Source organism: Mesorhizobium sp. L2C066B000 (assembly GCF_000502335.1).
Classification (GTDB): Bacteria; Pseudomonadota; Alphaproteobacteria; order Rhizobiales; family Rhizobiaceae; genus Mesorhizobium.
On record NZ_AYWZ01000008.1, the window covers coordinates 1 to 323,661 of the forward strand.

General features: G+C 63.2%; 328 protein-coding genes, 3 tRNA genes, 10 pseudogenes and 1 riboswitch. Of the genes and pseudogenes, 152 read left to right on the forward strand and 189 right to left on the reverse strand.

Features of this window, described 5'->3' with window-relative positions; genetic code table 11:
• The 9 genes and pseudogenes from X733_RS148730 to X733_RS148715 form a co-directional block, all read right to left on the reverse strand.
• The coding region (locus X733_RS148730) for a portal protein (RefSeq protein WP_023819032.1) at positions 1-1,721 on the reverse strand (1,721 nt) is incomplete at its 3' end.
• A gap of 212 nt (positions 1,722-1,933) precedes the next feature.
• A complete protein-coding gene (locus tag X733_RS148725; protein WP_023819033.1) occupies positions 1,934-3,121 on the reverse strand; it encodes an acyltransferase in 1,188 nt (395 codons plus the stop codon).
• 307 nt (positions 3,122-3,428) lie between these two features.
• Positions 3,429-3,623 (reverse strand): hypothetical protein, encoded by a 195-nt coding sequence (locus X733_RS1000000169620; RefSeq protein WP_155924219.1) that lies wholly within the window; start codon positions 3,621-3,623, stop codon positions 3,429-3,431.
• Positions 3,565-4,092, reverse strand: a complete 528-nt coding sequence (locus tag X733_RS12380) for a hypothetical protein (RefSeq protein WP_023819034.1) — start codon at positions 4,090-4,092, stop codon at positions 3,565-3,567. Before X733_RS12380 ends, X733_RS1000000169620 begins: the two co-directional genes overlap by 59 nt.
• A gap of 990 nt (positions 4,093-5,082) precedes the next feature.
• The gene (locus X733_RS148720; protein ID WP_031193445.1) at positions 5,083-5,757 is read right to left on the reverse strand and encodes a hypothetical protein; all 675 of its coding nucleotides are present in this window, start codon (positions 5,755-5,757) and stop codon (positions 5,083-5,085) included.
• A gap of 138 nt (positions 5,758-5,895) precedes the next feature.
• Positions 5,896-6,645 (reverse strand): annotated as a pseudogene (locus X733_RS0135000) (terminase family protein); the annotation flags it as partial.
• A 254-nt stretch (positions 6,646-6,899) separates the two neighbouring features.
• Positions 6,900-7,559, reverse strand: a pseudogene (locus tag X733_RS0135005) (terminase family protein); the annotation flags it as partial.
• A complete protein-coding gene (locus tag X733_RS1000000168210; protein WP_023819036.1) occupies positions 7,498-7,884 on the reverse strand; it encodes a hypothetical protein in 387 nt (128 codons plus the stop codon). The pseudogene X733_RS0135005 and the gene X733_RS1000000168210, both read right to left, overlap by 62 nt.
• Positions 7,877-8,302 carry a hypothetical protein gene (locus tag X733_RS148715; RefSeq protein ID WP_023740014.1) on the reverse strand — a complete coding sequence of 142 codons (426 nt, stop codon included), beginning with the start codon at positions 8,300-8,302 and terminating at the stop codon, positions 7,877-7,879. Before X733_RS148715 ends, X733_RS1000000168210 begins: the two co-directional genes overlap by 8 nt.
• Before the next feature lie 464 nt (positions 8,303-8,766).
• Between X733_RS148715 and X733_RS148710 the strand changes: the two genes are divergently transcribed.
• Entirely contained in the window at positions 8,767-9,462 is a 696-nt protein-coding gene (locus X733_RS148710) for an IS1595 family transposase (protein ID WP_023740015.1), read from the forward strand.
• Between the two features lie 44 nt (positions 9,463-9,506).
• Here X733_RS148710 and X733_RS148705 read toward each other — a convergent pair whose 3' ends face one another.
• The 3 genes from X733_RS148705 to X733_RS1000000169625 are packed head-to-tail and all read right to left on the reverse strand — an operon-like array spanning position 9,507 to position 10,549.
• Complete coding sequence (locus X733_RS148705; RefSeq protein ID WP_023749530.1) at positions 9,507-9,875, reverse strand: hypothetical protein; 369 nt, start codon at positions 9,873-9,875, stop codon at positions 9,507-9,509.
• A 13-nt stretch (positions 9,876-9,888) separates the two neighbouring features.
• Positions 9,889-10,347, reverse strand: a complete 459-nt coding sequence (locus X733_RS148700) for a type II toxin-antitoxin system antitoxin SocA domain-containing protein (RefSeq protein WP_023819037.1) — start codon at positions 10,345-10,347, stop codon at positions 9,889-9,891.
• A gap of 37 nt (positions 10,348-10,384) precedes the next feature.
• Positions 10,385-10,549 (reverse strand): hypothetical protein, encoded by a 165-nt coding sequence (locus X733_RS1000000169625; protein WP_023740018.1) that lies wholly within the window; start codon positions 10,547-10,549, stop codon positions 10,385-10,387.
• On the opposite strand from X733_RS1000000169625, the gene X733_RS148695 reads away from it, so the two are divergent.
• The 7 genes from X733_RS148695 (at position 10,549) to X733_RS148675 (ending at position 13,868) form a co-directional block, all read left to right on the forward strand.
• A complete protein-coding gene (locus tag X733_RS148695) occupies positions 10,549-11,076 on the forward strand; it encodes a hypothetical protein (protein ID WP_023819038.1) in 528 nt (175 codons plus the stop codon). The genes X733_RS1000000169625 and X733_RS148695 overlap by 1 nt on opposite strands.
• A gap of 197 nt (positions 11,077-11,273) precedes the next feature.
• On the forward strand, positions 11,274-12,125 hold the full coding sequence (locus tag X733_RS0135010) for a class I SAM-dependent methyltransferase (protein WP_023749532.1): 852 nt from the start codon (positions 11,274-11,276) through the stop codon (positions 12,123-12,125).
• Between the two features lie 205 nt (positions 12,126-12,330).
• Entirely contained in the window at positions 12,331-12,720 is a 390-nt protein-coding gene (locus X733_RS148690) for a MucR family transcriptional regulator (protein ID WP_023819039.1), read from the forward strand.
• A gap of 7 nt (positions 12,721-12,727) precedes the next feature.
• Positions 12,728-12,847 carry a hypothetical protein gene (locus X733_RS1000000168215; protein ID WP_023819040.1) on the forward strand — a complete coding sequence of 40 codons (120 nt, stop codon included), beginning with the start codon at positions 12,728-12,730 and terminating at the stop codon, positions 12,845-12,847.
• A 42-nt stretch (positions 12,848-12,889) separates the two neighbouring features.
• Positions 12,890-13,084, forward strand: a complete 195-nt coding sequence (locus tag X733_RS148685; protein ID WP_023689866.1) for a hypothetical protein — start codon at positions 12,890-12,892, stop codon at positions 13,082-13,084.
• A 114-nt stretch (positions 13,085-13,198) separates the two neighbouring features.
• Positions 13,199-13,468 (forward strand): hypothetical protein, encoded by a 270-nt coding sequence (locus X733_RS148680; RefSeq protein ID WP_023671445.1) that lies wholly within the window; start codon positions 13,199-13,201, stop codon positions 13,466-13,468.
• Between the two features lie 94 nt (positions 13,469-13,562).
• The gene (locus X733_RS148675; protein WP_023671444.1) at positions 13,563-13,868 is read left to right on the forward strand and encodes a hypothetical protein; all 306 of its coding nucleotides are present in this window, start codon (positions 13,563-13,565) and stop codon (positions 13,866-13,868) included.
• Between the two features lie 22 nt (positions 13,869-13,890).
• On the opposite strand, the gene X733_RS148670 is transcribed toward X733_RS148675, so the two are convergent.
• Both X733_RS148670 and X733_RS148665 read right to left on the reverse strand, forming a co-directional pair.
• Entirely contained in the window at positions 13,891-14,304 is a 414-nt protein-coding gene (locus X733_RS148670) for a DoxX family protein (RefSeq protein WP_023700688.1), read from the reverse strand.
• Positions 14,305-14,449: 145 nt separating this feature from the next.
• Positions 14,450-14,953 carry an Lrp/AsnC family transcriptional regulator gene (locus X733_RS148665; protein WP_023671442.1) on the reverse strand — a complete coding sequence of 168 codons (504 nt, stop codon included), beginning with the start codon at positions 14,951-14,953 and terminating at the stop codon, positions 14,450-14,452.
• 84 nt (positions 14,954-15,037) lie between these two features.
• Here X733_RS148665 and X733_RS148660 point away from each other — a divergent pair, with 84 nt between their 5' ends.
• From X733_RS148660 to X733_RS148650, 4 genes are all read left to right on the forward strand, one after another.
• Positions 15,038-15,595, forward strand: a complete 558-nt coding sequence (locus tag X733_RS148660; protein WP_023697757.1) for an alpha/beta hydrolase — start codon at positions 15,038-15,040, stop codon at positions 15,593-15,595.
• Between the two features lie 83 nt (positions 15,596-15,678).
• Positions 15,679-16,044: a VOC family protein gene (locus X733_RS148655; protein WP_023819041.1), complete on the forward strand. Its 366-nt coding sequence runs from the start codon at positions 15,679-15,681 to the stop codon at positions 16,042-16,044.
• 402 nt (positions 16,045-16,446) lie between these two features.
• Entirely contained in the window at positions 16,447-16,623 is a 177-nt protein-coding gene (locus tag X733_RS1000000169630; protein WP_023671438.1) for a hypothetical protein, read from the forward strand.
• A 113-nt stretch (positions 16,624-16,736) separates the two neighbouring features.
• Complete coding sequence (locus X733_RS148650) at positions 16,737-17,030, forward strand: DUF982 domain-containing protein (protein WP_023685943.1); 294 nt, start codon at positions 16,737-16,739, stop codon at positions 17,028-17,030.
• A gap of 49 nt (positions 17,031-17,079) precedes the next feature.
• On the opposite strand, the gene X733_RS148645 is transcribed toward X733_RS148650, so the two are convergent.
• Positions 17,080-17,799, reverse strand: coding sequence for a Crp/Fnr family transcriptional regulator (locus X733_RS148645; RefSeq protein ID WP_023819042.1), 720 nt, complete (start codon positions 17,797-17,799; stop codon positions 17,080-17,082).
• A 283-nt stretch (positions 17,800-18,082) separates the two neighbouring features.
• On the opposite strand from X733_RS148645, the gene X733_RS148640 reads away from it, so the two are divergent.
• On the forward strand, positions 18,083-18,313 hold the full coding sequence (locus tag X733_RS148640; RefSeq protein WP_023671435.1) for a hypothetical protein: 231 nt from the start codon (positions 18,083-18,085) through the stop codon (positions 18,311-18,313).
• Between the two features lie 106 nt (positions 18,314-18,419).
• Positions 18,420-18,842 (forward strand): annotated as a pseudogene (locus X733_RS1000000170240) (hypothetical protein); the annotation flags it as partial.
• Between the two features lie 115 nt (positions 18,843-18,957).
• Here X733_RS1000000170240 and X733_RS148630 read toward each other — a convergent pair.
• The 3 genes from X733_RS148630 to X733_RS148620 form a co-directional block, all read right to left on the reverse strand.
• Positions 18,958-21,072, reverse strand: coding sequence for an EAL domain-containing protein (locus X733_RS148630; RefSeq protein WP_023819043.1), 2,115 nt, complete (start codon positions 21,070-21,072; stop codon positions 18,958-18,960).
• A 145-nt stretch (positions 21,073-21,217) separates the two neighbouring features.
• Entirely contained in the window at positions 21,218-21,775 is a 558-nt protein-coding gene (locus X733_RS148625; RefSeq protein ID WP_023689856.1) for an RNA polymerase sigma factor, read from the reverse strand.
• Between the two features lie 151 nt (positions 21,776-21,926).
• Positions 21,927-22,316, reverse strand: coding sequence for a DUF427 domain-containing protein (locus X733_RS148620; RefSeq protein WP_023689855.1), 390 nt, complete (start codon positions 22,314-22,316; stop codon positions 21,927-21,929).
• An 818-nt stretch (positions 22,317-23,134) separates the two neighbouring features.
• On the opposite strand from X733_RS148620, the gene X733_RS148615 reads away from it, so the two are divergent.
• Genes X733_RS148615 through X733_RS148600 form a run of 4 tightly spaced genes read left to right on the forward strand, consistent with a single transcriptional unit; the run spans position 23,135 to position 27,735 of the window.
• Entirely contained in the window at positions 23,135-23,626 is a 492-nt protein-coding gene (locus X733_RS148615) for a spore coat U domain-containing protein (protein ID WP_023819044.1), read from the forward strand.
• 26 nt (positions 23,627-23,652) lie between these two features.
• Positions 23,653-24,375: a molecular chaperone gene (locus X733_RS148610; protein ID WP_023819045.1), complete on the forward strand. Its 723-nt coding sequence runs from the start codon at positions 23,653-23,655 to the stop codon at positions 24,373-24,375.
• Entirely contained in the window at positions 24,347-26,764 is a 2,418-nt protein-coding gene (locus tag X733_RS148605) for a fimbria/pilus outer membrane usher protein (protein ID WP_023819046.1), read from the forward strand. Before X733_RS148610 ends, X733_RS148605 begins: the two co-directional genes overlap by 29 nt.
• Positions 26,761-27,735, forward strand: a complete 975-nt coding sequence (locus tag X733_RS148600) for a spore coat protein U domain-containing protein (protein ID WP_031193461.1) — start codon at positions 26,761-26,763, stop codon at positions 27,733-27,735. Before X733_RS148605 ends, X733_RS148600 begins: the two co-directional genes overlap by 4 nt.
• On the opposite strand, the gene X733_RS148595 is transcribed toward X733_RS148600, so the two are convergent.
• The 7 genes from X733_RS148595 to X733_RS148565 all read right to left on the reverse strand — a co-directional run bounded on the left by X733_RS148595 (position 27,729) and on the right by X733_RS148565 (position 34,402).
• Positions 27,729-28,715, reverse strand: coding sequence for a branched-chain amino acid ABC transporter permease (locus X733_RS148595; protein ID WP_023747796.1), 987 nt, complete (start codon positions 28,713-28,715; stop codon positions 27,729-27,731). The two genes, X733_RS148600 and X733_RS148595, sit on opposite strands and share 7 nt — an antisense overlap.
• 1 nt (position 28,716) lies before the next feature.
• Positions 28,717-29,604, reverse strand: coding sequence for a branched-chain amino acid ABC transporter permease (locus tag X733_RS148590; RefSeq protein WP_023819048.1), 888 nt, complete (start codon positions 29,602-29,604; stop codon positions 28,717-28,719).
• 175 nt (positions 29,605-29,779) lie between these two features.
• Positions 29,780-30,484, reverse strand: coding sequence for an ABC transporter ATP-binding protein (locus X733_RS148585; protein ID WP_023671422.1), 705 nt, complete (start codon positions 30,482-30,484; stop codon positions 29,780-29,782).
• Complete coding sequence (locus X733_RS148580; protein ID WP_023819049.1) at positions 30,481-31,122, reverse strand: ATP-binding cassette domain-containing protein; 642 nt, start codon at positions 31,120-31,122, stop codon at positions 30,481-30,483. Before X733_RS148580 ends, X733_RS148585 begins: the two co-directional genes overlap by 4 nt.
• Positions 31,119-32,327, reverse strand: coding sequence for an ABC transporter substrate-binding protein (locus X733_RS148575; RefSeq protein WP_023685930.1), 1,209 nt, complete (start codon positions 32,325-32,327; stop codon positions 31,119-31,121). Before X733_RS148575 ends, X733_RS148580 begins: the two co-directional genes overlap by 4 nt.
• A 208-nt stretch (positions 32,328-32,535) precedes the next feature.
• Positions 32,536-33,594 (reverse strand): nucleotidyltransferase domain-containing protein, encoded by a 1,059-nt coding sequence (locus X733_RS148570; RefSeq protein ID WP_023685929.1) that lies wholly within the window; start codon positions 33,592-33,594, stop codon positions 32,536-32,538.
• Positions 33,595-33,805: 211 nt separating this feature from the next.
• Positions 33,806-34,402, reverse strand: a complete 597-nt coding sequence (locus X733_RS148565; protein ID WP_023743926.1) for a YdeI/OmpD-associated family protein — start codon at positions 34,400-34,402, stop codon at positions 33,806-33,808.
• A gap of 171 nt (positions 34,403-34,573) precedes the next feature.
• Here X733_RS148565 and X733_RS148560 point away from each other — a divergent pair, with 171 nt between their 5' ends.
• Positions 34,574-35,188 carry a hypothetical protein gene (locus X733_RS148560; RefSeq protein ID WP_023819050.1) on the forward strand — a complete coding sequence of 205 codons (615 nt, stop codon included), beginning with the start codon at positions 34,574-34,576 and terminating at the stop codon, positions 35,186-35,188.
• Between the two features lie 190 nt (positions 35,189-35,378).
• On the opposite strand, the gene X733_RS148555 is transcribed toward X733_RS148560, so the two are convergent.
• On the reverse strand, positions 35,379-36,290 hold the full coding sequence (locus tag X733_RS148555; protein WP_023671416.1) for a S1C family serine protease: 912 nt from the start codon (positions 36,288-36,290) through the stop codon (positions 35,379-35,381).
• Positions 36,291-36,719: 429 nt separating this feature from the next.
• On the opposite strand from X733_RS148555, the gene yghU reads away from it, so the two are divergent.
• Positions 36,720-37,589, forward strand: coding sequence for a glutathione-dependent disulfide-bond oxidoreductase (yghU, locus tag X733_RS148550; RefSeq protein ID WP_023819051.1), 870 nt, complete (start codon positions 36,720-36,722; stop codon positions 37,587-37,589).
• Between the two features lie 121 nt (positions 37,590-37,710).
• Here yghU and X733_RS148545 read toward each other — a convergent pair whose 3' ends face one another.
• A complete protein-coding gene (locus X733_RS148545; RefSeq protein WP_031193467.1) occupies positions 37,711-38,910 on the reverse strand; it encodes a PLP-dependent aminotransferase family protein in 1,200 nt (399 codons plus the stop codon).
• Positions 38,911-39,179: 269 nt separating this feature from the next.
• On the opposite strand from X733_RS148545, the gene X733_RS148540 reads away from it, so the two are divergent.
• Positions 39,180-39,920 (forward strand): sulfotransferase family protein, encoded by a 741-nt coding sequence (locus tag X733_RS148540; protein ID WP_023819053.1) that lies wholly within the window; start codon positions 39,180-39,182, stop codon positions 39,918-39,920.
• A gap of 22 nt (positions 39,921-39,942) precedes the next feature.
• On the opposite strand, the gene X733_RS12185 is transcribed toward X733_RS148540, so the two are convergent.
• From X733_RS12185 to X733_RS1000000168220, 4 genes are all read right to left on the reverse strand, one after another.
• On the reverse strand, positions 39,943-40,131 hold the full coding sequence (locus X733_RS12185) for a hypothetical protein (RefSeq protein ID WP_023671412.1): 189 nt from the start codon (positions 40,129-40,131) through the stop codon (positions 39,943-39,945).
• A gap of 284 nt (positions 40,132-40,415) precedes the next feature.
• Complete coding sequence (locus X733_RS148535) at positions 40,416-41,120, reverse strand: Crp/Fnr family transcriptional regulator (protein ID WP_023819054.1); 705 nt, start codon at positions 41,118-41,120, stop codon at positions 40,416-40,418.
• Positions 41,121-41,293: 173 nt separating this feature from the next.
• Positions 41,294-41,467, reverse strand: a complete 174-nt coding sequence (locus X733_RS1000000170245; protein ID WP_023689840.1) for a hypothetical protein — start codon at positions 41,465-41,467, stop codon at positions 41,294-41,296.
• A gap of 154 nt (positions 41,468-41,621) precedes the next feature.
• Positions 41,622-41,753 carry a DUF1127 domain-containing protein gene (locus X733_RS1000000168220; RefSeq protein ID WP_023819055.1) on the reverse strand — a complete coding sequence of 44 codons (132 nt, stop codon included), beginning with the start codon at positions 41,751-41,753 and terminating at the stop codon, positions 41,622-41,624.
• A gap of 761 nt (positions 41,754-42,514) precedes the next feature.
• Here X733_RS1000000168220 and X733_RS148530 point away from each other — a divergent pair.
• Positions 42,515-43,405, forward strand: coding sequence for a hypothetical protein (locus X733_RS148530; protein ID WP_023819056.1), 891 nt, complete (start codon positions 42,515-42,517; stop codon positions 43,403-43,405).
• Positions 43,406-43,509: 104 nt separating this feature from the next.
• Here X733_RS148530 and X733_RS1000000171475 read toward each other — a convergent pair whose 3' ends face one another.
• Together X733_RS1000000171475 and X733_RS148525 are read right to left on the reverse strand one after the other, a co-directional pair.
• Positions 43,510-44,091: a very short patch repair endonuclease gene (locus tag X733_RS1000000171475; protein WP_023819057.1), complete on the reverse strand. Its 582-nt coding sequence runs from the start codon at positions 44,089-44,091 to the stop codon at positions 43,510-43,512.
• Complete coding sequence (locus X733_RS148525; protein ID WP_050588673.1) at positions 44,091-45,227, reverse strand: DNA cytosine methyltransferase; 1,137 nt, start codon at positions 45,225-45,227, stop codon at positions 44,091-44,093. The genes X733_RS1000000171475 and X733_RS148525 overlap by 1 nt, the downstream gene beginning before the upstream one ends.
• Before the next feature lie 45 nt (positions 45,228-45,272).
• Here X733_RS148525 and X733_RS148520 point away from each other — a divergent pair, with 45 nt between their 5' ends.
• Both X733_RS148520 and X733_RS148515 read left to right on the forward strand, forming a co-directional pair.
• Positions 45,273-46,622, forward strand: a complete 1,350-nt coding sequence (locus tag X733_RS148520; protein ID WP_155924221.1) for an ATP-binding protein — start codon at positions 45,273-45,275, stop codon at positions 46,620-46,622.
• The gene (locus X733_RS148515; RefSeq protein ID WP_023819060.1) at positions 46,619-47,587 is read left to right on the forward strand and encodes an O-methyltransferase; all 969 of its coding nucleotides are present in this window, start codon (positions 46,619-46,621) and stop codon (positions 47,585-47,587) included. Before X733_RS148520 ends, X733_RS148515 begins: the two co-directional genes overlap by 4 nt.
• A 200-nt stretch (positions 47,588-47,787) precedes the next feature.
• Here X733_RS148515 and X733_RS148510 read toward each other — a convergent pair whose 3' ends face one another.
• From X733_RS148510 to X733_RS148440, 15 genes are all read right to left on the reverse strand, one after another.
• Positions 47,788-48,771 (reverse strand): substrate-binding domain-containing protein, encoded by a 984-nt coding sequence (locus X733_RS148510; RefSeq protein ID WP_023689831.1) that lies wholly within the window; start codon positions 48,769-48,771, stop codon positions 47,788-47,790.
• 120 nt (positions 48,772-48,891) lie between these two features.
• Positions 48,892-49,905: an ABC transporter permease gene (locus X733_RS148505; protein WP_023689830.1), complete on the reverse strand. Its 1,014-nt coding sequence runs from the start codon at positions 49,903-49,905 to the stop codon at positions 48,892-48,894.
• A gap of 38 nt (positions 49,906-49,943) precedes the next feature.
• Entirely contained in the window at positions 49,944-51,461 is a 1,518-nt protein-coding gene (locus X733_RS148500; RefSeq protein WP_023819061.1) for a sugar ABC transporter ATP-binding protein, read from the reverse strand.
• Complete coding sequence (locus tag X733_RS148495; protein ID WP_023715155.1) at positions 51,458-52,471, reverse strand: LacI family DNA-binding transcriptional regulator; 1,014 nt, start codon at positions 52,469-52,471, stop codon at positions 51,458-51,460. The genes X733_RS148500 and X733_RS148495 overlap by 4 nt, the downstream gene beginning before the upstream one ends.
• A 263-nt stretch (positions 52,472-52,734) precedes the next feature.
• Positions 52,735-53,199, reverse strand: a complete 465-nt coding sequence (locus tag X733_RS148490; protein ID WP_023819062.1) for a GFA family protein — start codon at positions 53,197-53,199, stop codon at positions 52,735-52,737.
• A gap of 32 nt (positions 53,200-53,231) precedes the next feature.
• A complete protein-coding gene (locus X733_RS148485; RefSeq protein WP_023819063.1) occupies positions 53,232-53,768 on the reverse strand; it encodes an isochorismatase family protein in 537 nt (178 codons plus the stop codon).
• A 79-nt stretch (positions 53,769-53,847) separates the two neighbouring features.
• Positions 53,848-55,857, reverse strand: coding sequence for an amidase (locus X733_RS148480; RefSeq protein ID WP_023819064.1), 2,010 nt, complete (start codon positions 55,855-55,857; stop codon positions 53,848-53,850).
• Positions 55,858-55,955: 98 nt separating this feature from the next.
• Entirely contained in the window at positions 55,956-57,986 is a 2,031-nt protein-coding gene (locus X733_RS148475; RefSeq protein ID WP_155924222.1) for an SEL1-like repeat protein, read from the reverse strand.
• 80 nt (positions 57,987-58,066) lie between these two features.
• Positions 58,067-59,677 carry a WD40 repeat domain-containing protein gene (locus X733_RS148470; RefSeq protein WP_023819066.1) on the reverse strand — a complete coding sequence of 537 codons (1,611 nt, stop codon included), beginning with the start codon at positions 59,675-59,677 and terminating at the stop codon, positions 58,067-58,069.
• A 105-nt stretch (positions 59,678-59,782) separates the two neighbouring features.
• The gene (locus X733_RS148465) at positions 59,783-60,553 is read right to left on the reverse strand and encodes an exodeoxyribonuclease III (RefSeq protein WP_023727066.1); all 771 of its coding nucleotides are present in this window, start codon (positions 60,551-60,553) and stop codon (positions 59,783-59,785) included.
• Between the two features lie 7 nt (positions 60,554-60,560).
• A complete protein-coding gene (locus tag X733_RS148460) occupies positions 60,561-61,205 on the reverse strand; it encodes an alpha/beta family hydrolase (RefSeq protein ID WP_023819067.1) in 645 nt (214 codons plus the stop codon).
• A gap of 283 nt (positions 61,206-61,488) precedes the next feature.
• Positions 61,489-62,610 carry a tetratricopeptide repeat protein gene (locus X733_RS148455; RefSeq protein WP_023819069.1) on the reverse strand — a complete coding sequence of 374 codons (1,122 nt, stop codon included), beginning with the start codon at positions 62,608-62,610 and terminating at the stop codon, positions 61,489-61,491.
• Positions 62,607-63,512: a Ku protein gene (locus X733_RS148450; protein ID WP_023693782.1), complete on the reverse strand. Its 906-nt coding sequence runs from the start codon at positions 63,510-63,512 to the stop codon at positions 62,607-62,609. Before X733_RS148450 ends, X733_RS148455 begins: the two co-directional genes overlap by 4 nt.
• Positions 63,513-63,961: 449 nt before the next feature.
• Positions 63,962-66,454 carry a DNA ligase D gene (ligD, locus tag X733_RS148445; RefSeq protein ID WP_023819070.1) on the reverse strand — a complete coding sequence of 831 codons (2,493 nt, stop codon included), beginning with the start codon at positions 66,452-66,454 and terminating at the stop codon, positions 63,962-63,964.
• 117 nt (positions 66,455-66,571) lie between these two features.
• Positions 66,572-66,796 carry a hypothetical protein gene (locus X733_RS148440; RefSeq protein ID WP_023673483.1) on the reverse strand — a complete coding sequence of 75 codons (225 nt, stop codon included), beginning with the start codon at positions 66,794-66,796 and terminating at the stop codon, positions 66,572-66,574.
• Positions 66,797-67,192: 396 nt separating this feature from the next.
• Between X733_RS148440 and X733_RS148435 the strand changes: the two genes are divergently transcribed.
• From X733_RS148435 to X733_RS148415, 5 genes are all read left to right on the forward strand, one after another.
• Positions 67,193-68,200: an aldo/keto reductase gene (locus X733_RS148435; RefSeq protein ID WP_023819071.1), complete on the forward strand. Its 1,008-nt coding sequence runs from the start codon at positions 67,193-67,195 to the stop codon at positions 68,198-68,200.
• Positions 68,201-68,536: 336 nt separating this feature from the next.
• Complete coding sequence (locus tag X733_RS148430) at positions 68,537-69,484, forward strand: substrate-binding domain-containing protein (RefSeq protein WP_023673481.1); 948 nt, start codon at positions 68,537-68,539, stop codon at positions 69,482-69,484.
• A gap of 231 nt (positions 69,485-69,715) precedes the next feature.
• The gene (locus X733_RS148425) at positions 69,716-71,287 is read left to right on the forward strand and encodes a sugar ABC transporter ATP-binding protein (RefSeq protein ID WP_023727060.1); all 1,572 of its coding nucleotides are present in this window, start codon (positions 69,716-69,718) and stop codon (positions 71,285-71,287) included.
• Entirely contained in the window at positions 71,284-72,300 is a 1,017-nt protein-coding gene (locus tag X733_RS148420; RefSeq protein WP_023819073.1) for an ABC transporter permease, read from the forward strand. The genes X733_RS148425 and X733_RS148420 overlap by 4 nt, the downstream gene beginning before the upstream one ends.
• Positions 72,301-72,311: 11 nt before the next feature.
• A complete protein-coding gene (locus X733_RS148415; protein ID WP_023703086.1) occupies positions 72,312-72,809 on the forward strand; it encodes an N-acetyltransferase in 498 nt (165 codons plus the stop codon).
• Positions 72,810-72,875: 66 nt separating this feature from the next.
• Here X733_RS148415 and X733_RS148410 read toward each other — a convergent pair whose 3' ends face one another.
• Complete coding sequence (locus tag X733_RS148410) at positions 72,876-73,109, reverse strand: hypothetical protein (RefSeq protein ID WP_031193476.1); 234 nt, start codon at positions 73,107-73,109, stop codon at positions 72,876-72,878.
• Between the two features lie 145 nt (positions 73,110-73,254).
• Positions 73,255-73,884 carry a glutathione S-transferase family protein gene (locus X733_RS148405; RefSeq protein WP_023703088.1) on the reverse strand — a complete coding sequence of 210 codons (630 nt, stop codon included), beginning with the start codon at positions 73,882-73,884 and terminating at the stop codon, positions 73,255-73,257.
• 210 nt (positions 73,885-74,094) lie between these two features.
• Between X733_RS148405 and X733_RS148400 the strand changes: the two genes are divergently transcribed.
• The 7 genes from X733_RS148400 (at position 74,095) to X733_RS148370 (ending at position 81,589) form a co-directional block, all read left to right on the forward strand.
• Positions 74,095-75,081, forward strand: coding sequence for a sugar kinase (locus tag X733_RS148400; RefSeq protein ID WP_023699147.1), 987 nt, complete (start codon positions 74,095-74,097; stop codon positions 75,079-75,081).
• On the forward strand, positions 75,078-76,355 hold the full coding sequence (locus X733_RS148395; RefSeq protein ID WP_023673474.1) for a D-tagatose-bisphosphate aldolase, class II, non-catalytic subunit: 1,278 nt from the start codon (positions 75,078-75,080) through the stop codon (positions 76,353-76,355). Before X733_RS148400 ends, X733_RS148395 begins: the two co-directional genes overlap by 4 nt.
• A 64-nt stretch (positions 76,356-76,419) precedes the next feature.
• The gene (locus X733_RS148390; RefSeq protein WP_348625863.1) at positions 76,420-76,998 is read left to right on the forward strand and encodes a DUF922 domain-containing protein; all 579 of its coding nucleotides are present in this window, start codon (positions 76,420-76,422) and stop codon (positions 76,996-76,998) included.
• Positions 76,999-77,193: 195 nt separating this feature from the next.
• Positions 77,194-78,279 (forward strand): sn-glycerol-3-phosphate ABC transporter ATP-binding protein UgpC, encoded by a 1,086-nt coding sequence (ugpC, locus tag X733_RS148385; RefSeq protein WP_023673472.1) that lies wholly within the window; start codon positions 77,194-77,196, stop codon positions 78,277-78,279.
• Between the two features lie 39 nt (positions 78,280-78,318).
• A complete protein-coding gene (locus X733_RS148380; protein WP_023693796.1) occupies positions 78,319-79,644 on the forward strand; it encodes an ABC transporter substrate-binding protein in 1,326 nt (441 codons plus the stop codon).
• Positions 79,645-79,746: 102 nt separating this feature from the next.
• Complete coding sequence (locus X733_RS148375) at positions 79,747-80,685, forward strand: sugar ABC transporter permease (protein ID WP_023673470.1); 939 nt, start codon at positions 79,747-79,749, stop codon at positions 80,683-80,685.
• Between the two features lies 1 nt (position 80,686).
• Complete coding sequence (locus tag X733_RS148370) at positions 80,687-81,589, forward strand: carbohydrate ABC transporter permease (protein WP_023673469.1); 903 nt, start codon at positions 80,687-80,689, stop codon at positions 81,587-81,589.
• 31 nt (positions 81,590-81,620) lie between these two features.
• On the opposite strand, the gene X733_RS148365 is transcribed toward X733_RS148370, so the two are convergent.
• Positions 81,621-82,325 (reverse strand): SDR family oxidoreductase, encoded by a 705-nt coding sequence (locus X733_RS148365; RefSeq protein WP_023819075.1) that lies wholly within the window; start codon positions 82,323-82,325, stop codon positions 81,621-81,623.
• A gap of 117 nt (positions 82,326-82,442) precedes the next feature.
• On the opposite strand from X733_RS148365, the gene gcvA reads away from it, so the two are divergent.
• Positions 82,443-83,348 carry a transcriptional regulator GcvA gene (gene gcvA, locus X733_RS148360; protein WP_023819076.1) on the forward strand — a complete coding sequence of 302 codons (906 nt, stop codon included), beginning with the start codon at positions 82,443-82,445 and terminating at the stop codon, positions 83,346-83,348.
• 51 nt (positions 83,349-83,399) lie between these two features.
• Here gcvA and X733_RS148355 read toward each other — a convergent pair whose 3' ends face one another.
• Positions 83,400-84,500 carry an NAD(P)/FAD-dependent oxidoreductase gene (locus tag X733_RS148355; RefSeq protein ID WP_023819077.1) on the reverse strand — a complete coding sequence of 367 codons (1,101 nt, stop codon included), beginning with the start codon at positions 84,498-84,500 and terminating at the stop codon, positions 83,400-83,402.
• A gap of 170 nt (positions 84,501-84,670) precedes the next feature.
• Between X733_RS148355 and X733_RS148350 the strand changes: the two genes are divergently transcribed.
• Positions 84,671-84,919, forward strand: a complete 249-nt coding sequence (locus X733_RS148350; RefSeq protein ID WP_245274447.1) for an FAD-dependent oxidoreductase — start codon at positions 84,671-84,673, stop codon at positions 84,917-84,919.
• Positions 84,920-84,956: 37 nt separating this feature from the next.
• On the opposite strand, the gene X733_RS148345 is transcribed toward X733_RS148350, so the two are convergent.
• Positions 84,957-85,373 (reverse strand): helix-turn-helix domain-containing protein, encoded by a 417-nt coding sequence (locus X733_RS148345; RefSeq protein WP_023819079.1) that lies wholly within the window; start codon positions 85,371-85,373, stop codon positions 84,957-84,959.
• Positions 85,374-85,509: 136 nt separating this feature from the next.
• Here X733_RS148345 and X733_RS148340 point away from each other — a divergent pair, with 136 nt between their 5' ends.
• Positions 85,510-86,097: a dihydrofolate reductase family protein gene (locus X733_RS148340; RefSeq protein WP_023740061.1), complete on the forward strand. Its 588-nt coding sequence runs from the start codon at positions 85,510-85,512 to the stop codon at positions 86,095-86,097.
• Between the two features lie 95 nt (positions 86,098-86,192).
• Here the strand turns inward: X733_RS148340 and X733_RS148335 are convergent, their stop codons facing one another.
• Positions 86,193-86,612, reverse strand: coding sequence for a VOC family protein (locus X733_RS148335; protein ID WP_023819080.1), 420 nt, complete (start codon positions 86,610-86,612; stop codon positions 86,193-86,195).
• A gap of 255 nt (positions 86,613-86,867) precedes the next feature.
• Here X733_RS148335 and X733_RS148330 point away from each other — a divergent pair, with 255 nt between their 5' ends.
• Entirely contained in the window at positions 86,868-88,076 is a 1,209-nt protein-coding gene (locus tag X733_RS148330; RefSeq protein ID WP_023740063.1) for an MFS transporter, read from the forward strand.
• Between the two features lie 30 nt (positions 88,077-88,106).
• Here X733_RS148330 and X733_RS1000000171320 read toward each other — a convergent pair whose 3' ends face one another.
• Both X733_RS1000000171320 and X733_RS1000000171480 read right to left on the reverse strand, forming a co-directional pair.
• Complete coding sequence (locus X733_RS1000000171320) at positions 88,107-89,648, reverse strand: cation:proton antiporter (protein ID WP_348625868.1); 1,542 nt, start codon at positions 89,646-89,648, stop codon at positions 88,107-88,109.
• The gene (locus X733_RS1000000171480; RefSeq protein ID WP_348625864.1) at positions 89,533-90,402 is read right to left on the reverse strand and encodes a cation:proton antiporter; all 870 of its coding nucleotides are present in this window, start codon (positions 90,400-90,402) and stop codon (positions 89,533-89,535) included. The genes X733_RS1000000171320 and X733_RS1000000171480 overlap by 116 nt, the downstream gene beginning before the upstream one ends.
• Positions 90,403-90,633: 231 nt before the next feature.
• Between X733_RS1000000171480 and X733_RS148325 the strand changes: the two genes are divergently transcribed.
• On the forward strand, positions 90,634-91,365 hold the full coding sequence (locus X733_RS148325) for a DUF2270 domain-containing protein (protein ID WP_023733980.1): 732 nt from the start codon (positions 90,634-90,636) through the stop codon (positions 91,363-91,365).
• 37 nt (positions 91,366-91,402) lie between these two features.
• Here X733_RS148325 and X733_RS148320 read toward each other — a convergent pair whose 3' ends face one another.
• A complete protein-coding gene (locus tag X733_RS148320) occupies positions 91,403-91,747 on the reverse strand; it encodes a PQ-loop domain-containing transporter (RefSeq protein ID WP_023819081.1) in 345 nt (114 codons plus the stop codon).
• Positions 91,748-92,032: 285 nt separating this feature from the next.
• On the opposite strand from X733_RS148320, the gene X733_RS148315 reads away from it, so the two are divergent.
• Positions 92,033-92,338: a hypothetical protein gene (locus X733_RS148315; protein ID WP_023689804.1), complete on the forward strand. Its 306-nt coding sequence runs from the start codon at positions 92,033-92,035 to the stop codon at positions 92,336-92,338.
• 52 nt (positions 92,339-92,390) lie between these two features.
• Here the strand turns inward: X733_RS148315 and X733_RS148310 are convergent, their stop codons facing one another.
• Positions 92,391-93,023, reverse strand: coding sequence for a glutaminyl-peptide cyclotransferase (locus X733_RS148310; protein WP_023819083.1), 633 nt, complete (start codon positions 93,021-93,023; stop codon positions 92,391-92,393).
• 29 nt (positions 93,024-93,052) lie between these two features.
• A complete protein-coding gene (locus tag X733_RS148305; RefSeq protein ID WP_023819084.1) occupies positions 93,053-94,273 on the reverse strand; it encodes a hypothetical protein in 1,221 nt (406 codons plus the stop codon).
• Between the two features lie 389 nt (positions 94,274-94,662).
• On the opposite strand from X733_RS148305, the gene X733_RS148300 reads away from it, so the two are divergent.
• From X733_RS148300 to X733_RS148290, 3 genes are all read left to right on the forward strand, one after another.
• Positions 94,663-95,415, forward strand: coding sequence for a thioredoxin family protein (locus X733_RS148300; RefSeq protein ID WP_023819085.1), 753 nt, complete (start codon positions 94,663-94,665; stop codon positions 95,413-95,415).
• Between the two features lie 86 nt (positions 95,416-95,501).
• On the forward strand, positions 95,502-95,774 hold the full coding sequence (locus tag X733_RS148295; protein WP_023685488.1) for a hypothetical protein: 273 nt from the start codon (positions 95,502-95,504) through the stop codon (positions 95,772-95,774).
• A gap of 48 nt (positions 95,775-95,822) precedes the next feature.
• Positions 95,823-96,827, forward strand: a complete 1,005-nt coding sequence (locus X733_RS148290; RefSeq protein WP_023819086.1) for an NAD(P)-dependent alcohol dehydrogenase — start codon at positions 95,823-95,825, stop codon at positions 96,825-96,827.
• An 18-nt stretch (positions 96,828-96,845) separates the two neighbouring features.
• Here the strand turns inward: X733_RS148290 and X733_RS1000000167215 are convergent, their stop codons facing one another.
• From X733_RS1000000167215 to X733_RS148280, 3 genes are all read right to left on the reverse strand, one after another.
• Positions 96,846-98,708 carry an ATP-binding cassette domain-containing protein gene (locus X733_RS1000000167215; RefSeq protein ID WP_081740683.1) on the reverse strand — a complete coding sequence of 621 codons (1,863 nt, stop codon included), beginning with the start codon at positions 98,706-98,708 and terminating at the stop codon, positions 96,846-96,848.
• Between the two features lie 69 nt (positions 98,709-98,777).
• Positions 98,778-99,923 (reverse strand): sugar ABC transporter substrate-binding protein, encoded by a 1,146-nt coding sequence (locus tag X733_RS148285; RefSeq protein ID WP_032911236.1) that lies wholly within the window; start codon positions 99,921-99,923, stop codon positions 98,778-98,780.
• A gap of 158 nt (positions 99,924-100,081) precedes the next feature.
• Positions 100,082-100,738: an SGNH/GDSL hydrolase family protein gene (locus X733_RS148280; RefSeq protein ID WP_023819089.1), complete on the reverse strand. Its 657-nt coding sequence runs from the start codon at positions 100,736-100,738 to the stop codon at positions 100,082-100,084.
• Positions 100,739-100,904: 166 nt separating this feature from the next.
• On the opposite strand from X733_RS148280, the gene X733_RS148275 reads away from it, so the two are divergent.
• From X733_RS148275 to X733_RS148265, 3 genes are all read left to right on the forward strand, one after another.
• Positions 100,905-102,140 carry an ROK family protein gene (locus tag X733_RS148275; RefSeq protein WP_023727045.1) on the forward strand — a complete coding sequence of 412 codons (1,236 nt, stop codon included), beginning with the start codon at positions 100,905-100,907 and terminating at the stop codon, positions 102,138-102,140.
• Positions 102,141-102,384: 244 nt separating this feature from the next.
• Positions 102,385-104,934 carry a caspase family protein gene (locus tag X733_RS148270; protein ID WP_023819090.1) on the forward strand — a complete coding sequence of 850 codons (2,550 nt, stop codon included), beginning with the start codon at positions 102,385-102,387 and terminating at the stop codon, positions 104,932-104,934.
• A gap of 14 nt (positions 104,935-104,948) precedes the next feature.
• Complete coding sequence (locus tag X733_RS148265) at positions 104,949-105,236, forward strand: hypothetical protein (RefSeq protein WP_023819091.1); 288 nt, start codon at positions 104,949-104,951, stop codon at positions 105,234-105,236.
• 49 nt (positions 105,237-105,285) lie between these two features.
• Here X733_RS148265 and X733_RS148260 read toward each other — a convergent pair whose 3' ends face one another.
• The gene (locus X733_RS148260; RefSeq protein ID WP_031193485.1) at positions 105,286-105,906 is read right to left on the reverse strand and encodes a TetR/AcrR family transcriptional regulator; all 621 of its coding nucleotides are present in this window, start codon (positions 105,904-105,906) and stop codon (positions 105,286-105,288) included.
• 617 nt (positions 105,907-106,523) lie between these two features.
• Between X733_RS148260 and X733_RS148255 the strand changes: the two genes are divergently transcribed.
• From X733_RS148255 to X733_RS01000000166325, 3 genes and pseudogenes are all read left to right on the forward strand, one after another.
• Positions 106,524-107,003: a (2Fe-2S)-binding protein gene (locus X733_RS148255; protein WP_023819094.1), complete on the forward strand. Its 480-nt coding sequence runs from the start codon at positions 106,524-106,526 to the stop codon at positions 107,001-107,003.
• The gene (locus tag X733_RS148250; protein WP_023819095.1) at positions 107,000-107,983 is read left to right on the forward strand and encodes a xanthine dehydrogenase family protein subunit M; all 984 of its coding nucleotides are present in this window, start codon (positions 107,000-107,002) and stop codon (positions 107,981-107,983) included. Before X733_RS148255 ends, X733_RS148250 begins: the two co-directional genes overlap by 4 nt.
• Positions 107,980-110,281 (forward strand): annotated as a pseudogene (locus tag X733_RS01000000166325) (xanthine dehydrogenase family protein molybdopterin-binding subunit). Before X733_RS148250 ends, X733_RS01000000166325 begins: the two are co-directional and overlap by 4 nt.
• Positions 110,282-110,464: 183 nt before the next feature.
• Here X733_RS01000000166325 and X733_RS148245 read toward each other — a convergent pair.
• Complete coding sequence (locus X733_RS148245; RefSeq protein ID WP_023727036.1) at positions 110,465-111,475, reverse strand: NAD(P)-dependent alcohol dehydrogenase; 1,011 nt, start codon at positions 111,473-111,475, stop codon at positions 110,465-110,467.
• A gap of 106 nt (positions 111,476-111,581) precedes the next feature.
• On the opposite strand from X733_RS148245, the gene X733_RS148240 reads away from it, so the two are divergent.
• Both X733_RS148240 and X733_RS148235 read left to right on the forward strand, forming a co-directional pair.
• Positions 111,582-112,529: a LysR family transcriptional regulator gene (locus X733_RS148240; RefSeq protein ID WP_023819096.1), complete on the forward strand. Its 948-nt coding sequence runs from the start codon at positions 111,582-111,584 to the stop codon at positions 112,527-112,529.
• 95 nt (positions 112,530-112,624) lie between these two features.
• Complete coding sequence (locus X733_RS148235) at positions 112,625-113,125, forward strand: hypothetical protein (RefSeq protein WP_245274448.1); 501 nt, start codon at positions 112,625-112,627, stop codon at positions 113,123-113,125.
• Positions 113,126-113,265: 140 nt separating this feature from the next.
• Here the strand turns inward: X733_RS148235 and X733_RS148230 are convergent, their stop codons facing one another.
• From X733_RS148230 to X733_RS148220, 3 genes are read right to left on the reverse strand one after another with little or no spacing between them, the layout of a single operon-like run.
• Positions 113,266-114,156, reverse strand: coding sequence for a ribokinase (locus tag X733_RS148230; RefSeq protein ID WP_023715134.1), 891 nt, complete (start codon positions 114,154-114,156; stop codon positions 113,266-113,268).
• On the reverse strand, positions 114,153-115,028 hold the full coding sequence (locus X733_RS148225) for a MurR/RpiR family transcriptional regulator (protein ID WP_023727034.1): 876 nt from the start codon (positions 115,026-115,028) through the stop codon (positions 114,153-114,155). Before X733_RS148225 ends, X733_RS148230 begins: the two co-directional genes overlap by 4 nt.
• Positions 115,029-115,041: 13 nt before the next feature.
• On the reverse strand, positions 115,042-116,025 hold the full coding sequence (locus X733_RS148220) for a sugar phosphate isomerase/epimerase family protein (protein WP_023819098.1): 984 nt from the start codon (positions 116,023-116,025) through the stop codon (positions 115,042-115,044).
• A gap of 238 nt (positions 116,026-116,263) precedes the next feature.
• Here X733_RS148220 and X733_RS148215 point away from each other — a divergent pair, with 238 nt between their 5' ends.
• Genes X733_RS148215 through X733_RS148190 form a run of 6 tightly spaced genes read left to right on the forward strand, consistent with a single transcriptional unit; the run spans position 116,264 to position 122,135 of the window.
• A complete protein-coding gene (locus X733_RS148215) occupies positions 116,264-116,866 on the forward strand; it encodes a CDP-alcohol phosphatidyltransferase family protein (RefSeq protein ID WP_023819099.1) in 603 nt (200 codons plus the stop codon).
• A gap of 38 nt (positions 116,867-116,904) precedes the next feature.
• Entirely contained in the window at positions 116,905-118,689 is a 1,785-nt protein-coding gene (locus X733_RS148210; RefSeq protein WP_023819100.1) for a bifunctional alpha/beta hydrolase/class I SAM-dependent methyltransferase, read from the forward strand.
• Positions 118,690-118,693: 4 nt separating this feature from the next.
• Entirely contained in the window at positions 118,694-120,049 is a 1,356-nt protein-coding gene (locus tag X733_RS148205) for a phosphatase PAP2/dual specificity phosphatase family protein (RefSeq protein WP_023819101.1), read from the forward strand.
• A gap of 10 nt (positions 120,050-120,059) precedes the next feature.
• Entirely contained in the window at positions 120,060-120,494 is a 435-nt protein-coding gene (locus tag X733_RS148200; RefSeq protein WP_023693832.1) for a hypothetical protein, read from the forward strand.
• Between the two features lie 3 nt (positions 120,495-120,497).
• A complete protein-coding gene (locus tag X733_RS148195; protein WP_023672504.1) occupies positions 120,498-121,166 on the forward strand; it encodes a lysophospholipid acyltransferase family protein in 669 nt (222 codons plus the stop codon).
• Positions 121,167-121,205: 39 nt separating this feature from the next.
• Positions 121,206-122,135 (forward strand): phosphatidate cytidylyltransferase, encoded by a 930-nt coding sequence (locus X733_RS148190; RefSeq protein ID WP_031193489.1) that lies wholly within the window; start codon positions 121,206-121,208, stop codon positions 122,133-122,135.
• A gap of 10 nt (positions 122,136-122,145) precedes the next feature.
• On the opposite strand, the gene X733_RS148185 is transcribed toward X733_RS148190, so the two are convergent.
• The 6 genes from X733_RS148185 to X733_RS148160 form a co-directional block, all read right to left on the reverse strand.
• On the reverse strand, positions 122,146-123,753 hold the full coding sequence (locus tag X733_RS148185) for an FGGY-family carbohydrate kinase (RefSeq protein ID WP_023819102.1): 1,608 nt from the start codon (positions 123,751-123,753) through the stop codon (positions 122,146-122,148).
• A gap of 147 nt (positions 123,754-123,900) precedes the next feature.
• A complete protein-coding gene (locus X733_RS148180) occupies positions 123,901-124,629 on the reverse strand; it encodes an SDR family oxidoreductase (RefSeq protein ID WP_023685460.1) in 729 nt (242 codons plus the stop codon).
• A gap of 28 nt (positions 124,630-124,657) precedes the next feature.
• Positions 124,658-125,917, reverse strand: coding sequence for an ABC transporter permease (locus X733_RS148175; RefSeq protein WP_023819103.1), 1,260 nt, complete (start codon positions 125,915-125,917; stop codon positions 124,658-124,660).
• Complete coding sequence (locus tag X733_RS148170) at positions 125,914-126,738, reverse strand: ATP-binding cassette domain-containing protein (protein ID WP_023715131.1); 825 nt, start codon at positions 126,736-126,738, stop codon at positions 125,914-125,916. Before X733_RS148170 ends, X733_RS148175 begins: the two co-directional genes overlap by 4 nt.
• A 152-nt stretch (positions 126,739-126,890) precedes the next feature.
• Positions 126,891-127,955, reverse strand: coding sequence for a sugar ABC transporter substrate-binding protein (locus X733_RS148165; RefSeq protein WP_023672498.1), 1,065 nt, complete (start codon positions 127,953-127,955; stop codon positions 126,891-126,893).
• 228 nt (positions 127,956-128,183) lie between these two features.
• Positions 128,184-129,068, reverse strand: coding sequence for an AraC family transcriptional regulator (locus X733_RS148160; RefSeq protein ID WP_023672497.1), 885 nt, complete (start codon positions 129,066-129,068; stop codon positions 128,184-128,186).
• 309 nt (positions 129,069-129,377) lie between these two features.
• Here X733_RS148160 and X733_RS148155 point away from each other — a divergent pair, with 309 nt between their 5' ends.
• The 4 genes from X733_RS148155 (at position 129,378) to X733_RS148140 (ending at position 133,253) form a co-directional block, all read left to right on the forward strand.
• Positions 129,378-130,439, forward strand: coding sequence for a maleylacetate reductase (locus tag X733_RS148155; RefSeq protein ID WP_023743878.1), 1,062 nt, complete (start codon positions 129,378-129,380; stop codon positions 130,437-130,439).
• Positions 130,440-130,739: 300 nt separating this feature from the next.
• Entirely contained in the window at positions 130,740-131,621 is an 882-nt protein-coding gene (locus X733_RS148150) for a zinc ABC transporter substrate-binding protein (protein ID WP_023712495.1), read from the forward strand.
• 26 nt (positions 131,622-131,647) lie between these two features.
• Positions 131,648-132,442 (forward strand): ABC transporter ATP-binding protein, encoded by a 795-nt coding sequence (locus X733_RS148145; RefSeq protein WP_023685455.1) that lies wholly within the window; start codon positions 131,648-131,650, stop codon positions 132,440-132,442.
• Positions 132,426-133,253, forward strand: a complete 828-nt coding sequence (locus X733_RS148140; protein ID WP_023685454.1) for a metal ABC transporter permease — start codon at positions 132,426-132,428, stop codon at positions 133,251-133,253. Before X733_RS148145 ends, X733_RS148140 begins: the two co-directional genes overlap by 17 nt.
• Before the next feature lie 763 nt (positions 133,254-134,016).
• Here the strand turns inward: X733_RS148140 and X733_RS148135 are convergent.
• Positions 134,017-134,370, reverse strand: coding sequence for a cupin domain-containing protein (locus tag X733_RS148135; protein ID WP_023688994.1), 354 nt, complete (start codon positions 134,368-134,370; stop codon positions 134,017-134,019).
• A 398-nt stretch (positions 134,371-134,768) separates the two neighbouring features.
• On the opposite strand from X733_RS148135, the pseudogene X733_RS1000000171485 reads away from it, so the two are divergent.
• From X733_RS1000000171485 to X733_RS1000000171495, 3 genes and pseudogenes are all read left to right on the forward strand, one after another.
• Positions 134,769-135,449: pseudogene (locus tag X733_RS1000000171485) on the forward strand (acyltransferase); the annotation flags it as partial.
• A 19-nt stretch (positions 135,450-135,468) separates the two neighbouring features.
• On the forward strand, positions 135,469-136,170 hold the full coding sequence (locus X733_RS1000000171490; RefSeq protein ID WP_348625865.1) for an acyltransferase: 702 nt from the start codon (positions 135,469-135,471) through the stop codon (positions 136,168-136,170).
• A complete protein-coding gene (locus tag X733_RS1000000171495) occupies positions 136,128-136,790 on the forward strand; it encodes an SGNH hydrolase domain-containing protein (protein WP_348625869.1) in 663 nt (220 codons plus the stop codon). Before X733_RS1000000171490 ends, X733_RS1000000171495 begins: the two co-directional genes overlap by 43 nt.
• A 49-nt stretch (positions 136,791-136,839) precedes the next feature.
• On the opposite strand, the gene X733_RS148130 is transcribed toward X733_RS1000000171495, so the two are convergent.
• Positions 136,840-137,832 carry an HNH endonuclease gene (locus tag X733_RS148130; protein ID WP_023751865.1) on the reverse strand — a complete coding sequence of 331 codons (993 nt, stop codon included), beginning with the start codon at positions 137,830-137,832 and terminating at the stop codon, positions 136,840-136,842.
• Positions 137,833-138,076: 244 nt separating this feature from the next.
• On the opposite strand from X733_RS148130, the pseudogene X733_RS01000000166335 reads away from it, so the two are divergent.
• Positions 138,077-139,425: pseudogene (locus X733_RS01000000166335) on the forward strand (DUF763 domain-containing protein).
• Between the two features lie 147 nt (positions 139,426-139,572).
• Positions 139,573-140,340, forward strand: coding sequence for a hypothetical protein (locus X733_RS1000000167220; RefSeq protein ID WP_155924223.1), 768 nt, complete (start codon positions 139,573-139,575; stop codon positions 140,338-140,340).
• 57 nt (positions 140,341-140,397) lie between these two features.
• Here the strand turns inward: X733_RS1000000167220 and X733_RS148125 are convergent, their stop codons facing one another.
• The 5 genes from X733_RS148125 to X733_RS148105 all read right to left on the reverse strand — a co-directional run bounded on the left by X733_RS148125 (position 140,398) and on the right by X733_RS148105 (position 143,933).
• Positions 140,398-141,282: an NmrA family NAD(P)-binding protein gene (locus X733_RS148125; RefSeq protein ID WP_023819108.1), complete on the reverse strand. Its 885-nt coding sequence runs from the start codon at positions 141,280-141,282 to the stop codon at positions 140,398-140,400.
• Positions 141,283-141,457: 175 nt separating this feature from the next.
• Positions 141,458-141,739 carry a hypothetical protein gene (locus X733_RS1000000171500; protein ID WP_155924224.1) on the reverse strand — a complete coding sequence of 94 codons (282 nt, stop codon included), beginning with the start codon at positions 141,737-141,739 and terminating at the stop codon, positions 141,458-141,460.
• Between the two features lie 116 nt (positions 141,740-141,855).
• A complete protein-coding gene (locus X733_RS148115; RefSeq protein ID WP_023819110.1) occupies positions 141,856-142,455 on the reverse strand; it encodes a DUF6456 domain-containing protein in 600 nt (199 codons plus the stop codon).
• Positions 142,456-142,781: 326 nt separating this feature from the next.
• The gene (locus tag X733_RS148110) at positions 142,782-143,474 is read right to left on the reverse strand and encodes a GcrA cell cycle regulator (protein ID WP_023819111.1); all 693 of its coding nucleotides are present in this window, start codon (positions 143,472-143,474) and stop codon (positions 142,782-142,784) included.
• An 84-nt stretch (positions 143,475-143,558) separates the two neighbouring features.
• Positions 143,559-143,933: a hypothetical protein gene (locus X733_RS148105; protein ID WP_023819112.1), complete on the reverse strand. Its 375-nt coding sequence runs from the start codon at positions 143,931-143,933 to the stop codon at positions 143,559-143,561.
• 80 nt (positions 143,934-144,013) lie between these two features.
• Between X733_RS148105 and X733_RS148100 the strand changes: the two genes are divergently transcribed.
• Positions 144,014-144,676, forward strand: coding sequence for a S24 family peptidase (locus X733_RS148100; RefSeq protein WP_023672482.1), 663 nt, complete (start codon positions 144,014-144,016; stop codon positions 144,674-144,676).
• Positions 144,677-144,848: 172 nt separating this feature from the next.
• On the opposite strand, the gene X733_RS148095 is transcribed toward X733_RS148100, so the two are convergent.
• The 4 genes and pseudogenes from X733_RS148095 to X733_RS148075 form a co-directional block, all read right to left on the reverse strand.
• Positions 144,849-145,856, reverse strand: coding sequence for an ABC transporter substrate-binding protein (locus X733_RS148095; RefSeq protein WP_023819113.1), 1,008 nt, complete (start codon positions 145,854-145,856; stop codon positions 144,849-144,851).
• Positions 145,853-146,658 (reverse strand): annotated as a pseudogene (locus X733_RS1000000168245) (ABC transporter ATP-binding protein). The gene X733_RS148095 and the pseudogene X733_RS1000000168245 overlap by 4 nt, the downstream one beginning before the upstream one ends.
• Positions 146,655-147,497 carry an ABC transporter permease gene (locus X733_RS148080; protein WP_023689011.1) on the reverse strand — a complete coding sequence of 281 codons (843 nt, stop codon included), beginning with the start codon at positions 147,495-147,497 and terminating at the stop codon, positions 146,655-146,657. Before X733_RS148080 ends, X733_RS1000000168245 begins: the two are co-directional and overlap by 4 nt.
• A gap of 255 nt (positions 147,498-147,752) precedes the next feature.
• Positions 147,753-148,361 carry a YkoF family thiamine/hydroxymethylpyrimidine-binding protein gene (locus X733_RS148075; protein ID WP_023819116.1) on the reverse strand — a complete coding sequence of 203 codons (609 nt, stop codon included), beginning with the start codon at positions 148,359-148,361 and terminating at the stop codon, positions 147,753-147,755.
• Positions 148,352-148,464, reverse strand: a riboswitch (TPP riboswitch). Its footprint overlaps the gene before it by 10 nt.
• 198 nt (positions 148,465-148,662) lie before the next feature.
• On the opposite strand from X733_RS148075, the pseudogene X733_RS1000000168250 reads away from it, so the two are divergent.
• Positions 148,663-148,959, forward strand: a pseudogene (locus X733_RS1000000168250) (GSU2403 family nucleotidyltransferase fold protein); the annotation flags it as partial.
• A gap of 371 nt (positions 148,960-149,330) precedes the next feature.
• On the forward strand, positions 149,331-149,582 hold the full coding sequence (locus tag X733_RS148065; RefSeq protein WP_023684826.1) for a hypothetical protein: 252 nt from the start codon (positions 149,331-149,333) through the stop codon (positions 149,580-149,582).
• 158 nt (positions 149,583-149,740) lie between these two features.
• On the opposite strand, the gene X733_RS148060 is transcribed toward X733_RS148065, so the two are convergent.
• The 4 genes from X733_RS148060 to X733_RS148045 form a co-directional block, all read right to left on the reverse strand.
• Positions 149,741-149,977 (reverse strand): DUF2934 domain-containing protein, encoded by a 237-nt coding sequence (locus X733_RS148060; protein WP_023819119.1) that lies wholly within the window; start codon positions 149,975-149,977, stop codon positions 149,741-149,743.
• Positions 149,978-150,069: 92 nt separating this feature from the next.
• Positions 150,070-150,285, reverse strand: a complete 216-nt coding sequence (locus X733_RS148055) for a hypothetical protein (protein ID WP_023670360.1) — start codon at positions 150,283-150,285, stop codon at positions 150,070-150,072.
• Positions 150,286-150,383: 98 nt separating this feature from the next.
• Positions 150,384-150,713 carry a DUF1236 domain-containing protein gene (locus X733_RS148050; protein ID WP_023670359.1) on the reverse strand — a complete coding sequence of 110 codons (330 nt, stop codon included), beginning with the start codon at positions 150,711-150,713 and terminating at the stop codon, positions 150,384-150,386.
• Between the two features lie 341 nt (positions 150,714-151,054).
• The gene (locus X733_RS148045; protein WP_023819120.1) at positions 151,055-151,357 is read right to left on the reverse strand and encodes a hypothetical protein; all 303 of its coding nucleotides are present in this window, start codon (positions 151,355-151,357) and stop codon (positions 151,055-151,057) included.
• A gap of 160 nt (positions 151,358-151,517) precedes the next feature.
• Between X733_RS148045 and X733_RS1000000168255 the strand changes: the two genes are divergently transcribed.
• On the forward strand, positions 151,518-151,847 hold the full coding sequence (locus X733_RS1000000168255) for a hypothetical protein (RefSeq protein ID WP_023805607.1): 330 nt from the start codon (positions 151,518-151,520) through the stop codon (positions 151,845-151,847).
• Positions 151,848-152,234: 387 nt separating this feature from the next.
• Here the strand turns inward: X733_RS1000000168255 and X733_RS148040 are convergent, their stop codons facing one another.
• The 3 genes from X733_RS148040 to X733_RS148030 form a co-directional block, all read right to left on the reverse strand.
• Positions 152,235-152,456: a hypothetical protein gene (locus tag X733_RS148040; protein WP_023693867.1), complete on the reverse strand. Its 222-nt coding sequence runs from the start codon at positions 152,454-152,456 to the stop codon at positions 152,235-152,237.
• Between the two features lie 266 nt (positions 152,457-152,722).
• Complete coding sequence (locus tag X733_RS148035) at positions 152,723-153,130, reverse strand: hypothetical protein (RefSeq protein ID WP_023819122.1); 408 nt, start codon at positions 153,128-153,130, stop codon at positions 152,723-152,725.
• Positions 153,131-153,284: 154 nt separating this feature from the next.
• A complete protein-coding gene (locus tag X733_RS148030; protein WP_023670353.1) occupies positions 153,285-153,521 on the reverse strand; it encodes a hypothetical protein in 237 nt (78 codons plus the stop codon).
• A 233-nt stretch (positions 153,522-153,754) separates the two neighbouring features.
• Here X733_RS148030 and dinB point away from each other — a divergent pair, with 233 nt between their 5' ends.
• The 4 genes from dinB (at position 153,755) to X733_RS1000000169650 (ending at position 155,703) form a co-directional block, all read left to right on the forward strand.
• Positions 153,755-154,996, forward strand: coding sequence for a DNA polymerase IV (dinB, locus tag X733_RS148025; protein ID WP_023747861.1), 1,242 nt, complete (start codon positions 153,755-153,757; stop codon positions 154,994-154,996).
• Positions 154,997-155,281: 285 nt separating this feature from the next.
• Positions 155,282-155,380, forward strand: a complete 99-nt coding sequence (locus tag X733_RS1000000168260) for a hypothetical protein (RefSeq protein WP_023670351.1) — start codon at positions 155,282-155,284, stop codon at positions 155,378-155,380.
• A gap of 58 nt (positions 155,381-155,438) precedes the next feature.
• Positions 155,439-155,537, forward strand: a complete 99-nt coding sequence (locus X733_RS1000000168265) for a hypothetical protein (protein ID WP_023684816.1) — start codon at positions 155,439-155,441, stop codon at positions 155,535-155,537.
• A gap of 73 nt (positions 155,538-155,610) precedes the next feature.
• Positions 155,611-155,703, forward strand: coding sequence for a hypothetical protein (locus X733_RS1000000169650; protein ID WP_023689018.1), 93 nt, complete (start codon positions 155,611-155,613; stop codon positions 155,701-155,703).
• Between the two features lie 90 nt (positions 155,704-155,793).
• Here the strand turns inward: X733_RS1000000169650 and X733_RS148020 are convergent, their stop codons facing one another.
• The 8 genes from X733_RS148020 to minC form a co-directional block, all read right to left on the reverse strand.
• Positions 155,794-156,969, reverse strand: coding sequence for a hypothetical protein (locus X733_RS148020; RefSeq protein WP_023819123.1), 1,176 nt, complete (start codon positions 156,967-156,969; stop codon positions 155,794-155,796).
• Positions 156,970-157,113: 144 nt separating this feature from the next.
• Positions 157,114-157,995, reverse strand: coding sequence for a DMT family transporter (locus X733_RS148015; RefSeq protein ID WP_023819124.1), 882 nt, complete (start codon positions 157,993-157,995; stop codon positions 157,114-157,116).
• A gap of 162 nt (positions 157,996-158,157) precedes the next feature.
• Positions 158,158-158,739, reverse strand: a complete 582-nt coding sequence (locus X733_RS148010) for a dihydrofolate reductase family protein (protein WP_031193504.1) — start codon at positions 158,737-158,739, stop codon at positions 158,158-158,160.
• A 165-nt stretch (positions 158,740-158,904) separates the two neighbouring features.
• On the reverse strand, positions 158,905-159,441 hold the full coding sequence (locus tag X733_RS148005; RefSeq protein WP_023747863.1) for an SRPBCC family protein: 537 nt from the start codon (positions 159,439-159,441) through the stop codon (positions 158,905-158,907).
• Positions 159,438-159,884: a metalloregulator ArsR/SmtB family transcription factor gene (locus X733_RS148000; RefSeq protein WP_023742369.1), complete on the reverse strand. Its 447-nt coding sequence runs from the start codon at positions 159,882-159,884 to the stop codon at positions 159,438-159,440. Before X733_RS148000 ends, X733_RS148005 begins: the two co-directional genes overlap by 4 nt.
• Positions 159,885-160,299: 415 nt before the next feature.
• Positions 160,300-160,572, reverse strand: coding sequence for a cell division topological specificity factor MinE (gene minE, locus X733_RS147990; RefSeq protein WP_023684809.1), 273 nt, complete (start codon positions 160,570-160,572; stop codon positions 160,300-160,302).
• Positions 160,569-161,384, reverse strand: coding sequence for a septum site-determining protein MinD (gene minD, locus X733_RS147985; protein WP_023670342.1), 816 nt, complete (start codon positions 161,382-161,384; stop codon positions 160,569-160,571). Before minD ends, minE begins: the two co-directional genes overlap by 4 nt.
• 49 nt (positions 161,385-161,433) lie before the next feature.
• Positions 161,434-162,264 (reverse strand): septum site-determining protein MinC, encoded by an 831-nt coding sequence (gene minC, locus X733_RS147980; protein ID WP_023819127.1) that lies wholly within the window; start codon positions 162,262-162,264, stop codon positions 161,434-161,436.
• A 273-nt stretch (positions 162,265-162,537) separates the two neighbouring features.
• Between minC and X733_RS147975 the strand changes: the two genes are divergently transcribed.
• The gene (locus X733_RS147975; RefSeq protein ID WP_155924225.1) at positions 162,538-167,109 is read left to right on the forward strand and encodes a hypothetical protein; all 4,572 of its coding nucleotides are present in this window, start codon (positions 162,538-162,540) and stop codon (positions 167,107-167,109) included.
• Positions 167,110-167,327: 218 nt separating this feature from the next.
• Here X733_RS147975 and X733_RS147970 read toward each other — a convergent pair whose 3' ends face one another.
• From X733_RS147970 to X733_RS147955, 4 genes are all read right to left on the reverse strand, one after another.
• A complete protein-coding gene (locus X733_RS147970) occupies positions 167,328-167,645 on the reverse strand; it encodes a DUF2934 domain-containing protein (RefSeq protein ID WP_023819129.1) in 318 nt (105 codons plus the stop codon).
• 87 nt (positions 167,646-167,732) lie between these two features.
• Entirely contained in the window at positions 167,733-168,317 is a 585-nt protein-coding gene (locus X733_RS147965; RefSeq protein ID WP_023819130.1) for a BA14K family protein, read from the reverse strand.
• 189 nt (positions 168,318-168,506) lie between these two features.
• Positions 168,507-172,316 (reverse strand): methionine synthase, encoded by a 3,810-nt coding sequence (gene metH / locus X733_RS147960; RefSeq protein ID WP_023819131.1) that lies wholly within the window; start codon positions 172,314-172,316, stop codon positions 168,507-168,509.
• 151 nt (positions 172,317-172,467) lie between these two features.
• On the reverse strand, positions 172,468-173,589 hold the full coding sequence (locus X733_RS147955; protein ID WP_023819132.1) for a KamA family radical SAM protein: 1,122 nt from the start codon (positions 173,587-173,589) through the stop codon (positions 172,468-172,470).
• 201 nt (positions 173,590-173,790) lie between these two features.
• Between X733_RS147955 and X733_RS147950 the strand changes: the two genes are divergently transcribed.
• From X733_RS147950 to X733_RS147940, 3 genes are all read left to right on the forward strand, one after another.
• On the forward strand, positions 173,791-175,437 hold the full coding sequence (locus X733_RS147950; RefSeq protein ID WP_023819133.1) for an acyl-CoA synthetase: 1,647 nt from the start codon (positions 173,791-173,793) through the stop codon (positions 175,435-175,437).
• Positions 175,438-175,673: 236 nt separating this feature from the next.
• Positions 175,674-176,567: a hypothetical protein gene (locus tag X733_RS147945; protein ID WP_023693888.1), complete on the forward strand. Its 894-nt coding sequence runs from the start codon at positions 175,674-175,676 to the stop codon at positions 176,565-176,567.
• 262 nt (positions 176,568-176,829) lie between these two features.
• Complete coding sequence (locus X733_RS147940; protein WP_023827696.1) at positions 176,830-179,451, forward strand: EAL domain-containing protein; 2,622 nt, start codon at positions 176,830-176,832, stop codon at positions 179,449-179,451.
• Positions 179,452-179,496: 45 nt separating this feature from the next.
• On the opposite strand, the gene X733_RS147935 is transcribed toward X733_RS147940, so the two are convergent.
• Positions 179,497-181,119, reverse strand: a complete 1,623-nt coding sequence (locus X733_RS147935) for an ABC-F family ATP-binding cassette domain-containing protein (RefSeq protein ID WP_023819134.1) — start codon at positions 181,117-181,119, stop codon at positions 179,497-179,499.
• Positions 181,120-181,483: 364 nt separating this feature from the next.
• Between X733_RS147935 and X733_RS147930 the strand changes: the two genes are divergently transcribed.
• From X733_RS147930 to X733_RS147920, 3 genes are read left to right on the forward strand one after another with little or no spacing between them, the layout of a single operon-like run.
• Positions 181,484-181,816: a hypothetical protein gene (locus tag X733_RS147930; protein ID WP_023730323.1), complete on the forward strand. Its 333-nt coding sequence runs from the start codon at positions 181,484-181,486 to the stop codon at positions 181,814-181,816.
• 39 nt (positions 181,817-181,855) lie between these two features.
• Positions 181,856-182,761 carry a hypothetical protein gene (locus X733_RS1000000170250; protein ID WP_196813739.1) on the forward strand — a complete coding sequence of 302 codons (906 nt, stop codon included), beginning with the start codon at positions 181,856-181,858 and terminating at the stop codon, positions 182,759-182,761.
• Positions 182,758-183,699: a sugar ABC transporter substrate-binding protein gene (locus X733_RS147920; RefSeq protein ID WP_196813740.1), complete on the forward strand. Its 942-nt coding sequence runs from the start codon at positions 182,758-182,760 to the stop codon at positions 183,697-183,699. The genes X733_RS1000000170250 and X733_RS147920 overlap by 4 nt, the downstream gene beginning before the upstream one ends.
• A gap of 33 nt (positions 183,700-183,732) precedes the next feature.
• Here the strand turns inward: X733_RS147920 and X733_RS147915 are convergent, their stop codons facing one another.
• Positions 183,733-184,476, reverse strand: a complete 744-nt coding sequence (locus X733_RS147915; protein WP_023819136.1) for a 2OG-Fe(II) oxygenase — start codon at positions 184,474-184,476, stop codon at positions 183,733-183,735.
• 65 nt (positions 184,477-184,541) lie between these two features.
• Between X733_RS147915 and X733_RS0135055 the strand changes: the two genes are divergently transcribed.
• Positions 184,542-185,000 (forward strand): hypothetical protein, encoded by a 459-nt coding sequence (locus X733_RS0135055; RefSeq protein WP_050586866.1) that lies wholly within the window; start codon positions 184,542-184,544, stop codon positions 184,998-185,000.
• Positions 185,001-185,046: 46 nt separating this feature from the next.
• Here X733_RS0135055 and X733_RS147910 read toward each other — a convergent pair whose 3' ends face one another.
• Both X733_RS147910 and X733_RS147905 read right to left on the reverse strand, forming a co-directional pair.
• The gene (locus tag X733_RS147910; protein WP_023819137.1) at positions 185,047-185,586 is read right to left on the reverse strand and encodes a hypothetical protein; all 540 of its coding nucleotides are present in this window, start codon (positions 185,584-185,586) and stop codon (positions 185,047-185,049) included.
• A gap of 44 nt (positions 185,587-185,630) precedes the next feature.
• The gene (locus tag X733_RS147905; protein WP_023670326.1) at positions 185,631-186,053 is read right to left on the reverse strand and encodes an OsmC family protein; all 423 of its coding nucleotides are present in this window, start codon (positions 186,051-186,053) and stop codon (positions 185,631-185,633) included.
• A 196-nt stretch (positions 186,054-186,249) separates the two neighbouring features.
• Here X733_RS147905 and X733_RS147900 point away from each other — a divergent pair, with 196 nt between their 5' ends.
• The 7 genes from X733_RS147900 (at position 186,250) to X733_RS147870 (ending at position 191,927) form a co-directional block, all read left to right on the forward strand.
• Complete coding sequence (locus X733_RS147900) at positions 186,250-186,981, forward strand: 3-keto-5-aminohexanoate cleavage protein (RefSeq protein WP_023819138.1); 732 nt, start codon at positions 186,250-186,252, stop codon at positions 186,979-186,981.
• Positions 186,982-187,083: 102 nt separating this feature from the next.
• Complete coding sequence (locus tag X733_RS147895; protein WP_023670324.1) at positions 187,084-187,593, forward strand: Lrp/AsnC family transcriptional regulator; 510 nt, start codon at positions 187,084-187,086, stop codon at positions 187,591-187,593.
• Positions 187,590-188,753, forward strand: a complete 1,164-nt coding sequence (locus tag X733_RS147890; RefSeq protein WP_023733917.1) for a saccharopine dehydrogenase family protein — start codon at positions 187,590-187,592, stop codon at positions 188,751-188,753. Before X733_RS147895 ends, X733_RS147890 begins: the two co-directional genes overlap by 4 nt.
• A gap of 108 nt (positions 188,754-188,861) precedes the next feature.
• Positions 188,862-189,650, forward strand: coding sequence for an ABC transporter substrate-binding protein (locus X733_RS147885; protein ID WP_023819139.1), 789 nt, complete (start codon positions 188,862-188,864; stop codon positions 189,648-189,650).
• Positions 189,651-189,779: 129 nt separating this feature from the next.
• Positions 189,780-190,457 carry an amino acid ABC transporter permease gene (locus tag X733_RS147880; protein ID WP_023819140.1) on the forward strand — a complete coding sequence of 226 codons (678 nt, stop codon included), beginning with the start codon at positions 189,780-189,782 and terminating at the stop codon, positions 190,455-190,457.
• Entirely contained in the window at positions 190,454-191,128 is a 675-nt protein-coding gene (locus X733_RS147875; protein WP_023819141.1) for an amino acid ABC transporter permease, read from the forward strand. Before X733_RS147880 ends, X733_RS147875 begins: the two co-directional genes overlap by 4 nt.
• Before the next feature lie 70 nt (positions 191,129-191,198).
• A complete protein-coding gene (locus X733_RS147870; protein WP_023670319.1) occupies positions 191,199-191,927 on the forward strand; it encodes an amino acid ABC transporter ATP-binding protein in 729 nt (242 codons plus the stop codon).
• Between the two features lie 208 nt (positions 191,928-192,135).
• Here X733_RS147870 and X733_RS147865 read toward each other — a convergent pair whose 3' ends face one another.
• From X733_RS147865 to X733_RS147825, 9 genes are all read right to left on the reverse strand, one after another.
• The gene (locus X733_RS147865) at positions 192,136-193,203 is read right to left on the reverse strand and encodes a cyclic nucleotide-gated potassium channel (RefSeq protein ID WP_023684786.1); all 1,068 of its coding nucleotides are present in this window, start codon (positions 193,201-193,203) and stop codon (positions 192,136-192,138) included.
• A 144-nt stretch (positions 193,204-193,347) separates the two neighbouring features.
• Entirely contained in the window at positions 193,348-194,418 is a 1,071-nt protein-coding gene (locus X733_RS147860) for an adenylate/guanylate cyclase domain-containing protein (protein ID WP_023693905.1), read from the reverse strand.
• Between the two features lie 3 nt (positions 194,419-194,421).
• A complete protein-coding gene (locus X733_RS147855) occupies positions 194,422-194,916 on the reverse strand; it encodes a Rab family GTPase (protein ID WP_023670316.1) in 495 nt (164 codons plus the stop codon).
• 11 nt (positions 194,917-194,927) lie between these two features.
• On the reverse strand, positions 194,928-197,681 hold the full coding sequence (locus tag X733_RS147850) for an OmpA family protein (protein ID WP_023819142.1): 2,754 nt from the start codon (positions 197,679-197,681) through the stop codon (positions 194,928-194,930).
• Positions 197,682-197,688: 7 nt separating this feature from the next.
• Positions 197,689-198,354 carry a hypothetical protein gene (locus tag X733_RS147845; protein WP_023670314.1) on the reverse strand — a complete coding sequence of 222 codons (666 nt, stop codon included), beginning with the start codon at positions 198,352-198,354 and terminating at the stop codon, positions 197,689-197,691.
• Between the two features lie 196 nt (positions 198,355-198,550).
• Entirely contained in the window at positions 198,551-198,952 is a 402-nt protein-coding gene (locus tag X733_RS147840; RefSeq protein ID WP_023689042.1) for a GFA family protein, read from the reverse strand.
• Positions 198,953-198,973: 21 nt separating this feature from the next.
• On the reverse strand, positions 198,974-200,032 hold the full coding sequence (locus X733_RS147835; protein WP_023819143.1) for a Gfo/Idh/MocA family oxidoreductase: 1,059 nt from the start codon (positions 200,030-200,032) through the stop codon (positions 198,974-198,976).
• Positions 200,033-200,135: 103 nt separating this feature from the next.
• Positions 200,136-200,921, reverse strand: coding sequence for a ThuA domain-containing protein (locus X733_RS147830; protein ID WP_023819144.1), 786 nt, complete (start codon positions 200,919-200,921; stop codon positions 200,136-200,138).
• Positions 200,922-201,108: 187 nt separating this feature from the next.
• On the reverse strand, positions 201,109-202,623 hold the full coding sequence (locus tag X733_RS147825) for a DUF2778 domain-containing protein (RefSeq protein ID WP_032911240.1): 1,515 nt from the start codon (positions 202,621-202,623) through the stop codon (positions 201,109-201,111).
• 530 nt (positions 202,624-203,153) lie between these two features.
• Between X733_RS147825 and X733_RS147820 the strand changes: the two genes are divergently transcribed.
• The 3 genes from X733_RS147820 to X733_RS1000000168270 all read left to right on the forward strand — a co-directional run bounded on the left by X733_RS147820 (position 203,154) and on the right by X733_RS1000000168270 (position 204,655).
• Positions 203,154-203,705, forward strand: coding sequence for a cytochrome c (locus tag X733_RS147820; protein ID WP_245263134.1), 552 nt, complete (start codon positions 203,154-203,156; stop codon positions 203,703-203,705).
• A gap of 129 nt (positions 203,706-203,834) precedes the next feature.
• The gene (locus X733_RS0135060) at positions 203,835-204,245 is read left to right on the forward strand and encodes a hypothetical protein (RefSeq protein WP_245274449.1); all 411 of its coding nucleotides are present in this window, start codon (positions 203,835-203,837) and stop codon (positions 204,243-204,245) included.
• 248 nt (positions 204,246-204,493) lie between these two features.
• Complete coding sequence (locus X733_RS1000000168270) at positions 204,494-204,655, forward strand: FCD domain-containing protein (protein ID WP_023684777.1); 162 nt, start codon at positions 204,494-204,496, stop codon at positions 204,653-204,655.
• A gap of 322 nt (positions 204,656-204,977) precedes the next feature.
• Here the strand turns inward: X733_RS1000000168270 and X733_RS147815 are convergent, their stop codons facing one another.
• Positions 204,978-205,910: a dimethylarginine dimethylaminohydrolase family protein gene (locus X733_RS147815; RefSeq protein WP_023711883.1), complete on the reverse strand. Its 933-nt coding sequence runs from the start codon at positions 205,908-205,910 to the stop codon at positions 204,978-204,980.
• Positions 205,911-205,929: 19 nt separating this feature from the next.
• A complete protein-coding gene (locus X733_RS147810) occupies positions 205,930-207,531 on the reverse strand; it encodes a peptidase M20 (protein WP_031193513.1) in 1,602 nt (533 codons plus the stop codon).
• A gap of 83 nt (positions 207,532-207,614) precedes the next feature.
• Here X733_RS147810 and X733_RS147805 point away from each other — a divergent pair, with 83 nt between their 5' ends.
• The 6 genes from X733_RS147805 to X733_RS147780 all read left to right on the forward strand — a co-directional run bounded on the left by X733_RS147805 (position 207,615) and on the right by X733_RS147780 (position 213,283).
• On the forward strand, positions 207,615-208,511 hold the full coding sequence (locus X733_RS147805) for a LysR substrate-binding domain-containing protein (RefSeq protein WP_023684774.1): 897 nt from the start codon (positions 207,615-207,617) through the stop codon (positions 208,509-208,511).
• A gap of 103 nt (positions 208,512-208,614) precedes the next feature.
• Positions 208,615-209,706, forward strand: a complete 1,092-nt coding sequence (locus X733_RS147800; RefSeq protein ID WP_023689051.1) for an ABC transporter ATP-binding protein — start codon at positions 208,615-208,617, stop codon at positions 209,704-209,706.
• 82 nt (positions 209,707-209,788) lie between these two features.
• The gene (locus X733_RS147795; RefSeq protein WP_023819146.1) at positions 209,789-210,904 is read left to right on the forward strand and encodes an ABC transporter substrate-binding protein; all 1,116 of its coding nucleotides are present in this window, start codon (positions 209,789-209,791) and stop codon (positions 210,902-210,904) included.
• Positions 210,905-210,925: 21 nt separating this feature from the next.
• Complete coding sequence (locus X733_RS147790; RefSeq protein WP_023701874.1) at positions 210,926-211,759, forward strand: ABC transporter permease; 834 nt, start codon at positions 210,926-210,928, stop codon at positions 211,757-211,759.
• A complete protein-coding gene (locus X733_RS147785) occupies positions 211,759-212,565 on the forward strand; it encodes an ABC transporter permease (RefSeq protein ID WP_023689053.1) in 807 nt (268 codons plus the stop codon). The genes X733_RS147790 and X733_RS147785 overlap by 1 nt, the downstream gene beginning before the upstream one ends.
• An 85-nt stretch (positions 212,566-212,650) precedes the next feature.
• Entirely contained in the window at positions 212,651-213,283 is a 633-nt protein-coding gene (locus X733_RS147780) for a LysE family translocator (RefSeq protein ID WP_023705218.1), read from the forward strand.
• A gap of 45 nt (positions 213,284-213,328) precedes the next feature.
• Here the strand turns inward: X733_RS147780 and X733_RS147775 are convergent, their stop codons facing one another.
• Both X733_RS147775 and X733_RS147770 read right to left on the reverse strand, forming a co-directional pair.
• Complete coding sequence (locus X733_RS147775) at positions 213,329-214,186, reverse strand: alpha/beta hydrolase (RefSeq protein ID WP_245260822.1); 858 nt, start codon at positions 214,184-214,186, stop codon at positions 213,329-213,331.
• 32 nt (positions 214,187-214,218) lie between these two features.
• On the reverse strand, positions 214,219-214,554 hold the full coding sequence (locus X733_RS147770; protein WP_031193516.1) for a hypothetical protein: 336 nt from the start codon (positions 214,552-214,554) through the stop codon (positions 214,219-214,221).
• A 130-nt stretch (positions 214,555-214,684) separates the two neighbouring features.
• On the opposite strand from X733_RS147770, the gene X733_RS147765 reads away from it, so the two are divergent.
• A tRNA-Cys gene (locus tag X733_RS147765) sits at positions 214,685-214,758 on the forward strand.
• A 20-nt stretch (positions 214,759-214,778) separates the two neighbouring features.
• Here the strand turns inward: X733_RS147765 and X733_RS147760 are convergent.
• Positions 214,779-214,855: transfer RNA gene (locus tag X733_RS147760), tRNA-Arg, on the reverse strand.
• Between the two features lie 60 nt (positions 214,856-214,915).
• Positions 214,916-215,221: an ETC complex I subunit gene (locus X733_RS147755; protein ID WP_023670294.1), complete on the reverse strand. Its 306-nt coding sequence runs from the start codon at positions 215,219-215,221 to the stop codon at positions 214,916-214,918.
• Positions 215,222-215,394: 173 nt separating this feature from the next.
• On the opposite strand from X733_RS147755, the gene X733_RS147750 reads away from it, so the two are divergent.
• From X733_RS147750 to X733_RS147740, 3 genes are all read left to right on the forward strand, one after another.
• Positions 215,395-216,579 carry an NAD(P)/FAD-dependent oxidoreductase gene (locus tag X733_RS147750; RefSeq protein ID WP_023733906.1) on the forward strand — a complete coding sequence of 395 codons (1,185 nt, stop codon included), beginning with the start codon at positions 215,395-215,397 and terminating at the stop codon, positions 216,577-216,579.
• A 51-nt stretch (positions 216,580-216,630) separates the two neighbouring features.
• Positions 216,631-216,707, forward strand: a tRNA-Pro gene (locus X733_RS147745).
• Between the two features lie 177 nt (positions 216,708-216,884).
• On the forward strand, positions 216,885-217,196 hold the full coding sequence (locus tag X733_RS147740; RefSeq protein WP_023684765.1) for a hypothetical protein: 312 nt from the start codon (positions 216,885-216,887) through the stop codon (positions 217,194-217,196).
• Between the two features lie 142 nt (positions 217,197-217,338).
• Here X733_RS147740 and X733_RS147735 read toward each other — a convergent pair whose 3' ends face one another.
• The 5 genes and pseudogenes from X733_RS147735 to X733_RS01000000166345 all read right to left on the reverse strand — a co-directional run bounded on the left by X733_RS147735 (position 217,339) and on the right by X733_RS01000000166345 (position 220,725).
• Positions 217,339-217,722 (reverse strand): type II toxin-antitoxin system VapC family toxin, encoded by a 384-nt coding sequence (locus tag X733_RS147735; protein WP_023819147.1) that lies wholly within the window; start codon positions 217,720-217,722, stop codon positions 217,339-217,341.
• Complete coding sequence (locus X733_RS147730; RefSeq protein ID WP_023705316.1) at positions 217,719-217,976, reverse strand: type II toxin-antitoxin system prevent-host-death family antitoxin; 258 nt, start codon at positions 217,974-217,976, stop codon at positions 217,719-217,721. The genes X733_RS147735 and X733_RS147730 overlap by 4 nt, the downstream gene beginning before the upstream one ends.
• Before the next feature lie 320 nt (positions 217,977-218,296).
• Entirely contained in the window at positions 218,297-219,001 is a 705-nt protein-coding gene (gene hdaA / locus X733_RS147725) for a DnaA regulatory inactivator HdaA (protein WP_023819148.1), read from the reverse strand.
• Between the two features lie 2 nt (positions 219,002-219,003).
• Complete coding sequence (locus X733_RS147720; RefSeq protein ID WP_023705318.1) at positions 219,004-220,197, reverse strand: AI-2E family transporter; 1,194 nt, start codon at positions 220,195-220,197, stop codon at positions 219,004-219,006.
• Positions 220,169-220,725: pseudogene (locus X733_RS01000000166345) on the reverse strand (CDP-alcohol phosphatidyltransferase family protein). Before X733_RS01000000166345 ends, X733_RS147720 begins: the two are co-directional and overlap by 29 nt.
• A gap of 187 nt (positions 220,726-220,912) precedes the next feature.
• Between X733_RS01000000166345 and purM the strand changes: the two are divergent.
• The 3 genes from purM to X733_RS147705 are packed head-to-tail and all read left to right on the forward strand — an operon-like array spanning position 220,913 to position 223,228.
• Positions 220,913-221,992 (forward strand): phosphoribosylformylglycinamidine cyclo-ligase, encoded by a 1,080-nt coding sequence (purM, locus tag X733_RS147715; protein ID WP_023693923.1) that lies wholly within the window; start codon positions 220,913-220,915, stop codon positions 221,990-221,992.
• Entirely contained in the window at positions 221,989-222,696 is a 708-nt protein-coding gene (purN, locus tag X733_RS147710) for a phosphoribosylglycinamide formyltransferase (protein WP_023689060.1), read from the forward strand. The genes purM and purN overlap by 4 nt, the downstream gene beginning before the upstream one ends.
• A gap of 7 nt (positions 222,697-222,703) precedes the next feature.
• The gene (locus X733_RS147705) at positions 222,704-223,228 is read left to right on the forward strand and encodes a histidine phosphatase family protein (RefSeq protein WP_023693925.1); all 525 of its coding nucleotides are present in this window, start codon (positions 222,704-222,706) and stop codon (positions 223,226-223,228) included.
• Positions 223,229-223,420: 192 nt separating this feature from the next.
• Here X733_RS147705 and X733_RS147700 read toward each other — a convergent pair whose 3' ends face one another.
• The 6 genes from X733_RS147700 to X733_RS147675 all read right to left on the reverse strand — a co-directional run bounded on the left by X733_RS147700 (position 223,421) and on the right by X733_RS147675 (position 229,243).
• Positions 223,421-223,654, reverse strand: coding sequence for a DUF680 domain-containing protein (locus tag X733_RS147700; RefSeq protein WP_023684758.1), 234 nt, complete (start codon positions 223,652-223,654; stop codon positions 223,421-223,423).
• A 235-nt stretch (positions 223,655-223,889) separates the two neighbouring features.
• Complete coding sequence (gene dapB / locus X733_RS147695; protein WP_023819149.1) at positions 223,890-224,663, reverse strand: 4-hydroxy-tetrahydrodipicolinate reductase; 774 nt, start codon at positions 224,661-224,663, stop codon at positions 223,890-223,892.
• A gap of 63 nt (positions 224,664-224,726) precedes the next feature.
• Positions 224,727-225,530 carry an agmatinase gene (speB, locus tag X733_RS147690; RefSeq protein WP_023819150.1) on the reverse strand — a complete coding sequence of 268 codons (804 nt, stop codon included), beginning with the start codon at positions 225,528-225,530 and terminating at the stop codon, positions 224,727-224,729.
• 96 nt (positions 225,531-225,626) lie between these two features.
• Positions 225,627-226,799, reverse strand: coding sequence for an amidohydrolase (locus tag X733_RS147685; RefSeq protein WP_023819151.1), 1,173 nt, complete (start codon positions 226,797-226,799; stop codon positions 225,627-225,629).
• Between the two features lie 12 nt (positions 226,800-226,811).
• Positions 226,812-228,038, reverse strand: a complete 1,227-nt coding sequence (locus tag X733_RS147680; protein ID WP_031193519.1) for a Zn-dependent hydrolase — start codon at positions 228,036-228,038, stop codon at positions 226,812-226,814.
• A 2-nt stretch (positions 228,039-228,040) separates the two neighbouring features.
• Positions 228,041-229,243 carry a diaminopropionate ammonia-lyase gene (locus tag X733_RS147675; RefSeq protein WP_023819152.1) on the reverse strand — a complete coding sequence of 401 codons (1,203 nt, stop codon included), beginning with the start codon at positions 229,241-229,243 and terminating at the stop codon, positions 228,041-228,043.
• 103 nt (positions 229,244-229,346) lie between these two features.
• Between X733_RS147675 and X733_RS147670 the strand changes: the two genes are divergently transcribed.
• Positions 229,347-229,823 carry an Lrp/AsnC family transcriptional regulator gene (locus tag X733_RS147670; protein WP_023738646.1) on the forward strand — a complete coding sequence of 159 codons (477 nt, stop codon included), beginning with the start codon at positions 229,347-229,349 and terminating at the stop codon, positions 229,821-229,823.
• A 58-nt stretch (positions 229,824-229,881) separates the two neighbouring features.
• Here X733_RS147670 and X733_RS147665 read toward each other — a convergent pair whose 3' ends face one another.
• The 6 genes from X733_RS147665 to X733_RS1000000168280 all read right to left on the reverse strand — a co-directional run bounded on the left by X733_RS147665 (position 229,882) and on the right by X733_RS1000000168280 (position 236,819).
• Positions 229,882-231,990: a molybdopterin oxidoreductase family protein gene (locus tag X733_RS147665; protein ID WP_023819153.1), complete on the reverse strand. Its 2,109-nt coding sequence runs from the start codon at positions 231,988-231,990 to the stop codon at positions 229,882-229,884.
• A gap of 158 nt (positions 231,991-232,148) precedes the next feature.
• Complete coding sequence (locus tag X733_RS147660; RefSeq protein WP_023819154.1) at positions 232,149-234,026, reverse strand: ABC-F family ATP-binding cassette domain-containing protein; 1,878 nt, start codon at positions 234,024-234,026, stop codon at positions 232,149-232,151.
• Between the two features lie 137 nt (positions 234,027-234,163).
• Positions 234,164-234,610, reverse strand: a complete 447-nt coding sequence (locus X733_RS147655) for a MucR family transcriptional regulator (protein WP_023670270.1) — start codon at positions 234,608-234,610, stop codon at positions 234,164-234,166.
• 167 nt (positions 234,611-234,777) lie between these two features.
• Complete coding sequence (locus X733_RS147650; protein ID WP_023684750.1) at positions 234,778-235,011, reverse strand: hypothetical protein; 234 nt, start codon at positions 235,009-235,011, stop codon at positions 234,778-234,780.
• Positions 235,004-235,972: a DMT family transporter gene (locus tag X733_RS147645; protein WP_245274450.1), complete on the reverse strand. Its 969-nt coding sequence runs from the start codon at positions 235,970-235,972 to the stop codon at positions 235,004-235,006. The genes X733_RS147650 and X733_RS147645 overlap by 8 nt, the downstream gene beginning before the upstream one ends.
• 28 nt (positions 235,973-236,000) lie before the next feature.
• Complete coding sequence (locus tag X733_RS1000000168280) at positions 236,001-236,819, reverse strand: hypothetical protein (protein WP_031193522.1); 819 nt, start codon at positions 236,817-236,819, stop codon at positions 236,001-236,003.
• Between the two features lie 111 nt (positions 236,820-236,930).
• On the opposite strand from X733_RS1000000168280, the gene X733_RS147640 reads away from it, so the two are divergent.
• A complete protein-coding gene (locus X733_RS147640) occupies positions 236,931-237,899 on the forward strand; it encodes a LysR substrate-binding domain-containing protein (protein WP_023805649.1) in 969 nt (322 codons plus the stop codon).
• Positions 237,900-238,139: 240 nt separating this feature from the next.
• On the opposite strand, the gene X733_RS1000000170255 is transcribed toward X733_RS147640, so the two are convergent.
• The gene (locus X733_RS1000000170255) at positions 238,140-238,292 is read right to left on the reverse strand and encodes a hypothetical protein (protein WP_023819156.1); all 153 of its coding nucleotides are present in this window, start codon (positions 238,290-238,292) and stop codon (positions 238,140-238,142) included.
• A gap of 136 nt (positions 238,293-238,428) precedes the next feature.
• Here X733_RS1000000170255 and X733_RS1000000170260 point away from each other — a divergent pair, with 136 nt between their 5' ends.
• The 3 genes from X733_RS1000000170260 (at position 238,429) to X733_RS147630 (ending at position 241,197) form a co-directional block, all read left to right on the forward strand.
• The gene (locus X733_RS1000000170260) at positions 238,429-238,596 is read left to right on the forward strand and encodes a hypothetical protein (RefSeq protein WP_023670264.1); all 168 of its coding nucleotides are present in this window, start codon (positions 238,429-238,431) and stop codon (positions 238,594-238,596) included.
• Positions 238,597-238,681: 85 nt separating this feature from the next.
• Positions 238,682-240,736: an ATP-dependent helicase gene (locus X733_RS147635; RefSeq protein ID WP_023819157.1), complete on the forward strand. Its 2,055-nt coding sequence runs from the start codon at positions 238,682-238,684 to the stop codon at positions 240,734-240,736.
• Between the two features lie 158 nt (positions 240,737-240,894).
• On the forward strand, positions 240,895-241,197 hold the full coding sequence (locus X733_RS147630; RefSeq protein ID WP_023684743.1) for a DUF982 domain-containing protein: 303 nt from the start codon (positions 240,895-240,897) through the stop codon (positions 241,195-241,197).
• 26 nt (positions 241,198-241,223) lie between these two features.
• Here X733_RS147630 and X733_RS1000000168290 read toward each other — a convergent pair whose 3' ends face one another.
• A complete protein-coding gene (locus X733_RS1000000168290) occupies positions 241,224-241,571 on the reverse strand; it encodes a hypothetical protein (protein WP_245274451.1) in 348 nt (115 codons plus the stop codon).
• Positions 241,572-242,169: 598 nt separating this feature from the next.
• On the opposite strand from X733_RS1000000168290, the gene X733_RS1000000167235 reads away from it, so the two are divergent.
• From X733_RS1000000167235 to X733_RS0135085, 5 genes are all read left to right on the forward strand, one after another.
• On the forward strand, positions 242,170-243,378 hold the full coding sequence (locus X733_RS1000000167235) for a class I SAM-dependent methyltransferase (protein WP_155924227.1): 1,209 nt from the start codon (positions 242,170-242,172) through the stop codon (positions 243,376-243,378).
• A gap of 8 nt (positions 243,379-243,386) precedes the next feature.
• Complete coding sequence (locus X733_RS147625) at positions 243,387-244,733, forward strand: class I SAM-dependent methyltransferase (RefSeq protein WP_081740686.1); 1,347 nt, start codon at positions 243,387-243,389, stop codon at positions 244,731-244,733.
• A 37-nt stretch (positions 244,734-244,770) separates the two neighbouring features.
• The gene (locus X733_RS0135080) at positions 244,771-245,766 is read left to right on the forward strand and encodes a glycosyltransferase family A protein (RefSeq protein ID WP_023738638.1); all 996 of its coding nucleotides are present in this window, start codon (positions 244,771-244,773) and stop codon (positions 245,764-245,766) included.
• A gap of 169 nt (positions 245,767-245,935) precedes the next feature.
• Positions 245,936-246,610, forward strand: a complete 675-nt coding sequence (locus X733_RS147620) for a class I SAM-dependent methyltransferase (protein WP_023738637.1) — start codon at positions 245,936-245,938, stop codon at positions 246,608-246,610.
• Positions 246,594-247,559, forward strand: coding sequence for a methyltransferase domain-containing protein (locus X733_RS0135085; protein WP_023738636.1), 966 nt, complete (start codon positions 246,594-246,596; stop codon positions 247,557-247,559). The genes X733_RS147620 and X733_RS0135085 overlap by 17 nt, the downstream gene beginning before the upstream one ends.
• A gap of 27 nt (positions 247,560-247,586) precedes the next feature.
• Here X733_RS0135085 and X733_RS147615 read toward each other — a convergent pair whose 3' ends face one another.
• From X733_RS147615 to X733_RS147605, 3 genes are all read right to left on the reverse strand, one after another.
• Complete coding sequence (locus tag X733_RS147615; RefSeq protein WP_023754713.1) at positions 247,587-248,372, reverse strand: GGDEF domain-containing protein; 786 nt, start codon at positions 248,370-248,372, stop codon at positions 247,587-247,589.
• A gap of 394 nt (positions 248,373-248,766) precedes the next feature.
• Positions 248,767-249,426, reverse strand: coding sequence for a hypothetical protein (locus X733_RS147610; protein WP_023814918.1), 660 nt, complete (start codon positions 249,424-249,426; stop codon positions 248,767-248,769).
• 447 nt (positions 249,427-249,873) lie between these two features.
• Entirely contained in the window at positions 249,874-250,386 is a 513-nt protein-coding gene (locus tag X733_RS147605) for a DinB family protein (protein ID WP_023819161.1), read from the reverse strand.
• Positions 250,387-250,662: 276 nt separating this feature from the next.
• On the opposite strand from X733_RS147605, the gene bluB reads away from it, so the two are divergent.
• Positions 250,663-251,298: a 5,6-dimethylbenzimidazole synthase gene (gene bluB, locus X733_RS147600; protein WP_023684733.1), complete on the forward strand. Its 636-nt coding sequence runs from the start codon at positions 250,663-250,665 to the stop codon at positions 251,296-251,298.
• A 12-nt stretch (positions 251,299-251,310) separates the two neighbouring features.
• Here the strand turns inward: bluB and X733_RS147595 are convergent, their stop codons facing one another.
• On the reverse strand, positions 251,311-251,526 hold the full coding sequence (locus X733_RS147595; protein WP_023819162.1) for a hypothetical protein: 216 nt from the start codon (positions 251,524-251,526) through the stop codon (positions 251,311-251,313).
• Positions 251,527-251,746: 220 nt separating this feature from the next.
• Between X733_RS147595 and ndk the strand changes: the two genes are divergently transcribed.
• Positions 251,747-252,169 carry a nucleoside-diphosphate kinase gene (ndk, locus tag X733_RS147590; RefSeq protein WP_023701900.1) on the forward strand — a complete coding sequence of 141 codons (423 nt, stop codon included), beginning with the start codon at positions 251,747-251,749 and terminating at the stop codon, positions 252,167-252,169.
• Between the two features lie 67 nt (positions 252,170-252,236).
• On the opposite strand, the gene X733_RS147585 is transcribed toward ndk, so the two are convergent.
• Positions 252,237-252,692, reverse strand: coding sequence for a MarR family winged helix-turn-helix transcriptional regulator (locus tag X733_RS147585; protein WP_023819163.1), 456 nt, complete (start codon positions 252,690-252,692; stop codon positions 252,237-252,239).
• Between the two features lie 64 nt (positions 252,693-252,756).
• Here X733_RS147585 and X733_RS147580 point away from each other — a divergent pair, with 64 nt between their 5' ends.
• The gene (locus X733_RS147580) at positions 252,757-253,233 is read left to right on the forward strand and encodes a cupin domain-containing protein (RefSeq protein ID WP_023711914.1); all 477 of its coding nucleotides are present in this window, start codon (positions 252,757-252,759) and stop codon (positions 253,231-253,233) included.
• A gap of 3 nt (positions 253,234-253,236) precedes the next feature.
• Here the strand turns inward: X733_RS147580 and X733_RS147575 are convergent, their stop codons facing one another.
• The 6 genes from X733_RS147575 to X733_RS147550 form a co-directional block, all read right to left on the reverse strand.
• The gene (locus X733_RS147575) at positions 253,237-254,004 is read right to left on the reverse strand and encodes a YbaY family lipoprotein (protein WP_023814922.1); all 768 of its coding nucleotides are present in this window, start codon (positions 254,002-254,004) and stop codon (positions 253,237-253,239) included.
• Positions 254,005-254,073: 69 nt separating this feature from the next.
• Positions 254,074-254,547, reverse strand: coding sequence for a molybdenum cofactor biosynthesis protein MoaE (locus X733_RS147570; protein ID WP_023673447.1), 474 nt, complete (start codon positions 254,545-254,547; stop codon positions 254,074-254,076).
• Positions 254,548-254,551: 4 nt separating this feature from the next.
• On the reverse strand, positions 254,552-254,809 hold the full coding sequence (gene moaD / locus X733_RS147565; protein ID WP_023673448.1) for a molybdopterin converting factor subunit 1: 258 nt from the start codon (positions 254,807-254,809) through the stop codon (positions 254,552-254,554).
• 1 nt (position 254,810) lies between these two features.
• Positions 254,811-255,407: a CDP-diacylglycerol--glycerol-3-phosphate 3-phosphatidyltransferase gene (gene pgsA / locus X733_RS147560; RefSeq protein WP_023673449.1), complete on the reverse strand. Its 597-nt coding sequence runs from the start codon at positions 255,405-255,407 to the stop codon at positions 254,811-254,813.
• A gap of 170 nt (positions 255,408-255,577) precedes the next feature.
• Complete coding sequence (gene uvrC / locus X733_RS147555; protein WP_023819164.1) at positions 255,578-257,653, reverse strand: excinuclease ABC subunit UvrC; 2,076 nt, start codon at positions 257,651-257,653, stop codon at positions 255,578-255,580.
• On the reverse strand, positions 257,650-258,414 hold the full coding sequence (locus tag X733_RS147550) for an SDR family oxidoreductase (protein ID WP_023819165.1): 765 nt from the start codon (positions 258,412-258,414) through the stop codon (positions 257,650-257,652). Before X733_RS147550 ends, uvrC begins: the two co-directional genes overlap by 4 nt.
• Positions 258,415-258,825: 411 nt before the next feature.
• Here X733_RS147550 and X733_RS147545 point away from each other — a divergent pair, with 411 nt between their 5' ends.
• Positions 258,826-259,476, forward strand: coding sequence for an outer membrane protein (locus X733_RS147545; RefSeq protein ID WP_023673452.1), 651 nt, complete (start codon positions 258,826-258,828; stop codon positions 259,474-259,476).
• A gap of 63 nt (positions 259,477-259,539) precedes the next feature.
• Here X733_RS147545 and X733_RS147540 read toward each other — a convergent pair whose 3' ends face one another.
• The 3 genes from X733_RS147540 to X733_RS147530 all read right to left on the reverse strand — a co-directional run bounded on the left by X733_RS147540 (position 259,540) and on the right by X733_RS147530 (position 261,977).
• Positions 259,540-260,136 carry a glutathione S-transferase family protein gene (locus tag X733_RS147540; RefSeq protein WP_023689091.1) on the reverse strand — a complete coding sequence of 199 codons (597 nt, stop codon included), beginning with the start codon at positions 260,134-260,136 and terminating at the stop codon, positions 259,540-259,542.
• 341 nt (positions 260,137-260,477) lie between these two features.
• On the reverse strand, positions 260,478-260,867 hold the full coding sequence (locus tag X733_RS1000000169655; RefSeq protein ID WP_023742331.1) for a hypothetical protein: 390 nt from the start codon (positions 260,865-260,867) through the stop codon (positions 260,478-260,480).
• Positions 260,868-261,449: 582 nt separating this feature from the next.
• Positions 261,450-261,977 carry a DinB family protein gene (locus tag X733_RS147530; RefSeq protein WP_023819166.1) on the reverse strand — a complete coding sequence of 176 codons (528 nt, stop codon included), beginning with the start codon at positions 261,975-261,977 and terminating at the stop codon, positions 261,450-261,452.
• A gap of 95 nt (positions 261,978-262,072) precedes the next feature.
• On the opposite strand from X733_RS147530, the gene X733_RS147525 reads away from it, so the two are divergent.
• Positions 262,073-262,663 (forward strand): TetR/AcrR family transcriptional regulator, encoded by a 591-nt coding sequence (locus tag X733_RS147525; RefSeq protein WP_023673456.1) that lies wholly within the window; start codon positions 262,073-262,075, stop codon positions 262,661-262,663.
• Between the two features lie 96 nt (positions 262,664-262,759).
• On the opposite strand, the gene X733_RS147520 is transcribed toward X733_RS147525, so the two are convergent.
• The 6 genes from X733_RS147520 to X733_RS147505 all read right to left on the reverse strand — a co-directional run bounded on the left by X733_RS147520 (position 262,760) and on the right by X733_RS147505 (position 265,969).
• Entirely contained in the window at positions 262,760-263,206 is a 447-nt protein-coding gene (locus X733_RS147520) for a hypothetical protein (protein ID WP_023711921.1), read from the reverse strand.
• Between the two features lie 155 nt (positions 263,207-263,361).
• Positions 263,362-263,760 carry a glyoxalase gene (locus X733_RS147515; protein WP_023731121.1) on the reverse strand — a complete coding sequence of 133 codons (399 nt, stop codon included), beginning with the start codon at positions 263,758-263,760 and terminating at the stop codon, positions 263,362-263,364.
• 70 nt (positions 263,761-263,830) lie between these two features.
• Positions 263,831-264,178 (reverse strand): MarR family transcriptional regulator, encoded by a 348-nt coding sequence (locus tag X733_RS1000000168300; protein WP_196813743.1) that lies wholly within the window; start codon positions 264,176-264,178, stop codon positions 263,831-263,833.
• A complete protein-coding gene (locus tag X733_RS1000000170265; protein WP_023819167.1) occupies positions 264,130-264,306 on the reverse strand; it encodes a hypothetical protein in 177 nt (58 codons plus the stop codon). Before X733_RS1000000170265 ends, X733_RS1000000168300 begins: the two co-directional genes overlap by 49 nt.
• Positions 264,307-264,498: 192 nt before the next feature.
• Positions 264,499-265,347 (reverse strand): 23S rRNA (adenine(2030)-N(6))-methyltransferase RlmJ, encoded by an 849-nt coding sequence (locus X733_RS147510; RefSeq protein WP_023684716.1) that lies wholly within the window; start codon positions 265,345-265,347, stop codon positions 264,499-264,501.
• Positions 265,348-265,354: 7 nt separating this feature from the next.
• Positions 265,355-265,969 carry a hypothetical protein gene (locus X733_RS147505; RefSeq protein ID WP_023711922.1) on the reverse strand — a complete coding sequence of 205 codons (615 nt, stop codon included), beginning with the start codon at positions 265,967-265,969 and terminating at the stop codon, positions 265,355-265,357.
• Between the two features lie 182 nt (positions 265,970-266,151).
• Between X733_RS147505 and X733_RS147500 the strand changes: the two genes are divergently transcribed.
• Complete coding sequence (locus tag X733_RS147500; protein ID WP_031193544.1) at positions 266,152-267,309, forward strand: hypothetical protein; 1,158 nt, start codon at positions 266,152-266,154, stop codon at positions 267,307-267,309.
• 58 nt (positions 267,310-267,367) lie between these two features.
• Here X733_RS147500 and X733_RS147495 read toward each other — a convergent pair whose 3' ends face one another.
• From X733_RS147495 to X733_RS147465, 8 genes are all read right to left on the reverse strand, one after another.
• Positions 267,368-267,661: an addiction module antidote protein gene (locus X733_RS147495; RefSeq protein ID WP_023672747.1), complete on the reverse strand. Its 294-nt coding sequence runs from the start codon at positions 267,659-267,661 to the stop codon at positions 267,368-267,370.
• A 1-nt stretch (position 267,662) separates the two neighbouring features.
• The gene (locus X733_RS147490; protein ID WP_023672746.1) at positions 267,663-267,950 is read right to left on the reverse strand and encodes a type II toxin-antitoxin system RelE/ParE family toxin; all 288 of its coding nucleotides are present in this window, start codon (positions 267,948-267,950) and stop codon (positions 267,663-267,665) included.
• Between the two features lie 52 nt (positions 267,951-268,002).
• Positions 268,003-269,007 carry a Rieske (2Fe-2S) protein gene (locus tag X733_RS147485; protein WP_023672745.1) on the reverse strand — a complete coding sequence of 335 codons (1,005 nt, stop codon included), beginning with the start codon at positions 269,005-269,007 and terminating at the stop codon, positions 268,003-268,005.
• Between the two features lie 3 nt (positions 269,008-269,010).
• Positions 269,011-270,213: a GNAT family N-acetyltransferase gene (locus X733_RS147480; protein WP_023819169.1), complete on the reverse strand. Its 1,203-nt coding sequence runs from the start codon at positions 270,211-270,213 to the stop codon at positions 269,011-269,013.
• A complete protein-coding gene (locus X733_RS147475) occupies positions 270,210-271,466 on the reverse strand; it encodes a F390 synthetase-related protein (RefSeq protein ID WP_023819170.1) in 1,257 nt (418 codons plus the stop codon). Before X733_RS147475 ends, X733_RS147480 begins: the two co-directional genes overlap by 4 nt.
• Positions 271,463-272,287, reverse strand: a complete 825-nt coding sequence (locus X733_RS11110) for an MBL fold metallo-hydrolase (protein ID WP_023819171.1) — start codon at positions 272,285-272,287, stop codon at positions 271,463-271,465. Before X733_RS11110 ends, X733_RS147475 begins: the two co-directional genes overlap by 4 nt.
• Positions 272,284-273,288 carry an NAD(P)-dependent oxidoreductase gene (locus X733_RS147470; RefSeq protein ID WP_031193550.1) on the reverse strand — a complete coding sequence of 335 codons (1,005 nt, stop codon included), beginning with the start codon at positions 273,286-273,288 and terminating at the stop codon, positions 272,284-272,286. The genes X733_RS11110 and X733_RS147470 overlap by 4 nt, the downstream gene beginning before the upstream one ends.
• Positions 273,285-274,274 carry a 3-oxoacyl-[acyl-carrier-protein] synthase III C-terminal domain-containing protein gene (locus X733_RS147465; RefSeq protein ID WP_023695589.1) on the reverse strand — a complete coding sequence of 330 codons (990 nt, stop codon included), beginning with the start codon at positions 274,272-274,274 and terminating at the stop codon, positions 273,285-273,287. Before X733_RS147465 ends, X733_RS147470 begins: the two co-directional genes overlap by 4 nt.
• Positions 274,275-274,427: 153 nt before the next feature.
• Between X733_RS147465 and X733_RS147460 the strand changes: the two genes are divergently transcribed.
• A complete protein-coding gene (locus X733_RS147460; RefSeq protein WP_023819173.1) occupies positions 274,428-275,024 on the forward strand; it encodes a T6SS immunity protein Tdi1 domain-containing protein in 597 nt (198 codons plus the stop codon).
• 6 nt (positions 275,025-275,030) lie between these two features.
• On the opposite strand, the gene X733_RS147455 is transcribed toward X733_RS147460, so the two are convergent.
• From X733_RS147455 to X733_RS1000000169660, 3 genes are read right to left on the reverse strand one after another with little or no spacing between them, the layout of a single operon-like run.
• On the reverse strand, positions 275,031-275,480 hold the full coding sequence (locus X733_RS147455) for a DNA polymerase III subunit chi (protein ID WP_023819174.1): 450 nt from the start codon (positions 275,478-275,480) through the stop codon (positions 275,031-275,033).
• Positions 275,481-275,488: 8 nt separating this feature from the next.
• Complete coding sequence (locus tag X733_RS147450) at positions 275,489-276,979, reverse strand: leucyl aminopeptidase (protein ID WP_023819175.1); 1,491 nt, start codon at positions 276,977-276,979, stop codon at positions 275,489-275,491.
• A 49-nt stretch (positions 276,980-277,028) separates the two neighbouring features.
• Positions 277,029-277,322, reverse strand: coding sequence for a hypothetical protein (locus tag X733_RS1000000169660; protein WP_155924229.1), 294 nt, complete (start codon positions 277,320-277,322; stop codon positions 277,029-277,031).
• A 32-nt stretch (positions 277,323-277,354) separates the two neighbouring features.
• Between X733_RS1000000169660 and lptF the strand changes: the two genes are divergently transcribed.
• The 8 genes from lptF (at position 277,355) to X733_RS01000000166360 (ending at position 285,928) form a co-directional block, all read left to right on the forward strand.
• The gene (lptF, locus tag X733_RS147445; RefSeq protein WP_023672737.1) at positions 277,355-278,554 is read left to right on the forward strand and encodes an LPS export ABC transporter permease LptF; all 1,200 of its coding nucleotides are present in this window, start codon (positions 277,355-277,357) and stop codon (positions 278,552-278,554) included.
• A 2-nt stretch (positions 278,555-278,556) separates the two neighbouring features.
• A complete protein-coding gene (lptG, locus tag X733_RS147440; RefSeq protein WP_023695591.1) occupies positions 278,557-279,639 on the forward strand; it encodes an LPS export ABC transporter permease LptG in 1,083 nt (360 codons plus the stop codon).
• Positions 279,639-282,071, forward strand: a complete 2,433-nt coding sequence (locus X733_RS147435; RefSeq protein WP_023819176.1) for an LPS-assembly protein LptD — start codon at positions 279,639-279,641, stop codon at positions 282,069-282,071. The genes lptG and X733_RS147435 overlap by 1 nt, the downstream gene beginning before the upstream one ends.
• Positions 282,072-282,162: 91 nt before the next feature.
• On the forward strand, positions 282,163-283,092 hold the full coding sequence (locus X733_RS147430) for a peptidylprolyl isomerase (RefSeq protein WP_023819177.1): 930 nt from the start codon (positions 282,163-282,165) through the stop codon (positions 283,090-283,092).
• Positions 283,093-283,104: 12 nt separating this feature from the next.
• Complete coding sequence (gene pdxA / locus X733_RS147425; RefSeq protein ID WP_031193551.1) at positions 283,105-284,133, forward strand: 4-hydroxythreonine-4-phosphate dehydrogenase PdxA; 1,029 nt, start codon at positions 283,105-283,107, stop codon at positions 284,131-284,133.
• 53 nt (positions 284,134-284,186) lie between these two features.
• A complete protein-coding gene (rsmA, locus tag X733_RS147420) occupies positions 284,187-285,023 on the forward strand; it encodes a 16S rRNA (adenine(1518)-N(6)/adenine(1519)-N(6))-dimethyltransferase RsmA (RefSeq protein ID WP_023742317.1) in 837 nt (278 codons plus the stop codon).
• 115 nt (positions 285,024-285,138) lie between these two features.
• Positions 285,139-285,342: a hypothetical protein gene (locus X733_RS147415; RefSeq protein WP_023693963.1), complete on the forward strand. Its 204-nt coding sequence runs from the start codon at positions 285,139-285,141 to the stop codon at positions 285,340-285,342.
• 16 nt (positions 285,343-285,358) lie between these two features.
• Positions 285,359-285,928, forward strand: a complete 570-nt coding sequence (locus tag X733_RS01000000166360) for a Fic family protein (RefSeq protein WP_348625866.1) — start codon at positions 285,359-285,361, stop codon at positions 285,926-285,928.
• 85 nt (positions 285,929-286,013) lie between these two features.
• Here the strand turns inward: X733_RS01000000166360 and gmk are convergent, their stop codons facing one another.
• The 7 genes and pseudogenes from gmk to fabD all read right to left on the reverse strand — a co-directional run bounded on the left by gmk (position 286,014) and on the right by fabD (position 292,880).
• The gene (gene gmk, locus X733_RS147410) at positions 286,014-286,688 is read right to left on the reverse strand and encodes a guanylate kinase (protein ID WP_031193552.1); all 675 of its coding nucleotides are present in this window, start codon (positions 286,686-286,688) and stop codon (positions 286,014-286,016) included.
• 6 nt (positions 286,689-286,694) lie between these two features.
• A complete protein-coding gene (locus tag X733_RS147405) occupies positions 286,695-287,585 on the reverse strand; it encodes a YicC/YloC family endoribonuclease (protein ID WP_023695597.1) in 891 nt (296 codons plus the stop codon).
• 262 nt (positions 287,586-287,847) lie between these two features.
• A pseudogene (mltG, locus tag X733_RS01000000166365) lies at positions 287,848-289,177 on the reverse strand (endolytic transglycosylase MltG).
• Positions 289,178-289,379: 202 nt separating this feature from the next.
• Complete coding sequence (fabF, locus tag X733_RS147400) at positions 289,380-290,642, reverse strand: beta-ketoacyl-ACP synthase II (RefSeq protein ID WP_023685687.1); 1,263 nt, start codon at positions 290,640-290,642, stop codon at positions 289,380-289,382.
• A gap of 34 nt (positions 290,643-290,676) precedes the next feature.
• Positions 290,677-290,913 carry an acyl carrier protein gene (locus X733_RS147395; RefSeq protein WP_006203723.1) on the reverse strand — a complete coding sequence of 79 codons (237 nt, stop codon included), beginning with the start codon at positions 290,911-290,913 and terminating at the stop codon, positions 290,677-290,679.
• 221 nt (positions 290,914-291,134) lie between these two features.
• On the reverse strand, positions 291,135-291,872 hold the full coding sequence (fabG, locus tag X733_RS147390; protein ID WP_023752523.1) for a 3-oxoacyl-[acyl-carrier-protein] reductase: 738 nt from the start codon (positions 291,870-291,872) through the stop codon (positions 291,135-291,137).
• 60 nt (positions 291,873-291,932) lie between these two features.
• Positions 291,933-292,880 (reverse strand): ACP S-malonyltransferase, encoded by a 948-nt coding sequence (gene fabD / locus X733_RS147385; RefSeq protein WP_023752522.1) that lies wholly within the window; start codon positions 292,878-292,880, stop codon positions 291,933-291,935.
• A 277-nt stretch (positions 292,881-293,157) separates the two neighbouring features.
• Here fabD and X733_RS147380 point away from each other — a divergent pair, with 277 nt between their 5' ends.
• The 13 genes from X733_RS147380 to X733_RS147320 all read left to right on the forward strand — a co-directional run bounded on the left by X733_RS147380 (position 293,158) and on the right by X733_RS147320 (position 307,195).
• Positions 293,158-295,086: an LTA synthase family protein gene (locus X733_RS147380; RefSeq protein ID WP_023752521.1), complete on the forward strand. Its 1,929-nt coding sequence runs from the start codon at positions 293,158-293,160 to the stop codon at positions 295,084-295,086.
• Between the two features lie 310 nt (positions 295,087-295,396).
• Positions 295,397-295,897, forward strand: coding sequence for a 30S ribosomal protein S6 (gene rpsF, locus X733_RS147375; RefSeq protein WP_023672722.1), 501 nt, complete (start codon positions 295,397-295,399; stop codon positions 295,895-295,897).
• Positions 295,897-296,145 (forward strand): 30S ribosomal protein S18, encoded by a 249-nt coding sequence (rpsR, locus tag X733_RS147370; protein WP_006203718.1) that lies wholly within the window; start codon positions 295,897-295,899, stop codon positions 296,143-296,145. The genes rpsF and rpsR overlap by 1 nt, the downstream gene beginning before the upstream one ends.
• A 266-nt stretch (positions 296,146-296,411) precedes the next feature.
• Positions 296,412-296,999, forward strand: coding sequence for a 50S ribosomal protein L9 (gene rplI / locus X733_RS147365; RefSeq protein ID WP_023819179.1), 588 nt, complete (start codon positions 296,412-296,414; stop codon positions 296,997-296,999).
• Between the two features lie 185 nt (positions 297,000-297,184).
• Positions 297,185-298,534 (forward strand): cyclopropane-fatty-acyl-phospholipid synthase family protein, encoded by a 1,350-nt coding sequence (locus X733_RS147360; RefSeq protein ID WP_023672720.1) that lies wholly within the window; start codon positions 297,185-297,187, stop codon positions 298,532-298,534.
• Between the two features lie 155 nt (positions 298,535-298,689).
• On the forward strand, positions 298,690-299,667 hold the full coding sequence (locus tag X733_RS147355; RefSeq protein WP_023819180.1) for a small ribosomal subunit Rsm22 family protein: 978 nt from the start codon (positions 298,690-298,692) through the stop codon (positions 299,665-299,667).
• 221 nt (positions 299,668-299,888) lie between these two features.
• Positions 299,889-301,382 carry a replicative DNA helicase gene (locus X733_RS147350; RefSeq protein WP_023672717.1) on the forward strand — a complete coding sequence of 498 codons (1,494 nt, stop codon included), beginning with the start codon at positions 299,889-299,891 and terminating at the stop codon, positions 301,380-301,382.
• Positions 301,383-301,612: 230 nt separating this feature from the next.
• Positions 301,613-303,016: a DNA repair protein RadA gene (radA, locus tag X733_RS147345; RefSeq protein WP_023672716.1), complete on the forward strand. Its 1,404-nt coding sequence runs from the start codon at positions 301,613-301,615 to the stop codon at positions 303,014-303,016.
• Between the two features lie 48 nt (positions 303,017-303,064).
• A complete protein-coding gene (locus tag X733_RS147340; protein WP_023711951.1) occupies positions 303,065-303,730 on the forward strand; it encodes a CvpA family protein in 666 nt (221 codons plus the stop codon).
• A 131-nt stretch (positions 303,731-303,861) separates the two neighbouring features.
• Positions 303,862-305,343 carry an amidophosphoribosyltransferase gene (gene purF, locus X733_RS147335; RefSeq protein WP_023672714.1) on the forward strand — a complete coding sequence of 494 codons (1,482 nt, stop codon included), beginning with the start codon at positions 303,862-303,864 and terminating at the stop codon, positions 305,341-305,343.
• Positions 305,344-305,373: 30 nt separating this feature from the next.
• Positions 305,374-306,129, forward strand: a complete 756-nt coding sequence (locus X733_RS147330) for an SDR family NAD(P)-dependent oxidoreductase (protein ID WP_023705364.1) — start codon at positions 305,374-305,376, stop codon at positions 306,127-306,129.
• 77 nt (positions 306,130-306,206) lie between these two features.
• Positions 306,207-306,836 carry a hypothetical protein gene (locus X733_RS147325; RefSeq protein WP_023819181.1) on the forward strand — a complete coding sequence of 210 codons (630 nt, stop codon included), beginning with the start codon at positions 306,207-306,209 and terminating at the stop codon, positions 306,834-306,836.
• A 137-nt stretch (positions 306,837-306,973) separates the two neighbouring features.
• Entirely contained in the window at positions 306,974-307,195 is a 222-nt protein-coding gene (locus X733_RS147320) for a hypothetical protein (RefSeq protein ID WP_023689120.1), read from the forward strand.
• Positions 307,196-307,347: 152 nt separating this feature from the next.
• Here X733_RS147320 and X733_RS147315 read toward each other — a convergent pair whose 3' ends face one another.
• On the reverse strand, positions 307,348-307,854 hold the full coding sequence (locus X733_RS147315; RefSeq protein ID WP_023702954.1) for an OsmC family protein: 507 nt from the start codon (positions 307,852-307,854) through the stop codon (positions 307,348-307,350).
• A gap of 289 nt (positions 307,855-308,143) precedes the next feature.
• Between X733_RS147315 and X733_RS147310 the strand changes: the two genes are divergently transcribed.
• The 3 genes from X733_RS147310 (at position 308,144) to X733_RS147300 (ending at position 311,646) form a co-directional block, all read left to right on the forward strand.
• The gene (locus X733_RS147310) at positions 308,144-309,649 is read left to right on the forward strand and encodes an alpha/beta hydrolase (protein ID WP_023819182.1); all 1,506 of its coding nucleotides are present in this window, start codon (positions 308,144-308,146) and stop codon (positions 309,647-309,649) included.
• A 149-nt stretch (positions 309,650-309,798) separates the two neighbouring features.
• Complete coding sequence (locus X733_RS147305; protein WP_023689123.1) at positions 309,799-310,686, forward strand: DMT family transporter; 888 nt, start codon at positions 309,799-309,801, stop codon at positions 310,684-310,686.
• 51 nt (positions 310,687-310,737) lie between these two features.
• Positions 310,738-311,646: a DMT family transporter gene (locus X733_RS147300; protein WP_023819183.1), complete on the forward strand. Its 909-nt coding sequence runs from the start codon at positions 310,738-310,740 to the stop codon at positions 311,644-311,646.
• 134 nt (positions 311,647-311,780) lie between these two features.
• On the opposite strand, the gene X733_RS147295 is transcribed toward X733_RS147300, so the two are convergent.
• Positions 311,781-312,644 (reverse strand): LysR substrate-binding domain-containing protein, encoded by an 864-nt coding sequence (locus tag X733_RS147295; RefSeq protein WP_023693978.1) that lies wholly within the window; start codon positions 312,642-312,644, stop codon positions 311,781-311,783.
• Positions 312,645-312,757: 113 nt separating this feature from the next.
• On the opposite strand from X733_RS147295, the gene X733_RS147290 reads away from it, so the two are divergent.
• On the forward strand, positions 312,758-313,168 hold the full coding sequence (locus X733_RS147290; protein WP_023819184.1) for a 4-oxalocrotonate tautomerase family protein: 411 nt from the start codon (positions 312,758-312,760) through the stop codon (positions 313,166-313,168).
• On the opposite strand, the gene X733_RS1000000168305 is transcribed toward X733_RS147290, so the two are convergent.
• On the reverse strand, positions 313,108-313,677 hold the full coding sequence (locus tag X733_RS1000000168305; protein WP_081740687.1) for an RES domain-containing protein: 570 nt from the start codon (positions 313,675-313,677) through the stop codon (positions 313,108-313,110). The two genes, X733_RS147290 and X733_RS1000000168305, sit on opposite strands and share 61 nt — an antisense overlap.
• On the reverse strand, positions 313,674-314,162 hold the full coding sequence (locus X733_RS147285; protein ID WP_023819185.1) for an antitoxin Xre/MbcA/ParS toxin-binding domain-containing protein: 489 nt from the start codon (positions 314,160-314,162) through the stop codon (positions 313,674-313,676). The genes X733_RS1000000168305 and X733_RS147285 overlap by 4 nt, the downstream gene beginning before the upstream one ends.
• 199 nt (positions 314,163-314,361) lie before the next feature.
• Between X733_RS147285 and X733_RS147280 the strand changes: the two genes are divergently transcribed.
• The gene (locus tag X733_RS147280) at positions 314,362-316,584 is read left to right on the forward strand and encodes an AMP-binding protein (protein WP_023819186.1); all 2,223 of its coding nucleotides are present in this window, start codon (positions 314,362-314,364) and stop codon (positions 316,582-316,584) included.
• A gap of 161 nt (positions 316,585-316,745) precedes the next feature.
• On the opposite strand, the gene pssA is transcribed toward X733_RS147280, so the two are convergent.
• Together pssA and X733_RS147270 are read right to left on the reverse strand one after the other, a co-directional pair.
• Positions 316,746-317,561 carry a CDP-diacylglycerol--serine O-phosphatidyltransferase gene (gene pssA / locus X733_RS147275; protein ID WP_023672701.1) on the reverse strand — a complete coding sequence of 272 codons (816 nt, stop codon included), beginning with the start codon at positions 317,559-317,561 and terminating at the stop codon, positions 316,746-316,748.
• 3 nt (positions 317,562-317,564) lie between these two features.
• The gene (locus X733_RS147270) at positions 317,565-318,623 is read right to left on the reverse strand and encodes a phosphatidylserine decarboxylase (protein ID WP_348625867.1); all 1,059 of its coding nucleotides are present in this window, start codon (positions 318,621-318,623) and stop codon (positions 317,565-317,567) included.
• Between X733_RS147270 and X733_RS147265 the strand changes: the two genes are divergently transcribed.
• Positions 318,529-319,209 (forward strand): lysozyme inhibitor LprI family protein, encoded by a 681-nt coding sequence (locus X733_RS147265; RefSeq protein WP_196813742.1) that lies wholly within the window; start codon positions 318,529-318,531, stop codon positions 319,207-319,209. The genes X733_RS147270 and X733_RS147265 overlap by 95 nt on opposite strands.
• A 97-nt stretch (positions 319,210-319,306) precedes the next feature.
• Positions 319,307-320,179: an SMP-30/gluconolactonase/LRE family protein gene (locus X733_RS147260; protein WP_032911245.1), complete on the forward strand. Its 873-nt coding sequence runs from the start codon at positions 319,307-319,309 to the stop codon at positions 320,177-320,179.
• Here X733_RS147260 and X733_RS147255 read toward each other — a convergent pair.
• The 4 genes from X733_RS147255 to X733_RS1000000168310 all read right to left on the reverse strand — a co-directional run.
• Entirely contained in the window at positions 320,158-320,493 is a 336-nt protein-coding gene (locus X733_RS147255; protein ID WP_023819189.1) for a hypothetical protein, read from the reverse strand. The two genes, X733_RS147260 and X733_RS147255, sit on opposite strands and share 22 nt — an antisense overlap.
• Before the next feature lie 282 nt (positions 320,494-320,775).
• Complete coding sequence (locus X733_RS147250) at positions 320,776-322,656, reverse strand: ABC transporter ATP-binding protein/permease (protein WP_023819190.1); 1,881 nt, start codon at positions 322,654-322,656, stop codon at positions 320,776-320,778.
• Positions 322,657-322,680: 24 nt separating this feature from the next.
• A complete protein-coding gene (locus X733_RS147245; protein WP_023819191.1) occupies positions 322,681-323,016 on the reverse strand; it encodes a metalloregulator ArsR/SmtB family transcription factor in 336 nt (111 codons plus the stop codon).
• A 230-nt stretch (positions 323,017-323,246) separates the two neighbouring features.
• A partial coding sequence (locus X733_RS1000000168310; RefSeq protein WP_155924230.1) for a LysM peptidoglycan-binding domain-containing protein occupies positions 323,247-323,661 on the reverse strand: 415 nt, incomplete at its 5' end.

Genomic DNA, 323,661 nt, shown 5'->3' on the forward strand with positions numbered 1-323,661 from the left:
GTCGCTTGCCCGCCGGCGCCCGCCTGCAGCATCAATGCATCGAGTAACCCGCTGTCGCGCGCCTGCACCGCTGCCGGCACCGCGTCCTTGGCGACCTTGCCGGCGGAGGCGATCGCCGCCATGCCGGCCTGTGCCTGTTGGGCCTGTGCTCTTGCTCCACGCAGACCCTCCACCTCCTCCTTGCGCCGAAAGATGCGCTGCGGGCTGCGGCCGGCGCTCTGCACGATCTTCAGCGCCTCGTCGCCGTCGATATTGTCCATGATGCCGGGATCGAACTGCGCCATCTGCATGGCCGTCGTCACCACCTGGATGGTGTCGCGCGCTTCGGCCGAGCGCCTGAGCACATCGAGCGGGCCGGTGAAGGTCGGCCGCACCGACTTGCCGGCGAGGCTTTCCGGCGGCGCGAAGCGGCTGTCCTCGTCATAGAGGCCCTTGTCTTCCAAAATGCCGAGCTCGCGGTCGAGATTGCTGGCAAACCCGGCCTGGATGATCGAGCCCGAGGGGCCGAGCAGCGCGCCCTTTTCCTCCTGGCGGATTAGCGCCTCCGTCGCCGTCATCTGCGGGTTCTGCACCAGCGTCTGGAACAAATTGACGAACATCATGTCGCGGATTTCCTCCGCCCGGCTCGCCGCATAGTTGAAGGCATAGGTCGGGTTCTGTCCGGTCGCGATCGGCTGGATCAGCGGCCTTCCATTGTCGTCGATGAGGCCGGGATAATTCTCACCGGGGTTGAGCACCGGGACATAATCGAGCCTGGCCTTGGACGCGGTTGCCGGATCGGTGATCTGCTGCAGGGCGCGCAGGCCCGAGCGGCGCACCGCGTTTTCCTCGCGCACCGTCGTCAGCGCCTCGATGGTCGGCGAGATACCATAGGGATCGCCCTCGTAGCGGCGCCAGTTGAATGTCGACACCGGGAAGGAGCGGAAACCGCTTTCCCTGACGATCTCCTCCTCGTCCTCGATGACGTGATAGGAGGCGAATGCCGTGTCGAGATACTGATAGTCGCCGGAAAGCCGGTACATCTTGCGCTCGTCGCGCGGCTGGATGCACTGGATCAGCGAGATTTTCGTCTCGCATTTGGCGGGATCGTCGACCAGCATCTTGATCCGCGCCGGCATTTTTTCGTAGCCGAGCAGCTGCGCCGCCTGTCTTGCCGTGCGCTCGTAGCGGCGGTGGAAAATGTCGACCTGGCCCCAGCGGTTGCGGGCGAGATAGCCCTCGACCACGGGGATCGAGGCATAGCGGATCAGCGTGCCGCCAAAGCCTTCCTCGGCATAGAGATAGGCCGGGCCATAACGCACGACATTGCGCAGGCAGGCTTGCGTGGCCGGCACGAAATTGGAGTTGGCGGAATAGCGCAGCGCAAACAGGAAGTCGCGCAAGCCTTCCGCCCATTCCTTCTCCTCGTCGGTCTCCTCGTCGTTCATTTCTGCGGTGGTCAGCCCGTGCCATTTTTCCGACTGCGGGATGATCAGGCTTTCGAGCCCGGCGGCGAGGCGATTGGCGGCCGAGTTGATGGTGTTGGCATAGACGCGGGCACCGCGCCGCTCCTGCCGCTCGGCCTGCGAATCCGGTCCGCCGCTCCTGCGGCCGCTCCAGACATCGGGCGCATCGGGATCGCAAAATTCCGCCACCTGCTCCCACACCGCCTCGTACTGAGAGCGCTCGGTCTCGAGCTCGGATTGGCGGGACAGGATATCGCGGGCACGGGAATCGGTCATGAGGGGCTCGCTGGGTAGGATGTGAATGGACGGCGAAGCGGCGCTTCTCCCCACTTGAGGGGGAGATGGCCGGCAGGCCAGAGGGGGTCGCCGCGCGTAGAGCGCTAGCCTCATCTGTCGGTGGCGGGAGGTCGCGTCCGGTCGCACCGACCCCCTCTGTCGCCTTCGGCGACATTTCCCCCTCGAGGGGGGAGATCGGCAGCGTCAGCCGACTACGCGCTGCGCTTGATGCCCTCGAGCACCGGCGCAGTTTTCCGGCCAAAGCGCTGGACGACGAAGCGGCCCGCCTTCTGGCCGGGGACCTCGATCAAAGTATAGGTGATCCAGGACAGCAACGTCACCGTCGGCAGCACAACGGCAACGACGATGGCGAAGCGCAGCGGCGCCGACAATTGGTGGCCGAACTCACTGATGACGAACGCCGCGACGGGCTGCAGCACCAGCAGATGGATCAGGTAGATGCTGAAGGAAAGCTCGCCCATCAGGTGGAAGAACCGGTTGCTGAGCGTCACGGCGATCGCTCGCGCCAGCGTTCCCGCCCTTCCAGGCAGCATGCGGTAGAGAACCAGCGCAAAGAAGCCCGCCACCAGCGCTTCACGCACCAGAACCTTGCCCAGCCCCTGGTCGCCGCCAAAGGGCAGCGCCGCCAGCAGCAGCGCCAGTGCCAAGTACAGGATAGATCGCGGCTGGCTCTGATGCACGACTCCGGCCAGCAGCATCCCGCACAGGAATATCTGTATCTTGAGCGGCAGAAAGGACGGCATCGGAAAATGGATCGACAACAGCCGCATCGCAAACACGATGACGCAGCCGGCCGCCGCGACCACAAGGGCGCTCCTCATCCAGTCCAGCCTGCGCACCAGCAGCATGACGGCCGGGAACACGGCATAGAACTGCATCTCCAGCCCCAGGCTCCAGTCAGGCAGCGGCGTGCGATAGGCGAGGTTCGGCACCAGCCCAAACAGGAACGTGAGATGAGCGACGATGTTTTTCAGGCTGCCGTCGAGGTAGCGTTCCGGCGCCTGGTGCGATCTGGAGAGGAAATCGTCGATGATGATCCTGCAATCGTAGAGATAGGGGCCAAGCGCCAGCGCCAGGCAAAGCATGACATAGAACAGCGGCGCGATCCTGAAATAGCGGCGCGTCCAGAATTTCAGCCAGGTTTCCGGTCTTTGCCAAGGCTCCTTTTCCTGGCGCAGCTGATAGTGGAACACCATCAGGAAGCCGGACAGCATGATGAACAGGTCGACGCCGAGATCCGGCTCGCCGACGATCGGAATTTGCCAGCCGGTCAAAAGCATGCAGTGCCCGACCAGCACCCAGATCGCCGCAAGCGCGCGAAGCCCGTCCAGGCATTCGATGCGCGACGACTTGATGATGCTGGTTTCGTAGCTAGCCATGTTGCACTGCAGCATGGCGCCTGAGGGGCGATTGTCAAGCCGCTGAGAGATGACGAATTGCTACACCCTCCCCCTTGTGGGGAGGGTCGGCGAGTTCGCTTTGCAAAGCAAAGCGAGGGAGACGGGGTGGGGGTGCAGCGCAGACCCCACCCCGTAGGCTGAACCGCACGTACCGTGCGGCTCAGCCTACGACCCTCCCCACAAGAGGGTAAGATGCGTCACCTCCGCTTCACCAGCCTGGCATGCCGTCGCCAGTACCACCACGCCAGCACGCGCTTGCTGAAACTGCGCTTCATCGCGGTCATGGTCATACCCCCAGCAGAACGCGGCGCTGGCCGGTGAGGTCGCCGGGCGCGAGGTCGGTTTTCACCGTCGCCGCCGTGCCCTGGCGCTGTTCGAGTTCAGCCCGCAAGGCTGCCTCGCGCGCCTGCACGTCCTTGTCTTCAATGGTCGGGGTCGGTGGCAGCGGCTTCAGCGCCGGCGGCTTTTGAAAGAGACACATGGTTCCAGCCTTCTCTTGTCCAGTCGTAAAGGAAAAAGTCTTCGCCGTTGCGGCCATATCCAGGCAACCGGCAGCGTTGGGTGGCGCCGAGCCGGCCGAGCCAGCGCAGAGCCAGTTCGTTGGCGGCGAGCGCCCGCGCCTCGACCCGCCAGGCGCCCCGCGCCGCAACCTTCGGCCCAAGCACCGCATGGAAGTGGCCGGTGATGCCAGGCACGCAGCGCTTCATGCGGCGCGTGCCCCAGCTCCAGGCGATCCACAGCCCGCCGCGCTGTTCGGCGGCGCCAAAGCCGGCCTCCGGATTGCCGTCGAGCTCGGCGACATAGGCAAAGCCCTGCAGCGCACTCAGCGCCAGCAGCGCCGGCGACCAATGGTCGAGCTGGCAGTCGATCTCGGCACGGTCCTCGGGACGCAGATTTGCGGCGATGTAGGAGAGATCGCGCAGCGTGGCGGCGATGATGCGGAGGGTCATGGATATCCCATCCCGCGCGAGGCAGCGTTGCGAAGACCCTCGGAATCCTGCCATCAAAGGCGTCTGAAGATGACGTCGATGCTTTCGCAGCGCTTGCCACAACCATAACAGGGCTATAACATTCGAAATACAATCATAGGAGGTATCGTTGCGATCGCTCATTCTCGCCGCGATGGCGGTGTTTGCGTTGCGATTTGGCGCGGCTCAGTCGGACGACGTGGATAAGACGGACACTCTGTGGCAAAGCTGCCCAAAGGGCGTGCTCTTCAAGGAACTCGAGTCGGGGATTGTCGTGACCGTCATCCGACAAGGTTCCGGTAAAGCCGCTTTACGGCGGATAAGAAGCTTTTGCAGCCGGCCACGGCGGCGGAGCTGGTGACGAAAGAGGGCGACCACGGATTTATCAGTGGTCCGATGCCTTCCTATATGTTTGCGGTAGGTCCGGATACAGTCAAGAACTTCAATTGGAGGCCCGCTGAAACTTACCCAAATGCATTCTATACCGTTCGGGACGATGAAGGCGTCGAACCACTACTAAATTTTGTTGATGTTGGCTGCGCGCCGTAGCTGAACGGATGATGATTGTTTTCACAATAAAGGACACCGCCCAATAAAGAGGTGGCCCTTTCTGAGCGGCACCGATATCGATCTATTTACGGCCAAGCTGAATAGTAGTCGTCTGGTAGATTGATACCAAATTTTCCCGGAAGGAACCGCAGCAAATCGGGAGGCGTACCATGCAAATGAAGACCACGCTTCATTTTTAATTTCAGTAACCACTTAAGACCAGATTCGTCTGCATAATCTGGATTACCATATCATCAACCGATGACGGCTCGCCTGATGCACGCTGCATTAGGTATTCGTCAACTATCCTCGATGCTTCAGGAAAACGTGGGTCGCCGATGGGTACTTGATCGATGTCGGATCGATTATGCTTAGACCTGGAGGTCGGACCATTAACGTCTGAGAATTGATCCTTGCTGTTTACTACGCTTTCAATGCGGTAGCCCCAATCCGTGTCTTTGCCGTGCTATCCCGCCACGCGGCTTCGGCCTGCAACTTGCCCTGCGGGTCGAGGCCCATCTTGTCGAGAACATCGAGGCCGCGCCGGCGAGCGGCGTTAAAAGCCACAGTGTCGTTGGGATTGCTTTGAGCGATGGCGTCAAGCTCGGCGCGCTGGACCCCGGACCATTGGTTCTGTTCATAATCCTTGCGCCGCTGGAGCTGCCGCTGCGCCATGCGCACCGCGCCTGCCATGCGCATCGCCTCCTTCTGCTTGGCAAAGTTGGCGCGTTGGCTTTCGGGCATGCTCGGCAAGACCTCGCCGAACATCTTGTCGAACAGACCGGGCTTCACCGCTCGGCCGTCATACGGGTCCAGCTGGCCGTACATGGCCTCGTGCATGCCCGCGCCGTCGGCCGGCGCCTTCGCCGCCAGCTCGTCTTCGGCCAACGCGATCCGGCCGTTGAATTGGCGGCGTGCGATCTCGGCGTCGAAGGCCTCCTGTCGCTCTGTCATCTTCCGGTAGTGCTCGGCCAGTGCGGAAAGCTCGTCGCCAAAACCCTGCATGGCGCCGCCGATGGGCGACCCTTGCGGATACTGCACTGCGTTCCCCGTATCGAGCCGTCGCCGACCAACGGAGAGTGGGATGATGTGTACCATTGTTGGCTGCTCCCCGGCTTTGAACAAAGGCGCGCAGCGCTGGCGACCACAGCAGGGCCGGGCCACACGCGTTCGCCCGCCCGCCTCGCGGGCTTTGTCGGATCGAAGACTCTTGGAAAGATCGAGGGCGCTTGCCCCTCACCGAAACGCCCCCAGCGGATCGCTCTGCCCCGCCGGCCTTCGCGCCGCCCTGAACTCCGCGGGATCGACGACCGCTTCCCGCAGCATCATCACGCCATAGCGCGTCGCGGCCATCAAATCGTCGCGCAGTTTCACCACTTTGCCGTCCTTGCGATGGTAAAGCCGAAATTCCTCGAACCAGGGCAGCAAGGTCGAAAACACCTTGAAGCGGCCGGACTGCATGCGGTCGAGCATTTCCATCAGCCCGGCCTCGACCGAGACCGAGCCGTCGGCAAAGCGGGCGTGGCCGGTGAGCATGTTCAAGCCGTGGGCGGCATATTGCCTGGCGAGCGCCGTGCCCGCCCCTTCCAGCGTCTCGCGGCGGCCGTCGCGCGGCCAGGCCCAGGGCAGCCATTCGCCCCATGGCTTCAGCGCCAGCACCTGCATCGCCGGCGTCTGCTGCGAGGCCCTGGCTGCTTTGGTGACGTAAACGATATCAGCCTCCGTATCCCAGGCGAGTTCGACGGCGGCCGACGGATGGTCCCAGCCGAAATCGAGGGCGCCGATCCGCGGCCAGTAGCGCGGCAGCCGGAACGGCTCGCAGGCAATCAGCTCCTCGGCAATCGGAAAGATGCGGCCGGAGCCCAGCACCGGAATGCCGCGCGCCCGCGCCTCGCGCTCATGCTCGGGATAGGCGGCAACGATCGCGGCTCGCTCGTCCGGCGAATAATGTTCGGCGTCATCGATGGTCATGAAGGTGACGTGACGGGTCATGGGGCCTGCCGGATTGATTCGGGATGCCGTGATATGGCTTTGTTCGCGCACGATATTTTTGGGCCGGACGCGGCGGGTCTTCCCTTCTCCCCTTGTGGGAGAAGGTGTCGCCGAAGGCGACGGATGAGGGGTGTTCCAGGGAACGCCGACGCGTCACTCCGCTGGAACACCCCTCATCCGTCTCGGCGCTATCGCGCCGATCCACCTTCTCCCACAAGGGGGGGAGGAAGAGCGCGCACCTCACCCGACAAAAACCTTAGCACCACGTCGCTCATGCCAAGCAGCGGCGTAAACGTCACCATGGTGATGCCGCCCGTCGCGTTGGTGCGGGTCAGGCCTTCGGAATAGATATCGAGCGGCGGCTCCTCGTCGAACCAGACGCCGTGCAGGGTTTCGCCCTGCCACTTTTCGCGGCCCTTCTCATAGCTCTTGAACGACAGCACCGATTCATCGGCCTGCACGTCGCCGCCGCCGCCCCAGCGCACCACGATGCTGTCGAGCGCGCCCGGCGCGCCGCGGCCCATCGTGGTCTGGCGGATGGCATCGGCGGGGATCATGCCGGTGCCCCATGCCGCCTGCTGCTGCGGCGGGCCGACCAGCACGCGCTGCGGGTTGTCTCGCGTGCCCTCGCCGGTCACGCCGGCAGCCCATAGCCTGACGGCGGCGTCGAAGGTCTTGCCCTGCCACCACGCGGGATAGCGGCCGGTGAGATGCATGGCCCATTCGGCGCCGCCGGCCCTGGTCTTGCCCAGCTGGTTGCCGGCCATGAACAGACGTTCCCGGTTCTGCGCGCCGGCGGCGTGAAACTGCGCCTGCCTGGGATAAGGCCGGTAGGCGGCAAGCTGGTTAGTCCTGCGCCTGCGGTCCAGCTCCTGCAGCAGCGCCAGATAGTGGCGGCGCGTCTTCAGGCTGGTCGCCAAACGGCCCGAGGACGGCTTCGAGGCCACGGATGCGGCGGCGGATCTCGTCATCGCTCAGGGCTTCCAGATTGTCAGATGAAACATGCAAATCCTTGGCCAGATCCTTGGGCAGCACCGATTGCACGATCTTCAGATACTGGTCGGGCTTGTCGGCCCGGACCGCGGCAATCACGCCGGCGCCATGGGCGCGGAAATCGGCGCGAACCGCGTCGAGGAAATCATCGCCAAGCGTCTTCTTCGTCCGCTTCGGCTTGGCAGCGGCGGCAGTCGCCTTGCGGCCAGGACGAGAACGCGGCGCCGTCCGGTCAGCCATGATCCGAGATCCCGGCGGGCTCGGCGGTCGCTGCCTGCTTCGCCTGCTTTGCCGGCCTTGCCCGCTTGATCTTGCCGGACTTGATCTTGCCGGACTTGCGCCGTGCCGATTTTGGCCCTGACCGTTTTGGGGCGGCCTTGCGGGCTGCATCAGCGGCCGGCGCGTGGCGCTTTCCGGCAGACGCGGCTTTCAGGCTTGAACTGGCGATCGCCCTTGCGTCGTGCGCGCCGCGCGGAAAACCGAAGCCGCCGATGGCATCGACGGGACCGCCGCGAACCATGCCGATCAGCACGCCCGGCACGACCGGCTCGATGCGGCCGATGCGCGCCTGCGGGGCAGCGCCCTCGAACACGCCAATGGCGCTGACGACCTCGCGGCCGTCATCGTCGGTGATGATGGTGGCATAGCGGTTGGACATGGGGGCCTCGCGGATAAGGCAGAATGAACCGAGGATAGCGTTCCTTCACGCCCCCCTCTGTCCTGCCGGACATCTCCCCTCAAGGGGGGAGATTGGCAGCTCCAGGGTCGCGACCAATTTGCAGCGCTGACGATTGGCGAAAGCAAGGCGGCAGTCCGATCTCCCCCCGTGTGGGGGTTGAGGAGTGGTCCGCGCAGCGGACGGAAAGCCAATTGCTTGGCTTTCCGAACGACGAACGTCCGGCAGGCCAGAGGGGGGCTGTCCCGCCGACATCCGATATCCGCACGTTGTGGGCATCAGGAAAACAAAACCCGCCTCGTGGGCGGGTCGGTGGCGCAAATCAGCACCATGGACAAATCATAGCAAAGCTGCCCTCACCCGTCAATACCAATAAGAAATAATTCCTAACTATATACTCGACGTACCAGACGGATTTGCGATAACGAATCCAAGGAGTTATCGCAATGTTCGATCTGACCAACGCCATTTACCACGACGCCGACAAGCCCGCGAGCATTTGGAGGCTATCCATTGGAGCCATGAAGGAAGACGTGAAGTCTTCCGGGCCGCTTGGCGGCGAAGGCAAGACCGTCGAGGCCGACGAGACCTACATCGGCAAGCGTGAGACGCCTCGCGTTTCAGAGCAGCGCAAGGGCCGCCCCTTCACCAAGAAGGGCAAAGGCGGCGGCGCGCATAAGCGCATTGTGGTTGGTCTGGTCGAGCGCGGCGGCAAAGCCCGTATGTTCCATTTGAACGACGCCACGGCCTCTACCGTGCGCGATGTGCTGGTCCGCAACGTGTCTCGCGACACGACGCTCTATACCGACTCGTCGCGCCTCTACACGCGCACTGGCGATGAATATGCATCGCACAAGACGACCAATCACGCCGCTGGCGAATACGTACGCTACGAAGGCGCAGAGACGATCCACTCCAATACGATTGAAGGCGTGTTCTCAGTGTTCAAGCGCGGCATGGTTGGCGTCTACCAGCATTGCGGCGAAGCTCACTTGCACCGCTACCTTGCTGAGTTCGATTTCCGCTACAATCGTCGCACGGCTCTTAAGGTGACTGACACCGAACGCCACGACCAGTTGCTTGCAATGATCGAAGGCAAGCGCCTTACCTATCGGCGGATTGGTGAAGCCGGTCACGCCTAAGCAGAAGGCGCGCCGGTTGATGGCAATTCGAAGTAGTAAGGGCTCTAGCTCGGGGCTTTGAACAGGCCCCGAGCGATCCAGCCCACCAAGCCCACGACAGCCACCGCTGTAGATCCAATAAGAGTGATGACGACCTTATCGTCCAGCTTGAAGGGGCAACTCGGAATTCCCTGTGCGATCAGGATAATCCCTGAGAATGCCGAGAAGACAATTAGGAAGCGGAATGCTTTGTCGGCGTACCCCTGCCTGAGATTTCGGTCGGCCCGCTGGTCAGTCACGCCTTCTTTTAGGCTGTCGATTTGCGTGCGCAGCTTCTCATTTTCCAGCCGCGCCTTCTCGAGCTCGTAAATCGCCTGAGACTCGTCCGTCTCTGCGGGCAACGACTCCACCTCGGCCCTTACCAGAGCCTTCATATCGGCGTCTGGCTTAGCGCTTTTCGGCGAGTCCACTGAAATAGTCCGCAATCACATTGTCTGGAATTACAACGCCGCGACGGCCGGGCTCAAAGACCCTCTCCCAAGGTGTGCCTCGCCGGTGGGTCAGGGATGAGAGCGTTGACGCCGGATAATCCGCATATGCCGCGTAAACTTGCTCCAAAACATCTCGCTCGTTCGGCTCCAAATTCTCGCGTGGGGCGTCAATTGGCTGCGTAACCGGATCAGGCCCCCACGGCGCTAGAGCGCGATACAGAGTGGGGATGACGGGACCAAACTCCCACGCCTGCACCTCGTCGCGGATAAGTGGATGGCGATGAAGAGCCATGTTCCAGCCGTGGGCAAAATAGACCAGCTTTTGAAGCTGCATATTTGAAAGCGCGCGACCGCCATCGCGTCTAGCGCGCTTAATGAACCAATTGGCTATAGCCCGCGAATCAACATATGGCATGGTGCCTCAATATGAGGAGTGCAAGCTAAAAGTCCAATTATTCAGGCTTTTCGGCCTTATTTTCGGACTTTTGCGTCTTCTGGTCTGTCTTATGCTTTTCTTCATGGTGCGATCTGGGCGGCGTCTTCAGCATCCGCTGTACCGTCTCGTTGAAGCGTGTATCGTTGGTTTTGTCGCTATCACGGTTGGCTGATTCTTTCATTGGACCCTATCCAGCGAGAAGATTTTGAACGCGCCATCGGCAAGTTAGCCGTCAATTGGGCTGCTGCCGAACACGGGTTCGACCACTGCATTTCTATCCTATTTTATGAGAAAGGCGCTAGCTCGCTAGTTACTACATTGCCCCTGAATGCGCGGGCAAAAATCCGATTCTTCCAAAAGGCGATCAAAGCAATACCAGAGCTTGCTGGGGCCGTTCCACGGGCTGAGGAGCTTGCGAACGCTGCCTTCAGAATCCTGGATGATAGAAACTGGTGCATCCACGGGACGGCATCCATGATTGGCGGCACGCTCTTCGAGCAACCCTTCAATCTGTCGCGCTTCGAACGACCAGCCATGGAATCCATAGAACACAAGGAGGTCACCATGGGTTTCATCCATGTGACCAGCGAATCATGCGCCAAACTAACGCTGGCTTTGGCTGTGTTCATGTTCAGGAAGTTCGGTCTGTTCACTGAGAACGAGGTCGAGGATGCGCTTCGCGGTGTCCGCGAAGATATCACCTTCTAGCTCCGCGTCCCTGCCTCTATTTGCGCTTTCAGATCAGTGCCGGCCTGTCGGCTCGAATCATAGGACATATTCCCATACTTTCTCAAGTATATAATTAGGAACTAATTCCTACTTCGGTCAAAGCCGCGTCTTGGCGCGGCCGCGCATTGCGCAAGGGCAGCATCGATGGGATGCTGGGTCTCGTCGGAGAGCGCACAATGAGCGATGTGACCAGTCACTATGGCAGCGGCGGCATCGTCGAGCGCATCCTGGCGGCTGTGCCGGATGCCAAGGCCGGCGGCCTCGCGGCCAAACAACTCTATCCGTTCGACCAGCTTCATGGCCGCGAGCTGATCGCCACGCAGGACCATGCCGCGCGTCTTACCCCCTCCGCCACCGATCGGGTTCTGGACATCGGCAGCGGCATTGGCGGCCCGGCCCGGTTTCTGGCCGAGACCTATGGATGCAGCGTCGACGGCGTCGACCTGACGCAGGCGTTCGTCGAGGCATCCCGCCGATTGACCGAGCTCTGCGGCCTAGGCGACAAAGTGCGTTTCCATGAGGCCGATGCGACAAGGCTGCCTTTTGCAGACGACACATTCGACGCGGCAATCTGCTTCTATGTCGGCATGAATATCGCTGACAAGGCGGCGGTCATTGGGCAAGCGTGGCGCGTGCTGAAGCCGAAAGCCAGGCTTGTCTGGACCGAGGCGGTGCTAGCGGACGGCGAGCCTTACTATCCCTTGCCTTGGGCGGTGTCGTCGGCGGCCAGCCATCTTGTCGACGGCGAGACCCTGAAGGCTCTGTTTGCTTCAGCCGGATTCCGGGTCGACGATGTCATCGACGAAACCGGCGATCACGTCGAGCTGGCGTTGAAACGGGCAAATTCCGGCCTCGTGCCCTCGCCCGCCCAGCAGCAGGCCAATGAGATCGTGCTCGGCGCCGAGTTCGTGCGTCGGCGAAAAAACTACATAAGCAGCCTGAGCGAGGGAAAACTCGCGTCACTGGCCGTTATTGTTTCCAAGCCGCATGAAAACCCGCCTCGGCGGCGGGTTGCTGGCGCAAATTAGCACCATGAACAAATCGTAGCATAGCTGCCCTCACCGGTCAAGATATTTCAGGAAAGAATTCCTACATCGACATCGACCGGAGACTCGGTGATGTTAGCGCTACCACATCCGGCGTCAAGTCATATGCATATGTTCTAAAGTGCCATGCCGTCGGCGGATGTTGTCTGATAATTTGCCCTTTGGCATCAAGGGGGCAAAAGAAGCCATGTCTGAGGACAAAATCCGAAATATAAATCTGACCGCCGACATCGTCGCGGCATTCGTGCGCAACAATTCAGTGCCGCCGGATAGCCTGCCGGCGTTGATCGAGAGCGTCAATGCAGCGCTCGCGGCCGTGGACAATCCCGTTGCTCCGCCGCAACCTGCGCCTGAGCCCGCGGTCAACCGCAAGCGCTCGGTGACGCCCAATTTCATTTACTGCCTGGAGGATGGCAAGAAGTTCAGGTCGCTGCGGCGTCATCTCGGCTCCGCCCATGGCATGACGCCGGAAGCCTATCGCGCCAAATGGGACCTGCCCGGTGACTATCCGATGACGGCGCCCAGCTACGCCGTCAAGCGCTCGGAGCTGGCAAAGGAGTTCGGGNCTGCCCGGTGACTATCCGATGACGGCGCCCAGCTACGCCGTCAAGCGCTCGGAGCTGGCAAAGGAGTTCGGGCTCGGCATCAGGACACCCGAGGCCCCGGCCGCCAAGGCGCCGGCCAAGAGCAAGACCAAGGCGTAAAGGCACGCCCCCTCCGTGCCGTACGCCTGCTGGAGGACGATCGTGGTGGCCGGAGAGCCCAATGACGTTCGCGTGGAACGTGTGGACCGCCGCCAATGGGCGGTGCTGGTTGCCGAGAATGGCACGGTGACCCAGCATCTGTTCATGGCCCAGGAAGCGGCCGAGGAGTTTGCCGACGGCGAGCGGACAAGGCTCGGCCTTCCCGCCAGGCCGCCGGCGGCGGATCCGCTGGCCTGAACAGTCCTTCAACGGGCTGCAGGATACAAGACGCAGCCTTCGACAGGCCGTCTAGCGACTGGTCATTAGCTGGCTCTTATGGAATCATTCCACTCCAACTCGGGGGAGAGCGGGATGGACAAACCAGCCATGGCATCCGTGTTCAGGATGCGGCAAGCGCCAGCCACTGTTTCGGGCGTTCGCAGCGTCGGCCAAGGCCAGGCCGATCCGGTCATCGGCAGAAGGCCGCTCGGCGAGGCGATCCGCTTCGTCATCGACGCCCATCCCCATTACGACATCAGCTGCGTTTCGATCGCCTATGGCGACGGCTCGGCCCCGCGCCTCGGCAGCCGGGAGGTCAAGGCGCTGTGGGCCGAATATGGCCGCCGCTGGATGGAAGAGTAGCGCAGGCCATCGGCCGACGCCTATCGCTTGCATCCCCGTCCGGATCGTAACAGCGGCTCATGCGTTGAGCGTGAGCCAAATGGGAGCAACAGCCATGAACGTCGCCAATCTGCAACTCGAAGGCCTGCTGATGGCCGTCGCCTCGATCAATCAGGTGCTGGTGCGCAAGGGCCTGCTCACGGTGGAGGATATCGACATTGCGCTGCGCAAGGCCGAGGCCATCGAAACCGGCGAGGAGCGGTCCGACGGCATGTCGGAGTCCAACCGCGACGCCGTCAACTTTCCGATCCGACTGCTGGAACTGGCCAATCAATGCCAGCCGGAGGCGGACATGCCGTCCTTCTCGAAACTGGCCCGCATGGTCGGTCAGATGAAGGAACCCTACAACGACCAGATGTGAGGCGGTCTGCCGACGCGGGGCCTCACCCTCGGCCAATCTTCGAGGCCAGCACGCTGCCCGGTCCATGCACGGCGGCGAACAGCAGGCCGGCGGCGAACGGGAAATGGGACATGAAGGCGCCGAACTCGGCCTGGTTGCCGGTCCAGTGCGACGGACCGTGGAAGGCAAAGCCGAGGAAGACCACGTAGACGGCGGCGACCAGGGCGGCCGGCGTGAAGAACGCTCCGGTCAGCAAGGCGATCACCAGCAGCGTTTCGAGGATCGCGGCGCACCAGGCCAGAAACAGCGGGAACGGGAAGCCGGCGGCGGCGATGTAGCCGGCGGTCATGTTCATATCCATGAACTTGAAGGCTGCTCCCATCGCGAACATGGCGGCCAAGGTCAGGCGGGCGATGAGAATGGCCGCGGTCTGCCACGGCGATTGAACGGCTTCCATGATGTGCTCCAAAGGTTTGCAACGGGTTTCGCCCCAAGGACGGGCGCCACGCCGCCGATCCTACACCAGCCCGCGAAATTCTTTCGCGGCAAAGCCGGACCTCGCAAAAGGAGGCGCTTGCAATCCTCTTGCCGCGCGTGGCCGCTCAGAGCTTCGCCATCAGCTCCCGCCCCAACCGTTTCGGCGGCTCGGCGCGCAGCACCACATTGGTCGTCACCGCGCCGTAGCGGCCGATGGCATCGACGATGCTTTCGAGGTCGGGCGGCGACGGCACGACCACCTTGACCAGAAAACAATCCTCGCCGGTCACCCGCAGCACCTCGACCACTTCCGGCATGGCCGCGAATTTCTTCAGGCAGGTCTGGATGTGCTCATGCGTGGTGCGCAGGCGGATCATGGCCATGGTGCCGAGACCGAGGGCGGTGGGATCGATCGCGGCCCGGTAGCCGGCGATGATGCCGCGCTCCTCCAGCCGCTTCACCCGCTCCGACGTCGCGGGCTGGGACAGGCCGACGCGGCGGCCGAGTTCGGAAATGCCGATGCGGCCATCCTCCTGCATGATCTCGATGATTGCCATGTCGGTGGGGTCGAGCCGTGGCCGGTAATCGCCGTTTGCCATGAACACCTTCAATCCATCGGAATTCTTCATCGCTTTCCGATGATCTCTCATTCCGCGAACAAGGAGAAGCCCTAGGATTGGGACATCATCTGCGGCGAAGAAACAGGATTTTCCATGACCGACTTCATCATTCTGCCGGGCAGCGGCGGATCGGGCGAGGCCCACTGGCAGACACGCTGGCAACAGGCCGACCCGGCGATGCGCCGCTTCAGCCCGGCAAGCTGGGAGCTGCCGGATTTCGACGACTGGGTGGCGGCGCTGGACGTCGCGGTGTCACAGGCACAGACCCCGCCGGTGCTCGTCGCCCACAGTCTCAGCTGCCTGCTGGTCGCGCATTGGCAGGCGGTGTCGAGCCGTCGGATCGGCGGGGCGTTTCTGGTTGCGGTTCCCGACCCGGCCTCGCCGGTCTATCCCGCTTACGGAATTCCCTTCGCCGATACGCCGCGCGGGCCGCTTCGCTTCCCCTCGCTGATCGTGGCCAGCACCGACGATCCCTATGATCCGAACGGCTATGCCGGTGAGAAAGCCACACAATGGGGCAGCGAACTGCACATCGCCGGGCCGCTTGGTCACATCAACAGCAATAGCGGGCTGGGCGACTGGCCGGCGGGAATGGAGCTGCTGACGGCCTTCGTGAGAGACAGACAGGCCGACCACGCAATCGCACCGTAGGCGCCCGAAGCGTGCGCGCGGGCTTGCCCCGACTTGTCCCGCCAGCTATCTCTCGGGAGGGGCGTTTGTGAGGGAGCCTGCGAATGGTGTCCGTCCGATATCTGGTCCGCGATGTCGATCTGTCCATCGCGTTTTATACGAGCCATCTGGGCTTCGCGCTGAAGCAGCAATTCGGTCCGGCGATGGCCATCCTGACGCGCGGCGACCTCTCGCTCTGGCTCGCCGGTCCCTTGGCGTCGGCAGCCAGGCCGATGCCGGACGGCCGGACACCCGAGCCGGGCGGATGGAACCGCTTCGTGCTCGAGGTCGAGCAATTGCCGTCAATCGTGACTAAGATGGTCGAGGCCGGCGTGCGGTTCCGCAACCAGATCGTCGAAGGTCCGGGCGGGCGACAGATTCTTTGTGAAGACCCGTCCGGCAACGTGATCGAGCTGTTCGAGCCCAGCTAGACTTCGGCCGTCGCCTCGGATTCGGCGCCGGGCTTTGCCTGGCCTTCCCACTGCCGCTCCGCCTCTGCTTTACGCTTCGGACAATCCTCGTAGTCATGCTCTCGCGAACCGCAATAGGAGCAGCATTTTGCCGGCGTGTCGGTTCGAAGCATTGTGGCCATGCACAAGAATGCACGAAAATTCATCCGGTTGCAGCAGCGTCCGCGACGTCGCTGCTGGGATGCGTGACCGCCAGCCTGGCACCGCCCTCAATAGCCGCCGCCGAGGATCGGCAGAATCTCGGCGGCAGACATTGCGCGCGGCGCGTATTCGTCCGGCCTATATCAAAGTTAAATGCGGATGCTGGGCGTGAGGTGGTAGGTGATCGCGATGGGGGGACTCTCAACGCGCTCGAGGTGTCCCATGGACGTTCGAAATCTGATTGCCAAATTGTCAGCCGCGGTATTGCACCGCCGCGCCGCGTCTTCGCCGATACTGTTCAGGCCGATCCGCAACTCGCTCGCCGACATCCCGTTGAAGCCGGCGCCGCGGCCGCCTTATCGTCCGCATCGGCCGATCTGGCCGGCAAGCAACATGTAGCTCGCCGGGCTGCAACCAGTTTGTGATTTCCTCGTTTATGGCGATCCCGTTTTCAAGGAGGCAAGTGATGAGATCGATCCGGGCGAGGCGCGAATGGTTTGGATGGTGAGCGCATGAGCCGTTTTCTGCCCCTGACGATCAGATTCGTGGACGGCAGCGCGATGACGGTGTCGTCGATCGCCGACGCCAGGAGGGCGCTAGGCGGAACATGGAAGAACAAGCAGACGGCGGCCTACAAGGCGGCCGACAGGCTGGTGGATGACGCGTTGAACGGCATTTGCCGCCCGGACATCGCCTTTGCCGCTTTCCAGAATGCCGCCGCCCAACAGGGCTTGCTGAAGCCGGCGAAGCCAAGTGCCGCCCTTGCCATGCTCGACGAATTGGCGTCGCTGGATGGGCATCGTTGAAAGACCGGCTGACGGATTGCCTGCGATGTCATGGCGAACGCCGGATAGCCTATCTCGGCTCGCGGTTCATGCTGAGATAAGTCGGGTCGAACTCGGCGATTTCCACCAGCTGCTGCCAGTCCAGAATGGTCACCATGTAATTTGCCCAGCCGATCACACCGATCTTGCGCAGCGCGCCGATGACCCGGTTCATGTGGACGACCGAAAGCCCAAGCACATCGGCCAGTTCCGCCTGCGACAGGGGAAGCCAGAAACTCATGCCGTTGGTCTGCTTGACGACCTGGAGCCGCACGAACAGCTCGCACACAAGATGCGCCAGATGCGAAGTCTTGGACCGCCGGCCCATGGCCACGATCCATTCCCGATGGATGGCGCCATCGACGAGCGTGTCCAGCCAAAGCAAGCGGCTGAGATGAGGCGCCTGTTCGGTGATCGTCCTTAGCCGACTGTGGTCGGCGGCGATCACCCGGCATGGCGACAAAGCTATAATGCCATGGTCCATTGTCTTGAGCAGGAAGGCGTGCAAATCGACAAAATCGCCTGGCACCTGCAACGAGGTGAACTGGCGGCCGCCATCCTCCAGCACCTTGTAGCGCGCCGCCAGACCCTCGATGATGAGCGTGCTGTAGCCTGGCCTCGATCCCTCTGAAACGATGTCCTGACCGGTGGCAAAATCCATCTCGATGGTCATGGCGGCGGCCAGCAGCCCCTTTTCCTGCTCGGACAAAGCGTCATGCTGGCCAAGGTTGAGATAAAGCGGTTCTAGCATGGAGGATCCAGTTCGAGATTTCGTGGACATTCGTGGCCTAGCCAAACGCCGGAGATCGGGTGCGGTTGCAATCGGCCGGCACGGCGACGGCTCCTGGCAGGAAATCTGCTCAGGGCACAGTCGCATGGAACCATGGGTGCGGGTTGGGATTTAATCCATGTCGCTCAAAAATGGCCCCGATTTTGAGACAACGACATGCATAAAAACACAGACCTGAAGCGCGTCGCCTGCGTCCTTCAACCGCGATGCGCCTTAGCGTTCTCACGCAGGGATCCTTGCACACATGGAACGGTTCTACTTCGACTTGTACAACGCCGAGACCCAGATTGATGAAGAGGGGCAGCTTTTTCCCAGCCGGGAGCGTGCGGGAGCCGAAGCGCTGCGCATATTGCACGATGTGGCGCGCGACGAGATACCGGAGGGCGACCACCGGCGGATCACCGTCAAGATGCTGAACGAGAACAGGGAGCAGATATTCGAAGCGTCGCTGACCATGGCGTCGCTGTGGAGTTGAACTCGTCGACCCTGTCGAGGACTGTATGGAACCTCTTGCCCTCCCCTCTGTTTCCTAAGGAGGGGCCAGCGGCAGAAGCTGCACGGCTGATTGACTGGAGGCATCTATGTCCTTGCAAAAGCTTCATCCCGAGCAGGTCGACGACACACGCAGGCTTGCCTATTCGACCTTTGCCCCGGCGCTGATCGGTTCGCTCACCAAGCGTCTGGCGCGGTGTCAGGGCGTCAAGGAACTGGGCGCCCTGGAAAAGTCGCTCATCCGCCTGATCGAAGACTCCGATGTCGATGGGCCGCAAGCCGAGGCGATGAAAGAGTTCGCCATCGAGCTGGTGGTGTCGACGATATCGGAAGCCCGCGCTCACCCCGACACCAAGAGCGATGTCGAAGCCGTTGGCGAGCGCCGCGCCGAAGGCCGCTCCGAGAACCCGCAGACGCTCGAGGAGCAGTTGCAATCAGGCCTCGAAGACAGTTTTCCGGCCAGCGATCCGCCCGCCGTCGTCTCGACCGCCATTTCCGGCGCCTCGAAGGACCTTGTCGGCACCGACGAGGTGTTGCGCCGCAAGAAGGAGGCGGCGCAACGAAAGCAGGAAAAGGCCGACGCCGGTTAGCCGGACAAGTCGCGCCAGCTCGGGCGGTGAGAAGCCGTCAGCCGAAGCGCTTTTCCGGTGACTGTCCGCTGGATGGTGACTGTTCGCCGGCCCGCGCGACGATCGCCTCGAGCGGCTCCGGCCGGTGAAGCAGAAAACCCTGGCCATAGGCCACGCCCATGCCGCGCAAAATGTCGAGCGCTTCCTGCTGTTCGATCTTTTCGGCCACCACCGCGCAGCCGAGACTTTTGGCGATGCCCGCTATGGCCGAGACGATCTCGCGATCGAAACGGCTTTCCGCGATATTCTCGATGAACGAGCCGTCGATCTTGATCTGATCGACCGGAAAGCGCCGCAAATATTCGAACGAGCTCATGCCGGCGCCGAAATCGTCGAGGCTGACGCGGCATTGCCGCTCGCGCGCCTTGCGCACGAACTGCTCGGCGGCGTCGAAATTGGTGACGGCCGCGGTCTCGGTGATCTCGAAACCGATGCCGGAATGCGGCGCCCCGGTCTCGGCGATGACGGCGTCGACGAAATCCCATAGCAGCGGGTCGCTCAGCGTCTGCGCCGACAGGTTGAAGCCGAGCATGATGGCGCCTGACCGCATCGCCTCGCCATGCTGCGAAAGCGCTGTCCTGATGATCCAGCGGTCCAACCGCGAGGCAATGCCGAAGCGCTCGGCGACCGGAATGAATTCGCTGGGCGGGATCAGCTTGCCATTGCGCCCGGCAAGCCGCGCTAGCACCTCGACATGGCGGCTCTCCTTCCAAGGCTGGCCCAGAAGATGGATCTCCTGGCCGAACAGTTTCAGCCGCCCGTCATCCATGGCGTCGACCGTGTCGGCGGCGACACGCGCCGCGTTGAGGCCGCCGGAGCCCGACGCCGCATCGGCCGAAAACACCGCGAAGCGATTGCGCCCGGCCGCCTTGGCGGCATAGCAGGCGTCGTCGGCGCAGGCCAACGCATCGGCAACTGTGGTGGTGGTGTCCTCGACGAAGGCGATGCCGATGCTGGCCGCGAGTTTTCGCGAGGTCGCCGGCAGTCCGAGGTCGGCGTCACGGACCGCCGCAAGAATCGCGCCGGCCAGCGCCTCGGCCTTGGCCGATTGGCAATTGGGCACCAGCAGCGCGAACTCGTCGCCGCCGAGGCGCGCGGCACGCGCCGATGCCGGCAGGCAGCCCAGAATACCGGCGGCGACACCCCTCAGCGCCAGGTCGCCGGCGGCGTGGCCGGCAAAGTCGTTGAGCGCCTTGAAGTAGTCGAGATCGACATAGAACACCGCCAGCGGCAAAGCCCGCTCGGTGGCGATATGCACGGCCAGCAGCCGGTCGAAGGCGGCACGGTTCAAGAGGCCCGTCAGCGCATCGTGGTGAGCGGCGTAGGCGAGTTCCCGCTCGCGCTTCTTGTCCTCGGTGATGTCGCGCACGGTGCCGAGAATCTGGCCCGCCGTCTCGGGCGCCGCGATGAAGCGCACCAGCGATTCGACATGGCGGATTTCGCCGTCGCGCCTGACGATGCGGTATTGCGCGGCGACGACGCCGTCGGTCGAAAGCGGCGCCAGATGGGCGCGCTCTGCGGCATCCTTGTCGTCGGGGTGCAGATAGGAATGCCAAAGGTCGGCGGCCACCTCGTCGGTGTCGGCGACCAGGCCGAATATCTCCCTGGTGCGGGCGTCCCAATAGCTCTTGTTGGCGTCGATATCGTGATGCCAGATGCCGGTGCCGCTGGCCGCCAGCGCCAGGCGAAAGCGCACATTGACCCGCTCCAGTTCGGCTTCCGCCTCTTTCTGCCGGCTGATGTCGGTCTGCACGCCCATCAGCCTGACCGGCCTGCCCGTCTCGTCACGCTCGACAATGCCGCCGCGGTCCAGCACCCAGATCCAGTGGCCGTCCTTGTGCTTGAGGCGTAGCTCGGTCTCGATCGAGGCGGTCAGGCCGGAAATGTGCCGCTCTCCGCTGGCCAGCGCCCGCTGGCGGTCGTCGGGATGCGTCAGCTTCAGCCAGAGGTCGTCGCTGTTGGCAAGCTCGCCATCCTCATAACCCAGCATGTGCGACCAGGTCGGCGAATAGAAACAGTCGCCGCTCAAAATATCCCAGTCCCATACGCCGAGATGAGCGCGTTCGAGCGCAAGCGCCCAGAATTCGCCGTTGCGTATTTTCTCTTCAGCCATGCCCTGGTTTCGCTCACTCCGTCGCCGCCACTATGCACGCAAGCAGAGAAGAAAGCGTTACCGGGTGCGCCGCGCCCACAGTGCGGACAAGGCCTGCAATCGTGCCGGACCATGCCGTAAGGCGTCATCATGCGATTGGGGCTCGTCATGCCATTGGCGCCCTGATTGGAACCGCCCTGGCCGGGCCTGGCTCGACGATCCTTATCGCGCGGCGGCGCGCATTGTCCTCGAGCAGGCCGCGCAGTTCCTCGCGGCCGCGCGCGATGCGCGACATCAGCGTGCCGGCCGGCACGCCGAGCATCTCGGCGGCCTCGGCATAGGAGAAGCCTTCGATGGCGACCATGGTCAGCGGGGCACGGCGGTCGGGGCTGATCGCCTGCAGCGCGTCGATGATCTCGCGGGCCGCGACATTCTCCAGCTGGTCGGCGGGAGAGGCCTGCACCTCGCCGGCCTCCAGCGGCAGCATCGAGGCCTCGCCTCGCCGGTTCACCTTGCGCATCTGGTCGATGAACAGATGATGCATGATCGTGAACAGCCATTTTCGCGGGCTCTCTCCCGTCTGCCAGTTGTCCAGCCGCAGCAGCGCCCGCTCCAGGCAGTCCTGGACGAGATCGTCGGCGGAATCGCGGTCGCGCAGCAGCGAGCGCGCATAGCGGCGCAGGCGCGGGATTTCGTCGAGAATTGCTCTCTGCTTTTCGTCCATGACCTTTTGTCTTCGTTTCGGCATGCCGTTGCCGCAAAACCGCTGCGCCCCCGGGTGAGGACAGCTTTGGCTGATCTGAAAAATTCCTCTGTTCATGCCTGTCGTCGGCTCCAAAAACGCTGGGCACTTTTGGGCGACAGGCATGACGCGCTCAGCGCGGCGCGGCGTCGATGGTGACCCGGTGTGGGTAGAAGGCGCCGTGGTCGCGAATTTCAGTCATCTCGTCGAAAGGCTGCTCATAGGCCCACATCGCGTCGTTGCCGGTTTCACCCGCCGGCAGCACGTTCCAGTAGCTGGCGTCGCCCTTGTAGGGGCACAGCGTCGACCGCTCCGTCTTCTTGAGCTTGCGGAAGTCGATGTCCTCGAACGGGATGTAGAAGGAGAAGGGATGGGGCGGCTCGGTCACCATTTTGGCTTTTGCCGAGGAAGCGATGATGGTGCCGTTTGCAAACACGACGACACGCCCGTTGAAGGGCTCGACGGTGATCACCTTGCCCGGATTGCGCCTGAAGCCGGGTGACGGGTTCGCATGCTGATCCATGACTGCTCTCCTCGTCCGCTGGTGGTTCGATGCCGGTCGACGGCGTCAGCTCTCACTGGTCACTGATGGGCCGGCGACAGCGGTCACACGCGACAGCTTCTGGCGCTTTTCGAGCTGTGGCTTTTCATAGGTCTTCTTCATCGTTCTTCCTTTTCTGACGTCTGGCAGCCGGTCCGCGCGGCTGCCGGTCGTGGATCATGGCTCCAAGGGACAACAGGCGCATCTCCCGTCCGGCCGATGCGCCGCCGAAGGAAATCCGGGCCAGCGTGGCAAGAACGATTCGCATGTGTTTCGCCGCGATCCGACGGCGGTGGATTTATCTCAGCCGGGACGGCCATGCTTGGGCCGGGCGGAACACGGTTTTGGCGAATGCGGCCCTGTCAGCACGACCGCAAGGCTTGGACAGGCGCGAACAGCTACCGGCGCGGCTATGGCGATGGCTGCTTGGCGCCGGTGCACGCCGCGAAATATCGATAATAAAGGACGACAGGTGAGACTCTACAAATCAAGATGATTTGCCAGATATTTTCGCCTTTTCGGCACGAGAAGCAAAATAAATTTTCGACAGATGAACTTTCACTTCGAGAAAATGTCCATTTCATCTCTGTTAACCAAATATTAACCAAAATTATCCGATACATACCGAAGTTATTCGCTGTCGTAATCCGAATCTAAGTTGTAATAATCATTGCACAGTTCGCTTCTGACATTACTGTATCGTTGATGTCTTGCGAAGCATGCAACGGAGGAGCTGTAGGAGTGAAATCCGGGTCAAGACTGTGTTGCGAGGAACGGTCTGCCCGACGGAGGAAACACGCATGAGATTGCTGAAATATGCGCTGCTGGCGGGAGCGTCGCTGCTTCCCATCCTGCCCGCGATCGCCGCGACCGCGACGGGCAGCATGAATGTCCGCATCACGATTACCGACGAATGCAAGGTGCAGACGGCGAGCGATCTCGATTTCGGCCCGCACGGTGTCATTGATGCGAATGTCGACCAGACCAGCACCATCAACGTGCAATGCACGACCGGCAAGTCATACAATGTTGGTCTGAGCGCCGGAGCGGGCGCGGGCGCAACGGTTGCTGTTCGCAAGATGACCGGGCCGGCGTCGGCGACGATCGACTACACCATCTACAGGGAAAGCACCCGGACGCAGCTTTGGGGCACCACGATCCCCACCGACACGGTCGGCGGAACCGGCAACGGCGCCATTCAGCCGCTGACGGTCTACGGGCGTGTTCCACCGCAGACGACACCGGCGGCGGGCCTCTACACCGACACGGTTGCGATCACCATAACGTACTGACAATCGATACCAACACGAGGACGATCATGCGATCCATGCTTTCATGCATCGGAGCCACGGCTGTTCTGTTGCTGTGCGCCGGTCTCTCACAAGCCGCTTCGCTCAGGGTGGCGCCGACAGGTCTCGAGCTGATCTCGCCCGACGCCTCGGCGGTTCTCAACCTCAGCAACGATGACCCCAAGCGGCCGATCAATGTGCAGATACGCGTCTTCGCCTGGAGCCAGGCTGGCGGGATCGAGACGCTGACGCCGACTACGGACGTCGTCGCCAGCCCGCCATCGACCAAACTCGGACCCAATGCCCAATACGTGGTTCGCGTCGTGCGCGTCAGCAAGGCGCCGGTGCGGGCCGAGGAAAGCTACCGCGTCATCGTCGACGAGTTACCCGACCCGTCGCGCAAGAAGGCCGGTACGGTCGCGCTCGCGCTGCGCTACTCCGTGCCGGTGTTTTTCCGCGACGCCGATGCGGCCGCGCCGGCAGTCGCCTGGAGTGTTTCGCGCAAGGGCGGCAGTCTTGTGCTGACAGCCAGCAATACCGGTGAAAGTCGTCTCCGCTTGTCCAACCTATCCCTGACCCAGAACGGCAAAAAGCTCGGCAACCGAAACGGGCTCGTCGGTTATGTCCTGGGCGGCGCGACCATGCAGTGGCCGATCGGCAGCGGCAAATCACTGTCAGCGGGCTCCGTGCTTTTGAAGGCACAGAGCGATCTTGGACCCTTCGATGCCAACGTTGCCGTCAAGGGCAAGTAGCGTCGCTGTCATCGTCGCGGTTGCGACTTTCACACCTTGCTTGGCGGTGCGTTCGCAGGAATTTCCGGCCGTGACGAACCTCGAACAGCCGGCTTCCGTTTTGCCAGCGGGCCGCAGCCTCTATCTCGAGGTGTTCATCAACGACGTTTCGACCAAGCTGGTCGGCAATTTTATCGAGATGCCGGATGGTGGGCTGGCGGCGGCGCCCCAAGAGCTGAAGGAGGTCGGCCTGAAACCGCCGGAGGACATAGCCGACGCCGGCGGCCTGGTCAGGCTCGACCAGTTGGCCGACGTTTCGTTTCGGATCGATGAGGTAGCCCAGCGCCTCTACGTCACCGCCGCCAATGACAGCCGCGAGGCGCGCATGGTGGATCTCGGCTTGCGCTTGCAGGACCGGCCGGCGCCGCAATCGGGCTTGGGCGCGGTTCTCAACTATTCGCTGTTTGCCAGCTCCAACACATTGTTCGACAAGGACGTCGAGCTGTTCCAAGGCGTTTCCGGCGGCTTCGATGCGCGCGTGTTCAGCCCCTATGGAACGCTCAGCCAATCCTTCATCGCCGGCTATTCCGACGGCAGGCTGGGCGGCTTCACGCGGCTCAACACGACATGGAGCTATTCCGACCCCGACCGGCTGATGACCTACCGCGCCGGCGACTTCATCTCCGGTGGATTGTCGTGGACGCGTCCGATCTATCTCGGCGGCATCCAGGCGCAACGCAACTTCCACCTGCGATCGGACCTGGTGACGCTACCTCTGCCCTCCTTCGGCGGCACGGCGGCGGTGCCGTCGACGCTCGAGGTCTATACGCAGAACGTGCGCACCTATTCCGGCGACATCCAGCCCGGGCCGTTCCAGGTCACCAATCTGCCGGTGTTCACGGGCGCCGGACAGGCGCAGGTGGTGCTGCGCGACAGCCTCGGCCGCGAGACCACGGCCACCTTGCCGTTCTATGCCTCCAGCATGCTGCTGCGCCAGGGACTGCTCGACTTTTCCGTCGAGGCAGGGATGGCGCGGCGCAATTTCGGCATCTCCTCCGACGATTATGACGGCCGCGTCATGGGGGTCGCCAGCGCGCGTTACGGCGTGACCGACCGGCTGACATTGGAAGCCCATGCCGAGGGCGGCGCCGATCTGATCAATGGCGGCATAGGTGCTGCCTTCCCGCTCGGGGCATATGGCGCAGCTTCGCTGGCGGTCGCCGGCAGCCATCATGACCGGCGCACCGGCTCGCTGGTCGATGCCAGTGTCGAATTCGGCTATGACGGCTGGGCGATCAACGCCCACATGCAGCGGGCCTTTGGCGGCTATGAAGACATCGCCTCGGTGACGGCGGAGCCGGTTCTCGACCCCGACGACTTCACCCGTTTCAGCGCCGGCGTGCCGCGCGCGGTCGACCAGGTGACACTCAGCGTGCCGATGCCGATCGATTTCTCCAGCCTCAACCTGTCCTATACGCATTTGAAGAGCGCCGAGGGCGAAAGCAGCCAGATCGTCGGCCTGTCCTACAGCCAGGCGATCTTCAAGCGCAGCACGCTCTATGCCACCGCCTTCGCCGATCTCGACGACGACAGCAGCTATGGCGTGTTCGCCGGGATTTCGATCCCGTTCAACGACGAGATCTCGGCGTCGACAGGCGTCGAGCAAGGCCCTGACGGCCTCAATGTCACTGCCGACCTCGCCAAATCGGAGCGGGCCGAGGACGGCAGCATCGGCTGGCGGCTGCGCACCTCGGAGGGCGAGGTCCCCAATCGTTCGGCAGCGGTCAGCTACCGCGCGCCGTTTGCGCGTTTCGAGGCCGGCGCCCAGCAATTCGACAAGGACTTTCGCGTGACCGGCCAGATGGACGGCGCCATTGCGGTCGCAGACGGCGGGGTGTTCGCCACCAACCGCATCGACGATGCCTTTGCCGTCGTCGATGTCGGCACGCCTGATGTCGAGGTCTTGCATCAGAACCGGCCTGTAGGCAGGACCGACAGCAAAGGCCGCATCCTGGTCACCGGGCTCAACTCCTATGAGCTGAACACGGTCTCCATCGACCCGAAGAATCTACCAGTCGACGCGGATGTCCCGGCTACCAAGGAGACCGTCTTCCCAGCCGACCGCAACGGCGTCGTGCTGAAGTTCGGCGTGTCCGAGGCGGCGCAGGCCGCGCTGGTGACGCTGGTCGACTCGAGCGGAACGCCGCTCGAAGCCGGACTGTCGGGACGCGTCGATGGCGGCACTGAAGACTTTGTCGTCGGCTATGACGGGCAGGCCTACATCAAGGGCCTCGGCAAGCAGAATTCCGTGCAGGTCGAGCGCGCGGACGGCGATTCATGCCGGGCAGAGTTTCCCTTCGAGGCGGCGCGCGGCCGGCAGGTGGTGATCCGTGACGTGGTGTGCCAATGAGAGCTGGAGGAAAAAAGCTGCGCGCCGTAATCATCGCACTTCTGCTGGTGCTGCTACCGTCGCTCGCCCGCGCGCAAAGCTGCAGTTACACCGTCACCAGTTTGAATTTCGGCCTCATCGACACGCTGTCGGGCACCGCGGCGACATCGACAGCCACCTTCACCGCGACTTGCAGCGGCAGTTTGCCATTGCTGCTGCCCGTCCTGGTCTGTCCGCATATTGCCGCCGGCACCGGCGGTGCAACCTCGGCGGCGGCCCGGCAGATGGCGAGCGGCGTCAACAGCCTCAACTATCAACTCTATTCGGACCCCGCAATGAGCGTTGTCTGGGGCAGCTATAACTGGGCCTATGCCTCGCGCCCGCCACCGCTGCTGCTGAGCCCCAATCTCTTCGGCAACTCAATCGACACCCTGACGCTCTATGGCCGGGTTCCCGGCGGCCAGGCGACCGTTCCGCCGGGCACTTATCTGTCGACATTTTCGGGCGGGCAACTCGAGTTCCGCTCCCGGACAACCCTGTTGAGCAGCAGCTGCAACACCGGCGCGGGCAACTTGGGCACCAGTCCGACCTTCACCATCAACGCCACGGTCGCGGCAAACTGCCTGGTCGCCACCCAGAACATCGATTTCGGCTCCAAGGGCGTGCTCGACGCCAATGCCGATGCCACCGGCCAGGTCTCGGTCACCTGCACGCCGTCGACCGCCTATACGGTTTCCCTGAATGGCGGCACGACAGGCGGCACGCCGACCAATCGCAAAATGTCGAAGGGCGGCGAGCGGGTCACCTACGGCCTCTACAAGGACGCCGCGCGCTCGCAGCCCTGGGGTGACGCCGGAACGCCGGGAAGCACGGTGGCCGGCACCGGAACCGGCTTGGCGCAACCGCTCATCGTCTACGGCCGCGTGCCGCCGCAGACGACGCCCTCGGCCGGCGTCTACACCGACACGGTGGTGGTGACCATCACCTATTGATCGCGGCCCGCCTCGCCGTTGGCCGGCGCCAGCCAGCGCGCGTAAATCTCGCCGACGATGCCGCGGCGAAAGACCAGCACGCAGATCATGAAGATCAGGCCGGTGGCGATGGTCACCGGGAAGCCTGAGGTGGCGAGGGTGTTTTCCAGGCCGACGACGAGGCCGGCGCCGACGACAGGACCGACCATGGTGCCGATGCCGCCGAGCAGCGTCATCAGGATCACCTCGCCTGACATCTGCCAGGTGACGTCGGTCAGCGTCGCGAACTGGAAGACGATCGCCTTGGTGGCGCCGGCAAGCCCGGCAAGGGCTGCCGACATGACGAAGGCGGCGAGCTTGTAGCGGCCGACCGAATAGCCCAGCGAGATGGCGCGGTTCTCGTTCTCGCGGATCGAACGCAGGATCATGCCGAACGGCGAGTTGACGATGCGCCAGACGGCGAAGACGCCGATGAGGAAGACGGCAAGCACGACGAAATACATGTTGAGCGTGACGTTGAGATCGACGATGCCGAACAGATGCCCGCGCGGCACGCCCTGTATGCCGTCCTCGCCTTCGGTGAACGGCGCCTGGACGCAGAAGAAATAAAACATCTGCGCCAGCGCCAGCGTGATCATCGAGAAATAGATGCCTTGCCGGCGGATGGCGAGGAAGCCCATGACCAGGCCGAGCACGGCCGCTCCGGCGGTGCCGAGCAGGATGCCGGCCTCGGGCGGCCAGCCCCATGCCTTGACGGCGTAGGCGCAGAAATAGGCGGCGGCGCCGTAGAAGGTGGCGTGGCCGAACGACAACAGCCCGGTGTAGCCGAGCAGCAGGTTGAAGGCGCAGGCAAACAGCGCGAAGCACAGCATCTTCATCAGGAAGATCGGATAGACGAAGAAGGGCGCGGCTATCAGCGCCAGTATGGCCAATGCCAGCAATACCCGCTCCAGCCGCACGGAGGCGGCGGTGCGCTGTTGGTGAAGGGTTGCCTCGCTCATCTCAGGCGTCCCTTCCGAACAGGCCGGCGGGGCGCAGGAGCAGCACGATCGCCATGATGACGAAGACGACGAGGTTCGACGCCTCGGGATAGAACACCTTGGTCAGGCCCTCGGCGAGGCCGAGCATGTAGCCGGTGACGATGGCCCCGAGAATCGAACCCATGCCGCCGACCACGACGACGGCAAAGACGACGATGATGATATCGGAGCCCATCAGCGGACTGACCTGGTAGACGGGCGCGGCGAGAATACCGGCAAGGCCGGCGAGCGCCGCGCCGAGCCCATAAGTGAGCGTCAGCAGCAGCGGCACGTTGACGCCGAAGGCCTGCACCAGCTCGGGACTTTCGGTCGCGGCGCGCAGATAGGAGCCGAGCCTGGTCTTTTCGATCAGGAGCCAGGTGCCGATGCAGACGATGAGCGAGGCCACCACCACCCAGCCGCGATAGTTGGGCAGGAACATGAAGCCGAGATTGGTGCCGCCGGCAAGCTGCGCCGGAACGGCATATGGGTTGCCCGACACGCCGTAGTAGAAACGGAACACGCCTTCGATGACCAGCGCCAGTCCGAAGGTGAACAGCAGCCCGTAGAGCGGATCCAGGCGGTAGAGCCGCGACAGCGCCACGCGCTCGACCGCCATGCCGAAGACGCCGACGATGAGCGGCACCAGGAGCAGCGCCGGCCAGTAGCCGATGCCGAGATGGACGAGCAGCAGGTAACCGATGAAGGCGCCGAGCATATAGAGTGCGCCATGGGCGAAATTGATGATCCGCAGCAGGCCGAAGATGACGGCCAGGCCGAGGCTCAGCATGGCGTAGAAGGAGCCGTTGATCAGCCCGACCAGCATCTGGCCGAGCAAGGCCTGGACGGGGATGCCGAAGATCATGGTCATGGCGTCACCGATGGTGTTGCAAGGGGGATGCGTCTGTGCGGCACGTACCCCCACCCGGACCTTCGGTCCGACCTCCCCACAAGGGGGAGGTAGGGCGGTGGCCCTCCACCCTCCCCCTTATGGGGAGGGTCGCTGCGCAGCAGCGGGGTGGGGGTACTGCCGTGGGCTGTCGTCATCATACCCCCAACACCTCGTGCAGCTGTTGCGTGTGAGCGGCAAGCTCGCTTACGGCAAAACCCTCCACCACCTTGCCGTGCTCCATCAGGTAGAAGCGGTCGGCGATGCGGGCGGCGAAGCGGAAATTCTGCTCGACGAGCAGGATGGTCATGCCGCGCTTTTTCAAGGTCGCCAGCAGTTCGCCGATGCGCTGGACGATGACCGGCGCCAGGCCCTCGGTCGGCTCGTCGAGCAGCAGCATCTGCACGCCCGTCCGCAGGATGCGGGCGATGGCCAGCATCTGCTGTTCGCCGCCGGAGAGTTTGGTGCCGGGGCTGTTGCGGCGCTCCTTGAGGTTGGGAAAGAGATCGAAGATCTCGTCGACGCTCATGCCGCCCTTGGCCACCACCGGCGGCAGGATCAGGTTCTCGTCGACGGTGAGCGTGGCGAAGATGCCGCGTTCCTCCGGCACGAAGCCGATGCCGCGATGGGCAACACGATGCAGCGGCAGGCGCATCAGGTCGCTGCCATCGAAGGCGACGCTGCCGCTGCGCTTGCGGACCAGCCCCATGATGGCGCGCAGCGTTGTGGTCTTGCCGACGCCGTTGCGGCCGAGCAGCGTCACGGTCTCACCGCGAAAAACGTCGAGGTTGACGCCATGCAGCGCATGGCCCTCGCCATACCAGGCATGGAGATCGCGCACGGCAAGCAGCGGCTCACTCATGCTCGGTCCCCCTGCTCGGTCCCCATGTAGGCGACCCTGACGCGCTCATCGTTGCTCACCGTCGCGTAGTCGCCGGCGGCGAGCACCTGGCCGCGCTGCATGACGGTGATCCAGTCGCAGAGGTCGGCGACGACGGTGAGATTGTGCTCGACCATCAGCACGGCGCGGTCCGTTGCCAGCGAGCGGATGATGCCGGAAATGACGCCGACATCCTCGTGCCCCATGCCGGCCATCGGCTCGTCGAGCAGCAGCACTTTCGGGTCGAGCGCCAGCGTGGTGGCGATCTCGAGCACGCGCTTTCGGCCATAGGAGAGATCGCCGGCCGGACGATGCGCGACATCGTCGAGACCGACGACGGCAAGCAGTTCGCGCGCCCGTGGAGTCAGTTGGTCAAGCGCGGCCAGCGAGCGCCAGAACTGGAAGCCGAGCCCGCTCGGCCGCTGCAAGGCGACNGTCGTCTTGCCGGCGCCGTTCGGCCCGATCAGTGCATGGATCTGGCCGTGATGGACGTCGAGGTCGACATTGTTGACGGCGACGAAACCGGCAAAATCGCGCCGCAGGCCGCGGGCGGAGAGCACCACCCGCGGCTTGATTTCGGCACCGTCCGGCTGGACGGCCACGGCTTGCGCCAGCGTCACTTGGTGACGAGCGGGCAGCCGCTGTCTTCAGCCTTGATGAAGGCCTTGTCGCCCGGAATGGTCGCAAGGTAGGTGTAGTAGTCCCAGTCCTTCTTCGACTCCTCGGGCTTTTTGACCTGATAGAGATACATGTCGTGCACCATCGAGCCGTCGGCCTGTACCTTGCCGTTGGCGTTGATGATGTCGTCGACGGGCATTTCATGGAGTTGCTTGGCGACCGCCTCGGTCTCGTCGGTGCCGGCCTTGTCGATGGCCTTGAGATATTGCAGCACCGCCGAATAGGTGCCGGCCTGGATCATGTTGGGCATGCGGTTGGTGCGCTTGAAGAAGCGCCCGGCGAAGTCGCGGCTCTTGTCGTCGCGGTCCCAGTAAAACCCTTCGGTGAGCACCACGCCCTGCGCCGCCTGCAGTCCGAGGCCGTGCACCTCGGCAAGCGTGAACAGAAGTGCTGCCAGCCGCTGGCCGCCGGCGACGATGCCGAACTCGGCCGCCTGCTTGATGGTATTGGAGGTGTCGAGGCCGGCATTGGCAAGGCCGATAACCTTGGCGCCGGAGGACTGCGCCTGCAGCAGGAAGGAGGAATAATCCGTCGATCCCAAGGGGTAACGCACCTCGCCCAGCACTTTGCCGCCGCTTGCCTCAACAACCTTTGAGGTCTGCTCCTTCAGCGAATAGCCGAAGGCATAGTCGACGGTGATGAAATACCAGCTGTCGCCGCCCTGCTGCACAAGCGCGCCGCCGGTGCCGACCGCCTGCGAGTGGGTATCGTAAGCCCAGTGGAAACCGTAGGGCGAGCATTGCTTGCCGGTCAGGTCGGCCGATGCCGCTCCGGTAACGATGTCGATCTTCTTCTTTTCCTTGGACAACCCCTGGACGGCGAGCGCCACCGAGGATGTCGTCAGTTCCATGATCGCGTCGACCTGCTCGGTGTCGTACCACTGGCGCGCAATGTTGGAGGCAATGTCGGGCTTGTTCTGGTGATCGGCGTTGACGATCTCGATTGGCGCGCCCTGCACCTTGCCGCCAAAATCCTCGACCGCCATCCTGGCGGCCTCGACCGACCATTTGCCGCCGAAATCGGCATAGACGCCCGACTGGTCGTTGAGGATGCCGATCTTGACCTTGCCGTCGGAAATTTCGCCGGCCGCCGCCGGCATCGCAGTCGCCGCAAGCAGCACGGCTGAGACGAGATAGGATGCTTTCACAGGTGGTTCCTCCCTTGTGGCCGACGCTGGAAAACGCGGCGGCCTTGCAATGGTTCAACAACTCCGTCCGGTTCTCGCTGAAATCCGGGCCAGCGCCCGCCACTTCTCCTCTTGGCAACCCCTCCGCCCTGGGTGCGCCGGGAACCGTAGCATCACATTTCGCGAGGCGAGAATGCTATTTTCGTAGCATGGCGTGCTAGCGCGGCCGCTACCAGTCGGGCTCAATTGGAGAGTCTTCGGAAAAGCCGCTCGGGCCAGGCAGAGAGAGCGTTGCGGCCGCAGCGTCCAGCAGTGCCCCCGGAAGCCCTTTGAGATGCTCGCTGTCCAGCGGAAGCGCAAGATAGCCCGTGGCAATGCGTGCAGCCGCTTCCGCCTGTTCACGATCTCTCATTGCCTTGACCGCAGACCGATCAGGCCGCGTGGCCAGCCAAGCCTTGTGCAGAGCGAACATTCGAGGGTCGACCGTCGGCATGCTTACGGGATAGCCACGCTCATCGATCGCCACAGCCTCCACCTTCGGGGCGTTGATGAGCCATTGCAGCCCCTTCATGGGTGCGCTGTCGAGGTCGTCGGCAAGCTGTGTAATCGAGGTAGTGGCGTTGTCCTTGAGGACATGTCTTGCCCGCGGACGGATCAGGTCGACCAGATAGCCATCACGGTTCGCTGCCCTGAAGGCCCGGGGCTGGAGCGGCTTGAAGGACCTGTCCACTTTACGCAACACGCCTATCAGGCCGGACTGGCTTACCCTCTCGCCGGTCACGAAGCTGATGCGGCGTCGGGAATCGAAGAGCAGGTCGATGTCGCCGGTTGCCGTGAGACCGCTGGTGATCTGGACGCCCGCCAGAGCCTCGTAAGCGAACAGCGCATTCGTGCCGACGACCAGCAACTGCTTGCCCAGCGGGTCTGTTTCGGCGCACCGCCGCAATATCCGTGCGGCGATGGCCGGTACCCTGCCCAACCCCATTGCCACATTGACTTTCGCCAGGCCGTTCAGGCGATCGGCCAGACCTGCCAGCAGATCCTTGTTCTGCACCCTGCCCTCGGAAAACGCAGCGAACGCCTTCTCCGTCTGGCTGCTTTTCGGCCCGAGTGAATTCTCGACCTGCCGGACCTTCCGCAGCAGGTATTCAGCACCGCTGCGCTCAACCCAGCGCATGCTGCCTGCAAAGCGCCTTTGGCGCTGGTCATCAGCACGCTGCCAGGCCTCGTAGACCTGTTGCGTATCTATGAGTTGGCGCCGCTGCTCGCCGGTCAACTCTCTCAGCATCGTTTTCCACTCTTAAGCCAGGATCAAGTTAACATAGTGGAAAACTCTTAATTAACAATAAGTTGCTATGTTTTTTCCACTATCGCATCTATCACCCACACGCCGAGTGGAAAATACCGTAAAAACAATAGGTTATGTCCGAGAAAGGGAGGCCAGAACCTCACACGCGGGTTTTTAGCTGCGCGCGCCATGGCAGCCGCTTGCCGTCGCCTCACCGCTTCTGCGGATAGATCGGCTCGCCGCGCTTCAGCATCTCGACAAAAGCCTCGATCTTCTTCCTGCGCCCCGCCTCCGTCTTCATGTTGTGCGTTCGAAACGCCAGCGCGAACCGGTTCTGGGCGGAAAGCTTTGCCAGCATCTCCTTCGCCTTCGGCTCGGCGTCGATGGCGGCCTGCAGATCGTCAGGGATCTTCATGTCCTTGCCTGAGGCATAGGCGCGGTCCCAGCGGCCGTCGGCCTTGGCCGCCTCGACCTGTTTCAGCCCGTGTTCGGTCATGCGGCCCTCCTCGACCAGGCGGGCGACATTGTCGATGTTGATCTTGCTCCAGATGCTCTTCTTGCCGCGCGGCGTGTAGCGCTGCAGAAAGCTCTTGTCGTCGAGCGGCTTGCGTATGGCGTCGATCCAGCCGAAGCACAGCGCCACGTCGATGGCCTGCTTCGGCGTGATCGAGGCGAGGCCCGAGCCGACCTTGTGGACCTTGATCCAGACCTCGCTCTCGCCGGCATGATTTTCGCGCAGCCAGGCGTAAAAACTGTCGGGATCGGGGAATTCATGAACCTTGTCGGGATCGACCTTGAACGGCGCCATCATCACCTCGTTGTTGCCGGGCCGGCTGTATCGGCTGTCGATGCCAGTTTCCATCATCGGCGTCGATACCCCCTAGCCTATTGCGAGCCGGCTTGCGCCCAAGCCGGCGCTCATGGCAGTTTCCCGGCTGGTCGAGCCGGGCAAGGCAGACTGCAATTCGGGGGAAATGCCATGCGATCGATGTTACTCGGCCTCATCCTTCTGCTGCCGGCCTCGGCGCTCGCCGAACCCATCGAAACCCAGAAGATCATCACCGCGCTGACCGGCGACTTCAATGGGGACGGCGCCGCCGATCTGGCGATGATCGTCGAGACCGAGCCCGAAGATAGCACCATGGACATGCATTTCTTCCTGAGGGACAAAAAGTACAATTTTCTGAAACCCGCCGGCGTCGTGCATGAGCAGGTCTACGGCGAATGGAACGACTACGACCAGCCGCATTATGAGGGCTCCGGCATCGAACCGGAGTTGACCTTGCTGCCCAACGGCTCGATCAAGATCTATCTGCCGGGGCTGATCGGCCCCGGCGAGCGGACCGACATGACGCTGACCATCGCCTGGCGCAACGAGGCCTTCGTCGTCGCCGGCGTTGCCTATGACCATTACAAATACCAGTCTGTTGTCGTCTACAGCAGCTGCGACTACGACGTGCTGACCGGCAAGGGCAAAAGTATGCAGACGCAGGGTGATGACAGCAAGGTGAACAGTATCGTGTCTGTCGAAGGCCAGGTCGTGCCCTTCGCGGAGTGGGACACGGGGACGCCTTTTAGGGTATGCGGGGATTGAGGGGGCAGCCAATCTCCCCCCTCGTGGGGGAGATGGCCGGCAGGGGGGCCGCTGTCCCGCCAACGCACCGGCCAGTGTCAGCCACGTTTATCCCGCGATTCTTGTCAGAAAATAGATCGAGAGGTCGCGATCCTTCGCGCCCCCCCCTCTGCCCTGCCGGGCATCCCCCCCACTTGGGGGGAGATTGGCTTCACTGCAGATGCGGTTTCTTCAAAAAGCTGTTTCGGTCGGCGGATTTCACTCGCAGCCAAGTCTCACGACCGTCACGCACGACCCTGAGAGGAATCTCCGAACCCGCCGGATTCTGCCATAGCTTGCGGTAGAAATCGGCGAGACCGTCGACCTCGCCATCGCGCACGTCGGAGATGATGTCGCCCTGGCGCAGGCCGGCCTTGGCGGCGGGGCCGCCTTCGGCGACGCTCATCACCACGACCGCACCGTTGCTCTCGGCCGAGAAGGCGCCGAGCCATGGGCGCGGCGGCTTCGCCACCTGGCCGCGCGTCAGGAGATCGTCGAGGATCGGGGTCAGAAGGTTGATCGGCACGACCATGTTGATGTCGGCGACCTCGCCGTTGCGGCTCATCTGCAAAAGCAGCGAACCGATGCCGAGCAGGCTGCCATCCTGGCCGATGAGCGCCGCGCCGCCCCAGGACGGGTGCGCCGGGGCAATGAAGATCGCCTCGTCAAGCAGATATTCCCAATAGCCGGCGAATTCCTGCTTGGTGACGATGTGAGCCTTGACCGAGCGGCCGGTACCGTCGGCAAACACCACGGGGTCGCCGATCTTGGCCTTCGAGGCGTCGCCCAGCGCCACCGCCGGCAGGCCGAGCGGCGCCAGCGCCTGCACCAGTCCGAAGCCTGTCTCCTGGTCATAGGCCAGCGCATGTGCCGGCACGACGCGGCCGTCCTGGTCGGTCAGCCAGACCTCCTCGGCCTCGGTGATGAGATAGCCTATGGTGAGCACCAGCCCGTCGCCGCGGATGACGACGCCGCTGCCTTCCCGGCGCGTGCCCAGGGCATTGGCCGTGAAGGCATCGTCGGGAACCATGGCGCGCACGCCAACGACGGAGCGCAAGAGCGGGGAAACGGGATCGATCGGCATGCTTTCATCCTGGCAGATATGCGTGGGCAGTATCCTCTATAGGTATGCCGCGCTGCACAGGGCGCAAGGGCTTAGGCAACAAGGCAATCATTTCAGAGGCTGGCGCTGCTCCTCATCCGCCTGCCGGCACCTTCTCCCCCGTATAGCGACGGGGAGAAGGGAGATGGCCGCAACATCGGCGCTCTTGGCAACGCTGGCAATTGGCGAAATCAATAGGCGACAGCGTCCTTCTCGCCGTCACTATACGGGGAGAAGTGCCCGGCCGGGCGATGAGGGGCGGCGCCGACATCGATAATAGTTCAACACAAGTTGAACCTTTCTGAATTGCACCTATGTGTTCCCGTATCTAGGTTCCGCCGACTTTTCCGCCATCAGTCTCGCGCCCTCGCGCAAGTCGTTTCGCCCCGCCAAACCCAAGGAATTCCCCGCATGACCGAATACATCCCGCCGAAAGTCTGGAGTTGGAAGAAAGCCAATGGCGGTACGTTCGCCAGCATCAACCGGCCTATTGCCGGTCCGACGCATGACAAGGTGCTGCCGGTCGGCAAGCATCCGCTGCAGCTCTATTCGCTGGCGACGCCGAATGGGGTCAAAGTGACTGTCATGCTGGAGGAGCTTCTGGCGCTCGGCCACAAGGGCGCCGAATACGACGCCTGGCTGATCCGCATCAACGATGGCGACCAGTTCGGCTCGGGCTTTGTCGAGGTCAATCCCAACTCCAAGATCCCGGCGCTGCTCGACCGCAGCGGCAAGACGCCTGTCCGCGTCTTCGAGTCCGGCTCGATCCTGCTTTATCTCGCGGAAAAGTTCGGCGAATTCCTGCCGACCGAACAGCCGGCGCGCGCGGAAACCTTGTCCTGGCTGTTCTGGCAGATGGGCTCGGCGCCCTATCTCGGCGGCGGCTTCGGCCATTTCTACGCTTATGCGCCGGAAAAGTTCGAATACGCCATCGACCGCTTCGCCATGGAGACCAAGCGCCAGCTCGACGTGCTCGACCGGCGGCTGGCCGAGACCGAATATCTCGGCGGCGCCTTCTATTCGATCGCCGACATGGCGGTATGGCCCTGGTATGGCGGCCTTGCGCTCGGCCGCATGTACAATGATTCCGCCGAATTCCTGTCGGTGCAGGACTACGAGCACGTACAACGCTGGGCCAGGGCGATCGACGCCCGCCCGACCGTGCAACGCGGCCGCATGGTCAACCGCGCCTTCGGCGACCCGGCCATGCAACTGCACGAGCGCCACGACGCCAGCGATTTCGAGACGAAGACGCAGGATAAATTGGTGGTGGCGGAGTGACTTTTTTACCCTCCCCCTTTGTGGGGAGGGTCGATCCGCAAAGCGGATCGGGGTGGGGGTCGGCGCCAAGCACCCCCACCCGACCTTCGGTCGACCTCCCCACAAGGGGGAGGTAGGGCGCCTAGCTCTTCATCAATTTCGCCAGCCTCGGCACGCCTTCACCCACGGCGCGTTCATCTGCCAGCGTAAAGCTCATCCGCATCGTGTTGCGGCCCGAACCGTCGGCGTAGAATGCGTTGCCCGGCACGAAGGCGACGCGGGCTTCCTTGACCGAGCGGGCGAGCAGTGCCGTGGCGTCCGCACCTTCAGCCAGCGTCAGCCAAACGAACATGCCGCCTTCCGGCCGGCTCCAGCTGACGCCATCCGGCATTTCCGCCTCAAGCGCTGCAAGCAATCCGTCGCGGCGCTGGCGATAGGCGCCGATCACCTTTTCCACCTGGCCGTCATACACGGCCTCGGAGACGCGGTGCATCACCAGCTGGTTGATCGACGGGCTGTGCAGGTCCGACGCCTGCTTCATCAGCACCAGCCGCTCGACGACGCGGCGCGGCGCGCAGACCCAGCCGACGCGCATGCCCGGCGACAGGATTTTGGAGAACGAGCCGCAATAGAGCGTGCGGGCGTTTTCGATGCCGCCTGAGCGTTCGCAGTCGAGCGCCAGGATCGGCGGCTGGCCCTCGCCGTCATAGCGCAACGCGCGATACGCGGCGTCCTCGATGACGGCAATGTCGAGCTCGCCGGCGAGGTCAAGCACCGCCTCGCGTTGCTGGCGGTTCAGCGTCTCGCCGGTCGGGTTGGCGAAATCGGGCACCAGATAGGCGAATTTCACCTTGCCGCCTGCAGCGGCAGCCGCCGCCTGGTAGGCGGCGGGCGTCATGTTGCCGCCATCCGGCGTCAGCCGGTCGTAGCGCGGCTCATAGGCGTTGAAGGCCTGGAGCGCGCCGAGATAGGTCGGCCATGTCACGAGCGCTGTGTCGCCGGGCGACAGGAACAGCTTGCCCAGATAATCCAGCGCCTGCTGCGAGCCGGAGGTGATGAAGATGTTGTGCTCGTCGCAGGCGATGCCAAGCTTGCCCATCTGGCCGGCCAGCCATTTTCTGAGCGGCAGATAGCCTTCGGAGACCTGATACTGAAGTGCTGCGCTCGCCTCCGCGCCGCCCAGCACCGAGGCATAGGCATCGGCGATGGCTTGCGCCGGAAACAAGGCCGGATCGGGGATGCCGCCGGCAAAGGAGATGATATCGGGCTGGTCGAGCAGTTTGAGCAGCTCGCGGATTTCCGACGCCTTCATGCGCGAGGCGCGCGACGCCAACAGGTCCATCAAACTCACGAGCCAACCTCCCGGGATACGGCATCTGGTCCAGCATGACCGTCCCGGCCATGCGAATTTAGGTCAATCTGGCTGACCTATTATCAGGCTCCCCCACCCGCGGGAATAGCCAGACCGTCATTCCGCGTGGCCCAGACGAAAAAGCAAAGACATTTCTGCCCTGGACAGGGAAAATTGTTGCGCGCCGAGGGGCGCGGATGCAACCTCATTCCGAGGGGACCGGCATAAAAAGAAAAGCGGTCTCAACAAGGGGGGTTAAAATGACGCTTGAGCTCATCGGGGTCGGATTCGGCCGCACCGGCACATGGTCGACCTTTGCCGCGCTGAACAGGCTGGGCCTTCCCAGCTACCACATGCAGGAAGTCATCCTCAACAAGGCCAACAAGGGCCATCTCGACTTCTGGCGCAAGGTGGCCAACAGCCCGCCCGGCAGCCAGCACGACTGGACCAGAGTCTTTGCCAACTACAAGGCGACGGTCGACAATCCGGGATGCTGCGTGTGGCGCGAATTGATGGCCGCCTATCCCGACGCCAAGGTGCTGCTCACCCTGCATCCGCGCGGCGCCGAGGCCTGGTACGACAGCACCATCGACACCATCCACTTCACCGAGACATTGTGGCAGTTCAAGGTGCTGGAATGGCTGACGCCGTTCGGCCGCAAATTCGGCGACATGTCGCACAGGCTGATCTGGGGCCGCACGCTTGCCGGCGTGATGGACGACCGCGCCAAGGCGGTGGCGCGCTACAACGCCTATACCGAGGAGGTGATAGCGGCCGTGCCGCCGGAGAAGCTTCTGGTGTTCAAGGTCAGCGATGGCTGGGCGCCGCTCTGCGGCTTCCTCGGCGTGGCGCTGCCCAACGAGCCTTTCCCCAACCTCAACGACCGCGAAAGCGTGAAGAAGATCATCCGCGACATCATCAAGGGCAGCTACATCATGCTGGGGCTGTCGGTGGCGGCGGTGCTTGCGGCGGTCGCGGCGCTGTGGTGGTGGCTGGGGTAGCCGCCGGACCGTCAGAATATTGCTACTTGCGCGTGATCCAGCCGAGCAGATCCGGCTCGACGTCTTCGTGGTCGGTCAGGTCGCGAACCAGGGAGGCGGCGAGCGCGCGCCACCGCTTTTCCGGGACATTGTCTTCCATCACTGATTTGATGAAGGCGGCGCGCAGGATGGCGCAATCGAAGGCGGATACATCGAAAAGCAGTTCTGCCATTTCGGTTTTCCCCGTTCACATCGGGCGCGCGAGCCTGTCGAAGCCTCAGGCGCCAGCGCCCCATACAATGGTCGACGACAGCGGATTCATACTCTTGCCGGACCAAGGTTCAACACAATTCGATTGTACGCTTTTAACCAAGCGATTGCGGTTCGTTGCCCGCTTTTGCGCCGATGCTAGATTTGCCGGGCGGCCTCTCCCCAGATGGCCGCAAATGGCCGGCGCGGCTCTGGCAACATGCTTTCACCGGCATTCGCGTCGGCCATTTCCAGCCCGTGCCAGGCTCAGCCCAGCAGGCGTTCGTATTCGGCCTCGGCCTGGCCGTAGAAACCGTCGGCGACGGCGATCAGGCCATCCCGGTCGCGGATGACGATCTCGCCGCGCCTCGACCGGATCAGGCCGCGCCCTTCCAGGATCTGCAGTCCGATGGTGACGCCCGGGCGCCTGACGCCGAGCATGACGGACAGGAACTCATGCGTGATCTGGATCTGATGGCCGACCACCCTGTCGTCACACATCAGGAGCCATCGGGCCAGCCGATCCTCGAGCTTGGCGCGGGCATTGCTCAGCGCCGTGGATTTGGTCTGGCCGTGCAGATAATGGGCATAGCGCAGCAGGAAGGCGCGAAGCGTCGGGCTTTTCTGCAACGCTGCCTTGAACGGCTCGGAATCGATGCACACCGCCTCGCCCGGCATCTGCATGTAGCAGTCATGGGGCGCCCAGTCGGCGCCCATCACCAAGGCGGAGCCCGACATGCCTTCGTGGCCGATGATGCCGACCTCGGTGTCCAGGCCCGGCCGGTTCCTCGCCACCACCGAGGCCAGGCCGCTTTCCAGGAAGCAGACCGAGGCGACCGGCTCGCCCGCCATTTCGAGCGGGGCTTTGAGATCGAGCACACGAAGGTGCAAATGCGGCGCAAGCAGTGCGAAGTCGGCCGGGTTCATGCGGCGCAAGAGGCCGCTTTTCTCCTTGCTGACCGACTGGTCCATCGCTCTCTCCCGTCAAGGGCAAGAGCACATGTCATCTCCCAGCCGTCGGCGCCCTGCCCAAATGCAAACGGTCATTGGACGATAGCTGACTCGGATTCAGCCATTGTACTTCGTACAAAACCGACAAATCAGGGGCGACGCCCCATCAATCAATCCAGCAGCTTTTTCCTGGATCAGCGCTTCGGGCGGTCAGCCGCAACCATGCGCGCTTCGCGCACGATGGACGAGCGATCGTTGCCGATCAGCGATGCGATCTCTTGTATCTGCTGCTCGGAGGCCCCGGTTTCCCGCGCCAAGGCCGCGAGCGCCTCGGCGCTCAGACCGGACTGTCTCGGTTGCTCCGCCATGGCTCCAATGCCTCCTGTCGGGGCAGGAGTGCGATGGTCGCTCCCAAGCGTCGGCGCCCGTTGATGTGGCCGACGATGCTGCACTGTACGCTTCCGAACAATCGATGGCGAGCGATATATTAGCGACGCTGGATGCGGCGCTAGAACGGCAGCCTTATCTCATCGACTCCGTCCAGCCAATGTCCTTCTGGATCTCCGTCGGCAGCGCGTTCAGTGCGCGCACGGTCTTCCTGTGCTTGCTGGCGCGCGCCAGGGCAGCACGAATTCTGCTGAGACTTTCAAACATCGGTTACCTCCATGCAGCAGCAGAGCGCTGCCTTAGGCCCGCTCTTGCGCCGCCTCTGTAACCGATCGATTGCGCGGCAACGGTGAAGCGCTTCACAAACCGATGCCGCCCAGAAACATTTGTATACAAATTAGTTGCGTTCCCGCGGTGGCGTGATCCGACCTATGGCAGGGCGATCGCATATGGCGCTCCCTCGGGTTCGGCGACCCACCTTCCCTTCGTCGGCGCAAGGCGATCACATATGAGTTCTTACGAAGAGGACCCCCACCCTAACCCTCCCCACAAGGGGGAGGGAACGCTGCCGCAAGCCACCCTTTCTGGCGTGGAACCCAGGCGATTTGCGGCGATCAGCGCCTACCAAGTCTCCCTCCCCCTTGTGGGGAGGGATTAAGGGTGGGGGTATTCGTAGAGCGCAAACCTGTCATATTCGATTGCCCCGCTCCGCGGACGGAGAGGAAATGCCAATCACCGAGGTCGCGGCCTTGATGGGCCTGGGTTTCCTCTCCCCATGGACATGGGGGAGGTGGCCGCGGCGGACGGAGTGGGGCTGGCGCCGCCTTATGCGATTGCCCTGCCCTCCTCCGCGCCATCGCCGGCATCCTCGTCCGCCGCCTCGGCTATGGACGAATCCCATCATGCGCAATAAGGATGGGGTCTGCCGTGGCGCTTTCGCGCCGGGGCAGGCGACGTTCGATCAATGACGCTGCGCCGGGCGCCTTTGACGCCGCTCCGCAGAAGTGTCGATACCGGGGGATCTGGTCATGACCGACAACAAGCCGACCGTAGACGTAACCAAGGACTGGCAAGCAACGCAGGGCCAGAAGTCCGGGGCCACGCGGCTGCGCCTGTTCGCCGCGCTGTCGTGGGTCATCGCCATTGGCGGCGAGATCGCCGGGATCGTACTGCTCTACAAGCACAAGTTCGATCAGGGCAACCTGCCGCTGCTGATCGGCATTCTGGTCGGGATCGCGATCTTCGCCATCGCCGGCAGCCTGCTCTGGAAGGCGGCCAACAGGAAGGACCCGGCCCGCGAATCCGACACGTTCCGGTTCTTCGTCCAGAACCAGCTCGGCGCGATCATCACGCTCATTGCCTTCCTGCCGCTGGTTATCTTGATCCTCAACGACAAGAACATGGACCCGAAGAGCAAGAAGGTGGCCGGCGGCATCGGCGCCGTGCTTGCCGTGCTGGCGACGCTGATCGGGGTCAGCTATCAGCCGCCATCGGTCGAGCAGTACACGCAGGACATGAACTCGTGCGCGGAACAGATCAAGGCGGGGCAGCCGACCACGGCCTGCTCGCCCGAGGTCGCCGCCCAGGCGCAGGCGATCGCCACCGACTCCACCACGGTGGCCGCGGCGACGAAGGACGCGGCACACCCCAATGGCCAGGATATCGTCTACTGGATCGCGCCGGAAAACGGCGCCGCCAAGTCCGACACCGAGCATGTCTTCCACCTCTGCGCGGCCGTCAGCCCGCTGAAGGACAAGACCGTCAACAGCGGCTCGGTGACCGAAGCCTACGCCCAGAACGCCATCCGCATCACCAAGCAGATCGAGATGGAACAGAAGCAGTGCGGGTTCGCGACTGCGGCGGCAGCGCCCGTGGCACCCGCGCCAGCTCCGGCTCCGGCTCCGGCTCCGGCGCAATAAATCCGACGGCGTGCAGGCGCGCCAGGCCGGGCGCCAGCCGGGAGACCGAATGCCTACATAGCGGAGCTAAACGTGAGGTAAGGGCCGGCTGTGTTCACGCGGCGTCAGCGCGTATGTCCAGCAACGACGTTTGTCGCGCCCTTACCAGGCGCCGACCGATCCGGCGCAGCCAAACCTCTTATCGGCGTCATTGCCGAGCAATGCTGCTCTGGCAATGCCTCGGTCTTCAGCCGCGCCGTCCGCAACATTTTCGGCATCTCGCCGCTGATCGGTTCGGCTTGCCCTAGGAAATCACCTACAGTCGTGACCAGACGCAGCGCATCGCGTGTCTCGCATTCCCATACGATCAAAACCTGCCAACCCAATCTTTCCAATGCTTGGGTATTCGCGGCGTCTCGCGTCACGTTACTCGCAAACTTTTCGGACCAAAATTCAACTCGAGTTTTCGGCAGACCTGCTTTCGGGCAACCGAGATGTCGGTGCCAAAAGCAACCGTGTACAAAGATGACTTTTCTTAGTCTCGGGAATACCACGTCGGGCGATCCAGGCAGAGATTTGCGGTGCAGTCGAAACCTATAGCCTAGCGCATGCGCACATTTCCGCACCCGCTGCTCTGGAAGGGTATTCTTGCTTCCCACCTTTGCCATCAAAGATGAGCGCCGATCTGGAGTAAGGCGATCTACCATTATTCTGCCGCAATACTCGATGCACGACCTGCACCACTGAAAACGACGGCACGCTTGAGAAGTACTTCGGCCATGATTGGCGACACACTGTTTCCGATCATCCGACAGCTATGCCAAACGGTGGGGTGAAAGATGAAGCGATCCGGAAAACCTTGGAGGCGAGCCGCCTCGCGAGGCGTAATCACCCTGTCCTCGTCCGGATGCACCGGGCGGACGGCCTGATAGGACCCTTTATCGCTGCCCGTCCCCGCTCTGAGCGTCGGACAAAGCCCGTGCCATTCGAGCCTTGGATATCGCCCAATAGCATCAACTTCGCCGGGCCGAAGCTTGGCAAATCGACCTAGAGTTGATTCGGAGTGCTGAGTTTTCATGTGACCGGTGAAATAGCCCGAAGGATCTCGCATGCGGAGCGCATATGTCGACAACGTAGGTACCGCTTTGTAGTTCCAGCGACTAAAGCCAGCCTCGCCGGGGGTGGCGGGAGCAGATCCTTGCAAATCGCTGATTGCGTCCTCAACAGTTACCCGCTCTGCGACCGGGTTTATCAATGCCTCCAGCTTCGGAACGGAGACCTTACGCGTGTTGAAGCCAAAGACGATCACGCGTTTCCGACGCGTGGGTGCCCCGAAATCGGAAGCATCTACGATCACAGGTCCTAAAATTTTCCAGTGCGAAGGGAGGCCCTTTAGGCCTGTATGAAGCTCACCCACATTCTTTTCAAACATCAACCCTCTGACATTTTCAAAGACGAAAAAGGCAGGGTCGACAGAAGCTACAACGCGAAAAAACTGAGATACCAATTTCCGGCGTGGGTCGGACGGATCGTTCGCGCCTATCTCACTGAATGCTTGGCAGGGCGCGCCTCCGATAATCGCATCCACCCCCTCTGGAATAAGTCTATTCAGCTTAGAATCTGTGAGATTGGAGATATCTCCCAAGTGCATTTTGCCTTCCGGAAAATTTATTCCAAAAGAGCTGGAAAGTGTTTGGTCTATATCCACAGCCAGGACTGTCTTCATGCCGGCAGCATGGGCTCCTAGACTGAACCCACCACAGCCACTGAACAGATCGAGCGTCCTTAGCAACCCGCAATCTCCAATTATATTACGACCGGCCTTGATCCTCGACAAAGCCATCGTCTGCCTCTATCTGTATGTTCCGGGGTGTTGGGGAGCAAAAAATTGAGCGTTGAACAGACTGCGACAGAACGGCAGCCAAGTGCCGAGCCGACAAGAGAATTCTTCGTTGGAATGCTAACGCGTGACATTTCGCTCGAGCAGGCTGTTCTTGATCTTGTAGACAACTGCGTCGACGGCGCGAAGCGTTTGGCAGCAGCTGGCGGGGAATTTGGGAATCACTCGGTCGAACTTGTAATCACCGGAACGGTTTTTAGCATAACCGACAATTGCGGCGGCTTCAGCAGGGAAGACGCAATAAACTACGCGTTCCGCTTCGGCCGTCCACAGGGAACACCTCGAACCCCCAGTTCCATAGGCCAGTTCGGCGTAGGAATGAAACGTGCTTTGTTCAAATTCGGCGAGCATTTTGTGGTGCGATCTGCCACGACAGCCGATGAATGGGCCGTCGCGCTCGACGTGCCTATTTGGCTGGAGCGAGGCGATTGGCATTTTCCTTGGGTCGCTTTTGGTGAACGCGAGACCATTTCTACGACCAAGCCTGGAACGCAAATTATTGTTGATCGACTTCGTCCAGACGTTGCCGCGCGGTTCGCGACCACCAACTTCTCTAATTTGGTTGTAGACCTCATCAAATCGAAACACCGACAGTTCATCAGTCAGGGCCTGAGCATCTCGGTGAATGGTCGTCACATTGACGCTTCCGACCTGTATTTAAGCTTCAACGAGCAGCTGAAACCGGGACGTGACGACTTTGTGATCGAGGAGCCCGGCAAACTAGCGGTCTTTATCAAAATAACTGTCGGCGTCGGTGCCTCTATACCGCGCGAAGCGGGTTGGTACGTCATATGCAACGGCCGCGTGGTGCTATCGGCAGATCGTCGAGACATCACTGGGTGGGGCCTCTTGGAGAACGAATCCGATCGACTAATGGTGCCGAATTTTCACAACCAATATGCAAGATTCCGCGGGATCGTTTGGTTCGACTCCGAAGACTCATCTCGCGTTCCGTGGAACACGACCAAGACCGACGTAGACGTCGACAGCTCAGTCTGGCAACGCGCTTTTTCCAGAATGATCGAAATGATGAGGCCTGTAATTACATTCCTGAACGATCTAGATCAGGACATCGATGCGAATACGCGAGAAAGCAGCCCTCTTTATCAATACGTAACTCAAGCGCCAACGGTCAAAGCTGAACGTGTAACAGGAAAGTCCGATTTTGTTGCACCAAGCCGCTCTTCAGTACAATTCAAACCAAAGACGGTGAAAATTCAATACTCTCGCCGAATCGAGGATGTTGATTATTTAAAAGACGCTCTTGATTTGGGGAGCGCGCGCGCCGTTGGTGAGAAAACATTCGATATGATTTTAGAATCGCAGAGGTCGGAATGACCGCCAGCTTCAGGAGGATTGACTATTCGCTTCGCCCTTCCAAGCACGCAGAGCGTCGCATGTTAGGCGAAATATTTCGGCGCCTTCGTCCTTTTCAGCCTGTTGAAGATTATGTCTATGTCGGTTTCGGGTCAGTTTGGTTTACGGACTTTGCCCTGTTTCATCGCACCCTGGGGGTTCGGAACATGCTCTCTATAGAGAGACAGGCGGATGCCAAGCCCAGGATCGATGCCAACAAACCCTTCGCGTCGGTTGCGATAGACTATCGCAGTTCCGATGTTGCGCTGCCCGACCTAGACTGGACGAAACGACATTTCATATGGCTCGACTACGATGATCCCCTCACGCTTGGGATGCTGATGGACGCGAGATCGGTCGCCGCGCGTGCTCGCTCAGGCACGGTGACTGCGATTTCTGTTCAGTGTCAAAAAGCTGCAGAAGTGACTGAGTCCGACGACGATCAGGGTGGACCATCCGCATTCGCGCGCTTTGAAGGACGTTTTGGCCGAGAACGGCTCGGAGCCGATGTCGGCGAGACAGACTTGTTTGGATGGAAGTTCGGCAAAATCGCCCGGCGGCTTTTATCTCAAGAGATCGAAAGCGCTTTGGTGGCTCGGAACGCCGGTTCGGAACGAGAACAAGTTCTAACGTTCAAACCGATATGCTCATTCGAATATGAGGACGGAGTTAAGATGACGACGCTGGTGGGGGTTTTCGTGAGTAATGCGGAAGCCTTCCAACTCGAGGCATGTCACTTCCAAGCACTCGACTTTATTTCTGAACCGGGCAAGCCGGTTCGAATTCCTTTCCCAAAAATCACTCCCCGAGAGGCTCGAATGATTGAGCAAACACTCCCATGGGCAACGGGGACAACCGTAGCGGTGGGGGCCATTCCTCCTTCGGATGCTCGAGATTTCGCGGGGTTCTATCGTTATTGGCCCAGCTACGCCGTTCTCGAGGGATAGCTAAGAGCGACCTACCGCCCTCCGGCGAGATCATTGTAAAGTCTACCGAGTTTGGCCTCGGTACGACAGCGCGATAGTGGTGCTCGAGTTTTTCGGCTCCTGCATGTTGCTGTTGGGGTGATCAAAGAACTTGCGGCCTAAAAAACAAGGCCCCTCTCGGGGCCTTGCGCATCATCTCAGTGCCGGGCTCTGATTGCCCCTCACTTCCCCATCAGCTGCTTGGCATTCTCGGCCGTGATCGCGGTGGTCTCCACCGTCACCGTCTTGTCCACCTCGGTCGCGCAGTCGAGCAGGATCTTCTTCGACATCTCGATCGCTTCCTTGGCGCCCGTCGGGTAGGTGAACGTTGCGACCCAGTCGCCCTTGGCCACCGCCTCGATGCCGCCGGCCGGGCCCGGCAGGCCGTCTGTGCCGATGATCTTGACGTCCTTGCCCGCACCCTTGGCGGCGAGCAGCGCGCCGGCGGCCATCATGTCGTTGCTGGCGTAGAGCACCTTGATGTCGGGGTGCGCCTGCAGCATGGCGGCGAAGGCGACCTGCGCTTTGTCCGGCACCCAGTCGGCGGCCTGCTCGGCGACGATCTGGACCTTCGGGTTGCCTTTCACGCCTTCCTTGAAGCCGTTGAGGCGCTCGACGGCCGGCGTCGAGCTCGGCAGGCCTTGGAGCACCGCCGCCTCGCCGCCATCGGGCAGCAGCGTCTTGGCGGTGTATTTTCCGGCTTCCTCGGCGATCTTGAAATTGTCGCCGCCGATGAAGGCGGTGTAGTCCTTGCCGGGGTCGCCGACCGTCTTGCGGTCAAGCTCGATGACCGGGATGCCGGCATCCATGGCGCGCTTCACCGCCGGCGTCAGGGGTGCTGCCTCGAAGGGCGAGATCAGCAGGATGTCGACCTTCTGGGTGATGAAATTGTCGACCTGCGAGGTCTGCGTGTTGACGTTGCCGGCGCCGTCGGCGATCTGCAGCGTGAAGCCGGGCACTTCCTTGGCGGCCGCCTCCAGCTCGTCATTGACGTGCTGGCGGTAGGGCTCGGCATTGTTGGCCTGCGAGAAGCCGATGACGAACTGGCCGTCCTTGGCGCAGGCTTTCACCAGCGGCTCGGCGGCGTAAGCGGAGCCTGCAATGCACAGGCCGGCGCCGGCCAGCAGCACGGCCTTGAGGGTCGATCCTCTTAGTGTCGTTTTCATAACTCACTCTCCTCCTCGTCCGGCCAGGGGGCCAGACCTTGGTTTGACGTTCAGGTGTTGCCGTCTCCTCCTTGTTTGTTTGTGCATATCGTCATCGCAAAACCTTTTGCGCGACATGCACTAACGACCCAACCCCTCGCGGCGGCGAACGAGGGATTGAAGCACTGCCGCCAAAACGATGATCGCGGCGGTCGCGAGCAGCTGCATGGCGGGGGTGATGTTGTTGAGCTGCAGGATGTTGGCGAGCGCGCCCAGCATGATGGTGCCGGCAACGGTGCCGACCATCGAGCCGGCGCCGCCAAACAGGCTGGTGCCGCCGATCACCACGGCGGCGATGGCGGTGAGCTCATAGCCCATGCCGTCATTGGCGCTGCCGAAATTGAACTGGCCGGCATGCACGATGCCGGCAAGGGCGGCGGCAAAGCCGGTGATGGCATAGACCGAGATTTTCACCATCGACACCGGCACGCCGGATATGCGCGCGGCGCGCTCATTGCCGCCGACGGCAAAGACATAGCGGCCGAAGCGCGTGGTGTTGAGCACGATGGTGGCGATCGCGGCAAAGACGACGAACACAAGCGTCGCCACCGGCACGGTGTTGTTGAACAGCCGCTCGCCCAGCACGGCGAACACCGGCGGCGCCAGGCCCGGCCCTTCGCCATAGGAAATGTTGATGTACTGATTGCCGGAGACGACCAGCGCCAGCCCGCGCGCGGCCTGCAGACCGGCCAGCGTGACGATGAACGGTTCCAGCCTGAAACGCGTCGAGATGGTGCCCTGGATGGCGCCGAAGACGATGCCCAAAGCGAGCACGGCGAGGATGGTGGGGATCAGGCCGAAGCCGCCGGAGATCATCATCGATGCGGTGACGACGCTGGACAGGCCAAGCACCGCGCCGACCGACAGGTCGATGCCGGCGGTGATGATGACGAAGGTCATGCCGATGGCGATGATGCCGGTCTCCGACACGGCGCGCACGATGTTGGCGATGTTGTCGGGGTTGAGGAACAGGATCTCGCCATGGCGGCGCGGCGAGAAGATGATGCCGCCGATCGCCACCAGTACCAGGCCGATCAGGCTCTGGAAGCGCACGATGAGCGCCAGCGGGTCGCGATGCTTTTGAGGCGCCGCCATCACCGGGCTCGCTGCCACTGGATTGTTGTCCTGAGACATCAGGCCTCCCTGCCGTTAGCTGCGGCCAGCACCGTGTGCTCGTCGACGCCGCCCAAGAATTCCGCCACATTGCGCCCTTGGCGCAGCACCACGATGCGGTCGCACAGACCGATCAGCTCCGGCATCTCGCTGGACGCCACCAGAATGCCCAGCCCCTGCGCGGCGAGTGCCCTGAGCCGCTGGTAAATCTCGCCCTTGGCGCCGACATCGACGCCGCGTGTCGGCTCGTCGAGAAGCAACAGGCGCGGATTGCCGAGGATTTCCTTCGCCAGCACCACCTTCTGCTGGTTGCCCCCCGACAGCGCGCCGACCGCGATTTCGGGGTTCTTCGGCCGGATGTCGAACTGGCTGAAGGACTCTTTCACCGCTTCGGCCTGACGGCGCGGCGACACCAGCCAGTTCGGCGAGATTCTGGATATGACCGACATCACCAGATTGAGGCCGACCGCCATGCGCAGCATCAGGCCCGAGCCCCTGCGGTCGTCGGTCACGAAGGCGATGCCGGCGTGGCGGGCAGCGCTGATCGAATCCAGTTTTACCGGCTTGCCCGAAATGGCGACCTCGCCCTCCCAGCGGCCGGACAGGCCGGTGCCGTAGAGCGCGGACAAGAGTTCGGTGCGCCCGGCCCCCATAATGCCGGCCAGGCCGACGATCTCGCCTTCATGGACATCGAGCGACACGCCTTGCGGCGCCTGCCAGCCGGCGCTGTCGCGGGCGAGCTTGAAGCTGGCGTTCCTCAGACTGAGCAGCGGCTTGCCCGCCGCTTTGGCGCGTTGGGGATAGAGCTCGTCGAGCGGACGCCCGACCAGCAGCCGCACCAGCTCCGCCTGCGGCGCGTGCGGCTCGGTGATGCCAGCAACGCGGCCGTCGCGCATCACCGTCACCCGGTCGGCAATGCCGGGCACTTCCTCCAGCCGGTGCGAGATGTAGACGATGCCGACGCCGGTGGCGGCAAGCTTGCGCATGATGTCGAACAGCCGCTCGACTTCGCCGACGGTAAGTGCTGCCGTCGGCTCGTCCATGATCAGCACGCGCGAGGCATAGGACAGCGCCTTGACGATCGCCACCACCTGGCGCTGGCCGATCGACAGATCGGCGACCATGGCAGCCGGATCGATGGCGATCTCGATCGCCTCCAGCCGCTTCTTGGCCTCACGGCGCATTGCCGGCACGTCGAGGAAGCCGCCGGGACGCATCAGTTCGCGGCCGAGGAAAAGATTGGCGGCGACATCGAGCGACGGCACCAGGTCGAGCTCCTGGAAGATGGTGGCGATGCCGGCACCTTGCGCCTCGCGCGGGTTGTTGAAGCGCACGGGTTTGCCGTCGATCTCGATCGTGCCTTCGTCCGGCGTGTAGACGCCCGACAGAAGGTTCATCAGCGTCGACTTGCCGGCGCCGTTTTCGCCGAGCAGCGCGTGGATTTCGCCCGCCTTGAGGTCGAAGTCGACGCCGCGCAGCGCCTGCACGCCGCCGAAGCGTTTGACGGCGCCGGTCATTATCAGCAGCGGCGCGCTCATGTTAGCCTCGTGTGGGTCGGCCTTCCGCAGGAGGCGCGCGCCCGCAGCGTCGCCTGCAGCCGCACCGAACGCGGCGCTGAAGCGGTCGCGGCTATACGGGCACTGAGCAGCGCTGCCGCCTGGCGGCCGATCTCGGTGCAGGGCTGCGCCACCAGCGTCAGGCGCGGCTCGAAACAATCGGCCCATTCGAAATCGTCGAAGCCGGCCAGCGACAGATCGCCCGGAATGGTGAGGCCTTTTTCGCGGATGGCGCGGACGGCTCCGATCGTCGTCATGTTGTTGCCGGTGACCAATGCGGTTGGTGGCGACGGCAGCGACAGGATGGCGTGGGTGGATGCGGTCGCCGCCGCCGTGTCGACATTCTCGGCCGAGAGATAGCGCGTCACGCACTCAAGTCCATTGGCGGCGAGCGAAGCCTGGAACGCCTCGATGCGCTCGCGCGTCGTCGTCAGGCCGGGCTGTCCGGCGATATAGCCGATGCGCTTGTGGCCGAAGGAGGCGACATGGTCGATCAGCGCGCGCATCGACGTTTCGTTCTCGACGCCGATCTGGTCGAAGCGCTCGTCGGCGAAACGGTCGATCAGAACGCATGGCATCTTCTTGTCGGCGAGGTAATCGATGGCGCGCTGCGGCGAGCCCGACGGGGCCAGGATGACGCCGTCGACGCGGCGCTGATGGAAAGCGCGCACCACCTGCAGCTCGCGGTCGGGATCTTCCTGGGTGTCCGACAGGAAGACCATCAGCCCAAGCCGTGCGCATTCGGCCTCGACCGCGCAGATGATGTCGGTGAAATAAGGGTTGGAGATCGCCGAGATCGCCAGGCCGACGCTGTTGGTGGTCGAGGCCTTCAGCGAGCGCGCCAGCTCGTTGGGCTGGTAGCCCATGGCGGCAATGGCGTCGTTGATCAGCCTCGCCTTTTCCAGCGAAACGAAGCGCGTGTTGTTGACGACATGCGAGACGGTCGACACCGACACGCCGGCGCGCCGCGCCACTTCAGCCATTGTCGGCAATAAAACTAAGCGCCTGCAAGCGCTCCTCCCTATGCGTTTCCCATCCGCTCTGTTGGCGGATTTCAGGGCGAGCTTAGGGTGATCGAAACGTTTGCGCAATCGATTCGATGAAATTTTTAGCGGGGCTTATCTCCCCCCTTGAGGGGAGATGTCCCCAAAGGCTACAGAGGGGGTCGCCGCGCGTGAAGCGCCAACCTCCATCTGCAGCAAGGACGTCGAGCCCAGTCGCACCGACCCCCTCTGGCCTGCCGGCCATCTCCCCCTCAAGGGGGGAGATTCGCGGTTTCCGCAAACTCCGCCACCAGCCCCTCATACGCCTCGAAGGCCGGCAGCGCCTCGTAACTATGCACCGCAGGCGTCGTTGCCCAGGGGAGTTTCTCGCTGGTCCATGTCTCGATGAACGGCGTGAACCAGCCGGGCTCGTCGAGCATGGTGGGGCGCAGATTGACGAACCAGTCGAGCTCTTCGGGCTGGGTGAACATCCAGCTCATGCAATGCGGGCAGAAGTAATGACGCGAGGCGCCGTGCAGCCCGCCGATCACCGGCTCGCCTTGCATGATTTCGAAGCCGTCCGAGGGAATGGCGGCGCTCAGTGAATAGGCGCTGGCCGACATGCGCTGGCAGCCGGTGCAATGGCAAGCCATGGTCAAAAGCGGTTTTGCGGAAATCTTGAGCCGCACACGTCCGCAGCGGCACCCGCCTTCGGCCGGCAATTTCAGGGTTGGCACGGTAGTCTCCCAGTATTCGAAGCGCCGGCGCTTCAGTCGCCGGTCAGCGCCTTCGTCGTCACCAGCGTGGCGCCGGCATCGGTGAAGTCCGCATTGTACCGGGCGATGATCTCGGTCGCGGTTTCGCCTTCAGTGTCCAGCGTGGAATGGGCATCGGAAACGACGGTAACGCCGAGGCCCTCGGCCAGGGCGCCCTTGACGGTGCCGGCGATGCAGAAATCGGTTTGCGCTCCGGCAAGCACGACTTCGCCGGCCCCTTGCCCGGCCACCCAGGCGCCAAGCTCGGCATTCGAGAAGGCGTTGCGGACGGTCTTGGAGAATGTCGGCTCGTCCTTGGCCTGGCCGAGTTCCGGCCATACCGGCCAACCCGGCTCGCCGGGCGCCAGCGGATCGCCGGCCGGCCCGTCATGCCTGATGAAAGCAACCTTGCGCCCCTCGCGCCGCGCCCAGTCGATCAGCGAGCGGGTACGCTCGGCGATACCAGGCGCATCGTGGATCGGCGGCTCGACGCGGCCGTCGAACATGTTGGTCTGGAGGTCGATGACGATGAGGGGAGCGAGGTTTGGCATGGCGCGAAGATAACGCGGGCGATGGGAGGGTCAAGACGGCGAAGCTGCTGATCTCCCCCTTGGGGAGATTACATGTACCTCACCCGATTCCACCCGCGACCACGTAAGCACCAGCCGTGCGTCCATCCTCCAGCCGGATGACGGCCGTAACGATCGAGCCGTAAGCGCCTCGCCACACACTGTGCATTCTTTCGTGCTCGCCGGCCGGCACCAGGATGCGACCGTGAAAGCTTGTGCCGCTGCGCCGCATGACAACGGCTTCGCCATTGACGTGAACCTTGAGATCAGCGGTCTCCGCATCGAGTTCAACCGTCACGGCGATCTCGGCCTGGTCTCCTCGCCGCATCGTCTCGACAACAAGCGTAAGCCTCGGCGCCGGCGCATCGCTGGCCCGCAATCCACCAGGCCGCCCCGCAAACACATCGTCCGGCAATTCCGGCGTGCGCGGCGGGGCCGTGCGGCGTTGGGTGGCGCGCTCGTAGTCGCCGGCGAGGCGCAGCAATTCCACATCACCATAAGCCTTGCCCGCAAAGGTCAACCCGACCGGCATGCCAATATCGGCCATCGTTCCCATCGGCACGGTGACGGTCGGGATGCCAAGATGACGCCACACCAGATTGCCGTTGGCAACCCAGGTGCCGTTGCGCCAGGCGATTGCTGCAGAGGTCTCGTTGACGTCGGCATCGGCCGGCCCGACATCGGCGACCGCCGGCAGCACGACGGCGTCGAGCCTGTGCTCGTCCAGCCAGTCCTCGAAGTCGATGCGCCGCGTCGCCTCCAATCCCTTCAGACCTTCCGCCAGCGTTGGGATATCCAGCAATGGCATCACGCCCTGCTTGACGCTCGTGACGTAGTCGGCCAGATCGAAACCGTCGTCGCCATAGCGGTCCGGCAGCGCGCCCGGCGGCTGCGGGAAGATTTTTGGCCCGTCGACCGTGGCCAGGTCGGGGATGGCCGGGTCGGCATTGGCGCGCAGGAAATCGTCCCAGCCCCAGATGCAGAGATCCCAGATTTCGCGCTCGGCGAATGCTTCCGGCACCAGCCCGCGTTCGACCATGGTTTTTGTGCCCGGACGGTCGCGCTCATAGTTCGAGACGACGGGGAAATCGACCTCGACCACCTCCGCGCCGAGCTTTTCCAGATCACGCGCCGCCTGCCGCCAGAGGTCGAGCACCGAGGCGCGGGTCTCGATGGGTTTGGGCGCGCCGCCATCGCGGCCGATATACATTTTCGGCACGCCGAGGCGTTTGCCTTGTAATGAGCCTTGCAGTTGGAGCGCAGTGTAGCTTGGCGGCCTGAGAGCAGCGCTCTTCGCGATCGACACCCAGGGCTGCACACGCCAGAAATCGCCGCGCGTCTCGGCATCGTCGGCGACGATCACGTCGAGCAGTTCCAGCATGTCGGCAATGCCGCGCGTGTGCGGCACCACCACATCCATGGTCGGCACCAGCGGCCAGTTGCCCCTGACCGAAATGACGCCGCGCGACGGCGTGTAGGCGACAAGTGCATTGTTGGACGCCGGCGCGCGGCCGGAAGACCATGTCTCCTCGCCCAGCCCGAAGGCGGCGAAGCTGGCGGCGGTGGCCGTGCCTGAGCCGTTGGACGAGCCGGAAGCGAAGGCGGCGGTCAGGTAATCTGCATTGTAGGGGCTTTCGGCCCGGCCATAGACGCCGCGCTGCATGCCGCCATTGGCCATTGGCGGCATGTTGGTCAGCCCGATCAGCACAGCACCACCGGCCCTCAGCCTGGCAATGGTGAAAGCGTCCTCATTGGCGACGAGATGCTCGAAGGCGGGCGAGCCAGCGGCCACCGTCAGGCCCTTGACCTTATAACTGTCCTTGGTGGTGTAGGGGATGCCGTCGAGCGGCCCGAGGGTGGCGCCATTGCGCCGCCGCAGGTCGGACGCCGCCGCCTCCTCGAACATTGCCGGGTTAAGCACCGGCACGGCATTGAGCGCAATGCCATGGCGGTCGTAATGCGCGATGCGCCTGAGATAGGCGCCCACCAGCTCGACGCTGGTGACGGTACCGTCTTCCAGCGCGCGGCGCAGGTCGGCGATCGAGGCTTCGACGAGCTGGAGGTTGGGCATGGGATTCTCGAGATGCAGCGGCAATGAGTCTTCGCATCGTGCGATGCGAGTGTCACGCCGCAAACGAAAGGCGCGACGGCGACGCTTATGCACTCGGCTCACAGCATCTTGCTGTCGAGCTGGCCGTTTTCCTTCATCAGGTCGAGATAGGTCTTGGCTCCGGAACTGCCGTGGCCTGCCGCCTTGAAGAACCATTTGGCGGCTTCCTTGTAGTTTGGTTTCCCATCGACGCCGCGGTAGTAGAGCGAGCCCAGACTGAACTCGGCATCGACGCTGCCGGCCTTTGCGGCTTCCAGCCACCAGGACTCGGCAGCCTTGTCGTCTCTGGCAATGCCCACGCCGTTGGCCGAGGCATACGCTAAGGCTAGCTGGGCATCGACATTTCCCTGCCGCGCCGCCTTGAGCCACCAGCCCGCCGCATCCGCACTGCTTTGCGCAACGCCAACACCCTCGGAATAGGCTGTGCCGAGCGCTTTCTGCGCGAATGCATTGCTCTGGTCGGCGGCTTTGCGCCAGAGCCTTGCCGCCTGAACGGGGTCCTTCGTTACTCCTAGACCATCCCAATACAGTCCACCGAGAGCGAACTGCGCAAGGTCATTGTCCTTGTCGGCAGCCTTGCTCAGCCACTCGAATGCCTGCCTTTCATCCTTCCCGACGCCCTGCCCGTCCCGATACACGACCCCGACATTATACTGCGCTACCACATGGCCTTGGACAGCAGCCTTCATCCACCATCGGAAGGCCAGATCATTGTCTTGCGCAACGCCGCGGCCCTGGCTGTAGAGGATACCAAGCATATATTGAGCGTCGGCGTTTCGCCCGTCGGACGCCTTTTGCGCCCAAGTCGCGGCCAACGCATCGTCCCGTCCCACGCCTTCGCCGAGCGAATACGCCCGGGCCAGATTGGCACCGGCTTCGGCATTCCCCGCTTCCGCGGCCTTGCGCCACCAATAGACCGCCTGCCCGGCGCTCTTCTCGACGCCTTGGCCCATCGAATAATATCCGCCCAGATTCGACTGGGCGAACACAAAGCCCTGATTGGCGGCTTTGCTCATCCACGCAAACGCCTGGCCGTCGTCCCTAGGGGTACCTTTTCCCTGGCCATAAGCGGCCGCCACCGCGTATTGCGCTTCTGTCAGACCGGTGGTTGCGGCCTTCATCCACCACCCGAACGCAAGGCGGTCATCCTGCTCAACGCCGTGGCCCCGCGAGTACAAAGTGCCCAGCAAAGCCTGGGCATTCGGCTCACCCAGATCGGCTGCCTTTCTCACCCACACTATGGCGGCCTGATCATCCTTCTTGACGCCTTGGTGAAGATAGTAGGCGCGTCCGAGACAGAAAGCGGCCTCCAGGCTTCCTTGGTCAGCCGCCTTGCGCCACCATGAGGCAGCCTGCTCGAAGCTTTGCGCAACACCCCGACCCTGCGCATACAGGACGCCGAGGGCGTACTGAGCGTTCGCATTGCCCTTGTCGGCTGACTGCCTGGAAAACTTCAACGCCAGTTGATCGTTTCTTTCGACCCCTTGGCCATTTAAATAGACTTGGCCGAGAGAATATTCAGCCTCCCCGCTCCCCTGATCGGCCGCCTTGCGCCACCAATAGAGCGCCTGCTCATAACTTTGCGCGACCCCTTGGCCCTGCCAGTACAACACGCCGAGCTGGTACTGCCCATTCATGTTGTCTTTATCGGCGGCCTTTCGTGAGAAACTCTCGGCAAGCCGACTGTCCTTTTCAACGCCCCTGCCCATAAGGTAGGCCTGACCCAGTGCTGCTATGGCTTCCGCATTGCCGCCATCGGCGGATTTCTTCCACCAATACACCGCCTGGCTGTCGTTCTGAGCCACGCCCTCCCCGCGCCAGTACAGCGCACCAAGCTGGCCTTTTGCGTCAACATTGCCAGCGTCCGCCATGATCTTCATTTGACGGAATACCTCGGCATAATCCTTTGCCTGGAGAGCCGCTGCACCCTTTTGTGCCGCTGACCACTGCACATAGTAATTTCGGCCAGGACCGAGCAGCACAAAAGCCGCCAGCAACACCAGAACGACGGTAAGGACCCCTCGGCGACGCGACGTGGGCGGGCTGTAGACAGGTGTATCCACTTTGGGCGCCCAGTCGTTGTTGCTCACCGTCCCCAATCCATTTGCAGCCACCAGTAATCCATAGCGCAAGCCAGGCTGTTCTGAAATATCCAAAGCATTTGATGTCGCTACTGCGGTGCGCCGGCGAACAGGATTTCGCCATCGCCGCCAGCCGCCGGCCAATCCCTGATGGTGCGATCGTCGCCGCCGGTGACCAGTGTGCCGTCGGTGGCGAAGGCAACGGCGTAGATCGGGCCGGTGCGGCTGTCGAACATGGCGATCTGGTCTCCAGTGCCGAGATCCCACAGCCGCGCCGTGCCGTCGAGCGAGCCGGAGGCCAGGCGCTTGCCGTCGGCCGACAGCGCCAGCGTATAGACGGTGCCTTCGTGGCCCTCGAAGCGGCGCAATTCCCTAAACGTGTCGAGGTCCCAGAGCTTGATCGTGTAGTCGCCGCTGCCGGTGACGACATGATGGCCGTCGGCGGTGAAGACGGCGCCGTAGGTGCCCTGCTCGTGGCCGTGCCAGCTTCGCAATTGCTTGCCGCTTTCGACGTCCCAGAATTTCAGCGTGCCGTCGATGGAGCCGCTCAGCGCGCGCGTGCCGTCGGGCGAGATTGCGACCGTGCTGATCGGCCAGTCATGTCCGGTCATCACATGCAGCACCGACTTGTTGACGAGATCCCAGACGATGACTTTGCCGGTGTCGTGGCCACTGACGGCGCGCTTGCCGTCCGGGCTGATCGCCAGCTTGCGCACGCCGCCATTCGCGCCCGACGAGAAGACATGCAGCACCGCGCCGTCGGCAAGCTTTCGCAGCACGATCTCGCCATCGTCGCCGGCGGTCAGCGCGGTGGCGCCGTCGGGCATGAACAGCGCCGTGCGCGCCATGTCCTTGTGTTCACCAAGGTTGCGGATCAGCCGCTTGCCGGCGATGTCCCAGAGCTTGATCATATGGTCGGTGCTGGCGCTCATGATGTCGCGGCCATCGGCCGAGACGGCGAGCCAGACGACGGCGTCGCGATGGCCGTCGGGCTCGGTCGGCAGCGCCGGCGGAGGCGGCGGCAACGGCGCGACGGTTTGCGGTGGCGGTGTCGCCGGAGCCGGCGGTGGAGCAGTCTCCGGTGGCGGTGTCGCCGGAGCGACTGCGACTTGTGGCGGCCGAGGGGGAGCAGCCGGAGGCGTAGGCTGCGCCGGTTCCGGCGGTTTGGCAGCCTGCTCAGGCGGGGTTGGCTCGGGAGGCGTGGCGAGCGGCGGGGAACTCGGTGGAACCGCCGGCGTCGCCAAGTCCGGTGGGACGCCGGCGATATCCTGGCCCTTCGGCTCGGCTTTGGGCTCCTTCGGGGCGACGACCTCAGCGCCCGGGCCGGCGTCACGCGCCCAAGGGAAGTGGTCGGCCAGCAGCGCCAGAACGGCGAGCACCGGCAACATGAGGAAGGCGCGCCGCCAGCCCGGGCGACCCTTAGATTCGATCTCGGCGTCGCGGCCAAAAAGCGGCGTTCCAGCAGGCTGGCTTCGCCGACCCGGCAGCAGTCCGGCCCAGAACAACAGGGCGCCAAGCAGGCAAAGCCCGCCGACGGTCAGGAACACCACCGGTCGCAGCGTGGCTGGGCCGTGCAGCATGTGGTCGATCCCGCTCCAGCTGAAATCTCTGTCGCCGAGCAGCAGATACGCCCGCACCAGACAAGCCAAAGCGGCCGCCAGCAGCGGAAGCGCAAACAGCCTTTCGGCCAACCTGTCCATCGGACTCCCCTCCGGTGCCGCACCTTGCTCATCATGCGGCCGCCGCAGCGAAACAAATAGCGCAAAACTGCGCCCACGAAAGTGGGCGCGATCACGCAGCCAAATTCACTTCAATTCGACCCATACCGGCGCGTGGTCGCTGGCGCCGTCCTCACCTCTGACATCGCGGTCGATGCCGGCAGCAGTGAGGCGGCGCGCCAGTTTCTTCGACAGCAAGATGTGGTCGAGCCGCAGCCCGGCATCGCGCGGCCAGCGGTTGCGGCGGTAGTCCCAGAATGTGTAGAGCGTTTCCTTCGGATGCTTCTTGCGCAGCGCATCGGTCCAGCCCTGCTCGAGCAGACGCTGGAACGACGCCCGGCTTTCCGGCTGCACCAGCGCGTTGTCGTCATAGGAGCGGGTGGCGTAGATGTCGCGCGGCTCGGGCACGATGTTGTAGTCGCCGACCAGCGCCACCGGCAGGCCGGTGTCGAACAGTTCTGCGGCATGCGCCTCCAGCCGCGCGTGCCAGGCCAGCTTGTACTGGAATTTCGGCCCCGGCTGCGGGTTACCGTTGGGCGCGTAGAGACAGGCGATGACGACGCCCGACACCGCCGCCTCGATGTAGCGGCTCTGCTTGTCGGCGGTATCGCCGGGCAGTTCGTCACGGGTCAGCACCGGCTCGGCTCCTCGCGCCAGTATGGCTACGCCGTTCCAGGTCGGCTCGCCCTTCCACACCGCGCCATAGCCGGCGTCGGCCAGTGCCGTGCGCGGAAACTGCAGGTCGCGCGCCTTCAGCTCCTGCAGGCAGACGACATCGGGCTTGGCTGCCGCCAGCCACGCCAGCAGGTTTTGCAGCCGGCTGTTGACGTTGTTGATATTGAAGGTGGCGATTTTCATTTGGCGATCAGGAAACGATCCGCCCTGTCCACGCCTTCACCGTCCCGGCCAGCGTCTTCAAATGATCGGCGGTCGAAAACCCCGACACGCTCTTGCGCGGCTTCAGGTCGTGGTCACCATCCTCCAGCCAGATCACTTCGATGGCGTCGGAAAGGCCGTAGGTCGCGACCTCTTCCCTGGTGCCGAATTCGTCGCGCGTGCCCTGGAAGATCAGTGTCGGTGTCTTGAGGTCGGCGAGGTGTTTTGTCCTGAGCTGCTCTGGCTTGGCCGGCGGATGAAAGGGATAGCCGAGGCAGATGAGGCCCGAAATCTCGCCCTTGGCGAACATCTCGTCGGCGACCATCGAGGCGACGCGCCCGCCCATCGACTTGCCGCCGATGATGAGCGGCCCGGTGACGCCCCTCGCCCTCAGATCGGCGATGGCCTTTATGTATTCCGGGTTGACCGTCTCGGCGCGCGGCGGCGGCTTGCGCTGGCCATAGCGTCGCGCCGCCATATAGTGGAATTCGAAGCGCGCAACCTGGAAGCCGGCTGTGGCGAGCGCCTTGGCGGTGTCGGTCATCGAGGGGGAATCCATCGACGCGCCGGCGCCGTGGGCCAGCAGGATGGTGAGGGGGGCTGTGTCAAAGCCGTCGAAGAGGAAGGTGGTCATGGGGTGCGCTGCCGGTAAAGGCCGAGTTCCTTCGCTCCCCCCTCTGTCCTGCCGGACATCTCCCCCTCAAGGGGGGAGATTGGCAGTTTCAGCGCCTCAGGGACCTCGCGACGATAGTGATTGGCGAAAGCGATGGCGACACCCAATCTCCCCCCTTGAGGGGGAGATGGCCGGCAGGCCAGAGGGGGGTGCTCGCGCGCCAACATCTCACCCCGCCGTCCNTCTCCCCCCTTGAGGGGGAGATGGCCGGCAGGCCAGAGGGGGGTGCTCGCGCGCCAACATCTCACCCCGCCGTCCGCGCCAGCTGCAGATCGACGAACTGTATCCCCTTTTGCGCAGTGCGCGCCCATTCGCTATCCGCATCAAGTTCGAGATAGCGCACCCAGTGGCGGCGGGCTTCGGTCAGATTGCCGGCGTCGAACTCCAGCCGGGCAAGGTTGAACACCGGATCGGCGTAGCTCTTGTCGAGCGCGATGGCCTTGACCAGATGCCGGCGCGCCGAGGCGATCTTGCCTTCGTCGCTCATCAGCCCGGCGAGGTTGAACCAGGCCTCGACGAACGCCGGATCGAGCTTGATCGCTCTTGCATAGTCATGCGCCGCGTCGGCCACGCGACCGGCGCCGCGCAGGCAGTTGGCGCGGTTGAAGGCGGCGATGGCGTCGCTCGGATCGATGGCAAGGCAGCGCTGGTAAAGAGCCGCCGCCTGCTCGTGATCGCCCTGCTCTTCCGCGCTTTCCGCCTCGGCGAACAAATCTTCCAGCGTATCGTCGCCGGCTGCACTGCCGAGATCGAACAGCAGCTGGCCGTCGAGTTCGCTCTGGCCGCCTTCGAGATAGATCGCATCGGGCCGGCCATGCTGCGAGCCGACATTGAGCGATTTGGCGGTGAGCGAAGCGACCGGACCGGAGCGATGCACGGAGCGCGCGATCGCGCCCCAGGATGCACCGCCGGCGACCAGCCCGGCATATTTGCGGGCAAGGATCAGATCGCGGAACGAGTAGGGTTCACAATCGTGCTCGAAGGCGTCAAACAGGCTGAGCAGGTCGAGGTCGGCACCGGACAGTCTGGACTGGTCGACGAGAGACTGCCTGGACAGCGAAGACGCCTCCGGCGCCTTCATCAGACCAAGCAGGCGCAGGAAGCCATTTTCGCTAAGGAGCGTTCGGCCGGCGGCACGCTCGGCGGCAACACGGCGTTCAATCTCGGCATCGCCGCCCTTCGCCGTGCCGGCCTTGGCGATCAGCGTTCGGCCGAACACAACATGGCTGGTGCGCCTGGTGACGCCGCGCCGCAACTGGCCGTGCTGACGCTCCACCTCACGGGCCGCGAGCCGCAGCGGAAATGCCGCCAGCGCGCCGATGGCGCCGAAGACGGCGCCCGGGATTATACCGGTCGGCGCCGTCACCCCTTGCTCTTGCCGACGGCCTTGAGCAGATTGGCCTTCAACGGGTTTTCCTTGGCCGCACCCGCCTTACCCTTGGCGGCAGGTTTTTCAGCGTCGTTGGCCTTGCTCTTCGACTTGGCCGGCGGCTTGGCTGATTGCGACAGGCTCGCCTTCAACGCGTCCATGAGGTTGATGACATTGCCACGCTCGGGCGCCGCCGCAATGATCGGCTTATGGCCCTTCAGTTTCTCGCGGATCATCGTCATCAGCGCGATCTCGTAGCGGTCCTCATAATTCTTCGGATCGAAGGTGGTTTCCTTCTGCTTGATCAGCGCTTCGGCCAATTGCAGCATTTCGGGATCCGGCTTGCCAGCCGGGATGTTGCCGAAATATTCAGCCGTGCCGCGCACTTCGTTCGGGTTCCTCAACGTACACACGAACATGCCGTTCTCGCGCGCGCCGATCGTCACCACGCGCTCGCGGCTGGACAGGACAAGGCGGGCAATGGCCAGCTTGCCGGATTTGCGCATGGCCTCGCGCAGCACGGCGAAGGTTTCTTCCGCCATGGCGCCATCCGGCGCCATGTAGTACGGCGCATCCTGATAAATGACGTCGACCTCGTCTTCGTCGACGAAGGCCTCGATGTTCATCGTGTGATTGGATTCGATGCGCACTGCTTCGAGGTCGGCCTCATCGATGATGATGTACTGCTTGTCCTCGTATTCGTAACCCTTGACCAAGTCCGCGCGCTCGACGAGGCCGAGTTCAGGGTCGACCGGCTTCATGTTGATGCGGTTGTGGGTCTTCTTGTGCAATTGGTTGAACGATATGCGCTCGCTGGTCGTCGTTGCCGGATAGAGCCGGACCGGACAGCTGACGAGGCTGAGCTTGAGGTAACCTTTCCAACTTGCCCTGGGCGCCATGATACTCTCCTACGCGGCCACGCACTGACATTTCAGACTGAGCATGATCTTAACCGAAAACCGGTTCCCACGTTTCGGGATCATGCTTACTGCAGCGCTTCGTCCAAAGGACGAATGGTGCTGCGGAAATCCTACACCGGCCCCAAACATACCGGCAAATTCCTGACGAAACCTTCCAGGTGAGCTGGAGGGCACCGACGGAGGATAATTCAAATTGTCCGCATGGTCGATGGACTTGGGGAAGTAAGTCATGCCGGAGGGACAGCACCCCCCTCTGTCCTGCCGGACATCTCCCCCGCAAGTGGGGAGATTGGCAGCTTCAACCTTATCGCTCCTCTTGCAAGGTTTGCGATTGGCGAAAGCAGAGGCGACATCCGATCTCCCCCCTTGCGGGGGAGATGTCCGGCAGGACAGAGGGGGGGTGTGCCGGATCGCCAACACCTCCCGATCTACTTCCCCGAAAACAACGGCAAATCTCTTGCGAAATCCTCCATGTCCGCCCACGGATCGCCCGACGTCGCCAACAGCCCCGGCAAGGACGAATAGTTCAGATCCTGCGGCGCATCGATCGTCTCAAGGTCTGCCCAACTCACCGGCGTCGACGCCGGCAGGTTGGTGCGGGCGCGCAGCGAATAAGGCGCCGCGGAGGTGTGGCCGCGCGCGTTGCGGTGATAGTCGATGAAGATGCGGCGCTTGCGGTTTTCCTTGCCCATTGTGGTGGTGAAAGTGTCGGGCGCGGTGGCCGCTAGGTGCGTGGAGATGGCGCTGGTCGCCTGGTGCAGCTTCTTCCAGTTCTGCTTTTGCGTCACCGGCACGGTTATGTGGATGCCGCTGCCGCCGGATGTCTTGGCGAACGGCACCAGGCCGAGCCGTTCCAATTCGCCCTTGATGTGGACGGCGGCCTCGACCACCTCGCGCCAGGCGATGCCCTCACCCGGATCGAGATCGAAAACGATCTGGTCGGGCTTGTCGAGGCTCAAGCGATGCGTGCCCCAGGTGTGGAACTCGACGACGCCGAACTGCGCCAGCGCCAGATAGCCTTTTGCTCCCTCGACCGACAGATAGGATTTGGTTTCACCTTCGGAGTTGGTGGCGTCAAAAGTGACCACCGACGGCGGCATGCCGGTGAAGGCGTGGCGCTGGAAGAAACAGTCCTTCGGCAGGCCCGTCGGGCAGCGCACCAGCGACACCGGGCGGCCCATAATGTGCGGCAGCATGAAATCGCCGACCAGCGCGTAATAGACGGCGATGTCGAGTTTGGTCGGCCCGGTCTTGCCGAACAGCCGCCGCTCCGGATTGGTCACCCAGATGGTTGCGAGATCAGCTTCGGCGATCAGCCGCTTGCGCTTCGGCGACACCGGCGTCGACAGGCCGACATCGCGCAAGCCCCGAAACACACCGTGGCGCAGCGAATTGTCCGCCGTTCGGTTGGCGTAGTGGATGCGGGCCGACAGCATCGGCCGCACCCATTTCATCTCGCGCATGATCTCGCGCGGCACACCCTCGGGTGCTGTCGCGCCGTCGCGCAGCGGCTGCAGCCGGGCCAGCAAGTCGCCCGCCGTAGCGGCATCGAAGCCGGTGCCAACCTTGCCGCGATAGTGCAGTTCGCCATCCGCGAATTCAGCCATGCCGAGTGCCGCCAGTCCTTCGGCCGCGTCGGAAACGGTGTAGCCGGCGATGATGAAATCGCCGGTCTCCAGCGCCTTGACCTTGGTCCAGCTCTTCGTGCGGCCGCTCTGGTACATGGCGTTGGCGCGCTTGGAGACGACGCCTTCCAGCCCAAGGATCGAGGCCTGATCGTACAGCCCCTGTCCGTCGCCTTCGACATGGTCGCTCAGCTGGATGGCGGAGTTGGCGCCCTGTCCGGCTAGCAGTTCGGCGAGCAGGGCCTTGCGCTTTGCGAGCGGCGCCTTGCGGAGGTCCCAGCCGTCGAGATGCAGCAGGTCGAAGGCATAGAAATGGAGCTTGCTGCCCGCACCCGCCGACAGCGCATCCTGCAGCAGCGCGAAACGCGAGATGCCCTTCTCGTCCAGCACCATGATCTCGCCGTCGATGATCGCCTGGCTGAGCGGTAGCCGGGAAAAGGCTTGCGGCAGGTCGCCGTAACGCTTCGTCCAGTCGATGCCGCCGCGGGTGATCAACCTGACCTCGCCATCTCCGACATGCGCCATGGTACGATAGCCGTCGAATTTTATTTCGTGCAACCAGAGTTCACCTGTGTCTTCCACTGGCCCACCCGGTGGCTTCGGCACCTGCGTGGCGAGCTGCGGCTCGATGCGCGACGGCGGATCGCCCCTGACCGCACCGGGCAACGCACCGGGTTTCAGCGCGCCGGGTTTGGGGGGCAGGCGGGCCGGCTTTTTCGGCGGCGCCACCAGCTCCTCGATGCGCTTGCCGGACTTCACGCTTTCCGGCCGCGCTTCCAGGATGTCGAGGCCGGTATCGGCGGCGAGATCGCGCTCCTTGAACAGCAGCCAGTTTTTCTTCTCGCTGTCTTCGCCGGGCTTGGGCTTCAGACGGGTCAGCATCCAGCCGCCATTCAACTTGTCGCCGGCCAGCCGGAACTTGAAGGCGCCGGTGCGCAGGCTCTTGTCGACATCGTCCATCGGCGCCCACGTGCCGGTGTCCCAAACGATCATCGGCCCGCCGCCATATTCGCCTTCAGGAATGACGCCCTCGAAGTCGATATATTCGAGCGGATGGTCCTCGGTCTCAACTGCGAGCCGCTTGTCGGCCGGGTTGAGCGAGGGCCCGCGCGGCACCGCCCAGCTTTTCAGCACGCCGCCGACCTGCAGGCGCAAATCGTAATGGTCGGCGGTGGCGTGATGCTTGTGGACGACGAAGCGGTTGCCGTCGCCTGAAATGAGCCCGCCCGCCGGTTCCGGCGTCTTCGTAAATTCGCGCTTGGCGCGATAGGCCTTGAGTGTTGGCGGGGTTGGCATGGGTCAGGCGGGAGCGGCGGCGGCGGACGAACCTTTCCGGCGCCGCGTTCCTGCACAGTGCTGTCCCGCCAACATTTCAAATTTCCCAGCGCGGTGCGAAGAATGTGGAGATCACGCTCAATCGTCTGAGGCGGGCGTCAGGTCTAGCTCGGCCGGGGACAGCCCTTGCTGGAGCTGGCTCAGCCGGAACTCGTCGACCCAGTAGGCCTCGCCGTCGACCAGCACGCGGGCCGAGTAGACGCCGCCGGAAAAGCTTTGCGCGGTGACGTAGACCTTGTGGCGGTCGAGCGCCTTGCGCACCGCGGCGCGCTTGGAATTCTGGCTGGTGACGGAACTGGCCATGGCTCACTCATACACAAGACCGCAAGACATGGCGGCGGCATAAGGATGCTGGAGATCGGCCGCTCTGTCAATTTTGACCGCCTGCTTCTGGCAGCGCTACGATCCGACGGCAGCAAAAAACCGCTGCGCCTCGGCAGCGGACTTTGCAATGGCGACGACAATATTCGGTTAGTGGTCCGAAGGAATTATGAGCGCGGTGACGCGAGAGCTGCTGACGCCGGTTCAGCGTCGGCTTCTCGTAGATCTTCTTCATTGGTATCCCATGGCCCCCAATGGCCGCCGGCAAAGGCGCTTGCGGCTGGGTTTTGTCAAGGGAAGCGCTGTTCTTCCGCCGAACAGCTATGGAAACTGGAGGAGCGGCCGCTATAGTTTTCCTCAGCCCCAAGGAGAACGGCAATGACCCTCAGCACCCGCAAACTCGGCAGCCAGGGGCTGCAGGTCTCGGTGATCGGCCTCGGCTGCATGGGCATGAGCCAGTCCTACGGCCCTGCCGACGAGGCGGAATCGATCGCCACCCTGCACCGAGCCATCGAACTCGGCTGTACCTTCCTCGACACGGCGGAAGTCTACGGCGCCTATGCCAATGAAGAACTGCTCGGGCGGGCGCTGAAGGGCCGGCGCGATGAGGTGACCCTTGCCACCAAATTCGGCTTCCGCATCGAAAACGGCAGACAGGTCGGCACGGAGCGTGACAGCCGGCCCGACCATATCCGCGAGGCGCTGGAGGGCTCGCTGAAGCGGCTCGGCACCGACCATATCGACCTTTACTACCAGCATCGCGTCGATCCGGCGGTGCCGATGGAAGACGTCGCCGGCACGGTCGGCCGGCTGGTTGCCGATGGCAAGGTGCGCTTCTTCGGCCTGTCGGAAGCGGGCGCGGCGAATATCGGCCGTGCGCATGCCGTGCACCCTGTCTCGGCGCTGCAGAGCGAGTATTCGCTTTGGGAGCGCAATCTGGAGCCGGAGATCATCCCGCTGCTCAAAAAGCTCGGCATCGGCCTGGTGCCGTTCGCGCCGCTCGGCCGCGGTTTCCTCGCCGGCGACGTCAAGCGCGCCGAGGATTATCCGGAAGGCGATTTCCGCCGCGGCGACCCCCGCTACCAGGGCGCCAACTACGACGCTAATGTCGCGGCTGCGGCTGCGGTGCAGGAGGTGGCCGCGGCCAAAGGGGCAAAGCCCGCACAGATCGCGCTGGCCTGGGTGCTCGGCAAGGGCGACGGTTTCGGCATTGACATCGTGCCGATCCCGGGGACAAAGCGGCGCAAGTATCTGGAGGAAAATGTCGCTACCGCAGCGATCACGCTCGAAGCCGCCGAGATGGCTGCGCTCGACGCGGCACTCGCGCCGGGCAAGGTCTCAGGGCCGCGCTACAATGAGCGGGTGATGACGACCATCGACAGGTAGAGGCGTCTAAGCTGCCAATCTCCCCCCTCGTGGGGGAGATGTCCGGCAGGACAGAGGGGGGCGNGCGGGACAGCGCCCCCCTCTGTCCTGCCGGACATCTCCCCCACAAGGGGGGAGATTAGCAGTTTCAGCCCCTCGCCTCACCTTGCGTAATCGATTTTCCTTGGCTAGCATCCTCGGGTCGGCGCCGTGCGGAGGAGAACGTTGCGGCGGACCGGCTGGAGCGCCTCGCGTCCCCTCGGGGCGTTCACAGGACACTCCATTTTTGAATTGACGCAAGGACCGTCCCGAGCCGCTCCCGGTTTCGGGCTCCTGCGTTCATGTGGAGGATATCTGATGAACAGACGCGAATTCCTGTTGTCGACCGTGGCGACCGGTGCCATGGCGCTGGCCGCGCCCATGGCCTTTGCCGCCGACAAATTGACCATATTGGGCTCGGTGCCCAATCTCGGCTTTCCGTTCTTTGTGCACATGCTGAACGAGATCAAGGCGGAGGCGCAGGCGCAAGGCGTCAATCTGACCGAGAGCGACGGCCAGAACTCGGCGCCGAAGCAGACCGCCGACATCGAGGCCGCACTTGTGCAGAAGGTCAACGCCATCGTGATTTCGCCGCTTGACGTCAACGCGCTGGCGCCGGCGATCGAGGAAGCGGTCAAGGCCGGCGTTCCGGTGGTGACGATCGACCGCCGCGTCGACGGCGTCGAGGGCATTCTCGCCCATGTCGGCGCCGACAACGTCAAGGGTGGCGAAGCCGAGGCGCAGGCCATGGTGGCGGCGTTCCCGAACGGCGCCAAGCTGTTCCATTTGCAGGGCCAGCCGGGTGCCGGGCCCGCGATCGACCGCAACAAAGGCGTCCACAATGTGCTCGATCCGCTCAAGGACAAGTACCAGATCATCTTCGAGCAGACCGCTAATTTCGCCCGCGCCGAAGCGTTGTCGGTGACCGAGGCCGGGCTTGCCGCCAACGGCAAGCCGGACGCCATCATCTGCGCCAATGACGACATGGCGCTCGGCGCGCTCGAAGCCTGTGCCGCGCGCAACTTCACCGACGTCAAGATCTACGGCTTCGACGCGCTGCCGGAAGCGCTGGTCGCCGTGCGCGACGGCAAGCTCGCCGGCACGGTCGAGCAGTTCCCCGGCGAACAGTCGCGCAAGGCGGTGCAGATCGCGGTCGCCTTCGCCAGGGACAAGACCGAGCCGAAGGAGAAGCTGGTGCTGTTGACGCCGATCGTCATCGGCAAGGACAATCTCGACAAGGCGGAGAGGTTGAACGAGACGAAGTGAAAGTAGGGCCCATGACGGGTGGAGGTCGCGCTCTGTCGCGCCCCCCTCTGTCCTGCCGGACATCGCCCTCACTTGGGGGGAGATTGGCCGTCACGTCTGCTTTCGCCAATCGCCAACGTTATAGAAATAGTGCTGCCGGCAAAACTGCTGATCTCCCCCCGTGTGGGGGAGATGTCCGGCAGGACAGAGGGGGGCGCTGTCCCGCTGCCTATCGCAATCCGGGAGCAATGCTTGTCCGCCGTTGAACCCACCGCATCATCGCCCCCGCTCCTTTCCGTCGAAGGCGTGACCAAGCATTTTTCCGGCGTCACCGCGCTCATCGACGTTTCGCTCGAGGTGCGGCCCAGTGAGATCCTTGGCCTGCTCGGCGAGAACGGCGCCGGCAAGTCGACGCTGTTGAAAATCCTGTCCGGCGTGATGCCGCCGTCAAGCGGCCGCATCGTCTTCGACGGCGCCGACTACGCGCCGTCCAGTCCGCAGGATGCGAAGCGGCATGGCATCGTCACCATCTATCAGGAACTGAGCCTGATCCCGACGCTGACGGTTGCGGAAAACATTTTCATCGGCCGCGCGCCGCTCGGGCCGCTCGGGCTGGTCAGCTGGCGCAGGATGGAGGACGCCTCGCGCGCGATCATCGCCCGCGTCGGTCTCGACATCGATCCGGCGACGCCGGTGTCCTCGCTGTCGGTAGCCGAACAGCAGCTGGTCGAAATCGCCCGCGCTCTGTCGCTGGAAAGCCGCCTGATCATCATGGACGAGCCGACCTCGGCGCTGACCGAGACCGAGGTGCAGAAACTGATGTCGATCATGGACAGGCTGCGCAAGGACGGTGTCGCCATCATGTTCGTCACCCACCGGCTGGAGGAAGCGTCCGCCATTTGCGACCGCATGACCGTGCTGCGGGATGGCAGGCTGGCCGGTCATCTCGACCGTGACGGCCAGCCGATCCAGGTCCCGAAGATCATCGAGAAGATGGTCGGCCGCGCCGCCTCCGAGCTCTACGCGCGGCCGACGCAGCGCGATGTCGCCGGCGAGGTCAGGCTCTCGGTGCGCGGGCTGCGGACCGTACGCGACCCGTTGGCGCCGCATGCCATCGTACTCGAAGGTGTCAACCTCGATCTGAAGGCCGGCGAAATCCTCGGCGTTGCCGGTCTCGTCGGTTCCGGCCGCACCGAGCTTGCCCGCGCCATTTTCGGCGCCGACCGCATCGCGGCCGGCACGATTGCGCTCGACGGCAAGCCGATCGCCCCGGCCTCCCCCGCCGACGCCATCAAACTCGGCATCGGGTTGGTGCCGGAAGACCGCAAGCACCAGGCGATTTTTGCAGCACTTGGCATTCTCAACAATTTCTCCATCGCCTCGCTCGGCCGCTACAGCAATGGGGCCGGCTTCATGGCCGAACGGCGCGAGCGCGAGGCGCTGGCCGGCTATCGCAAGGCACTGTCGATCCGCATGGCCTCGCCCGAGCAGGCGATCGAGGGCCTGTCCGGCGGCAATCAGCAAAAGGTGATCCTGGCCCGCTGGCTGGCGCGCGACCCGAAAGTACTTATCGTCGACGAGCCGACGCGCGGCGTCGATGTCGGCGCCAAGGCCGAAGTGCACCAGATCCTGGTGCAGCTTGCCGCACGCGGCATCGCCATCATGATGATCTCGTCGGAGCTGCCGGAGGTGCTGGCAGTGTCGGATCGCATCGTTACGATGCGGCGCGGCCGTATCACTGGCGAAATGCCGGGCATCGAAGCGACCGAGGAAAAACTGATGGAACTGATGGCGCTCGACCGCAAGCAGGACGCAACGCAATGACCAGCACCACCGAACAGACCCGGCGCAGCGGCATCAACATCGCGCGGCTTCTGATGAGTTTTGGGCCGCTGATGTTCCTGGCGGTGTTGATCGTCATCTTCACCGTGCTGAAGCCGAGCTTCATCGATCCAATCAACCTGTTCAACATTTTGAGGCAGATCTCGATCACCGGGCTGATCGCGCTTGGCATGACTTTCGTCATCCTCACTGCCGGCATCGACCTGTCGGTCGGCTCACTGCTCGCCTTCTGCGGCATGGTGGCCGCGGTGGTGGCCAAGGGCGGCACCGCCAACACGCTGTCGCTGTCGACCACGGGCACGCAAGGCTATGGCTGGTTCGCCGCCTTGCTTGCCGCCGTCATCGTCGGGGCGCTGGCCGGCGGCGTCCAGGGCTTTGCCATCACCCGGCTGAAAGTACCGCCCTTCGTCGTCACGCTGGGTGGGCTCACCGTGTTTCGCGGCCTGACGCTGACCATCTCCAATGGCGGACCGATCTCCGGTTTCGACGCCTCGATGCGCTGGTTCGGCACCGGGCTCATCGGACCGGTGCCGGTGCCGGCGATCATCTTCGCGGCGGCCGCCATCCTGTGCCACATCGTGCTGCGCTATACGCGCTATGGCCGCGCCGTCTATGCCGTCGGCGGCAATGCCGAGGCCGCACGCCTGTCGGGCCTGCGCGTCGACCGCATTCTGATCTCGGTCTATGTCATCGTCGGCATCTTCGCCGGGCTGGCCGCCTTCGTTTTGTCAGCACGGCTCAACTCCTCCGAAGCCGTGGCCGGCATCGGCTACGAGCTTACGGTGATTTCGGCCGTGGTCATCGGCGGCACCTCGCTATTCGGCGGCATCGGCTCAGTCGGCGGCACGGTGGTGGGCGCAGCACTGATCGGCGTGCTGCAGAACGGGCTGCAGTTCAACAATGTCTCGTCCTACACACAAAGCATCGTCATCGGCCTGATCCTGATCCTCGCCGTGGCCTTCGATCGTTGGCTGAAGTCGCGGGTGAGGCGGTGAGGATTTAGGCCATGGTTCAGATCAGGGCGATGACCGAGAAAGATATAGCGGCGGTGTCGCGGCTGTTGGGGGAATCCTGGCGGCGCACCTATTCGGCGATTATGGGGCCAGAGACCACTGCGCGGCTCTCGGACGACAAGCATGCGCCCGAGCGGCTGGCCGAGGAACTTGCGGACGACAACAAGATGTCGTTCGTGGCCGAACGGCCGGACGGTTCGATCGCCGGCTACGCGATGGCGGCGATGGACGATCGTGGCGATGTCCTGCTCGACCGGCTGCACATCGACAAGACAGAGTTCGGCAGCGGGCTCGCCACCGACCTGCTGCACGCGGTGCTTGTCGCGCATGCCGGCATCCCCAGCATTGCGCTGGAAGTGATCGAGGGCAACGACCGGGCGATCGCCTTCTATCGCAAGCACGGTTTCGAAGTGGTCGAGCGCCGCACGGCCGCGCACGGCGTTGGCGGCCACGCCTCGCTGATCATGCGCCGGCTGCTGTCGAGGGCGTAAGGGGAGGGAATAGGCCGTAGGGAATAGGGAATAAGGTGGCGCAGACCGATACCCTACGCCTACAGCCTACTGCGCCGCCGCTTGCCGGCCGTCCTCGTCGTCCGGCATATCGAGAATTTCGATCAGCCGCGCCACCTTCGTTCCCGGCAAGGGGCGGCCCTCGTTGACCAGCGCCTCGTCGGCACCGAGCCAGGCGAACGCCTCGCGCAGTTCTTGAAGGGTGGCGCCGGTCAGCGCGATGTCGGCTATGACCGCCTCGTCTACCGGCCCCAACACCGAAATGATGTCGTCGCGTGTCATGGTCACCTCCATGCTAAGTGCCGGCAGGTCGTCGAGTTGACGCCGGGATCCGGCCATCCAGTCAACGGATTGCGAGCGAAAGCCGCCGACAAAGCAGAATCTGGGTCTTCTTTTCGACTAAGCAAGGTGAACGCGCCTTTTGCCTTCAAGCAGCCGAATGCCGATCGATGCTGTAGAGATGCACGGGATAGCCGGGACCGATGGCGTCGCGTACCCGGCCCGTCCAGGCACGAACCGCCGGATAAGCCGCCAGCGCAAAGCCGCAATCTTCGGCACGGTGGCCGTAGGCATAGACAGCAATGTCGGCGATGGTGAGCATGTCGCCGACAAGGAACGGCGTGTCGTTCAGGCTGCGCTCCAGCGCTGCCAGCGTGCGGGCGCCGGCTTCGCGCTTGGCCGGAAGCGTCGCCTGGTTGCGCTCCAGCCTTCCGGCCAGCGTCCAGAAGCGCAGGGAGCCGATGACCGGCTCGACATGGTACTGTTCGAAGAACAGCCATTGCATAACTTTCGCGCTGACATAGCGATCCGCCGGCAGCAAGGGCGTGCCTTCGGCGAGATAAATGAGGATCGCATTCGATTCGGCGATAGCACGGCCATCCTCGAGTTCGAGCACAGGAACGGCGCCGGCCGGGTTGAGCTTCAGGAAGGCGTCGGTGTGGCTCTCGCCCTCGAAAATCGACACCAGGCGGCTTTCATAGGGAATGTTGAGCAGGCCGAGCACGACCCTCGCCTTCCAACCGTTTTGCGACGGCAAATAATCATGAAGCGTGAGCATGGCTGTCCTTTCGCTGCGGTCGACGCCTGATTTGCACGGTGCCACGATACCAGCCACCCGAATCCTGCAATGTGTACGCGCGGAAACAGATAAACTATACGCATGTAGAGTTTTATTGACTTCGCTGTATGTGCGATTTACCCGATAAACACTTGCGTCGGATAACTGCGCGGGCAAGCAATCAGTTTGCGTGTGAGAGGAATCGCAAGCATGAGCCTTTCGCGCCGAAGCGAGATCGCCGCCGAGGCCGTGGGGCCAACGATTGTCGCCGGCGAAATCCTGGTCGAGATCATGGCGACGGAACGGGGTTTCGGCTTCCTCGAGCCGCAATCGCTTGTCGGGCCATTCCCCAGCGGTGCGCCGGCGATCTTCATCGATCAGGTCGCCCGGCTGGGAGGCGGCGCCGGCATTATCGGCTGCGTCGGCCGCGACGATTTCGGCACGCTCAACCTGGACAGGCTGGAGCGCGACGGCGTCGACGTCTCAGCCGTCGATATCAGCGACCGCTTCCCGACGGGATGCGCCTTCGTGCGCTACCGGCCCGATGGTATCAGGGACTTCGTCTACAACATCGCCGAATCCGCCGCCGGGCAGATACACCTGACCACTGCTGCGCGCCTGCTGGCGGACAGGGCCGGCCATCTGCATATCATGGGATCGACGCTGTCGGTGGCAGGGCTGAAGGAGATCGTCAGCTACGCAGTGCAGGCGGTTCGTGCCCGCGGCGGCTCGACCTCATTCGACCCGAATGTGCGCAAGGAGCTGATCGACGGCTCCGACGGCGCACTGTTTTCCGCACTCATCGACGATGCCGACCTGCTGCTGCCGTCCGGCGACGAATTGCTCGCTACGGCGGGCGTCGATGACGAGCACCGGGCGGTGGCGGCGCTGTTTGCCAGGGGCGTCGGCGAGATCGTGCTGAAGCGCGGTGCTGACGGCTCTTCCTGGTTCGGCGCCGACGGCGCCAGGATCGACTGCGCCGGTTTTCAGGTCGAGGAAGTCGACCCCACGGGCGCCGGCGATTGTTTCGGCGCCACCTACCTGACCTGCCGCCGCCAGGGGATGGAGCCCGGCAAGGCGCTGCTTTATGCCAATGCGGCCGGCGCCCGCAACGTCACCCGGCGCGGCCCGATGGAGGGCGTCACCAGCTTCGACGGACTCGATCAATTCATCAAGGGAACAGCGAGACGGACATGAGCGCCAACCCGCTTGCAGGCCTCGCCAGCGCGCGCAAAAACGGCTCGCCCTACGGCATCACCTCGATCTGCTCCGCGCATCCGCTGGTGATCCAGACGGCGATCAGGCGCGCCGTTGCCGACAGGGAGAAAAACCTGCTGATTGAGGCAACCTGCAATCAGGTCAACCAGTTCGGCGGCTATACCGGAATGACCCCGGCGCTGTTCGTCGCCTTCGTGCTGGAGATCGCCTGCCGCGAGGGGCTGGAAGCCTCGCGTATCATCTTCGGCGGCGACCATCTGGGACCGAACCCGTGGCGCGCAGAGCCGGCGGCGCAGGCGATGGACAAGGCCGAGGCCATGGTCGGCGCCTATATCGCGGCCGGCTTCACCAAGATCCATCTCGACGCATCGATGGGCTGCGCCGGCGAGCCGGCGGCGCTTGACGACGAGACCATCGCCACCCGGGCGGCGCGGCTGGCAAAGGCGGCCGAAACGGGCGCGCACGCCGCAGGCAGCACCTTGCCGGTCTACATCATCGGCACCGAAGTTCCCGCCCCCGGCGGCGTCGACCATGCGATCAGCGAGTTGAAGCCGACCGAGGCGGCGGCGGCGCGGCGCACGATCGAGGTTCACCGGGAGATCTTTGCCCGCGAAGGCCTGACCGAGGCGTTCGGCCGCGTCATGGCCGTGGTGGTGCAGCCGGGCATGGAATTCGGCAGCCAAAATGTCGTCGCCTACGCGCCCGAAAAATCCAAGGGCCTGACCGGCTTGCTCGATGAGCAGCCGTCGCTCGTCTACGAGGCGCATTCGACCGACTACCAGACCCGTGCGGCTTTGACCGCGCTGGTCGCAAACGGCTTTCCTATCCTCAAGGTCGGCCCCGGCCTGACCTTCGTCTTGCGCGAGGCGCTTTACGGGCTCGACCTGATCGCCTCCGAAATGGCCAGGGACTATGGCGACCGGTCGCTCGCCCGGACCATGGAAAGCGCGATGCTGGCAGCCCCCGGCCATTGGCACAGCCACTATCATGGCAATGAAGCAGAGCTCTATGTGCAGCGGCATTACAGCTACAGCGACCGCATCCGCTATTATTGGAGCAACCCCACCGCTGTCGCGGCCGTCGAGCGCCTGCGCAAGGCGCTGGACGACGTTGCCATTCCCGAAACGCTGATGCGGCAATTCCTGCCGGCGCTGCCGGCCGAACTCGGGCCGGCGGGCAATCCCGAGGCTATCCTTCTCGAAGCTGTCGATCAGGTGCTGGCCGACTATGACGCGGCCTGCCGTGGGACCTGAGTGCATTGCGCCGGGTTGATCTTTGCCTCAGCCCAGTGTCTCTGACGTTTCCATGAAACCAGCCATGTTCTTTCTCCTGTTCGCGGCCTCCCTGCTGGCGTCGCCGGCACGTGCCGACTGGAAGCCGGTCGAAAAGGTCGAGACCTACGCCATCGCAGGGAAGACCGCCCCGGAACTCTATGCCGCGATCGGCGAAGCCGGCCCCTTGCTCGGCAAGGGTCGGGTCATTGCGCACACCAATTTCAAGCTGACCTGGACCAGAGACTACAGGCCGAAAGGCGACGCCTGCGTGCTCAAATCGGCGCGCCCGAAACTGATCATCACCTACACCTTGCCGAAGCCGGCCGAACCGTTGCCGGCTTCCGTCCAGAAGAACTGGACGGTGTTCATTGCCGGGCTCGCCGCCCACGAGAGAGTGCATGGCGCAGCCATCGCCGAGATGGTGCGCAAGATCGAGGCGGTGAGCGTCGGCCTGACCGTTACTGATGACCCCGGCTGCAGCAAGATCAGAACCGAGCTGACGAGGCAACTCGCCCAGATCTCGCTGGCACAGCGGCAGGCGAGCCGCGACTTCGACCGAGTCGAATTCGGCCCCGGCGGAAACCTGCAGAAGCTGGTGCTGGCTTTTGTGAATGGGAGGTAGTTTGCCGGTGTGCCGGTCATAGCGCCGAGTGTTCCGAACGACAAGAGTACCGGCCGCATGGCCGCTTTACAGGCAGGCTTGGTAGCGCTACCGTCTGATTGTCGCGCGACCTGTTGGGGGAATGGGAGACGGTCGCGAGGCGGGAGAGGAGCGGTTTCCTTCGGGGCGTCGCAAGAAGCATTCGGGAGGAGATCGATGGCGTCTGTCGCGATCGGCGACGTTTACAAATCGTTCGGGACCGTCGAGGTCCTGCATGGCGTCAGTGTGGATATCGATGACGGCGAATTCGTCACGCTGGTCGGCCCGTCGGGTTGCGGAAAATCGACCCTTCTCAGGATGATCGCCGGCCTGGAAAAGATTTCTCGGGGCGAGATCGCCATCGGGGATCGGGTCGTCAACAACGTTGCGCCGAAAGAGCGCGACGTTGCCATGGTGTTCCAGAACTACGCGCTCTACCCGCACATGACGGTCGCCGAGAACATGGCGTTCTCGCTCATGCTCAAAGGTGTTTCGAAGGCCGATTGCGCTACCAGCATTCAGCGCGCCGCCGAAATCCTCGGGCTGGTGCCATTGCTGACGCGATATCCGCGCCAGCTTTCCGGCGGCCAGCGCCAGCGCGTCGCCATGGGCCGGGCGATCGTGCGCGATCCACAGGTTTTCCTGTTCGACGAACCGCTCTCCAATCTCGACGCCAAGCTCAGGGTGCAGATGCGCGCCGAGATCAAGGAACTGCACCAGCGGCTCAAGACGACCACAGTCTATGTCACCCACGACCAGATCGAGGCCATGACCATGGCCGACAAGATCGTGGTCATGCATGACGGCATCGTCGAACAGATCGGACCGCCGCTGGAGCTCTACGACAGGCCAAACAATCTCTTCGTCGCCAGTTTCATCGGCTCGCCCGCCATGAACCTGATCAAGGGCGAGATCGTCACCGACGGGTCTCCGTCCTTTCGCGGCGCCGGGGGAATTTCCGTGCCGCTGGCCGGCGCGCCGGCCGTTGGCAACGGTCATCCGGTGGTGCTGGGAATACGGCCCGAGCATTTGCGGCTATCGTCAGACCAAGGCATTCCAGTCACCGTCGCGGTGGTCGAGCCGACCGGGTCGGAAGTGCAGATCATCGGCCGCACCGCCGGCGGCGACGAGATCGTCGCCAATTTCCGCGAACGCCATGCCTTAACACCGGGCGAATCCATACGGCTCTCTGCCGCGCCTGGCCTGATTCATCTCTTTGACGGCAAGACCGGAACACGATTTGAAACGCGTAACGGATGGTAAGGACCGCATAGCAAGGAAGATAAACCGGAGGAGACGACCATGAAATTCACGAGACGCGATGTAATCCGCACGACCGCAGGTGCCGCGGCGGGAGCTCTGGGAAGCCGGTTCGTCGGCTCGCCGGCTTTTGCCCAGGAGGGCTTGAAATACAAGCCCGAGGAAGGCGCAAAGCTGCGGCTGCTGCGCTGGTCGCCCTTCGTCAAGGGCGATGAGGATCAATGGCTGGCCAACACCAAGCGCTTCACCGAGGCGACAGGTGTCGAGGTTCGTGTCGACAAGGAAAGCTGGGAGGACATTCGCCCCAAGGCAGCGGTCGCCGCCAATGTCGGTTCCGGCCCGGACCTCATGTTCGTCTGGTTCGACGACCCGCATCAATATCCCGACAAGCTGCACGACGTGACCGAGCTCGGCGAGTATCTGGGCTCGAAATATGGCGGCTGGCACGACGGACCAAAGCAATATGCGACGCGGGACGGCAAGTTCGTCGGCCTGCCGCTGGCCACGATCGGCAATGCCATCGTCTATCGCGAAAGCTGGGTGAAGGAGGCCGGCTTCTCCGAATTTCCGAAGGACACGGCAGGCTTCCTCGAGCTTTGCAAGGCGTTGCAGGCGAAGGGACATCCGGCCGGCTTCACGCACGGCCACGGCGTCGGCGACGGCAACAATTACGCGCACTGGCTGCTGTGGAGCCATGGCGGCCAGATGGTCGACGAGAGCGGCAAGGTGGCGATCAACAGCCCCGAGACGCTAAAGGCGATCGGATACGCGCAGGAACTCTACAAGACCTTCATTCCCGGGACCGAAAGCTGGCTCGACGTCAATAACAACCGCGCCTTCCTGGCCGGCGAACTCGGCGTCATCGCCAACGGCATTTCCGCCTACAATACGGCCAAGATCAACAAGGACAACGATCCGAAGCTGGCTGAGATCGCCAAGGACATCCGCACCACCAACCTGCCGATCGGTCCCGTCGGGAAATCGGTCGAACTGTTCCAGGTGACCACCGCAGTCATCTTCAACTACACGCCCTACCCCAATGCGGCCAAGGCCTATCTGCAGTTCATGTTCGAGGATCCGCAGATGACCGACTGGATCACCTCCTCGGCGGGCTATTGCTGCCAGACGCTGAAGGCCTTCGACAACAATCCAGTGTGGACGGCCGACCCGAACAATGCCGCCTATGCCAAGGCCTCGGCGACGCTGCGCCCCAACGGCTATGCCGGGCCGCTCGGCTATGCCTCGGCGGCGACCATGGCCGACTATGTCCTGGTCGACATGTTTGCCAAGGCGGTGACCGGCCAGGCGACGCCGCAGGAGGCGATGGAGGAGGCGGAGAAGCGCGCCAACCGCTACTACCGCGTTTGATCACGGCACCGCCGGGCAGCGTCTAGTGCGCTGCCCGGCCCGTCGCACAATCCCATGGCGGCCGTTGACGCCGTGACCTGATTCCCCGATGAGGAGCCCTCCATGGCCGTGCCGTCCGTTGCCGCCCAGCCGCGTCCGTCGATGCTTTCGCGGATCTCCGAAAGCCGCAACGCGCTGGGCTTCGGCTTCATGCTGCCGGCGGCGGCGCTGCTGCTGGTCTTCCTGACCTATCCGCTCGGGCTGGGCGTCTGGCTCGGTTTCACCGATGCCCGGATCGGCCGCCCCGGCATCTTCATCGGCGTCGAGAATTATCAGTACCTTTGGAATGACAACGTCTTCTGGCTCTCCGTCTTCAACACGCTGCTCTACACGGTCAGCGCCTCGATCCTGAAGTTCGTGCTCGGCCTGTGGCTGGCGCTCATCCTCAATGAAAACCTGCCGTTCAAATCGTTCTTCCGCGCGATAGTCCTGCTGCCCTGGGTGGTGCCCACTGTACTGTCAGCCATCGCCTTCTGGTGGATCTACGATTCGCAGTTCTCCATCCTGTCCTGGGCGCTGCAGCAAATGGGCCTGATCGACCACCGCATCAATTTCCTCGGCGATCCGGAGAATGCGCGCGCTTCGGTTATCGCCGCCAACGTCTGGCGCGGCATTCCTTTCGTCGCCATCACGCTGCTCGCCGGCCTGCAGACCATTCCGCAGTCGCTCTACGAGGCGGCCACGCTCGACGGCGCCAGTCGCTGGCAGTTGTTTCGTTATGTGACTCTGCCGCTGCTGACGCCGATCATCGCCATCACCATGACCTTCTCGGTGCTGTTCACTTTCACCGATTTCCAGCTGATCTACGTGCTGACCCGGGGCGGACCGGTGAATGCCACGCATCTGATGGCGACATTGTCTTTCCAGCGCGGCATTTCCGGCGGCCAGCTTGGCGAGGGCGCGGCCATCGCGGTGGCCATGATCCCGTTCCTGCTGGCGGCGATCCTGTTCAGCTATTTCGGCCTGCAACGCCGCAAATGGCAACAAGGCGGCGGAGACTGACATGGTCAAGACGGCCGCGACAAGGAAGGCGAAACGTGGGGATATCGACGAAGGCGGCATGGGCTACCTGCAGAGCCTGCCGCGCCGCGTGGTGACGGTCTATCTGCCGCTGCTGGTGTTCGTCTTCGTGCTTTTGTTTCCATTTTACTGGATGACGATCACGGCGGTTAAGCCCAATCTCGAGATGACCGACTATGCGCAGTTCAATCCGTTCTGGGTGGTGCATCCGACATTGGAGCATATCCGCTATCTCCTGTTCGAAACCTCCTATCCGGGCTGGCTGCTCAACACGATCATCATCTCGACCGCCGCCACGTTCCTGTCGCTGCTGGCGTCGGTGTTCGCCGCCTATGCGATCGAGCGGTTGCGCTTTTCCGGGGCGCGGCAGGTCGGCCTCGGCATCTTCCTCGCCTATCTGGTGCCGCCCTCGATCCTGTTCATTCCGCTGTCGGTGATGGTGTTCAACCTCGGGCTCTACGACACGCCCTTCGCACTCATCCTTACCTATCCGACCTTCCTGGTGCCGTTCTGCACGTGGCTGTTGATGGGTTACTTCCGCTCCATCCCGTTCGAACTGGAAGAATGCGCGCTGATAGACGGAGCGAGCCGGTGGCAGATCCTCACCAAGATCGTGCTGCCGCTGTCGGTGCCCGGCCTGATCTCCGCCGGCATATTCGCCTTCACCCTGTCATGGAACGAGTTCATCTACGCGCTGACATTCATCCAGTCCTCGGAAAACAAGACCGTGCCGGTGGGTGTGCTGACCGAGCTGGTGCGCTCCGACGTCTACGAATGGGGGGCGCTGATGGCGGGAGCGCTGATCGGCTCGCTGCCGGTGGTGGTGCTCTATTCGTTCTTCGTCGAGCACTATGTCTCGTCGATGACCGGCGCGGTGAAGGAGTGACGCGCCGGCTCACGCAAGGCGACCGGCGCGGTCAGATCGCGCCGATGATGCCGCCGTCGACGCGGATGTTCTGGCCGGTGATGTAGCCCGCACCTTCGGAAGCGAGGAACGCGATGGTCGCGGCGATCTCCTCCGACGTGCCGTAGCGCTGCATCGGCACGCTGTCGCGGCGCTCCTCGGTGGCCGGCAGGCTGTCGATCCAGCCGGGCAGCACATTGTTCATGCGCACATTGTCGGCAGCGTAGGTGTTGGCGAAGATCTTGGTGTAGGCGGCAAGGCCGGCGCGGAACACGGCGGATGTCGGGAACATCGGGCTCGGCTCGACGACCCAGGCGGTCGAGATGTTGATGATGGCGCCGGCCTTCTGCTTGACCATCTGCGGCGCCACGATGCGCACCGGCCGGATGACGTTCATCAGATAGACGTCGAGACCGGTGTGCCACTGCTCGTCGGTGATTTCGAGGATCGGCGCGCGTGGCCCGTGGCCGCCGCTGTTGACCAGCACGTCGATGCGGCCGAAGCGCTCGAGCGTCAGATCGGCGAGCCGCTGCAGATCGTCATTCGACTGGTTGGAGCCGGTGACGCCGAGGCCGCCAAGCTCCTTGGCCAGAGCCTCGCCCTTACCGGAGGACGACAGGATCGCGACCTTGAACCCGTCCGCCGCCAGCCGCTTGGCCGCCGCCGCGCCCATACCGCTGCCACCCGCGACGACGACTGCCACTTTTTCTACACTCATTTTTCTCTCCTTGGGGTTTTGCGGCGTGTGTCTCGCGACTTCAAAGGATGATATAGCCGGTCTTGCCATCTGGTTCGAACCAGAAAGCCTGAAATCAAGCTGTAGAAATACTCCTGCATGCCCGAAGCCTTCCTGAGCCTGCCACCATTGAATGCGCTGCGTGCCTTCGAAGCCGCCGCGCGTCATCTCAACTTCCGCATCGCCGCCGAAGAGCTGAACGTGACGCAAGGGGCGGTAGCGCAGCATATACGCGGGCTGGAGGCCGATCTCGGCGCAAAGCTGTTCGACCGGCTGCCGCGCGGCCTGGCGCTCACCGATGAGGGCCGCGCCTATATGCCGAACATCCGCCGCGCCTTTGAGCTGATCTCCGAGGCCACCTTGCTGCTGCGGCCCGAACCGGCGCGGCTGACGATCAGCGTCACGCCGAGCTTTGCCACCAAATGGCTGATCCCCAAACTGCCGGCGTTCGTCGCGCACAATCCGCTTGTCGATTTGCGAATCCTGGCCAGCGAAAACCTGTCGAGTTTTCAGGCCGACGGCGTCGACATCGCGGTCAGGCAAGGCCGCCCGCCCTTCGGCTCCGGCCTGATGGTGGATCTTTTGTTTCCACAGCAGATCATCGCCATCTGCAGCCCTGCCCTGCTGCCGACCGGCGCGAACGAGATCGCGGCGGCCGATATCCAGCATCACGTCCTGCTGCACGACGCGCACAATCTATGGCCGGAATTCATGGAAAAGGCGCTCGGCCTGAGGATGGCCACCGAGGCCAAACGCATGCGCTTCAACCAGACAGGCCTCGCGATCGACGCCGCCATTGCCGGCCAAGGCATCGCACTGGCCAGCCGTTTCCTCGTCGCTGCCGACATTGCCGCCGGCCGGCTGGTGCAGCCGATCAACGCGGAGATGCGGGGGACGCACGATTTCTATGTCGTGATGCCGCGCAAGCAACGGCACCCAGAACCGACGCAAGCCGTGCGGCAATGGCTGCTGGATGAGGGCGATGCGCGCGGCTGTGATGGATAGCCGATCTCCCCGCAAGGCGGGAGATCCGCAGCTTGGCCGACGCCGCCCCTTTCAGCCTCGCCGAGCAATGTCGGCCGCCACTGCCTTCGCCTCGCGTCCAATTTCCCTGAGCAGACCGGTGACCGGATTGTAGAAGCCGACGAGGTAGAGGCCGAGTTGCGAGGCGCGGGCGTTGACGCCACTGCGCTCCGGCTGCAATTCCACGGGCAGAAACTTTTCGTAGCCCGGGCGATAGCCGGTGGCGAGGATGACGGCGTCGAAATTTTCCTGCCTGCCGTCGGTGAACGCAGCGCCGCGCTCGGTGAAGCCCGCTATGTCGGGTGCGATCTTGATGGCGCCTTTGGTGATGGCGTCGACCGTGCCGACGTCGATGACCGGGATGCGGCCGACTTCGTCGATCTGCTGCAGGATGCCCTGCTTCGGCCTGACGATGCCGTATTTCTCGAGCTTGCCCAGCGCGAAATCGAGGATGATCGGGAACATCCAGTCGTTCAGCGCCTGCGGCATCGGCCGGCTGGCGATGCCGACCATCTGGATCGGCACGCCGAACAGCTGGCGCGGAACGATGTGGACGCCCTTGCGCACCGAAATGGTCGGACGCGCGCCACTTTCCGCCAAGTCGAGCGCGATCTCGGCGCCGGTGTTGCCCATGCCGACGATCAGCACCGAGCGGCCGGCAAAGGGCGCCGCTTGCGTATAGTCGGCGCTGTGCAGCACCTCGCCCTTGAAAGCCTCGATAGCAGGGAGCCGGGGGACGATCGGCTCGGCATTGTTACCGCTGGCGATGACGACATGGCGCGCCTTGATGTTGTCCGATCCTGTCTCGACCAGAAAACCGCCGTCCCCGAGGCGAATGGCTTTCACCGTCACGCCGAAGCGCGGGCGCAGATCGAATTTTTCGGCGTAGTCGTCGAGATAGCGGACCACCATTTCGCGCGGCACGTAGCGCGGATAATTTTTGGGAAAGGGCAGGAACGGCAGCGACGAGAACGACTTGACCGTATGCAGATGCAGCCGCCGATAGTGCCGCCGCCAGGCGGGCGCGATCTCCTGCGATTTTTCGAGCAGGATGAAATCCACTCCTGCCCGCTTCAGGCAGGCACCGACCGCAAGGCCGGCAGGCCCGGCGCCGATAACGACAGTGGTGTCCAAGCGATTCTCCTCCCGCTAGCTCCTTAGGCTACGCGTAGAAGCGCAGGCGGGACAAGGCGCGCCTCACCTTCTGCCCTTGTTGGAGAAGGTGGATCGGCGCGCTAGCGCCGAGACGCCTTCGCATCGCGGCGCGCACGCTGCGCATCCTGTCCGGTCTCGGCTCACCCAGGGTGACGAATGTCTATCCCGGCAATCGCCCCATGCTGTCGGACGGGCTGCCTGTCGACGGCCGCACCGCGGTCGAAGAGCTCTACGTGCATGGCGGCATGGGCCCAATCGGCATGCATGCCGCCCCCGCCACCGCGCGCTGGCTGGAAGAGGCCGTGTTCGGGCGATGGCAATCCGAAGCAGACATGGCTCTGGCCACAGCGATTTGCAGGATGGGAAGGGTGAGGCTGCGCGACGTCGTGTCGATGTAGCCCGCCATCGGCCCGAAGGGAGGGCTGGCGTTGCTCCTTAGCCGATATGCTCGGCGCGCAGCTTCTTCTTTATCTGCTCCAGGCCTGCCTCGCCGCCCGTCGCCAGTTCATCGGCGATCCTTGCCAGCTTGTCATCGGCGTTGCGGTTTTTGCTGCCCCAGGCGCCGAGCGTCGCCAGCACCGGCAACAGGTCGATGCCCGCCTCCGTCAGCTTGTAGATCGCCTTGAGCTTGTGCGTGGGGTCGTCGCTTCTGGTGACAATGCCCTCATCCTGCAAGGTCTGCAGCCGCTCGGCCAGCGTGCGCGACGAGATGCCTTCGCCTGATAGCAGAAACTCCCGGAAGTGCCTTTTTCCCGCGAAAATCATGTCGCGGATGATCAGCAGCGTCCAGCGGTCACCGAGCAATTCGAGCGACAGGCTGATGGGGCAGCCGGATCTTTCCCTGGTCGACATTTGAATGCTTCCATTTTTAAATCACTTTACTATTGACATCATTTTTCTCTCGTGTCAATGGTTCCGAAAGTAAAGCAATCACTAACGCCGCCTGACCTGGCGCTGGTGACACCAGAGCTCAATCAGGAGAACGACGATGAGAAAGCTGATCCTGCAGATGCAGATATCGGTCGACGGTTTTGTCGGCGCGGCCGGCGATGAGCACTGGCAGCTCTGGGAATGGGGCGCCAACTGCCCGTGGGACGACGACTTGAAGCAGGATTTCAACACGGTGTTCGCTGGCATCGATACCATTCTGCTCAGCCGCAAGATGGCCGAAGAAGGCTATCTAACCCATTGGGGGAATGCCGCAAAAAGCTATCCGCGCGATCCCTTCTACGCTTTTGCGCAGCGCATCGTCGAGGCGCGCAAGGTGGTGCTGAGCGACAAGCTCGCGGCATCGCGGTGGGAGCGCACGACGGTTGCCAGCGGCGACCTGCCGCGCGAGGTCAAGGCGCTGAAAGCTGAAGGTGAAGGCGACATGGCGGTATTCGGCGGCGCCGGCTTTGCCTCGGCGCTGATTGCAGCGGGGTTGGTCGATGAGTTCCAGCTGTTCATCAATCCGGCCGCGCTGGGCGACGGCGAGCGGATTTTCGACCGTGGCGGCTTCCGGAAATTGCGCCTCCTCGGCTCTAAAGCCTATGCCTGCGGAATGGTGGTGAACCGCTACGCGCCGGCAATGTGAAGCAGTTCAGCGATTGAATCCGTGGACCGCTTCAACTCTTTGTTTTTGCGAGAACTCCGGACGGATCACCGCAACCCGCTCCTCGTGAACCTGCGCTAGAAATTGATCTCGACCGAAGCGGCACTTCGCTTTGCCGGCCCGTGAAACACCGCCTCGATGTTGTTGCCGTCGGGGTCGAGCAGGAAGGCGGCGTAGTAGCCGGGGTGGTAGGGCCGCTCACCCGGCGCGCCATTGTCGGCCCCGCCGGCATCGAGGCCGGCCCTGTAGAAGGCATCGACCATGGCGTTATCCCTGGCCTGGAAGGCCAGATGATGGCGCCCGGTCAGTTGTCCCCTCGCCGCTCGGCTGTCGAGGCTTGAGATGAACAGTTCGTCGGCCCAGAAATAGTCCTCGGCCTCGCCGCCGATCGGAATGCCGAGCGCCTTGAAGACTGCTACATAGAAGCGCCGGCTCGCCTCGAGGTCCCTGACCACCAGCTGGACGTGGTCGATGAGGCGGCCGCGATGCAGTTCCATGAGCGATCTCTCCCGTCGCGAGACCACAAAGCTAGCGCCGCGGAGCGGCTCGTCAATTCGGCAGTCTATTTGTCGGCGCGCTTGGCAGCCTTACACCCCTGCTTTTGTCATATCCGGATGGACTTCCACGCAGACCGGATAAAAAATGCAACCGGATTGTCGGATTCGAAATCCCGCCAACGTCCTTCGGACGCAAGCGGCGCAACGGAGCTGGAGCGAGTGGCGCCGCATCGAAACCGATCTCGGGAGAAGAGCATGAACAGTTCCTACCGTTGGGTGATCGTCGCGTGCGGCGCGCTGATGACCTGTGTGGCGCTCGGCGCGATGTTTTCGCTGGCGATCTTTCTCGAGCCGATGGCGCTCGACACCAACTGGTCGCGAACCGGCATTTCCAGCGCCATGACGCTGAATTTCTTGGTGATGGGCGCAGGCGGTTTCGCCTGGGGCGCCATCTATGACCGTGTCGGCGCCCGCCCGGTGGTTTTTGCCGGCGCGGTGCTGCTCGGCCTGTCGCTGGTGGTGGCGAGCCGAGCCCAATCGCTGCTAGTCTTCCAGCTGAGCTATGGCGTCATCGTCGGGCTGGCGGCCAGCGCCTTCTTCGCGCCGATGATCGCGCTGACCACCGCCTGGTTCGAGACCCATCGCAGCCTGGCCGTGTCGCTGGTCTCGGCCGGCATGGGCGTGGCGCCGATGACCATTTCACCCTTCGCGCGCTGGCTGATCACCGCCTACGACTGGCGTACCGCCATGTTCGATATCGGCATCATGGCCTGGGTGCTGTTGCTGCCGGCCGTCTTCCTGGTGCGCCAGCCGTCGACGGCGGTCGCGGCAGCGGATGGCAGCGCGCCCGCGCCTGCCGCGGCCCCCGGCATGTCAGTCGGCCAGGCGCTGCGCTCGCCGCAATTCCTGGTGCTGGGTATGACCTTCTTCGCCTGTTGCGCGGCGCATTCGGGGCCGATCTTCCACATGGTGAGCTATGCCATGTCGTGCGGCGTGGCGCCGATGGCAGCCGTGTCGATCTACAGCGTCGAGGGCCTTGCCGGGCTTGGCGGGCGCGTGCTCTACGGCGTGCTCGGCGACAGGCTGGGCGCCAAGCCGGTGCTGATCGTGGGCCTCGCCATCCAGGCGGTGGTGATCGCCGCCTATCTCGCCGTCGGCAATCTCGAGCAGTTCTATCTCCTGGCGATCATCTTCGGCGCCACCTATGGCGGCGTCATGCCGCTCTATGCGGTTCTGGCGCGCGACTATTTCGGGCCACGCATCATCGGCACGATACTTGGCGCCGCGACCCTGTTGTCCAGCCTCGGCATGTCGTTCGGCCCGCTCGCCGGCGGCATGATCTTCGACGCCTATGCCAGCTATTCCTGGCTGTTCATCGGCTCGGCGCTGATCGGCCTCGGTGCTGCCGGCATCGCCATCGCCTTCCCGCCGCAGCCCGGCCGAGAGAGGCTGCAGGCGGCATGAGCGAAATTTCCCCTCGAGGGGAAATACTCATCACCCTGTCCCCGTTCCCGAGCGCAGCTCTTCCCTGCCCTCGTCGTCGCGGCTGAGCCTGGCGTCCGAGATCAGCACCACCGGGCATTGGCAGCGCTGCAGCACGCCGGTGGTCGTCTCGCCGAAGAAGAGTTCCTCGCCAGGGCGCCGCGCCACGCCCATGACGATCAGCGCCGCCCCCCTGCCGGCCTGGCGGGCAATGGCATCGGCGGCGGCGGCCCGGCTGCGGATGGCCGTCTCGATCTCGACGCCATAGCGGTCGGCTAGTGCGACGGTATCCTTCAGCACCGCCTCCCTGCGGCGATGCGAGACAGTGTCGCGCGGTTCGTCGCGGCCGACGCGCGCGACATAAAGTATCTTGACCCGCGCACCCGTGACCGATGCAATCGCCAGCGCCATTTCGGCACCCCGGCGGGCGATCGCGGTGCCGTTGACCGGAACCAGAATCTTCCCGCCTTCAGGTCCTAGCCTTGGCATCTGGCGGCCGGCGCCGGTCGCCTTCAGCACCAGGCATAGCGGGCCCTCGAAGGCGCCGGCGATCTCGTTGATGCGGCGGGCAAACCCACCTTTCGACGTGACCGCGCGGCCGAGCCCGATCAGCAGCAGCCCATAGCCTTTGCGCGCCTCCTTGGCAACCGTTTCGGCCGAAAGCTCGGCCTCGTGGCGCCGCGTGACAGGCGCCGCGCGGGCCAGCTCCTCGTCCGAACTCCTGGCGGCCTCGCGGCTGTCCTCGGCACCCTTTTCGATCGGCTCGAGCTTCGCATCCGTGCCGGGCTCGGCCTCCTCCCCCTCGCCTCGGGCATGCAGCACCGTCGTCGGCCTGCCGGCGCCCACGACTCCTGCGAGGTAAGCGGCAAAGCGGCCGACAACGCCCTCATCGGTCACCACCAGCAGTCGTTCCAGATTGGCGATGAAGCCGCGTTGGTCGATCTCCTCGCGCTCCAGACGCTTCTTCTCGTTCTCGCCCATCGGCAAGCGGCCGAGTGCCCAACGCAAGGTCGGCGGCATGGCGAGCGTGGTGATCACGGCCATGGTCACGATCATGGTGAAAAGATTGTGCGACAGAACGCCGATCGACAGGCCAATAGAGGCGACGATGACTTCGGTCGAGCCGCGCGCGTTCATGCCGCAACCGACGGCGATGCCTTCCTTGCGGCTCATGCCGGCAAGCTCGGCGCCGATGAAGGCGCCGGCGAATTTGCCGAAGCTGGCGATCAGCACCAAAGCGGCCGTGAGTAGCGCAAGCTCGTGGTCGACAAGCACGGTGAGATCCGCCGAAAGGCCGGCGACGCCGAAGAAAACCGGCATGAACAGCGCCATGATGACGCCGCGCAATTGCCCTTCGATATGACGCGACAGGATCGGCGATTCCCCAACCAGTATGCCGGCGACGAAGGCGCCGAGCACGGTGTGGACGCCGATCAGATCAGTGATCAGCGCCATTGCGCCCATGATGGCGAGAATGACGGTGACGACGGCGTATTCGCTGCGGAACGTATCGTTGGTCCAGCGGATGGCGTCGAAAACGATGCGGCGGCCAATCGTGAAGGAAAACCCCATGAAGGCGGCGACGCCGACAATGGTGAAGGCAAGGCTGCCGAGCTCGATGCGCCCCTTGGTGGCGATGCCCGATGGTGATGGCGATGATCACCCAGCCGATCGTGTCCTCGATGATGGCCGACGAGACGATGATCTGACCGAGATCGCGGCGCATGAAGTTCATCTCGCGCACCACCATGGCGACGATCTTGACCGAGGAGATCGACAGCGCCGTGCCGAGGAAGAGACCGGCGACAATGCGCTCGGTTCCGTCGGCCAGCAGCGAGGCCGGCATCAACTGCGCGGCGGTGAAGCCGAGCGCGAAAGGCACGGCGACGCCCGCGGCGGAGATGGAAAAGCACGCGCGGCCGACCCTGCGCACCAGCCGCAGATCCGTCTCCATCCCGGTGAGCAACAGAAGCATCAACACGCCGAGCTGGGCGATGGCGCTGATCATGCTCTTTTGGGTGGCGTCGCCTGAAAAGATCACGCGTTCTGCTTCCGGCAATAGCCAGCCGAGCAGCGATGGCCCGAGCAGGATGCCGCCGATGAGCTGACCCATCACCGCCGGCTGGCCGAGACGCTCCAGCAACTCGCCGATGCCGCGGCCGACGAGAAGCAGAAGGAGGATTTCGAGAACGAAAATGCCCTCGCTGGACATGCCGGTCTTTTCGGCTGCCAACGATGCGGCCGGCATGAATGCGAAAGCTGCCGCGGCAAGCGCGACCGACCGGCGCCGGTTGACCACGAAGGACATGCACCCCCTCATTGTGCCCGGTATAACGGTTGCGGGCGAGATCGGTTGCACGCCACGCTCCCTTGGCGCGCCGCAGGTTCCTCCTTACCTGAAGCGCATAACGGGCCTATCTGACTGCGGATAAACCGCCGGGCCGGCGACGGAACATTTTCAACCGATTGCGCGTTGCGCAGATGGGGATGACCGGCGTCGTTTCGGCCGCCCATGGCGTTGGGAGGCGCATGGCAAGGGATGTCCCAGGTCAAGACCGTGAAAACCGACGAAGCGGCGGCCGCGCCGCGGGCCTCCGATGCGTTCGCGCTGAAGCTCACCTCATCGGAATTCGTGGCCACCATGTCGCATTTCCACCGCGCCGAAATCGCCCGCATGGCCGGCTGGCGCGACCGGCTGGACCGCACCAGCAACTGGGCAATCACTGTCGTCGCTGCGATGCTCTCTGTCTCACTGTCGACGCCAAGCGCCCATCACGGCGTGCTGCTGTTCGCCATGCTCTTGACCACGCTGCTTCTGTGGATTGAGGCGCGGCGCTACCGCTTCTTCGACGTCTACCGGGCCCGGGTGCGCCAATTCGAGCGCTATTATTTCGCGCAAATCTTTTCGCCGCAGCCCGACTATGCCTCCAACTGGCTGGCCATCGTCGGTGAAGGCCTGCGTTCGCCGCGCTTCCTGATCTCGCAGCGCGCGGCGCTGGTGCGCCGGCTGCGCCGCAACTACATTTTCATGTACACGATCCTGATGCTGGCGTGGGTGCTGAAGATCACGACGCCCAGTCTGCAGCGCGAAGGGTCGCCGATAGGCTTGGGCGCGTCATTTCTCGACGCCGCGCGCGTGGCGCAGCTCGGCCCGGTTCCAGGCATCTATGTCGTGTGCATGGTCGGGCTGTTCTATGTCGGCCTACTCGCAGCCGCTTTCCTCATCTCAAGCGCCGAGGGCGAGCTTTCGCATGGCACCGTGCATGTCTGAGAGCGGCCTCGAAAAGCGCAATCTGCCGCGGTGATCTTCAACAGACATTGTCGACCATCAGAGCGGTCGCTTCCGACCGGCTTGCGGCTTCCTCAACCGGAAGCCGTGCGCGATGGCGCTTGTAGGCGGTGAGCGCGATGACCAGCGCGCAGCATACGGCGTTCAGCCAGTTGATCGCCGCCAGCGCGGGATCGTTCAGATTGATGTGGGCGTAGAGTCCCGTCGTGGCGTTGGCGCCTGTCCACAACAGCCAGGTCGCGTAGGAAATCGCCGACGCCCCGTGCCTGTCCCGAGCCACCCGCACGATCTGCGGCAGGTAGGACACCACGCGCAAGCCATTGAAAATAGTGAAAAGATAAAAAGACAGATCAGCAAGTGTCATCCGAAACCCCTGTCATGGCCGGACGTCCCATAGCGTTCCTTGCAGTGGCGGCATGTGAGCCCGTTCACATGCCGGCTTCGATTTTCCTGTTGCGGCCCGGCATCCGGATTCTTTCGCCATGGGGGCGTTCGCCGTGAGCCCGCCCGACGAGGTCGACATGAACCAGATCCTGTTTCGGGGCGACGGCGCAGGAGTGCTAAACAGATCTCGTGCTTGGGCAAAGTTCGGGTTGACCGCTGCCAAGAGCGCGGCGACTATCCCTGCAACGTGCAGGAGGACATGAGAATGGACGAACCCGATCGCTGGCGGCACATGGCGAGCGCCCCCAAGGACGGCAGCCGCATCCTGGTCACGGTCAGGCCATCGGAACAGGGGCCGGCCGAGGTCGACCTCGCTTACTGGTCGCGCGCCGACCAGTTCGGCACGGAGGGCTGGCGCTCTTCCGATTCGTCGCCAGGACGGGTGATCGAATACCCCGAACCGGAGTTGAAATGCTGGATGCCGCTGCCGACGGCCAATCTGAGCCGGGCTTCAATGCCAAGTCCGTGGCAAGGCGAAGACGTCCCGCTGCTCGACGGCTCCGGGATATGATCTCGGCGGGATCACCGTAGGAAATACGCTGCCGGCCCAATACTTGACGGCCTTACTTCGGCCGACGCACCGATCGCACCATGCCGCCGGGGCCGCTGCCGCAAAAGAAGCGGTCGCCGCCGTCGGATTCGAGCCCGGAAACGCCCACCCCCGCCGGCATGTCGAGCCGTTCCAGCACCTTTCCGGTCTGTGGGTCGACGCGCCGGACATCGCTCTGGTCGCCTTCCCAGGTGCCGTGCCAGAGCTCGCCATCGACCCAGGTCACTCCGGTGACGAAGCGGTTGGAGTCGATGGTGCGCAGGATTTTCCCGGTCTCGGGATCGATCTGGTGGATCTTGCGCCCCCGGTTCTGCCCCACCCAGAGCGTGCCCTCGGCCCAGGTCATGCCGGAATCGCGGCCGCCGCCGGGCGCCGGGATGGTGGAGAGCACCTTGCCGGTATTGGGATCGATCTTCTGGATGCGGTCCCCGGCGAGCTGAAACAGATGCCGGCCGTCATAGGCGGTGCCGGCATGGGCGGCGACATCGATCGAGCGCAGCGTCTCACCGCTTGCCGGATCGAAGGCGGTCAGCCGCTCGCCCGTCGCAAACCAGACATTCTGTCCGTCGAAGCTCACGCCGTGCACGGTGTCGACATCAGGAAAGGGCCCGTATTCGCGCAGGATTTCCGCTGCTGAATGTTTCATGTCCTGGTCCTCGATCATGGTCACCTTTCCTAGCCGTTCGGCAGCGGCGACGGGAGTAACAAGGTGGTCGTGAAACCAGCGACCGGTGGCGTCATCCAGCGCCGCGCCCGGCCGTGGCCGAAGGACTGCACTTTGCCGGTCTCGGCCAACTGCTCGAGCGCCCGCTGTACGCTGCGCTGTCCGGCGCCCAGCGCCAGCGCCAACGCCGAGCTGGCCCAGGATTCACCATCGGCCAGGAAGGCCAGCACCGCGGCGTGCCGCTCCTCGATCGGCCGCGCCAGCACCGCCACGGAGCCTGCTTCGCGCGGCTTCAGCGCAAAGCCCTGGCTGGTCGCGCCGATGCCCGCCAGCGGCCGCAATTCGGCGCGCAGCCGACCGATCTCGACCCGCAGCCTGGCGCGATGCGATTCATCGGCATGCCGGCCGCCAAAGGCGCGGGCAATCAGCGTCGCCCTCGGCACATCCGCCGGCCAGGCTTCGGCAAGCGCGCGCGCCAGCGCAAACAGCACCGGCCGCGTTGCCAGCGAGATCGTTGCTTCCTGCTTGTGCACGATATAGCGGATCGTATCGACGACCAGCGCGCGCGACGCCTGCAGCGCCTCGACCTCTTCGAGCAACAGCGGATGCTCCTCGCCGCCTGCGATCAGCCGCGCCGCCGGCGTCTCCAGCGCCAGGAAGGCGCTGTCGACCTCCGCCATGAGACCCGGAATGCCGGCCCGGCGGGCGGCATGGCGCGCCGACTCAAGGGCTGCGCGCGCGGCCTTCGTCTTCAGGCGCCGCATGGCGATGCCGGCAACCGCGAGTTCATGCGCGGCGCGTGAGGCCGGCGGAAGCGGCGACGGATCGAGCCCAGCCAGCACGTCTTCAGCCTCGTCGAGGCGGCCGATCAGCAGCAGGCGGCGCACTTTGAGATGCCCGGCATGCGCCGCGTTCAGCCGGTCGCCATGCTTTTCCAATGTCGACCGCGCCGCGTCGAGCGCCTTGGACGGCCAGCCGAGATCACGCGAAACAAGTGCGATCTCGGCTTCGGCGACAACGCACCTGGCGCGCGCCACCGCCTCCTTTGGACCGAAGGCACGGCCGGCCCTACGCAACAGTACTTTGGCGCGATCGAAATCGCCGAGCTGCGCCATGGCAATGCCGCGCAACGCCAGCGCCGGGGCATCCTCGCGCAAGGCGACGCGGTCGAGTGCCGCCAGCGGATTGCCCGCCGCCAGCGCCAGCCCTGCCGCGGTGATCAGCGAGTCCATGCAAATCCCGTCACATTTGTAACTCCCACCGCCCCCCTTATCGGCCCTAACTTAAGTCACCACCGCCAAGCAGCAAGCCGCGGACGGAGACCTAGCCATCTGGACTGGTTGAAGACGCCCAGGCCTGCGTTGACGGCAATATTCGCATTCGCTAGCCTGAGCATCTCAGACAGTCGTGTTAAGCTTCTCAATAAGGAAAAACCGACCATGCCTGCTTCCGAGGACTTCGAGCCCACCGTGCGGCCTCGCCACCCCTGCTGCGGTGGCCCGCCTGCAAATGCCGTCACATTTGTAACTCCGCCCTCGCCGCCTCGCGGCCCTAGCCTGCCTCACGATCAACAGGCAACGACAAGCCACAACGGCTCAACAACTGGCAAAGGAAACAAGCAATGACCAAGCACGTGGCAATGAAGACCCCACCGGTCGTTTCAAGGCAAGAATGGGAAGCCGAGCGCGAAAAGATGCTGGTGAAGGAAAAGGCAACGATGCGCGCCAGGGACGCGCTGTCGGCCGAGCGCCGGCGCATGCCATGGATGGAAGTAGACAAGGCCTATGTGTTTGAAGGTCCCAACGGCAAAGCGAGCCTGCTCGATTTGTTCGAGGGCCGGCGCCAGTTGATCGTCTACCGCGCCTTCTACGAACCCGGCGTCCACGGCTGGCCCGAACATGCCTGCCGCGGCTGTTCGCTCGGCGCCGACCAGGTCGGCCATCTCGCCCATCTCAACGCCCGCAACACCACGCTTGCCTATGCCTCGCGCGCGCCGCAGGCCGACATTGCCAGCTTGAAGCAGCGGATGGGTTGGGAGATGCCCTGGTACACAATCACCGACAGTTTCGACAAGGATTTCGGCGTCGACGAATGGCACGGCCACAACGTGTTCATCCAGGACGGCAAGAAAGTGTATCGTACCTACTTCATCAACAACCGCGGCGACGAGCAGATGGGCACGGTCTGGAGCTACCTCGACGCAACGCCGCTCGGCCGCCAGGAAGTGTGGGAGGATTCGCCCGAAGGCTATCCGCAGACCGAGCTCTACAGCTGGTGGAACTGGCACGACAATTACGACGCCGCACCCGACAAGACGTGGGAGGAAGTCTCGGCGGCCGGCGAAGCCGCGTTCCGCAACAAGGACGGCAAGTAAGGACCTGGAGCGGCGCCCATCCAGCTTGGTTTCCTGTCCCTCACGGGACAGGAAACCCGGGCATTGATCATCAAGGGATTACGACCATGAGCGATATCGGCACAGGCACCGGCAGTGAGGTCCCTCAACGCTCCGATGCAGTTTCTCTCCGCACCGCCGACTGGCTGTGCCTCGCCGCGGCCCCTGTTTTCGCCGTGATGGCGCTGCTTACCTGCATTCACGCTGGCGACGGCGTCATGTCGTGCCTGGGGGCCGATGCCTCCCCGCTCACCGGCATGCCGCTGATGTATCTCTTGATGAGCGCCGTCCATCTGGCGCCCTGGCTGCGCGTGATTTCCGGCCGGCCGGTCCGGCGATAAGCTGGACCGCCGCCGCCATTCTACCGCTCTTTACGTCGGAGAGAGACTATGAAGCTGGTCAGGCTGAGAGCGCCGGGCGGGTTGGACAAGCTCGACCTGGTCGAGGAGGATCAGCCCCGGCCTGGGCCGGGAGAAATGCTGGTCAGGATTCGCGCCGTTGCGCTGAACATGCGCGACGATTTCGCCGTACAAGGCAAGGTGCCGCTCGCCGACGGCCGCGTGCCGCTGTCGGATGGCGCCGGCGAGGTGATCGCGATCGGTGACGGCGTCGACACGTTCAAGCCGGGCGACAGCGTCGTCAGTGTTTTCTACCCCTGGTGGCTGGCCGGCGACATGAGATCCGATACAAGCCGCGACATTCCCGGAGACAGTTTCGACGGCTTCGCCAGCGAGTATGTGTGCATGCCGGCGCAGGCCTTCACCAAGGCGCCGGCGGGCTATACGCATCTCGAGGCGGCAACGCTGACCTGCACGGGCGTCACCGCCTGGCGCGGCCTGGTGACATGCGGCAAGGTAAAGCCCGGCGACACAGTGCTGATCCTTGGCACCGGCAGCGTGTCATTGTTTGCGCTGCAATTTGCCAAGGCCGCCGGCGCAAGGGTCATCGCCACGTCGTCCGATGAAGAGAAGCTGGAGAAGCTCAGACGACTCGGGGCCGACAGCGTCATCAACTACAAGGCGGTGCCGGAGTGGGGCGGCAGGGCCAGGGAACTGACGGACGGACGCGGCGTCGATCATGTGATCGAGGTCGGCGGACCGGCGACGCTGGCGCAGTCGATAACGGCCTGCCGGACAGGCGGGCATATCGCACTCATCGGCGTCCTGACCGGCTTTGCAGCAGAAGTTTCGATCCCGGCGCTGTTTTCGAACCAGATCCGCATCACCGGAATTTCCATCGGCAGCAAAGCCGACCAGCAGGACATGATCCGTGCCATAGAGGTCAACTGCCTGAAGCCCGTCATCGACAGCAGCTTTCCACTGCAGGACATCGCCGCCGCCTTCAGGCATTACGAAGCGCAAAAGCATTTCGGCAAGATCTGCCTCGAGCTTTAGACCCTGCGATCGGCATTCCTACCCAGCGGCCGGCGCGAGCGTCCCGCTTGCCATCAGGCCCCACAGCTGATCGGCCGTCAGCTGTCTGGCCGAGCCGTCGTAGGCCACCCGGCCGAGGCTGAGCACCACGATCCTGTCGGCCAGCGCCCGCACTGTGGACAGGTCGTGCGTGACCAGGATGACGCCGGTGCCGCTGGCGGCGATCGAACGGATCAGCTTGACGACCTGCGCGGTCTGCTTGACGCCGAGCGCGGCGGTGGGCTCGTCGAGGCAGATCAGCTTGACGTGATCGGCAAGCGCGCGGGCAATGGCGATGGACTGCCGCTGGCCGCCCGACAGCGAGCGCACCAGAACGCTTTCGTCGCGAAGCGTGACGCCCAGCGCGGCAAGCCGGGCACGACACTGCTCGGCGGCCTTTCGGTCGTCGCGAACCGGGAAGACACCGAGCCAACGCCGCGCTTCCTCACGCCCGAGGATCATGTTGTGGGCGACGCTGAGGTTCGGGCAGAGCGCCAAATCCTGATAGACGGTCTCCAGGCCGGCGCGGCGTGCATCCTGCGGGCTCCTGAAGGAAATCGGCTGGCCCTCGAGGGTCATCGCGCCGGCATCGGGCTGGATGGCGCCCGAAATAATCTTCACCAGCGTCGACTTGCCGGCGCCATTGTCGCCGAGCAGACAGACGATCTCGCCTTTGCCGACCGTGAAGCTCGCCTCTTCCAAGGCCGTCAGCGCGCCGTAGGACTTGCGGGCGCCGGCAATCGAGAATGCCGGACCTTGCGGGGCTTCTCCATTGCCCTCCGTCACGGCAGGGCCGGCCGAGGCGACGGCACCATCGTCCGCCACCGTGAAGTTGGTCGCGGCCGCCCGGGCGCGCCGGCCGCGAAAACCGATCGCAGCCTGGTCGGCCACCAACGCCAGCAGCAGCATGCTTCCCACCGAAATGGATTGCCACCATGATTGCAGGCCGACGAAGATCAGTCCTGCATTGAGGATGCCGATGGTGGCAACGCCGATGGCGATGCCGAGCGGCCGGCCGGAGCCGCCGGAAAACGCAACGCCGCCGAGGATCGCGGCGGTGAGCACGTCGAGCTCGAAGCGAACGCCGATGGTCGGCGTGATGCTGCCGAGACGACCGGCGATCAGAACCGAGACCAGGCCGATCAGCAAGCCATTGGCGGCGTAGAGGCCAACCACCGTGCGCCCCACCGGAATGCCGCAGAGTTCGGCTGCGCGCGGGTCGCCGCCTATGGCGTAGAGCCTCAAGCCGGTGACCGTGCTGGTCAAAACAAAGGCTCCGATCACAAAGACCAGCGCGGCGATGATCACGGTGTACTGGATGCCGAAGATCTTGCCCCGCCCCAATTCGAGCAGAGCCTCGGGAAAACCATAGACCGCGGTGCTGGAGACGACGAAGGCAAGGCCGCCATAGAGCGCCAGCATCGCCAGCGTGACGATCAACGGCGAGATGCTCAGCCTGCGCACCAGCAGACCGTTGAGCAGACCGAGCAAGAGGCCGAGACCCAGGCCGACGCAGATCGCCAGCAGCGCGCTCTGCGTCGCCACCGCAACCTTGGCGGTGATGATGCCGATCAAGGCGACCATGCTGCCGATGGAGAGGTCGACATAGCCGGCGATCAGCAGCGCGGAGGTGCCGAGCACGGCGATCAGGATCGAGGTCGAGTTGACGCCGATGACGACGAAATTGTCGAGGCTGAAGAACGATTTGTTCAACAGCGAGAAGGCGACGATCAAGCCCAGCGCGACCAGCGCCAGCCCGATGCGGCCAGACGCTTCGCCCGGTGCCTTGACGCCCGGCAGCAAGGATGAAAACCGGCCCGTTTGCAGCGGTGTCGTCCCCGTTCGAAGGCTGTCTGTGCTCATGCTTGCCTCTGCTGAAGCGGGCGGTTTCAGGTCAGGCTGAACCCGCCCGTATCGCGGGAAAAACGGGCGCTACTTTGCCTCGGACGACCAGGGGAAATTCACATACTGGTCGCGCGTATCGTAGCAGATGTTGCCGTACATCCTGAGATAGATGTCGCGGCGCTTCGGGTCCTTGTAGACCGCGGCCGGGTCGGCGACGTCGGCCTCGTACTGGGCCATGTAGTCGCTGGTCAGCGCCACGGGCAGGATATCCATCGCCTGCGGGATGCTCTTGCCCTCCAGCCAGTCGGCCGCGTGCTGGCCCATGGCATAAGCGAAGACCGGCGACGCCAGGCTGATGCTTGCCTTGTAGGGACCGCCGCCTTTCTTGATCGCGGCGACCGCTTCCGGCTCGCCGTCGATGCCGCCGAGGAACTGGTCCGGCCGCGCCTTGCCCGCCGCTTCCAGGGCAGCCAGCGCGCCGACCACGACGGTGTCGGCGCCGAGCACGACATCGACGTCGGGATGGGCCTGGAGAATGGTGCTCATCGTGGCAAAGCCGCCTTCCTTGTTGACGGGATTGGGCGAGATGTCGGCGACGATGGTGACACCGGGCATTGCCTTGAAGATGTCGCGCATGGCGGCAAAGCGCGGCGCCAGGAATTCCATGCTGTCATGCGACAGGATGACGACATTGGCCTTGCCGCCGAGCTTGTCCTTTATGTAGGCTGCGGCCGCTTCGGCCAGCACCTTGCCGGTCTCGTATTGCGGCGCATTGAGCAGCGAGGTGGCTGGCGGCGGCACGATGGTGCCGACATAGGCGCCCGACCAGATAAGCTCCTGCAGGCTGCGGCTCATCGAGGCCGGGTCCACAGGCGCCGCCACCAGACCGCCGATCTTGGAGGCGAGAAACAATTGCACCTGCTCGACCCCCTTGGCGGCGTCATTGTTGGCAAGCGCGCGGCGATATTCCAGCCCGCGATCCTTGGCGGCGGCGGCCAGGCCGCGGTCGACGCCCTGCATGAATTCACGCTCGTTATCCTGCGCGAAGGCCAGCACCTTGTTCAGGCCGGGCGGTGGGCTGCAGGCCGGCGCCTTCGGGTCGAACGGCGCAAATACCGCCGGCTTTGTGAGCCCGGCCGGACCGTCCTGCGCGCTTGCCAGAATGGTACCGCCCGCGAGCACACCGGCAACGCCGAGCAGCGTCGCCAGCATCATGTTCCTGTCAGATCGCATTTCACTTCCTCCCTGTCGTTGATTGTTGCCGCGCATCGCATGCCTCGCGGTCGCTACTCTTCCCAGTCTCACCAGATACCCACCTTCCCGCTCGCAAGTCAAAACTTTTTCCAGTGGAATTATTTAATCAGAGATGGTCGGGTGGCTCGCCCACGCGATCACGCCTTGCCGATCAGCGACTGGACGGCTTTGGCCAATTCCGTGCCGAGCACGCGATGCGCGTCGCTGTCGAGGTGAATGCCGTCTACCGCGCTCGATTCGACGACGTCGCCGGCGTTGAAGAACGCGGCGCCGGCGCGCCGGGCCGCATCGCGGAACAGGCCGGCAAAGTGCATCGACTTTGCGGCGCCGCCCAGGAACATCTGGCCGAACCAGTCGACCTCCAGCATCGGCGGCGGCGCAACAATCAGGACCGCGGGCGCCACGCCCGCGGGGCCAGCTTCGCTGCGCAGGACAATTCTGGCCAAAATCTCAACGGAATCAGCGACGTCGTTCGGCGTTACCGAGAACCTATGCTTGAGATCGTTGGTGCCGAGCATCAGGATGACGAGGTCGAGCGGCATATGCGTTTCCAGGCACACCGGGAGCGATTTGAGCCCGTTCTTGTGGAGACCTTCGATCGGATCGTCGTGCACGGTGGTGCGCCCGCCCTGCCCTTCTTCGATCACATCCCATCCGTTGCCGAGCTGGCGGCGCATGATGCCCGGCCAGCGGCGGTCGGGCGTGAAGCGGTGCCGTCCGACGCGGGCCAGGGTGGGAATGGCGCCATAGGTATTGGAATCGCCAAAGCACATGATGGTCCGGGTCTGCGTCACGGCATTGCTCCTCCAGGCTTGCATACTTTGAACGACAGCAGGCCGGCTGGCGTCAACTACATTTTTCCATCGGGTGGATTTAAGTGTTGCCTTGCCAGGCCCGCATTGCTACGTCAGCGCTTTGATCGGCTCGCCTTGCGGCCAACCTCCTTGCGCAGGGGAAAGCGTGACCGGCACCAGCTTCTTCAGTCTCGAAAAGATCGCCGAGGGCCGCAGCGGCGGAACCACGCAGGCCGAGAGCCGCATCTACAACGAACGCCTGATCGTCTCGCTGATCCGCCGGCACGGCCAGCTGGCCAAGACCGATTTGACGCGGCTGACCGGGCTGGCCGCGCAAACCATCACCACCATCGTCAACCGCGCCGCCGACAACAAGCTGCTGCTGCGCCTGGAGCCTCTGCGCGGACGGCTGGGGCAACCCTCGGTTCCCTATGCGTTGAACCCGAAAGCCGCCTATGCCTTCGGCCTCAAGGTCGACCATCGCAGCGCCGATGTCGCCCTGGTCAATTTCGTCGGCGACGTGATCGCGTTCGAACGCACGCTGTTCGACTATCCGACGCCCGTCGAGGTGATGAAATTCGCCAAGGGCGCCATCGCGCGCATGTGCCGCAAGCACAAATCGATAGAAAAAGACCGCATCGCCGGTCTTGGCATCGCCTCGCCATTCCATCAGTGGAACCTGAGCGAAGAGGGCGCGGTGCCGGCGGGCAGGCTGGATGCCTGGAAGGAAATCGACATTCGCGCCGAACTGGACCGGGCGTTCGACTGGCCGGTGTTCCTCTACAACGACGCCACGGTGTCGGCCGCGGCCGAACTGATGTTTGGCGCCGGCGGATCCCGCGCCGACTTTCTCTATGCCTATGTCGGGCACTTCATCGGCGGCGGCCTGGTGCTCGATCATCACTTGTTCCCCGGCCGCAACAAGCTGGCCGGGGCGCTGGGCGACATGCCGGTGCCCGCGCCGGGGCGCAAGGGCGACCGGATGACGCCGCTGCTGCGCGTCGCTTCGCTGCATTCGCTGGCCGGCAAGCTCAACGACCAGGACAATGGGGAGAAGGACGCCGGCCGCATCTGGTCGTCGCCCGACGATTGGGGCGACCTTGGAGAGCCGGTCACCGCGTGGATCGATGAGGTTTCGGACGGGCTTGCCTATGCCGCCCGCAGTGCCGTTGCCTTGCTCGACATCGACAATGTGGTGATCGATGGCGCCATACCCAATGGCGTGCGCAAGGAGATCGCCAAGGCCATGCGCAGAAAACTGGCACGTATCCTTGTCGATCGTCCCGAGCCGTTCTCTGTCATCGAGGGGACGTTTGGCCATCTCGGCCCCGTTATCGGCGGCGCCAGCATTCCGCTGCTGGTGAAATATTCGAACGACAAGGAATTGCTCTTCAAGGAATAGGCGCGCAGCCGCCGGCACCAGGCATTCCCCCAAAACAGCGAACTGTGAGACTTGTCACATACCTGCTCGTGAAGCGCGTGCTACTTGCACTCTGCGGTCGGTCGACGCCGAAAGAAATCGCCTGCCATGGTCTGGCGGTGACGGGCCTTTCACTTTATGCTGTGGCAGGTTGCATACTCTCAACGGACCTTGATGCCGCAAGCGGTGTTCTCGTCGGCGTCAGGCCGCGACCAGGAGTTTTGTCATGCTCCGACTTTGCGGATTCATCGCGGCCTTCATCCTTGCCGGCCTCACAAGCTTTGAGGCCTGCGCCGATCGAAGGGTCGCGCTCATCATCGGCAATTCCGATTATCGCGACATCCCGGCGCTGAAGAACCCGGCCAAGGATGCCCAGGACGTATCGGCCACGTTCCGGCTGGCGGGCTTCGAGGTTTTCGTCGCCGAGAATCTCACCAAGCAGCAGTTCGAAGGCCAGTTCCGGGACTATCTGGCCGCCGCCGACGGCGCCGATCTCGCCGTCGTCTACTATTCCGGGCACGGCTTTCAGATCGGCGGCGAGAATTTCCTGATACCGGTCGACGCCTCGTTGAAGAAGGCGGCCGACATCGAGGTCCAGGCCATCAAGCTCAACGACGTGCTGGAGCAGTTGCGCTCGAAGTCGAAGATCCAGGTGATCATCCTCGATGCCTGCCGCAACAACCCCTTCCCGCGCAACAATTACTGGCTGCGCGACCAGCTTGTCACCGCCGGCAATACCGGGCTGGCGCAGGTGCGAAGCTCGCTCAACACGCTGATTGCCTTCGCCACCGAACCAGGTGCGGTCGCCTATGACGGCAGCGGCGATCTCAGCCCGTTTTCATCGGCGTTTTCGCGGCGCGCGCTGGCGCCGAACCAGGAGATCCGCACGGTCATGTCGGCGGTGCGCCGCGATGTCGTGCAGGCCACCAACGGCATGCAGGTGCCATGGGAAAATTCCTCGCTAATCGACGACGTGGTGCTGGTGCGCCGCAACAATCGGCCTTCGCTGCCGCCAGTGCTGGAGAAGGTAGTGCTGTCGGGGGTCGGTCCTGTCGCTCTCGGCCTGCCGGAGCCGGTCGATGTCGATGGCGGCGCTATCAGCGTCAGCATCGAACGTCCGCCGGCAATGGGCCGTCTGGTGCTGGACGGCAAAGACGTCGCGGTGGGCGAACCGATCGCCGGCAAGGACCTGCCGCGCCTGCAGATGGATGTCCCCAAAGGGGCCGCCACGCAGGACGAGGTGGATATGCTGGCCTATGCCACGCATGACAACTGGGGCGGCGGGAGCCAGGGCATACTCGTGTTCCGCGTCAAGAGCGGCGAAGGTGCGGCGGGTCAGCAGATCATGGCTTCGCTCGAGGCCGAGCAGAAGCAGCAGGTGCTGGATCGCGGCATCCACATCACCGGCGCCGCCGAAGCGATCGAGAACCGCAAATTTGATGTTCCCGTCGGCGTCGGCCCGGTCGCGCTCAATCTGGATTTCCCCACCGACGATCCGGCAGTCAGCCTGAAGGTCTCGGGGTATCCGGCAACGGGAACGCTGTCGTTGCCTGATCGAACCTTGTCGCCGCAATCCAGCCTTCTGGCCGGTGAAGTCGACCATCTCCGTTACGAGCCGCAGATCGGCGCCGGCGCGCCGGTCGAGGTCGGCTTCGAAATCCGTGCCGACAGCAGCTCGGCTAAGCCCGCGACGATGAAACTGTCGCCGACGGTCGATGCTTGCGATACCGCCGCCGGCGAGCCTCTCGACCTGCAAGGTGTGGTGCCCGGCCTGCTGCCGAACGAGATCGGCGCCGGTGCGGTGGCGGCCTGCGAGGCCGCGGTGAAAACCTATCCCGATGTCGCCCGCTTCCGCTACGAGCTCGGCCGCGCCCTGCTTGCGGCAGGCCAGGTTAGAGAGGCCAGGACAGCCATCGAGGACGCCGCCAAGAAAGGCCATGTGCGCGCCGTCTTCGAACTCGGCTATCTCAACGCAACCGGAACCGGAACGGCCCTAGACCGCACCCAGGCCAACGCTCTCTACAAGGCTGCCGCCGACAAGGGCGATCCCTACGGTATGACCTCGTGGGGACGCGCGCTGTTCAATGGCTATGGCGTCAACCGCGATACGACCAAGGGCCTCGACCTGCTGCTCAAGGCGGCGGCCATGGGGCACACCTATGCCATGAACGATCTTGCCGCAATCTTCACCGAGGGCCGCAACGGCGTGCCTGCCGATCCGGCCCGTGCCGTCGCCTTCCTGCAAGCGGGAGTGCAGCGCCAGGACATGTATTCGATGAACCTGCTCGGCCGCAATTACCTCTCCGGCCAGGGCATCGACAAGGATCCGAAGACGGCGCAGGCGCTGTTCCAGCAGGCCACCGATCTTGGCCAGCCCTACGCGCCGGGCAGCCTCGCCCGCATGTACAGGGATGGCGCCGGTGTGCGCCAGGACCCGGCGGAAGCGCAAAGGCTGTTCGAACTGGCGACCACGCGCGGCGATCCGTCGAGCGCCTATGATCGCGCGGCGCTCGAAATGGCGAAAGGCGACAAGGCCGATCAGGCTGTCGCGGTGCGCTTCCTGGCATTCGCCGTCGCGCTCGATCTTCGCAAGGAGCTGCCGGACGCCAAAAAGGGCCTGGCGCAGTTCGGCACCAAGCCGAAAACGGCAGCTTTGGACGCCCTGCGTCAGGAGCTCAAGTCGAAGATCCCCCCATCCGGTTCGCTGGACACGCAACTGGTCAATGCGGCCCGGGGGGTCTGGGAAGAAGCCAATCCGCGTCGGGATTTGTTCTGAACAATAAGGAGGCCATGGTGGGCAAGGCATTCAAGCAGACATTCGGGCAGGCATTCATCGGGATAATTCTATCCGGCGTTCTGGCCGGGCTCATGGGCTGCACCTCCATGTCGCCGATGTTTGAGCCGGCATCGCCGGTGAAACATCGCAAGGTGGTTCGCGCAGCACCCCAGCCAAAGGTGGTCAGATTCAAGAAGGCGGCCACCGGCAAAGTGATCAAGCCGGCCGAGGAGATCCCGCAAAAGCCGCCCGTGATTCCTTCTCTCGGCGGCAGCGGAGGCGGCGGTGGTGGTTGGGGATGAGGATGGGGCCGGAGCGAAAAGCTGGTTTCTGAAATTGAGGTGACTACCGCTACTTCGCCTTGGCAGCCCCGAATCGCAACCCGTCCATCAGCAGCGATACCAGCCGGCGCGAGCGGTCGCGCCAGTCCTTGGTGTCGGGGGCCGAGTAGATTCCGCCGAGTGCATGCAGCACATCGGAGGCGTCGACGTCGCTGCGGATCGAGCCTTCCGCCACTGCCGCCTCGACCAGTTGCCGCAAGGCCAGCGACACCCGGCCCGACATGTCGGAGAACACGGCGGAATTGGTGTTGAACAGGATGCGCAGGCTGGCCGCAAGGCCGCGCTTGGTGGCGATGTAGTCGACGAAGCGCTGCATCCACTGTTCCAGCGCCACATCGGCCGAATGGTGGCTGGCGAGATCATCGGCCGCCGCGCAGAGCGCCTCGACTTCACGCCGATAGACCACCTCGACCAGATGCTCGCGGGTTGGAAAATGCCGGTAGAGCGTGCCGATGCCGACGCCCGCCTGGCGCGCGATCTCCTCCAGCGAGGCATCGACGCCGTGCTCGGCAAAGGCCGCTGCCGCAACCTCGACCAGCCGGTCGCGGTTGCGCTGCGCATCGGCGCGCAGCGGCCTTGGCGGTGCGGCTTCGCGCCTCTCGTCGGCAATTGCTTGCGACTGCTCGGTCAATTTTTTCTCCACTGTCGATATATGGGGGCTTGAACCCAAAGGGGTAAGCCCCCAACTAGGTAAACGGAGGCGCCTCCGTTTTAGTGGAGCAGTCTTATCATATAATCAGGGGAGCCGGTATGTCACGTGTTGAGATTGTGAAGACTGAAGCATCCCCTGCCCGCTGGAGAGTCGGGGCGGCAGAGCTGCCAATCTCCCCACTCGTGGGGGAGATGTCCGGCAGGACAGAGGGAGCGCTGTCCCGCCGACCAACACCCGCTTGGAAAGGTCTATTTCGACGCATGTAAATCGGGAACGTCGCATTCCTTCGCGCCCCCCTCTGCCCTGCCGGGCATCTCCCCCACAAGGGGGGAGATTAGGCGCACCGTCGCCTCTTCCCTTGTCCTCTCCCACTCGGACGCCATCTCAATCCCCTAGCGTCAAGCAACTGGAGCCAGACGCCTCATGACCGACCAAACCAAATCCACCACTATCCCAATCCGAGATCGNTTCGCGCCCCCCTCTGCCCTGCCGGGCATCTCCCCCACAAGGGGGGAGATTAGGCGCACCGCCCTTGCCCTCTCCTACCCGGACGCCATTTCATTCCCCTGGCGTCAAGCAACTGGAGCCAGACGCCCATGACCAGCCAGACCACCATCCATCTCATCATCAACGGGCACGACCATGAACTGCAGATCGAGCCGCGCGTCACGCTGCTCGATACGTTGCGTGATCGCCTCGACCTGACCGGCACCAAGAAGGGTTGCGACCAGGGCCAGTGCGGCGCCTGCACGGTGCATGTCGAGGGACAGCGCGTGCTGGCCTGCCTGACGCTTGCAGCACAAGCCGAAGGCCGCGAGATCACCACCATCGAAGGATTGGCCGGCGACGACGGCACGCTTAACGCGGTTCAGGCTGCTTTCCTCGACCAGGATGCTTTCCAGTGCGGTTACTGCACGCCCGGACAGATCATGTCGGCGGTGGCCTGCATCCGCGAGGGCCATGCCGGCTCGGATGACGAAATCCGCGAATACATGGCAGGCAATCTCTGCCGCTGCGGCGCCTATCCGCACATCGTTGCCGCCGTGCGCCAGGCGGCACTGGAGGTCGCGTCATGAGGGATTTTTCGTACATTCGCGCCGATACACTCGATGCCGCACGCCAAGCTGCCGCCCTGCCCGGCGCCATGCTGCTTGCCGGCGGCACGACGCTGGTCGATCTCGCCAAATGCGGCGTTGCCGAACCCGACAGCCTTGTCGACGTCACCCATCTCAAAGGGCTCGACGCCATCAAGGTCGACGCTGACAGTGCCATGATCGGCGCGCTGGCCAAGATGAGCCACGTCGCCGACCATGCCGAGATCAAGAGCCGCTTCCCCGCGGTCTCGGAAGCGCTGTGGCAGGCGGCCTCCGCGCAACTCCGCAACATGGCGACCATCGGCGGCAATCTCATGCAGCGCACGCGCTGCCCCTATTTCCGCGATCCCGCGAATTTTCCCGGTTGCAACAAGCGCTCGCCCGGCACCGGCTGCTCGGCAATCGGTGGCGTCACCCGCGGCCATGCCGTGCTCGGCACCAGCGACGCCTGCATCGCCATGTATCCCGGTGACCTCGCCACCGCGCTGGTCGCCTTCGACGCCGTGGTTCATCTTGGCGAACGCCAGGTTGCCGTCGACGACTTCTTTCTCCTGCCCGGCGCCACGCCCGACAGGGAACATGCCATCCAACCGGGCGAGATGATCACCGCCATCAGCATACCGGCTTCCGGCACGGCCCGGCGTTCGACCTATCTCAAGATCCGCGACCGGCAGTCGTATGAGTTCGCGGCTGCAAGTGCCGCAGTCGGCATCGACTTCGAAGCCGATGGCCGCACCATTCGCGACCTGCGCGTCGCGCTGGGCGGCGTCGCGACGAAGCCGTGGCGGGCGCACGCCGTGGAAGCGGCGTTGAAGGGCAAGGTGCTCAGCGAAGACAGGGTGCGGGCAGCCAGCTTGCTCGCCGTGGAAGGGGCCATCGGCCACGGCGCCAACCACTACAAGATCGAACTGGCGCCGCGCGTCGTCGCCCGCGCCATCCTCAAGACGGGAGCCATGGCATGACCATTCACGACCCCAGGACACGGCACGGCGACGCTTCGGACGGCACTGCCGATCAGGTTGGCGGGCGGCTGTCGCGCGTCGACGGCCCGGCCAAGATTACCGGTGCGGCAAAATACGCCGTCGAGCACCAGCTCGACGGGCTAACCTACGGCGATTCTGGTCGAAAGCACGATCGCGTCAGGCAAGGTGCGCTCGATCGACACGTCAGCCGCGGAGGCGGCACCTGGTGTGCTCAAGGTGCTGACGCCGGACACCATCATGCCGCTGAAGACTGCATCGGACTGGTTCGGCACGCCGCCGCCGGACAAACCCTACTGCCCGCTGGCGCGCGACATCACCTTTTCGGGCCAGCATGTCGCCGCGGTCATCGCGGAGACTTTCGAGCAGGCCGTCGCGGCAGCGGCGATGGTCAAGGTCAGCTATGACGAGACGCCGGCCATCGTCGACCTCAGCGACGCCAAGGCCGGCGACGGCATTCCGATCGCCGCCATGACCAAGGAATGGGGCGATGCGCAGGCCGCTTTCGCCGCTGCCCCGGTGCGCGTCTGCGGCGCCTATAACACGCCGCGCGAATACCAGGCGCCGATGGAGCCGCATGGCCTCATCGCGCGCTGGGAGGGCGACCGGCTGACCGTGTGGGAACCGAGCCAGTGGCTCGACGGCATGGCCCGCACCTATGCCGAATGGTTCGGCGTGCCGTTCGAAAATGTACGGCTGGTCTCGCCTTATATCGGTGGCGGCTTCGGCTCCAAGGCATTGGCGCTCGGCCATGGCGCGGTGGCGGCTGCCGCAGCAAAAATGCTGGGACGGCCCGCGAGGGTGGTGATGACGCGGCCGCAGACTTTTACCGGCTATGGCGGCCGCGCCGCGACCCGCCAGACGGTGACGATCGGCGCCGACCGTGACGGAAAGATCCAGTCGATCGTGCATCGCGGCGTCAACGAAACATCCATAGACGGAATGTGGGTCGAGCCGTTGGGCGTCGTCACCTCGATCATGTATGCGACGCCCAACTTCTCCTCGAAGCAGAATGTCGTGCGGGTGAATTCGGTGGTGCCCGGCGCCATGCGCGCGCCGGGCGAAAACCCTAGCGCCTTCGGCATCGAAAGCGCCATTGACGAGCTCGCCTACGAGGTCGGCATCGATCCGCTGGAGATCCGGCTGAGGAATTACGCCGAGCAGGATCCGCACGCAAAAAAGGCTTGGTCGACGCGGCAGTTGCGCGAGGCTTTCGCGGCTGGCGCCGAATGCTTCGGCTGGGCCCAGCGCACGTCCAAACCGCGTTCGATGCGCGACGGCAACCAGCTGATCGGCTGGGGCGTCGCCGTCGGCACCTATCCGGTACGGCGCGCTTACGGCGAGGCCATCGTGCGTATCCTTGCCAACGGCTCGGTCGAGGTCGAAAGCTCCTCGATCGACATGGGCCAGGGCACCTACACGATCCTGGCGCAGACGGCGGCCGAAACGGTCGGCGTGGCGGCCGACCATGTCGTCGTGAAGCTCGGCGATTCCCGGTATCCCCGCGCCGGCGTGGCCGGCGGGTCGCGGCTGGCCGGCGTGATGACGGGCGCGGTCTACAAGGCGGCGACATCGGCGCTCGATCAGCTTGTCGGACTGGCGATCAGCGATCCGCGCTCGCCCTTCCACGCGCTCCAGGCCAACACGCTGGTCGTCGCCAATGGCCGCATCAGGTCGCCGCGCGGCGATGGTCCCGATGTCTCGATCGCCGACCTGCTGGCCAGCGTCGGCCGCGACCGCATCGAGGCCACCGGCGACACCATGCCGGCGAACTCGACCGCCGAGGATCGCTACAAGAACTACACCACCATCGCGGCGGCACTGCCGCACACCGAGGGCGACTATTCGCGCCACTCCTGGTGCGCGCATTTCATCGAGGTGCGCGTCGACGAGGATTTCGGCACCGTGCGCGTGTCGCGCGTGGTGTCGGCGCTGGATTCCGGCCGGCTCTACAACCCGAAACTCGCGGAGAGCCAGTGGAAGGGCGGCATCATCATGGGCATCGGCCAGGCGCTGCTGGAAGAAGGCATTGTCGACCGCAGGCATGGCCGCATCGTCAACAACAATCTCGGCGACTATCTGGTGCCGACCAATGCCGACATCCCCGATATCGAGGTCATCTCGGTCGGCGTTCCCGACCTGCACTCTTCGGTGCTCGGCGGCAAGGGTGTCGGCGAACTGGCCATCGTCGGCGTAGCGCCGGCGATCGCCAATGCGGTGTTCCATGCGACGGGAAAAAGAGTGCGGGACTTGCCGATCACGCTGGAGAAGTTGATCTAGGAAGCGGCGTGCGTAATCTCCCCCTCGAGGGGGAGATGTCGCCGAAGGCGACAGAGGGGGTCGCCTCTCGTAGAGCGCCAACCTCCTTCCGCCGCAGTAGGTCGAGCCCGGTCGGACCGCCCCCCTCTGCCCTGCCGGGCATCTCCCCCTCAAGGAGGGAGATTGGCAGCTCGCGCGCCTCGGTTACCAGTCGAGCTTGAACGCAAGCTTGCCGAAATGCTGCCCGCCCGCCGCCATGTGCGCGTAGGCTTCGGCCGCCTGCTCCTGGCTAAACACCTTGTCGACGACCGGGTCGATGCGGGCGGCGGCGATGGCGCGGACGGCGGCGCGAAGGTCAGATACCGACCCGGTGTTGTTGCCGACCACCTTCAGCGCCTTGATGATGATCGGCAGCAGGTCGACCGTGGCCTCGGCGCCGGTGACGAAACCGATGGTGAACAGCGTGCCGCCAGGCGCGGTGGCGTTGACGGCGCGGGCGAAGGTGGCGGTGCCGGCGGTCTCGACGACGAGGTCGGCGCCGAGGCCGCCGGTCAGTTCCAGCACCTTGCCGTCCCAGTCGGGCGTCGCGCGGTAGTTGATGAGATGATCGGCGCCGAGCGCCTTCGCCCGCCCCAGCTTCTCGTCCGACGAAGAAGTGATGATGACGGTGGCACCGGCGGCTTTCGCCAGCTGCAGGGTGAAGATGGAGACGCCGCCGGTGCCGAGCAGCACGACGACCGAGCCCGGCCCGACATCGGCGGCGCAGACCGCGTTCCAGGCGGTGGTCGCGGCGATCGGCAGTGTCGACGCCGCCTCGAAGGAGAGACGAGCCGGTACCGGCACGAGCGAGTTGGCCGGCAGCGCGACATATTCGGCGAGCGACCCCGGCAGCGAAATTCCGCGCATCTGTGTCATCTCGTTAGGCCGGGGCGGACCGCCGATCCAGCGCGGCTTGGCATGGGCAACGACGCGATCGCCGACGGCGAAATCCGTAACGCCCTCCCCCAGCGCGACGATCTCGCCGGCGCCGTCGGCGACGGGAATGAGCGGAAAGCCGGGCACGCGATAATTGCCGCTGGCCACCGCCACATCGACGAAATTCAGGCTCGCGGCGCGCTGGCGGATCAGCACTTCGCCGCGCTGCGGTTCAGGCGTGGCAATGGTGGTGGCGCGAAAGGCGTCCAGTTTGGCGGCGGTCAGTTCGATGGCTTTCATGGCTCACGCATTCCTGTTTAAGGGGTCAATCGTCAGGATTGAGTGAAGCTATCTGCTGCGCTACAAGCAGATAATCCGGAATTTTTACATTTGAGCCCTGTGCTTTATGCAGCAATCACACGACCCCGCCAGCCTTGCCGAAATGGCCGCCTTTGCGGCCATCACCGAAGCGCGCTCCTTCACCAAGGCAGCGTTGCGCGTCGGGCGCGACTCGACGGTTCTGTCACGCCGCCTGCAATCGCTGGAGCAGCGGCTCGGCGTGCGGCTGCTGCACCGGACCACCCGAAGCGTATCGTTGACGGAGGCGGGAGCGGAGTTCCTGGTACGCGTCCGCGCCATCCTGGCCTCGGTAGACGAAGCCGAGGCTGCTGCTTCCGCGCATGCCAGCGGGACGCCGCGCGGCTTGCTGCGGCTGGCGCTGCCGGGAACCTTTGGGCGTATGTGGATCGGGCCGCTGTTGCCGCAATTTCTAGCGACGTTCCCGGATGTCCGCATCGAGGCCGAGTTCTCCAACCGGTTCGTCGATCTCGTTGCAGAGAACTTCGATGTCGCCGTCCGTCTCGGCGCGCTGGAGGACTCGCGCCTGGTGGCGCGCAAGATCGCGACACGGCGGCGGTTGCTGTGCGCTGCTCCCTCCTACCTCGCCCGCCGGGGCACGCCGGAAGCGCCGGAAGCGCTCACAGAACACGCCTGCCTCGGCTTCTCCGGCTTCCAGACCTTTCCAACCTGGGAGATGACCGACAGTTCGGGACGCCGCGTCAACGTCGACGTCTCGGGGCCGATGGTGTGCGACGATGCCGAGGTGCTGGTCGAAGCCGCGGTGCAAGGCCTCGGCCTGATGATGAGCACCGACTGGCTTGTCGGACGCGAACTCGCCGACGGACGGCTGGTGCCGGTGCTGGCGGACTGGACGCTGGCCGACGAAGGCGCGGTCTATGTCGTCATGCCCTCGGCCAAGGGACAAGCCGCCCAGACACGCGCCTTCGCCGAGTGGATCGGCAAGCGCTTCGCGCCGGAGCCGCCCTGGACGTCGAGGCCGGTCTCAAAGGCTTGATCAATGGGGCGCGCCGGGGGCTAAGACGGCATATGCCGCTGTCACCAGGCCTTTTGTCCTGTATGATCTCGTTGAAGGAAGCTTGGGAGGTGATCATGCAAAGTGCATTGGCGAAGTTCATGATGGCAGGTTCCGTTCTGGCCGCGCTGCAAGCCGCGCAGCCGGCTTTTGCCGCGTCCTGCAACTGGAGCGCCAAGATGGAAGAAGACGAAGGCGGCAGCGTGCTGACGGCTTCGGTGTGCGGCGGACCGAAGGCCGATGCGCATCTGATGCTCGTCTGTTTCGACAAGCCGGTGCTGAGCTACGATCTGGGTGCGGCCGGCCAGCAGCTGGAGCCCGGCATCAGCGCTTCCTTCACCTTCAAGGGCGGTGACAAGAGCGTGACCAAAAAGCTCGACCTCGAGGCCATGTATAATTACTTCACGGCTGAGCTGAGCAAAGACGATCCACTGCTCGGCCTGTTGCGCGGCAAGGGCGACGTCACGGTTACGGCCGACAAATATGGCGGGAACAGCTTTCCGCTGACGGGCTCGAGCGCTGCGATCGGTAAGGTGCTGGCGCAGTGCGGCAAAAGTTCGGCCGGCGAAGCGGACTGAAGCTCCCCACTTTCGACCACGCAGCTTGGTCCCGCGCCTCCATCAGGGCAAAGCCAAGCAGGTTCTCGCCGCGCCCGGTTTGCCGTTTCGCTCATCGACGGGGGCACGGGTTTGGAGGCGGCAATATGCGGCCTGAGTTTTCAACGCGAGCTGCGCTTTCCCTCCGGTGTCGCCACCAGCGAGGCGGCGGCGGCATTGGCCGTGGCGATCGCCGCTTCCATCGGATGGCCACGGGCGAGGCCTGCCGCGAAGGCGCCGACGAATTCGTCGCCGGCGCCATGGGTGCTGACGACCTTGACCGGGACGGCCGCCAGTGCGAAGGCCGCGCCGGTCCGGTCGCAATAGGCGACACCTTCGCCGCCGGCGGTGACGATCGCCGAGGGGTAGGCATCGATCAGCCGCCGCGCGGCTTCGGTTGCGCCGGCGAGCGTATCGACAACCGGAACGCCGGCCAAAAATTCCGCTTCGATGGCGTTGACGATGACGATGTCTATCAGCGCGGTCAATTCGGCCGACAGTGTTCGCGCCGGTGCGGCGTTGAGCACGACGCGGCCGCCGGATGCCTTCACCGCGCGCGCGGCAGCGATGTTGGCGGCATCGGGCACTTCGTTCTGCAGCAACAGCACTGCCGTCTGTACCACCACCTCGCCTGCAGCCGCGATGTCATCACCGCCCAGGGTGAGATTGCTGCCTGAGACGATGACCGCACCATAGTCGCCATCGCTGTCGAAGATCGCCACGCTCATGCCGGAGCCTGCGCCTGCCGCCACGCGCACGAAGCGGCGATCGACGCCGGTGCGATCGAGATTGGCCAGCAGCGCCGTGCCGAAATCGTCGTCGCCGACGGCGCCGATCATCGCCGCACGCACGCCGGCCCGTGCCGCCGAGACCGCCTGGTTGCCGCCCTTGCCGCCGCATTTCGGCTGCCAGGCACGGCCGGTCACCGTCTCCCCCTTGCGCGGACGGTCGGGCGCGTCGACCATGATGTCGTAATGCAGGCTGCCGAAGACGGTGACCAGCGGAACCGTCATGTGCCCCGGTCTTTTCGCTTCGAGGTGACCGCCGACATGGTGCGGCCGAGATTGCGCTCCGCCGCCTGGTAGTCGCGCTGCGCCACCGCCACGAACAAAGCGTCGAGGATGTTGAGTTGCGCGATGCGCGCCGCTGCGTTTTCGCCCATCAGCGGCGAGCCTTGCGCGGTCGAGCACAGCACGATGTCGGCAATCCGGGCCAGCGGCGAGTTGTCGTAGTTGGTGATGGCCAGCGTGCGGGCGCCGCTCTTGCGGGCAAGATGGATGGCGTCGATGACGGCCGACGTGTTGCCGGAATGCGAGAAGCCGACGGCGATGTCGTCGGCGCCGAGGAGCGAGGCCGACATCAGCATCATGTGCGAGTCGTCATAGACAGACGCGCGGATGCCGATGCGCAGGAATTTGTGCGAGACGTCGCGGGCGATCTGGGCGGAGCCGCCGACGCCATAAAAATCGCGGTTCCTGGCGCGGTAGAGCAGATCGGCGGCACGGTCGAAATCGTCCATGTCGAGGATCGCGAGCGTCTCCTCCAGCGCCTGGATCGAGGTGCGGAACACTTTCTGCACGATCTCGGCCGAGCTGTCGTCGACCGACAGTTCCTGGTGCATCTCGGCGGTCGGCAGGCGGCTGTATTCATAGACGGCGGTGCGAAAGTCGCGGTAGCCGGAGAAGCCGAGTTTCTTGGCGATCTTGACCACCATCGCCTCCGACACGCCGGCCTCCTCGGCGATCTGCTTCAGCGGAATGGTCTGGTCGAAACCGCGGCGGCCGAAGACGGTTTCCACCACCTTGGCCTCAAGCGGGGTGAGATGCGGCATCATCATGCGGATGCGCGGCCCCACGGCTTTCAGATCGAGATTGCTCAACGTCATCCACGTCCCCTCGTCACGACCCGAGCATGGCTTCCTGGACGATAGCCTGCGACGTCACGGCGTCCTGGCTGTCCATGGCGGCGGACAAGCGGCTATCCTTCTCCAGCCGGTCGACAACGCGCAGCAGGCGCTTGACGGTGGCGATGTTGACTTCGCATTCGCGCACGGGATCGAGCCCGGTCATGTCGGGGAAAGTGTCGAAGTAGATGGCGCCGGCGTAGCCGTCGCGACGGATCTGGCGCAGCAGTTCGATGGTCTGCAGCGTGTGCACCGCGCCGACCATCAGGCCGTCGTCGCGCTTGGCATAGCCATCGTTGAGATGGACGCCGAGCAGCTTGCTGTGGCGAGCGATCAGCGCCGCGGCGAAGGCCGGCTGTTCGTCGGCATAGAGCACATGGGCGAAATCGAGCGTGACGCCCAGATTGGGTAGGCCGACCTCGCGGATCGCCAGCAAGGTGGTCGCCGCATCCGGCATCAGCGAGTAGGAGCGCGGTTCGTTAGGCTTGTACTCCAGGCTGATCTGGCAGCCGGGATCATGCGCGGCAACTTCACGAACCCCATCGATCTCGTGTTGCCAGAGCGTCGCATAGTCGGCCTGGAAGGCATAGTCGAAGCCATCCTGGCCCAGCCACAGCGTCATCAGACTGGCGCCGGCCGCGCGCACCGCATCGATACCGGCCTTGGTCAAGTCGATGGCTTCGCGGCGCACCGCCGGGTCCGGATTGGTGAAGGCGCCGAGCTTGAAGGCCGGATTGGAGTAGTAACGCATGGCAAAGCCATTGATGGAAAGCCCGAAATCGCCGAGCTTTCGGGCGATTTCAGCCGGCTTTTCACTGACATGGTCGGGGAAATTAAGATCAAGGTCGGTCAGCCCGTCGACCTTGGCCGCGCGGGCTGCCATCTGCAGCATGGACGGCTTGCCGGTAAGATCAGGCCATTCGGCTTGCGGCCGCGAGGCGAAGGAATTCAGGCGGGTGGCGAAGCGACTGTTTGTCATGATCGACCTTTCAGTGATTTACTTCACATAAATACTAGTATTTGTAAAGTTCTCATTTGCGAGGCGGTTTGTAGCGCGCAACATCCTGCTTGGCCGAGATCTTCGGCTGCGCCTCTGCATCCATGCCGGGAGTTTCGAGTCCCGCAACGGTGCGGATGCTGGTGCAAGCCCTTGCGCCCTGCCTGCCGATTGACCAATCTCGCCGACACTGTCATGAGCCGCGGTTGGGGGATCGCACATGCCAACGCTTTATCAACTGAAACCGGCCTTTCAGGCCAGGCTGCGGCCGCTGGCCGACCGGCTGGCCGATGCCGGCGTCACCGCCAACCAGATCACGCTTCTCGCCGCCGCGCTCTCCACCGCCACAGGCCTGGTGGTCGCGGCCTTTGCCTTCCATCTCCTGGTGTTCCTGTTGATGCCGGTGGTGCTGTTCGTGCGCATGGCGCTCAACGCCATTGACGGGATGCTGGCCAGGGAACATGGACAAGCGTCCAAGCTCGGCATGTATCTCAACGAACTCTGCGACGTCGTCTCGGACTTGGCGCTGATCCTGGCCTTTGCCCCGCTGTTCCCGGCCTGGGGTGTCGTTGCCTTCGCCATTGCCGCCATGCTGGTCGAGTTCGCAGGCGTGCTCGGCGTCGCCGCTGGCAGCGGGCGCAACTATGCCGGGCCGTTCGGCAAGAGCGACCGGGCGCTGGCGCTCGGCGTCATCGCCTTCCTCATCGCCTGCGGCCTGTGGTTCCAAGCGATTGTGCCCTTTGTGTTTCCGGTCATGGCTACACTGTCAGTCGTAACCGCCATCAACCGGATACGCGGCGGCCTTAGAGCGGGCGGCGCATGATGCCAAAGCGTCAGGCACCCGACCGCCAGAGGGAAACCATGATCCACCAGACCATTGCAGCCGGAGCACCGGCAAGCCTCGAACGCATCGCGCAGGAGCGCACGTTCAAGAGCCATGACGGCACCGAGATCTTCTACCGCTACTGGCCGGCCGCCGGGTCGACGCCAAAGGGTGCGATCCTTCTGTTCCATCGCGGCCACGAGCATGGCGGCCGCATGGCGCATCTGGTCGACGAACTCGCCATGCCCGACCATGCCTTCTACGCCTGGGACGCGCGCGGCAATGGCCGCTCGGCCGGCGAGCGCGGCTATGCGCCATCCTTTGCCGCCCTGGTTCGTGACATCGACTGCCTGGTGCGCGAGATCGGCCGGGATGGTTTTGGCCAGCGCGACATCGCGCTGATCGCGCAGTCCTTCGGCGCCGTGCTGGCCGCTGCCTGGGTGCATGACTATGCGCCCGACATCCGCGCGCTGGTGGTGGCTTCACCGGCCTTTTCGGTCAAGCTCTACGTGCCCTTCGCCAAAGAGGGCATTGCGCTGTGGCAGAAGCTCAAGGGCCGCTTCTTCGTCAATTCCTACGTCAAGGCGAAGTTCCTGACGCATGATGCCGAGCGCATCGCTTCCTTCGACGCCGATCCGCTGATCACGCGACCGATCGCCTCCAACATCCTGGTCGAGCTTTACGACCACGCTGCCCGCATCGTCTCGGACGCGCGCGCCATCACCGTGCCGACGCAGCTCTTGATCTCCGGCAGCGATTGGGTGGTGCGGCATGGACCGCAGCACGAATTCTTCGTCAATCTCGGCAGCAGCGCCAAGGAGCGGCATGTGCTGCCCGGCTTCTTCCACGACACGCTGGGCGAGCGCGATCGCAAGCAGGCGCTGGACCTGATCCGGCCATTCCTCGAAAAGCAATTTGCCACGCCGGAGAAAACCATCGACTTGCTTCAGGCCGACCGCGCCGGCTACACCCGCGACCAGGCCGAGAGGCTCGCCTCGCCGCTGACGCTGTTGTCGCCCAAGGGAATTTTCTGGGCGATGAGTCGCGCCTCGATCCGCATGGGCGCCTGGCTGTCTTCGGGCATGAAGATTGGCATCGCCACAGGCTTCGATTCCGGCTCGACGCTCGACTATGTCTACGAGAACGACGCGCGCGGCACCGGCTTCATCGGCCGCATGATCGACCGCACCTTCCTCGACGCCATCGGCTGGCGCGGCATCCGCCAGCGCAAGCTGCATCTGGAAGAGCTGATCGGCAACGCCGCCGCCAGCCTGAAGGCAGCCGGCCGTCCCGTCCACATGCTCGACATCGCCGCCGGTCACGGCCGCTATGTGCTCGATGCCGTCACCAAATGCACTGAACCGCCAGCAAGCGTGCGGCTGCAGGATTATTCCGAGCTCAATGTCGGGTTGGGTTCGAAGCTGATCGCAGAGCGGCAGCTGCCGACCAGCGTCACCTTCCATCAGGCCGACGCCTTCGATGCCGACATGCTGGCCGGGCAAAAGCCGGCGCCGGACCTCGCCATCGTCTCCGGGCTTTACGAATTGTTCGCCGACAATACGATGATTTCCCGCTCGCTCGGCGGGCTGGCGAGCGCCATGCAACCCGGCAGCCTGCTCGTCTACACCAACCAGCCATGGCATCCGCAGCTGGAGATGATCGCGCGCAGCCTGACCTCGCATCGCGGCGGACAGGCCTGGGTGATGCGGCGGCGCACGCAAGGCGAGATGGACCAGTTGGTGACGGCTGCCGGTTTCGCAAAGATCGACCAGCGCATCGACCAATGGGGCATCTTCACCGTCTCGGTCGCACGGCGCGTCTGAGACCATGGCCCTGCCTGTCACTGACCCTGCCCCGGCGCGGGAACCCTATTTGGGCATCGTGCTGAGGGCAGCCCTTTGGCTGGTCCTGCTGGCGCCGTTCTTCTACGCGAGCTATGGCTTTGCCAACTGGCTGGCATCGCGGCGCGACCATGTCGGCAGCATCGTGTTTGCCTGGGAACACGCCATCCCGTTCGTCGCCTGGACGATCGTGCCCTACTGGTCTATCAATCTGTTCTACGGCCTGTCGCTGCTGCTCAACACGACCAGGCGCGGCGTCGACCGGCTCGCCGGCCGCTATCTCTCGGCGCAGATCATTGCCGTCGCCTGCTTCATCGCGTTCCCGCTGACGGCGACCTTCGTGCGGCCGGAAACCACCGGCCTGCCGGGTTTCCTGTTTGCAGTGCTCGGTGGTTTCGACAAGCCGTTCAACCAGGCGCCATCCCTGCACATCGCACTCCTGGTGATCATCTGGGACCATTGGCGTCACGTTCTGGCACGTCACCGTCTCGGCGGCATTCTCCGCCCCGTCTGGCACGTCTGGTGTTTTCTCATCGGCGCCTCGGTGCTGACGACGTGGCAGCATCATTTCATCGACATTCCGACCGGCGCGCTGCTCGGCCTGTTTGCGCTATGGCTGTTTCCGTTCAAGGGCGAATTGCCTTTCTGGGGTTTTCGTCTGACCGCCGACCCCAAGGCGCGGCGGCTGGCGGGCTACTACGCGCTGGGCGCCGCCCTTGCCTTGGCCGGCGCTGCCGGCGGAGCGTTTGTCTCCGCCGATTTTCTCATCCTGTTGTGGCCGGCATTGGCGCTGGCCATCGTCGCCTTCGCCTATGCCGGGGCCGGCGCCAAAGTGTTCCAGAAGGCGGCCGATGCCAGTGTCTCACTGGCCAGCCGCATCCTGCTCCTGCCCTACCGGCTTGGCGCCCGGATCAATGTGTGGGTATGGACCCGCCAACTGGCGCCGCAACCGGAGATCACCGACGGTGTTTTCCTCGGCCGGTTTCCGAGTGCCGACGAGGCCAACCGCTTCGGCACAGTGATCGACCTTGCCGGCGAGATGGAACGGCCGCGCGGCGTGACCTGCCGCTGGATCAGCTACGCGATGCTCGACCTCGTGGCGCCGCCTCACGACAGGCTGGAGCGAGCGGTGGCGGCGATCGAGCTGGCGCGCCGGCGCGGCACCGTCCTGGTCTGCTGCGCGCTCGGCTTCCAGCGCAGTGCAGCCGTCGTCGCCGACTGGCTGGTGGTGACGGGGCGCTCGTACACAGCTGCACAGGCGCGCAAGAAACTCGCCGCGTCGGGCAGGCCCGTGCACCTTCAGATCGGGCTGGATGAACCGGGGCTGGAAGAACCGACATGAGTTGGCCGGCATGAGTGGCGACAATTTTCCCGAGAAGGCCGAAATATTCGCCGCCGGGCTGATGGTGCAGGCGGTGTGGCCGATCCTGCTGGTGGTCGCGGCTGTGATGGCAGCGCCGGTCATCGGCCTGGTGGCCGGACCGCAGACGACAGCGCTGTCCGCGGCGGCCTGGCTGGTCGCGGCGGCGAGCGCCGTGGCCACGCTGGCTCTTTCGGCCTTGCTTTTGTTCGATGCGCTGCTGTTCCGGCTGATGGCAAGCCACGCCAGCGAGGCCGCCGGGGGTGCCGCGGTCGACGATGTGCTGGCGCGCATGCGCCTGAAATCCACCACTGCCGGCGGCCGCTCGCTCGACCATCGCATGGCAGGCACGCGCCGCCTGCTGACAAGGCAGCGCATGGCGCTCGCCATGTTTGCTGCGGCATCCCTTTTCGCAGCATTTGTTTGAGCCATGACAAAACTTCACCTGCGCGCCAACACCTTCACCTTGCTGCAGACGGTGACGTCGGTCGGCCTGTCGGCGGCGGCCTGGGTGGTAACCGGCGTCAGACCAATCTGGAACGGCAGCCAGCCGTCGGAGCGGCAGCGCATCTACTTCGCCAACCATGCCAGCCATGGTGATTTCATCCTGCTGTCGGCCTGTCTGAGCGAGAAGGTGCGCGCCCGGACCCATGCGATCGCGGCGGCCGAATATTGGGGCAAGTCGCGGCTGCGCCGCTTCATCGCGCAGGACATGCTGTCGTCCGTGCTCATCCACCGGCAGTGGACCGACGAAACGCAACACCCGATCTCGATCATGCTGTCGGTGCTCGACGACGGCCACTCGCTGATCCTGTTTCCCGAAGGCACTCGCAACACGACGGAGGCGGATCTGCTGCCGTTCCGCTCCGGCCTCTACAATCTGTCGATGGCGCGGCCCGATGTCGAACTCATCCCGTGCTGGATCGAGAACATGTCGCGCGTGCTGCCCAAGGGCCAGTTCCTGCCGGTGCCGCTTCTGTGCCGCGTCGTCTTCGGTCCGCCGGTGGCGATCGCGCCCGGCGAAGAACGCCGCACCTTCCTCGAGCGCGCGCGCCAGACGCTGCTGTCGCTCAACCCGCGTCCCGATCGGGACCACTAGCATGACCAGGCAAAGAGACTTCGTATGACACTGCCGCCAATGCATGAAACCGTCATCCTGCTGGCCGGCCTGATCTGCGTGCTGACCATGGCGAGCATCGTTGCCGGTATCCTCTCATGGCGGGCGCCGAAGCCGCTGCCCTCGACGCTCGTCAACTTGAACCAGCGCATCAACGCCTGGTGGGTGATGGTGCTGGCGATCACCGTCGCCTTCTTCTTCGGCCGCACCGGCATGACCATCCTGTTTGCGCTGATCTCGTTTGCCGCGCTGCGCGAGTTCGTGACGCTGACGCACAGCCGGCGCAGCGACCACTGGGTGCTGCTCGGCATGTTCGGCATCATCATTCCCTTCCAGTACTGGCTGGTGTGGACCGCCTGGTACGGGCTCTTCACCATTTTCATCCCCGTCTACTGCTTCCTCTTGATGCCGGCGGTCACCGCGCTCAACGGCGACACCGAGCGCTTCCTCGAGCGCGTGTCCGCGCAGCAATGGGCGGTCATGATCTCGGTCTACTGCGTCAGCCATGTGCCGGCGCTGCTGACCCTCAACGTGCCCGGTTTCGAGGGCCGCAACCTCCTGCTCATCGCCTTCCTGATCATCACCGTGCAAGGCAGCGACGTGCTGCAATACATTTTCGGCAAGCTGTTCGGCAGGCATCTTCTGTCGCCCTCCGTCTCGCCCTCGAAGACCTGGGAAGGGCTGGGCGGCGGGCTGGTGGCATCGAGCCTTCTCGGCGCGCTGCTGTCGTTCCTGACGCCGTTCTCGCCGCTGGCGGCGGCAGGCGTCGCCTTCATCGCCTGCCTGATGGGGTTCCTCGGCGGGCTGGTGGCGTCGGCGATCAAGCGCGACCAGGGGGTCAAGGACTGGGGTCACCTGATCGAGGGTCACGGCGGCATGATGGACCGCGCCGACAGCCTGGTCTTCGCCGCACCGGTGTTCTTCCACATCGTCCGCTATTTCTGGACGTGAGCGAAGCCGTTCAATCGCGGATGGCCCGGCCTGCCTGCTGCAGCAATTCGAAGGCGGCGAAGCGCTTGTCGTGCCAGGGCACGAGGTCGCCACCGGCCGGGCGATAGATGTCGCCGATGCGCGACATGCCGGTCATCGCCGCGATCACATCGGGAAATTTTTGCGCCGCCACCGCAGCCAATATGGCTGAGCCGAGCAGCACCGGTTCGGGCGAGGTCGAACCGGCGACGGTCAGGCCTGTGGTGTCGGCCAAAAGCTGACGTACCAGCTCGCTTTGCGCCGCACCGCCGCTGACGACGATAGTGTCGATGGCAATGCCTTTTTTGGCCATCGCCGCCAGGATCTGGCGAACGCCGTAGCCGATGCCCAGCAGGCCGGCGACATAGAGCGCGACCAGACTGTCGAGGGACGTGTCCATGTCAAGCCCGGCGATCAGGGCCTTGGACTCGGGATCGGCGAAGGGCGAGCGGTTGCCGAGGAATTCCGGCACGACATGCAGTCCATCGGCCAGGTGCGCTACGGCGGACAGGTCGGCGGACTGCTTCGCCGCCTGCTGACCAAGCCAAGCGGTCAGGCCGAGACCTTCCGCCTTGGCTTTTGCGGATGCCTCAGCCGTGGCCGGATGGAAAGCGACGAGGTGGTCGATTGCAGCACCCGCCGCCGATTGCCCGCCTTCATTGAGCCAAAGCCCCGGCACCATCGAGGAAAAATACGGGCCCCAGACGCCGGGCACGAAGGCCGGCTCGCTGGTGCTGGCCATGGTGCAGGCCGAAGTGCCGAACACATAGGCCATGCGCGACTGCAAGGTGCCGACCGAGCCCTGCCCGCCAACCGTGCCGACGCCGCCGGCATGGGCATCGATCAGGCCGGCCGCAACCGGCGTTCCCGGCAGCAGGCCGAGATCGGCCGCGGCGACCTCAGTCAGGCCTTGGGCAAGTGCCGTGCCACCCTCGACGATTTCGGTGCCGATGCGGGCAAAGCCTTCATCGACGAGCGCGCCGAGGCCGATGGCGCGGAAATAGGCGTCGTCCCAGCGCCGCTCATGACCGAGATAGGTCCATTTGCAGGTCAGCGTGCAGATCGAGCGCGCCAGGCTGCCGGTTGAGCGCCAGGTCAGATAGTCCGTCAGGTCGAAGAAATGCTCGGCCGCATCGAAGGTGGCGGGCAGGTTCTCGCGCAGCCACAGCAGCTTCGGCGTTTCCATTTCCGGCGAGATGGTGCCACCGACATAGTCGAGCACGGCGTGCTTGCCGGCATTGATGCGCTGCGCCTGGTCGAGCGCGCGGTGGTCCATCCAGACGATGATGTTGCGCTGGCTGTCGCCGGAGCCGCCGACCGCCAGCGGCGCACCGTCCTTGCCGACCACGACCAGCGAACAGGTGGCGTCGAAGCCGATGCCGGCAATGTCGCGGCCGGCAAGCCCCGACTCCGTCACCGCCTCGCGCACGCTGGCGCAAACCGCGCGCCAGATGTCCTCGCTCGACTGTTCGGCGATTTCGCCGGGCTCGATGAACAGAGCGATGTCGCGCTTCGCCGAGGCAAGCATGGTGCCCTTGCTGTCGAACACCCCCGCCCTGGCACTGCCAGTGCCGACGTCGATGCCGAGGAAGTGGGACATGGGGAACCTCAGAAGTTAGGCAGTAGGCAGTAGGCAGTAGGCAGTAGGGAGTAGGGAGTAGGGAGTAGGCGAGATGGTCAGCAGTGAACGGTCAATTGCAAGAGCCTCTCTCCATTCCCTACTGCCTACTGCCTAACGCCTACTGCCTCACAAATCATTGCTCTGCGGCAGGATAACCAGATCCCGGATGGTGACATTTCTCGGCCGCGTCAGCATGAACAGCACGGCTTCGGCGACCTCGACCGGTTGTATCAGGCCGCCCTTGGCCAGTTCATCCTCAAGCTTGTCCTTCGGCCAGTCGCTGATCAGCGCTGTCACCACCGGCCCCGGCTGCACCGCGCCGACGCGCAGGCCGTGCGGGGCGACCTGCCGGCGCACCGTGTGGACGAAGGCCTGCACGGCATGCTTGGATGCCGTATAGATCGGCTCCCAGACCACCGGCACCAGTCCGGCGATCGAAGACGTCACGATGATGTCGCCGGTCTTTCGTTCGACCATATGCGGAAGCACCGCGTGTATGGAGCGGAACACCGCATTGATGTTGAGGTTCAGCATGCGGTCCCACACATCGGGGTCGCCTTCGAGCACCGGGCCGCCGACATAGGCGCCGGCATTGGCGTGGAAGATATCGAGCGGGCCGGCCTTGTCCAGGATTTGCGGCATCATCGTCGCGACGCTGGCCGGCTTCATCAGATCGATCACCAGCGGGATCGCGTCGGGACCGAGTTCGGTGCAGACGCTTTTCAGCGCGTCTTCGGCGCGGTCGACGAGCACAACGCGAACGCCGGCGGCAATCAGCGCTCTCGCGCATTCCAGGCCTATGCCCGACGCGGCGCCGGTGATCGCCGCGACCTTTCCACTCAAATCCTGAGCCATTCTATCCTCGTATCGATTGCGGTTGCGTTCAGGCTCGGCCGTGGGAAACCCGCGAGCGGCGTGCCAGGGAGTCGACGATGACCGCAATTGCCAGAACGGCGCCGGTGATCATGTAGCGAAGCGACGATGACAGATCGAGCAAGGTCAGCCCGCTGGCGATCGACTGGATGACGATGATGCCGAGCAGCGCGGAATAGGCGCTGCCACGGCCGCCAAACAGGCTGGTGCCGCCTATGACCGCCGCCGCAATGGCGTTGAGGTTGACGTCGCCGGTGCCGGCCTGCTGGCTGGCGGAGGCCAGCCGCGCCGCCGACAGGACGCCGCCGAGGGCGGCAAACATCGAGCACATGACGAAGGCGCTGAGGTAGATCGAGCGCACCTTGATGCCGGCCCGGCGCGCCGCTTCGCGGTTGCCGCCGACGGCGGTCATCGAGCGGCCCCATTGGGTGCGGGTCAGCGCATAGTTCATCGCCACCACCAGGCCGACGAACAGGCCGAACATCCACGGTATGCCGCGCGCCTGGTTGAGATAGCCGACGATCAGTTCGAGCAGGATGGTCAAGGCGGCGACGCGCACGATGAGGCCGCCGACCGACGGCGCCGACAAATTGACGGCCCGGCGGCGGCTGACGGTGCGCAGGCCGGTGATCAGCGTGACGATGCCGGGCAATGCCGCCAGTGCATAGGACAGCCAGTCCGGCATGACCAGCAACTGGCCGAAATTCACCAGGTTCGAGCCATAGGGCAGATTGATCGAGCCGGTGGAGCCCAGAATATACAGTTGCAGGCCGAGCACGGCGAGCAGGCCGGCGAGCGTCGAGACGAAGCTTGGCATGCCGAGCCGGTTGAACAGCAAGGCATAGAGCGCGCCGATGAAACCGCCGACGGCAATCGCGGCGAGGATGGCGAGCGCCACCGGCCAGCCCTGGTTGACCCAAAGCGTGCCCACCATGGCCGAGGCAAAGCCGCTGATCGAGCCGACCGACAGGTCGATCTCGCCGACCATCAGCACGCAGACTATGCCGAGCGCGATGACGCCGACGGTCGAGCAGTCGAACAACAGATTAACGAGGTTGCTCGACGAGACGAACACCGGATTGAGGGCGGTGAACACGCTCCAGATGATGACCAGGCCGACGATGACCGGCAGCGAGCCGAGGTCGCCGGAGCGGACGCGGTCGAAGAAGGCGCTGATGGCGCCACCAACGCCGGCCTGGTGCTTGACGCGTACGTCGCTGCGGTCGAGCGCCGTCGACGAGGAGGTGTCCTGCTTGGGCTCCGCGCTCATGGCCGCTGCTCCTGATTGTTCGCTTGTTCGGCGGCCTTGCGCCGTTCGGCGCGGCGCGACACTGCATTGTTGGCGGCGCCGGTGATGGCGCTGACCAGTTCCTGGTTCGAGGCGTCGGGTTCGAAGACGCCGTTGTTGCGGCCGAGCCTGAGCACGACTATGCGGTCGGCGACGGCGCGCACGTCCTCCATATTGTGACTAATCATCAGCACGCCGAGCCCACGCTCGCGCACCCGGTCGATGAGGTTCAGCACTTCCGCCGTCTGGGCGACGCCAAGAGCGGCGGTCGGCTCGTCGAGCAGGATGACCTTGGGGTCGAGCAGCAGCGAGCGGGCGATCGCCACGGTCTGGCGCTGGCCGCCGGACAGCGAGGCGACCGCCTCGCGGACGCTTGGAATACGCGCCGACAATTCGTTGAGCAGCGTCCAGGCGCGAATTTCCATCGCCACCTCGTCCAGCCGCAGCGGGTTGATCTCCTTGCCGAGAAAGATGTTGGCGACGACGTCGAGGTTTTCGCACAGTGCGAGATCCTGGAAGACGGTGGCGATGCCGAGCGTCAGCGCGGCGCTCGGGTCGGGCATCGTCACTTGCCTGCCGCGGAAATTGATGGTGCCCGAGCTCGGCTGGTGGACGCCGGCCAGAATCTTGACCAGCGTCGACTTGCCGGCGCCATTGTCGCCGACCAGCGCCACCACCTCGCCGGCATGGACATCGAGATCGATATCGGTGAGCGCCGAAACGGCGCCGAAATTCTTCGAGATGCCGCGCAGGCTGAGCACCAGCTCGCCTGCCGAAACCGGTCCGTCAGAGATGTCAGACATGGTGGCAAACCTTTCCGGATGGGCGGTCAAGAGTGACTGCGAACTTCCGGCCACCGCAAGGGCGGCCGGAAAGCAGGATCAGGATTCTAGGTCATCCTTTTATGCATGTCGTTATCCCAAAACCGCTGCGCACTTTTGGGCGACCTGCATTGTCACTTTGTAATGCCGAGCTTCTTGCAACCTTCGGCGTAGCGGTCGACGCAAAGCTCTTCGGCGGTGTTGATCTTCTTGTCGATGATCTCGGCCTTTAGGTTTTCCTGCGTCACCACCGCCGGCGTGAACAGCTGCGAAGGAGTGTCGTAGAGGGTCATTTCGGCCTTCGGCGTCTCGCCCGACAGAAGCTGGACGGCGACGTTGGCGGCAGCCGCCGCAACGATCTCGCTCGGCTTGGAGATGGTGTTGTACTGATCGCCGGCGATGATCAGCTGCAGTGCGGCGATCGTCGCGTCGTTGCCGGTCACCGGCGGCACCGGATCGACACCGGCGGCCTTGAAAGCGGCGATGGCGCCACCACCGGTGCCGTCATTGGCCGCAACGACGCCGACGATCTGCGTGGAGAAGCGGGTGATCTGGCCGCTTGCCCATTGCTGCGCCTTCGGCGGCGCCCATTCCGGCGTGTCGTATTCGGCAAGGATCTTGTAGCCGCTGTTGTCGAGGCTGGAATGGATGCCCTTCTTGATCAGCCCTGCGGCCGCGTCGGTCGGCGATCCGTTGATCTGCAGCAGGCCGCCGCTGGCCGGGTCGACCTTCAGCGCCTTGAGGTGTTCGACGAGCGAGTCGGCAATGGCCTTGCCGATGCCTTCATTGTTGAACGAGACGTAGAAGTCGGCAGGTGCAGTCGGGATCGGGCGATCATAGGCGATGACCTTGACGCCCTGGCTCTGCGCCAGCTTGACCAGCGAGGCGGCGGCGGTCGAGTCGACAGGGTCAAGCACGATCGCCTTGGCGCCCTGCGAGATTACCGAGTTGAACTGCTGCTGCTGGCGCGAGGCGTCGGCATCGGCGTTCTGGTAGATCACCTTGCAGCCGGGGCAGAGTTTTTTCATCTCGGCGACGAAGCCGGGATAGTCGTGCTGCTCGTAGCGCGTCGAGGCCTGGTCGGGCATCAAGAAGGCGACCGTGGCGTCGGTAACCGGGGCGGCAAAGGCAGCGGTGCCGCCAAGAAGAGACAGAGTGAGCGCAATGGCTCCCGTCGATTTCCAGGCAAATCTGGTCATTTTGATAGCTCCGTTTCAAGGAATGGTTTCATGAAGCCCTGGACACCACATGGCGCCGGGCCTTGACTGCAGTCGGCTGTTGCGAGGAACAACGGAGCACTTGATCCGTGCTGCGCATCCCCTTGATATCCCTGGATTTCGGGACAAGCGATCTCCAGCACGGGGCGCCTCCAACGCACCCCGCGTTCTTACCTCAGTAAATGTCTAGGCTCCTCCCGGTCCTCCCTGTTAGGCGGCAATCTCCGCGCTGATGTTTTCCGCCAGCAGGGCCCTGAAGCGCGAAGGCGACATGCCTTTCTGGGTCAGGAACTGGCGGTTGAAATTCGAGATGTTGTTGTAGCCGGCGGCATAGCAGATCTCGGTGATCGGCATGTCGGCCTCGCTCATCAGCAGTTGGCAGGCGAGGTTGATGCGCAACCGGTTGACATACTGCACCAGCGCCATGCCGGTATGGCGGCGGAAGCTGCGCGAAAACGCGCTCGGGCTGCGGCCGGCGATCGCCGCCAGATCGCTTTCGCTGAACGGCTCGGTCAGGTTGGCGTTGATATAGGCAAGCGCCTTGTTGACGCCGGCCGACATGAAGCCTGAGGGATCCGGCAGATAGCTGGCGCTGGTCAGCGTCCGCACATCGGCGGCGCGGCTCAGAATGTCGATGAGCTCCATGAACAAAGCGATGCGGCGAACGCCTTGCGCCTCGACCAGTTCGGCCAGCACAGGTGCGGCGAGCTTGGCGGTAGCGGTGGAGAACAGCGCGCCGCGGCGGCTGAGCTCGAGAATGTTTTCACAACCGGCAAGTTCCGGCAACGCGGCGGTGGCGTCGGCAATGAACTCTTGCGAGAACTGCACGACGCGGCCGCGCAGCGGCACGCTGGCGCCTGCCGGCACGTCGCTGACCCAGTTGTGCGGCAGGTTCGGGCCGGTGAGCACGAGATTGCCGGGCTCGAACTCGCCGATGAAGTCACCGACGAAATAATGGCCCGTGGTGGCGACGACGTGATGGATTTCGTATTCGGGGTGGAAGTGCCAGCGCACCGTGTGGAAGGGGTAGCCGTGGGCCCAGGCCTTGAACGACTCGCCGCGTCTGATCTGGACGACTTCCAAGTCCGGATTCATGTCAGTTCCTCCCGGCGCCGGTCCGGTCATGCGACCAGTTGCAGTGCCATCTCCCGCAGGCCGCGTTTGCCGCTCTCTGCAGTGATCGAAGCTTAGGCGGCAATTCATGCAGCCGCCACCACGGTGTGTCCACCTCACTGATACTTTTTTGACGTTTTTGTGGTCAAGGCGATACGTTTGCGAGTACGCGGGAGAGATCAGGCCCCGCTTGCGAGACGGTGACGACGCAAACGATGTCGCCGGCGGCGAGAGCTGGTCGCTCGATTTCGGCTCCGTCACAGTGACAATATGCAAAGGGAGCGGATCGGCATGACAAGGACGTTCACCTACTCCGGCAGCCCTGCGCATATTGTCTTCGGCAATGGCGCGTCGTCCGAGGTGGGCACCTGGATCGAAAAGCTCGGCTGCAATCGCGCGCTGGTGCTGTCGACGCCGCATCGGGCTGCCGACGGCGAGGCGCTTGCCAAATCCCTCGGCGCGCTGGCGGCCGGCACCTTTTCGGGCGCCGCCATGCACACGCCGGTCGAGGTAACCCAAACGGCAATGGCCAAGGCGACCGAGGTCAACGCTGACTGCGTTGTCGCGCTTGGCGGCGGCTCGACCACCGGTCTCGGCAAGGCGATCGCCTGGCGCACCGACCTGCCGCAGATCGTCATCCCGACCACCTATGCCGGCTCGGAGGTGACGCCGATCCTCGGTCAGACCGAGAACGGCGAAAAAACCACAATGCGTGACGCAAGGATCCTGCCGGAAGTGGTGATCTACGATCCAGAGCTGACCGTCGGCCTGCCGATAGCGATGAGCGTCGCGTCAGGACTCAACGCCATGGCGCACGCGGCCGAAGCGCTTTACGCGCAGGATCGCCATCCGATTTCCACCCTGATGGCGAAAGAAGGATTGCGCGCCATGACGGCGGCGCTGCCGGTGTTGACCAAGGAGCCTGGAAATATCGATGCACGCAGCGATGCGCTTTACGGCGCCTGGCTGTGCGGTACGGTGCTCGGCGCCGTCGGCATGGCGCTGCATCACAAGATCTGTCACACGCTGGGCGGCTCTTTCGACATGCCGCATGCCGAGACCCATGCGGTGATGTTGCCGCACACGATCGGCTTCAACGCCGTCGCGGTGCCCGACTCGTTGAAGCCGGTCGCCGACTTGTTTGGCGGCAGTGCGGGCGGCGGTCTCCACGATTTCGCCAAGGCGGTCGGCGCGCCCCTTACATTGAAAGAACTCGGCCTCATGCAGGCCGATCTCGACCGCGCCGCTGAGATCGCGACCAGGAACCCATACTGGAATCCGCGGCCTTTCGACCGCGCCGCAATCCGCGCCCTGTTGCAGGACGCGTGGGAGGGAAGGCGTCCGCAAAACTGACGGCAACAAGCAAGGAACTTACCCGCCGCGAATTCATCAGGATACCGCCACGACGGTGTGCTCGCGGCGGCCTCGCGGTGCCGGCGATCGCCTGCCCTTTCGCATATAGCCGACACGCATGAGTGGCTCCGCCTGATCGGCGCAGGCCGCTCACGGTTTGTGCGCGTGAAAAACTGCGCGGCTCGAAAAGCCCATTGACATCAGCCGTATTTTCGACGCAAACGTTATATTGTTACTGTTATACAGTTACACAGCCCGCCTCTCCGGCGACATACATTTCAGACTGCAAGGAGACCACGGATGCGTCGCATTCCCTTTCTCGCCGCGCTGCTCGTCGCGGTGCCGCTTTTGACCGGCACGGCTGCCCGCGCCGAAGACAAGCTGACCATCGTGGCGGCCGAGAATTTCTATGGCGACCTTGCCCGCCAGATCGGCGGCAGCAACGTCACCGTCACCAGCATCCTGGCCAATCCCGATGACGATCCGCATCTGTTCGAGACCAGCCCGTCGACGGCGCGCACCATCGCCGACGCCAAGATCGTCATCTATAACGGCGCCGACTACGATCCGTGGATGGACAAGCTGCTGTCGGCCTCGACAGCCAAGGATCGCACGACCATCGTCGCCGCCGACCTGATCGGCAAGAAGTCGGGCGACAACCCGCATCTGTGGTACGACCCGGCGACGCTGCCGGCCATCGCCAAGGCGCTGAGCGCCGACCTTGCCAAGCGCGATCCGGCCAATGCCGTGTATTATGAGACGAACCTGAAGGCATTCCAGACCTCGCTCGAGGCCATTGACAAGGAAATCACCGACGTCAAGAACACCTATGCCGGCACCGAGGTGACGGCTACCGAGCCGGTCTTCGGCTACATGGCGGAAGCGCTCGGTCTCAAGATGCTGAACTACGATTTCCAGGTGGCCTTGATGAACGATGCGGAGCCGAGCGCCACGCAGGTGGCGGCGTTCGAAAACAGCCTGAAGGACGGCTCGGCCAAGATCCTGTTCTACAATTCGCAGGTGACCGACGAGGCAACGACAAGGCTGCTCGACATCGCCAAGCAGAACAAGGTCACGGTCATCGGCGTCACCGAGACGGAACCGGCGGGCCAGACGATCCAGACCTGGTTCGGCGGCCAGATCGACGCGGTCCAGAAGGCGCTCGCCGCCCGCACACAATGAATGTGACTGCGAATGAATGTGACTAAATGAACGCAATCGAATTCGACAAGGTCACGCTGACCTATGGGGGACGCCGGGTTTTATCCGACGTCTCCTTTTCTCTACCGCAAGGCGCCTTTGTCGGCCTGCTCGGCGCCAATGGCGCCGGCAAGACGACGATGCTGCGCGCCATTCTCGGCCTGATCAAACCGGCCGGCGGCGCCATTTCGGTGCTTGGCAAATCGCCGACGCGCGGCAACGCCGACATCGGCTATATGCCGCAGGCGCGGCGCGCGCTTGGCGATGTCGGCGTCAGCGGCCTCGACTTCGTGCTGAGTGCCGCCGGCGGGCATCGCTGGGGCTGGCCCGTCGCATCGGCTGCCGAGAAGGAGGCGGCGTGGAAGGCTCTTGAAGAGGTGGGCGCCGGCGACCTTGCGCGGCGGCCGCTGGGCGAGCTTTCCGGAGGCGAGCGCCAGCGCATCCTGATCGCGCAATCCTTGATCGGCAATCCGCAACTGCTGCTGCTCGACGAGCCGCTGATCAGCCTCGATGCAGGCCATCAGCGCGCGATCATCGACCTGGTGCATCAGATCGGCGAGCGGCTCGGCATTGCCGTGCTGTTCTGCTCGCACGAGATCAACCCGCTGCTGCGCGCCGTCGACCGCGTGCTCTATCTCGGCAACCGCAAGGCGGCGATCGGTTCCGTCGACGAGGTCATCAGCGGTCCGGTGCTGTCGAAACTCTATGGCACGCATATCAATGTGGTGCGGGTTGCCGGCCGCATCTTCGTCATGGCCGACGATGTCGAACTGGAGAGCGGGGCGCATGTCCACGATCTTTGACTATGAATTCATGCGCAACGCCTTCTATGCCTGCACCATCGTCGGCATCGTTTCGGGCGCGGTCGGCTATTTCCTCGTGCTCCGGGGCCAGACCTTCGCCGGTCATGCGCTCTCCCATGTCGGCTTTCCCGGCGCCACCGGCGCCGGCCTGATCGGGCTGTCGCCGTTTCTCGGCCTCACCGTGTTTACCGTCGCCGCCGGCATCGGCATCGGCCTGCTCGGCGAACGCGCGCATCGCGACGTCGCCATCGGCATCGTTTTGACGCTGTCGCTCGGCTTGGGCTTGCTGTTTCTGCATTTCTACACCGCCTTCGCCTCGCAGGCGACCAACGTGCTGTTCGGCAATGTGCTGGGCATCAGCCTGCGCACCGTTATCGTGCTTGCGGTGCTGGCGGTGGCGATCCTTGTCGCGCTTTTGCTGATCGCGCGGCCGCTGCTGTTCGCCAGCCTGCAGCCGGAACTCGCCGAAGCGCGCGGCGTGCCGCTCACTCTTGTCTCGACCCTGTTCATGGTGCTGGTCGCCGTCGCCACGTCCGAGGCGGTGCAGATCGTCGGCGTGCTGCTCGTCTTCGCGCTGATGGTGGCGCCTGCAGCCACCGCGCTCAGGCTTACTAGCGGCGTCGGAGCCGGCGTGCTGACGTCCATCGCGCTTGCCGTGATCATCGCCTGGATCAGCCTGACGCTCGCCTTCCTGACCGACTGGCCGACGAGCTTCTGGATCACGGCGCTGGGCGCGGCGGCCTATGTCGTCAGCGGCATGGTCCGGCGCCCGTCGGTCCGAGAGACTCAGAGCGCCGACGCCGGCCCCTGAGGCTTGCCCTCCGGCGGGTCGATCGGGCCGGCTGGAGTGCAAAACTGACGTGAGGGAAATACACCCAAAAAAAGTCAGGTTTACAAATCGGCTCCTGAAACGTTTCAGCCGCGAAAGACAAATTCATCCAATCGCCTAGATCGCGACCTCTGTCGCGCCAAAGGGCCGCTCCGGAGCGGCCGGAACACCCGGAAAACCGCCATTTCAAGCGCATTTTGTAGCGGCGAATGGCGTCCGCGCGGCCGGTTGGAAGCTGGCCGGGAGGTGCAAAGGCGACCCCCCGCGGCCATCGCGGGCGGCGTTGACAGACCGCGGTGCTGCATGCGTATAGCAAGCCATGGGTCACGCCATGGCCGTGGCGGTTGAGACGGGGCTGGGGGGTTTCGTAACAACAGCATTGACGGCCCGGCGCCGGACGGGCGGCATGCACTCTCGAAGTGCGCCGCTCGCTCTTGGCTGACGCGCCGGCGACCCGGCAGCAGTCCTGGCCTGCGTTATCTCGACCAGGCTCCGCAGAACGCCATCGTCTCAGCTTTTCGATCCGCATCGGTTCGAAGCGAACGAGGTGACGCCCTCTTAACCGATATTCGCTTCGCTACGTCCCCCTCCCCCTGCTGGGCGAGGGGGACGCTGGCGATGAACCGCGCCGGCCGACGTGTATCGGCACCGATCAGGCACTCCTGACGACGCGATCAAGCAAGCCTGACGACGAGCCGATCAGGCGACCCTGGCGACGTCGATCAAGCAAGCTTGACTACGTCGATCAAGCAAGCTTGACGACGAAGTGCTTGGTTACCGGCTCGAGGATCTGCCAGGTGCCCTTGAAATCGGCTTCGACCACGAACGCATCGCCCGGACCGACCTCGACAGGCGTGCCGCCATCGGGCGTGATGATGATGCGGCCGGCGATCATGTGCACGAACTCATAGTCGGTGTAGGTGGCGTGATAAGTGCCGGGCGAGGCCCGCCAGGTGCCCGACAGCACCTTGCCGTCGGCGGTGGTGTGCTGCACGGCGGTCTGCATGGTCGGCCGGCCCGCGACAACGATCCAGCCCGGTAAGTCGCCGCCCTCGGCATGCTCGACAGCGCCGAATTTGAAAATGGTGGTGTTGGTCATGGGAGGCTCCGTTTGAATTGCATGGCTGCCGGTTGGATAGCCGATGCGTGTGACGGGGGCAACGCAAGGGCCGACCCCGGATGTCGGAGATTTGGCGAAGGAGGCGGGGACCTAATCTCCCCCATCGAGGGGGAGATGTCGCCGAAGGCGACAGAGGGGGTCGCCGCGCGTGGAGCGCCTGCCTTCACTTGCAGGATTGGGCCGAGTCCGGTCGAACCGACCCCCTCTGGCCTGCCGGCCATCTCCCCCTCAAGGGGGGAGATCAGCGGCGTCGCCTCCTCCAATGTTGCACTGCGTTAGATTTGTTGCATTGCGATATCGACCCATAGGGCGGAGTCTTGGTCCGACTGTGAACGGTTGCAGCGCCGTGTCCCGTTGGGCGCAAAGCTGCCGCACGTATGATCCCGGCGCGATCGTTACTCGCCGAGGCGGGGTCATGCACCAGCACGAGGTGGCAAATCGTGTCAGCATCGTTCCGGCCCGATATCGAAGGACTGCGTGCCTTGGCGGTGGCAGGCGTGATCGCCTTTCATTTCGGCTTCACCGGCCTGCCCGGCGGCTTTACCGGCGTCGACATCTTCTTCGTCATCTCGGGCTATCTGATCACAAAACACCTGCTTGCCGAAATCACCGAGACCAGGCGGCTCAACCTGTGGCGCTTCTACGCGAGGCGCGCGCGGCGGCTGTTGCCGGCGTCGCTGTTCGTCATTCTCGCCACGCTGGTGGCCGGCGCCTTCATCCTGTCGCCGGAGGAACAATCGCTCTATTCCAGGGGCGCCATGTTCGCCTCGGCCTACATGATCAATCTGTGGCTGATCCGCTGGTTGTTCGACTATTTCGCCGCAGATGCGGCCAGCAACCCGTTTGTCCATTTCTGGTCGCTGTCGGTGGAGGAGCAGTTCTATCTCGCCTGGCCGGCGCTGCTTGCACTGGCGGCATGGCTGCGCCCCGGCAAGCGCGGCGCGATCCTGGTGATCGGCATTGCCGGTCTCGTCTCGTTCGCCGTCTGCGCCTGGCTCACCACGGTCTCACAGCCCTGGGCCTTCTACTTCTCGCCGCTGCGCGTCTGGGAGTTCGCCGCCGGCGGGCTTGGCCAGCATGGTGCCGCAACAAGTCTGGCAAAACCGCCCGCGGCTCGCCGCGCCGCTGGCGTGGCTCGGCCTGGCGCTGATCGCCGGCGCCTATCTCTCCTTCAGCGAGGAAGCCCCCTTCCCCGGCTTCCTCGCCCTGGTGCCGGTGGCCGGCACAGTGCTGTTGCTGCTCGCCGGTTCAGCGCATGCGCAGCAAGGGCAGAGCGCTGAGAAAAGCCCGAGCGCGGCACTGGCGCTGCCGCCCCTGCAATGGGTCGGCAAACTCTCCTACTCGCTCTATCTCTGGCACTGGCCGGTGATCGTCTATGCCACGATGGTGGTGCCCGAGCTGTCGCCGCTCGGACGCCTCGCCTGCCTGGCGCTCACTTTGGCGCTGTCGGTCTTCACCTATCATGTCATCGAGAACCCGATCCGCCGCAATGGCTGGCTGATGGCCAGTGCGGCGCGGGCGCTGGTGCCGGCCGTCCTCCTGACCGGCACCAGCGTCGCAGCCGCATATGCCAATGCCAGGCTGGCCGTCCACGATCTGGACCCTGAGCAGCGCAGCATTGCCGCCAGCGCCGCGCAGCCTTCCACGGCGCGCGCGGCCGGCTGTATTCTTTCCTTTGAGACGGTGACGCCGAAGGCCTGCGTGTTCGGCAACAAGGACGCCCGCGCTCGATTGCGCTGTTCGGCGATTCGCATGCCGACCACTGGTCGACGCCGCTGATCGAGGCGGCGGCCAAGAACAACTATCGCCTCGTCACCTATCTCAAATCGTCCTGCCGTGCCTCGCGGGTGACGACCTGGAACTGGCGGCTGAAGCGCGACTACACCGAATGCGACCAGTGGCGGGAGCAATCGGTCAAGGACATTATCGCGTTGCACCCGCACATGGTGGTGATCTCGGAATTTTCGATCGGCAATGTGATGAAGGAATCGCCCGAGGAACTGAAGCACGCCGATGGGAACGAGGAGTGGAAGACCGGCCTGCGCTGGACGCTGGCGGCATTCAGCCGGGCCGGGATCAAGGTCGCGGTAATCCGGGACGTTCCCTACAATGGAAGCTATGCCGACAAATGCGTGGCGCGGGCGCTGTGGCGCGGGCAGGTGCCTGAAGTCTGCGACACGCCGAGGGACGCGGCGGCGAACGACGACATCGCCGCGGCCGAGCGCGACGTCGTGCGCAGCGTGCCCGGCGCCACCTATGTCGACCTGACCAGCCAGTTCTGCGACGCCCAAACCTGCCACGTGTTCATCAACGGCCAACTCGCCTTCCGCGACCGGCACCACCTGGCGACGCTATTTGCTGAATCACTGGAGCCGCTCTTGGAGAAGGCGGTGTTTTAGGGGGCGGCGAGGTAGGGGGACCTGACGGCTGACGCTCAGTTGATGCGAGCTATGCCACAAACACATCCTCTCGATGGTGAGCGAGGTAAGCCTGCTGCGGCGGGGTGAAGGTGCTAGTGCGCCAGACGGCGGGGGCTTCGGCAAAGCCGAAACTCTGCATCACCAATTGCTCGAATCCGAGCCGCCGCAAATCAGTCTTGTCGACGCGCTGGGATATGAGGACCTGCCCGCTATCTTCAAAACTGATGAAGCCACGGTCAAAGAGGTGGTCGGCATCAGGCGTGAGGAGCAGCCCGTTCATGCCGTCCAAGCGCTCCTGCGCGGAAGCGCATAGGCGCCAAGGCTTGATGTGGCTTGCAATCAGCAACGAGGGATTGGTGACCCCTGTGAGTCGGCACGAGCGCTCCATGGCTTCGACACTGGAACGAAATTTACCTTGGCCGCGACGAGCTTGAATGACGCTCGTCTTTACAGTGTCCTCGAGTTGGAGGTCGTCTCGGATACGGCGCTCAACGACGTCCTCTAAAATTTCATTGACGACTTCGAAAGTGAGACTGTTTGCGCCACCACGCCTCAAAGCTTCGCGGTCGAAAGCTGTACCCGCGACAATTGTGTGAAACACCTCTTGCGATACGCTCGCGAGATAGGCGTTTTGACGGCCTGATCCGGAGTTTGGGTCGATGGGCGAGTATCGGGCAGGCAGAAGCGGACCCAATTCGCCAATTATGTCCGACGGGCGCACCGTCGGCAGGAGCGGCGCCCAATACACCGGGAGAAGCCAACCTTCCTCGTTCCAATTGGCTCCAGTGTTCTTGAACTCCGGTGGTTTCGGTGCTGTGAATGCAAACTCCGCTACCCGACCAATATAGCGCACGGCTTGACCGAAAAAAGACAACACGAGGTCACCAGGTGTCGCCCGACGCATATTTTTGTAGAACTCGCTGCGTGCCCCATTCTTCTGAGTTTTGGGCGACCAGAGATATTGCCCGTCGATCTCTTGGCAGGCGGTCTGACTGTGATTTACCCACCAGAATTGCGACATCGTTTTTGATTTTAATAGTTGCCGTCGGCTGGGTAAGCTCTATTCGAGACCTGTCTCGCCTACAAGCATGGAGCCGACCTTATTGCCAGGTGCGACAGGCGGCGTAACTGCATCTTTCGGCGAGACGCCAAGAAGAGCGTAGGGCGACGATAGTCGCCGCCCCCACCCCACTTGCAAATCGCCCCCCAAATGCCATCTAGATCACAGGCGCACCGCCGGTGCGCCTTAGCCACGGAGCTTTCACTTGACGCAGCGAAGCGGCAGTGCGGATCTGCCGCTGCATGGCGGGCGGGTTCCGAAATGGCTGGGCGATCGCATGACGCGGCTGGGCGCGGTGCTGTGCGAGGCGATCATCCATCACTATGGCCGCGACGAGTTGTTGCGGCGGCTGGCGCATCCGTTCTGGTTCCAGTCCTTCGGCGCCGTCATGGGCATGGACTGGCACTCCTCGGGCATCACCACCTCGGTCGTCGGCGCGCTGAAGCGCGGGCTGAACCCGATGTCGCGAGAGCTCGGCATCCATGTCTGCGGCGGGCGCGGCGCGCATTCGCGCAAGACGCCGCAGGAGCTGGCGGTGATCGGCGAGCGCGTCGGCATCGATGGCGCGGCCCTTGCCACCGCCAGCCGCCTGGTCGCCAAGGTGGACAGTGCGGCCNCGAGCGCGTCGGCATCGATGGCGCGGCCCTTGCCACCGCCAGCCGCCTGGTCGCCAAGGTGGACAGTGCGGCCGTGCAGGACGGTTTCGACCTCTATCTGCACGGCTTCATCGTCACCGACGACAGCCGCTGGGTGGTGGTGCAGCAGGGCATGAACGGCGACACCAGGCAGGCGCGCCGCTACCACTGGCTGTCGGAAGGGCTGACCAGCTTCGTCGACCAGCCGCATGCGGCGATCGAGGGCGAGCGGCAAGGCGAGATCGTCAACCTCACCGATCATCGCGCCGAGCGGTCGCGGACCGGGCAACTTGATCTGCTCAAGACCATGAGCCCGGAGCGGATCCTTGACGAGCTTGCCGTGCTGGAGCCGCCGCCGAAAGCGGCGCCCGCGAAACTGCCGGCGCAGCCGATGCTGCCCAATCTGGTGATGCCGGCGCATCATGATGTGCGCGAGAGCGACATCGTCATGCACCGGCTGCACGGCAACATTTCCGCCGCCATCGAAAGCGGGCCGGCCGATTTTCCCGAACTGCTGCTGGTGCCCGGCGTCGGCGCGCGCACGGTGCGGGCGCTGGCCATGGTGGCGGAAGTGGTGCATGGCGCGCCCTGCCGCTTCTCCGATCCGGCGCGCTTCTCGCTCGCCCATGGCGGCAAGGACCGCCACCCCTTCCCGGTGCCGCTGAAAGTCTATGACGAGACGATCGCGGTGCTGAAATCGGCCGTCGGCAAGGCCAAGCTCGGCCGCGAGGAAGAGCTCGGCGCGCTGCAGCGGCTGGATGGCGAAGCGCGGCGGCTGGAGCGCTACGTCACCGGGCCAAGCCTTAAGGAGATCGTCGCCGGCGAGTTCGACCAGTCGCATCTGCTTGGAGGGCGCAGTGTGTTCGGGTGGGAGGGGGCGGCGGAAAGCGACGACGGTTCAGACAGGGGCCGCCAGTAGCTGCCTGTCCATCATGCAGAGATAGTGCGCGGCCCATAGAAACACGTGCTCGGCTTGTTTTGATAATGCTTGCAAAGACCCATTTCTCAAGTGATGCTCTGCCAGGCGAGGCTCGGCATGAAGACATTCGCATGGACGTTGGTTTTCGTGCTGCTGGCGATTGGCGGCGCGATCGCCCAAACGACGCCTGAGCCTGCCATACTGGCATATACACCGCCGATGCACTTCGTCGTTGTACGCAACAGCACGCCAGGATGCGAGCCGACATGCCCGGAATGGATTTCGGCGGAAGGTCACATCGTGGCCGGCACGCCAGCTTTGCTGAAGGCTTTGCTGAAAAAACTCGGCCCCCGCAAATTGCCTTTGGCGTTGAATTCCCCGGGCGGCGAGACCGATGCGGCGATGGCGCTTGGCCATATGATCCGCGCCAGCGGGCTCGACACGATGGTTGGCAAGACGGAGTTCTCCGAATGCGCGCCAGACACAAAAGCCTGCGGGCCGGGCGCCCTCCGCTTCGGCGTCGCCAACCCCGTCGGCGCAGTCTGTTCGTCAGCTTGTACGATGGTTCTTGCGGGCGGCGTACGGCGCCTGGCAGACAGCCGCGCCTTTGTCGGCATTCACCGGATCATGCTGCCGGCCGCCAAGAAAATCCACGGCAAGAAGACCATCGTCCTCGTTCCGATACCCAAATGGTATGAACGCAAGGTCGACAGCTATTTCACCGAGATGAAAGCAGGTTCGTGGATCGTATCGGCCATGCAAAAAATACCCGACGACAGCATACGATACCTCGTGACATACGAACTTTTGGACCTGAATCTGATAACCGAAACCGGTCACGGCGACACGCGCACCTCCATCGATATCTGCAAGACCACGCCGCCGGCGGGCAACTGCCGAACGGTCAGGCAATAGGAATAGCGGGCCACGTAGGTCGTCGAAGCGCCTGTTTCTCAACAGCAACCCTTCACTTTACGCTGCGCCCTTCAACAGGTCTTCCGGCCGGCCCTCGACGAGCGCAGCAATATAGCTTTCCAGGCTGGTCGTGCCGCGCTCCGGGTTTTCCGGCTGCATCGGCTTGTCCAGCGTGGCCCCGGTCATGCGGGCATAGGACTCGGCCGCCGCTTTGGAGAAGCCTAGTTTTTCGTAGGTTTCTGTCCAGCGCTCCCGCGGCACCGTGACCACGCGCACGTTTTTGCGCAACGCCGCACTGAAGGCTGCGGCGACATCGGCGGCGGAGTAGCGCCGAGGACCCTCGATATAGTGCGTGCCGGTCTTGTCCGCCGGCTCCAGCAGACGTCTCGCCGCGGCCTCGCCGAGATCCTGCGGCGCCACCATCGGCAGCTCGAAATCCGCCGGGAAGAAGGAGGTGATGACGCCGTCGCGCCGCGCCGTCTCCAGGGCCTGATCCCAGTTGCTCATGTAATAGGCGGCGCGGTTGATGCTTGCCGGAATGGCTTGGGCCTTCAGCTTCTGCTCGAGGCCGTAAAGGACGGTGAGATCGCCGACACCCTCGCCGGCCTGCGCGCCGTAGGTCGATTCCGCCACCAGCTTTTCGAGGCCGGAGCCCTCCAGCGCCGCCGCAATGGCGCCAACCGTCTTGCGCTCCTCGGCGTCGGTGTCGGTCGATGGATCGGCCGGCGGGTTGAGCAGAAACGCCCGCTTGCCGCGCCGCAAGACTTCACGCAGCGCCTCGACATCGAGCACATCGGCAACCGCGGCCTCCGCGCCCTGTTCAACCAACCATGCGGCCTTCGACTCGTCGCGCGTCACCACCGTGACATCCTCGCCCTGCCGCAACAGCGCCATTGCCGCCGCCGAGCCGACATGGCCGGTACCTCCAAGAATGACATGCATGGTCTCGTCCTTCCCTTGCTGATTCATGCCGGATTAATGGCTGGGGCGGCGAAGGGTTCAAAAATCGGGGGACGATGCTGACAGGAGGTGACGCTGACTTTCCTCGCAATGCACGGCGCAGGGGTCGTTCGCATCTTGCAAAATTATGGAACGAGGTCGTGCCCAGCGAGTTATATTAGCGCAACCTTGAATAGGAGGCAGCTATGAGAAAGCTCCTGCTTGCTTCGGCTATCGCTATCACTGCGGCGGCGGCGATGATCGCCCCGATGCCGGCGGGCGCGTCGTGATCGGCATCGGCAACGGCTACTATGACGATGACTACAATGACAGCTATGGCGACTATTACGATCGCTACGCTCCTCGCCCCTACTACCAGTATGATGCCTACGACAACGGCTTCAGGTACCACAGGTATCACAGGCACCATCGCCATTGCCGTATAGAGTTGGTCAAGCATTGGCGCCATCATCACAGGATCGTCGAGGAAATTCGCGTTTGCGAACGGTGATCCGATAGGGTGAAACCGGTCGGCCGGCATCTGCCGGCCGGCCGCTTCCTGCGCGGCTGCCGGCCTTATCGCGGCTTCCGCATCAGCATCATCCCGTAACCCACGGCCAAAAGGTCGAGCCCGACCTTCAACAGCTTCACCACCACATCTCGTCCCTCGCCGGTGCGTTCGGCGAGCGCCTTCACCGACTGGCCTTCGAGGCAGATCTTGCGAACCACCTCCGCCACTTCCCAGTGGGCCATGGCGGCGATGGCATGGGTGTGGGCGCGGCCGGCGTTGAGCACGCGGTCGGGGATGCCGCCATTGATGCGGCCGCCGTCAATGCGCTCTTCCCACGTCATCGGCCGCAGCCCGTCACGCGAGGCGCGCTCGAAATCGTCGCGAAACCGCTGGCCGGCCTCACGCTGCTGGCGGGTCAGCGAGGTGATGCCGACCAGCGGATCGACATTGCGCACCCGCACGATGCCGCCGGTCGCGGTGTAGCCGTCATTGGAGACCTCGTAGACGCGCCGCGCCTCTTCGGTGCCGACGCTCAACCGCTTGCGGCCGAAGCGATCGTCCTTCAGCGCGAAATCATGGCCGATCTCGCGGCGGATGCGCACCTGCTCGGCTTCGCCCGCAGGCAATTTCGGCGGTTTGGCTTTCTGCGCGGTTTTTTTGCTCATCGGGGGATCCTTGTGGGATTGGGTTGTTGAGCCGGAAGGTTGGCGTTCCTTCGCGCCCCCCTCTTCCCTGCCGGGCATCTCCCCCACGAGGGGGGAGATTGGCAGTTTCGGCGGCTGCGCCTCTGCAACGTTGGCAATTGGCGAAATCGGCGGCGATATCCGATCGCCCCCCTCGTGAGGGTTGAGGAGTGGTCCGCGAAGCGGACGGAAAGCCAATTGCTTGGCTTTCCGAGCGACGAACGTCCGGCAGGACAGAGGGGGCGCTGTCCCGCCGGCTTTCGATCATTGGTGGGGTCGTCCGGAGGCGAGGAACGGAGCCCAGCCGCTCACACCACCTCCGCCACAGGTCGGTGGAAACGCGTCTGATGATATTCGCAGTAGCTTTTCAGCGCCCTTGTGCGCAGGCCGCAGCACAGCATCTCGAGCCCCGGCCGACTGCCGGGAGCATCGTTGTCGGGGTCTTCCTCCAGCGTCAGGTCGAGCGGCGCGCGGCAGCGGTCGAACAGGCAGTCGATGAAGCGCATGGCGGCGACATGCGGCTGACGCCCGAGCGAGGCAGGGCGCGGCGCCGGCACATTGAAGCGGTAGATTTCGCCGTCCACCACCAGCCGTCCTTCGCCCGGGATCGAGGGCGCCGGACGGGCTGGCAACAGTGGCCTGGCCGATGGCTGACGGGTCGGTTTGGCGGCCGGTTTGACCGGCGCGGCCTGCTTCGAAACTCCTACTTCCCTTACGAGCTTGCTTGGCTGCGCCGGCGGATTCCTCTTGGCGGTATTCTCGTTTGCCGCAGTCTTCCCCGTCGCATTCTTCCTCGGTCGGCCGCCGGACCTGCCGCCTCTGGGGTTGGCGAAGCCGATGGTCTTCAACGCGCTGTTGCGGTGGACGATGCCGATGATGGCATTGCGCGAGACCGGACTGCCGCGCAGCGCCGTGAAGCGGACGGCGATCCCTGTGGCCGACAGGCCATCCCTCAGCCAGACGGCGATCTCCTGCAATTCGGTGTCGGTATAGGCAGTCATGTCGGTATCCATTGATTGCGCGCGCAAAGACCGAGCGCCGGCCCCGAGGGCCACGGGAGAAATCAGAGCGGATGGTCGGTGCGGTCAGCCGATACTGACGGCCGGCAGCGAGCCGGCGAGATGCCGCAAGGCGGCTTCGGCGGCAGCTTTGGTGAGGGCGGAAACTGCCCTGCCCGTCAGCCGGTCGAACAGGATGACGGTGCCGTCTTCCGTGCGGATGCAGGAAAGGCCCTGCCCGCCGGAAACAGCCCTTGGCGCACCGGCGGCGCCATGGGCTGAAGAGGTGGCCGGAGCCGGGAGAGGAGCGGCTCCGGCCGTTCCGGTCGATCGGGGGGACGACGGTTCGACCGGATCCGGGGCAAGAGCCCCGGTTTGCGTCCGGACCGGGGAGGAGGACAGCCCGGACGATGGGAGAAAGCTGACGATGTCTGCGGAAACGCTTGCGGTTCGTTCGATCATGCGCTAAGCGTACGATATGTACGAACCGTACGCAAGCGAAATCGTACATATTGGACGATAAATTTCAGGCAATTTGTACGATGCAGGAACCGAGGCACAGATTGCAGCAGGCGCGGGCGGAGGCGGGTTATGCCTCGCCGAGCGACGCGGCGCGGGCATTGCGCGACATCAACAAGAACACGCTGATCAGTCACGAGAATGGTAACCGGCCGCTGTCGCGCAAGGCGGCGGAGAAATACGGCCGCCTGTTCGGCGTCGATCCCGGCTGGCTCTTGTTCAACGGTGACGGCGGCAGCCTTGCGGGGGGCCATTTCGGCTTTGACGAGTCGGGCCGGCAGATCCCGATGCCGTCGCTGGCCACCGTCGATGTGCCCATCGTCTCATGGATCAGCGCCGGCGAACTCGGCAGCCAGGACATGGTGGTCAATCTCAGCGACTATCCGACCATCCCCACCACCGATCTGGAGCAGGGCCAATGGATTGCTCTGCGCGTCGACGGCCCGTCGATGAACAAGATCTCGCCACCGGATTCGATCATCTTCGTCAACCTCAGGGACAAGCGGCTGGTGACCAATGGCTGCTACGTCATTTCGGACGAATCCGGCCAGGCCACCTACAAGCGTTACCGCCCCAACGAGAACCCGCCCTTCCAGCCGGCCTCCTACATGGACATCCCGCCGCCGGCGCTGGAAGGCGCCATCACCATCATCGGCCGGGTGAAGCGCTCGATGATCGATATGTGAGGGAGAAGGCGGTGAGGCGCAATCTCCCCCCTCGAAGGGGAGATGGCCGGCAGGCCAGAGGGGGTCGCCGCGCGTAAGGCGCTGACGTCCTCTGTCCGCGATAGGAAGTCGCGTCAGGACGTACCGACCCCCTCTGTCGCCTTCGGCGACATCTCCCCCTCGAGGGGGGAGATTACGCGCCCAAAAACTCGTTCGTAAAATACCCCCCGAAATCCGGCTTCTCCTTCAGAACCTTGCCATCGCCATCGAGCAATATGCCGGCCCTGAAGAGGTAGGTTCCGATCGCCTCGATCTTGGCCCTGGCGATGGTGCCGATGACGCCGTCCTGGCTGCGCAAGAAGTGTCCGTCGACCAGCATTTTCAGCGAAGCGTGGATCAGCGCCGGGTCGGTCAGCGCATCCCTGTTGGAAGCGATCAGCAGATCGCCGGCTTCCTGCGGGTGATCGCAGGCAAATTGGTAGCCGCGCCGCGTTGCCTCGACGAAGGCCGATGCGGCCTTCGGGTTTGCCTGGAGATATGCATTGCTGGAGGCGATCAAGGTGGTGTGCTCGTCGGGCACGCCGTAGTCGGCGTAGCGGAAGCCGCGCTGCCTGACGCCTTTCAACTCGGCAGCGACGCCTTCCCAGGTCGAGACCTCCAGCGTGAAGTCGACCGAGCCGTTGGCCAGCGCCTCATAGGCCGAGGTGCCGAGCGTCACGGTCTCGAAAACGCCCTTGCCACCATCGTGGCGGATGATGGTCGAGATCAGCGTGTTTTCCCAGGCGCTGCCGAAGCCGCCATAGGTCAGACCGTCAAGGTTTTTCGGGCCTTTGATCTCACTACGGTCCGCGTTGAAGACCAGCTGTCCGGTCTCCTGCTGGACCACGGCGTAGACCGCCTTGAGATCGGCGCCGGCAGCCCGCTGGGTGAACAGGCCGACGCCGGCAATGCCGAAATCGGCGATGCGGTTGGCGACCAGCCTGCCGGCGCCAGTATCGCCATAGGGCAGGATCTCAACATCGAGCCCGGCCTCGTGGTAGAACCCTTTGTCGCGGGCAACGAACAGGCCGACATGGTTGGTGTTGACCGTCCAGTCGAGCGCGACGGTGATTTTTTGCGCAGCCGCATGAGCGCGAGAGGCAAGCGGCAGTCCGGCAGCCAGCGTCAGCAGCAAAGCCTGCCGGCGTGTGAATTCGGTCATGAAAAACTCCTTTGAGCGGTCTGCGGGAACGAGGGCCGGTCAGTCCCGGGATTGAGCAGCGTGTCGAGGATGTCGGCTTCGAGCGCGGCGGCCTGGCGCGCGGCATNGCGGCGGCCTGGCGCGCGGCATCGCTGCCGGTGGTGCGCGGGCGCGGCAGCGGCACGGCAATCTCGCCGATGATGCGGGCCGGCCGCGCCGACATCAGATAGATGCGATCGGAGAGGTAGACGGCTTCGCGCACGTCATGGGTGATCAGCAGCGCCGTCCAGCGTTGGCGCTGCCACATGCCTTCCAGCCAGCGCTGCATACCCGCGCGGGTCAGTGCATCCAGCGCGCCAAAGGGCTCGTCGAGCAGCAGCATGTCGCGCTGCTGCACCACGGTGCGCAAAAGGGCGGCGCGCTGGCGCATGCCGCCGGAAAGCTCGGCCGGCCAGGCGCGCTCGAAACCGGCAAGGCCGAACTCAGCGAACAACGGCGCGACGCGTTCGCGCGCCGCCTTGCGGCCAAGACCCTGCACTTCCAGCCCCAGCGTCACATTGTCGATGACGCGCCGCCACGGCATCAGCGCGTCGCGCTGCGGCATGAAGGCGAAGGGGCTGCCCTGCAATCGCGCGCCGTCGAAGCGCATGTCGCCCTCGCCTTTCAGCGCGCCGGTCAGCAACTGGAACAGCGTCGACTTGCCGGCGCCGGAAGGGCCGAGGATGGAGACGAACTCGCCGGCCGCGACATGAAGCGAAATGCCGGCGAGCACCTCAAGCGCGCCGAAGTTCTTCCTGATGTCCCGGAGTTCGAGCCGCGTCATTGACGGTTCTCTTCTGCAGCTTCAACCTTGCCGTCGCGGCTTTCGCTCCCTGCATTCTCCCAAGGCATGGCGAAGCGCTGGACGAGCACCGCAATGGCGAACAAGACAAGCGTGAGCGCGGCGCTGACGGCGACCGCGGCGAGCACCAGATCGGGCCGAAAGTTGTTCTTGGCATTGAGCATGTAGATGCCCAGCCCCTTCGCCGCCCCCGCATATTCGGCGAAGATCGCGCCGACGACGGCGTAGGTGATGGAGATGCGCAGCCCGGCGAAGAAATAGGGCAGCGCCGAAGGCAGGCGCGCCAGCCAGAAGATGCGCCAGCGCCCTGCCCCCATGGTGGCGAGCATCTGCGAAATCGCCTTGCTGGTCGCGGCAAAACCCTCGACCAGCGCCACCATCATCGGGAAGAAGGTAACGAGCGCCACAAGCAAGATTTTTGGCATCAGCCCGAAGCCGAACCACAGTACGATGAGCGGCGCAATCGCGACCAGCGGCAAGGTCTGGCTGACGATCAGCAGCGGAAACAGCGCGCGGCGCAGCGGGGCCAAGAAATCGACCAGCGCCGAAAGCACGAAGGCAGCGACCAACGAGCAGGCGAAGCCGGCTGATGTGGCGCGGATGGTGGGCAGCGTGTTGTCGGCAAGGGCAGCGCGATGCTCCCAGGCCTGCTGCAGCACGCGCGACGGCGCCGGCAGCATGGTGGGCGCAGCGCCACCATAGCGGGCGTAGAGCTCCCACGCCGCGAGGAGCAGGGCGGAGGCGCAGGCGGCGGGGATGGTCTTGGCGATGGCTGCGGCTAATCTCCCCCCTCGAGGGGGAGATGTCGCCGAAGGCGACAGAGGGGGTCGTCTCGCATAGAGCGCCCACGCCTTGCCGATGCGAAAAGGACGTCGGCGCTCCACGCGCTGGGACCCCCTCTGGCCTGCCGGCCATCTCCTGCTCGAGGGGGGAGATTCGTGGGCATCGCGGTCTTCGCCAATCGCCAATGGCTCCCCTCCTCTCTGTGCTGAGGGGTCAGAGGCATCTCCTCCACGCAATGGGTCAGATAAACCAGCCACGGCAATATCCTCAAGGAACGACGCTTGAGCCGCGGCTCAGACGGCGCTCGGGCTGTTCGCCGAGATCGTGATGTCGAGGGTGACGTGGCCGGCGCCGGGGCCGAAGCGGCAGAAGGCCTCGTTGAGCGTGGCAAACACGGCACCGGCATCGCCACGCAATTTGGTGCAGAAGTTCTTTGAGCGCTCAAAGACGCCGGACTGTTTCAGGAAATCGATGCAGCCGTAGATCTCGTCCATATGGTCGCCCGTGCCCATAACGTAGAGCGAGAACTGCGCCGCCACCGGCTGGCCGGTCGACGGCGTGGCCTGGACAGCGCGGATCGCGGCGATCTTGCGCTCGTCCAGCGGAATGGCGGGGCCGCCGGTCTCGTCGGAGCGGCAGATCGGATCGTCGGGCTCACCCGGACAGCCGCGCGAGACCGCCGCCGAAAGCACGCAGTGCTTGCCGCTTCTGGCCGCCGCCACGAACAGGTCGCGCATAGCGGGAAACAGCACCTCGGGCGGCCCGACCGTAAGGGTCGAGATGTCATCGGTTTCGATCCGCAGCCGGTCGCGCCACGGATCGAGCGCGCCGAGCGCGCCGAGGATGACGCCGACGAAATCGTCGGTCATGGGATAAAGGGAAATCTGTGCGCCTGAAAACATCGCCCGCCTCGCTCCGCTGGTATTATCCAGATCAGCTTTAGGGTCCGAAGGCTTGCCGCCCTCATCTCAGCCCCGACGATACGGAGCACCCCTGTGGATGGGCGGGTTAAAGCATTGTTCGAGACATTGGGGAAGCCGTTTGTTGAGGCACTGCGGCAAAGTGTTTTAGGCCAGACGTGCCGGGCGCCTGGGCGTTAACAGACGACTCGTCAGTTCGTTGCGTTATAAGGTTTCCACGAACTTCTTATAACTGCGTTGGAATTCAAGCTGATAAACGTAATTATAAGAAAACGGCAGAGACTCCGCGCAGCCCTTACGGTTTCTGGATTTCCTTATCCGCGACCCCATCCGGACTGTGCTCCTGCATCGCTCGGGCTTGCCTGTGCTGGTCCCCTCGCCCCAGCGCCACGCCATCCACAAGCTGATCGTCGCCTCGCGACGCGGGCCGAGCGCTGGCGCCAAGCGGGAGAAGGATCTCCATCAAGCGCGCCTGCTGACCCAAGCGCTCGAAGCCACACGTCGCCAGGACGACCTTGCCTTCGCCTTCATGGAAGCGTGGGACAAGGGCGAAAACTGGCGCGAGACGATCCGGCGCGGCCTGAACCTGTTCGACGCCGACACGAGGGAAAACAGTCAACACCATCCTGGGGAAATCCCTCCGCGAAATTGGTGCGACTCCTGAAGGATTCACGATGCGGGATTAGCTGAAGCGACCGCTGCTATATTCATTTCCATCGTCCCAACTGTACGAAATTGGCTTGACGCTCGTTCGTACATAAAGTACGATATCTCTTTTCGCAGAGAGGAATGTCCTTGAGCACAGCGAACCATGTTGCCTTCGCCGATCTCTCTCGTCCTTTGCTGTCACCCCCGTCATTGCCGCCGCCTTTATTGCCGCCCCCTTTGTTGCCGCCCCCTTTGTTGCCCTTGTCATTCGATCAGTGCGAACGCCTCGCCGGGGCCTGGCGAATGGCCAGCCAGGACATCGCCGACGACATCCGCTTCATCCGCCAATATCTGAAAGTCGTTGCCGAGAAGGACGAGAGGCTGTCGACCGGCACCCTTGTTCACAGCCGCGCCTATGTCGAGGCCTGCGCCGGCTGGCTGCCACAGACTGTAACGCGCTATCTGCGCCACCTGCGCCAGATCACCGAATGCGAACTGGCCATGACAGCTGCCGGGATTCGCTTTGCGCTGTCGAGTTATGCCTGGGAGGCATGAGGGCGGCTGTCGCCAAACACAAGGAATTGCGCTGCCCGTCGCAGGCGCAATTCGTCAGGTTGAGAGGCTCGGGCGCGCCTGAACGGCGGGCGCCAAGGATGGCCCGGCCAGCGAATTCCGGCCTTGCTTATTTCGACTGGCCTTATTTCGACTTGGCCTTATTTTGATTTGGCTTTGCCGGACTTTGCGGCAGGCTTCGCGGCCTTTGGCTTGGCGGCTGCCTTGGCGGGCTTGGCGTCAGCTTTCTTCGCCGCCTTTTTGGGCTTGGCGACCGCGCCATCGACTTCAGCCGTGGCCTGCTCCCAGTGTTCCTGATGCGCGCCTTCAGGCCGGCCGGCCTTTTCCCAGATCTCGTGCGCGCGCTGGCGAATGCGGTCCTGTTTGTCGTCCGTCACTTAAGCCTCCGTGGTTGGGTCCGGTCGGTTGGTCCAGATTCCACGAAAACATTAGCCGAAAATTCGGCCGGCGTCTTGAGTGACGAGACATCTCAGCGCGGGTCGGAAATCACCGCAACGCCGAGCAGCGCCGCTTTCTTGACGATCAGCCCCGCGAGGTCGGCATCCGAACGATCGGTGCCGGTGCGCTCCCGCAGGAGCGCGATCGCTTCCTTCATCGATAACAGCGCCGTGTTGCGCTCGGCCAGCAACTTGTCGCAACACGCCGCAACATTGGCGGAGTTCGGGGTCTCGACATGCGGCAACATGGCAATTCTCCTTTCATCATGTTCGTCATTCGGCCCTGCCGCCCTTTTGGGAAGAACGACAGGGCCGTATCACCGATGAATGGTTAGGTTGTCGAGCGTTACTCGACCACCTCGACAATCCTGCGCGTGCTGGGGTCGACCAACACGGTATGGTTGTCGACGACGGCGTATCTGTACTGAACGTCGGGAACCTCCTGCAGCTCGACAGTGTCAGGCAAGGCAGTGCCGACATTCAATTCGACCCCGAGCAGATTGACCGAGGCAAGCGGATGTTTCTTTACGTACTGGTGCACGACCGTGCGCTGTTCCGGGGTGATGATCACCTGCTGCTGTGCCGGCTGCGTGACGATCACCTCGTCGGCGGCGGCAATGCCGATACCAGCGATCATGGCGAGCCCGGCGACGGCGGGAATAAGGATGGTTTTCATCTTCGTCTCCTGTCGTTGTTGGCGAGCTCCGCCGTGTTCCCGCATGAGGCGAAAACAGCGCAGATCGAGGTGGCGGGCTCCTGGAGGCAAACGCAGCCGGTACGGTCTTGTTCCGCAAGCGGAGACTAAATTGATCGGCTTCCCGGTCATGCCAGCAGAACCCGCACCCGCAAGATTCGCATTGAAGCACAATCCCTCAGGAGACCTTCGACATGGATGATGCACGGCTCCAATTCCGGTGGCGATTGCGGCCGGCGCCGGCATTGATTCGGTGACCGCGTCGCCCGGCCCAGACCGGAACCGACCGCCTTCGTGCCACGCCGTGAAGTTTCAAGCAAAGGTCATTGCTTCGGCGGCTGCGCAGGCACCTCGCCAGGCTTGATCACCGGCGTCTTGCCCTGATCCGGCGGCGGCTGCGTCATATCCTGGTCACCACTGGGCGGCGGCTGCAGCACGCCGCCGCAGGGACCGAGCGTGCTGGTCGATTCGCCGCCGCCATTGGCGACCGGCGGCTTCTGACCATCGTCCTGAGGCTGCGCCTGGCAAGGCGCGGCAGGGCCGTGCTGGTCGCCATTGTCCTGCGCAGCCGCCGGGTCGGCCAGCGCCAGGAGCAGCACGCATGGGATGAGGGGGAAAGTCTTCATGGTCCAGCTCCTCTGGATTCATCTCCTTGGCAAAACAGACTAGTCCTTGGCAAAGCAGACTGGCGGCAATTGGTTCCACGGAGATGGAGTGGTTGCCGGAACCTGACAGCCGGAAATGAGTTCCACCTTCTCGACGCAAAGCCGCCAGGAGGAGGCAATCATGGAAGAACGAAACAGAAAACCCAATGACGAGGTCGAGGCGCCACCGAGCAAAAACGATGCCCGCGACAGGATCGCCAATGACGAGGTGGAAGCGCCGACGCCGCGCCGGCAGGATTGGGATGCGCTGCGTGGCGCAACGGTCCTGCCCGACGGAGCAGATGAGGAAAGCCTGCCGGACACCACCGGAGTCGAGAAGGAAGGCGAACTGCCCGAGGAGGATGACGACAACCCCTACCAGGACAGTGACGATGCCTTGCCCGACGACGCCGAGGAAGCCGCCATTGGTCACGACCTGGCGAGGCGCGGCGGCCCGTTCGACGAGGTGTAAGGGCAGCGGCCGCGGACGTTCGAGAGGTTTCCCGGCACGTCCACGCCGTCACCAGTTGGACCTAGCATGAGCTGAAGGCGATGCCGGAGCATCGCGATTGATATTTCGAAGGATCCGGCTGGTCGGATCCTTCGTTTAAGGCGCCTTGGCGGTTTGTTAAATTTAGCCCTTGTGGTCAAGGACTGGGCGGCGACGGCGACACACCTTCGACAGCCGAGAAGCACGAACGCGAAGCCCATATTTCAAGCGCCGTCGAGGCCGCTCGCCTGAAATCTTCAAAGTGCGCAAGAAATCCCCGCCGCGGGCGGTGCAGACACGCTCCGGCATCGCGGCGCTGCGAACCGGGCCATCGACCGCCGGCACTTGAGTGCCGACGGGCTCTGACCTTCAATTCGACCCGGGATCGCCGAGCGCCTCGGTGACGAAGGACGCCGCGATCAGGTCGTCGGCGTCGAGGCGTAGGGAGCCTTCGACACCTCCCATGATGGCTGCGACCTTCTGGAAGGTCTGCATCTCGTGTTCAGTAACGCTGGCGTCTCGCATCCTGGCTTTCAGATCGGCGATGCGTCGGCCCAGTGAGGCCGACGTTCCGATTTCTCTTTTCGACATGGTGGCCTGCTCCTCCCCCAACCCATGCTGTGGACGTACTCAAGGCTGCCTATATATAAGGCAGCGCGAATACAGTCGCCGCAACGCGCGATATCTGGGAAGGTTCCGGCGCCAAATAGTCACGAAATAATACGTGGTGGGACTCGGGTATGTTAAGCGCCGACGCGGCGATAGACACCGCAGCCAGCGGCTGCGGCCATCGGCTTGGCCAACCCGTGTCGCGGGTCGCGAATGCGGGTCGGACTTTGATCGCCGCGCGCGAACAGTCAGCGAGAGGCCGGAACCACGCCGGACACCGAGCGCGCCGTTTCGGGCGAAAACACCACGAAAGCAAAAGCCAGAACGGCAGCGGCGACGATGAGCGAGCCGCCGGCGACGATCGGTTCAAGCGCCGGGTTTCCCTGCAGCATCACATACAGCGCCGGCAGCATGATCACCAGGCCGAGTGTGTAGAGCCCGTAGTGGATCATGGCGATGCGACGCGCCGCCTTTTGCGGATTGAGCGCGTAGTAGCCGCCGAAGATGGCGCTCGTCACCCAACCGAGCAGATTGATATGCGCGTGCGCCGGAAAAGCGGCGTGGTCACCCGAGATCGCCATCTGCAGGCCGGCCGCAATCCCCAACATCAGGAACAAGATGGCAGTTTTGAAAAAGAGTTCTGAAACCCTCGGCATGTCATTTCTCCCCCTATGCGGTCTGCGACCGCTTGCGACCTGGAGAATACACCCACGCGCAGAACTTTTCCACGCCCCGGTTATGGGGCCATGCCTGCACAGCTTTTTGCACGCTGTTCGACTTTTCTGGCTGCCATAACCCGGCGCCGCCCCGCTACGGCGTCAGCAAGATGTCGGCGCCCGCTCGCTCGTCGAACACCACCGCGCAGCCGCGCCCCAGCGCCACTGCCGACAGCGCGTTGGCCACCGTCTCGTCCGGCGATACGAAATCACCGGTCAGCACTCGCAACTCCTCCACCGCCCTGGCCATTGACACGCAGTGCCCGGCAACGCGATCGCTCGTGCAGGCGTCAATGACGCTGACGAGGTCGATCATCTCGAACTGGCCCATACCGGCCTCCACAAAAACAGCGTCCCGTCGCGGATATGAACGCCGAGGCGAGAGACAATGTTCCGCAGGTCCGATGCCCAGGCGGAGCACTCGACAGCCCGACCTGGAACGGGCCGGCCGGCGACAACCGCTTCGCTTGACAATAGGCCCTGTTTGTTCTCTATTTGTTCGGCAAAAACGCCTCTCACAACAGACGCGGCTAATGCTGCAACGCCGCAAAGGGAACGGTCGGGATGGAGCCCACCATCCTGCATGCGGATCTCGACGCCTTCTACGCCTCGGTCGAGCAGCTGCTCGACCCGGCGCTCAGGGGCAAGCCGATCGCCGTCGGCGGCGGCGTCGTGCTTGCCGCCTCCTACGAAGCCAGGGTTTTCGGCGTGCGCGGCGGCATGCCCGGACGACGCGCGCGCGAGCTTTGCCCCGGACTGATTTTCGTCGGCGGCCATTTCGCCGACTATCAGCGGCTGGGCGACGCCGCCATCAAGGTGCTCGACGATTTCACGCCGCTGGTCGAGCGGATTTCCATCGATGAAGCCTTTGCCGACGTCGCCGGCTGCACGCATCTGTTCGGGCCGCCGGCCGAGATCGCCGCCACGGTGCGTCGGCGCGTCCGGGCAGAGCTCGGCCTGCCGATCTCGATCGGCGTGGCGCGCACCAAGCATCTGGCCAAGATCGCCTCGCAGGTGGCCAAGCCCGACGGGCTGGTGGTGGTCGATCCGGACACCGAACTTGCCTTCCTGCATGATCTGCCGGTCGGGCTGATGTGGGGCGTCGGCCCGGCGACCAGAGCGCGGCTGGCCGAGATCGGCATCGAGACCATCGGCCAGTTGGCAAAGACGCATGGTGGGGCGCTGCGAAGATTGCTCGGGCCCGCCGCCGGCGAAAAGCTGTCGTCGCTGGCATGGAACCGCGACCCGCGAAAGCTCGAAACCCACAGGCGGTCGCATTCCGCCGGCGCGCAGTCGGCGCTTGGCAGACGGCCGGCCGAGGCGCGTATCTTCGGACCCGTCCTGCTGCATCTGGCAGACCGGGTCGCCAGCCGGCTCAGGGCGAAATCACGGCCCGGGCGCACGGTGACGGTGCGCGTGCGTTTCGCCGATCTGCACGCTGTCACACGCTCGCTGACGCTCGAGCAGCCGATTTCGGCAACCGCGATGCTGGCCGAAATCGCCGGGGAGCTGGTGCGCGGCGTGCTGGCCGCCAACCCTCGGGAGAAGACCATCTCGCTGCTGGCGATCTCGGTGTCGCAGCTGGAAGAAAGTGCCGAGCTGCAGCTGGAGCTGCCGCTCGGGCTTGCCGATGAAAAGCAGCGGCCCGGCAGCAGGCAAGGCCTGGCGCGCTTTGGCGCCGACCGCGCCATCGACAAGATCCGCCAGCGCTTTGGCAGAGAGGCTGTCGGCTATGGCGCCGTGGCGCTGGAAGCCCGGCGCTCGGTTCCCGATGCCTTCCGCGAACTGGCGGAGAAGGAACTGTGAGTGCGGCGCGACGGCAAGGCCAATGTTTAGGCTGGGCCAGTCCGCGCTGCATTGCCGCTCTGTTTGAGCAGGCCGACCAACCAGGCCATACCCGCCGCAGTTTCGGACATTTTTCGCACCGCAACCCGGCCACGCCATGCACGCCCAAGAACAACGCTTTGTCGATGAAGGTGGACTTGCAGTTAGTGCATCGGGACCAAGAAAACCCGGGGCGGGACGACGGCGCCGCGAAGGTTGACAGTGCCGATCCGTCTGGCATTATCGCGTAAGCTCGGAGGATTCACTATGAAGAAAACCTATTCGAAGCCTGTTCTGGTCAAAAAAGGCAAGCTTTCGCAGGTTACGGCGCTCGCCAATGGAGCGGGTTCCGGCCCGATCGAGTGAAGTCGTTGAGTCGGCTGTCGCCTGATCTGGCGGCCTCGCCTGACACTGGAGATGCGGCATGAAGAAGACCTATTCGAAGCCGGTGCTGGTCAAGAAGGGCAAGCTCTCGCAGGTTACAGCCGACAATGGTAACGGCTCCGGGCCGGTCGCCGTCTAGCAGCCGATTATCCGACGCCTCGTGCCGTCTGGCCGGGAACAGGGCTTTGGGTGCCCGACGTGGAGAGTGGAAAATGAGGAAGACCTATTCCAAGCCAGTGCTGGTAAAAAAGGGCAAGCTCTCGCAGATCACCGCGAACGGCGCTTCTGCTCCTATTCCGGGCTAAACTCGTTCCCCGGTAGATCGAGATCCTCCTGGCAGAGTCGGGCGGCTTGATCGTTTCCGGAGCATGATCTCCCGCAGGCGGCGGGACCGTTCAGCGCACAACCACCAGATCGTCGAGCACTAGCTGCCAATAGTGGCTCGTGGAGAGGCGTACGCGCGTCACCGCCGCCAGCATCGGCGCATAGTGGACGGGCGCCAGTGCCGACAGGACGATCGTGTCGCTGGCGATCAGCCGGTCGCCAAGCCAGCTCTCGACCAGTGCGGTTTCGCCTTCGGACTTCAACCATGCCGCCGTCAGCATCACGGAATGGAACCCGAACGGTTTGTCGCTCGAGAATTCGGCCGGGTGTCCGCTGCTCGTATAGCAGACATGGTCTCCCGAGATATTGCCGTTGACGTAGCCTTCGCTGCCTTCGGTATGATCGCGCGCCAGTGCGTTCAGGTTGAACCAGGTCAACCCGGCATAACCGGACGGCACCTTGCGTAGGCCGCGCGTGGTGACATCGTCGAAACCGATGGCCTGCAAGGACGCGGCGCTGTCGACAGCCGCGTTCTCGGGCGACAGCAGGCCGAGCTCGGTCGGGTAGGCGGACAAGGCCAGTCGTCGTTCCATGCCATCGCCGGTGACTTCGATCGCGTCGGCGTCATCGGGCAGATCGAGACGGAAGCCAGCCCCAGCACTTAGCGGATGCACCGCCACCTCTTGCCCTTTCGCCATCACCGAGATGCTCGCCGAAGCACCGTCCGCTACGCGGCCGCTGAGCCGGCGTATCGCAAACAGGCCGACCGGCTGCAGCATTGCTTCCGAGGCCAGCCCGGTGGGCGAGCCCGGCAGCGGCCGGAGGTGCTGCGACTGGACCTCGTTGGCGCTGCTGGAGCGCCAGCCGGGCGGAACCGACACGGTGAAGCGGTAGCTGCCCGGCACATGGATGGGCGCGGCGCGACGTTTCGTCGACGCCAGGAAATTGGCAAAGCCGCCGCGGTTGCTCCGCGCCGCGGCGACGAAGCGGCCGTCGCCATCATGCAGTCTGACCATGATGCCGGCCATCGGGCGGTCGCCGAGCCCGTAGCGGCCGTCGCGATCGGCATCGAAATAGACAAAGGACGAATGATTGAGCTTGCCGTGGTTGCCCGACCAGTCCCGGCGCACGGCGTAGTCGTTGGCCGGATCTTCACGAAGCCGGGCTCTGAGACGAGACCGCGCCAGCCGCCAGGCGAGAGCCGCAACGACAGCGGCGAACCCGACAAGGAGTATTGCCTTGATCACGGACGGCTCAAGCAATGCTGTCGGCCCTGCTCATCTGGATCTCCTGCACATACATCGATCCATATATCGATGCTGCAGGCGCTTGAGCAACCGGACACGGGACCGGCGGACATGGCGTCGGCCTCATATACCCATCTCGGGCAACTATTCCGGCGACGGCACCGGCGGCTTGGTGGTCAGCGCGGCGCCGAAGGCGGCGACGACCACGGCGGCGACGCCCGCGCACTGCAGCGGGCTCAGGGTCTCGTGCAGGAACAGGAAGCCGGCCAGCGCGCCCAGCGCCGGCTCCAGACAGGTCAGCGTGCCGTAGAGCCTGGCCGGCATCCGGGTCAGCGCCACCATCTCCAGCCAGAACGGCAAGGCGCTGGAGAACAGCCCGACCAGCAGCGCGCTGACCAGGATCGCGGGTGCGATCAGGCCGGTACCCGCCTCGGCGAGGCCGAACGGCAGGGCGAGAGCAGCGGCAATGACCAGCCCGTAAGCCGTAGTCTGGCTGCCAAGCTCGGCGCCCGCCTTTTGCGCAAAGACGATGTAGAGCGCCCAGCAGCCGCCGGCGGCCAGCGCCAGCATCACGCCGATCGGGTCGAGTGCACTGCCGGAGTGGATGAAGGGCGACAACAGCAATATGCCGGCAACGGCCAGCACCACCCAGACGAAGTCGGTGGCGCGCCGCGACGACAGCGTCGCCACGAGCAGCGGGCCGGAGAATTCGAGCGCCACCGCGACGCCGAGCGGAATTCTGGCGAGCGCCGCATAAAACAAAAGGTTCAGCGCCGCGAGGTTGACACCGTAGGCGATGAGCCAGGGCAGCACGGCGCGCGACGGCCGCACCCGCCACGGCCTCAGCACCGCCGCCAGCATCAGCGCCCCCACGACCAGCCGCAGCGCCGTGGTGCCGTTGGCGCCAATCAGTGGAAACAGGCCCTTGGCGAAGGTGGCGCCGATCTGGATCGACACCATGGCGCCAAGCAACGCGCCGATCGGCAAGGCCTTCGCTTCAGCTACGGCAATCGGCGTCGACGTCAATTCCAGTCCCTCCGCGCACGACCAGCAGGCCGTAGCGCAGGCCGGAGATAGGGATAAAGGGCCTGGCTGTCGTGTGGCACGAGCGGGCTGTTGATAGGGCAAGGGTGGGAGGCGAACGCCGACGCATTTCCTCTCCCCCCTCCGGAGGGAGAGGAAAAGAAGCTAGCTCGCCAGCCCATACACCAGGCTCACCCGCCCATCCGACAGCTGGCCGACCTGGCGCAGTTCCAGTCCGTGCCGGGCGTGCACCGTGCCGAACAGCGCCTTGCCTTCGCCGGCGAGCAGCGGATAAACGATGAGCCGCATTTCATCCACTAGCCCCGCCCCGATCAGGCTGGCGGTGATGCTCGCGCCGCCCATGAGGTAGATGTCCTTGCCGGGCTCGCGCTTCAGCGCCGCGATGTCGTCGAGGCTGCGCAGGAAGCGCGTCGAGGCCCAGGCGGCCGAAGTCATGGTGTTCGACAGCACATAGTGCGGTGTCTTGGCGGCAAAGCGCGCCCATTCGAGTTCGGCCGGGTCGACCAGTCTGCCGGTCATCGGCAATGGCTGGTCCGGCTCGTTCTGTTGGATCGCGCTCCAGTAGCGCTCATAACCGGCATACATGACGCCGCCGAGCAGGCAGGCGTCGATCCCGGGCATCAGGCCGTATTCCTCCGACCAGTTGTCGACCCAGTCGGCGAAGCCTTCGGGGCCTTCGATCTTGCCGTCGATGGAGATCTTCATTCCGGTGATCAATTTACGCATGACTTCCTCCTTCGGGCTTGCGGGATGCAAGCACGTTGCCTGGTTTCATTTCTGATGGCGCGCCGCGGTGTCTGGCGAAGGCGCGTGTTTCGCCGGCCCTTGCGCCGGCATCCGACGGAAGGGATCGATGGTGCCCGGTTGGACCGGGCGATGCGTCAGGTCAGGTCAGGCCGGCAGGCGCCGGTCGTATTCCGCCACGATACGGCTAAAGCTGTCCCAGAACGGTTCGGGCTTCTCGGCCGCCACGCGGGCAACCAGGAGGTCGAGATGCACGTGCCACCCTGCGGCATGCATCATCAGGCTCGAGCGGTCCGGCAGGCGGCGGTGGACCAGGGTGAGCAAGACGTCGTCGCCGCGCTGCGCCAATTCGAAGGTGACATTGCCGCTGCCGTTCCAGGTGATGGTGAGCTTGCGCGGCGGGTCGCACTCGACGATCTGGTTGTGCATCCGCTGCTCGCCGCCACTGAAACTGGCCGGCCTGTCGCCGGGCGGGTCGGTCAGTTCGTCGTTGCGCCAGACCAGCTCGAAGGAAGAGCCTTCCTCCATCTCCATGTCGCCGGCCGCCAGCCATTGGCGGCGCAGATCGCTCTGCGTCAGATATTCCCAGACGCGCTCCCTGGTTCCGGGTAAAAGCCGTTCGACCCTCAACGTGGCCGGCTGGATCAGCTGGGCGTAGCCGTCGAAGCTGTTCATCTGGTTCATCGGTCGTCTCCCTCGGATGATGTTGGCCTGGATGTGTCTGGCTTGGGTGATTCCGGCTTGGATGGTTCTAGATTTGCCGGTGCCGGCGTTGACGGCGTTGTCGACGTTTTGCGCCCCGCCTCCTCGCGCAAAAGCTGTTCGAGGACATCGAGGCGGCTGTTCCAGAAACGCGCGTATTGGCCGAGCCACTGATAGGCGGTGGCCAGCGGGCGGGCCTCGAGGCGGCAGACATGGGTGCGGCCGCGCACTTCACGCCGGATCAGCCCGGCATGCTCCAGCGCCTTGATGTGCTTGGAGGCGGCGGCCAGCGACATGGCAAAGGGCTGTGCCAACTCGCTCACCGTACGCTCGCCGCCGGCGAGGTGGTTAAGCATGTTCCGGCGCGTGGCGTCGCCAAGGGCGTGAAAAACCTGGTCCATCTGGGGCGTCTCTAATTCAACCATGTAGTTGAATATAGAGGCGAGATTTTAGATAGTCAACTAGTTGGTTGAATGTTTTTTGGGGAGAGGCGCTGGCCCCCTACCTCCCCCTTGTGGGGAGGTCGGACCGCAGGTCCGGGTGGGGGTGCTTGGCGCAGGCGAGCGCGAGGAGCGCAATCTCCCCCCTCGTGGGGGAGATGTCCGGCAGGACAGAGGGNATGGCCGCAGGAATGAGCGGAGCGCCGAAACCGCCAATCTCCCCCCGTGTGGGGGAGATGTCCGGCAGGACAGAGGGGGGCGCGAAGGATCGCTACGTCTCAGCGAATCCAGATCTTCGGCAAAGCCGTTGCTACATGTAATCGACAGGCCGGCGGGACAGTGCCCCCCTCTGGCCTGCCGGCCATCTCCCCCACAAGGGGGGAGATCAGCAGCTTCAATCTCACCCGGCCATGGCCAGCGGCACTGCGCTCTTGTTGGGGATCTGGATGTCGATCTCCAGCGTCGACATGGTCTCGCCGCGGTCCATCGAAACTTGCAGATAATCCTGGTCGATCTGCACGTGTTTGGCGATCACCGCCATGATCTCCTCGCGCAGGATGGAGACGAGATCGGGCTGGCTGCGGTTGCGGCGCTCATAGGCAAGCAGCACTTGCAGCCGTTCGCGCGCCACCGGCGCGCTGGTGCGCCGCTTGAAGATGTCGAGCAGGTTCATGCCGCCCTCCTTCCCAAAAGACGATCGAGGAAGCCCTTGCGTTCGAAGGGCACGATGACCGGCAGCTGTTCGCCCTCGAGGCGCTTGGCCGCGTCGATGTAAGCCTTGGCAGCGGCGTTCAGCGGCTCCGACAGCGTCACCGGCGAACCGAGGTTGGAGGCGCGCAGCACATCCTGGCTTTCCGGAATGATGCCGAGCAGCGGCACCGACAGGATCTCCAGCACATCGTCGATCGACAGCATTTCACCGCGCGCGGCGCGTCCCGCATCGTAGCGCGTGACCAGCACATGCTTGGCGATCTGCTCGCCCTCCTCGGCCCGCAAGGTGCGGGAATCGAGCAGGCCGATGATGCGGTCGGAATCGCGCACCGACGACACTTCCGGATTGGTGACGATGACCGCCTCGTCGGCAAAGCGCATGGCGAGCTGCGCGCCGCGCTCGATGCCGGCCGGGCTGTCGCAGAAGACATAGTCGAACACCGAGCGCAGCTTGCCGATGACCTCGGCCACGCCCTCCTCGGTCAACGCATCCTTGTCGCGCGTCTGCGAGGCCGGCAGCAGGAACAGCGTCTCGACCCGCTTGTCGCGGATCAGCGCCTGCGACAGCTTTGCCGAGCCCTGGATGACGTTGACGAGGTCGAACACCACGCGCCGTTCGGCGCCCATGATCAAATCGAGGTTGCGCAGGCCGACATCGAAATCGACCAGCGCCACCTTCTTGCCGGTCTTGGCGACCGCCGCCCCCAGAGCCGCGGTAGAGGTCGTCTTGCCGACGCCCCCCTTGCCCGAGGTGACCACCACTACCTTGCCCATCAATAAAGCCTCCGTTGTTGTTCGTTATGTCGTTGTCGGGCGAGACGCATTAGCTGAAAGGGGCGATGCGCAGCATGCCGTTGTCGAGAAATGCCTGCACAGGCTTGCCCCGGACTGACGGGTCCATCTCCTCGGCCGTGCAATACCAGCCATCCACCGAGAGAAGTTCGGCTTCGTTCCTGCGGCAGAAGACACGCGCCGCCGTGTTGCCTTGAGCGCCTGCCGAAGCGCGGCCGCGCAGCGTGCCATAGACGTGGATCGAGCCGGTGGCGACGATCTCGGAGCCGGAGGCGACGGAGCCCAGCACGATGACGTCGCCATGCGGATGGAAGATCAGCTGGCCCGAACGGATCGGCGAGCGGATCATCAACGTGCCGGCGTCGGGTGCGGCGATTTTGGCGTCTTTCGGCTGTGCCTTGGCATCGCTCGCCGGTTTCAAATCGCCCGCCTTCAAATCGCCGGCCTCTGCCTTGATGTCGCCGGCCGCCTTCATGTCGCTTCCTGCAGTGGCGTCCTCCGCCCTGCCCGCCTTGCGGCTCGGCTGCAGCAGACCGTCGGTGGTCGCCTCCTTGGCGCCGACCAGCACCGGCGGCAGATGCGCGCCAAGCTCGGCGCCGCCGTCGAGCTCGATGGCATAGATGCGGATGCCGCGCTGGCCGAGCAGATCGACCAGAGCTTCGATGGCCACGACATCGGGCTTCAGCACGTTCAGATCGAGCACCACCGGGCGCCCGGCAAAATAGCCCGGCGAGTTGCCGACCCAGCGATCCAGGCTCTCCAGCCAAACATCCAAAGGCGCCTCCGGCGTCAGCGTGAAAGCGACGAAGGAGCGGGCGCGAAAGCGAATGGATTTGGCCTCGAGGGGAGCGGCAAAGGTCACGGCGGGCGATTCCTTACTGAGAGGTAAACGCTAGCGGTGGTATGGTTAATGAAAGGTTAACGGGAGGGGAGTGAAGGCGGTTGAAACGGACGGCCTTTTGCGAGCCGACGGTCTGCAGCGCATAGGCAATGTCGTCGGAATATTCGACAATCCTTGGCGCAAACTGCCGCATTGCGGTCACGTGGAAATTCGTAGCTAAGCCCGGAAGAATCCTGATAGCTAGGAAAAGAAATTAACTTATTCGTTCGGTCGCCCAAACTGGAATCAGCTGACTTGAATATCCCAGATATTAATTTCCGCAATATCCGCAAACATCGGAGTTCTCAAAACGATGGGTTTGAGGAGCTTACCCGCCAATTGGTGCTCGCAGATCCTCCGGAAAATTATGCGTCAATCGAAAGTCGCGGGCCTGGAGCTGACGGAGGGGTTGAGATACTGGTCAAGTTTACCGACGGTCGTATTTGGGGCTGGCAAACTAAATACTTCCCTGATTCATTTGCGGCCTCTGAGATTGCACAGCTCAAGAAATCGTTTAGCGCCGCACTAGCGAATTTTCCCAAATTGGAACGTTACTATGTCGCAGTTCCCAGGAATTTCTCAGGGCATGCCGAAGGGGACGATGACACACAGACAAAGAATTGGAACCGCTTCAAGGAATGGTGCGGCCACGAAACTTCCGCGCTAAACAGATCAGTTTCAGTTATCCTTTGGGATGAAAGCTATTTTGTCAGTAAGTTGCAACGCAATGACGCAATATATTCAGGAATGCGGCTTTATTGGTTTGATCAGAATGTTCTGGACATTGATTGGTTCCAACACCAGCTGGCTAGGTCATTTGCTTATATCGGAAAGCGCTATCGCCCCGACGATCATGTCGAAGTCAGAATAGGCAATACGATCCGCGTATTGCGCCGAGATGGTAACTTTGAAGGTCGTTTACTGCGCGTTTCGCAAGGCGTGGCTGGTGCGATAGCCGTCCTTCAATCGCTCGCAAATTCGGATGGCGTGACCGACGCTTTGAAGGAGTATAGCGCGAAATTATCAAAACTTCTTGACGAAGTTAGCCGCTCCTTGGCGGGAAGCGATGGCAGGGATTTATACGCTAGTCAGCTGTCGGAGAATTTGCGCAAAATTGCTGAGATCGACAATCAAGACCCATCGCTGCGAGCCCTGACAAACGCCCAATACGAACAACATGAGAAACTCGATCCGGAGACCGGCAAGACGAAGTACAACTTCGTATACGCTGACGGGGTGCGTGGAAGACTAAGTGATCTCGTTACCAAGATCGGAGAGGCAGCCTCTGAGTTTTCGCCACCGGAAATCAAATTGCTGCAGCAACCCACTTTGCTGGTGGACGGAGAAGCAGGGATCGGAAAATCTCACCTTCTCGCCAATGAAGTGGAAACGCACCTAGGAAATGGGGCGCCTGCGCTATTTGTTCCGGCCAGGGTCCTAGATCATGGCGACAGACCGGAACAGGATTTGTTGCGGTACCTAGATATCGGCGATCTCAGATTCGAGACCTTCCTAGCAGCGCTCCATAGCGCCGCACTCGCAAATGGCAGTCCGGCTTTCATTGTAATCGACGGCATAAATGAAAGCTTGTTTGCAAGGGGATGGGAAGCCGGCTTGCCGAGCCTCATTGCGCAAATCAAGAAATTCAACCGCATTGCGCTTTGTGTCTCCATCCGCTCCTCCTATCGAGAACTCTGCATACGTCCCGGGTTGAACATTTCCCAGATTTCACATCACGGATTTAGAGGTCATTTAGGAGAGGCGGCAAAAGAATATCTTGACCGAAACGGCATCGAGCGGCCCTCCGCTCCGATATTCGGTTTGAACGAAATCCTCTACAATCCGCTGTTCCTTTCGACTGCTGTGGATTTCATGAAAGCCAAGGGCCTAGTCTCGTTTCCACGAGGCATGGACTCCATTGCAACACTGATATCGTTTTGGCTTGGCGCGGTTGAGCAAAATCTGATCACGAAGGGGTTCGATCGTATTTCCCTAAATGATGGGAAGATTCATCGGATAATGATGAATATTTCGTCGGAGATGGCTGCAACCAGAAGTGAGTACGTCGCATATGAATTAGCGTACAAGATTTGCGAAGATGTTGTTAATCTCGCCTCTCCGGCAAAAGAGAGTGAGCGGCTGTTACCACGTCTGATAGACGAGGGCCTTTTTTTGGACTTCCCCTCGGCCGATTCAGAGAACGGAAAGCGTGTATCTTTTGGATTTCAAAAGTTCGGTGATTACTTCGTTGCTGACGCGATAATTAGAGATTGCAAGACCTTGGAAGGCTTGGCAACAGAACTGAAGGCCAGTGGAAAATTCGAGCATCTTTTTTCGGAGGAACGATTCTATGAGTTTGCCGGGCCGCGCATCGCACTTCTTGCTCTTACTCCTGCCCGGTTTGGGCGAGAACTGCCCTTAATAGAAGAAAATTTTCTTGAAAATGTTCGCATCTCGATAGAAGAATTCGTGTCATCGCTGTCATGGAGACAGGGTAGAGACATATCAGAGGAAACAGTAGGCCTGCTCGAACGGCAGAGGCAGAGAAAAGGAAAAAGGGGACCATCGATAGATGATTCTGAGTGGTTTGACCTACTTCTCGAGATGGCACCATTGTCAGACTGCCCCCTCAATGCATCTTACTTGAAGAAGCAATTAGCGTCATTACCGCTTGGGGAACGAGATGCTAAATGGTCAGTCTATCTGGTCGGGAAAACCGAGACCTCTGACGACGATTGGCCAGCAGTACAGCAACTGATCGACTGGGCCTGGGTTGCTCCAAAATCCGAAATTGAAGCGGAAAAGATTCATCAGGTGGCGACAGCACTCGCTTTGATGACCTCGACCATAGATAGAGAATTACGAGATTGTGCGACCAAGGCTTTGGCAAGCTTGCTCGTTAAGTTCCCCGAAGAGATTTCCATACTGATAGAAGAGTTCTCCGACTGGGACGATCCCTACGTCCGAGAGCGCATCTTGGCCGCCGCTTCGGCTGGTGTCCTCTATTGCGAAGACATAGGGTTTCTGAAAGCCGCCGCGCTCGCAGCCGACCGCATGGTTTTCGGTAAGCGCCCAGTGGAGCGCCACGCTTGGATACGACGCTATGCGCAAATCATCGTCGACCATGCAGCATTTAATAAAGTCGGCGTTGCTGACGAACTGGTATCGAGGTCCGCTCCGCCATATTCGTCAGAGGCTATAACTGACTGGCCGTCTCTGGAGAAGATTGCACCATACCATGAAAGCGCTAGGTCGATCTTCAGCTCAGTTGTCGGCTACATCAGAACACCCTTTGATGGGAAAGCACCTATGATGGCCGGAGACTTCGGTCGTTATACCATGGGCGGAATTGACAACAGTTTCTCGGCGGTTGCTCGGGGAGAACACCCCCCGCTGACTCGCAAGGAGGAGATACGACTCTTCTGGAGCAAGGTTGCGGTCCTCGGCCCAAGCGCTAAAAAAACCCATGCCGAACTCGCCCGATTATCTGATCAGCAGGAAGTGAACAGGTTCTCAGATTTTATGGAATCTGAAGATACCAACCAAGAAAATAATGGAAAGTTTCTTGAAGAGCTTTACGCGGAGACCGAGGGTTCACTTTTAAAATTATTACCCGAGGAACTAGAGGAAGAATACCAACGCCTTGAGCCGCTATCCAGATTCAGAGAGAATGGAATACCGATGTTTCCGCTCTTGAAGGGTCAATGTTGGGTTTTCAGTCGAACGCTAGAACTTGGTTGGCAGCAATCTCTACACGAGGAGATCGAAACGAAGCGCTTGAGGTACTCTCATGGTAGGCATGACCATCAGGTGGAGAGAATTGGGAAAAAGTACCAGCACATCGCGTTTGCCGAGCTAGTTGGCTATCTTGCTGACCACCATTGGTATGTCGACTGGGAGAAGAAACCGAGCGCTCTAATTCTGCTTGAGAATTTCGAACGTGCAGATATCGATGCCACGTATTTGAGCGGCTCATTTAGCAAGCCCGCTGAGACCTACATGCCGAAAGTAATGCGTGTACCGGACATGGCTTTTGTTCCTGGCAGCCCCGAAAGTAATAAGGCTTGGACAAAAAATTTGGACGATATTCCGCACCCGTCGCAATTTCTCATGCAATTCGATGAGGGCGGGCAACAATGGTGTTTACATCGTAGCTTTCGCAGAAGCCCCGATTACATGAAAGGCTTTGAGTCGGGTGATCCATTCAGAAGCGCCCAGTATGGGATAGAACTCATTCTCGTCCATCAGGCAGACTTGGGCAAATTGGTGAAATTGACAACCAAAATCTTAAATAAGAATAGCCATGACGTGTTCGATGGCGGTTGGTCTGCACCCTCTCTCTTCGGCCAGCGGAGTTTCAGACACCAAGCTTCGACTCCGACGTTTTCTTTGCCGTATGAAGTAGCGAATTTCAAATTTGGGCGAATAGCCGAGGGCTTTTCACCCAAATATAGCGAATTCGATAGGAGTGGTGTTTCAGGAGAGACAGATTTCTCGACGCCTCATCCCGCATTGCTTGGGGAACTGAAGCTCCGACCCAAGGATGGGTGGTCGAATTTCTTTGTAACGGAGGACGGATCTCCTGCATTCTCTGATGCTCCAGAATTTTTAGCTGGTATTGCGGTTATTCGAAGCGATCTCATCGAGAAGTTTGCGAACAGCCACGATTTGAAGGTCGTTTGGAGGGTTTGGGTCGAAAAAGATGGTGGCTTAGGAACCAATCATCTCGGAGCGAGAGATGATCAGTTTGCGCGTAACGACTTTATTGGCTTCTATTTCAAAGAAGATGGCGAGTGGCGAGGAAAATTGATCCCATTTCGAACTTAGATCTTTTTTGCCTCACCCGCGCGCAAATGAGCTATCTTTTGTTAGCCGCCCTCACCTCTCGTCGATCCACTTAAAATACTGTGCCCTGCTTAGTTCTGCTTCTACCGTTACGCAAGCGTGGCAAAAAATTGCGGTGCTTGCCAATTTTATCGTCTTCCTTGCGCGAATAGAGGCAGTATCTTCCACTTTGAGTTTGCGGATCATCGCTCCCTACCTGATCAGGATTTCACCCGCCTTTTGTTCGCAATCCCCCGCGCCGCCTGCTCCACCGCGGCGCGGTCCGTGCCCAGCCTGTCGATCAGCTCCTGCGCCTCATCGCCCGATATGCCGGTGCGCACGGCCAGTTCCTCGACCGCCAGGATGTCGGTGCTGGCGATCTCGCGCGGCAAGGCGTCGTCAGCGGTCAGTGGCAGGGCGGCTTCGCGGTCGATTTCGGCCTCGGCCCGGTGCCAGTGATGCTCGGGGTCGCCAACGCCTTCGCGCTCCCAGATCTGGTAAGCGCGCTTCTGTATCTTCTGGTGCCTGTCGTCTTCCATGGTGGTTCCTCCCCTGGGCTTTGAGGACGATCCGGACGATCCCAGAAATCGCGCGGTCGCAATCGTTCGCGGCGCCCTTCGCGCTGGCTACTCACATTGCCGTCTCGGCCCGCCGGAATATGGCTGGTAGCTGTTGTCTTCCGGACGGTACGAACGATAGCGGCTGAAGCAGGAGGCGACATGGTCCGCATCGCCGCCGGCGGCCGCGTAGGCGCCCGCGCCCTCGACATAGCTTGCCTCTCGCGGCGCGGCGCGGTCGGCGGCGAGATAGGGCGAAAAGCAGGTGCGCTGCTGTCCGCTATAGGACATGTAGCTGTTGTCGTCGGGATCGTAGGAGCGGTAGCGGCTGGCGCACCAGGCGAGATGCGGCGGCGGCAGTTCGGCCGGCGCGATGGCGCCGGTGACGGTGGGATCGGGCTGCTGGTTGGCCGGGTTCGCCTTCTTGGCGGCGATGTCGACAGGCGCGGACTGCTCGGGCGGCAAACGTTCGAAGTCCTGCGCCGTCTTGTCCACCGGCCGCGCTTTTCGGGTCCACAGTTCCGCCACGCTGACGGTGGGCCTTGCTTCGCGCGCGGGCTTGGCGGCAAGCAGCCAGGCTGCGAAGACCAGCCCGCTGCCGAACACCGCAAGGGTCAGCACGAAGCCGCCGACCAGTCCCAAAATCGCTTTCACTCGACACTCCTTGTGTCCCTGCCAATAAATGCGGGACATCAAGGCTTGTTCCAGAAAAGCAGGCGCGAGGGACCTAAGTCTGACCGACCGGCAAACCGGCAGCTCGCCGAGAACCGGGTGCGGCGCGATTTTTTTCGACAGCGGAAATTAAGGGAGCGGTCGAGCAGCCATTGGGCCACGTCGCAGCCGCTATTCCGCCGCCTCGGCATAGTGCTGAGGGACATAGTTGAGGATCGGGCCGAGCCAGCGCTCGACATCGGCCAGCGGCATGGCTTTGCGGCGGGCATAGTCCTCGACCTGGTCGCGCTCGACTTTGGCGACGCCGAAATAATAGCTTTCGGGATGGGCGAGATAGATGCCGGAGACCGAGGAGCCCGGCCACATCGCATAGCTCTCGGTCAGGCTGACGCCGGCATTGCGCTCGCCGTCGAGCAGCCGGAACAAGGTCGCCTTCTCGGTATGATCGGGCTGCGCGGGATAGCCGGGCGCCGGGCGGATGCCGCGATAAGGCTCGCCGACCAGTTCGTCGGGCGCCAGCGTCTCGTCTGATGCATAACCCCAGAATTCCTTGCGCACCTTCTCGTGCATGCGCTCGGCGAAAGCTTCGGCGAAACGGTCGGCCAGCGCCTTGACCATGATCGAGGAATAATCGTCATTGGCGCGCTCGAAGCGCTCGGCGATCGCCACCTCCTCGATCCCCGCGGTGACGATGAAGCCGCCGATATAGTCCGACTTGCCGCTGTCGGCCGGCGCGACGAAATCCGACAGCGCGACATTGGCCTTGCCGTCGCGCCTGGTCAGTTGCTGGCGCAGCGTGAAGAAGGTTGCCAGTTCCTGCGAGCGTGCCTCATCCGTGAACAGCCTGATGTCGTCGCCGACGGCGTTCGCCGGCCAGAAGCCGATGACGGCGCGCGGCGCGAACCATTTTTCCGCGATGATCTTTTTCAGCATCGCCTGCGCATCCTCGAACAGCTGGCGCGCCGCCGGTCCCTGCCTCTCGTCGTCGAGGATCTTGGGGTAACGCCCCTTCAGCTCCCAGGTCTGGAAGAACGGCGTCCAGTCGATGTAGCGCGAGAGCTCAGTCAGGTCCCAGTTCTCGAACACTTTCACGCCGGTGAAGGACGGCTTCGGCGGTTCATAGGCGGACCAGTCCACCCTGTGCGCATTGGCCCTGGCCTTGGCCAGCGGCAGCCGCTGCTTGTCGGCCTCGGAGCGGGCATGCGCGTCAGCGACCTTTTTGTACTCGGCCCGCACTGTGTCGACGTAGCCGCCCTTGGTCTCCTTCGACAGCAAGGACGAGACGACGCCGACCGCCCGGCTGGCGTCATTGACATAGACCGTCTGTCCCCTGGAGTAGCGGGGATGGATCTTCACCGCCGTGTGCACGCGGCTGGTTGTCGCGCCGCCGATCAAAAGCGGAATGTCGAAGCCTTCGCGCTCCATCTCGGCGGCCATGTGCACCATCTCGTCCAGCGACGGGGTGATCAGGCCGGACAGGCCGATGATGTCGACATTTTGCTCGCGAGCCCTCTGCAGGATCTTCGCCGCCGGCACCATGACGCCGAGATCGATGATCTCGTAATTGTTGCAGGCCAGAACGACGCCGACGATGTTTTTGCCGATGTCGTGGACATCGCCCTTCACCGTCGCCATCAGGATTTTGCCGGCCGTCTGGCGCTCGCCATTGTCGATCCCATTGGCGGCATTCGCCAGTTTTTCCGCCTCCATGTGCGGCAGCAATCCGGCCACCGCCTGCTTCATCACGCGCGCCGACTTCACCACTTGCGGCAGAAACATCTTTCCAGCGCCGAACAGATCGCCGACGACATTCATGCCGGCCATCAGCGGGCCTTCGATGACATGCAGAGGCCGCTCGGCCGCAAGCCGCGCCTCTTCGGTGTCGGCGTCGATGAATTCGGTGATGCCGTTGACCAGCGCATGCGAAATCCGCCGCTCGACCCTCCAGTCGCGCCAGGCGAGATCGCGCTCCCTGGCTTCCTTGCCGGCGGTGCCCTTGAAGCGCTCGGCGATCTCCAGCATGCGTTCGGTGGCGGTGCCGCCGGCCCTGGGCACCCGGTTGAGCACGACATCCTCGCAAGCCTCGCGCAGTCCCGGTTCGATCGTGTCGTAGACGGCAAGCTGGCCGGCATTGACGATGCCCATATCCATGCCGCGCTGGATGGCATGGTAGAGGAACACCGCGTGCATCGCCTCGCGCACCGGCTCGTTGCCGCGGAAGGAGAAGGACAGGTTCGAGACGCCGCCCGAGATATGCACATGCGGCAGCGTGGCGGTGATCTCGCCGGCGGCCTCGATGAAGTCGACGCCGTAATTGTCGTGCTCCTCTATGCCGGTGGCGACCGCGAAGACATTGGGGTCGAAGACGATGTCTTCGGGCGGGAAACCCGCCTGTTCGGTGAGCAGCTTGTAGGCGCGGGTGCAGATCTCGACTTTGCGCGCCTTGGTGTCGGCCTGGCCGGCCTCGTCGAAGGCCATGACGACCACCGCCGCGCCGTAGGCGCGCACCAGCTTCGCATGATGCAGAAAGGCTTCCTCGCCTTCCTTCATCGAGATGGAGTTGACCAGTGGCTTGCCCTGCACGCATTTCAGCCCGGCCTCGATGATCTCCCATTTCGAGGAGTCCACCATCACCGGAACACGGGCGATGTCGGGTTCGGCGGCGATCAAATTGAGGAACTCGACCATCGCCTTTTTCGAATCGATCAGGCCTTCATCCATGTTGATGTCGATGATCTGTGCGCCATTGGCGACCTGGTCGCGCGCCACGTCGAGCGCCGGAACATAGTCGCCCGCCGTGATCAGCTTTCGGAACCTGGCCGAGCCGGTGACGTTGGTGCGTTCGCCGACATTGACGAAGGGAATCTCATCAGTCAGCGTGAACGGCTCCAGCCCGGACAGGCGCATCTTGCGCTCGATCTCGGGGATGGCGCGTGGCGGATATTTCTTGACAGCCTCGGCGATGGCGCGGATGTGGTCCGGCGTCGAGCCACAGCAGCCGCCGACGACGTTGACGAGCCCTTCCCGCGCAAAATCCTCGATCTGCGCGGCCATGAAGTCCGGGCTCTCGTCATAGCGGCCGAATTCATTGGGCAGGCCGGCATTCGGATAGGCGCAGACGAAGGTGTCGGCGGCGCCTGAAATTTCGGCCAGATGCGCGCGCATCGCATTGGCGCCGAGCGCGCAGTTGAGGCCGAGGGTGAAGGGGTTGGCATGGCGCACCGAATGCCAGAAGGCGGTCGGCGTCTGGCCCGACAGCGTGCGGCCGGAGAGATCGGTGATGGTGCCCGAAATCATCACCGGCAGGCGCACGCCCTTTTCGAGAAAAATCTCGTTGCAGGCGAAGATCGCCGCCTTGGCGTTCAGCGTGTCGAAGATGGTTTCAATGAGAATGATGTCGGCGCCGCCGTCGATCAGGCCGCGCAGCTGCTCGCCATAGGCCAGGCGCAATTCATCGAAGGTCACGGCGCGATAGCCGGGATTGTTGACGTCGGGCGACATCGAGGCGGTGCGGTTGGTCGGCCCGACCGCGCCGGCGACGAAACGGCGTTTGCCGTCTTCCTGCTGTGCCCTCGCCGCTGCCCGACGCACCAGTCGCGCGCCGTCCCGGTTCAGCGCGTAGACGGCATCCTCCATGCCGTAATCGGCCTGGGCGATCGAGGTCGAGGAGAAGGTGTTGGTCTCGAGGATATCGGCGCCAGCGATGGCGTATTGATAATGGATCTCCTCGATTGCCTTCGGCTGCGTCAGGATCAAGAGGTCGTTGTTGCCTTGCTGGTGGCAGGCGCAGCCGGCGAATGCCTCGCCGCGAAAATGCTCCTCGTCGAAACCGAGACCCTGGATCTGCGTGCCCATGGCGCCGTCGAGGATGAGGATGCGCTCGCGTGCCGCCGCGGTGAGCGCCGCAAGCACTTCCGAACCGTCGGGCTTGGCCGCGACGGGGCCGAACAAAACGTCCAGCGATGCAGAATTCTGCGACATTTTTTATCCTTGAGGCGACAACCATCACATAAGGATATCTTTATGTCAACATACGGAATGCAGGCGAACGCGTAGTGGCGAGAGTTTGGTGCGATCGGTCATCCCGATCGACAATGTGACGGCGGCGGTCATTGTCGCCGCTGCGCCGTGCCTACACCACCACGTCCCGATATACCCTCACCTCGCCATCCTGGCCGCGGATGCGCCAGTCCTGCTCTTCCCGCCCCTCGACATGGCATGGCCCGAGCGGCACCTTGCCGCCGCCTTCCGGCAGGTCCAGCACATAGACCGGATTGCAGATGCCCGACAGGCGGGCGCGCAGCGCGCCGGCCAGCGCCTGTCCCTGCGCAATCGTGGTGCGCCTGTGCGCCATGCCGCGCGCGAGGTCGCCATGGTGCAGGTAATAGGGTTTGACGCCGAGCCGGTACATCAGTTCGCGGCAGAGTTCCTCCAGCACCTCGACCGTGTCGTTGACGCCCTTGAGCAGGACACTCTGGTTGAGCAGCACGAAGCCTGCCTGGCGCATGACGCGGCAGGCCAATTCGGTGGCCGGCGTGATCTCCCGCGCATGGTTGAAATGGGTGACGATTGTGACCATCAGCCGGCCCTGCAACGCGCCAACCAGCCCCGGCGTGATGCGCGCGGGCAGTACGACAGGCACGCGCGTGTGGATGCGCAGCAGCCTGACATGCGCGATCGCCTCGATGCGGGCGCGGATTTCGGCCAGCGCCTTGTCCGGCAGCGACAGCGGATCGCCGCCGGTCAGGATCACTTCGCGGATTTCGGTATGGCCCTCGATATATGCAAAAGCCTCTTCGAGCGCTTCTCGCGTATAGCCGCGGCCGATCGAGGTCAGGGATTCCTTGCGGAAGCAGAAGCGGCAATAGACCGCGCATTGGTAGGTCGCAAACAACAGCACGCGGTCGGCGTGGCGGTGCGTCAGTCGCGGCACCGGACTGAAGGCATGGTCGGCGATCGGATCGTCGAGCTCGCCTTCCGTTTCCGTCAGCTCATCCGGCGATGGAATGATTTGGGCGCGGATCGGGTCGGCGGGATCGTTCCAGTCGATCAGGTCGAGATAGGTTTTTGGGGCACGCACCTTGTGGCGCGTAGCCGCCTCCTGCGCCGCCGCGTGCTCGGCGGGTGACAGCGGCAGCGAGGCGAGATCGCGGACGTGGCGCACGCCCGCGCGGATGTCGTTTTGCCAGGCGGTGTCGGCATCGCGTCCTTCGTCGGCTGTGGCCGAGTCATGGAAAGTTGAGTCTGGGATCATTGGGGCCTCGGGGCAATTCTGGCGGTGCTATCGGCCGGATGGACGGTTCGGTCAACAGCAGTGGCTCGGCGCGGATTGTCGCTGCGCTGCGATCCTTCGCATCCCCCGACTATCGCCGTAATCGACCAGCGCAGCAATTTCAGGCAATCTCACCGATAAGGCGCTCCAAGGGGAGATGGGCGCCGCCTAGGGAGGATCGCCATGAGCAAAATGCCGCGTTATGAGGATGCCGTTCAGCGCTTTCGCATCGAAGATGAGATCGCCCGGCTGTATGGCAACCCTGGAACCGGCATCAATGCCTATGTCGAATGCTGCGGCCGCTACACCGGACAAAACCGGCTGGCGCTGCGCGCGATCTCGGCCGGCGGCGAGCTTCGCGAATTCAGCTTCGACGATCTCGCCGACATGTCCGGGCGCGCCGCCAATGTGCTCAAGGCCGCCGGCGTCGGTGCCGGCGATGTCGTCGCCGGCATGCTGCCGCGCGTCCCCGAACTGGTGGCGCTGATCCTCGGGACGTGGCGCATCGGCGCGGTCTACCAGCCGCTGTTCACCGCCTTCGGTCCGAAAGCCATCGAGCACCGCCTCGGCTATAGCGGCGCCAGGATCGTGGTGACCAACCCGGCCAATCGCGGCAAGCTCGACGAGGTCGAGACATCAGCGCAAATCGCCACCATCCTTGGCAATGGCGGTGAGCTACCTGCAGGCGACATCGATTTCCGCGCCGCGCTTGCCGCCGCCTCGCCCGAGTGCCAGCCGGTGATGCGCAAGGGCGACGACTTGTTCATGATGATGTCGACGTCGGGAACGACCGGCCTGCCCAAGGGCGTGCCGGTGCCGCTTCGCGCCCTGCTCGCCTTCGGCGCCTATATGCGCGACGCGATCGGCTTGCTGCCCGACGACATCTTCTGGAACATCGCGGACCCCGGCTGGGCCTACGGCCTCTATTACGCCATCACCGGCCCGTTGCAGCTCGGCATCGCCACGACCTTCTATGAAGGCGCCTTCAACGCCAAGAGCACTTACGACATCATCGAGCGGCTCGGCGTCACCAGCCTTGCCGGCTCGCCGAGCGCCTATCGCCTGCTGATGGCGGAAGGCGCGGAAGCTGCGGCCCGTGTCAAAGGCAGACTGCGCGTGGTGAGCAGCGCCGGCGAGCCGCTCAACCCGGAAGTCATCCGCTGGTTCGACGCAAATCTCGCCGCGCCCATTCACGACCATTACGGCCAGACCGAGAACGGCATGATGGTCAACAACCATCATGGGCTCTCGCACGTCGTGCGCGTGGGCTCGGCCGGCTTCGCAATGCCCGGATATCGCATGGTGGTATTGGACGAGGCCGGCAACGAGCTCGGCCCCAACCAGCCCGGCATCCTCGCCGTCGACATCGCGAAGTCGCCGCTGCGCTGGTTCGACGGCTATCACCAAGCCGAGACGCCAGCGATCACGGGCGGCTACTACCGCACCGGCGACACGGTGGAGTACGAGCCGGACGGTTCGGTCTCCTTCATCGGCCGCGCCGACGATGTCATCACTTCGGCCGGCTATCGCATCGGCCCGTTCGACGTCGAAAGCGCGCTGATCGAGCATCCGGCGGTCAACGAGGCGGCTGTCGTCGGCGTGCCCGATCCGCAGCGCACCGAGATCGTCAAGGCCTTCGTCGTCCTGGCGCCGGCTTACAAGGGCAATTCGGAGCTCGCCGAAGAGCTGGCCCAGCACGTCAAGAAACGGCTGTCGGCGCACGCCTACCCGCGCGAGGTCGAGTTCATCACGGAACTGCCGAAGACCCCAAGCGGCAAGATCCAGCGCTTCCTGCTGAGGAAGGCGGAGGTGGAGAAGCGCAAGGCGTGATTAGGCGCCAATCTCCCCCCTCGAGGGGGAGATGTCGCCGAAGGCGACAGAGGGGGTCGTTGCGCGTGAAGCGCTAACGTCGTCTCGCGCTGCAAAAGGAGTCAGCGCTTCAAGCGCAACGACGCCTCTGGCCTGCCGGCCATCTCCTTCCTCAAGGGGGCAGCTCCAACGCCGTCTTTTTTCAGCCCAATGTTGTCATGTATCCTTGGAATCGAACGTAGAGCAGGGTTTATATCATGCGGTGGGTCTGGACGTTTCTGTTTGCGCTGGTGAGCAGCGTGGCTTTCGCGGCCTCGCCGGAGGACGACTATGTGGCCGCGCGTGACAAGGCGATTGCTGATATCGCGGCGCTGAACAGTGCGAACGCGGCAATCGAGACCATCGACGCTGAGAACGAGAAGGCGCTGGCCGACCTCCAGCAGCGTCTTGCCGGCATTATCGGGCCGCTGGCGGTCAAGGACTTTCCGCCAACCGGCACAATCAATATCGAAAGCCTCAGCGACTCCGATATCGGCTATGGCATGCTCGATGGGCTGCGATACACCAAGGGCGACGACGGCCCCAGCCTGGTGGCAACGACGCGAGGGCTGCTGGAGCGCTGGCTCCAGTCCAGAACCGCCGAGACCGACGAAAGTTTCAAACTGCCCGCCGGCATCGATGAGGCGCTTAAGCTGGATGCCTTCTATACCCAGGCGATCAACAGCGACGCCGCCTTCGAGGGAACGCTCGACTTTCCATTGAAGAAACCCGAAGGCGCCGACATCGCCTTCGCACGGCTCGGCGGCTGGACGCAGGACGTCGGGCCGATCTATGAGCAGGAAGTCATCGTTACGCTCGTCAAAGGCAACAGCGTGAGAATTATCGCAGCGCCGGCAGCCCCTGCCGTTCCGAAGATCGCCGCCTGCGACGCCGTGTGGGCTGCTGCGGACGCCGCCGCGCAGAAATTCCAGGAGGCCTACCAGGCATCGGACCTGAAGGACGAAAAAGCGTTCGAGTCCTCCAACGCCGCCTGGGACAAGGGCGACAGCGACTACCGGGCCTGCATGGCGCAGCGCCTGCCGGCTGACCCGGCTTTCCCGGCGCTGCTCGCCCAGGCGCAGGCGCTGGCCGATCAAATGGCTGGGAAGTAAGCCTCCCGCAAGGGCCCGCGCGGCAAGATCAGGCGGCTTGTTGCAATCTGAGGCGAATATGACTTCGCCGCTGGGTTGCAGAACGCTGCAACCTGGCGTCCTACTTTCGGACACTCATTCAGATTTCGGCTGGACCCTGGCAGCCAAAAGCTTACCGTTTGTTCTCGGATTCGTCTCGAAGCTCAAACTTAAGCTTTAGCTACTATGGTCGACCGAAGGACTACTGTCCTGGAAAGGTCTTCGGATCGAGTTGGCAGGTGCAATGCTCAATTCCGGCCGGTTGAAACGGGCCGTTTTTTCTTCCGCCAACTTGCCGGCGGCGATTGCCTTTGTCGTGCTTCTCGTCTGCGCCCTGGTTGCCGACCAGAGGAACAGAGAGGTCTCCGATCAGCTGGCGCGCGCCGACGTCCTGGCCAAGGTCAACATCATACGCGCCAAGCTCGAAGGCAACATAGGCGGCAATCTCCAGCTGGTTCAGGGTCTCGTTTCGACAATCGTTACCGAGCCCTATATGGGCCAGCAAAGATTTGCGGCACTCGCCCGTAATCTGTTCGAGCAAAAATCGCAGTTGCGCGATATTGCCGGCGCCCCCGACCTCGTCATCGCGCTGATGTATCCGCTGGAAGGCAATGAAAAAGCCATCGGGCTGGACTACCGCAAGAGCGATACGCAACGCATGGCCGCGCTTCGCGCCCGTGACCAGCGCGCGCTGGTGCTCGCCGGGCCGGTCAAACTGGCGCAAGGCGGACGTGGCTTCATCGGCCGTATCCCGGTCTTCGTGCCGACGGCGGGTGGCGGCGACCGTTTCTGGGGTATCGTCTCGGCCGTGATCGATGTCGATCGGCTCTACGCTGCCAGCGGACTGACCGACCCTGATCTGGATATCGATGTGGCGCTTATCGGCAAGGATGCGCTCGGCGGCGGCGGGGAACTGTTCTTCGGCGGCGATAATGTCGTGTCCGGCAATCCGGTGATGGCAGAGGTGCAATTGCCTTCAGGCTCCTGGCAAATTTCAGCCATACCGAAGGGCGGCTGGCCGACCGCTCCGAAAAATGAGTGGCTGTTGCGTCTGCTCATGGCGCTTGCCGGCGCGCTGGTGGTGCTGCCGATCCTCGTGGCAGGACGTCTTTTCGGTGAGCGGCAGAAAAGTGACGCCGAGTTGAGGCGCCTGTCCCGGCGGCTGGAGCTGGCGTTGGAAGCCTCTGCTATAGGCGTGTGGGAGCACGATACCGTCAGCAACGAACTCGTATGGGACGACCGCATCAACGAAATCTATGGCAAACCCGGCGGCGGCAAGACCCGTAGCTATGACGACTGGGCGCTGGCGATCCATCCCCAAGACTTCGAACGGGCTAAAGCAGATTTCGATTCGGCTGTTGCAACACAAGGCCCCTACTCTTCGCAGTATCGGCTCCTGCGGCCGGACGGCACCATTCGCCATGTGCGCACCCGCGCCAGTTTCTTCCGGGACATCGACGGCACGCCAAAAATGATCGGCGCCGAATGGGATGTGACAGGCGACGTGCTGCTCAACGAGAATCTCGTGCGTGAACGTCGCCTTTCAGAATCGAAAAATGCCGAACTGAACCTGGCCAAAGCCCGCATCGAGCATGTCGCGATGCATGATTCGCTGACCGGTCTGCCCAACCGTCGGTATCTGGACGAGATGCTTGCCGAAAACCGCGAAGCCGACGGCCGTGCGGCGTTGCTGCATCTCGACCTTGACCGGTTCAAGCAGATCAACGACACGCTCGGCCATGCAGCGGGCGATGCATTGCTGGTGCATGCTTCGAAAGTCATCAAGGCCAGCGTCGGCAGTGCCGATTTCGTTGCGCGCATCGGCGGCGACGAGTTTGTCGTGCTGAGCCATGGACGCGACGACAAGGAACTCGCCGCGCTGGCCGACCACATTATCGATGCGATGCGCCAGCCGGTCGACTATCTGGGTCACCAGTGCCGGTTCGGCGTCAGCATCGGCATTGCGGCCAATAGCGGCGTCGATGCAAGGCAGTTGCTTGTCAATGCCGATCTGGCGCTGTACCGGGCGAAAGGCCGCGGCCGCAACCGCTACGAGTTTTTCAACGAAGAGCTGCAGAGCGAGATCGTGCGGACCAAGCAGACCGCCGACGAGATTCTGGGCGGGCTCGAGCGGAACGAATTCATCGTCTACTATCAGCCGCAGTTCGACGCCAAGACGCTGGAGATCGTCGGCGTCGAGGCGCTGTCGCGTTGGGATCATCCGCAACGCGGCATGCTGACCCCCGACGCCTACATCAAGGTGGCTGAAGAACTTAATGTCGTGGCGCTTATCGACCGCACCGTCCTGGAGCAGGCGCTCGATAATTTTGAGCGTTGGTCGCGCAGCCACCTCAACATCCCGCGCGTCTCGGTCAACGTTTCCGCACGGCGCCTGGAAGACAGGGACCTGATCAAGGGTTTGCGCAAGCTTCCGATCAAGGAAGGGACCGTGTCGTTCGAACTGGTGGAGTCGATTTTCCTCGACGAAAACGACGAGCTGGTCAGCTGGAACATCGAACACATCAAGGGGCTCGGCATCGACGTCGAGATCGACGATTTCGGCACCGGGCATGCCTCGATCGTCTCGCTGTTGAAGTTGCGGCCCCGTCGCCTCAAGATCGACCGCCAGCTGGTCACCCCCATCACCAGCTCAACCGCACAGCGGCAGCTTGTGTCGTCCATCATCGACATCGGCAAGTCGCTCGGGATCGAAGTGATCGCCGAGGGCGTCGAGACGATGGAGCACGCGCGCATCCTGAAAGAGCTTGGCTGCGACATCCTGCAAGGCTTCCTGTTCGGCTACCCGATGGATGCCAAAGCCTTCAAGGCCTTCGCGCAGTCGCGCAAATGGCTGGCGGCGAGCTGACAAATCCTGGCTTTGCTGGACGCAAATGCGGACGCAGGACCTGCGTCAGGTCCGCAGCCCCGGCGCCTCGTGCCCGGTCCTCTCCACATATTCGGTATAGCCGCCGCCATAGGTGTGGATGCCTTCTGGCGTCAGTTCCAGCACGCGGTTGGAGAGTGCGGCCAGGAAATGGCGGTCGTGCGAGACGAACAGCATGGTGCCTTCGTATTGCGACAGCGCCGTGATCAGCATCTCCTTGGTCGCGATGTCGAGGTGGTTGGTCGGCTCGTCGAGCACCAGAAGATTGGGCGGATCGAACAGCATCAGCGCCATCACCAGGCGCGCCTTTTCGCCGCCTGACAGAACCCGGCATTTCTTCTCGATCTCGTCGCCGGAAAAGCCGAAGCAGCCGGCGAGTGCCCTGAGCGGCGCCTGGCCGGCTTGCGGAAACGCGTCCTCCAGCGTCTGGAACACGGTGCGTTCGCCCTCCAACACCTCCATGGCGTGCTGGGCGAAATAGCCCATTTTCACACTCGGCCCCCGAGCAACTGTGCCGGCATCCGGGTCAGACGCGCCGGCCACCAGCTTCAGCAGTGTCGACTTGCCGGCGCCGTTGACGCCCATGATGCACCAGCGCTCGCGGCGGCGGACCTGGAAGTCCAGCCCCTCATAGATCGAGCGGCTGCCATAGCCCTTGTGGACGTTCTTCAGCGTCACGACATCCTCGCCGCAGCGCGGCGCCGGCTGAAAATCGAAATTCACGATCTGACGGCGCTTGGGCGGCTCGACACGATCGATCTTGTCGAGCTTCTTCACCCGGCTCTGCACCTGGGCGGCGTGTGACGCCCGCGCCTTGAAGCGCTCGATGAAAGCGATCTCCTTGGCCAGCATGGCCTGCTGGCGCTCGAACTGCGCCTGCTGCTGCTTGTCGGCGATCGCCCGCTGCTGCTGGTAGAATTCGTAATTGCCGGAATAGGCGGTGAGCGAACCGGCGTCGATCTCGACCACCTTGTTGACGATGCGGTTCATGAACTCGCGGTCGTGCGAGGTCATCAGCAGCGCGCCCTCATAACCTTTCAGGAACTGCTCCAGCCAGATCAGGCTTTCGAGATCGAGATGGTTGGACGGTTCGTCGAGCAGCATGACGTCGGGCCGCATCAACAGGATGCGGGCCAGCGCGACGCGCATCTTCCAGCCGCCGGACAGTTTGCCGACATCGCCGTCCATCATTTCCTGGGAAAAGCCGAGGCCGTCGAGCACTTCGCGGGCGCGGCCATCCAGCGCATAGCCGTCGAGTTCCTCGAAACGGTGCTGCGCCTCGCCATATTTCTCGATGATCTCATCCATCCGGTCGGCCTGGTCGGGATCGGCCATGGCCGCCTCGAGTTCCGCCATTTCGGCCGCCACGTCGCTGACCGGCCCGGCGCCGTTCATCACTTCGGCCACAGCACTGTGGCCGGCCATGTCGCCGACATCCTGGCTGAAATAGCCGATGGTGACACCGCGATCGACCTGGACCTGGCCCTCATCAGGCTGCTCCTGGCCGGTAATCATGCGAAACAGCGTCGTCTTGCCGGCGCCGTTCGGCCCGACAAGGCCGACCTTCTCGCCCTTCTGTAGCGAGGCCGAGGCCTCGATGAAGACAAGCTGGCGGCCGTTCTGCTTGCCGATATTTTCGAGACGGATCATGGAGGAGTCCGGGTCAATGCGCTGAATTGGCGGGAGTTGCCCGAGCGCTTACCCGAATGAGGGCAATGAGGGAAGCGGGCAAATTGTCCGCGTAGAACGAACTGTTCCACAAGGGCAGGTCGACACCTGTCAACTCACAGCCGAAAAGTACTGTCTGCTGCGTAGCACAAGCAGGAGCAGCGATGATTGCGCCCACCCAGATTGACCTTGCGTCAATTCCTTGCGACACTGCCATTATACTGGGCGCAATGCTTGCGGGGGCATCATGTCCGAACAGGGTCAAGGTGGGAATCAGGCACCTGCGCATGGTCTGGCGGGAGGCATATACGGATTCCTGCAGGAAGCTATCAAGGCTGTACCGGCCGTGCGCTATGCGTTGGGTGTCGGCGGCATCGCCGCCGTCATCGCGATCGTAGCGTCCTTCCTCGACCTCCGCATCGCGCTGGTTGGCATTCCGATCTTGTTCGTGTTCATGATCATCCTCGTGGTGTTTGCGCGCCTGGCAAAGAGCGCACCCGGACTGCGCTGGGCAATGTCCGCACTGGTCTGGTTTTCGGTGCTGCTGCTGATTTTCGCGACGGCACTGTTTGCGCTCACCTTCTTCGTGCGGACCGACATCCTTCATGGCTGGGGCCTCAACAGCTTCTACGAACTGTTCGGTTGGCAGCCCGACAGCGCGTCGCCTCCAAAGCCCTGAAATCGTCAACTGCCTTCGATTGTCAACATGAGGAGCTGGATGGCCGACGAGATTGCAGGCGGCGGTGTAGCACCGGCTAGTCAAACCCTCTGGGCTAGGTTCAGAAATTGGGTGTGGCAGGCAATCGAAGATGTGCCGGCCCTGCGCTATGCGCTACTCGCCTGCACCATCGCCGCAGTCATCGCCTTCGCCGCCGCCTTCCTCGACGCCAGGATCGCTTTGGTGGGCATTCCGATCCTGCTCGTCCTCATGGTCGCGCTCTTTCTTTTCGATCGCCTGACATATGCCATAGGGATCCACTGGGCCGCTTCCGTTCTGATGTGGAGTGGCGTGATCCTCATGATCGTTGCCATCCCCGCCTTTGCCGTTACGTTCTTCGTCCGCCCCGACATACTGCATGGCTGGGGCTTCAACAGTTTCTACGAGATGTTCGGCATAGAGCCGAGCGACACGGTGAAGAAACGCAATGCCGGCCAGTACATCGCCGCCTTCGACGACGCGGTAGGCGGCGCGGCGGCACCGGAAGCGGTGGCGGCGGCGATCGAACGAACGGCGGCCTTCTGGCGCCAACCAGAACAGCGGGAGATCTTGCGCAAGTATCGCTGCAGCGATCCCGCGAGCAAGATCATCTTCGAGAAATCGGCTGAGTTTGTGCTGGCCGATATCTCGTTGATGAAGGACGTGGACACGGTGACGCGCTACTACGACTCGGTCGCGCGCTGCGTGCTGCGCGGCGAGTGCGACCCGGCCGAGGTATGCGGTTATTTCTACCAGCAGATGGACGACTTCCAGCGCCAGTACACGCGCTACTTCCACGAAATCCGCATTCTCGAGGGCCGCGACTCAATCGCCAATGTACGCACGCTGCTGTTCAAAGCGTGCCAGAAACGGGACACATCGCCAGCCAGCCCGGAAGAGCTGAAATGCGAGGAGACTCCACAATGAGACCGATGGCGACGCTGCTCGCATGGATGGTGCTGATGCTTTTCCTGTGCCAGCCGGGCCTGGCGCAGGACAAACGCCAGTATCTGGTGCTGGTCACCTCGTCCTCACCGGTGCTGGCGGAGCGCTTCCGCGCCGGCTGCGAGGCCGTTGCCGAGGAATTGAAGATCGCCTGCAATGTTGTGAGCGCCCTCCCCGGGCCACCGGAGGGCATCGCCGCAATCGAGTCATTCATCTCCAAAGGCGGCTCGGGCATCGTGCTGCAGGTCTACGGCGGCGACCTGGCCTATGTCGAGGTGCTTAAGAAGGCGAGGGACATGGGCGTGCCGACGGTGATTGCCAGCACCAGCCTGATCGAAGCCGCCTCCCCCCTCGCCGAAGTGGCGATCTCAATCGTCGGCGTCGATGCCGAGACCTTCGTCAGCAAGATCAGCGATGCGATCAAAGCAGATGGTGCCAAGGACGCGGCCTTCTGCCTGCTCGGCTTCGAACAGACGCCCTCACCGCTCAAGCTTGCCTACGGCGCCCTGACGCAAAAGCTCGAAGCGGCTGGCGCCAAGCGATCCGACGCCTGCCCCGAGGCCCTCGCCTTCCAGGGCTCCTTCGAGCAAACGCTGTTTTCAGGAGTCCAGAAGCTGCTCGCCGAACAGGATGTGCGCTTCGTCATCCTGCCGTTCCGGGCCGACTCAAGCTACATCGACGGGCTGAAACAGATAGCCGCCGAGGCCGGCCGCAGCACCGTCTTCGTGTCAGCATGGGCGAGCCCGTTCGAGCTCAGCCGGACGGGAACGCTGACGCTTTACAAAGCCCAACAGGGAGAAAGGGTCGAGCCGTCGCAGCCCATCCAGCCTACCATCCAGATCAGCACCGGTGCCTTTTGCGAAAGTTGCGACTGCAAGACGGACACCGAGTGCAAGGAATCCTGCGCAGAGTGCAACTGAACTGCACCCTCCATTTGGAAGGATAAGGCGCCGCTACTTCGCATCGTGGAAAATGATCCCCACCGTATGCCGCTTGCCTGAACGCAGGCGGCTGACGCCGTGCCGGAGATTGACGCGGTAATGCCCTTTCGTGCCCTGCACCGGGCGATTGTGGACCGCAAAAATCACCGCGTCGCCTTGGGTCAGCGGCACCACTTCGGCACGGCTTTGCATGCGCGGGCGCTGTTCGGTCAGCACGAACTCGCCGCCGGCGAAATCCTCACCCGGCTGCGACAACAGGATCGCCACCTGCAGCGGAAAAGCAAGATCGCCATAGAGGTCCTGGTGCAGGCAGTTGAAGTCGCCGGGGCCATATTGCAGGAGAAGCGGCGTCGGCCGTGTCTGGCCCTGCTTGTGACAAAGCTCGAGGAAGGCGGCGTGGTCGGCTGGATAGCGCTGCGCCACGCCCATGCGCTCGTTCCAGTCATTGGCGACGCTAGCCAGCCTTGGGTAGAGCGCGGTGCGCAGGCCGCCGACCAGGTCCGGCAGCGGATAGCGGAAGTAGCGATACTCGCCCTTGCCGAAGCCGTGGCGTGCCATCACCACATGACTGCGGAAATGTTCTTCATGCGGATAGAGCGCGGCTATCTCGGCGCACTCCTCGGGTGAAAGCAGCGCCGGCATGACGGTGCTGCCATGGCTATTCAGGTCGCCGACCAAAGCACTCCAGTCCTGCGCTGCGACGCGCGCTTCGGCCGAATGGGCTGCGCGTTTGGTGCTTATCGAATGGATGGTCATGGATGCCTCCTTTGCTTGCGGTCAAAGTGGGGCGAACGAGGCGCCTGGGCCACCCGATTCCTGCGATGAACATTGTCATCTGCTGCCGGCAGCGATTAACTGTGTACATGCATCTTTCGATCGAACCGCTAAATGGCGTCAAAGGGCTTCCTCTCGGATCGTCTAAGGCGACTGTCAGATCCTTCTTTTCAGGAGAGCTCAAGGTCTTTCGGCGGAGCCCAACCAGCGTTCCGGCCGACTATTGGCCGGACCTTGGAGTATTCGCCTATTACAAGGCCGATGGCGCACTCGAAGCGCTAGAATTCACCTCGCCTGCGATCTTGGAACTGGGTGGCGCGTCGCTGTTTCCGATTTCCATGGAGGTTGCGCTGAGGTTCTTGAGACAAACCGACCCCAATGTGAAGGTCGAGATCGATAGCGCGATTTCGAATGCTCTCGGCATCAGCATCTGGACAGCCATAGGAAAAGAAGCGGACTCCCAGGTGGAAACACTTTTGCTGTTTGGAGCCGGCTACTACGGCTGATCCTTCCGGGCGATATCCACTGCAGATCGACTGCGTATCGATCGCATCAGACCGGATCGGCACCCTTGCGGCGATACGCCTCCAACTCAGGGTCCAGATCGACCCTCACCGCGTTGGTGAACACGCAGGTCGCCACCATGATGCCGGCGAAGGCGACGAGGTTGACCAGCAGCGTGTCGTCGTAGCGGGCCTTGAGGCCTGTCCAGATGTCGTCGGGAACGGCATTGCCACTGGCCGCAACCGCCTTGCCGAACTCGATCAGCAACGCCTCGTCGGCGGTGGGCTCGATCGCCTCGGGATCGAACCCGCCATCGATCAGCGCGCGGCGGAAGAAGGTGAGCGGAATCTCGGCGTTGCATCCCTCCGAGATCGCCCGCGACAACAGCCAGATGGCGCGGTCGTCGAGTGTGGGTTTGAGCAGATCGCGCAGCGTGAACCATTCGGCATAGATGCGGTGGGCCGCCGGTGAATGCAGCAGGATGCGCTTCATGTTGGTCATGCGTCCGCGCAGGCCAAGCTCCCTGTCGTGCTCGGCGCGGATGTCGTCGGACGCTTTCGCGTAGTCGATCGGCGAAATCATGGCCATGGGTCGGTCCTTGGTTGGTGGCAGCGAGGCATTCTGCGAAGCCCTCACCCAAGCGTCGTATGCAATTGCGGCGCGGCGCGCAGCGTGTTGGACACCGTGCAGATCGCTTCGGCGTCCTCGACGATCCGCTGCTTGGTCGCAGCGTCGAGATCGCCTGAGATGTCGAGCCTGATGTTGAGCCTTTCGACGCGCGACGGCTCGTCCTTGGCCTTCTCGCCGCTGACCTCGGCGCGCACCTCGCCAAGCGCGGCGGCAACCCCGAGGCGGGAGGCGGCGATGCGCGCGCTCAGCACCATGCAGGCGGCGAGCGAGGCGTAGAGCAGGTCGAGCGGATTGAAGCCCGGCGCGCTGACACCGGTGACGACATCGACTGCACCGCCGGTCGGAGTGGTGATGGAAGGCAAGCCGCCGGGCTGCAGCGTCGCCGTCGCGCCGGTGACGCGGGTCCTGACCTTCAACTCAGCCATCGCAAATCCTTCTGGCCGGCAGTCCGGCAAAGGGGTAAGGATCGCCCGTGGCGTGTCCTGTCCCGCTATATGGTATGTCCTGGGCCGATGCCGCAAGCTCCGCAGAAGCGGCACCCTGTCAGCAGTCTTCACCGCGCCCGTTTCCTCTCCACCCTGCTCTTTGCTAGGCTCGCGCGATCCGCAACAGGAGCGCGAGATGATCGTCCAGGCCTGCATCAATGGCGCGCGCGCCGCCGATTTTCACCCCACCCTGCCGCTCGACCCCGACACCATGGCGCGCGACGGGGCGGCTTCGATTGCCGTGGGCGCAGCTGAGCTGCATGTCCATGCCCGCGGCGCGGACCGCCGCGAGAGCCTTGCGCCGGAAGCGATGGACCCGACGATCGCAGCGCTGCGCCGTGCCTGCCCCGGTACGCTGATCGGCGTCTCCACCGGCGCCTGGATCGAGAATGACGATACAAGCACGCTGGTCGCCATCGCCGGCTGGCGCGAATTGCCGGACTATGCCTCGGTCAATCTCAGCGAGGCGGCGGCTCCGATCGTCATGGAGAGCCTGCGCCAGCGCGGCATCGGCATCGAGGCGGGTCTGGCGTCGGTCGCCGACGCCGAGCGGCTGGTCGGCCTCGACCATGGCGGGCGCGTGCTGCGCGTCCTGATCGAGATTTCCGAGCAGACGCTAGACGAGGCTTTTGCGGGAGCCGGCGGCATCGAACAGGTCCTGGAGCGCGCCGGCATTCGCCGTGCCATCCTGCTGCATGGCGAGAACGCGACGGTGTGGCCGTTCGTGCGCCGTGCGGCGGATCGCAACTGGTCGACGCGCGTCGGGCTGGAGGATGGGAAGCATCTGCCGGATGGCACGGTTGCGGCCGGCAATGCCGCGCTGACTGCGGCAGCGGTGGCGATCTTCCAGTCCATTCGATCAGCGTAGCAACAAACTCACCTCTTGCTGTTATTATAAATATCTCGTAGGCTATTTTCATATCAGGAAGAAATTCCACCACATTTTTCTCCTTTATGAAAGCCTTGCCTTTTGCGTGAGCATCTCGATCAAACCGATCGACGGCTGGTAAAGCTGTTGTCGCAAGATGCCCAGCCCGGCATCAACCGGCTCGCCGAGACGATGGCGATCTCGGTGCCGACGGTGCGCTCAAGGTTGCGCAATCTGCTCGACCGCAACCTCTTGAAGATCGTCGGGCTGCTCAATCTGACCGAACGCCCCGAGCTGATCTCGGCCATTGTCGGCATCAACGCTCAGGGACGTGGCCGCGCCCGGGAACTGGCGCAGCGCATTGCCGAACTGCCTTTCGTCAACTCGGCCTCGGTGGTTACCGGGCGCTTCGACATCATCGTCGACGTGACCGTCGCCGGCGATGTCGCCGACCTCTACCGCATCACCAGCGAGCTGATTCCGGGCGCCGGCATTCCCGGGGAAGTCGTGCGCAGCGAAACCTTCGTCGTCATGGCTTCATGCAACAAATGGGTCAGCCTTCCCGAAGGCTGCTGGTCGGAAGAAACACCGTCACGCAAGGAGCCGGCATGAGAATAGCTGTTCTCGGCGGCCTCGGCCTGCAGGGACGGGCGGCCATCGCCGATCTCGTCGCCAGCGCCGGCGTCGAGGAAGTCGTCTGCGTCGATACGTCGGCCGACGGCCCTGCCCGGCTTGCCGGGCTGACCGACCTTTCCCGCGTGCGTTTCGTCATGCCCGAGGGCGCGATCGGCCCGGCACTTGCCACCGTGCTGGCGGATGTCGACGCCGCCATCGATCTGTTGCCGCAGCCATTGATGCGCGAGGCGGTGCAGGCCGCGATCGCAACGCGCACGCCGCTGGTCACTACCAATTACGGCAAGGCGATTGCCGATCTGGCGCCGGAGGCTGAACAGGCCGGCGTTTCGATCATGACCGAATGTGGGCTCGATCCCGGCATCGACCTCGTGCTCTATGCGCGCGCCGCAAAGCAGTTCTCTACGATCTCCTCGATCGATTCCTATTGCGGCGGCATCCCCGAACCGAAGGCGATGGCGAAGCCGCTTTGCTACAAGGTAAGCTGGAATTTCGACATGGTTCTGGTCAGCCAGAACCGCGACAGCGTGATGATCGAGCATGGCAAGCGCGTCGAAGTGCCGGCCGGCCGACAGCACGACAATGCCTTCATCCACGAGATCGAGGTCGCGGGCCTCGGCCGGCTGGAAGCTTTCCCCAATGGCGACGCTCTGCACTATGTCGAGATGCTGGCAGCCGCCAAGGGATTGCAACGCTCGGGCCGCTATACGCTGCGCTGGCCGGGATGGTCGGCGTTCTGGGCGCCGCTGAAGGAACTCGGCTTCCTCTCCGAAGACAAGGTGCCCGGCACCGGCGCCAGCCCACGCGAATTTCTCGGCCGTCTGCTCGGCCCGCAACTGCAATATGGCGCCGACGAGAAGGACCTTTGCGTGATGCGCAATGTCTTTTCCGGTCTCGAGGGCGGCCGCGCCAAAACGGTGACGTCGGACCTGATCATCGAACGCGACCTGGCATCAGGCCTGTTCGGCATGAGCCTCGGCGTCGGCTATCCCGCCAGCATCGTGGCGCAGATGCTGGCGCGGCGCGAGATCGCCACACCAGGGCTTTTGAACCCGCTGCTGCATGTGCCGGACGGACCGTTCTTCGACGAGCTGGCCAGGCGTGGCATCAAGGTTGCCGAGACGGTGGCCTGGGACTGAGGATTTTCGAACGGTGGCTGCCGCCGGCAAACGGTGCCGCCGCTCAAAAAACACCCAAAAGGGTGGAATAACAAAGTGGAACAACAACGATAACAGGAGGAATGCCAAATGAAGATTGCCAAGCTTTTCATCGCCGGACTTGCGCTTGCGGGCCTGACCGCTGCTGCCAGTGCCGGAACCCTCGACGAGATCACCAAGCGCGGCGAACTGCGCGTCGCGGTGCAGACGCAAGGACCTCCCTTCTCGCTGGTTGGCGCCAATGGCGAACGCACCGGCAGTTCGGTCGAACTCGCCGAACTGATGGCCAAGGAAATGGGCGTCAAGATCACCTTCCTCGACTATGATTGGGACGGGCTGATCCCGGCGCTGCTTTCGGGCAAGGCCGACCTGCTCGTCGCCGACATGACGCCGACGCTGGCGCGCGGCATGAAGGTCGCGTTCACCACGCCCTACATGTATACGGGCAGCACGGTCTTCACCAAGGCCGACAGCAAGTTCAAGACCACCGAGGACTGCAAGGCCAAGGGCACCAAGATCGCCGTGCTGTTGGGCGCCACCGGCGAAAAGGAAGCCAAGAACGCCTTCCCGGACGCCGACATCAAGAGCTACAAGGGCGGCGGCCCGCTGCTGCTCGACGCGGTCAACAACGGCCAGGCCGATTGCGGCGTCAACGACGTCTCGGCGGTCAAGGGTCAGTCGACAGCCTATCCCGCCGGCACCTTCACCATCATGCCGGACCTGTTGTCGAAGGAGCCGCTTGCCTTCGCCACCCGCTACGACGAGCCGGACCTGTTGATCTGGATGAACCTGTTCCTCAACCAGGTCAGCATCGACGGACGCCTGCAGAAGAACCTCGACTACTGGGTCAATTCCGACACCTGGAAGAAGGATCACTAAGCAGAGGTAAGCAGGGAGTAGTGAGTAGGAAGTAGTGAGTAGGAATTAGTGAATGGTGAATGTCCGTTCCGGACGCCCTTCACTACTCACTACTCACTACTGCCCATTCACCATTCACAATTCACCGCCATGCTCGAAAATTTCAGCTTCCGCACCATCGTCGAATATCTGCCGCTGTTCGGGCAGGGTCTGATCACGACCGTGTGGCTGTCGGCGCTGTCTTTTGCGGGCGCGCTGGCCGTCGGCATCGTGCTCGCCGCCATGAACCTGCAGCGCGGCCAGCTGTTTCGCGTGCTGGCCAAGGGCTATATCGATGCCGTGCGCGCCACGCCGTTGCTGGCGCAGCTCTACTTCCTCTATTTCGGCCTGCCGCGTCTCGGCCTGGTCCTGCCCGAACTCGTCGTCGGCATCATCGCCTTGTCGCTGAACAGCGGCGCCTATGTCGCGGAAATCATCCGCGCCGGCATCCTGTCGATCCCGCGCGGCCAGGTCGAGGCCGGCGTCGCTTCGGGCATGACCTATGTCCAGCGCATGCGCCTGGTCATCCTGCCGCAGGCGTTCAAGGTGACGATCCCGCCGCTGCTCGGCCAGGCGATCGTGCTGGTCAAGGATTCCGCGCTGTTGTCGCTGATCTCGGTTTCCGAACTGACGCGCGCCGGCCAGTTGCTGGCGTCCGACCGCTTCATGCCGGCCGAAGGTTTCATCACCATCGCCGCTTTCTATCTGCTGCTCTATTACGGCCTCAAAGGACTCGCGGGACTGTCCAGTCGCTGGCTCGGTCTGCAGCCGGCAAGGAGCAGCACATGATCTGGCAACAGCTGCAAAGCCTGGCCGGCAGCTACCCCCTCGCCTTGCGCGGCCTCGGGATGACCGTGATGCTGTCGGCGATCAGCCTGGTGCTGGGCACGCTGCTTGGTTTCGGCCTCGGCATATTGCGCACCGGCGGCAACCGGCTGATCTCGAGCGTGATCGGCGCCTGGGTCGACCTGATCCGCGGCACGCCGTTCCTGGTGCAGATCTTCCTGATCTTCTTCATCCTGCCGGAATTCGGCATCGAGCTCGATGCCTTCACCGCCGGCATCATAGCACTGACCAACCTCGCCGCCTGCTTCATCTGCGAGATCGTCGCCGCCGGCATCCGCTCGGTGCCGACCGGCCAGGTCGAGGCAGCGCTGGCGTCCGGCCTGTCACGCTGGCACCGCATGCGCCAGGTAGTGCTGCCGCAGGCGATGCGCATCGTGCTGCCGCCGCTGGTCGGGCAATATGTACTGTTGATCAAGGATTCTTCCGTCGTCTCGGCGATCGGGCTGACCGACCTCACCCGCGTCGGCTGGCTGGTGGTGCAGCGTGTGCCCAACGGCCTGCTGGTCTTCTTCCTGGTCGGCGTCGGCTATTTCGTCGTCTGCTATCCGCTGATCATGCTCGCCCGCCGGCTGGAGCGCCGCATGGGCGCGGCGCATGGCGAGGTGCAGCTGTGACATCGAACCCCAAAGGGCGACCGCCATGACCAATCCAAGCCCGACCAAACCAAACCTGACCAAAACGGGCATGATCGACTTTCGCGGCGTCAACAAATGGTTCGGCTCGCTCAATGTGCTGAAGGACATCACGCTCAGCGTCGAGCCGCGCGAAGTGGTCGTCGTCTGCGGCCCGAGCGGCTCGGGCAAGTCGACGCTGATCCGCTGCATCAATGGCCTGGAGGCGATCAAGGATGGCGACCTCGTCGTCGACGGCCAGCGCCTCGGCGACCCCGCCACCAACATGACGCAGCTGCGCACCGAGATCGGCTTCGTCTTCCAGTCGTTCAACCTCTACCCGCACAAGACGGCGCTGGAAAACGTCACGCTGGCGCCGATCCATGTGCGCAAGATCCCCCGCGCCGAGGCCGAGCAGGCCGGGCGCGACTTGCTGGCCAAGGTCGGCCTCGCCGACAAGGTCAATGCCTACCCGTCACAGTTGTCCGGCGGCCAGCAGCAGCGTGTGGCCATCGCGCGCTGCCTCGGCATGCGGCCCAAGATCATGCTGTTCGACGAGCCGACCTCCGCGCTCGATCCCGAGATGATCTCCGAAGTGCTCGACGTCATGGTCGCGGTGGCCGAGGAAGGCATGACCATGATGGTGGTAACGCACGAAATGGGCTTTGCCCGCAAGGTGGCGCAGCGCGTGGTGTTCATGGACGCCGGCGCCATCGTCGAAAGCGGCACGCCGGAAGCGTTTTTCTCCGACCCGAAGACCGACCGCAGCCGGGCTTTTCTAAGCAAGATTCTAAGGCATTAGAGTTTAGCCAAAGCCGGTCGTCCGAAAGGCCGCGGGGCAGGAACTGTCGACGCACAGCGCCAAACAACGAGCCGCCGGTAGAGTGGATCGGCTACGTTTAGGTCTCCGGCTACGCCTCTGGGACCTTCCACGTGCCGTCCAGAACCTTCGCGCGTGGTCGATAGAGCCGTACCATCCAGTTCCAGCCGGGCCACCATCGGCTGTACGGTCAAGCCACCGGCGCCGCGCCGCGCCGCTCGAGCGCGGTCCTGCGGATGATTTCCGCGATTTCCGGGCTGCTGCTGCACAGCATCTGGAAATCCGCCGCGTGCAGCGACAGGAGTGAGACAGAAGTTGCGGCAGTGACGGTCGCCATACGCGGTTCGCCGCTGATCAGCGCCATCTCGCCGAAGAAGGCGCCAGGGCCAAGCTCCACCGGGTTGGGCGTCGCGACGCTGACGCGGCCCTCCACGACGAAGAACATCCGATCACCGGTCTCGCCACTGCGGCAGATCACGGCGCCCGCCGGCACCGTGCGAGGCCTTAACGCGCGCACGATCTCGACCAGCGTGGCCGGGCCAAGCTTCTGAAACAACGGAACGCCGGCAATCAATTGCCAATTGCGGACGAAATCCTCGCGACGGACTTCTTGATAAAAGCCGGAGGCAAGAATGCCGGCCCAGAGCCCGAAGATGCCGATGCCACACATCATGACAGCCCCGGCAAGGACGCGGCCGGCGAAGCTTTGCGGAATGTCGTCGCCATAGCCGGTAGTGGACAGCGTGACCACCGCCCACCACATTGTCTCGGGGATGCTGCCGAACTTTTCCGGTTGGACGTCGCGCTCGATGACATAGGCCGCGAGTGCGACACCGAACAGAACCAGGCCGAAGACCGTGGTGACGCCGACCAGGTTGCGCGCTTCGTTGGCCAGAACCCTGCCAAGCAGCGGGAAGAAGGTCGAGTCGCGCAGCGGCTTCAGCAGCCAGACAGCACAGTAGAGGCTCCGGTCGGGCGTGCCGTCGAGCAGAAATGCGGCGACTGGAACCAAAACCGCGAGCACATCGATCGCGATTGCCGGCGTCCTGTCTCTGAGGTCTCCCGCCCAGCGCTTGAGCAGGGTCTCGGCCATCTGCAGAAGATAGGCGGCCCAAATGACAGCAAGCACGGCAGCCAGAGCCAGTCTGCTTCGTCCGGACATGTTCGGCATCGTGAGCGCAGCCACCGCCAGAAGCCCAGGCGCAGCGAGCACCGCATTTAGCGGTGCGTAGATTCTCAGAAAAGGCAGTACCGACATTCTATCCCACCAGCGGCCACTGTGCTCCAGAATAGAGGCCTTCCGGGCAAGCGCAAAGGGTGCTTTGCGATCGCAAGATCAGGTCACGCCAATGGCTTTCGGGCGCCGCTATCGGCGCTCCACGGCCGCACCGCAGGCGACGGATCAGCTCGGGAGCCGCCACATTCGCACGCGACCCGCACCGCGCAATTCCGTTTCCTCGAGTGGGTCGCAAGCAAATTTCGGTCCAAGCAGTTGGCAAGTTGCATCGGAAATACGGATTTCATCGGGCTCCGCGGACGTTTGAATACGTGAGGCGAGATTAACGGTCTCACCCCACAGGTCATAGGCGAACCGCCTCTTGCCTATGACGCCGGCGACGATCGGTCCTGAGTGAATTCCAATTCTCAGCCTTATCGGCTCTCCTGCGAAGCGTTCCCGCTTGACCGCCTTGCGCAGCTCAATCGCATAGCGCGTGAGGGCCTTTGCATGATCGGATCGCGCCGTGGGCAGGCCGGCGACCACCATCACACAATCGCCAATTGTTTTGATCTTTTCGCAGCCGTATCGCTCAGAGAGCCGATCCGCCGCCTTGAAGAAGTAGTTTAATATAGCGAGCGTCGTCACCGCTCCGACGCTGCGCGCTCGTTCCGTAAAACCGACGATGTCGGCAAAAAGCACACTCACCTCTGCGTGGTTGTCGGCAATTTTCTTTTGCGCTTTCAATCGCTCCGCGATCGAGGCCGGGAGAATGTTGAGGAGCAGGTTTTCGGCGCGCTGATATTCACGCGCCAATCCCTCCTGGCTCTTCCTCAACGCCTCGTTCGTCGATTGCAATTTTTCGTTGAGTTGACGCTCCCTCTCTTGCAGGAGCGTCATTTCATAGGCCTTCTGTTGAAGCCGCTGCCTGTTGTCTCGTTCGGCAGTGGCGTCCAGAAAAAGCAGCCACACGAACGCATTGTCAGCAAAAAAATGGAGGTCGGCGACACGCCCGCCGGGCAGTTCAACCATGTCCATGCGAAACGGAAGCTCCGGGCAAGGCAGCAAACCCTCCATGAATTCAAGCTGCTCGGCAACAGGCTTGCCGATGCGAAGTGATGACAGCCCGTAATGTTCAACATTACCGCCCTTGGCAGCTATGCAAAGCTCAGGGTCGATTTTCAGATAAGCGACAGCGTGCCCGTCGAAGAAGAAATTGAAAAACCAATTTCTGACTTCTTTTGGCAATTCATGCATGGTCTATTTGGTGACCATCAAGGCAAGTTGACGAAAGGCGTCATCTACCTGCTCGCCCGAAAGCGCACTTGTTAGATAGATTTGCCATCCACGTTGCCTCAACTCGTTGATCTCACCATCCGATATCGCCCACCGATCGGCCAGATCGGACTTGTTGAACAGCAATACGAACGGCATGGCGCCGAATTCGGCCTCGACCCGTTCGCGCAGCGTGAGTGCCACGGCAAGAGTAGCGGCGCGGGTTCCATCGACGACAAGCACGAGCCCGGTTGCACCGCGAACATAGCTGACGCGGAATGAGCCGATATCGTCTTCGCCGGCCAAATCCCACAAAATCAGATCCACGGTTTTGTCCGGGAGCGCGACGCTCTTCTTGTCGATTTTCACTCCAACGGTGGTCAAGTAGGTTTCTGAGAAGATGCTCTGCACAAACCTGCGGACCAGACTCGTCTTTCCGACAGCGAAACCGCCCAGCATGCAGATCTTTTTTTGCAACATGTTGGGCTCCGCTAGTCCAGGTTTACGGTAATCGAAACCCGGCGATTGGTGGAGCTACCGGTTAGACTGTTTTCAGGTACAGCCGGCTCAAAAGTGCCCGCGCCCCGAACCAGCAGCAATTCGGGAGCGACGCCCCGCTTGTTGAGAAGCGCACGAACTGTCTCGGCGCGGGCGGCGCTGATCGACGCGTTGGCCGTCTCACGGCCTGTGGTGTCCGAATGCCCGGTCAACATGAACCGCGCCGTTACGCCGGAATTGCGGGCACTCTGGGCGAATTCCTTTATTTGATCCGCCAACCTGTCGAGAACCGGCGTCTGCTCCGGTCCCGGCACAACCTTGCCGGAAGAGAAGAAAATATCGGTCGTCTGGATGGCCTGCCTCAAATGATTAAGTTCTGCAAGGTTCAGTTCACGCAGCTGCGAGACATCCAGAACCACGCCGTCCGCCGAAAGTTGTTCAGCGGCGGCCCGTGCCCGGTTGATCCAGCCGGCAGGAGCCTCACCCACGGCCACGATGCGACCCTGGATGATCGAGAGCTGAACGGTTTTCGGCGGGGACAGCGCCGCGGTCAGCCGCTTCACCACAAACTTCGGATCAAGGCTCTGATAGAATTGCCACTGTGCATGAACGCGGGCAGGATCAACGTCCGTTCCGGACAGCAGGGCTTGCGGGTCGGCGGCAAGCGGGTCTCTCAAGCCGGAAATGTAGAAATGTCCGCCCCTCGCGCTTTGTTGGGCGACGATGATTCCCGGTTGGGCCTCAAGTCGCGACACATAATACTGCCAGTGCTCCGCCGCGCGCGCTTCGGGGCTCACGTCACGAACCTTGGAGATGTCGAATTCGGGTCCGCCTGCCGAAAGCTGCCGGGCCGCCGCGCGCGCGCGATCGATCCAGGTGTCGGGAGCCTCGCCCTCGGCAACGATGCGATCATCGACAATCGAAAGTCGTACTGTATCCGGCGGATACAGCGACGCCGTCAGCCGCTTCAACACGAACTCCGGCTCAAGACTCTGATAGAATTGCCACTGCGCATGAACCCGGGCGGGATCGACCTCTGTTCCCGACAACAGCGATTGCGGATCGGCGCCAAGCGGGTCTCGCAGGCCGGCGATATAGAATTGGCCGTCGCGTATCTTTTGGTCTGCAACGATGATGCCCGGCTGGGTCTCCAGTCGCGACACATAGGCGTGCCAGCGCTCCGCCTCGCGCACTTGGGGACTTACGTCACGAACCCCCGAGATATCGAAGACCGGCCCGCCTGCCGAAAGCTGCTGGGCCGCCGCGCGCGCCCGGCTGATCCAGGTGTCGGGAGCCTCACCCTCGGCGACGATGCGGCCATCGACAATCGAAAGTCGCACTGAATCCGGCGGAGCCAGCGACGCCGTCAGCCGCTTCAGCACGAACTCCGGCTCAAGGCTCTGATAAAATTGCCATTGCGAATGAACCCCGGCCGGATCGACTCCCGTGCCTGACAACAGCGACTGCGGGTCGACGGCAAGCNATTGCCATTGCGAATGAACCCCGGCCGGATCGACTCCCGTGCCTGACAACAGCGACTGCGGGTCGACGGCAAGCGGGTCCCTCAGGCCGGCAATATAGAACTGGCCATCGCGTACCTGCTGTTCGGCAACGATGATGCCCGGCTGGGCCTCCACTCGCGACACGTAAGCCTGCCAGCGCGACACGTAAGCCTGCCAGCGCTGCGCTGACTGCCAGGAAAGAAAGTACCAACCGCCTGCCAGACTCAAAAGCAGCAGGGCAACGGCCGCCACCAGCCACGGAAATCCGTCGTTTGATTCCTCTTGCTTGAGCTCGACGCAGGTCTGCAACTGCGCCTCTACGCTGGCCAGCTGCGAACCGTCGCCGTCAAACTGCTCTAAAGCCTCTGAGGATTGCTCATGGATGCGAAGCAACACATCGCGAACGATTTCATGCAATTCCTCCGGCGGATTTCCCCGGATCACCGAAACCAGTGTCGCAAACGGTCCAACTTCCGACCAGAGACGAAGCTCGCCGAAACGGATTGTGTCCAGGCCGCTCTGCTCTTTCTCGTTAAATGAGTCTTTTACAAAATCCTGAATCGCACTGAGCATCGAAGAAATGAGCTGAGGATCTTCGCTCGTCGCATTGTCGGCAGTTACATGCGCTATCAAAAGGCCGGAATTCCGATGAATGAGAAAGGCATGTTCCACACGGTAGACAAGGGAATGCTTCAGAACAACTGCCGAGAAGCTTGCCCCTGTTCTCCAGGCTTCAAGTCTCCACTTGAGCCCGTGCCAGGTGAATATGTGCCTTAGAGTTTCATTCAGCGACTGAAAGGTCTGGTCGATCTTTTCGCCGATCGACTTGCGAATTGCCGGCAGAAACACCGGGTACAATATGTCCGTCAGCGTGCGCGGGCTCTTCTGGATCGACCGTTGCACAGCCCGTTCGACAGCTGGCGCAAGCGCCTCGCCGAGTTGCGCGTAAGGCGCTCGTCCGGCAGCACTGGGAAGAACGTCGCCCACGGCCGCCGCAAGCTGCTCGGGTTCGTCGAGCAGATGCGTAACGCGTGAAAGCTCCGAGATTTCACGGCTGACCAGCAACTGCCGCAGCGTTTCCATGCGCGGATCGGCGGTTGGAACCGCCTCGAACTGCGCACGGTAGTCCGGATCAACGTTCCGGGCAATTTCGATCAAAAGACGAGCCAGAGCCTCGCGATCAATCTCTGTATCGTTCGAGGCTGTTCTTTGCGGAAGGTTGAATGGGTCGACGGTGGACGTCAAGGTCCCATCAACTCACTTTCCAGCTGCGGTCCGAGTTGCTCTTGCTCCCGACGGGATCCTGATTGAGACACTTTGCAACCTCGACAAACAGGCCAGCCAAAAGATTTCGGTCGGTCTTGACGTTGCTGAGGTCGGCAAACATCTTCTCGATCAGCATCTGAACGCCTTCATTCTTCTGCTTGATTTCCTCACGCAGCAAATGATCGTTTCGATTTATCCGGTCCGAAACGTCGCGCTCGAGCGCGCTCAACTGATCCGACAACGTGCGCACCTGCTTTTCAAGAGCCTGGTTTTGCTCGCGAAGATTCCGGTCGATCTCCTTGTCGGCATCGGCTCGTGAATCTTTTTCGCTCCGCAATTGCCCTGCGAGCGAATCGATCTGCTTCTTTGCATTCGACTCGTACATTTCGAGATTGCGCTTGGCCTCGGACTCGACATCCTTGAAGCGCTGCAACACCCGTTCTTCAAGCTTGGAAAAACGGCGGTCATAGTCCTGCATCTGGTTGCCGAACAGCAGGTCACGGATCTTGTCGACACCGACGGCGTCGCCGGCGGTTCCGTTTTCGCGGGCCTGAACTCCCATGAAGTTCAGCCCGTTTCCTTCTGTGTTACCTATCAGATTTACGTCCGCCTTCTTTTCTGAAGAAGCGGAATTCGAAGATTCCTTAGCCATCCATATACCCCCATTGAACACATGCCGTCAGGTAAGCATGTCAGCAATCGGGCCGCAAGCCGGATTCGTCTTGACTTATGCCTATTCATGGGGCAGCCGAGCGCGATGGCTAACGGCCCGGCAATGGCAATCAGGGGCGAGGCCCTCTTGAAGGCGCGGAGCGTGCGGACGGTTTCGCGTATCCAAAAAGCGGCCTTCAGTCGAACGTCGCCAGCGGCTCGGCATTGATCTCGACCCACTCACAGCGCCGGCTTTCGTGGTAAAAAGACTGAAAGGGCGGCGGGAACGACGGGTCGGCGAAGGCGCCGACGGGAATGGCGATCACGCCGGGTTGCGTGTCGATGCGATAGTGGACGGCGGCGCCGCACTCCGGACAGAAATTGTAGATGACGCGGCCGCCCTCGTCGCCGGTGCGCGTGAACTGCTTCGCCCGCCCCTCGATCGATACATCAGCTTGCGCAAACCGGACATTGTAGCTGAAGGCGCTGCCGGTGCGGCGCTTGCAGTCGAGGCAGTGGCAGACCGAGATGCGCACCGGCTCGCCCGAACAGACGGCTGAAAGCTGGCCGCAGAGACATTGCGCGCGGCGCGAGACCATAGTTTCTTCCTCCCCTTCACATCACTGCGTATCGGCGCTGGCCCTCAGTTCCGTCCGCTTCTGTTCCGAAACCATGGCCAGATCCAGCACCTTCTGCAGTTCGGCGGCATGGTGGAATGAAGGCTCGGCCTGCACGCCGCTGCGAACCGCATCGACGAAGCGCTGGTAATTGGTCGGCACCGTGCCGGCGTCGAGCACCTGCCATTTGGCGTTCTCGATATCCTCGCCGACACACGCCTTCAGTTCCGAACCCTCGAGATTGTGCACGACTTCGATGCCGCCCTTGTCGCCATAGATGCGCAGGCGCAATTCGTTGATGTGGCCGGTCGCCCAGCGGCTGGCGTGAACGACGCCAAAGGCGCCGTTGGAGAAATCCAGCGTCATGGCGAAGCTGTCATTGGCGTCGAGGTCGTATTCGCCGATGCGGTTGCCTGGCGCCTTGTCGAAGGTGCGCAGCCGGCAAAACACGTGGTCGACGTCGAGTGCGGCGCCATAGCTGGCGAAATCGAGGATGTGGATGCCGACATCGCCGAGCACGCCGTTGGAGCCGTGGTCGCGCGACAGCCGCCACAGCCATTTCGGGTCGGTGCGCCAGTCGCCCCAGAATTTCGAGACCAGCCAGCTCTGCAGATAGGAGGACTCGACGTGGCGGACGGTGCCGATCTCGCCGGCCAGCACCATCTGCCGCGCCTTCTGCAAGGCAGCGACATTGCGATAGGTGAGATTGACCATGTTGACGATGCCGGCGGCCTCAGCCGCTTTGGCCATCTCGCTTGCCTTGCCGAAGTCTTCGGCCAGCGGCTTTTCGCACAGCACCGGCTTGCCGGCCGCGATCAGCGCCATGGTGGTCGGGTGGTGAATGCGGTCGGGCGTGACGTTGGCGACCGCATCGAACTCGCCCCACGCCAGCGCGTCTTCCAGCGACGCGAATCGCTTCGGTATCTTGAACCCGTCGGCAAATTCGCCAACGCGCTTTTCATCGACGTCGACAGCACCGACGATCTCGACGCCGTCGATGCCGCCGAAGCGGCGGGCATGCTCCTGCGCCATCCAGCCGGTACCCAGTATCAAAAGCCGCATTCTCTGCACTCCGAGCGAATTGGTTCGATTCAATCATATGGCGCAGATACGGTCTAGGAAACCCATGCGGAAAACCGCTACGCCTTTTTTCCTGGATTTTGCTTTAGCGGAAGCCGGCCTCGCCCGAAGCGTGCAGCTTGCCGCCGCGCTCGACGATCGGCTCCAGCGCCTTCTCGACCGGCACGTTCGGCGCCTCGAGGATCGCCGACTTGGTGCCCTGCGGATTGTGCGCCCACTTCACCGCATTGCGCAGCACCTTGTGCACATTGGCGTCGTGATAGGTCGGATAGGTCTCGTGGCCCGGGCGGAAGTAGAAGACATTGCCGGCGCCGCGGCGATAGGTCAGCCCAGAACGGAACACCTCGCCGCCCTGGAACCAGGAGATGAAGACGGTCTCCAGAGGTTCGGGCACGGCGAACTGCTCGCCATACATTTCTTCATTCTCGAGCTCGAAATATTCGCCGACGCCCTCGGCGATCGGATGGCTGGGACTGGTCACCCAAAGCCGCTCGCGCTCGCCCGCCTCGCGCCATTTCAGCGTGCAGGGCGTGCCCATCAGCCGCTTGAAGATTTTCGAGAAATGGCCGGAATGGAGAACGATCAGCCCCATCCCCTCCCAAACGCGGCGGGCGACGCGCTCGACGATCTCGTCGGCCACCGCGCCATGGTCCTTGTGGCCCCACCAGACCAGCACGTCGGTCTCGGCCAGACGGCCGGCCGGCAGGCCGTGCTCCGGCTGCTCTAGCGTGGCGGTCGAGGCGGAGATCGTATTGTCGGCGTTCAGCGCCTTGGCGATGGTCGTGTGCATACCTTCGGGATAGAGGGCGGCGACCACCTCATTGGTCCGCTCATGGATGTTCTCGCCCCAAACGACAGCGCGTATTGTCATGATGTCCTCGTGGTGAAGCCGACCCGCAGCGGTCACTCATAGTCTGCCTGGGGGTCAAAAGGGAATAGGCAGTGGGGAATAGGCTATAGGGGCAGAAAAACAAGGAACAGGCGATGGACGCTCCTGGGCCCTACTGCCTACTGCCTACTGCCTACTGCCTACTGCCTACTGCCTACTGCCTACTGCCTTACGCTCCTCGGCCTTCCTGAGCGACCCGCGTCAGCGGCTTGGTCAGGCGCGGCACGACGACGAGGCGTTTGATCTTGCCCTTCTTGTAAGCGGCAAGGAAGCGGGCGTAGTCCTTGAAGACGACACAGCCATTGGATTCCGCACGGCCGCCGCGCAGCATGTAGGTGTGGGCGAGCAGGCCGTCGCGGCCGTATTTGTTGCCGCCGCTGACGGGAGTGAGACGGAGCGCCTCGACGCCATGGAAGCGGGATTCGCGCAGCCGCAGATCATAGGTGTTGGGCGGCGTCGGGCCGACATTCTTCTTGTGCACGAAGCGCGGCTGGTCGACCATCGAACCCAGCCCCGAATGCGCCTCCAGCCGCGAGCCGTCCGGCATATAGACGGTCTTGGCCGAGATATCGTAGACGGCGACGCCGCCGCCCATTCCGGGCGTGGCGAACAGATCCTTGAAGGCGCGACCGACACCGCCCGCCGGGACGTCCGGCTTGGCATAGGCCAGCATCTCGCCGGCCTGTGTCTTCGACCGTTTGCCAGGTTTGATCCGGCTTGATTGGATGCTCTGGCTTTCTGGCACGCCAGGCAGTGCGGCAACCTCCGAAGTACTGCGTGGCGAGCGCGGCGACGAATTGCCCGGCGACTGGGGTGCGGGGCTCTCGGCCGTCCTGTCGGTCTGTGGCTTGACTGCCCTGGGTTTGCTGGCTTGCCGAGCCTCGGCAGGCTGAGCGGTTTCGGCGCGTGGACGCCAACCCGGCAACGCAATGTTGTCGGGCAGATCGTCCTGCGGCGGCAGCGAAGCGACCTGAACCTCGGCCTGCTCAGTATCCTGCCCTCCGGCGATTGCTTCAACGGCCGGCGGCGGGGCCAGCATGTCAGCGTCTTCCGGCAAGCTGTTGGCCAGCGCCAGCGCCAGGCGCGACGAGCGTTCGATCTCAGCCACTTCCGGCCCAAAGCGTTCCGAGGCGGGGCCATGCTGATCGGGCAGCCGGACTTCGGCGAAACGGGCAGCGACCGGAAGGCTAGCAAGCATGAAGGGCGCATTCGAGGCCTTGGCGAAGGCGGCAGCCAGCTTTTGCGGCGACAGCTCTGCCTTGGCCACCACGCCGTCGAAGCGCATGCCGCGCGAAGTGGCGAGAGCGACGCTGGTGTTTGGCGCAATGTTTGAGGCGACACTGCTCGGGGCCACAGCGTGCGCGGCCGGCTTCAGCCGCGCCATCTTGCCGTCATGCGCGAAGTTCGCGGCGGCATGCGCGCAGCCGGCGTCGCAATGGCTGAGCAGCGAGGCCTGTGATTTTTGCGCCGAAAGCCGCGGCGCCCACGAATTGGCGAGGCTGCGGCGCGAATCGGCAAGTGCTGCGTTCGGCAGAAGCAGACTGTGCGGAAGGCTGTTGGAGGCTGCGGTGAGCGAGGTACCGAGCGAATAGAGGCCGGCCATGGTTGCCACCGACCACAGCGCCAAGGCCGCGCCGACAACCGGCACTACCACCCAGCGCTGGCCGGATCTCTTCGAAGTCAAACCCCGTTCAGGAGTGTCGCCCCGGTCTTTCAAACGCAAAAACGCCATACAACCACTCTCAATCGGCATGCAGGCTTGCGACCCTCGCATCCGTGACATCCACAGTTCGCTGGTGCCCCCTGCACCTTTCGCGTCTGTTGCCGATTGAATCAAAAGATGGACAAAGTTGGTTAACCAATCCCTCCATCAGCCACCGATTATGCGGCGCCTGATACGAAAAAAAGAGCACTCCATGGTCTGCGCCACGGTATAATGCTCTCCCTCACCCCCGCCTTGCTGCCCGTTTTTGCGATCCAAGTCAAGGAAACGCTGCGTCAGCTTGCTGCAAGCCTGTGCTGATTGCCCGCTGATCGGCCTTCTCAATCAGTTGACCTTCCGGTGGCTGGAAGGTCTATCTGCTCAGAGACGGAGACCTCCGGCGACGGAAATTTACCGATGAGAACCGGCATCACGACCGAAGAATCCGACTGCAGGTCGAACCCCTGCTGCGGCTGGCTGAGCACGGATGAATGGGGCAAGGACATGGCGCCGTGAGATGGACTGTGAAAGCGGCGCTGCTGTGGCTGGTCTGTGCCCTTACGATGGGCGCCTCCGTCGGCAGCGGACCGATCGTCGCGGCCCGCCAGGCGTCGATGAAGGAGATGGCGGCGGCTGCGAAAACCATTGCCGGCATGTTCGACCGCAGGCAAGCCTATGACGCGGCAGCCTTCAAGGCGGCAGCGGACACGCTGCGCGCGCGCATCGGCCCTGCCCTGATTGCCGAATTTCCGAGCGGCTCGCTTGGACCGCCTTCGCAGGCCAGGCTGGAGATCGATCAGTCACGGGCGGAATTCGAGGCCCTGGCAAATCATATCGGAACGCTGGCCGACGCTCTGGCCGCCAAGGCCGAAAGCGCGCCGGCCGTCATCACCGATGACATGCGCATGGGCACCGGCCTGGCGATGGGCGGCGGCAGCCTGCTCGGCAAGCGCTCGATTCCAGAGGAAGCCGATCCGACCAAACTGCCGGCGGAGCATATCCTGCATCTCATCCTGCAGGATTGCTCGACCTGTCATTCGAAATTCCGGCAAAAGGTACAGTGAAGCGACATTATCCGGCGAAGCATTTCTTGCTGGCCTGCGCCACAGTCACTTTGCATACAAGTAAATTCGTTTGTGCTAATATATCGCCGGCCGTGCATATCCATGCATGACGAGCATCGGGAGGATGCAATGAAAACCATGAATCGCAGGTCTGCAATTGCCCTCGGTCTGACGACCGCCGCGGTAGCGCCTTTGTTCACCTTGGCGGCATCGGCAAAAATCAAGAAATACGGCCCGAAAGAGGGCAAGGAGATTGCGCCCGGTGTCAGGGTGGTGGAGGTCGGCACCGGCAATGCAGACATTCCCGCCTACAAGAGCATCGCAATTATCGACGTTGTGTTTCAGCCCGGAGCACATGCTCCTCAAACCGTGATGGACAACGACATGGTGTGCACCATTACCTCAGGTGCATTCACGATCAAGAAAGCGGACAAGGAATTCAAGCTCAAGACGGGTGATATGTACACCTGCTCCAAGGGCAAGACCGATGAAGCGACAATACAAGCAAGGAGGTCGGCGTGCATCGCATCGCCGTATTGATACCCGCATAGCAGATGGAATTCCGGCCGGACCACGCCGTCGCGAGTCCGGCCGGCCAGACGAGGCGATCTCGTTCCGTCGTCAGCGCGGCCATCTCACGCCAGCCACTCCCTGATCGCCGAGCGGGCGGGAACGGCGCGCATGTGGTCTTCGCGCTATGGCTTTGTTTGGGCATGATCTTTTGGGGAAGCTGGCTTGGTTTTCAAATCATCGGCTAGGTCGAATGGCTGATCAACCAGCGCATCCACGTGGCCAATACGGAGATCGAAAACCGCACGAGTTTTGCCGGCCACCGAGCGGTGTTCGAGGCGATCGAGCGCCGCGACCCGGAAGCGGCCGGCCAAGCGATGCGGGCGCATCTGGAAAACGCCCGGCGCAAGTTCAATTCAGGTTCGGGCAGATTGGACTAGCCGGCAGACGCGGCAGCGCTCTGGCGCAAAGCAAAAAGCCCGCCGTTCATAGCCGGCGGCTCCCTTCAATCATACAGCGCGATCCGGTCGCCGATAACCAGGACGACCGAATTTCGGCCTTCAGCGGCTGGTTGCGCTCAGGGGGCGGGCTTCGATGGGTTTGAAGCGACCAGCGAACCCAGTTTGCCGGCTTTGGCCAGACTCGGCTTTTCGTAGGTTTTTTTCACAGAATCCCTCCTTAATAGCATCAATTTCGTCTGCTGGGCCCGTTTTGTCAAATCTGGCAGCAGTCCGTCACAGGTCCCGGCGGCAATTCGTGCCCTTACGCCGGCTCGCGCTTGAGCGCCTGCGCCATGCAGTGAATGCCGCCGCCGGTCTTGGAAATCTCGCTCATGTCGACGGCAGCAACCTCGAAGCCGCGCGCTTTGAGTTGGCCGATCAGCGACTGGCTCGACGTCGGCGCGATCACCCTGTCCTTGCCAAGCGACATGAAGTTGCAGCCGAGCGCCATCGTGTCCTGGAACGGCACGTCGATGATCTCGTGGCCCTTGCCCTTCAGCCAGTCGACGATGCCGGGCTCGGTGCAGGCGAGACACACCGCGGTGAGTTTTTCGGCGATCGGCACCACCATCAGGTCGATATGGACGTAATATTCGTCGATGAAGGCGAGGCGCGTTTCCCAGCCTTCCTTTTCGAACCAGTCCTGCACCTGGCGGGCGCCCTCTTCCTGCGTGCGGGCGCCGCCGCAGCCGATCAGCACCACGCCCTCCTCGATGACGTTGAAGTCGCCGCCTTCGAAGGTGCCAGCCGTGACCATGTCGTAGATCGGGATGCCGAGCTTTTCATAGGTGCGGATGGCGGCATAGTTCTCGCCGCGCCGCCACCAATTGGCCATGGCGGTGATGAAGGCGCCGTAGGGCGTCATGACGCTGGAGTCTCTGGAATAGACCTGCATCGGCAGTTCCGGCGTCGGCTCGTGCCAGTGGATGTTGACGCCGAAATGCTCATAGGCGGCGACGAGGTCCTTGTGCTGCGCCTGGGCGATCTGAACGTTGCAGGGCGCTTCGCGCAAATGCTTGCGCGAGAGCGAGCTGGTCGAGAGGTGGCGCAGGAAGTTTGGCGAGCCGAGCAACACGTCTGTCAGCACGTCGGTCTCGTTGGCAAAGCCCCATGATGTCAGCGGCTTGGTGCCGCCGGCGGGATTGCGGCGCTGCAGCGAGAACGGTTCGGCGATGATGCGATCATGGACGGTCATAAGGTTCTCCTCGATTTGACTATGCAGCTTGATTGGATTGGCTGCTCGGAATCCACCAATCGCGTCCGCGCGCGGTGGTGACATATTCCGGCCAGCGGAAATTGATCGGCGGGTCATAGTCGCAAAGCGGCGCGATCCAGTTGGAGCCACCAATGCCGCCGCCGGTGCGGGTGACGAATTCGTCCATGGCCGCATCGCGCGCGGACTTGTCCTCGAGCAGGCGGAGGGCTGCAAGCGCAACCGTCTTGGCGGCGCAAATGACCATCGGGTCGATGGTGGCCGAGATACCGCCCAGCGCGTTCATCGCCCAGGATGGATAGGCATGGCCATTCGCGGAGCGCAGCGCCGGGCGGGCGACATAGAAGCGTGCGGTCGGCGTGTGCCACGACATGTCGGTGTAGTCGTCGGAGGTCGAGTTGATCTGCGACGGAGGCAAATCGCGGCGCAGGATTGCCTCGGCCTCTTGCGGCGCAACCAGCCGCTCCATCTCGTCGATGAAAGGGTTGTCGGTCGCGGTGCCGCCGGCATTGACCTGGACCTCGCGACCGATCGCTTTCGCCGCCTCGTCCCAGCTCGGAGCGCCGACGGTGGACAGCGCCTCATAGGCAATCCCCGCCATGGCGTGATTGGCGAGGCCCGGCCTCGACTTCGACACCCAATGGCGCTCGTAGCGACAACCGCTGATCGCCGCGGCCGCGGCCGCATTACGGTCGAGCACCGCGGTGACCTGCTCTGCCATGGCAATGGTCGGCACGCGGATCATGTACTGGATCTCGGCCAGCCCCGCCGGCAGATTGTCGGCGGTCGCCTGCCCGGCGGTGAGGATCGCCTCGCTGATCGACCAGCCGCCCTGGTGAGGCAGCATGGAATCGCGCAGCGCCTTGGAGGTCATGTACATCGTCATCAGTGCGTCGTTGGCGCCGGGCGCCCGCACCGCCGAATGCGCCTGCGGGATCGGCGCGCCATCGCTTGCGCGAACCCAGTTTTCGGGTTCGTCGCAGACAAAACGGTAGATCATCGCATAGGCGGCGCCGCAATGCGTGTCCCAGCGCGCCGTGTTGCAGAGCGGCAGCATATAGAAGGGGTGGAAGGAGATCATGCCGGCAAGGCCGTCATAGTAGCCCTTGGCCGCATGGATCGGCTTCGAGCCCCTGACCTTCTCGGCCGGCTCGCCGGTGAAGCGCAACGTCCCCTCGATGCCGTGGCGTTGCATTGCAGCCTTGGTGGCGAGAAGTCCGCCGAGGCCGGCAATGCCAAGCCCGGAATGCGGATCGGTGTGGCCGCCGGCCTCGCTGCCGAGGCCCGGCCGCGATCGCTTCACCGTTGCCGCGTCCTGGCAGTTGCCAGGCACGGCGTCGTATTCGCCGTACATGCCGATGGTCGGCCCCGGGCCATTCGTCCAGTGGGCGCAAAAGGCGGTCGGCATGCCGGCCGACCCTTCCTCGACCGAAAAGCCCTCATGCTTCAGCCGCGCGACATACCAGGCCGCCGACTGGTATTCGCGCCAGGCTGTTTCGCCGAAATCGAAAATGGTGCGCGTCCACGCCGACAGCGACGGCTGGATGCTATCGAGACAGGCAAGCGCGGTGGCTTGCGCCGAGGTCGTCACCGGTTTCTCCATGCGGCCCAAGAAAGCAGTGAAGCGGCATTGCAAAAAGTGATATGTTTTTCCGGTTCATGCAAATTCGGTTCACCTGAGGCCTCTTGCGAATACCTTCCACACAGGCGCTGCGCGCCCTCGACAGTTTTGCCCGTCACGGCAGTGTCTGGCGCGCAGCCGATGAACTGCATTTGACCCGCAGCGCCGTCAGCCATCAGTTGCGGCTGCTCGAACGCGACCTCGGCTTCGACCTGCTGGAGCGCATCGGCAAGGGCGTGGCGCTGACACCGCGCGGCCAGCGCTATGCCGCCGATGTGAGAAAGGCGCTGACGGTGCTCGGCGATGCGGTGACGCGCCAGGCCGGCACGGGCGTCGGCGGTTCGTTCGCCGTTTCCTGCACGCCGGGCTTCGCCTCTCTGTTCCTGTGCACGCACATCGGCGAGTTCCGGCAGATGTATCCGGACGTGGCGCTGTCGATCCTGACGCCCAGACGGCTGGACGATGTCAGCAATCCGGACGCCGATGCCTTCATTGCCTTCGGCGTCGGCAACTGGCCGAACCGCTCGGTGGAGTTGCTGTGCGAAATCTCGTTCACGCCACTTTGCAGCCCGACACTGCTCAACAAGGTCGGCGGCTTTTCAAAACCGGCCGACGTGCTGCGCGCCAATCTCCTGCATCTCGGCGACACCGAGGACTGGGCGCGCTGGCTGGCGCTGTCCAAGGTGGAAAACCCCGACACCGAAGGCGGCATCTTCTTCTCGGACATGAACCTCGTTTTTTCCGCGGCGATCGCCGGCCAGGGCATCGCCATGGGCGACGAGTTGACCAGCCGCCGGGCGCTGAGCGAAGGCCGTCTGGTGCGCCCCTTCGATATCGCGATCCCCTCGCCGCGCTCGTATTTCCTGGTGTCGGAACATGCCAAGGCCAGCCACCCGGTGCTGGAAGCATTCAATGGGTGGTTGAGGTCGAAGCTGTCGGAGAACCGGATCAGCCCGTACTAGCCTCCCATCCGTGAATCAAATTTGCCGATCAGGCGAAAACTATTCGGTTGCGGTGAGCCGGGGCCCTGCCCTACGCTCAAGCCACGACCAAGGAAGAGGCAGGATGCAGCAACCCGGCCGGGCCGCAGAGATCAAGGCAATCGGGATCGGCAAGAGCTTCGGCTCGTTCCGGGCGCTGGACGACCTGACGCTCAATATCGGCCGCGGCGAGTTTTTGACGCTGCTCGGTCCCTCCGGCTCGGGCAAGACCACATTCCTGATGATCCTCGCCGGCTTCGTGCAACCGACCGCCGGCAAGCTTTTCAGCGACGGCATCGACATCACCGAGCGGCCGGCCGAACAGCGTGCCGCCGGCATGGTCTTCCAGGGCTATGCGCTGTTCCCGCACATGTCGGTCGAGGCCAACATCGCCTTCCCGCTCAAGGTACGCAAGAAATCGGCTTCCGAGATCAAGCGCCGCGTTGCCGAGATGATCGAGCGCGTCGGCCTCAAGGGCCATGAGACGAAACTGCCGGCGCAGCTTTCCGGCGGCCAGCAGCAGCGCGTGGCGTTGGCCCGCGCTTTGGTGTTCGAACCCGGCGTGCTGCTCCTCGACGAGCCGTTCTCGGCGCTCGACAAGAGCCTGCGCGGCCAGATGCAGGCCGAGATGAAGCGGCTGCATCAGGAGACCGGCACCACCTTCGTCTTCGTCACCCACGACCAGAGCGAGGCGCTGGCGCTGTCGTCGCGCGTCGCCATCTTCAACCACGGAAAATTGCTGCAGGTCGGAGCGCCGGACGAGGTCTACGACCGGCCGGACAACCGCTTCGTCGCCGAGTTCCTTGGCGAGATCAACATGCTGCCGTTGAAGGGGGTCAAGCCCGCCGACAATGGCTCGACGGGCCTCTGCGAGGACCGCGCGGTCAACATGCTCTGCAAGGCCGAGAAAGTCCGTGGCGATGCCATATTGGCGATCCGGCCCGAACATATGTCGATCACGCGCGAAGCCGCCGCCGGCGAGAACGGCATTGCCGCCACCGCCATCGGCTCGACCTATCTGGGTGCGGCGACCAAACTCGATCTGACGACACGCCAGGGCGCCAAGGTGACCGTCTCGGTGCCGAACGAGGTCGCGGCGGCTGCACTCAGCAAAGGCAATTCCGTCTGGCTGACATGGCCGGCGGAAAAGGGTTTCCTCCTTCCGGACGGAGGATGACGACGAGAACGGCGAAGTCTTCCAGCAAAAAATCTGGAGCGCGCCATAACCACCGGAACCAAAACGAAAAAGGGGAACTAAAATGACAAACCAAAGCAAAAAACAAGCCATGGACGGGCTGACCGCCCGGGCTGTGCGCGGCGAGATTTCGCGCCGGCAATTCACCCAGCTTGCAGCCCTCGTGCTGGCCGGCACACCGATGCTGCTGCGCTCGACCGGTGCCTTTGCGCAGGCCAAGGAGCTGGTGCTGGTCAATTGGGGTGGCGATGCCCTTACCGCTTATGACGCCGCCTACGGCCAGGCCTTCACCAAGGAAACCGGCATCACCGTCAAGATGGACGGTTCGGGCCCGACCGAAGGCGCGATCGCCGCACAGTTCAAGAGCGGCGCGCCGACCTGGGACCTTGTCGACGTCGACCCGTTCTCGGCCATCACGCTCGGCGCGCAGGGTGCGCTCGAGCCGATCGACTACGCCATCGTCGACAAGAAGAAGATGCGCGAGGGGTTCGGCTGGGAATACGCGGCGTCGACCTATTTCTTCTCCTATGTCATCGCCTATGATTCCGAGAAATACGGCAAGGACGCGCCGACCGGCATGGCCGACTTCTTCGACGTGAAGAAGTTTCCGGGCAAGCGCTCGCTCTACAAATGGGGCGTGTCGAGTTGGGAAGCAGCGCTGCTTGCAGACGGCATCGCGCCGGCCTCGCTCTACCCGCTCGACCTGAAGCGAGCGCATGACAAGATCGCCGCTTTCAAGGAAAACGTCGTGGCTTACTGGGGCGGCGGCGCCGAGAGCCAGAGCGTGCTGCTCAACGGCGAAGCCTCGATGGCGATCGTGTGGTCGACCCGCGCCTCGCTGATCGAGCAGGACTCGGGCGGCAAGATCAAGTTCATCTGGGATCAGGGCCTGATTTCGCCCGGCGCGCTGGCCGTGCTCAAGGGCAACCCCGGCCGCAAGGACGCAGCGATGAAGTTCATCGCCAGCGCCCAGGATCCGCAAAAGCAGCTGGTGATGTTCGACAAGCTCGGACAGGGTCCGGCCAATCCGGCCGCCGATGCGCTGATCCCCGCCGACAAGAAGCGCATCAACCCGGTCGATCCCGAAAACATGAAGAAGCAGATCGCGCTCGACATGGACTGGTACGCCAAGAATTACGGGGCAGCACTCGACGAATACACCAAGATCATCTCGGCCTGACCAGGCCGGGCACGAGCTTCGATGAGAGGCACCCTCTCCGACAGGATGGGCGCGGCGGTGCTGATGGCGCCGCTGCTCCTGTTCCTTGTGCTGGCCTACGCCTGGCCGTTCCTCGGCGTCGTCAAGTGGAGCGTCACCTTGCCGACACCGGGGCTCGGCCAGTATGGCGCGCTCGCCACCGATGCCCTGGTGCAGTCTGTGTTCATCCGCACGCTGCGCATCGCGCTGATCGTCACCGTGGTTTCCGTGGCGGCGGCATACGCCATCACCATGGTGTGGGTGCGCGGCAGCCCGGCACAGCGCATAATCGCTGAATTCTGCATTCTCGTCCCCTTCTGGATCTCGGTGCTGACCCGCGCCTTCGGCTGGGTGGCGCTTTTATCCAACCGCGGCCTGATCAACACCTGGCTGCAATCGATCGACTTCATCTCCGAGCCGCTGGCGCTGGTGCGCAACGAGTTCGGCGTCATCGTCGGCATGACGCATTTCCTCATTCCCTTCGCGGTGTTCCCGCTGGCCTCCGCCATGCGCAGCCTCGACGAGCGCGTGCTGCTCGCGGCGCGCGGGCTCGGCTCCAGCCGTATGCGCACCTTCTGGACCGTGTTCGTGCCGATGACGCGCTCCGGCATCATCGGTTCGGCGATGATCGTGTTCGTCTTCTCGCTCGGCTTCTTCGTCACGCCGGCGATCCTCGGCGGCGGCCGCAGCGTGATGATCGCCGAGCTGATCTATCTGCGCATCTTCCAGAGTCCCGATTGGGGACTGGGCGCGGCGATCAGCGTCGTGCTGGTGCTGTTCGTCGGCGCGCTCATGGCGCTGCTGTTCCGCTATGTCAGACCGAAGCAACTGATCTGATGCCGACCTATCGCCCCGGTCCCGTCTCGCTGATCCTCGCCGTGCTGGTGGCACTGTTCCTGCTGCTGCCGCTGCTGGCGGTCATCCCGGTGTCGCTGACGCCAAGCCGCATGCTGGCTATGCCGACGGGCGAACTGTCGCTGCGCCACTACCGCGCGCTGATCGAGGATCCGCGCTGGCTCGACGCCATCCTGCTGTCGATCCGCATCGGCATCGTCAGCAGCGTCATCTCCACCGTGCTGGCGCTGTGCTTCAGCCTTGGCGTCTGGATGTTCCAGCCGCGCTTCACGGCCACCCTTGTCGGCTTCGTGCTGTTGCCGATGGTGGTGCCGCCGGTGGTCTCGGCGATCACGCTCTACTTCCTGCTGACGTCGATCTCGGGCATGAGCTCGTTCTTTGGCTATGACACATGGCTCGGCGTCGCCATGGCGCATTCGGTGATGACGGTGCCTTTCGCCACGGTGCTGATCCTGGTCTCGCTCAGCCAGCTCGACCGCCGCATCGACCTTGCCGCGCGCGGCCTTGGCGCCGGTGTGTGGGAGCGCGCCACGCGCATCATCATGCCCAACATCAAGTTCGGCATCGTCACCGCCGCGCTGCTGTCCTTCGTGCTGTCCTGGGAAGAGATCGGCGTCACGCTGTTCATCACCTCGGTCAACGCCATCACGCTGCCGCGGCTGATGTGGATGGGCCTGCGCGACAACATCGACCCGGCGATCGCCGCGCTCTCGGTGATCCTGATCATCATCACTGTGCTGGTGCTGGCGGTGCGGACGGTGGTGGTGAAGATGCGCGGCGGGCACTGAGCCAAGGTGGCCAACAACGGCGATAGCCCAGCCGCTGTGTGAAGGGCGTTACGGACGGTAAGCGCCGGGTACATTACGCGGCGTCATGGGAAACCTGCCGCTGGTGACATTTGCCTTCGTGTCGGTGCTCGGAATGGCGGTTCCGGGACCGGACGTCGTGCTCGCCATTACCAACGGCTCCCGCTACGGTTTTCGACGCGCGTTTCTCGGCATGGCCGGCGTCGTACTGTCTGATTTCGTTCTTATCAGCATCGTCGCGCTGGGCTTCGGCGCTCTTCTGCTGGCTTCGGAATTCTATCTCTCGGCTCTCAGGATGTTCGGCGCGGGCTATCTGCTTTTCGTCGCCATCGGTACCCTGCGCACCGCGTCCCGACCTTCGTTCAACCCTAACCTTCCCGAAACACGCCATTCAGCCAAGGCACTCATTGGGCGCTGCTTCCTGGTGGCGGTCACAAATCCGGCGGCCTGGCTGCTTTTCCCCGCGATCCTGCCGCATTTTGTCCGCGTGGATGAGCCGATCGCGATCCAGTATGGCATCCTGGCCATTATCGCCGCGCTTGCCGATGTGTTTGTGCTGACGTTTTACGCAGCCCTTGGCGCGCGGGCTGCAAGGCTTCTGGCTGGGCCAAACGCCGTGTGGATCGACCGGTTGTACGGTATCGCCCTGCTTGGTCTTTCGAGCACTTTGATCCTGCAATCCCTCGGGCATCTGAGATAGTCGACACAGGACTACACAGGGCCGGATTTAGCAATCGGCCCGTAGTCAGCTTGCGAAGAATCTCGACAGCCTTGCAGCCGTGTCTTCGGGGTGCTCTTCCGGGAAGAAATGCCCACCCTTGACCGAGCCGCCTCCGACGTTATCAGCCCATTGCCGCCAGATCGCCAACGGGCCGCCCTCCTCCGCATACCAGTTCTCCAACCCGCCCTCGCCGCTCCAGAGCGCAAGCAGCGGGCATCTGATGCGACAGCCATCAGCCTGGTCCTGCGCGTCGTGCTCGCGGTCGATGCCTGCGGCGGCGCGATATTCCTCGCAGATGGCGTGGGCATGGGCGGGATCACGCAGCGCCTCGATATAGGCGGCCCTGACCTCAGCGGGAAAAGCATCTGGAGCCGAGCCCCAGCCGGCGATCGCATTGTCGACAACTGCGTCGGGTGCTGCGGACAACAGGCGCTCAGGCAGCGGTTCCGGCTGGGCGAGCAGGCTCCACGGCCAGAAGGCCAGCGCCAACCTGGCATCGGCCCGATCCCAGGCGGAGGCCGTGGGGACGATGTCGAGAACGGCGACTTTCGACACGGTTTCGGGATGGTCGAGCGCCAGCCGGTAGGCGACGCGGCCGCCACGGTCATGGCCGGCAACCGTGAAGCGGTCGAAGCCGAGAACGTCCATAACCTGCACCATGTCGCGCGCCATCGCTCGTTTGGAATAGGCGGCATGATTGGCTCCGGAAGCCGGACAGCCGCTTTGTCCGTAGCCTCTCAGATCGGCGGCAACCACGCTGAAGTGCGGCGCCAATGCCACGGCGATGTCCCGCCACATAACATGCGTTTCGGGAAAGCCATGCACGAGCAGCAGCGGCGGCCCTGAGCCACCGGCCCTGACGAAGATCGATGTCTCCTCCATTTGAACGGTCCTGGCGTCAAAGCCCGCAAACATCAGCTGCCGCCAACCATTCCGTGGCTGGAACGGATTCGCAGCACCTGGACACCCTTCGGCAATTCGATCAGGAACTCCTTGTCGCGGTCGAGATGGTGGATGCTTTGCGGATCGCCGCCGGTAAAGGCGGCCATCGCCTCGACGCTCTCCCAATAGGAGATGGTGATGAATTCCGAATGCGTCGGCGTGTCCTCGCGAAAAGTCTGCACGCCAAGCGCTTTCTCGATCAGCGGCTTGATACCAGCCTCGTAATTGTAGCGCTCATAGGCGTCGGCCCTGTCGGGCGAGGTCCTGCCGCGCCAGATGCGCGCAATGGTCGGGGTTTTCGGTGCCATCTGCGACAAACGCCTGAACGCGAGCCGCGTTCCGAACATCTCGACTGGTGGCAGCCGGATCGCGGTCCGAACCTGCGAGCAGAGGCCGGCCAAGTTGACTAGCTGTCGCGGTCAATGCACAAGGAGCCATGGTCTGAGGGCGGGACGGTGACGCATCGGTCTGCAAAACCGACGTAGTGGGTTCAATTCCCACTCAGGCCTCCACACTATCTCTTTGAAGTTGTTGGCGATCCCGACAGGATTCGAACCTGTGACCATCGGCTTAGAAGGCCGGTGCTCTATCCAGCTGAGCTACGGGACCGCTGGCCGGCATTTGATATCTTGGCCGGCTGGTGTCTATGTGCCAGGCGCTGACCGCCGGTCAATGCGTCCAGGGTATCCTGCGGTCATAGCGGAAATTTTCCGCATAGGAAATCTGCCGGCGCTTGGTCTCTTTCGGCTCCTCGACACGGAAGGCCAGCCCCTGCTTTTCGGCATAGGCCACCGCTTCTTCCCTGGTGTCGAAGGTCAGCCTGATCTGGCTCAGCATGTCGCCCGATGTGGTGTAGCCCATCAGCGGGTCGATCTTCTTGCGTTGGGCCGGATCGAATTCCAGCACCCAATGGCCGGTCTTGGCCTTGCCGGACTGCATCGCGGTTTTGGCTGGGCTGAAAATTCGCGCGGACATGGGCACCTCGTAGCTGCGTTGGCGGTAGCGCCGCCTTATTTCAGTCAATACTGTGCAACACTGCCGACGGCAAGGCCGAAGCGGCCTGCAACCAGGTCGCTTCGGCAGCGGCATAGGCTGGATACACTGGCGTAGCATCAAAAGTCATGGTCATGATGGCGACACAAAGAGGCATGGACGCAGGGATTTTGCACGCCGAGGCCGACAGCCAAGCGATTTTCGACGGCGCGATCGTGATCGGCGCCGGGGCAGCCGGCTTGACCGCAGCCCATGCGCTGCTCAAGACCGGCGTGCCTGTGATGGTGTTGGAAAAGGAAGCCCGGCTGGCCGAGCCATGGCACGGGCGGCACGAGCGACTGCATCTCAACACGCATCGCGACCTTTCGGCGCTGCCGGGCGTTTCCTTTCCTGCCGGCACCCCTGCCTTTCCGCACCGAAACACCATCATCGGCCATTTGAACGAATTCCACGCCATGCACCGGCTGCCGGTCGAGTTCGGCATCGCGGTCGAGGAGATTGGCTTCGAGGGCGACCACTGGCTTGTGCGGACCAGTGCCGGGCCGCGGCTGGCGCGCCATGTCGTCATCGCCACCGGGCGCGACCGGCAGCCCTTCATTCCGGCTTGGAAAGGCATGAAGGCCTTTGCCGGACGCATCATCCATTCGGCCGCATTCGGCGACGCCAAGGCCTATGCGGGCAAGAAAGTGCTGGTCGTCGGCGCCGGCAATTCCGGCTTCGACGTGCTCAATCACCTGGTGGCAGCCGACGCGGGACAGATCTGGCTGTCGGCGCGCAACGGTCCGGCACTGCTACCCAAGCGCCTCGGCCAGATCGCCGTCCACCGATTTTCGCCAATCCTGGCGCGGCTGCCGTTCAAGCTCGCCGATGCGGTGATGGCGGCGACGCAGCGATGGGCCTTCGGCGACCTCACGGCCTACGGCGTGCCGCCGACGCCTTCGGGCGGCGCAAGCCGGCTGGCGTCGGATTATACCGCCATCGCCACCGATGACGGCGCCGTCGATGCCATCAAGGACGGCAGGATCATCGTGCTGCCAACCGTGCGGAAATTTACCGGCGACACGGTCGTTTTCGACGATGGCGCGACGATCCAGCCCGATATCGTCATCGCCGCGACCGGCTACCGCACCGGGCTCGAGGCCATGCTGGGCAAGCTCGGCGTGCTCGACCAAAAGGGCGTGCCGCTGTTCAACGGCGCCGACAGCGACCCGAAACTGCCGGGCCTGTGGTTCACCGGCATGCGGCCAAGCATCCGCGGCTGCTTCGCCAATGCTCGCATCCAGGCCAAGGCGATCGCAGCCAGGATTGCGCGGGAGCGCAGACCGCCAAGCCCCGTTTGATGTTTTAGGGGTTGCGCGACAGGGTTCGGAACCGTATACGCCGCAGGGCCTCGGAGTGTAGCGCAGCCTGGTAGCGCATCTGGTTTGGGACCAGAGGGTCGGGAGTTCGAATCTCTCCACTCCGACCATTTTTTCCCACAAAGCCAGTCCTTGCCCAAGGTCACTCCCAAGGTCGCCAATAGCTGCCTCGCCGGTAGCGCATGGCGGCACGCATTGCCCAAGCAGCAGCCGCTCGCCGATCGGACCCTACATTGGAACACCAGTTCGCTCCGAGAGTTGTGTATGTTCAACCCAAGGAGCAAACAATGAAAACCCTTCTCATCGCCTCGATGATCGCGTTCGCCGGAACGGCGGCTTTGATCGCACCGGCGCAAGCCGCCAGTCTGACTATCCAGTCCGATGACGACGATCAATATTCGTCCGACGATGGCGATATACAGGTTCTTCGCCATCACCAGCGCCACAAAGACTATAGCGACGACTATGGCGACGACTACAGCGACAACCAGGATGGCCAATGGAGGCGCCACCACCGCCATCACCGCTGCCATATCGAACTGGTCAGGCACTGGCGCCATCACCACAGGGTCGTCGAAGAGGTCAGGGTCTGCGGCTGATCCGATCGCTTTAGACCTGCTACGGCCGAGTTGGCGGCCGGAGCACCAATCTGACCTAAAGCGCGTCGTGCTACGTGGCAGCGCATACGGTGGTCTATCTGCTGGTCCGGTATCTGGCGGCGTTGTGGGTATAAACGTAGCTCTATAGAGCGCTCTCGATATCGGTCTTCGAAAAATCGTCGCCAACATAGAGCAAGCGGCAGGCTCGATCCTTTGCCACTTCATAGGCAAAGCAATCGCCGAAATTGAGCCCGGCCGGATGAATACCCTTGCCCCATCGCCCATACGCCTCGGCTATGCGTCGGCCAGAGGCTGGTGTCACCGCCGTGACCTCGAAGCCGAGCCCGTCGATCAGGCCGGCCATTTCCTCACCGACATTGCGCCTATCCGCCACGATCAGCGCCTCGGCCACTGTGCCAGCCGAGATCAGAATATCGTCTTCGGCTTCCAGCGCCGCAATGCAGGCACTGGATTGAGGTTCGGCAAGAACGATCGCCATCAGGGCCGAGGTATCGACCACGATCATTCGGGCAGGCCATCAGCGCCATAGAGGAAATCCTGACTGCGCGCTGCATCCGGCCCGGCCTTCGCCTTGGCAGCGCCGGATGCTCGCATTGCCTCCAGCAATGCCCGGCGGCCTTTCCTGTCAGGGGCAGCCTTCACGGGAACAAGGCGCACGGCTGCATGACCATGGCGGGTCAGGATAATTTCATCCCCAGCCTCGGCACGACGCACCAGTTCGGTGAGCTGCCCCTTGGCGTCTGTAACGGATACCTGCATTGACCGCTCCTTTATGGACCATGCTCTGGTCCATATCCAAAAAGTAGACCATCTAATGGTCCATTTCAATGCAGGACGATGAGATCTTGCGGCTTGGTGAAGTCTGAATGACAGCTGGCGCGCAATCGTAGGCCTTGCGGCGATTCTATCTGAAGGTAAGCTCGCCGGGCGAGAACCCCAATCATCACTCCCGGCGAGCCTACAACCCGATCAGGAACGCGATCAGGACCGGGGTCAGCCGGCAAACGCAGTGTTGCAAGATGGATGCCAGAGGTTTCTTCTCGAAATGGGACAGGAGCGGAGTCTTCTCCTTCCACTGCCTAAACCTCGAACTCGCCCTGCCCTTCATCCATGGCGCTGACGATCTCGGCGGCGAGCGCCCTGGTGATCGGCGTCTTGCGCTCGAGCGCGGTGCGGTCGAGGCGCTCGACCACGCGCATGGCGGTGGCCAGCGAGCGCTCGATGCGGCGCACCAGATATTGCACGACATGCGGCTCGACCTCGACCTGGCGGTCGGCGAAGAGTTTGGTTATGACACCGGCCAGAAGCAAATCGTCCGGCTCATGGATCTCGACGGTTGCCGCCGCCTTCAGCCGCGAGGCAAGATCGGGCAACCTCACCCTCCAGGCGGCGGGGAAGCGCCGCGCCGTCAACAGCAAGGTGGCCCCGGCGCCGCGCACTTCATTGATGAGATGGAACAGGCCCGCCTCGTCGATGGCTGTCTTGTCGACATCGTCGATCAGCGCCGGCCTGCCGCCAAGCCCGGTGATGGCATTGCCGATGCGCTGGGCATCAACCGCCACAGCGTTGGTCCGCGCCTGCCAGATCGAACCCAGATGTGTCTTACCTGAGCCGGCCGGGCCGGCGAGCACGATCACCGGCGACGGCCAGTCCGGCCAGCGATCGACAAGGGCTGCCGCCTCGCGGTTGGTGGCCGACACCACCAGTTCGTCGCGCGAGTAGCCGGTGCCGTGGCCAAGGTCGAGCGGCAGTTGGCGCGGCGGTTCGGTCTTATGATCCGTCACGTTCAGCCGCGCGGCGACCGGTGGCCGCCGCCGCGAGCGGCGGGCAGCGGCGGGACGGGCTCGGTGGAGTGTCCCTTGTAGAGCGGCGATTCGAGATAGCGGGCAATGGCAAACCGCACCAGCACGGCAACCGCCGCCGAAGCAGGAACGGCGATCAAAAGGCCGACGAAGCCGAACAGGGCGCCGAAAGCGAACAGCGCAAACATCAGCCAGACCGGGTGCAGGCCGACGCTTTTTCCGACCAATCTGGGCTGCAGGATGTTGCCTTCGATGAACTGGCCGATGAAGAACACCACGGCGACAGCAACGATCATGGTCCAGTCCGGCCAGAACTGGACGAAGGCGACGCCGACGGCCAGGACCAGTCCGGTCAGCGAGCCGACATAAGGGATGAACGAGATCAGCCCGGCGAAGAGGCCGATGAGGATGGCGAAATTCAGCCCGGTCAGCGTCAGGCCGGTGGCATACATGCCGCCGAGCACCAGGCACAGCGTGCCCTGGCCGCGCACGAAGCCGGCGGTCGCGGTGTTGATGTCCCTGGAGATCGCCCTGACCGTCCCGACATAATCGCGCGGCACCCAGCTGTCGACGACCGCCACCATGCGATCCCAGTCGAGCAGCATGTAGAAAGCGACAACCGGAGTGACCACGAACAGGCTGACCACCGACACCAGAGCAACGCCGGAACTCCAGATCGAGGTGAAGACGGTGCTCAGCAGGCCGAAACCGGAAGTGAGCAGCGAATTCAGCCCGTCGCGCAGGCCATTGGCATTGACGCCGAATTTCTGCTCCAGCCATTTCGGATCGAAGCTGGTGATCAGCGACTGCAGCCGGGTCAGATATTCCGGCAGCTTGCTGGCGAAATCGGCCATCTGCGTGGCCAGTACCGGAACCAGGATGACGAAGGCCAGCACCAAAAGGACGATGAAGGCAATCAGGATGACCACCGTCGCCATCAGCCGGGAGAGGCCGAGGCGTTGCAGCCGGTCGGCGACCGGGTCGAGAAAATAGGCCAGCACCATGCCGGCAACGAACGGCAACAGGATGCTGGAAAAAATGTAGAGGAACAGCGCCAGGAAGATTGCCGTGCCCAGCCAGAAGAAAATCTGGCGGCGAAACGCCAGGGACGCAGCCGCCTCTGCCAGCGCGGCAGTCGCGGCATTCTTGTCAACTACCCGGGGTGGAGCCTTCGCCATAGCCGCTCATATGCCTCAGCCAAGCCACGAGATAGGCCGCGGCCGAAGCCACGGTCAAGACCCCGGACAGCAATATGAGCGCAGGCCTGAGCGGGTCGAGGTGGAGGCCAAGGGCAAGTTCGCCCAGCACCACGGCGCCAGCACGATCTGGGCGGCGGTGTTGGCCTTCGACACATAGAGCGGCTTCATCTCGACCGGATGCGCCATGACCGTGGACAAAAGCACGGCGCAGATGATCAGCGCATCGCGTGACACCATGGTCACCACCAGCCACAGCGGCAATTGCCCGATGAAGCCCATGACCACGAACACCGAGACCAGAAGCACCTTGTCGGCCATTGGATCGAGATAGGCGCCGAGTTTCGAATGCTGGTTGAAACGGCGGGCGATGAAGCCGTCAACGCCGTCGGAAATGCCGGCGACGAGAAAGCCGGCAAAGGCCCAGTCCCAGCGCATATTCAGCATCGCCAGTACGACGGCCGGAACCAGCACGAAGCGCAGGATGGTGATGAGGTTGGGAATGGTCAAAGGCATGTCCCGCCATGCTTGTTCTGCAGATAGATGATGGAGATGGATTGTGGCTGCAAGGACCAGCGGTGAAGGGGCGACTGTCCACGTATTTATCTTGGGCAAAAGCCCGGTATCCTGTCGTCATCCTTGCCCCCCGAAACCATTCATGCGAAGAGCCGCCGAGGGAAACAGGGATGCGCCGACGATGAGCAAGGGCGACCGGGCCAAGCGCAAGAACGGGCTCACCTATGCCGAGGCGGGCGTCGACATCGATGCCGGCAACCTCATGGTCGAGAAGATCAAGCCGCTGGTGCGCGCGACGCGCCGGCCGGGCGCCGATGGCGAGATCGGCGGTTTTGGCGGCCTGTTCGACCTCAAGGCGGCGGGTTTCACGGATCCGGTGCTGGTTGCCGCCAATGACGGCGTCGGCACCAAGCTGAAGATCGCCATCGATGCCGGCAAGCACGACACGATCGGCATCGACCTCGTCGCCATGTGCGTCAACGACATCGTCGTGCAGGGCGCCGAGCCACTGTTCTTCCTCGACTATTTCGCCACCGGCAAGCTCGACCCCGACCAGGGGACGGCAATCGTCGGCGGCATAGCAATCGGCTGCCGACAGGCCGGCTGCGCGCTGATCGGCGGCGAGACCGCTGAAATGCCCGGCATGTATAACGACAAGGATTACGACCTTGCCGGCTTCGCCGTCGGTGCGGCCGAACGCGGCCAGTTGCTGCCGACCGACGATATTGTCGAAGGCGACGTGCTGCTTGGGCTGGCTTCCTCGGGCCTGCATTCGAATGGCTTTTCACTGGTGCGCCGTATCGTTGCCGTCAGCGGGCTTGCCTGGAGCGATCCGGCGCCGTTCAACGACGAAGCGACGCTGGCCGAGGCGCTGCTCGAGCCGACCCGCATCTATGTGAAGTCGGTCCTCAAGGCCATCCGCAACACGCATGGCATCAAGGCACTGGCCCATATCACCGGCGGCGGCTTTCCCGAAAACATTCCGCGCGTCCTGCCCAAGGACTTTTCCGCAGAACTCGATCTCAATGCCATCGATGTGCCGCCGGTGTTTTCCTGGCTGGCGAAGACTGGCGGCGTGGCGCCGGAGGAGATGATGCGCACCTTCAACTGCGGCATCGGCATGATCCTCGTCGTCGCCTCCGGCCAGGCGGCACAGGTCGCAGCCGTGCTGCAGGAGGCCGGCGAGACTGTGACGCCGATCGGCCGCATCGTTCCGCGCCGCGACGCCGGCGTCATCTATCGGGGCTCGATCGGCCTATGAGCAGGAAACGCACGGTTGTTCTGATCTCGGGACGCGGCTCGAACATGACGGCGCTGATCGCGGCGGCGAGCGACCCGGCCTATCCCGCCGAGATCGTTGGCGTCATTTCCGACCGGGCCAACGCCGCCGGCCTCGGCATCGCGGCCGCGCGCGGTATCCCGACCAAGGTCATCGTGCGCGCCGACCATGCCAGCAAGGAAGCCCATGATGCGGCGATCGACGCCGCGCTGATTGCGTTCAACGCCGAGATCGTGGCGCTGGCCGGCTATCTGCGCATTCTCTCCCGCGGCCTGGTCGAGAAGTGGCAAGGGCGCATGCTCAACATCCACCCTGCCCTGCTGCCGGCCTTCAAAGGGCTCGATACGCATGCGCGCGCCCTGCGCGCCGGCATTCGCATTCATGGCTGCACGGTGCATTTCGTCACATCAGAGATGGATGACGGCCCGATCATCGCGCAGGCAGCGGTGCCGGTGATGGTCGGCGACAACGAAGACACGCTGGCCGCCAGAGTGCTGAAGGCCGAGCACCGGCTTTATGCGCTGGCGCTCGGGCTGGTCGCTGACGGCAAGGCGCACATGGAAGGCGGTCGCACCGTGCTGGCACATTTCGCCGACGATGCCGAAAACGGAACTTCCGTGGTGATGGCGCCCGACCCGCTGCGCGAAGAACGCGATCTCGAACATCTGGCGCGGATCACGCCGTAGGCCGACATTGGCGACACCGAGACAATTGCTCCTGCTGCGCCACGCCAAGTCGAGCTGGGACGACCCGGCGCTTGCTGATTTCGACCGGCCGCTCGGGCCGCGCGGGCTGAAGACGGCGCCGCTGATGGGGCGCGAACTGGCCCGGCGCAGTTGGCTGCCTGACCTGGCGCTGGTGTCGCCGGCGCTGCGCACGCGCGAGACATGGCGGCTGGTCTCGGCGGAACTTTCGGCGAGCGTAACGGTGGAGTTCGCCGAGGCGCTTTTCGAAGCCACGGCTGGCGACATTCTGGCCGAGGTGCAGCAGGCAGTCGCATCGGCTAGCTGTCTCCTGGTGCTCGGCCATAATCCCGGCCTGGAGGACTTTGCCCGCCGGCTCGCCGGTCCGCGATCGGGTGTGGCTGCTCTAAGGAAACTTGAAGAGAAACTCCCGACCGGCGCCCTTGCCCGCTTTGTCATCGACGGCGATTGGGCGGATCTCGGCTTCGGCGCGGCCCGGTTGACGCATTGCATCAAGCCGAAGGATATAAGCTAGACCAAGCTGCCTAACGGGCTAGCCGCAGGTGACAGCCGCAAACCGTGTTTTGAAAAGACCACGGTCAAACAAGGAGATAGGACCCGCTGCTGGCGGATTGATTCAAGATCTTTGCGGCCCGAGTCGATTGCATAAAACCAAGAGCGGTGGGCCAGGCCCACCGCTCTTTGTGGTCGTCGATTTCTCAGAAAATCAACGACCCCATATGCCCTGGCCGGATTCCGGCTGGTTCGAGTCGCCCTTGATCGTGAAATCGCCGAGGCTGGCCGGCTTGCGGATCGAGGCGGTATAACTGTGATCGATGTTGCCGGCGGGCGCTGTCACAGCAGGCTGGTTGACGCCGTCGGAGCCGTAGTGGTCGCTGCCTGCGAAAGCGGTGCCGGTGGCAAGGAGGATGGCAGCAGCGGTAAGTGCGATCTTGGTCATTTCAGGTAATCCAGATTTTTCAGTTCTGTCCGTCAAGTGGCGTGCCTTGGGAGGAATTCGCGTCGCTCGGACCACCCCGAAATGGGTGTGCGTTGCTGCCATTGCCAATCACAAAAATGTGCGAACCGAACCGTTCGGTTCGGTTTGGGAAGGCGCGAAATGGCGTAGTTGTGCTATATTCTATTCTCTAGGCGGTTCCGACCTCGCAACGCCCTCGTTGCGTTACCATTGCATCTCAAAAGGCCGTGAACCCCAGTACGTCGCGCATGTCGTATTCGCCGGGCGGCCGGCCAGAGACCCAGCGTGCTGCCGCAATGGCGCCGCGCGCGAACATCGAGCGGTCGCCGGCTGAATGCGAGAGCGTAAGCGTTTCGCCCTCACCGAGGAAGCTCACGCTGTGCTCGCCGACGATGCTGCCGCCGCGCAGCACGGCAAAGCCGATCTCGCCGGCAGGGCGTGGACCTGTAACGCCGTCGCGGATGCGTTTCGCCACATCGTCCAGCCTGACGCCATGTCCGCGAGCGGCCGCCTCGCCCAGCATCAGCGCCGTGCCCGACGGTGCGTCGACCTTCATGCGGTGATGCGCTTCCAGGATCTCGATGTCGGTGGCGGGACCAAGTGCTCGCGCCGCCTGTTCGACCAGCCCAGCCAGCATGTTGAGCCCCAGCGAGTAGCTGCCTGAGCGAACGATGGCGACGGACTTCGAAGCAGCAGCGATGGCGGCGAGATCGGCAGGTTCGAAGCCGGTCGAGCCGATGACCAGCGCCGGGCCGCCGCGGGCCGCGCAAGTCTTCGCCAATTCGATGGAGGCCGCAGGCGTGGTGAAATCGATGACGACGTCCGCAAGCGCCAGTGCTTCGTCGCGCTCGACCAGCCCCTCGCCGGCGCTGCCCGGCCTGTGAAAGCGGGCGACGAGCGCCAGCCTGGGATCGGTCTCGACGGCCAGCGCCATCTCCCTGCCCATGCGGCCGAGCGCACCGGCTATGGCTATTTTCAATGGATGCTGCATGGCGGCTTTCACTGGAAATGCGAGTCGCAACAATGATCTACCATGCCGCCCTGCCAGATTGATTCAGTCGGCGCCATGCGTCTTGAGCATCATGCCGGCGATCTCCTTGACCAGCTTGGCGGCAACCAGCGCGGTGAGATTGGAGACGTCCTGGCTTGCATTGTATTCGACGACATCGGCGCCGACGATGGGCTGGTCGATCCGCTGGATCAGGTTGATCACTTGCCGGGTTGTAAGACCACCGGGCTCGCGGTGCGACACGCCGGGCGCACAAGCCGGGTCGAGGCCGTCGAGATCGACCGAGAGATAGACCGGCGTCTTGAGATCGAGCTGCAGATCCTCGCTGAAATGCCGCGCCTCGATCATTTCGACGCCGAAGCGCTTGAGCTGGTCACGAAGCTCATCATTGAGGGTGCGCGAGCCGATCTGGATCAGCCGGTCGGCCAGCCCCTCCTCCAGGATGCGCGCGAAGGACGAGGTGTGGGACCGCCTGTTGCCCTGATAGGCATCGTAGATGTCGGGATGGGCGTCGATCTGGACGATCGTTAGCCTGGCATGGCGGCGGCGCACGGCACGCAGCACCGGCCAGGCGATGGCATGATCGCCACCGAGGCTGATCAACGGGTGGCCGGCATCCAGCGCGCGGCCGACCTCGGCCTCGATCCGCTCCCATGGACCGCCGGCGCCTGAAAAGTCGATGTCGCCGTGGTCGACGAAACTGTCCGCCACATCGAAGCCGGTTTCGCTCCACGAGCTGTGCGCGTCGCTTTTGAGTTCCCGCCGGATCAGGGCCGGCGCTGCGGCCGCGCCCTTGAGATAGGACGAGTTCTCGTCATGCGGTATTCCCAGAAGCGAAACCCTGGTCATCGGCGTGCGATCTCCGGCAACAGGCAATCTCCCTAAACCCGGCAGCTGGCTGGCGATAGCAGTGCCGCTTGGGCCAGTTGCGAAGGCGATCAGGCGTCACTTCACGATCGCGCCGCCCAGCCTTTGCCTGACGATCGCGGCGTGGAAATTCGTGCCGTGCAACAGCCCGTCATCGTTGAAGTCGTAGCTGGAATTGTGCAGCGGCGGCGAGGTCTCGCCATTGCCGAGAAAGACGAAGCAGCCCGGTACGTGATCGAGGAAGCGGGCGAAATCCTCCGAGGCGGTCATCGGCTCCGCCGCGATGCTGGCGGCGCCATAGGCCAGCACGCGCCTTGCGGCGACAAAGGCCGCGTCCACCAGGTCGGCATCGTTCTGCAGCGGCACGAATTCCCTGCTATAGGTCACGTCGGCGGTGACATTGTAGGCAGCGGCGGTGCCTGCCGCGATGACCCGCATCTGGCGCTCGATCTCGGCGCTGACCTCGGGACGAAAACTGCGGGCGTCACCGAGGATGCAGGCGAGGCCGGGCAATGCGTTGCGGGTGCCGTCGGTGATCAGCTCGGTCACCGAAACCACCGAAATGTCGGCGGGACTCAGCCGGCGCGAGACGATGGTTTGCAGATTGGTGACCAGCGCGCAGGCGGCGACCAGTGTTTCATTGCCCGAATGTGGCCGCGCCGCATGGCCGCCGATCCCCTTGAGCACGATCTCGAAATTGTCCTCCGCCGACATGAACGGGCCGGCACGGGTCTCGAAATGCCCGACGGGCAGGCCAGGCATGTTGTGCAGGCCAAAGATCTCGTCGAAGGGAAAGCGCCGCAGCAGCCCGTCGTCCAGCATCGCCAGCGCCCCCCTGCCCCATTCCTCGGCGGGCTGGAAGATGAAACGCACGGTGCCGTCGAAACCGCCCTCGGCGGCGAGCAGCTTTGCCGCGCCGAGCAGCATGGTGGTGTGGCCGTCATGGCCGCAGGCATGCATGATGCCGGGGTTCTGCGAGCGATGGGTGGTCGCGGACTGCTCGGTGATGCGCAGCGCATCCATGTCGGCCCTGAGCGCAATCGCCCGGTTGCCGCTGCCGCGCTTCAATGTGCCAACGACGCCGGTGCCGCCGACCCCCTCTGCAACATCGTCCAGCCCGAATTCGCGCAGCTTCGCGGCGACAAAGGCAGCGGTGCGCTTTTCCTCAAAGCCGAACTCGGGGTGCGCGTGCAAATCGCGCCGCCAGCCGGTCATTTCCTGCTTCAGCACATCACGATCGAGCTCAGCCATTTTCTCCCCGACCTATTTTGCAAGCTCACTGGCGACATCAAGCAGGATGTTGGCGCCGGCGACAAGCTCGGCATCTTCAGTGTGTTCGCGCGGATTGTGGCTGATGCCACCGGCGCTCGGCACGAAGATCATTGCCGCCGGCGCGAGGCGGGCCATCATCTGCGCGTCATGGCCGGCGCCCGATGTCATGCGCCTGACGCCGAGACCGCGGTTCTTCGCGGCCGCCTCGATCCGCTCGACGATGCCGATGTCGAACAGCACCGGTTCGAAACGGGCCAGTTGCTCTGCCGAAATCGACAGGCTCTCGGCTGCAGCAAGCTCCTCGAGATAAGCCGCAAGGGCCGCCTCATGCGCCTGCAGGCGCTGTTCGTCGGGATCGCGCAGATCGACGGTGAAGATAGCGCGCGAGGGAATGACGTTGATGGCATTGGGTTCGAAGCGCATCGTGCCTACAGTGACCACGGTTGGCCCATTTGAAGCTTTCGCCCGGTCGTGCAGGAAGGTGATGATGCGGGCGGCGGCGTGGCCGGCGTCGCTGCGCATCGACATCGGCGTGGTGCCGGCATGGTTGGCGGCGCCGTCGATGGTGATGCGCTGCCAGGAAATGCCTTGCAGATTCTCGACCGCGCCGATCGGCACGCCTTCACGCTCCAGCACCGGCCCCTGCTCGATATGAAGTTCGAGATAGGCATGCGGCTTGAGGAAGCCGGGTTCGCGGTCGCCGGCATAGCCGATGCGGGCGAGCTCCTGGCCGAGCACGCTGCCATCCGTGCCGATGGCGGCCAGCACGGCCTCGGCGCTGACGCCACCGGCATGGCATAGCGAGCCCATCATATCAGGCGTGTAGCGCACACCTTCCTCATTGGTGAAAGCGGCGACCGCGACCGGGCGTGACGGCGAAAAGCCCGAAGCCTGCAGCGTCTCGATCACCTCCAGCCCGGCCAGCACGCCGTAGCAGCCATCATAGATGCCGGCATCGATGACGGTGTCGATATGCGAACCGATGAGCAGTGGCGCCTGCCCGGCATTGTCGGGGCATTGCCAGATGCCGAAAATATTGCCGACCCGGTCGATGGCGACTTCCAGCCTGGCCTGCCCGAGCCAGCCGACAAAGAGGTCACGGCCCTGTCTGTCTGTGTCGGAGACGGCGAGCCGGATCAGCCTATCCTCACTGTCGCGGCCAACGGCGCCGAGTTCCCGGATGCGGCCAAGCAGACGCTGTGCATCGATCCCGATCATGGCTATGCCTCGGCCTTCAGCTTGCCGGCCAGCACATCGGCGGGGCTCTGCCCGACCAGCTCGGTATAGCGATGCGGGTCTGTGGCGCCTTCGGTGTTGATCAGCAGCACGCGGGATTTGTCGTCGAGCCCGAGCGCGGCCTTGTGGTCGGCCACCGCCCGGATCAGCCCGGCCAGACCGACGCCGCCGCTTTCGCCGGCGACGATCACTGGATCATTGCCAGCCGGCCGTGCCAGCCGCCGCATCACCGCGACCGCCTCCTCCTCATCCACCGTCATGAAGGCATCGGCAACCCGCGCCAGAACGCGCCAGGCAACTTGCGAGGCCTCGTAGCATTCGAGCATCGCCATCACCGTCGGCTGATCGTGTGCGACCTTGACCACGTGGCCCACCCGGGCGGCTGCGACAACGCAGGCGGCGCGGGCCGGCTCGACGACGATGAAGGTCGGCCTGGCGTGACCGAGCACGATGGCGAGATGGCCGGCCAGGGCGGCGGCAATGCCGCCGACACCGGCCTGCACGAAGACATGGGTCGGCGGCTGCGGCAACTGGCCCAATGCTTCACGCACGATCGTCGAATAGCCCTGCATGACCAGACCGGGGATGCGCTCGTAGCCCGGCCAGGAGGTGTCGGACACCACGGTCCAGCCTTGCTCAGCTGAAACCTCGGCGGCCTGCCTGACCGAGTCGTCATAATTGCCGTCGACGCGGATCATCTCGGCGCCATAGCGGGCTATTGCTGCAATGCGCGCCTCGCTGACGCCGGCGTGAACGAAGATTGCCGCTTTCGCGCCAACCAACTGTGCACCTTGCGCGACCGAGCGGCCGTGATTGCCGTCGGTGGCGCAGGCAACCGTCATCCCGGCAGCGACCGCCCGGACGTCGAACCGGTTGAGATCGGCCACGTCAACGGGCCGACCAAGCGATCGGCTCCCCTCCTCCAGCACCAGTCGAAAAACGGCATAGGCGCCGCCGAGCGCCTTGAAGCTGCCGAGACCGAGGCGAAAGCCTTCATCCTTGATGTGGACGGCGCCGAGGCCGAGTTCGCCGGCCAGCGTCGGCAATGCATGCAAGTGCGTTGGCAGGTGATTGTCGCGATGGGCCAGAAAGCGCTCGACCGTATCGGCGCCGGCATTCCCCAGCGTTTCGGCATCGACCGGATCGAGCGGCCGGCGGTGCAAGGCATTGCTGTTGAGCAGGAACACGGGCGGCCTCCTTTAGGTGTGACGAAATCATATTGCAGCCGAGGCGCAAATAGCGCTGTTATTGGCGCTTCGAAATGCAAGTTTGTTTCGCCAGGATAGCGCTTTGCCTCGATCACCTTCGCTCGACAGTTTCGACCTCGCCATCCTTGCCATCCTGCAGCGGGACAACACGACGCCGCAGCGGCTGATCGGCGAAGCCGTCAACCTGTCGGCGCCGGCGGTGCAGCGGCGCATCAAGCGCATGGAACAGTCCGGCGTCATTGCCGGCAACGTCGCTGTCATCAACCCCGTTGTGGTCGGCCAGCCCATCACCATTTTCGTCGAGGTCGAACTGGAGAGCGAACGCTCGGACCTGATCGACGCGGCCAAGCGGCAATTCTCGGCAGAGCCCGAAGTGCAGCAATGCTACTACGTCACCGGCGAGGCCGACTTCATCCTAGTCATCACCGCGGCCGACATGGGGGCCTATGAGGCCCTGACGCGCAGACTGTTCTTCGACAGCAAGAATGTCCGAAAATTCCGCACCTTCGTTGCCATGGACCGTGTCAAGGTGGGGCTGACGGTGCCTCTGCCGGGATAGCCAGTCACTTTTACGCAATTCCGGACGGAAAACCGCTCACACTTTTCCTGGAATTGCTTTAGCCCGCCGGCCGCAGCCAGACCTTGTTGTCGTGAAAGGCAGCGCCGCCATAAGGTGCCGGCGCATCGGCGCCGGTGAGCACATTGATGCCTTCGCCACGCTCATGGGCGCTGTTTGGCCAGATGCCCTCGGCGATCACCACGCCGCGCTTGAGGCCTTCGAACAACTTTGCGTGCAGCACCACCTCGCCGCGCCGGTTGCCGACCTCGATACGGTCGCCGTCGCCCAAGCCAAGCGCGGCAGCGTCGTCCGGATGCAACAACAATTCCGGCCGGCCTTCCTTGGCCTTCGACACCGGCGTTTCCGAGAAGGTCGAATTGAGGAAGTTGCGCGCCGGTGATGTCGTCAGCCGGAACGGATGCTCCGCATCCGCGACCTCGATCAGGTCGACATGGTCGGGGAATTCCGGGAGCTCCGCCACCGGCCCGAACAGGCCCATGCTTTTCGGCGGCCGGTTGGGCGCCGCCTGCCCGCTCCAGTTGGCGCGGAAGTGAAATTTCTTGTCGGCATGGCCGAAACCATCGATGAAATGCGCCGCCTCGAAATCCGGCTGCAGGTCGACCCATTTGTCTTCCTTGAGGCTGGCGAAGGAGCCCAGCCCGCGCTTGCCGAGGATGATGTCGATATGCTGCTGCTCGGTCAGGCCAAAGCCCGGCCGGTCGGCGACGCCGAGACGCTGCGCCAATTGCTCGATGACGAAATGGTTGGTGCGCGGCCCTTCCGGCGGTTCGATCAGTTTCGGCCCAAGCGTGATGTGCTGGTTGCCGCCGCCTTTGTAGACGTCGTCATGCTCGAGGAACATCGTTGCCGGCAGCACGACATCGGCAAGCTTTGCCGTGTCGGTCATGAACTGTTCGTGCACGCAGGTGAACAAGTCGTCGCGCAGGAAACCCTGTTTCACCAGCCGCTGCTCGGGTGCGACATTCACCGGGTTGGTGTTCTGGATCAGCATCGCCGTCACCGGCGGGCCACCGTAAAGCGCGTCCGCTGCGCCGGTCAGCACCGGACCGATGCGCGACTGGTCGAGATGGCGAATATTGGGATCGCGCATCGCGGTGCCTTCCAGCACATCCTGGTTGAGCTTGAAGATGCCGGAATTGGAATGGAAGGCGCCGCCACCCTCATATTGCCAGGCGCCGGTGACGGCGGCGATGCAGGATGCCGCGTGCATGTTGACCGCGCCGTTGCGCTGGCGGGCAAAGCCATAGCCGAGGCGGAAATAGGTTTTCTTCGTCTTGCCGACGAGGCGTGCGAAAGCCTCGATCTCGGTGACGGCAAGACCGGTGATGGCGGAAGCCCATTCCGGCGTGCGCGTCTCCAGGTGCGCTTCCAGCCCCTTCGGATCGTCGGTGTATCTTTCGAGATAGGCGCGGTCGGCCATGCCTTCCCTGAACAGCACATGCATGACCGCGCAGGCCAGCGCGCCATCGGTGCCGGGCTTCAGCACAAGGCCCATATCGGCCTGCTTCATCGTCGCGTTCTCGTAGACGTCGATAACGACGATCCTGGCGCCACGCTCCTTCCGCGCCTTGATGGCGTGGGTCATGACATTGACCTGCGTGACCACGGCATTGGTGCCCCAGATCACCACGCAGTCGGACTTCGCCATCTCCCGCGGATCGGGACCGCGCAAGGCGCCCGCTCCCATCATCCAGCCGGTCCAGGCCAGATTGGTGCAGATCGAGCCGAAGAAGCCGGAGTATTTTTTTGCATGGCGCAGCCGGTCGATGCCGTCGCGCTGCACCAGCCCCATCGTGCCGGCATAGTAATAAGGCCAGACGGTCTCGGAGCCGTATTTTTCCTCGGCCGCGATGAATCTCTCGGCGACGAGGTCGAGTGCCGCTTCCCAGCTGGATTCTTTCCAGATGCCGTCGCCCTTGGCGCCGGCGCGAACAAGCGGCTTCAGCAGTCGGTCCGGATGATGGACACGATCGGCATAGCGCGCGACCTTGGCGCAGACCACACCAGCCGTATACGTATTGGACTTGGCGCCATGGACACGGCCGATGCGGTTGCCATCGAGCAGTTCGACCTCGAGCGCGCAGGTCGAAGGGCAATCATGCGGACAGGCGGAGTGGCCGATTCTGAGCTTGGCGTGCTGGTTCATGGGGCGTTTTTAGCGGGTTTCGCGGGCGGCGTGTAGGGCCAGATCTTACCCTCCCCTTGATGGGGAGGGTCGGCGCGCAGCGCCGGGGTGGGGTGCGGCGCAGACCCCCGCCCCGCTCCGCTTCGCGGATCGACCCTCCCCACAAGGGGGAGGGTAAATCACTCCGCCGTGCCTTCCTCGTACTCGGCCGACATGGTCAGCCACTTTTCCTCGTGGCCAGCCAACTGCTGTGCCAACTGCGAGCGCTCCTTGGCCAGCCGGGTCGCCGTCGATGGATCCTTCTCATAGACGGCCGGATTGGCGAGTTCGTCCTCGATCAGGTCGATGCGCTTGCGGATGCGGTCCATCAGCGCTTCGGTGGCGCGGATTTCCTTGGCCAGCGGCTCGAAGGCGGCGCGGCGCGCCGCGGCATCGCGGCGGCGATCGGCCTTGGATGCCTTCTCGGCCTCGCGCTTGCCGCGTCGATCGCCGGACACGCCGGTGACGAGCGTCTTGTAGTCCTCAAGGTCGCCGTCATACGGGTTGACCGCACCATCCTTGACCAGCCACAGCCGGTCGGCGGTCGCTTCCAGCAGATGGCGGTCATGCGAGATCAGGATGACGGCGCCGGGAAACTCGTTCAGCGCATGGATCAAGGACTCGCGGCTGTCGATGTCGAGATGGTTGGTGGGTTCGTCGAGGATGAAGAGGTTCGGGCCTTCGAAGGCCGACAGGCCCATGAGCAGGCGCGCCTTCTCGCCGCCCGACAGATCCTTGGCGGCGGTGTTCATCTTCTCGGTGGTGAGGCCGAACTGGGCGACGCGGCCGCGCACCTTGGATTCCGGCGCTTCCGGCATCAGCCGGCGGACATGCTCGTAGGCGTTTTCCTCCGGCCTGAGATCGTCGAGCTGATGCTGCGCGAAGATCGCCACCTTCAGGCCCGGCGCCACCGTCATGGTGCCGGTTTCCTGCTTCAGCCTGCCCGAGAGAAGCTTGGCGAAGGTCGACTTGCCGTTGCCGTTGGCGCCGAGCAGCGCGATGCGATCGTCGGCATCGATGCGCAACGTCATCTTCTTGAGGATCGGCTGGCCCTCGGTGTAGCCGACATTGACGTTGTTCAGCGCCACGATCGGCGACGCCACCGTTTTCACCGGCTCCGGGAAAGAGAACGGCCGCACCGTGTCGTTCACGATCGCCGCGATCGGCTTCATCTTCTCCAGCGCCTTGATGCGCGACTGCGCCTGTCTCGCCTTCGAAGCCTTGGCGCGGAAGCGTTCGACGAAGGACTCCATGTGTTTGCGCGCGGCTTCCTGCTTGACACGGCCCTTCTCCTGCAACTCCTTCTGCTCGGTGTACTGGCGCTCGAACTGGTCGTAGCCGCCGCGCCAGAAGGTCAGCTTCTTCTGGTCGAGATGAACGATGGAATTGACGGCGCGGTTGAGCAGGTCGCGATCGTGCGAGATCAGAAGCACCGTGTGCGGATATTTCGACACGTAGTTTTCCAACCAAAGCGTGCCTTCGAGATCGAGATAGTTGGTCGGCTCGTCGAGCAGCAGAAGGTCGGGCTCGGCAAACAGCACCGCGGCGAGCGCCACACGCATGCGCCAGCCGCCGGAGAAGGACGAGGCCGGGCGGCGCTGCGCGGCGTCGTCGAAGCCAAGGCCAGCGAGGATGGTGGCCGCGCGAGATTCCGCCGAATGCGCATCGATATCCGCCAGCCGCATATGGATGTCGGCAATGCGGTGCGCGTCGGTGGCGGTCTTTTCCTCCTCGAGCAATGCGGTGCGCTCGAGGTCGGCCTTGAGCACGATCTCGATCAGCGGCTCCTCGGTGCCGGGCGCTTCCTGCGCCACCTGGCCGATGCGGGTGTTCTTGGGCAGGCTTATCGAGCCGGTCTCGGAGGGAAAGTCGCCGGTGATGGCCTTGAACAGCGTCGTCTTGCCGGTGCCGTTGCGGCCGACGAGGCCGGCCTTGGTGCCGGCCGGCAAGGTCAGCGAGGCATGATCGAGAAGCAAGCGTCCGGCCATGCGGAGCGAAAGATCGTTGATGATAAGCATGCCGGGGCTTTTGCACGGGAGGGCGGCGCTTCGCAAGGGCCTGGGCGCTGGCGGGGGCATAAGGCATGAAGACGGCGCGCCCAAAGCGCGCCGTCCATCACTGCTAACTGCAGACCGACTTTAAGAGGCTGCCTGGTTCAGGCTTTGGGTTTGCGCTTCGTCACCTTGGCCGCGGCGGCCGGAACGGCCGGCTTGCGGCCGAGGCCCGAGGACTTGGCCAGTGCCGAACGGGTCGCGGAGTAGTTCGGCGCCACCATCGGATAGTCCGACGGCAAGCCCCATTTGCCACGATATTCCTCCGGGCTCAGACCATGGTCGGTCATCAGGTGGCGCTTCAGCGACTTGAATTTCTTGCCGTCCTCAAGACAGACGATGTGATCGGGAAACACCGACCGCTTCGGATTGACAGCGGGGTTCAGCGCGGGGCTTTCCACGGCGGCAATGCTGCCCAGCTTGCGCACCGATGCGCTGACGCTGGCGATCAGATCCGGCAGGCCAGACGCAGGGAGAGGATTGTTGCCGACATAGGCCGAGACGATGTCAGCAGTCAGTTCAATAGCGGTCTTGCTGTCGATGGTGTGCAATTCTGTTTCTCCCGCCGGTCATGAAGTTGCCGGCTTTTTTTAAGACTTCTCTTGATGTATCGACCTAGCTGCACCCCCCAACGGGTCGCTAAAGTCTCAATAAACGATCAAGAATCGGAACAGGAGGATGTTTCCACAACAGGTTGCAACGTTGCAAATTAGAAAATCTAATACTTGGAAACGGCCGACTTCGCGCCAGCAGATTTCAACTGCACGGACGCCGCAGGTTTAGAGTCGGCCAGTATGTCCAGAATGCGCTTCCAGCGGGCGCACCGGCCGAAATCTTTTTGCTCTATCGCTTTTTCGGCCTTCATGGCGGCGTAGAGCGGCGCCTCGGCGCCGAACTCCTTGAGCAGCCAGAATGCTTCCTGTCTGGCGAGGCGTTCATCGTCGTCAAGCATGTTCAGCCTCCGAGCGTTCTATGCCCACCGCAATACAGCTGCCGATGACGAGGACCGCACCGGCTATCGCGGTCAGCGTCAGCCTTTCGCCCGAAAGTGTCAGCAGCAGCGTCGATGCGATCGGGGTCAGATAGGCGATGACCGCAACCTTGCCGCCGCCTTCAAGCTTCAAGGCGCGCGACCAGAAATAATATCCCAGCCCCATCGGACCGGCACCGAGATAGAGGCCAAGCAGGAGGTGCTCACTGGATGGCCAGGCTGCGCCGTCGTGAATACACCACAGAAAGGTCAGGCCGACGCCGACCAATGCCGAAGGCAAAAGCAAACGCTCCGACGGTGTGGCCAGGCGGGCGACCGCAATCGAATAGAAGGCCATGCACAGCGCCGAGCCGAAGGCAGCGAGATAGCCGACGATGCTGCCCTGGAGAAAAGGCTGGCCGCGGCCACCCGAGATCACCAGCGCCACGCCGACAAAGCCGAGCACGGCAGTCAAACCCAGCAGCACGGGGCGTTGCCGCTTGCCCAGCACGATGACCGCCGCCGCGACCATCAGCGGCCAGGTGTAGGCGACGAGATTGGCCTCGATCACCGGCATGGACGCAAAGGCGATGTATTGCAGCACCATGGTGCCGACCAGGCCAATAAAGCCGACCGCGACCGGCGCCAGGGTGCCGTCAGCACCCTTGGAAAAGGCTGCGTCTTGCAGGCCCCTCTTCCGGCTCGCCAGATGGATGACGGCGAACACCAGAGCCGCTCCACAAAATTGCAGCAACTGCACCAGCGACACCGGATGGCTGGCCAGCAGCGATTTGCCGACCAGCGCGTTGGTCGACCACAGGGCGACCGCGCCGGCGGCGAAGACCAGGGCCGATGGCGAGCCCGATCCATCCCGGAATCGCCGAGACGGTGCCTTGTCATTATCGCCGACCATGATGTTACCGACGGCCAAACCGGCGTCCACTTCTATGCTCTGGCTACCAGGATTCCCTTCACCCGCCCGGGACCGGCGCATCGGCCGCCGCCGTAACCGGACGTTCTTCCTCGAAGCGGCGATAGGCCGGCAGCTGGTTCGTCCAGACGTCTTCGGCGAGCTCGTTGACCCATTCGCGATCTTGATCATTGTCGGCTGCGAGATAGAACATGCGATTGTCGTCGACATAAGGCTTGGCCACCGAGCGCTGGTTGAGGACCAGCGTGACGCGCGAGCCGAGCTGGATCGGCGCGGTGCGGTGCAGGACGCCGAGAAACTGGCCGAGCGTGGCGTAGTTCATCTTGTGGTCGATGCGCATGACCTGGTTGCGCGGAATCTCGCGGCCGGATTCAAGGATGGCGCGGCCGGTCTCGGAATCGTCGCAGTAGATTTCGAGATGGCCGCCGACCAGCGGATTGCTGATCGACAGCGGAATGAGTTCGGTGACCGGGACACCGTCGCAATGCCAATCGACGGCGCCGTCCTTGGGATTCATGAAAGTGACGGTCGAGCCGACGATCGACAGCGGATAGGGCTCGAGCTTGGTGCCCATCATGTCGGACAGACGTTCCAGGCGCAGCTTGTCATGCAGCAACTCCTTGATCTCCGGGATAAAACGGTCGGCGCCGGTGATGAAGGTAAGGTCGAGGTGCTTGTGCACGGCGTGGCTGGCCTTGAGCTTCAACGCCGCCTCTTCGATCGCCGCCAGCAGCGCCGGGTCGTAGCCATGCAGATACTGCGCAACGCCGAAACCCGACACTTTCCAGGCCGTCTCATGGCCGATAATGGCTTCTCGGCTCATCGCGTAGCGCAGTTCAGGTATGGTATGGGCGTTCATTCTACTTCTCCAGGATGGGGGCATCACTTGGTAAACTGTCGATTAATTTCCCCACCCCTGTAAAATTAGGAATGCTGGTGCTAGTGTAAGCCCAGCTTAAGGTCGAAACGCGTGCGTCTGCTCAGTCAGGTCAACCTCAATTCGCTGAAGATTGTCGAAAGTGCCGCCCGGCACCGTAACTTCACGCGCGCCGGCGAAGAGCAGTTTATTACTGCCTCCGCCGTCAGCCAGCGCGTTAAAAGCCTCGAGGACCAGCTGCGCTTCAAGATCTTCCAGCGCGGTGGCAATGCGGTGTCGCTGACACCCGAAGGCGAGACCTATGTGTCGCGCGTTCGCGAGGCGCTGGAGCGCATCGTGGCGGCCAGCATGGAGGCGACCGGACAGTCGCAGGCGCATGTGCTGAAGATTTCGGTGCTGCCGACGTTCGCGGCGCGCTGGCTGTTTGCCCGCCTGCCGCTGTTCCAGCGGCAATATCCCGAAATCGAGATGCGCGTCTCGACCTCCTACGCCACCAATGAGTTCGCCACCTCCGAGTTCGACCTTGAGATCCGCTATGGCGACGGCAGCTTTCCCGACCTCAAGGCGGACCTGCTGTTCAAGGAGGATTTGACGCCGGTGTGCAGCAGGAAGCTGTTCCACGAGGTTCTCGGCGATAGGCCGCCGTCAAAGGTGACGCCCGACGACCTCAGGCATTTCACGCTGCTGCATTCCGACACCTGCACGCAGAACTGGCAGTCGTGGCTGGGTTTTGCCGGCGCGAGTTCCGTGCTCGGCGAGACCAAGAGCATCTATTTCGATTCCTGCATGATGTCCTATGAAGCGGCCAATGCCGGCATGGGCTTTGCAGTCGCCAACCGCGCCTATATGGCGAGCGAGATCCGCGCAGAGAGACTGGTGGCGCCGTTTGCCGTGCATCACCCCAACACCGCCGGCTGGTATTTCGTCTGCCCGGTCACCGCGCCCTACACGCGCAAGGTGGAACTGTTCAAGCAGTGGATAATGGCCGAGGCGGCGCTGACGCAGTGCCAGCTGGACGCCGGGATTGCCGGCGGCCCGGTGCTGCGCAAGGCCATTGCCTGAGGTCGGATTCTTTCCGCGGCCTTGCGGGATTTGCGGCCGTTTCTGCTGGTTTTGCGCAGACGGCACGAGCAGAACCGGCACGAAAACTGCCACCTCATGACGCAGGCGAGAGACTCAGCTATCTTCGGTTGTTGCGGCGGACCTGATATCCGCCTGGCCGGCGCTATCAGCTCACCTCCCAAGCGGCGCCGGCCTTCTTCTCCCGAAGGCTACCTCAGCCTTATCGTCCCGCTAAAACGATCATTGCGCCGGCTGATCGCCGCTGGCCGCCGGCTTTGGCGCCGAATCCGTCTGCGGGGTTTGGTCGAGCACCGGGGCTTTGGTTGGCTGGATGTCGCCGTCGCAGGCGGCGAGCGCCAAGCTGGCGGCCAACAGAATCAGAAGCGTCTTCATGGCGACCTCCTAGGTCTGCCCTCTCCTTCATAAGGCAACGAGGTGGTTCGGCTTTGGTTGCACGCTCGCAAACGACGCCGCGTCGGCTGGAACCAAACGGCGGCTCTGAGGTTGGTTGCCCAAAGGAGATCGCGCCATGATCCGTCTGCTCATTACCGGCCTTTTCGCTTACGCGACCTATCGCATAGCCAAGGAGATCATCAAGGACGTGCCCGACAATTTCGATCCGTTGCCGGTGCCTGGCGACGAACGCGCCACCTTGCGGCGCCAGTCGGCGGCAACGGGTGTCGCGCCACGGCGATAGGGGCGACTTCGGCCCGTTGCGAACAAAGCGGAAACGATGCTTGATAGGCGATGACCATCGCCATCANGCCATCAATGATTCGTCCTTGCAGCCCGCCTATCTGGCGAAGCTCAACGCCGAGCAGCGGCTCGCCGTCGAACATGGCGACGGCCAGGTCGCCGGGCCGCTGCTGGTGATCGCCGGCGCCGGCTCCGGCAAGACCAACACGCTCGCCCACCGGGTCGCGCATCTGATCGTCAGGGGCGCTGATCCCAGACGCATTCTGCTTATGACATTCTCGCGCCGCGCCGCCACCGAAATGGCCAGGCGGGTCGAACGCATCGCCGGCGAGGTGCTGGGCCGAGACGCGTCCGTCATCGCCGACGCGCTGAGCTGGGCCGGTACGTTTCACGGCATCGGCGCCAGGCTATTGCGCGACTATGCGCTGACGATCGGCCTTGACCCCGCCTTTACCATCCATGACCGCGAGGATTCCGCCGACCTGATGAATCTTGCCCGGCATGAACTTGGATTCTCGAAGACCGAAAGCCGTTTTCCGACCAAGGGCACCTGCCTGGCGATCTATTCGCGCGCTGTCAACGCGCAGGCGCCGCTTGGCGAGGTGCTGGGTTCGGCCTTTCCGTGGTGTGCCGGCTGGGCCGAACAAATGAAGGCTCTGTTCGCCCGATATGTCGAGGCCAAGCAGGCGCAGAACGTGCTCGATTACGACGACCTCCTGCTCTACTGGGCGCAAATGGCCGCCGAGCCGGAGATCGCGGCGCATCTGGGCTCGCGTTTCGACCATGTGCTGGTCGACGAATACCAGGACACCAACCGGCTGCAGGCCTCGATCCTTTCGGCGCTGAAGCCGGACGGCGCCGGACTGACGGTGGTGGGCGACGACGCGCAGTCGATCTATTCGTTTCGCGCCGCGGAAGTGCGCAACATCCTCGATTTCCCGCAACAATTCGCGCGAGCCGCCGACGTCATCATGCTGGAGCGCAACTACCGCTCGACCGAGACCATTTTGGCGGCAGCCAATGCGGTCATCTCGGAGGCATCGGAGCGTTTCACCAAGAACCTCTGGTCGGAGCGCAAATCCTCGCAAAAACCGAAACTGGTCAGCGTGCGCGACGAGGCGGAGCAGGCGAACTATGTCTGCCAGGCCATCCTGGCCGAGCGCGAGGCCGGCACGGTGCTGAAATCGCAGGCGGTGCTGTTTCGCGCCTCGCACCACAGCGGCCCGCTGGAGATCGAACTGACGCGCCGCAACATCCCCTTCGTCAAGTTCGGCGGGCTCAAATTCCTCGACGCCGCCCATGTCAAGGACGTGCTTTCGGTGCTGCGTTTTGCCGAGAACCCGCGCGACCGCGTCGCCGGCTTCCGCGTGCTGCAGCTCCTGCCCGGCATCGGCCCTTCGGCGGCGAGCACCATCGTCGAGGCCATGGCGACATCGCTCGACGAGGAAATGGGGCTGGCCCGCTACCGGCCGCCGCAACGCGCGGCTGAGGACTGGCCAGCCTTCGTTGCGCTTTATTCCGGCCTGCGCGCCCGGTCGGGGAAATGGCCGGCCGATCTCGAACAGGTCAGGCTGTGGTACGAGCCGCATCTCGAGCGCATGCACGAGGATGCGACGACGCGGCGGGCCGACCTCATGCAGCTCGAGCAGATCGGTTCAGGCTATGCTTCGCGCGAGCGCTTCCTGACCGAGCTGACGCTGGATCCACCGGATGCGACCAGCGACCAGGCCGGGCCGCCGCACCGCGACGAGGACTATCTGATCCTGTCGACCATTCATTCGGCCAAGGGCCAGGAATGGAAGAACGTCTTCGTGCTCAACACCGTCGATGGCTGCATCCCGGCCGATCTCGGCGTCGGCACCAAGGAAGACATCGAGGAAGAGCGCCGGCTGCTTTACGTCGCGATGACGCGGGCCAAGGACGGCCTGCATCTGGTGACGCCGCAGCGCTTCTTCACTCACGGCCAGGCAGCGCGCGGCGACCGCCACGTCTATGCCTCGCGAACCCGTTTCATCCCAGCCTCGATCCTCGGCGCCTTCGAGCAGACCTCTTGGGCGAGCGTCCACGCCAAGGACGATCCGCGCCACAGACCTGAAGTCCGCGTCGACCTCGGCGCCCGCATGCGCGGCATGTGGAAATAGCCGCAACCGCGAATGCCGGCAGGGAGCTACCTCAAGAGCAAATCGTCCTGTCATGGCATCTCTCAGGGAACCTCGGGCCGCCAGCCGCGTTTTCTGGCGTCCAACCCGCGATCGGAGGGCGGCGGCCGCCGCCCTTCCGCCCATCCAGAGAGGCCAGAATGCACGACGCGATGTTCTTCACCCCGGTTGCCGTTAGCGTTGGCGCCGGCCACAAACGCATGCTCGCCTCGCTGTTCGACATGCATGATTTCCTGACCGAATTTCCGCCATCACGCCGGCGCCTGAGCTATGGCGCGGCCGTGAGGGCCTGCGAGGCGGCGCGCGCCGGCGAAATCTCGACCGAGGCCGCACGCGATGCCCTGATCACCTTTGCAGTCACGGCAGGCATCCTCTGGCCCGCGGTCCAGCCGGCCGTCTCGGTCAAGCCGGTCGCACACGGTTATGGCGGCTACGCCGTCTGAGGACCAGGCCTGCCCAGCAAAAAGAATCACTCGGACTTGCCGGCAGACGTCGGCGAGGCCTCTGCCAGCCTTGCCGGCGGGGCGGTCTGTTCGGTGTTGCCGACAAAGAGTTGATCGCCGACAAAGGGATAGGCAAGCTGCTGATGATAGAGCGAGGGAACCGGGTCATCGGTGCCGTATTTCTGCGGCATCCTGTCGGGCATGAACAATGTGCCTCCCAGCATGTCGAGCAAAGGCAGCTGCCCGGCGAAATTCTTGTCCCAGGCTTCGCGCTCATTGGCATGATGCCAGTGATGAAATTGCGGTGACGCCAGCAGCCATTTCAACGGCCCGACCCTGATACGCGTGTCGAATGGATGAACAGCGACTGCCACTGATAGACCAATGTGAAGATCAGTATGGCGGGGGTCGAAAATCGAGCGCGAAGACCGGCAGGAACGACGCCGATTTGGTCAGGATCTGGTCGACACGATGGACGCGGTGCGCTGCCAGCCAATCCATCTCCTATGACCGGCACCGCCTTGAGGCACCCTGCCCTCGTTGGGCCGAAGATCAGCTCGCCAGAGATTAATGCTAAGAGATGAACGGATTGCTGACGGCGGCTGACGGCTGCTTATCGCCAGAAAAATCGAGATTTCGTTTGTATAACGATATTCTCCACCGCTTTCGTGTAACATCGTGGTTATCGCGAAGTCGTTCTCAGAAGCGATAGTTTTACCTGCGCCACGGAAACAAATATGTTGGCCGCCGCTGCACCAAAACTTGGGCGCAATTTTCAATTTTTGCGTTACGAAAACTCGCACCCCACGTAGATCAATTCTTGATGTACATAACTCTCAGAGCATATTGTGCGATCAAGCTTTGATGGCTAACGTGCCTTGGTGAACCGGGAGGACGATCAAGCGACCTGTGCGCTGAACACGTTATTTAGCAGAAACCAACAACTATATCAGCATAGGAATGGGTGGGGCGTTGCAGAATACACAAGGTATATTGACGTACCGACTAGGCAGCCTTTTGAATAGAGCCAATCTTGGCTCTCTGTTCACAGCAGCCGGTCGACCCGGTTTTCGACAGCTTTTTGCTTTTCGAAAACAGCCTGACCTCGACACGACCAATTCGCTGAGTTTTGCGGCACCGCCTCCCGAAGCGCCACCTTCCGAAGCACCGCCTCCCGAAGAATCGTCTGCGGAGCCACCGCATGCCGAAGCACCGCATGCCGAAAAATTTGTCCATTTGATCGACAATCTGTGGTGCGATACGTATGGCGTGTTCGTAAAAGGCTGGGCCCATGCTTGGGACGTCCCGATCACGGCGATGCGGCTGAAGAGCGGGGATTTTCGGGTAGAGGTTTCGGACTTCCACGACCGATCAGACTTGGCGACCTTCTTCCCATCACTGCATTCAATGAAATGCGGCTTCTCGGCCTACTTGGCCTGCAGTCCCTTCCGGCCGGTGGTTTTGGAAATTGAGACCGTCGATGGCTCGGCGGAATTCGAAATCTCCGCACTTTCGGCCAATCATCCTGTCAATACTGTCCTTCCCGAGCCGATGTTCACGCAACGGCGCTTTGCCGATGAGATGAAGAGGACCGGTGGTGTCGTCGTGGAAATCGGTGCGCGTGTCGTGGGGCCGTCATCTTCGCTACAGGCAGGGCAGTTCCAGCCCGAGTGCAAGTTCATCGGTGTCGACATTCATGAAGCGCCAGGCGTCGACGTTGTGGCAGACGCACATTTCCTGGGTGAGCATTTCGAGCCCGGCTCAATAGACGGAATATTCTCTTATGCGGTGATGGAGCATCTTAGTTGTCCGTGGCTGCTGGCGGCGCAAATCAACAGGGTGCTGAAGGTCGGAGGCCTGACCCTGCACTCGGTGCCTCAAGCCTTTCCAGTCCATGAAATGCCCAACGATTTCTGGCGGATTTCGAGCGAAGGCTTGAAAGTCCTGTTCGCACCCGAGATGGGCTTCGAGATCCTCGAAGTCGGAATGACGACGCCGGTCAAAATGTATGTGCACCCGGCGTTCCGGGAAGGTCCCATGCTCGAATTTGCGCTCCACGATGGAATGGCGGCGTCCTATGTCCTGGCGCGCAAGACTTTCGATCTTCCGGATGGTGCGGTTTCCTGGCCGCTCCAGCGCAGCGATTCCATGGACCACAGCAAAGCCTATCCGAAGCACTGATCACAACGATGCCAGAGAGGGGATTCATAAACTTCGACTGCCCACCGGCCCCGGCGGAATTCGTTTGCCCAGCGTGTGGTGGCGCCAATGCCAAGGCAAAAGTTCTGAGCGCCGGCACGATGTCGCTCTACCGATGCGATCAATGTGCGTCGCTGATTTATCACCCGTTCCCATCAATCGACTATACGGAACACACCAACCCGTTGGGTATCCGCAACTACGTTGAAATGAACGCCTCCATCGACACTGTCGCGCGGAACATTCTCAGGGTCGTTCCAGAAGGTCGAGTCGGCAGAGTCGTCGATATCGGTTGCGGTTTCGGCTTTGCCCTGGATGCCGTTCGCACCATCGCCGGCTGGGAGGCCAAGGGCTTCGAGCCTTCACAGTATGGTGGCGCGGGGCGGGATCAACTCGGCCTCGATATCGTCCGCGATTTTGCGCCGCTGAACGCCAATCCACAATATCTGTACGATGTGGTGCATTGCTCGGAGGTAATCGAGCACATTCACGATGTGACCGGCTTTCTGGCAATCCTTAAATCGTATTTGGCCGAGGACGGGGTGATTGTCCTGACCACGCCCAATCCCGAGCGGATCAATCCTGCCACTGAACAATCCACCCTTCTGGCTCTGCTGTCACCTGGAGCTCACACGATCCTCTTTAGCGCTGAAGCGCTGACACGGCTGTTCGATGAAGCGGGATTGCCATTCGTATCCGTCGACAAAAGCGCAGACAGCACCTTGTTCTATGCATCGCGCAAACCGATCGAATTCCAACCCACCGAAAGTTGGGAGAGTAAGATCCTTTGGTATTTGGAGAATGCGCTTTCGCGCGCCACTCCTGGTTCTTCGTTGGCAATCGGCTTGCGCTATCGCCTTTTTCGCGGGGCCATCGATCACGGCAAGTACGAACTGGCGGAAAAGAGCTTCGCTTCAATTCTTGCTGATTCGCGGCCCAGACTGGATGACATAAACACGTTGGCGGAGTTTGCCGACCGGTGGCCGCTTTGCATAGCGGCTGCGACCTACTATCGCGGAATGCTGCTGCTCATCCACAAGGGCGACTACCTGCACGCGGCCGAGCATCTCTGTGCGGCACATCTGCTGTGCCGGAAAAAGCTGTCAATCGATTCCTCGGTAGCGGGGGTCGAAGCCGATTTAATCTGGCGGGCGAAGTATCACGAAGCGCTTTCGTTAAAATATGCAGGCCAGAACCGTCGTGCTCTCTCTGTTCTTCGGGCATTCGAAGAGAATGATTTATCGGTGAAAGTACCGCCAAACCTCATTCCGGATGTCGAAAAGCTTAGGATCGATCTAACAAGCTTACTTCCTCGATATGAAACCCTAAATGCTTGAGTACTCAGTTCTTGGCCACCGTGAAGGTTTTTATTAGATGAAACGATCGATCGTTGCCTGCATACCGCTCTACAATGGTCGAAATTTCATTGGAGCGTCGCTGAAAAGCGTACTCGAGCAAACTCGTCCGCCAGATGAGGTAATCATTGTCGACGATGGTTCCACCGACGGTGGTGCTGAAGTCGCTCGCGAAGTTGCCCGGGGCGACAACCGGGTATGTGTCCTGACGAAAGAGAACGGCGGTCAATCGTCGGCCCGCAATATGGGCGTCCGCAACTCCAAGAGCGACCTGATCGCTTTTCTTGACCAAGACGACTGGTGGTACCCAAAGCATCTCGAGACTTTGGAAGCTGCGGCAGGGCCTGAGCCTCAGGTAGGTCCATTCGGATGGGTCTACAGTGACCTGGACGAATATGACCGGGATGGAAATTTAGTGGTTCGGCAGATGCTCAAGCGCCTTGGTTCAGAACATCCGAAACGGACGATCTTCAACTGCCTGTCCCAGAACATGTATGTCCTCCCGTCTGCCTCCCTCATCTCTCGCGAAGCGTTCGAGGCGGTAGGTGGATTTGACGAGCGGCTTTCCGGCTACGAGGACGACGATCTTTTTCTGCGGCTGTTCAGGGCGGGCTACACCAACAGGTTTCTGAGAGAGGCCTTGTCCGCGTGGCGCATTCATGGTGACTCCGCGTCATACAGCGCAAGAATGGCTAGGTCGGCTCTAATCTACGCAGACAAACTTCTGGTGGCATTTCCTGACGATGTTCCCTTGCGACGCTACTACGCCAGAGACCTGATAACGCCGCGTTTCTTTCGCAGTGCGGCTGGCACCTACCGGATTGCAGGCCAGTGCGGAAGCGCTGAACTGCTGATGCCGGCACTTGCGCTTATCGACAGGATCACGCCGACGATGAGGATCAGGCGATGGCTGATCATGCGGGCGATACGGCCTTTCCTCGGCAGCCACTTGGTTGCGAAACTGGCATCTTTGGAATTTACACGTAGCTTTGTAAGCCGGGTTCTCGCAATTTAGCGGCGTCTGGCAATAGCCTGTCCGACTATGCAAGTTGGCTTCGGCGCATTCCCCACGCGACGGCCAGCAAGTAATTGCTCCCCACTCCCGGTCTCCAGTCTGGCTGCGTTGTCGCGCCGGGCATGGCAGCGCGGCTCTCGCGAGATATTGGTATTGGGGTCGATTTCAGATGCTGGGAGACGGATTTCTACACAGATACTTTCTCAATAATGGAGGAAAGCGGCTTCATAAGTGGTTCCATTATTTCGATATCTACGAGCGCCATTTCGAACGCTTCAGAAACAGAGCGCCAACGATTCTCGAGATAGGCGTGTCCGGAGGCGGCTCCCTTCAGATGTGGAAGGCTTACTTCGGCCACGGCGCTCGCGTAATTGGCATCGATATCGATCCGATCTGCAAAGCGCATGACGAAGTCGGCATAGAGATATTCACTGGCAGCCAAGACGATCCGGCGCTGATCAACCAGATCATCGACAGATATGATGCCTTCGACATCATCATCGATGACGGAAGTCATATCATGCGACACGTAATGAAGAGCTTTGAGCTGCTGTATGACAAGGTCGACCCTCATGGCGTTTACCTCGTCGAGGATCTTCATACTGCGTATTGGGATGAGTATGAGGGCGGCCTGAAGCGAGCCGGGACTTTCATGGAGTTCGTCAAGGACAAGCTTGATGAGATAAACGCGGCACACGCAAGAGGCGCGATCCCCGTCTCTACCTTCACCCGATCGACAGCCTGTATCGCCGTCTACGACAGCGTGGTCGTGTTCGAAAAACGGCCGCAAGGCACCCGCCAAACCTCCATAACGACAGGAATGGGATATGCTGAACAGGAATGAGTTGCTGTTTTCATTATTCGATCCGAGCGGCTTCGGCCTGGAAATCGGACCAAGCTACAATCCTCTTTTGCCAAAGCGCCGTGGCTACAATGTCGAAATCGTCGACCATGCCGACGCCGCCAGCCTGCGCGAGAAATATCGCGACGATGCATCAAAGATCGAAGAGGTCGACTATGTCTCGGACGGCCGCACTCTGCTCGAGACCATCGGCTATGAGCAACGATACGATTTCATCTTTGCCTCGCATGTGATCGAACATGTCACCGACATCGTTCGTTTCCTCCAAGACTGCGAAACACTGCTGAAACCCGGGGGACGGCTTGTGCTGGCGGTACCAGACAAGCGCTTTTGCTTCGATGCGCTACGGCCGCTGTCCACTGTCGGTCAGACGCTGCAGGCCCATGCGGAAAAGCGCAAACGCCACACGCCGGGAATTCTGTTTGACCAGGTTTCGTATGTTTGCACCAAGGCCAAACAGACCGTCTGGCTCGAGCCGACCTTTGACGATGTCGCCTTCCTGCAAAGCGACGAAGAGGCAAAAAGCATGTTCGAAGCCGTTCAGGTAGACACGGCCTATTACGATGCTCACGCGTGGCAGTTCACGCCGGCCTCGTTCCGATTTCTGATCAAGAAACTTCGTTCGCTCGGATACATCAAGTCGGGGGAACTTGCGTTTCACAAGAATGAACCGGGTCAGTTACACCTGCATGAGTTTTATATCAGTCTCTCGAAGAACGCCCCTGTCCTGCATGATTCCGATGTCGATCTGCTCAAGGAGGCGGAGCGGGAGCTGCGCGAAGTTGCCGTAAGCCGGGATGAGCTAAGCTTGCAGATCGCGGCCGCACACCAACAAATCCAGAGTCTCATTGCAACGAACCAGGCCCTGTTGAAATCGACATCCTGGAAGATAACCGCCCCGCTACGCTATGTCAGATCGGTGTTCCTGTAACACCACGCACGCCATGCAGGCTCACCCTCAATGCAAGGTCGGATCACCGGCCAGCAGGCCGCGCGGCCCGGTCGTTTCGAAACTGACCTGGTCGCGGCCGTTGGACTTGGCCTTGTAGAGGTGCCGGTCGGCCGTCAGGAACATGTCGGCATAGGTGGTGGGTCCGCTGAAGGCGACGCCGCCGATGCTCACCGAGAGCGGACAGGGCCGCCCATCCGGGGCAAACTCGACCTCGCGGATGCGCCGCCGGATCCCCTCGGCAACCAGCCAGGACTGCGACGGGTCGGCGCCGGGCAGGAAGATGGCGAACTCCTCGCCGCCGATGCGTCCGACGATGTCGGCGCCGCGCAGCTGGGCCTTGATCGTCTGCGCGATCAGCTTGAGCGCCTGATCGCCGCAATCGTGGCCCAATCGATCGTTGATGGTCTTGAAATGATCGGCGTCGACGATCAGCAGGGCGCCGGCATCGACGACGGCCTGGCTGCGCGCCTGTTCGAGATAGGCCTCGACCAGCATCGAAAACGCGCCGCGGTTGAACACCGCGGTCAGGCTGTCGGTCGCCGCGACAATGCTCAGATTCTTCTGGGCGATCGCCAGCTGGCGCATCTTGTACATCAGGAAAGAGAAGAACGATCCACCCAGCACAAGCGGCAGCAACAGGTCGGTGAGCTGCGCCCAGCGCAATGCTTCGGGCGACAGCGACGGAAAATTGTAGGAATCGACAAGGAAGGCCGCCGCGATACAGATCGCCGTGCCGACAACCGTGACTGCTATGACCCTGCCCCAGCTGGTGGGCGAAAGATCGACCCGCATGCCATTTCTCCCACTGTGTTCGCCATTTTGCAGCGGGAACACAAATGAAACCCTAAAATCTTACCTGCAATTCGAATGTGGTTAACCAGATCAATGCCAGCAAAAGTGCTGGCGACTTTCCCGGGAAAAGTGCGCAGCGCTTTCCCTTCAGAATTGCCAAGACAAAGGGATAGCGCGTTTCACCGTTTCCGTTAAACGATAAAACGCTCCGGCAATCGAAAGGCGCGATCGGTTGCCTTGTGAGTGGCGACAAAAAGCCCGCCACTTGCGCGGCGGGCTTTCCGACTGGCCGGAGGCTTCTCGTCAGCGCATGTCCCTCGGGAAGTCTGGGCCATGCGGTAGGAGAGTGCCGTAAAGCCTCACGGCTGGCTCGACACTCCCGGCGAAACCTGTCTCAGCGACGCGAGATCATAAGGCATAGCTGCCGCAGATCGCTGTCGTAGGTGCCCTCGCTGGCGAGCACATCGACGCAGCGCTTCTTCATACGTGTCAGCTGGCTGTTCGACATGCTGGCGACGACACCGGGTGTCCCAGGGGTGCCTGGTGTTCCAGGAGTTCCTGGCGTGCCGGGGGTACCGGGCGTACCGGGCGTGCCCGGCGTTCCGCCAATGCCGACGCCGACGCCGACGTTGATGCCGCTGCCGACGTTGACGCCGACCCCGGCCTTGATACCTCCGCTGCCGCCGACCGTGGCCCCAACACCGGCCTTGATGCCACCGGCTCCGCCGACCGTCGCGCCAGCGCCGGCCTTGATGCCGCTGCTACCGCCGACTGAGGCGCCGAGGCCCGCAGTAACGCCGCTATTGCCGCCGACCGTTGCGCCAGCACCCGCCTTGATACCGCCGCTGCCGCCAACCGAGGCGCCGGCACCGGCCTTGACCCCGCCGCTGCCGCCGATCGAAGCGCCAACACCGGCATTGATGCCGCCAGCACCGCCGATAGATGCGCCGACACCGACGCCAATTCCGCCGCCTGCATTCGCGGGAGCGGCAAAAATGACGATAATTGCACCCGCCGCCAGTGTTCTAGCGATTTTTTGAGTGATATTAACCATGACACTCTCCTTGTTGCCGTTCTGCTTTGTGCATTGCAACATGCCAGCAAACCAAAGCAGACATATGCTTAGGCACTCACAGCTACGCACGAGTCTTCCTTATAGTTTCTTTATTTTTTCCAAGAATAAGGATTGTAGTTCTCAAGGCGTGCACTGGTCTGCTAAAAAAAAATATGTTTTTGCTTCAACATTTAAACTTTGTTTAATTCTCTAAACAGAAATTCCACCGGAGTTGGAGCGGGTTGTGGCTGCGGCGGCCTGGAGCCGAAGGCCCACAAAAGGCGGGCCACCGACAGCCCAGCCACCTGGCCCCGTCACCGGGCAGCGTTGTGCCGACAGGGTCCTCACAACCCGGCTGGAATTCAGAGCTGGCGTCGGGGATGGATGGTCGGCGCAAATGTACCGGTAACGCTCCCGTGCGTTTAAACGGGAAGCGCGGTCAGGAGATCAGGCGTAGGCGCGGCCTTCGTCGGTGCGTTGGAAAAAGGCCAGGTCGAGCTGCACCGAAGGCCGGCCGAGAATGGTCAGGATGGCGTGCGCCTGGCCGCGGTGATGGGTCTGGTGGTTGAAGACGTGTCCCAGCGCCGGCGCCAGCCGCTGCGAGACGGTGCGCATGTCGGAAACGGTCATGTAGGAGAAGCGGCCGGACAAAGCCTTTTCGGTCAAACCGCCGACCCAGTCGACGATCCGCCTGTCCTCGGCCTCACGCGCCAGCTTCAAGCCAGGCAATGCGCGGTGCAGGATGGCGTCGAGCTTTGCCGGCGCGTCGCCCTCGCCGGTGAAGCGTTTCATCCAGATGCGGTCGGTGGCCAGCAGATGGTTGAGCGTGCCCATCATCGAGCCGAAAAAGGCGCCGACATCGCGGTTGAGCTCTTCTTCGTCAAGTGCGGCGACGGCATCGTAGATGCGGCCATTGGCCCATTGATTGTAGGCCGCGAACATCATGAAATGCTGTTTCATCTTTTTCCCGCCGACGAGTTCCGCTTCAGCCGCAGGCGCCTAATTAGACCGCGAGGACGCAGCCGCCAATGACCATTCTGTTCAATGAACTCGTCGGACACGACGCGACCCGTCCGTTCAGCCCGCATTGCTGGAAGGAGGCGGCGGCAGCAGCTTAGGGAGTAGGCAGTAGGCAATAGGGTCCGAGCGCTGTACTGCCTACTGCCTACTGCCTACCGCCTACTGCCTACTGCCTACTGCCTACTGCCTATTCCCCACACAAGTCTCCTGATCGCCATGCCACCACCCCCCGATTTCACCGATGATTTTCGCGCCGGGCTGGTCACGCTGCTGCGCTGGCGCCGGGATGTGCGGCGCTTCGAGCGGACGGCTTTGCCCGAGGGTACGCTGGAGCGGCTGCTGGAGCTTGCCAGCATCGCGCCGTCCGTCGGTCTCAGCCAGCCGTGGCGCTTCGTGGTGGTCGACAGCGCCGAGCGGCGGGGCGCGGTGAGAGACTGTTTCGAGCGCTGCAATGCCGAGGCGCTGGCATGCTTTTCGGGCGAGCGCGCCGCGCTCTATGCCCGGCTGAAGCTCGCCGGTCTCAGTGAAGCGCCCTGCCAGTTCGCGGTTTTCGCCGATAGGACAACGCAACAAGGCCATGGGCTCGGCCGCATGACGATGCCGGCAACCATCGACTATTCGGCCGTCATGGCGGTGCACACGCTGTGGTTGGCGGCGCGGGCGGAAGGCATCGGCATGGGTTGGGTGTCGATCCTCGATGCGGCCGAGATGGCCGAGATTCTCGACACGCCGCCCGAATGGACGCTGATCGGCTATTTCTGCCTCGGCTATCCCAGCGAGGAGCATGAGATGCCGACGCTGGAGCGCGAGGGCTGGGAGCGCCGGCGGCCGCCCGTTGTTATCAGGCGGTAGTGATACTGACAGTCACTTCGCGCCGTCTTTGCCGACCAGCTTGACGCAGATCGGGTCGCCCTTCGGCATCGGCGTGCATTGCCATTCGGGGCCGAAGCCGAAGTTCGTATCTGTGCGGCGACCCAGAAAGAGCAGCAGAACAAGGCCCACGGCAGCAAAAATGCCGATAATCAATAGGCTGGTGGTAGGCCAGCGCGTCCCGTCAAACACGGTCCGATGTTTTTCCATTCCGCTGGTTTCCCTTCGAAACCGTGCGTGCCTGCGCAACCGCCATTTTCCCGCAAAGCCTTGCCTTTGACCACAGCGTTGCGAACAGCCATGCGGGCGGTCGCGGTCGAATAACGCTGCCGGGGCGTCTCCCCTTGGCAATGGGCCGGGCGGCTTGTATAGAGCCCGCCACTCCACATTCCGATCTCAAGACTTTCCATCTCAAGACAAGGACGACCCCATGGCGCTCGAACGCACCTTTTCCATGATCAAGCCGGACGCGACCCGGCGCAATCTTACCGGCGCCATCACCAGGATGCTGGAAGAGGCCGGCCTGCGCGTCATTGCCTCGCGTCGCGTGTGGATGAGCCGCCGTGAGGCCGAAGGCTTTTACGCCGTCCACAAGGATCGTCCGTTCTTCGGCGAACTGGTGGAATTCATGTCGTCGGCGCCGACCATCGTGCAGGTGCTGGAAGGCGAAAACGCCATTGCCCGCAACCGCGAAGTGATGGGCGCCACCAATCCGGCCAACGCCGCCGAAGGCACCATCCGCAAGGTGCATGCGCTGTCGATCGGCGAGAATTCCGTGCACGGCTCCGACGCGCCGGAAACCGCCGCGCAGGAGATCAAGTACTGGTTCTCCGACACCGAGATCGTCGGCTGAGCCGATAGACAGGTTTGACTATGAAAGCCGGGGCAAAACCCCGGCTTTTTGTTTTTGGCCCGCTCCCTTAGCGGATCAGCGGCGTGTCCCAGAGGTCGCCGAGCAGCGTTTTCAGCTCGGTGAAGCGCTTCTGCCCAAGCTCCTGCGCCCATTCCCGTTCGACGTCGAGCAGGATGTCGGCCATCTTCTGGTATGCGGCGCGCCCGCGGTCGGTGAAGTGGACGACGGTCCCGCCGCTCTCATCGGGTGCCGCCGAGCGAGTGATATAACCCATCGCTTCCAGCGTCTTCAGCAGTTGATTCATGGCCTGCTTGCTCATCGCGGCGCGCTCGGCGAGCGCGCTCGGCCGAAGGCCATCCGGGCCGGGATATTGGATCACCGCCATATGCGGCGGGCTGAGGTCCTCGAAACCCGACGCCCTGAGATCCCTGATCAGCTTGCGGTGAATGGCCATGGCCGGAACGCGCAGCAGTGCACCGATCAGCGGTGGCTTCTTTGGCGGTTCTTCCCTGGATAATGGCATTGACACTCGGGTAAATCGAGTTTACTCATTTCGGTAAATCGGATTTACCACATGGGAGGGTGAAATGCTAGACAGAGCTAGCCAGATCAGCGTCAATCCGGCCGACGAGACAATCAGCCATGGCGGCCTTGCCGTGCGCTTCCTGCTTACCGGCGACCAGTCGAACGGCAGCATCGCCGCCTTCGAACTGACGGTCGCCGGCTCGCAGCGCCTGCCCGCCCCGGCGCACAGCCACGATCACTATGAAGAGACGATGTACGGGATCGAAGGCGTGCTGATGCTGACCGTCGACGGACACCGGCACGATATCGGGCCGGGCCAGGCGCTGTGCATTCCGCGCGGCGCGGTTCACCGCTTCGACAACGACACCGCCGCGACCGCCAAGGTGCTGTGCGTGGTGACGCCGGCGGCGATCGGCCCGGAATATTTTCGCGAGGCCTTCGCCATCTTCAGCACTGGCGGCCCGCCAGACCGCACCAGGCTGATGGACCTGATGCGCCGGTTCGGCCTGACGCCGGCGCCCCCGCCGCCGCAGTCTTGATTCTTAGCTCGCTGCGTTGAAGCGCAAGATGTCGTGGCCGTCCTTGTCGGCGATGATCAGCTTGCCGCCATCGACACGGTATGACGCCGCCTTGGCGAGCGCCTCGAACAGCGCCTTTTCCTCGGCCATGATCTCCGGCGCGCAGGCCTTGTAGGTCGAGCCGATGTCGCTGATGACGATGGTCTCGCCATCGACCTTGGCGGTGGCGAAATAGGCGTTGCACGGGCCGCTGCCGCCCGCCTTGCCGGCTTCGCTGACCCGGAACGTCGCCTGCGGCTCCGAAATCACGCCGATACCGTCGATATATTCGACTAGCCAGCTCTGGCCGAACAGCGAGGCCGAGGTCGGCTTGTCGCTCGGCGCCACCATTTTCAGCACAATGGCCTGCGGCGCCTCGCTGAGCGGATCGACCTGATAGCGCGAGTCCGTGACGAACAGCAGCTTGTCGTCGGCGGTGATGCGCGCCTGCAGCGCATAGGTCATGTTGGGCCGGATCACCGTTGGATCGAAGCTGATCTCGAACTTGATCGGCACCTGGCCGGCCGGCGCTACCTTGCGCTCGCCGACAATGGCGGCCGGCGCATCGGCCAGCGATACATCGGCAAGTTGAACCGACAGCACGGCGTTGGGCGGCAGCGCGATGCGCTCGCGATACATCACCTCGCCCTTCAGGGTTTTCTCGGCGGCGACGGAAGGCTCGGGAACGGCCAGAACGCCGATAACCAGCGGCACAAAACCGAAGACGAAGAATTCGGCGATCCTGTCCAGCATGCCCTTGCTCCCTTTTTGCCGATGCGATTTGGCCAAGGGAATGCGGTCAATACATGGCTGCGCCGAGATTTATTCGGGCCGCGCCTTCCAGCGCGCCGCAGCCTGGTCGTCGGCGTCCTTGGCCTCGACCCAGCCGCCATCGGTGCCGTCCACGCGGTGCTCCTTCTTCCAGAAGGGTGCACGCGATTTCAGGAAATCCATCAGGAAATTGGCCGCTTCGAACGCCGCCTGCCGGTGCGAGGACGCCGCCACCACCAGCACGATGTTTTCGCCCGGTGCGATCTTGCCGTGGCGATGGATGACGGTCAGGCCTTGCAACGGCCAGCGCTGAAGCGCCTCGCCGGCGATCCGGCTGATTTCGGCCTCGGCCATGCCTGGATAGTGCTCGAGTTCCAGCGCCGACAGCTGGCCCTGCTCGTCGCGGCAAAGTCCTGAGAAGGACACCACGGCGCCGATGTCGGCGCGACCCCCGGTCAGTTTCGCGATCTCGGCGGCAACGTCGAAATCGTCGCGCTGGATGCGCACCGTCGGCGCGCCGGACATGGTGTCAGCCCCCGGTCATCGGCGGAAACAGCGCGATCTCGCGCGCGCCGGCTATCTTCTCGCGATGCTCGACATGTTCCTGGTTGATGGCGACGCGGATCACATCAGGATATTGCAGCGCGTGCTCATATTCCTCGCCACGCGATTTCAGCCAGCGCAGGAGGTCGGCCACCGTCTCGATACCGGCGGGCAGTTCGACATCCTCTTCCGGCTTGCCGATCCGTTCGCGCACCCAGGCGAAATAAATGAGCCGGGTGATCATCTCACTCGTCCATGATGTGCTTGAGGCCGGCGCGGAAATAGTCGTAGCCGGTGTAGAGCGTGACGAGGGCTGCGATCCACAGCAGCACCAGTCCGGTCTGCGTGGTCAGCGGGAAGATCTTGTCGCCGGCAGGCCCAGCCAGCAGGAAGGCGATGGCGACCATCTGGATGGCGGTCTTCCATTTGGCGAGCTGCGTCACCGGCACCGAGACTTTCAATGCCGCCAAATATTCGCGCAGCCCCGAAACCAGGATTTCGCGGCACAGGATGATGATTGCCGCCCACAGCGACCAGCCTGCGATGCCGGCATGGCGGTCGGTATCGGCGGCGAGCAGCAGCAGGCAGGTGGCGACCAGCAGTTTATCGGCGATCGGGTCCAGCATCTTGCCGATGTTGGACGTCTGCTGCCAGGCGCGCGCCAGATAGCCGTCGAGATAGTCGGTGATCGAAGCCAGCAGGAAGATGATCAACGCCGACCAGCGGGCGAAGTCGCTCGATTTCAGATGCCCCTCGAGAAAAAAGCACAGCACCACCAGCGGCACCGCGACGATGCGGGCATAGGTAAGCATGTTGGGCAGGTTGAACGCGCGCTTGGCCATATCTCAGGGACTCTTTCTGCCTGCGTACTCAAATCAGAACCGGATGTAGGGGGTCAACAGGCGAGATTCGATTGGCCAGACGAAAATAGCGCGCGATTGCCGGGATTCGAGTGGCCTGCGAGAAAAGAACGGCTGCGGCCATTTGATCGGGACAGCGGCGTCACCGGCGCTCAGCTCTCATGGAAATGATTGTAGACGAGCTTGGCGACCTGCTCTGAAATACCGTCGACCTTGACCAGATCCTCGACTGCCGCGCGGCTGACCGCCTTGGCAGTGCCGAAGGCCAGCAGCAGCGCGCGCTTGCGACCGGGACCGATGCCGGCGATCTCGTCGAGCGGGCTCTTGACCAATTCCTTCTTGCGCCGCGCGCGGTGCGAACCGATGGCGAAGCGATGCACCTCGTCGCGCAGCCGCTGGACGAAATAGAGCACGGGATCGCGGACGGGCAGCGAAAACGAGTCCCTGCCTCTGACGAAGAAACGCTCGCGGCCGGCATCGCGGTCCTGGCCCTTGGCGATGCCGATGGCCGCCACGCGATCCTCGATGCCGAGGTCGGCGAGGATCTTGCGCACCGCGCTCATCTGGCCCTGGCCGCCATCGATCAGGATGACGTCGGGCCAGGCCGGGAAGCTGCCGGAGATGTCTTCCTCGATGTCGTCGCCTGCTCCACCGGCTGCCGCGTCGTCGGGAACGACATCGCCATGTTCCTTCAGCAGCCGCGAAAAGCGCCGTTCCATCACCTCGCGCATCATGCCGAAATCGTCACCGGGCGTGATCTCGGTCGAGCGGATGTTGAATTTGCGGTACTGGTTCTTCACAAACCCTTCCGGCCCGGCGACGACCATGGCGCCAACGGCGTTGGTGCCCATAATGTGCGAATTGTCGTAGACCTCGATGCGCACCGGCGGCTTGGGCAGGCCGAAGGTCTCGGCAAAGCCGGCGAGCAACCGGCCTTGCGTGGAGGTTTCGGCCAGCCGGCGGCCGAGCGCCTCGCGGGCATTCTGCAGCGCGTTGTCGGTCAAATCCTTCTTCTCGCCGCGCTGCGGCACCGAGATCGACACTTTACGGCCGGCGCGGGTGGACAGCGCTTCGGCCAGCAGTTCCTGATCCTGGACGCCTCGCGACAGAAGAATGTTCCGTGGCGTCGGCTTGTCGTCATAGAACTGCGCCAGGAACGAGCCCAGCACTTCCGCCCCCTCCAGTGCCGGATCGGCCTTGGGGAAATAGGCGCGGTTGCCCCAGTTCTGGCCGGTGCGGAAGAAAAACACCTGGATACAGACCTGGCCGCCCTCCTGATGGATGGCAAAGACATCGGCCTCATCGACCGTGGCCGGGTTGATGCCCTGATGGCTCTGCACATGCGATAGCGCTGCCAGCCGGTCGCGATAAATGGCGGCGCGCTCGAAATCAAGCTCCTGCGAGGCCTGCTGCATGGCGGCAGAGATTTCGGTCTTCACCTTCTGGCTGCGGCCCGACAGAAAATCCTTCGCCTCGCTGACCAGCTCGGCATAGTCGCTATGCGAAATTTCGCCGGTGCAGGGACCGGCACAGCGCTTGATCTGGTAGAGCAGGCACGGCCGGGTGCGGTTTTCGTAAAAGGAGTTGGTGCAGCTCCTGAGCAGGAAGGCGCGCTGCAGCGAATTGATGGTGCGCCCGACCGCGCCGGCCGACGCAAAAGGTCCGAAATAGTCGCCCTTGCGCGAGCGCGCACCGCGATGCTTGTAGATGCCGGGCGAGATGTGATCGCCGGTCAACAGGATGTAAGGGAACGACTTGTCGTCCCGCATCAGCACATTGAAACGCGGCCGCAAGCGCTTGATGAGATTGGCCTCGAGCAGCAGCGCTTCGATTTCGGTGCGGGTGACGACGAACTCCATCGTCGATGTCTCGCGCACCATGCGGCCGATGCGGGCGGTGTGGAACCGGCCTTGCGCGTAGTTGGTCACCCGCTTCTTCAGGCTGCGCGCCTTGCCGACATAAAGCACGTCGCCGGCGGCGTTCATCATGCGGTAGACGCCGGGCGCATTGGGCAGCCGCTTGACCAGTGTCTGGATGACCTCGGCGCCGACCATGCCGTCGGCGTCGCCGGCATGCGGCGCCCAGTCTATCGCGGTGAAGGCGACATCGGGCCCGGTGGCCTCGGGCTCGACGATCTCCTCGACCGCCTCATCCTCAAGGTCGATGTCGGGCGGCATATCGTCAGCGGCGCCGGCGCGCGTCTTGTGTTTCTGGTCTGCGGGACTCATTCCACCATGCCTGTCACATCCGGCGTCTGCCATGCAAGATGCTGGCCGCCGTCGAGCGCGATCATCTGGCCGGTCACCGAGCGCGCATCCCAGAGATAGCGAATGGTGGCGCCGAATTCGGCCAATTGCGGGCCGCGCTTCAGAATCAGGCCATCGACCTGCTTCTGGAAATCATCATCGTCCTGGCGCGTATTCTTCAGAGTCGGACCGGGACCGATGGCGTTGACGCGGATGCGCGGACCGAGCGCCTGTGCCAGCATTTCGGTCTGCGTCCACAAGGCCGACTTCGACAGCGCATAAGAGAAATAGCGCGGCGTCGGCCGCCAGACGCGCTGGTCGATGATGTTGACGATCAGCCCCTCCTGCCCTGGCGGCAAGGCGCGGGCGAAGTTTTGCGCCAACAGCGCCGGCGTCTTCACATGGATGGCGAAGTGAAGGTCCCATGCCGCCCAGTCGAAGTCCTCGACGCTATCGTCGACGAACAGCGACGCATTGTTGACAAGAAGCGTGACCGGGCCGAGCGCTGCCGCGGCGCGGCCGACGAGATCGCCAACCGCATCCATGTCGGTCAGATCGGCGGCTACCGCGCCGGCGCGGCCGCCTCCGTCCCTGATGTTCGCAGCCAGCGCGTCGGCCTCGGCGGTCGAGCGGTTGGCGTGGATGGCGACGGCAAAACCGTGCGCGGCCAGATCCTCGACGATCGCCTTGCCGATCCGCTTCCCCCCGCCCGTCACCAGCGCCGTTCCGGCGGCTTCGATCATCTGTCAATCCTCAATCTGCGCCTCAATTCGGCTGGCGGCACATTGTGACGCGTCCAGGGGTTAAATGCCGTTTCCACCTGGGGCAGGAATGTGGCGAAACGGCTTTTTCGCCGCCGGCACCGCCCCGGATTCGGGTCGGCAGGACCGCAATATAGGACGCTGAACCCGTTGCACCAAGCCGAGTGCAGTGCAGCATCGCCTGCGTACTGACATTTCGCTGTTGCGAAGATGCAACGTCAAGCTTCGGCCTCATTCGTGCCGGGGAATGACCCATTTTCAGGTTCGCTGCCGCCGCATTTTGACACGACATTCGGAACCGTTGAGTGCCAGATCCGTTTCACCCCCCGGACGGGTTGATGGCGCTCAGGACAAACAAGCCTACGTGTCTTGTGGCTTAAGGAGTAAACAACAATGCAAACCAATCTCAAATTCGCGCCGCTCGCGGTTGCGCTCGGGCTCTTCGCCCTCAGCGGTACCGCTTTTGCTGCCGATGTCGTCTCGGAAGAGCCCCCGGCGCCGGCCCCGATCGCCGAGCTCCCCGTCGCTTCCTGGGCCGGCCCGTATGCCGGTCTCAGCGCCGGCTACGGCTTCAGCGGTCATGCCAAAGTCCAGGACGGCGGCCCCGACATCAAGACCAAGGGCTTTGTCGGCGGCGTTTTCGGCGGCTACCAGTGGCAGCAGGAAAACTTCGTGTACGGTGCTGAAGCCGATCTCGGCTACAATGGCGTCAAGGGTGACAGCGGCGGCGTCAATTCCAAGGGCGGCTTCGAAGGCTCTCTGCGCGCCCGTCTGGGTTACGCCGTGACCCCGGAAATCCTGCTCTACGGCACCGGCGGCGGCGCCCTGAAGAACCAGAAGGTCTCGGTCCCCGGCGACAGCGACAGCAACACCATGCTCGGCTGGACCGCCGGCGTCGGCACCGACATCAAGATCACCGACAATGTGTTCGGCCGTGTCGAGTACCGCTACACCGACTTCGGTTCCAAGAGCTTCGACAGTGTCGGCACCAAGGTCAAAGAGAGCGACAACCGCGTCACCTTCGGCGTCGGTATGAAGTTCTAACTGTCGTTCAAGCCACGACACAAGAAAGCCGGGCCTCGCGCCCGGCTTTTTTTGTTTCGCCCGTCAGGCCGGCACAGCCACCTTCAGCCCCGGAAACTTCTCATCGAAACGCGCTGCCCAGCGGGTCAGGCGGCCGCGGCCCTTTTCCCATTTGCCGGCGAAGCGCAGAGAGAGGTAGCCGAGGCAGGCACGCAACGCCAACTGGCCAAGCGTGATCTTCTTCGGCAGCTTCGGCGGATTGGCGTTGAGGAAATCGAGTGCGGCGGTGATCTTGGTCCACTGGCGATCGAGCCAGGGTTGATAGACCATCTCCTCCGGACGCGTGCGCCGCTCATAGACCATCGACAGCGCGCAGTCGCATATGCCGTCGGCCAGCGCCTCCAGCACTTCGGCCTCGAGGCGCTTGTCGGCATTGCGCGGCAACAACAGGCTCTTCGAAGCGCGGTTGAGATGCTGGGTGATGGCGCGGCTGTCGTGGATCGAGCGGCCGTCGTCGAGCACCAGCACCGGAATCTTGCCGAGAGGATTGGCTGACATCAGTTCAGCAGGCTTGTCCTCGGTCTTGACCGGCACCAGTTCGACGGCAATGCCGGCATGGAGTGCTGCCATGCGCACCTTGGAACTGTAGGGGGATGAGGACGCGTAGAGCAGCTTCGGCATGATCGGTTCCCTGTTTTCGGACGGCCAGTGCATGTCGCTCAACAATGCGGCTCCGGTCTTGAGAACGACGCGCGTAAAACAAAGGTCTAGAGCGCGTCGCCTGAACCCCATCGGATGCGACCGCCTTAGTGTTGGCCGATCTTCCCTGAGGGAGCAACTGCCAGAAGGGCAAAACCAGGCGGCCAATCCGCCGACAATGAAATCGCCAATGCATGTCTCACAGAAGTGGCGTCAATTTCGAGAGAACGACATGCATCAAAACAAGACCTAAATCACAACAAAAAAGCTCCCGGGAATCTGCCAGTCGGCAAAGTTCCCGGGAGCTTTGAGATGGTCCGCTGTTACTTCTTCTTGGCGGCTGGCTTTTTGGCCGGTGCAGCCTTCTTCACAGCTGCCGTCGACTTGGCGGCGGCGGCCTTCATCGGAGCCTTGGCGGCGGGTTTTGCCGCTGTCTTGGCTGCCGGCTTCTTGGCGGCGGGCTTGGCTGCTGCCTTCGCAGCAGGCTTCGCCACAGCCTTGGCGGCCGGCTTCTTGGCGGCGGGTTTCGCTGCTGCCTTGGCGGCGGGTTTTGCAACTGCCTTAGCTGCCGGCTTTGCCGCTGCCTTGGCGGCCGGCTTTGCCGCTGCCTTCGGTGCTGCCTTCTTTACTGCTGCAGGTTTCGCGGCAGCTTTCGGTGCCGCTTTCTTTGCCGGCGCTTTCGCCGCCGGCGCCTTCGTCGTGGTCTTTGCCATGCGATGCCCCTTGCGTTTGTGCCAATGGCCGTGAGTGACCCGGCGAGCTAATGCATATCTGACTCGTGCGTATCTAGCCAGCGAAGCATTACATAGAATTTCGCAAATTAAGTTTCGGTTACGCTGAGAGCATTATCGCAATGATCGGCACAGAAATCGGCAAAGACTCTTCCCGCTTCGCAGCGAACTGTTGCGAGAGAAATCTCTGATATCGAGACTCACACGATCTTTTCGTCAAGCTCACATTCTCTTGCAACGCCGTCGATCTCACGCGGTCATCGGCGACCTATCGGATGGCAACAATCATCGCACCGCAGAGGCTGATCTTGCTTCATCCCCACGGTTGCAGGAACAGCACTAAACTAAACACGAGCTTTTTGCTCGTATATCGAAAGTGGTTGGATGAAAGCCAGGAAAGACAGCACTTGAAGGACAGCCTGTTGTGTGTCGGACGTCTCCCAGACGAGAAGGGAGATCGCCAGCTTCGGCGCAAGAGATGCCCAACGGAAATGGGAAACGAAAGATAGGGGAATCCTCCTCCCGGGAAGCCGCGATCCCTTGGAAGCCAAGGGGTGCAGGCCCCTAAGCGCCAACCCGCTCGCGCACCTGCAGCCGGCGCGAAGGCTCGGCGTGGTGGAGGTGGACGGCAAACGTATCCCACGGCGGCGCAATTCCGATCTGCATCAGGATCCGCCCGATCTCGCCGCGGTGATAGCCGCCCTGCGTGACGACATGTGTCAGCATTTCCTGGCGTGACATCATCGCCCTGTCGCCGTCGGTGAAGGTGAAAGGCACAGACTCTGACATGAGCTTTGGCGAGACGGCTTCGATATAGTCGAGATACCAACGATCCATCGCAGCGACATCAGCGCTCAATTCATCGAGTGCCGGTGTGTCCTCGGTGTTGTCGGACGCATAGCCATGACGCGTGCCGGAAAGATGCGCGGCGAATATCTTCGATACGACAAGGTTGTGGTTGATGAGACGGGTCGCCGTGTGGCGCTGATCGATATGCTCCTGCTGGTCGAGGCCCGCAAGCTTCTCCAGCAATTCACCATTCGCCCAGGCTTGATAAACGAAGAGGTTGCGGAGCAAATCCAGCGCGTCCATGGTCTATATCCTTTGCAAAAAATGTGAGTATGTTATCTATATTCTTGGCTGCTGGAGCAGACATGTCTACTCGCATTGCAAAGCCGCGCTCACGCATGCGCAAGCAGCCGCGCCAGGCGCGTTCGAGAGCGACGGTCGAGGCGCTCATCGAAGCCGGTGCTCATGTTCTGAGCGCGCTCGGCTGGGCCGGCTTCACCACCAACAAGGTGGCCGATGCGGCCGGCGTCAGCATCGGCTCGCTCTATCAATATTTTCCCGACAAGCTGTCGCTGGTCGAAGCAATTCGCCGGCGACATTTCGATCAGGTGCTGTCGGTGATCGCCGAATCAGCAGAAGGCGACAAGCCGCTCAAGCGATTCGCGCAGGAGCTGGTGCGCGGCATGATCGATGCGCACAGCATCCATCCGACGCTGCATCAGGTGCTGCTCGACGAGGCGCCGGGCGATCGCGGCTCACGCGCCGCCCATGCCTCGTTCCAGTCGCGCTATCTGGATCACTACACGGCGGCGGTGGCGCAATATCGCAGGCGCAGAAAGGACAATGAGACCGTGGCCCGGGTGCTGTCCTCAGCGGTCGAGGGCGTCATCCACAATGCCGCGCGGCGAGACATGCTCGACGCGCCGGAACTGCAGAAGCAGTTGGTCGAGCTGATCTGCGCTTACGTATCTGGTGGGAAGGCGATGTGAGGCAGCGGCAGCAGTTCGGAGATTGGCGAAACCGGAGCGACATCAGATCTCCCCCTTGCAGGAGATGGCAGGTGCAACGGCGGTTCTTATCCGACCTTAGCGCAGGACGCGGCAGCGGCCGTTGTAGACCATCCAGCGGTCGAAGCCCGAGACGCAGAATTCGACATTGTCGCCGATCGAGGCAAAACCCTGGCCTTCCTCGATCAAGTACCAGATGGTGCGGGCGCGGCCGTCGGAAAGGCTGACGGTGGCGCCGCAATAGCGGCGGCCGATCGGCCATTCTTCGCTGGCCGGGAGATAGCGATGCTGGTGGATGCGTTGGAAATCGGTGATCGAAACATCCGGCAGATGCGGCACGTGATGCACCTGGTAGGAGAAGCGGCTGGAGATTTTGCTTAGCACCCAGGCCTCGCCGCAAACGCCGCTGTCCTCGTCGGAATAGACGGAAAGATCGGCGGCCTGCGCTGGCTGGCCAAAGGGTGCGGCCAGCGGCGTGCAAAGCGAAATCAGGGCAGCAACAGCGGATTTGGCAAAGCGAGTCATGGCAGCCTCTCAAAGGTCGACTGCGCCCACTTTGCGGATTCGGCGGCGCGCGGTCAAGCGGTCGCCCTGACGATGGTTTCCCGCTCCGCAACCGGTTTTGCCGGTGCGAAGCTGCGAAACCACGTCCTGACCTTCGAAAAAGCTCGCCTTGCCCATTAGGAAAAGCGGCCTGCCCATGGCCGGCGGGCCGCCGAAACCCGGTTCAGCCTTGCCAGGCTGCGATTGTACATGAAGCCATAATCCTGTTGGGCGTTAATGTCGGCGGCGCCGCCATTTTTCGCCGCCGCCTCGTTCATCGCATCGACCGCCGCGCGGCTGTCGCAGGACACGGCAAGCATGACCTCGCTCGAGGTGGCCGGCGGGATGGGGCGATCGGTGAACTGACGCCATTTGGCGTGGGTGAGCAGCATGACGTTGATCGTTTCGCTCAGCACCATGCAGGCTGCGGTGTCGTCGGTGAAGTGCGGGTTGTTGTCGAAGCCGAGGGCTTTGTAGAATGCCATCGACGCAGCGAGATCGGCGACGGGCAGGTTGACGAAGATCATGCGGGGCATAGGGTCTCCTTGACAGTACACACTTGAAACCGGACCGGCGTTTCGCCGGACCATCCTCCGATGCCTTCTCTCAACGCACCGGTTTTGCTTTGCCGCGCACCCTCTCGGTCTGCGCCTTCTGCATCGCTTCGACCTCTTGATAAGCCGAGCAAAAACTGCATCTCGGCCGCCGAATATTCTCCAGCAATGCGGCGCCCGCCTCGAGGATCGGATGGTAGCAGCGCCGGACGAGTTCCTCGGTCTTCTTGCCCGCCGCGACCATGACCTTGCGCCTGTCATCGGGATCCGGCTGACGGCTGACGAAGCCGCGCTTTTCCAGCCGGTCGATCAACGTCGTGACCGCCGCCGGCGTGAGATTTGTCTCCCTCGCTACGAGGTTTGCCGGCCCCGCCGGCCGTGATTGATCGCACCGAGACAGCGGCGCTCGGCAGCGCTCAGCACATAGATTTCGGCGACGGTCCCATAGAACGTTTCGACGGCATCCTGCCAGCGCGACATCGCGAAGCCTATCGCGTTGACCAGTTCCTCTTCTGTCGATCTTGGCATTCGATTCGAAATCTAATAATTAGATATCTATGTATCTGATTCTGGGATTAGCGTCAACGCCGAGCCGATTAGATGTGCATCTCCATGGTTTCGGTTCGTTGAACACAGCTGAGCATTCGCGGATGGCGCCACCGTCAAAACCTCTAGCGACTTTGTGTCTTTGCCGCGGGCGTCGCCCGCTGCGAAGCGTCGCTACTCCCCGGCCAGCCATTCCAGCGACCAGTGCGCCGGCTTTTCGACCGCCAGCAATCTGTGCAGGACCGGCAGCACGATGCGCAGTTCGCGCTCCAGCGTGAAGGGCGGGTTGACCACCACCATGCCGCTGCCGTCGAGGCTTGGTTCACGCGATGCCGGCCGGATCTCGAACTCGATGTCGAGCAACTTTGGGACGCCGGATTGCTTGAGCGCCTTGCGGAAGGCGATGATCGCTTTGCGATCCTTGATCGGATACCACAGCGCGTAGATGCCACCCGGCCAGCGCCTGTGCGCTTTCTGCATGCCGTCGACCAGGCGGTCGAATTCGCCGGCTTCCTCGAACGGCGGATCGATCAGCACCAGGCCGCGCTTTTCCTTTGGCGGCAGATGCGCGCCAAGCGCCAGCCAGCCGTCGAGTTCGATCACCCTTGTCTGGAAATCGCCGGCAAACAGCGTCTTCAGCCTGGCGGCATCTGCGCCGTGCAGTTCGATCGCCGACAACCGGTCCTGCTTTCGCATGAGGTGCCTGGCGATCAATGGCGAGCCCGGATATTTCTTCACCCCGCCATCGGGATTGAGCGAACGCACCGCTTCAAGATAGGGGGCAAGCAGCGCAGCCGCCGATTTTTCGATCGGGGCGTGGATGAGGCGGCCGATGCCGCCTTGCCATTCGCCGGTCTTTTGCGCTTCCGCCGACGAAAGATCGTAGCGGCCAATGCCGGCATGAGTGTCGACGACACGGAACGCTTTGTCCTTCTGCTTCAGATAGTCGAGCAGAAGGCTGAGCACGACATGCTTGACGACGTCGGCGAAATTGCCGGCGTGATAGGCGTGACGGTAGTTCATGCCGCGCTCATGTCGAGGAGCCTCTGCCCCAACGCGGCGGTGGCGGCTTCGAGTTCGGGTTCTCCGGCCGGCGACCGCCGAAAGCCAGAGTAAGCAGGAAGCCGATCAGGCCGACGGCCATCAGCCCATAGCCAACCGGCCGTGCGCGTCGATCGATCTCACCGGCGCCGGAGCGCAGTATCAGATCCACTGCGCGTATCGGGATATCGTCGGCGTCGCCCGGGCCGGCGGTGAAGAGATAGGCGCCGGGACTGACGGTTTCGATCACGCCGGCCTCGTCGCGAAAGATCTTGTCGGGCAGTTGCGGGCTGACCTGGCGCGGATTGTCGGCGTGGTTGAATTGCAGCGTCGAGGCAAGCACCGTGCGCCCGGCTGTGGCGGCAGTCAGCGTCAGCACGGTGCGCTGCTGCGAGACAATGCGCTCGGCCTTTGCCCTCAGGTCGACCAGCACTCTGACCGGCGCGTCGCCAGCTTTCAGCGTCACCGTCACAGGCCTAAACCGTCCCTGGTCGTAGACGCGCCAGGCGCCGATCTCGTGGCCGGAGAAATTGCTCATGGCCCAGGGATAGACGAAGCCAATGGCGGCGCCGGCAAGCAGTATCAGGACAAACAGAAAGCGCATTGAGGAGATCCGGGTGTTCGACAGATTGCCAATAACGCCCTGAAGGCCAAAAAGCGATGGCTGACGCAGCGGAGCCACCTTTGTGGAGTCCGTTGGCGGCACGCAAGCCATGTGGCACTTATGGCGAATGAAGCCTTCCGCAGAAGCATCGACTCGTCTTTTCCAACCGATGCCGGTGGCTCATGCCCAATAGCACCGTGCTGATCACCGGTGCCCGCGCGCCGGTGGCGCTGCACCTGGCGCGGCTGCTGCATGGCGCCGGTCGCCGGGTGATCCTGGCCGACAGCCCGGCCCGGCCGATCGCCGCAGCGAGCACGGCCTGCGCCGCCTACCATCGCCTGCCGCCGCCGCGCTTTGCCGCCGACGCCTATGCCAAGGCGGTGGAAGCGCTTGTCCGCGCGGAAGGCATCGAACTCGTTATCCCGACCTGCGAGGAAGTCTTTTATCTCGGTCGTCTCTGGCAGCACCGCGCCATGCCGGCCCGCCTCTTCGCACCCGAGATGGCGATGCTCGCCCGCGTTCACGACAAGCATGCCTTCATCCGGCTGGCGCAGAGCCTTGGGCTCGACGTGCCGGAAACGATACTGCTGCAAAGCGAGGCCGATCTCGACGGCGTTCGTGGCCAATCGCGCGAATTGGTGTTCAAACCGGTGTGGTCGCGTTTTGCCCGTGACGTACTGCTGCGGCCATCGCCGGACGAACTCGACGCCGTCCGCCCCTCGCCCGCCGCTCCTTGGGTGGCGCAGCGCTACATCACCGGTGAAGAGATCAGCGCCTATGCGGTGGCGATCGAGGGTGAACTCAAAGCGCTGGCGCTCTACCGTTCGCTCTATCGCGCCGGCAAGGGCGCCGGCATCTGTTTCGAGCCGGTCGAGGATATCGCGGCGCGGCGCTTCGTCGAAACCTTCGTCGCCGGCGCCGGCTGGACCGGCCAGATATCCTTCGACCTGATGCGCGAGAACAACGGCAGGGTGCTGCCACTGGAGTGCAATCCGCGCGCCGTGAGCGGCCTGCACTTCTTTCGCGATCCGCGGCGCTTCGCCGACGCGGTCCTGGAGGATGGCGCCGAGGTGAAGCCCGACGTGACGGCGCCGCAGACGGTGAGGCTTGCGATGTGGATCTACGGGATGCCGGCGGCACTGCGCTCCGGTGGTCTCGGCAGCTTTCGCCAGGCGATGCACGATGCCGATGAGCTGCTCGACTGGCCGGGCGACCCCGCGCCGAAGCGGGCGCAGTGGCGCACGCTGGCCGAGATCGCCGGCACAGCACTGCGCCAGCGCATCAGCCTTCAGGCTGCGTCGACGCGCGATATCGAGTGGAATGGGCCGGAGCAGGACTAGTCGAGTTGAAGCGGAACTTCCCGTTTTCAGCTGAGTGCGTAAGTCCTGCTAAGGTTGCCTAAACGGGATTAACTGGCTTTGCGGACAATTGCAGGCCAAGCGCCTTGGTTACGCCCAGCAATGTACTGAGGCGCGGATCGCCCTTTTCGCTCAGCGCCTTGTAGAGTGCCTCTCGGGTCACGCCGGCGTCCTTCGCTATGCTTGTCATGCCGCGGGCGCGCGCGACAATGCCGAGGGCGTGCGCAATATAAGTCGCGTCCCCGGTCTCGAACGCATCAGCGAGCAGTTCGGCTTGAGACTCAGCATCATCAAGATATTCGGCGGCGTCGAATGGTGTGGTTCTGAGGGTCATATCAAACTTCCTTTGCCATTTTCCTGGCTTTTCCGATGTCCCTGTCCTGCGAGCCTTTGTCACCGCCGCAGAGCAGGATAATGACCGTGTTGCCGCGCCGGACGAAGTACACGCGGTATCCCGGACCGTAATCTACGCGCAATTCTCCTATGCCATCGAAGAACTTGGCGTCTCCCAACAGCCCAGCCTGAACGCGGACAATCCGTTGGGTGATCTTCTTTACGGCGCGAATGTCCGTGAGCCCTCTGAGCCATTTTCGGAATTCGTCAGTGGATCGAACTTCGATCATCCGTGAACTATAATTTACAGCAGAACTGGAATCAAGTGCCGTGAACTTTAGATTACAACTCGATTTGGTGCACCCGCGGCTCTGCCGCCGCCGGTGGCATCTTGCCGTCGATGATCGCCGCTATGTCGCGGCGCAGGAAATCCAGCGGGCCGATCGCCGGCTGAACCTGCGGCGATATACGGGCGTTGTCGCTGGCCGATTTCAGCACACGGCGATCCTGCTGCAGGGCAAAGGCAAAGAGCGGCCGGAAAGCAAGCGCCTTGAGTTCGCCGAACAGGCCCTGTCGCGGGCCGATCAGCCAGCCGACGCCTTCGACGGTCCGTTCGTCCGCCTGACGCAAATGGAAAGTGGTCGCCAGCGCCAAGCCGCCCTTGCCCCAATATTCGAGTTCGACGATGCCGGGATGGCGGTAGCGGCCGATGGTCTTGGCGCGCTCGCCTTCCAGCAGCCGGCTGACCAGCCCCTGTTGGCGGTCCTCGCCGGTGTAGCAGCTTTCGACCCAGCCCTTGCCGCCGGTCACCTCGACGCGCACGAGATGGCGCTTTGCGGTCAGGCCGCGCAGGACACCCTTGTGGGTGAAGTGGGTGTGAGTGGCGTCGAGAATGTTCTCGGCGGCGTCGAGCACCGTCGATCGCGCCGAGCTTCGCACCCGCTTCACGACGACATCCTTGCCTTGCATGCAATGGAGATAGGGCTCGCCCTCAGGCGTGCCTGCCGAGACGAAGACGACGCCGTCGCGCTCGATCGCGCTGTAGCGGCGGATACGGTAATGCGGGACGTCGCCGACATGGCCGGGAATGGCGGTGCAGCGCCCTTCCCCATTGTAGCGCCAGCCATGATAGGGACATTCGATCTCGCCACCGACGACCTTGCCGGTCGAGAGTTCGACCAGGCGGTGAGCGCAGCGGTCGAAGAGGGCGGCAATGCCTTTCGCCGAGCGGAACAGCACCAGTGGCGCGCCGTCGAACAGGATGCGCTTCGGCTTGGCTTTGATGTCGGCAGACCGCATCACCGCCTGCCAATAGTCTTTGTCTTTCTGCTGCCGGGTGTCGCTCAAAGTTCAAATCTCCTGAGCAGGGGAATGCCGATCTTCGCGAGCACAAATTCCATGATCCGCACCGCCATGCGTTGGCGGCGCGNATCTCCTGAGCAGGGGAATGCCGATCTTCGCGAGCACAAATTCCATGATCCGCACCGCCATGCGTTGGCGGCGCGGCAGATGGGCAGCATAGACGGCGTTGTATTCCACCGTCGCCACGGCGCCGCGCAAGCGTTTGAAGGCGGCGGCACCGGCGCTCATGTTGAAGAACAGGCTGTGCGCCATCGCATGATCCTGCGCCAGCGCCATCATCATGCGGTAAAGGCCTTCGCTCACCGGGAGGCCGGTGTCGTAGCCGACGATGGGCTGCGTCAGTGTCCTGCCGTTCTGAGACAAAGCGGCGACGGCGACCAGTTCACCGCCGGGACGACGCAGGCCTGCCAGTTGCAGGATGCCGCGACGGTGCGTCTCGCCGATATAGCGGGCCGTGTAGTGCGGGTTGAGCGGCGTGTATTTGTCGAGATAGAGCATCCGGTAGAGCGCTTCGGCGCGCGCATAGTCGGCCTCGGTGAAGTCGCCATTGCCGACCTGCTCGAAAGGCGTCGTGGGCAGCCGCTTGCGGTCGCGCTTCATGTCGTTGGTCATGGCCGAACCGTCGCCTGCGAAGATGTAGATCTGCCGCGCCGCCAGCATTCGAAAACCCTCCGCCTTCAGCGCTGCGATTGTCGAGGGATCGGCGATCTCGTTCAGGGAGCGGATGAAAACAGCGCGATCTGGAAAACGCGCGGTGAGATCGTCGCGCATCGCCGCGACCGCGTTGCGATCGAGCAGCGGCACCGGATTGGTCGAATAGAGCCAGTTGTTGACCTGAACCTGATGGTCAAGGCCGCTCATCCTGACCAGCGGCGCGCACAGGCCGATCAGCATCCGCATCGTTTTTTGCAGCAAGGGCGAGGAGACGAAATTGCGGGTCTCGTCGATGGCATAGTCGATATAGGCGCTGGACGGGCAGCAGATATAGCAGTTCGGCGCTTCGCTTCTGTCGTTCAGCGTCAGCGGAAAGGAGCGGCCGGCGATCTCGAAGGTTTCGACAGCCACTGTCAGATTGCGCACGAGGTCGCGCACCGGCACCTGGTTGAAAAGCTGAACGAAGGCTTCGACCTCACGCGGGCTGTTTTCTACCCGGTTCGTCTGATCGAGTGGCAACATAGCGAGCCGGTTCATGATGCCGCTCCCAGGTGGCATTCGACCCGACGCAGTTTGCGGCCGGTCTCCAACGGCAGGTCCCTGCGAACAAGGCTGACCGAAGCTGTCGCCTGGCGCGCCGCCAGCAAATTGCGCACGGCCTGATGGGCAGCGGTGGCGGCTTCGTCGGCAAGCCCGGGGGCCAGGCTGAGTTCGATTGCATCTTCAGCGGTCTGGACCAGGCGGAAATCGTCGATGCGCCGGTCGGCCTTGAGCACCGCATTGCGTAGTATGTCGGGCGTGACGAGGAGCTGCCCGTGCGGCGAGGCGAGCCGGAAAGCGTCGTCCATGCGGCCGACGATCTCGTCCAGCGTGCGCAGCGGCGAGCCGCAGCGGCATGGCTTTTCCGACAGCCGCAGCAGATCGTTCATCCGGTAGCGCGCCATGATCTGGGTCCGGCGGCGAAAGGCGGTGATCAGCGGCATGACCAGGCCGTCGCCGGCCGGTTCGAACTCGAAGAACACCGAATCCTCGGCCAGATGCAGCCCGCCCTGGCGGCAGGTGACGGCGAACAGCCCTTCGGTCGCCATGTAGATCTGGTCGACCTGACCACCAAAGAATGCCTCGATGACCGGCCGGTCAACCGGGTCGAGCGTTTCGGCGGCGCTGAAGACACGCTGCGGCTTGAGCCGAAAGCCCTCGGCCGCGAAGTGCCGCAGTATCTTCGGTGGCGCGATGATCACCGTCGGCGCGAAATCTTCGAGAGCGCCGCGCCAGCTCTCCGGACCGCGCGTCAGATCGAAGAAGCGCAGGTCGATACGCCGCGATTTGCGCGCGCTATCGTAGAGCCCGGTGTTTTGCGGCAGGACCACCGCAACGCGCTGCCGGAGCCAGAGCAGATCGGGCACGGCTTTGGCCAGGATGGTGCCCAGCCAGCGGTATTTTTCCGCCTCGGAAATGACGAACAGGCCACGATTGCCCGACGTGCCGGTGCTGGAGCCGACAGTCAGCTCGCCAATGCGGCTATCGCCGGCCTGCGCCTTCCAGGCCTCGGCGGCCGAGACGCCATGAATGTTGAAGCGCTCGAAATTGCCCATCAGCGTCGCCTTGTCGGTCACCGGCAGATCGCCGAGATGACGCGGCGTCTTGCCGTAGAACGGCGCGCGCGGCAGGTCGCGGTCGAGAAAGCGGCGCAAGGCATGACCTTGCCAGCGTTCGAAATTCTCACGGCTCTTGCGCGAGAGCCATTGCGTCAACACAAACGAACGGGCCGCTTCCGTCGGCCCGTTCATGCGCTCTCTCCGGCCAGATCGTAGGCCGTCACCGCCGGATCATGACAAAGAACAACCTCGCCGCCGGTCGCCAGAAACCGGCGCAACATTACGCTGGTCGGCTCGATCGCGGCGGCATCCTCGGCCAGCAGGGTTGCCGGCAGACCGGGAGTTCGGTTTTCGACAAGGGCCGCGAACAACCATTGCGCGTCGACGGCGTAGAGCAGCGGCCGCTCGAGATTTGGGAACGAAAGGCCGAACTGGCCATCGGCATGGCCGGGCAGACCGACTGCGATGACGCTGCCGTCGCCGAACAGATCGGCGCCGCCTGGCACGCCGCCGCGAGGTTCGATCCGCCGCTTCGACGACAGCCCGTCGAGCCGGCTCTCGAAATCGGCCGGGAACAGTTCCTTGAAGACGCCATGGCGCAGATTCTGCCGGGAAGTCTTGGCCTTCGCCCGCGCCCAGGCGGTGTCATTGGCGATAAGCCGAGCGTTGGGAAACAGCGACAGGCCCGACATGTGGTCGGCATGGAAATGCGTGACAATGACGGTGCGCACATCCTGCAAAGACAGGCCGAAGCGCGCCAGTACCGCGAGCGGCTGCTCGGCTTCGTTGAGCTGGGGCCGGAGGATCGCACTGTAAAGACGCAGCGCCGTGCTGCGCTCGCTGCCTTGTGTCACATGCGGCGTGTAGCCGGTATCGATCAGTACGGGGCCGGCCTGCGGATGCATGATCAGGCCGTAGCGGACACGTAGCCTGACCTTCGCCCAGCTGCCGCCGCGCAGGATCAGGCGCTCGGCTGCGCTGACAGAGGCGCTGTTGGCGAAGACGATCTTCACGCAGCCTCCCTGCTTTCCGTCGCCTTGCCGAATGTGCGATCGAGCCCTTCCTCGAACGACACTTTCGGCGCCCAGCCGAGGATGCGGCCTGCCTTGGAAAGATCGAGGCTCTGCGCATAGGCGAACAGGCCAAGACCGTAGCGCGTCACCGGCGGTTCCGGGCGGCCGGGCAATATATTCGCTACCGCCTCCGCTATCCCGGCCGTCAGCATGGCGGGCCAGAGCGGCATTCTGCGCCAGCGCGGCTGCACGCCGGCGCGGGCGCAGGCCGCCTCGGCAATGCGGCGGACCGGCACCACTTCGCCGCCGGAGATGTTGAATATCTGTCCCTCGGCAGCGCTCCCGGCGGAGAGCGCGGCAAGCACCGCATCGACGACATCCTCTATATAAGTGAGATCGATGCGCGCCTTGCCGTCGCGAAACAGCGGCAGCGGGCGCTGCCGTGCCACCTGCAGCAGACGCGGCAGCAGCGTGCGGTCGCCGGGACCGTAGAGGCCGCGCGGCCGCAGCACCACCGGGCTGATCTCAGGCGCCGCCAGCACGATCTCCTCGGCCTGCCGCTTGGTGCGGGCATAGTGATTGACCGGAGGGGGCAAGGCCGCATTCTCGGAAACTCCGAGCTGGTCGCGATAGGCGAAACAGACCGTCGGGCTGGAGATATGGACGAAGCGGCGCACGCCTTGCCCGCGCGCGAAATCGCTGAGGTTGCGGGTAGCTGTGACATTTCCCGTCTGGAAATCCGCCAACCTGCCGAAGGGCGCGGAAAGTGCCGCGCAGTGGATGATCGCATCGACGCCGTCGAGAGCGCGCGCGGCAGCTGCATCGAATGGTTGAGACAAATCGAGCCGAACGACCCGATGACCAGCGGCTTCGAGCGCCGCGCAGCGTTTGGCGTCCCTGCCAAGACCCAGCGCCGGTGTGCCCACTGCCGCCAGCCGCGCCATGATATGCGCGCCGAGGAAGCCGCTGGCGCCGGTGACGAGGACGCGTCCCACGGTCATGCTTCCAGCGCCATGCCGCCGAACGACACGCCGGCCGAGGTGCCGAGGAACAGCACTTTGGCGCCGGGCACAATGCGTTGTTCGCGGCGCGCGACGTCGAGCGCAAAGGGGATGGAAGCGGCGATCTGATTGCCGTAGCGCGCCGCGATGTCGACGAGCTTTTCCCTGGCGAAGCCGGTCTGGCGCGCCATGTGGGCGAGCGCGAAAGGGCTTGCCTGATGCGGCACGACGAGGTCGACATCGTCGTGACGCCAGCCGGCGCGATCGAGCAACTCCGCTACAAAGCCGTTGAAATGGCGTGACGTGACGCGAAACAGTTCCTTACCCTCCATGTGGAACAGGCTGTGGCGGGCGAATTCCTCGGGCTCACGATGAAAGTCGAACCGGGTGCCGCCGGAGCCGATGCTGCAGGCCGCATAGGCGGAAGGGTAGGTGCGCATCAGATTGGCCGCCACCCCACCTTCGCCAGGGGCTGCCTGTTGCAGCACGGCGGCCGCCGCGCCATCGCCGAAGAGGGCCGCAATTTCCGGCTGGTCCTGCCACGGCAGGGCGCGCGAGGCGATTTCAGACGAGAACACCAGCGCCGTCCGGCATTGCCCGGCCTCGATCAGGCGCGACGCGGTCTCGAAGGCTGTGAGGAAACCGAGGCAGGTGCTGTTGACGTCGAAGGCGGCCGCCGACCCATCGGCAAGGCCGAGGCGCTGCATGACCAGCGGAGCCGTCGACGGCAACGGCTGATAAGGCACGCCGCAACCGCCGATGACCAGATCGACACTGCCTGCCTCAAGTTCGGCATCGGCAAGCGCCAGACGGGCTGCGGCACAAGCAAGGTCGACCTGCGATTCGGCGTCGCAGACATAGCGTTCGATGACGCCGGTCGCGGCCTCGAAATGTCCATCGCCAAACCCCAGCCGCGCATCGAGGGCGCGCGACGTCACGCATCGAGCCGGCACGGCCCGCCCGGTTCCGATGATCCTGATCCGCATTCTCAGCCCGCCCAATGAGCCTGCATCCAGTCAATCCATAAAACGGATCCAATGTGATGGCCATCATCAAGACGAATGCGTGGGAACTATGGAGCCTTCAGTGGATTGCGGCTAGAATCTCTCGCAAGTATAAAGACCCGTACGGGGGCGATTATGGCCAGATCTTTTTTCCGCTTTATTTCTTCAATTTTTGGCGCGTCCGACGCCAGACAGGAAGGAAAAGCCGAGGCCAACAGAGCCAATACAGGGGGCTTGATCAGAGCCGAATGGCCCCATGACTATCAGTTCCTCTTTATCGAACCACCTGCGAACCAAGTCGCGGAAGCGTTGGACGGCTGGAAGTGGATCGGACTGGATGGCCTTGAACCAGCTGCGGTGTCAGCTTTCGGCGACATATTTTTCCGTGCCGGCGACGGGTCGGTTCGTCATCTCGATATGCTCGACGGGAAATTGACCAGAATTGCGGGTCATTGGGCGGAATTTCAGGCCGACTTGCAGAATGAAGCGCGCCGCGACGAGTTGCTGCTGGCGGGCCTTGTCGTTGCCGCCCGAAAGAACCGACTGATTCCGGCAGCCGGCCAATGCTATGATTTCAAGAAGCCGCCGGTGCTTGGCGGCGAAATGAGTCTGCGAGAGATGGAAACGACGTTTTTCGTTGTGAAGGTGCATATCGCCGGCCAAATCCATCGGCAGGTGAAAGATCTCCCGCAGGGCGCGAAGATAAACAAGGTTACGATCAGCGACCGATAACGCGACTTACGCCTTGCGCTCCCAGCGACGGTCGGGCGTCTGCTGCCAGTAGGTGACAGCGTGGCCCGCTTCTTTCAACACCTTCCAATGCGTCCGCGCCCCTTCGACCTGGGCCGCGTCATGGCCGTCGAACAGTAACACGGCGCGTTCGTAGCCGGCGAGATCGGCGGGTGCGGCGCCATCGACGAGGAAGCGTATCTGCGCCTGGTTGGGGTTGGCGTCGCTCGTGGTGAGCAGGATTGGCTGTTCGGCCGGATGGGCTTCACGGTCGGTCGCGTGCGCGAGGAACGAATCGTCCCTGAATGTCCACAGATGCAGGTCGAGCGCATCGCGCCGCTCCTCGGTCCCGGTCTGCACCATGGCGCGCCAGCCGCGATCGACGCTGCGCTCGAGCAGGCCGGGAAGCGCATCCTCCAGCGTCGATTCGGTCAGGTGGTAGAACAGGACATCGGCCATTCCCTGCCTTATCCCTCGTAATTGTCGCGCACCAGCCGGTCGAGCAGCCTGACGCCGAAACCCGAGCCCCAGGACTGGTTGATCTCGCTCGGCGGAGAGCCCATCGCGGTGCCGGCGATGTCGAGATGCGCCCACGGCGTTTCCTTGACGAAGCGCTGCAGGAACTGCGCGGCGATGATGGCGCCGCCATAGCGGCCGCCGATGTTCTTCATGTCGGCGTTCTTGGAATCGATCAGCTTGTCGTATTCGGGCCCAAGCGGCATGCGCCACAGCCGCTCCTGACTCGCCTGGCCGGCCGCCGTCAACCTCTCCGAAAGTTCGTCATTGTTGGAGAACAGGCCGGCATAATGCTGGCCGAGCGCGACCATGATGGCGCCGGTCAGCGTCGCCAGATTGACCATGAATTTCGGCTGGAAGCGGTCGTTGCAATACCACAGCGCGTCGGCCAGAACGAGGCGTCCTTCGGCATCGGTGTTGAGCACCTCGATGGTCTGACCCGACATCGAGGTGACGATGTCGCCGGGGCGCTGGGCATGGCCGTCGACGGCATTTTCCACCAGCCCGACGATGCCGACGACATTGGCCTTGGCCTTTCGCGCGGCCAGCGCCTGGATGAGCCCGATGACGGCCGCGGCACCGCCCATGTCGCCCTTCATGTCTTCCATGCCGGAGGCCGGCTTCATAGAATTGCCGCCGGTGTCGAAGGTGACGCCCTTGCCGACGAAGGCGACCGGTGCGTCCTTGGCCTTGCCGCCCTTCCATTGCATGACAGCCATCCGGGCGCCGCGCGGCGAACCCTGCGCGACACCGAGGAGCGAGCCCATGCCGAGCTTCTTCATTTCCTTCTCGGTGAGGATCTCGACCTCGACGCCGAGCGCTTCCAGTTCCTTGGCGCGGGCGGCGAATTCGATCGGGCCGAGCGTATTGGCCGGTTCGTTGACAAGGTCGCGCGCCAGAAGCACGCCGTCGATGACCGCAACCTCGTCGGCGAAGGCCTTTTTCGCCGCGGCGGGATCGGCGGTGTGGATGGTCACCTTGACCGGTTTCTTCGGCTCGGCATCGTCCTTGTCTTTCCTGGTCTTGTATTTGTCGAAGGAGTAGCTGCGAAGAATGATGCCGGCGGCAAGGTTCGCCGCTTGCCTGCCGCCAATCTTTGCGCCCGGCACATCGAGGATGACGGCCACCTCCGCTGCCTTGCGCAGGGACGCGGCGATGGTGCCGCCAAGCTTCAGCCAGGCAAAGTCATCGAGGCCGGCGACCTTGCCGGCGCCGACCGCCACCAGTCGGTCGAGCGATGTTCCCTGCGGCGCCAGCACTTCGACGACACCGGCGAATTTTCCGGAAAACTCCGCCACCGGAAACGCCCGCGCCAGCGTTCCTGAGGGGTCGCAGGCCTTTGCCGGTTCGCCAAGACCACCATCGTCGGCCGCCAGCACGAAGATGCTGCCCTTTTTGGGTGCGGCAAATTTGGCGAAGGCGATCAATGGTCTCAAAGTCATCAGGTCCTGCTTTCGGGAAACGGCTCAGATTTTCAGGAAAAATGCATTCTCAGGGAAGATGCGCGACATTTGGTCGTTTTCCTTGATTTGGCAAGACTTTGCCGGAATCAGGGCTCATATGCGCAGCGGAATCGATAACGATTCGTCGCGGCACGGCTCCGCTTTCCTGCCGCAACCTTTTGTTAACCATTGATGTTCTCCCTTTCTTATCCATTGCCGCCGACACTCCGGCCTGCGGAACGGGCGATGTGGGACGGAGAATCGGATCGAACCGCCTGAAAGAAATGGCCAAACGCACCCAGTTGTACAGCCGCAGCCGGACGACTACCTTGTCGGCGGGCATGATGCCGTTCGGCAAATCGAGAAAAGCCTTACATGAAGGTCGTTGAACGCTACATCATGCGTCGCGCACTGGCGGTGTTTCTCGCTGCGCTGATCTGGACGCTGGCCATTGTCTGGACGACGCAGGTGCTTGCCCGCATCGACCTGGTCACCGACAGTGGCCAATCGGCGCTCACTTTTTTCGAGGTCGCGGGCCTCATCATCCCCACCATCATCCCGATCGTGGTGCCATTCGCCCTGGTGGTGGCGGTGGCCCAGACGCTCAGCGTCATGAACTCCGATTCGGAATTGGCCGTCATCAACGCCGCCGGCGCCTCGCGCTGGACGATTGTGCGGCCGGTCCTGCTGATCGCGCTGGCGGCCAGCGTCTTTTCCTTCGCGGTCGACAATGGCGTCGAACCCTATGCCAGGCAGAAGAACCGCCAGCTGATAGCATCCTCGCGCGCCGATCTCTTGTCGCTGATCATCCAGGAAGGCACGTTCCGCAAGATCGACGACGGGCTGTTCCTGCAGATAGGCGAGCGGCTGCCGGACAACCGGCTCGGCGGCATCTTCGTGGCCGATTCGCGCGAGGAAGGCGCCAATCTGATCTATTATGCCAAGAGCGGCAGCGTCGTCGAAAAGGGTGACGAGAAGGTGCTGATGATGAATGACGGCGTCATTCATCGCAAGACGCTGACCGGCGACCTGTCGGTCATTCGCTTCACGTCCTACGCCTTCGACCTTTCCGCCTTCATGTCGGCGGCGAACGATATCATGCTCCTGCCCAAGGACCGAACGACGCAATACCTGCTCAACCCGGATCCGAACGACAAGATCTTCCAGCGCAGGCCCGGCGCCTACAAGGCCGAGCTCGACCAGCGCTTTTCCGAATGGTCCTATTCGCTGGTGTTCGCGCTGATCGCGCTGGCCGTGGCAGGCGATGCGCGCTCACACCGCGAGGCGCGCATCCACCCGCTGATCACAGCCATCGCCATTGCGCTGTTCGTGCGCTGGCTGGGCTTCTTTGCCGCCGGCAAGGCCGACAAGATCCCGCAATACGCCTATATGGTCTATGGCGTGCCGGTCATCGCCTCGGCGGTCGCCATCTGGTTCATCGTCACCTCGCGAAGCATGGAACTGCCCGGCAGCTGGGCCGACTGGATGACGAATTTCGCCGGCCGCGTCAGCGATGGCTGGACGGCGCTCAAGCTGCGCCTCAATCGGCGCTACACATCCGGCCAGGGAGCCTGACGATGGGCTGGACCCTGGGCCGCTACTTCTTCTTTCGCTACGTGTCGATCACGATCTGGTTCTTCATCGGCCTTCTGGCGCTGGTGTTCCTGATCGACTTCACCGAGCTGTCCGGCCGCATCACCGGCCTGCCGGGCTTCACCTACGGCACGGCGGTCGCCATCTCGGCGCTGAGGATGCCGATGATCATGCTGCAGACGGTGCCGTTCGTCGGCCTGTTCTCGGCGATGGCGACGCTGGTCTCGCTCAACCGAAAATACGAGCTGGTGATTGCGCGCTCGGCCGGAGTGTCGGCCTGGCAGTTTCTGTTGCCCTGCTGCATCGGTGCGCTGTTATTCGGCATATTGTCGGTCGGCGTGCTCAATCCGATCGCCGCGCATGGCTTCTCATGGTCGGAGCAGATGGAAAACCAGCTGCGATCCGGCAATTCGAACGCGGTGGCGGCCGATGCCACGCCGTGGATCCGCCAGAAAACCAACTCCGGCGATACCATCATCGGCGCCCGCGCCATCCTGAACCAGGGCCTGGAAATGGCCGACACCGTGTTCTTCGTCCTCGATCCGCAGGGCAATATCGTCGAGCGCAAGGACGCCGCCCGGGCCTTTCTGCGCGACGGCTACTGGGAATTGCAGGACGTCAAGGTGTTCAAGGACGGCAACATCCGTTCCGAAACGACCGACCAGTTGCCGACCAACCTCAAGCCGGAATTCGTGCAGGAACGGCTGGCGCGCCCCGAAACCATCCCGTTTTACGACCTTCCCGGCAAGATTGAGGTTGCCCGCTCCTTCGGCCTCAAGGCAAATGCCTTCGCCATGCAGTTCGATTCGCTGGTGGCGTTACCGTTCCTGCTTGTGGCCATGACGCTGATTGCGGCAACAGTTTCAATGCGATTTGCGAGGATGGGGCAGTCGGCAACGATGATTCTGGGTGGCGTCCTCGCCGGCTTTCTGCTTTATGTCGTTTCGGTATTGGTCAAGGCATTCGGCGTTGCGGGATTCGTGCCCACAGCCGTGGCTGCATGGGTTCCGGTTGTCGTGGCTATGTTCTTTGGGGTGACATTCCTGCTATACAAGGAAGACGGCTAGTGAGGGAGGCGGCTTTGCGCAGCCATAGGCAGGCCGGTTTGGCGCGCCTCTATTCGGCGAGCGCCTTGGCATGCCTGCTCGCCTGCGGCGTGCTGACGGGCCCTGCGCTGGCGCAGGACGTTACCGACGTGGCAACGAAGGTTCCCTCCGGCTCCCAGATGCTGCTGGCGGCCGACACGCTCGTCTATAACAACGACAACCAGACGGTCACCGCCATCGGCGGCGTCCAGATCGACTATGGCGGCAACAAGCTCGTCGCCCAGCGCGTCGTCTATGATCGAAACACCAAGCGGCTGGTTGCCAGCGGCAATGTCGAGATCGTCAACAGCGACGGCACCAAGATCAACTCGCAGCATATCGATATTACCGACGATTTCGCTGACGGTTTCGTCAATGCGCTGCGCGTCGAAACGCCCGAAAAAGCCTATTTCGCCGCCGAAAGCGCCGAGCGCATGGGCGGCGTGCTGACAACGTTCCACAACGGCGTCTATACGGCCTGCGAGCCTTGCGAAGACAAGCCGGACAAGGCGCCGACCTGGCGGATCAAAGCCAGGAAGATCATCTGGAACGGCGAAAAGAAAACGGTTCGCTTCGAGAACGCGAATTTCGAATTCTTCGGTTTCCCGCTGGCTTATCTGCCGGCGTTCGAGATCGCTGACCCGACGGTCAAGCGCAAAAGCGGCTTCCTGATCCCCAGCATCGGCTACAACAATCGTCTCGGCGTCGGCGTCAAAGTCCCCTACTACTTCGCTTTGTCGCCGACCTACGACCTCACCGTTACCGGCAGCGGCTACACCAAGCAGGGTTTCCTCGGCGAGGCCGAGTGGCGCCAGCGCTTCAACAATGGCCAATACACGCTGAAGCTTGCCGGAATCAACCAGCAGGACCCTGGCGCTTTCCGTGATTTCGCGGCTTTCCCCGGCGGCTACAATGTCAATTCGGGGCCAGCAGGCGATCCGAACAAGTTCCGCGGCATGATGGGCACCAAGGGCCAGTTCGCCATCAATCCGCGCTGGGACTTCGGCTGGGATATCCTGCTTCAGACCGACAAGAATTTTTCGCGTACCTATACGATCGAAGGCTACAACGACGCCGTGCATCAATCGTCGGTCTACCTGACCGGCCTAAACGACCGCAATTATTTCGATGTGCGCGCCATGCGCTTCCAGGTTCAGGAGAACACACCGGACGGCAACGTCGCATCGCGCAGCGACAAGCAGCCCTGGGTGTTGCCGTCGCTCGACTATGCCTACATCCCCGACATGTCGGTGGCCGGCGGCCAGCTGTCGTTCAACGTCAATGCGCGCATCATCCGCCGCGACGATCTCGATCAGGCCTATTTTACCCCCTATGTGCCGGGCTCAGGCGTCCAGCGCGTGCGCGGCATCGAGGGCGAATCCGGTCGCCTCACCGCCGAGGCCGAATGGAAGCGTACCTTCACCACGGACGGCGGATTGCAGTTGACGCCCCTTCTGGCTCTGCAGGGCGACGTCGACTATCTCAACGCTTCTTCGGCTTCGCTGACTGCGGTAAACCAGATGGCAACGAATGTCGGTGCCGCCGACGACATGCGGTCTTCCTTCGCCCGGTACATGGCGACCGCCGGACTTGAAATGCGCTGGCCGGTGCTGTTCTCGATGACCGGCTCCAGCCATATCGTCGAGCCGATGGCGCAGGTCTTCATGCGCCCGAATGAGCAGTATGTCGGCGGGCTCGCCGTTCCCAACGAGGATGCACAGAGCTTCGTCTTCGACGCCACGACGCTGTTCGAGCGCGACAAGTTCTCCGGCTACGACCGCGTCGAAGGCGGCAGCCGCGCCAATGTCGGGTTCCGCTATTCCGGCGCCTACGACAATGGCTGGGGCACCAACGCGATCTTCGGCCAATCCTACCAGTTGGGCGGGCGCAACTCGTTCGATTCACCGGATCTGGTCAATGCGGGCGCCGATTCCGGCTTGGAGACTTCGACCTCCGACTATGTCGGCCTTGTCGGCTTCAGCAGCCCGAGCGGCTTCTCCGGTTCGCTCAGCGGCCGCTTCGACGAGCAGACCTTCGAAGTTCGCCGTGCCGAGGTGAAGGCCGCCTATTCCGGGCTGCCGGTTTCGCTGAGCGCCAAATACGCCTTCATCCAGGCGCAGCCGCTCTATGGTTTCACCACCGACCGCCACGAAGTCACGCTCGGCGCCTCGACACACCTGGCCGAAAACTGGCGCGTCTTCGGCACCGGCACCTATGACCTGCAACAAAGCGTGCTGGTCAAGGACGGCGTCGGCTTTGCCTACAATGATTCCTGCTTCACCTACCTGATGACGTACTCGGAATCACGCGACATCAACACCAAGGAAGTGTCGCAGAATGTCGGCTTCAACCTGTCGTTCCGCACGCTCGGCGATTTCGGCTCGTCCCAAAGCTCGATCGACTCCATCCAGTAGAGCCGGCTGACGACATCGTTTTGCCGCATAAAGCGGGCACGGATTTCGCCAATATCGGGCTGGAATCGGCCAAAACCGGGCTAGAATTGGGATGCTTTCGATGAGGAAATACCTGTTTTCGGCAGGATTCGCGCTCCTGTTGGCGGCGACCTCGGTCTCTGTCACCATGATGGTACCGCCGGCCTTCGCCAGTGAAATCAAGTATGTCGTCAACAACATGCCGATCACCACCGGCGACATCGCGCACCGGGCTGCCTTCCTGAAACTGCAGCGCAAGAAGGGTGACGCGGGTCAGGAAATGATCGACCAGACGCTGCGTATGGCGGAGGCCAGGCGTCTCGGCATCCGCATCTCCGACGCCCAGGTAGAGGCTGCCTATCAGCGCTTTGCCTCGAGCAACAAGATGCAGCTCAAGCAGCTCGACGGTGTCATGGCGCAGTCCGGCGTGACCAAGGAGCATTTCAAGGAATTCATCCGCTCCCAGATGGCGTGGAACCAGGCGCTGAGCGCACGCTACAGCGGCGGCGGCGGGCAGGTGAGCGAACAGGATCTGGTCAAGCGCATGCTCGAAAAAGGCGGCGCCAAGCCAAGCGCCACCGAGTACATGCTGCAGCAGGTGATCTTCGTGGTGCCGAAGGCCGAGCGCAGTGCCACACTCGCCAAACGCAAGCGCGAGGCCGAAGCCATGCGCGCCCGCTTCAATGGCTGCAACACCACGCGTGAATTCGCCAAGGGCCTGATCGACGTCACCGTTCGCGACCTCCCCCGATTGCTGGCGCCGCAACTGCCGCCGGACTGGGCCGAGCAGATCAAGGCCACCAAGCTGGGCGCCGCCACGGCCGTGCGCGAGACCGATCGCGGCATCGAATTCATCGGCATCTGCTCATCGCGCGAGGTTTCCGACGACAAGGCGGCCCAGATGGTGTTCCAGAGCGAAGGCAGCGGCGACAAGAACGCCGACGAGCTCTCGGCCAAGTATGTCGAAGAGCTGAAGGCGAAAGCCAAGATCGTTACGCGCTGAACCGGCCCAGCCGTGCATGAGACAGAGCTTCCGCTGGCGCTGAGCGTCGGCGATCCATCCGGCGTCGGTCCGGAAATCGCCATTGCCGCGTGGCAGAGCGCCCGCGGTTCCGGTGCCGCGCCCTTCTATCTTCTCGCCGATCCGGCGCTGATTGCCGCGCGGGCGCGCCGGCTCGGCGCGGCGGTGGCAATCGCCGAGACGGTGCCGGCCCAAGCAGCTGGTGTCTTTCAACACGCCTTGCCCGTGGTGCCGCTGGCGGCCCACTTCACCGACGATCCCGGCCGGCCCGACCCGGCCAATGCCGCCGGTATCATCGAGGCCATCGATCGCGCCGTCGCCGACTGCCTTGCCGGTCACGCGGCCGCGGTCGTCACCTGCCCGATCGCCAAGAAGCCGCTTTACGATGCCGGCTTCGGCTTTCCCGGTCACACCGAATATCTGGCGCATCTGGCCTCGCTCCACACCGGCGGCACGGTGACGCCGGTGATGCTGCTCGCCGGCCCCGAATTGCGCACCGTTCCGGTCACCATCCACATCGCGCTGGCCGAGGTGCCGAAGACGCTGACGACGGAGCTGATCGTTGCCATCGCGCGCATCACCGCCGGCGATCTTGCACGCCGTTTCGGCATCGCCAGGCCGAGGCTCGCGCTTGCCGGCCTCAATCCGCATGCCGGCGAAAGCGGCGCCATGGGGACAGAGGACGAGCGCATCATTCGTCCTGCGGTCGACATGTTGCGGGCGCAAGGCATCGATGCCTTCGGGCCGCTGCCGGCCGATACGATGTTTCATGCGCGCGCCCGCGCCGGCTACGACGTGGCGGTCTGCATGTATCATGACCAGGCGTTGATCCCGGCCAAGGCGCTGGCCTTCGACGAGGCCGTCAACGTCACGCTTGGCCTGCCGTTCATCCGCACCTCGCCCGATCACGGCACAGCCTTCGACATCGCCGGCAAGGGCATCGCACGTCCCGACAGCCTGATCGCGGCGCTGAAGCTGGCCCGCCGGCTGGCCGATACCGGCGCAAAGCCCGCAGTTGCATGAGCCAAAAATCATGAGCCCAAATCATGAGCCCAAAATTCATGAGCCCAAAATTCATGAGCATTGACGGGCTGCCGCCGCTGCGCGAGGTGATCGAGCGCCATGGACTGCAGGCAAAGAAGGCGCTTGGCCAGAATTTCCTGCTCGACCTCAATTTGACCGGCAAGATCGCGCGGGTCGCCGGCGACCTCAGCGACAGCACGGTGATCGAGGTCGGCCCCGGCCCCGGCGGGCTGACCAGGGCGCTGCTCTCTGCCGGTGCCCGTCGCGTCGTCGCCATCGAGCGCGACGAACGCTGCCTGGCGGCCTTGGCCGAGGTCTCCAACCACTATCCGGGCCGGCTCGAGGTGATCAGCGGCGATGCGCTGAAGACGGATTTTGCCGCTCTTGCCAATGCCGCGTCACAAGGCGGCCCGGTGAGGATTGCCGCCAACCTGCCCTACAATATCGGCACCGAGCTGTTGATCCGTTGGCTGACCGTGGCGGACTGGCCGCCCTTCTATCAATCGATGACGCTGATGTTCCAGCGCGAGGTGGCCGAGCGCATTGTCGCCAGCGCCGGCAGCGATGCTTATGGTCGGCTCGGCGTGCTGGCCGGCTGGCGGACCGAGGCGAGGATCGCCTTCGACGTGCCGCCGCAAGCGTTCACGCCGCCCCCCAAGGTAACGTCCTCGGTGGTGCATCTGGTGCCGCGCGCCAACCCTTTGTCAACCGACGTGAAAAAACTCGGCCGCGTCACCGAAGCCGCTTTCGGCCAGCGCCGGAAGATGCTGCGGCAGAGCGTGAAGAGCCTGGGTGGCGAGGCACTGCTGACGCGCGCCGGCATCGATCCGACCCGGCGTGCGGAGACGCTCAGCGTCGAGGAATTCGTGCGGCTGACAAACGCGCTTTGACCGGCGGCGCTGGCGCGGCCGTGGACCCAAATGGCATCCTGTGTGACAGCGACGACAAGCAGCATATAGCGGCATGCAGTTGCCGGTGAGTCGCCGAGCGTGATATTGTCGTCATATGAAAAAGAGTACCTCAAGCCTCCGGCCGACCCAAAATGGCCAGTTTGTCCTGACCAGCGGCAGGGGCGAAAAAATCAGCGCGGTTGAAGGCTTGAAGCTATCGCAACGTATGGGCTTCATTCTGAAGGAAAGCCGTGAGCGCGGCCTGAGCGGGGATGAGCGCAGGGCGCTTATCAAGGACCAAGTAACCCGCAAGAAGTAGGATCGGCAGGTGGTCTATGCCGCTGAACATGATCGCTGTGCTACCCAGGCACGACCGTTCTCCGCAACAGGCTGAATATCAAAGACCAGGCCCAACTCGATGCATTCGAGTTGGCACTTTTCCTGACCAGGGCCGACGAACATATCCCCGCAGGCCGTCTGGATTTCGAGCACTACAAGGCGTCGATCATCACCTGTTCCAGGACGTTTATGAATGGGCGGGAGAGGTTCGCGCCATCCCCATCGGCAAGGGGGGCAACTGGTTCTGCTATCCTGAGTATATCAACCAGGAAATGCATAGAATTTTCGGCGAACTCGCCGACGGTGATTATCTCTGCGAACTCGACCTCGACGCCTTCGCCGTTCGGGCCGCGCATGTTTTGGCCGAAATCAATGCCGTCCACCCGTTTCGCGAAGGCAACGGCCGCACGCAGCTTACCTTTCTGGCAATGCTGATGGAGAATGCGGGATTCCCATTCAATGCCGATATGCTCGGTCGCGAAAACGTCCTGAATGCGATGATTGAGAGCTTTGCCGGCGAGGAAACCCCATTGGCAGAACTCATAAAAGATATCGCCAGCCAGTAACAGATGCCCACAGCGTCCATATTGCCAGATCGTTTGCCAAAGACGCCTTCATGGGGACAGCCGGCCATCGGGGAACGACAGCTGCCTATTCCGTCTTCTCGTCCAGCAACCCCGAGACGAAATCGAACAGCCCGGGCCGGCGGTCGCGCCGCAGCCTTTCCGCCGTCACGATGCCACGCACTTCGGCGAAGGCGCGGTCGAGATCGTCGTTGACGATGACAAAGTCATATTCCTTCCAGTGCTCGATCTCGTTGCGGGCGTTCTTCAGCCTGGTCTCGATCACGTGCTCCTGGTCCTCGGCGCGGCGCTTGAGGCGCGACTTCAATTCCTTCATCGACGGCGGCAGGATGAAGATCGAGACGATGTCGGCGCGCATCTTCTCCTTGAGCTGCTGGGCGCCTTGCCAGTCGATGTCGAAGAGCATGTCACGGCCCTGCGCCAGCGCCAGTTCGGCCGGCTCGCGCGGCGTCGCGTAGCAATTGCCGTGCACCTCGGCCCATTCGAGCAACGCGTCGGAATCGCGCAGCCGCTCGAACTCGCGCGTGGTGCGGAAGTGATAGTGGACGCCCTCGATCTCCGAGCCGCGGCGTGGCCTGGTGGTGACCGAGACCGATAATTCCAGGCTGCCGTCGCTTTCCAGCAGGTTGCGCGCGATCGTCGACTTGCCGGCGCCCGACGGCGACGACAGGACCAGCATCAGCCCGCGGCGGCGAATGCGGGATCCGAGATCCCTGGCAACCATCGGCTCCTTGGCACCCATTCGGGTTTACTCCAGATTCTGGACCTGTTCGCGAAACTGGTCGACCACCGCCTTGAGTTCCAGCCCGATGGCGGTGACAGTGGCGGCGTTCGACTTGGAACACAGCGTATTCGATTCGCGGTTGAATTCCTGCGCCAGAAAATCGAGCTTGCGGCCGATGGCGCCGCCATTTGCCAGCAGCGCTCTGCCCGACGCCACATGCGTCTTCAGCCGATCGATCTCTTCACGGATATCGGCCTTGGTGGCCAGGAACGCCGCTTCCATGTGCAGCCGGCCGGCATCGAGATTGGCCGACGCATCCATCAGCAGCCGCACCTGTTCGGCGATCCGCTCGCGGATCGCCGCCGGTTCGCGCGACGGGTCGGCCTCGGCTTGAAGCGTCAGCGCCTCAATGGCGTCGATATGGCCGGAAAGCAGCGAACGCAGCGCTTCGCCCTCGCTCTGGCGTGCCTGCTCGAGACCTGTAAGCGCCGTTTCCAGCGCCGACAGGATTGACGCGTCGAGTGCTGCCCGCACCTCCTCGGTTTCGCTGGTTTCAGGGATATCGAGCACGCCGCGCAGAGAAAGCAGACCGTCGGCAGTTGCCGGACCAACACCGAACTGGTCCTGCAGCCGCTTGGCTAAGCCCGCCAGATCCCTGAGGAAGGCTTCGTTGACCACCGGCTGCGCCTGCTGGCCGGCGGCGCGGCCGACGGTCAGCGTCGCTTGGAAATTGCCACGCGAAAAGCGCTTCTGCAGCGTCTGCCGCACAGTCGGTTCGAGCCGCTCGAAACCTTGCGGCAACCGCAACCTGACCTCGACGCTCTTGCCGTTGACCGACTTGACCTCCCAGGCGATCGAGGCGCCGTCATGTTCGGCAACAGTGCGTGCAAATCCGGTCATGCTCTGCAAATTCATGATGCGGCTCGTGTCTCCCTGATGGTCCGATTCTACAAATCGCGCATGCGTTCGATATCACGGGCGGCGCGAATGTCAGAATCGCAACACCAGCAAGATGTTGATTTCCGCTGTCGTTTCGATCTCGCAGGGCTGAAATCGAGAAGCAGAGGCACCCGAGCAAGACCGAAAACGCTTCGAACCCCGCTACTCGTTCAAAGCAGCAGCGCGTCCGCCTCTGTCCGCATCGCTTAAGGTCGATCCGTCTGAAAGCGCCGGCCTGCTATTGGGCGGCACCCCTATCGCCGGCATCACCGCTGTCACCGGCGGCATCGCCACTTGCGTCACCGTTGTCGTTGCCATCCGCCGGTGCATCGGTCTGGCCCGGAGTCTTGGCGCCCTTGGCGGCGTCTTCAGCCTGCTTCTTCTGCAGTGCCCGGTAGCGGGCAACGTTCTCATTGTGCTCGGCAAGCGTGGTGGCAAAGACGTGGCCGCCCGTGCCGTCGGCGACGAAATAGAGATCATCGGTCTTCGACGGGTTGGCGACGGCTTCGAGCGCGGCGCGGCCGGGATTGGCGATCGGCGTCGGCGGCAGGCCGTTGATCAGATAGGTGTTGTAAGGCGTCTGTTTCTGGATGTCAGACTGATAAATCGGCCGGTCGGCGGGTTTGCCCTTGCCGCCGAACAGGCCGTAGATGATGGTCGGATCGGATTGCAGCCGCATGCCCTTGGCCAGACGGTTGAGGAAGACGGCGGCAACGCGCGAGCGCTCGTCGCCCCGGCCGGTTTCCTTTTCGACAATGGAGGCCAAGGTGACGAAGTCGTCGACATTGGCCAGAGGCAGGTCGGGCGCGCGCCGCTGCCAGACCTCGTCGACCAGCTTCTTCTGGTCGGCGAGCAGCTTGTCGACCATCTGTTGGCGCGTGGCGCCGCGGGTAAAGCGCAGCGTGTCGGTGGCGAGGCTGCCCTCAGCCGGCTTGGCGGCCGGCATGTCGCCGGTCAGCGCATCCTGCTCGGCGATGCGCTGCAGCGCCTGCTCGACCGTCAGGCCCTCGGGAATGGTCAGCGAATACATCACCGCCTTGCCGCTCTTCAGAAGCTCCATGATGTNCGACCGTCAGGCCCTCGGGAATGGTCAGCGAATACATCACCGCCTTGCCGCTCTTCAGAAGCTCCATGATGTCGCGCATCGAGGCGCGCGGCTTTATCTCGTATTCGCCTGCCTTCAGCGCTGAATCATTGCCATAGACCCGCACGGCGATGCGGAAGATGCGGGCATCGCTGATCAGCCCACGCCGTTCGAGCTGGTCGGCAATATCCTGGACGCCGGTGCTCGGCTTGACCAGGAAGGTGTCGCCGGCCACCGACGGGCCCGGTTCGTTGAATGCCTGCTTGCCGAAATAGAGCGAAACGCCGGCGGCGAGGATCATCAACATCACCGCGGAGATGACGAAGTTCATGAACACGACGACTTGGCTGCGCGAGGCGCGCGAGCGCTTTGGTGGTGGTGTGCCGGCTTCCGGGCGCAAAGCCTCGGCCGCGGTCTTCGGCACGATCGGGCCGGTCTGCTGGTTTTGTCCGAATTGTCCGCTGCCGCCCGGATTGGTGTTCATTAGCGCCCTACCATCTGATCTCTTAGAGCGACCATGCGCCCGATTGGACGCACAGCGTGCCCTAACATTTCAAGCCTACGCATCGTGCTTTTAAAAAAAGCGCCTTCGGTTTCAGGCCGATGCGACGAATCCCCAGCGGCAGAGTAGGCTTGAATATGGCAAAATTGACGACAGACCGCTGGCGCGCCGGTCGATACCGCAATCAGCCTGTATAACGCTGGAATACCAGCGAAGCGTTGGTGCCGCCGAAGCCGAAGGAGTTGGACAGCGCCACGTCGACCTGGCGATGCCGTGGCGTGTTCGGAACAAGATCGATCGCGGTTTCCCGTTCCGGGTTGTCAAGATTGATGGTGGCTGGCGCGATGTTGTCTCTGATAGCGAGGATCGAAAAGATCGCCTCGGCGGCGCCCGCGGCACCCAGGAGATGGCCGATCGACGACTTGGTCGATGACATCGAGATTTTCGAGGCGGCGTTGCCGACCAGCCGCTCGACGGCGCCGAGTTCGATCGTGTCGGCCATGGTCGAGGTGCCGTGCGCGTTGATGTAGTCGACGTCGGCGGGCGTCAGCTTGGCCCGGTTCAGCGCCGCCGTCATGCAGCGGAAGGCGCCGTCGCCGTCTTCGGCCGGTGCAGTGATGTGATAGGCATCGCCGGTCAGGCCGTAGCCGGTGACCTCGGCATAGATCTTGGCGCCGCGCGCCTTGGCGTGTTCGAGTTCTTCCAGCACGACGACCCCGGCGCCCTCGCCCATGACGAAGCCGTCACGGTCGCGGTCATAGGGACGCGAGGCCTTCTCAGGCGTGTCGTTGCGGTCGGTGGACAGTGCCCGGCAAGCAGCGAAGCCGGCAAGCGATAGTCTGGTCACCGGCGATTCCGCGCCGCCGGCCAGCATCACGTCGGCATCGCCGAAGATGATCAGCCGGGCGGCATCGCCAATGGCGTGCGCGCCGGTCGAGCAGGCGGTGACGACGGCGTGGTTGGGGCCTTTCAGCCCATGCCGGATCGATACCTGGCCAGATACCAGGTTGATAATGTTGCCGGGAATGAAGAATGGACTGATACGGCGCGGTCCGCGCTCTTTCAGGATGATAGCGTTCTCGGCGATGCCCTCGAGGCCGCCAATGCCGGAGCCGATCATGACGCCGGTGGCGCAGCGCTCGGCTTCGGTGCTGGGCTCCCAGCCGGAATCCTTCAGCGCTTCGTCGGCGGCCGCAATCCCGTAAAGGATGAAGTCGCCGATCTTGCGCAGTTCCTTGGGCTCGAGCACGGCTTCGGGATTGAGCGTGCCGTTGGTGCCGTCACCGCGCGGAATGACGTGGGCGATCTTGCAGGCAAGATCTTCCACTTCGAACTCGGTGACGCGCTTGGCGGCGCTGCGGCCGGTCAGAAGTTCCTTCCAGCTGTGCTCGAAGCCCATGCCGAACGGCGAAACCAGGCCAAGGCCCGTGACGACGACTCGCCTCATCGCAGGTCCTCCCCGGTGATGACTGCGGATAGTGTCAGGCCGAAGCCTTGTCGATGTACTTCACGGCATCGCCGACGGTCAGGATGGTCTCGGCCGCATCGTCCGGAATCTCGACGCCGAACTCTTCTTCGAACGCCATGACGAGTTCGACCGTGTCGAGGCTGTCCGCGCCCAGATCATCGATGAAGCTCGCCTGCTCCGTCACCTTGTCGGCATCGACGCCAAGATGTTCGATGACGATCTTCTTGACGCGCTCTGCGGTGTCACTCATTTGGGGCATCCTCGTCTTTTGTTTGTCTGTCTTCGTTAGCGGGCAGAATGCCGCTAATCAAGCTGAAAGATGGTCCTGCCGGAAACGCAACGATGCCGGACCGGTTTTTGCCCGAACCGCCGGGTTGCGGGCCGCATTACACGAAAAATGGCCGAGGTCCAAGGCGAAATGGTCTCTTTTCACAAGCCGGCCATGTCTTCTTATCACCCGGCAATATCCTGTCAGATCATGGCCATGCCACCGTTGACATGGATGGTCTGGCCGGTGACGTAGGCTGCCTCGTTGGAGGCGAGATAGGCGACGGCCGACGCCACTTCAACACTCGTGCCCATGCGGCGCGTCGGGATCGCGGCCATTATCGCGTCTTTCTGCTTGTCGTTGAGCTTGTCGGTCATGGCCGATTCGATAAAGCCCGGGGCGACGCAGTTGACGGTGATGTTGCGGGTGGCGATCTCCTGCGCCAGCGACTTGGAAAAGCCGATCATGCCGGCCTTGGAGGCGCAATAATTGGTCTGGCCAGGATTGCCGGTGACGCCGACCACCGAGGTGATGTTGATGATGCGGCCATGGCGGCGGCGCATCATCGGATGGGTCAGCTCGCGGGTCAGCCGGAACACGGCGGTGAGGTTCACCTCCAGCACGCTGTCCCAATCCGCATCCGCCATGCGTACGAACAGGCCGTCCTTGGTGATGCCGGCATTGTTGACCAGTATGTCGACGCCTTCGAGTTCGGCTTCGGCCTTCTGGCCAAGCGCCTTGACCACGTCACGGTCGGCAAGATTGGCCGGGAACAGCTTTACCCGGTCGCCGAGTTCGCCGGCCAGGGTCTCCAGTTTCTCGATGCGGGTGCCGTGCAGGCCGACAATGGCGCCTTGCGCATGCAGCACCCGGGCAATCGCCTCGCCAATGCCGCCCGATGCGCCGGTGACGAGCGCCTTGCGGCCGGTCAGTTCGAACATTTTCGTCTCCTGATCTTAAGAGAACACCCTTCCCACGGGAGGGGTTGAATCGCCAGTGGATTATGCAAGCGCGGCCAGCGCCGCCTCGACTTCGGCCGGCGTGCCGACGGCCGATGTGGCGATGTCGCGGTTGATCCGCCGCGCCAGGCCGGAAAGCACCTTGCCGGCGCCGATCTCAAACAGCGTGGCGACGCCATTGGCGCCGAACCACTCCACCGTTTCGCGCCAGCGCACGCGGCCGGTGATCTGCTCGACCAGGCGGCGCGCGATCTCGTCGGGGTCGCTGGTCGGGGCTACAGTGACGTTGGAGACGACGGGCACGACCGGTGCATTCTTGGTCACGCCGGCCAGCGCCTCGCGCATGACATCGGCCGCCGGCGCCATCAGCGCCGAATGGAAGGGTGCGGAGACCTGCAGCATCAGCGCCCGCTTGGCGCCCTTTTCGGTGCACAGTTTCGCGGCGAGTTCCACCGCCGCCCTGGCGCCGGAGATCACCAGCTGGCCGCCGCCATTGTCGTTGGCGATCTGGCAGACCTTGCCGGATCCCGTTGCGGCCTCGGTGCAAGCGGCTTCGACGTCGGGCTGTTCCAGTCCGATGATCGCCGCCATGGCGCCCTCGCCGGCCGGCACCGCCGCCTGCATGGCGTTGCCGCGGATGCGCAGCAGCCGGGCAGCATCGGCGACCGAAACGAAACCGGCCGCGGCAAGGGCGGAATATTCGCCGAGCGAATGACCGGCAACGTAGGCAACCTTGTCCTTCAGCGAAAAGCCGCGCGCTTCCAGCGAGCGGATTCCCGCCAGCGAGACCGCCATCAGCGCCGGCTGGGCATTGGCAGTCAGGGTCAGCGCCTCTTCCGGGCCTTCCCAGATCAGTTTCGACAGCTTTTCGCCCAACGCATCATCGACTTCCTCGAACACCCTGCGTGCCTCGGGGAAGGCGTCGGCGAGGTCCTTGCCCATGCCGACAGCCTGACTGCCCTGTCCCGGAAAGGTGAATGCGACGGCCATTTGGGCGCTCTCCAGCGGCTGATTTTTCCTGCCTGTGACGCAAGGCGGACCGTCAAGTCAAGCCCGGAGGCGGCATTTCGGCTCTCGCTTGAACCGGAGCTGACCTCGAGTCCCTGTTCCCAAAGGCTTTTTGCCGATCACACCTGATGAAAACCGCTCACGAATCGTTTGCTGGCTCTTCTTATTTTCGCCACAGGCGCTAGCTTTTGCATGACAGTTCTATGACAGAACGGTGGCGCGAGTGGAAATACGCGTTGCTTGGGCCGGGGGAAGAGACGTGGCTAGGATCAGGAAGGGCGCGGCCGTACCCGCGCCACAGTTCTTGGAAGACGATCCGTCCACCGGCTACCTGCCGGGGCGCAGATGGCCGGTCATCCGCTACGGTCTGGTCACGCTGCTTGCCTCCGCCATCCTGGTGTTCGCCATCGAATGGATCGTGCGCGGCGACTTCTTCGGCACGGTCGACTTCTTCCTGCAGCCATTCAAGCCGGGCTGGACCACCATCATTGTCTTTGCATTGGTGCTGATGGGACTGGACGCCGTGCTTGGCCGCAGTCACCAGAGTCTGATGATCGTGGCGCCGCTGACGCTGGCGCTGGCCTTTGTCGGGCATCAGAAGTCGCATTATCTCGGCGATCCGCTCTACCCAACCGATTTTCTTTATTCGCGCCAGATCATGGCACTGATGCCGCTCCTGGTGCGCGAACGGCCCTGGACGGCGCTCGCCATGGCGGTCGGCATCGTCGCCGGCCTGTCGCTGCTGATCTATGGCTGGCGGTTGTGGCGCCGCAAGGTTCCGATCCTCAGCCGCAAAGGGCGGCTGGCGCGGCTGACGCTGGCAGTGCCGCTGCTCGCCTTCTTCGTCTCGATCATGGACTACGCCACCTTCTCGTGGACCCGCGACCGGCTGCAGATCATCCCGATTATGTGGGACCAGAAGGAGAACTACGCCTCCAACGGGTTTGCGCTGGCCTTCGCGCTAAACGTGCCGATGGCGCATGTCTCGGCGCCGGCGGGCTATTCCGACAAGGCGATCGACGCGATCGACAGGCCTGATGTGGCGGCCTCGGTACCGGATGAGAAACCCGACATCATCGTGGTGATGAGCGAATCTTTCTGGGATCCGACCAAGCTGCCCGGCGTCACAATCACGCCTGACCCGATCCCCAATGTGCGGGCGCTGCGTTCCGGCTATATGTTCTCGCCGGAATTCGGCGGCATGACCGCCAACATCGAATTCGAGGCGCTGACCGGCTTTTCCAATGCCTTCCTGCCGGCGGGCTCGATCCCCTACCAGCAATATGTGCGCACGCCGACGCCGTCGCTGGCGACCTTCCTGAAAAGCGAGGGCTACCGGGCGCGCGCCATCCATCCGGGCACCAACTGGTTCTGGAACAGGGGCGCCGTCTATGCCGATTTCGGTTTCAACGATTTCCGCTCGGAAGAGACGCTGCCGCCACTGGAAAAGCGCGGGCCGCTGGCTTCCGATGCGTCGATGACCGACGAGATCATCGCAGAGGCCGACGCCAGCGAGCGGCCGGTGTTCTTCTTCGCCGTCAGCCTGCAGAACCACGGTCCCTACGAGCCGTACCGCTATTACAATCCGACCCACAAGGTCGTGGCACCGATCAGCACGTGGGCGCGGGAATCGCTGCTCAGCTACGCCGAGGGATCGGCCGATGCCGACCGTGGCCTCGAGCGATTGATCGAATGGGCGAAGAAGCGCGAGCGGCCGACGGTCATCGCCTTCTTCGGCGACCATCTGCCGCCGCTCGGCCCCGTCTATGTCGAAACCGGTTACCTGAAGGACAATGTCGCGCCGCGCAAGGAACCGACGCCCGAGGCGGCACTGGAGCATCATCAGACGCCGCTGGTCATCTGGTCTAACCGCACCGGTCCGGCGCAGGATATGGGCGCCGTGAGCCCAGCCTTCCTGCCCTACCATATCCTTACGACGGCCGGGATCACGCACCCCTACTACACCGGCTTCCTGGGCGCGCTGCGCGAACGCTATCGCGTCGTCGACCGCAATCTGCTTCTGACACCGTCAGGTGAGGCCACGCCGGACTGGGCGCGGCAGAAGGATGTTGATCCGGCGATCAACGATTTCCGCCTGCTGCAATACGACATGATGTTCGGCAAGCGTAAGGCGGCCCCGGACTTCTTCCCCGAAACGATCAACGGTCGTACCCCGCATACGAGTTGATGCCTTCTTTATCCAACCCTGCGACGCCAGGACGCTGTCCGGAGCATGCGTTACCCTTGCCTTCCAGCCAAATTGCTATATAGACGCCCGCAATCTGCCGGTCCTTGCTGGGGGCTGAACGGAGGGCCGGAGGTTTTACCCAAAACCTTCGTGTGAAGCCAGAAGCGCTTCCGCCTCCCGTGTCTCCGCTCTCGACCGTCTCGAAATGCTCCTTTCTTCCCCGCCCCTTCGGGATCAGCGGGTCAGAGAAGTTGCAGAGGCTTTTGCCGCGAGGATCCGGGAGAGAAACGAAGAAAGGCACTGAACCACTATGGCTCTATACGAACATGTGTTCCTTGCCCGGCAGGACCTCTCGCAGCAGCAGGTCGATGCGCTTGTCGAACAGTACAAGGGCGTCATCTCCGCAAATGGCGGGTCCGTCGGCCGGGTCGAGAACTGGGGACTGAAGTCCCTCACCTACCGGGTCAACAAGAACCGGAAGGCTTACTACACGCTTATGGACCTCAACTGCCCGCCGGCAGCGCTCAACGAGATGGAGCGCCAGATGGGCCTGTCCGAGGACGTGCTGCGTTTCCTGACCGTCAAGGTCGAGGCGCATGAGGAAGGCCCGTCGGCCATGATGCAGAAGCGCGAAGAGCGCTCGGAACGCGGCGGCTTCGGCGACCGCGACCGTGGCGATCGTGGTCCGCGCTCGTTCGGCGACCGTGATCGCGGCGACCGTGGCGATCGTCCGCCGCGCTCATTTGGCGATGCCGGTGGCGATCGTGGTCCGCGCCGTCCGCGCGAAGGCGTTGAAGGAGGTGCAGAATAATGGTCGACATCAATCAGATCCCGACCCGGCGCCCGTTCCATCGCCGCCGCAAGACCTGCCCGTTCTCCGGCGCCAATGCGCCCAAGATCGACTACAAGGACGTGCGTCTTCTGCAGCGCTACATTTCCGAGCGCGGCAAGATCGTGCCGTCGCGCATCACCGCCGTCAGCCAGAAGAAGCAGCGCGAACTCGCCAAGGCGATCAAGCGCGCCCGCTTCCTCGGCCTGCTGCCCTACGTGGTTCGCTAAGATCTCCGAAGCAGGCGGTTCGCCGCCTGCTTCCTTCTCCCACGGCGACGGGCGCCGCAGGGGTAATTTGATGATGCATGTCGTTGTCCCAAAACCGGGACCACTCTTGGCGACATGCATTGAAATCCCGAGTTGAGGTGAAAAGCCTCTAACTGCCGCGACAGGCAGGACAGCGACACCGGCGCCAAGGCGCTCAGAGCTTCCTGACCTGTTCCATTCAATTCGGCGCCGATCCCGCGGTCGGTGCCCAGACGAAGGAACAAGACATGCAAGTGATTCTTCTCGAACGCGTTTCCCGCCTCGGCCAGATGGGCGATACCGTCAAGGTCAAGGACGGCTTTGCCCGCAACTTCCTCTTGCCGCAGGGCAAGGCGCTGCGCGCCAACGAAGCCAACAAGAAGAAGTTCGAAGGACAGCGCGCGCAGCTCGAAGCCCGCAACCTCGAGCGCAAGTCGGAAGCCAGCCAGGTTGCCGAAAAGCTCGACGGGAAGAGCTTCATCGCCGTACGTTCGGCCGGCGAGACCGGCCAGCTCTACGGTTCGGTGTCGACCCGCGACATCGCCGACCTGCTGACCGCCGAAGGGTTCTTGGTCAACCGCAACCAGATCCAGCTCAACCAGCCGATCAAGACCATCGGCGTCACCAATGTGGCGATTGCGCTGCATCCGGAAGTCGAGGTCACCATCAGCCTCAACATCGCCCGCACGGCTGACGAAGCCGAGCGCCAGGCCAAGGGCGAGACGCTGACCACCGCCGAAGCCATCTATGGCGATGACATCAACGACAACGCACGGCCGGAGAACTTCTTCGACCCGAACACCGAGTTCGAAGGCGGCGAAGAAGACAACGCCTGATCCCGCACTGGGCCTGATCGGGAAGCGAGGGAGCAGCGCTCCAATCACTTCCTCGTCATCCAGCCTTTCTGGACCAATGCCCGGGCCTCTCGCCCGGGCATTTTTGTGCCAAATGGAACTTTTCGAACCCCTATATATTGTTGCAGAATTGGTCCGCCAGTCTGACCGTGAGGGGACATTTGGTGATGAATATTCTGTTGAAACGCGTTCTCGACCGCCTGGTGCGTACGGGCAATCTGAAAGTCACCGGGCCGAAGGGCTCGACAGTGGTTTTCGGCGACGGCAGCGGCGAGCCGGTTCATATGCACATCAAGACCGCGCATGCCGAGCGCGCCATTACCTTCGATCCGATGCTGGCCGTGCCGGAAGCCTATATGGACGGCGAACTCGACATCATCGAGGGCGGCGTACTGGGTATGATGCGCATCGCCTTCCAGAACATGGGCAGCGGCGGTATCGACGCCACCTGGTCGAAGGCCATCGAGGGTCTGCGCCACGCCTTTCGCCGCCTGCAGCAGATCAACACCGCATCACGGGCGCGCCGCAACGTGCAGCGCCACTATGATTTGTCGGGTGACCTCTACCGGCTCTTCCTCGACGACGACATGCAGTATTCCTGCGCCTATTTCGAACAGCCGGACATGACGCTCGACGAGGCGCAGATGGCCAAGAAACGCCATATCGCCGCCAAGCTCAGGCTGAAGGCCGGCCAGACCGTGCTCGATATCGGCTCCGGCTGGGGTGGACTCGGCCTCTATCTCGCCAAGGCTTTCGATGTCGACGTGCAAGGCGTGACGCTGTCGACCGAGCAGCACGGCGTCGCCACCGACCGGGCGCATGCGCAAGGCTTGCAGGACCGCGTGCATTTCGACCTCAAGGACTACCGCGAACTCAACGAACGCTTCGACCGCATCGTCTCGGTCGGCATGTTCGAGCATGTCGGCGTCAACCACTTCCGCACCTTCTTCGACAAGTCGGCGACGCTGTTGAAGCCCGACGGCGTCATGCTCTTGCACACGATCGGCCGCTCCGGCGTGCCGTGGGCGACCAGCGCCTTCATCCGCAAGTACATTTTTCCGGGCGGCTACATTCCTTCGCTGTCGGAGGTGATGCCGGCGATCGAGAAGTCGGGCCTTGTAGTCACCGACATCGAGATTCTGCGGCTGCACTATGCCGATACGCTGAAGCATTGGGGCCAGCGCTTTGCCGCCAACCGGGACAAGGCCAAGGCCATCTATGACGAGCGCTTCTGCAGGATGTGGGAGTTCTATCTGGCGGCTTCGGAAGCCGCCTTCCGCTGGCAGGATCTGGTGATCTTCCAGATCCAGATCGCCAAGAAGAACGACACGCTGCCGATGACGCGCGACTACATGGCCAAATGTGAAAAGGCGCTCGAAATGCGCGAAATGGGGCATCGTCAGGAGGCGGCGGCCGCCGAGCCTGCTGTCGCCAGGTCTGTGCCTGCCAGGTCCGTTGCTGTCAGGTCCGTTGCGGCCAAGCCAGCGCGCCGTCGCAAGGTGGCGGATCGCGAATAACGCCTCGATTGCGATTGCCGCTTGCCATTGACGGCTCCGACGCTGAAAAGGTCTCGTTCTCGCGAGACCTTTTTAATGACCTGCCTGCCCACCATCGCCGCCACCCTTGTCGAGTTCGCCCGCGCCTCGGTGCTCTCGCCACGCGGAGCCTGAGCGTGGAACTCCCCGCTTCGCTGCGACAAGGCGTCGAGCGCCTGCTCGAAACGACACCGCTGGCGGTGCTGCGCCAGGCGGCGAAGACGCTGTCTGACCGCTACCGCGCCGAATTGCGCGACGGCCGCCCGCACATGGCCGAAGAGATGGCGGTAAAAGCCTATCTGGCGACGCGGCTGCCGGCGACCTACGCGGCGGTACGGGCCGGTCTCGACGAACTCGCCTATGCGCGGCCCGATTTCCAGCCAACGAGCTTGCTCGATGTCGGCGCCGGTCCTGGCACGGTGCTTTGGGCCACTACAGACCTGTGGCCCGACCTCGAAGAGGCGGTTCTGGTTGAAGCAAGCGCCGCGGTGCGCAAGGTTGGCCAGTCGCTCGCCCTTGATACCATCGCCACCAGGATGGACTGGCGCGCCGGCGACGTGACCATCGACCTTGCCGATCTCAAGCCTGCCGATCTGGTCACCTGCGCCTATGTGCTGGACGAGATCGCGCCGGCATCGCTGCCGAAGCTTGTCGGCCGGCTCTGGCAGTTGACCGGCGACACACTGCTGATCGTCGAGCCCGGCACACCGGCCGGCTGGCAGCGCATCCTGGCAGTGCGCAGGCAATTGCTGGAGGCCGGGGCGCACGTGCTGGCGCCTTGTCCGCATGAGGCGCCCTGCCCGCTTGAGCCGCCCGACTGGTGCCATTTTTCGCGCCGCGTCGCCCGCTCGCGCCGGCACCGCCTGGCCAAGGACGCCGACGTGCCGTGGGAGGACGAGAAATTCATCTACGTCGCGGCGTCGCGGCAAGCCGCGCCTGTACGTCAGCCGCGCGTGATTGCGCCGCCGAAATCGGGCTCCGGCAAGGTGCTGCTCAAACTGTGCCAGCCGGATGGCGGCGCCGGCGAGACACTTTTCACCAAGCGCGAGGGCGAGCTGTTCAAGGCAGCGCGGCGGCTGGACTGGGGCGATACATTGGACGGAAGAAGCGGGTAATCACCGAGATTGTTCTTGCTCTGTTCCAACGACTCGGATAGAAGTCAGCGCCTTTCTGAGTCAACCGGAATCGGGGCGCGGAAACACTCTTCTGTGGACGGTTTGCCGCCCCTGTGAACAACGGGGCATCGAGGTTGATTGGTCGTGCGGTGATGCAGAAAGGTCAGCACCGATTTATCTCGTTCTGATATCGAGAAGCCGGGATCAAAATCGGGGACATCATGGCAGAGGCAGCGCGAAAATTCGGCGTGGCGGAGCAGCAACCGCTTTATCGTGAAGCGCCGAACAACATCGAGGCCGAGCAGGCGCTGCTCGGCGCCATCCTCGTCAACAACGATGCCTTCTACCGCGTCTCCGACTTCCTCAAGGCCGGCCATTTCTACGAGCCGCTGCACCGGAAAATCTTCGAGGTCGCGGCCGAGCTAATCCGCATGGGCAAGGTGGCGACGCCGATCACGCTGAAAACCTTCCTGCCGGCCGACGAGAAGGTCGGCGACATGACGGTGGCGCAATATGTGGTTCGTCTGGCGGTCGAAGCCGTCACCGTCGTCAATGCCACCGATTATGGCCGCGCCATCTACGATCTGGCCACGCGCCGGGCACTGATTACCGTCGGCGAGGACATGGTCAACATCGCCTATGACGCGCCGGTCGACATGGCGCCGTCCGAACAGATCGAGGATGCCGAGCGGCGGCTGTTCGAACTGGCCGAAACCGGCCGCTATGATGGCGGCTTCGAGAGCTTCACCGACGCGGTCAAGACCGCCGTCGACATGGCCAACGCCGCCTATATGCGCGACGGCCATTTGTCGGGCCTCGCCACCGGCATGCGCGATCTCGACCGCCGCATGGGTGGCCTGCAGGCGTCGGATCTGATCATCATTGCCGGCCGTCCGGGCATGGGCAAGACGTCGCTCGCCACCAACATCGCCTTCAACATTGCCGAGATGTATGAGCCGGCGCAGCAGGCCGACGGCTCGTTCAAGGCAGCCAATGGCGGCGTCGTCGGCTTCTTCTCGCTGGAAATGTCGTCCGAGCAGCTCGCCACCCGCATCATTTCCGAACAGACGGAAATTTCGTCGTCAAAAATCCGCCGCGGCGAGATTTCGGAGATGGATTTCGAAAAGCTGGTCGCCTGCTCGCAGACCATGCAGAAGATCCCGCTGTTCATCGACCAGACCGGCGGTATCTCGATCGCGCAGCTGTCGGCGCGGGCGCGGCGGCTGAAGCGTCAGCGCGGCCTCGACCTCATCGTCATCGACTATATCCAGCTGATGCAGGGGTCGAGCGCGAAATCGTCACAGAACCGGGTGCAGGAAATCACCGAGATCACCACCGGCCTCAAGGCGCTGGCCAAGGAACTCTCCGTTCCGATCATCGCGCTGTCGCAGCTGTCGCGTCAGGTCGAAAGCCGCGAAGACAAACGCCCGCAGCTGTCCGATCTTCGCGAATCCGGCTCGATCGAGCAGGACGCCGACGTGGTGATGTTCGTCTACCGCGAGGAATATTATCTGAAGAACCGCGAACCGAAGCCCGGCACCGACGAATACATCAAGTGGGAACACGAGATGAACGAGATGCGCGGCAAGGCCGAAGTCATCGTCGCCAAGCAGCGCCACGGCCCGACAGGTTCGGTGAGCCTCGCCTTCCATGGCGAGTTCACACGGTTTTCCGACCTCGCCGAAGAGCATCATATTGCGGAGAGGTTCGAGTAGCTTTTTGGCCTACCGCAGCGCTCCGTCACACCCCCCTCTGGCCTGCCGGCCATCTCCCCCGCAAGGGGGGAGATCAGCAGCTTTGCGAATGGCGCTCATCTTGCGACGTTGGGGATTGGCGAAAGCAGCGACGATAGCCAATCTCCCCCCTTGCGGGGGAGATGTCCGGCAGGACAGAGGGGGGTGTGCAAGATCACCCTCCTTCGGTCATTTGCAGGCAGCATCACTCCATGGCTAAATCGCGCGTCCAGTTCATCTGCCAGAATTGCGGGTCGGTGCATCAGCGCTGGGCCGGCAAATGCGATGCCTGCGGCGAGTGGAACACACTCGTCGAGGAAGGCACGTCCGGCGGCATCGGCTCGGGACCGGCCAACACGCGCAATGCGCGCAAGGGCCGCGCCGTGGTGCTGACCAGCCTGTCCGGTGACATCGAGGACGCGCCGCGCATCATCTCGGGCATTGGCGAACTCGACCGCGCCACCGGCGGCGGCTTCGTGCGCGGCTCGGCGCTGCTGGTCGGCGGCGATCCCGGCATCGGCAAGTCGACGCTGCTTACCCAGGCCGCAGCAGCATTGGCGTCAAAAGGCCACCGCATCGTCTATGTCTCGGGCGAAGAGGCTGTCGCGCAGATCCGGCTGCGGGCGCAGCGGCTTGGCGTCGCCGACACGCCGGTCGAACTTGCCGCCGAGACCAATGTCGAGGATATCCTGGCAACAATAGCCGACGGCAGAAGGCCGGACCTCGTCATCCTCGATTCCATCCAGACGCTGTGGACCGACATGGCCGACTCGGCGCCCGGCACCGTCACCCAGGTGCGCGCCTCGGCGCAAGCGATGATCCGCTACGCCAAATCCACCGGTGCTGCCATCGTGCTGGTCGGCCATGTCACCAAGGAAGGCCAGATCGCCGGTCCGCGCGTCGTCGAGCACATGGTCGACGCCGTTCTCTATTTCGAAGGCGAAGGCGGCCATCACTACCGCATCCTGCGCACGGTGAAGAACCGGTTTGGGCCGACCGACGAGATCGGCGTTTTCGAGATGTCGGACAAGGGCTTGCGCGAGGTCGCCAATCCGTCGGAGTTGTTCCTCGGCGAACGCCACGCAAAATCGCCGGGTGCCGCGGTATTTGCCGGCATGGAAGGGACACGTCCGGTGCTGGTCGAGATCCAGGCACTGGTGGCGCCGTCCACATTGGGCACGCCGCGCCGTGCCGTCGTCGGCTGGGACGGCGCACGGCTGTCGATGATCCTTGCCGTGCTCGAAGCCCATTGCGGCGTGCGCTTCGGCACCCACGATGTCTACCTCAACGTCGCCGGCGGCTACCGGATTTCCGAGCCGGCGGCCGATCTGGCGGTTGCCGCTGCACTGGTTTCGTCGCTCACCGGTCTTGCCCTTCCCGCCGATTGCGTCTATTTCGGCGAAATCAGCCTGTCGGGCGCAGTGAGGCCGGTTGCGCATGCGCAGCAGCGCCTTAAAGAGGCCGAAAAGCTGGGTTTTGGAAGTGCGGTTCTGCCCTTGGGCAGCGAGGAGGTTGTCGGGGGGATCGGGGCCGGCGCTTTCCAGCCGACCGAACTTGCCGATCTCGTCGCACGCATAGCCGGCTCACGGCGCAGCCGTGTCGACGTGGAAGATTGACGCGGCTCGCCCGAGCCGTGAAAAGACAATCTGAGTGGGGCGAAAGACATGCCGATTACGCTGCTGGACGGAATTCTCGTCGGCTTCACCCTGGTCTCGGCGATGCTCGCCATGGTTCGCGGCCTGTCACGCGAAATCCTGTCCGTCGTGTCCTGGGCGGCTGCCGCCGCGGCGGCATTCTTCTTCTACAAGCCGGTGCTGCCTTACGTTCAGCCCTATGTCGAAAGCGACAAGATCGCCATGGCGGCATCCGCCGGCATCGTCTTCCTCATCGCGCTGATCGTCGTTTCCGTCATCACCATGAAGCTTGCCGACTGGATCATCGATTCCAGGATCGGCGCGCTCGACCGTACGCTGGGCTTCCTCTATGGCGCCGCGCGCGGCGTCCTCGTCGTCGCCGTGGCGCTGCTGTTCTTCAACTGGCTGGCCGGCGCCAAGGCCCCTGCCTGGATCGCCAACGCCAAGTCGAAGCCGCTGCTCGAGACCATCGGCGCCAAGCTGGAAAGCCTGCTGCCCGAAGATCCGGAAAACGCCATCCTGAAGAAGCTCAATCCGAATCAGCCGGCAGCCGAGACGCCTCCGGCGGCCGATGCACCGGCGGCGGATGCTCCGGCAACCGGTGACGATACGCCGGCGCCCGACGACGAGACCGACGCTCCGGCCGATAACGCACCCGCTGCTCCGGCTCCGGCCCCAGCCGCGCCGGCAAACTGATACGGACGGATGGTGCCTGACAGGCGCCATCCCGGCAGTTCCGGCCTGACTATGGTGTGAACGGCGCACGACGTGCGTTGCTTTCGCGGTGCTATCGCACTATATGGCCATTTTAGCGGAGCTTGAGCCCCATGGCAGTTTCGAAGGCAGACGCGGACGACGTGCTTTCCGCCGAAGCAGACGATCATTTCCACGACGAATGCGGGGTGTTTGGCATTTTCGGCCGGCAGGACGCTGCGGCCATCGTAACGCTAGGCCTGCATGCGCTGCAGCATCGCGGCCAGGAAGCGGCCGGCATCGTCTCCTATGACGGCACGCAGTTCCATGTCGAACGCCATGTCGGCCTGATCGGCGACACCTTCACCAAGCAGCACGTCATCGACAGCCTGCAAGGCAACCGTGCCATCGGCCACACGCGCTATGCCACGACCGGCGGCGCCGGCATGCGCAACATCCAGCCCTTCTTCGCCGAACTCGCCGATGGCGGCTTTGCCGTCGCCCATAACGGCAATCTCACCAACGCCATGACCGTGCAGCGCGCGCTGCAGAAGCAGGGCGCGATCTTCTCGTCGACCTCCGACACCGAGACGCTGCTGCATCTCGTTGCCACCAGCAAGGAACGCGATTTGAATTCGCGCTTCATCGACGCCGTGCGTCAGGTCGAAGGCGCTTTCTCGCTGGTCGCGATGACCTCCAAGAAGATGATCGGCTGCCGCGATCCGCTCGGCATCCGCCCGCTGGTGCTCGGCGACCTCGACGGCGCCTGGATCCTGGCCTCCGAAACCTGCGCGCTCGACATTATCGGCGCCCGCTTCGTGCGCGACCTGAAGCCCGGCGAAATGGTCGTGGTGACCTCGAAGGGCATCGAGAGCCTGTTCCCCTTCGAGCCGCAGAAGACCCGCTTCTGCATCTTCGAATATGTCTATTTCGCCCGCCCGGACTCCTCGGTCGAAGGCCGCAATGTCTACGAAGTGCGCAAGCGTATCGGCGCCGAATTGGCGCAGGAAAGCCCGGTCGAGGCCGATATCGTCGTGCCGGTGCCGGATTCCGGCACGCCGGCGGCAATCGGCTTCTCCCAGGCGGCAGGCATCCCCTTCGAACTCGGTATCATCCGCAACCACTATGTCGGCCGAACCTTCATCCAGCCCGGCGATTCGATCCGCCATATGGGCGTCAAGCTCAAGCACAACGCCAACCGCCGGATGATCGAGGGCAAGCGCGTGGTGTTGGTCGACGATTCGATCGTGCGCGGCACCACCAGCCAGAAAATCGTGCAGATGGTGCGCGACGCCGGCGCCAAGGAAGTGCATATGCGCATCGCCTCGCCGCCGACCAGCGCGTCGTGCTTCTACGGCGTCGACACGCCGGAGAAGTCGAAGCTTTTGGCATCGCGCATGTCGATCGAGGAAATGGCCGAGTTCATCCGTGTCGATTCGCTCGGCTTCCTCACCATTGACGGGCTCTACCGCGCCGTCGGCGAAGCCAGCCGCGACAATGAGCAGCCGCAATTCTGCGACGCCTGTTTCACCGGCCAGTACCCGACCCGCCTGCTCGACTTCGAAGGCCACGACAATGTGCGCACGCTGTCGCTGCTGGCGAACAACGGGGCGTAAAGCCCAACTGCTATCCTTGAAAGCGCTCGCATGACCCTCGACCTCTCCGGCCGCGTCGCGGTCGTTACCGGCGCCTCGCGCGGCATCGGCTACTTCATCGCCAAGGAACTTGCCGCCGCCGGCGCGCATGTCATTGCGGTAGCCCGGACCGTCGGCGGGCTGGAAGAACTCGACGACCAGATCAAGGCCGAGCGCGCGAAAACCGGCAAGGGCGAAGCGACTTTGGTGCCTCTCGACCTCTCAGACATGGCCGGCATCGACCGGCTGGGCGGCGCCATTCACGAGCGCTGGGGCAAGCTCGACATTCTGGTGGCCAATGCCGGTGTGCTCGGCGTCATCTCGCCGATCGGCCATGTCGAGGCCAAAACCTTCGAGAAGGTTATGACCATCAATGTCACCTCGACCTGGCGGCTGATCCGCTCGGTCGACCCGCTGCTCAGGCTGTCCGACGCCGGCCGCGCCATTCTCATGTCGTCCGGGGCCGCGCATTCGGCGCGCGCCTTCTGGGCGCCCTATGCGGCGTCGAAGGCGGCTGTGGAAGCCATGACGCGTTCCTGGGCGCATGAGACGCAGAGCCTGGCGCTCCGCATCAATGCGGTCGACCCCGGCGCCACCCGCACCGCCATGCGTGCGCAGGCCGCGCCCGGCGAGGATCCGGAAACGCTGCCGCACCCGTCAGAGGTGGCAAAACGCATCGTGCCGCTGGCGAGCCCCGAGATGAAAGAGACGGGGCTGATCTTCCAGGTCAAGAACAACCGCTTCGTCGCCTACCGGCAGCCGGAATAAACCGGGTTGTAGCGGGATTAAACAGGCCTCCAGTTACGTTTCTTCGAATGTAGGACATTCGAAACCGGAGGACCGACATGCGTAGACTTCTTCTCGTTGCCGCCGCCGCGATTGCCGCCACAGCCGGCGTGGCGCTGGCGCAAGACGCCAAGATGAGTTTCTTCGTCACCAGCGTCGGTTCCGGCAAGGGCGCCGATCTCGGCGGTCTCAAGGGTGCCGACGCGCATTGCGCCTCGCTGGCGGAAGCGGCTGGGGTTACCGGCAAGGAATGGCACGCCTATCTCTCGAGCGCCAATGTCGATGCGCGCGACCGTATCGGCAAGGGTCCCTGGGTCAACGCCAAGGGCGAGAAGATCGCCGATGACGTCGCCTCGCTGCACAGCGACGCCAACGCCATCACCAAGCAGACGGCGCTCAACGAAAAGGGCGAGATGGTCAACGGCCGCGGCGACAAGCCGAACCGGCACGACATTCTGACCGGCTCGAAGCCCGACGGCACCAAGATCGCCGACCAGACCTGCGGCGACTGGACCTTGAGCGGGGCGGAGGGCGCGGCGATGATGGGCCATCACGACCGCACCGGCCTCGACGAGTCGGCGGCGGCGAAATCCTGGAACTCCTCGCATGCCTCGCGCGGCGGCTGCAGCCAGGAGGCGCTGAAAGGCACCGGCGGCGACGGCCTGTTCTACTGCTTTGCGACGAACTGAGAGAAGTCTGGGGAGCGGTTCGTTCACGGGTCTGTGATGGTCCGGCAGGCCCCCTCCCCCCTCGCCCTGCTTTCGCCATCAGCCGGGAGTTGCTAGGGTCGACCCGACTCCGACACTCAGCAAAGCGAGGAATTCCCATGGCTGCTCCCAGCGTAGCATTGGTCTGGTACCTGGTGATCGCCGGCCCGCAAGGCGGCATGGTGGTGCTGCCCAGCACCTTCGACACCCGCGAACAGTGCACAAACGCGATTACCGAATATCAGAAGCAGCCGACGCCGGCCGGCTGGGCGGTCAACTGCGTGCCGAGCGCCTCGCCTTTCACCGATGAGGGTGATGCGGAAGAGCCGGCGGCGCAGTAGCGCAATCTCCCCCCTCGAGGGGGAGATGGCCGGCAGGCCAGAGGGGGTCGCCTCGCGTAGAGTGCCAACCTCCTTCCGCACAAAGGGCGTCGCGTCCAGTCGGCCGACCCCCTCTGTCGCCTTCGGCGACATCTCCCCCTCAAGGGGGGAGATCAGGCGCGCGCCTTCACCGTCAGCTCCGGCTTGCTGTTGATGGTCTGGAAGACCACGCAATAGCGTTCCGTCAGCTTGATCAGCGCGTCGATGCGATCCTGCGGCTCATCCGTGTCGAGGTTGAAATTCAACCGGATGGCGCGAAAGCCCACGGGGGCGTCCTTGGCCACGCCCAGCGTGCCGCGAAAGTCGAGATCGCCTTCGGCCTCGACGGTGGCTGCGCCGAGTTTGAACTCTAGTGCGGTGGCCACCGCCTTCAGCGTCACCCCGGCGCACGCCACCAGCGCCTCGAGCAGCATGTCGCCCGAACACAATTCGAGCCCGGAACCGCCGGTCGCCGGATGCAGGCCGGCGACCGCCAGCGCCCTGCCCGTCTCGACCTTGCAGGCAATCGACTGGTCGTCGATGGAGCCTTTGGCGCGAAGCGTGATCAGCGCTCGCGAGGAATCGTCGCGATAAGCCTCCTTGATCGGTGCCTGCATGGCCTTGAGTGCGGTGGCGTCCATGTTGCATTCCTTTTCGAGTCCGTCGCGCTTTGATAGCACTGATATGCCAGCGAGACAGCGCCCCCCTCTGGCCCGGCCACCTCCCCACAGGGGGGAGATCTGCAGCTTCGCCGATGGCGCTTTCTACGCCGGCGATTAGCGAAGGCGGTCGCGACATCCAATCTCCACCCCTGTGGGGGGAGATGTCCGGCAGGACAGAGGGGGCTGAAGGAATGCTACCTCACGAAGAGTTACTTTGACTTCGACCGCCCCGGCCATACCTAAGCAGAGTCATTCCCGCGGAGACATCATGCCGTTCACGCTGAAACTGATCTCGCTTACCCTGTTGGTGCTTGCAGCCTTCGCGCAGCCAGTCCTCGCCGAAACGCCCGAGCGCCCCGCACCGGCAGGCGGCGTGCTGTCGCTGCTGCCGGCACCGCAGACGACCAGCCATTCAATCACCATTGCCGGGCGCAAGCTGGACTATCAGGCTAAGGCCGGCACGCTGTCGCTGCTGTCCGGCAAGGGCGAGGTCACCGCGGAAATCTTCTATGTCGCCTATACGCTGCCGCCACTGGCGGGCGCGGAGAAGGCTCGCCCCATCACCTTCGTCTTCAATGGCGGCCCGGGCGCGGCATCCGCCTATCTGCATCTCGGCGCACTCGGCCCGCGTGTCGTCGCGACCGGCGCCGATGGCCAATTCCTGCCGCCGCCGCAAAAGCTGATCGACAATCCCGACAGCTGGCTCGACATGACCGACCTCGTCTTCGTCGATCCGGTCGGCACCGGCTACAGCCGCGAGGCCCCCGGCCAGGACACAAAAGATTTTTGGGGCGTCAGCCAGGACGCCAGTTCGATCGGCGCTTTCATCCGGCTCTATCTCGCCCAGAACGGCCGCACCGGATCGCCGCTCTTCCTCGCCGGCGAAAGCTATGGCGGGTTCCGAGCGGCACTTCTCGCCAGGACCCTGCAGGAAGATGTCGGCCTGAGCCCCAACGGCATCGTGCTGATCTCGCCTGCACTGGAGTTCACGCTGGTGCTGCCCGACGAATTCCAGCCGCTGCATTGGGCGCTGGAACTGCCCTCGATGGCGGCGGTGCGCCTGCGCAGCGAAGGCCTCAGCGGCGAAGCACTGCGCGAAAAGGTCGCCGAGGTCGAAAAGTATGCGCTGGGCGACTACCTCACGGCTCTGACCGGCGGGCTGGAACAGGGCGGGCGGCTGGCCAGCCAGCGCGTGGCCGAGATCACCGGCCTGCCGCTCGACCTCGTGCAACGCAATTTCGCCCGCATCCCGACCGCCCTGTTCGCGCGCGAATTCCAGCGCCCCAGTGGAAAAGTGCTCAGCCCGTATGACGGCACCATCGCCACGAGCGACATCGCCCCGGAGAGCGCCCGCAGCGCCGGCCCGGATCCGGTGCTCGACCGCAGCGTGCCGGCGCTGACCTCGGCCTTTGTCGGTTATGCGCGCGACGAGCTGAATTTTCGCACCGATGTCAGCTACAGGTTGCTCAATGGCGATGTGACCCACGCCTGGGACTATGGCGGCTCGCGGCAAGGCTATGCCGGGGTGATGGACGATCTGCAGCGGGCGCGCTCGCTCAACCCGGGGCTTGGCGTGGTGATCGTCAACGGTGACACCGATCTGGTCACGCCCTATCTGGCCTCACGCTATCTGGTGAGCCAAATCCCGACGCTGGGCGCGGCAAAACCCATCCGTCTCGACGTCATCGAGGGCGGCCACATGATGTATCTCAGGCCGGGCGGCCGGCGCGCCCTGAAGGAGGCCGCTTCGGAGCTCTACCAGGCAACACAGTGAACGGCGTGCCCACGCTGTCGGCCAGGCTGCGCCAACGCAAGCTTGCCACTGGCGTAGCGCCCCGCAGGCTTTCGCCCGTGTAGCCTGCAATGGGAGCCTGATTGGGGCAGGCTTCTTCTTCGTCCTCTTGACAGCGCCGGACACGCCGCATGGCCGATATTGCCATTCTGGAAACCCGCGAAAGGGTGCTTGCCGGCATCCTGTTCACCGGCTGCGCCTATTTCCTGTTTTCGACGCAGGACGCCGCGATCAAGCTTCTGGTCGTCGGCATCAGCGTCTGGCAGATCATGTTCTTCCGCTCGATCGCTGTGCTTATCGGCTGTGCTGCAATCGGCGGACCGCCCATCTTTGCCGACACAATGCGCTCGCCCATCGTGCGGCCGATGCTGGTGCGCAGCGCCTTCACGCTCGGCGCCTGGCTCTGCTACTACAACGCGGCCCGCTCCCTGCAGCTGGCCGAACTCACCACCATCTATTACGCCGCCCCGATCATCGTCACCGTGCTGTCGGTGGTGATGCTTGGCGAAAAGGTGCCTCTGTTGCGCTGGCTGGCGGTGTTCATCGGCTTCGTCGGCGTCTTCATCGCCTGTGATCCCACTCGTCTCGGCTTGTCCGTGCCGATGCTCTTGGTACTGGCTGCGGCAGTGCTGTGGGGCATTGCCGTGGTGCTGTTGCGCAAGACGGCGCTGGCCGAGCGCACGCTGATCCAGCTTGTGCTCAACAATTTCTACTTCCTGGTGTTTTCCACGGTGCCGGCGCTGTTGGTCTGGCAGATGCCGGACTGGCGCCAGTTGCTGCTTTTGATCAGCGTCGGCGCGCTCGGCGGCGTGGCGCAATTTATGCTGTTCGAAGGCATGAAGCGGGCGCCGGTGTCGATCGTGGCGCCGTTCGAATACACCTCATTGGTCTGGGCCTTCGGGCTCGGCTTTGCGATCTGGGGCGACGTGCCGCGTCGCGAGGTGTTTCTGGGGGCGGCGTTGATCGTCGGCGCCGGCCTGCTGATCATCGGCAACGAGCATTTCCGCAAGCGGCTATGAGTACCCCGTGCTGACAGCATGGTGGCAGGAGAAGACGGATAGGCTGCTGAGATGACGGAAGCGCTCGACGGCCCAGGCACCACAGATACCGCTGCCGAGCGTACGCTCGGCATCATGCTGGTGGCGGCCTCGGCGGCTTTCTTCGCCCTCACCGGCGTGCTGACCAAATCGATCCACGCCGACCCGCTGACCATCACCTGCTGGCGCGGCTTTGTCGGCGCGATCCTGATCACCTTCTATGTGCTGTGGCGCCGGCGCCGCTCCGGCGGGCGGGAAAGCTTGCGGCTTGGCTGGCGCGGCTGGCTGCTGGCCCTTGAGGGCGCCGCGGCCAGCATCGCCTTCATCTCGGCGTTCAAATTCACCTATGTCGCCAATGTCGCGGTCATCTACGCCACCGCGCCTTTCATCACCGCGCTGCTCGCCTTCGTGCTGGTGCGCGAGCCGTTCCGGGCGCAGACGCTTGCCGCCGCCGCCGTTTCGCTGTGCGGCGTGGCGATGATGGTCGGCTCCGGCTTCGGCAGCGGTCATCTGTTTGGCGATGGGCTCGCGCTGCTGATGACCGCCGGCAGCGCGCTCTACATGATCATGGTGCGCGCCTTCCGCGACACGCCGGTGGTGTGGGCGGGCGCAGTCTCAGCGCTTCTGCTGTTCGTGCTCGGCTGGTTCGTCACCGACCCCCTGGCGATTTCTGCTCGCGACGCCGTGCTGCTCGTCGCCTTCGGAGGATCGTTCGCAGCGGCGTCGATCCTGTGGACGGAAGGCTCGCGGCTGATCCCTGCGCCTGAGTCCGGCCTTCTCGGTGCCGCCGAAGTGCCGTTTGCGATCCTGTTCGCCTTCCTGTTCCTCGGCGAGATCGCGCCGGCCGCCAGCCTGATCGGCGGCGCCATAGTACTGTGCGCGGTTTTCGCCCATGCGGTGCGCGACTGGCTGGCCGCGAGAAAAAGTGCGGCAACCCAATAATTATTTTCCAAGTCATGGAACCATCATGCGGATCAGGCAGTTTTATGTGCGACGGGTCACCCCCCAAGTCCCCCCAAACCCCTCGACCCGTCTTCCTCAAAGCCGACCGTAAAGGTCGGCTTTTTCTTTGGACATCAGCCGGCAAAGCCGGGCAAGGCGAGGTTGTCGCTGAGCAGGATGGCAAGATCGCGCGCCGGCCGCTCGGCGCCCTGGCCGAGTTTTATCGCGAATTGCGCTGTCGGCACCGGCGGCAGGGCGAATTCGCGCGGTGCTTCGGCAATGCCTGAATGGGCAAAGCGGGCGGTGCGCAAGGTCAGCGCGATGCCGGCATTGACCGCCGTGCGCAAGCCGGCAAGGCTGGCGCTGCCAGCGGCAATGCGGTAGCGGCGGCCGGCAGCATCGAGGGCCGCGAGTGCTGCTTCGCGAAAGCCGCAATAGGGGTCGAGCAGCGCCAGCGGCAATTCCTCTTCCCGCACGGCAAGCCCTTTTTGCGAGCACAGCCACAGCATCGGCTCACTGAACAGCCCGACTTCATCATTGGCCGGCGTCTTGCGCATGACAACGGCCAGATCGAGCTGCCCGGCCTGCAGCGCCTCGCCAAGCTCGGCCGAACGGCCGACGCGGAGTTCGACCCTGACGCGCGGATGGCTGGTCGCGAAGGCGCGCAGCAGCTCCGGCAGGCCGCTATCGGCGAAATCCTGTGTCGTGCCGATGGCGACGCGGCCGGCGGCACGCGCGCCCTTGAGCGCCAACCAGGCCTCGCTGTGCACGGCAAGAATGCGGCGGGCATGACCGACAAGATCCTCGCCGGCCGGCGTCAGCCCGCGCCCGCGCCCCTGCGCCACCAGCAGCGGTTCGCCGACGATCTCCTCCAGACGCTGCATCTGCGCGGTCACCGCCGAGGGCGAGCGGCCGACAGCAGACGCAGCCTGAGCCAGCGAGCCGCCATCGACAAAGGCAAGGAAGGTTTTGAGCAGATCGGGATCGAGAGCTTGCATACTTCGATAATACAGAACCTTTTGTTCGAAACGATTCGATTTTTTTGATTCAAAGATGATGGCATTGTCTCTCCAACGGCAAACAGACGCCGCTCAAACGAAGGAGAGAAAATATGCCCATCATCAACATCAGCGTCACCGGCAAGCCCGACGCCAAGCTGTCCGCCACAATCGCCAAGGAAATCACCGGCCTGACCGCAGCCCATCTGCGCAAGGACCCGACGATCACCGCCGTCGCCGTCACCTATGTCGACCCGCAGCATTGGTTCGCCGGCGGCAAATCGCTGGCGGAGCATGGCGCCGATACGTTCTGGCTCGACATCAAGGTGGTCGACGGCACCAACACCAAGCTGGAGCTGGAAGCCTATCTGAAGGCGATCTTTGAGGCCTTCGGTAAGTTGCTGGGTGGTGTGCACGAGGAAAGCTATGCCTTCGTGCATGAAGTCCCGGCCGCTGCTTACGGTTATGGCGGCAAGTCGCAGGAGTTCCGGTTCATCAGTGGGCGGCTGAAGGCCACGGCCTGATTGCTACCCAGCGGGCGGATGAAGCCTGTATCAAGCGCGAAATCCTCCCGGAGATGCAAGCTATAAAGGCCTGCCGCCCGGTTGGGATCGAACACCAGGTTCCAGCTGTGCTGGGATACGGCGCTGGGGATCAGAAAGAACGGATGCTTTGCCAGCAGACCATTGCCGAACTGCTGCTGTCCCGCGCCGGGGATGCCGGGACGCAGCCAGTTCGCGTTCGGAATATCGTCGGTTTGGACCACATAAATCACTGATGGATCGACGATGTCGAATGCCGTCAGCACGTGAGGGACAGCATCCAGCGTGCGAAACCCCTTGTGGACCGCCACCTCCAAGATGGCGGTCGATGGGTCGATGGACGCATATACGGCTCTGATCCCTTTGCTGTTCCACCTTCCCCCAAGCTTGAAGGCTCCTTCGCCACTGTCCCAGCTCGCCTTGAAGCGTCTGTGATCAAGCCTCCAGCCCAACAACTGCCCTGTTCCGAGGGAGCCCGGCAAAGGCGTCACGCGTAAACACCATAGTCGAGCCGCCCAAGAAACTCCTGCACAAGCGCAGTGCCCGCCGCCGTGGCCAGCAGATCGATCGGCCGGCGATTGTCCAAACCCATGGCAGGCTCGATCATCCATTTTTCCGCGTCTTCCTGAGTCCCGAGCACGGACGTGGCCTTTGTCAGGGCCTTGGCGAAGTTCCAGATTCTGGAACCTTGCTCCCGACTGAGGGTCTTGGAGTGATCCGATTTGTGCCGCTGAAATGTCCGCTCGCTCATGCCGAATGCGGTCTCAAACGCATCGGCGGGATCAATGATGATCAGATGCCTGACGAGGCTTTCGAGCGCCTGGCCCGGAATTCCATGCAGGATCATTTCATGTGCCTCAAGAGGACTGGCTACCGAGAATCCAAGAACCTTCCGTCCACCAAACAGGTCGACCATCCGTTCGAACTCCGGCTCCATATGCGGTGCCTCGGCAGAACCCATCGGGGAACTGGCCATATTACCTCTCCGTCACGTGTCGCTTTATTTACGACACGTGTCGCAACACTTCAAGGCCTGCGTTTGGGTAATTGCCTGGTGAGGTCAGGTGGAACACCGCTCCCTCGCACCCGCGCATTGACCTTGCTCCCCATTGCGCTACCCTCTGCTCTCGAAGCGGACGAAGAGCCGCATACCGGACCGTTGGGAGAGACGCGGCATGATCCTGACACTGGCGCTGCTTGCAGGCCTCGTGCTGGCCTGGCTGCTGATTGGCGCGATCGAGACGTTTCGTCTCGACCTGCGCTTTACCCAGGCGCTACTCTATGGTCCGTTCAAGCTCGCCTACCGGATCGATGACCGGCGCATCCGCATTGCCCGCAACGCGCCGACGCCGGTGATCTATGTGGTCTCGCACCAGTCACGCTTCGAGCCGGCGCTGATGCTGTCGCTGCTGCCCGACGACACGCTGCACATTCTCGACGAGGCCTCGGCGCGCTCGCCCTGGATGGAGCCTTGGCGCGAGCTTGGCCGCACCATCGCCTTCAACGCCGAGCATCTCTTCGTCAGCCGGCGGCTGGTCAGGGTGCTGAAGGGTAAAGGCCGGCTTGCCGTCTATCTGCCCGGTGACGTCGAGCCCGATGTGAAGACGTTCCGCCTGTTCCGCGCCGTCACCCGCATCGCCATGCAGGCCGACGCCCGCATCGTGCCGATCTTCGTCACCGGCGCGCGCGACCTGCCGGTTTCCTTGACGCCAAAGAACCGGGCGCCGCGCCACTGGTTCCCAAAACTCTCGATCAGCGTGCTGGAACCAATGACGATTGCCGAACTGGTGGCGCGCAACCCCGACCAGGCTTCCAACACAAATGCGTTGTTCGACCGCATCGCCGAGGCGCGGCTTTATGGCAGCAACCTCGATCGCGGCCTGTTCCTGGCCATGCGCGATGCCGCGGATCGCACCGGCGCCTCGCACCCGATCATCGAGGATGTGATCAGCGGCTCGCTCAGCTATCGAAAAATGTTCATCGGCGCGCGCGTGCTCGGCCGCCGTTTCGAGGCGGTGGCGGCGCCCGGCGAAGCGGTCGGGGTTTTGCTGCCCAACGCCAATGGCGTGGTGCTGTCCTTCGTCGGCCTGCTCTCGGCCGGCCGGGTAGCGGCGATGATCAACTACACGGCAGGGCCGGCCAGCGTCACGGCCGCGGTCCGCACCGCAGTCATCCGAACGGTGGTTTCCTCGCGCGCGTTCGTCGAAAAGGCGGCGCTTGCCGACATCATCGCCGCGGTCGAGGCCGGCGGCGCCAAGATGCTGTGGCTGGAGGATGTGCGCGCAAGCGTCACGACGCTGGAAAAGCTCGCAGCAGCGGTGCTCTGGCGGTTCCCGCTGCAGCGGCAGGATGCGGCCAAGCCCGCCGCAATCCTGTTCACCTCAGGCTCGGAAGGCACGCCCAAGGCCGTGGTGCTGTCGCATCGCAATCTCCACGCCAACGCCATGCAGGCTGAGGCGCGCATTACCATTTCGCCGTCCGACATCCTGCTCAACGTGCTGCCGGTTTTTCACTCTTTCGGCCTGACCGGCGGTACCATCCTGCCGCTGGTGACCGGGGTGAAACTGTTCCTCTACCCGTCACCGCTGCACTACAAGATCATCCCGGAGATCGCCCGCAAGGTGAAGCCGACCATCATGTTCGGCACCGACACTTTCCTCGCCAACTATGCCCGCACCGCCAAGGATGGCGATTTCTCCAGCCTGCGCTTCGTCGTCGCCGGCGCGGAAGCGGTGAAGCCGGAGACGCGGCGCGTTTATCGCGAGCGCTTCGATGCCTCGATCATCGAGGGGTTCGGGCTGACGGAGGCCGCTCCCGTCGTCGCCGTCAACACCGCCATCCATGGTCGCGACGGCACGGTCGGACGGCTGTTGCCGGCGATGCGCATGAAGCTCGAACCGGTCGAGGGTATCGAGGGTGCCGGCCGCCTGTGGCTCGACGGGCCGAATTTGATGATGGGCTACATGACCGCTGACCGGCCCGGCGAATTGCAGCCGCTGGACGGCTGGCACGACACCGGCGACATCGTCTCGGTCGACCGCGAAGGCTTCATCACCATTCGCGGCCGGGCAAAACGCTTCGCCAAGATCGCTGGCGAGATGGTGTCGTTGGGCGCCGTCGAGATGCTGGTGCAGTCGCTGTGGCCGGAAGAGCGCCACGCCGCGGTGGCGGTGCCGGACAAGAGGCGGGGCGAGCGCATCGTGCTGGTCACCACCGCCGACGACGCCGATCCGGAAGAACTGCGCGCCTTCGGCAAGAAGGCAGGTGCGGCCGAACTGATGGTGCCCAACGACATCGTCAAGGTCGAGGAGATCCCGGTGCTGGGTTCCGGCAAGACGGATTATGTCTCGACGCGGAACCTGGCGATCGAGAAGCTGGGGCTGGGCCTGGCGGCTTAGCGTATCTCCCTCCTCGAAGGGGAGATGGCCGGCAGGCCAGAGGGGGTCGCCTCGCGTGAAGCGCCGACGTCCTCTTCGCTCAAACGAGGTCGCGTCCGGGGCGTACCGACCCCCCTCTGTCGCCTTCGGCGACATCTCCCCCTCAAGGGGGGAGATAACAACTACCCGATATCCGAAGGCGGCACCTTTTCGCCCTCGCGCTTGGCGCGCTTCGAATACGCCCGCACGCTGAAAGGCAGGAAGATGAGATAGCCTGCGACAGAGGCGGTCAGCGTGTACCAGGGATAGGTCATCAACAGCAGGACGTAGAGAACGACCGCCAGGATGATCGGCAGCACCTTGTCGCCCGGCACTTTCAGGCTTTTGCCGGAATAGACCGGCAGCCGGCTGACCAGCAGGAAAGCGACCAGGACGGTGAAGCCGGTGGCGACGAAGGCCGTCAAGCGGTCGGGCTCGAGACCGAGCCGCAGGAACGACAGATAGAGCGGCAGCATAACCAGCACGGCGCCGGCCGGCGCCGGCACGCCGACGAAGTATTCGCTCTGCCAGATCGGCCGGTCATGGTCTTCGTCGAGCACGTTGAAGCGCGCCAGCCGCAGGCCACAGGCGATGGTGAACAGAAGGGCTGCGATCCAGCCGAATGAGCCGGCGCGGTCGAGCAGGAAGGCGTAGAGCACCAGTGCTGGTGCGACGCCGAAATTGACGATGTCGGCCAGCGAATCCATCTGCGCGCCGAATTTGGATGTCGCCTTCAACATGCGCGCCAGGCGCCCGTCTATGCCGTCCAGGAAGGCGGCGAGCAGCACCATCACCACGGCCGGCTCGAAACGGCCCTCGAAGCCGAAGCGGATGCCGGACAGGCCGGCGCAGATGGCAAGCACGGTGACCAGATTAGGCAGCACCATGCGCATCGGAATTTCGCGGATGCGCGGGCCGCCGCTGCCATGGGCCTCGAACTTTTTGAACGGCGCGCCCACCGCTTACGAAATCCTGACGAGCGGGGTTGCGGCGACGCCGCCGAATTCGGCGAGCACGGTTTCGCCGCCGACCGCCGTCTGGCCGACGGCGACGCGCGGCACCGCGGTCGACGGCAGGAAGACATCGACGCGCGAGCCGAAGCGGATCAGGCCAAAGCGTTCGCCGACGGCAATGGAGCCGCCGGTCTCGGCCCAGCAGACGATGCGGCGCGCCACCAGGCCGGCAATCTGCACGGCGACAACGATGCCGTTGGGACTGTCTATGACCAGCCCGTTGCGCTCGTTCTCCGAGCTTGCCTTGTCGAGTTCGGCATTCAGGAACTTGCCCGGCCGGTGCTCGATTTTGGTGATGCGGCCGCGCACCGGAGCGCGGTTCACATGGCAGGAAAAGACGTTCATGAACACCGAGATGCGGGTCATCTCGGTGTTGCCGAGGCCAAGCTCGCGCGGCGGCACGGCCGGGCCGACCGCCGAGATGACGCCGTCGGCGGGACTGACCACCAGCCTGTCATCGACCGGGGTGACACGCTCGGGGTCACGGAAGAAATAGACGCACCAGGCGGTCAGGATCAGGCCGATCCAGAACAGCACCGAGGAGAAATAGCCGAGGAACAGCGTGCCCGCACCAAAGGCGGCAATGAACGGATAGCCCTCGCGATGGATCGGAACGAAGGCATTCTTGATCGAATCGACGAGGCTCATCGGATGGGGCTCATGGGATGGGGGCGGTCCCTGTTTCAGGTCCGGCCTCAATACCGGAAAGGCTCCGCTGCCGCAACGCAACATTGGGCAAGGCCGCATCGTCCGCAGCCGGCAGGAACGGTGACGTGCTTGCCTGCCGCCGGCTTTGCCGCCAGAATTCGGGCCAACGCCGACTGAACGCGCGGCGAAAAGGCCGACTGCCATGGCGCCAAATTCAGGCAAAACGTATCTTGTTGCCATACGATCGTCAGCCGTGGGTGCCGTTTTGACCGTACTTGTGGCAGCGAGCGACCACGCAGTTGCGCAAGGCAAGCCATCCTTCGACTGCGCCAAGGCCGCCAGCGTGGCGGAAAAGGCCATTTGCGCCGATCCGGTCCTGGCGCAAGCCGATGCCGACGTCGCGAAGAATTATACCGCGCTGCTGAAGAGGCTCGATGCTCATGCCGGCAAGGCGCTGCGGGACGACCAAAGCGATTTCATCGCGTATCGCGACCAGATCGCCGGCTTCAACGAAAGTTCGCCAAAGAACCAACAGACTTTCGATCTCGGCGAATTCCTGCGCGACCGCGCAACCTTCCTGTCCGGCATACGCAAGCCCCCCGATGCAGGTTTGATCGGCACATGGAGCAGCGTGCGCGGCAGCGTCGACATCAAGGCTGTGGGCGGAGGCAAGGTCGAAATCTCGGAAGATGTCGTTTCCAATCCAGTCTCGGGAAGTGGGTCATGCGAGATCGACGGCCCGGTCGAGGAGCGCAACACTCTGCGGCTGGTCGACCGTGCCGTCGACAACGACAACCCAACCGGTTTTGTCTTTACCTTCCGACGCGACGGCGATGCGCTTGTCGTCGAGCAGAGCGGCGCCGGCAAGGATGGCAGATCGGAGCCCCTGTCATGCGGTGCCAACGGCCATGCCGATGGCACGTTCTTCCTGAGCGAAAAACAGTAAACCTGCTGTCGGCAAAACCACCCCTCACCCGTCCTTGGTGAGACGGCGATCATGGTTCCTTGCCATGATTGCGCACCCAACAAGGAGTTACCCCAAAATGCTGAACCAGACGCGTCTCGTTGCCGCCGGCCTCGCGTTCGGGGAGTCGCCGCGCTGGCATGACGGACGGCTGTGGCTCTGCAATTGGGGCACCGGCGAGATCGTCGCCGTCGATGCAGACGGCGACAGCGAGATCCTGCTCAAGATACCAGCCACCCTGCCCTATTCCATCGACTGGCTGCCGGACGGGCGGCTGCTGGTCATCTCGGGGCGTGAAGGGCTGCTGCTGCGGCAGGAGGCGGATGGAACGCTGGCCACCCATGCCGATCTTCGGTCGCTGTCAAACAGCCCGTGGAACGAGATCGTCGTCGACGGGCGCGGCAACATCTATGTCAATGGCGGCGGGTCGGCGCCTGCACCGGGCGAGCATTTCGGGCCCGGCACCATCGTGCTGATCACGCCGGACGGCTCGGTTCGACAAGTGGCCGAGAACATCGCTTTCGCCAACGGCATGGCGGTGACGCCGGACAACAGGACACTGATCGTGGCGGAGTCGCATGCCAACCGGCTGACCGCCTTCGATATCGCGGAGGATGGCGGGCTTTCCAACCGCTGCGTCTGGGCCGATCTCGATGGCTTTCCCGACGGCGTCTGCCTCGATGCCGAAGGAACTGCCTGGTATGCGGATGTTCCCAACAAACGCTGTGTGCGGGTGCGCGAAGGTGGTGAGGTCTTGCAGTCCGTCAATGCCGATCGCGGCTGCTTTGCCTGCATGCTCGGCGGCCTGGATGGCAAGACGCTGTTCATCGTTGCCGCCCAATGGCGTGGTTTCGAGAACATGATCAGCGATGCCCGCACCGGCCAGGTGCTGAGCGTCGAGGCGCCAGCACCTGGCACGGGCTGGCCCTCCTACATCTCAGGCAGACGCTGATAGTTGGCGATATCGGCCTTCACACCCAGCCGGGCAATGGTCTCCTGCGGGCTGAAGCCCGCCCGCTCGTGGGCCGCCTTGACGATCGGCACGACATTGTCGACGGCCGCCTGGTTTTCCCATTCGACAATGGTGACCAGGTTGAACTCACCCGGACCCGAAAATTGCTCGAGCACGAAATCCTGGACGAAGCCTTGCTGCAGACGCAGCAATTCATGAGTCGCCCTGACCTTGAGAAGGATTTCTTCACGGGCCTCGGCAGGAACGACGAATTTGTCGACCCTGAACACGGCTGCCTCGGCAAGTTTATCCATTTGAATCTGTCTCCGTTCTTGAACGACTTGGGTTCGGTGGCTCAGGAACGGGTTTGCGATCTCAACTTAGGTTGAGGTCAAGGGGAAATTTTCGGTGGTGATGATGGCGACGACGCTGCATATCTCCCCCCTTGAGGGGAGATGGCCGGCAGGCCAGAGGGGGTCGGTTCGACTGGATGCGCCCCCCTTGCGACCGATGAAGGTTAGCGCTCCACGCGCGGCGACCCCCTGTCGCCTTCGGCGACATCTCCCCCTCAAGGGGGGAGATCGGCGCTCCGCCGCCTAGCTCACCTCCGAAGTCCGCCTGCGCACAACCACACCCAGCTCATCGCTCTCGCGTGCAACTCGAAGCCTCTCTTCGGCTTCTGTCGCTTCGCGCTGGCGGTCCCACATCGACGCGTAGAGGCCATGTTGGCGCATCAGCTCGGCATGGGTGCCGCGCTCGGCGATCTCGCCGTCCTTGAGCACGATGATCTCGTCGGCGGTGATCACCGTCGACAGGCGGTGGGCAATGACGATGGTGGTGCGGCCCTTGCTGACCAGGTCGAGGGCGGCTTGGATCTCCTGTTCGGTGTGGCTGTCCAGCGCCGAGGTCGCCTCGTCGAGCATCAGGATCGGCGGCGCCTTCAAAATCGTGCGGGCAATCGCCACGCGCTGCTTTTCGCCGCCCGACAGCTTTAGCCCGCGCTCACCGACCATCGAGCGATAACCTTCCGGCAGCCGTTCGATAAACGGGCCGATCTGGGCAAGCTCGGCGGCTTTCTGCATATCCTCTTCGCTGGCACCGATGCGACCGTAACGGATGTTGTAGGCGATGGTGTCGTTGAACAGCACGGTGTCCTGCGGCACCATGCCGATCGCGCCGCGCAGGCTCGCCTGCGTCACATCACGGACATCCTGGCCGTCGATCAGCACCTGACCGCCCTGGACGTCGTAGAAGCGGAACAAGAGCCGCGAAATCGTCGACTTGCCGGCGCCGGACGGTCCGACAATGGCCACCGTCTTGCCGGCCGGTACCTCGAAGGAGACACCTTTCAGGATCTTGCGGTTGGGATCGTAGGCAAAGTGCACGTCGCGGAACTCGACCTTGCCGGCTGTAACGGCGAGTGGCTTGGCATCGGGCTTGTCGGTGATCTCCTGCGGCACATCGAGCAGGTCGAACATTTGCTCGATGTCGGTCAGCCCCTGGCGGATTTCGCGGTAGATGAAGCCGATGAAATTGAGCGGCACCGAAAGCTGCATCAGCATGGCGTTGATGAAGACGAAATCGCCGACCGTCTGCGTGCCGGCCTGCACCTCCAGCGCCGACATGCACATGACGATAACGGTGCCGAGGCCGAAGATGATGCCCTGGCCGAAGTTCAGCCAGCCGAGCGAGGTCCAGATCCTGGTCGCCGCCATCTCATAGCGTGCCATTGAGCGGTCGAAGCGCTCAGCCTCCATACCCTCGTTGTTGAAGTATTTGACCGTCTCGTAGTTGAGCAGCGAGTCGATCGCCTTGGTGTTGGCGTCGGTGTCGCTATCGTTCATGTCGCGGCGGATCGAAATGCGCCAGTCGCTGGCGCGCACCGTGAACCAGACGTAGAGCCACACCGTGGCCGCCACCACGACCACATATTTCCAGCCATAAGTGTAGGCGAAGATACCGGTGGTCAGCGCGAATTCGAGGATGGTCGGCGCCGTGTTCAGCATGATGAAGCGCACGATAGTCTCGATGCCCTTGGTGCCGCGCTCGATGATGCGCGACAGGCCGCCGGTGCGGCGCTCGAGGTGAAAGCGCAGCGACAGCTGGTGCATGTGAACGAAGGTGCGGAACGCGAGCTGGCGCACCGCATATTGGCCAACGCGGGCAAACAGCGCATCGCGCAGCTGGTTGAAGCCGAGTTGCACCAGCCGCACGACATTGTAGGCGACGACCAGCATCACCGGCGCCAGCAGGAAGGATGGCAGCGGCGGCGGCGATTTGGCGTCACCGGCCAGAGAATCGGTCGCCCATTTGAAGAAGTACGGCCCGGCAACCAGTGTCAACTTGGCAACGACCAGAAGCAGCGTTGCCCAAGTGACGCGTGCCCTGAGATCGGCGCGGTCGGCCGGCCACATATAGGGCCACAGATTGCGCAAGGTGCTGAAGGTCGAGCTATCGGAAACGGTTTTTTCTGCCACTTGTCTTGCCTTTTGGGTGAGAAATCAGCGGCCGGAGCAGCAGGAATTGACGAGTGCGGTCAGCGATGCGGAAACGTCGGCGAGCGCGGCGCGGTCGAGCTGATAGCGCGAGCGCTGGCGGTCGGGCTCGAAGCGGACCAAGCCTGCTTCGACCAGGATTTTCAGATGCTGGGAGACCGTCGACTGCGCGAGGTCGAGATGGTCGACAACCTCACGGCAGCAGCAGGAGCGGCTGGCCGACAGATGTCTAAGGATCTCGATGCGCGCTGGGTGCGAGAGTGCGGCGAAGCTCGCGGCAACGGCGCGGCTTTGGGGCGGTGCGCAGTTTGCGTGTTCTGGTTCAGTGAGCGAGTCTGCCATCGTTCATCGGCGATAGACGATGAACGGGTGCGTGGCAAGCTAACCCGATGGGTAGAGCGACCTAATCTCCCCCCTCGAGGGGGAGATGTCGCCGAAGGCGACAGAGGGGGTCGGTACGTCCTGACGCAACGTCGTTTGCAGCAAAGAGAAGGTCGGCGTTCTATGCGCGGCGACCCCCTCTGGCCTGCCGGCCATCTCCCCCTCAAGGGGGGAGATCAAGCGCTCGGCCGCTACTGCGTCTTCACCGGCGCCGTTGTCACCTGCTCGCCCATCGCCTTGAGGTCGGCGGCTTCGCCTTCCTTTGACTTTTCCGGGACCTTGAACACCTGCCCCGGCCAGATGCGGTCGGGATCGCTGATCTGGTCCTGGTTGGCGAGATAGATGGTCGAGAAGCGCACGCCGTGACCGTAGACGCGCCGTGAGATCCGCCACAGCGTGTCGTGCCTGCGGATGATCACCGCGCCGTCGGCATGTTCAAGCTTTGGCGCCACCGTCTCTGGCACATCGGGCGTTGCCGCCGCGACGACGGCTGGAACCTCAGCGGCAGGCGCTGCCGGTGCCGCAGGTGCCCCGGCAACCGCCGGGGCAGCCGGAGCCGGCGCTTCAGCCGCCGGTGCGGCTGGTGCGGGCTTCGCAGGGGCAGCC

Excerpts from the sequence above, each read along its gene's own strand:
- X733_RS148725 (WP_023819033.1), bottom strand. The coding sequence starts at position 3,121 with ATGGCTAGCTACGAAACCAGCATCATCAAGTCGTCGCGCATCGAATGC.
- X733_RS1000000169620 (WP_155924219.1), bottom strand. The coding sequence starts at position 3,623 with ATGTGTCTCTTTCAAAAGCCGCCGGCGCTGAAGCCGCTGCCACCGACC.
- X733_RS12380 (WP_023819034.1), bottom strand. The coding sequence starts at position 4,092 with ATGACCCTCCGCATCATCGCCGCCACGCTGCGCGATCTCTCCTACATC.
- X733_RS148720 (WP_031193445.1), bottom strand. The coding sequence starts at position 5,757 with ATGGTACACATCATCCCACTCTCCGTTGGTCGGCGACGGCTCGATACG.
- X733_RS1000000168210 (WP_023819036.1), bottom strand. The coding sequence starts at position 7,884 with ATGGCTGACCGGACGGCGCCGCGTTCTCGTCCTGGCCGCAAGGCGACT.
- X733_RS148715 (WP_023740014.1), bottom strand. The coding sequence starts at position 8,302 with ATGTCCAACCGCTATGCCACCATCATCACCGACGATGACGGCCGCGAG.
- X733_RS148710 (WP_023740015.1), top strand. The coding sequence starts at position 8,767 with ATGTTCGATCTGACCAACGCCATTTACCACGACGCCGACAAGCCCGCG.
- X733_RS148705 (WP_023749530.1), bottom strand. The coding sequence starts at position 9,875 with ATGAAGGCTCTGGTAAGGGCCGAGGTGGAGTCGTTGCCCGCAGAGACG.
- X733_RS148700 (WP_023819037.1), bottom strand. The coding sequence starts at position 10,347 with ATGCCATATGTTGATTCGCGGGCTATAGCCAATTGGTTCATTAAGCGC.
- X733_RS1000000169625 (WP_023740018.1), bottom strand. The coding sequence starts at position 10,549 with ATGAAAGAATCAGCCAACCGTGATAGCGACAAAACCAACGATACACGC.
- X733_RS0135010 (WP_023749532.1), top strand. The coding sequence starts at position 11,274 with ATGAGCGATGTGACCAGTCACTATGGCAGCGGCGGCATCGTCGAGCGC.
- X733_RS1000000168215 (WP_023819040.1), top strand. The coding sequence starts at position 12,728 with ATGACGGCGCCCAGCTACGCCGTCAAGCGCTCGGAGCTGGCAAAGGAG.
- X733_RS148680 (WP_023671445.1), top strand. The coding sequence starts at position 13,199 with ATGGACAAACCAGCCATGGCATCCGTGTTCAGGATGCGGCAAGCGCCA.
- X733_RS148675 (WP_023671444.1), top strand. The coding sequence starts at position 13,563 with ATGAACGTCGCCAATCTGCAACTCGAAGGCCTGCTGATGGCCGTCGCC.
- X733_RS148670 (WP_023700688.1), bottom strand. The coding sequence starts at position 14,304 with ATGGAAGCCGTTCAATCGCCGTGGCAGACCGCGGCCATTCTCATCGCC.
- X733_RS148665 (WP_023671442.1), bottom strand. The coding sequence starts at position 14,953 with ATGAAGAATTCCGATGGATTGAAGGTGTTCATGGCAAACGGCGATTAC.
- X733_RS148660 (WP_023697757.1), top strand. The coding sequence starts at position 15,038 with ATGACCGACTTCATCATTCTGCCGGGCAGCGGCGGATCGGGCGAGGCC.
- X733_RS148655 (WP_023819041.1), top strand. The coding sequence starts at position 15,679 with ATGGTGTCCGTCCGATATCTGGTCCGCGATGTCGATCTGTCCATCGCG.
- X733_RS1000000169630 (WP_023671438.1), top strand. The coding sequence starts at position 16,447 with ATGGACGTTCGAAATCTGATTGCCAAATTGTCAGCCGCGGTATTGCAC.
- X733_RS148650 (WP_023685943.1), top strand. The coding sequence starts at position 16,737 with ATGAGCCGTTTTCTGCCCCTGACGATCAGATTCGTGGACGGCAGCGCG.
- X733_RS148645 (WP_023819042.1), bottom strand. The coding sequence starts at position 17,799 with ATGCTAGAACCGCTTTATCTCAACCTTGGCCAGCATGACGCTTTGTCC.
- X733_RS148640 (WP_023671435.1), top strand. The coding sequence starts at position 18,083 with ATGGAACGGTTCTACTTCGACTTGTACAACGCCGAGACCCAGATTGAT.
- X733_RS148630 (WP_023819043.1), bottom strand. The coding sequence starts at position 21,072 with ATGGCTGAAGAGAAAATACGCAACGGCGAATTCTGGGCGCTTGCGCTC.
- X733_RS148625 (WP_023689856.1), bottom strand. The coding sequence starts at position 21,775 with ATGGACGAAAAGCAGAGAGCAATTCTCGACGAAATCCCGCGCCTGCGC.
- X733_RS148620 (WP_023689855.1), bottom strand. The coding sequence starts at position 22,316 with ATGGATCAGCATGCGAACCCGTCACCCGGCTTCAGGCGCAATCCGGGC.
- X733_RS148615 (WP_023819044.1), top strand. The coding sequence starts at position 23,135 with ATGAGATTGCTGAAATATGCGCTGCTGGCGGGAGCGTCGCTGCTTCCC.
- X733_RS148610 (WP_023819045.1), top strand. The coding sequence starts at position 23,653 with ATGCGATCCATGCTTTCATGCATCGGAGCCACGGCTGTTCTGTTGCTG.
- X733_RS148605 (WP_023819046.1), top strand. The coding sequence starts at position 24,347 with ATGCCAACGTTGCCGTCAAGGGCAAGTAGCGTCGCTGTCATCGTCGCG.
- X733_RS148600 (WP_031193461.1), top strand. The coding sequence starts at position 26,761 with ATGAGAGCTGGAGGAAAAAAGCTGCGCGCCGTAATCATCGCACTTCTG.
- X733_RS148595 (WP_023747796.1), bottom strand. The coding sequence starts at position 28,715 with ATGAGCGAGGCAACCCTTCACCAACAGCGCACCGCCGCCTCCGTGCGG.
- X733_RS148590 (WP_023819048.1), bottom strand. The coding sequence starts at position 29,604 with ATGACCATGATCTTCGGCATCCCCGTCCAGGCCTTGCTCGGCCAGATG.
- X733_RS148585 (WP_023671422.1), bottom strand. The coding sequence starts at position 30,484 with ATGAGTGAGCCGCTGCTTGCCGTGCGCGATCTCCATGCCTGGTATGGC.
- X733_RS148570 (WP_023685929.1), bottom strand. The coding sequence starts at position 33,594 with ATGCTGAGAGAGTTGACCGGCGAGCAGCGGCGCCAACTCATAGATACG.
- X733_RS148565 (WP_023743926.1), bottom strand. The coding sequence starts at position 34,402 with ATGGCGCCGTTCAAGGTCGATCCCGACAAGGTTCATGAATTCCCCGAT.
- X733_RS148560 (WP_023819050.1), top strand. The coding sequence starts at position 34,574 with ATGCGATCGATGTTACTCGGCCTCATCCTTCTGCTGCCGGCCTCGGCG.
- X733_RS148555 (WP_023671416.1), bottom strand. The coding sequence starts at position 36,290 with ATGCCGATCGATCCCGTTTCCCCGCTCTTGCGCTCCGTCGTTGGCGTG.
- yghU (WP_023819051.1), top strand. The coding sequence starts at position 36,720 with ATGACCGAATACATCCCGCCGAAAGTCTGGAGTTGGAAGAAAGCCAAT.
- X733_RS148545 (WP_031193467.1), bottom strand. The coding sequence starts at position 38,910 with ATGGACCTGTTGGCGTCGCGCGCCTCGCGCATGAAGGCGTCGGAAATC.
- X733_RS148540 (WP_023819053.1), top strand. The coding sequence starts at position 39,180 with ATGACGCTTGAGCTCATCGGGGTCGGATTCGGCCGCACCGGCACATGG.
- X733_RS12185 (WP_023671412.1), bottom strand. The coding sequence starts at position 40,131 with ATGGCAGAACTGCTTTTCGATGTATCCGCCTTCGATTGCGCCATCCTG.
- X733_RS148535 (WP_023819054.1), bottom strand. The coding sequence starts at position 41,120 with ATGGACCAGTCGGTCAGCAAGGAGAAAAGCGGCCTCTTGCGCCGCATG.
- X733_RS1000000170245 (WP_023689840.1), bottom strand. The coding sequence starts at position 41,467 with ATGGCGGAGCAACCGAGACAGTCCGGTCTGAGCGCCGAGGCGCTCGCG.
- X733_RS1000000168220 (WP_023819055.1), bottom strand. The coding sequence starts at position 41,753 with ATGTTTGAAAGTCTCAGCAGAATTCGTGCTGCCCTGGCGCGCGCCAGC.
- X733_RS148530 (WP_023819056.1), top strand. The coding sequence starts at position 42,515 with ATGACCGACAACAAGCCGACCGTAGACGTAACCAAGGACTGGCAAGCA.
- X733_RS1000000171475 (WP_023819057.1), bottom strand. The coding sequence starts at position 44,091 with ATGGTAGATCGCCTTACTCCAGATCGGCGCTCATCTTTGATGGCAAAG.
- X733_RS148525 (WP_050588673.1), bottom strand. The coding sequence starts at position 45,227 with ATGGCTTTGTCGAGGATCAAGGCCGGTCGTAATATAATTGGAGATTGC.
- X733_RS148515 (WP_023819060.1), top strand. The coding sequence starts at position 46,619 with ATGACCGCCAGCTTCAGGAGGATTGACTATTCGCTTCGCCCTTCCAAG.
- X733_RS148510 (WP_023689831.1), bottom strand. The coding sequence starts at position 48,771 with ATGAAAACGACACTAAGAGGATCGACCCTCAAGGCCGTGCTGCTGGCC.
- X733_RS148505 (WP_023689830.1), bottom strand. The coding sequence starts at position 49,905 with ATGGCGGCGCCTCAAAAGCATCGCGACCCGCTGGCGCTCATCGTGCGC.
- X733_RS148500 (WP_023819061.1), bottom strand. The coding sequence starts at position 51,461 with ATGAGCGCGCCGCTGCTGATAATGACCGGCGCCGTCAAACGCTTCGGC.
- X733_RS148485 (WP_023819063.1), bottom strand. The coding sequence starts at position 53,768 with ATGCCAAACCTCGCTCCCCTCATCGTCATCGACCTCCAGACCAACATG.
- X733_RS148480 (WP_023819064.1), bottom strand. The coding sequence starts at position 55,857 with ATGCCCAACCTCCAGCTCGTCGAAGCCTCGATCGCCGACCTGCGCCGC.
- X733_RS148470 (WP_023819066.1), bottom strand. The coding sequence starts at position 59,677 with ATGGACAGGTTGGCCGAAAGGCTGTTTGCGCTTCCGCTGCTGGCGGCC.
- X733_RS148465 (WP_023727066.1), bottom strand. The coding sequence starts at position 60,553 with ATGAAAATCGCCACCTTCAATATCAACAACGTCAACAGCCGGCTGCAA.
- X733_RS148460 (WP_023819067.1), bottom strand. The coding sequence starts at position 61,205 with ATGACCACCTTCCTCTTCGACGGCTTTGACACAGCCCCCCTCACCATC.
- X733_RS148450 (WP_023693782.1), bottom strand. The coding sequence starts at position 63,512 with ATGGCGCCCAGGGCAAGTTGGAAAGGTTACCTCAAGCTCAGCCTCGTC.
- ligD (WP_023819070.1), bottom strand. The coding sequence starts at position 66,454 with ATGCCAACCCCGCCAACACTCAAGGCCTATCGCGCCAAGCGCGAATTT.
- X733_RS148440 (WP_023673483.1), bottom strand. The coding sequence starts at position 66,796 with ATGGCCAGTTCCGTCACCAGCCAGAATTCCAAGCGCGCCGCGGTGCGC.
- X733_RS148435 (WP_023819071.1), top strand. The coding sequence starts at position 67,193 with ATGACCCTCAGCACCCGCAAACTCGGCAGCCAGGGGCTGCAGGTCTCG.
- X733_RS148430 (WP_023673481.1), top strand. The coding sequence starts at position 68,537 with ATGAACAGACGCGAATTCCTGTTGTCGACCGTGGCGACCGGTGCCATG.
- X733_RS148420 (WP_023819073.1), top strand. The coding sequence starts at position 71,284 with ATGACCAGCACCACCGAACAGACCCGGCGCAGCGGCATCAACATCGCG.
- X733_RS148415 (WP_023703086.1), top strand. The coding sequence starts at position 72,312 with ATGGTTCAGATCAGGGCGATGACCGAGAAAGATATAGCGGCGGTGTCG.
- X733_RS148410 (WP_031193476.1), bottom strand. The coding sequence starts at position 73,109 with ATGACACGCGACGACATCATTTCGGTGTTGGGGCCGGTAGACGAGGCG.
- X733_RS148405 (WP_023703088.1), bottom strand. The coding sequence starts at position 73,884 with ATGCTCACGCTTCATGATTATTTGCCGTCGCAAAACGGTTGGAAGGCG.
- X733_RS148400 (WP_023699147.1), top strand. The coding sequence starts at position 74,095 with ATGAGCCTTTCGCGCCGAAGCGAGATCGCCGCCGAGGCCGTGGGGCCA.
- X733_RS148395 (WP_023673474.1), top strand. The coding sequence starts at position 75,078 with ATGAGCGCCAACCCGCTTGCAGGCCTCGCCAGCGCGCGCAAAAACGGC.
- X733_RS148390 (WP_348625863.1), top strand. The coding sequence starts at position 76,420 with ATGTTCTTTCTCCTGTTCGCGGCCTCCCTGCTGGCGTCGCCGGCACGT.
- ugpC (WP_023673472.1), top strand. The coding sequence starts at position 77,194 with ATGGCGTCTGTCGCGATCGGCGACGTTTACAAATCGTTCGGGACCGTC.
- X733_RS148380 (WP_023693796.1), top strand. The coding sequence starts at position 78,319 with ATGAAATTCACGAGACGCGATGTAATCCGCACGACCGCAGGTGCCGCG.
- X733_RS148375 (WP_023673470.1), top strand. The coding sequence starts at position 79,747 with ATGGCCGTGCCGTCCGTTGCCGCCCAGCCGCGTCCGTCGATGCTTTCG.
- X733_RS148370 (WP_023673469.1), top strand. The coding sequence starts at position 80,687 with ATGGTCAAGACGGCCGCGACAAGGAAGGCGAAACGTGGGGATATCGAC.
- X733_RS148365 (WP_023819075.1), bottom strand. The coding sequence starts at position 82,325 with ATGAGTGTAGAAAAAGTGGCAGTCGTCGTCGCGGGTGGCAGCGGTATG.
- gcvA (WP_023819076.1), top strand. The coding sequence starts at position 82,443 with ATGCCCGAAGCCTTCCTGAGCCTGCCACCATTGAATGCGCTGCGTGCC.
- X733_RS148345 (WP_023819079.1), bottom strand. The coding sequence starts at position 85,373 with ATGTCGACCAGGGAAAGATCCGGCTGCCCCATCAGCCTGTCGCTCGAA.
- X733_RS148340 (WP_023740061.1), top strand. The coding sequence starts at position 85,510 with ATGAGAAAGCTGATCCTGCAGATGCAGATATCGGTCGACGGTTTTGTC.
- X733_RS148335 (WP_023819080.1), bottom strand. The coding sequence starts at position 86,612 with ATGGAACTGCATCGCGGCCGCCTCATCGACCACGTCCAGCTGGTGGTC.
- X733_RS148330 (WP_023740063.1), top strand. The coding sequence starts at position 86,868 with ATGAACAGTTCCTACCGTTGGGTGATCGTCGCGTGCGGCGCGCTGATG.
- X733_RS1000000171480 (WP_348625864.1), bottom strand. The coding sequence starts at position 90,402 with ATGTCCTTCGTGGTCAACCGGCGCCGGTCGGTCGCGCTTGCCGCGGCA.
- X733_RS148325 (WP_023733980.1), top strand. The coding sequence starts at position 90,634 with ATGTCCCAGGTCAAGACCGTGAAAACCGACGAAGCGGCGGCCGCGCCG.
- X733_RS148320 (WP_023819081.1), bottom strand. The coding sequence starts at position 91,747 with ATGACACTTGCTGATCTGTCTTTTTATCTTTTCACTATTTTCAATGGC.
- X733_RS148315 (WP_023689804.1), top strand. The coding sequence starts at position 92,033 with ATGGACGAACCCGATCGCTGGCGGCACATGGCGAGCGCCCCCAAGGAC.
- X733_RS148310 (WP_023819083.1), bottom strand. The coding sequence starts at position 93,023 with ATGAAACATTCAGCAGCGGAAATCCTGCGCGAATACGGGCCCTTTCCT.
- X733_RS148305 (WP_023819084.1), bottom strand. The coding sequence starts at position 94,273 with ATGGACTCGCTGATCACCGCGGCAGGGCTGGCGCTGGCGGCGGGCAAT.
- X733_RS148300 (WP_023819085.1), top strand. The coding sequence starts at position 94,663 with ATGACCAAGCACGTGGCAATGAAGACCCCACCGGTCGTTTCAAGGCAA.
- X733_RS148295 (WP_023685488.1), top strand. The coding sequence starts at position 95,502 with ATGAGCGATATCGGCACAGGCACCGGCAGTGAGGTCCCTCAACGCTCC.
- X733_RS148290 (WP_023819086.1), top strand. The coding sequence starts at position 95,823 with ATGAAGCTGGTCAGGCTGAGAGCGCCGGGCGGGTTGGACAAGCTCGAC.
- X733_RS1000000167215 (WP_081740683.1), bottom strand. The coding sequence starts at position 98,708 with ATGAGCACAGACAGCCTTCGAACGGGGACGACACCGCTGCAAACGGGC.
- X733_RS148285 (WP_032911236.1), bottom strand. The coding sequence starts at position 99,923 with ATGCGATCTGACAGGAACATGATGCTGGCGACGCTGCTCGGCGTTGCC.
- X733_RS148270 (WP_023819090.1), top strand. The coding sequence starts at position 102,385 with ATGCTCCGACTTTGCGGATTCATCGCGGCCTTCATCCTTGCCGGCCTC.
- X733_RS148265 (WP_023819091.1), top strand. The coding sequence starts at position 104,949 with ATGGTGGGCAAGGCATTCAAGCAGACATTCGGGCAGGCATTCATCGGG.
- X733_RS148255 (WP_023819094.1), top strand. The coding sequence starts at position 106,524 with ATGACCAGCCAGACCACCATCCATCTCATCATCAACGGGCACGACCAT.
- X733_RS148250 (WP_023819095.1), top strand. The coding sequence starts at position 107,000 with ATGAGGGATTTTTCGTACATTCGCGCCGATACACTCGATGCCGCACGC.
- X733_RS148245 (WP_023727036.1), bottom strand. The coding sequence starts at position 111,475 with ATGAAAGCCATCGAACTGACCGCCGCCAAACTGGACGCCTTTCGCGCC.
- X733_RS148240 (WP_023819096.1), top strand. The coding sequence starts at position 111,582 with ATGCAGCAATCACACGACCCCGCCAGCCTTGCCGAAATGGCCGCCTTT.
- X733_RS148235 (WP_245274448.1), top strand. The coding sequence starts at position 112,625 with ATGCAAAGTGCATTGGCGAAGTTCATGATGGCAGGTTCCGTTCTGGCC.
- X733_RS148230 (WP_023715134.1), bottom strand. The coding sequence starts at position 114,156 with ATGACGGTTCCGCTGGTCACCGTCTTCGGCAGCCTGCATTACGACATC.
- X733_RS148225 (WP_023727034.1), bottom strand. The coding sequence starts at position 115,028 with ATGACGTTGAGCAATCTCGATCTGAAAGCCGTGGGGCCGCGCATCCGC.
- X733_RS148220 (WP_023819098.1), bottom strand. The coding sequence starts at position 116,025 with ATGACAAACAGTCGCTTCGCCACCCGCCTGAATTCCTTCGCCTCGCGG.
- X733_RS148215 (WP_023819099.1), top strand. The coding sequence starts at position 116,264 with ATGCCAACGCTTTATCAACTGAAACCGGCCTTTCAGGCCAGGCTGCGG.
- X733_RS148210 (WP_023819100.1), top strand. The coding sequence starts at position 116,905 with ATGATCCACCAGACCATTGCAGCCGGAGCACCGGCAAGCCTCGAACGC.
- X733_RS148205 (WP_023819101.1), top strand. The coding sequence starts at position 118,694 with ATGGCCCTGCCTGTCACTGACCCTGCCCCGGCGCGGGAACCCTATTTG.
- X733_RS148200 (WP_023693832.1), top strand. The coding sequence starts at position 120,060 with ATGAGTGGCGACAATTTTCCCGAGAAGGCCGAAATATTCGCCGCCGGG.
- X733_RS148195 (WP_023672504.1), top strand. The coding sequence starts at position 120,498 with ATGACAAAACTTCACCTGCGCGCCAACACCTTCACCTTGCTGCAGACG.
- X733_RS148190 (WP_031193489.1), top strand. The coding sequence starts at position 121,206 with ATGCATGAAACCGTCATCCTGCTGGCCGGCCTGATCTGCGTGCTGACC.
- X733_RS148185 (WP_023819102.1), bottom strand. The coding sequence starts at position 123,753 with ATGTCCCACTTCCTCGGCATCGACGTCGGCACTGGCAGTGCCAGGGCG.
- X733_RS148180 (WP_023685460.1), bottom strand. The coding sequence starts at position 124,629 with ATGGCTCAGGATTTGAGTGGAAAGGTCGCGGCGATCACCGGCGCCGCG.
- X733_RS148175 (WP_023819103.1), bottom strand. The coding sequence starts at position 125,917 with ATGAGCGCGGAGCCCAAGCAGGACACCTCCTCGTCGACGGCGCTCGAC.
- X733_RS148170 (WP_023715131.1), bottom strand. The coding sequence starts at position 126,738 with ATGTCTGACATCTCTGACGGACCGGTTTCGGCAGGCGAGCTGGTGCTC.
- X733_RS148165 (WP_023672498.1), bottom strand. The coding sequence starts at position 127,955 with ATGACCAGATTTGCCTGGAAATCGACGGGAGCCATTGCGCTCACTCTG.
- X733_RS148160 (WP_023672497.1), bottom strand. The coding sequence starts at position 129,068 with ATGAATCCGGACTTGGAAGTCGTCCAGATCAGACGCGGCGAGTCGTTC.
- X733_RS148155 (WP_023743878.1), top strand. The coding sequence starts at position 129,378 with ATGACAAGGACGTTCACCTACTCCGGCAGCCCTGCGCATATTGTCTTC.
- X733_RS148150 (WP_023712495.1), top strand. The coding sequence starts at position 130,740 with ATGCGTCGCATTCCCTTTCTCGCCGCGCTGCTCGTCGCGGTGCCGCTT.
- X733_RS148145 (WP_023685455.1), top strand. The coding sequence starts at position 131,648 with ATGAACGCAATCGAATTCGACAAGGTCACGCTGACCTATGGGGGACGC.
- X733_RS148140 (WP_023685454.1), top strand. The coding sequence starts at position 132,426 with ATGTCCACGATCTTTGACTATGAATTCATGCGCAACGCCTTCTATGCC.
- X733_RS148135 (WP_023688994.1), bottom strand. The coding sequence starts at position 134,370 with ATGACCAACACCACCATTTTCAAATTCGGCGCTGTCGAGCATGCCGAG.
- X733_RS1000000171490 (WP_348625865.1), top strand. The coding sequence starts at position 135,469 with ATGGTGCCGCAACAAGTCTGGCAAAACCGCCCGCGGCTCGCCGCGCCG.
- X733_RS148130 (WP_023751865.1), bottom strand. The coding sequence starts at position 137,832 with ATGTCGCAATTCTGGTGGGTAAATCACAGTCAGACCGCCTGCCAAGAG.
- X733_RS148125 (WP_023819108.1), bottom strand. The coding sequence starts at position 141,282 with ATGCATGTCATTCTTGGAGGTACCGGCCATGTCGGCTCGGCGGCGGCA.
- X733_RS1000000171500 (WP_155924224.1), bottom strand. The coding sequence starts at position 141,739 with ATGCTTGACCAACTCTATACGGCAATGGCGATGGTGCCTGTGATACCT.
- X733_RS148115 (WP_023819110.1), bottom strand. The coding sequence starts at position 142,455 with ATGAGCAAAAAAACCGCGCAGAAAGCCAAACCGCCGAAATTGCCTGCG.
- X733_RS148110 (WP_023819111.1), bottom strand. The coding sequence starts at position 143,474 with ATGACTGCCTATACCGACACCGAATTGCAGGAGATCGCCGTCTGGCTG.
- X733_RS148105 (WP_023819112.1), bottom strand. The coding sequence starts at position 143,933 with ATGATCGAACGAACCGCAAGCGTTTCCGCAGACATCGTCAGCTTTCTC.
- X733_RS148100 (WP_023672482.1), top strand. The coding sequence starts at position 144,014 with ATGCAGGAACCGAGGCACAGATTGCAGCAGGCGCGGGCGGAGGCGGGT.
- X733_RS148095 (WP_023819113.1), bottom strand. The coding sequence starts at position 145,856 with ATGACCGAATTCACACGCCGGCAGGCTTTGCTGCTGACGCTGGCTGCC.
- X733_RS148075 (WP_023819116.1), bottom strand. The coding sequence starts at position 148,361 with ATGTTTTCAGGCGCACAGATTTCCCTTTATCCCATGACCGACGATTTC.
- X733_RS148065 (WP_023684826.1), top strand. The coding sequence starts at position 149,331 with ATGGCCAGCCAGGACATCGCCGACGACATCCGCTTCATCCGCCAATAT.
- X733_RS148055 (WP_023670360.1), bottom strand. The coding sequence starts at position 150,285 with ATGTTGCCGCATGTCGAGACCCCGAACTCCGCCAATGTTGCGGCGTGT.
- X733_RS148050 (WP_023670359.1), bottom strand. The coding sequence starts at position 150,713 with ATGAAAACCATCCTTATTCCCGCCGTCGCCGGGCTCGCCATGATCGCT.
- X733_RS148045 (WP_023819120.1), bottom strand. The coding sequence starts at position 151,357 with ATGAAGACTTTCCCCCTCATCCCATGCGTGCTGCTCCTGGCGCTGGCC.
- X733_RS1000000168255 (WP_023805607.1), top strand. The coding sequence starts at position 151,518 with ATGGAAGAACGAAACAGAAAACCCAATGACGAGGTCGAGGCGCCACCG.
- X733_RS148040 (WP_023693867.1), bottom strand. The coding sequence starts at position 152,456 with ATGTCGAAAAGAGAAATCGGAACGTCGGCCTCACTGGGCCGACGCATC.
- X733_RS148035 (WP_023819122.1), bottom strand. The coding sequence starts at position 153,130 with ATGCCGAGGGTTTCAGAACTCTTTTTCAAAACTGCCATCTTGTTCCTG.
- X733_RS148030 (WP_023670353.1), bottom strand. The coding sequence starts at position 153,521 with ATGGGCCAGTTCGAGATGATCGACCTCGTCAGCGTCATTGACGCCTGC.
- dinB (WP_023747861.1), top strand. The coding sequence starts at position 153,755 with ATGGAGCCCACCATCCTGCATGCGGATCTCGACGCCTTCTACGCCTCG.
- X733_RS1000000168260 (WP_023670351.1), top strand. The coding sequence starts at position 155,282 with ATGAAGAAAACCTATTCGAAGCCTGTTCTGGTCAAAAAAGGCAAGCTT.
- X733_RS1000000168265 (WP_023684816.1), top strand. The coding sequence starts at position 155,439 with ATGAAGAAGACCTATTCGAAGCCGGTGCTGGTCAAGAAGGGCAAGCTC.
- X733_RS1000000169650 (WP_023689018.1), top strand. The coding sequence starts at position 155,611 with ATGAGGAAGACCTATTCCAAGCCAGTGCTGGTAAAAAAGGGCAAGCTC.
- X733_RS148010 (WP_031193504.1), bottom strand. The coding sequence starts at position 158,739 with ATGCGTAAATTGATCACCGGAATGAAGATCTCCATCGACGGCAAGATC.
- X733_RS148005 (WP_023747863.1), bottom strand. The coding sequence starts at position 159,441 with ATGAACCAGATGAACAGCTTCGACGGCTACGCCCAGCTGATCCAGCCG.
- X733_RS148000 (WP_023742369.1), bottom strand. The coding sequence starts at position 159,884 with ATGGTTGAATTAGAGACGCCCCAGATGGACCAGGTTTTTCACGCCCTT.
- minE (WP_023684809.1), bottom strand. The coding sequence starts at position 160,572 with ATGAACCTGCTCGACATCTTCAAGCGGCGCACCAGCGCGCCGGTGGCG.
- minD (WP_023670342.1), bottom strand. The coding sequence starts at position 161,384 with ATGGGCAAGGTAGTGGTGGTCACCTCGGGCAAGGGGGGCGTCGGCAAG.
- X733_RS147970 (WP_023819129.1), bottom strand. The coding sequence starts at position 167,645 with ATGGAAGACGACAGGCACCAGAAGATACAGAAGCGCGCTTACCAGATC.
- metH (WP_023819131.1), bottom strand. The coding sequence starts at position 172,316 with ATGTCGCAGAATTCTGCATCGCTGGACGTTTTGTTCGGCCCCGTCGCG.
- X733_RS147955 (WP_023819132.1), bottom strand. The coding sequence starts at position 173,589 with ATGATCCCAGACTCAACTTTCCATGACTCGGCCACAGCCGACGAAGGA.
- X733_RS147950 (WP_023819133.1), top strand. The coding sequence starts at position 173,791 with ATGAGCAAAATGCCGCGTTATGAGGATGCCGTTCAGCGCTTTCGCATC.
- X733_RS147945 (WP_023693888.1), top strand. The coding sequence starts at position 175,674 with ATGCGGTGGGTCTGGACGTTTCTGTTTGCGCTGGTGAGCAGCGTGGCT.
- X733_RS147940 (WP_023827696.1), top strand. The coding sequence starts at position 176,830 with ATGCTCAATTCCGGCCGGTTGAAACGGGCCGTTTTTTCTTCCGCCAAC.
- X733_RS147935 (WP_023819134.1), bottom strand. The coding sequence starts at position 181,119 with ATGATCCGTCTCGAAAATATCGGCAAGCAGAACGGCCGCCAGCTTGTC.
- X733_RS1000000170250 (WP_196813739.1), top strand. The coding sequence starts at position 181,856 with ATGGCCGACGAGATTGCAGGCGGCGGTGTAGCACCGGCTAGTCAAACC.
- X733_RS147920 (WP_196813740.1), top strand. The coding sequence starts at position 182,758 with ATGAGACCGATGGCGACGCTGCTCGCATGGATGGTGCTGATGCTTTTC.
- X733_RS147915 (WP_023819136.1), bottom strand. The coding sequence starts at position 184,476 with ATGACCATCCATTCGATAAGCACCAAACGCGCAGCCCATTCGGCCGAA.
- X733_RS0135055 (WP_050586866.1), top strand. The coding sequence starts at position 184,542 with ATGAACATTGTCATCTGCTGCCGGCAGCGATTAACTGTGTACATGCAT.
- X733_RS147910 (WP_023819137.1), bottom strand. The coding sequence starts at position 185,586 with ATGGCCATGATTTCGCCGATCGACTACGCGAAAGCGTCCGACGACATC.
- X733_RS147905 (WP_023670326.1), bottom strand. The coding sequence starts at position 186,053 with ATGGCTGAGTTGAAGGTCAGGACCCGCGTCACCGGCGCGACGGCGACG.
- X733_RS147900 (WP_023819138.1), top strand. The coding sequence starts at position 186,250 with ATGATCGTCCAGGCCTGCATCAATGGCGCGCGCGCCGCCGATTTTCAC.
- X733_RS147890 (WP_023733917.1), top strand. The coding sequence starts at position 187,590 with ATGAGAATAGCTGTTCTCGGCGGCCTCGGCCTGCAGGGACGGGCGGCC.
- X733_RS147885 (WP_023819139.1), top strand. The coding sequence starts at position 188,862 with ATGAAGATTGCCAAGCTTTTCATCGCCGGACTTGCGCTTGCGGGCCTG.
- X733_RS147880 (WP_023819140.1), top strand. The coding sequence starts at position 189,780 with ATGCTCGAAAATTTCAGCTTCCGCACCATCGTCGAATATCTGCCGCTG.
- X733_RS147875 (WP_023819141.1), top strand. The coding sequence starts at position 190,454 with ATGATCTGGCAACAGCTGCAAAGCCTGGCCGGCAGCTACCCCCTCGCC.
- X733_RS147870 (WP_023670319.1), top strand. The coding sequence starts at position 191,199 with ATGATCGACTTTCGCGGCGTCAACAAATGGTTCGGCTCGCTCAATGTG.
- X733_RS147865 (WP_023684786.1), bottom strand. The coding sequence starts at position 193,203 with ATGTCGGTACTGCCTTTTCTGAGAATCTACGCACCGCTAAATGCGGTG.
- X733_RS147860 (WP_023693905.1), bottom strand. The coding sequence starts at position 194,418 with ATGCATGAATTGCCAAAAGAAGTCAGAAATTGGTTTTTCAATTTCTTC.
- X733_RS147855 (WP_023670316.1), bottom strand. The coding sequence starts at position 194,916 with ATGTTGCAAAAAAAGATCTGCATGCTGGGCGGTTTCGCTGTCGGAAAG.
- X733_RS147845 (WP_023670314.1), bottom strand. The coding sequence starts at position 198,354 with ATGGCTAAGGAATCTTCGAATTCCGCTTCTTCAGAAAAGAAGGCGGAC.
- X733_RS147840 (WP_023689042.1), bottom strand. The coding sequence starts at position 198,952 with ATGGTCTCGCGCCGCGCGCAATGTCTCTGCGGCCAGCTTTCAGCCGTC.
- X733_RS147835 (WP_023819143.1), bottom strand. The coding sequence starts at position 200,032 with ATGCGGCTTTTGATACTGGGTACCGGCTGGATGGCGCAGGAGCATGCC.
- X733_RS147830 (WP_023819144.1), bottom strand. The coding sequence starts at position 200,921 with ATGACAATACGCGCTGTCGTTTGGGGCGAGAACATCCATGAGCGGACC.
- X733_RS0135060 (WP_245274449.1), top strand. The coding sequence starts at position 203,835 with ATGAAAACCATGAATCGCAGGTCTGCAATTGCCCTCGGTCTGACGACC.
- X733_RS147815 (WP_023711883.1), bottom strand. The coding sequence starts at position 205,910 with ATGACCGTCCATGATCGCATCATCGCCGAACCGTTCTCGCTGCAGCGC.
- X733_RS147810 (WP_031193513.1), bottom strand. The coding sequence starts at position 207,531 with ATGGAGAAACCGGTGACGACCTCGGCGCAAGCCACCGCGCTTGCCTGT.
- X733_RS147800 (WP_023689051.1), top strand. The coding sequence starts at position 208,615 with ATGCAGCAACCCGGCCGGGCCGCAGAGATCAAGGCAATCGGGATCGGC.
- X733_RS147795 (WP_023819146.1), top strand. The coding sequence starts at position 209,789 with ATGACAAACCAAAGCAAAAAACAAGCCATGGACGGGCTGACCGCCCGG.
- X733_RS147790 (WP_023701874.1), top strand. The coding sequence starts at position 210,926 with ATGAGAGGCACCCTCTCCGACAGGATGGGCGCGGCGGTGCTGATGGCG.
- X733_RS147785 (WP_023689053.1), top strand. The coding sequence starts at position 211,759 with ATGCCGACCTATCGCCCCGGTCCCGTCTCGCTGATCCTCGCCGTGCTG.
- X733_RS147780 (WP_023705218.1), top strand. The coding sequence starts at position 212,651 with ATGGGAAACCTGCCGCTGGTGACATTTGCCTTCGTGTCGGTGCTCGGA.
- X733_RS147775 (WP_245260822.1), bottom strand. The coding sequence starts at position 214,186 with ATGGAGGAGACATCGATCTTCGTCAGGGCCGGTGGCTCAGGGCCGCCG.
- X733_RS147770 (WP_031193516.1), bottom strand. The coding sequence starts at position 214,554 with ATGGCACCGAAAACCCCGACCATTGCGCGCATCTGGCGCGGCAGGACC.
- X733_RS147755 (WP_023670294.1), bottom strand. The coding sequence starts at position 215,221 with ATGTCCGCGCGAATTTTCAGCCCAGCCAAAACCGCGATGCAGTCCGGC.
- X733_RS147750 (WP_023733906.1), top strand. The coding sequence starts at position 215,395 with ATGGACGCAGGGATTTTGCACGCCGAGGCCGACAGCCAAGCGATTTTC.
- X733_RS147740 (WP_023684765.1), top strand. The coding sequence starts at position 216,885 with ATGAAAACCCTTCTCATCGCCTCGATGATCGCGTTCGCCGGAACGGCG.
- X733_RS147735 (WP_023819147.1), bottom strand. The coding sequence starts at position 217,722 with ATGATCGTGGTCGATACCTCGGCCCTGATGGCGATCGTTCTTGCCGAA.
- X733_RS147730 (WP_023705316.1), bottom strand. The coding sequence starts at position 217,976 with ATGCAGGTATCCGTTACAGACGCCAAGGGGCAGCTCACCGAACTGGTG.
- X733_RS147720 (WP_023705318.1), bottom strand. The coding sequence starts at position 220,197 with ATGGCGAAGGCTCCACCCCGGGTAGTTGACAAGAATGCCGCGACTGCC.
- purM (WP_023693923.1), top strand. The coding sequence starts at position 220,913 with ATGAGCAAGGGCGACCGGGCCAAGCGCAAGAACGGGCTCACCTATGCC.
- purN (WP_023689060.1), top strand. The coding sequence starts at position 221,989 with ATGAGCAGGAAACGCACGGTTGTTCTGATCTCGGGACGCGGCTCGAAC.
- X733_RS147700 (WP_023684758.1), bottom strand. The coding sequence starts at position 223,654 with ATGACCAAGATCGCACTTACCGCTGCTGCCATCCTCCTTGCCACCGGC.
- dapB (WP_023819149.1), bottom strand. The coding sequence starts at position 224,663 with ATGCAGCATCCATTGAAAATAGCCATAGCCGGTGCGCTCGGCCGCATG.
- speB (WP_023819150.1), bottom strand. The coding sequence starts at position 225,530 with ATGACCAGGGTTTCGCTTCTGGGAATACCGCATGACGAGAACTCGTCC.
- X733_RS147685 (WP_023819151.1), bottom strand. The coding sequence starts at position 226,799 with ATGGCTGAGCTCGATCGTGATGTGCTGAAGCAGGAAATGACCGGCTGG.
- X733_RS147680 (WP_031193519.1), bottom strand. The coding sequence starts at position 228,038 with ATGATCGGGATCGATGCACAGCGTCTGCTTGGCCGCATCCGGGAACTC.
- X733_RS147665 (WP_023819153.1), bottom strand. The coding sequence starts at position 231,990 with ATGAACCAGCACGCCAAGCTCAGAATCGGCCACTCCGCCTGTCCGCAT.
- X733_RS147660 (WP_023819154.1), bottom strand. The coding sequence starts at position 234,026 with ATGCTTATCATCAACGATCTTTCGCTCCGCATGGCCGGACGCTTGCTT.
- X733_RS147650 (WP_023684750.1), bottom strand. The coding sequence starts at position 235,011 with ATGCTTGACGACGATGAACGCCTCGCCAGACAGGAAGCATTCTGGCTG.
- X733_RS1000000168280 (WP_031193522.1), bottom strand. The coding sequence starts at position 236,819 with ATGAACGCCCATACCATACCTGAACTGCGCTACGCGATGAGCCGAGAA.
- X733_RS1000000170255 (WP_023819156.1), bottom strand. The coding sequence starts at position 238,292 with ATGAAGACGCTTCTGATTCTGTTGGCCGCCAGCTTGGCGCTCGCCGCC.
- X733_RS1000000170260 (WP_023670264.1), top strand. The coding sequence starts at position 238,429 with ATGATCCGTCTGCTCATTACCGGCCTTTTCGCTTACGCGACCTATCGC.
- X733_RS147630 (WP_023684743.1), top strand. The coding sequence starts at position 240,895 with ATGCACGACGCGATGTTCTTCACCCCGGTTGCCGTTAGCGTTGGCGCC.
- X733_RS147625 (WP_081740686.1), top strand. The coding sequence starts at position 243,387 with ATGCCAGAGAGGGGATTCATAAACTTCGACTGCCCACCGGCCCCGGCG.
- X733_RS0135080 (WP_023738638.1), top strand. The coding sequence starts at position 244,771 with ATGAAACGATCGATCGTTGCCTGCATACCGCTCTACAATGGTCGAAAT.
- X733_RS147620 (WP_023738637.1), top strand. The coding sequence starts at position 245,936 with ATGCTGGGAGACGGATTTCTACACAGATACTTTCTCAATAATGGAGGA.
- X733_RS0135085 (WP_023738636.1), top strand. The coding sequence starts at position 246,594 with ATGCTGAACAGGAATGAGTTGCTGTTTTCATTATTCGATCCGAGCGGC.
- X733_RS147615 (WP_023754713.1), bottom strand. The coding sequence starts at position 248,372 with ATGCGGGTCGATCTTTCGCCCACCAGCTGGGGCAGGGTCATAGCAGTC.
- X733_RS147610 (WP_023814918.1), bottom strand. The coding sequence starts at position 249,426 with ATGGTTAATATCACTCAAAAAATCGCTAGAACACTGGCGGCGGGTGCA.
- X733_RS147605 (WP_023819161.1), bottom strand. The coding sequence starts at position 250,386 with ATGAAACAGCATTTCATGATGTTCGCGGCCTACAATCAATGGGCCAAT.
- bluB (WP_023684733.1), top strand. The coding sequence starts at position 250,663 with ATGCCACCACCCCCCGATTTCACCGATGATTTTCGCGCCGGGCTGGTC.
- X733_RS147595 (WP_023819162.1), bottom strand. The coding sequence starts at position 251,526 with ATGGAAAAACATCGGACCGTGTTTGACGGGACGCGCTGGCCTACCACC.
- ndk (WP_023701900.1), top strand. The coding sequence starts at position 251,747 with ATGGCGCTCGAACGCACCTTTTCCATGATCAAGCCGGACGCGACCCGG.
- X733_RS147585 (WP_023819163.1), bottom strand. The coding sequence starts at position 252,692 with ATGCCATTATCCAGGGAAGAACCGCCAAAGAAGCCACCGCTGATCGGT.
- X733_RS147580 (WP_023711914.1), top strand. The coding sequence starts at position 252,757 with ATGCTAGACAGAGCTAGCCAGATCAGCGTCAATCCGGCCGACGAGACA.
- X733_RS147575 (WP_023814922.1), bottom strand. The coding sequence starts at position 254,004 with ATGCTGGACAGGATCGCCGAATTCTTCGTCTTCGGTTTTGTGCCGCTG.
- X733_RS147570 (WP_023673447.1), bottom strand. The coding sequence starts at position 254,547 with ATGTCCGGCGCGCCGACGGTGCGCATCCAGCGCGACGATTTCGACGTT.
- moaD (WP_023673448.1), bottom strand. The coding sequence starts at position 254,809 with ATGATCACCCGGCTCATTTATTTCGCCTGGGTGCGCGAACGGATCGGC.
- pgsA (WP_023673449.1), bottom strand. The coding sequence starts at position 255,407 with ATGGCCAAGCGCGCGTTCAACCTGCCCAACATGCTTACCTATGCCCGC.
- uvrC (WP_023819164.1), bottom strand. The coding sequence starts at position 257,653 with ATGAGTCCCGCAGACCAGAAACACAAGACGCGCGCCGGCGCCGCTGAC.
- X733_RS147550 (WP_023819165.1), bottom strand. The coding sequence starts at position 258,414 with ATGATCGAAGCCGCCGGAACGGCGCTGGTGACGGGCGGGGGGAAGCGG.
- X733_RS147545 (WP_023673452.1), top strand. The coding sequence starts at position 258,826 with ATGCAAACCAATCTCAAATTCGCGCCGCTCGCGGTTGCGCTCGGGCTC.
- X733_RS147540 (WP_023689091.1), bottom strand. The coding sequence starts at position 260,136 with ATGCCGAAGCTGCTCTACGCGTCCTCATCCCCCTACAGTTCCAAGGTG.
- X733_RS1000000169655 (WP_023742331.1), bottom strand. The coding sequence starts at position 260,867 with ATGGCAAAGACCACGACGAAGGCGCCGGCGGCGAAAGCGCCGGCAAAG.
- X733_RS147530 (WP_023819166.1), bottom strand. The coding sequence starts at position 261,977 with ATGGACGCGCTGGATTTGCTCCGCAACCTCTTCGTTTATCAAGCCTGG.
- X733_RS147525 (WP_023673456.1), top strand. The coding sequence starts at position 262,073 with ATGCGCAAGCAGCCGCGCCAGGCGCGTTCGAGAGCGACGGTCGAGGCG.
- X733_RS147520 (WP_023711921.1), bottom strand. The coding sequence starts at position 263,206 with ATGACTCGCTTTGCCAAATCCGCTGTTGCTGCCCTGATTTCGCTTTGC.
- X733_RS147515 (WP_023731121.1), bottom strand. The coding sequence starts at position 263,760 with ATGCCCCGCATGATCTTCGTCAACCTGCCCGTCGCCGATCTCGCTGCG.
- X733_RS1000000170265 (WP_023819167.1), bottom strand. The coding sequence starts at position 264,306 with ATGCCAAGATCGACAGAAGAGGAACTGGTCAACGCGATAGGCTTCGCG.
- X733_RS147510 (WP_023684716.1), bottom strand. The coding sequence starts at position 265,347 with ATGAACTACCGTCACGCCTATCACGCCGGCAATTTCGCCGACGTCGTC.
- X733_RS147505 (WP_023711922.1), bottom strand. The coding sequence starts at position 265,969 with ATGCGCTTTCTGTTTGTCCTGATACTGCTTGCCGGCGCCGCCATTGGC.
- X733_RS147500 (WP_031193544.1), top strand. The coding sequence starts at position 266,152 with ATGCCCAATAGCACCGTGCTGATCACCGGTGCCCGCGCGCCGGTGGCG.
- X733_RS147495 (WP_023672747.1), bottom strand. The coding sequence starts at position 267,661 with ATGACCCTCAGAACCACACCATTCGACGCCGCCGAATATCTTGATGAT.
- X733_RS147490 (WP_023672746.1), bottom strand. The coding sequence starts at position 267,950 with ATGATCGAAGTTCGATCCACTGACGAATTCCGAAAATGGCTCAGAGGG.
- X733_RS147475 (WP_023819170.1), bottom strand. The coding sequence starts at position 271,466 with ATGAACGGGCCGACGGAAGCGGCCCGTTCGTTTGTGTTGACGCAATGG.
- X733_RS147470 (WP_031193550.1), bottom strand. The coding sequence starts at position 273,288 with ATGACCGTGGGACGCGTCCTCGTCACCGGCGCCAGCGGCTTCCTCGGC.
- X733_RS147465 (WP_023695589.1), bottom strand. The coding sequence starts at position 274,274 with ATGCGGATCAGGATCATCGGAACCGGGCGGGCCGTGCCGGCTCGATGC.
- X733_RS147460 (WP_023819173.1), top strand. The coding sequence starts at position 274,428 with ATGGCCAGATCTTTTTTCCGCTTTATTTCTTCAATTTTTGGCGCGTCC.
- X733_RS147455 (WP_023819174.1), bottom strand. The coding sequence starts at position 275,480 with ATGGCCGATGTCCTGTTCTACCACCTGACCGAATCGACGCTGGAGGAT.
- X733_RS147450 (WP_023819175.1), bottom strand. The coding sequence starts at position 276,979 with ATGACTTTGAGACCATTGATCGCCTTCGCCAAATTTGCCGCACCCAAA.
- X733_RS1000000169660 (WP_155924229.1), bottom strand. The coding sequence starts at position 277,322 with ATGCCCGCCGACAAGGTAGTCGTCCGGCTGCGGCTGTACAACTGGGTG.
- lptF (WP_023672737.1), top strand. The coding sequence starts at position 277,355 with ATGAAGGTCGTTGAACGCTACATCATGCGTCGCGCACTGGCGGTGTTT.
- lptG (WP_023695591.1), top strand. The coding sequence starts at position 278,557 with ATGGGCTGGACCCTGGGCCGCTACTTCTTCTTTCGCTACGTGTCGATC.
- X733_RS147430 (WP_023819177.1), top strand. The coding sequence starts at position 282,163 with ATGCTTTCGATGAGGAAATACCTGTTTTCGGCAGGATTCGCGCTCCTG.
- rsmA (WP_023742317.1), top strand. The coding sequence starts at position 284,187 with ATGAGCATTGACGGGCTGCCGCCGCTGCGCGAGGTGATCGAGCGCCAT.
- X733_RS147415 (WP_023693963.1), top strand. The coding sequence starts at position 285,139 with ATGAAAAAGAGTACCTCAAGCCTCCGGCCGACCCAAAATGGCCAGTTT.
- X733_RS01000000166360 (WP_348625866.1), top strand. The coding sequence starts at position 285,359 with ATGCCGCTGAACATGATCGCTGTGCTACCCAGGCACGACCGTTCTCCG.
- gmk (WP_031193552.1), bottom strand. The coding sequence starts at position 286,688 with ATGGGTGCCAAGGAGCCGATGGTTGCCAGGGATCTCGGATCCCGCATT.
- X733_RS147405 (WP_023695597.1), bottom strand. The coding sequence starts at position 287,585 with ATGAATTTGCAGAGCATGACCGGATTTGCACGCACTGTTGCCGAACAT.
- fabF (WP_023685687.1), bottom strand. The coding sequence starts at position 290,642 with ATGAGGCGAGTCGTCGTCACGGGCCTTGGCCTGGTTTCGCCGTTCGGC.
- X733_RS147395 (WP_006203723.1), bottom strand. The coding sequence starts at position 290,913 with ATGAGTGACACCGCAGAGCGCGTCAAGAAGATCGTCATCGAACATCTT.
- fabG (WP_023752523.1), bottom strand. The coding sequence starts at position 291,872 with ATGTTCGAACTGACCGGCCGCAAGGCGCTCGTCACCGGCGCATCGGGC.
- fabD (WP_023752522.1), bottom strand. The coding sequence starts at position 292,880 with ATGGCCGTCGCATTCACCTTTCCGGGACAGGGCAGTCAGGCTGTCGGC.
- rpsF (WP_023672722.1), top strand. The coding sequence starts at position 295,397 with ATGGCTCTATACGAACATGTGTTCCTTGCCCGGCAGGACCTCTCGCAG.
- rpsR (WP_006203718.1), top strand. The coding sequence starts at position 295,897 with ATGGTCGACATCAATCAGATCCCGACCCGGCGCCCGTTCCATCGCCGC.
- rplI (WP_023819179.1), top strand. The coding sequence starts at position 296,412 with ATGCAAGTGATTCTTCTCGAACGCGTTTCCCGCCTCGGCCAGATGGGC.
- X733_RS147360 (WP_023672720.1), top strand. The coding sequence starts at position 297,185 with ATGAATATTCTGTTGAAACGCGTTCTCGACCGCCTGGTGCGTACGGGC.
- X733_RS147350 (WP_023672717.1), top strand. The coding sequence starts at position 299,889 with ATGGCAGAGGCAGCGCGAAAATTCGGCGTGGCGGAGCAGCAACCGCTT.
- radA (WP_023672716.1), top strand. The coding sequence starts at position 301,613 with ATGGCTAAATCGCGCGTCCAGTTCATCTGCCAGAATTGCGGGTCGGTG.
- X733_RS147340 (WP_023711951.1), top strand. The coding sequence starts at position 303,065 with ATGCCGATTACGCTGCTGGACGGAATTCTCGTCGGCTTCACCCTGGTC.
- purF (WP_023672714.1), top strand. The coding sequence starts at position 303,862 with ATGGCAGTTTCGAAGGCAGACGCGGACGACGTGCTTTCCGCCGAAGCA.
- X733_RS147330 (WP_023705364.1), top strand. The coding sequence starts at position 305,374 with ATGACCCTCGACCTCTCCGGCCGCGTCGCGGTCGTTACCGGCGCCTCG.
- X733_RS147325 (WP_023819181.1), top strand. The coding sequence starts at position 306,207 with ATGCGTAGACTTCTTCTCGTTGCCGCCGCCGCGATTGCCGCCACAGCC.
- X733_RS147320 (WP_023689120.1), top strand. The coding sequence starts at position 306,974 with ATGGCTGCTCCCAGCGTAGCATTGGTCTGGTACCTGGTGATCGCCGGC.
- X733_RS147315 (WP_023702954.1), bottom strand. The coding sequence starts at position 307,854 with ATGGACGCCACCGCACTCAAGGCCATGCAGGCACCGATCAAGGAGGCT.
- X733_RS147310 (WP_023819182.1), top strand. The coding sequence starts at position 308,144 with ATGCCGTTCACGCTGAAACTGATCTCGCTTACCCTGTTGGTGCTTGCA.
- X733_RS147305 (WP_023689123.1), top strand. The coding sequence starts at position 309,799 with ATGGCCGATATTGCCATTCTGGAAACCCGCGAAAGGGTGCTTGCCGGC.
- X733_RS147300 (WP_023819183.1), top strand. The coding sequence starts at position 310,738 with ATGACGGAAGCGCTCGACGGCCCAGGCACCACAGATACCGCTGCCGAG.
- X733_RS147295 (WP_023693978.1), bottom strand. The coding sequence starts at position 312,644 with ATGCAAGCTCTCGATCCCGATCTGCTCAAAACCTTCCTTGCCTTTGTC.
- X733_RS147290 (WP_023819184.1), top strand. The coding sequence starts at position 312,758 with ATGCCCATCATCAACATCAGCGTCACCGGCAAGCCCGACGCCAAGCTG.
- X733_RS147285 (WP_023819185.1), bottom strand. The coding sequence starts at position 314,162 with ATGGCCAGTTCCCCGATGGGTTCTGCCGAGGCACCGCATATGGAGCCG.
- X733_RS147280 (WP_023819186.1), top strand. The coding sequence starts at position 314,362 with ATGATCCTGACACTGGCGCTGCTTGCAGGCCTCGTGCTGGCCTGGCTG.
- X733_RS147270 (WP_348625867.1), bottom strand. The coding sequence starts at position 318,623 with ATGGCCTTTTCCGCCACGCTGGCGGCCTTGGCGCAGTCGAAGGATGGC.
- X733_RS147260 (WP_032911245.1), top strand. The coding sequence starts at position 319,307 with ATGCTGAACCAGACGCGTCTCGTTGCCGCCGGCCTCGCGTTCGGGGAG.
- X733_RS147255 (WP_023819189.1), bottom strand. The coding sequence starts at position 320,493 with ATGGATAAACTTGCCGAGGCAGCCGTGTTCAGGGTCGACAAATTCGTC.
- X733_RS147245 (WP_023819191.1), bottom strand. The coding sequence starts at position 323,016 with ATGGCAGACTCGCTCACTGAACCAGAACACGCAAACTGCGCACCGCCC.